Annotated in this window: 396 protein-coding genes and 12 pseudogenes (2 of these 408 running past the window's edge); 208 read left to right on the top strand and 200 right to left on the bottom strand. The window is 71.7% G+C overall.

What is annotated here, in order from left to right:
* A protein-coding gene (locus RKD23_RS35610; protein ID WP_424857472.1) for a carboxymuconolactone decarboxylase family protein crosses the window boundary here: on the top strand, nt 1–235 show its 3' end. The gene continues 239 nt to the left of window position 1, outside the view; the window shows 235 of its 474 coding nt (coding positions 240–474); its start codon lies off the left edge, out of view; the stop codon is at nt 233–235.
* Between the two features lie 406 nt (nt 236–641).
* On the opposite strand, the gene RKD23_RS35615 is transcribed toward RKD23_RS35610, so the two are convergent.
* From RKD23_RS35615 to RKD23_RS35625, 3 genes are all read right to left on the bottom strand, one after another.
* Nucleotides 642–1391, bottom strand: a complete 750-nt coding sequence (locus RKD23_RS35615; protein WP_424857473.1) for an alpha/beta fold hydrolase — start codon at nt 1389–1391, stop codon at nt 642–644.
* Nucleotides 1392–1498: 107 nt separating this feature from the next.
* Complete coding sequence (locus tag RKD23_RS35620) at nt 1499–2782, bottom strand: M20 metallopeptidase family protein (RefSeq protein ID WP_424857474.1); 1284 nt, start codon at nt 2780–2782, stop codon at nt 1499–1501.
* A gap of 65 nt (nt 2783–2847) precedes the next feature.
* Nucleotides 2848–3255, bottom strand: a complete 408-nt coding sequence (locus tag RKD23_RS35625; RefSeq protein WP_424857475.1) for a DUF6336 family protein — start codon at nt 3253–3255, stop codon at nt 2848–2850.
* Between the two features lie 155 nt (nt 3256–3410).
* On the opposite strand from RKD23_RS35625, the gene RKD23_RS35630 reads away from it, so the two are divergent.
* Entirely contained in the window at nt 3411–4607 is a 1197-nt protein-coding gene (locus RKD23_RS35630) for a CaiB/BaiF CoA transferase family protein (RefSeq protein ID WP_424858411.1), read from the top strand.
* Between the two features lie 264 nt (nt 4608–4871).
* On the top strand, nt 4872–5054 hold the full coding sequence (locus tag RKD23_RS35635) for a hypothetical protein (protein WP_424857476.1): 183 nt from the start codon (nt 4872–4874) through the stop codon (nt 5052–5054).
* Nucleotides 5055–5102: 48 nt separating this feature from the next.
* Here the strand turns inward: RKD23_RS35635 and RKD23_RS35640 are convergent, their stop codons facing one another.
* Nucleotides 5103–6347: a cation:proton antiporter gene (locus RKD23_RS35640; RefSeq protein ID WP_424857477.1), complete on the bottom strand. Its 1245-nt coding sequence runs from the start codon at nt 6345–6347 to the stop codon at nt 5103–5105.
* 7 nt (nt 6348–6354) lie between these two features.
* Nucleotides 6355–6825: a cation:proton antiporter regulatory subunit gene (locus tag RKD23_RS35645; RefSeq protein ID WP_424857478.1), complete on the bottom strand. Its 471-nt coding sequence runs from the start codon at nt 6823–6825 to the stop codon at nt 6355–6357.
* Between the two features lie 198 nt (nt 6826–7023).
* Between RKD23_RS35645 and RKD23_RS35650 the strand changes: the two genes are divergently transcribed.
* Both RKD23_RS35650 and RKD23_RS35655 read left to right on the top strand, forming a co-directional pair.
* A complete protein-coding gene (locus RKD23_RS35650; RefSeq protein ID WP_424857479.1) occupies nt 7024–7158 on the top strand; it encodes a hypothetical protein in 135 nt (44 codons plus the stop codon).
* A 5-nt stretch (nt 7159–7163) separates the two neighbouring features.
* Complete coding sequence (locus RKD23_RS35655; protein ID WP_424858412.1) at nt 7164–7955, top strand: aquaporin; 792 nt, start codon at nt 7164–7166, stop codon at nt 7953–7955.
* Nucleotides 7956–7977: 22 nt separating this feature from the next.
* On the opposite strand, the gene RKD23_RS35660 is transcribed toward RKD23_RS35655, so the two are convergent.
* The 3 genes from RKD23_RS35660 to RKD23_RS35670 form a co-directional block, all read right to left on the bottom strand.
* On the bottom strand, nt 7978–9714 hold the full coding sequence (locus RKD23_RS35660) for a protein kinase domain-containing protein (RefSeq protein WP_424857480.1): 1737 nt from the start codon (nt 9712–9714) through the stop codon (nt 7978–7980).
* A 105-nt stretch (nt 9715–9819) separates the two neighbouring features.
* The gene (locus RKD23_RS35665; RefSeq protein WP_424857481.1) at nt 9820–10647 is read right to left on the bottom strand and encodes an NmrA family NAD(P)-binding protein; all 828 of its coding nucleotides are present in this window, start codon (nt 10645–10647) and stop codon (nt 9820–9822) included.
* Between the two features lie 51 nt (nt 10648–10698).
* Complete coding sequence (locus RKD23_RS35670; RefSeq protein WP_404045860.1) at nt 10699–11286, bottom strand: helix-turn-helix domain-containing protein; 588 nt, start codon at nt 11284–11286, stop codon at nt 10699–10701.
* A gap of 93 nt (nt 11287–11379) precedes the next feature.
* Between RKD23_RS35670 and RKD23_RS35675 the strand changes: the two genes are divergently transcribed.
* The 4 genes and pseudogenes from RKD23_RS35675 to RKD23_RS35690 all read left to right on the top strand — a co-directional run bounded on the left by RKD23_RS35675 (nt 11380) and on the right by RKD23_RS35690 (nt 14557).
* A complete protein-coding gene (locus RKD23_RS35675; protein WP_424857482.1) occupies nt 11380–12321 on the top strand; it encodes an NAD(P)/FAD-dependent oxidoreductase in 942 nt (313 codons plus the stop codon).
* Nucleotides 12318–13589 (top strand): Cmx/CmrA family chloramphenicol efflux MFS transporter, encoded by a 1272-nt coding sequence (locus tag RKD23_RS35680; protein ID WP_424857483.1) that lies wholly within the window; start codon nt 12318–12320, stop codon nt 13587–13589. Before RKD23_RS35675 ends, RKD23_RS35680 begins: the two co-directional genes overlap by 4 nt.
* A gap of 337 nt (nt 13590–13926) precedes the next feature.
* Nucleotides 13927–14055, top strand: a pseudogene (locus RKD23_RS35685) (GNAT family N-acetyltransferase); the annotation flags it as partial.
* 82 nt (nt 14056–14137) lie between these two features.
* The gene (locus RKD23_RS35690) at nt 14138–14557 is read left to right on the top strand and encodes a hypothetical protein (RefSeq protein WP_424857484.1); all 420 of its coding nucleotides are present in this window, start codon (nt 14138–14140) and stop codon (nt 14555–14557) included.
* Nucleotides 14558–14632: 75 nt separating this feature from the next.
* Here RKD23_RS35690 and RKD23_RS35695 read toward each other — a convergent pair whose 3' ends face one another.
* Together RKD23_RS35695 and RKD23_RS35700 are read right to left on the bottom strand one after the other, a co-directional pair.
* The gene (locus tag RKD23_RS35695) at nt 14633–16300 is read right to left on the bottom strand and encodes a phosphodiester glycosidase family protein (RefSeq protein WP_424857485.1); all 1668 of its coding nucleotides are present in this window, start codon (nt 16298–16300) and stop codon (nt 14633–14635) included.
* 559 nt (nt 16301–16859) lie between these two features.
* Nucleotides 16860–17417, bottom strand: a complete 558-nt coding sequence (locus RKD23_RS35700; RefSeq protein ID WP_424857486.1) for a carboxymuconolactone decarboxylase family protein — start codon at nt 17415–17417, stop codon at nt 16860–16862.
* A 40-nt stretch (nt 17418–17457) separates the two neighbouring features.
* Between RKD23_RS35700 and RKD23_RS35705 the strand changes: the two genes are divergently transcribed.
* From RKD23_RS35705 to RKD23_RS35715, 3 genes are all read left to right on the top strand, one after another.
* Nucleotides 17458–17799 (top strand): winged helix-turn-helix transcriptional regulator, encoded by a 342-nt coding sequence (locus RKD23_RS35705; RefSeq protein WP_424857487.1) that lies wholly within the window; start codon nt 17458–17460, stop codon nt 17797–17799.
* Nucleotides 17800–17875: 76 nt separating this feature from the next.
* Entirely contained in the window at nt 17876–18373 is a 498-nt protein-coding gene (locus RKD23_RS35710) for a DUF2975 domain-containing protein (RefSeq protein WP_424857488.1), read from the top strand.
* Nucleotides 18373–18621 carry a helix-turn-helix domain-containing protein gene (locus tag RKD23_RS35715; protein ID WP_424857489.1) on the top strand — a complete coding sequence of 83 codons (249 nt, stop codon included), beginning with the start codon at nt 18373–18375 and terminating at the stop codon, nt 18619–18621. The genes RKD23_RS35710 and RKD23_RS35715 overlap by 1 nt, the downstream gene beginning before the upstream one ends.
* Nucleotides 18622–18651: 30 nt before the next feature.
* Here the strand turns inward: RKD23_RS35715 and RKD23_RS35720 are convergent, their stop codons facing one another.
* From RKD23_RS35720 to RKD23_RS35740, 5 genes are all read right to left on the bottom strand, one after another.
* The gene (locus RKD23_RS35720; RefSeq protein ID WP_424857490.1) at nt 18652–19452 is read right to left on the bottom strand and encodes a VOC family protein; all 801 of its coding nucleotides are present in this window, start codon (nt 19450–19452) and stop codon (nt 18652–18654) included.
* Nucleotides 19453–19482: 30 nt separating this feature from the next.
* A complete protein-coding gene (locus tag RKD23_RS35725) occupies nt 19483–21030 on the bottom strand; it encodes a hypothetical protein (protein ID WP_424857491.1) in 1548 nt (515 codons plus the stop codon).
* A 53-nt stretch (nt 21031–21083) separates the two neighbouring features.
* Nucleotides 21084–23885, bottom strand: coding sequence for a CHAT domain-containing protein (locus RKD23_RS35730; protein WP_424857492.1), 2802 nt, complete (start codon nt 23883–23885; stop codon nt 21084–21086).
* 82 nt (nt 23886–23967) lie between these two features.
* Nucleotides 23968–25266: an MFS transporter gene (locus RKD23_RS35735; RefSeq protein ID WP_424857493.1), complete on the bottom strand. Its 1299-nt coding sequence runs from the start codon at nt 25264–25266 to the stop codon at nt 23968–23970.
* Complete coding sequence (locus RKD23_RS35740) at nt 25263–25853, bottom strand: helix-turn-helix domain-containing protein (RefSeq protein ID WP_424857494.1); 591 nt, start codon at nt 25851–25853, stop codon at nt 25263–25265. Before RKD23_RS35740 ends, RKD23_RS35735 begins: the two co-directional genes overlap by 4 nt.
* A 28-nt stretch (nt 25854–25881) precedes the next feature.
* Here RKD23_RS35740 and RKD23_RS35745 point away from each other — a divergent pair, with 28 nt between their 5' ends.
* On the top strand, nt 25882–26370 hold the full coding sequence (locus tag RKD23_RS35745; RefSeq protein ID WP_424857495.1) for an N-acetyltransferase family protein: 489 nt from the start codon (nt 25882–25884) through the stop codon (nt 26368–26370).
* A gap of 11 nt (nt 26371–26381) precedes the next feature.
* Here RKD23_RS35745 and RKD23_RS35750 read toward each other — a convergent pair whose 3' ends face one another.
* From RKD23_RS35750 to RKD23_RS35760, 3 genes are all read right to left on the bottom strand, one after another.
* Nucleotides 26382–26576 carry a hypothetical protein gene (locus RKD23_RS35750; RefSeq protein ID WP_424857496.1) on the bottom strand — a complete coding sequence of 65 codons (195 nt, stop codon included), beginning with the start codon at nt 26574–26576 and terminating at the stop codon, nt 26382–26384.
* 65 nt (nt 26577–26641) lie between these two features.
* Nucleotides 26642–27538, bottom strand: a complete 897-nt coding sequence (locus RKD23_RS35755) for a LysR family transcriptional regulator (RefSeq protein ID WP_424857497.1) — start codon at nt 27536–27538, stop codon at nt 26642–26644.
* Nucleotides 27539–27614: 76 nt separating this feature from the next.
* Nucleotides 27615–28652, bottom strand: a complete 1038-nt coding sequence (locus RKD23_RS35760) for a helix-turn-helix domain-containing protein (protein WP_424857498.1) — start codon at nt 28650–28652, stop codon at nt 27615–27617.
* Nucleotides 28653–28759: 107 nt separating this feature from the next.
* Here RKD23_RS35760 and RKD23_RS35765 point away from each other — a divergent pair, with 107 nt between their 5' ends.
* From RKD23_RS35765 to RKD23_RS35785, 5 genes are all read left to right on the top strand, one after another.
* Nucleotides 28760–29656 (top strand): alpha/beta hydrolase, encoded by an 897-nt coding sequence (locus tag RKD23_RS35765; RefSeq protein ID WP_424857499.1) that lies wholly within the window; start codon nt 28760–28762, stop codon nt 29654–29656.
* 210 nt (nt 29657–29866) lie between these two features.
* Nucleotides 29867–30916: a serine hydrolase domain-containing protein gene (locus tag RKD23_RS35770; protein WP_424858413.1), complete on the top strand. Its 1050-nt coding sequence runs from the start codon at nt 29867–29869 to the stop codon at nt 30914–30916.
* A gap of 81 nt (nt 30917–30997) precedes the next feature.
* The gene (locus RKD23_RS35775; RefSeq protein ID WP_424857500.1) at nt 30998–31339 is read left to right on the top strand and encodes a hypothetical protein; all 342 of its coding nucleotides are present in this window, start codon (nt 30998–31000) and stop codon (nt 31337–31339) included.
* Nucleotides 31336–32604 carry a phosphotransferase family protein gene (locus RKD23_RS35780; RefSeq protein WP_424857501.1) on the top strand — a complete coding sequence of 423 codons (1269 nt, stop codon included), beginning with the start codon at nt 31336–31338 and terminating at the stop codon, nt 32602–32604. Before RKD23_RS35775 ends, RKD23_RS35780 begins: the two co-directional genes overlap by 4 nt.
* A gap of 151 nt (nt 32605–32755) precedes the next feature.
* On the top strand, nt 32756–33796 hold the full coding sequence (locus RKD23_RS35785; protein WP_424857502.1) for a methionyl-tRNA formyltransferase: 1041 nt from the start codon (nt 32756–32758) through the stop codon (nt 33794–33796).
* A gap of 51 nt (nt 33797–33847) precedes the next feature.
* On the opposite strand, the gene RKD23_RS35790 is transcribed toward RKD23_RS35785, so the two are convergent.
* A complete protein-coding gene (locus tag RKD23_RS35790; RefSeq protein ID WP_424857503.1) occupies nt 33848–36502 on the bottom strand; it encodes a DegT/DnrJ/EryC1/StrS family aminotransferase in 2655 nt (884 codons plus the stop codon).
* Nucleotides 36503–36616: 114 nt separating this feature from the next.
* On the opposite strand from RKD23_RS35790, the gene RKD23_RS35795 reads away from it, so the two are divergent.
* Nucleotides 36617–37345: a TetR/AcrR family transcriptional regulator gene (locus tag RKD23_RS35795; protein ID WP_424857504.1), complete on the top strand. Its 729-nt coding sequence runs from the start codon at nt 36617–36619 to the stop codon at nt 37343–37345.
* Here RKD23_RS35795 and RKD23_RS35800 read toward each other — a convergent pair.
* Nucleotides 37336–39525, bottom strand: coding sequence for an RICIN domain-containing protein (locus RKD23_RS35800; protein ID WP_424857505.1), 2190 nt, complete (start codon nt 39523–39525; stop codon nt 37336–37338). The genes RKD23_RS35795 and RKD23_RS35800 overlap by 10 nt on opposite strands.
* A 391-nt stretch (nt 39526–39916) precedes the next feature.
* On the opposite strand from RKD23_RS35800, the gene RKD23_RS35805 reads away from it, so the two are divergent.
* The 8 genes from RKD23_RS35805 (at nt 39917) to RKD23_RS35840 (ending at nt 51548) form a co-directional block, all read left to right on the top strand.
* Nucleotides 39917–41641, top strand: coding sequence for a GMC oxidoreductase (locus RKD23_RS35805; RefSeq protein ID WP_424857506.1), 1725 nt, complete (start codon nt 39917–39919; stop codon nt 41639–41641).
* Between the two features lie 2 nt (nt 41642–41643).
* On the top strand, nt 41644–42348 hold the full coding sequence (locus tag RKD23_RS35810) for a hypothetical protein (RefSeq protein WP_424857507.1): 705 nt from the start codon (nt 41644–41646) through the stop codon (nt 42346–42348).
* Between the two features lie 4 nt (nt 42349–42352).
* Complete coding sequence (locus RKD23_RS35815; RefSeq protein ID WP_424857508.1) at nt 42353–44320, top strand: GMC oxidoreductase; 1968 nt, start codon at nt 42353–42355, stop codon at nt 44318–44320.
* Entirely contained in the window at nt 44317–45459 is a 1143-nt protein-coding gene (locus RKD23_RS35820) for a ferritin-like domain-containing protein (RefSeq protein ID WP_424857509.1), read from the top strand. The genes RKD23_RS35815 and RKD23_RS35820 overlap by 4 nt, the downstream gene beginning before the upstream one ends.
* Nucleotides 45456–46346: a hypothetical protein gene (locus tag RKD23_RS35825; protein ID WP_424857510.1), complete on the top strand. Its 891-nt coding sequence runs from the start codon at nt 45456–45458 to the stop codon at nt 46344–46346. The genes RKD23_RS35820 and RKD23_RS35825 overlap by 4 nt, the downstream gene beginning before the upstream one ends.
* 72 nt (nt 46347–46418) lie before the next feature.
* On the top strand, nt 46419–47240 hold the full coding sequence (locus tag RKD23_RS35830; RefSeq protein ID WP_424857511.1) for a hypothetical protein: 822 nt from the start codon (nt 46419–46421) through the stop codon (nt 47238–47240).
* Nucleotides 47237–49381, top strand: coding sequence for a bifunctional serine/threonine-protein kinase/ABC transporter substrate-binding protein (locus RKD23_RS35835; RefSeq protein ID WP_424857512.1), 2145 nt, complete (start codon nt 47237–47239; stop codon nt 49379–49381). The genes RKD23_RS35830 and RKD23_RS35835 overlap by 4 nt, the downstream gene beginning before the upstream one ends.
* A gap of 7 nt (nt 49382–49388) precedes the next feature.
* Nucleotides 49389–51548 carry a bifunctional serine/threonine-protein kinase/ABC transporter substrate-binding protein gene (locus RKD23_RS35840; RefSeq protein ID WP_424857513.1) on the top strand — a complete coding sequence of 720 codons (2160 nt, stop codon included), beginning with the start codon at nt 49389–49391 and terminating at the stop codon, nt 51546–51548.
* A 21-nt stretch (nt 51549–51569) separates the two neighbouring features.
* On the opposite strand, the gene RKD23_RS35845 is transcribed toward RKD23_RS35840, so the two are convergent.
* The gene (locus RKD23_RS35845; RefSeq protein ID WP_424857514.1) at nt 51570–51959 is read right to left on the bottom strand and encodes a DUF6223 family protein; all 390 of its coding nucleotides are present in this window, start codon (nt 51957–51959) and stop codon (nt 51570–51572) included.
* Between the two features lie 203 nt (nt 51960–52162).
* On the opposite strand from RKD23_RS35845, the gene RKD23_RS35850 reads away from it, so the two are divergent.
* Both RKD23_RS35850 and RKD23_RS35855 read left to right on the top strand, forming a co-directional pair.
* On the top strand, nt 52163–53293 hold the full coding sequence (locus RKD23_RS35850) for a sensor histidine kinase (protein ID WP_424857515.1): 1131 nt from the start codon (nt 52163–52165) through the stop codon (nt 53291–53293).
* On the top strand, nt 53290–53952 hold the full coding sequence (locus tag RKD23_RS35855; protein ID WP_424857516.1) for a response regulator: 663 nt from the start codon (nt 53290–53292) through the stop codon (nt 53950–53952). The genes RKD23_RS35850 and RKD23_RS35855 overlap by 4 nt, the downstream gene beginning before the upstream one ends.
* Nucleotides 53953–53963: 11 nt before the next feature.
* Here RKD23_RS35855 and RKD23_RS35860 read toward each other — a convergent pair whose 3' ends face one another.
* The 3 genes from RKD23_RS35860 to RKD23_RS35870 form a co-directional block, all read right to left on the bottom strand.
* Entirely contained in the window at nt 53964–54377 is a 414-nt protein-coding gene (locus tag RKD23_RS35860; RefSeq protein WP_424857517.1) for a (R)-mandelonitrile lyase, read from the bottom strand.
* 40 nt (nt 54378–54417) lie between these two features.
* Entirely contained in the window at nt 54418–55440 is a 1023-nt protein-coding gene (locus RKD23_RS35865) for a zinc-dependent alcohol dehydrogenase family protein (RefSeq protein ID WP_424857518.1), read from the bottom strand.
* Nucleotides 55441–55664: 224 nt separating this feature from the next.
* A complete protein-coding gene (locus tag RKD23_RS35870) occupies nt 55665–57227 on the bottom strand; it encodes a pectate lyase family protein (RefSeq protein ID WP_424857519.1) in 1563 nt (520 codons plus the stop codon).
* A 387-nt stretch (nt 57228–57614) separates the two neighbouring features.
* On the opposite strand from RKD23_RS35870, the gene RKD23_RS35875 reads away from it, so the two are divergent.
* The 3 genes from RKD23_RS35875 to RKD23_RS35885 all read left to right on the top strand — a co-directional run bounded on the left by RKD23_RS35875 (nt 57615) and on the right by RKD23_RS35885 (nt 60621).
* Nucleotides 57615–57995 (top strand): YrdB family protein, encoded by a 381-nt coding sequence (locus tag RKD23_RS35875; protein WP_424857520.1) that lies wholly within the window; start codon nt 57615–57617, stop codon nt 57993–57995.
* Nucleotides 57996–58216: 221 nt separating this feature from the next.
* A complete protein-coding gene (locus tag RKD23_RS35880; RefSeq protein WP_424857521.1) occupies nt 58217–59635 on the top strand; it encodes a hypothetical protein in 1419 nt (472 codons plus the stop codon).
* A 371-nt stretch (nt 59636–60006) separates the two neighbouring features.
* Entirely contained in the window at nt 60007–60621 is a 615-nt protein-coding gene (locus tag RKD23_RS35885; RefSeq protein ID WP_424857522.1) for a toxin, read from the top strand.
* A gap of 7 nt (nt 60622–60628) precedes the next feature.
* Here RKD23_RS35885 and RKD23_RS35890 read toward each other — a convergent pair whose 3' ends face one another.
* The 3 genes from RKD23_RS35890 to RKD23_RS35900 all read right to left on the bottom strand — a co-directional run bounded on the left by RKD23_RS35890 (nt 60629) and on the right by RKD23_RS35900 (nt 64079).
* Nucleotides 60629–62041, bottom strand: a complete 1413-nt coding sequence (locus RKD23_RS35890) for an FAD-dependent oxidoreductase (protein WP_424857523.1) — start codon at nt 62039–62041, stop codon at nt 60629–60631.
* Nucleotides 62034–63329, bottom strand: a complete 1296-nt coding sequence (locus RKD23_RS35895) for an MAB_1171c family putative transporter (protein ID WP_424857524.1) — start codon at nt 63327–63329, stop codon at nt 62034–62036. Before RKD23_RS35895 ends, RKD23_RS35890 begins: the two co-directional genes overlap by 8 nt.
* A gap of 75 nt (nt 63330–63404) precedes the next feature.
* A complete protein-coding gene (locus RKD23_RS35900; RefSeq protein ID WP_424857525.1) occupies nt 63405–64079 on the bottom strand; it encodes a nitroreductase family protein in 675 nt (224 codons plus the stop codon).
* A gap of 161 nt (nt 64080–64240) precedes the next feature.
* Between RKD23_RS35900 and RKD23_RS35905 the strand changes: the two genes are divergently transcribed.
* Nucleotides 64241–64702, top strand: coding sequence for a MarR family winged helix-turn-helix transcriptional regulator (locus RKD23_RS35905; protein WP_424857526.1), 462 nt, complete (start codon nt 64241–64243; stop codon nt 64700–64702).
* A 109-nt stretch (nt 64703–64811) separates the two neighbouring features.
* Complete coding sequence (locus RKD23_RS35910) at nt 64812–65720, top strand: sigma-70 family RNA polymerase sigma factor (RefSeq protein WP_424857527.1); 909 nt, start codon at nt 64812–64814, stop codon at nt 65718–65720.
* Here RKD23_RS35910 and RKD23_RS35915 read toward each other — a convergent pair.
* Complete coding sequence (locus RKD23_RS35915) at nt 65707–66447, bottom strand: SDR family oxidoreductase (protein ID WP_424857528.1); 741 nt, start codon at nt 66445–66447, stop codon at nt 65707–65709. The genes RKD23_RS35910 and RKD23_RS35915 overlap by 14 nt on opposite strands.
* A 259-nt stretch (nt 66448–66706) precedes the next feature.
* Between RKD23_RS35915 and RKD23_RS35920 the strand changes: the two genes are divergently transcribed.
* Nucleotides 66707–67597, top strand: coding sequence for an SDR family oxidoreductase (locus RKD23_RS35920; RefSeq protein WP_424857529.1), 891 nt, complete (start codon nt 66707–66709; stop codon nt 67595–67597).
* 6 nt (nt 67598–67603) lie between these two features.
* Here RKD23_RS35920 and RKD23_RS35925 read toward each other — a convergent pair whose 3' ends face one another.
* Both RKD23_RS35925 and RKD23_RS35930 read right to left on the bottom strand, forming a co-directional pair.
* Complete coding sequence (locus RKD23_RS35925; protein ID WP_424857530.1) at nt 67604–69127, bottom strand: hypothetical protein; 1524 nt, start codon at nt 69125–69127, stop codon at nt 67604–67606.
* Nucleotides 69127–70314, bottom strand: a complete 1188-nt coding sequence (locus tag RKD23_RS35930; RefSeq protein WP_424857531.1) for an FAD-dependent monooxygenase — start codon at nt 70312–70314, stop codon at nt 69127–69129. Before RKD23_RS35930 ends, RKD23_RS35925 begins: the two co-directional genes overlap by 1 nt.
* A 475-nt stretch (nt 70315–70789) precedes the next feature.
* Between RKD23_RS35930 and RKD23_RS35935 the strand changes: the two genes are divergently transcribed.
* Nucleotides 70790–72034, top strand: a complete 1245-nt coding sequence (locus tag RKD23_RS35935; protein WP_424857532.1) for a PQQ-binding-like beta-propeller repeat protein — start codon at nt 70790–70792, stop codon at nt 72032–72034.
* Nucleotides 72031–73527, top strand: coding sequence for a PQQ-binding-like beta-propeller repeat protein (locus RKD23_RS35940; protein WP_424857533.1), 1497 nt, complete (start codon nt 72031–72033; stop codon nt 73525–73527). Before RKD23_RS35935 ends, RKD23_RS35940 begins: the two co-directional genes overlap by 4 nt.
* 21 nt (nt 73528–73548) lie before the next feature.
* On the opposite strand, the pseudogene RKD23_RS35945 reads toward RKD23_RS35940, so the two are convergent.
* Nucleotides 73549–73644, bottom strand: a pseudogene (locus RKD23_RS35945) (zinc-binding dehydrogenase); the annotation flags it as partial.
* Between RKD23_RS35945 and RKD23_RS35950 the strand changes: the two are divergent.
* Nucleotides 73639–73863 (top strand): annotated as a pseudogene (locus RKD23_RS35950) (hypothetical protein); the annotation flags it as partial. The pseudogenes RKD23_RS35945 and RKD23_RS35950 sit on opposite strands and share 6 nt — an antisense overlap.
* Here the strand turns inward: RKD23_RS35950 and RKD23_RS35955 are convergent.
* On the bottom strand, nt 73824–74216 hold the full coding sequence (locus RKD23_RS35955) for a nuclear transport factor 2 family protein (RefSeq protein ID WP_404045724.1): 393 nt from the start codon (nt 74214–74216) through the stop codon (nt 73824–73826). The pseudogene RKD23_RS35950 and the gene RKD23_RS35955 sit on opposite strands and share 40 nt — an antisense overlap.
* Before the next feature lie 162 nt (nt 74217–74378).
* Here RKD23_RS35955 and RKD23_RS35960 point away from each other — a divergent pair, with 162 nt between their 5' ends.
* From RKD23_RS35960 to RKD23_RS35970, 3 genes are all read left to right on the top strand, one after another.
* On the top strand, nt 74379–74879 hold the full coding sequence (locus tag RKD23_RS35960) for a peptidylprolyl isomerase (RefSeq protein ID WP_424857534.1): 501 nt from the start codon (nt 74379–74381) through the stop codon (nt 74877–74879).
* An 85-nt stretch (nt 74880–74964) separates the two neighbouring features.
* Nucleotides 74965–75900, top strand: coding sequence for a helix-turn-helix domain-containing protein (locus RKD23_RS35965; protein ID WP_424857535.1), 936 nt, complete (start codon nt 74965–74967; stop codon nt 75898–75900).
* Nucleotides 75901–75938: 38 nt separating this feature from the next.
* Complete coding sequence (locus tag RKD23_RS35970; RefSeq protein WP_424857536.1) at nt 75939–76775, top strand: carbohydrate-binding protein; 837 nt, start codon at nt 75939–75941, stop codon at nt 76773–76775.
* Nucleotides 76776–76822: 47 nt separating this feature from the next.
* Here RKD23_RS35970 and RKD23_RS35975 read toward each other — a convergent pair whose 3' ends face one another.
* From RKD23_RS35975 to RKD23_RS36025, 11 genes are all read right to left on the bottom strand, one after another.
* Nucleotides 76823–77212 carry a gas vesicle protein K gene (locus RKD23_RS35975; protein WP_424857537.1) on the bottom strand — a complete coding sequence of 130 codons (390 nt, stop codon included), beginning with the start codon at nt 77210–77212 and terminating at the stop codon, nt 76823–76825.
* Complete coding sequence (locus RKD23_RS35980) at nt 77196–77456, bottom strand: gas vesicle protein (RefSeq protein WP_424857538.1); 261 nt, start codon at nt 77454–77456, stop codon at nt 77196–77198. The genes RKD23_RS35975 and RKD23_RS35980 overlap by 17 nt, the downstream gene beginning before the upstream one ends.
* On the bottom strand, nt 77453–78247 hold the full coding sequence (locus RKD23_RS35985) for a GvpL/GvpF family gas vesicle protein (protein ID WP_424857539.1): 795 nt from the start codon (nt 78245–78247) through the stop codon (nt 77453–77455). Before RKD23_RS35985 ends, RKD23_RS35980 begins: the two co-directional genes overlap by 4 nt.
* Entirely contained in the window at nt 78244–78720 is a 477-nt protein-coding gene (gvpJ, locus tag RKD23_RS35990) for a gas vesicle protein GvpJ (RefSeq protein ID WP_424857540.1), read from the bottom strand. Before gvpJ (RKD23_RS35990) ends, RKD23_RS35985 begins: the two co-directional genes overlap by 4 nt.
* The gene (locus RKD23_RS35995; protein ID WP_424857541.1) at nt 78717–79691 is read right to left on the bottom strand and encodes an SRPBCC family protein; all 975 of its coding nucleotides are present in this window, start codon (nt 79689–79691) and stop codon (nt 78717–78719) included. Before RKD23_RS35995 ends, gvpJ (RKD23_RS35990) begins: the two co-directional genes overlap by 4 nt.
* Nucleotides 79684–80274 (bottom strand): ABC transporter substrate-binding protein, encoded by a 591-nt coding sequence (locus tag RKD23_RS36000; RefSeq protein WP_424857542.1) that lies wholly within the window; start codon nt 80272–80274, stop codon nt 79684–79686. Before RKD23_RS36000 ends, RKD23_RS35995 begins: the two co-directional genes overlap by 8 nt.
* Nucleotides 80275–80313: 39 nt before the next feature.
* The gene (locus RKD23_RS36005) at nt 80314–80568 is read right to left on the bottom strand and encodes a gas vesicle protein GvpG (RefSeq protein ID WP_424857543.1); all 255 of its coding nucleotides are present in this window, start codon (nt 80566–80568) and stop codon (nt 80314–80316) included.
* A gap of 31 nt (nt 80569–80599) precedes the next feature.
* Nucleotides 80600–81313: a GvpL/GvpF family gas vesicle protein gene (locus tag RKD23_RS36010; protein ID WP_424857544.1), complete on the bottom strand. Its 714-nt coding sequence runs from the start codon at nt 81311–81313 to the stop codon at nt 80600–80602.
* An 8-nt stretch (nt 81314–81321) separates the two neighbouring features.
* On the bottom strand, nt 81322–81777 hold the full coding sequence (gene gvpJ / locus RKD23_RS36015; protein ID WP_424857545.1) for a gas vesicle protein GvpJ: 456 nt from the start codon (nt 81775–81777) through the stop codon (nt 81322–81324).
* A 48-nt stretch (nt 81778–81825) separates the two neighbouring features.
* A complete protein-coding gene (locus RKD23_RS36020) occupies nt 81826–82161 on the bottom strand; it encodes a gas vesicle protein (protein ID WP_424857546.1) in 336 nt (111 codons plus the stop codon).
* 69 nt (nt 82162–82230) lie between these two features.
* Entirely contained in the window at nt 82231–82827 is a 597-nt protein-coding gene (locus RKD23_RS36025; protein ID WP_424857547.1) for a TetR/AcrR family transcriptional regulator, read from the bottom strand.
* Between the two features lie 54 nt (nt 82828–82881).
* Here RKD23_RS36025 and RKD23_RS36030 point away from each other — a divergent pair, with 54 nt between their 5' ends.
* On the top strand, nt 82882–83964 hold the full coding sequence (locus RKD23_RS36030) for a GNAT family N-acetyltransferase (RefSeq protein ID WP_424857548.1): 1083 nt from the start codon (nt 82882–82884) through the stop codon (nt 83962–83964).
* Between the two features lie 33 nt (nt 83965–83997).
* Here the strand turns inward: RKD23_RS36030 and RKD23_RS36035 are convergent, their stop codons facing one another.
* Together RKD23_RS36035 and RKD23_RS36040 are read right to left on the bottom strand one after the other, a co-directional pair.
* Nucleotides 83998–87858: an NB-ARC domain-containing protein gene (locus RKD23_RS36035; RefSeq protein WP_424857549.1), complete on the bottom strand. Its 3861-nt coding sequence runs from the start codon at nt 87856–87858 to the stop codon at nt 83998–84000.
* Nucleotides 87859–88028: 170 nt separating this feature from the next.
* Nucleotides 88029–88505, bottom strand: coding sequence for a hypothetical protein (locus RKD23_RS36040; protein ID WP_424857550.1), 477 nt, complete (start codon nt 88503–88505; stop codon nt 88029–88031).
* A gap of 137 nt (nt 88506–88642) precedes the next feature.
* Between RKD23_RS36040 and RKD23_RS36045 the strand changes: the two genes are divergently transcribed.
* From RKD23_RS36045 to RKD23_RS36055, 3 genes are all read left to right on the top strand, one after another.
* Nucleotides 88643–89386 (top strand): PP2C family protein-serine/threonine phosphatase, encoded by a 744-nt coding sequence (locus RKD23_RS36045; protein WP_424857551.1) that lies wholly within the window; start codon nt 88643–88645, stop codon nt 89384–89386.
* Between the two features lie 52 nt (nt 89387–89438).
* Nucleotides 89439–90263 carry an inositol monophosphatase family protein gene (locus tag RKD23_RS36050; protein WP_424857552.1) on the top strand — a complete coding sequence of 275 codons (825 nt, stop codon included), beginning with the start codon at nt 89439–89441 and terminating at the stop codon, nt 90261–90263.
* Nucleotides 90264–90442: 179 nt separating this feature from the next.
* Nucleotides 90443–91303 (top strand): thermonuclease family protein, encoded by an 861-nt coding sequence (locus RKD23_RS36055; protein ID WP_424857553.1) that lies wholly within the window; start codon nt 90443–90445, stop codon nt 91301–91303.
* A 39-nt stretch (nt 91304–91342) separates the two neighbouring features.
* Here the strand turns inward: RKD23_RS36055 and RKD23_RS36060 are convergent, their stop codons facing one another.
* Nucleotides 91343–92035, bottom strand: a complete 693-nt coding sequence (locus RKD23_RS36060; RefSeq protein WP_424857554.1) for a peptidoglycan DD-metalloendopeptidase family protein — start codon at nt 92033–92035, stop codon at nt 91343–91345.
* A 9-nt stretch (nt 92036–92044) separates the two neighbouring features.
* Nucleotides 92045–92773 (bottom strand): peptidoglycan-binding protein, encoded by a 729-nt coding sequence (locus RKD23_RS36065; RefSeq protein WP_424857555.1) that lies wholly within the window; start codon nt 92771–92773, stop codon nt 92045–92047.
* Between the two features lie 163 nt (nt 92774–92936).
* Between RKD23_RS36065 and RKD23_RS36070 the strand changes: the two genes are divergently transcribed.
* From RKD23_RS36070 to RKD23_RS36080, 3 genes are read left to right on the top strand one after another with little or no spacing between them, the layout of a single operon-like run.
* The gene (locus tag RKD23_RS36070; RefSeq protein WP_424857556.1) at nt 92937–93806 is read left to right on the top strand and encodes an AfsR/SARP family transcriptional regulator; all 870 of its coding nucleotides are present in this window, start codon (nt 92937–92939) and stop codon (nt 93804–93806) included.
* Nucleotides 93766–94644: a peptidoglycan-binding domain-containing protein gene (locus RKD23_RS36075; RefSeq protein ID WP_424857557.1), complete on the top strand. Its 879-nt coding sequence runs from the start codon at nt 93766–93768 to the stop codon at nt 94642–94644. The genes RKD23_RS36070 and RKD23_RS36075 overlap by 41 nt, the downstream gene beginning before the upstream one ends.
* A gap of 31 nt (nt 94645–94675) precedes the next feature.
* Nucleotides 94676–95437 carry a peptidoglycan-binding protein gene (locus tag RKD23_RS36080; RefSeq protein ID WP_424857558.1) on the top strand — a complete coding sequence of 254 codons (762 nt, stop codon included), beginning with the start codon at nt 94676–94678 and terminating at the stop codon, nt 95435–95437.
* Nucleotides 95438–95506: 69 nt separating this feature from the next.
* Here the strand turns inward: RKD23_RS36080 and RKD23_RS36085 are convergent, their stop codons facing one another.
* Complete coding sequence (locus tag RKD23_RS36085; protein WP_424857559.1) at nt 95507–96703, bottom strand: DUF2235 domain-containing protein; 1197 nt, start codon at nt 96701–96703, stop codon at nt 95507–95509.
* A gap of 275 nt (nt 96704–96978) precedes the next feature.
* On the opposite strand from RKD23_RS36085, the gene RKD23_RS36090 reads away from it, so the two are divergent.
* The 4 genes from RKD23_RS36090 to RKD23_RS36105 all read left to right on the top strand — a co-directional run bounded on the left by RKD23_RS36090 (nt 96979) and on the right by RKD23_RS36105 (nt 109666).
* The gene (locus RKD23_RS36090; RefSeq protein ID WP_424857560.1) at nt 96979–98070 is read left to right on the top strand and encodes a WD40 repeat domain-containing protein; all 1092 of its coding nucleotides are present in this window, start codon (nt 96979–96981) and stop codon (nt 98068–98070) included.
* 6 nt (nt 98071–98076) lie between these two features.
* Complete coding sequence (locus RKD23_RS36095; protein WP_424857561.1) at nt 98077–100977, top strand: DUF6603 domain-containing protein; 2901 nt, start codon at nt 98077–98079, stop codon at nt 100975–100977.
* Nucleotides 100978–101011: 34 nt separating this feature from the next.
* Nucleotides 101012–103543, top strand: coding sequence for a hypothetical protein (locus tag RKD23_RS36100; protein WP_424857562.1), 2532 nt, complete (start codon nt 101012–101014; stop codon nt 103541–103543).
* 69 nt (nt 103544–103612) lie between these two features.
* Complete coding sequence (locus tag RKD23_RS36105) at nt 103613–109666, top strand: hypothetical protein (protein WP_424857563.1); 6054 nt, start codon at nt 103613–103615, stop codon at nt 109664–109666.
* A gap of 40 nt (nt 109667–109706) precedes the next feature.
* Here RKD23_RS36105 and RKD23_RS36110 read toward each other — a convergent pair whose 3' ends face one another.
* The 7 genes from RKD23_RS36110 to RKD23_RS36140 form a co-directional block, all read right to left on the bottom strand.
* Nucleotides 109707–110159 (bottom strand): iron chaperone, encoded by a 453-nt coding sequence (locus RKD23_RS36110; protein ID WP_424857564.1) that lies wholly within the window; start codon nt 110157–110159, stop codon nt 109707–109709.
* Nucleotides 110160–110290: 131 nt separating this feature from the next.
* Nucleotides 110291–111475: a GDSL-type esterase/lipase family protein gene (locus RKD23_RS36115; RefSeq protein ID WP_424857565.1), complete on the bottom strand. Its 1185-nt coding sequence runs from the start codon at nt 111473–111475 to the stop codon at nt 110291–110293.
* Nucleotides 111476–111727: 252 nt separating this feature from the next.
* A complete protein-coding gene (locus RKD23_RS36120) occupies nt 111728–112234 on the bottom strand; it encodes a hypothetical protein (RefSeq protein ID WP_424857566.1) in 507 nt (168 codons plus the stop codon).
* 90 nt (nt 112235–112324) lie between these two features.
* Nucleotides 112325–112828 (bottom strand): nucleoside deaminase, encoded by a 504-nt coding sequence (locus tag RKD23_RS36125; RefSeq protein ID WP_424857567.1) that lies wholly within the window; start codon nt 112826–112828, stop codon nt 112325–112327.
* 218 nt (nt 112829–113046) lie between these two features.
* Nucleotides 113047–113337: a DUF6355 family natural product biosynthesis protein gene (locus RKD23_RS36130; RefSeq protein ID WP_424857568.1), complete on the bottom strand. Its 291-nt coding sequence runs from the start codon at nt 113335–113337 to the stop codon at nt 113047–113049.
* A gap of 192 nt (nt 113338–113529) precedes the next feature.
* Entirely contained in the window at nt 113530–114411 is an 882-nt protein-coding gene (locus tag RKD23_RS36135) for a diacylglycerol/lipid kinase family protein (RefSeq protein WP_424857569.1), read from the bottom strand.
* A 35-nt stretch (nt 114412–114446) separates the two neighbouring features.
* Entirely contained in the window at nt 114447–116042 is a 1596-nt protein-coding gene (locus RKD23_RS36140; protein ID WP_424858414.1) for an FAD-binding oxidoreductase, read from the bottom strand.
* Between the two features lie 77 nt (nt 116043–116119).
* Between RKD23_RS36140 and RKD23_RS36145 the strand changes: the two genes are divergently transcribed.
* Together RKD23_RS36145 and RKD23_RS36150 are read left to right on the top strand one after the other, a co-directional pair.
* Complete coding sequence (locus RKD23_RS36145; protein WP_424857570.1) at nt 116120–116731, top strand: TetR/AcrR family transcriptional regulator; 612 nt, start codon at nt 116120–116122, stop codon at nt 116729–116731.
* Nucleotides 116728–118266: a glycerol-3-phosphate dehydrogenase/oxidase gene (locus tag RKD23_RS36150; protein ID WP_424857571.1), complete on the top strand. Its 1539-nt coding sequence runs from the start codon at nt 116728–116730 to the stop codon at nt 118264–118266. The genes RKD23_RS36145 and RKD23_RS36150 overlap by 4 nt, the downstream gene beginning before the upstream one ends.
* A 7-nt stretch (nt 118267–118273) precedes the next feature.
* Here the strand turns inward: RKD23_RS36150 and RKD23_RS36155 are convergent, their stop codons facing one another.
* The 6 genes from RKD23_RS36155 to RKD23_RS36180 form a co-directional block, all read right to left on the bottom strand.
* On the bottom strand, nt 118274–118765 hold the full coding sequence (locus tag RKD23_RS36155) for a hypothetical protein (protein WP_424857572.1): 492 nt from the start codon (nt 118763–118765) through the stop codon (nt 118274–118276).
* The gene (locus RKD23_RS36160) at nt 118762–121251 is read right to left on the bottom strand and encodes a molybdopterin oxidoreductase family protein (protein WP_424858415.1); all 2490 of its coding nucleotides are present in this window, start codon (nt 121249–121251) and stop codon (nt 118762–118764) included. The genes RKD23_RS36155 and RKD23_RS36160 overlap by 4 nt, the downstream gene beginning before the upstream one ends.
* 81 nt (nt 121252–121332) lie before the next feature.
* Nucleotides 121333–121701: a hypothetical protein gene (locus tag RKD23_RS36165; protein WP_424857573.1), complete on the bottom strand. Its 369-nt coding sequence runs from the start codon at nt 121699–121701 to the stop codon at nt 121333–121335.
* 75 nt (nt 121702–121776) lie between these two features.
* Nucleotides 121777–122349 (bottom strand): hypothetical protein, encoded by a 573-nt coding sequence (locus RKD23_RS36170; protein ID WP_424858416.1) that lies wholly within the window; start codon nt 122347–122349, stop codon nt 121777–121779.
* A 37-nt stretch (nt 122350–122386) separates the two neighbouring features.
* Entirely contained in the window at nt 122387–123076 is a 690-nt protein-coding gene (locus tag RKD23_RS36175; protein WP_424857574.1) for a YqjF family protein, read from the bottom strand.
* 16 nt (nt 123077–123092) lie between these two features.
* Nucleotides 123093–123320: a DUF5133 domain-containing protein gene (locus RKD23_RS36180; RefSeq protein ID WP_424857575.1), complete on the bottom strand. Its 228-nt coding sequence runs from the start codon at nt 123318–123320 to the stop codon at nt 123093–123095.
* A 171-nt stretch (nt 123321–123491) separates the two neighbouring features.
* On the opposite strand from RKD23_RS36180, the gene RKD23_RS36185 reads away from it, so the two are divergent.
* The 5 genes from RKD23_RS36185 (at nt 123492) to RKD23_RS36205 (ending at nt 128265) form a co-directional block, all read left to right on the top strand.
* Nucleotides 123492–124094: a hemerythrin domain-containing protein gene (locus tag RKD23_RS36185; RefSeq protein WP_424857576.1), complete on the top strand. Its 603-nt coding sequence runs from the start codon at nt 123492–123494 to the stop codon at nt 124092–124094.
* Nucleotides 124095–125182: 1088 nt separating this feature from the next.
* On the top strand, nt 125183–125578 hold the full coding sequence (locus RKD23_RS36190) for a VOC family protein (protein WP_424857577.1): 396 nt from the start codon (nt 125183–125185) through the stop codon (nt 125576–125578).
* Nucleotides 125579–125852: 274 nt separating this feature from the next.
* A complete protein-coding gene (locus RKD23_RS36195; RefSeq protein WP_424857578.1) occupies nt 125853–126860 on the top strand; it encodes a glycoside hydrolase family 11 protein in 1008 nt (335 codons plus the stop codon).
* Between the two features lie 13 nt (nt 126861–126873).
* A complete protein-coding gene (locus RKD23_RS36200; protein WP_424857579.1) occupies nt 126874–127839 on the top strand; it encodes a polysaccharide deacetylase family protein in 966 nt (321 codons plus the stop codon).
* A 177-nt stretch (nt 127840–128016) separates the two neighbouring features.
* Complete coding sequence (locus RKD23_RS36205; RefSeq protein WP_424857580.1) at nt 128017–128265, top strand: hypothetical protein; 249 nt, start codon at nt 128017–128019, stop codon at nt 128263–128265.
* A 33-nt stretch (nt 128266–128298) separates the two neighbouring features.
* Here RKD23_RS36205 and RKD23_RS36210 read toward each other — a convergent pair whose 3' ends face one another.
* The 3 genes from RKD23_RS36210 to RKD23_RS36220 all read right to left on the bottom strand — a co-directional run bounded on the left by RKD23_RS36210 (nt 128299) and on the right by RKD23_RS36220 (nt 130588).
* Nucleotides 128299–128802: a hypothetical protein gene (locus tag RKD23_RS36210; protein ID WP_424857581.1), complete on the bottom strand. Its 504-nt coding sequence runs from the start codon at nt 128800–128802 to the stop codon at nt 128299–128301.
* A gap of 322 nt (nt 128803–129124) precedes the next feature.
* Nucleotides 129125–129589: a DUF6098 family protein gene (locus RKD23_RS36215; RefSeq protein WP_424857582.1), complete on the bottom strand. Its 465-nt coding sequence runs from the start codon at nt 129587–129589 to the stop codon at nt 129125–129127.
* A 72-nt stretch (nt 129590–129661) separates the two neighbouring features.
* Entirely contained in the window at nt 129662–130588 is a 927-nt protein-coding gene (locus RKD23_RS36220) for an NAD(P)-dependent oxidoreductase (RefSeq protein WP_424857583.1), read from the bottom strand.
* A 145-nt stretch (nt 130589–130733) separates the two neighbouring features.
* Between RKD23_RS36220 and RKD23_RS36225 the strand changes: the two genes are divergently transcribed.
* Entirely contained in the window at nt 130734–131336 is a 603-nt protein-coding gene (locus RKD23_RS36225) for a TetR/AcrR family transcriptional regulator (protein WP_424857584.1), read from the top strand.
* Between the two features lie 89 nt (nt 131337–131425).
* Here RKD23_RS36225 and RKD23_RS36230 read toward each other — a convergent pair whose 3' ends face one another.
* Nucleotides 131426–132370 carry a helix-turn-helix domain-containing protein gene (locus RKD23_RS36230; protein WP_424857585.1) on the bottom strand — a complete coding sequence of 315 codons (945 nt, stop codon included), beginning with the start codon at nt 132368–132370 and terminating at the stop codon, nt 131426–131428.
* Nucleotides 132371–132471: 101 nt separating this feature from the next.
* Between RKD23_RS36230 and RKD23_RS36235 the strand changes: the two genes are divergently transcribed.
* Nucleotides 132472–133500 carry a saccharopine dehydrogenase family protein gene (locus RKD23_RS36235; protein ID WP_424857586.1) on the top strand — a complete coding sequence of 343 codons (1029 nt, stop codon included), beginning with the start codon at nt 132472–132474 and terminating at the stop codon, nt 133498–133500.
* A gap of 58 nt (nt 133501–133558) precedes the next feature.
* Here the strand turns inward: RKD23_RS36235 and katG are convergent, their stop codons facing one another.
* Complete coding sequence (katG, locus tag RKD23_RS36240; RefSeq protein WP_424857587.1) at nt 133559–135748, bottom strand: catalase/peroxidase HPI; 2190 nt, start codon at nt 135746–135748, stop codon at nt 133559–133561.
* Between the two features lie 172 nt (nt 135749–135920).
* Here katG and RKD23_RS36245 point away from each other — a divergent pair, with 172 nt between their 5' ends.
* Nucleotides 135921–137135, top strand: coding sequence for an ROK family transcriptional regulator (locus RKD23_RS36245; protein ID WP_424857588.1), 1215 nt, complete (start codon nt 135921–135923; stop codon nt 137133–137135).
* Between the two features lie 36 nt (nt 137136–137171).
* Here RKD23_RS36245 and RKD23_RS36250 read toward each other — a convergent pair whose 3' ends face one another.
* The 5 genes from RKD23_RS36250 to RKD23_RS36270 form a co-directional block, all read right to left on the bottom strand.
* Nucleotides 137172–139013 carry a hypothetical protein gene (locus RKD23_RS36250; protein ID WP_424857589.1) on the bottom strand — a complete coding sequence of 614 codons (1842 nt, stop codon included), beginning with the start codon at nt 139011–139013 and terminating at the stop codon, nt 137172–137174.
* Between the two features lie 198 nt (nt 139014–139211).
* Entirely contained in the window at nt 139212–139736 is a 525-nt protein-coding gene (locus RKD23_RS36255; RefSeq protein ID WP_424857590.1) for an NUDIX domain-containing protein, read from the bottom strand.
* Nucleotides 139733–141148 (bottom strand): phosphotransferase, encoded by a 1416-nt coding sequence (locus RKD23_RS36260; protein WP_424857591.1) that lies wholly within the window; start codon nt 141146–141148, stop codon nt 139733–139735. The genes RKD23_RS36255 and RKD23_RS36260 overlap by 4 nt, the downstream gene beginning before the upstream one ends.
* Nucleotides 141149–141332: 184 nt before the next feature.
* Nucleotides 141333–141743, bottom strand: coding sequence for a cytidine deaminase family protein (locus RKD23_RS36265; RefSeq protein ID WP_424857592.1), 411 nt, complete (start codon nt 141741–141743; stop codon nt 141333–141335).
* A 111-nt stretch (nt 141744–141854) separates the two neighbouring features.
* Nucleotides 141855–143333 carry a glutamate--cysteine ligase gene (locus RKD23_RS36270; RefSeq protein ID WP_424857593.1) on the bottom strand — a complete coding sequence of 493 codons (1479 nt, stop codon included), beginning with the start codon at nt 143331–143333 and terminating at the stop codon, nt 141855–141857.
* A gap of 226 nt (nt 143334–143559) precedes the next feature.
* Here RKD23_RS36270 and RKD23_RS36275 point away from each other — a divergent pair, with 226 nt between their 5' ends.
* A complete protein-coding gene (locus RKD23_RS36275; protein WP_424857594.1) occupies nt 143560–144075 on the top strand; it encodes a hypothetical protein in 516 nt (171 codons plus the stop codon).
* Nucleotides 144076–144165: 90 nt separating this feature from the next.
* On the opposite strand, the gene RKD23_RS36280 is transcribed toward RKD23_RS36275, so the two are convergent.
* Entirely contained in the window at nt 144166–145545 is a 1380-nt protein-coding gene (locus RKD23_RS36280) for a phosphatase PAP2 family protein (protein ID WP_424857595.1), read from the bottom strand.
* Between the two features lie 204 nt (nt 145546–145749).
* Here RKD23_RS36280 and RKD23_RS36285 point away from each other — a divergent pair, with 204 nt between their 5' ends.
* The gene (locus tag RKD23_RS36285; RefSeq protein WP_424857596.1) at nt 145750–146679 is read left to right on the top strand and encodes a class I SAM-dependent methyltransferase; all 930 of its coding nucleotides are present in this window, start codon (nt 145750–145752) and stop codon (nt 146677–146679) included.
* A 213-nt stretch (nt 146680–146892) separates the two neighbouring features.
* Nucleotides 146893–148197 carry a M28 family metallopeptidase gene (locus RKD23_RS36290; RefSeq protein ID WP_424857597.1) on the top strand — a complete coding sequence of 435 codons (1305 nt, stop codon included), beginning with the start codon at nt 146893–146895 and terminating at the stop codon, nt 148195–148197.
* A gap of 78 nt (nt 148198–148275) precedes the next feature.
* Here RKD23_RS36290 and RKD23_RS36295 read toward each other — a convergent pair whose 3' ends face one another.
* The 3 genes from RKD23_RS36295 to RKD23_RS36305 all read right to left on the bottom strand — a co-directional run bounded on the left by RKD23_RS36295 (nt 148276) and on the right by RKD23_RS36305 (nt 150928).
* On the bottom strand, nt 148276–148857 hold the full coding sequence (locus RKD23_RS36295) for an SUKH-4 family immunity protein (RefSeq protein ID WP_424857598.1): 582 nt from the start codon (nt 148855–148857) through the stop codon (nt 148276–148278).
* Between the two features lie 63 nt (nt 148858–148920).
* Entirely contained in the window at nt 148921–150099 is a 1179-nt protein-coding gene (locus RKD23_RS36300; RefSeq protein ID WP_424857599.1) for an alpha-hydroxy-acid oxidizing protein, read from the bottom strand.
* Nucleotides 150100–150496: 397 nt separating this feature from the next.
* Nucleotides 150497–150928, bottom strand: a complete 432-nt coding sequence (locus tag RKD23_RS36305) for an Ohr family peroxiredoxin (RefSeq protein WP_424857600.1) — start codon at nt 150926–150928, stop codon at nt 150497–150499.
* Between the two features lie 250 nt (nt 150929–151178).
* Here RKD23_RS36305 and RKD23_RS36310 point away from each other — a divergent pair, with 250 nt between their 5' ends.
* From RKD23_RS36310 to RKD23_RS36320, 3 genes are read left to right on the top strand one after another with little or no spacing between them, the layout of a single operon-like run.
* Nucleotides 151179–152240 (top strand): alpha/beta fold hydrolase, encoded by a 1062-nt coding sequence (locus RKD23_RS36310; RefSeq protein ID WP_424857601.1) that lies wholly within the window; start codon nt 151179–151181, stop codon nt 152238–152240.
* A 31-nt stretch (nt 152241–152271) separates the two neighbouring features.
* Nucleotides 152272–153714 carry an aldehyde dehydrogenase gene (locus RKD23_RS36315; protein WP_424857602.1) on the top strand — a complete coding sequence of 481 codons (1443 nt, stop codon included), beginning with the start codon at nt 152272–152274 and terminating at the stop codon, nt 153712–153714.
* 17 nt (nt 153715–153731) lie between these two features.
* Nucleotides 153732–153962, top strand: coding sequence for a hypothetical protein (locus RKD23_RS36320; protein WP_424857603.1), 231 nt, complete (start codon nt 153732–153734; stop codon nt 153960–153962).
* A 21-nt stretch (nt 153963–153983) separates the two neighbouring features.
* Here RKD23_RS36320 and RKD23_RS36325 read toward each other — a convergent pair whose 3' ends face one another.
* The 4 genes from RKD23_RS36325 to RKD23_RS36340 all read right to left on the bottom strand — a co-directional run bounded on the left by RKD23_RS36325 (nt 153984) and on the right by RKD23_RS36340 (nt 158952).
* On the bottom strand, nt 153984–154544 hold the full coding sequence (locus RKD23_RS36325; RefSeq protein ID WP_424857604.1) for a CGNR zinc finger domain-containing protein: 561 nt from the start codon (nt 154542–154544) through the stop codon (nt 153984–153986).
* Nucleotides 154545–154624: 80 nt separating this feature from the next.
* Entirely contained in the window at nt 154625–156283 is a 1659-nt protein-coding gene (locus tag RKD23_RS36330; RefSeq protein WP_424857605.1) for an ABC-F family ATP-binding cassette domain-containing protein, read from the bottom strand.
* An 80-nt stretch (nt 156284–156363) separates the two neighbouring features.
* Complete coding sequence (locus RKD23_RS36335) at nt 156364–157998, bottom strand: ABC-F family ATP-binding cassette domain-containing protein (protein WP_424858417.1); 1635 nt, start codon at nt 157996–157998, stop codon at nt 156364–156366.
* 345 nt (nt 157999–158343) lie between these two features.
* Complete coding sequence (locus tag RKD23_RS36340) at nt 158344–158952, bottom strand: ABATE domain-containing protein (RefSeq protein ID WP_424857606.1); 609 nt, start codon at nt 158950–158952, stop codon at nt 158344–158346.
* 118 nt (nt 158953–159070) lie between these two features.
* Between RKD23_RS36340 and RKD23_RS36345 the strand changes: the two genes are divergently transcribed.
* Nucleotides 159071–159862 (top strand): MBL fold metallo-hydrolase, encoded by a 792-nt coding sequence (locus RKD23_RS36345; protein WP_424857607.1) that lies wholly within the window; start codon nt 159071–159073, stop codon nt 159860–159862.
* A gap of 26 nt (nt 159863–159888) precedes the next feature.
* Here the strand turns inward: RKD23_RS36345 and RKD23_RS36350 are convergent, their stop codons facing one another.
* A complete protein-coding gene (locus RKD23_RS36350) occupies nt 159889–160470 on the bottom strand; it encodes a DUF4232 domain-containing protein (RefSeq protein WP_424857608.1) in 582 nt (193 codons plus the stop codon).
* A 250-nt stretch (nt 160471–160720) separates the two neighbouring features.
* The gene (locus tag RKD23_RS36355) at nt 160721–161485 is read right to left on the bottom strand and encodes an SAM-dependent methyltransferase (protein ID WP_424857609.1); all 765 of its coding nucleotides are present in this window, start codon (nt 161483–161485) and stop codon (nt 160721–160723) included.
* A gap of 183 nt (nt 161486–161668) precedes the next feature.
* On the opposite strand from RKD23_RS36355, the gene polX reads away from it, so the two are divergent.
* From polX to RKD23_RS36390, 7 genes and pseudogenes are all read left to right on the top strand, one after another.
* Entirely contained in the window at nt 161669–163420 is a 1752-nt protein-coding gene (gene polX, locus RKD23_RS36360; RefSeq protein ID WP_424857610.1) for a DNA polymerase/3'-5' exonuclease PolX, read from the top strand.
* 37 nt (nt 163421–163457) lie between these two features.
* Nucleotides 163458–163901, top strand: a complete 444-nt coding sequence (locus RKD23_RS36365) for a helix-turn-helix transcriptional regulator (RefSeq protein ID WP_404045541.1) — start codon at nt 163458–163460, stop codon at nt 163899–163901.
* A gap of 33 nt (nt 163902–163934) precedes the next feature.
* Nucleotides 163935–164372, top strand: coding sequence for a VOC family protein (locus RKD23_RS36370; RefSeq protein ID WP_424857611.1), 438 nt, complete (start codon nt 163935–163937; stop codon nt 164370–164372).
* Nucleotides 164373–164497: 125 nt separating this feature from the next.
* The gene (locus RKD23_RS36375; protein WP_424857612.1) at nt 164498–165184 is read left to right on the top strand and encodes a GNAT family N-acetyltransferase; all 687 of its coding nucleotides are present in this window, start codon (nt 164498–164500) and stop codon (nt 165182–165184) included.
* Between the two features lie 36 nt (nt 165185–165220).
* Nucleotides 165221–165671: pseudogene (locus RKD23_RS36380) on the top strand (SLC13 family permease); the annotation flags it as partial.
* A gap of 252 nt (nt 165672–165923) precedes the next feature.
* Complete coding sequence (locus tag RKD23_RS36385) at nt 165924–166490, top strand: hypothetical protein (protein WP_424858418.1); 567 nt, start codon at nt 165924–165926, stop codon at nt 166488–166490.
* 75 nt (nt 166491–166565) lie between these two features.
* A complete protein-coding gene (locus tag RKD23_RS36390) occupies nt 166566–167405 on the top strand; it encodes a tat (twin-arginine translocation) pathway signal sequence (RefSeq protein WP_424857613.1) in 840 nt (279 codons plus the stop codon).
* A gap of 14 nt (nt 167406–167419) precedes the next feature.
* Here the strand turns inward: RKD23_RS36390 and RKD23_RS36395 are convergent, their stop codons facing one another.
* The 4 genes from RKD23_RS36395 to RKD23_RS36410 form a co-directional block, all read right to left on the bottom strand.
* Nucleotides 167420–169060, bottom strand: coding sequence for a glycosyltransferase family 2 protein (locus RKD23_RS36395; protein WP_424857614.1), 1641 nt, complete (start codon nt 169058–169060; stop codon nt 167420–167422).
* A gap of 212 nt (nt 169061–169272) precedes the next feature.
* On the bottom strand, nt 169273–169941 hold the full coding sequence (locus tag RKD23_RS36400) for a beta-glucanase (RefSeq protein ID WP_424857615.1): 669 nt from the start codon (nt 169939–169941) through the stop codon (nt 169273–169275).
* 131 nt (nt 169942–170072) lie between these two features.
* A complete protein-coding gene (locus RKD23_RS36405) occupies nt 170073–170417 on the bottom strand; it encodes an SCO0607 family lipoprotein (protein WP_424857616.1) in 345 nt (114 codons plus the stop codon).
* 125 nt (nt 170418–170542) lie between these two features.
* Entirely contained in the window at nt 170543–172030 is a 1488-nt protein-coding gene (locus tag RKD23_RS36410) for a long-chain-fatty-acid--CoA ligase (protein WP_424857617.1), read from the bottom strand.
* Nucleotides 172031–172217: 187 nt separating this feature from the next.
* Here RKD23_RS36410 and RKD23_RS36415 point away from each other — a divergent pair, with 187 nt between their 5' ends.
* Nucleotides 172218–173387, top strand: coding sequence for a PucR family transcriptional regulator (locus RKD23_RS36415; protein WP_424857618.1), 1170 nt, complete (start codon nt 172218–172220; stop codon nt 173385–173387).
* 11 nt (nt 173388–173398) lie between these two features.
* Here RKD23_RS36415 and RKD23_RS36420 read toward each other — a convergent pair whose 3' ends face one another.
* The 5 genes from RKD23_RS36420 to RKD23_RS36440 are packed head-to-tail and all read right to left on the bottom strand — an operon-like array spanning nt 173399 to nt 178962.
* Entirely contained in the window at nt 173399–173983 is a 585-nt protein-coding gene (locus RKD23_RS36420) for a hypothetical protein (protein ID WP_424857619.1), read from the bottom strand.
* Nucleotides 173980–175449: an ATP-binding protein gene (locus RKD23_RS36425; protein ID WP_424857620.1), complete on the bottom strand. Its 1470-nt coding sequence runs from the start codon at nt 175447–175449 to the stop codon at nt 173980–173982. Before RKD23_RS36425 ends, RKD23_RS36420 begins: the two co-directional genes overlap by 4 nt.
* Nucleotides 175446–176129: a response regulator gene (locus RKD23_RS36430; protein ID WP_424857621.1), complete on the bottom strand. Its 684-nt coding sequence runs from the start codon at nt 176127–176129 to the stop codon at nt 175446–175448. Before RKD23_RS36430 ends, RKD23_RS36425 begins: the two co-directional genes overlap by 4 nt.
* Nucleotides 176129–177784: a murein biosynthesis integral membrane protein MurJ gene (gene murJ, locus RKD23_RS36435; protein ID WP_424857622.1), complete on the bottom strand. Its 1656-nt coding sequence runs from the start codon at nt 177782–177784 to the stop codon at nt 176129–176131. Before murJ ends, RKD23_RS36430 begins: the two co-directional genes overlap by 1 nt.
* The gene (locus RKD23_RS36440) at nt 177781–178962 is read right to left on the bottom strand and encodes a lipid II:glycine glycyltransferase FemX (protein ID WP_424857623.1); all 1182 of its coding nucleotides are present in this window, start codon (nt 178960–178962) and stop codon (nt 177781–177783) included. Before RKD23_RS36440 ends, murJ begins: the two co-directional genes overlap by 4 nt.
* Nucleotides 178963–179241: 279 nt before the next feature.
* Between RKD23_RS36440 and RKD23_RS36445 the strand changes: the two genes are divergently transcribed.
* Complete coding sequence (locus RKD23_RS36445; RefSeq protein ID WP_424857624.1) at nt 179242–180423, top strand: Ig-like domain-containing protein; 1182 nt, start codon at nt 179242–179244, stop codon at nt 180421–180423.
* A 21-nt stretch (nt 180424–180444) separates the two neighbouring features.
* Here the strand turns inward: RKD23_RS36445 and RKD23_RS36450 are convergent, their stop codons facing one another.
* Nucleotides 180445–180966 (bottom strand): hypothetical protein, encoded by a 522-nt coding sequence (locus RKD23_RS36450; RefSeq protein ID WP_424857625.1) that lies wholly within the window; start codon nt 180964–180966, stop codon nt 180445–180447.
* Between the two features lie 249 nt (nt 180967–181215).
* On the opposite strand from RKD23_RS36450, the gene RKD23_RS36455 reads away from it, so the two are divergent.
* Both RKD23_RS36455 and RKD23_RS36460 read left to right on the top strand, forming a co-directional pair.
* A complete protein-coding gene (locus tag RKD23_RS36455; RefSeq protein ID WP_424857626.1) occupies nt 181216–181707 on the top strand; it encodes an allene oxide cyclase barrel-like domain-containing protein in 492 nt (163 codons plus the stop codon).
* Nucleotides 181708–181872: 165 nt separating this feature from the next.
* Nucleotides 181873–184656: a SpoIIE family protein phosphatase gene (locus tag RKD23_RS36460; RefSeq protein ID WP_424857627.1), complete on the top strand. Its 2784-nt coding sequence runs from the start codon at nt 181873–181875 to the stop codon at nt 184654–184656.
* Between the two features lie 17 nt (nt 184657–184673).
* On the opposite strand, the gene RKD23_RS36465 is transcribed toward RKD23_RS36460, so the two are convergent.
* Nucleotides 184674–185513, bottom strand: coding sequence for an endonuclease/exonuclease/phosphatase family protein (locus RKD23_RS36465; protein WP_424858419.1), 840 nt, complete (start codon nt 185511–185513; stop codon nt 184674–184676).
* A gap of 373 nt (nt 185514–185886) precedes the next feature.
* Between RKD23_RS36465 and RKD23_RS36470 the strand changes: the two genes are divergently transcribed.
* From RKD23_RS36470 to RKD23_RS36490, 5 genes are all read left to right on the top strand, one after another.
* Nucleotides 185887–186357: a DUF3471 domain-containing protein gene (locus tag RKD23_RS36470; RefSeq protein WP_424857628.1), complete on the top strand. Its 471-nt coding sequence runs from the start codon at nt 185887–185889 to the stop codon at nt 186355–186357.
* A 91-nt stretch (nt 186358–186448) separates the two neighbouring features.
* On the top strand, nt 186449–187126 hold the full coding sequence (locus tag RKD23_RS36475; RefSeq protein WP_424857629.1) for an adenosylcobinamide amidohydrolase: 678 nt from the start codon (nt 186449–186451) through the stop codon (nt 187124–187126).
* Between the two features lie 83 nt (nt 187127–187209).
* The gene (locus RKD23_RS36480) at nt 187210–187755 is read left to right on the top strand and encodes a SigE family RNA polymerase sigma factor (RefSeq protein WP_424857630.1); all 546 of its coding nucleotides are present in this window, start codon (nt 187210–187212) and stop codon (nt 187753–187755) included.
* Complete coding sequence (locus RKD23_RS36485) at nt 187752–189122, top strand: PQQ-binding-like beta-propeller repeat protein (protein WP_424857631.1); 1371 nt, start codon at nt 187752–187754, stop codon at nt 189120–189122. Before RKD23_RS36480 ends, RKD23_RS36485 begins: the two co-directional genes overlap by 4 nt.
* Before the next feature lie 149 nt (nt 189123–189271).
* A complete protein-coding gene (locus RKD23_RS36490) occupies nt 189272–189802 on the top strand; it encodes an SRPBCC family protein (RefSeq protein WP_424857632.1) in 531 nt (176 codons plus the stop codon).
* 68 nt (nt 189803–189870) lie between these two features.
* Here RKD23_RS36490 and RKD23_RS36495 read toward each other — a convergent pair whose 3' ends face one another.
* A complete protein-coding gene (locus RKD23_RS36495; RefSeq protein WP_424857633.1) occupies nt 189871–190377 on the bottom strand; it encodes an LGFP repeat-containing protein in 507 nt (168 codons plus the stop codon).
* Between the two features lie 179 nt (nt 190378–190556).
* The gene (locus RKD23_RS36500) at nt 190557–192317 is read right to left on the bottom strand and encodes a serine/threonine-protein kinase (protein ID WP_424857634.1); all 1761 of its coding nucleotides are present in this window, start codon (nt 192315–192317) and stop codon (nt 190557–190559) included.
* A 180-nt stretch (nt 192318–192497) separates the two neighbouring features.
* On the opposite strand from RKD23_RS36500, the gene RKD23_RS36505 reads away from it, so the two are divergent.
* Both RKD23_RS36505 and RKD23_RS36510 read left to right on the top strand, forming a co-directional pair.
* Nucleotides 192498–193337, top strand: coding sequence for a class I SAM-dependent methyltransferase (locus RKD23_RS36505; RefSeq protein ID WP_424857635.1), 840 nt, complete (start codon nt 192498–192500; stop codon nt 193335–193337).
* A 9-nt stretch (nt 193338–193346) separates the two neighbouring features.
* Complete coding sequence (locus RKD23_RS36510) at nt 193347–194150, top strand: hypothetical protein (protein WP_424857636.1); 804 nt, start codon at nt 193347–193349, stop codon at nt 194148–194150.
* A 3-nt stretch (nt 194151–194153) separates the two neighbouring features.
* On the opposite strand, the gene RKD23_RS36515 is transcribed toward RKD23_RS36510, so the two are convergent.
* Nucleotides 194154–194714 (bottom strand): hypothetical protein, encoded by a 561-nt coding sequence (locus tag RKD23_RS36515; RefSeq protein WP_424857637.1) that lies wholly within the window; start codon nt 194712–194714, stop codon nt 194154–194156.
* A 104-nt stretch (nt 194715–194818) separates the two neighbouring features.
* The gene (locus tag RKD23_RS36520; protein ID WP_424857638.1) at nt 194819–195436 is read right to left on the bottom strand and encodes a hypothetical protein; all 618 of its coding nucleotides are present in this window, start codon (nt 195434–195436) and stop codon (nt 194819–194821) included.
* A 223-nt stretch (nt 195437–195659) separates the two neighbouring features.
* On the opposite strand from RKD23_RS36520, the gene RKD23_RS36525 reads away from it, so the two are divergent.
* Nucleotides 195660–196697 carry a helix-turn-helix domain-containing protein gene (locus RKD23_RS36525; RefSeq protein WP_424857639.1) on the top strand — a complete coding sequence of 346 codons (1038 nt, stop codon included), beginning with the start codon at nt 195660–195662 and terminating at the stop codon, nt 196695–196697.
* Here the strand turns inward: RKD23_RS36525 and RKD23_RS36530 are convergent.
* Entirely contained in the window at nt 196628–197461 is an 834-nt protein-coding gene (locus tag RKD23_RS36530; RefSeq protein WP_424857640.1) for a hypothetical protein, read from the bottom strand. The two genes, RKD23_RS36525 and RKD23_RS36530, sit on opposite strands and share 70 nt — an antisense overlap.
* Nucleotides 197462–197711: 250 nt before the next feature.
* Between RKD23_RS36530 and RKD23_RS36535 the strand changes: the two genes are divergently transcribed.
* From RKD23_RS36535 to RKD23_RS36560, 6 genes are all read left to right on the top strand, one after another.
* On the top strand, nt 197712–199130 hold the full coding sequence (locus tag RKD23_RS36535) for an ABC transporter substrate-binding protein (protein ID WP_424857641.1): 1419 nt from the start codon (nt 197712–197714) through the stop codon (nt 199128–199130).
* Between the two features lie 64 nt (nt 199131–199194).
* Nucleotides 199195–200154: a carbohydrate ABC transporter permease gene (locus RKD23_RS36540; protein WP_424857642.1), complete on the top strand. Its 960-nt coding sequence runs from the start codon at nt 199195–199197 to the stop codon at nt 200152–200154.
* 16 nt (nt 200155–200170) lie between these two features.
* Nucleotides 200171–201046, top strand: coding sequence for a carbohydrate ABC transporter permease (locus tag RKD23_RS36545; RefSeq protein ID WP_424857643.1), 876 nt, complete (start codon nt 200171–200173; stop codon nt 201044–201046).
* 98 nt (nt 201047–201144) lie between these two features.
* Nucleotides 201145–202749 carry a glycoside hydrolase family 13 protein gene (locus tag RKD23_RS36550; RefSeq protein ID WP_424857644.1) on the top strand — a complete coding sequence of 535 codons (1605 nt, stop codon included), beginning with the start codon at nt 201145–201147 and terminating at the stop codon, nt 202747–202749.
* A gap of 113 nt (nt 202750–202862) precedes the next feature.
* The gene (locus RKD23_RS36555) at nt 202863–207155 is read left to right on the top strand and encodes a discoidin domain-containing protein (protein WP_424857645.1); all 4293 of its coding nucleotides are present in this window, start codon (nt 202863–202865) and stop codon (nt 207153–207155) included.
* 212 nt (nt 207156–207367) lie between these two features.
* Nucleotides 207368–207688: a hypothetical protein gene (locus RKD23_RS36560; protein WP_424857646.1), complete on the top strand. Its 321-nt coding sequence runs from the start codon at nt 207368–207370 to the stop codon at nt 207686–207688.
* 71 nt (nt 207689–207759) lie between these two features.
* On the opposite strand, the gene RKD23_RS36565 is transcribed toward RKD23_RS36560, so the two are convergent.
* Together RKD23_RS36565 and RKD23_RS36570 are read right to left on the bottom strand one after the other, a co-directional pair.
* Nucleotides 207760–208677, bottom strand: a complete 918-nt coding sequence (locus RKD23_RS36565) for a hypothetical protein (protein ID WP_424857647.1) — start codon at nt 208675–208677, stop codon at nt 207760–207762.
* Between the two features lies 1 nt (nt 208678).
* Nucleotides 208679–209524 carry a GntR family transcriptional regulator gene (locus RKD23_RS36570; protein WP_424857648.1) on the bottom strand — a complete coding sequence of 282 codons (846 nt, stop codon included), beginning with the start codon at nt 209522–209524 and terminating at the stop codon, nt 208679–208681.
* Nucleotides 209525–209772: 248 nt separating this feature from the next.
* Between RKD23_RS36570 and RKD23_RS36575 the strand changes: the two genes are divergently transcribed.
* The 7 genes from RKD23_RS36575 to RKD23_RS36605 all read left to right on the top strand — a co-directional run bounded on the left by RKD23_RS36575 (nt 209773) and on the right by RKD23_RS36605 (nt 219155).
* Nucleotides 209773–211041 (top strand): extracellular solute-binding protein, encoded by a 1269-nt coding sequence (locus RKD23_RS36575; RefSeq protein ID WP_424857649.1) that lies wholly within the window; start codon nt 209773–209775, stop codon nt 211039–211041.
* A 26-nt stretch (nt 211042–211067) separates the two neighbouring features.
* A complete protein-coding gene (locus tag RKD23_RS36580; protein WP_424857650.1) occupies nt 211068–212045 on the top strand; it encodes a carbohydrate ABC transporter permease in 978 nt (325 codons plus the stop codon).
* Entirely contained in the window at nt 212042–212881 is an 840-nt protein-coding gene (locus RKD23_RS36585) for a carbohydrate ABC transporter permease (RefSeq protein ID WP_424857651.1), read from the top strand. Before RKD23_RS36580 ends, RKD23_RS36585 begins: the two co-directional genes overlap by 4 nt.
* A gap of 40 nt (nt 212882–212921) precedes the next feature.
* Nucleotides 212922–214472, top strand: a complete 1551-nt coding sequence (locus tag RKD23_RS36590) for a beta-N-acetylhexosaminidase (RefSeq protein WP_424857652.1) — start codon at nt 212922–212924, stop codon at nt 214470–214472.
* Nucleotides 214473–214627: 155 nt separating this feature from the next.
* Nucleotides 214628–216046, top strand: a complete 1419-nt coding sequence (locus tag RKD23_RS36595; RefSeq protein WP_424857653.1) for a cellulose binding domain-containing protein — start codon at nt 214628–214630, stop codon at nt 216044–216046.
* Between the two features lie 182 nt (nt 216047–216228).
* Entirely contained in the window at nt 216229–217086 is an 858-nt protein-coding gene (locus tag RKD23_RS36600; protein ID WP_424857654.1) for a hypothetical protein, read from the top strand.
* Between the two features lie 176 nt (nt 217087–217262).
* Nucleotides 217263–219155, top strand: coding sequence for a DUF1996 domain-containing protein (locus RKD23_RS36605; protein WP_424858420.1), 1893 nt, complete (start codon nt 217263–217265; stop codon nt 219153–219155).
* A gap of 4 nt (nt 219156–219159) precedes the next feature.
* On the opposite strand, the gene RKD23_RS36610 is transcribed toward RKD23_RS36605, so the two are convergent.
* Nucleotides 219160–223071 (bottom strand): helix-turn-helix domain-containing protein, encoded by a 3912-nt coding sequence (locus RKD23_RS36610; RefSeq protein ID WP_424857655.1) that lies wholly within the window; start codon nt 223069–223071, stop codon nt 219160–219162.
* 246 nt (nt 223072–223317) lie between these two features.
* Between RKD23_RS36610 and RKD23_RS36615 the strand changes: the two genes are divergently transcribed.
* Both RKD23_RS36615 and RKD23_RS36620 read left to right on the top strand, forming a co-directional pair.
* Nucleotides 223318–224232: a hypothetical protein gene (locus tag RKD23_RS36615; RefSeq protein ID WP_424857656.1), complete on the top strand. Its 915-nt coding sequence runs from the start codon at nt 223318–223320 to the stop codon at nt 224230–224232.
* A 112-nt stretch (nt 224233–224344) separates the two neighbouring features.
* Nucleotides 224345–224845 carry a hypothetical protein gene (locus RKD23_RS36620; protein WP_424857657.1) on the top strand — a complete coding sequence of 167 codons (501 nt, stop codon included), beginning with the start codon at nt 224345–224347 and terminating at the stop codon, nt 224843–224845.
* 114 nt (nt 224846–224959) lie between these two features.
* Here the strand turns inward: RKD23_RS36620 and RKD23_RS36625 are convergent, their stop codons facing one another.
* Together RKD23_RS36625 and RKD23_RS36630 are read right to left on the bottom strand one after the other, a co-directional pair.
* Nucleotides 224960–225502 (bottom strand): GNAT family N-acetyltransferase, encoded by a 543-nt coding sequence (locus tag RKD23_RS36625; RefSeq protein WP_424857658.1) that lies wholly within the window; start codon nt 225500–225502, stop codon nt 224960–224962.
* A 66-nt stretch (nt 225503–225568) separates the two neighbouring features.
* Nucleotides 225569–226351 (bottom strand): maleylpyruvate isomerase family mycothiol-dependent enzyme, encoded by a 783-nt coding sequence (locus RKD23_RS36630; protein ID WP_424857659.1) that lies wholly within the window; start codon nt 226349–226351, stop codon nt 225569–225571.
* 217 nt (nt 226352–226568) lie between these two features.
* On the opposite strand from RKD23_RS36630, the gene RKD23_RS36635 reads away from it, so the two are divergent.
* The gene (locus tag RKD23_RS36635; RefSeq protein ID WP_424857660.1) at nt 226569–227435 is read left to right on the top strand and encodes an endonuclease/exonuclease/phosphatase family protein; all 867 of its coding nucleotides are present in this window, start codon (nt 226569–226571) and stop codon (nt 227433–227435) included.
* A 22-nt stretch (nt 227436–227457) separates the two neighbouring features.
* Here RKD23_RS36635 and RKD23_RS36640 read toward each other — a convergent pair whose 3' ends face one another.
* A complete protein-coding gene (locus tag RKD23_RS36640) occupies nt 227458–229470 on the bottom strand; it encodes an NACHT domain-containing protein (RefSeq protein WP_424857661.1) in 2013 nt (670 codons plus the stop codon).
* A gap of 180 nt (nt 229471–229650) precedes the next feature.
* Between RKD23_RS36640 and RKD23_RS36645 the strand changes: the two are divergent.
* Nucleotides 229651–230105, top strand: a pseudogene (locus RKD23_RS36645) (nuclear transport factor 2 family protein).
* Between the two features lie 27 nt (nt 230106–230132).
* Here RKD23_RS36645 and RKD23_RS36650 read toward each other — a convergent pair.
* The gene (locus tag RKD23_RS36650; protein WP_424857662.1) at nt 230133–232232 is read right to left on the bottom strand and encodes a HelD family protein; all 2100 of its coding nucleotides are present in this window, start codon (nt 232230–232232) and stop codon (nt 230133–230135) included.
* Nucleotides 232233–232389: 157 nt separating this feature from the next.
* Nucleotides 232390–233037 carry a TetR/AcrR family transcriptional regulator gene (locus RKD23_RS36655; protein ID WP_424857663.1) on the bottom strand — a complete coding sequence of 216 codons (648 nt, stop codon included), beginning with the start codon at nt 233035–233037 and terminating at the stop codon, nt 232390–232392.
* 139 nt (nt 233038–233176) lie between these two features.
* Between RKD23_RS36655 and RKD23_RS36660 the strand changes: the two genes are divergently transcribed.
* A complete protein-coding gene (locus RKD23_RS36660) occupies nt 233177–233566 on the top strand; it encodes a VOC family protein (RefSeq protein WP_424857664.1) in 390 nt (129 codons plus the stop codon).
* Between the two features lie 4 nt (nt 233567–233570).
* On the opposite strand, the gene RKD23_RS36665 is transcribed toward RKD23_RS36660, so the two are convergent.
* On the bottom strand, nt 233571–235577 hold the full coding sequence (locus tag RKD23_RS36665; RefSeq protein ID WP_424857665.1) for an ABC transporter ATP-binding protein: 2007 nt from the start codon (nt 235575–235577) through the stop codon (nt 233571–233573).
* Between the two features lie 296 nt (nt 235578–235873).
* On the opposite strand from RKD23_RS36665, the gene RKD23_RS36670 reads away from it, so the two are divergent.
* The 8 genes from RKD23_RS36670 (at nt 235874) to RKD23_RS36705 (ending at nt 243645) form a co-directional block, all read left to right on the top strand.
* The gene (locus RKD23_RS36670) at nt 235874–236407 is read left to right on the top strand and encodes a hypothetical protein (protein WP_424857666.1); all 534 of its coding nucleotides are present in this window, start codon (nt 235874–235876) and stop codon (nt 236405–236407) included.
* A gap of 169 nt (nt 236408–236576) precedes the next feature.
* The gene (locus tag RKD23_RS36675) at nt 236577–237968 is read left to right on the top strand and encodes a pyridoxal phosphate-dependent decarboxylase family protein (RefSeq protein WP_424857667.1); all 1392 of its coding nucleotides are present in this window, start codon (nt 236577–236579) and stop codon (nt 237966–237968) included.
* An 87-nt stretch (nt 237969–238055) separates the two neighbouring features.
* Nucleotides 238056–238661 (top strand): flavodoxin family protein, encoded by a 606-nt coding sequence (locus RKD23_RS36680; protein ID WP_424857668.1) that lies wholly within the window; start codon nt 238056–238058, stop codon nt 238659–238661.
* 93 nt (nt 238662–238754) lie between these two features.
* The gene (locus RKD23_RS36685; protein WP_424857669.1) at nt 238755–239906 is read left to right on the top strand and encodes a serine hydrolase domain-containing protein; all 1152 of its coding nucleotides are present in this window, start codon (nt 238755–238757) and stop codon (nt 239904–239906) included.
* 22 nt (nt 239907–239928) lie between these two features.
* Nucleotides 239929–240555, top strand: coding sequence for a hypothetical protein (locus RKD23_RS36690; protein WP_424857670.1), 627 nt, complete (start codon nt 239929–239931; stop codon nt 240553–240555).
* 369 nt (nt 240556–240924) lie between these two features.
* Nucleotides 240925–241722, top strand: coding sequence for a restriction endonuclease (locus RKD23_RS36695; protein ID WP_424857671.1), 798 nt, complete (start codon nt 240925–240927; stop codon nt 241720–241722).
* A 108-nt stretch (nt 241723–241830) separates the two neighbouring features.
* Complete coding sequence (locus RKD23_RS36700; protein WP_424857672.1) at nt 241831–242388, top strand: Dps family protein; 558 nt, start codon at nt 241831–241833, stop codon at nt 242386–242388.
* A gap of 111 nt (nt 242389–242499) precedes the next feature.
* Nucleotides 242500–243645, top strand: coding sequence for an FUSC family protein (locus RKD23_RS36705; RefSeq protein ID WP_424857673.1), 1146 nt, complete (start codon nt 242500–242502; stop codon nt 243643–243645).
* 7 nt (nt 243646–243652) lie between these two features.
* On the opposite strand, the gene RKD23_RS36710 is transcribed toward RKD23_RS36705, so the two are convergent.
* The 4 genes from RKD23_RS36710 to RKD23_RS36725 form a co-directional block, all read right to left on the bottom strand.
* Nucleotides 243653–245500, bottom strand: coding sequence for a GMC family oxidoreductase N-terminal domain-containing protein (locus RKD23_RS36710; RefSeq protein WP_424857674.1), 1848 nt, complete (start codon nt 245498–245500; stop codon nt 243653–243655).
* A gap of 38 nt (nt 245501–245538) precedes the next feature.
* On the bottom strand, nt 245539–246957 hold the full coding sequence (locus RKD23_RS36715; RefSeq protein WP_424857675.1) for a hypothetical protein: 1419 nt from the start codon (nt 246955–246957) through the stop codon (nt 245539–245541).
* Nucleotides 246954–247640: a FadR/GntR family transcriptional regulator gene (locus RKD23_RS36720; RefSeq protein ID WP_424857676.1), complete on the bottom strand. Its 687-nt coding sequence runs from the start codon at nt 247638–247640 to the stop codon at nt 246954–246956. The genes RKD23_RS36715 and RKD23_RS36720 overlap by 4 nt, the downstream gene beginning before the upstream one ends.
* Before the next feature lie 147 nt (nt 247641–247787).
* Nucleotides 247788–248114 carry a hypothetical protein gene (locus tag RKD23_RS36725; protein ID WP_424857677.1) on the bottom strand — a complete coding sequence of 109 codons (327 nt, stop codon included), beginning with the start codon at nt 248112–248114 and terminating at the stop codon, nt 247788–247790.
* A gap of 328 nt (nt 248115–248442) precedes the next feature.
* Here RKD23_RS36725 and RKD23_RS36730 point away from each other — a divergent pair, with 328 nt between their 5' ends.
* The 5 genes from RKD23_RS36730 to RKD23_RS36750 are packed head-to-tail and all read left to right on the top strand — an operon-like array spanning nt 248443 to nt 252960.
* Complete coding sequence (locus RKD23_RS36730; RefSeq protein ID WP_359653708.1) at nt 248443–248553, top strand: keywimysin-related RiPP; 111 nt, start codon at nt 248443–248445, stop codon at nt 248551–248553.
* Nucleotides 248554–248579: 26 nt separating this feature from the next.
* Nucleotides 248580–250439 (top strand): lasso peptide isopeptide bond-forming cyclase, encoded by a 1860-nt coding sequence (locus tag RKD23_RS36735; RefSeq protein ID WP_424857678.1) that lies wholly within the window; start codon nt 248580–248582, stop codon nt 250437–250439.
* Between the two features lie 12 nt (nt 250440–250451).
* Nucleotides 250452–250706 carry a lasso peptide biosynthesis PqqD family chaperone gene (locus tag RKD23_RS36740; protein WP_424857679.1) on the top strand — a complete coding sequence of 85 codons (255 nt, stop codon included), beginning with the start codon at nt 250452–250454 and terminating at the stop codon, nt 250704–250706.
* Nucleotides 250703–251146 carry a lasso peptide biosynthesis B2 protein gene (locus tag RKD23_RS36745; RefSeq protein WP_424857680.1) on the top strand — a complete coding sequence of 148 codons (444 nt, stop codon included), beginning with the start codon at nt 250703–250705 and terminating at the stop codon, nt 251144–251146. The genes RKD23_RS36740 and RKD23_RS36745 overlap by 4 nt, the downstream gene beginning before the upstream one ends.
* The gene (locus RKD23_RS36750) at nt 251143–252960 is read left to right on the top strand and encodes an ABC transporter ATP-binding protein (protein WP_424857681.1); all 1818 of its coding nucleotides are present in this window, start codon (nt 251143–251145) and stop codon (nt 252958–252960) included. The genes RKD23_RS36745 and RKD23_RS36750 overlap by 4 nt, the downstream gene beginning before the upstream one ends.
* Nucleotides 252961–252973: 13 nt before the next feature.
* Here the strand turns inward: RKD23_RS36750 and RKD23_RS36755 are convergent, their stop codons facing one another.
* The 3 genes from RKD23_RS36755 to RKD23_RS36765 form a co-directional block, all read right to left on the bottom strand.
* Nucleotides 252974–253417, bottom strand: coding sequence for a hypothetical protein (locus RKD23_RS36755; protein WP_424857682.1), 444 nt, complete (start codon nt 253415–253417; stop codon nt 252974–252976).
* Nucleotides 253418–253479: 62 nt separating this feature from the next.
* Complete coding sequence (locus tag RKD23_RS36760) at nt 253480–255039, bottom strand: mucoidy inhibitor MuiA family protein (RefSeq protein WP_424857683.1); 1560 nt, start codon at nt 255037–255039, stop codon at nt 253480–253482.
* Between the two features lie 8 nt (nt 255040–255047).
* On the bottom strand, nt 255048–257162 hold the full coding sequence (locus RKD23_RS36765; RefSeq protein ID WP_424857684.1) for a DUF4139 domain-containing protein: 2115 nt from the start codon (nt 257160–257162) through the stop codon (nt 255048–255050).
* A gap of 268 nt (nt 257163–257430) precedes the next feature.
* Here RKD23_RS36765 and glgX point away from each other — a divergent pair, with 268 nt between their 5' ends.
* The 5 genes from glgX to RKD23_RS36790 all read left to right on the top strand — a co-directional run bounded on the left by glgX (nt 257431) and on the right by RKD23_RS36790 (nt 263569).
* Nucleotides 257431–259572 (top strand): glycogen debranching protein GlgX, encoded by a 2142-nt coding sequence (glgX, locus tag RKD23_RS36770; RefSeq protein WP_424857685.1) that lies wholly within the window; start codon nt 257431–257433, stop codon nt 259570–259572.
* 835 nt (nt 259573–260407) lie between these two features.
* Entirely contained in the window at nt 260408–260680 is a 273-nt protein-coding gene (locus RKD23_RS36775) for a hypothetical protein (protein ID WP_424857686.1), read from the top strand.
* Between the two features lie 127 nt (nt 260681–260807).
* Complete coding sequence (locus tag RKD23_RS36780; protein ID WP_424857687.1) at nt 260808–261611, top strand: aminoglycoside phosphotransferase; 804 nt, start codon at nt 260808–260810, stop codon at nt 261609–261611.
* Nucleotides 261612–261688: 77 nt separating this feature from the next.
* Nucleotides 261689–262435, top strand: a complete 747-nt coding sequence (locus tag RKD23_RS36785) for a sigma factor-like helix-turn-helix DNA-binding protein (RefSeq protein WP_424857688.1) — start codon at nt 261689–261691, stop codon at nt 262433–262435.
* A gap of 93 nt (nt 262436–262528) precedes the next feature.
* Nucleotides 262529–263569 (top strand): hypothetical protein, encoded by a 1041-nt coding sequence (locus RKD23_RS36790; RefSeq protein ID WP_424857689.1) that lies wholly within the window; start codon nt 262529–262531, stop codon nt 263567–263569.
* A gap of 47 nt (nt 263570–263616) precedes the next feature.
* Here the strand turns inward: RKD23_RS36790 and RKD23_RS36795 are convergent, their stop codons facing one another.
* Both RKD23_RS36795 and RKD23_RS36800 read right to left on the bottom strand, forming a co-directional pair.
* Nucleotides 263617–264261 (bottom strand): hypothetical protein, encoded by a 645-nt coding sequence (locus RKD23_RS36795; RefSeq protein ID WP_424858421.1) that lies wholly within the window; start codon nt 264259–264261, stop codon nt 263617–263619.
* 391 nt (nt 264262–264652) lie between these two features.
* Nucleotides 264653–265516, bottom strand: a complete 864-nt coding sequence (locus RKD23_RS36800) for an NmrA family NAD(P)-binding protein (RefSeq protein WP_424857690.1) — start codon at nt 265514–265516, stop codon at nt 264653–264655.
* Between the two features lie 198 nt (nt 265517–265714).
* On the opposite strand from RKD23_RS36800, the gene RKD23_RS36805 reads away from it, so the two are divergent.
* The 11 genes from RKD23_RS36805 to RKD23_RS36855 all read left to right on the top strand — a co-directional run bounded on the left by RKD23_RS36805 (nt 265715) and on the right by RKD23_RS36855 (nt 275118).
* The gene (locus RKD23_RS36805; RefSeq protein WP_424857691.1) at nt 265715–266410 is read left to right on the top strand and encodes a TetR/AcrR family transcriptional regulator; all 696 of its coding nucleotides are present in this window, start codon (nt 265715–265717) and stop codon (nt 266408–266410) included.
* Nucleotides 266411–266598: 188 nt separating this feature from the next.
* Nucleotides 266599–268263: an FAD-dependent oxidoreductase gene (locus tag RKD23_RS36810; RefSeq protein WP_424857692.1), complete on the top strand. Its 1665-nt coding sequence runs from the start codon at nt 266599–266601 to the stop codon at nt 268261–268263.
* 154 nt (nt 268264–268417) lie between these two features.
* Nucleotides 268418–268906 (top strand): hypothetical protein, encoded by a 489-nt coding sequence (locus tag RKD23_RS36815; protein WP_424857693.1) that lies wholly within the window; start codon nt 268418–268420, stop codon nt 268904–268906.
* Between the two features lie 111 nt (nt 268907–269017).
* Nucleotides 269018–269686 (top strand): class F sortase, encoded by a 669-nt coding sequence (locus tag RKD23_RS36820; protein ID WP_424857694.1) that lies wholly within the window; start codon nt 269018–269020, stop codon nt 269684–269686.
* A 145-nt stretch (nt 269687–269831) separates the two neighbouring features.
* Complete coding sequence (locus RKD23_RS36825; RefSeq protein ID WP_424857695.1) at nt 269832–271004, top strand: SchA/CurD-like domain-containing protein; 1173 nt, start codon at nt 269832–269834, stop codon at nt 271002–271004.
* Between the two features lie 140 nt (nt 271005–271144).
* On the top strand, nt 271145–271507 hold the full coding sequence (locus RKD23_RS36830; protein ID WP_404045960.1) for a cupin domain-containing protein: 363 nt from the start codon (nt 271145–271147) through the stop codon (nt 271505–271507).
* A complete protein-coding gene (locus tag RKD23_RS36835) occupies nt 271504–272772 on the top strand; it encodes a beta-ketoacyl-[acyl-carrier-protein] synthase family protein (RefSeq protein WP_424857696.1) in 1269 nt (422 codons plus the stop codon). The genes RKD23_RS36830 and RKD23_RS36835 overlap by 4 nt, the downstream gene beginning before the upstream one ends.
* On the top strand, nt 272769–274004 hold the full coding sequence (locus tag RKD23_RS36840; RefSeq protein WP_424857697.1) for a ketosynthase chain-length factor: 1236 nt from the start codon (nt 272769–272771) through the stop codon (nt 274002–274004). Before RKD23_RS36835 ends, RKD23_RS36840 begins: the two co-directional genes overlap by 4 nt.
* A gap of 21 nt (nt 274005–274025) precedes the next feature.
* Entirely contained in the window at nt 274026–274283 is a 258-nt protein-coding gene (locus RKD23_RS36845) for an acyl carrier protein (protein WP_404045322.1), read from the top strand.
* 1 nt (nt 274284) lies between these two features.
* On the top strand, nt 274285–274764 hold the full coding sequence (locus RKD23_RS36850; RefSeq protein ID WP_424857698.1) for an SRPBCC family protein: 480 nt from the start codon (nt 274285–274287) through the stop codon (nt 274762–274764).
* A 21-nt stretch (nt 274765–274785) separates the two neighbouring features.
* Nucleotides 274786–275118 (top strand): TcmI family type II polyketide cyclase, encoded by a 333-nt coding sequence (locus RKD23_RS36855; RefSeq protein ID WP_404045318.1) that lies wholly within the window; start codon nt 274786–274788, stop codon nt 275116–275118.
* 73 nt (nt 275119–275191) lie between these two features.
* Here the strand turns inward: RKD23_RS36855 and RKD23_RS36860 are convergent, their stop codons facing one another.
* From RKD23_RS36860 to RKD23_RS36890, 7 genes are all read right to left on the bottom strand, one after another.
* Complete coding sequence (locus RKD23_RS36860) at nt 275192–276256, bottom strand: methyltransferase (RefSeq protein WP_424857699.1); 1065 nt, start codon at nt 276254–276256, stop codon at nt 275192–275194.
* A gap of 37 nt (nt 276257–276293) precedes the next feature.
* Complete coding sequence (locus RKD23_RS36865) at nt 276294–277331, bottom strand: right-handed parallel beta-helix repeat-containing protein (protein ID WP_424857700.1); 1038 nt, start codon at nt 277329–277331, stop codon at nt 276294–276296.
* Between the two features lie 85 nt (nt 277332–277416).
* The gene (locus RKD23_RS36870) at nt 277417–278559 is read right to left on the bottom strand and encodes a PP2C family protein-serine/threonine phosphatase (RefSeq protein WP_424857701.1); all 1143 of its coding nucleotides are present in this window, start codon (nt 278557–278559) and stop codon (nt 277417–277419) included.
* Nucleotides 278560–278633: 74 nt separating this feature from the next.
* Complete coding sequence (locus RKD23_RS36875) at nt 278634–279359, bottom strand: metallophosphoesterase family protein (RefSeq protein ID WP_424857702.1); 726 nt, start codon at nt 279357–279359, stop codon at nt 278634–278636.
* A complete protein-coding gene (locus RKD23_RS36880; RefSeq protein ID WP_424857703.1) occupies nt 279356–279601 on the bottom strand; it encodes a hypothetical protein in 246 nt (81 codons plus the stop codon). The genes RKD23_RS36875 and RKD23_RS36880 overlap by 4 nt, the downstream gene beginning before the upstream one ends.
* Nucleotides 279598–280293 carry a hypothetical protein gene (locus RKD23_RS36885; protein ID WP_424857704.1) on the bottom strand — a complete coding sequence of 232 codons (696 nt, stop codon included), beginning with the start codon at nt 280291–280293 and terminating at the stop codon, nt 279598–279600. The genes RKD23_RS36880 and RKD23_RS36885 overlap by 4 nt, the downstream gene beginning before the upstream one ends.
* Nucleotides 280294–280420: 127 nt before the next feature.
* Complete coding sequence (locus tag RKD23_RS36890) at nt 280421–280969, bottom strand: putative immunity protein (RefSeq protein WP_424857705.1); 549 nt, start codon at nt 280967–280969, stop codon at nt 280421–280423.
* A gap of 138 nt (nt 280970–281107) precedes the next feature.
* Here RKD23_RS36890 and RKD23_RS36895 point away from each other — a divergent pair, with 138 nt between their 5' ends.
* The 3 genes from RKD23_RS36895 to pntB all read left to right on the top strand — a co-directional run bounded on the left by RKD23_RS36895 (nt 281108) and on the right by pntB (nt 284636).
* Entirely contained in the window at nt 281108–281377 is a 270-nt protein-coding gene (locus RKD23_RS36895) for a DUF1905 domain-containing protein (RefSeq protein WP_424858422.1), read from the top strand.
* 229 nt (nt 281378–281606) lie between these two features.
* A complete protein-coding gene (locus tag RKD23_RS36900; protein WP_424857706.1) occupies nt 281607–283163 on the top strand; it encodes a Re/Si-specific NAD(P)(+) transhydrogenase subunit alpha in 1557 nt (518 codons plus the stop codon).
* 6 nt (nt 283164–283169) lie between these two features.
* Nucleotides 283170–284636 (top strand): Re/Si-specific NAD(P)(+) transhydrogenase subunit beta, encoded by a 1467-nt coding sequence (pntB, locus tag RKD23_RS36905; protein WP_424857707.1) that lies wholly within the window; start codon nt 283170–283172, stop codon nt 284634–284636.
* Between the two features lie 112 nt (nt 284637–284748).
* Here pntB and RKD23_RS36910 read toward each other — a convergent pair whose 3' ends face one another.
* Nucleotides 284749–286167, bottom strand: a complete 1419-nt coding sequence (locus RKD23_RS36910) for a VWA domain-containing protein (RefSeq protein WP_424857708.1) — start codon at nt 286165–286167, stop codon at nt 284749–284751.
* An 81-nt stretch (nt 286168–286248) separates the two neighbouring features.
* Here RKD23_RS36910 and RKD23_RS36915 point away from each other — a divergent pair, with 81 nt between their 5' ends.
* A complete protein-coding gene (locus RKD23_RS36915) occupies nt 286249–286503 on the top strand; it encodes a hypothetical protein (RefSeq protein WP_424857709.1) in 255 nt (84 codons plus the stop codon).
* Nucleotides 286504–286698: 195 nt separating this feature from the next.
* Entirely contained in the window at nt 286699–288861 is a 2163-nt protein-coding gene (locus RKD23_RS36920; RefSeq protein WP_424857710.1) for a cellulase family glycosylhydrolase, read from the top strand.
* Nucleotides 288862–288894: 33 nt separating this feature from the next.
* On the opposite strand, the gene RKD23_RS36925 is transcribed toward RKD23_RS36920, so the two are convergent.
* On the bottom strand, nt 288895–289827 hold the full coding sequence (locus tag RKD23_RS36925; protein ID WP_424857711.1) for a DUF72 domain-containing protein: 933 nt from the start codon (nt 289825–289827) through the stop codon (nt 288895–288897).
* Between the two features lie 416 nt (nt 289828–290243).
* Here RKD23_RS36925 and RKD23_RS36930 point away from each other — a divergent pair, with 416 nt between their 5' ends.
* Nucleotides 290244–291734, top strand: coding sequence for a SulP family inorganic anion transporter (locus RKD23_RS36930; RefSeq protein WP_424858423.1), 1491 nt, complete (start codon nt 290244–290246; stop codon nt 291732–291734).
* A 3-nt stretch (nt 291735–291737) separates the two neighbouring features.
* Here the strand turns inward: RKD23_RS36930 and RKD23_RS36935 are convergent, their stop codons facing one another.
* Nucleotides 291738–292430 (bottom strand): B3/B4 domain-containing protein, encoded by a 693-nt coding sequence (locus RKD23_RS36935; RefSeq protein WP_424857712.1) that lies wholly within the window; start codon nt 292428–292430, stop codon nt 291738–291740.
* Between the two features lie 278 nt (nt 292431–292708).
* The gene (locus RKD23_RS36940) at nt 292709–293545 is read right to left on the bottom strand and encodes an EamA family transporter (protein WP_424857713.1); all 837 of its coding nucleotides are present in this window, start codon (nt 293543–293545) and stop codon (nt 292709–292711) included.
* 117 nt (nt 293546–293662) lie between these two features.
* Here RKD23_RS36940 and RKD23_RS36945 point away from each other — a divergent pair, with 117 nt between their 5' ends.
* Together RKD23_RS36945 and RKD23_RS36950 are read left to right on the top strand one after the other, a co-directional pair.
* Nucleotides 293663–294247 carry a helix-turn-helix domain-containing protein gene (locus tag RKD23_RS36945; protein WP_424857714.1) on the top strand — a complete coding sequence of 195 codons (585 nt, stop codon included), beginning with the start codon at nt 293663–293665 and terminating at the stop codon, nt 294245–294247.
* A 257-nt stretch (nt 294248–294504) separates the two neighbouring features.
* A complete protein-coding gene (locus tag RKD23_RS36950; protein WP_424857715.1) occupies nt 294505–295794 on the top strand; it encodes a tachylectin-related carbohydrate-binding protein in 1290 nt (429 codons plus the stop codon).
* 110 nt (nt 295795–295904) lie between these two features.
* Here the strand turns inward: RKD23_RS36950 and RKD23_RS36955 are convergent, their stop codons facing one another.
* The gene (locus tag RKD23_RS36955; protein ID WP_424857716.1) at nt 295905–296744 is read right to left on the bottom strand and encodes a tachylectin-related carbohydrate-binding protein; all 840 of its coding nucleotides are present in this window, start codon (nt 296742–296744) and stop codon (nt 295905–295907) included.
* A gap of 44 nt (nt 296745–296788) precedes the next feature.
* A pseudogene (locus RKD23_RS36960) lies at nt 296789–297403 on the bottom strand (MerR family transcriptional regulator); the annotation flags it as partial.
* Nucleotides 297404–297608: 205 nt separating this feature from the next.
* Here RKD23_RS36960 and RKD23_RS36965 point away from each other — a divergent pair.
* Complete coding sequence (locus RKD23_RS36965) at nt 297609–299075, top strand: amino acid permease (protein WP_424857717.1); 1467 nt, start codon at nt 297609–297611, stop codon at nt 299073–299075.
* Nucleotides 299072–300133, top strand: coding sequence for a succinyl-diaminopimelate desuccinylase (dapE, locus tag RKD23_RS36970; protein WP_424857718.1), 1062 nt, complete (start codon nt 299072–299074; stop codon nt 300131–300133). Before RKD23_RS36965 ends, dapE begins: the two co-directional genes overlap by 4 nt.
* A gap of 36 nt (nt 300134–300169) precedes the next feature.
* On the opposite strand, the gene RKD23_RS36975 is transcribed toward dapE, so the two are convergent.
* Entirely contained in the window at nt 300170–301759 is a 1590-nt protein-coding gene (locus RKD23_RS36975) for a PucR family transcriptional regulator (protein ID WP_424857719.1), read from the bottom strand.
* 159 nt (nt 301760–301918) lie between these two features.
* Between RKD23_RS36975 and RKD23_RS36980 the strand changes: the two genes are divergently transcribed.
* The 5 genes from RKD23_RS36980 to RKD23_RS37000 all read left to right on the top strand — a co-directional run bounded on the left by RKD23_RS36980 (nt 301919) and on the right by RKD23_RS37000 (nt 307463).
* Complete coding sequence (locus RKD23_RS36980) at nt 301919–302902, top strand: chorismate synthase (RefSeq protein ID WP_424857720.1); 984 nt, start codon at nt 301919–301921, stop codon at nt 302900–302902.
* On the top strand, nt 302899–304014 hold the full coding sequence (gene menC / locus RKD23_RS36985) for an o-succinylbenzoate synthase (protein WP_424857721.1): 1116 nt from the start codon (nt 302899–302901) through the stop codon (nt 304012–304014). Before RKD23_RS36980 ends, menC begins: the two co-directional genes overlap by 4 nt.
* Nucleotides 304015–304142: 128 nt before the next feature.
* Nucleotides 304143–304811: a hypothetical protein gene (locus RKD23_RS36990; RefSeq protein ID WP_424857722.1), complete on the top strand. Its 669-nt coding sequence runs from the start codon at nt 304143–304145 to the stop codon at nt 304809–304811.
* A 342-nt stretch (nt 304812–305153) separates the two neighbouring features.
* Complete coding sequence (locus tag RKD23_RS36995; RefSeq protein ID WP_424857723.1) at nt 305154–306200, top strand: M4 family metallopeptidase; 1047 nt, start codon at nt 305154–305156, stop codon at nt 306198–306200.
* A gap of 192 nt (nt 306201–306392) precedes the next feature.
* Complete coding sequence (locus RKD23_RS37000) at nt 306393–307463, top strand: WD40 repeat domain-containing protein (protein ID WP_424857724.1); 1071 nt, start codon at nt 306393–306395, stop codon at nt 307461–307463.
* Nucleotides 307464–307562: 99 nt separating this feature from the next.
* On the opposite strand, the gene RKD23_RS37005 is transcribed toward RKD23_RS37000, so the two are convergent.
* Nucleotides 307563–310217, bottom strand: coding sequence for a hypothetical protein (locus RKD23_RS37005; protein WP_424857725.1), 2655 nt, complete (start codon nt 310215–310217; stop codon nt 307563–307565).
* A 315-nt stretch (nt 310218–310532) separates the two neighbouring features.
* A complete protein-coding gene (locus RKD23_RS37010; RefSeq protein ID WP_424857726.1) occupies nt 310533–312041 on the bottom strand; it encodes an FAD-binding oxidoreductase in 1509 nt (502 codons plus the stop codon).
* A 285-nt stretch (nt 312042–312326) separates the two neighbouring features.
* Between RKD23_RS37010 and RKD23_RS37015 the strand changes: the two genes are divergently transcribed.
* Nucleotides 312327–313319, top strand: coding sequence for a phosphotransferase family protein (locus tag RKD23_RS37015; protein ID WP_424857727.1), 993 nt, complete (start codon nt 312327–312329; stop codon nt 313317–313319).
* A gap of 263 nt (nt 313320–313582) precedes the next feature.
* A complete protein-coding gene (locus RKD23_RS37020; RefSeq protein WP_424857728.1) occupies nt 313583–315598 on the top strand; it encodes a glycosyl hydrolase in 2016 nt (671 codons plus the stop codon).
* On the opposite strand, the gene RKD23_RS37025 is transcribed toward RKD23_RS37020, so the two are convergent.
* The 4 genes from RKD23_RS37025 to RKD23_RS37040 all read right to left on the bottom strand — a co-directional run bounded on the left by RKD23_RS37025 (nt 315585) and on the right by RKD23_RS37040 (nt 318430).
* Nucleotides 315585–316082 carry a hypothetical protein gene (locus RKD23_RS37025; protein WP_424857729.1) on the bottom strand — a complete coding sequence of 166 codons (498 nt, stop codon included), beginning with the start codon at nt 316080–316082 and terminating at the stop codon, nt 315585–315587. The two genes, RKD23_RS37020 and RKD23_RS37025, sit on opposite strands and share 14 nt — an antisense overlap.
* 12 nt (nt 316083–316094) lie before the next feature.
* Nucleotides 316095–316463, bottom strand: coding sequence for an ArsR/SmtB family transcription factor (locus RKD23_RS37030; RefSeq protein WP_424857730.1), 369 nt, complete (start codon nt 316461–316463; stop codon nt 316095–316097).
* A complete protein-coding gene (locus RKD23_RS37035; protein ID WP_424857731.1) occupies nt 316460–316906 on the bottom strand; it encodes an SRPBCC domain-containing protein in 447 nt (148 codons plus the stop codon). Before RKD23_RS37035 ends, RKD23_RS37030 begins: the two co-directional genes overlap by 4 nt.
* A 93-nt stretch (nt 316907–316999) precedes the next feature.
* Nucleotides 317000–318430, bottom strand: a complete 1431-nt coding sequence (locus tag RKD23_RS37040; RefSeq protein WP_424857732.1) for a lipase family protein — start codon at nt 318428–318430, stop codon at nt 317000–317002.
* Between the two features lie 410 nt (nt 318431–318840).
* Here RKD23_RS37040 and RKD23_RS37045 point away from each other — a divergent pair, with 410 nt between their 5' ends.
* The 11 genes from RKD23_RS37045 (at nt 318841) to RKD23_RS37095 (ending at nt 331289) form a co-directional block, all read left to right on the top strand.
* A complete protein-coding gene (locus RKD23_RS37045; protein ID WP_424857733.1) occupies nt 318841–319485 on the top strand; it encodes a TetR family transcriptional regulator in 645 nt (214 codons plus the stop codon).
* Nucleotides 319486–319505: 20 nt separating this feature from the next.
* Nucleotides 319506–320717 carry an acyltransferase family protein gene (locus RKD23_RS37050; RefSeq protein WP_424857734.1) on the top strand — a complete coding sequence of 404 codons (1212 nt, stop codon included), beginning with the start codon at nt 319506–319508 and terminating at the stop codon, nt 320715–320717.
* A gap of 742 nt (nt 320718–321459) precedes the next feature.
* Nucleotides 321460–322923 (top strand): radical SAM protein, encoded by a 1464-nt coding sequence (locus tag RKD23_RS37055; RefSeq protein WP_424857735.1) that lies wholly within the window; start codon nt 321460–321462, stop codon nt 322921–322923.
* 108 nt (nt 322924–323031) lie between these two features.
* Nucleotides 323032–324891 (top strand): carbamoyltransferase C-terminal domain-containing protein, encoded by a 1860-nt coding sequence (locus RKD23_RS37060; RefSeq protein ID WP_424857736.1) that lies wholly within the window; start codon nt 323032–323034, stop codon nt 324889–324891.
* 41 nt (nt 324892–324932) lie between these two features.
* Nucleotides 324933–325850, top strand: coding sequence for a phytanoyl-CoA dioxygenase family protein (locus RKD23_RS37065; RefSeq protein WP_424857737.1), 918 nt, complete (start codon nt 324933–324935; stop codon nt 325848–325850).
* A complete protein-coding gene (locus RKD23_RS37070) occupies nt 325843–327126 on the top strand; it encodes an MFS transporter (protein WP_424857738.1) in 1284 nt (427 codons plus the stop codon). The genes RKD23_RS37065 and RKD23_RS37070 overlap by 8 nt, the downstream gene beginning before the upstream one ends.
* A gap of 3 nt (nt 327127–327129) precedes the next feature.
* Nucleotides 327130–328065 carry an NAD(P)/FAD-dependent oxidoreductase gene (locus RKD23_RS37075; protein ID WP_424857739.1) on the top strand — a complete coding sequence of 312 codons (936 nt, stop codon included), beginning with the start codon at nt 327130–327132 and terminating at the stop codon, nt 328063–328065.
* A gap of 44 nt (nt 328066–328109) precedes the next feature.
* Entirely contained in the window at nt 328110–329027 is a 918-nt protein-coding gene (locus RKD23_RS37080; protein ID WP_424857740.1) for an Inducer of phenazine A, read from the top strand.
* 10 nt (nt 329028–329037) lie between these two features.
* Nucleotides 329038–329259: a hypothetical protein gene (locus tag RKD23_RS37085; protein ID WP_424857741.1), complete on the top strand. Its 222-nt coding sequence runs from the start codon at nt 329038–329040 to the stop codon at nt 329257–329259.
* Nucleotide 329260: 1 nt separating this feature from the next.
* On the top strand, nt 329261–331129 hold the full coding sequence (locus RKD23_RS37090) for a carbamoyltransferase family protein (protein ID WP_424857742.1): 1869 nt from the start codon (nt 329261–329263) through the stop codon (nt 331127–331129).
* Nucleotides 331107–331289, top strand: a complete 183-nt coding sequence (locus RKD23_RS37095) for a hypothetical protein (RefSeq protein WP_424857743.1) — start codon at nt 331107–331109, stop codon at nt 331287–331289. Before RKD23_RS37090 ends, RKD23_RS37095 begins: the two co-directional genes overlap by 23 nt.
* 8 nt (nt 331290–331297) lie before the next feature.
* Here RKD23_RS37095 and RKD23_RS37100 read toward each other — a convergent pair whose 3' ends face one another.
* Nucleotides 331298–331924: a class I SAM-dependent methyltransferase gene (locus RKD23_RS37100; RefSeq protein WP_424857744.1), complete on the bottom strand. Its 627-nt coding sequence runs from the start codon at nt 331922–331924 to the stop codon at nt 331298–331300.
* A 355-nt stretch (nt 331925–332279) separates the two neighbouring features.
* Between RKD23_RS37100 and RKD23_RS37105 the strand changes: the two genes are divergently transcribed.
* Together RKD23_RS37105 and RKD23_RS37110 are read left to right on the top strand one after the other, a co-directional pair.
* Nucleotides 332280–338507 carry a DNRLRE domain-containing protein gene (locus RKD23_RS37105; RefSeq protein WP_424858424.1) on the top strand — a complete coding sequence of 2076 codons (6228 nt, stop codon included), beginning with the start codon at nt 332280–332282 and terminating at the stop codon, nt 338505–338507.
* A 164-nt stretch (nt 338508–338671) separates the two neighbouring features.
* Nucleotides 338672–339241, top strand: coding sequence for a hypothetical protein (locus tag RKD23_RS37110; protein WP_424857745.1), 570 nt, complete (start codon nt 338672–338674; stop codon nt 339239–339241).
* A 72-nt stretch (nt 339242–339313) separates the two neighbouring features.
* Here RKD23_RS37110 and RKD23_RS37115 read toward each other — a convergent pair whose 3' ends face one another.
* Nucleotides 339314–341209 (bottom strand): protein-arginine deiminase domain-containing protein, encoded by a 1896-nt coding sequence (locus RKD23_RS37115; protein WP_424857746.1) that lies wholly within the window; start codon nt 341207–341209, stop codon nt 339314–339316.
* Between the two features lie 143 nt (nt 341210–341352).
* Between RKD23_RS37115 and RKD23_RS37120 the strand changes: the two genes are divergently transcribed.
* Nucleotides 341353–341949, top strand: a complete 597-nt coding sequence (locus RKD23_RS37120; protein WP_424857747.1) for a Type-2Aa cytolytic delta-endotoxin — start codon at nt 341353–341355, stop codon at nt 341947–341949.
* A gap of 411 nt (nt 341950–342360) precedes the next feature.
* On the opposite strand, the gene RKD23_RS37125 is transcribed toward RKD23_RS37120, so the two are convergent.
* The 4 genes from RKD23_RS37125 to RKD23_RS37140 form a co-directional block, all read right to left on the bottom strand.
* Entirely contained in the window at nt 342361–343215 is an 855-nt protein-coding gene (locus RKD23_RS37125) for an alpha/beta fold hydrolase (RefSeq protein ID WP_424857748.1), read from the bottom strand.
* Between the two features lie 131 nt (nt 343216–343346).
* Entirely contained in the window at nt 343347–344303 is a 957-nt protein-coding gene (locus RKD23_RS37130; protein WP_424857749.1) for a UbiA family prenyltransferase, read from the bottom strand.
* Between the two features lie 583 nt (nt 344304–344886).
* Nucleotides 344887–345297, bottom strand: coding sequence for a hypothetical protein (locus RKD23_RS37135; RefSeq protein WP_424857750.1), 411 nt, complete (start codon nt 345295–345297; stop codon nt 344887–344889).
* A 328-nt stretch (nt 345298–345625) separates the two neighbouring features.
* A complete protein-coding gene (locus RKD23_RS37140; protein ID WP_424857751.1) occupies nt 345626–346333 on the bottom strand; it encodes an NAD(P)-dependent oxidoreductase in 708 nt (235 codons plus the stop codon).
* Nucleotides 346334–346448: 115 nt separating this feature from the next.
* Between RKD23_RS37140 and RKD23_RS37145 the strand changes: the two genes are divergently transcribed.
* The 4 genes from RKD23_RS37145 (at nt 346449) to RKD23_RS37160 (ending at nt 349983) form a co-directional block, all read left to right on the top strand.
* On the top strand, nt 346449–347165 hold the full coding sequence (locus tag RKD23_RS37145) for a TetR/AcrR family transcriptional regulator (RefSeq protein ID WP_424857752.1): 717 nt from the start codon (nt 346449–346451) through the stop codon (nt 347163–347165).
* A gap of 299 nt (nt 347166–347464) precedes the next feature.
* Nucleotides 347465–347911 carry a hypothetical protein gene (locus tag RKD23_RS37150; RefSeq protein WP_424857753.1) on the top strand — a complete coding sequence of 149 codons (447 nt, stop codon included), beginning with the start codon at nt 347465–347467 and terminating at the stop codon, nt 347909–347911.
* A 279-nt stretch (nt 347912–348190) separates the two neighbouring features.
* Nucleotides 348191–348715, top strand: coding sequence for a hypothetical protein (locus tag RKD23_RS37155; RefSeq protein WP_424857754.1), 525 nt, complete (start codon nt 348191–348193; stop codon nt 348713–348715).
* 65 nt (nt 348716–348780) lie between these two features.
* The gene (locus RKD23_RS37160) at nt 348781–349983 is read left to right on the top strand and encodes a hypothetical protein (RefSeq protein WP_424857755.1); all 1203 of its coding nucleotides are present in this window, start codon (nt 348781–348783) and stop codon (nt 349981–349983) included.
* Nucleotides 349984–350021: 38 nt separating this feature from the next.
* Here the strand turns inward: RKD23_RS37160 and RKD23_RS37165 are convergent, their stop codons facing one another.
* The 4 genes from RKD23_RS37165 to RKD23_RS37180 all read right to left on the bottom strand — a co-directional run bounded on the left by RKD23_RS37165 (nt 350022) and on the right by RKD23_RS37180 (nt 353387).
* Nucleotides 350022–350420 (bottom strand): ACT domain-containing protein, encoded by a 399-nt coding sequence (locus RKD23_RS37165; protein WP_424857756.1) that lies wholly within the window; start codon nt 350418–350420, stop codon nt 350022–350024.
* 163 nt (nt 350421–350583) lie between these two features.
* Nucleotides 350584–351477, bottom strand: coding sequence for an alpha/beta fold hydrolase (locus RKD23_RS37170; protein WP_424857757.1), 894 nt, complete (start codon nt 351475–351477; stop codon nt 350584–350586).
* Between the two features lie 93 nt (nt 351478–351570).
* Nucleotides 351571–352575 (bottom strand): NADP-dependent oxidoreductase, encoded by a 1005-nt coding sequence (locus RKD23_RS37175; RefSeq protein ID WP_424857758.1) that lies wholly within the window; start codon nt 352573–352575, stop codon nt 351571–351573.
* A 125-nt stretch (nt 352576–352700) separates the two neighbouring features.
* Nucleotides 352701–353387, bottom strand: a complete 687-nt coding sequence (locus RKD23_RS37180; protein WP_424857759.1) for an SDR family oxidoreductase — start codon at nt 353385–353387, stop codon at nt 352701–352703.
* A gap of 115 nt (nt 353388–353502) precedes the next feature.
* Here RKD23_RS37180 and RKD23_RS37185 point away from each other — a divergent pair, with 115 nt between their 5' ends.
* Nucleotides 353503–354063, top strand: a complete 561-nt coding sequence (locus RKD23_RS37185; protein ID WP_424857760.1) for a TetR/AcrR family transcriptional regulator — start codon at nt 353503–353505, stop codon at nt 354061–354063.
* Between the two features lie 364 nt (nt 354064–354427).
* Here the strand turns inward: RKD23_RS37185 and RKD23_RS37190 are convergent, their stop codons facing one another.
* Genes RKD23_RS37190 through RKD23_RS37205 form a run of 4 tightly spaced genes read right to left on the bottom strand, consistent with a single transcriptional unit; the run spans nt 354428 to nt 356576 of the window.
* On the bottom strand, nt 354428–354802 hold the full coding sequence (locus RKD23_RS37190; RefSeq protein ID WP_424857761.1) for a hypothetical protein: 375 nt from the start codon (nt 354800–354802) through the stop codon (nt 354428–354430).
* Nucleotides 354803–354815: 13 nt separating this feature from the next.
* A complete protein-coding gene (locus tag RKD23_RS37195) occupies nt 354816–355340 on the bottom strand; it encodes a roadblock/LC7 domain-containing protein (RefSeq protein ID WP_424857762.1) in 525 nt (174 codons plus the stop codon).
* 34 nt (nt 355341–355374) lie between these two features.
* Nucleotides 355375–356190 (bottom strand): transcriptional regulator, encoded by an 816-nt coding sequence (locus RKD23_RS37200; protein ID WP_424857763.1) that lies wholly within the window; start codon nt 356188–356190, stop codon nt 355375–355377.
* Nucleotides 356187–356576, bottom strand: a complete 390-nt coding sequence (locus tag RKD23_RS37205; protein ID WP_424857764.1) for a hypothetical protein — start codon at nt 356574–356576, stop codon at nt 356187–356189. Before RKD23_RS37205 ends, RKD23_RS37200 begins: the two co-directional genes overlap by 4 nt.
* Before the next feature lie 403 nt (nt 356577–356979).
* Here RKD23_RS37205 and RKD23_RS37210 point away from each other — a divergent pair, with 403 nt between their 5' ends.
* Entirely contained in the window at nt 356980–357702 is a 723-nt protein-coding gene (locus RKD23_RS37210) for a VOC family protein (protein ID WP_424857765.1), read from the top strand.
* Nucleotides 357703–357790: 88 nt separating this feature from the next.
* Here RKD23_RS37210 and RKD23_RS37215 read toward each other — a convergent pair whose 3' ends face one another.
* The 4 genes from RKD23_RS37215 to RKD23_RS37230 all read right to left on the bottom strand — a co-directional run bounded on the left by RKD23_RS37215 (nt 357791) and on the right by RKD23_RS37230 (nt 360303).
* Complete coding sequence (locus RKD23_RS37215) at nt 357791–358177, bottom strand: hypothetical protein (RefSeq protein WP_424857766.1); 387 nt, start codon at nt 358175–358177, stop codon at nt 357791–357793.
* Nucleotides 358178–358685: 508 nt separating this feature from the next.
* Nucleotides 358686–359342 carry a GTP cyclohydrolase I FolE gene (gene folE, locus RKD23_RS37220; protein ID WP_424857767.1) on the bottom strand — a complete coding sequence of 219 codons (657 nt, stop codon included), beginning with the start codon at nt 359340–359342 and terminating at the stop codon, nt 358686–358688.
* A 1-nt stretch (nt 359343) separates the two neighbouring features.
* Entirely contained in the window at nt 359344–359796 is a 453-nt protein-coding gene (locus RKD23_RS37225) for a hypothetical protein (RefSeq protein ID WP_424857768.1), read from the bottom strand.
* Nucleotides 359797–359877: 81 nt separating this feature from the next.
* Nucleotides 359878–360303 (bottom strand): DUF2231 domain-containing protein, encoded by a 426-nt coding sequence (locus RKD23_RS37230; RefSeq protein ID WP_424857769.1) that lies wholly within the window; start codon nt 360301–360303, stop codon nt 359878–359880.
* A 245-nt stretch (nt 360304–360548) separates the two neighbouring features.
* Here RKD23_RS37230 and RKD23_RS37235 point away from each other — a divergent pair, with 245 nt between their 5' ends.
* Complete coding sequence (locus tag RKD23_RS37235; RefSeq protein ID WP_424857770.1) at nt 360549–361301, top strand: helix-turn-helix transcriptional regulator; 753 nt, start codon at nt 360549–360551, stop codon at nt 361299–361301.
* Between the two features lie 96 nt (nt 361302–361397).
* Here the strand turns inward: RKD23_RS37235 and RKD23_RS37240 are convergent, their stop codons facing one another.
* Both RKD23_RS37240 and RKD23_RS37245 read right to left on the bottom strand, forming a co-directional pair.
* A complete protein-coding gene (locus RKD23_RS37240; protein WP_424857771.1) occupies nt 361398–361937 on the bottom strand; it encodes a GNAT family N-acetyltransferase in 540 nt (179 codons plus the stop codon).
* 282 nt (nt 361938–362219) lie between these two features.
* Nucleotides 362220–363509 carry a PucR family transcriptional regulator gene (locus RKD23_RS37245; protein WP_424857772.1) on the bottom strand — a complete coding sequence of 430 codons (1290 nt, stop codon included), beginning with the start codon at nt 363507–363509 and terminating at the stop codon, nt 362220–362222.
* A gap of 197 nt (nt 363510–363706) precedes the next feature.
* On the opposite strand from RKD23_RS37245, the gene RKD23_RS37250 reads away from it, so the two are divergent.
* The 4 genes and pseudogenes from RKD23_RS37250 (at nt 363707) to RKD23_RS37265 (ending at nt 367497) form a co-directional block, all read left to right on the top strand.
* Nucleotides 363707–365080 carry a lipase family protein gene (locus RKD23_RS37250; RefSeq protein WP_424857773.1) on the top strand — a complete coding sequence of 458 codons (1374 nt, stop codon included), beginning with the start codon at nt 363707–363709 and terminating at the stop codon, nt 365078–365080.
* 258 nt (nt 365081–365338) lie between these two features.
* A pseudogene (locus tag RKD23_RS37255) lies at nt 365339–365862 on the top strand (hypothetical protein).
* A 90-nt stretch (nt 365863–365952) separates the two neighbouring features.
* Nucleotides 365953–366396 (top strand): VOC family protein, encoded by a 444-nt coding sequence (locus RKD23_RS37260; protein WP_424857774.1) that lies wholly within the window; start codon nt 365953–365955, stop codon nt 366394–366396.
* A 168-nt stretch (nt 366397–366564) separates the two neighbouring features.
* Entirely contained in the window at nt 366565–367497 is a 933-nt protein-coding gene (locus RKD23_RS37265; RefSeq protein WP_424857775.1) for an NAD-dependent epimerase/dehydratase family protein, read from the top strand.
* A gap of 11 nt (nt 367498–367508) precedes the next feature.
* Here RKD23_RS37265 and RKD23_RS37270 read toward each other — a convergent pair whose 3' ends face one another.
* The gene (locus RKD23_RS37270) at nt 367509–369104 is read right to left on the bottom strand and encodes a carboxylesterase/lipase family protein (protein WP_424857776.1); all 1596 of its coding nucleotides are present in this window, start codon (nt 369102–369104) and stop codon (nt 367509–367511) included.
* A gap of 153 nt (nt 369105–369257) precedes the next feature.
* Between RKD23_RS37270 and RKD23_RS37275 the strand changes: the two genes are divergently transcribed.
* The gene (locus tag RKD23_RS37275; protein ID WP_424857777.1) at nt 369258–369818 is read left to right on the top strand and encodes a TetR/AcrR family transcriptional regulator; all 561 of its coding nucleotides are present in this window, start codon (nt 369258–369260) and stop codon (nt 369816–369818) included.
* A 49-nt stretch (nt 369819–369867) separates the two neighbouring features.
* Here the strand turns inward: RKD23_RS37275 and RKD23_RS37280 are convergent, their stop codons facing one another.
* Nucleotides 369868–370341 carry a hypothetical protein gene (locus RKD23_RS37280; protein WP_424857778.1) on the bottom strand — a complete coding sequence of 158 codons (474 nt, stop codon included), beginning with the start codon at nt 370339–370341 and terminating at the stop codon, nt 369868–369870.
* 260 nt (nt 370342–370601) lie between these two features.
* On the opposite strand from RKD23_RS37280, the gene RKD23_RS37285 reads away from it, so the two are divergent.
* From RKD23_RS37285 to RKD23_RS37295, 3 genes are all read left to right on the top strand, one after another.
* On the top strand, nt 370602–370880 hold the full coding sequence (locus tag RKD23_RS37285; RefSeq protein ID WP_424857779.1) for a polyprenyl synthetase: 279 nt from the start codon (nt 370602–370604) through the stop codon (nt 370878–370880).
* Nucleotides 370870–371925, top strand: coding sequence for a polyprenyl synthetase family protein (locus RKD23_RS37290; RefSeq protein WP_424857780.1), 1056 nt, complete (start codon nt 370870–370872; stop codon nt 371923–371925). The genes RKD23_RS37285 and RKD23_RS37290 overlap by 11 nt, the downstream gene beginning before the upstream one ends.
* A 94-nt stretch (nt 371926–372019) precedes the next feature.
* Nucleotides 372020–373177, top strand: a complete 1158-nt coding sequence (locus tag RKD23_RS37295; RefSeq protein ID WP_424857781.1) for an oxygenase MpaB family protein — start codon at nt 372020–372022, stop codon at nt 373175–373177.
* 49 nt (nt 373178–373226) lie between these two features.
* Here the strand turns inward: RKD23_RS37295 and RKD23_RS37300 are convergent, their stop codons facing one another.
* On the bottom strand, nt 373227–374426 hold the full coding sequence (locus RKD23_RS37300) for a PucR family transcriptional regulator (protein WP_424857782.1): 1200 nt from the start codon (nt 374424–374426) through the stop codon (nt 373227–373229).
* A gap of 167 nt (nt 374427–374593) precedes the next feature.
* Between RKD23_RS37300 and RKD23_RS37305 the strand changes: the two genes are divergently transcribed.
* Nucleotides 374594–375805, top strand: coding sequence for a lipase family protein (locus RKD23_RS37305; RefSeq protein ID WP_424857783.1), 1212 nt, complete (start codon nt 374594–374596; stop codon nt 375803–375805).
* Nucleotides 375806–375818: 13 nt separating this feature from the next.
* Here the strand turns inward: RKD23_RS37305 and RKD23_RS37310 are convergent, their stop codons facing one another.
* Nucleotides 375819–376271, bottom strand: coding sequence for an Lrp/AsnC family transcriptional regulator (locus RKD23_RS37310; RefSeq protein ID WP_424857784.1), 453 nt, complete (start codon nt 376269–376271; stop codon nt 375819–375821).
* Between the two features lie 123 nt (nt 376272–376394).
* Here RKD23_RS37310 and RKD23_RS37315 point away from each other — a divergent pair, with 123 nt between their 5' ends.
* Nucleotides 376395–376943, top strand: a complete 549-nt coding sequence (locus RKD23_RS37315; protein ID WP_424857785.1) for an RBBP9/YdeN family alpha/beta hydrolase — start codon at nt 376395–376397, stop codon at nt 376941–376943.
* Nucleotides 376944–377140: 197 nt separating this feature from the next.
* On the opposite strand, the gene RKD23_RS37320 is transcribed toward RKD23_RS37315, so the two are convergent.
* Entirely contained in the window at nt 377141–379330 is a 2190-nt protein-coding gene (locus RKD23_RS37320; protein ID WP_424857786.1) for a M4 family metallopeptidase, read from the bottom strand.
* 134 nt (nt 379331–379464) lie between these two features.
* Between RKD23_RS37320 and RKD23_RS37325 the strand changes: the two genes are divergently transcribed.
* Nucleotides 379465–380436, top strand: a complete 972-nt coding sequence (locus RKD23_RS37325; protein WP_424857787.1) for a LysR substrate-binding domain-containing protein — start codon at nt 379465–379467, stop codon at nt 380434–380436.
* A 106-nt stretch (nt 380437–380542) separates the two neighbouring features.
* On the top strand, nt 380543–381757 hold the full coding sequence (locus RKD23_RS37330) for a hypothetical protein (RefSeq protein ID WP_424857788.1): 1215 nt from the start codon (nt 380543–380545) through the stop codon (nt 381755–381757).
* Nucleotides 381758–382066: 309 nt separating this feature from the next.
* On the opposite strand, the gene RKD23_RS37335 is transcribed toward RKD23_RS37330, so the two are convergent.
* Nucleotides 382067–382990 carry an NADP-dependent oxidoreductase gene (locus RKD23_RS37335; RefSeq protein ID WP_424857789.1) on the bottom strand — a complete coding sequence of 308 codons (924 nt, stop codon included), beginning with the start codon at nt 382988–382990 and terminating at the stop codon, nt 382067–382069.
* Between the two features lie 130 nt (nt 382991–383120).
* On the opposite strand from RKD23_RS37335, the gene RKD23_RS37340 reads away from it, so the two are divergent.
* On the top strand, nt 383121–384161 hold the full coding sequence (locus tag RKD23_RS37340; RefSeq protein WP_424857790.1) for a GlxA family transcriptional regulator: 1041 nt from the start codon (nt 383121–383123) through the stop codon (nt 384159–384161).
* A 56-nt stretch (nt 384162–384217) separates the two neighbouring features.
* On the opposite strand, the pseudogene RKD23_RS37345 reads toward RKD23_RS37340, so the two are convergent.
* Nucleotides 384218–384979: pseudogene (locus RKD23_RS37345) on the bottom strand (collagenase); the annotation flags it as partial.
* A gap of 382 nt (nt 384980–385361) precedes the next feature.
* Here RKD23_RS37345 and RKD23_RS37350 point away from each other — a divergent pair.
* Both RKD23_RS37350 and RKD23_RS37355 read left to right on the top strand, forming a co-directional pair.
* Nucleotides 385362–385901, top strand: coding sequence for an ArsR/SmtB family transcription factor (locus RKD23_RS37350; RefSeq protein ID WP_424857791.1), 540 nt, complete (start codon nt 385362–385364; stop codon nt 385899–385901).
* Nucleotides 385898–387193 carry an MFS transporter gene (locus tag RKD23_RS37355; protein WP_424857792.1) on the top strand — a complete coding sequence of 432 codons (1296 nt, stop codon included), beginning with the start codon at nt 385898–385900 and terminating at the stop codon, nt 387191–387193. Before RKD23_RS37350 ends, RKD23_RS37355 begins: the two co-directional genes overlap by 4 nt.
* Nucleotides 387194–387273: 80 nt before the next feature.
* Here RKD23_RS37355 and RKD23_RS37360 read toward each other — a convergent pair whose 3' ends face one another.
* From RKD23_RS37360 to RKD23_RS37375, 4 genes are all read right to left on the bottom strand, one after another.
* A complete protein-coding gene (locus tag RKD23_RS37360; RefSeq protein ID WP_424857793.1) occupies nt 387274–388299 on the bottom strand; it encodes a LacI family DNA-binding transcriptional regulator in 1026 nt (341 codons plus the stop codon).
* A gap of 77 nt (nt 388300–388376) precedes the next feature.
* Nucleotides 388377–389213 carry an ATP-binding cassette domain-containing protein gene (locus RKD23_RS37365; protein ID WP_424857794.1) on the bottom strand — a complete coding sequence of 279 codons (837 nt, stop codon included), beginning with the start codon at nt 389211–389213 and terminating at the stop codon, nt 388377–388379.
* Nucleotides 389210–390223, bottom strand: a complete 1014-nt coding sequence (locus tag RKD23_RS37370) for an ABC transporter permease (protein WP_424857795.1) — start codon at nt 390221–390223, stop codon at nt 389210–389212. Before RKD23_RS37370 ends, RKD23_RS37365 begins: the two co-directional genes overlap by 4 nt.
* Before the next feature lie 102 nt (nt 390224–390325).
* On the bottom strand, nt 390326–391351 hold the full coding sequence (locus RKD23_RS37375) for a sugar ABC transporter substrate-binding protein (RefSeq protein WP_424857796.1): 1026 nt from the start codon (nt 391349–391351) through the stop codon (nt 390326–390328).
* 344 nt (nt 391352–391695) lie between these two features.
* Here RKD23_RS37375 and RKD23_RS37380 point away from each other — a divergent pair, with 344 nt between their 5' ends.
* Both RKD23_RS37380 and RKD23_RS37385 read left to right on the top strand, forming a co-directional pair.
* Nucleotides 391696–394257, top strand: a complete 2562-nt coding sequence (locus RKD23_RS37380) for a GH32 C-terminal domain-containing protein (RefSeq protein WP_424857797.1) — start codon at nt 391696–391698, stop codon at nt 394255–394257.
* Between the two features lie 26 nt (nt 394258–394283).
* Entirely contained in the window at nt 394284–394577 is a 294-nt protein-coding gene (locus tag RKD23_RS37385; protein ID WP_424857798.1) for a putative quinol monooxygenase, read from the top strand.
* A gap of 129 nt (nt 394578–394706) precedes the next feature.
* Here RKD23_RS37385 and RKD23_RS37390 read toward each other — a convergent pair whose 3' ends face one another.
* The 3 genes from RKD23_RS37390 to RKD23_RS37400 all read right to left on the bottom strand — a co-directional run bounded on the left by RKD23_RS37390 (nt 394707) and on the right by RKD23_RS37400 (nt 400748).
* Nucleotides 394707–395966 carry a PP2C family protein-serine/threonine phosphatase gene (locus tag RKD23_RS37390; RefSeq protein WP_424857799.1) on the bottom strand — a complete coding sequence of 420 codons (1260 nt, stop codon included), beginning with the start codon at nt 395964–395966 and terminating at the stop codon, nt 394707–394709.
* A 203-nt stretch (nt 395967–396169) separates the two neighbouring features.
* A complete protein-coding gene (locus RKD23_RS37395; RefSeq protein WP_424858425.1) occupies nt 396170–396742 on the bottom strand; it encodes a GNAT family N-acetyltransferase in 573 nt (190 codons plus the stop codon).
* Between the two features lie 79 nt (nt 396743–396821).
* Complete coding sequence (locus RKD23_RS37400) at nt 396822–400748, bottom strand: CHAT domain-containing protein (protein ID WP_424857800.1); 3927 nt, start codon at nt 400746–400748, stop codon at nt 396822–396824.
* 539 nt (nt 400749–401287) lie between these two features.
* Here RKD23_RS37400 and RKD23_RS37405 point away from each other — a divergent pair.
* Together RKD23_RS37405 and RKD23_RS37410 are read left to right on the top strand one after the other, a co-directional pair.
* On the top strand, nt 401288–404254 hold the full coding sequence (locus tag RKD23_RS37405) for a hypothetical protein (RefSeq protein WP_424857801.1): 2967 nt from the start codon (nt 401288–401290) through the stop codon (nt 404252–404254).
* A gap of 5 nt (nt 404255–404259) precedes the next feature.
* The gene (locus RKD23_RS37410) at nt 404260–408849 is read left to right on the top strand and encodes a peptidoglycan-binding domain-containing protein (RefSeq protein WP_424857802.1); all 4590 of its coding nucleotides are present in this window, start codon (nt 404260–404262) and stop codon (nt 408847–408849) included.
* 711 nt (nt 408850–409560) lie between these two features.
* Here RKD23_RS37410 and RKD23_RS37415 read toward each other — a convergent pair.
* The 5 genes from RKD23_RS37415 to RKD23_RS37435 all read right to left on the bottom strand — a co-directional run bounded on the left by RKD23_RS37415 (nt 409561) and on the right by RKD23_RS37435 (nt 413670).
* Nucleotides 409561–411411 (bottom strand): DUF6528 family protein, encoded by a 1851-nt coding sequence (locus RKD23_RS37415; protein WP_424857803.1) that lies wholly within the window; start codon nt 411409–411411, stop codon nt 409561–409563.
* A 187-nt stretch (nt 411412–411598) separates the two neighbouring features.
* Nucleotides 411599–412105 (bottom strand): NUDIX hydrolase, encoded by a 507-nt coding sequence (locus tag RKD23_RS37420; protein WP_424857804.1) that lies wholly within the window; start codon nt 412103–412105, stop codon nt 411599–411601.
* A gap of 174 nt (nt 412106–412279) precedes the next feature.
* Entirely contained in the window at nt 412280–412663 is a 384-nt protein-coding gene (locus RKD23_RS37425; protein ID WP_424857805.1) for a hypothetical protein, read from the bottom strand.
* Nucleotides 412660–413100, bottom strand: a complete 441-nt coding sequence (locus RKD23_RS37430) for a hypothetical protein (RefSeq protein ID WP_424857806.1) — start codon at nt 413098–413100, stop codon at nt 412660–412662. The genes RKD23_RS37425 and RKD23_RS37430 overlap by 4 nt, the downstream gene beginning before the upstream one ends.
* 174 nt (nt 413101–413274) lie before the next feature.
* Nucleotides 413275–413670, bottom strand: a complete 396-nt coding sequence (locus RKD23_RS37435) for a hypothetical protein (RefSeq protein WP_424857807.1) — start codon at nt 413668–413670, stop codon at nt 413275–413277.
* Between the two features lie 238 nt (nt 413671–413908).
* On the opposite strand from RKD23_RS37435, the pseudogene RKD23_RS37440 reads away from it, so the two are divergent.
* Nucleotides 413909–414244: pseudogene (locus RKD23_RS37440) on the top strand (transposase family protein); the annotation flags it as partial.
* Nucleotides 414245–414310: 66 nt separating this feature from the next.
* On the opposite strand, the gene RKD23_RS37445 reads toward RKD23_RS37440, so the two are convergent.
* From RKD23_RS37445 to RKD23_RS37465, 5 genes and pseudogenes are all read right to left on the bottom strand, one after another.
* Entirely contained in the window at nt 414311–414880 is a 570-nt protein-coding gene (locus RKD23_RS37445; RefSeq protein ID WP_424857808.1) for an SMI1/KNR4 family protein, read from the bottom strand.
* Between the two features lie 295 nt (nt 414881–415175).
* Entirely contained in the window at nt 415176–415397 is a 222-nt protein-coding gene (locus RKD23_RS37450; RefSeq protein WP_424857809.1) for a hypothetical protein, read from the bottom strand.
* 450 nt (nt 415398–415847) lie between these two features.
* Nucleotides 415848–417215, bottom strand: coding sequence for a DUF5685 family protein (locus tag RKD23_RS37455; RefSeq protein ID WP_424857810.1), 1368 nt, complete (start codon nt 417213–417215; stop codon nt 415848–415850).
* Nucleotides 417216–417864: 649 nt separating this feature from the next.
* Nucleotides 417865–418521: a DUF1326 domain-containing protein gene (locus tag RKD23_RS37460; RefSeq protein ID WP_424857811.1), complete on the bottom strand. Its 657-nt coding sequence runs from the start codon at nt 418519–418521 to the stop codon at nt 417865–417867.
* Nucleotides 418522–418634: 113 nt separating this feature from the next.
* Nucleotides 418635–419316, bottom strand: a pseudogene (locus tag RKD23_RS37465) (DUF2182 domain-containing protein); the annotation flags it as partial.
* Nucleotides 419317–419321: 5 nt separating this feature from the next.
* On the opposite strand from RKD23_RS37465, the gene RKD23_RS37470 reads away from it, so the two are divergent.
* Nucleotides 419322–419483 carry a DUF2243 domain-containing protein gene (locus RKD23_RS37470; RefSeq protein ID WP_424858426.1) on the top strand — a complete coding sequence of 54 codons (162 nt, stop codon included), beginning with the start codon at nt 419322–419324 and terminating at the stop codon, nt 419481–419483.
* Complete coding sequence (locus tag RKD23_RS37475; RefSeq protein WP_424857812.1) at nt 419480–420325, top strand: cytochrome c oxidase assembly protein; 846 nt, start codon at nt 419480–419482, stop codon at nt 420323–420325. The genes RKD23_RS37470 and RKD23_RS37475 overlap by 4 nt, the downstream gene beginning before the upstream one ends.
* Before the next feature lie 224 nt (nt 420326–420549).
* Here RKD23_RS37475 and RKD23_RS37480 read toward each other — a convergent pair whose 3' ends face one another.
* From RKD23_RS37480 to RKD23_RS37495, 4 genes are all read right to left on the bottom strand, one after another.
* A complete protein-coding gene (locus tag RKD23_RS37480) occupies nt 420550–420996 on the bottom strand; it encodes an SPW repeat protein (protein WP_424857813.1) in 447 nt (148 codons plus the stop codon).
* Between the two features lie 836 nt (nt 420997–421832).
* The gene (locus RKD23_RS37485; protein WP_424857814.1) at nt 421833–422366 is read right to left on the bottom strand and encodes an RNA polymerase sigma factor; all 534 of its coding nucleotides are present in this window, start codon (nt 422364–422366) and stop codon (nt 421833–421835) included.
* Nucleotides 422367–422679: 313 nt separating this feature from the next.
* Complete coding sequence (locus tag RKD23_RS37490) at nt 422680–423342, bottom strand: LysE family translocator (RefSeq protein WP_424857815.1); 663 nt, start codon at nt 423340–423342, stop codon at nt 422680–422682.
* Between the two features lie 291 nt (nt 423343–423633).
* Nucleotides 423634–424389 (bottom strand): SDR family oxidoreductase, encoded by a 756-nt coding sequence (locus RKD23_RS37495; RefSeq protein WP_424857816.1) that lies wholly within the window; start codon nt 424387–424389, stop codon nt 423634–423636.
* Nucleotides 424390–424493: 104 nt separating this feature from the next.
* On the opposite strand from RKD23_RS37495, the gene RKD23_RS37500 reads away from it, so the two are divergent.
* Entirely contained in the window at nt 424494–425342 is an 849-nt protein-coding gene (locus tag RKD23_RS37500) for a LysR family transcriptional regulator (RefSeq protein ID WP_424857817.1), read from the top strand.
* 42 nt (nt 425343–425384) lie between these two features.
* On the opposite strand, the gene RKD23_RS37505 is transcribed toward RKD23_RS37500, so the two are convergent.
* Nucleotides 425385–426236 (bottom strand): LysR family transcriptional regulator, encoded by an 852-nt coding sequence (locus RKD23_RS37505; protein WP_424857818.1) that lies wholly within the window; start codon nt 426234–426236, stop codon nt 425385–425387.
* A gap of 81 nt (nt 426237–426317) precedes the next feature.
* On the opposite strand from RKD23_RS37505, the gene RKD23_RS37510 reads away from it, so the two are divergent.
* The 3 genes and pseudogenes from RKD23_RS37510 (at nt 426318) to RKD23_RS37520 (ending at nt 428790) form a co-directional block, all read left to right on the top strand.
* Nucleotides 426318–426812, top strand: coding sequence for a cupin domain-containing protein (locus tag RKD23_RS37510; protein ID WP_424857819.1), 495 nt, complete (start codon nt 426318–426320; stop codon nt 426810–426812).
* Between the two features lie 35 nt (nt 426813–426847).
* A pseudogene (locus RKD23_RS37515) lies at nt 426848–427132 on the top strand (DoxX family protein); the annotation flags it as partial.
* 272 nt (nt 427133–427404) lie between these two features.
* Nucleotides 427405–428790 carry a trypsin-like serine protease gene (locus RKD23_RS37520; protein WP_424857820.1) on the top strand — a complete coding sequence of 462 codons (1386 nt, stop codon included), beginning with the start codon at nt 427405–427407 and terminating at the stop codon, nt 428788–428790.
* 88 nt (nt 428791–428878) lie between these two features.
* On the opposite strand, the gene RKD23_RS37525 is transcribed toward RKD23_RS37520, so the two are convergent.
* From RKD23_RS37525 to RKD23_RS37565, 9 genes are all read right to left on the bottom strand, one after another.
* Nucleotides 428879–430012 (bottom strand): serine hydrolase domain-containing protein, encoded by a 1134-nt coding sequence (locus tag RKD23_RS37525; protein ID WP_424857821.1) that lies wholly within the window; start codon nt 430010–430012, stop codon nt 428879–428881.
* Complete coding sequence (locus RKD23_RS37530; RefSeq protein WP_424857822.1) at nt 430009–430926, bottom strand: DUF6895 family protein; 918 nt, start codon at nt 430924–430926, stop codon at nt 430009–430011. Before RKD23_RS37530 ends, RKD23_RS37525 begins: the two co-directional genes overlap by 4 nt.
* Nucleotides 430923–431885, bottom strand: a complete 963-nt coding sequence (locus RKD23_RS37535) for a DUF6895 family protein (RefSeq protein ID WP_424857823.1) — start codon at nt 431883–431885, stop codon at nt 430923–430925. The genes RKD23_RS37530 and RKD23_RS37535 overlap by 4 nt, the downstream gene beginning before the upstream one ends.
* Complete coding sequence (locus tag RKD23_RS37540; protein ID WP_424857824.1) at nt 431882–432631, bottom strand: hypothetical protein; 750 nt, start codon at nt 432629–432631, stop codon at nt 431882–431884. Before RKD23_RS37540 ends, RKD23_RS37535 begins: the two co-directional genes overlap by 4 nt.
* A 21-nt stretch (nt 432632–432652) precedes the next feature.
* Nucleotides 432653–432832 (bottom strand): hypothetical protein, encoded by a 180-nt coding sequence (locus RKD23_RS37545; RefSeq protein ID WP_424857825.1) that lies wholly within the window; start codon nt 432830–432832, stop codon nt 432653–432655.
* 289 nt (nt 432833–433121) lie between these two features.
* On the bottom strand, nt 433122–435260 hold the full coding sequence (locus RKD23_RS37550; protein ID WP_424857826.1) for a cellulose binding domain-containing protein: 2139 nt from the start codon (nt 435258–435260) through the stop codon (nt 433122–433124).
* 253 nt (nt 435261–435513) lie between these two features.
* Nucleotides 435514–437346: a cholesterol oxidase substrate-binding domain-containing protein gene (locus tag RKD23_RS37555; protein ID WP_424857827.1), complete on the bottom strand. Its 1833-nt coding sequence runs from the start codon at nt 437344–437346 to the stop codon at nt 435514–435516.
* 204 nt (nt 437347–437550) lie between these two features.
* Complete coding sequence (locus tag RKD23_RS37560) at nt 437551–438312, bottom strand: maleylpyruvate isomerase family mycothiol-dependent enzyme (RefSeq protein ID WP_424857828.1); 762 nt, start codon at nt 438310–438312, stop codon at nt 437551–437553.
* A 213-nt stretch (nt 438313–438525) separates the two neighbouring features.
* Complete coding sequence (locus RKD23_RS37565) at nt 438526–439257, bottom strand: flavodoxin family protein (protein ID WP_424857829.1); 732 nt, start codon at nt 439255–439257, stop codon at nt 438526–438528.
* Nucleotides 439258–439586: 329 nt separating this feature from the next.
* Here RKD23_RS37565 and RKD23_RS37570 point away from each other — a divergent pair, with 329 nt between their 5' ends.
* Nucleotides 439587–440927 carry a jacalin-like lectin gene (locus RKD23_RS37570; protein WP_424857830.1) on the top strand — a complete coding sequence of 447 codons (1341 nt, stop codon included), beginning with the start codon at nt 439587–439589 and terminating at the stop codon, nt 440925–440927.
* Nucleotides 440928–441200: 273 nt separating this feature from the next.
* Here the strand turns inward: RKD23_RS37570 and RKD23_RS37575 are convergent.
* Together RKD23_RS37575 and RKD23_RS37580 are read right to left on the bottom strand one after the other, a co-directional pair.
* A pseudogene (locus tag RKD23_RS37575) lies at nt 441201–441551 on the bottom strand (SsgA family sporulation/cell division regulator); the annotation flags it as partial.
* 485 nt (nt 441552–442036) lie between these two features.
* Nucleotides 442037–442924: an RNA polymerase sigma factor gene (locus RKD23_RS37580; RefSeq protein ID WP_424857831.1), complete on the bottom strand. Its 888-nt coding sequence runs from the start codon at nt 442922–442924 to the stop codon at nt 442037–442039.
* 154 nt (nt 442925–443078) lie between these two features.
* Between RKD23_RS37580 and RKD23_RS37585 the strand changes: the two genes are divergently transcribed.
* Complete coding sequence (locus RKD23_RS37585) at nt 443079–443282, top strand: hypothetical protein (RefSeq protein WP_424857832.1); 204 nt, start codon at nt 443079–443081, stop codon at nt 443280–443282.
* 73 nt (nt 443283–443355) lie between these two features.
* Here the strand turns inward: RKD23_RS37585 and RKD23_RS37590 are convergent, their stop codons facing one another.
* The gene (locus tag RKD23_RS37590) at nt 443356–444354 is read right to left on the bottom strand and encodes an endonuclease/exonuclease/phosphatase family protein (RefSeq protein ID WP_424857833.1); all 999 of its coding nucleotides are present in this window, start codon (nt 444352–444354) and stop codon (nt 443356–443358) included.
* Nucleotides 444355–444628: 274 nt separating this feature from the next.
* On the opposite strand from RKD23_RS37590, the gene RKD23_RS37595 reads away from it, so the two are divergent.
* Nucleotides 444629–445654, top strand: coding sequence for a LacI family DNA-binding transcriptional regulator (locus RKD23_RS37595; protein WP_424857834.1), 1026 nt, complete (start codon nt 444629–444631; stop codon nt 445652–445654).
* A gap of 126 nt (nt 445655–445780) precedes the next feature.
* Here the strand turns inward: RKD23_RS37595 and RKD23_RS37600 are convergent, their stop codons facing one another.
* Nucleotides 445781–448555 carry a glycosyl hydrolase gene (locus RKD23_RS37600; RefSeq protein WP_424857835.1) on the bottom strand — a complete coding sequence of 925 codons (2775 nt, stop codon included), beginning with the start codon at nt 448553–448555 and terminating at the stop codon, nt 445781–445783.
* Between the two features lie 345 nt (nt 448556–448900).
* On the opposite strand from RKD23_RS37600, the gene RKD23_RS37605 reads away from it, so the two are divergent.
* The 5 genes from RKD23_RS37605 to RKD23_RS37625 all read left to right on the top strand — a co-directional run bounded on the left by RKD23_RS37605 (nt 448901) and on the right by RKD23_RS37625 (nt 455412).
* Nucleotides 448901–450199 carry an extracellular solute-binding protein gene (locus tag RKD23_RS37605; RefSeq protein ID WP_424857836.1) on the top strand — a complete coding sequence of 433 codons (1299 nt, stop codon included), beginning with the start codon at nt 448901–448903 and terminating at the stop codon, nt 450197–450199.
* Nucleotides 450200–450281: 82 nt separating this feature from the next.
* On the top strand, nt 450282–451244 hold the full coding sequence (locus RKD23_RS37610) for a carbohydrate ABC transporter permease (protein ID WP_424857837.1): 963 nt from the start codon (nt 450282–450284) through the stop codon (nt 451242–451244).
* Nucleotides 451241–452140 (top strand): carbohydrate ABC transporter permease, encoded by a 900-nt coding sequence (locus RKD23_RS37615; RefSeq protein ID WP_424857838.1) that lies wholly within the window; start codon nt 451241–451243, stop codon nt 452138–452140. The genes RKD23_RS37610 and RKD23_RS37615 overlap by 4 nt, the downstream gene beginning before the upstream one ends.
* 201 nt (nt 452141–452341) lie before the next feature.
* Nucleotides 452342–453745, top strand: a complete 1404-nt coding sequence (locus tag RKD23_RS37620) for a GH1 family beta-glucosidase (protein WP_424857839.1) — start codon at nt 452342–452344, stop codon at nt 453743–453745.
* A 257-nt stretch (nt 453746–454002) separates the two neighbouring features.
* Nucleotides 454003–455412 (top strand): polyprenyl synthetase family protein, encoded by a 1410-nt coding sequence (locus tag RKD23_RS37625; protein ID WP_424857840.1) that lies wholly within the window; start codon nt 454003–454005, stop codon nt 455410–455412.
* 68 nt (nt 455413–455480) lie between these two features.
* Here RKD23_RS37625 and RKD23_RS37630 read toward each other — a convergent pair whose 3' ends face one another.
* From RKD23_RS37630 to RKD23_RS37640, 3 genes are all read right to left on the bottom strand, one after another.
* Nucleotides 455481–456053 (bottom strand): antibiotic biosynthesis monooxygenase, encoded by a 573-nt coding sequence (locus RKD23_RS37630; protein ID WP_424857841.1) that lies wholly within the window; start codon nt 456051–456053, stop codon nt 455481–455483.
* Nucleotides 456054–456288: 235 nt separating this feature from the next.
* Nucleotides 456289–456819 carry a GNAT family N-acetyltransferase gene (locus RKD23_RS37635; protein ID WP_424857842.1) on the bottom strand — a complete coding sequence of 177 codons (531 nt, stop codon included), beginning with the start codon at nt 456817–456819 and terminating at the stop codon, nt 456289–456291.
* 97 nt (nt 456820–456916) lie between these two features.
* Nucleotides 456917–459619: an ATP-binding protein gene (locus tag RKD23_RS37640; RefSeq protein ID WP_424857843.1), complete on the bottom strand. Its 2703-nt coding sequence runs from the start codon at nt 459617–459619 to the stop codon at nt 456917–456919.
* Between the two features lie 486 nt (nt 459620–460105).
* On the opposite strand from RKD23_RS37640, the gene RKD23_RS37645 reads away from it, so the two are divergent.
* A protein-coding gene (locus RKD23_RS37645) for a cytochrome P450 (RefSeq protein ID WP_424857844.1) crosses the window boundary here: on the top strand, nt 460106–461373 show its 5' portion. The gene runs 67 nt beyond the window's last position; 1268 of the gene's 1335 nt are visible here — the first part of the coding sequence; the start codon lies at nt 460106–460108; its stop codon lies off the right edge, out of view.

Raw genomic sequence — 461373 nt, forward strand, 5'->3', positions numbered from 1 at the left:
GACCGTCTTCACCGAGGCCGAGCGGGCCGCGCTGGAGCTGACCGAGCAGGGCACCCGGATCGCCGACGCCGCGGGCGGGGTGAGCGACGAGGCCTGGGCGGACGCGGCCAAGCACTTCGACGAGGAGCAGCTGGCCGCCCTGGTGTCCCTGATCGCGATCATCAACGCCTACAACCGGATGAACGTCATCGTCCGGCAGCCGGCCGGCGACTACCAGCCCGGCCAGTGGGGGTGACCGACGCAGCGGGCCGGGAGGGGGAGCGCGCGGCGGATCCCCTCCCGGCGGCACGGCGCGCGCGGCGGCCTGGCACTATCTGAGGACGGGGGAGTCGGTGAGTGTCAGTGGTGGTCCGTACGCTGTCCTGCAGCGCCGTCCGACCCCGCTGGTTCCCGATGACCGAGAAGGCAGGCAGATTTCACCGTGTTCCTGGAAACCCCCATCTACAGCCGCCTCGTGGCCGAGCGCGGCGACGTCCCCGCCCAGGTGAGCGGTGAAGCCGACCGTCTGCGCCGCGAGTTGGCGCGGGTGATACCACCCGCGCCCCCCGCGGGCCCTCCTCACCAGCAGCACCAGCACCGCCCCATGGACTCCTGGATGGGAGGCGCGCCGACCGGACCCTGAGCCGGGCCCGACGACGCCCTCATGGCCGGTCACCGGGCCGGCCAGGGGCGCCCTCCAGGCCGTGCACGAACCGCGCGACCAACTCGGCCACCGTGTCCGGGCGTTGCAGATGCAGGTCGTGCTCCGTCCCGGGCAGGCTGAGGGAGGTCACCGAAGGCCGGGCCCGGACCATCGCGTCGAACTCCTCGGGCGGCACGAAGCTCCTTTCGGCCAGGACCAGCAGGGCCGGACAGCTGACGCGCCGCCAGTCGGCGAGGAACGACCGCTCGGCGACCTCGGCCGTCGAGCGGACCATCACCTCCGGCTCGAAGCGGGGCCACCAGCCGCCGTCCCGCTCCCGCAGCCCGTCCGCCCAGCCCTCACCGACGGGCCCGCCGCCGAAGAACGCGACGGCCTTCTCGCGCGACGGGAAGGGCACCGGCCACGAGTCCAGCCAGCCGCGGATCTCGTCCGGGACCCCTGGGCTCGGCCCACCCGCCCCCGCCTCGACGAGCACCACGCCCCGCACCAGCCGGGGATGGGCGGCGGCGGTGAGAAGCGCGGCGTTGCCGCCCATCGACTGCCCGACCAGGACGGGCGCGTCGAGCCGCAACGCGCGGGCGACGGCCACGACGTCCTCGACATACGCGGCACGGGACACGTCCTCGGGCAGCAGCTCGGAGGCACCGTGTCCGCGCTGGTCGAGCGCGACCACCCGGAAGCCGGGACTCAGCCGCTCCGCCACCGCGTCCCACTCGCCCGACTGACCGGCGAGCCCGTGCAGCAGCACGAGCGCCAGCCCTCGCCGCCCCGGTCCCGGCAGACCAGCCGCACCCCGTCCCGTACGACGGTGTGTTCCCGCCAGGCCATCGTCCGCCCCCTTTCACGCAGCGGGCCTCATGGCGCGAGGACCCCGCTGAGATGGTCGTACGCCGTGTGCGCGTGCAGCCGGACTCCGGTGACGAGGGTGGTGTCGTCGGCGTAGAAGCGGGGGTTGTGGTTCGGGACCAGACCGCGCCCGCCGGGGGCGGGTGTGGGCCGGCCGGTGCCGTCGAGCGTGGCGTCCTGGACGCCGAGCATGACGTACAGGCCGCCGTAGCGGTCGATGAACTCCGAGACGTCGTCGTAGCCGAGCGTGGCGGAGGTCTCCACGACCCGGTCCTCGCCCACCACGCGGCGGAAGGTGGGCAGCGCCGCGTCGACCCACTCACGGGTGTTGTGCACGGGCGGGACGTCCTGGAGGTGCTCGACGGTGGCGGTGCAGCCGTACGCGGCCGCGGAGTTCTCCGCCAGGACGGTCAGCCGCTTCTGTACGTCAGCCATGTCGGACTCGTCGGCGCAGCGGATGGTGCCCCACAGGGTGACGGTCTCGCCGATGATGTTGAACCGGCCGACGTCCTCGACATGGCCGATGCTGACGGTGACCGGGTGGAAGGCGTCGACCTGCCGGTAGAGCTGGCCGACGCCGACGAGGATCGCGCCGGCCGCGGGCATCGGGTCGATGCCCTGCCAGGGCGAGGAGCCGTGCACCTGCCGGCCGCCGATGACGATCCTGACCAGGCACGAGGCGCCGTACTGATTGCCGACGCGGTAGCCGACGTACCCCTTGGGATACGGCGTGACATGCAGGCCGAAGGCCATGGTCGGCGTCGGATCGCCGAAGGCGCCCTCCTCCACCATCACCCGGGCGCCGCCTTTCTCGTCCACCGGCGGCCCCTCCTCGGCGGGCTGGAAGACGAACAGCGCCGTGCCCGGCAGCCGGTCGCGGACCCCGGCCAGGACGGTGGCCGCGCCCATCAGCATGGCCGTGTGGCAGTCGTGGCCGCAGGCGTGCGAGACGGGGAACGGCCCGCCCGGGTAGTCCCGGTCGACCACCCGCGAGGCGAACTCGACGCCGCACGCGTCCGGCACGGGCAGCGCGTCGATGTCCGCCCGCAGCGCCACCACCCGCTCGCCGGGCACTCCGCCGCGCAGCACCCCGACCACCCCGTGCCCCGCGATGCCCGTGCGCACCTCGTCGAGCCCGAGCGAACGCAGATGCTCCGCGACGAACCGGGCCGTGCGCTCCTCCCGGTTGGACAGCTCGGGGTTCTGATGCAGATGCCGGCGCCAGGTCACGACCTGCTCGGCCACCTCCTCCGCCCGCCGGTCCAGCTCGTCGTGCAGCACCTCGTCGGCCATGGGGTACGCCCTTCCTGCGCGCGCCGGCTCCGTGCGCTCACGGTAGCCATGACCGGCCCGGCGGGTCAGTGGCTGTACAGCCAACTGCCGTACGACGCCCCGTCCACGAGGTCGTACATCCCGAACGCGGCGGGCGCGACGACCAGCGCCAGCACGCCGAGCCGCACGAAGACCGGGCCGGCCATGGTCGGGGCCTCGAACTGCCTCTTCACACTGCCGAAGTCCCTCAGTCGCCGGATGTCACGGCGGCACGCGGCCCAGAACAGCAGCCCGAAGAGCAGGAAACCACCGCCGAGGACAAGACACAGACCGCCGACGACGGCCAGGAACTCCATACGGTCGTGGTGGTTGCCGACGGCCAGCGCGGCCATGGCCGCCACCACCGCGCCGGCCGCCCCGAACATCACTCCGCGCAGCACTACGCTTCCCAGCCGCAGACGCGGCGACAGCACACCTTCGTCGTCCCGTTGCATGCGGGCACAGTAACCGCCGCCCCGACACCATGGACGAATGGGCCTGCCCCCGGGGGAGGGGCCTGTACACCGTGTCCAATGTCCCGCGCGGCGCCTCGTCCCCAGAATGACGACCCTGACGGGCGGGAACGGCTGGAAGGGGAAACGCGATGCGGATGGGCCCGGGGAGCGGCGCAACGGCGGACGGCGGGGCTTCGGCGGTCCGGCTGCCGCTGGAGGGGGTGCTCGTCGCCGACTTCGGACGGGTGCTGGCGGCGCCGTACGCGACGATGCTGCTGGCGGATCTCGGCGCCGAGGTGATCAAGGTGGAGCAGCCCGGCACCGGCGACGACACGCGCGCGTGGGGGCCGCCGTACGCCCAGGGCGAGGCCACCTACTACCTGTCCGTCAACCGCAACAAGCGCTCCCTCGCGCTCGATCTGCGGGACCCCGACGACCGGCGGCGGGCGGCGGAACTGGTGCGCCGCGCCGATGTGCTGTTCGAGAACTTCCGGCCCGGGACGATGGAGAAGTACGGCCTCGACTACGCCTCCGCGCGCGAGCTGAACCCCGGGCTCGTGTACTGCTCGGTGACCGGGTTCGGCGCCGGTGCGGGGGCCGCGCTGCCCGGCTACGACCTGCTGATCCAGGCGGTCGGCGGCCTGATGAGCGTGACCGGCCCGGCCCCCGGACAGCCGGTGAAGACCGGCGTCGCCGTGGTCGACGTCCTCACCGGACTGCACGCCGCCGTCGGCGCCCTGGCCGCGCTGCGGCATCGCGACGCGACCGGGCAGGGACAGCACGTCGAGGTCGACCTGCTGTCCTGTCTGCTGTCCAGCCTCGTCAACCAGGCCGCCGCGCACACCCTGACCGGACAGGTGCCCGGCATCCTGGGCAACCGGCACCCCTCGATCGCGCCGTACGAGGTGTTCCAGGCGCAGGACCGGCCGTTCGTGCTCGCCGTCGGCAACGACCGGCAGTTCGCCGCGCTGTGCCGCGGGCTGGACGCACCCGAGCTCGCCGCCGACCCGCGCTTCGCCACCAACGCCGACCGCGTGGCGCATGTGGCGGAACTGGCCCGGCTCGTCGGCACGCTGCTGGCGCGGCGCACCGCGTCCGAGTGGTTCGACCGGCTCACCCCGCTGGGCGTGCCCTGCGGGCCGGTGAACGACCTGGGCCAGGCCTTCGAACTGGCCGAGCGGCTGGGCCTCGCACCCCGGGCCACCGTCACCGGTGCCGACGGGCAGCCGATGGACCTCGTCGCCAACCCGCTGCATCTGTCCGCCACACCCCCGCGCCACACCCGCCGCCCGCCCGGGCTCGGCGAGCACACCGACGACCTCCGGGCCTGGCTGGATTCCCCTGATTCCTGAATATCCCCATCCCGTGGTCACGAAAAATGCACAGGCCATCGAGAATTGCCTTACATTTCCTCGCTTTCACGGCCGAGGTGTAACGCGCCGGCGTTCGGAATACGCAGAACCAGATGGAAGGAAAGACCCGAGCCGGAAAAAGATCGGAAAGCCGAATGAGCAACGTCGACCGAGCCGCACACCCCCAGGCCAGGATGTACGCCCTTATAGGGTGCGGCATCGCGGCCCGGCTGAATCGGGCCTGACGGGAACGGGGAGCTCACCATGACACGCACCATCACCCCTCATGACGCGCCGATCTACGACGATCTCGTGCGCGAGCGCGGAGACGTCGTCGCGGAGGCGCAGCGGGCGGCGGACCACATCGAGATCCAGGCCGCCCATCTGCTGGGCGCACCCCCGGCGCCGCGTGCTGCCGGGGACGGCCTGGGCGGTGCACACCCCTAGAGCGGGCCGCTGTGCTGCCCGTCGCCGTGTCGGTCGTCGCCGTGTCGGTCACGGCCGGGCGACCCTGTCCGGGTCCTCCGCCGAGTCCAGGAACCCGGCGTCCTCCGGCACCGGCGGCAGTGGCGCGGGTCTGCGCGGACGGCTCGTCAGGCGGGTGGCCAGCGGCTCCGTCCAGCGGGCCGTCAGGGGGCCCAGGACCACCAGGATCAGGACGTACGCGGTCGCCAGCGGGCCCAGGGAGGGCTCGATGCCGGCCGTCACCGCGAGCCCGGCGATGACGATGGAGAACTCGCCGCGTGCGACCAGGGTGCCGCCCGCGCGCCAGCGTCCCTTGGGCGAGATCCCGGCGCGGCGCGCGGCCCAGTACCCGGTGGCGATCTTCGTCAGCGCGGTCACCACGGCCAGCGCCAGCGCGGGCAGCAGCACCGGCGGGATGGTCGCGGGGTCGGTGTGCAGACCGAAGAAGACGAAGAAGACCGCCGCGAACAGGTCCCGCAGCGGGGCCAGCAGATTGTGGGCACCCTCGGCGACCTCGCCCGACAGGGCGATGCCGACCAGGAACGCCCCGACGGCCGCCGAGACCTGCAACTGCTGCGCCACACCGGCGACGACCAGTGTCAGCCCCAGCACGACCAGCAGCAGTTTCTCCGGGTCGTCGCTGGAGACGAAGCGCGAGATGTGACGGCCGTAGCGCACCGCGAGCAGCAGCACCAGCGCCGCCACGCCCAGCGCGATGGCCAGGGTGACACTGCCCGCCGCGAGACCCGCCCCGGCCAGCAGGGCGGTGACGATGGGCAGATAGACCGCCATGGAGAGGTCCTCGAGCACCAGGATGCTCAGGATCACCGGCGTCTCGCGGTTGCCCAGCCGGCCCAGATCGCCGAGCACCTTCGCGATGACGCCGGAGGAGGACACCCAGGTGACCCCGGCCAGCACCACCGCGGCGACCGGGCCCCAGCCGAGCAGCAGTGCCAGTAGGGCGCCGGGCAGCGCGTTGAGCAGGGCGTCGAGCAGTCCGGCCCGGTACTGCGTCCTGAGGTTGGAGACCAGGTCGCTCGCCGTGTACTCCAGGCCCAGCATGAGCAGCAGCAGAATCACGCCGATCTCGGCGCCGATCGCCACGAACTCCTCGCTGGAGCCGAGCGGCAGCAGCCCGCCCTCGCCGAACGCGAGCCCGGCCAGCAGATAGAGGGGGATCGGCGAGAACTGGAAGCGTGCGGCGAACCGGCCCAGCAGCCCCAGCCCGAGGATGATCGCGCCGAACTCGATCAGGAAAACGGCAGAGGAGTGCATCGCGCGATCACTCCCGGCCGAGTATCGCCGCGGCCGCGTCCACGCCCTCGCGGGTGCCGATGACGATCAGGGTGTCCCCGCCCGCCAGCCGGAAGTCCGGCCCGGGGGAGGGGAACGCCTCGGCCCGGCGCAGGACGGCCACGATCGACACGCCCGTCTCGGTGCGCATACGGGTCTCGCCCAGCAGCCGCCCGTTCCAGTGCGACACCGACGGCAGCTCGATCCGCTCCGCCACCAGACCCAGCTCGGTCGTCGACAGCAGATTGGGGCTGTGGTGCGTCGGCATCAGCGCGTCGATGACCGTCTCCGCCTCGCCGGACGTGAGCCGCACCGACATGGCGCAGGCGTCCGGGTCGTCCGTACGGTACGCGCTCAGTGTCCGCGTCCCGTCCCGGTGGGCCACCACGGACAGGCGGCGCTGCTCCCGGGTGGTGAGGTCGTAGCGGACTCCTATGCCGGGCAGCGGCGTACTGCTCATGCGTGGTGCACCCACGGTTGTCCTCCTGTCAGGCGGTCTGGCTTGGGCGTTTGACCGTTTCTTGGGAAGCCCATCGCCTTCACTTTAACCAGGGGGCCGTGCAGCGGTCGGTCCCGGCCACCAGGGGCGTATCAGTCTCGGGTGATGTGCCACTATCGGTGCGGACGACGTCGGTCCCACGCCCGTACCCCGCGCGAGGTGGACGTCTCCCTTCCAGCCGGTCAGTTCGCCGACCTCGCGGAGACCGTGCGCATCACCGCCGGGACCAACGTCCCGCGGTTCTGCCCCTGTTCACTCGCCCTCGCGGCGATCCGTATCGAGGAGAACTGTTGACGTCCATGGAGGCCACCCGGCACGAGAGAGCCGGGGAGTCCGTGACAGCCGCCGCCCCGACCGGCGCGGAGGCGCCGCTCGCGCCGCGGCCGGCCCTGCCCGTCCCGCCGCCGCTGCACGCCCGGGCGGCGGCCGAACTGCTCGGCACCGCCGCCCTGGTGGCGGTCTCGGTGGGCACCGGCATCCAGGCCGGCGCACTCACCGCCGACGCCGGGCTGCAACTGCTGGCCTGCTCACTCGCCACCGCCTTCGGGCTCGGCGTCCTCATCACCCTGTTCGGGCCGGTCTCCGGCGCCCACTTCAACCCCGCCGTCACCCTCGCCGAGTGGTGGACCGGCCGCCGCCTCGGCGTCGGGGTCACCCTGCGCGAGACGGCCGTCTACGTCCCGGCACAGGTCGCCGGCGCCTTCGCGGGCAGTGTGCTGGCCGACGCGATGTTCGGTGAGCCGCTGGTGAGACTGTCCACGCACGACCGCTCCGGCGGGCCCGTGCTCCTCGGCGAGGTCGTCGCGACCGCGGGCCTGATCCTGCTGGTCTTCGGCCTGGCCCGCACCGGGCGGCTGCGCTTCGCCCCGGTCGCCGTCGCCGCCTACATCGGCGCCGCGTACTGGTTCACCTCGTCCACGTCCTTCGCCAACCCGGCGGTGACCATCGGCCGCGCCTTCACCGACACCGCGGCGGGCATCGCGCCCGGCTCGGTCGCCGGGTTCGTCGGCATGCAGCTCCTGGGGACCGTCGTAGGACTGGCCCTGGTGGCACTGGTCTTCACCCCGGGCCGCGGGCGCGCATCGGGGTGACGACCGCTGGGCCGTGACGGCCTCAGTCGTCGTCCTCCCGGTCCTCCTTCTCGGACTTCCCGCGTTTCTTGCCCGCTTCCCCTTGTTCCTTCTGTCCGTCGCCGTCGCTCATGACGGTGGACGGCGACGGCGGTGGCGTCGGCGTCCCGGCCGCGGGCAGGTCCGGGGAGGACGACGTGGACGTGCCCCCCGGGGACGCGTCGTCGCTGTCGCCGGAGGACAGGCCGGCCCCGAGAGCCGCCGAGGCGCCGAACACGAGGACGCCGCCGACGGCGAACAGCACCTTGGGGGAGAGCCCGCCGCGCGGCCGGGCGGGACGCCGACGCCCCGTGGCCGGCCTGACCGGCCTGGCCGCCGTCGACGGCACCGGCGCGGTGGCGGGGAGAGCGCCTTCCGGCGTGGCGGCGGGGAGAGCGCCTTCCGGCGTGGCGGGGAGGGCGTGCCCTTGCGGCGGTGCGGCGAACCCACGTTCCTGTGGCGGAGCTTCGAACCCCCGCTCCTGCGGAGGGGCTGCGAACCCCCGCTCCTGCGGCGGGGCGGCGTACCCCTGTCCCTGTGGTGCGGTGACGTACCCCTGCCCCTCCCGCGCGGCAGGCAACCCCGGTCCCTGCGGCGCGGCGACATACCCCTGCCCCTGCGGCGGGGCGGCGTACCCCTCCCCCTGCCGTGCGGCGGCGTACCCCTGCCCCTGCCGTGCGGCGGCGTACCCCTGCCCCTGCCGTGCGGCGGCGTACCCCTGCCCCTCCCGCGCAGCAGGCAACCCCGGTCCCTCCGGCGCGGCAGCGAAGTCCTGCCCCTGAGGGCCGGAAGAGAGGTAGCCCTGCCCGTGCGGCCCGGCCGGAAGGCCACCGCCGCCCTGCCCCCGAGGCCCGCCCGCGAACCCCGAACCCCCGGCCGGGAACCCCTGCCCCCGCGGCGTCGCAGGATAGGCATGTTCCGCAGCGCCGCCCTCGGCCCCGCCGGGCAGCGTCGTCAGCCAGGTGGCCGCCTCGCCCGCGGTCGGGCGCCGGGCCGGGTCCTTGTCCAGCAGGCGCAGCACGAACGCGGACAGCGGCTCGGGTATGTCGGGCCGAAGCCGGGTGGGCGGCACCGGCGCGGCGTCGACCTGCTGCTGGACCACGGCCAGGCTGGTGGCACCGGTGAACGGCGGGCGCCCCGTGAGCAGTTCGTACAGCACGCAGCCCATCGCGTAGACGTCGCAGGGCGGTTCGGCCGGACGGCCCAGGGCACGCTCGGGGGCCAGATAGGCGGCCGAGCCGACGACCGTGCCGGTGGCGGTCAGGGCGCCGGCGGCCGCATCGGCGAAGCGGGCGATCCCGAAGTCGGTGATCTTCGCGACGCGGTCGGCGGTCAGCATCACGTTGGCCGGCTTGATGTCCCGGTGGATGACCCCCTGCCGGTGCGCGGCGGCGAGCCCGTTCGCCAACTGGCCGACGAGCAGGGCCGCTTCGGCGGGCGCCAACGTACCGCGCAGCGACCGCTCCTGGGCCAGGCTCCAGCCCTCCACCAGCTCCATGACCAGATACGGCTGCCCCGCGTGCGACCCGAAGTCGTAGACGCCCACCACATGGGGGTGGTTGAGGCGGGCCGCGGTCTGCGCCTCCAGGTGGAAGCGGGCCGTGTCCTTCTCCGCCGCCTCACCGGTCAGCAGCTTCAGGGCGACCGCCCGGTTCAAGGTCTGGTCGGTCGCCCGCCAGACCTCGCCCATCGCGCCGCGTCCCAGCGGAGTCTCGAGCAGATATCGCCCCGCCACCAGCACGTTCGTCGTCCCTTCCCCCTGCACCGGACAGCCACTGAGGGGGCCCCTGTGTACGAGGGCCGTTCCTCACGCCGCCATGATCGCAGACTGCGGGACGCCTCATGGTCAACGCGGTGTACGGGGCCCCTGGAAGCGGTCCGCGTGCTCGGTCAGCCACTCGGCGAACGTGCGCGCGGGGCGGCCGGTGAGCCGCTCGACGGTGTCGACGACGGTCGCGGCCTCCTCGGGAGGGCTGGCGTACCAGCCGATGACGTAGTCGGCGTCGGCCCGGGACACTCCGGTCGCCATCAGCCGCTCGACGGCCTGTTCATGGGTGAGCGGCACGAACGACAGCTCACGGCCGACGGCCCGCGACAGCATCGCCACCCGCTCGCGCGGCGTCAGCGCCTCGGGCCCGGTCAGGTTGTAGGCGCGGCCCGCGTGGCCGTCCTCCAGCAGGGCGACGGCCGCCACCGCCGCGATGTCCGCCTCGTGGACGAGTGCGCTGGGCAGATCGTACGGCTCGCGTACGACCCCCTCGTCCCGGACCGAGTCGGTCCACGTCAGCGTGTTGGACATGAACTCCTGGGGCTCCAGCCGCGTCCAGGTCACCCCCGACGCCGCCACGGCCTCCTCGACCGGGCCCACGAAGCCGCCCCACAGCACGGTGATGCGTTGTACGCCCGCCTCCACCGCCCTGCGCACCAGCTCGGGTCCGGCCTCGGCCAGTCCCGCCGTCACGGTGATGTGCAGCCGGTCGACGCCCTCCAGCGCGGCGTCCAGCTTCTCCGGCACGGTGTGCGTACCGGCCACCACCTCCACCCCGGCGGGCAGCTTCGCCGCCGCCGCGACCGTGTCCCGGCTCAGCGCCCGGACGCGCTCGCCTCGCCGGACCAGTTCCGCCACCACATGCCGGCCGGTGTTCCCGGTGGCACCCGTCACCAAAGTCGTCACAGCTCACGTCCTTTCGTCACGGACACGCTAGGAACTCAACCGAAGTTGAGGTCAAGCGCCGGTGCGCGGCCGGGCGCGGACATGCAGCCGCTCGCCCTGCCGGCCGAAGAGGCTGAGCACCTCGACAGGTCCCTCGCCGGTGGTGCCGAACCAGTGCGGCAGCCGTGTGTCGAACTCGGCGACCTCGCCCGCGCCCAGCACCAGATCGTGGTCGGCCAGCACCAGCCGCAGCCGCCCCGAGAGCACATACAGCCACTCGTAGCCCTCGTGCGTGCACGGGTCGGGCTCGGTGCGGCTCGCCGGCAGGACCATCTTGTACGTCTGGATCGGCCCGGGCTGACGGGTCAACGGTAGGACCGTGTTGCCGTTCACGCGCCGGGGCGTCAGCCGCACCCGGGGGTCGCCGACCTCGGGTGCGCCCACCAGCTCGTCCAGCGGGACCTGATGGGCGTGCGACAGCGGCAGCAGCAGCTCCAGGCTGGGGCGGCGCTGCCCCGACTCCAGGCGGGACAGCGTGCTCTTGGAGATACCGGTGGCCTCGGCGAGTTCGGCCAGCGTGAGGTGGCGCTCGGTCCGCAGCCGCTTCAGACGGGGGCCGACCTCGGACAGTGCTTCGGTGATCGCGGCGGGATGGTCCATGGCCCTCATCTCACCCCGCCCGTCCCGGAATTGGCAACAAAGGTTGTCGAACGAGCAGTCCCGCGGCGACTTTGTGCCGCGGAGGTGATCGCGATGAGCGACGAGACGCAGTACGACGCCCTGGTGATCGGCGCGGGAGCCGCGGGCCTGAACGCCGCCCTGGTGCTGGCCCGGGCACGCCGCCGGGTCGCGGTGGTGGACGCGGGAGAGCCCCGCAACGCCCCGGCCGCCCATATGCAGGGCTACCTGTCCCGGGACGGCATGCCGCCCGCCGCGCTGCTGGAGGCGGGCCGGGCCGAGGTCAGCCGCTACGGAGCCGAGCTGTTCGCCGGTCAGGTGGACCACGTCGACCCCGGCTTCACCGTGCACCTGGCCGGAGGCACGGCCCTGACCGCACGCCGGCTGGTGGTGGCCACGGGCCTGCGCGACGAGCTGCCGGATCTGCCCGGCGTACGCGAGCGATGGGGCCGGGATGTGCTGCACTGCCCGTACTGCCACGGGTACGAGGTCCGCGACCGGGCCCTGGGCGTGCTGGGGACCTCGCCGGGCGCGGTGCACCAGGCCCTGCTGCTGCGGCAGTGGTCCGAGGACGTGGTGTTCTTCCGGCACACCCTCGACCTCAGCGGCGAGGACCACGAACGCCTCACCGCCCGGGGCGTGCGTGTCGTCGACGGAGAGATCGCGCGGGTGTGCGCCGACGACGGCCGGATGAGCGGCGTCGAGCTCACCGACGGCCGGACGGTGGCCCGCGACGCGGTGTTCCTCTTCCCGCGCATGGTGCCCCGCGACGGCCTGCTCCTCGCACTCGGCTGCGCGACCGAGAACGGATTCGTCGTCACCGACCGGACCGGGCGCACCACCGTGCCGGGCGTGTGGGCGGTGGGCAACGTGGCCGATCCGCGCGCCCAGGTCATCACCGCCGCGGGCATGGGCTCGGCCGCCGCCTTCGCCCTCAACACCGACCTGTTGGAGGAGGACGTGGTCCGAGCCGTCGCCGAGCACCGCGCCCCGGCCGTGCGGGGTGAGGGCCGGTGAGTGCCGGGACCGCACAGCAGCCGGGGCCGGTCACGCGCGGGAGACTGCCGCTCGGCGTCCATCTGCTCGCGTTCAGCCTGTTCGCCATGGGCAGCGCCGAGTTCCTGCTGGCCGGCGTGCTGCCGGAGATCGCCGACGACCTCGGGATCAGTCTCTCCTCGGCCGGCGCGCTGATCTCGGCGTTCGCCGTCGGGGTCGTGATCGGCGGACCGCCCTTCGCGATCCTCACCCTGCGTTGGCCGCGCCGCGTCACCCTGGTGACGACCCAGGCCGTCTTCGCCGTCTCGGTGGCGGCCGGCCTGCTGACCGACAGTTACGCCCTGCTGATGGCCACCCGCTTCCTGTGCGGCCTGGCGTACGCCGGGTACTGGGCGGTCGCGGCGGTCACCGCGGTCGGCCTGGTCACCCCGGACCGCACGGCACGCGCCTCCGGTGTCGTGGTCAGCGGACTCGGCCTCGCGATGATCGCCGGCGGTCCGGCGGGCGCCCTGCTGAGCCACTTCACCGGCTGGCGGGGCGGGTTCTGGGGCGTGGTCGCCCTGACCGCCGCCGGAGCGGTGCTGAGCCTGGTCGCGGTGCCCGCGACGAGCGGGGGAGCGGAGCCGAGCGTCCGGCGGGAGCTGCGCACCATGCGGCAGCCGCAGCTGTGGGTCGTGTACGCCGTGACCATCCTGAGCACCGCCGCGTACATGATCACGTTCAACTACCTCGCGTCCTTCCTGACCGACGTCACCGGCGTCCCGTCGGTCTGGGTGCCCCCGGTCCTCGCGCTGTTCGGGGTCGGCGCCTTCGTCGGGCTGTCCGTCGGGGGCCGGATCGCCGACCGGCGGCCCACCCAGGCGCTCCTGGCCGGAGCGCTCGGCATCCTGGGCAGCTCGGTCCTGCTGGCGCTGCTGGCCCGGCATCCGCTCGCCGTCGTCCCGCTCGTGCTGCTGCTCGGCGTCGCCGGTTTCGTGCTCAACCCGGCCGTCTACGGGCGGGTGTTCACCATCGCCGCCCAGGCACCGACCCTGGCCGGCGCCACCACCGTCTCGGCCTTCCAGCTCGGCATCAGCCTCGTCCCGGCCCTCGCGGGCGCCGCCCTGAACAGCGGTGCGGACGTCACAGAGGTCACCTGGATCGGCGCGGCGCTGGCGGCGGCGGTCGTACCGACGGCACTCCTGGACCGGAAGCTGTCCGGTCGACGGCAGCGACTTCGGACCGGCGACGGTGACGGAGCGAGGGCTGGGACGACGGTGGCCGGCCGTCGGCAGTCTCACACCGGCTGAACGAAAACCGGTGCCGCGGCGGGCCGCTGCGCGGCTAGCATCCGGGGCGGCCCGGCCGACAGACCGAGGGGATCCATGGATCACGACTGGCAGACCCGCACCGACAACGCCATCGCCTGGGCGCGGGAACGGTTGGGTCCGACCGCGTACGCCTCACGCTGCCTGGCCTTCGTGGAGGACGCCTACGAACGCCCCAACCACGTCGAGCTCTTCGGCGGCGACTTGGTCAGGTTCTCCAGGTCCAGTCCTGACGCGGTCGCAGGCGTGGATCACCTGACCGTCGCCGACGCACAGCCCCACATCCTCGGCGGACTCGCGGGCGACGGCGGAGCGCATGGTGGACTGCTGGGCGGGAGGCGGAGGCTCCCTGGTGGCGTTCTTCGAGCGCAACGGGTTCACCTCCACCGACCGCTTCCTCGGTACGGGCGACCGGCCGGGTCAGGTGCTGTCCCGACGGGTGTCCTGAACTCGCGCGCGTTCCCTCAGTTTCTGCTCAGAACTGCGCCGATCAGGCCGTGACGTGCCGGGCCCGGACCTAGCGTGGGCCAGTGCCCATCGCGACCCGCCACAGGCGGAACCCTGTCTGGCTGCTGACCGTACTGGCCGCCGCGGCCTGCACGGCACCACCGCAGCACACGAACGACCCACGGCCCGACGCCCCGACCGCCTCGGCGGCCAGGGCCACCCGGGAACCGACGCCCGTCGTTCCGCCGCCGCTCGACGCGGGAAGCGGTGAAACCCTCGCCGGTCGCCACCGAACCGCCCGTGGCGACGCGGACTTCGCCTACGACGGCGGGCGCCGAGGCAAGGCCCTGATCGTCGCCGTCAGTTGCCGAGGCGCGGGCGAGGTCACCGTGGACCTGCCCGCGCTCGGGTCGTACTTCGCGCACACCTGCTCTTCGGGTGAACCGGCCGTGATCTACAACGAGTTCGCGCTGTCGGCCGCCCACACCGGCCCGGGACCGTGAAGGTCACCGCCCCCTCGACGGTCGAGTGGGCGGCGACCGTGGGCCGTGCGGAGCAGCCCGTTCAGGCCCGGGAGGCTACCGGGCCGACTTCGGAAGGATCATGAGGGCGTCGCCGTCGGAGCGTTCGCCGGTGCGGTCGCTGGGGGTGCCCTGCAGGGCGTTGTTCACGACCATCGCGGTCGAGCCGCCGCCGTCGAGGTTGAGGGCGTTCACCGCACCGAGGCTGCGCATGACCGCGGCGGTCTCGGGGGTGCTCAGACCGACGGTGTAGCCGGGCCGGCGGCCGTCGGCGGTGAGCAGGATGATCCGGCCGTCCTTGGTGACACCGGCCGCGGTACGCGGATTGCGGCGCAGGTACCAGGCGTTGAACAGCGCCTCACGGTCCGAGCCCTCGATCTCCACCGGGCCCCAGCCGTCGCGCACCGGGTCGAGAGCGGTCCGGCCGTTGCGCAGCAGCAGCGGGGCGCCGTTGATGATGGAGGTCTTCGAGGTGACCGGCACCCGGGCGCCACTGTCGGAGTCCACCACTGTGCTGCGCACGCTCAGCCGGGCACCGACCGGGGCGTGGACGCGCAGCCACTGGGCCCCGGTCCCGGTGCCCTGGAGCAGGGTGCCCTGCGCGGGTACCGCGCCGCCCCGGCTGGGCTGGACGGCGGTCACCCGGCCGTCGGCGTCGAGGGTGGCCTGGTAGCCGGCGCCCTCCGGGGCGGTGGCACCGAACTTCGGGGTGATGGCGAGGAGTTCGTTGTCGTTGCCGCAGGTGTATTCCTGGAAGGGGATGGAGAAGGGCGTGGCGGTGCCGACGCCGCCGCAGTTCACGATCAGGCCGGCCTGCCGGTTCAGGCCCGTCACCTGGCGGGTGATGCCGTCGTCGGTGCGGACGCTGAGCCTGGTGCGGAGCCGGCGCACCGACGAGCCCCGGCCGGAGTCGGACTGGATGACCAGGCCGGGCCGGTCGTTGACGGCCTCCGAGACGAGGTTGCCGCCGACGACCGAGATGCCGGCGAGGTCGCCGTCGGTGCCGGTCAGTCCGGGGCCGGGCGTGTGCCGGCCGCTGTCGATGACGAAGAAGCCGCCGTTGATGCCGGCGAGGGCGCCGGTGCGCCGCGCCATCTCGCTGGTGGTCTCACGGCCGGGCACGATCCCGCTGGCCAGCTCGGACCGCAGCCGGCCGGTGAACCGGGCCGGGTCGACGACGAGTACGTCCAGCGACCAGGGGCCGGTGGTGGGGTTCCCGTCCTCGCTGGTGTGGTGGACCACCCCGGTCAGACCGCGGGAGATCATCTGGCTGCGGGCCCGGTTGGCGGCGGTCTGGTCGGCGTACCGCCCCACCCGCACCATCATGCCGAGCGGCCGGTCCTCGGAGCCCCGGGGGTCGGGACCCGCGGTGGGGTCGAGGCGCGGTTCGTACCCGGCGGCGCGGATTCTGGCCTCCAGTTCGGCGACCTCCTCGTCGGTCGTGCCGACGCCGACCGTGACCGTCCAGAAGTCGTCCGCCGACGCCCGGCCGCGCTCGATCGCGATGTGGGTGACGCCCGGCGCGACCGTCCGCGGGGTGCGCGTCTCCTCCAACTCGGCGGAGCCGAGCGGCAGTCTCGCCGGGGTTCTCACCGCGGCCCGTTCCACCGGAGGCTGGTCGGCCGCCGCCGGCTCGTCGGCCACCGAGGTGGCGATCGTGCCGGCGACCAGGCAGGCGGCCAGCGCCCCACCGATCATTCCGCGTCGTGCCATTCGGTTGCTCATGCGGAGCCCTTTCAGCTACGTCGGCTACGGGAGTCGTTGCGACCGTGCCCGGCGCGTGTGTCGCGCAGGGGGCCGTCCACTCGATGTGCGGTTACGGAGGGTTGACGTATGGATGCCGCGGGCGCGCGTGCGGGCATGGTCGAGCCACGCCGCGTGCCAGGTGGCTGAAATGGGGGCGCGAGGCCGGATCGGCCCGCTGCGTCCGTCAGATGGGGGATATGACCTTGCGGGGTCGCGATGCCGCCGCGGTAGGGGGCCACAGGCGCGGTGAACTCTTCACGCTGGTGCCACCTTTCGTTCCGGATGCGTCCCGCCGGATGAGGATGCCCGCCCGTCGGTCAGCCAAAGCGACGGAAACCGGTCAGCCTGCCGCGTTCCGGTTGTCCCGTCTGTCGTCTTCTGCCTGACGCACCATAAGGCCGTGGACAGGCTCCACGGGGTCAACGACCCACGACCGATGAGGTGCTGACGTGACCGCACACCTGACCGGTTCGGCCGAACTTCAGAGGGAGGGCCGTGGCGGTCGGGTCCGTCGGCTCCACCCGGCGTCCCCGTCGGTTCAGCCGATCGGTGACGTGCCCGGCTCCGGCGGCAGCCGCAGCGCCCGGACGGCGAACGAGACGGCGTGGTACCAGCCGCAGACCATGACGAGGTCGAGGACCGCGTCCTCGCCGATCGCGTCGGTCACGGCGACCCAGGTCGGGTCGGAGAGGTCGTAGGTCGCGTGCAGTTCGTCGACCGCCCGCAGCAGCGCCCGATCGGCGGCGTCCCAGCAGGTGTCGTCCGGGCCGCCGTGGGCCAGTGAGGCGATCTGGTCCGCGGTGAGGGCCGCCTTCTCTGCGAAGACCGCGATGTGCACGCCCCATTCGTAGTCCGCGCCGCACAGCGCTGTCGTCCGGTCGATGACCAGCTCGCGTTGACGGACCGTCAGGGCGGCGTGCTTCGAGAAGTAGTAACGCCCCCAGGCCGCGACGCCGCGGGCCAGCTCCGGCCGCCGGGCCCACACCCGGAACAGTTGGATCGGGGCGTGCCCGAGCTGTTCGAGGGCGGCGCCGGCCTCCTCGTCGTAGGGCGGCACGAGCGGGGCGATACGCGGCTGCTTCGGATTCAGAGGCATGGCGGGGATGGTAGTTTCGTTGCTTCGGAAAGGGAAGCAGATGACGTCATCCACCCCACTGCCCGGCCGCCCGGTCCGCGGCTCGGACACCGGCCGCCCGGTCATGGCGCTGCTCGACCTGCTGGGCAGGCGCTGGGTGCTGCGCATCCTGTGGGAGCTGCGCACCGGCGCCACGCCCAACTTCCGCCGCCTCCAGCAGAGTTGCGGCAACGTCTCGTCGAGCGTCCTCGCCACCCGGCTGCGTGAGCTGGGCGAGGCGGCCCTCGTCGAGCACACCGGCGACGGCTACGCCCTCACGGCGCAAGGCGCCGCCCTCCTCGAACTCCTCGCGCCGCTCGACGTGTGGGCGAGCGAGTGGCGACCCCGGAGCGCGGAGGAGTGACCCCGGGAGGCGACCTGTTGCCGCTACCTATCGACTTTCGATAGATTCTTACCGTAGGTCGATCGCTGGAGGGGTGATGGGACAACTGACCGTGCGCGCACTGCGCGCCGTTCTCGTGGGGCTGCTCGCCGGATCGGTGTTCGTGGAGGCGGTGATGGTGCCGTTGTTGGCCCTCGATCTGGACGGGCTCGACCCGGACTACGCCTACCTGCGCACACCGCTTCTGCTGATCATCGTGCTGGGCGTCGTCGCGGCCCAGGTGGTCCTGGTGTGCGTATGGCGGCTGGTGACGATGGTGCGGCGCGGCACGGTGTTCTCGCCGGCCGCCTTCCGCTACGTCGATGTCGTGACCGGTGCCTTCGTCGCGGCGGCCCTGCTGGTGTTCGCGCTCGCCGTGGTCCTGGCCCCCGGCGAGGCCGTGGCGCCCGGGCTCGTGCTGCTGATCTGCGGGGCCGCGCTGGCCGTCATGGGCGTCGCGCTGGTCGTGCTGGTGCTGCGGGCGTTGCTCGCCCAGGCCGTGGCCCGCGACGTCGAGGCCACGCGCATGCAGGCCGAGCTGGCCGAGGTGATCTGATGCCGATCGCCGTCGACATCGACGTGATGCTGGCCCGGCGCAAGATGTCCGTGGGCGAACTCGCCGAGCGCGTGGGCATCACCCCCGCCAACCTGGCCGTCCTGAAGAACGGCCGCGCCAAGGCCGTCCGCTTCACGACCCTCGCCGCGCTGTGCGAGGTGCTGGACTGCCAGCCGGGGGAACTGCTGCGCTGGGAACCCGAGCCGGAGCCGGACGCAGCCCCGGCGGTCGTCGACAGCCGGGGCTGAGGATCGTACGAGAAGGGACGTACCGGCAGGTCAGCGCTGGGCCGGCTTGAGGACCACGAAGTCCGCTTTCGCCGGGTCGACGCAGACGGCGAGCCGGCCGACGCCCTCCGCGTCGTCCGGGCCCATCTGGACGGTGCCGCCGTTCTCCTTGACGCGGGCGACCGCCGTGTCGCAGTCCTCGACGTCGAAGACGGGGTGCCAGTACGGTCGCCCGCCGGTCAGGGCGAGGTGCTCCTTCGGCATCTCCATCAGCCCGCCCTGCATGCGATCCTCCGGCTGCCCGGCCGGGGTGATCAGGGTGTAGGTGCCGCCCCCGCCCGGCAGCTCCATGTCGCTGAACTGCCAGCCGAAGACCGCGCTGTAGAAGTCCTTCGCGCCGGCGGCGTCGCTCGTGTACAGCTCCGTCCAGGACAGCGAGCCGGGTGCGTCCACCAGTTCCACGCCCCGGTGCGAACCCGGCTGCCAGACGGCGAACTGCCCGCCGAGGGGGTCGCTGTACTGCGCCATGCGGCCCCACTCCTCGAGGTCCATGGGGGGCACCCGGACCGTGCCGCCCGCCTGTTCGACCGCGCGGGTCGTGGCGTCCGCGTCGGTGACGCAGTAGTAGATCATCCAGGCCGAGCGCGCGCCCTGCTCCGTGAGCCTGCCGATCCCGGCGACCAGCCGGCCGTCCCGGCGGAACATCCCGCCGCCCACGCTCTCGTCGCCTTCCGTCATGGGCTCCCACTCCCAGTCCAGGACGGAGCGGTAGAACTCGACGGCGGCCGGCACGTCCGGCGCGCCCAGGTCGAGCCAACAGGGGGAACCGGCGACGAAGTCGGTGCTGATCATGAAGATTCCCTTCGCAGGTCGTTGCCCCCCTCAGCCTGACACCGGCCCGTCCCCCTCGCACGGCGACAACCCGGCGCCTCGCAGGGCCTCCCGCAAGGGCAGCTCGGGGTTCGCGGCAGCCGCCTCGACCACCTGCCCGTCCTCGTCGCCCAGCAGCTCCACGAGCGTCCGCGGCGGCAGCGCCGGATGCGCGGCGGCGACCCGCCTGGCCCGCCCGTCGGCCAGACACGCGAGCAGGGCCGTGGCCGTCGCACGGGGATGCCCCGCGATCTCGCGCAGCGCCCTCTTCGCCGGCGGCCGCTGCCGCGCCAGCTCCTCCAGCAGCGCGGGGGACGCGTCCGGGTTGGCCGCCACCCTTGAGGCGACCTGGACGCCGTGCCGGTCGACCATCGCGCGCAACCGCGCCTCGGACAGGCCGGGGTGGGACGCGACGGACTTGGCGACCTTGGCGTCGCCGTCGTCGGCCAGCGCGTCGCGGACCGTGTCCGGCAGGTCCCGGCGCACCGCCACGAGCATCCGTACCGCCGACTGCGGCGAGGCGGCCAGCTCCACGACCTCCGCCGTGGAGGCGGCGGCCACACGCGGCAGTGCCGTCGGGCCGATCCTGGTGCCGCTCGCGACCCGGACCAGCACATCGAGCGGCACCCGCGGATGGTGCGCCACACAGCGCCGTACCTCCGGGTCCCGGTCATCGGCCAGGGCGCGCAGCACAGCGGCGCCGGCGGCCGGATTCCCGGCGAGCGTGGAGCGCACCCCGGGCACCGGGTCGTCGGCGAGGCGCCGGGCGACGGACGCGGGCAGATCCGGGCGGGCGGCCAGTTCCCAGCGCAGCAGCGCCGACGGGTGGTCGGCGAAGGGCACGACGGCGTCGGTCGGTGTGGCCGGATTCCGCAGGGCCAGCTGCTGGATGTCGAAGACCGTGGACTCGTGGGAGCCGTCGCAGGCGGCCCCCGAGCGAAGGTCGCAGTCGAGCCGGGGACAGTCGCGCGGGTGCGCATACGGCGGCTCCTCACGGTCGCAGACCAGACACCGCACCGCCGGGGCGAGTCCCTGACCCGAGAGCAGCATCCTCAGGACGGCCGCAGGCGTGCCCTCGTTCGCGGCCACCGCACGCCGCACCTCGGCATGCGGATGCCCCGCGAGCCGCGCGGCGACCCCCGGTGCGGCCCACAGCGCGAGCTCCGCGACGACGCTCACGTCCGGGTCGGCGGCGAGCGTCTCCACCACATCGGCGGGCAGCCCGGGGCAGGCGGCCAGCCGCTCCCGGCGCGCCACGACCGGGTCGCGGGCGAACGCGCGCGCCCACTCCGGCCGGCCCGCCCCCGCATCGAGCAGGGCGAGCGCGGCCCCCGGCCACGCCACCGGGTCGACATCGGCAGCCGTCAACCGGCCCTCGTACGCCAGCTGTTCGGCAGCACCCTCACTGCGCGCGGCGAGCGCGGCCACCTGCACGCGGCTCAGATCCGTACGGAGGGCGAGCGCGACCGCGAGGCCGGGGTCGGCGACGGCGATCAGCCGGTCGACCAGGGCGGAGGGCAGGGCCGGACGGGCGGCGAGCCCGGACAGGACATCGTTCACCGGCCCATCCTGACCGCCCACCGACGGAAGGGCTGCTGAATTACGGTCAGGCCTCAGGCGCCCGCATGGACATGGGTCGCCCACAGGGAAGGCACCGAGACCGCGTCCCTGCGCAGGGTGCGGACGGCGTGGTGGAGGGCGGCCGCCGCATGGGCCGGGCCCAGACGGGCGTAGGTCGGGTAGAAGACGTGGGCGGCGCGAGTGGCGACACGGTCGTCGACCGGCCAGAGCGTGCCCACCACATGGGGATAGCCCGCCAGTTGGAAGGCGGACGCGAGGTGGAGGGACTCGTCGGCGAGGCCCGTGTCGTCGGAGCGGGCGGTCGAACAGGCCGAGAGATAGGCCAGATGCGCCTGATCCAGCCGCACCGAGGTGAGGGACGCGACGGTCAGCGGGCGCGTGGCGTGGTCGTGCAGCAGCAGCCGGCTGTGGGACGGGTCGGCGGGATCGCTGACGCCGTGGCAGGCGAAGTGGGCTACGGCGTGCCGCGGCAGCAGTTCCAGGACCTTGCCGGTCGTCGGCTCCGGCGGGGCGAAGGAGCCGGGCAGCGCCTGCGCGACGAGCGCGGCCTCGACGCCCACGAAGGTGAGCCGTCCGGGAACACCGGGCGTGGTGGGCATGGCGACGACCAGGGCCGGTCCCGGCCGGTCCGGCAGGCGCCGCCGACGGGCGTGCCGCAGCGCCCCGATCGTGGGCGTGTAGGAGGACACGACCCGGTCCAGGACGGCGTCGCCCGAGCCGTCGTGACGGCCGGAGGCGTGCAGCGGGAACATGCCGAGCAGCCCGCCGGGCGCCCACCAGACACGAGGCCACTTCTTCGCAGGCGTGTCCGGCGGGAGCGGGCGGTCGTGCCCCAGCGCGGCCAGGACCGGACCGGTGACGGTGTCCCACAGCCAGGCCAGCGTCTCGGTGATCTCGGCCTGGGCGGCGCGCAGGGTGTCCCGGTCACGGGCCCGCGCCGTGCGGCGCAGCGCGGCGAGGAACACGTCGATGCGCCCGAGGACCTCCTCGTGGCGGAGCGCGGGTAGCGGCACGCGGGTGAGGCCGTCCGGGGTGAGCAGCAGCGCGTCCGAGCCGAACCGGCTGACGTTGAGCGTCGCGATCGGACCGGGACCGGTCTGCGCGAGCAGGTCGGCCAGGGCCGGGGGCCTGGCGAAGGACGACTGGCCGGGCAGGGACCGGATCTCGGCGAGCAACGCCTCCCACCGGTCGGCCAGTTCACGGCGTTCGGCCGGGGCGAGCGGCTGGTCGAGCAGATTCCGCAGCGCGCTGAACCGCTCGGCGGCGTCCGGGTGCGTCTCCTGCAGCGCGGTCACGTCGTCGCGGGTCTCCAGGGCCCGGGCGTACAGCACGGCCCGCCCCGCTTCCAGCAGTTGCAGGGCGTCCTCGCGGCGCCGGGCGTCCGACCGCCGCGGGTCGCGCAGCACCAGCGCGGCGGCGTCCGCGGCGAGCCCGGCGTGCAGGCCCAGTCCGTGCAGTTGGTCGGAGCGTCCCAGGCTGCGCGCGGCGACGGTCTGCGGCAGCAGACGTACCGCCAGCTCCAGGAATCCCGCGGCCTCGGTCGGGCGGCGGTCACCGAGCAGCACCCCGGCGACGTTGGCGACCGCCAGCCGCTGCGACGGGGACGCGGAGAGGTGGTCGACCGCGGCCCGGAACCGGTCGATCGCCTCCCGCTCGTCCTGGGCAGCGCCCGGCCCGCCCAGTTCCGCGCGCATCGCGAGGGCCATGCCCAGAGCGCCGAGGTGACGGCTGCGCTCCGGATGGCCGTCCGGGGCCGACGCGACCGCCTGCCGGTTGGCGGTGACGGCCTCGTCCAGCTCCTCGCGCCGCCCCGACGCCTGGAAGCGCTGGATGTGGACGCCGCCCAGGCTGGTGAACATCGAACCGCTGTCCGGGTGCTGCGGGGCGAGCGTGACGCCCTCCCGCAACGCGGCCTCCGCGGCGTCCAGATCGGCGTCGTCACCGAAGGTCACATAGCGCAGAGCGAACAGCAGACCGAGGTTGGACAGGCATCTGACCTGCTGGAGTTCGTCGCCCGCGGCGAGTTCCCGGGCGCGGCGCAGCCACCGGACGGCCTCGTCGGCCGTCGCGGGGTCGAGCGTGCGCTGGAAGGAGACCCCGAGGGCCGAACCGAGGTTCGCCATGTAGACGGCCCGGCGCCGGTGGCCCGGGGGTGTGAGATCGACGGCCTCCCTGGACAGCCGGACCGACTCGTCGAGGTCGGCGGAGTCGCCCGACCAGTCGAAGCGGTCGCCCAGGGCGGTGCCCAGGTTCGTCAGGAAGATCGCCCGGTCCGACGGGGACAGGTCGTACGACAGCACCGTACGGAAGTGCCCGATCGCCGTCTCCAGGTCGCGGGTGTCGCCCGTCGTGCCGAACCTGCTGTTCAGCGAGGCGGCGAGATTCGACAGCAGGCCCGGCCGTTCGGGGTCGTCCGGCGGGACGAAGTCGAGGAGCCGGTCCCAGAGCGCGACGAGTTCGTCGTGGTCGGCCGCGTCCAGCGATTCACCGAGCTCGCGGGTGCGCGCCGTGACGGTGTCCGTGGCCTCCTCGACCAGCCGCGGCAGGATCTCCTCCGGGAAGTCGCCGACCTCGATGTCGCTGAACATGCACGGCAGGAACATCTCCACCGCCTGCTCCAGTTGGGCCCGGTCGCCGGTGTCGCCGCCGTAGCGGTAGAGGTGCAGCCAGCCGAGGAGGAACCACGAGGTCGGGTCCTCGGTGTCCTCCCGCAGCAGCGCCGCCTCCGCGAGCGCCTCGTCCTCCAGCGCCGCGTCGAAGCGCCCCGACTCCTGCACCCGGTCGATGCGGGCCACGACCAGATCCTGGCGCCGCCGCCGCTCCTGCTCGTCCATCGTGACTCTCCGTACGTCCGCCCCGCCGCGACAGTAGCGGTGCCCGCCTCCGGCAACCAGCCCAATCACACGATCCTGACGGTCACTTCGTCGCGCCGCGCCCCGTGCGTACGACGGCGGCGGCGAGCAGCAGCACCCCGAGTGCGGCGGCGGCCGTGCCCCGCCAGCCGATCAGGTCCAGCAGCGGCGCGGCGAGGGCGGTCCCGAGGGCGCCGATCGTGAAGTAGAGGACGAGGTAGACGCTGCTGAGGCTGCCCGAGCGCCCGGGGTCGAGCGCGATGACGCGGCTCTGGTTGGCGGCCTGCGCGGCGAAGCATCCGGCGTCGAACAGGGCGAGCCCGCACGCGGTGACGAGCGGGGCGTCGAGGCCGGTGGCCAGCACCGCGGTGCCGGCCGCGGCCGTCAGCAGGGCCGCGGTGATCACCGTACGCGGACCGTACCGGTCGGTGAGCCGCCCGGTGTACGGCAGTACGACGAACCCGAGCATCCCCGCCAGGCTGTACAGGCCGATGGACGTGGGGCCGAGGACGTGCGGCGGCTCGGCCAGAGCGAGCGCGAGGGTGACCCACACCAGGTTGAACGCGACGTACCAGAGCCCTCCGGCCGCCACCGCCCGCCGCAGTGCGGGATGTTCGCGCAGCAGCGGCGGGAGCGAGGCGAGCGTGGCCCCGTACCCACGGCCGGGCCTCGGGCGTCCCCGCGGCAGGCGCACGGCGGCGGCGGCCGCGCATGCCAGGGCGAGTCCCGCGAAGACGAGCAGCATCGGCCGCCACCCGAGAAGGTCGGCGAGGGTGCCGCCCGCCAGGCGGCTCAGCAGGATGCCGGCCGACATGCCGGCGGCGACCGTGGCGACACTCCGTCCGCGGCGCGCGTCCGGCGCGTGGCGTCCCGCGATGCTCCCGGCCTGCGCCGCGACCCCGGCGGCCGCACCGATCAGCAGATACGCGGCCAGCAGCACGACCGGGCCGGACGCGGCCGCGGCCAGGCAGAGCGCGGCGGCCAGCGCCGTGAGCTGCGCGGCGACCAGGCGGTTGGGCGCGAGATGGTCGGTGAGCGGCAGCAGCAGCGCGAAACCGGTCGTGCACCCGACGAGCGCGGCCGTGGGGACGAGGCCGATCACCGCCAGGGGGACCCCCAGGTCGGCCGCGACCGCCGCCAGCGCGGGCTGGAGGGCGTAGTTGTTCGCGATGGCCGCCCCGGCGATGACGGCGAGCAGCGGGGCGCCGCCTCGGGCGAGGCCGTCGGTGAGGCGTGTTTGCTTCAGGGGTGGGGGAGTCGGGGCGCCGGTCGCGGCGGCGCGAGGTGTGCCGGCCCCGGCGAGGCCGGCCGGGTGTCGCGGCACGGGGTGGGACGCGTCGTCGCGGCGCAGGTCCTCCCTCACGGCTGGGGGCCGCGGGTGAGGACGACCACGTAACGGCAGTCGCTGTCCGTGGTGTTGGTGAAGACGCGTGGGGCGGGCTCGCCGAGCTCGATGGTGTCGCCGGCGTCGAGTTCATGGACCGTGTCGCCGTCGTGGAAGGTGAGCCGGCCGTCGAGGACCCACACCACCTGGCGTACGAACGCGAAGGCCGCGGCCGGATACGGCACGGTGGCGCCGGCGGGGAGCAGGATCTCGGCGATCTCGGCGGGGAAGTGCGGGCCGCTGATCTGCCGGCGCAGATAGCCGGTGTCGGGGTCGCGCCACTCGGCGGCCTCGCCCGACCGGCGCACCCCGGCCGAGTCCGGGACGTCCTGCCGCTGCCCCTCGGCCAGGGCCAGCAGCGAGGCGACGCTGAGCTGGAAGGCGGCCGACAGCTTGCCCAGGACGACGGCTGTGGGGGAGCTCTCGCCGCGCTCGATGCGGCTGATCATCGCCTGGGAGACCCCCGAGGCGTCGGCGAGCTGCGCCAGTGTCCACCGGCGTCGCTCCCGCTCGGTGCGGACGCGGGCCGCGATCTGCCCCACCAGGGGATCTACTATGTTGGACATGAATCCAATATACGAGAGGAGTCGTGTGGTGGAAGTGCGTCCGGCGCGGCCCGCCGACGCGGAGGCCGTCCGCGAGATCCGCAACCACGCGATCGCGCACTCCACGGCTCTGTGGACGGACACGCAGCAGTCCCCCGCCGAGGGTGCGGCCTGGTTGGCCGCCCATCTGGAGCGCGGCTCCGCCTTCGTCGCCGAGGCGGACGGCGAGGTCGTCGGCTTCGCGGTCTACGGGCAGTGGCGGGAGAAGGAGGGCTACCGTCACAGCGTGGAGGACTCGGTCTACGTCCGCGAGGGCCGGCACGGCCTCGGCATCGGCTCCGCCCTGCTGGGCGTCCTCGTCACCGCTGCCCGGGAGGCCGGCCACCATGTGATGATCGCCGGCATCGAGGCCGAGAACACGGCCTCCGTGAGGCTCCACGAACGCCACGGCTTCCTGCACGTCGGCACGATCCCCGAGGTCGGCGTCAAGTTCGGCCGCTGGCTCGACCTCACCCTGATGCGGCTGCCGCTGGCCTGACGGAAGACGCTCTAGTCACCGTCGGAGGAGGAGCGGCCGCGGCCTCCTTTGTGGCTCTTGAGCAGAGCCAGCAGCACCTCGCCCGTCGTGACGGTCACCCGCCCCACGACGTGGGCCCAGCGGGGGCCGCCGCGTTCGGCCCAGATCGCGCAGGCGCAGCCTGCGAGGGCGAGGGCCAGGGCGCCGATCAGCAGCAGAGTCGACAAGTTCGCCCGCCTTCGGGTGCGTTCGGTCGTGCTGATGATGTCAGCACGTGCTGACCTGGGTGACGTCAGGAGTGGCCCGACGGTTCACCGCGCGCCCAGTTCCAGTCGAGGAGCAGGGTGCGCATCAGGCGCGCGGCGTTCGACATCCGGCTGTCGGCGCCCCAGTGCAGGGTGAGGACGCGGCGGCAGTCCGGGCTGTCGACGGCGACCCAGGCGGCGGGGAGGTTCAGGGCGGCGCCCCGGGCCATGTCCGGGATGAGGCCGACGCCGAGGCCGGCCTGGATCAGGTCCGCGACGGCGCTGGGTTCGTCGCCCTCGCAGACGATCCTCGGGGTGAGGTCCTCGGCGGCGAAGAGCCGGTCCAGCAGGCGGCGTTGCCAGTGTCCCTTGCGGGTGGTGACGAAGGGCTGGTCGGCGAGCTCGGCGACCCTCACGCAGGTGCGGTCCGCCAGCGGATGGCCGAGCGGCGTGACCAGCCAGACCTGTTCGTCGAGCAGCCGGGCCGTCTCCAGGCCGTCGGCGGGCAGCGGCTGAGAGGCGACGCAGAGGTCGACGTCCTGCGCGCGCAGGCCCCGGGCCATCTCCGCGGCCGTCAGCTGATGCAGCTCGACCTCCACGGAAGGATGGGCGCGTTTGAACGCCGCGAGCGGCCCGGTGACCGTCAGGAACGTCTCCGACGCCAGCCGAACCGTCCCGAAGCCCTCGCCGCCGACTTCGGCCACGGCCCGCCGCCCCGCCTCCAGCTCACCGAGCGCCCGCTCGACATGGTCACGGAAGAGCGCACCCGCCTGGTTCAGCCGCAGCCGTCCGGCCCGGTCGAACAGCGCAGTGCCCAGCTCGCTCTCCAGGCGCGCGATGGAACGGCTCAACGACGGCTGGGCGACGCGCAGTTCATCGGCCGCGCGGCTGAGATGCTCCAGCCGCGCCACCGCCAGGAACTGCCTCAGCGTGTTCAGATCCATGGCCCTCGCGCCCTCGGGGAGTCATCACGGCACAGCGATCTTAGGCGGGACGGCGGCGCGGCCGAGCCGGCGGACCTCAGTCGCCGAGCAGCCGCCACGCCGCGAGGGCCAGCTTGGCGCGCGTCAGACCCGCGGGGTCGGTGAGGTCCAGCGCGAGGGCCTTGGCGAGCTGGTCGACCCGGCGGGCGACGCTGCTGTGGTGGAGGTGGAGGAGATCGGCGGCGCGGCGCAGCGAGCCGGTGGTGCAGTAGGCGTCCAGGGTCGACAGGTCGTCGGCGCCGGACGCGATGCGGGCGATCGCCGCCACGTCCGGGTTGGCCCGCAGGGCCTCCGGCGGCAGCTCGGCGAGCAGGGCCAGCGCGCCCAGGTCGGCGTGCCGGACGACGGGTTCGCGCGGGGTGGTGAAGCGTAGGGCGGTGCGGGCCTGGCGCCAGGACAGGGCGGGCGCCGCGGCGGCGCCGATGCCCGCCCGGACGTCCGCGGGGAAGCGGGCCGCGTCCACGGTGGTGGCCAGCAGGACACCGACGTCCGCGAGCGGCGCGGCCTTCACCGGCCGGCCCGCGCAGACCAGCGCGCCGATCCGGTCCAGTGCGGGCCCTGGGCGCACGGCGACGACCCGGACCGGCACATCGGCGGCGAACCCCAGCAGGCGCAGCGCCCGCGCCCGGGCCGCCTCGTCGGTGTCGGCGCTGATCACCAGCTCGACGAGCGCCGGGTCGGCCATCGTGGTGCGGGCCGGGCCGTACCGCTCCACGGCCGCCGTGACGGCGAGGGCCAGCCGGTCCAGGACCACGTCGTCGAGCGCGTTCGTCACGGCCCCGGACCGCTCCAGCCACACCGTGCCGATCTCCTCCTCGTCGAGGGTGATCGGCACCGTGCTGGTGGCGGGGGACTCCGGACCGGGGGCGGCCGTGCCGTCGGGGGCCATGCGGATCGTCCGGCCCGTGCCGTGCAGCCGTATCCCGGCCACGCACTCGGCGAGCCCCGCCGACGCCCGGGCGAGCGCGGGCAGGTCCACGCGCCGGCGCATCAGGGTGTCGTAGAACGCGACGATACGGATCGCGCCATCGACGTACGGATCAAGTCCCGACAGCCGTACGGCCAGTGCCTCCATGCCCGCAGCATAGAGCGGAGGGCGGGCGCCGTTCGGCGCGCGAACCGGGCGGGATGGGCGACGGACGGCGGATGATCTTTTCCGCCGCCGCCCCGAGGATGGCCGTCATGGATCCCGAACTCGAAGCATTCGTCCCGCTGTTCCCCCGCGCCGACTTCACCGACCCGGTCACCGCCCGCAAGGCTCTCGCCGAGCTGGCCGCCGCGGTGCCCGCCCCGGACACCGGCGATCTGGAGGTCGAGGACCGCACCGTGCCCGCCGACCCGGACGTGCAGGTGCGCGTCTACCGCCCCCGACAGGCCCAGGGAGCCGTCCTGTGGCTGCACGGTGGCGGATTCGTCATGGGCGATGCGCGCACCGAGCACCCGTGGGCCGCCCGGCTCGCGCACGGCTCGGGCGCGGTGGTGATCTCCGTGAGCTACCGCCTCGCCCCCGAGGACCCGTTCCCCGCCGCCCTGGACGACGCCTACGCCGTTCTCGCCTGGACCGCCGAGCACGCCGCCGAACTCGGCGTCGACCCCGAGCGGATCGCCGTGGGCGGGCACAGCGCAGGCGGCGGACTCGCGGCCGCGCTCGCGCTGCGCGCCCGTGACGAGCAGGGGCCCGCCATCTGCTTCCAGGTCCTCAACCAGGCCCAGCTCGACGACCGGCAGGAGGTCTGGTCTCAGCGCACCTTCACCGACACGCCCTGGGTGAACCGCGACAAGATCGCCCAGTCGTGGAGGCACTACCTCGGCTCCCGGCCCGCCACCCCCTACGCCGCCCCCGCGCGTGCGGACGACCTGTCCGGCCTTCCCCCGGCGTACGTCTCCACCGCCGAGTTCGACCCCAACCGCGACGACGACCTCGACTACGCCCTGCGCCTGCTGCGGTCCGGCGTGTCCGTCGAACTCCACCAGTGGGCGGGCACGTTCCACGGCTCGCAGGCCCTGCTGTCCGCGGAGGTCTCGCAGCGGCAGATCGCCGAACTCGGCGCCGTGCTGCGCCGCGCACTGGCCCCGTGAGCCCAAGTCACCGATCAGGAAAGGACGGACGCCTTGAACATACGACTGGCCCTCTGCGCGAGCGCGACGGCGCTCGGAGTCTGCGCGGGCACGGTGGCGGCGGCCCCCGCGCCGGACACGACCTCGACCTCGACCTCGACAACAGCCGCGGCCCCCGTCGCGGATGCCGCGGCCCTGCAGTCCGCACTGGACGACCTCCATCGCGCGGGCATGCCGGGCGTCTTCGCCGAGGTGCGCGACGCGGACGGTGTCTGGCGCGGCGCCTCGGGGGTCGCCGACCTCCGCACCGGCCGCCCCGTCACCCCCGGCATGCGGCACCGCGTCGGCAGCATCACCAAGACCTTCACCGCGGCCGCGGTCATGCAGCAGGTCGAACGGGGCCGCATCGACCTCGACGCGCCGATCGGCGGCTATCTGCCGCACCTGGTGCCGGGGGAGCGCGGACAGCGGATCACGGTCCGGATGCTGCTGAACCACACCAGCGGCATACCCGACCACATCGCCTACGCCTTCCCGTCCCTGAAGGTCATGTCGCCGCAGAGCCTGGACGACAACCGGTTCCGGCAGTTCAGCCGGACCGAGCTGATCGAGCTCGGCCTCTCGGCACCCCCCACCGGTGAGCCCGGGGGCCCGACCGGCGTGTACTCCAACACCAACTACCTGCTCCTCGGCGCACTGCTGGAGAAGGTCACCGGCCTGCCGGCCGAGGAGTACATCACCCGCCATGTCATCCGGCGCGCCGGGCTGCGCCACACCGCCTTCCCGGACGGACCGCGCATCGAGGGCCCGCACCCGCGGATGTACGAGTCCCTGCACGGCGCGATCGACCCGCCGCGCGACTACAGCGTCTACAACATGTCCTGGGTGACGACCGGCGCCGGCCTGGTGTCGACCATGGCGGACCTCGACCGCTTCTACGGCAGGCTCCTCGCCGGCGAGATCGTCAGCCGGTCCTCGCTGGCCGAGATGCAGCGCACGATCCCGGTCGTGGCCCTGGACGGCTCGACCGTCGAGTACGGCCTCGGCCTGCACCGGAGGGACATCCCGGGCTGCGGCACCTTCTGGGGCCACGACGGCAGCGCCTGGGGCGCCGGCACGCTGTCCTTCACGCGGGCCGACGGCCGGCGCCAGATGTCCGTCGCGGTGAACCTCGCCCGGTGGAACCGCCTGGACGCCTCGGGACAGCCGCAGCCGCACCCCATCGACAAGGCGCTTGCGGCGCTGGAGGAGCAGGCACTGTGCGGCGATCGCTCCTCTTGACGTACCGGGCAAATCGGTAAAGTGTGTACGTATACGCCGTAAATAGACGGCGCACGGGAGCTCTCCGTCGAGGAGTCCGTGATGACGGCACAGCTGACCACCGGTCTGCGCACGCTCGTCGTGAGCGCCGTCCCCGGGGCTCGCCCCCGTCGTCTCCGGCAGTCCGCGGAGGCCGGCGGGGCGAGCGCGGGGCATCAGCCGTCGCACGTCGTGGCGCTCCGCCGGGACATGCGCGGCGTGATCGACCCGCCGCGCCGGCGCGGCGACGGCGAACCCGCCTTCGTCCACCGGCACAACGCCGCCCGTGCCCGGACCCCCGAGGCGATGACCGGCCACCCCGCCTTCGCACACACCGGCCGGCCGCTGCTGGTGCCTGGCCCCCACCGCACGTCGTCCCTCGTGTGCGTGCCGGTGCTGTCATGACGGCGTCACCGACGCAGGTGCCGGGGCGCGAGGGGATGTGGCGCGACCTGCTGCCCCCGGGCCGGCGGTACCTCGCCCTGCCCTCCCGGCGGCACCCGGTCGTGGTGGCCGAGGACCGGGCGGCGGTGCTGCACTACGTCCGCCAGTCGCTGCTGGCGATCCCGCCGCCCATGCCGGGCTGGCTCTACCCGGCCGCCCGCGCCGCCCTCGCCGTACCGGCCCTGCCGCGCATCCTGCCCGGCCTCACCGTCACCGACCAGGACCTCGGCGCCGGACTCACGCACGACACCCTCGACGACATCGGCCGGCTCACCGCGTCCGGACCCGTGGTGCTGCTCGACCACAGCCACGACCCGGCCCGGCTGCTCCTGCTGATCTTCCCGCCCGACGCGCCGCACCCCGAACTCGCCGTGAAGATCCCGGCAGGCCCCCAGGCCGCCCAGTCGATCCTGCGCGAGGCCGAACGGCTCCGCGCCCTCGCACCGCTGCCGCTCGGCGCGACGCGGCCGACCGTCCCCACCGTCCTGGGCCTGCTGCGCCACGGGGACCTGCCCGCCCTGGCCACCAGCGCCCTGCCCGGAGCGCCGATGCTGGTCGCCTACCACCGCCCCGGCCACCACGCGCGTCCCGGCCCGGTGCGCGCCGACTTCGTCGCGGCCGCCGACTGGCTCAGCGGCTTCCAGTCGGCCACCGCCGGTGCCTTCGCGCCCCTCGACCTGCGCCCCGGAGTGGTCGAGGCGCTGGACGACCGGCTGGCCCGGCCCGCCCGCGTCGGGCTGCACGCCCTGCGCCGCCGGCTGCGCGCCCACCTCGCGCCCCGTACCGCCGTGCACGGCGACTTCTGGCCCGGCAACGTCCTGGTGAGTCACCACCGGGTCTCCGGCGTCGTCGACTGGGAGCGCGCCCGGACCGCCGGCAGCCCGCTCGCCGACCCGGCCCGGTTCGTCGTCTCCTACTGCGAGCACCTCGACCGGCGCACCCACCCCGGCCACCGCGTGCCCGGCCACCACGGGCTGATCGCCGGCCGGCCCGGAGCCGCCCTCGCCTACGCGCTCGACGGCGCCGGCTGGTACCCCCGGCTGATCCGCGAGTTCCTCGCCGCCGCGCTGCACCGCCTCGGCCTGCCCGCCGCCTGCGGGCGCGACGCCGTGCTCGCCGAGCTCGCCGCGGTCGCCGCCGAGGCCACCGACCCCCGCTTCGCCGAGGCCCAGGCCCGGGCGTTCATCCTGCTGCTCGCCGCAGAGGAGACGCCATGGCCGTTCTGAGCCGACCGCGCGCATCCCGCAGGCGTCCCACCGCCCGCCACGAGACCACCTCCGCGACGGCCCGCACCGCCCTCGTCCTCCCGCCCCGGCGGTGCTGGTGGTCCCGGCCCGTGCCGTGGCCGCACACGGCCCCGACCCCGAAGGAACCGTCATGCGCTCAGCATCCGCACGTCCCCTGTCCGCACGTCCTCCGGGCCGGGTCGTCCTCGTCGGCGCCGTGCACGAGGCGCAGGCGGCGCTGACGGCCCTGCTCCACTCGCCGCTGGTCCGCCTGGCGGCCGTGATCACGCCGCCCGACGAGGAGCGGCGACGGCTCTGCGGCGCCGCCGACCTCGCGGGCGCCGCCGGGGCCGCCGGCGTCCCGGTGCTGCGCGAGAGCGACGTCAACGCGCCCGCCGTGGTGGCACGCGTACGCGCGCTGGAACCGGACCTGGTGGTCGTCGTCGGCTGGACCCGGCTGCTCGGCCCCGAGCTGCTGTCCGTGCCCCGGCACGGCTGCGTCGGCTTCCACGCCTCCCTGCTGCCGCGCCACCGCGGCCGCGCCCCCGTCAACTGGACGATCCTGCGCGGCGAGTCGGTCACCGGCAACACGATGATGCTGCTCGACCCGGGCACGGACACCGGGGACATCGTCGACCAGCGCCGGCTCTACATCGGCCCCGAGGACACCTGCGCCACCGTCTACGACCGGGTCGCGCAGGCCGGCGCCGACATGCTCCTCACCCATCTGCCCGCCCTGCTCACCGGAACCGCCCCGCGCAAGCCGCAGAACCCGGCCGCCGGCGATGTGCTGCCGCGCCGCACCCACGCCATGGGCGTCATCGACTGGGACCGCCGGCCGCGCGCCGTGCACGACTGGGTGCGGGCGCTGACCACGCCGTACCCCGGCGCGTTCGGGATGCTCGACGGCGAGCGGGTGATGGTCTGGCGCACCCGCCCGCCGCGCCGCGACGAACCCGCGGGTCCGCCCGGCATGGTCCTCGCCGTCGAGCCCGACGGGGTCCGGATCGCCGCGCGCGGCGGCAGCGTGCTGGTCACCGAGATGGGCGGCCGGGCCGAACCGCCGCAGCCCGCGGCCCGCTGGTGCCGGAGGTTCGGCGTGCTGCCCGGCACGCGGTTCGCGCCCGTGCCGCCCGACGTGGCCCGCTGGGTGCGGGGCGAGGGCCCCCGCCCGGAGGGGGCGCTGCGATGAAGACCCTGCGTGGATGAAAACCCTGCATGAGGGTCAGAAGTCGTCCGAGCGTCAGAAGTCGTCCGGATAGGGGTCGGCCAGCGCGGCATGCGCCCGGCGGGTCGGCTCGGTGGCCGGGAAGCCCGGCAGCAGCGCGGCCAGGATGCGGCGCACGCCCGGCGCGTCGTTGTGCTCGGCCGCCGCGTACAGCGCGGGCAGATGCCGGGCGAACGGGATCGCTCGGGTGAGGGGTTCCGCGGCGAGGATGCCGGGGTGGGCCGTGCTGGTCGGCCGCTCGCGCCTGGACAGCAGCGTCTCGTGGAGCTTCTCGCCGGGCCGCAGACCGGTGTAGCGGATGTCGACGTCCGCGATGTCCAGGGCGCGGGCGTAGGCGCGGACCAGGTCCTCGATGCGCACCGGGCCTTCGAGGCCGGGGACGAACACCTCGCCGCCGCGTGCCGTCCGGGCCGCCTCCAGGACCAGCCCGACGGCCTCCTCATCGGTCGTGAAGCAGCGGGTGGCCTCGGGATGGGGGACCGTCACCGGGGTCCCGGCGCCCAGTTGCCCGGCCACGACCGACAGCAGCGAGCCGCGGCTGCCGAGCACATGGCCGAACCGGACGGCGGCGAACACCGTGCCGGGCGGCGCGTCCTGCCCGGCGTCGCCCACCAGCAACTCCGCCAGCCGCTTGGTCGCGCCCAGCACCGACACCGGGTCGGCCGCCTTGTCGCTGGAGACCAGCACGAACCGCGAGGTGCCGACAGCGATGGCGGCGCGGACCACGTTCTCGGTGCCGCGGACGTTCGTCTTCACTCCCTCGCACGGGTGCAGTTCGAGCAGCGGCAGACGTTTGTCGGCGGCCGCGTGGAAGACCACCTCCGGCCGCAGCTCGCGGAAGACCTGGTCGATACGGTGCCGGTCGCGGATGTCGGCGATCACCGTGTCGCCGCCGTGCGGTGCCTCGCCGTACAGCTCCTGCCGCAGTCGGCGCAGAGCGGACTCGTCGTGGTCGAGCAGGAACAGCCGGCTCGGCCCGAACGCCCGTATCCGACGGCACAGTTCACTGCCCACCGAACCGCCCGCGCCGGTCACCAGGACGCGCCGCCCGGCCACCGCCGACCGCGCCTCGGGGCTGATGACATGCGTCTCGGCGCGCCCGATCAGCTCGCGCAGGTCCGGCGAGCGCAGGTCGCTGACGTCGCGCTGGAGCGCGGCGACGAACGACGGCAGACGGCGCACGCTCGCCCCGGCGCCCTCGGCGGCCTGTGCGACTCGACGGAAGCGGTCCGGGGCGAAGGCGGGGATGGCCACGACGACCGCGCCGACCCGGAGCGCGCGTACGGTCGCCCCGGTGTCGTCGAGCCCGCCGAGGACGGGCAGACCGGCGACCGTCCCGGCCCTCTGCTTGGCCGTGTCGTCGTCCAGGAACCCCACGGGATCCAGCCCGAACTCGGGCGTTTGGGCCAGGTCCCGGGCGAGCGCCCGTCCCACCTCACCGGCCCCGACGATGACGGTGCGCAGCCCGGCCGACCGCGGCCGTACGGCGGCCGGGGCGGGGGCGGCGTACCGGGCGAGCCGCTCGCAGACCCGGTCCAGGTCGCGCTCGGCGAGGTCGGGGCGGAGGGGCAGCGACAGCAGTTGCGGGAAGAGCGCGTCCGCCCCGGGCAGCCCGTCCGGCGGGACGGTGGTCACGCGCCGGAAGTACGGCATGTGATGCAGCGGGACGAAGTGCACGAAGGTGCCGATGCCGTCCCTGGCCAGCCGCTCGACCAGCTCGTCGCGGTCCGTGCCGTACTGCTCCAGCACCCGTACGACGTACAGATGGCGGGCGTGCTCGCCGGGGGTCGGCCAGGCGAGCGGCTCCAGCCCGGGTATCTCGGCGAGCGCCGCGTCGTAGCGGGCGGCCAGGGCGCGCCGCCGCTCCTGCCAGTCGTCGAAGTGGCGCAGCTGCGCCCGGCCCACGGCGGCCTGGACGTCGGTCATGCAGGCGTTCAGGCCGGCCTCGTCGACGGTGTGGCGCCAGCCGTCGGCGGCGGACATGCCGTGCAGCCGTGCGCGCCGGACCCGCTCTGCGATCTCCGGGTCGTCGGTGGTGAGCATGCCGCCCTCGCCGATGGGCAGGGTCTCGGTGGCGTGGAAGCCGAAGCAGGCGGCGGCCGACGGGCCGCCGCCCACGGGCCGGTCGCCCACCCAGGTGCCGAGCGCGTGCGACGCGTCCTCGACGACCTGGCTCAGCGGCAGGCCCGCGGCCCTCGCCAGCTCCTCCAGCGGCGCGGGGGCGCCGCCGTAGTGCAGGACCGTCATCGCCCGGGGGCCCGCTCCGCAGGCCCGGGCGGCCCGCTCCACGGTGTCCGGCGTGGGCATCGCGGTGCCCGGGTCGACATCCACCAGCACCGGCCGCAGCCCGGCGTGCACCACGGCGTGCGCGGCGCCGCAGAAGGTCACGGCCGGTACCAGCGCGGGCGCGCCGTGCGGCAGCCGCAGGGCGCGCAGCGCCAGCTCCAGCGCGGCGGTGCCGGAGCTGACGGCGACGGCGTGGCGGGCGCGGACCCGCGCCGCGAACTCCGCCTCGAACAGTTCCGCCTCCCGCCCGGTGGTCGCCCACCCGGAGGCCAGCACCCGCCGCGCCGCACGCCGGGCCTCGGGACCGACACGGGCGACGGCGAAGGGAACGCCACTCGCAGCGCCGTCCTGCCGGTGCCGGGGCCGCAGCCGGTGAACTGTCATGACCAGCCTCATCCAGAAGGCGTATATTTACGGCGTATACATACACTTTGCGCTCATGGGTACATACAGTCAACAGGGGAATGCCGGAGCGCTGTCGAACGAACGGAGGCGGGCATGACGAGAGGGCGGGCCGGGTCCGGCGGCGAGGGCGCGTCGAATTCTCCGGCGCGTCGCGCCAGTGACCGTGGCCGCTACGGCCGCCTCAGCCGCGAGCGCGTGCTGGCCGCCGCCCTGGACCTGGTCGACCGGGAGGGCCTGTCCGCCCTGAGCATGCGCCGCCTCGGCGCGGAACTCGGCGTGGAGGCGATGGCGCTCTACCGCTACGCCGAGGGCAAGGACGCGCTCCTCGACGGTCTCGTCGAGGCGCTGTACCTGGAGCTGGAGGAGCGCCTGGGGGACTGGGACCCCGAGCAGGACGGGCGCTCGGGGCTGCACCGGATCGCGCGGGCCACCTACGACGTCTGCCTCGCCCACCCGCACGCCGTCCCGCTGCTGACCACCCGCATGCTGGCGGTCCCGCTGGCCCGGCGCCCCCTCGCGGTGCTCAGGGACCATGAGCGCGTGCTCGTTCTCCTGGAGCGGTCGGGCCTGGAGGGGACCCGCGCCGCGTTGGCCTTCGAGGCCGTGACGGCCTGGCTGCTCGGCTATGTCTCCGCCGAACTGCGCCCCATGGTCGACAACCCCGACGAACCGGACCCCGCCTTCCGGCTCGGTCTGCACCGCATGCCCTCGCACGAACTGCCGAACCTGCGCCGCACGGCCGCCGCTCTGGCCGACCGCGCGGGCCCGGAAGGGCTGGCGGCCGGCCTGGACGCGCTGCTCGACCGGTTCGCTCAGGGATAGCTGACGAGATCGGCCACGTTCGTCGAGGAGTTGGACGGACCGCCCCGGTCGTTGATGACGTGCCGGATCGTCCCGGTGCCGCCGAGCGAGACCGTCACCATGTTCTGGAACCGGACGTTCGGGCTGTTCGGCACCTCGAAGGCGTGCTCGGCCGTCACCCGCGGGTCGACGTTGAAGTAGCAGTAGCTGCCGAGCCCGTACGCCTGGTGACTGGTCACCGAGTCGGCCACCTTGTAGGCGGCGTAGCCCTGCGTGGAGCCGTTCATCCAGGCGGCCTGGTTCGGCGGGTCGTAGGGCATCTCGTTCTGGTAGAAGTACGTCCGCCCGCCGTTGCCGTTCCAGACGGTCTGGTGCTTCTGATAGTGCTCGACGAACAGGCCGTACATGGTGACGTCGTCGCCGTTGACGACGAGCCCGGTGTCGGCGGTATTGGTGTTCCAGCCGACGCCGCTGCCGTGGTCGGCACGCCAGACCCACATGTGGTCGCCGATGACGTCGTCGCTGTTGACGACGAGGCTGGTGCTCGCCCGGCCCACGGCGGCGCCGCCGACCCGGAAGTACACGTCGTGCAGGGAGGCGGGGTTCGCGGTGTGGTCGGCGGATGCACCGGACGGCCCCATCTCCACCAGTGTCCGCGAGTTGGTGGTGCCGGCGTCGAAGAGCAGGCCCGCGATCTTCACGCCGTCGACGTCGGCGACGGTCATGGCGGTGATGCCGTTGTCGGGGACGAACGTGGCGAGGCCGAGACCGAGGACGACGGTGTCCGGGCGGGTCACCCGCAGGGTCTGGTCCAGGTGGTAGACACCGGGCGTCACCAGCAGGTTCTTTCCGTCGGCGAGGGCGGCGTTGATCTGCGCCGCGGTCGCGCCCGCCTTGACGACGTAGAACTGGTCCATGCCGAGGGAGGTGCCCGCGGGGCTGCCGTTCGCCCAGGTGGTCGCCGAGGAGCCGGTGCGCAGCGCGGGCACGAACACCCGGTAGGCGCCCGCGGAGTCGACGTACAGGAACGGCTTCTCCCGCACGATCGGGGTCTGCGCCACCGTGGTGTACGGCGGGCTGGGGAAGCTGTTGCCGGGCACGCCCTGGCTGCCGACGAAGACCATGTTCCAGTTGGACCCCGTCCAGCTGCCGAGCTGGGAGTTGCGGGTCAGCCACTGCTGCTGGGTGCCGGACCTCACCTGGCCGTCGATCTTGCTGTCGGCCATGAAGCCGCCGCTGGACCAGCCGCCGTCGCTGAGCTCCAGATTGCCGCGCACATGCATGCGCCGGTATGCGGACGCCTGCGACACGGCCCACCGGTCGGTGCCGCCCGTGGGGTTCACCGACAGGTTCTCCGCACCGCGCCAGAAGTTCTGCGTGGCGTTCTGCGGCGGGAACCAGTCCGCCTCCACGTGCACGGCCCCGTTGACGGTGACCGAGTCGGGGGACAGGCCGAGGCCCAATATCTGTGTATAGAAGCCGACGTTGACGTCGTTGCTGTACGTGCCCGGCTTGAACAGCACCGCGTAGCGCTGCGTGCCGAACTGGTTGGTCTCCTGCTGCTGGAAGATCTGGTTCAGCCGGCTCTGGATCGTGGCCGACGGCATCGACGGGTCGAACACCGCCACGTTCGGCCCGAGGTCGACATCACCGGGGGCCGTGCTCACCGGGGCGACCTGGAAGCGCTGCGCGGCCGTGCCGTTGCAGGTGTACTGCACCAACTGCACGCTGTCGGCCGTCGACGCGGCCGGCACGTCGAGGCACTTGCCGCTGTGCCGGTTGACGAAGTGATAGGCGCCGCCGCCCTCGTCGACGGGCCGCCACTGCTGGTTGTTCCCGCCGAGATACGTCCACAGGTGCACGGCCGCGTTGTCGGCACTCGAAACGTCGCTGACGTCCACCACCTGCTGGGCGTCGTTGCGGTTGCCGATCCGCACATAGCCGTCACTGGTGGGCGTGAAGCTCCACTGCTGCGCGGTCGTGCCGTTGCAGCCGTACTGCTGCACCGCCGTGCCGTTCACCGTGGCCGCCGCCCGGGCGTCCAGGCACTTGCCGCTGCCGCCGTTCACGACGGTGGCCCAACCGCCGGGCAGCGCGGCGGCGTCGGCGGCCTGCACGTGCGGGCTCGCCCCGAACAGCGAGGCGGCCACGGCGACGGTCACGACGGCCGCGACGAGGGGTGGTCTTGAGGTGGGGGGCATGGGTTCTCCTGCACAGATGTGGCGTGCACATGACACATGACAGACGCGTCCAGCTCTTATTTCAATGCATGAGTTAAGGGGTGACCGAGCACCCCCGTCAAGACCTTGGTACGGACCAGTGAGCCGGTCGGTGCCTCGGCCGGGGTGGTGGATGCGGGGAAGGGTGGTGCGGATAGGGACACGCGTTCGGGAGTTAACCCACATCGGTGAATATGCCGGTGGGATGGGACGAAAAAGAGGTGAGCGGTGAAGCGTTTCCCCCTGTGCGACCCCGTCCGCAGAAACCTTTCCGGTAATCCTCCTCGCATAATTGCAGGCATTGCCGGGCGCTGAGCGAGTCCGCAGAATGGCTCGTCACATGCCAACGGAACTTCCGCAAGGAGGTATGCCCGTGCCAGGTTCCGATCCGCCGGCCGTATTCGCGCAGGGGACGACGCTGCTGGACGTCACCACGGCTCCGCCGCAGGTCGTCCCGCCCGTTCCGGCCGACCGTGATCCGGTCGCCACCTACTACTGCAAGACGTTGAAGCAGGTCAGCGGCGTCGAGTACGACGTCGTGATCGTCGGCGGGGGCGCGGTCGGCGCCGCCGTGCTCGACCGGCTCGTCCAGCAGAGGGGCGCGGCGAAACTCCGCGTCCTCGTCCTGGAGAAGGGAAGCTTCCTCCTTCCCGAACATGTCCAGAATCTTCACCCCCGTTATCAGCGCCTGATGAAGGACGCCGTGGCGCGGCCCTGGCGCCGCGCGCCCGGCACCACGTTCGATCTCGCGCCGCAGATCCCCTATCTCGGCGGACGTGCCCAGTTCTGGAGCACCTGGATTCCCCGCCCGAGCGATCAGCAGATGCCCGAGTGGCCCCAGGCCGTCAGGGAATCCCTGGAGAAATACTGGACGTCGGCGGAGGAATTCCTCGGCGCCGTCCTCCCCAGCCGCATGGGCGGCCAGTTCACCGCCTTCCAGCCCGAGCTGCGCAAACAGCTCCAGGCGAAACTCGCCGGCCTCGGCCACTTCCCGGACGGCATCCAGGCCCCGCAGCTGGAGGTCCCCCTCGCCTCCCGGGCCACCACCTCCTCCCTCGGCTACCGCAAGTTCAGCCCGGTCCCCGTGCTGATCGAGCTCACCGAGACGCACCCCGGCGTGGTGGACCTCGTCACCGGCTGCGAGGTACTGGAGATCCGGCACAGCGAGCCCCGGAGCAACTCCCACGGCCCCGAGTGCCGGGCCACCGAACTGTCCACCAGTCAGGGCGTGTTGAAGCTGGCCCCGCACACCGACCTCGTCCTGGCCAACGGCATCGTCGAGCCCACCGGCCTGCTCCTGGACTCGTTCCCCGACGTGCTGCCCCGCTTCACCGGCACCAACCTCGGCGGACACGTCGCCTCCTGGTTCTCGGCCCGGGTGCCGCGCGAGGCATGGCAGGGACTGGAGGACGAGGGACTCCAGGTCGCCTGCATGTATCTGCGCGGCCGCGTGGAAGCCGCAAAGCCCGAGGACACCCGCGACTTCCACATCCACCTCATGGGAGCCTCCAACCCCGCGCCCGACACCGCCGTACCCGACCTGTACCGGCTGATCCCCGACTCCTTCGACCAGGAATTCCTCCAACAGCTCAGCGACAAGGACCACATCGGCTTCCTCGTCCACTGCCTCGGCGAATGGCGCAGCCGGCCGAGCGCCACCGACGGCAGCCGGGTCTACGTCGACAACGGCGACACCGTCCTCGACCTCAAGCCCGGCACCACGGACCTCGCCCTGCGCACCACCATGGACGCCCAGGCCCAGCAGCTCGTCCAGCGGATCCTCGCGAACGGCCTCGACACCGCGAAGATCGAGTACTGGCATCCGGCCGACAACGGCCTGCCCGGCTCCTGGAAGGCCGAGATCCCCGCGGGCCGGCTCAAGGACGCCCTGGTCCACGAGTCCGGCACCCTCTGGATGGGCACCAGCCGCGACACCTCCGTCACCACCACCGACTGCCGGCTGCACCAGGTCACCAACCTCTACGTCGGCGGCGCCGCCACCTTCCCCACCTCGGGCTCCTGGAACCCCACCCTCGCCGCCGTGGCCCTGGCCCAGCGCCTGGCCGACCACCTCCTCACACGCCGTACGAAGGGGTGAGCGTGCTCACCGACGACACCATCACCGACCCACCCCCCACCACCGATCCGGACCTGCGCCGGTTCGTCGAGCAGTCGACGTCCATGACCGGCTTCGCCACCTACGACCTGTACGGCACCGGCATGGCCCAGCTGTACCTCGACACCGCACGCCACCAGGTCGGCGGCGCGGCCCGCTTCAAGGCGTTCCTCGACGCCTGGCAGCAGTCGAGCGACGGCGACGGCACCGCGGCCCTCACCCCGGTGGACCGGGAGATCGCCCGCGCGGTCACCTACCTCTGGTACACCGGCGCCTGGCCCCGGCTCGCCCCCGCCGCGCACGCGGCGCTGCGCCGCGAGATGCCCAACACCGAGTTCGTGGCCTCGGCGAGCAGCTATCCCGAAGGACTCGTCTGGCGTGCGTTCGCCGGGCATCCGGCCGGGGCCAAGCCGCCGGGCTTCGGCACCTGGGCGGAGGAGCCGCCGGAGCTGCCGACCGAGGAGGAGATCCGCGAGGAGCTGCTGGCCGTCGCCGTCGAGGACCCGTCGGTGGAGACCGCCGCCAAGGCCACGACGTACGCGGCCACCGCCTTCGCCGCCGACCTCCCGGGCGACGGCGTCCCCGCCCATCTCCTGCCCGGCGTCCGTCTGTCGCGCGGCATGACCCCGTCCGCCGTACCGGCCGCCGCTCCGCAGCCGGGCACGCGGACCGAGGAAGCGAGTGAGTGAAGCGATGACCGTGACCACCACCGGGTCCGCCGTCAACGGGCGCCGCTACGACGCCATCGTCGTCGGCAGCGGCTGGGCGGGGAGTCTGATCGCCCGCCACCTGGGCAGGCAGGGCTGGCAGGTGCTGGTCCTGGAGGCCGGCAACGGCGGCACCGACACCTGGGCCGGCTACCAGGACTCGATCGACACCTTCTCCTCCACCGTGATCAAGACGCCCAACTCCGCCTACCGGCGCAACACCGCGGCCCCCTTCCCGGACGTCCTCGACCTGCGCGCCACGGCCGAACCGCCCGGCTACACGGCCACCGGCCACTTCGTCCAGACCGGCCCCCTGCCCTACGGCACGGACTACATCCGCGCACTCGGCGGCGCCGCCATGCACTGGCTGGGCGCGGTCCCGCGCATGCACCCCGAGGACTACGCCACCCGCGACCACTACCGGTACGGCCGCAACTGGCCCGTCACAGCGGCGCAGTTGGAGCCGCACGTCCGCGAGGCCGAGCGGCTCATCGGCACCGCGGGCGACGCCGACGAACAGCGCCTCCTCGGCGTCGTACCGCCCGACGACTACGAGTACCCGATGGAGGAGATCCCCTGGAGCTGGCAGGACTGGGTCTTCCAGCGGAAACTCGACGACGAGACCGTCCGCGACGAGGTCGCCGCCACCGACTACACGCTGAAGGTGTACGGGCTGCCGCAGGGCCGCAACAGCACCCCCAACCCGCTCTACGACAACGGCCGCGGCTACCGTCCGCGCGGCGCGGTCGGCCTGCCCAACTACGGCGAGCGCTGCGTCGGGAACTCCAGCTGCACCCCCATCTGCCCCGTCCAGGCCAAGTCCTCACCGCTGCGGCTCCAGCAGGACTTCACCGACTCCGTGCACCTCGCCACGCGCTGCGTCGTCAGCCGGGTGCTGCCGGGCCGCGGCACCTCGGTACGCGGGGTGGAGTTCCGTGAGTACGGCGACCCGGCCACCCCCGTGAGCACGCCCTACACCGCCGAGGCCGACGTCGTCGTCCTCGCGGCGCACGCCATCGAGAACGCGGTGCTGCTGCTCGCGTCCGAGATGGCCAACAGCAGCGGCTATGTCGGCCGCCATCTCATGGACCACCCCACCATGCTGGCCTGGGCCCGCATGCCGCAGAACGAACCCATCGGGCCCTTCCGCGGCCCCGGGCACACCACCGGCCTGGAGTGCTTCCGCTTCGGCGCCGGACGCGCCCGGCGCGCCCCGTTCCGTATCGAGATCGGCAACTGGGGCTGGGGCTGGGCCACCGGCGCGCCGTTCAGCAACGTCAGCGCGATGCTGGCCCTCGGCGGCGACCACAACGGCGAGATCAAGGCGGACGGCCTCTTCGGCCCGGCCCTGCGCCACCGCCTCGGCGACGAGATCAACCGACAGATCCAGCTCCAGATCGCCGTCGAACAGCACGCCAACCCCGAGAACCGCGTCACCATCGACCCCCGCCGCCACCGCGACGGCGTGGGCAACCCCAAGCCGATCCTCCACTACGACCTCGACCAGCGGGTCCGCGACGGCGTGTTCGCCGCCCGCAAGGTGTCCCAGCGGATCTTCGCCGCCCTCGGCGCGCAGGACTTCACCGACTACCGCCCCCGCGACGGCGTCGCACCGCTCGGCCACTTCCGGCACCGGATCGGGGACGAGGAGCTGGACCTGGCCTACCACGGCGCCGGACACGGCGCGGGCACCCACATCATGGGCTCCCGGGCCGCCTCCTCCGTGGTCGACTCCTACCAGCGCACCCACGACCACCCCAACCTCTTCGCCGTGGGCTGCGGCAGCATGCCCTCCATCGGCACCAGCAACCCCACCCTCACCATGGCCGCGCTCGCCCTGCGCAGCGCCGAGGAGATCCACCGCGACCTCGCCCGGCTGCACCAGCCGGTCACCACAGCGGCCCGGACCCTCGAGCCCCTGCACAAGGACCTGGCCGTGGAGGGCAGCCGATGATCACCGCCTACGAGCTCAGCCGCAGGAACCCCGGCCCGCCCGAGACCGTCGAGGAACTGCGCACCTACCTCCAGGCCGCCCTGGAGGTCGAGCACCTCACCATCCCCGTCTACATGACCGGGATGTACACCATCCGACCCGGCACCAACCGGCCCGCCCAGAACACCATCCGCAGCGTCGTCCTGGAGGAGATGCTGCACCTCACGCTCGCCGCCAACCTCCTCAACGCCGTGGGCGGCACCCCCGACGTCGCCAACCCCGGCTTCGTGGCCGGCTACCCGGCCGTGCTGCCGTTCAGCGACCCGAGCCTGCCGCCCATCCCGCTCCAGCACTTCTCGCCCCAGGCGCTGGACACCTTCATGCTCATCGAGCGCCCGCGCTCCTTCGTGCCGCCCGACCCGGAGGCGACCGGCTGGACGTCCATCGGACAGTTCTACGGCTTCATCCGGCAGGGCCTGATCGACCTGGAAGGCAGCACCGAAGGGTCCACCATCTTCACCGGACCCCCCGAACGCCAGGTCGGCCCCGAGGACTTCTACAACTCCGGCGGCGAGGTGTTCGCCGTCACCGACCTCAAGAGCGCGCTCCTCGCCGTCGAGGTGATCAGCGACCAGGGCGAGGGCGTCGCCGACACCATCTGGGACAGCGACGACCTGCACTTCGGCGAGGAACGCCAGGTCGCCCACTACTTCCGCTTCAAGGAGATCCGCACCGGCCGCCGCTACGGCCGCCACGACCTGCCCCGCACCGAACCCAGCGGCCCCGTCGTCGACGTCACCTGGGACGACACCTACCCCATCCTCGGCGACACCAAGGTCTCCGACTACCCGCCCCGCTCCCAGGTCCGCCGGCAGGCGCAGCTCTTCAACGAGCGGTACGCCTACCTGCTCACCCTGCTGGACATGGCGTTCACCGGCATCCCCCGGGCCATGCACTACGCGGTCCCGGTGATGCTCGAACTGCGCGACCTCGCCCAGCGCATGTACCGCAACCCCCACCCGGACGACGACCAGGCACGCGACGGCTATCACGCCAGCCCCACCTTCGAACTCGTCGACGACCACTTCGAGTCGGCCCGCGTCCAGGCCACCGAGGTCCTCCGGACCGACCCGACCCCCACCGAGGAGAGCGCACGATGACCGGGCACGACCTTCCCCCCATCCCCCAGGGGTTCGGCCTCCCCTTCTTCTACGGCACCTTCACCAACATCGGCTTCGACTTCCTGCTCGACGACCCCGCCGAGAAGCAGGCCGTGACCAACCTGCTGCGCCAGGACGACGCCGGCCGCCATCTGACCCCGGCCCTCTTCGAGGGCAGCGTCTGCCTCTCCTTCAACTACCAGCTGTACTTCGCCCAGTTCGGCTCGGGCGCCGGCATCACCCAGGAGGTCGAGCTCAACGTCATCGCCCACCCCACCGCCGAGGCGGCCCGCGTGCCCAGGCTCAGCTACTCGCAGTACGCGCACGGCGAGGACCAGAGCCACCTCCTCGGCAACTGCCGCGTCCATGTGGCCTGCGACAGCGACATCGCCATCGAGGCGGGCGTGAAACTCTTCAACGAGCCCAAGCACAAGGCCGGTTTCCAGCACACGCTGCCCGTGCCCAACGCGACCACCGGCGACCCCAAGGCCGCCGACCGCTGGAAGGTGGTCTGCGGCAAGTACGGCACCGCGGCCGCCGACGGCTCCTTCACCCCGGCCGACACCTACTTCTCCTTCGAGGCCGACCTCGAGGACATCGGCGCACAGCCCGTCAGCGCCGCGCCGTTCACCGAGTACGGCAGCCGGAAGGAGGGCGAGCACACCCGCCCGCTGGCCGCGCCCCTCAACGTCTTCTCGCCGTACACCTGGTACGACCTGAGCGACGGGGCGGACGCGCTGGACTTCACCGTGGGCGACGCCGACCCCCTGGGGCGCAGCAAGGGCTTCCTGGACCTCGTCCTCGACAAGAGCCCGGCCGGCGCCTGGACCTACCAGTCCCCGCCGGTGGCGGCCCAGAACCGCCCGTACTGGGTCGGCACGACCTGAACCCGTCGCGGCCCTCCGCCCGAAGCGGGAAGCCCCTGACAGATCACCGACCGCCGTGGACAATGGTCCGTCGTGGGGCTGGGGAGACACTTACGGGGCTCGGGCGTCCTGCTCGTCTGCGGACTGCTGCTGGGCGGATGTTCCGGCGGGGACACGGACGACCGCACAACGCCGAGGCCTGCCCCGTCCGGCGCGTCCGCCGGTGACGACGCGCCGCCCGTGGCCGCGGAGAGCCCGACCGAGGCCGCCGATCCCGCGCGGTCGCCGCGGACCGCGGAGGACGCCCGGGCGCTGGTCCGCTCGGTGATCGCCGACGAGCAAACCGTCGGCAACGGAGCGCGGCGCGGGACGCCGTACGAGAGTGATCCGGCGACCTGGGCCGTGCTCGGCGAGGACTGCGGCTGGCGGCGTGAGACGCTGCCGGCCGACGTCCTCGCCGATCTGCGTCGCGACTTCGAGCTGCCGGGCGGCGGCGATGTCCCCGGGCTGCGGCTGACCGCCGAGGTCACCGTGCACCGCACCGCGCTCGACGCGGCCTGGGAGCAGGCGCGGATGATGGAGGAGGCCATGGCCTGCCCGCGGCAGATCCCGCGCGCGGGCGAGGAGTTGAGCGACCTCACCTCCGGCGCGTACGTCCGCGGCGAGGGCTACAACGCCTTCAGCGACGACTGGCTCATCGAGAACGGCCGCTGCGACAGCAACACCTCCGGCGGACCGTACCCGTACGCGTGGATGCAGGCCACCTTCGGGCCGGTCGTCGTCAGCGCCTCCTACTGCGGCGGGAGCGAGGAGACGAAGGAGGCGGCCGCCGACATCGTCAGGGAGTACTTCACACAGATGCTGCGCGGCGTGAAGGCCCGCATCGGACGCTCGGCGCCGGGGGAGGGCTCGTGACCGGGCCGTTGCTGCCCTCCGACCCGTCGCGGCTGGGCGGACACCGGCTGCTGGCCCGGCTCGGCGAAGGCGGCATGGGCGTCGTCTACCTGGCGCGCACGGACGCCGGAGACCTCGCCGCGGTGAAGGTGATCCGGCCCGAGTACGCCGAGGACGCCTCGTTCCGCGAGCGGTTCCGGCGCGAGGTGGCCGCCGCGAGGCAGGTCGACAGCCCCTGGGTGGTCCGGGTCACCGGCGCCGACCCGGAGGTGCGGGCGCCCTGGCTCGCGACCGCGTTCGTGCCCGGCCCCTCCCTCGCCGAGGCCGTCGCCCGCTGCGGCCCGCTCCCGGTGTCGGCGGTACGCGTGCTGGGGCAGGTGCTGGCGCGGGCGGTGCAGGCCGTGCACGCCGCCGGACTGGTGCACCGGGACCTCAAACCCGGCAACGTCCTGCTCGCCCTGGACGGACCCCGCCTCATCGACTTCGGCATCGCCCGCTCCACCGCCCCCGACGCCACCGCCCTCACCTCCGACAGCGTCGTCGTCGGCACCCCAGGCTTCCTCTCCCCGGAACAGGCCCGCGCCCAGCGGGTCGAGGCGCCGAGCGACGTGTTCTCGCTCGGCTGCGTCCTGGCGTACGCCGCCACCGGCCGGCCCCCGTTCGGCGCCGGGGCCGCCGACGCGCTGCTCTACCGCACCGTGCACGACGAGCCCGACCTCGACGGCCTCGCGGACCCCGCACTGCGCGCCCTGCTGGAGCGCTGCCTCACCAAGGAGCCGGGGGAGCGGCCCACCGCGGCGGAGGTGGCCGCGCAGTGCGGCGACGAGGTCCCGGCCGGTTCGATCGACTGGCTGCCCGAGGCGGTGGTGCGGGCCATCGCCGACCGGTCCGCCGAGATGCTCGCCCTGCCCGCCGTGGAGCCCACCCGGCCCGACCCCGCCGGCGCCCCGCCCCGGCGGCGCCTCCTCACCCTGGCCGCGGGCGCCACCGCGCTCGTCGCCGCAGGAGGCGGGGCCGCCCTGTGGACGGTCCTACGCGACACAGACAGCGACCGCGACGACGACCAGGCCGCCACGGCCGGACGCCGCTGGGTGATCGGCGTACAGGCCGACCTGAGCGGACCGCAGCGGGAGGCCGGCCGCGCCCAGGAGCGGGCCGTACGGCTGGCCGTCGAGGAGTTCAACGCCCGTTCCGGCAAGCCGTTCACGCTCGCCGTGGAGGCCGTCGACGACCGGGGACAGGCCTCCGCCGCGCTGGCCGCCGCCCGGCGGCTGACCGGCGACCGGGACGTCCTCGCCGTCGTCGGACCCACCGGCTTCACCGCCGCCGCGGCCGCCCTGCCGACGTACGAGAACGCCGGACTGCCCCTGCTCACGGTCTCCGAACTCTCCCTGTCCGCCCCCTCCTCGGGCCTCGTCGTCGCACCCGAGGTCTACTTCTACGGCGCCCCGCCCGGCCCCTCCGGCGGCTATATGACCCAGGCCCGTCTCGCCGAACGCGGCGTCACCCGGCCCGGCGTCGTCATGGACCGCGCGGGCCGCCTCACCGGCCGGGAGAGCGTGCAGATGGCGTACCGGGTCGCCGACCGGTTCGGGCTGGACCCCTATGTGCGGGTCGTGCCCGCCACAGCGCCGGACGCGGCCGTCGTGATCCCCGACATGATCGCCCACGGCATCGACGCCCTCTACTACACCGGCACCCCCGACCGCGCCGCGCGCCTCGCCAGGGCCCTTGCCGCGCGGAAGTTCACCGGTCCGAGGTTCCTCGACATGCCCGCCGCCACCGACGCCTTCGTCGCCGGGGCGGGTGAGGCCGCGGACGGCTGGGAGGCACTCGTCTCCTACACCAGCCCCGACGCACCCTCCGTGCGCGCCTTCTCCGCCGCCCACCGGAAGCGCTACGGCAGCGCGCCGGGTGTCTGGACCGTCGAGGCGTACGACGTCACGCGCCTGGTCATCGACCGCCTGACCGCCCTGCACCGAAGGCGGCACCGGCGCCCCACCCGCGCCGAACTGACCGCGGCGATCCGCGCGGCCCGCTACAAGGGCGTCGCCGCGACCTACGCCTTCGACAAGGGCGGCCTGTTCAAGGGCGGGCGGTTGAGTCACTTGAAGGTCTCCGGCGGCCGCTGGGCCTACGTCGGCCCGATCCCGCTGACCTGAGGCGGACATGCGCGCGCTGACGGCACAGGACCCCGTAGAGGTCGGCGGACACCGGCTGCTGGCCCGTCTCGGCGCGGGCGGCATGGGCGTGGTCTACCTCGCCCGCACTCGCGCGGGGCGGCTCGTCGCGCTGAAGGTGATCCGCGCCGAGCACGCCGCCGACCCGCGGTTTCGGGCCCGGTTCCGGCGCGAGGCACGGCTGGCCGCAAAGGTGAACAGCCGCTGGGTGGTGCCGGTCACCGACGCCGACCCGGAGGCCCAAGCGCCCTGGCTGGCCACCGATTTCGTCCCCGGCCCCACCCTCGGCGAGGCCGTCGCCGGAAGCGGCCCGCTGCCCGTCCCGGCCGTCCTCGGGCTCGGCGGGTGCATCGCGGACGCGCTGGCCGACGTGCACGCCGCCGGCCTCGTCCACCGGGACGTCAAGCCCGGCAACATCGTCCTCGGCCGCGACGGCCCCCACCTCATCGACTTCGGCATCGTCCGGGACGGCGGCGCCACGGCCCTGACCGCACCCGACGCGATCATCGGCACGCCCGGCTACCTCTCCCCGGAGCAGACCCGCGCCTACGGCGACGACGTGGGCCCGGCGAGCGACCTGTTCTCCCTGGGCTGCGTGCTGCTGTACGCCGCCTCGGGCCGGCCCCCGTTCGGCGGCGGCGACCCGGCGACCGTCCTGTACCGCACGGTGCACGAGGAGCCCGACCTCACCGGCCTCGACCGGCTCCCCACACCCGCCCGGACCGCCGTGACCCGCTGCTTGGCGAAGGAGGCCGCGGACCGGCCCACGGCCGCCGAACTGCGCGCCGCGCTGAGGAACGTACGAGATCCCCGGTCGGCGCTCATGGACGCGGCGGTGGAGGACGACTGGCTTCCGCCGGCCGTGCTGCGGTCGGTGGCGGCGCACTCCGCGCGGGCCCTGGACCCGCCGCCCCGCGAGGGCGTACCCGAGGCGGACACACCGGACGCCGCAGGCCCGAGAGCGTCACGGCGCCGCGTGCTGGCGATCGGCGCGAGCGCGGCCGGAGTCCTGGCGGCGGGCGGGATCGGCGCGGCGGCCCTGGCGCTGAGGGGCGGCGGCGGAGGAGGGACCGAACTGCCGGTGCACACCGTCGGTCTGCAGGCCGTGGGCCGGGAGCAGGAGCGCGGGGCCCGGCTGGCCGTCGCCGCGCACAACGCCCGCGCCGACGCCCCGTTCCGGCTCGCCCTGCGCGCCGTCGCCGACGCCTCGGCCACCGCGTCCCGGCGCCTGGCCGCCGACCCGGAGGTGCGCGTGGTGCTGGGGCCCGCCTCGACTACGGCCGTGACCGAGGCGGGGCGGGCGTACGCGGCGGCCCGGATGGCGATGGTGCTGGTGTCCGCGCCCACCCCGCCGCGGATCCTCGAACTGGAGGACCTGGTGCGGTACGTGTGCGGCACCCGCGTGGGCGACGACGACCTCGCGCCCGCGCTGTCGCTCTACCTCACCCAGGCGGCCGGAGCCCGCCGTACCGCGGTCGTCGAGGACCGGGCGGGCGGCAGCTCCGCCTCCGGGATCACGCGGATGCTGCGCCTGGTGCCGCCCGGCACGGGCACGCTCACCGTCCACGAAGTCCCCGCGGACCAGGCCGACTTCGGTACGGCGGTCCGGGCGGCGCTGGCGACACGGCCGGACGCCGTCGTCCTCGCGGGCACCTCACAGGCCCGCGCCGCCGCCTGCGCCCGCGCCCTGGCCCGCGAGGGCTACACCGGCCCCAGGGCGGGCATCGAGCCGCTGATGGGGCGGACCTTCCTCGACACGGCGGGCGACGCGGCCCACGGCTGGGTGTTCGCCGCCTCCCACTCCGAGCCGCAGTCGATGGACACCCAGGCCGCCCGCACCTTCACCGCCTCCTACCGCGACCGCTACGGCGACACACCCGGCCGCTGGTCCGCCGAGGCGTACGACGCCGTCGGCCTGGTCGCCCTGGCGCTCCGCCAACTCCGGGGCCCGGCAGCCGACATCACCCCGGGCCAGGTCGCCGACCGCCTCTTCCGCACCCCCTACGACGGCCTCGTCAAACCACTCCGCTTCGAGTCGGCCACCAACACCCTCGACCCCACCAAGGGGACCTTCCTCTACGGCGTCACCGGGGGCCGCTTCCGCTTCCTGGGCCGCAGCGACACGGTGACCCGCCTGTTCACGGCCTAGAGCCGGGGGCCGGGGCGGCCGTCAGCGGGCCGTCGGCGGTGTACGGCGGGAGCGGGCCAGTGCCAGCCGGCCCAGGACGACGCCGCCCAGGCCCAGCAGCACGGCGACGATGCCGCCGCCCAGCCCGTTGCCGGTGCCGAGCCCGCCATCGGCGGTGACCACGACCAGCCCGCCGAGCAGCATGCCGACCGGGCACGCCACCAGGGCCACGACCGCGTTGCGCCGTGCGTCGCCCCAGCCGATCCGGCCGACCGCACGGGCCAGCGCCGACGCTCCCGCGACCAGTCCGGCCAGGCCGATGAGCGCGGCGACGACTGCGGTCAGGCGGCCCGCGGTCATCGTGTATGCGTCGGCGGCGAGCGGCTGGGCCTGCACGACGGCCGGCACGCCGAGGGCGGAGGTGAGCGACATGAGGTGCTCCTTCTGCGACTGCTGTTCCCGGTAGGTCGGTGCCGAGCATGGCCGCCGTACCCACTCCTCGTCGTCCGGCGGGCGGAGACACTTCCGGATGCCGCCGACGCCGTAGCGAGCCGCAGGACTACCGCGTGCGCGGTAGCCGGCTGCTCGTCCAGGGGGGTGACTCGCCCTCGGCGCGGGCTCGTTAGGGTGCGCGCATGAGTAGAGGTGGTTCCGTGGTGCGGGCCCGTGTCGTGGACGGGGCGATCGCCGTCGGCGTGGCGGCGGCGCTGCTGGTGACCGGGCTGTCCGGGCAGCGTGCCGCGACGGGACCGGACGTCCTCGGGTACGCGCTGCTGGTGGGAGGCGGACTCGCGCTGGTCGCCCGGCGCCGGGCTCCGGTCGCCGTGCTGGCCGTCACCGGGCTGTGCGCGGTGGGCCACCAGGCGGCGGGCTTCGACGTTCCGGCCGTGGCGTATCTGTTCGCCGTGTACGCGGCCGTACGGGCGGGACACCGCACCACCACGCTGCTGGCCAGTGGGGCCATGCTCGCCCTGCTCCCGCTCGCGGCGCTGGTCTCGGGCCTGCACGACACGGGCGAGGCGTTCGCGCGGGCCCGGGGCGCGCTGGAGCTGGCGTGGCTGATCGCGGCGGGCGCCGCGGGGGAGGCGCTGCGGCAGGCGGAGCGGCGCGCGGACGACGCCGAGCGCACCCGCGAGGAGACCGCGCGACGCCGCGCTGACGAGGAACGGCTGCGCATAGCAAGGGAGTTGCACGACTCGCTCACCCATCAGATCTCCGTCGTCAAGGTGCAGGCCGAAGTCGCCGTGCACGTGGCCCGCCGACGGGGCGAGGAGGTGTCCCCGGCCCTGCTCGCGATCCAGGAGGCCGGACGGGAGGCGAGCCGCGAGCTGCGGGCGACCCTGGAGGCCCTGCGCGACGACGACACCTCCCCGCCGCGCGGCCTCGACGATGTGCCCGAACTGGTGGAGAAGTCCCGGACGTTGGGCCTCGATGCGACCCTGACCATCGAGGGGCCGCGCCAGGACGTGCCCGCGGCGGTGGACCGTACCGTCTACCGGATCGTGCAGGAGGCGCTCACCAACATCGCCCGGCACGCGGACGCCGCCACCGCGTCGGTGCGGATCGACTGCCGCCCGGACGCGCTGGCGGTCCGCGTGGACGACGACGGCAGGGCCACCACGCCGGACACCGTCCCGGTGCCCGGCCACGGGCTCCTCGGCATGCGGGAACGCGTCACCGCCCTCGGCGGCCGGCTGCGCGCCGAGCCGCGCCGCGAGGGCGGCTTCACCGTCCAGGCCGAACTCCCCGTGGACCGCACCCCGTGATCCGGGTCCTGCTGGTGGACGACCAGCCCCTCATCCGCAGCGGATTCCGCGCGCTCCTCGACCTGGAGGACGACATCGAGGTGGTGGCTGAGGCCGCCGACGGGCAGGAGGGGCTGGCCCTGGCCCGCGAGCACCTGCCCGACGTGGCGCTCGTCGACATCCGGATGCCCGTCGTCGACGGCATCGAGACGACCCGGCGCATCGCATCGGACCCGGCGCTGGGCGGGGTGCACGTCGTCATCCTCACCAACTACGGCCTCGACGAGTACGTCTTCGAAGCGCTGCGCGCCGGAGCAGCGGGATTCCTGGTCAAGGACATCGTCCCGGAGGACTTCCTGCACGCGGTGCGCGTGGCCGCCCGCGGCGACGCCCTGCTCGCCCCGTCGATCACCCGCAAGCTCATCCACCGCTACCTCGACCGGCCGGCCGCCACGGCGGGCGGCCGGGGGCTGGAGGAACTGACCAACCGCGAGCGCGAGGCCGTCGCGCTCGTCGCACAGGGCCTGTCCAACGACGAGATCGCCGACCGCATGGTCATCAGCCCGACGACCGCGAAGACCCACATCAACCGGGCCATGACCAAGCTCGACGCCCGCGACCGCGCCCAACTCGTTGTCCTCGCCTACGAGTCGGGCCTGGTCACCCCGCGCATTACGTGAACACGCGAAGTTCAGCCGGCGGTCGTACGGGGCCTGCCGTACTGCTCGTGGGTGACCGGCTCGGCCCAGGTGGTCTCCGGGGTGCCGTCCTCAAGGGTCTCCCACATCGCGAGGTGCTCCATGAAGCGGTCCGGGGCGGCGCCGTGCCAGTGCTCCTCGCCGGGCGGGCAGGAGACGGTCTCGCCCGGACGGGCCTGAAGGATCCGGCCGTCACGCGTGCCGACGAGGGCGACGCCGGAGACGACGTACAGGGCCTGACCGAGGGCGTGGGTGTGCCAGTTGGTGCGCGCGCCGGGCGAGAAGCGCACCAGGTTGACGCGCATGCGGGACGGCGCCTGGCCGGCGTGCACGACGTCCCACCAGACGTCGCCGGTGAACCACTCGGCCGGGGCCTTGCTGGTGGACTGCTGCGGGGCGAATTCCATGGTGTTGCTTCCGGTTGTGCCGATGACGGACGGGGAGAGACTACGGGCGCAGCAGCGCCTTGATCGCGCGGCGCTCGTCCATGGCCCTGTACGCCTCGGCCGCCTCGTCGAGGGGCAGTTCGAGGTCGAAGACCTTGCCCGGGTCGATCTCGCGGTTCCAGATCAGGTCGATCAGGTGGGGGAGGTGGGCGCGGACCGGGGCGGGACCGCCGTGCAGGTGGACGTGGGAGAAGAACAGCTCCTGGCCGTCGAGGGCGACGCCGTGCGAGACACCGACATAGCCGACGTGACCGCCCGGCCGGGTGGAGCGGATGGCCTGCATCATCGACTCCTGGGTGCCGACGGCCTCCACGACCGAGTGGGCGCCGAGACCGCCGGTGAGTTCCTTGACGCGGGCCACGCCATCGTCGCCGCGCTCGGAGACGATGTCGGTGGCGCCGAACTCCCGGGCCAGCTTCTGCCGCGACGCGTGGCGGCTCATCGCGATGACGCGTTCCGCGCCGAGCTGCCTGGCCGCGAGCACCGCGAGGAGACCGACGGCGCCGTCACCGACGACCGCGACGGTCCTGCCCGGCCCCGCCTGGGCGGCGACCGCGCCGAACCAGCCGGTGCCCAGCACGTCGGAGGCGGCGAGCAGGCCGGGAATCAGGTCGTCCGAGGGCATGCCCGGCGTGGCGACGAGCGTGCCGTCGGCGAGCGGCACCCGCAGCAGTTCCGCCTGCGAGCCGAGCGCGCCGATCGGCTCGCGGCGGACGCAGGACGACTGATATCCGGCCCGGCAGATCTCGCAGGTGTTGTCCGAGGCGAAGAACGAGCCGACCACGAACTGACCGGGCGCGATGTCCCGCACCTCGGCGCCGACCTCCTCGACGACACCGACGTACTCGTGGCCCATGGGCGCAGGCCCCTGGGACGTCTCGACACCGCGGTAGGGCCACAGGTCCGACCCGCAGACGCAGGCCGCCGACAGCCGGACGATCGCGTCGGTGGGGGCGACGATCGTCGGGTTCTCGCGCTCCTCGACCCGGATGTCGCCCGGGGCGTGCAGTACAGCACCACGCATGATGATCTCTCTTCCTCGCTGAGCCGGGGCCGCCGGTGACGTCCGAGGCCGTCCCGTGGACAGTCAAGGTCGGCGGCGCTGAGGCGAGTGCCCGCGGGCAGCGTGTCGGCCCCGATTGTCACTCGCGGGCACCCACCTCGTTCAAGGAAACGCCTGTCCGGGCCCGGCAGGGAGTTCCTCCCGAAGGGTGTACCGGCGGTACACCCTTCCGACTCAGCGTCCGCTCACCCGGCGTAGGTCTCGAACTCCGCGACCTGGGGTGTGCCGGCGGCGCCCGTGATCTCGAAGGTGATCTTGCTCAGGGTGGTCGTCGGTACGCGGATGAGGCCCGCGCCGGTTCCGGACGTGAGCACCGCGCCGGTGTCGGCGTTGAGAACCCTCCACGTGCCGATGCGGCCCGTCGCGCCGGACGCCTCCCGGATGTTGATCTGGGACACGGTGGTGGGGGAGCCCCACTTGATCGAGACGGAGCCCGTCGAGCCGGCCGGCGACCAGTAGGTGCTCATGTTGCCGTCCCGTACGTTGCCGTAGCTCGTGCCGTCGGCCTTGCTGGACCCGTCGGAACCGGCCCCGATGCTGAGGTTGGTCCCAGTGGGCTGGCTCGGGGTGGGCGTGGGGGTCGGGGTGGGTGTGGGCGTCGGGGTGGGGGTCGGGGTCGTCGGGGTCGGACTGGGCGTCTGCGGGGTGCAGTTGCCGTCCGAGACACGCAGGCCCTTGTTCGCGCCCGCCGTCTGGCTCACGATGCCCGGCACACAGGAGGCGGCGTCGAGGGTGTAGGCGTACGGGATGCTGACGGTCGTGTTGGACACGGGGTTCGGCCCGGCCGGGTTGTAGTCGCTGCTGCGGCTCGACCAGGTCACGTTGTCGAAGACGTTGCCGCCGACCTGCCAGTATCCGGCCGCGGTCGTGTAGAAGGTGCCCAGGACGTCCTTGGAGTCCTCGAAGTAGTTGTTGTCGACCTTGGCGCGTGCGCCCGCCCGGGAGTTGATGCCGGACTCGTTCAGGCTCACGTAGTGGTTGTTGTAGATGTGCGCGATGCCGCCGCGCAGCAGGGGCGTGCGGGAGTCGATGTTCTCGTACAGGTTGTGGTGGAACGTGACGTAGCCGTTGGACAGTTCGGTCTCGCTGGACCCGATGAGGCCGCCACGGCCGGAGTTGCGCAGGACGCTGTAGGACAGCGTCACGTACTGGGTGTTGTCCTTCATGTCGAACAGGCCGTCGAAGCCCTCCGACTCGCCGCCCGACGCCTCCAGGGTGACGTGGTCGACCCAGACGTTGCGGACGTCGCTCTCCATGCCGATGGCGTCACCGCCGTTGGAGGTAGGTGAGCCGGACTTCTTGACGTTCTTGACCGTCACGTTCTGGATGACGATGTTGCGCGACTCGCGGATGTGGATGCCCAGTTGATCGAACACGGCACCGCTGCCGACACCGACGATCGTGACGTTGCTGATCTGCTTGAGTTCGATGACGCCGTCGGCGGTGTTGCAACTGCTGCCGGACACCTTGCTGGTGTTGGCGTGGTTGATGGTCCCCTCCACCTGGATGGTGATCGGGGTGCTGCTGCTGGCGCGGCCGCACAGGGCCGCGTGGATCGCGGTTCCGGTGGTGGCACGGACCGTCTGGCCGCCCGCGCCGCCGGTGGTCCCGCCGTTCTGGGTCGCATAGCCGGTGGCGCCGCCGGTCGCCGCCGATGCCTCGGGCATCGACAGCACCGCGCCGGTCGCGGCCGCGACGGCCAGTGTGGCCAGCGCGGCGTGGAGTCGCACTGCGACGGGTCGCTTCATCTCGCCTCCTCGATTCATGGTTCACCGTGGAATGCCGGGTGCTGCTGTGCTGGTCGCCGCGCATGAGCGGGCCCCGCCGCGCCGGTGCGGACCGGTCGGGGCGGCCGGCTCAGATGGATCTGGCCGACTCTGGCGGCTCTGTTGCTCACGTGGTTCGGGTGGTGCGACGTGCACGTCGGGGGCTCAGCGGTGGGGAGCTCCCCGTATGTCCCGCGTACGTCCCGCGAAGGTCCTTCGAACGTCCCTCGAATGACCTTCGAAGCGACAGAAAGCGCTTTCGGTCTGGCGAGAATAGGGTGCCCTCTGTGGCGCTGGCAAGGCTCTGCGCACGATGTGCGGCCCCGCGGCTAGCATGGCCGGATCGGACCTGCTGGGGAGGGGGTGCACATGGCGGAGCCTGATCCCGCGGTGCCCGCGTGGGGCGCACGCGGCTGGTACGCCGTCAACGAAGTGACCGCTTTCCTGGTCGAGTTGGTGGCCCTGGCCCTCCTGGCGTGGTGGGGGTACCGCGTCGGCGGCGGTGGCGGCTTCGGCGTCCTGCTCGGCGCAGCGGTGACGGCCGCAGCCGTCCTCCTGTGGGGCGCGTTCGCCGCGCCGAGGGCCCGCTACCAGGTGCCGCTGTTGGGCGTGTTGGCGGTGAAGGCGCTCGTCCTGGGCGGCAGCGCGGCCGCGTTGTACGGGCTGGGGCATCCGGTCGTCGCGACGGGGTGGGCGGTGCTGGTGGTGGTCAACACGGGGGTGGCCGAGACGTTTCGGCGGCGGGGCTGAGCCTGTGGGAGTAGGGGCAGTGCGCCGCCGCCGGCCCGGTCTCATGCACGGCAAGGGTCCTTGGTGAAGCCCCGCCTGCCTGCGGCAACGGCTGAGGGTGCCGGGCCTGCCCGCGGAGTGCACACTGGGAACTGGACAGCCCGATCGACCGCCGCTCCTGGTGTCGGGGCCGATTCCGGACGCGGCCGACCTGGCATTCCCGAGTTCGTACGGGAGGCATCGTGGTCCTGCAGCAAGAAGAGGTTCCGATGCGTAACGGCTACGACATCGGAATCGGCGTCGCAATGGCCAGCGGCAGCCCGATGGCACTGGGAGCGGTCGGCGACGTCACGCCCCCGGAGGTCGGGAAGGGCGGTTCCGGCACGTTCGTCTTCCGGCGCGTCGAGACTACGCAGGATCTGGAGACCGAACTCGGCGTGGGAGTCGATGTCTCAGCCGGGATCGGGTTGTTCAGCGGATCTGCGTCGTTCGACTTCTCCAAGCGATGCCGGATCCAGGCGAGTTCACTCACGGTCATGGTGTCGGCCGCGGAGGAGTTCGCCTTCCAGCAGATGGACTCGCCCAGGCTCTCGGAAGACGCCGGAAAGAAGGTCGAGCAGAACAAGCCGCTCGGCGAGCAGTTCGGGGAGTATTTCGTACGCGGGATCACCACCGGGGGAAGGTTCGTCGGCATTGTGCGGATCGACACGAAGAGCGTGCAGTCCAAGATGACGCTCAACGCTGCCCTGGAGGGTTCCTACGGGGTGACGGTGTCGGGCGAGGTCAGGGCCAGTATCTCGGAGGCGATGAAAAACGCCGAGGCACGGGCCGAGGCGTTCATTCTCCATGACGGCGGTACCGTCTCCACTCATCCGCGGAGCGGGGATCCGGTCGAACTGATCAATCAGATGTACCAGGCGATGGACGAGTGGACAGGCAGTGTGCGCGCGGACCCGAAGCCGTTCACGGTGACGCTGGCCCCCTACGTCATCGCACTGGGGCCGACTCCGCCGAACGCGGCCGACATCGAGAAACAGCGCCGGGTGCTGATGCGCTGCGCCAAGCTGAGGTCGAGGGCCGTCGACATGCTCAACCTCGTGGAGTACATCCTCGACTTCCGGCACGCCGACGAGTTCGAGATCGTGCCGGGCGGGCCTGATCTGCCGACTCTCCAGGCCGCGTTGGCGGGCGATCTCGATGTCATAGAGGAGGCCGCGTCCTTTGCCATCGAGAATGTGAAGGAAGCGCGCGACCCCGAGGTGTTCATGCGGGACATCCGCGGCGTCCCGGACTTCCGGCTCACGTCGCTGCCGCCGGACATGCCGCAGCAGAAGGCCGTCGCCCTGCCGGCGATGCCGGCGGCAAACGCGATGCCCTCGCTCGTCGGTCAGCTCGCCGAGCCTGTCACCAGACTCCTCGCCTGCGTCAATCTGGAGAGTGTCGACCACTGTCTGGAATTCCTGAAGAGCAACGGCGTGTTGGACGCGATCGGTATCGATCCCCGGGCTCTCGGAGAGTTCTTCTTCGTGGTTCTTCGCAGCGGGGTCAAGCCTGAGATCCAAGGCGATCAAGGCCGCCCCGGCGCGAGAATCGTTTCGCAGTTCCCGGCCCCCGGCGTGCTCGTGGAGCCGCTGACCGTACTGAGGCTCGAGGTGGCCTGACCGGACGGAGTCCCTCTTCGGGATGGAGAGCGAGAGTCCACAGCAGCGCGGTTGCGTGGCGGCGTCATGAGCGGTCTGTGCCAGCCAACCGGAGGCAGCCCGCTTTTCGTGACAGGCGGGATCCTGGTGGCCGTCGTCGCACTCGTCCCGACCGGAACACCGGCTGCTCCGCCACCACTTCGGCGGCGACGATTTCCGTCGAGTGTCCTGGGCGGCCCATCGCGACATGCGAAGCCTTCGGCCAACGCCTGTATCCGGACGGGATCTGATCGTTGAGAGATGGGTTCGGTGCGCGTAGGGTGCGGGTCGCGCCATCTGCCCCAGCCGTGTTGCGGGTTCAGGTGGTGACGTACGAAGGAGGAGACCGACCGGTGGGCAGCAAAGCGATGAAGGCGCTTCTCGCCGGTCTGGGCAGGGACGCGGCGCAGGGGCTGGACAGACCTGCGGAGCCGCCCGCGGTGATGGAGGCGTTCTGCCGGGCCATGGGCAGCCGCCGGGGCCGGCCGATCCAGCTGGTGTTCCGGGCCTTCCCCGACGACGTGCCGGTGTCCGGTCTGCGCCTGGACTGCGGTGACAGGTCGATCATCGTGGTCGAGGAGCGTGCGGTGCCCGAGGCGCAACTCGTGATCCTCGGCCATGAACTGTGGCACGAGGAGCAGGGCGACTGCGGTCACCGGCACACCGGTCTGCCGACGGCCGCGCGGGCCCTGGCCTCCGACACGACCCCCGAGGCCGTGCACCTCGCCGCCGAGCGGATCCTCGCCGCCGAGGAGGTTCCGCGCGCGGCCCTGCTGGCGGTCGCCGCGCGGGCTGCCGCCGAGGACGACGACGAGGAGGCGGACGCCGAGACCTTCGGCCTCCTCTTCGGCCGTGAGGTCCGCACCTGGATCAAGGGCCCGTACGCGAGAGGCCCCGTGACCCCCTCCACCATCGAGGGCCGCATCAACCTGTCCCTCACCCACCGCGGCGGTCAGATCCTGGAGTGAGCCCCCGTCATGGCCGGGCGCCCTCCCACTCCTCGGCCCGCAGCGGCGCCGCCGCCAGCCGCGGCATCCGCGGGCCCAGGAGCATCGGACGGAGCATGTCGGCCGAGAACAGTCGGCTGGGCGGCTCGCTGAGGCTCATGACGTCCAGCAGGGCGCCGAGGGCACGCGGGTTCCCGGCGGCGGTCTCCACACAGCGGTCCACATAGCGGGCGAGAAGCCGTTCCGCGACGGTCGGCGGGGTGTCACTGGCGCCCGGGTAGAAGATGTCCTGCCCGACGGCCAGATCCCAGGCCGCCCCGACCGGCCGGGCGGCCGCGCGCTGCAGACGCCGGGCCGTGCCGGGCGCGGCGATGTCACGGTCGCGCAGGGTGTCACGTACGGCGAGAGCGCACTGCGCGGCGACGCTCAGCCCATGCCCGTAGACGGGGTTGTAGCCGGCGACGGCGTCCCCGAGGACCACGAAGCCGTCCGGCCAGGCGGGCATCTTCTCGTAGTAGCGGCGCTGGTTGGCGGTGCTGCGGCTGGTGACGACGTCGCCGAGCGGTTCCGCGTCGCGCAGCAGGGTGCCGATGACGGGGTCGTCGAGCCCGAGGGCGAATTCCACGAACTCCTGGGCGTCGTCGGACGGTTCACCGCCCCGGCTGCCGGACAGGGTGACGATCCACCGGCCGTGCTCGATCGGCACGATGATGCCGGCCCTGCCCGGCGCCTTGGCCGGGTTGGCCTGCACGTTGACCAGCGGGAAGGCGGTGGCCGCCGTACCGCCGGGTGCCTTGTACAGACGCGTGGCGTAGCGGACACCGGCGTTGACCTCCCGCTCGGCGACCTGCGGCAGGCCGAGCCGGCGCAGCCACAGGGGGGCGCGGGAGCCGCGGCCGGAGGCGTCCACGACCAGGTCGGCCCGCAGGGTCTCGTCCCGGTCGCCGGTCCGCACGCGCAGGCCCGTGACGACCGTGGCCGAACCCGCCAGGCCGACCGCGGCGGTGTCCTCCCGCAGGGAGATGCGCGGGTCGGCGAGGACGCGGGCGGTGAGGACGTGGTCCAACAGGGGCCGGGAGCACACCAGGTTGTGGTGGCGGGTCGTCGTGAAGCGCCTGAACCAGACCTCGTTGGGGGCGCGGCTGACCATGTCGCCCATGATGTGCGCCAGTCGCGCGCCCCGCGCCACGGCCTCGTCGACGACTCCGGGGAGCAGTTCGTCGAAGGCGGCGCCTCCGCCGCTCCACAGCAGATGCGCGTGCAGGGCCTGGGGTACGCCACGGCGGGGCTCCGGGCCCTGGGGGAGGCGGTCCCGTTCGACGAGGGTGACGTCGGCGAACTCGGCGAGAGCGGCGGCCGCGAACAGGCCGGCGGCGCCTGCGCCCACCACTACGGCCGTGGGCCGGCGGCGTATCGGGAGGGGCGCGGATCTGTCAGGCATGAGAAGTGAGACTTTCTGTGGTCGTCCGCCGGCGGACGCTCTCGACGAGGCGGGGCCGGTACAGGGCTCGGGCGATCGCGGTGAGATGGTCGGTGACCTCACGGCCGATGTGCGCGGGCCGGCCGTCCGAGGCCCGGGGTGTGCCGGCCGCGCACGCGCTCAGGGCGGCGCGCAGGGCGATGGCCCCGGCGACGCCGCGCGCGGTCGTCTCCCGGTGCTCGGCGGCGGCCACGTCGTACGCCCGCCGGTACAGGGCGTGGTCGAAGTACGGCGCGAGCCGGAGCAGCCCGTCGTGGATCTGCTGCTGACGTCTGACCAGCCGCAGGTCCAGGGGCGCGAAGCGGCTGACGCGGGCCTTCGGGGCCGAGGGCGCCACTCGCCGGATGAGCTGCTCCAGCGGCCGCAGCACCCAGTAGGTGGCCTGCTCCCGCGGCCACGTCCGCAGGAACGGTGCGAGCACGGGAAGGATGAAGCCGGTCGCGACCAGGGTGGCGCCCAGGATCGCGAAGGGCGGGGCGACCTCGGTGCTCAGCACGTCCCAGTCGCGGCCCGTCCAACGGGCGCCCACCGCCAGGAGCTTGCTGATGTCGTAACCCAGCCCGAAGGCGTACCCCGCCTGGAGGAACACCAGGCCCACCTTCAGCCGGCGCGCCCGGACCTTGCCGATCCATGTCCAGATCATCCAGGCGGACACCAGCGTGGAGACCAGGTAGCCCAGCAGGTACAGCACGATGTGCTCGCGCATCCAGGGCGTGTCGGCGTAGTACGTGTCCAGGTCGTACACCCGCTCCACGGGCACGTCGGCCATCAGGAACGTCGCCCACAGCGCGACGACCACGCCGAGGTAGCTCGCCCAGACCAGCCGGATGCGGCGGCGCCGCCGCGCGGTCGGCTCCTCCCGCCAGGTGATGATCATGGTGAGGCAGGCGGCGCAGAAGAGCGTGAGCAGCGAGTACGACCAGGGCGCCGCGAAGTTGGGCACACCGGTCAGCGTGTTGAGCCGGTGGATGCTGGACGGCGCCACGCTCACGAACACGGCCGACGCGAACAGCAGGACCAGCCAGGTCGCGCGGGCGTTGGGATCCTTCCAGGACCGCACGATCGTCGGCGACTTGAGACCGAGACCGGCCACCAGCAGCGCGGTCGGCAGGGCGTACGGCGGGCACAGATCACCGAGCCGCATCACCGGACACGCCCGCCTCGCGGCGATCGGCCGGATGTCACCGCTGCCTCGGCCCGTCGGGCTCCCCTGGCCGCCACGGCTCGCACCGGCATCGCTCCTGGACATGATCGGCTGACATTGCGCCTCGCACCCTACGCGCCCGCTCTGCCTGCCCTCAACGGGCGTTTTCCGCCGCGGCGTTCACCGCCCGCGCGCCGTCGCGCCGCGCTGCCACCGGTCCCAGTGCAGGACCTGTTCGCGCGGGATCCGCCGGGCCGGCTTGAAGTCGGTGCCGATGGTGTAGGCGAGCGGGAGGAACGCGGCCAGCATGATGTCGTCGTACGGCACGTCGAGCACCTCGGCCAGTTCCCGCTCCAGCGGCGCCTGGGCGCTGGTCCACACCGTCCCCAGGCCGCGTGCCCGGGCGGCCAGCATGAAACTCCACACGGCCGGCAGGATCGATCCCCAGGTCCCCGCCTGAACGGCCACCGAGGCGTGGTCGGTACGGCCCTCCACACCGGGGATGACGAACGCCGGCACCCGGTGGATGTTCGCGGCCAGGTACCGCAGGCCGTCGAAGACCCGCTCGGTGGAGCCCGGGTGGTAGTTCATGCGCCAGGCGTCCCGCTCGGTCAGGGGCTGGCCCGGGGCCTGGGCGAGGGCGCGCAGGTAGATGTCGGCCACGGCCCGCCGCTGGGCGGCCTCGGTCACGACGACGAAGTGCCAGCGCTGCCGGTTGCGCCCGGTCGGCGCCTGTACGGCGAGATCCACGCACTCCTCGATCAGGGACCGCGGCACCGGGCGGTCCAGATCGAGGCGCTTGCGCACCGCGCGCGTGGTGGACAGGAGCTGGTCGGGGGTCAGATCCAGGGTCATGGCCGTCCTCGGTAGGGGTGGGTGCTTCCGTCTGGATGCAGATCATCTGTCGACAGATGATTGGTGAGCATACAAATGCGATGGGTGGCTGGCAAACAATCTGTGCACAGATGGTTCTTGCTAGGGTGAAGACCGCAGCAAGCGCAGAGGAGGTGGGCCGCATGGCGCCCAGGACCGCGGACCGTGAGGCCGTCTACTTTCCGAGGCTCGCCGCGGAGCGGCTGGACATCGCCCTGTGCCGCGCCTCGGCCGCCGTCGCCCGCACCGCGGAGGCCCGGGCCGACGAGACCGGGATCGGGGTCGGACAGCATCTGGTGCTCAAGATGCTCGCCGAGGTCGGCCCCTGTTCGCAGCGCGTCCTGAGCGACGAACTGCGCATCGACCGCAGCGTCATGGTGGGCATCTGCGACAGCCTGGAGCGCGCGGGACATGTGCGACGCGAGCGTGACGCGGGCGACCGGCGCGCCTACGCCGTCACCCTCACCGACTCCGGCCGCGGGCTGCTCGACCGGGCCGAGCAGGGCGTCCCCGCCTTCCTCGACGACACCTTCCGGCAGCTCACCCCGGCCGAGCGCGAGCAGCTCTCGACGCTGCTCGGCAAGCTGCTGACGACCAGCCGCTGACGGCACCCCGAGCGCGTCGTCCCGCCCACCCCAAGTCCCGCCCACCCCCAAGTCCCGCCCACCCCAGCGCGTCGTCCCCGCGCGGCCGAGGCACGGAAGGCACCGGCACATGGACCAGCACCCGCTCTCCGACGGCTCCCTGGACGCGGCCGCGCAGGCCTTCCAGCGGCAGCGGCCCCGGCTGTTCGGGATCGCCTACCGCATCCTCGGCAGCGTGTCGGAGGCCGAGGACGTCGTCCAGGACGTCTGGGTGCGCTGGCAGGGCGCCGAGCGCAGCGCGGTGCTGGACCAGGGGGCGTTCCTGGCGCGGATCACCGCCCGGCTGGCCATCAACGTGGCCCGGTCGGCGCGGGTACGCCGTGAGGCCTATGTCGGCCCCTGGCTGCCGGAGCCGGTGGACACCAGCGTCGATCCGCAGATCGGCGCGGAGCGCGGCGAGGCCGTCGAACTGGCCGTACTGCTGGTTCTGCAGAAGCTGAACCCCGTCGAGCGGGCGGCCTATGTGCTGCGGGAGGCCTTCGACTACGCCTACGACGAGATCGCGGGCATGCTGGAGCTGACCCAGGCCAACACCCGGCAGATCGTCAGCAGGGCCCGCAGACGCCTGACCGCCGAGCGCCGCGAACCCGTCGACAGCGCCCAGCACCGCCGGCTGCTCGACGCGTTCGTCGCCGCCGCGCAGCACGGCGATGTCGCCGCCCTCGAACATGTCCTGTCGGCGGACGTCGTCGCCTACGCGGACGGCAACGGCATGCGCGGCGTGGCACGGCTGGAGGTCGTGGGTGCCGAACGCGTCGCGAGGATCAGCGCGTTCGCGAGGAAGTTCTTCCCCGGCGCCGAGTACCGCGTTGCCGAGGCCAACGGCCGGCCCAGTCTGCTGCTCGTCCAGGACGGCGTCACCGTCGCCCTGGTGAGCATCATCGCCGGGCCGGCCGGGATCGACGCGCTCCACTGGATCCTCGCGCCCGCCAAACTCAGGGCGTACGAGCGGTCGACGCGCAGGATCAGTGCTGCTTGAGCCACTCCTCGTAACGGGTGGGCATGACCTGGACCGAGCCGTCGCCGACGAGCACCCCGTCGGGCATCGCCGCGAACAGGCCGGCCGTCTCGTCGGTGACGACCGAGCGGCCGTCGGGGCGGGCCGCCAGGGTGATCTCCCCGAGCCGGTCGAGCCGGTGCACCTCGGGACCGGCGATGTCCCGCACGCCGTACGACGGCTCACCGGCCGCCGCCTCGGCGACCGCGGCGGCCACCTCGGCGGAGGCGATCGGCCGCAGCCGCGTCGAGGGCAGCCGCACCTCGCTGCCCTCGGTGGACATGTCCATCACCGGGCCGACGAACTCGAAGAACTGCGTGGCCCGCACGATGCTGTACGGGGTCCCGCCGCCGCGCACGGCCTCCTCCTGGGCGACCTTGGCCCGGTAGTAGCCGTAGTCGGGCACCTGGTCGACTCCGACGATCGAGAGCACGACGTGGTGGCGGACCCCTGCCTCCCGCTCGGCCTCGGCGAGGTTGCGCCCCGCGCGGGTGAAGAAGTCCAGCGCCGCGTCGGTCTCGAAGGACGGGGAGTTCGACACGTCCACGACCACGTCCGCGCCCTTGACCGCCTCGGGCAGGCCCTCACCGGTGAGGGTGTCGACACCCGTGGAGGGGGCGGCCGGCACGGCCTCGTGTCCGCGGGCGCGCAGCAGCGTGACCACCTGTGAGCCGATGAGCCCCGTACCGCCGACAACCACGATCTTCATCACTGTCTCCGTTCACCGATCCGGCTTCCGACGGGCCCGGCGACAGCCGCCGGACCCGGTGCGCGGGCCGCGCGTTCAGCGGGCCGCACATCAGAAGGACAGGGCGGCACCCGGATCTGTGACAGCCTCCTGCTCGGACGCCGCCGTCGGAGTGGCCCGGTCCGAGCACCACCGCCGGCCGAGGCGGCGCTTTTCGATCAGCCCCGGGCGGGAACCCGGTCGCTGTCCGGACCCGCCCCACACAGGTCAGGAGGCCGACGTGACCGATTCCCAGCACGCGCAGCAGAACCCGGCGACGCAGCATCCGCAGCCCGACTTCCCGGCGCAGGACCAGCCGCATCCCGGGTGGACGGGCCCCATGGACCCGCCGCCGGACCATGGCGAGGAGACCTATCGCGGGTCCGGCCGGCTGGAGGGCCGGGCGACCCTGATCACCGGCGGCGACTCCGGGATCGGGCGCGCTGTCGCGCTCGCCTTCGCCCGCGAGGGCGCCGACGTGCTGTTCACCCACCTGGAGGAAGAGCAGGACGAGGCGCGCGAGACGTCCAGGCTGGTCGAGGACGCCGGTCGCAAGGCGGTCGCCGTGGCGTGCGACATCCGCGAGGAGGACAACTGCCGGGCGCTGATCGACCGGGCGGTCGCGGAGTTCGGGCGCGTCGACGTCCTGGTGAACAACGCGGCGTACCAGATGTCCCAGCCGGACGGCATCGAGGCGATCACGACCGAGCAGTTCGACCGGGTGATGCGCACCAACCTCTACGGCATGTTCTGGCTGACGAAGTTCGCCCTGCCGCACATCCCCGAGGGCGGCAGCGTCATCAACACCACCTCCGTGCAGGCGTACCAGCCGAGCCCCCATCTGCTGGACTACGCGACGACCAAGGGCGCGATCGTCACCTTCACCCAGGGGCTGGCCCAGATGCTGGTCGACCGCGGCATCCGCGCCAACGCGGTCGCGCCGGGTCCGGTGTGGACGCCCCTGATCCCGGCGACGCTGCCCGACACGGCCGAGTTCGGCAAGCAGAGCCCGCTGGGCCGCCCGGCACAGCCCGCCGAGCTGGCTCCCGCGTACGTGTTCCTCGCCTCCCAGGAGGCCGGCTTCATCACCGGCGAGATCATGAACATCACCGGCGGCACCCCACTGCCGTAGCCGCGGTCAGTCCCGCCGGGCGCACAGATACGGGCGGGCGAGGAGCAGGCCCGTCGCCGTCAGGGCGATGCCGGCGTACACCGGTGCCAGGTGGACGAGGTCGGTGTAGTGGATCACTCCGTGCACCACGACCGCCGGCAGGAAGCCCGCGGCCGCCGCCACGGCCAGGGTCCAGAACACCCAGGCCTCACCCCGGCGCCAGCCCCACGCGCTGAGCAGGGTGATCGCGACGGCGGCGGACATCAGGGCGCCGCCGAAGCCCGCCCGGTCGTGCGCGACGAAGGGCACGAGCCGGGAGTTCACTGCCTCCAGCGTCCCCGGGTCGGTGCCGAGGAAGGTCAGGTCGGTCGGCACGAAGACGCCGGTCAGCCCGACCACCGAGATCACCGCCCCGCCGACGAACAGGCCCGCTCCCGTGACGATCAGCAGCAGCTGGCCGACCAGCGCCCGCCGCCGCTCCGGCTCGGGCCCCTCCGGTGCGAGGCGCCAGCGCGGTGTGTGCGGGGCGCGGCGGACCCCGGCCACGAACATCGGGAAGAGCACCAGCGCGGTGGCCGTGTGCAGCGGCTCCACGAAGCCGGTGACCAGGAAGTAGAAGAGGGTCGGGAAGCCGATCGCCCCCGACAGCAGATACACCTCGCGGGCCCAGCCCCAGCCGCGTCGGATGCCGCCCACGGCCAGGCCCGTGTAGAGGGCCCCGATCGCCACCATGGTGCCGGCCATGGTGATGCGGTCGTGCTGGAGGAAGTGCACGAGGTGGTGGTTGGCGGCGTGCAGCTCGTGCAGCGTCATACCGAGGTAGTCGCGGTCGTACCAGAGCAGCACCGGCCCCAGCGTGATCAGCGCGGCGCCGAGCCCCGCGCCGGTCATGCCGAGCCCGACCAGCAGCGCCCACCACCAGGCGGGCCAGCGCCGCGGATCACGGCCGACGTCCCGCAGCACCGGCGCGGCCGCGGTGGGCGTGGCAGCCTCGACGACCCGCGCGAACCAGCCGGGACCCGCCTCGACGAGCACCGCGGGCCGGGCGAGCACCACGGCGTCCGGCTCCTCCAGCACGGCCGCCGCGGCGCCGACGTCCGGGCCGTCGACCCGGACCAGCCGCGGATCGTCGTCCCCGGTGAACCCGTCGACATACGGCTTCAGCGCGACCTGCGCCGCCGCGTCGCACGCACCGACGACCAGCGGCAGCGACCTACCCGCCGCTGCTTCTCGTACGGTGTCCACGTCGGCCGCGGTGACCGGCGCCACCTCGACCACACCGGCCCCCAGCGGGGGCATCGCGCGCACCACGTCATGGGCGAGCGAGGGCGGGACGGATATGCCGAGGCGGACCCGCACGGGCACGCCCGCCACCTCGCCGGCGAGCCGCTCGGGCGGATGGCGGTGGCCGAACCCGCGGGCGATCAGCCGGGCACCGGCGGGCCGGGAGCCGATCGTGGCCAGCAGCCGCAGTGCGGTGAGCTGGGCACGGCGTTCGCCGAGCAGAGCGGAGGCGGCGCCGCGCAGGGGGTGGTACGTCCAGTCCGGCATCAGTGGATCTCGTTCTTCGTCTCGGTCACGGGTGCACCCGGCGGCGTCCAGCCCAGCACCGGCGTCATGGAGCGCAGCGTCGCCCCCACCGGCGTCAGCCGCGCGGCCGTGTTGCGCAGCACCACCGCAGGGGGCCACGCCAGCTGCCCGACGGCACCGAGCCGGGCGGAGCGGCGCGCCACCGCCTGCGCCCTGGGCCGGCGCAGCACGTCGTACGACCGGAGCGCGGCGGCCACGTCGTCGGTGCCGTCAACGCAGTGCGCGAGGGTGACCGCGTCCTCCAGCGCCTGACACGCGCCCTGGCCCAGATTCGGGGTCATGGCATGCGCCGCGTCGCCCAGCAGCGCGACCCGGCCCCGCGCGAAGGACGACAGCGGCGGCAGCTCGTACAGGTCGTGCCGGAGCACCGCCGCGGCGGGTACGGCGGCCAGCAGGGCGGGGATCGGGTCGGGCCAGTCGCCGAAGCGGCGCAGCAGCTCGGCGTACTCGGCCTCGGGCGAGCCCAGGGCGCCGCCGGCCGGCAGCGACGCGGTCGCGAAGCAGTACATCCGCCGGCCCGGCAGCACCGTGTACCCGAACCGCTCCCCGCGGCCCCAGGTCGCCGCGCCCTCGGCGGGCGGTGCGGCGAGGGGTTCGGTGACCATGCGCCAGGCCGGGTATCCGGCGTACCGGGGAGCGGCCGCCTCCGGCCACAGGGCGCCGCGGACCGCGCTGCGCAGCCCGTCGGCGCCGATCACCAGGTCCGGCCGGGACTCGCCGCCGCCGTGCTCGACGACCGGGCCGGGCTCCTCGTCACGGACCGCGCGCACCTCGCAGCCCGGCCGCAGACTGTCCGCGGGCAGCGCATCGGTGAGCACCCGCAGCAGCTCGGCGCGGTGCAGCACCAGCAGGGGATGCCCGAAGCGGCGCGTCAGCTCGGCGTTGTCCGTGCGCGACAGCCAGCGGCCCCGCCGGTCGCGCACCCCGCCCGCGGCCTCCACCGCGCCCACGTCCCGTACGGCGCCGGCCAGGCCGAGCGCGTCGAGCGCGGCCAGCGCGTTGGGCCACAGGGAGATACCGGCGCCGATCTCGGTGAACCGCGGGGCGCGCTCCAGCACCTCGACCCGCCAGCCGCTTCGGTGCAGGGCGATGGCCGCCGCGAGACCGCCGATCCCGCCGCCGACGATGGTCGCGAAGGGCTTCGGCATGGGTCCTCGCTGAGGTTCTCGGTGCAGCCGCCCGGACCGAGCGGCGCCTCATCGCAACATGTCGGCACGTCTGTGTCAACGCTGACCTGGGCAAAGAGCGGACGGCAGCCGGAAGTCGCCGCCGATTCCCTGGAGTTCACGGAACCTGCTAGAACCTCTTTCTAGAATGATGTTCAGCAAGTGACCGACACGGGGGTGTGTGCAGTGTTCCGCCGAAGAGGACGGGCCCGTCAGCCTTGGTACGACCCGCCGCGGCGGCAGTCGCCGGTGCCGGGCAATCCGTACGCCCAACAGGGCGGCGCCCAGCCGCCGTTGCCCGCGGTCCCCGCGACCGGCCGCTTTCCGCGCCGCCGGGCCCTGGCCGGGATCGCCGCCGGGCTCCTGCTCGTCTCCACGGCGGTCTACGCCGTCGTCCGCGACCGCGACGACCGAGGCGCCGGGCGACCTCAACGCGGGACGCGGGGCGGGGGAGGCCGTGGCGTGGCTGGCTCCGGTCGGCGCCGACCTGCCGGGCAAGGGGGCGAAGACCTTCGACCTGTGGACCATGGGCGACACTGTGGTGCAGGCCGCCCACGACGAGGTCACCGCCTACCGCATCTCCGACGGCGAGGAGGTGTGGAACGTCCGCCTGCCCGCCGACGTCTGCGACACCCCCGTCAACCCCGCCGCGGACGGCACGGTCGTGGTCGCGTACACCGACGGCAGCGTCCGGCGGCCGAAATGCGAACACCTCCAGGCGATCGACCTCAGAACCGGTGCCCGGGGCTGGCACCGGCGGCTCGTCGCGCACAGCATTCTCGACAGCACCGACACCGTGCACCTCGCCATCACCGGCGGCACCGTCCTTGTCGGCCGCTACATGACCGCCGACGCCTACCGCGTCACCGACGGCCGGCGGCTGTTCCACACCGGGGAGGAGAACCCGGGCGGCTGCCACCCGCACGACGTCGCCGGCGGCCACCGACTGCTCCAGGTGGACTGGTGCGCCCTCGGCTCCGACCGGCCCTACCACCAGGTCAAGGAACTCGACCCGCGCACCGGCAAGGTCCGCTGGCGGCACCGCGTCGCGGGCGGCTGGACCGTGGAGGGCGTCTACTCGGTCGACCCGGTCGTCCTCGCCGTGAGCCACCCCGACGACATCACCCGCTGGACCGCCCTCACTCTGCGCCCCGACGGCACCCTGCGCTCGCGCGCCGCCTTCGGCCGCCACACGTTCGACCAGTGCGCGGGCGGAGTGAGCGCCGAGACCTTCGGCGGGATCCAGAACTGCACCGGCGCCGCCGTCGGCGGCAACACCCTCTATCTCGCGAGCAGGTCCGAGAGCGTCACCACGCACAACGAGGTCGTCGCCTTCGATCTCGGCACCGGGAGGGTCCGATGGGCGGCCCACGCCGATGAGAGGCATCAGGTGCGTCCGGTGACGACCGACCGGACCGGCGTGATCGTCTACGTGTCTCCCACCGCCGAGTACCCGGACGACCCCGGCGAGCCCGGCCGGACCCTGCGGTTCGACCGGAAGAGCGGCAGGTCCACGGTGCTGCTGAAGCACACCACCTCGGCGCGCGGCGTCGAGCACACGCTCGACAGCTACTCCATGGGGCGCACCCTCTACCACCGGGGCCGCTTCCTCCTCGCTCCCCACCAGCTCCAGGGCGCGGACGACGCCGACCCCCAGGGCCGGATCCTCGCGTACGGCGCATCGGCGAAGGAGGCGCGATGACCACGCAGCCACCGCACCTCGGCGGAGCCCCGCAGGAGCCACCCGGCTTCGGGCCTCCCGCGCCCCCGGCCGCCACAGCCGGGCCCGGCTTCGGCCCGCCGACACCCATGGCCCCGCCCGGCTTCGGCCCGCCGCCCCGGATGCCGCGCCGGGGCCTGCGCGCCCTGGTCGTCGTCGCGGCCGTGGCGGTGACCGCGCTGCTGGCCGGCCTCGGCGTCCGGTACGGCACCGGGTCCGACCCCGACCCGCGCGCCGCGCCCTCGCCCACCAGGTCCGCCGCGGCCCGGCCCGCAGAGAAGGCGCCCGCCGACCCGACGGCCGACTTCACCACGGTGATCGAGGCCCCGAGGTTCCCCGCAGGCAAGCTGTGGAGCTTCCGCGGCTCCTGGCTCACGGACACGACGTTCGCCAAAGTCACCGGCCACCGGGTCCAGGCCTGGAAGGCGGGCACCGACGACAGCACCTGGACGCTCCCCCTGTCCGGCCTGTCCTGCGGCGGCTCGACCGAGGTCGGCCCCGGCCAGGTCGCCGTGGTCGTCCACGAGGACGGCCGGCGCGGGAGCGGGGACGAGCACCGGCCCTGCACCCAGGTCACCGCCTTCGACCTGGACACGGGCGACCGCCTGTGGACCCGGACGGTCACCGGCACCACGGGGGACCTCCCCATCGCGTTCGAACGGCCCGTCATCAGCGGCGACACCGTGGCCGTGGCCGGCATCTACGGCGGCGCGGCCTTCGACCTGCGGACCGGGGCGCTCACATGGCGGCCCGACGCCTCCCGCTGCGTGGACGAGAACTACGCGGGCGGCCCCCGCCTGGTCGCGGTCGTCGCCTGTTCCGGCACCGACGACGAGGTGACGTACCAGGTCCAGCAGATCGACCCCGGCACGGGCGCCGTCCGCTGGCGCTACCGCCTCCCGCGCGGCACCCAGCGCCCCCGCGTGCTGTCGACCCAGCCGGTCGTCCTCGCCGTGGTCTCGGGCGACATCGTCTCCTCCACCGGCCAGGACATCTTCTCCCTCGACGCACAGGGCCGGCTGCGCACCCGGTTCCGGCTCGAGGACGACGTCCACACACTGGACTGCTCCGACGACTCCGGCTGCACGGGAGCCGCCGTCGGCAACGACCGGCTCTACGTCGGGACCGAGCACGACTCCGCCGACCAGGTGATCGCCTACTCCCTGGCCACGGGCCGGACCACCGGACAACGCGTCGACGCCGAGGGGGCCGCCCTGAACCTGCTGCGCATGGACGGCCCCAACGTCCTCGCCTTCCAGATCGGCCTCCACGGGCCCCGCGTGGTCTCCCTCGACGGCCGTACCCTGCGCCCGACCACCCTGTTGCAGGCGTCCGACGCCGAAGGGATGCCCGGCGACAGGGGCGAGGTGCGCTACGCCCACGGCCGCCTCTACATCAGCGCCGTACTCCTGTACGGCCCGTCCGGGACCGCCGGCGACCAGTCGCTGACCTGGGGGTGCGCCACCGACGGGTGAACGGCGCCGGCGGCACGCCCCCTAGTCCACGCTGAGGACGATCTTGCCGGTGGTGCGGTCCGTCTCGCCCAGGGCGTGCGCCTTGGCGGCCTCGGCGAGCGGGAAGACGGCCTCGAGACCACCGACCTGGCGGTGGACGAGATCGCCGGCCGGGTCGGCTTCGCCGGTGGCACCTCGCTGCGCGAGCATCTGCACGCCGCGATCGGGGTCTCGCCGCTCGCGTACCGGCGCACTTTCCGCGGGGCCGTCGCGGCGGGCGACGCAGAGGAGGCGACGCGAGTTCCCCTGCCGGACCGTCAGGCCTCCATCGCCTCGCGGGAGATCCGCTCGAACTGAGCCCCCATGGCCTCGGACAGCGCGTTGGCCGCCGACAGCGGGCGGACCATCACGGTGAGGTCGTCGATCTTCCCCTCCTCGTCGAAGTGGAGGAAGTCGCAGCCGTGGATCTGCTTGCCGTTCACGGTGGCCGTGAACACCAGGGCGTGGTTGCGGCCGTCCGGGTCGGCGATCTCACGGACGTAGGCGAAGTCCTCGAAGACGCGCATGACGCCGCGCAGGATCGCCGCGGTGATCGCCTTGCCCGGGTACGGCTTGAAGGCCACCGGGCTGGTGAAGACGACGTTCTCGGCGAGCAGCGCCTCGATGGCGACGGCGTCGCGGGCCTCCACGGCCTTGCGGAACGAGTGCATGTGCCCTCCGAAAGATGTATTCAAAAAATTGAGTAGGTGACTCGGAGAATACGTCGAGGCGGCCCGCACCACCAGACCCCTGGAACCAGCGGGCCGTTGCGAAGGCCGACGTGGGCCGCGTGACAAGATGTTCCGGTTGTTCCCGCGAGAAAGGCGCGCACCATGTCCAGGGTCGAACTGACCACCAACTTCGGCCGTATCGTCCTCGAGCTCGCCGATGCCGAGGCGCCGAAGACCGTCGAGAACTTCCTGACGTACGTCCGTAACGGGCACTACGACGGAACGATCTTTCACCGGGTGATCGACGGCTTCATGGTCCAGGGAGGTGGCTTCACCGCGGAGATGGCGCAGAAGCCGACCCTGGCCCCGATCCAGAACGAGGCCGACAACGGCCTGAAGAACAACGCCTACACCGTGGCGATGGCCCGCACCGGAGACCCGCACTCCGCGACGGCCCAGTTCTTCATCAACGTCTCCGACAACGACTTCCTGAACCACTCGTCGAAGGACATGCGTGGCTGGGGCTACACCGTCTTCGGCAAGGTGACCGAGGGCCAGGAGGTCGTCGACCAGATCAAGGCCGTCCGCACGGCCACCTCCCGCGGCCACCAGGACGTGCCCACGCAGCCCGTGGTCATCGAGTCCGCCAAGGTGCTCGACTGACGCACCGGGCTGTTCCCGAAGCCGTACCGGCGTGACATCGTGACTCCCGCCCGACCGGTCTGTACCTGTCGTCGCGGGAGAGCCGATGCGCGCAACCACCGTCCCACCGGGAACCCCCTGCCGGACGCCCCCGCCCGGGGACGTGCCCCTGCACCGTCTGGAAGTGGCAGGGCCCGGGGCCGCGCCCTTCGCCGCGGGGTCGTTCGAGGCGGTGGGGCCGCTGTCCCGGGCGGAGCATCCGCACCGGCACACGTTCTACGAGATCGTCCACGTCACCGGCGGCTCGGGCACCCATGTCGTCGATCTGGCCCGTCTGCCGGTCCGGCCGCCGCACCTGGCGGTGATCCGGCCCGGCCAGGTGCACCACTGGGAGGGCGGCCGCCGACTCGACGGCACGCTCGTCCTGTTCACCGACGACTTCCTGATCGACCACCCGGACGACCGCGAGGTGCTGCGCAGGCTCGGCGAGCGCTGCTGGTTCGCGCCGGACGCCGAGGAGGACGAGCGCCTGCGGCGGCTCATGGCCGAGCTGGTGGGGGAGTTCCGGCAGCGGGCCGAAGGCCACGAGAGCGTCCTGCGCGCCCTGCTGCATGTGCTCGTTGTACGCCTGGCCCGGCTGCCGGGCCGCCCCGGCACCCTCCCACCGCCGCCCGGCGGACGTCCGGCGGCCCTGGCCGAGGCCTTCACCCGGCTGATCGCCGCACCTGACGCGGCCGGCTGGACCGTGGGCGAGTGCGCCGACCGGCTCGGCGTCACCCCCGGCTATCTCACCCAGGCCGTCCGCGCCGCCACCGGCCGCAGCCCCGGCCGGCTGCTCATCGAGGCCCGTGTGTACCTCGCCCAACAGCTCCTCGCCCACACACAGTTGACGGTACGGCAGGTCGCCGCCCGCACCGGCTTCGCCGACCCCGCCTACTTCGGCCGCTTCTTCCGCCGGGAGACCGGAATCAGCCCCGGCGCCTTCCGAAAACACCACAGCCGCCACGATCCGTCCCTCGAAGCCACGCGCCCGCCCGCCTAGGTTCGTTGCCGATCCGATGCCCCCCACGAGGAGCAGGTATGGACAACGAGACGAACGAGACGGTCCCCCCGAACCCGCCGCGGCTCATACCCCGCAAGACCGTGCTGCGCGCGGCCCTCGCCACCACCGCGGCGCTGCCCGTCGCGCTGCTCGGCGCCCCGGCCCTGGCCCGCGCGCTGGCCTCGACCGGCACCGCACCGGCGCTCACCCCGCCCTGCGACGACGGTGACGACCCGACTCCGCCGCAGACCGAGGGCCCCTACTTCAAGCCCCGCTCGCCCCAGCGCGCCAGCCTGCTGGAACCGGGCCTGCCCGGCACCCGCCTGACGGTGACCGGCTATGTCTTCGGCCTGGCCTGCCGCCCCATCTCCGGAGTCCTGCTGGACTTCTGGCAGGCCGACGACAACGGCGCCTACGACAACACCGGGTTCCGGCTGCGCGGCCACCAGTACACCGACGCGCGCGGCGCCTTCGCGCTCACCACGATCGTGCCCGGCCTCTATCCCGGCCGCACCCGACACCTCCACGTCAAGGTCCAGGCCCCGAACCGGCCCGTCCTCACCACGCAGCTGTACTTCCCGAACGAGCCCCGCAACGCCACCGACACGATCTTCGACCCACGCCTGCTGATGACCGTCCGCGACGCCGACGGCGGCCGTCAGGCGTCCTTCGACTTCGTCCTCGACGTCCCCCAGACCCCCGGCCCCACCCCCACCGACACCCCGCCCCCGGGCGGCACCTGGACCGCCGGAGCCGCCTACCGCGCGGGCGACCGGGTCACCTACGCGGCCCGCGCCTACCTGTGTCTCCAGGCACACACCGCCCAGCCCGGCTGGGAGCCCCCGAACGTCCCGGCGCTGTGGCAGGCCGCCTGAGGGGCAACGGGCCCTGCACGACGGCCCGTTCGCGGGCCGGTGCGGCCTCACGGCGGCAGCAGCGGCCCCAGTGGGCCCAGGTCGAGGTTGAGGTCCTCCAGGCGGAGGCCGTAGCGGTCGCAGAGTTCGGTCATGCGGTCGTGGAGGATCATCAGGGTGAGGCCGAGGCGCTCCTCCTGGTCCTCGGTGAGGCTGCCCTCGTCGACCCGGCGCAGGGCCTGTCGCTCCATCAGCTGGCGCAGGAGTTCCACCACGGTCAGGACGAGCCTGATCAGGTCCTGCTCCACGGTGTCCGGGTCGGTCCGCAGGCGATGGGCCGCGTCTCGGCCCGGGGGCGGGACGTCCTCCGGGCGGGCCGGGAGCAGGGCGAAGGCGCGGGCCGCGGCCTCGGTCACTTCCCTCAGCCGGTCCGGGGCGGAGTCATCCGGGGAGTTCACGCCGGTCACCGTGTCCTGGGCCCGATGCGGGCGGGAAGGGCGTCCACGGCTCCTCGGCCTGCTCCCGGACGGCCACCACGAGTGCCCGCAGCGACACCCGGACCAGGTCGATGTCGGCGACCGACAGGACGAGGTCGCCGGTGAGCACGACCCCTCCGCTCAGCAGCCGGTCGAGCAGGTCGATCAGCGCCACCTGCGCCCCGGCCAACGGCCGGTCGTCGTCGTAGTCGCGGTAGTCGCTCATCGCTCTCCCGCCCCCTCCTGCGGGCCCGTGAAGGAGTACGGCGCCCAGGGCCCCGTGACCTCCACGCGTACGCCCGGCAGACCGTCGGCGGCCCGGAGCATCCGCTCGCGGAACTCCTCGGCCAGCGCGCGCGGCACGAGATAGGCGTCGTTGGCGATGTTCTCCCCGGGCTCACTGGCCAGGACACCCTGCTGCGGACGGTGCCGTACGCGCTGCGCGGCCAGATCGCGGGCCAGCTCCGCCGTGCGTCGTACGGTCCGCTCGGCGGCCCGCCGGGTGTCGTCCCGCGCCTGGCGTTCCCGCCTGCGGCGGCGCAGATACGCGCGGCCGGTGTCCGGTGCGCCGGTGTCGCCGTCCGGGACCGCGGCCGGTGCCCCGGAGGGCACCTCGGCGTACACCTTCACCCCCCACTCCACGTGGTCCGCGAGTTCGTCCAGGAGCGCCAGGAGCGGCTCCTCGCGCTCGCGCAGCATCTCCGCGACGCGCGGTTCGTCCAGGTAGACGGTGGCCAGCCGCAGCGGAAGGACCGTCGTCCGAGCGGCCAGTGTCTCGATGACGAAGTGGTGCGCCCGGGCCGTCGTCTCCAGCCACGCGAGGTCCTCCAGACGCACCCTCAGCGCGGCCTCCGAGAACTCCTCCTCCGGCACCGGGCTCACCGCCGCCGCCAGCGGGCCCGCCCGGACCAGGCCGACCGGCGCCCCCGCCACCCCGCGCACCTCGGCCGGCGACGCCGGGTCCGGGGCGTCGGGCGCGCGCAGGACGGCGTAGGCGTAGGTCAGCGTCCGGTTCATGGCTCGTCGTCCCGGTCCTCGTCGCCCTCCGCCGCCTTCCGTCGGGGGCGCCGCGGCTTCGCACGGGGCTCGTGCTCCGGCTCCCGCGAGCGACTGCGGCCGGTCGACTCGCGCGGGGGCAGTTCAGCCGGGGAGCGCGCGGCACGCTCACGCAGTTCCCTCACCTCCGCGCGCAGCCGGTCGTTCTCCTCCTGGAGGCCGGGGTGGCTGTCGGCGCGGGAGGACAGCGCGGGGTCGTGCTCCCACCAGTCGATGCCCATCTCCTTGGCCTTGTCGACCGACGCCACCAGCAGCCGGATCTTGACGGTGAGCAGTTCGATGTCCAGCAGGTTGATCTTGATGTCGCCGACGATGACGATGCCCTTGTCGAGCACGCGCTCGAGGATGTCGGCGAGATTGGCGCCGGAGGACTGCTGGCCGTACGGCGACAGCGGCTGCATCGGCGTACGACCGGCGGGGCGGGGCTCAGTCACGGCGGACCCTGTCTGTCGTCGTAGCGGTCGTCGCGTTCCAGGTCGTCGTCCTCGTCCTCGTCCTCCTCCCAGTCGTCGTCCCGCGAGGATCCGACCTCGGGCTCCTCCCGGTCGTCCTCGTCGTGGTGTCCGTAGCGTCCGTAGTCCGCGTCGTCCTCGTACGCGTCCTCGGCGTCCTCGTTCTCGTCGTCGTCCACCTGCTGGCCGCGCTCGTCGCGGTCCTTCTCGTCGGCCTCGTCGGCCTCGTCGTTCTCGTCCTGCTGCTCGTGCTCCTCGTGGCCCTGCATCATCACGAAGGTGCGGTAGCGCTTGAGGTCGCGGCGGGCGCGGCGGCCCTGGACGCGCAGCAGGCTCTCGGCCCGCTCGACCGGTCCCTTGGGGAAGTACCGCAGGACGAGCAGCACCTTGGTGAGGTTCTCGCCGAGCGGATGGAAGGTGACGACGCCCTTGGCGGTGGCGTGGTCCATCTCGGACGTCCACGCGATCCGCTCGTCGCGGACCTCCTCCGTGATGCTGCCCTCCCCGCGCTGGATGCCCTTCGCGAACTGGTCGGACTCCTGGAACTGCCGCCACTCGTCGTACGCGTCGGGCACGGGGACGCCCACGTCGATGTCCTCGATGACGGTCATGCCCTTGCCCATGTCCTCGCCCGGCGCGGGACGCCTGGCGGTGACGCCCTTGGCCCTGTCCAGCACGGCGTCCTTGGCGTGGGCGGCGGTGTCCTTGGCCTGCGCCGCCTTCGACGTCACGGCTCCGCCGGACGGCAGGTGACCGCGCAGCGCCCGGCCGCGCTCGGCCACGTTGTCGGCCAGCGCGCGGGGCCCGAGGCGCGTCTCGCTCAGCCGGCGCGCGCCGCTGCCCAGCCGGTGGCCCACGCCCTCCAGCGCCATCTGGATCCGGGCCTCGACGTATCTCTCCAGCTCTTCCCGCAGCCGGTCGGTGGCCGCCTGCGGCACCTTGCGCTCAGCCATCGTCCGACCGCCTCGACCGTGCGGACGTGCCGCTGCGAGAGCGGCTCGGAGCGGCGGTCTTCTTCGTCGTCTTCGTGCCCTTGGGGCCGGAGCGCGCCGTCGTGCTCCGGCTGCCGGCGGACTTGCCGCTCTTCTTCTTCTCCGGCTTGTCCCGGGCCTCCGAGTCCTCCGTGTCCTCCTCGGCCTCGTCGGTCTCCTCACCCTCGTCGGTCTGGTCCACGTCGGCCTCGTCGACGTCGGTCTCGTCCACCTCCGCCTCCTCGGCGTCGCTCTCCGCGTCGGACGCCGCGCGCGACTTCTGGCGCAGCCCGCTGGTGCGGGCCTGCAGAGCGTCGGCCAGGCTGTCGGCCTTCGCCGTCAGAACCGAGGAAGCCGCGGCCTTGCCCGCGCCGGTCAGCTCGGAGCGCACTTGCTTGCTGATGTCCTTCAGGAACGGCGACTCCTGGAGCGTCTTGCCGATCTGGTCGGGCCTGATCCGCGATCCGGCCAGCATCGCGCCGAGGCCCACGGCGAGCTTGGCCTTCTTCGAGCGGCCCAGTAGATAGCCGCCCAGGAGGGCCGTACCGATCTTGGCCTTGTCCATGGCCTGTCCTCTTTCGGCTTCCGGCTTTCTCAGCTTTTCCTACGGGCCCCCGCGCTGCAGTTGGTACGCCCGGATCTCCTCCATCCGCTGAAGGAGCGCCTCCTCGCGCCGGGCGAACTCCTCGTCGTCGATGTCCCCCTCCGACCGGGCCTGCTCCAGCTGCACGAGCTGTTCCTGCACGGGGCCCGGGTCGTAGTACTCGTCCTCGGCGGTACGGACCACCTTGTCGAGGACCCAGGCGATGCCCCGTACCGGTGCGGCCGGCAGCGTCAGAATCCCGGTGATCAGTCCCATGTCCTCTCCTCCGCCAGGCGTCGGCCCCGGCTCACACGAAGCTGTACGGCGCCAGCGGGCCGCGCAGCCGCAGCTCCGCCCTGTCGCCGTAGCGCTCGGCGAGCTCCTCGCCGGCCCGCGCGAACTCGTCGTAGCGCTCCTCGTCCACCAGGAAGGAGGAGTTCACGAAGTACTGACCGGACGGAGGCGTCGCCTGCTCGGCCAGCGCGAGCGGCCGCACCGCGGCGAGGATCTCCTCGGCCAGCGCCTGCTCACGGCGCTGCACGGCCTCGGCCAGCAGCTGCCCGAGGGCCAGCCGGTCCTCGTAGCTGCCGCCGCCCTCCCGGGTGCGCTCGTTGAGCTGACGGGCCTGCTCGTTCTCCTCCAGCTCGGCCCGGACCAGCGCGTCCTCCTGCACCACGCCCTTGACGTTGAACTCGCCGCGCCCGGTGAGCTCGTCGAGCCGCTGTGCCATCTGCGGCCCCTGCTCCTCCATCACGGCGCGTACGGCGTCCTCGTCCTGGGCGACGAAGCCGAAGCTGAGCGGCAGCACCGGGCCGTCGGCCCACAGCCGCTGTCCGACCTCGTGGTGCGCCTCCAGGTCGTGCCGGGAGACGGACAGATCCTCGGGGGTCTCGCTGATGACGGCCCGCAGCGAATCGCCCGGCACGACGCGGATCTCGGCGGGTGGATCACCCACTCCGGTGACGTCGTCCAGGCGCAGCGGATGCGACGCCTTGGTGATCGCGTACACGTACACGGACATCGGCTCGCTCACTCCTCCCGGTCCCGGTCGCGTTCACGGCTGCGGCTCCGGCTTCCCGAGCCGCGTTCGCGCCGGCCCTCCGGCTCCGGCTCGCGGCCCTCCTCGCGCCCCTTCTGGAGCGAATCGGTGACCGCCTGGACGGCGCCCGACAGAGCCCCCTTGCTCTTGCCGCGCGCACCTCCCTCGGTGACGCCCTCCACGACGTCGGTGAGCTGGGCCGGTGCCTTGCGGCCCGCCTCCAGATCCAGGCGGTTGGCGGCCTCGGCGAAGCGCAGATACGTGTCCACGCTGGCGACCACCACACGGGCGTCGACCTTCACGATCTCGATGCCCACCAGGGAGACGCGGGCGAACACGTCGATGACCAGGCCCCGGTCGAGGACCAGTTCCAGTACGTCGTAGAGGTTGCCCGAGCCGCTTCCCGATGCGGGGGGCCCGGCATTGCCTTGCGGCACCACGCTCACGTCGTCTTCCCTTCCTGTGAAGGGTCGCGTCGACCGCCGCGGCCGTGTCTAGCTCCCGCTCGCCCTGTCGATCTGGGACCGCGTGTAACGGCGCCCACGCTCGTAGGCCAGCAGCTTTCCCGCGGGGTCGAGGACCACCTGGTAGCTGGCCATCACGCTGGTCGTCTCAGGGATGCGTTCGAGTTCCACGACCTCGACGTCGGCTTCCCAGCCTTCTTCGGTCGGCCTCAGCGAGGAAACCGACTCCGGAGCCCTGCCCAGCAGCTCGCTGAGCTGCTTGATGGCACCACGCATGGCCTCCGGGGCCGACACGCGCTCATCGCCGGAGTCGTTCCGTGCTTCGGTGGAGTGTGCCTTGCGGGGCTTGTCGTCCTTCGTGATCATTCACCTTCTTAGGCCTCTTTCCCGAAATCCCGCAAATCGGTTCGATAAACCACAGATCGGACCGAAGGGTCAGGTGGGTCTGGTCAGAGAGGTGAGGAAACCGTCGAGCAGAGTCGTCTGCACGTCCTCGGGGAAGCGGGCCGGATCGAAGAGCGCCTGGACGACGAGGCCGTGCGTGAAGGCGACGGCGGCGGTGGCGAGCCGCTCCGGTTCGGCGCCGTCCGCGAGCTCCCCTCGGTCGCGCGCGGCCTCCAGATGAGGTCTGATCGTCGAGCGCAGCCGGGCGTAGCGGGCGGCCTGTGCCGCGCTCAGGTCGTCGTCGGCCAGGGAGAGGTCCCAGGAGCTGACCCAGATGCGGTTGCGGGCGGTGTCGTCCGGGGTGAGCGGCAGGATGTCCAGGAGCATGGCGCGCACGGTGGCCAGGCCAGGGGCGGGATGTGCCCGGCGGGGCCGCTGCGCCGTGTTCTTCTCCAGCAGGTCCAGGGCGTGCGTGATCAGTGCCCGTTTCGTCGGGAAGTAGTGCATCAGCATCCCTGTCGAGACGCCCATCGCGGCGGCGACGGCGCGCAGGGTCAGGCCGCCGAACCCCTTGTCGGCGAGGACCCGCCACACCGCCTCGGACACGTCCTTGCGGCGGGCTTCACGGTCTCCAGGTGCGGGTGGCATGCTGCTAGCTTACGTACCGAACGCTTGTTACGTACCCGAGAGAGCGAGGCTCCCGTGTTCACTCTGCCGCTGGACGACCGTGCGGATCTCCGGCCCCTGGAGCCCTGGCAGGCGCCGGAGTTCCTCGCCCACATGGACCGCGCCCGGGACGGCGTCGACCCGTGGATACCCTGGGCGACCTTCAGCACCGACCTGGCGTCCGCCACGGCCACCCTCCAGCGCTACGCCGACCGGCTGGCCGAGGACAGTGGCCGCATCTACGGCATCTGGCTCGACGGCACCCTCGTCGGCGGCGTGATGTTCACCCGCTTCGACAGCGCCTCCGGGGTGTGCGAGGTCGGCTGCTGGGCGGAGCCCGCGGGGGAGGGGCGCGGCCTGGTGACACGGGCCTGCCGCGTGCTGATCGACTGGGCGTTCCGCGAGCGCGGGATGAGCCGGGCCGAATGGTGGGTCGCCTCGGGCAACGCCCGCAGCATCGCCGTCGCACGCCGGCTGGGCATGACCCGCGACGGCGTCCTGAGGCGGCGCTACCCGCACCGGGGTGAGCGGCACGACAGCGAGGTGTGGTCGGTGCTGGCGGAGGAGTGGCGGCCGGCCGGGGACGGGTCCACGGAGGGCACCCGGTCCACCGAGGGCACCAAGCCCACCGAAGGCATCCGGTCCACCGAAGGCATCCGGTCCACCGCCGAGGGACGGGAACCCTCCGCCTCCGCCGAACGGGAAGCCTCCACCGCCGACGTCCGGGCCGAACTCGACCGCCTGATGGGCGTGTTCGTCGGCGCCTTCACCAACACCGACGGCAGGCAGCCGGACCTCGGCGTCATCCGCGACGTGTTCGTCCCGCAGGGCAGGATCATCGCGAACGTCGGCCCCGAGCCGGTGATCTACGACCTCGACTCCTTCATCGAGCCCCGGCAGAAGATGCTCACCGACGGCACGCTGACCGAGTTCTCCGAATGGGAGGTCACCGCCCGCACCGAGATCTTCGGCTCGGTCGCCCACCGCTTCAGCGAGTACCGCAAGTCCGGCTACCACAACGGCACTTGGTTCGAGGGCTCCGGCAGCAAGACCACCCAGTTCCTGCGCACTCCGGCAGGCTGGCGGATGGCCTCCCTGGCCTGGGACGACGCGCCCTGAGCGAGGCCCGGCCGGCTCACCGGCAGAGCCCTGTCAAGCCGGTGGCGCCGGCGGGCCCTGGGAGTCCTCGGAGGCGCGGCGCTCCGTGACGTAGCGGTACAGCGCCACGGCGCCCACCCCCGCGCCTGCGCCCAGCACCATCCGAAGGACGTCGCCCGCGCCCGAGGCGCCCACCAGGGCCGCGACGATCACCGAGAGCGACGCCGCCCACATGCAGAGCCCGACGCCTTCGTCGCGGTCGAGCCGCACGCGTCCCACGCGGAGCGCGGTGTACGGCGCGACGATGCCGGTCCCGAACAAGGCCGCCGCGGCCGTCAGCAGCCCCGCGACCGCTCCCCGCGACCAGCCGTGCGCCACGACCTGGCGTGCGTTGACGTACACCAGGACCCCGGCGGTGACGGGCAGCGCGGCGACGCCGAGCCATCGAAGACCGTCGCGCACACCGACGTCGGGATGGACCGCCGCGGCAGCGCACAGGAACAGCACGATCCAGAACAGCACACCGTAGGTCGCGTCCTGCGGCGCGTGCGGATCGGATCGCGTGGCCGGGATCGACAGGGCGGCGAGGAGCGCGAGGGCGGTGAGGCCGCGCGCCCCGTACAGCCTGGCGCTCAACCGCCGTGCGGTACGCAGGCGTTCCGCGAGCCCGTCCGGCATGGGCAGCGCCGGACGGAGACCGGCGAGCCGGGGTACGTACTCGTCGATGTCGGCCGACACCATGCCCAGCAGGCCGACCACGAGCAGGGACAGCAGCGGCAGAATCCACACCCAGGCCGACGAACTGGTCAGCCAGTCCCAGTAACGGCCGGGATGCGCATAGAAGTTGGGTGCGTCCTCCTCCGAGTGCGCCATGCCGAGGAGGCAGGCCTGAATGCCCCAGAACCACGCCAGGCCGGCCAGGATGCCGGAGGACAGCCGGGGCGGGCCCACCAGCCCCGCGCACCCGCAGGCCGCGGCGAGCGACAGGCCGAGCAGCGCCAGCCGCCAGTCGCTGCCCGTGGCGCCCGGCCACAGCATGTAGGTCTGACGGCCCAGACCGGAGCCCAGCAGCAGCGCGAGCCCGCCACCGGCGAGCGGCGCCGTCACCAGCGCCGGGACGGTGGTCCAGCGGTGGGCGGCCGGATGGCGCAGCGCGACGACCGGCAGCCACATCAGGCCCAGCACGATCGTCGCCACGCCCACACCCCGCCACACGGACGCGGCGACGGGCCCGGTCCACAGCTCCGGCGCGCCCACGCTCGCGCCGCCCGCGACGACGGCCAGCGCCACGAGCCCGGCGAAGGAGATCCGGCGCGGCCACAGCGCCGTCACCGCCACCACCACGGCGAGCACGGCGTAGCCCACCAGCATCCCGGTCGTGCCACGGTCGCGCACCTGCGCGGAGGTGAGCAGGATGACGCCGAGGGCGGTGGGCACCGGCGACAGATAGCCCAGCAGGGTCCCCGCGCCGTTCGGCCGCAGCCGGACGGCGACCAGGGCACCCAGCGCGCAGGCGGTCAGGGCGGCACTGTTGGTCGCCGGCGTGACGTGGATGTCGGAGCCGTCGTGCGCCAGCAGATTGAGCGCGAGGAAGCAGGCCAGGGCGCCCGGCACCCGCCACCACCAGCGGGACCGCTTCTGCGGCAGGCGCCGCCGGAACCCGGCCCGCGCCCACAGCGACCCCGCCACCGCGGCCCGCGCCCGGGCGAGCCGGCCGCTCTCCTCACCGGTGAGCGACTCGGCGTACTCGTAGTGGTCCACGGCCGCCGCGTGATCGCCCAGCGCGCCGTCGACGTCCCCGAGCAGCACGGCCGCGCGGGCACGGAGGCGCTCCTCCTCGGCGCTGAGCGCGTCCCCCTCCCGCGCGAGGGCCAGTTCGAGCGCCTGCGCGGCCTCGGTGAGGCGTCCCTCGGCGATCGCCAGGGCGCCACGGACGACGAGCCGCCTGGTCCCGAGTCCGTCGACGTCGAGCCGGTCGGCCTGCTGCCACGCGTAGTCGGCCTCCGGGAGCTGGCCCAGTTCCAGGAAGCACTCCGCCATCGTCAGCAGCGCGTCGGCGGTCTGTCCGCCGGTCGGCTGACGCACGAACGCGGCACCGAAGCGCAGCCCGAAGGCCTGACGCAACGTGACCAGTGCCGCCCTGGGGTCGTCGGCCCGCCGCAGAAACAGTTCGGCCGTGGCGACGAGCACCACCAACAGATGCCCTTCGTCGCCGGTCTCCGTGTCGATCCCGGCCGCCTCGGACAGGGCCGCGACGGCCTCCTGGACGCGCCCCAGCTCCGCCAGCGTCACGGCGTGCGCGTGCAGCGCCCGGCTCCGCTCGACGGGCATCGCCCCGGCACTGTCGACGGCCTCCGCCGACCGGGCCGCGGCCTGTGCCGGCCTCCCGTCCGCGCGCAGCGCCTCACCCAGGGCCACCAGCGCCCGCACGCGTACGGCGCCGTCGTCCGGGGCGTACGACAGCGCGCGCCGCGCCTCCGCCACGGCCGGGCCGGGCTCGCCCACGGCGGCGTACGCCCGGCTGCGCAGCGTCGCAGCGGGGGCGTTCGACGCCATGTCCGCCGTGTCCGCCAAGAGGTCGAGCAGTTCCGCCCACTGCCCGCGGTGCGCGCGATGGGCCGCCTCCGCCAACAGCAGGGCCACGCGGCCCTGTTCGTCGCCGACCGCGTCCACCGCGGCCGTACCGTGCTCCAGCAGGTTCGGCCAGACGGCGGGGAATCCGATGACTTCGTAGACGCGAGCCAGCGCGGCGACGAGCCGCCAGCACGTCGCGTGGTCCTCGTGGCTCAGCGCGCGCGGCACCTGCGCGGCGGCGGCGCCGGCGGTCGCGAGGGCCGTGTCGTACCGCTGTCCGGCGGCGACTTCCTCGACCTGCCGCAGTCGGAGCGCCGCAAGCCGGTGCGCGACCTCGGCCGCCTCCGCCGGATCCTCCGCCGCGAGTTCCTGGGAGAACTCCCGCAGCAGATCGTGGAGCCGGTACCGCACCGGGGGGAGAGGCACCGGCTCGACCAGCCGGTGTGCGTGCAGGTTCCGCAGCAGCTCGGCGGCCTCCCGCTCCGGGACGTCGGCCAGCGCGGCCGCCGTCTCGACGTCGGTCTCCCGTACATCGCCGCCCAACACGCGGAACATACGGCGCAGTTCGGGGTCGAGCCGACGGTAGCTGCCGTCGAAGATCTCGCGTATGGTGCGCGCCGAGCCGTCCGCCGTGTCCGCGTCCCGCGCGGCGATGTCGGTCAGGCCCGTGGCGGCGAGGTCGGCGTCCAGCTCCTCCAGGCTCACCAGACTGCGTGACTCACCGGCGAGGCGGCCGCCCACGAGCTGGATCGCCAGTGGCAGATACCCGCAGCGCCGGACGATCCTGGCGGCGGCGTCCGGTTCCGCGGCGACCCGGCCGGGTCCGACCGCCGTGCCGGCGAGCAGGTCGAGCGCCTCACGTCGGCCGAACGAACCCACGCTGATCCGGGCCGACGCGGGCAGGTCCGGCAGTTCGACCCGGCTGGTGACCAGGACGACGCTGTCGCCCCCGAACTCGACCACCTGGCGGATCTGCCGGGCGTCGGCGGCGTCGTCGAGCAGGATCAGCAGGCGCCGGCCCGCCATCGCCTGCCGGTAGCGGCGGTACAGGGTCTCGCCGTCCAGCCCGGCGGGGGAGACGTGCAGCCGAACGGCCAGCTTCCCCAGCAGTTCGGCAGGTGAAGTCGGCCTGTCCGTCGAGCCGTTGAGGTCGATGGCGATGAAACCGTCGAACGACTTCTTGTGCTGGTGGGCGACTTGGCGCATCAGCGTCGTCTTGCCCGAACCGGCCAGGCCGTCCAGGACGACGACCCGTACGCCCTGTCGTCGGCGCCGCCGCAGCAGCGCGGCGAGCGCGTCCGTCTCGCGCTTGCGGCCGCAGAAGTTCTCCACCCGTGGCACGTCGTCGGAGTCGATCTCCGCCGAGGAGAAGTCGGCCCGGCGGCGGCCCCTGCCGGGGGCCTCGGACGGGGCGTGGTAGGCGAGGTAGCCGATCGCGACGCTGTGGTCGCTCGCGGAGACCGAACGGGGTAGGGGTGGAGGCGAGCCGTGGGCGGGTACGCCGGGGCCGGTCAGCTCAGGTCCGGGCCCGGCCGGGAAGGGTTGCCGAGGTGGATGTCTCCCTGGATGACGCCGCCCGCCACCGAGCCGTGATCGGCATGGATGCGCACGTCGCCGCCGACCGCGAGGCCGCCGTCACCGGCCGACACCGCACTCGTGGGGGTCCGCTCCGCCAGCAGCGCACGCAGCGCGGCCGCGGCCTGTTCCCGCTCGGCCTCGGGCAACGCCTCCAGCAGCTGCTCGAACCGCGTCTGCCACACGGCCTCCTGACGGAGCCTCAGTCGATCCGCCCCGCCCTCCGAGACGGCCGTCAGTTCCGCGGCGCTGCGGTCCAGCCGCTCCAGCTCCACGCGTTCGCGGTCGTCGTCGCCGCGGCCGAACCAGCGGGCCACCGCCTGCCGGAACCCCTCCCACGCGTTCGTCCCCGCGGCCTGCACCACCGCGGTGCCGCCCGCCGCGGCCAGGGCCGTCAACGCCTCCGGCAACATCCCGCCACCCCCATCGCCCCGCCGTACGCGACCGTTCGCGTCACACCAAGGAGATATCGGCTGCACCTCGCGCCGTCCAGCGGTTTCACCCGAGCGCCACCCGGGAGGAGAATGGTGAGGGAGAGGCAGGGAGCCAGGTGCCGTACACAGCAGTGACCGCTCTGAGTCACACGGGGCTGATCCGCGACCACAACGAGGACAGCCTCGTCGTCGGGCCGTGGACCCTGTGCGGCACCGTGACCGAGAGTCCCCAGACGCTCGCCTTCCCGCGGGGCCGCCCGCTGCTCGCGGCGGTCGCCGACGGGCTCGGCGGACACCCGGGCGGCGAGGTCGCCAGCGGCCTCGTCGTCAACCGGCTGGCCGCGCTCGGCCCCGGCCTCACCGACGAGGACCGCCTCGGCCGAGCCCTGGACGGCTGCAACCGTGAGCTGTTCGAGGCGTCCGAGAGCCATCCGGAGCTGGCCACCATGGGCACCACCGTCGCCGGCCTCCTGCTCCTCGAGGACAGTCTGATCGTGTTCAACGTCGGCGACAGCAAGGTCTACCGCCAGGACGAGGACGGCCTGCGCCAGATCAGCGTCGACGACAGTCCGCCCCCGGCCCCCGGCCGGCGCACCACCTCCGTGGTCACCCAGACCCTCGGCGGCACGCTCGGCTTCACGTCCGTCACCCCGCACCTCGACCGCCGCGCCCTCGCCTCCGGCGGCCGCTATCTGATCTGCAGCGACGGTCTGACCGACCCCGTCCCCGACGACGAACTCGCCGACATCCTGGAGGAACCCGAGGACGGCGTCGCCGCCTTCGCCCTGTGGCGGGCCGCGATCGAGGCAGGCGGCCCGGACAACATCACCCTCGCCCTGGTCCGGGTCCACGACGCCTGACCGGCACGGAGGAGCCCGCCTCGACGACCGGAGGCCTCGCTATCCTCCGCCCATGATCGATTCCACTGCGAGAACCGGCGACGCCGAGGTCGCCATAGCCGCTGTCCGGGCCGGCGCGGACGTCGTGCGGGGCATGTACGGCCGGCGGCTCGACCGTATCGACAAGGGGGCCGGCGACTTCGCCACCGCCGCCGACGTCGAGGCGGAACGGGCCATTCTCGACGTCATCCGTGCCGCCCGGCCCGACGACGCGGTCCTCGGTGAGGAGGGCGGCCGGCAGGGCGCGGCAGGCGCGGCGCGCCAGTGGCTGGTCGACCCGTTGTGCGGCACGCTCAACTACGCCGTCGGCAGCATGCTGGTCGCCGTCAACGTGGCCCTGCGGGACGGGGCGGCCGCCGTGGCCGACCCGTTCACCGGCGAGGTCTTCGGCACCGACGGCACCCACGCATGGCTCCGCGCCGGTGACACGGACGTCCCGCTGACGCCCACCTCCGCCACCCGGCTCGTCGACGTCAACCTCGACCCGCCGTTCCCCGGCGCCCCCGCCTTCCGGGCCGTGGACCTGCTGGCCCACCCGGTCTTCGTCGAACGCTTCCGCCCCCGGGTCGTCTCCACGACGCTCGCCCTCGCCTGGGTCGCCGCCGGAAAGCGTGCCGCCTACGTCACCGACGGCGACGACACCCTGTCCTCCAGCGTCCACTTCGCCGCGGGCATCGCCCTGTGCCGGGCGGCGGGCTGCGTGGTGAGCGGCCTCGACGGCACCCCGCTCGACGAGGGCGGCCGCGGCCTGGTGGCCGCTGCCGACACCGGCACCCACGAGCTGCTGCTGTCCCTGATCCGCGACGGAAAGGCGGACACGCGCGCTGCGGCTCCGTGATCCCGACCGCCCCGACCGGCCGCTGTGAGACCGCCGTTCGGCCGGGCCGAAGGTGCAGCGCGGCCTGTTCAGGTGCACCATCGAAGGTGGGGGCACATGAACAGGTCAGGGACCGCGGCCCGTCGAATCCGCGGACATCCACCGGGCATCGAGCACCGTTCCACGGATGAGGAGTTGCCATGCCCATGCTTCTGATCAAGGGCGTCTACGACGTCAAGGGCGCCCAGCCGGACGGCGACACCGTGCCGTTCACGGCCGACGACCCGGCCGAGTGGGACCTCGTCGGCGGCGGCCTCGGACGTGCCGTCGAGCACAGTGCGACGGGCCGCGCGAAGCTGCGCCTGGACGCGATCGACGCACTCGAGACGCACTACGGCCCCAACCGCGTGCACCAGCCACTGCACTTCGCCCACGCGGCACGCGACGAGCTGCTGAACTGGCTGGGGTTCACGGACGTCCAGCACGACACGGGCGAGACCGTGACCGCGAGCACCCCGGAGTCGGTGCCCGGGTTCGTCCTCACCCGCGGTGCCGACGTCCACGGCCGCTGCATCGCCCTGGCGGGGCGCGGCACACCTCCGGGGCAGAGCGGACTGGAGATCGACGTCGACCCGGCGGTCCTCAGGACGACACTCAATCACCACCTGGTGTCGGCGGGGCTGGTGTATCCCACCTTCTACCGCAGCCTGTTCACCAGCCTGCGCGTCGAGATGGCCACCGCGGTCGCGGAGGCCCGAGAGGCGGGACGCGGCCTGTGGCCGAGCGATGTCACCACGGCCGGGGCGAAGATCACCGGCCTGTCCTCGCTGACGGACGACGCCGTACTGCTGCCGAAGCTGTTCCGCCGGCTGGTGGACTACCTCCAGCTCGGCATGGCGCTGCCCTGCTTCCCGGCCTTCCTCGCCGGTGTCGGGGACCGTTTCTCGATCCTCTCCACCGGCGAACGCTGCCTGGGCCTGCATCGGGTCGTGGAGACCAGCAACGGCCAGACCGTGCGGATGACGCACCCTCCGGAGGACCTGCTCTTCCAGGACAGCTGACACAAGGCACAAGGGCCCCGGTCGAAAGGGTCCACCGGTTCACCAACGAGGCTTCGCCACGTTGCCGTAGGACCAGGTGGACCCTTTCGACATCTCGAAGTGCAGATGCGGACCGGTGGAGTTGCCCGTGCTGCCGACCTTGCCGAGCTGCTGCCCGGCGGAGACCCGCTGACCCGGCGCCACCTGCCGCTCGGAGAGATGGCAGTACGTGTAGATGTGCCCGTTGTCCGCCGCGAGCCCGATCCACTGACCGTACGCACCGCCCTTGTTGTCCGACCAGGCGATCTTGCCGCTGCGTACGGCGACCACCGGCGCGCCGCTGCGGGCGGCGAAGTCCTGCCCGGTGTGCCGGCCGACCCCGTCGGGCTTCCAGGCGTAGTTGCCGCGGCTGAAGAACTCGAAGGTGACCTTGTGTCCCGGCACGGGCGACGCCACATGCCCCTTGGCCGGCCGCCGGGGCGCCGCCGGGCGCGTCGCCACCCGCCCGCAGTCGACCTTGAACCCGGCGAGACGGCCGAGGGTGGTCAGGGAGCTGCAGCCCGGCACGCCGTCGGCGTCGGCTCCCTTGAACCCCTGCGCGATCTGCTCGGCCCGGTAGGCGGCCTTGGTCTGCTCACCGAACAGGCCGGTGGGCCCGTCGGGAATCTTGCGGCCCCGCTTGATCAGGGCCTTCTGCACCGTGCGCACATCCTCGTTGCGCTTGCCGAACCGGACATTGGCCAGAGCGACCATGAGGAACTCCTAGTACCAATGGGGAGCGCGGCTCGGATCGGCCTGCTGGACGCGGGCGGCGAAGTTCGAGCCGGACTTGTTCACGTGATAGCGGTCGCGTACGTAGTTGACCGTCGCGCACATGCAGGCGACGACGTCGTACGGCGTGGTGGCGGTGCCCGCCTGGTGGTAGTGGGCGAACGTGGTCGGGATGCACTGCGTGGCGCCCCGGGAGCAGTTCTGCGGATGGCCGTCGGGCGCGATACGGCCGCGCGCGTTGCCGTCCGTCGTGTTCACCCGGAACCGCGGGTTGTTGGAGGCGGACTCGCGCTTGGCGATCGTGGTCAGTGCCGGTACCCCGAACTTCGGGTCCATCCCGGTCAGTTCGGAGGCCTTGCGCGCGTAGCGCCGCATCGCCGCCTCCCCGAAGTCGTCGTCGGGGTCGCGGTAGGTGACCTGGGACAGGGGCAGCCCTCCGTCGTGCCCCGCCGACACCCGCCCGCAGTCGACGTCGAAGAGTTTGGTCGTACGGCCGAGGGCGGTCAGGGAGGTGCAGCCGGGCACGCCGTCGGCGTCGGCTCCCTCGAACCCCTGGGCGAGCTGTTCGGCGCGGTAGGCGGCCTTGGTCTGCTCGCCGAACAGGCCGGTGGGCCCGTCGGGTATCTTGCGGCCCCGCTTGATCAGGGCCTGCTGCACGATGCGCACATCGTCGTTGCGCTCACCGAACCGAACACGGGCCAGAGCGACCAGAGCGACCATGACGACACCTTCGTAGGGCGGATCCACGGCGCCGGCCGAGACGGACGGCGTCACGTACGAACCTACGGAAGCGGCGTCAGCGCGGCGTCACCGTGACGTCACCGCGGGGGCGCCCCCGCGCTTGACGAAGTTGCACGCGATGCACACCGGTCCGAGACTGGTGATGGCACGCCCCGTCGGAGCACGCGGCATCCCCACGGCCGGTACGGGCGCGCCCACGCGGCACGCTGTGCGTGAGGCGGTCAAGGTGGTCCCTGCTCCTCCCCGATTGCGACTCCTCGGCCAGTTCCGGCTGGAACTGGGCACCGAGACGATCGAGCTGTGCCGCAACAGCCAGCGGCTCCTCGCCTTCATGGGCCTGCGGCAGCGGGTGTCGCGCACCGTCCTCGCCGGCACCCTGTGGCCCGAGGTCACCGAGGGACACGCCCGCGGCAGCCTGCGCACCACGCTGTGGAAGCTGCCGCGCAGTGAGCCGCCCCTGGTCCGCTGCTGCGGGGACGCGCTGCTGGTCACCCCCGCCCTGCACGTCGACGTCCACGCCCTCACCCGGACGGCACTCGACGTCGTCCAGGGCGCGGGCCCGGCCCTCCACGCCCTGCCTCCGCCGGACCTGCTCACCGGAGAGGACCTGCTGCCGGGCTGGGACGAGGACTGGGTGCTGCTGGAGCGCGAACGCCTGCGGCAACTGCGGCTGCACGCCCTCGACGCGCTGGCCGAGGCCCTGATACGGCAGGACAGACCCGCCCTGGCGATGGAGGCGGCCTGGGCGAGCGTACGGGCGGAGCCGCTGCGCGAGAGCGCGCACCGGGCCGTGGTGTCGGCACACCTCGCGGAGGGCAACCTCGGCGAGGCCCTGCGTCACTACGAGGCGTTCCGCCGGCTGCTGGACGAGGAACTCGGCGTCGAACCCTCACCCCGGTTCGCCCGGATGCTCCCCGAGCACACCAGGCTCCGGCACTCGCCCGAGAACCGGGGGACAGGAAGGCAAAACCATGCACCAGAGCGTTCGCGACTACTGGATCACCTTCAATGACCCGCTCGAAGGACGTGTCAACTTCATGTACCTGGACGTCAAGGGGTACGTGAGCACCGGCATCGGCAACAAGATCGACGAGACGGCCCGGGACAACTCCGCACCGACCGACCAGGAGCGCGCGGCCTCTCTCGCCGCCGCGGGCAGACTGCGCTGGCTCGTCAACGACGCGGAGACGGAGGCGACGTCCGACGACATCGCCGCCGAATGGGACACGGTCAAGTCCCGCATGGAGCTGGCCCCCTCGGGCCACCTCGGGTTCGCACCACCCCTGACCCGCCTGCACGTGAACGACGAGGACATCGACCGCCATGTCTTCGTCAAGCTCGACGAGATGGAGAGCGTCCTCACCTCACGCGAGGCGTTCGTGGACTTCGCCTCCTGGCCCGCGAGCGCCCAGCTGGCCACGTTGAGCATGTGCTGGGCGATGGGCCCCAAGTTCCGCTTCCCCAAGTTCCAGGGCCATGTGGCCGCACGGGAGTGGACAGGCGCCGCCGACGAATGCCACTTCACCCCGGACGTGGGCACCATCCGCATCCGCAACAAGCTCGACCGGGCCCACTTCCTGCTGGCCCACGAGGTCGAGTCCCAGGGGCTGCCCATGGAGCAGATCGCGATGGACCTCTCGGACGTCTTCGGTGTCCAGGGAGCACTCCTGGCCCTCGGCTTCAAGCCCTTGGCGCAGGACGGCGCGGACGGCCCGCGCACCCAGGGCAAGGTCAAGGAGTTCCAGTCCGCCAACTTCCTCGCCGAGAACGGGGCGTTCGACGACCCCGACACCGTCTCGGCCCTCGCCTCCCAGCTCTCCGGCCTCGGCTTCCTCGTGTTCGGCGCCTGACCGGACCCGCGGCGACAAGGAGCACAGCGCCATGTCCGCGTTCACCATCGACTTCTCCAGCCCGTACCCGCCCGGAACCGGCGCCTCCGACCTCGGCGGCCCCAACACCGGCGGCCACCAGCCACCGCACTGGTACGAGCAGTACGGCATGGACTTCGGCACGCCCGAGGGAACCCCCGTCCACGCGGCCTTCGACGCGCACATCACGAAGCACAACCCGCACGTACCGGCCGAGGACACCCCCAAGGTGTACGGCGCCCAGCTCTTCATGCGGTCTCCCAACGACATGATGGGCGGCTACTACACCCACATCGCCGGTGTGCCCGCCGGACTCACCGTCGGCGCCTCCGTCAGCAGGGGCGACCTGCTCGGCACCGTCTGCAGCAGCGGCGGTACCGGCACCCACCTGCACTGGGCCCTGGTCGAGATCATCGGCGGCGCACCGAACGGCCAGTACAAGGGGGTCGATCTGCATCAGTTCCTGCTGGGCATCACCGGCACGGACGCCGTCACCCCCGTGACCTTCTTCCAGGACGGCTCACCGCCGGCGCCGGGCGCGGACGCGGGCCCTCGGGTGTTCCATCTGGGCACCCTCCGCGGGGTGCAGGAGGCACTGGCCACGCTCGGCTACGACCCCGGCGCCGTCGACGGTCTCGACGGGCCGCGCACACAGGCCGCGGTGAGTGCCTTCCAGGGCGACCAGGGGCTGCCGCAGGACGGCCGGTGCGAGGGAGAGACGCTGTTCGCGCTGGCAGCGGCCATGCAGGCGAAGGGTTTTCAGGTCGACATGTAGGCCACTTCCAGGCCACTTCGCCGAATGTCGGCCCCCGCGCCTCAGTGTCAGGCCCCCCGCGCCTCAGTGTCATGGGGCGCGGTCGACACCCTTCGGCGCCTCGGGCCGGGGGCCCGCGGTCGGCAGCGGTGGCAGGCCCGCGGCGAGGTCCGGCAGGAGCACAGGCTCCAGGCGGACGCGTTCCTGAGCGCTCAGGTACCGCTCCAGTTCCGGCGGCCGGTAGTCCGGGACGCGGTCGTAGCGCTCCTTGGCCGGCACCGCCAGGAACTCGTTGCCGTCGGGTTCGCCCTTGTCGTTCACCACGGCCCCGATCGGCCGGTGCAGCGGCTTGGCCAGGCGGTACATGCCCGACCGGGAGACGTGCAGGACGCCCGAACCGTCCGGCTGCACCCGGAAGTCGGTGCTCACATCGGGCTTCATCACCCGGGGCCCGGCCTCGCTGAGCACCTCGTCGTCGAAGGCGAGCCCGTACCGGCGGGCCTGGTCGACCATCCACAGCAGCGCGATGTCGGACAGCCCCGCCTCCTTGTAGCTGCCGCCGACATCGCAGTGCACGCCGGCGAACCACACCTGCTTCAGCTCCTGGCCCTGTTCGGCGGCACCCGGCATCTGATGCCACAGTGCGGGCCGGAAAGCGGAGCGCTGCTCGTCGACGGCCAGCGCGTGGAACGCCGCCTGCACCCAGCTGCTCAGGTCCGTGTTGTGGAACGCCCAGCGGTGGTTGAACCGGTTCGCGGCCGGCTGGAGCCATGCCTGGCCCGGCACCGGGATGCCGAGCGAACCGACCGTGTCCCACACGCCGATGAAGCGGATGTCCGTCTCGCGCGCGTAGGAGCGGCGGAACAACGTCGCGGCCGCGCCCCTGGGTTGCTCGATGCGGTCCCGGTAGAGGGACCAGGCCTCCGACATCCGGTCCATGTGGTCCCGGCGCAGAATGCCGCTGTTGCGCACGAGCCCCGTCAGGCTGCGCGCGGTGAACGCGCCCCGGCTGAAGCCGAAGAAGAACAGCTCGTCGCCGGGCTCGTACGTCTCCACCAGGAAGCGGTAGGCGTCGAGTATGTTCCGCGACAGGCCCACGCCGAACGCGCCGCCGCGCAGCCGCTCGCGCCGGGCCGTGCCGACCCCGCTGTGGTAGTAGACCCGTTGTTCCTTCCCGCCGACGGTCCCCGAGCGCACGGACAGCGCGACCTTGGCGACGTTCGTCTTGCTGGGTTGGTCGGCGAAGTTCCATGTGCCGTCACAACAGACGACCAGACGCTTGGCCATGACGATCCCTCCTCGCGGCGAGGGAGCACCCGAGGGCACTGCCACCCGAGGCGCATAGCACCACTCCCATGCTGGCACCAGCCCAGGACACCCGCCAGGCGGGAACGGCCCGCCGGCTGTACGAAGATGTGGCGAATGTCGATATGCCGACTAAGCTGGTGAGTTGCGGCGAGCGCGCCCTCCCCGACGTACGTGGCAGCCCGCGCCCCGCATCACTCGACCTGTTCCGGGTCGCGTTCCCTGTCCCACCGCCGATCGGCGAGGAGGAACCGGCCATGAGCGAGCCCGGTACCGTGGCGCGCCTCATCGAACACACGGGATCGGTCCAGGCGATCGCCTTCAGCCCGGACAGCACCCGCATCGCCGTCGGCGGCAGCGACTCCGTGCTGCGGGTGCGCCCGGTCGGCATCGGTGTCGACGTGGACATGCCCACCGGTGGGTCCGTGACCGGCATCGCCTTCAGCCCCGACGGCACCAGGCTCGCCGTGGCCGACTTCGAAGAGGTCCAGCTGCGCGACGCCTCGACCGGCGCGATCCTGTGGCACGGGCCGCTCGCCCCGGCGAACTCGGTGAACACCGTGCGGTTCGGCGCCGACGGGCAGATCGTCGCGGCGACCGACACCCTCGTCGCCGTGCTCGACGCGGCGAACGGGGCGGTCACCCGGCGGATCCCCGTCGAACGGCCGCTGATCCGCGACCTCGACGTGAGCCGGGACGGCACCCGGGTCGTCCTCGCCATCGACGAACGCCACGGCGGCGACCACCACAACGCCGGCTCCGCACGGGTCGTCGACCTGGCCACCGGCAAGAAGATCTCAGAGCTGACCCCGGACAACGCGGTGCTCGCGGTCGCCTTCAGCCCCGACGGGAAGCAGGTGCTGTGCTGCTCCGCCGACGACTCCACCCGGATGTTCACGGCAGAGGACGGCAAGGAGGTGTGGCGGGTCCCGGAGCAGGTCCCGCAGCCGAACGACGAGCTGGACCTCTCCCAGCGGGGACCGAACTGCGTCGCCTTCGACCCGAAGAAGGGCCGCTGGACCGTGGTCGGCGGCGCCGACGGCTTCGCCCGGGTGCTGGACGCCGACACCGGAGACGAGAAGGGCCGAGCCCCGAAACTGGACCCCGGTGTCCCCGACCCGGGTCTCGGCGCCGTCACCCACGTGGCGTTCAGCCCGACCGGCACACTGGCCGCCAGCGCCTGCATCGACAACGTCGTGCGCCTGTTCAACCTCGAGGGCAAGCCTCTCTACGCCAACACCACCGACGAGGTGCTGACCATGAGGTTCAGCCCGAACGGCCGCTGGCTGGCGGTCGGCTGTTTCGACCGCGCGCTGGTGATCGACAACGGTGAGACCCACCAGGTGTGATGCGCCATGGATCCGCGGGAACTCCTCCAGCAGGTCGCCCGACAACTGCGCACTCTGACCCGGCAGGCCGTCGACGACCTGGTGGGCGCACTGCCCCAGCTCGGCGAGGACCCCTCCGCCGCCGGGACCGTCCTCGCCGGACGCCTGCTCGCCGTGCACGACCGGCTGCCCGCGGGCGACAACTCGCTGGTGGAGCTCGTACGGGAGATGATCGGCGACCTGGCGGCCGGTTCGCCGGTACGGCTGCACGGCTGGCGGCGAGCCCCCGACGCGCCCCTCGGTGTCGCCCTGGTGCTGACCGACTCGTCCGGGCCGGCGGCCGGGCGGGCCGTGCTGGGGGTGACCCCGCAGGACCCGGAGCCGGTGTTCGACGTGGTCGTCACGCCCGGCGCGCCCGTGACCCTGCCGCAGACGGCGTCCGGCCCCTGGAGCGCGGAGGCGACGATCGTCGCGCCGCCGGAGGGCTGGAACGCCGCCTTCGGCCCCGGCCTGCCGCCCGCCCCGCCCGGCGGCAACGCCACCGTCCGCCTCAGGCGCACCGGCCGGATCGCCGCCGGGATGACCGACGGGCCGGGCATCGGCGTGGACGGCATCACGCTGACCGTGACCGCGTCCGCCGGTACGCCCGCGGCGGTCGAGGTCGAGCTGCAAGGGCTCACCGCCGCCGTGCTGCCCGCCCCTCTCGCCAAGCTCGTCGGCGTTGGCGGGGCGAGCCCGACGGCGGGTGGGAACGCACCGGTCGTCCTTCGGGCCGACGCGGTCGACGGCCTGCGCTTCGCCGGACCCGGCGCCCTGCGTCTTCCCCTGCCGACGCGGTCGCTCGGACCGCTCGCGCCGCGGGGCGCCTCGCTGGAGCTGACCCCCGACGGGCCCGGCCTGGCCGTGACCCTGTCCGCCACCGCCCAGCTGCCCGGGCTGCCGCTGAAGGTGTTCCTGGAGGGCGCCGGCATCACCCTGCCCGTGGCGCTGTCCCCGGACGTCCGCCCCGGCCTCGACCCGCGCGGGCTGCGCGAACTCTTCCCCGAGGGCATCGGCACCGAGCTGAACCTGCCCCCCGTGTCCGGCGGCGGCCTGGTCCGGAGCACCCGCGACAAGGGCTACGCGGGCCTGATCTCCGTCGACCTCGGAGTGCTGCGCGTGCAGGCCGTCGCGCTGTTCCGGCCGCCGGACGGGAACACCCCCACCAGCTTCCTGGTGCTGCTCGCCGCCCAGTTCCCGCCACCGGGCATCCAACTGGGGCTCGGCTTCGCGCTCGACGCGGTCGGCGGACTGGTCGGCGTCAACCGGCGCGCGGAGATCACCGCCCTCCAGCAGCTCGTCTGCGAGGGCAACGCCGACCATGTGCTGTTCCCGGACCGCGCGGTCGAGCGCGCCCAGGAGATCATCGGCTCCCTCGGCGGGGCGTTCCCGGTCGCCCGCGGCCGCGTCCTGGTCGGGCCGATGGTCCGCATCACCTGGGGCGGCCGGATGGTGTCGCTGTCCGGCGCGCTGATCCTGGAGCTGCCCGCACCGGCACGTGCCGTGCTCGTCGGCCGCCTGCTGGTCGGGCTGCCCGACCCGGCGGTGCCGCTCGTCCGGCTCCAGGCCAGCGTCCTCGGCCGGCTCGAACCGGCCGTGCCCCTCGTCGAACTGCTGGTGTCGCTGTCCGGCTCGTGGATCGTCGGACTGGCCGTACGCGGCGAGATGTACCTGCTCGTGCGCGGCGGCCCACAGCCGCAGTTCGTGCTGTCCGCGGGCGGCTTCCACCCCCGCTACCCGCGCCCCGCCCGGGTGCCCGCCCTGAACAGGCTCCAGGTCGACCTGGCCCCGGGCAACGGGTTCGGACTGCGCATGGAGGCCTACTTCGCCGTCACCTCCAACGCCGTGATGTTCGGCGGCCAGGTCCAGCTGGACGCCACCATCGCCGGCTGCGGGGTGCAGGGCTGGCTGGGACTGGACGCGCTGTTCGTCTTCGACCCGGTGTTCGCCTTCGCCGTGCACGTACGGGCCGGGGTCGCGGTGCGTGCCTTCGGCCGCCGACTGGCCGGCATCGCCCTCGACTTCACGCTGGAGGGGCCCGCCCCCTGGCACGCCTTCGGCACCGGCAGCATCTCGGTGCTGTTCTGGGACGTCGAGCTGGACTTCGACGTCCGCTGGGGCTCTCCGCCGGCCGTCCGGGCCAAGCCCGGCCGTGACCCGCTGGAGGCGCTGCGTCCCGCCCTCGCCGAGGCGAAGGCCTGGGCGGCGGAGCGGCCCACCGCCGAACGCACCGCGCTGGTGTTCTCGCCCGAGGCGACCGAGAAACTGAACAAGGGCGCGCTGGTGCACCCGGACGCCACCCTGCGCATCACCCAGCGGGTGGTCCCGCTCGGCGTGCCGATCTCCCGGTTCGAGCGACGGCCGGTTCCCGTGCAGACCTGGACGGTCAAGGAGATCACCTTCGGCGACGCGCAGCCCGCGGACAAACTGCCTTCCCTGCCCGAGCAGTTCGTGCCCGGCGAGTTCTTCGAGCTCACCGAGGAGGAGCAGCTCACCAGCCCCGCCTTCGTCAGCCACGCCGGCGGACTGCGAGCCCGTACCGACGGCAACCGGCTCGGCGCCGGGCACCGGGTCGACGACGGCTACGAGACCGGCTACGAACCACCGCTGCCCACCCGCCAGTTCTCTGCGTGGCAAGGGTTCTTCCGCCGCGAGTCGGTCCTCGCGGTCAGCGCCGCCGAACGGCTGGAGCGCTGGCGCGCGCCCGCGGCGGCCGTCACGGTACGCCCGCCCACGCTGAGCGTGGTCGCCGCCGACACCCTGCAACCGCTGATGGACGACGTCACCCTGGTCAACGCCACGTCGGACGCCTGGCAGGCGGTCCGCGGACAGCTCGGGGAGCCGCAGGCCGCGGTGCGGCTCGTCGAGAGCTGGGAGCACATCCGATGAGCGGACCGCACCGTACGCCCCGCGGGAGCGACGCATGAGCACGCGCTGGTTCTTCTCCTCGGCACGGATCGGCGCCGGCGCCTCGGTCACCGGTCAGACGCTGCCGACCCTCGTGCGGTTCGTCCGGCACATCGACGGCCGCGACGTGGAGGAGTCGGTGACAGGTCCCACCCTGTCGCTGGTGGGACCAGGAGACGTCCTCGGCTTCGACCGCGCGATGGTGCTGCGGGAGGAACCGCCGCCCGGCACCCCCGACGCCGCCGAGAACATCCTCGCGAGCGTGGAGCTGGCACACGCCGACCTGCCCTGGCTGCTCTCCCCGGGCACGGCCCCCACCCCGGGCGGGCCCACCCCGCAGCCCTGGCTCGCGCTGATCGTCCTGGCCGAGGACGAGGCCGCCCCACCGCGCGACGCACGCCCGCTGCCGGTGCTCACCGCCCCGGTCGCCGCGCTGCCGCCCTTGGCCGAGCGGTGGGCCTGGGCCCACATCGAGGCCCGCCTGCCCGACGACGTCACCGACCTGGCCGGTGCGCAGCGGGCCGTCGAACAGGGCGTACGCAGCCACTCCGCCGCCGTCGTCGCCCGTCTGCTGTGCCCGCGGAAACTCGCCCCGGACCGCGGCTGGATCGCCGCCCTGGTGCCCGCCACCGCCGCGGGCCGGGACGCGGGCCTCAAGGCGGCGTCCGTGGGCGCGGCCACCGCCGACGCCTGGCCGGTCCCCGGCCGGGACACCGTCGACCTTCCCGTCTACCACTGGTGGACCTTCCGCACCGGACAGGCCGGCACCTTCGAGGAACTGGCCCGCCGGCTGCGCTTCCGGCCGGCCGCCGAGGCCGGACTCGGCACCCGCACCATCGACGTCAGCGACCCCTGGCCCGCCGAGGAGGGCACCGGCCCGGCCACCGTCGCCCTGGACGGCGCCCTGCGCCCGCCGAGCACCGCCGCGCCCGAGACCTGGTCCGACCCCGCCGCCCAGGACCGCTTCCGCACCCTGCTCCACGACCGCCTGGACGCACCCGCCCGGCGCCGCGAGGACATCGTGGAGGGGGAAGAAGCCCAGCCCGCGGAGGGAGCAGGGGAGCCGGAGGACCGGGACGTCCTCGCCGTCGCCCCGCCCCTCTACGGCAGCCACCACACCGGCCGGCAGACAGTGCCCGACGAACCGGACAGCTGGCTGAGCACCCTCAACCTGGAGGTCCGCCGCCGTGTGGCCGCCGCACTGGGCGCCCGCTATGTGCAGCTGGAGCAGGAGTTCCTGATGGCCCGCGCCTGGGAGCAGGTCGGCGAGATCCGGCAGGCCAACCGGATGCTGGCAGCAGGCGAACTGGCCGCCACCGCGGCCGACCGCGCCCAGCGCAAGCACCTCGACCCGCTCGGCGCCGCCGACCTGATCACCCTCATGGCGCCGGTGAGCGAACGCGTCACCCTGTCCGCCACCTCGACCACCCTGGCGGCCACGCTGGCCGCCGCCGACGAGGTGCCGACCGGAACGGCCGACACCGCCTTCGTCCGGCTGACCCGCCGCACCGGCGCCCTGGCCCGCCGCGCCCAGCGGCTCGCAGGCCCCGACGCTCCCGTCGAAGGGACACCGGTCCTCGTCGAAGGGCTGATGGCGATGGGCATGATGGGCGACGGCGGGCCCGAGGGCGCACTGCCCGCCGAGCTGCGCGCCGAGGTCGACCCCACACGGCTTCAGGTGCTGCGGATGACCGACCGCATCCCCGCCGGCTTCTGGGCGGAGCGCCCCGCGCAGGACCCCCGCCCACTGCGGCCGATCATGGCCCACCCGAAGTTCACCGTGCCGATCGCCGAGGAACTGCTGGCCCGCTGGCCCGAGTGGGCACTGCCCGGCATCGGCGCGCTGGAACCCGACTCGGTGACCCTGCTGGAGACCAACCCCGAGTTCGTCGCCGCCCTGCTCGTCGGGCTCAACCACGAGTTCAACCGCGAGCTGCTGTGGCGGGAGTTCCCCACCGACCAGCGCGGCACGCCCTTCGCCCGGTTCTGGCCCGGCGACAGCGCCGACGTCGAGGAGATCGCGCTCTGGCCGACCGAGGCCCAGCTCGGCAGCAGCCTGCGCACCGGCGGCGCGGGCAACCTCGCCCTGCTCGTCCGCGGCGACCTGCTGCGCAGGTTCCCCGGCACCGCCCTGCTCGCCGTACGAGGTGTGGAGGGCAAGCTGCCGGACGCGTTCGACGGCGTGCAGGCCACCCCGCTCGCGCTGGACGAGTCCACCGTGCTCTACCTGTTCGCCGGGCTCGACGCGGAGCGGGCCCGCGCCGAGGACTGGTTCTTCGTGTTCCGCGAACCCATGCGCGGCACCCAGTTCGGCTTCGACTCCGGCGCGACGCTGCCCGAGACGAAAACCTGGGCGGACCTCACCTGGGACGGCGTCGCCCTGGACGCCGCCCGGTGCGTGCGCGTCGGCCAACCGCCGGGCACGCCGACCGCGTTGACCCAGCCCGACCCGCCGGTGTGGGGCCGGGACGCGGCCGACATGGCCCGTATCGCCTTCCAGCAGCCCTTCCAACTGGCCTTCCGCGCCACCACGTTGCTGGGCGGCTGAGCAGCGGCCGGCCGGCCGAGGACGGGAGCACCCCGCGAGAGGATCCACGAGGACAGGAGCACCGGGGACATGACCGACGCCTTCGCCGCCCGCACCCAGCTGGACCGGGCCCGCACCCAGGCCGACGCCGCCCAGGCCGCGGCCGACGAACAGCAGGCCGTGGTCCGGCGCCTGCGGGACCACATCCAGGCAGGGCTGCCGGACCCCCTCCACATCGAGGGCCAGCGCCCCAGCCCCGACCTGCTCACCGAGGCGGAGGCGGCCCTGGCCGACCTGCAGAGCACCGCCGACCAGCTGAACGCGATCGCCGCACAGGCCCAGGACGACCTGACCGGCGCCCTGGGAGAGGGCACCCCGCTGTTCCCCGACGACAACACCGCCCCGATCGCGCTGCTGCCGGTCAGGGTGGAGACCATCTGGTGGGAGCCCAGCACCCTGCGGGTGCGGATCTACCCCGACGACATCCTGCTCTCCGGGTTCGAACCCGCCCTCACCCCCGCCGAGCAGGCCGCCGGCACCGCCTACTGGCAGGACCCGGGCCCGGAGGCCTGGCAGAAGGTGCTCACCGCACTGCGCCCGGCCCGCGCCTCCTGGGCCGTCCGGGCCTGCCGCCCCGGCAGCCCACCGCCCGCCGTACGCCCCGACGACCCGGGCGAACACCGGCCGCGGACCGTGCCGATGCCGACACGCTGGCGCTTCCTCGGCCTGTTCGACGGCCAGGTGGTGGTGGACAAGCAGGGCCGCCCGGTGCCCGACCCCTTGCCGATCGGACTGCTGCGCGCCGAGGAGGAGGGCTGGGAGACCGACTGGTTCGAAGCGGTCAAGGCCGGCATGGGCATCGAGCTCCTCCTCCCGCCCGGCAGCACCGAGCAACTCGACCAACTGCTCGTCGTCGGCGTACGCGAGGAGACGCCGGCCGACGGCGCGACGCTGCTGCGCGACCTGCTGCACGGCCACCGGTTCGGCGGCGGACTCGGTCTGCTGCCGCCCGGCACCGCCACCAACAACACCCCGCGCAGCCGCTCCGGCTGGTCCTCCGCCCCCGCCTACCCGGGGCCGGAACCCGACCCGGAGGCGGGGGAGCGGCCGAGCGCCGACGCGCTGGCCGACGCGCTCGGCCTGCCGGACGCCGGATTCCTGCGCGGCTGCCCCGGCGCGACCGACACCGGCCCGTCGGCCGTCGCCGCGCTCACCCTGCTCACCTGGCCCACGCTCGGCAAGGGGTTCGCCGAATCCGCCCTGACCACCCTCGACCTCGGCACCCGGCAGCCGCGCGCCGTCGCCCCTGGGCGGCCCTGGCGCGCCGTCCGCGACCACCTCGCCGACCATGTCCGCGGCCGCGGACCGCTGCCGATGCTGCGCGTCGGCCGCCAGCCCTACGGCGTGCTGCCCGTCACCGCGCTCGACGACTGGCGCGCCGAACGGACCCGCGACGTGGACGGCCTGCTCGCGCCCTGGCTGTTGCGGCTGCGCGAGTGCTGGCGCGCGGTCCTGGCCGACGACAGCGAGCTGGCCGCCATCCCGCGCGTCGAGTTCGGCAAGCCGGTGGACCAGGTCGCGGTGGACGCGCTGCAACGGCTGCCCGCGGCGACCGGTCTGAGCATGCGCCGCATGAACGGCCCGGACTTCACCGTGGGGCACACCTCGCGCGACGAGCCGCCCGGCCGGCCCGGCCTGCCCGGTCTGGCGCCCGACGGGGCACTGCGCTGGACCACGAGCGGCGACGGTACGACCTCACTGGGCTGGGGCCTGGACGACAAGACCGGCGTCCCGGAGTTCGTGCCCCTGCTCACCCCCGACAAGGACGCCTTCCCGGCCCGTGCGTCGGCCACCGCGGACTACCTGACCGCGGTACGCGCCTTCCTGGCGGGCGAGCTGGACGCCGAGAGCTACGACCAGGCGTGGCCGGTGGAGCTGTCCTCGGGCCGGGAGACCCCGCCCCGGCGCAGCACCTTCTTCGACCTGCCGGGCGCGGAAGCACCTCCTGAAGAAGAGTCGCCTCCGCCCGAAGAGGGAGCAGGGGAGGAGACACCGGACGAGGGAGAGGGCGAGGGTGAGGGCGAAGGCGCGGAGGAGGGCGGAGGCGCGGAGGAGGGCGAGGGAGCCGAGGAGCCGCCCTCCGAGCCCCCGGACATGAGCGGCGTCCTCGACGCCCTGCTGTTCCTGCCCAACTGGTCCTCCTTCGAAGGCGACGACGACGCCGAGACCACCGACGACCCGCTGCGCCGCGCGCTCGCGGTCACCAGCGACGTCGACCAGCTGGTGGCCGACGTCCTGGAGGGCCTGAGCGACAGCGAGCGCGCGGAACGCGTCGAGGCGGCCACCCGCGCGGCGTCCGCGCTGCCCCGGCTGGAACAGGCGCTGCGGACCCTGGCCGCCGTCCCGGTGGACAAGCTGCCCGAGCTGCTGCTGGAGGTCATCGACGTCCACGCGCACCGGCTGGACGCCTGGATCACCTCACTGGCCGCACGGCGACTGGCCGAACTGCGGGCCTCCGGCACCGAGGGCGTCCGGTTCGGCGCCTACGGCTGGGTGGAGCACCTGCGCCCGCCGGTGGCGAGGGAACACGTCGAGATGGAGCTCGACGACGTGGAGACCACCATCGAGGTGTCCGAGCAGGACGGCTACATCCACGCGCCGTCCCTCCAGCACGCGGCCACGGCCGCCGTCCTGCGCTCGGGCTTCCTCGGCCACCCCGGCGAGCAGTCGTACGCGGTCGGCCTCACCTCCCGCCGCGCCCGCATCGCCCGCTGGCTCCTCGGCGGCGTACGCCAGGGCCAGAACCTGGGCTCCCTGCTGGGCTACCGCTTCGAACGGGCCCTGCACGACGCCGAACTGGACGCACTCGTCGTGCGCTTCCGCCGCCAGTTCCCGCTCCCGGTCGTGCCCGAGACACCGCAGGACGCGCCCGAGGCCGACCTGTGGTCCCGCAGCACCGAGGCGATCTCCGCGCGCAACGTCGTCGACGGCATGGCGCTCGTCAAGGCCGGGGCCGCGGCGCCCACGCAGCAGAGTGTCATCGACGGGGCGCCGGTCGTCCCGGTCGACCTCCAGGGAGCGGTGGCACCGCTGCTCGACGACCTCGCCGACGCGCTGGACGCGGTGGGCGACCTGGTGCTGGCCGAGAGCGTGCACCAACTCGTCGGCGGCAACCCCATCCGCGCGGGCCTGACCGCCGACACCCTGGGCCGCGGCGAGGACGTGCCCGACACCTTCCGCGTGCTGCGCACACCGCATCGCGCCCGCGCCCTCACCCACCGCGTGGCCGCCCTGCTGCCGAGCGAACCGGCCGGACCGAATGCACCGGCCGCACCGGCAGGGCCGACCGGCTGGCCCCGCGACCCCGTCGCCGCGCTGCACCCCGCCCTGGAGGCCTGGGCCGCCCACCTGCTGGGCCCCGCGGCGGGCTGGACCCTGGCCGGCCGGCTGGGCGGACCGGGGGACACCCGGCCGTTCGAACGCACCGCCGACCGCCTGGGCCTGGGCGCGCTGAGCACCGTACTGGACGCGGCCGCCGGTGAACCCGTCAGGCTGCGCCGAGCGGTCCAGGACGCCGAGGCCGTCCCACCGGAGACACCGTTCGCCTTCGACGGACCCGGCTGGAGCGCCCTGCACGGCAGGGCCGTCCGGATCAGGTCGCTGCTGTCCACCGCCCAGCCGCTGCTGCCGTCGCACCTTCCCGGGGACCCGGGCGGCCGTTCGCTGGACGTCACCCGGCCGCAGGCCCGCCTAGCGGCATTCGTACAGACCCCGCTGGTCACCGGGCACCCCGCCGAGGCCGAGCTGCGCAAGCTGGCCACCGAGGCGGTCGCGCCGGGCGACGCCGAAGCCTGGCTCGCGCGAGCCCGGACGGGGCTGACCACGGTGCTCGGAGCGGACATCCCCGTCCTTCCCGCACTGCTCGGCCCACCCCCGGCCGGCCGCGCCGACCTGCCTGGCGCCGACGTCGAGGACTGGCTGCGGCGCAACGCGGCCGTACGGCCGACGGTGCGCACCTTGCACGAGACCCTGCTCCTGGCCGGAACCCGGGCCGAGCGGGTCGAACGCCTTCGGGCGGCACAGCAGCCGAGCGCCGACGCCGACCCCTGGATCGGCGGCACCTTCCCGCCCGGCAGGCGCCCGGCCGCCACCAGCCATCTCGTCTGGCACGCACCGGCCGACCTCGCACCCGGCGCGGCGGTCGCCGGCCTCGTCCTCGACGAGTGGATCGAGCTGCTGCCCGGCTCCGACCAGCCGCCCCCCACGGCCGACGACGCCCCGCAGACCGAACTGACCGGCGTCGCCTTCCACTACGACCGCCCCGACGCCAAGGCCCCGCACAGCCTGCTCATCGCGGTGCCCCCGGACCTCGAACGCGGCTGGACCTCCGACGGCTTGGCACAGGTGCTGCGCGAGACCCTCGAACTCGCCAAGCTGCGCGCCGCCGACGTCGCCGACCTGCGCCGGCTGAGCGGCCTCCTGCCGGCCGTCCACATCTCGCAGCACGGCGCGACCGGCCGGGCTCTGGCCCGTATCGAGACCGTCCGGCCGGGCACCGACCCGGAGGGCCCCTTCCGGCTCGAACCCGGACACCGCACCGACGACGTCGAGACCGGCCTGGCCGCGCGGGTGCACGACCCGCTGTGGCTGCTCACCCGGCAGTGGCAGTTCGGCGAGTTCACCGCCCAGGACGCCGGTTCCCCGGCCGTGGTCCGGATGACCGGCAGCAGCGCACCCATCGACGCCTGGCGGCCGGACGGCAGCGCCGACTGGGTGCCCTACGACCCCCGGCTCGGCCCCCTGGACGGCCCCATCGAGGACGAACCCGTCCAGGTCGACGAGCGGCTGCGCGCCGAGGGCGGTGCCGCGCTGCTGCGCATGTGCGACGACGCCGGAGTGCTCACCGCCGCCCGGCCGGCCCTGGAACCGCACCGGCTCGGGCCCGGCGAGCCGGACACGAGCCTGGTCGGCCTGCTGGGCGGCCGTCTCCCGGACGCGGTGTCGGTCGCGGGCGCCCTGGACGCGGGCACCTTCGACACCGGCGCCGCCCCCGGGCTCGCCGACGTCACCGCCCGCTGGCGCCGCTGGTGGGCCGCCCAGCTGGCGGAACGCGGCCCGGACTGCTTCGACCCGCACCGCGGCGAGTACGCCGCCGAACTGTCCACCGGCGGTACGGTGCTGCGCGCCGAGGAGTACCAGGGCGACGGTCTCGACTGGTACAGCCTGGACGTGCACCCCGACCCCGACACGGAGGCCGCGCCGGCCGGACAGAGCCACACCTTCACCGAGGAGGGCCTGCCCGCGACCGTGCGGTACGGCGGGCTGCCCGCCGACCGGTTCTGGGAGATGGAGGACGCCCGGGTCGACCTGGGCGCGGCGGACGTGTCCACCCTCGACACCGGCCGGCTGCTGCTGATCTCCTTCGCCACGGTCTACGGCAACGACTGGTTCCTGGTGCCGCTGGAGGTGCCGACCGCCTCACTGACCGTCCTGGACCAACTGCTGGTGCGCGATGTGTTCGGCCGCCAGCACCTGGTGGACCGTGCGGGCCGGGACGACCCCTCCTGGTCGATGTTCACCCTCAGCAGCCCCGACCCCGACCACCCGGCGGCCTCCGGACTGCTGGTCCTGCCCACCGAACGCGGCCAGCAGGGACAGCCCCTCGAACGTGTGGTCCTGGCCCGAGACGAACTGGCCAACCTGGCCTGGGCCGTCCAGCACCACTACACCGACGGCCGGGGGGAGACCGTCGACCGCCGCGACCGCTGGGCGCGCACCGCCCCGCCGGACGCGGAGCCGCCCGGCGACCTGCCCGCGTACGCCGTGCAGACCGTCGTACCCGACTACTGGTTCCCGCTGGTCCCCGAACCGGTGCGGCCCGAGCGCATCCGCTTCCGACTGGTCTCCCTCACCGGGCCCGGCCTCGACGCCCGTCCCGAGGGCCGGCTGATCTCCCCCGGGCTGTGGCTGCACGAGGAGGAGGTGCCGCGCGAGGGCGCCCACCTCGTCCGCCGCCCGGTGCTGGCCCGCTGGTCCGACGGCTCCTGGCACAGCTGGGTGCGCCGGGAGAAGGCCCCCGGGACGGGGGAGAGCTCCAGCGGGCTCGCCTTCGACACGGTCCGGCCCACCGACCCGTGGCCGTGACGGCCCCGGACCCGTCGCCGTGACGGCCCCGTCGCAGGCCTCAGCCGGCCGCCCGCTTCACCAGCGCGGCGATCCGCTCCTCCACCTCGGGCGTCACCTCGGTGAGAGCGAACGCGGTGGCCCACATGGGACCGTCGTCCAGCTGGGCCGGGTCGTTGAACCCGAGGGTGGCGTAGCGCGCCTTGAACTTCTCCGCGCTCTGGAAGAAGCAGACGACCTTGCCCTCCAGGGCGTACGCGGGCATGCCGTACCAGAGCTTCGGCGCGAGGGCCGGGGCGGTGGACGTGACCACGGCGTGGACGCGCTCGGCCATGACCCGGTCCGACACCGGCATCTCGGCGATCTTCGCGAGGACGTCCCGGGCCGCCTCGGCCGCCTTGTCCGCCTTGGAGGTGCGGCGCGCGGCCTTCTTCATCTCCTGGGCGTGCTCCTTCATCGCGGCCCGCTCCTCGGCCGAGAACCCCTCGTACGCGCTGTTGTCGCTGCTGGCCATGGTGGCTCCTGTCGTCCCTGTCCACGATCGGTCCGGTACGCCCCCGGCGCGGGCGACCGCTGTGAGCACAGCCTCTCCCGGCCGGGGTACGGACCGCATCCGTGGTCACCACGGAATCCACCACGGGCTGTTCACGACAACGACGTGAGGTACATCCCGGACGCCCCGGACCCCGGTGTGTTGCGGCAGCCGCGATGGCCGCCCGGCGTCGCGGCGTAGGCGAGGGCGAGGCAGCGGCCCTGGCCCTGCTGGCCGTAGTAGTTGGGGTGCATGGACTCCTGGACCGGGCCCTGGGTGCCGTCGCTGTCGATCCAGCGCGCCCACTCACTGGCGGTGGCGGACGGCGGCTGGGTCGCGGTCACCAGCCGGCTCGCCGTGGCGCACACCTCGCGGCCCTGGAGCATGTCGCGCAGATCGAGGAACTCGACGCCCTTGGCGCCGGCGACCTGCCGCAGCCGGCTCGCGATCTGCGGGACGAGGGAGTCGCGGGCCCAGTCGGAGTCCTTGTTCCAGAACGGGCAGCCGCCGGTGCTCACCCGGGACCAGCCGCTCTCGCTGTAGCGGTTCTCGGCGGCACGCGGGATGGGGGAGGGGTAGGACTGCAGGATGATCCGGTACGAGGACGAGCCGTAGCCGGCCGCGCTCATCACCGCGCGGACCTCGTCGATGCTCTTGCCGACGTTCGCCATCACGGCGTCGATCTTCGAGTCGACCACCTGCTGCTGGTCGTCGTAGCAGTACGAGTACCAGACCATGTAGTCCGTCGCGCAGGTCTCGATGATCGAGGCGAAGCCGAGGTCGTTGCCGCCGACGGACAGCGCGACGGCCTTGACGTCGTACTGGGCCGCGACGGCGGCGAGCTGGTCGGCCTGCGGGGCCTCGCCCTTGTAGGACTGGCCGCCGGAGGCCGAGCGGAAGACGTTGGCCGTGGTGGCGCCGGAACAGGCGAGGTTGACCAGTGTCTGGACGCCGGTGCCGGTGGCGCTCTTCACCTCGGCGGAGTCGGAGCGGTGACAGCCGTTGGCGGCGGTGGCGCCGTACACGAGCGTCGGGTCGTACGTGCTGCCGGTCCAGGCACGGTCGGTGCCGTCGCGGCTGCCGGAGTTGTTCAGGCTGTTGCCGCGCCACCGCCCCGCCTCGCCCGAGATGTAGCTGTCGCCGAGCGAGACGATGGCGGTGGGCCCGGTCCCGGGGCTCGCGGAGGCGGCGGGGGCGGCGCCCAGCCCGGCACCGAGCAGGGCCGCGGCGGTGAGGGCGGTGAGGATCCGTCTGCGGAAGCGGGGTCTGCGCAGGCGGGGGGAACACGATCCGGACACGGCGAACTCCATTGTTCGGCCACGCCTGGAGAGCGACATCCGGACACACGGAGATATCGCTCCGGGCGGGGTGGCAGAGAGTGAGGGTTACGCCGCCGGCCGGTGGCAGGCAGGAATGTGGCACGCCGCGCCTTGTTACCGCTAGGTAGGGGAGAGCTGTTTCTCGCCATGTGACCGTTCTGTTTTCCGCGTCACGGCAGAGCGAAAATCAGCTGACCTGCACATATTCGATGGTCGCGCCCCCGGGGTGCCCTACGGCTTCTTCTCGGGGTTCACCGCGTCGAAGACGAGCACCTTGTGGCCGAGGTCGACGTGGAAGGCGGCCGTGTAGTGGTCCGCGGTGACGGCTCGGGTGAAGGCGGCGCTCGTCCGCCAGCGAGCGTCGGCGGGCACCTCCGTGAGGAGGCCCGTCGGGAGGTCCGGCGGGGTGGGGGCGTCCTGCCAGGCGTACGTGTCCCGCAGGCGTGCCGCGTCCGCGTCGGTGAGGCGGACCACCCCGGACATCCGGACGTCCGTGGGGCCCGGCACGGTCGACCGGTCGGAGTGCGGGCCCAGGACCTCTCCCTGCCAGACGGTGGCGGTGAAGTCCCCGAACTCCGGGAAGCGCGCCCGCACCGGCGCCTCGTCCCGGCGCAGGCCGCCGTCGGCCGGGGAGGCCGTGGCACCCACCGGCCGCGGCTGCCCGCCGCAGCCGGTCAGCACGAGCGCGGCCACGGCCGAGGCGACGCCGGCGAGGAGTCCGCGGCGGTGCCTGGTCATGGTGCCGCGCATCGTTCTCCCCCGTTCCCCGGAAACCTCCCCGTTCCCCGGAAAAGCCGGCCCGGTCGTCTCCCCCGTACCGTACCGGCGTCAGTAGTCGATGCGGTCGGCCTTGGCCAGCCAGCTGTCGAAGGGCGCCGTGCGGTTCGGCAGGGACAGCCGCTCCACCGGCATCGGCCACATCGACGCCGGCTTCGTCTCGAACAGGTCGTAGAACTTGCGGTCGTCGAAGCCCGCGTCCGCGGCGTCGTGGCGGTCGGCCGCGTACACGATCCGGTCGACGCGCGCCCACAGCGCGGAGGACAGACACATCGGGCACGGCTCGCACGAGGTCACCAGGACACAGCCCTCCAGCGAGAAGGTGCCCAGTTCCCTGCACGCGGCCCGCATCGCGCTGACCTCGGCGTGTGCCGTCGGGTCCAGGGTCGCGGTGACCTGGTTGTTGCCCAGCGCGACGACCTCGCCGGCCCTGGCGACCAGCGCACCGAAGGGACCGCCGCCGTTGGCCACGCTGTCCGTGGCCAGCCCGATCGCCCTCTCCAGCCAGGCGCGCTCGGATTCCTCGACGTTCACTTCGGGGGTGTACGCGGTCATGGTGACTCCTTCTCGGGCAACGGTCATGGTGTCGTGCGGGCTGTGTCGCAACGCGCCGTGGGTTGTTGTGACTTGTACGAGGAGTACACCGCCCGACGAGTGGTGCCAGCTAGGAGTGGAAGCCATGAAAGAAGCCGCAGGTGGACACCGGCTCTTCGTAGATTCCTACGGCTGTCGGTGCCGCCTGCGGCGGTGGTGAGCGACGACGGGGGCGGTTGTCAGCAGGTGCGGCCCACGTAGTAGGCGCCCTGGATGTCACCGGCGGACCCCAGCCAGGTCCTGCCGGGGGCCACACACCGCTCGTAGTCCCGGGCCAGGGCCACCTCGACCTTGACGACCACACGCGAGCCGTCGGAGGTGCAGTGGTTGTAGTAGGCGTCGGCCGAGGTCTCGTAGAAGCCGCACGGATCGGCGGCGGCCGGGACCGCGGTGACGGTGGCGGCGCCCACGAAGGACAGCGCGAGGGCGACGGAACCGAGGGCACCGGTCAGCAGACGAGAGACACGCATGACGAACTCCTCAAGGAGAAAGGGATTCGTGCCGACGGCGTGCCGGGGGCCGACGGGCCGCCCGGCACGGGCACGCGCCCATGATCACGGGGCGCAGGACCCCGTGGACGCCCTCCGTCCGCGATGTCACCCGCCGAATCGTTCCCGCGTTCACTCGTCCGGCCCAGTCGCCCCCGCGGCCGCCCAGCGCCCTCAGGCCAGGACCTTCAGCGCCCCCGGCCGGACCCGGACCGTCACCGGGAGGGTCGCGTCGACCTCGCCGTCGGCGCCGTAGGGGAGGGGGCGGTCGGCCTCGATGCGGATCTCCTCGCCGCGCAGCACCTCGACCTCGGGGCGGCGCACATGGGCGCCGGTCTTCAGCTCGTTCATCGTCGCGAAGAAGTGGCGCTTGGGCGCGTGCCCGATGACCACGACGTCCAGCAGACCGTCGTCGACACGGGCGCCGGGCGCGATGTTCCGGTCGAACCCGTAGAAGCCGGAGTTCGCCGCGACCACGGTGTAGCCGCTGCGCTCGTACGGCACCCCGTCGACGGTGATCCGGTACGCGGCCGGCCGCCAGCCGAGGACGGCCCGCAGTCCGCCCGCGTAGTACGACGCCGAGCCCCGCAGCAGCCGGGAGGCGTTGGCGTACCGGTTGGCGACGGCGTCGACGCCCGCGTACACGCTGCCGAGGACATGCACCCGCTGGTGCACGGCGGACTCCACCTCGATGGTGTCCACGGCGCGCGGGGTGCCCTCCAGCAGCACCCGGGCCAGTTCGGCGGGGTCGGTGGGCAGGCCGAGCGCGCGGGCGAAGTCGTTGCCGCGGCCGGCGGGCACGAGGCCGAACACCGTGTCCGTGCCGCTGAGCGCGCCGCCGACACGGCCGGCCATGCCGTCGCCGCCGACGGCGAGCACCACCTGCCCCTCGGCGCCGGCCCGCAGGGCGATCTCCTGGGCGTGCTCCAGGCTCCTGCTGTACTCGGTGTCGAGCCGGGCGCCCGCCTCCCGCAGCAGCCGGGCCAGCGGGAGCAGGCCGGCCGCTCCGCTGGAACCCCCTGCGGTGGGATTGACCACGGCGGTGAACTGTCGCATGGGTCGGGCCTTTCGTACGGCGCGAGAAAGGGCGGTCAGCGGACGGGGACGAGGACGCCGGGGCTGAGCACGCCGGACGGGTCGACCTCGGCCTTCACGGCCTGGAGCATACGGACGCCCAGCGGGCCGATCTCCCGGGTGTACCAGTCGCGATGGTCGGTGCCCACGCCGTGGTGGTGGCTGATGGTGCCGCCCGCCGCCAGGATCGCGTCGTTCGCGGCCCGCTTCACCGGCTCCCAGTGCGCGACGGGGTCCTCGCCCTGGGCCGAGACGACGGTGAAGTAGAGCGAGGCGCCGTTCTCGTACGTGTGCGAGATGTGGCACATGACCAGCGGGGGAGTGCCCGCGGCGGTCAGGGCGCCGGTCAGCGCCTCGCGCACCGCCCGGTACAGCTCGGGCAGCGTGGACCAGAACCCGGCCGTCTCCAGCGTCTCGGCGAACGCGCCCGCGTCGAGCAGCGCGTCGCGCAGATAGGGGGCGTTGTAGCGGCCGTGCTCCCAGCGGTCGCCGGGTTCCTCGCCGATGTACTCGCCGCCGCAGGCGAGCAGCACCTCACGGGCGGCCGCGCGGCGGGCGGCGGTCTCCTGCTCGGTGCCCTCGTAGCCGGTGATCGCCATGCAGCCGGCGGGCTGCGGGGCGTCGGAGGAGCCGATGGCGTCGGGCTGGGCCAGGCCGACGAAGGTCTCGGTCTCGTCGGACAGCCGCAGCACGGTCGGCCGGGGCCCGTCCTGCGCGAGCCGGCGCAGTGCGGCCGTGCCGGCCTCGAAGGAGGCGAAGCGCCAGCCCTCGTAGACCCGCTTGACGGGCAGGGGGCGGATGCGCACGGTCACGGCGGTGATCACGCCGAGGGCGCCCTCGGAGCCGAGGATCAGCTGGCGCAGGTCGGGCCCCGCGGCGGAGCGGGGGGCGCGGCCGGTCTCCAGGGTGCCCTCGGGGGTCGCGACAGTGAGGGCGAGGACCATCTCGTCGAACCGGCCGTAGCCGGAGGAGGCCTGTCCGCTGGAGCGGGCCGCGGCGAAGCCGCCGACGGAGGCCCACTCGAAGGACTGCGGGAAGTGTCCGAGCGTGAAGCCGCGGGCGTTGAGCAGCGCCTCGCACCGCGGCCCGCGCAGCCCCGGCTGGAGGGTCGCCGTGCGGGACACCTCGTCGACGGCGAGCAACTGGTCCAGGCGGCGCAGGTCCAGCGCGACGAACGGCCGCTCGCCCTCGGGCCGCAGCCCGCCGACCACGGACGTGCCGCCGCCGAAGGGCACGGCGGCCAGGCCGTGCGCGGCGCAGGCGCGCAGCACGGCCAGCACCTCGTCGTGGCTGCCCGGGAGCACGACCGCCGCGGGTATGTCGTCGACCTCGCCCGCGCGGATGCGCAGCAGGTCGGGCGTGGACTTGCCGCGGGTGTGCCGGATCCGGCTCTCGGCGTCCTCGCGCAGCCCGTCCTCGGCGGCGACGGCCTCCCGCAGGGCCTCCCGCGCCTTCTCGGTGAGCGCCGAGCCGGGGACCTCGATGGCCTCCAGGCTCGCCGGGCCCTCCTCGCGCGGTGTGACGCCGAGCAGGTCCCGCAGCAGGCCGGTCACCGCGTCGGGCAGCGGGGCCGCCTTGGCCGGGTCGCCCCAGCCGCTCCACAACATGTCCACTTCGAAGGTCCTCACGCTCTGGGCTGCTTGACGGACGGCGCTGCCGCTCGGCCCGTACTGGCATTACACTGTGACAGATGACGCCCATTCGTCACAACGCCTCGGACAACAATGCGGACACCGATCCCGTCCTCGACGCCGCACGCGACTGCGTGCTCGCCGTCGGAGTACGGCGCACGACCCTGACCGACGTCGCCCGGCGCGCGGGCGTCTCCCGGATGACCATCTACCGGCGCTGGCCCGACGTGCGCAGCCTCGTCGGCGACCTGATGACCCGTGAGTGGATCGCGGTCGCCGCCGGCGCCATGCCGCCCGCCGACGACTCCCGCCCCGTGCGCGCCCGGATCGTCGACGGACTCGTCGCGGGGGCCACCGCCTTCCGCGCCCACCCGCTCTTCCACAAGATCCTCGACGTCGACCCCGAACTGCTGCTGCCGTACATCCTCGACCGGCGCGGCGCCAGCCAGGAGGCCCTCCTCGACCTCCTCGCAGCCGCCCTCGACGAGGGCCACGCCGACGGCTCCGTACGCCGCGTGCGCACGGACCTCCAGGCCCGCTCCCTGCTCCTCGTCGTCCAGTCCTTCACGCTCTCGCTGCGCACCATGACCGACGCCCACGACCCCGAGCTGAGCGAAGCCGCCTTCCTCGACGAACTGCGCACGCTGCTGGAGAGGACCCTCACCCCATGACCCCCACCGCCGCCTCCTCCCTCAACGCGGCGCGCCGCCGCCGCGAACTCGGCGAACTCGCCGACGGCACCGAGGTTGACGTCCTGGTCGTCGGACTCGGCGCGACCGGAGCCGGAGCCGCCCTCGACGCGGCCACCCGCGGGCTCACCGTCGCCGCGATCGACGCCCACGACCTCGCCTTCGGCACCTCCCGCTGGAGCTCCAAGCTGATCCACGGCGGACTGCGCTACCTCGCCTCCGGGCAGCTCGACGTCGCCCACGAGAGCGCCGTCGAACGCGGCATCCTCATGGAACGCACCGCCCCCCACCTGGTCCGCGCCCAGCCCTTCGTGCTGCCGCTCACGCCGCTGGTCGGCCGCGGCCAGGCCGCCCTCGCCCGCACCGGCTTCCTGGCCGGCGACATGCTGCGCGCCGCCGCCCGCACCGCCCGCGCCACCCTGCCCGCGCCGCGCACCCTGTCCGCCGTCGAGACCCGCCACCTCGCCCCGGTCCTGCGCGCCACCGGCCTGCGCGGCGGACTGCTCTCCTGGGACGGCCAGCTCACCGACGACGCCCGCCTGGTGACGGCCGTCGCCCGCACCGCCGCCGCCCACGGCGCCCGCGTGCTGACCCGCGTCCGCGCCCTGGAGCTCACCGGCGACGGCGCACTCGTCCGCGACGAGACCACCGGCCAGGAACTGCGCATCCGCGCCCGGGCCGTGGTCAACGCGGCCGGGGTGTGGGCGGGCGGCCTCGTCCCCGACGTGACGCTGCGCCCCTCCCGCGGCACCCACCTCGTGCTGCGCTCGGAGGCCCTCGGCCGGCTCTCCGCCGGGCTGCACATCCCGATCCCCGGCGAGAGCAACCGCTTCGTGCTCGTCCTGCCGCAGGGCGACGGCCGCGTCTACGTCGGCCTCACCGACGAACCCGTCGACGGCGACATCCCCGACGTGCCGGAGGTGCCCGAGACCGACATCGGCTTCCTGCTCGACGTCCTAGGCTCCGCCCTCGACGTCACCGTCCACCGCGACGACCTGGTCGGGGCCTTCGCCGGGCTGCGCCCGCTGCTCGACACCCGGGGCACGGGCGGCCGTACCGCCGACATCTCCCGCAAGCACGCCGTGCTCACCTCGCCGGACGGGGTCGTCACCGTCGTGGGCGGCAAGCTCACCACGTACCGCCGCATGGCCCAGGACGCCGTCGACGCCGCCGTCGCCGTACGCCGCCTCACCGCCGGTCCCTGCCGCACCGCGTCCGTGCCCCTGGTCGGCGCCGCCCGCCCGAGCGCGCTTGTCCGGCTCGACGCCCCGGCCCGTCTCGTACGCCGCTACGGCTCGGAAGCGGAGGCCGTGCACGCCCTCGGGGTCCAGGACCCGGCGCTCGCCCGCCCCGTCGTGCCCGGGCACCCGGTCACCGGAGCCGAGCTCGTGTGGGCCGTCCGTCACGAGGGCGCCCTCGACGAGTCCGACATCCTCGACCGCAGGACCCGTATCGGCCTCGTCGCGCAGGACCGGGGCCTGGCGGAGGAGGCGGCCCGGGACGCACTGGCCGCCTGAGCCGAAGTCAGAGGCTGGACAGCACCTGCGGCGAGAGGATCTTGATCATGGTGTTGGTCCAGCGCATCTGCCGCAGCGTCCGGGGGTGACACGCGGAGGCCAGGGCGAGCAGCTTGTCGTCCTTGGTGGCCTGGGCGGCCTGCGCGAGCATCTCCCAGTACAGGGAGTTCTGTGCGGCGTCCAGGTGCAGCTCCCGCAGGTCCCGCAGCAGGAGCAGGCCCGGTTCGGGGCGGTGGCCCATCGCCTCGGCCGCCTTCTCCCGCAGCGCTGACAGGACGCCGGGGGAGGGCGCCTCGGACGCGTCGCCGAGGGTCAGGCCGTAGGCGTGCCCCGTGTCGGCCACCTGCCGGACGTGTTCGCGTGACCAGGCGGCGAGGTCGAGGGCGACGTGATGGACCTCGTGGTCGGTGGCATGGCGTTCCGCGACCGTCACCAGCTCCTTCGCCAGGTGCTTCTCACCGTGGTGCAGGGCGCGCAGGACGAGGGTGATGCCGTTCATCGGGCGTCCTCCTCACGGCCGGGGCGGAGCGCCGTGCCCGACTCGGTGACCAGGGCGGACGGGCCGCCTGACGTGGCGGGCACTTCCCCCGGCCGGGCGGGAGCGGACGCGGTGGTCGTCGGCGCGGGCGCGTGATGGCCGTCGGCCCGTTCGACGCGACGCAGCGCCGCCGCGGCGGTCTTGAACAGCGGCTGCTTGGACACCGGGTCCCAGTCGGTGACGGTGAGCTCGTTCGCGGCCCGCCCCGGCGTGTCCCCGCCGGGCTCGTGGCCCGCCTTGGTGTCCCAGTAGCCGTAGTGGAACGGCACGAACAGCAGCCCCGGCCGCAGGTCCGTCACCCGCAGGCGCCCGCGCATCGCGCCGCGCGGTGTGGTGACCTCCACCAGATCGCCCTCCTCCAGCCCGAGCGAGGACGCGTCGGACGCCGAGGCCTCCACCCACACGTCCGGGGCCGCGTCGTTGAGCTGGGGCGCGCGCCCGGTCTTCGTACGGGTGTGGAAGTGGTAGATCGTCCGGCCCGTGGTCAGCTGGAACGGATACTCCTCGCCCGGCTCCTCGTGCGGCGGAAGGTACTCGGCCGCCTTGATCATGGCCTTGCCGTCGGGGTTCAGCGAGCGGTACTCCACGACCTCCGACGCGGCGCCGGTGACCAGGTCCTTGCCGTACGACTCGCAGACGTCCGGGTGCGCCCAGGTGATGCCGTCGGTGTACAGGCGGGCCGTGCCGTCGGGAGCCTGCTCGTTGCACGGCCACTGGATGCCGCTGCCGCCACGCAGCTTGTCGTACGTCAGGCCCGTGTAGTCGCAGGGGCGGCCCGCGCTGCACCGCTTCCACGCCTCGAACGCCGACTCCGGGTCCTGCCAGCCGATCAGCGGGCCGCCGTCCTTGTCGCGGAAGTCCATGCGGGCGGCGTAGTCGAGGAAGATCTCCAGGTCCGGCCGCGCCTCACCGGGCGGCTCCACCGCCTTGTCGGACAGATGCACGGTGCGGTCGGCGTTGGTGAACGTGCCGGTCTTCTCGCCCCAGGTCGCCGCCGGCAGCACCACGTCCGCCAGCTGGGCCGTCTCGGTGAGGAACAGGTCCTGCACCACCACGAACAGCCGGTCCTGCTCCAGCACCGACCGGATGCGGGACAGCTCGGGCAGCGACACCGCCGGGTTGGTGCCGGAGATCCACAGCATGCGGATCGAGCCCTGCTCGGCGTAGCGGAACATCTGCATGGCATGGGTGGGCGGGGCGTAGTGCGGGATGCTCTCCGGCTCGACGTTCCACACACGCGCCAGGTCGGCCACATGGCTGTCGTTCTGCCAGTTGCGGAACCCCGGCAGATCGCCGTCGGCCCCGCACTCGCGGGTGTTCTGCGCCGTGGGCTGGCCGTTCATCTGCAGCACACCCGCGCCGGGCCGGCCCAGCATGCCGCGGATCAGGTGCAGGTTGTCGACCTGTACGGCGGCAGCGGTGGCCTGGTGGGACTGGTAGACGCCCTGCAGCACCGTCGACAGCAGCCGCTCCGCCGTGCCGAGGACCTCGGCGGCCTCACGGATCCGGCCGGCCGGCACGTCGCAGATTGTCGCCGCCCACTCCGGGGTGCACTTCTCCACGCCGGACGCCAGCTCCTCGAAGCCGACCGTGTGCGCCTCGACGTAGGCGTGATCGACGCGGTCGGTGCGGATGATCTCGTGCAGCAGGGCGTTGAGCAGCGCCACGTTGGTCCCCGCGCGCGGAGCCAGATGCACGGCCGCCGCCCGGGCCACCGGCGTGGGCCGCGGGTCGACGCACACCAGGCGCGGCGGGTCGCCGCCCTCCAGCCGGTCCAGGAGGCGCATCCACTGCACGGGCTGCGTCTCGGCGATGTTGTGGCCGAACAGCGCGATCACATCGGCGTGGTCGAAGTCGTCGAAGCTGCCCGGCTGCCCGTCGCAGCCGAAGGACTCCTTCAGCGCCTCCGCGGCCGTGGACGTGCACAGGCGGGTGTTGCCGTCCAGATGGTTGGTGCCGATCCCGGCCCGCGCCAGGACCGCGAGGGTGTAGTACTCCTCCAGGAACAGCTGCCCGGTGGTGTAGAAGCCGATCGACCCGGGCCCGCGCTTGTCCAGCAGCTCCTTGGAACGCGCCACGACCCGGTCCATCGCGGTCGCCCAGTCGCACTCCACCAGGCGTCCGTCCTCACGCACCAGCGGCCTGGTCAGACGGTCCGGGGAGGCGTTGGCCCGCCATGCGAAGAGGTCCTTCGGTCCCAGCCGGCCACGGTTGACGCGGTCCTGCGCCCGGCCGCGTACCCCCACCATCCGCCCGTCCGCGACCGCGATGTCCATCGCGTCGCCGTCCGAGTGCAGCACCGACGCGGTCTGCACCCACCGCTGCACCTGACCGGCGTCGACGCCCGCCTCCAGACAGGTGTCCACCCGCTCGGGCCAGGCCTCGTGCCGTCCGTACGGCGTGCGACTGCCCCACGGCAGCGCGATCCGGTCCACCGAAGCGTCCACGTGCACCTCCAGAAGAGCCGCGCCGACGCCGTACGCGCCGAGCGTCACCCGATACCCCTCACCGCCGGTCCGACACCCTCCTCAGAGCCCCGGCCGGGTGCGCAGCCAGGCGGCGATCCAGCCGGTCTGCATCGCGGCGTCGAGGAGGTAGGTCGGGCGGATCCGCCCCTTCGGCACGTAGACCAGGTCGACGGCCAGCAAGGTGACCGCGGTACCCAGACCGATGCGCCGGGCATGCACCGGACCCCACGGCGCCGGAGCCGCCGCCAGCTGGGCGACACCGGCGGAGACCAGCAGCCCGCCCGTCGTCATCTGCAACCAGACATCGCGCTTCGGTCCGAAGACCCACTCGAAGCTGCGCAGATGCAGCAGCGGCCACAGCCCGCCCACGACGTTGAACGCGCCGTGCGCCACCGCGACCGCCGTCGCCGGCACCTGCGCTGTGCCCATGGCCCGTCCCTTCGGCTCGCAGCCGCGTCTCGGAGGAATCGCCGGGTACCCGGTCGGGACCGGGGGAAACGACGGTCACGAGGCGTTCAGCTCCACGGTCGTGGTGACCCGTACGACGGCGGGTGCGCGGGGCACCGAACCGAACCCGAAGCGCACGGGAGGCTCGACCGGTGCCCGGCCGCCGAGGTCGCGGCCGTCCAGGACCGCCGACACGGCGGTGACGGGCCGCAGGTCCCGTACGGCGTACACCTCCCGGCGCCCGGCACCGGCACTGCCGCGCGTCCGCACGCCGCCCGGGAGCAGCCGGGCGGGCCAGTACGTCAGCGCACCCCACGCCGGACGCGAGGCGACCGCACCGGGCACAGCGCGCAGCAGCAGCCCCAGCGCCCCTCGCCGGCCGACGGTGAAGCGCAGAGCGAGCGGACCGGCGGCGACCGTCCAGGTGTCGCCCTCGATGCGCACCCGGACCGGCACCACATGCACCGCGTCGAAGGTGTACGTGCCGCTCACGAAGTCCGCCGTACGGCGTGTCGGGGCGAGCAGCAGCCGCTCCCCGTCGGCCCGCTCGATCATCACGTCGCTGAACGGCCCGAACGGCGAGCACTGCCAGTGCCCGAGGACGATACGAGTCCCGCAGGAGCAGCCCATGCCCGCGATACGGCCGTCGAACCGCAGCCGCGGGCGCCTAGCGTGCCGGTCCACCGGGAGCGGACACCGCGAGCCGTACATGGCGTACGCCCTCCGAATAGTGCACCAGCGGCTCGGCGGCGGGTGGGCCGAGGCCCGCCGCGGAGGTCAGCGTCTCCTGAAGTCCTTCGACGACGGCGTTCGCCAGCGGCCAGGGTTCGTGCTCGACCGGGATCTCCCACAGCATGCCCAGCCGACGGGTGTACGCCCGCCACCGGGAGGTGAGCCAGAGGTCCCGCTCCGTCGGAGCGAGGGGTTCGCCGGGGCGGACGACCAGCCGGTAGAAGGGGTCGCCACCCCGTCTCGCACCCTCATAGGTGAGGGCGCCCCCGCCCTCACTGACGCGCAGAGTGCCCACGTGGTACGGCGCTCCCACGAGACGAGCCGCCAGCATCGGCGGGAAGGCCACCTCGATCGACAGGAACCACAGCCCGTTCTGCCCGTCCGGCCCCCGGACGTAGGTCCGGAGATTGGTCTCCGCGAACGTCGGCAGGCCAGGCAGGAGGGCGGGCACCCCGGGTGGGCGCACATCGGCCATGACGAAGGGGGTCAGACTCACCCACGCCGCACCCTCGTGCCGGTCCACGGTCAGTCCCTGGGGCAGCAGTGCCTGCACGCTGTCCGGTGGGAAGGGCCAGTGGACGAAGGTCTGCCGCAGCCAGTCGGCCCGCAGGACGGGGGCTCTCACGGCTCTGCCCGTTCGATCAGGTGGTCAGCACGGAGTCGTCCTCGGGGCGGGCACCGGGCAGCTGGTGGCGGGCGGCTATCAGCGCGGCGTCGATGTCACGGGTGCCGGTCGCCACGCACAGCGTGTAGGCGACGTCGTCCATCCTCTGGCGCACTCCGGTGCTCCCGTCCTCGGCATGCAGGATGCGCAGCGTCTCGTACTGCTCGATCAGGTTCTTCAGAACAGCAGGATGTGCCATCAGCATCGGAAGCCTCCCTCGTCGCGGTGTCCACATGGGCCGTTCACCGTGTGCCCAGGCCCGACGCCGCCAATCCCGGACGGCCCGCATGCTTCGGCGCCGCGAGTGCGGTAACTCGGCGGATGCGTGAACGGGGGAGAACCGATGCTCAGGGAACGACGAGGAGAGGGTCCTGCCATGGCCGACGACCTCATCACCATGGTCACCACCGACCACCGCGAGCTGCAGCGACTGTTCGGCATGATGAAATCGGACAGGAGTTCCCGGCCGCTGGCGCTTCCCCTGGCCGTGGCCATGCTGGAGGCGCACAGCGAGGCCGAGGAGGACCGGGTGTACCCGGCCGTCGCCCGGGAGGCCGGCGAGAAGGAGGAGGCCGAGCACGCCGCCGAGGAGCACCACGAGGCGGAGAGCCTCGGCAAGCATCTGCTGGAGATGGACTGGGAGAGCGAGGAGTTCGAGCGGGCCCTGGAGCAGTGGATCGGGGCGGTGGAGCACCACATGCAGGAGGAGGAGAACGACATCCTCCCGGCCCTGCGCGAAGCCGTCGACTCCGACCGGCTGCGCGAACTCGGCCTCCAGTTCGCCACCCGGCGCTCCCGCAAGCTGACGGGAGAGCCCCTCAAGGCCGCCGGCGGCGACGGTCGGACGGGCAGCACCGAGGGACGGACCCGCGCGGAGCTGTACGACAAGGCGAAGGAACTCGGCGTGGAGGGCCGCTCCTCCATGTCCAAGGACGAACTGGCCGAGGAAGTGAGCAAGGCGGAGGGCAGCAATGGTTGAGGGCTTCGGCTGAGGGATTCGGCTGCGGGCTTCGACTGAGGAGGCCCGTCTCATCATGCGACCGCCAAGGTGCAGCGCATGAGACGGACCTCCCTCGAGGGCCGGCCCTGTCCGTCGCTCGCACCGTGGACATCCTGGGCGACGCCTGGACCCTCCTGGTGCTGCGCGAGGTCTTCTCTGGGGAGTCCCGCTTCGGGGAGAGCCGGCACAGGTGACTCGCGGGGGCGGGTTGGTCTGCTGGGCAGTGGCTCACGCCGCGGTGCCGGCCTCGGGGCGGGGCCGGCTGCTGGCACGGCCGGCTCATGCCTCGGCACCGGCCCGGGTGCGTGCGCTCGCCCGGCTCATGCGTCGGCCCCGCGGGCGGGGCGGGGCCGGTTGCCGGGCTGTTCGGCTCATACGTCCGCCCCGGTCTCCTGGACGAGCCGACCGCACGGCTGGGCTGACGCCCGCCACGGCGCCGGCCCCGGGGGGTTTCGCTCGCCCGGCCCGGCCGGCTGACGCTTTGGCCCGCCTCCGGGGAGGGTTCGGTTGCCGGGCTGGGCTCGTTCGTGTTCTCCCGCGCCCGATGTCCTGGACCAGTTGATCGCCGGGCGCGGCCGGCTCCCTCGCCGTAGGCCCCCGGGCCGGTTCGCTGGTCCAGCTCGGCTGACTCAGGCGTCGGCCTTCCCGCTTCCGGGACGGTTCGGCTGGCTGATGCCCCTCCCTCACCAGGACCACTTTGATCGCCTGGGCGCGCTGCCGCCCCGGCGCCCGCCTCCCGGTCAGGTTCGCCCTGGCCCGCTGACTCACCCCTCAGCCTCGCTTCCCGGCCCACCCCACTCACACCTCCGCCCCCACCCCCCGACAACTCGATCGCCCGCCAGCGTGCCGAGTCGACTTCGTGGCCTCGCCTCCAGTCAAGTCGCCCCCCACCGGCAGAGTTTCGCAATAAGGACGGTGTCGGCCGTGCCGACGATGACCGGCCGCGTCGCAAGGGTGAAGGCCGCACCACCATCCGGACGCCGCCCGCGTGGCGTGCGCTCGGGCCGCGGCGGGCGTGGTGTGCCCTGAAGGCTCCGTACGGTCCACCCGCGAAGGAGACACCCGGCATGTTCGGACAATCGCAGGCGTTCAGTGGCTTCTCGGTCGACGACCTCGACCAGGCCCGCCGGTTCTACGGCGAGACGCTCGGCCTCCAGGCGGAGGAGGTCGGGCAGGGCGACATGCGGATGCTGACCCTCACGCTCGGGAGTGGCGCGAAGGTCTTCGTCTACCCGAAGGAGAACCACACCCCGGCGACCTTCACGATCCTCAACTTCCCCGTCGACGACATCGACGACGCCGTGACCAAGCTGCAGGACCGCGGCGTCACGCTCGAGCGCTACTCCGGCTTCGACCAGGACGACAAGGGCGTCCTCCGCAGCGGCGGCGGCGACGGACCCAAGGCGATCGCATGGTTCACGGACCCGGCCGGCAACGTCCTCTCGGTGATTCAGGAGAACTGAGCATCGCGTCGGGAGGAGCGGTCCTTGGGGTCGAAAGTTTCGATGAAAGGGGTTGGCGCCCTCTCGATCTATGACCCGACCGCTCCTTCCGTACATTCATAGGTACGAAGGCAGTACCCTCTACCTGCGCAAATACTCCCCTCACGATCCCTCAGAGCCTTCGAATGTTTCGAGCTGCAAGTCGAAACTATTGACAGTTGACGTGCCCAGACCAACACTGACGCCGTTGACAGGGCTCCACCGCACCATCACGAGGACGTGGAGGAACGCGCACATGAACCAAGCACCCGCACCCCACCGGCCACGCCGGTCCGGCCGCTTCAGGTCGGTGGTCAGCACCGCCTGCACCCTGCTGCTGATGGCCATGGCCGCGCTGCTTCTCCCGGGGACCGCGCACGCGGACACGGTCGTCACGACGAACCAGACCGGGACGAACAACGGCTACTACTACTCGTTCTGGACCGACTCCCAGGGCACCGTCTCCATGAACCTGGGCTCCGGCGGGAACTACAGCACGCAGTGGAGCAACACGGGCAACTTCGTCGCCGGCAAGGGCTGGAGCAACGGCAGCCGCCGCAGCGTGACGTACTCCGGGACGTTCAACCCCTCCGGAAACGCCTATCTCGCGCTGTACGGCTGGATGTCCAACCCGCTCGTCGAGTACTACATCGTCGACAACTGGGGCACCTACCGGCCCACGGGCACCTTCATGGGCACGGTGACCAGCGACGGCGGCACGTACGACATCTACAAGACGACGCGCTACAACGCCCCCTCCGTGGAAGGCACCCGCACCTTCGACCAGTACTGGAGCGTCCGGCAGTCCAAGCGGACCGGCGGCACCATCACCACCGGCAACCACTTCGACGCCTGGGCCCGCGCCGGAATGCCGATCGGCACCTTCAGCTACTACATGATCATGGCGACCGAGGGCTACCAGAGCAGCGGCAGCTCCAACATCACCGTCGGCGGCACCGATTCGGGCGGCGGCGGTGGTGGTGGCGGCGGTGGCGGCACCGGCTGTACGGCCACCCTGTCCGCCGGCCAGCAGTGGAGCGACCGCTACAACCTCAACGTGTCGGTGAGCGGCGCCACCAACTGGACCGTCACCATGAACGTCCCCTCACCCGCCAAGGTCCTCTCCACCTGGAACGTCTCCGCGAGCTACCCGAGCGCACAGGTGCTGACGGCGAAACCCAACGGCAGCGGCAACAACTGGGGCGTCACCATCCAGCACAACGGCAACCGGACCTGGCCCACCGTCACCTGCTCGACGGCCTGAGGGGGAACGGTCCATGAGATTCCGTCCCCTGCTCGCGAAACTGGCGGTCGCCGCCATGGCCCTGACCGGCACGCTCACCGTGCACTCCACCCCCGCGCAGGCCGCCGCCTGCTCCGGATACGTCGGCCTCACCTTCGACGACGGCCCGTCCAGCAGCACCCCGGCCCTGCTCAACGCCCTCACCCAGAACGGGCTGCGGGCCACAATGTTCAACCAGGGCCAGTACGCCGCCGCCAACGCGTCCCAGGTGCGGGCGCAGGTCGCCGCCGGAATGTGGGTCGCGAACCACAGCTACACCCACCCGCATCTGACCACGCTGTCCCAGGCGCAGATCGACTCCGAGATCTCCCGCACCCAGCAGGCGATCTCGGCCGCGGGCGGTGGCACGCCCCGGCTGTTCCGGCCGCCGTACGGCGAGACCAACGCGACCGTGCGGACGGTCGAGGCCAAGTACGGTCTGACCGAGATCCTCTGGGACGTCGACTCGCAGGACTGGAACGGCGCGAGCACCGACGCCATCGTGCAGGCCGCGGGCCGCCTCACCAACGGCCAGGTCATCCTCATGCACGACTGGCCAGCCAACACCCTCGCGGCGATCCCGCGCATCGCGCAGAACCTGGCCGCCCGCGGCCTGTGCGCGGGGATGATCTCCCCGCAGACCGGCCGCGCCGTGGCCCCCGACGGCGGCAGCGGTGGCGGTGGGGGTGGCGGTGGCGGCTGTACGGCCACCCTGTCCGCGGGCCAGCAGTGGAGCGACCGCTACAACCTCAACGTCTCGGTCACGGGCTCCAGCAACTGGACAGTGACGATGAACGTGCCCTCCCCGGCCAAGGTCATCGCCACCTGGAACGTCTCCGCGAGCTATCCGAGCGCACAGGTGCTGACGGCGAAGCCCAACGGCAGTGGCAACAACTGGGGCGTCACCATCCAGCACAACGGCAACCGGACCTGGCCGACCGTCACCTGCACGGCCGGCTGACCCGGGGCATCCCCGTGGCGCGGCAGCCTCCTCCCCGGCCGCCGCGCCACACCGCGCCCGAAGGACGTACTTGTCGGACAAGCCCATGGCCCCGAAAGAGGGACGCGGATTCCCCTGATACGGGTCATCCACCCCGGTCGGCGTACCGCCTGCGCGCATGTTCGCGTTGGCAGCAGCATGGACCGCACAGTCACCACCGGGTGCCTCGTCCTGGCGGGCGAGGGCCGACGGCAACGGTACGGCGAACCCGACGGGTCAGCTCCGGCTCATCCACCCATCTACGCCGCCCTGATCAGGGAATGGCAGTCCGGCGGCCGGACCGTCCCGGGCGTACGGGACGCCCAGTGGACCGCCCTGGTCTCGCCGGCCCCGTGGATCGGGGAGTCGCCTCCGCGTCGTACGGCCGGACCGCCCGACGGCGGATGAGGACGGGCCGACGGGCCGACGGCCGACGGCCGTTCAGCTGCCGGGCGCGTCCGCCGCGGATGCCCCGCAGGTGGGGCACCGCCGCCGGGCCCTGACCTGCACGGCGAGCGAGGCGACCGCCTGCTGCAGCGCCAGCTCCATCGCCGCGGGCACGAACAGCGTGCCGAGACCGTCGGGCGGGACCAGCCAGCGCAGGGGCCCCGCGACCCGGTTCGGCGCGGGCGCGACGATCCGCGCGCCCCGGCCCAGATACCGGACGTCGGGCCCGACCCAGCCGCCGGACGGCTCCGGCGGCAGGAAGAAGCCGACCCGGCGGGAGTCGGCGTCCGCGAGCGCGGGCCCGGGCGGCTGAGGAATGCACAGCAGGGCGTCCAGCGCCCGCACGCCCAGCTCCTCGGACACACTCAGCACGTCCCAGAACCGCCCGCAGGTCAGCAGCGCGACCCCGGCCGCGGAGCGCCACTGCCGTTTGCACTCCCGCGGGTCGCCGGCAGCGGCGGCCAGCCATTCCCTGGCCCGCCGGTCGGGATCTCGCATCGCGTACCTCCGATAGCCCTCAGCCCTGTCCGCAGGGCGCACGTCCCCCTTGCTGCCAGGACCGCCGGACACGGGAGGTTCATGTTGGTAGATATTTCTATGCATCGGAAGGGGTGGCGGACCGTGGCGAATGCTGCCGAAATGTTCCTTCTGAAGAGAGCCTGGCGCGCGGTCAGCCGCTGTGCCCGGGCCGCCGCGCGCCGGCGCCCCCTCCGCCCGGACCCGCTCACGTCCCTCGTGGAGACCGCACGCCGTCTCGACTACGGCTGCGGGTGCCTGCCGGAGACCCCGGAAGAAGAGACGTAGGCGGGCGGGGTCCCGGTCAGTCCTCGCTGTTGCGGTCGAGCGGGCCCCACCGTCCGGGCTGCTCCGTGATGACGCGGGTCGCCTCCGAGATCACCTGGTCGGCGATCCAGCCCAGCGGTTCCACGTCCGTGACCAGGGGTTCGTTGTCCGGTCCGCGCGACGACTCGGCGCCGTGCAGGATCCACGGCCGGGTCGGACCGTCCTTCACCCGGGGCAGATGGCAGTAGTCGTACAGCCGCCGGGCCACCCAGACGTGCACGGGCCGCTCGCCCCACCAGTCCTCGACGTCCAGGGGGCTGGCCGACAGGCCCGGCAGCTTCACGCCGGTCAGATCGTCCCTGCTGCTCACGTCCGACAGGTCCACATGCGGACCGCGCGACCAGCGCACGTACAGCCCGTTGCGGCCGGTGACGAGACGGGCCAGCTCGTCGAGGCTGGTGAACGTCGGCAGGTCGGTGCGCGCCTTCTCGTCGTGCTCCATCTCTGACTCCCGCGTGGCGGGGTGGGCCGGAGGCGTCGGCTGTACCGCCTGCCTCCCGTGTCACCCCACGTCTCATGGGCCGTACACCAGCCCGTGTGCCCCGGACCCGGCAGGTGATGTGCCCGCCCCGCCGGACGTCCGGGACTCCAGCGCGCGCAGGACGGCCACCATGTCCTCGCCGCCGTGCCCCTGCGCGACCGTCTCGGCGTACAGGGCATGGCAGACGTCGAGCAGCGGAGACGCCACCTCGGCACTGCGGGCGGCCTCGGCGATGAGCCGGTTGTTCTTCAGGACGTCCGCGGCCGCCGCCTGGACCGCGAAGTCCCGCTCCAGCAGCTTCGGCGCCTTCATCCGGGACACGGCACTGGCCATCGGCCCCGCGTCCAGGACGTCCCGCAGCAGCCGCTGGTCCAGCCCGTGCCGGCCGGCGAAGTGGAACGCCTCGGCCAGCCCGGTGACCAGCGTGATCAGGAACAGGTTCACCGAGAACTTCATCAGCAGCGCGCCCGGCACCCGGCCGCAGTCGAACAGCTCGTGGCACACAGGCGCGAGCAGCGGGCGGACGGCCGCCACGGCGTCCTCGTCCCCCGCCAGCATTCCCACCAGCCGGCCCTGCTCGGCCGGGACACGGGAACCGGACACCGGCGCCTCGACGTACCGCCCGCCCGCCGCCAGGATGTCGGCCCGCAGCCCCTCCGAGTACTCGGCCGAGGTCGTGCCCATGTGGACGACGGTGCGCCCGGCGACACGCGCGGCGAAGCCCGGCGTGCCCCGCCCCAGCACCGCGTCCACCGCGGCCTCGTCGGCCAGCATGAGGAACACCGTCCCGGCCCGCCGGAACACCTCGGCGGGCGTGGCCGCGACCTCGGCTCCGGCGGCGCGCAGGGGTGCGCACCGGGCGGGCGTACGGTTCCACACGATCAGCGGCGTCCCGGCGCGGGCGAGGTTGAGGGCCATGGGCTGCCCCATGACACCGAGGCCGACGAAACCGACGTACATGACGCACCGCCTTCCCGGCCCGCGTCCGAGCGGAGCCGTGGCCGTCCCGGCCAGGTCTATGACAGCGGTCATAGTAGCCGTCGCTATGACAGCGGTCATAGAGTGGAGCGCGCGGTACGTGCAGGACGGCTGGTGGAGGTCGAGGATGTCGGGGTCCGAACGCGGCCCGCGTGAGCGGATGGTCTTCAGCGCGGCCCAGCTGATCCGGCGCGACGGAGTCGCCGCGACCGGCATGCGCGAGGTCGCCGCGCACGCCGGCGCGCCCCGCGGCTCCCTCCAGCACTACTTCCCGGGTGGGAAGGAACAGCTGGTCAACGAGGCCGTGGCGTGGGCCGGCCGCTACGCCGGGAAACGCGTCGCGCGCTTCCTCGCCGCCCTGGACGAGCCGACGCCCAGCGGGCTGTTCGCCGAGATGGTGCGGCAGTGGACGGACGAGTACGAGGCGGAGGGCTTCGCCGGGGGCTGCCCGGTCGCCGCCGCCACCGTCGACTGGGTGGACTCCACCGAGTCCACCCGCGAGGCCGCCGCCGCTGCCTTCGCCACCTGGACCGCACCGGTCGCCCGGGCCCTGGCCGACCTGGGCGTCCCCGCCCCGCGCACCGAACCGCTCGCCACCCTCATGATCAGCGCCCTGGAAGGCGCCCTCCTCATCGCCCGCGCCGAGCGGGACGTCCGCGCCCTGACGACCGTCGCCGCGGAACTCGGCCCGCTGCTCGACGCCGCGGTGACACGGGAAGGCGCGGTGTGAGGCGTGCGCCTGCCGGACGCCCCTGGGAGGATCACGGCATGGCGGACACACTTCTGCGCGACGATGGCCGCGCCCCCTACCTGAACTGATCAGCGGGCCCGTGAGCGGAACGTACGGCGGTAGGTGTCCGGTGGGACGCCGACCGTGCGGTTGAAGTGCCGGCGCAACGTCGTGGCGGTGCCCATGCCGGTGGCCGTCGCGATCGTGTCGACGCTGTCGTCGGTCCGCTCCAGCAACTCCTGGGCGTGCCGTATCCGTTGGGTCAGCAGCCACTGCAGGGGAGTCGTGCCGGTCGCCGCCCGGAAGTGGCGGCCCAGATGCCGTGAGCTCATCCCCGCCCGCCGGGCCAGGTCCTCCACGGTCAGCGGCTGGTCGAGCCGCTCGATGATCCACGGGAACAGCGCGGCGAGCGGATGGTCGTCCCGGGCGGGCACCGGCGTGGCGACGAACTGCGCCTGCCCGCCGGCCCGGTGCGGCGGTACGACGAGCCGGCGGGCGGCCGCGTTGGCGACCGACGAGCCGTGGTCGAGCCGGACCAGGTGCAGACAGAGATCCATCGCGGCGGCCTTCCCCGCGGAGGTCAGCACGCTGCCGTTGTCCACGTAGAGCACATCCGGGTCGACCTCCACCCGCGGATGGCGCTCGGCCAGCACCTCGGTGTGCGCCCAGTGCGTCGTCGCGCGCCTTCCGTCCAGCAGCCCGGCCGCGGCCAGCACGAACGCGCCCGTGCACAGGGACACCACCCGCGCACCCGCCTCATGAGCGGCCCGCACCGCGTCGACCAGCTCGACGGGCGGGTCCACGTCGACGTCGGCCCAGCCGGGCACGATCACGGTGTCGGCGTCCCGCAGCCGGTCGAGCCCGTGGTCGGGCTCCAGCAGGAACCGGCCGACACGCACGGGGAGCGGCCCGCAGACGGTGACCTCGTACCAGGGGACCGTCACCCCTGCCGGTGCCGAGCCGAACACCTCGTACGCCATGGACAGTTCGAAGTGGAGCATTCCGTCGGTGACGGCGAGCGCGACAGAGGCCATGTCCGGAAGTGTACGGGTCATGTCGTTCCGGACACTCACGATCGGCCGGTCCGCCCGGACACGATGTCCTCAGTCGATCAACTGGATGCAGGGGAGAGGTCATGGCGGCGGGGCAGACGGTGACGGTGTTCGGCGCGTACGGGCACACCGGGCGGTTCGTGGTGGCGGAGCTGCGGGAACGCGGGTTCGTCCCGGTCCTGGCCGGCCGTGACGCGGACAGGCTGCGGGCGCTGGCGGAGGAGTCCGGCCACGAGGCCCATGAGGCGTCGGCCGACGATCCGGCCTCGCTCGACCGGGCACTCGCCGGGGCGGCCGCGGTGATCAACTGCGCCGGGCCCTTCGCGTCGACGGCCGCCCCCGTCATCGAGGCGGCCCTGCGCGCCGGCATCCCGTACGTGGACGTGGCCGCCGAGATCGAGGCCAACGCCGACACCTTCGCGCACTTCACCGACCGCGCCCGCGCCGAAGGAGCGGTGATCGTCCCCGCCATGGCCTTCTTCGGCGGCCTCGGCGACCTCCTCGCCACCGCCGCGATGGGCGACTGGACGACGGCCGACGAGGCGCATGTCGCCTACGCGCTCAGCAGTTGGCACCCCACCGCCGGGACGCGCCTCGCGGGCCGGGTGTCCGGCGAGCGGCGCGGCGGCGCCCGCGTCGTCCACCGCGACGGACGACTGCAGTACCGGCACGACGAACCGCCGGTCCTGAAGTGGACGTTCCCCGACCCGCTGGGCCCGCAGACGGTCATCGGCGAGTTCACGATGGCCGACGTCGTCACCCTCCCCAGCCACCTCGCCGTCCCCGAGGTGCGCACCTACATGAACGCCGACGCGGCCCAGGACGTGCGCGACCCCGACACGCCGGCCCCGGCCGCGGTCGACGAGGCCGGACGATCGGACCAGACCTTCGTCGTCGACGTCGTCGTACGCTCCGGCGGCAGCGAACGCCGGGCCGTGGCGACCGGCCGGGACATCTACGCCGTCACCGCGCCGCTCGCCGTGGAAGCGGTCCACCGCATCCTCACCGGGCGCACCCGCACGGTCGGCGTCGCCTCCGCGGGCGAGATCTTCGACGCGCCCGACTTCCTGCGCGCCCTGTCCCCGCATCTGTCGGTGGACCTGAGCGGCTGACGGGCGTACGTGTCCACGCCCCGGCCGGCCGCGGTGGGCGGCCGGCCGGGAATTGTTGTCAGCGCAGGTCGAACCGGTCCAGGTTCATCACCTTGTCCCACGCCGCGACGAAGTCACGGACGAACTTCTCGTCCGCGTCCCTCGCGGCGTACACCTCCGACAGCGCGCGGAGCTGGGAGTTCGCACCGAAGACGAGGTCGACCGCGGTCGCGGTCCACTTGACCTCGCCGGTGGCACGGTCACGGCCCTCGAAGACGTTCTCGGTGTCGGCCGAGGCCTTCCACTCCGTGTTCATGTCGAGCAGGTTCACGAAGAAGTCGGTGGTGAGCGTCTCCGGCCGCTGGGTGAGGACGCCGTGCGGGGAGCCTTTGAAGCCGGCGTTCAGGGCCCGCATGCCGCCGATCAGCACCGCCATCTCGGGGGCCGTCAGGTTCAGCATGTTGGCGCGGTCCAGCAGAAGGGTCTCCGGCGACAGCTTCTCACCGGGCCGCAGATAGTTGCGGAACCCGTCCGCCTTGGGTTCGAGCACGGCGAACGAGTCCACGTCGGTCTGCTCCTGCGACGCGTCCGTGCGTCCGGGCGCGAACGGGACCGTGACGGTGTGCCCGGCCCGCTGCGCCGCCTGCTCGACGGCCGCGCACCCGCCCAGGACGATCAGGTCGGCGAGGGAGACCTTCTTCCCGCCGGTCTGGGCGTTGTCGAACTCCTGCCGGATCCGTTCGAGGGTCTGCAGTGTCTCGGTGATCTCGGGCAGGTCGTTGAGCTCCCAGTCCTTCTGCGGCGCGAGCCGGATGCGGGCCCCGTTGGCGCCGCCCCGCTTGTCCGTGCCGCGGAAGCTCGCCGCCGACGCCCAGGCGGTGGTGACCAACTGGGGCAGCGACAGGCCCGAGGCGAGGATCGTGCGCTTGAGAGCCGCGATGTCCTCTGCGCCGACCAGTTCGTGATCGACCTCGGGGACGGGGTCCTGCCACAGCTGCGGCTCGGCGACCCATGGGCCGAGGTAGCGCGACAGGGGGCCCATGTCGCGGTGCAGCAGCTTGTACCAGGCCTTGGCGAACGCCAGCGCCAGTTCCTCCGGGTTCTCGTGGAACCTCTTGGAGATCGGCCCGTACACCGGGTCCAGCTTCAGCGCCAGGTCCGTCGTCAGCATCATCGGGGCGTGCCGCTTGGACGGATCGTGCGCGTCGGGCACCGTGTCCCGGGCCGCCGGGTCCGTCGGGGTCCACTGCTTCGCGCCGGCCGGGCTGGTCGTCAGCTCCCAGTCGTAGCGGAACAGATTGTCCAGGTACCCGTTGTCCCAGCGCGTCGGCTCGGTGGTCCAGGCGCCCTCCAGACCACTGGTGAGCGCGTGCGGACCCTTACCGCTGCCGTAGGTGTTCCGCCAGCCCATGCCCTGCTGTTCGAGGGGCGCGGCCTCGGGCTCGGGTCCGATGTAGGAGGGGTCGACCGCGCCGTGGCACTTGCCGAAGGTGTGGCCGCCGACGATGAGCGCGACCGTCTCCTCGTCGTTCATCGCCATCCGCCCGAACGTCTCGCGGATGTCCCGCGCCGCCGCCAGCGGGTCGGGCTCGCCGTTCGGCCCCTCCGGATTGACGTAGATCAGGCCCATCTGCACCGCGCCGAAGGGGCCCGTGAGTTCGCGGTCGCCGGTGTAGCGCTCGTCGCCGAGCCAGGTGTCCTCGGGGCCCCAGAAGATCTCCTCGGGTTCCCAGATGTCCTCCCGGCCGAAGCCGAACCCGAACGTCTTGAAGCCCATCGACTCCATCGCGCAGTTCCCGGCGAAGACCAGCAGATCGCCCCACGAGATCTTCCGGCCGTACTTCTGCTTGACCGGCCACAGCAGGCGGCGCGCCTTGTCCAGGCTCGCGTTGTCCGGCCAGCTGTTGAGCGGGGCGAAACGCTGCGCGCCCGAGCCGCCGCCGCCCCGGCCGTCCGCGATGCGGTACGTCCCCGCCGCGTGCCAGCTCATCCGGATGAAGAGTGGCCCGTAGTGGCCGTAGTCGGCGGGCCACCAGTCCTGGGACGTCGTCATCACCTCGAAGACGTCCCGCTTGAGCGCCTCGAGATCGAGGGTCGCGAACTCCTTGGCGTAGTCGAAGTCCTCGTCCATCGGATTGGACCGGGGCGAGTGCTGATGGAGAACCTGAAGGTCCAGCTGATTCGGCCACCAGTCCCGATTCGTCCTGGGCCGGGTCGACGTCGGGGTCGGGGAGGGAATTGCTGGGTTCTCGCTTTCACTGCCGGACACGTCCGACCTTCTTCCTGTCTCTGCCGAATGTCCTATACCGCCGTATTCATGGTTGCGCACCGAGGACGGTGCGGCCACGAGAACACGCAGGGGTCTCGGAGTCCGCATATCGGGGCATTTTCTTGCCCATGTAAACTAAAAATCCCTACCGACCAGCGGAGGCAGACCCACTGTGACCATCCAGATGCCCGCCGACCGCATCGCGCCCCGGCTGTGGGCCGGTACGGCCGCCCCGGACCCGATCGGCCGGCGCACCAGGGCGGATGTGTTCGCCACGATCCTGACCGGCGGGCCGGTGTCACGCACCGAGGTGGCGCAGCGGCTGGGACTGTCGCAGTCGACCGTCACCAAGATCGTGAACCCGCTGATGGAGACCGGCGCCCTCGTGGAGGAGCCCACCTCCGCGGCCGGGGCGGTCGGGCGCCCGCGCCGGATGCTCCAGGTCCGCAAGGAACTCCATCTCGTGGTGGGCGTGAAGATCGGCCCCACCAAAGTCACGGCTGTACTGACGGACCTGGGCGCACAGGTCCTCGCCCGCTGGGAGCGGCCGCTGACCGACCGGCGTATCGAGGCGGCGGTCGCCGTCACCGCCGAGGGCGTACGCGGGCTGACGGCCTCCGTCCCCGGCAGCGCCGAGCGGATGCTGGGGCTGGGCGTCGGAGTGAGCGGTCACGTCGACGTGACAGCCGGTGTGTGCCGCTACTCGGCCCTGATGGACTGGCACGACGCGGACGTCGCCGGGCCGCTGGCCGCCGCCACGGGGCTGCCGGTGGCCGTCAGCAACGACGTGAACACCCTTGTCGTCGCCGAGCAGTGGTTCGGCCACGGCCGGGACACCGAGTCGTTCGCCGTGGTGACGGTCGGCGCGGGCGTGGGCTGCGGCCTGTTCCTGGGAGGCCGCCTCCACCTCGGACGCAGTGGTCTGGCCGGCGAGTTCGGCCATCTCCCGCTCGATCCCGCGGGCCCGGTGTGCAGTTGCGGCAACGTCGGCTGCCTGGAGGCGCTGGCCTCCTACGAGGCCGTGCTGCGCCGGCTGCGCTCGGCCGGCCTCAAGGACTGCGAGGACATCGAGCAGGCGGTCCGGCTGGCCCGGTCGGGGCGCGGCCCGGCCTCCAAGGCCGCCCTCGCGGCGTTCGCGGAGTCCGGCGAGGCCCTCGGCCGCGGCCTCGCCGGACTGTGCAACCTGCTGAACCTGGAGAAGATCGTGCTGGCGGGAGAGGGCGTGACGGCGCAGGACCTCTTCGGTCCCGCCCTGGCGACCGCGCTGCGCGAACACGCTTTCTCCAGCGCGGCGGAGGACTGCGAACTCATCGTCGACGCGGTGACCGACGACCTGTGGGCCCGCGGCGCGGCCTGCCTGGTGATCAGGGACGCCGTCCAGTCCTGAGGGCGCCGCGGTCACCGGTCCTGAGTTCCCCGCTGTCTACTTCAGGGTGCCCGCGGTGACGTCGATGTGGTTCAACGCCACCGCGCCGGTGTCGCCGTCGGCGCGGATGAGCGTGATCAGGTTCTCGCCCTCGGCCAGCCTGATCTCGCCGTGGAGGGTGGCCCAGGTGCCGCCGGTGGCCCGGAAGTTGACCGAGCGGGGCGTGCTGACCACCGTGTGGTCGGGCCGCTCGGCGTCGAGGGTGAGCCGTGCCGCCCGGTCGCCCTGGTAGCGCATGCCGAGGCGGTAGGTGCCGGTGCGGGGCGCGTCGACGGTGAAGGTGACCGACTGGTGCTCCCCGGCGATACGGACATAGCCCATCGCCTCATGGCCGGGCAGCGAGTTGGCGAAGCCGGCCCCGCCGCCCCAGGCCGCGAACGCCGCCTGGTAGCGGGACCGGTCGCTGGGCGTGACGGTGGCGAACAGGCAGCCGTGTGCGGGCAGTTCGGCACTGACCGTGCTCAGTTCGCCGAGGTCCTCGTGCTGCCACACGTCCCGCACCTTCGCCGTGCCCTCGATGCCCAGCGCGGCCAGGTCCAGGGAGCGGGTGGCGGGGGCATCCGAGCGGTTGAACAGGGCGATCGCCCAACTGCCGTCCGGCAGCTGCCCGGCCCAGCGCTCGGTGTCCCGGCTGGAGGGATCGTCGGCGTACGACGTCCCGTTGCGGAAGTACGGCTTGCCGACCAGGCCCTGCCGGTGCAGGGCGAGCACCTCGGGGTTGGTGTAGGCCCAGCCGTGGCCCGCGATGTCGGCGTGGGTGTCGGCGATGGTCAGCGGGGAGCCGGCGATGGTCATCAGGGTGATGCAGGTGCGGCGCTCGTCGTCGTCGGCGAACGTGTGCAGCCGCAGGAAGTCACCGTCGAGGATGAGCTGGCCCCGCCCCGAGCGGTCGGCGTACCCGGTGAAACCGCTGAAGGGGTTGAACCAGTTCGGCCACAGGTTCTGCCAGTCCTGGCGCCCGCCGCTGAGCCGGTCCCAGCCGCCGCGGTCGGCGTCGGCGTTGATGCGCGCCATGTCGCCGTGGTGGATCTCCGCCTCGCCGTGCTGGTAGAGGTGCGGCATCACCAGGGACAGTTCCATGTCCTCGCCCGCGGCCTCGCTCATCCAGCCGAGCGCGGTGAGGTAGTTGTCGCGGCCGTGGGGCCGGTTGACCCGGCCGAGCCCCAAGTCGCGTCCGTCCTCGTACCAGGACAGGAAGTCGACCCGCAGATAGGGCACCCCGAGGTCCTTGAAGTACCGCACATAACCCTGGACGTACTCCTTGGCGCCGTCCTTGGTGACGTCGATCCAGTAGAGGCTGTCGCCGCCGATGTCGGAGGCGAAGAAGTCGCCCTCGACGACGAGGTCGGCGATGCGGACGTCCGGCCGCCCGACGACGGTCTTGCCGCGATCGGCGACGGCCGCCTTGTGCACCCACAGCGGGTTGTAGTACACGCCGAGCCGCATGCCGCGGTCCTCGAGATAGCGCGCCCAGTAGGCCCAGTCGTGGGTCCAGGAATCGTTGTAGCTGACGACATAGCCGTGCTCGGTCGTCCTGCTGGAGCCCTCGATCCAGCCGTCGGTGCAGGCCATGCGGTAGCCGTGCGGGGCGAAGTCACGGGCCAGCCAGTCGATGTTGGCCTGCCACTCGGCCTCCGGTATGGGCGCGTTGTGCGGGAACGCCCAGCCGTAGATGTTCCAGTACAGCGGGCCGGCCCCGGAACGGGTGAAGACGCTGTTCCGGCTCGCCACCGAGACGACCGGCGGCCCTCCGGCGGCAGCCGGCGGGGCGGGGGCGAGGGCCGCCAGGCCCGCACCGGCCGCGGTGCCGGAGATCAGGGCCCTCCTGGAAAGTGCCATGACGAGGCTCCGTCCGTGGTGTGCGGCAGGGCCGGTGCGGGGTGACCGGTTGCCTGCGGATGACGGGAGTGTGTCCGGCAACGTTTCTTGCGTCAAGAAAGAAAATATCGATTTACGGAATCGTGACATGGGGCCGCTTGGTGGCGGCGGCGCTGTTCAGTGATCCGGGCAAGTAATGCCGGGCCGGCTCGGCCCCGCTCACTCCGTCTCCCAGTCCCAGGTGTCGAAGTAGGCGGCGACGCCGGTACGCCGGGCCGCCATCACGGCGCTGAGCCGTGCGAAGTCCGTCGGCGGCATCAGCGGCCGCCAGTCGTCGAGCGCGAGAACGCGCACCTCGTCGTGCTCCTCGGGATCCAGCGCGATGGACTCGATCTGCGCCTCGGTGAGCCGGCCGCCGTCGAAGACGACGCCCATCGTGCTGTACGGCCACGCGTCGCCCGGGAGCCCGTAGACGACCGCCAGCAACGGGGTCGGTCCGTCGACTTCGATGCCGGTTTCCTCGCGGCACTCCCGCGCGGCCGTCTGCCAGGGCCGTTCCCCGGGCTCCATCGTGCCGCCGGGCAGCTGCCAGGGATGCTCCGCGCTGTAGACGGAGTGCAGCTGGAGGGGCCGCTCGGCCTCGTCGGTGAAGAAGACACAGGCGAAGCCGGTGGCCTTCATGAGCGTCTCGGCGTACTGCTCGGGCGGCAGCCAGGCACGGGCGGCCGGTGCCTCATGGGTCATGGTGTGCCTCCTCGCACAGGAGCGGCGCAGGCGGGAATCAGGCTCTGGGCCCGCAGGCGGGCGAGGGTGCGCCGGCCGCGTTCGACGAGCTCGGGGTCGCCGTGGGCGGTGCCGTACTGGATGCCGGACACGGAGTCCAGGGCGGCTTCCAGGGCGAGTCGCTCCTGCTCGGGGCGGGTGAGCGTACGCCCGTACCCGGCGAGGAACGCCTCGTAGAGCTCCGGTCGGCCGGCCCACGCGTCGGACAGGCGGACGAGGTCCCGGACCGCGGGGCCGGGCTCGCTGCGCTCGAAGTCGATCACCGCCAGGGTGCCGTCGTCGGCGCGCAGGACGTTGCGCAGCTGGAGGTCCCCGTGGGTCTGCACGCACTCCAGCGGGGCCGGTCGCCTTGTCCGCTCCACCAGTGAGCGCACGAACTCGGCGTCGCCCGGGGCGAGATGGGCCTCGGCGGCGGCGAGGTGCCGCTCGGCTCTGCCGACGGACGGGCCTCGGACTGGGGGCGCGGTGTTCCGGTGTATCAGCCGGGCGAGCGCTCCGATCCCGTGGAAGACCCGGCGTTCCTCCTCGGCGGACAGCACGGCACCGTACAGCGGCCGGCCCGGCAGCGCGGTGACCACGATCGTGCGGAGGGCGGTGTCGGCGGCCACCAGCCGGGGTGCGGCCGCCCCGAGCGCCGGTGTCCACGTCCGGTAGGCCCGCACCTCCCGCTGGTGGAACCGCTCGCTGTGATGAGTCTTCACGAACCAGGTGCCCCCGGCCCCGCCGCGCACCCGCCACACCCGGCTGCCCTCCCGCGCCCAGGAGGCATCCGTCCACTCGACGACACGCCCCACCGCCCGCTCGGCGAACTCCCGGACATCAGGCGCAGGTTGGCCGACCGACGGGTCGGTAACCGCGGGGAGGCGGTCGAGCCGGTCGGCGTCCGGCGTGTAGGCGATCGGATCGTCCGGCTCCTGGAAGTGCACGGCCATCGGACGCCCCGTCCGGTAGGCGTCCAGCCCGGCCCGGCAGTAGGCCACCATGGGGGAGGGCAGCTCGTCGAGCCGGTGCCAGCCCATCGCGTCGCACACCTCCGGCTCTCTGATGGCCGGTGTGCCACGCCAGGCCCGGACCTCGAAGAACAGACCGATCCGGGCGCGCCCGCCGGGTCCGCGGTGGTGCACCGTCACCGCGAAGCGCACATCGGCACGATCGACCACGATGCCCGTCTCCTCGGCGGCCTCCCGGATCAGCGCGTCGACGACGTCCTCGTGCGGGCCGTCGAGGTGGCCGGACGGCAGATGCCACAGCCCGGAGGCGTAGACGTCCCCGGCGCGGCGGGAGAGCAGGACCTCCGGGCCCGTGACGGTGTCCCGCCGCGCGATCAAGTGCACGTCGACCGGCTCGCGGTGCCGCTGCTGCCCGCCGCTCATGCCGTACTCCGGGTCGCGGGGTGAGCCGCAGGGTGGTGTCGTCCTCCCGATGCCAACGTCGCTCCCTTCCTGACGCTCGCCGCTGTGTCGCCCTGTTCAACGACGCGTTCAGGATTTCGAACACATGTCTTTCGGACGGCCCGTGGCCGAAACGCCGATGTCCCGTCCCGAGCGTCGTGCCGGTCTACTCGTCGAGCTGGTGGTCGGCCCAGACGTAGGTCTCCGGCAGCAGGTCGGTGATGCTCACGGTCCGGACGCGGTCGTCCGTGCCGACGACGACCTTGAGGCCGGGGAAGTAGTCGAGCAGCGCCTGACGGCACCGGCCGCACGGCGGGACGACCCCGCGGTCGCGGTCTCCCACGGCGACGATCGTGTCCAGCTCGTAGATCCCCTGCGCGGCCGCCGCACCGATGAGGACCAGCTCCGCGCAGGGGCCTCCCGTGAAGTGGTACGCGTTCACCGCGGTGACGATCCGGCCGTCCGGGGCACGCCCCGCGGCCGCCATGGTGTGGTTGTCGCCCCGGCACCGCGTCCGGGCCACCTCGGCGGCGGCCCGGACGAGTTCGTGGTCCACCTGGAGGGTGTGCGTGGTCATCGTCTCTGCCTTCCTCGATCTGCCATTCCTCGATCTTCAGCGATTCAAGGCGACATTGGACGGCGTGACGATCTTGCGCAAGTGAGTATCGAGGGCTTCGCCGGTGGCGTGTCAGTCCACGGGCCAGGTGTGGACGGGTGCGTTGAGGTGCATGTAGTCGATGTACGTCTTCGTCATGCGCCGCAGCGCCTCGTGGCGGCCGCAGTGGTCGTGGTCCTCGATGTGGTGGACCTCCTCCTTCTGCCAGACGGCGCCGTTGCGTGCGGTCACGCACCGTTGCTCGATGATGCCGAGCAGCGGTTCCCGCCAGGCGGCGTCCATGCCGGACAGCTCGAGGCCCCGGTGGGCCAGGGGCAGCAGGCGGCGCAGGACGAGTTCGGGTACGGGGACCTCGCCCGTGCCGGGCCAGTACAGGCTCGCCTCCATGCCGTGGCGGGCCGCCGCATGCAGGTTGTCCTCGGCGACGGCGAAGGACATGCGCGACCACACCGGCCGGTCCTCCTCGACGAGGGCCCGGGTGAGACCGTAGTAGAACGCGCCGTTGGCGAGGGTGTCGGCGACCGTGGGGCCGGCGGGCAGCACCCGGTTCTCCACCCGCAGATGCGGCCGGCCGTGCGCGACGGCGTAGACCGGTCGGTTCCAGCGGTAGATCGTGCCGTTGTGCAGGGTGAGTTCGGACAGCTCCGGGATGTCACCGCGGTTCAGCGTCTCCACGGGGTCCTCGTCGTCGCTCAGCGGCAGCAGCGCGGGGAAGTACCGCAGGTTCTCCTCGAAGAGGTCGAACACGCTGTTGATCCACCGCTCACCGAACCACACCCGGGGGCGTACCCCCTGCACCTTGATCTCCTGCGGGCGGGTGTCGGTGGCCTGCTCGAACAGCGGGATACGGGTCTCGTGCCACAGCTCCCTGCCGAACAGGAACGGACCGTTGGCGGCCAGCGCCACCTGGACCCCGGCGATGGCCTGCGCCGCGTTCCAGTAGCCGGCGAACTCCCGCGGGGAGACCTGGAGATGGAACTGCGTGCTGGTGCACGCGGCTTCCGGAGTGATCGTGTCGGCGTACGTGCGCAGCCGGTCGACACCGCTCACCTCGATCAGCAGATCCTCGCCCCGGGCCGCGAAGATCTGGTCGTTCAGCAGCCGGTAGCGCGGATTGTCCGACAGTGCGGCCCCGCTGACGTCGTCCTGCCGCAGCGTGGGCAGCAGACCGACCATGACCAGGTGCGTCCCGACCGACCGGGCGCGCGCCTCCGCGTGGTTGAGCGCGTCGCGGATCTCGGACTCCCAGGAGTCGGGGCCGCCTGCCGTCAACCGGCGGGGCGGGACGTTGATCTCCAGGTTGAAGCGGCCCAGTTCCGTGGACCACGCCGGATCCGCGATGGACTCCAGTACGTCGCTGTTGCGCATGGCAGGTTCGGCCGCGTCGTCGACCAGGTTCAGTTCGATCTCCAGCCCCACCTGGGGCCGCTCGCTCTCGAACCGCTCCTCCCGCAGCATCTGCGCGAGGGCGTCCAGGCACGCCTGCATCTTGATCCGGTACCGGCGGCGGTCCTCGCGGGTGAAGACCATCGCCGGAACGTCCCGTCCCATCGGCCCTCCCAGGTCGCCCGTCAGGGACCCCCGCACCTCCCAGCGTCGCACCCCCGGCCCACTCCGACCATGCAGCGCCGTGTCCCACGGTGATGCCGTGCGCCAGGTTCCCGTTTTGTCCTCTGGCCAACGCGCGTAGACCCCGGCACCATCGTCGTGCACCGCACAGCACCGCCTGCACAGCTGCCGTACAGGAAACATGGCCCCTCGCAGGAAGGTCCTCCCCATGAAGGCCATCAAGGCCCCCAAGCTCCGCTCGGTTCTGACCGCCCTCGCGCTCGTCGTCGCTCCCGGTGCCGCCGTCGTCGGCACCGCCGGCGAGGCCTTCGCCGTCACGAAGATCAGCCACTCCACCGCGACCGCGATGTTCCGCGAGGTCGGCATCACCTGGTCGTCGTCAGGGAACTGCTCCGACCGCTACAACTCCAGCTGTACGTCCTTCGAGCAGCTCAACCTCGCCACCGCCCAGGGCGCGCAGACCCTCAAGCGCGCCAGCGGCTGCGCCCTGAACATCACCGGCGGCACGGAGGTCGGCCACGCCTCCGGCACCTACTCGCACTGGAACGGCTACAAGCTCGACTACAGCAAGTACACCTGCATCGGGAACTACATCAAGAACAACTTCACCTACATCGGCCTGCGCGGCGACGGCGCCCCGCAGTGGCGCTCCGGCTCCGGCAACGTCTACGCCGACGAGGGCAACCACTGGGACGTCACGTACTACAACTGCGGCGGCTGCTGACACCCACGCCCCGGCGGAGGGCGGCCTCGCGGAGCCGCCCTCCGACGCGCCGCACGGCACCGTCCGGAGTCACCTCGGGATCGCGACCTGTCAGCGCAGCGCGGCGAGCTCCGCAGGGGTGTCCTCGGGGCTCCGGCGGCCGGCCGGCACGAAGGCGCCGGGGTGCGTTGCCCACTGCTTGGTGACCCGTACGTAGCCGAGGACCACCGAGAGCATGGCGAGGATGAGCAGGGGGCCGAACAGCCAGGGGAGTGCGGCCATCTGCACCGGCAGATAGCGGTAGGACGCGAGGAGCGCGGTGAAGACGGCCGCGCCGTAGGCGGCGAGCCGGATGCCCGAGCGGTCCCAGCCGTACGCCTGCGCGCGCAGGGCGGCCTCGATCGTGACCGTGAACACCACGCCGGCGACGATGTCCGATCCGTAGTGGTAGCCGAAGCCCAGGGTCGCGCCGAGGGTGGCGATCAGCCAGAAGGTCCCGGCGTAGCGGAGGAGCCTCGGGCCCGTGCGGGAGTGGATGAAGATCGCGGTGGCCCAGGCGGTGTGCAGGCTGGGCATGCAGTTGCGCGGGGTGATCTCGTCGAAGGGCATGTGGTGCGGCGGCCCGGTGGGGGGCAGGGTGTGGGGCCACAGTTCGGCGAGGGCCCAGTGCCCGCCGTCGGCGCCGTAGACGAAGATCGGTCCGACCACGGGATAGAGCATGTAGATGCCGGGGCCGAGGAGCCCGATCACCAGGAACGTACGCACCAGGTGATGGCGCGGGAAGCGCCGCTCGGCCGCCACGTTGCGCAGCTGGTACAGCGCGACGGCCACCGCGGCCACCGCGAGCTGGATGTAGACCCAGTCGAGGACATGGGCCCCGACCGATCCCGTGGCCTCGACGAGGCGGCCGGCCAGCCAGGAGGGGTAGCCCAGCGCGCGGTCGGCGAGGGCCACGTACTGGTCGAGCACGACCGGACGCGTCTTGGAGGTGATGAGCAGCCAGGCGTCACCGGTCTTCCGCCCGGCCACCAGCAGCAGACCCAGCCCCACGCCCTTCAGCAGCAGCACCCGGTCCTGGCCGGTGCGGCGGGTGACGGCGACGACGGCACACGCCAGCATCACCCACAACGCGCCGTTGCCGAAGGGGTAGCTCCTGCTGCTCTCGATGTCGGCCGTCCACCGCACCAGAAGGAAGACGATGTCGATACCGACGGCCGCACCCAGTGCGATGAAGCGCTCCCGCCAGGGCAGCACGACCATCATCAACGCCATGCTGGCGTACAGCAGTGGTCCCGATTTAGGGGTGAATATCACCTCTTTGACCTGATTGGTCATCGGTCCCGGTATGCCGTAGTGCCGCGCGGCGATCTCCAGCGCGACCAGGAACACGAGGGCCACCGCACCCACCGTGGCCCACAGCGCCGCCCGCGGCGGACGCCACGCGGTGGAACTGTTTCCGTTGTTTATTCGCGGAAAGAACCGCGATGTCATAGATCTCAATTGTTTTGGCCGATTTGTTAGTTATGGGGCGAACAGGTCGGACGGGCGATACCGGGGATCACCGCGAGATCGAACATGCTATCCAGGTGGCCGCGGGTTATCGCCGGTCAGGTACGAGCGAAGGCCGAGGGCTGTTCGGCTCAGGTGCGGCGCGTCCTGGCCGGGCGGGCGGCCGGCGGTGGAGATGATGCGGCGATGAAGACGTCCGACGATGACCCCGGCTCCGGCTCCGGCTCCGGCACCGGCTCCGGCACCGGTGGCGGCCGCTACGGCGAGGCCGTCTTCCGGCCCGAACAGGCGGGGGAGGGCGAGCGGATCGACTTCGGTGCCCTCGCCTACGACGACATCACCATGGCGCGACTGCGGGCACTCGGGGTCGGCGCGGGGTGGCGCTGCCTGGACGTGGGCGCCGGCACCGGCACCGTCTCGCGCCGGCTGCTGGCGGAGGCCGGCGTGACGAGTGTGCTCGCCGTGGACCGGGACGTACGGTTCGTCGCCGAGCGGCCCGTGCCCGGCCTGGAGGTCCTGGAGACCGACATCACCGCCCCGCACTCCGTCCCCGGCCGGTTCCGGCTCGTCCACGCACGCTTCGTGCTGATGCACCTGCCGGAGCGTGAGCGCCTGATCGCGGCCCTGGCCGAGCTCCTCGCGCCGGGCGGTGTGCTGGTGCTCAGCGACGCGGTCGACCTGACCGGGGACCGGACCCCCAGCACGCCGTACACGACGGTGATGCGGGCCATGTGGCAGGGGCTGCGGACCACCATCGGCACCGACGTCTCCTGGGTGCCGACCTACCCGCAACTGCTGCGCGGAGCGGGGCTCGCCCGGGTCGCCGCCGAGGTCCATGTGCCGCCGCTGCTGCCGGGCAGCCCCATCAGCCGCTTCTGGGCGGACACCTGGCAGCGCAGCAGAGCGGCGATGCTCGCCACCGGCCTGGTGGACGACGCGACCGTCGACGCGGCGGCGCGGTACCTGGACTCCGACGACTGCGCCGCGCTGTCCGCAGGCATGCTCACCGTCTGGGGCTGGAAGCCCAAGGAGACCGAGGAAACCGAGGGGACCGGGGAGATCGAGGGGACCGGGGAGATCGAGGGGACCGGGGAGACCGGGGAGACCGCGCCCTGACCCGCTCCGGTCGGCCGGAAGGCTGAGCCGCCTGTGAAAGCTCTGGCCGACCACTGCTCTTGACGTTGAGTCAGGTGTTAGTCGAACATTCACCCGCACGGCCGCATCAGGCACAGGCACCACACAGCTCCAGCGCCCCGCGTCAACCGACACCGCGGGGCGTCTCGTACGTTCCGCAACCCATCCTCAGTTCGGAAGTCACGGAGCCCCCACATGAGTCTCTCCGTCCACAGACCTGCCCTGGCACTCGCCGGCGTCGTCGCCGTCGCCGCCGCACTCGCCGGGCCCGTCCCCGCCGCCACCGCCGAGGTCGCCGCCGCCGCGCCCGACATATCGGTGGCCAACGTCAAGCAGCACCTCGCCGACCTCCAGTCCATCGCCACCGCCAACGGCGGCAACCGCGCCCACGGCCGGACCGGCTACAAGGCGTCCATCGACTTCGTGAAGGCGAAGCTGGACGCGGCCGGCTACACCACGACCCTCCAGCAGTTCACGTACAACGGCGCCACGGGCTACAACCTCATCGCCGACTGGCCCGGCGGCGACCCGAACCAGGTCGTCATGGCCGGCTCGCACCTGGACTCGGTCACCTCAGGCCCGGGCATCAACGACAACGGCTCCGGCTCGGCCGCCATCCTGGAGACCGCACTCGCCGTCTCCCGGGCGGGCTACCAGCCCACCAAGCACCTGCGGTTCGGCTGGTGGGGCGCCGAGGAACTCGGCCTCGTCGGCTCGAAGTACTACGTCAACAACCTGCCGTCCACCGAGCGCGCGAAGCTCAGCGGCTACCTCAACTTCGACATGATCGGCTCGCCCAACCCGGGCTACTTCGTCTACGACGACGACCCGACGATCGAGAAGACGTTCAAGGACTACTTCGCCGGCCTCGGCATACCCACCGAGATCGAGACCGAGGGCGACGGCCGCTCGGACCACGCGCCGTTCAAGAACGCGGGCATACCCGTCGGCGGCCTGTTCACCGGCGCCGACTACACCAAGACCTCGGCGCAGGCCCAGAAGTGGGGCGGCACGGCCGGGCAGGCCTTCGACCGCTGCTACCACTCCTCCTGCGACACCACCGCGAACATCAACGACACGGCCCTGGACCGCAACAGCGACGCCATCGCCCACGCGATCTGGACCCTGTCCTCAGGGACGACGATCCCGGGCAAGGTCTTCGAGAACACGGCCGACGTGTCCATCCCCGACAACGGCGCCGCGGTGACCTCCTCCGTCACCGTCAGCGGCATCACGGGCAACGCGCCCAGCAGCCTCGCCGTCGGCGTGGACATCGTCCACACCTACCGAGGTGACCTGGTCGTCGACCTCGTCGCGCCCGACGGCAGCGTCTACAACCTCAAGCCGTACTCGTCCTCCGACTCGGCCGACAACGTCCGGACCACCTACACGGTCAACGCCTCGTCCGAGGTTGCGAACGGCACCTGGAGGCTGCGCGTCCAGGACCGGGCCTCGTACGACACCGGCTACATCAACAGCTTCAAGCTGACCTTCCCGTAAGGGAGTCGGCCGCCGCGGGACCGGGCGCAGGTGCCGGTCCCGCGGCGGTCGCCGGTCAGCCCGTGACAGCGGCGGCCGTCACTCGAGCGACTCGAAGATCTCGTCCCAGAACTCGGAGTCGTCCACATTCGGGTCCTGGCCGATCAGGCGCTCCCGCAGACGGGCGGCGGCGGCCGCGCGTACGGCGTCGTCGTCCGACTCCAGGGCGTCGCTCGACTCGGCGATCAGGCCGAGGAGAACGGCCAGCCGGGGGAGGGAGTCGGCGGCAGGTCCCTTCCAACCGGCCGCGTGGTCCCAGCCGTTGGGGTCGTAGTGGGTGATGCCGCCGTCCGCGTCGAGCATCAGATGCTGGTCGCCCCACAGCGCCACGGCGAAGCAGAAGTTCTCGGGCGGGGAGTCGTCGTCGGGGTAGCGGTTGCCGTAGAGCTCGTCGGCGTCGAAGGGCTCCAGCGAGCGCCTGCCCCGCAGGATCCTCGTGTCGATCCCGACGCCGCCGAGGCGGACGGCGGGAAAGCCGACCGTGAGCAGGAACTCCCTCGACTGCGCATCGGTCAGCTCGTCCGGCAGATCGGCCTCGTCCGGCCGCCACAGCGACCCTTCACCGAGCCGTTCCTCCAGCCATGCCGCGTCCGGTGTCAGCGGAGTGTCGGTGCTGCTCACTGCCTGGCCCCCATGAGTGGTGTGTCGTTCGATCATCGCGGGGCCCAGTCAACCGCAGGGCGATCAGTTCCTGCGCAGCGCAGCCTCGGTACGCAGGTCGGCCAGGGTCGGGTAGCCGTCGACGGCCATGATCAGATCGGCCTCGGCCAGCAGGGACCGCAGCACGTGGACGATGCCGTCCTCGCCGCCGACCGCGAGCCCGTACGCGTAGGGCCGGCCGATGCCGACGGCGGTGGCGCCCAGGGCGAGTGCCTTGACGACGTCGGCGCCGGAGCGGACGCCGGAGTCGAAGAGGACCGGCAGACCGTCCGCCGCCTCGACGACGCCGGGCAGCGCGTCGATGGCCGCGAGCCCGCCGTTGGCCTGCCGGCCGCCGTGGTTGGAGCAGTAGACGGCGTCGACGCCGCCGTCCCTGGCCCGGCGCACGTCCTCGGGGTGGCACAGGCCCTTCAGCACGATCGGCAGGTCGGTGAGCGAGCGCAGCCAGGGCAGGTCGTCCCAGGTCAGCGGATGCCCGAAGACCCCGGCCCACTCCAGGACGGCGGCCTGCGGATCCTCCTCCGGCGCTTTCGCCAGCCGGGCGCGGAAGACGGGGTCGGAGGTGTAGTTCGCCAGGCAATGGCCGCGCAACTGCGGGAAGTTGCCGGTCGCGAGGTCACGCGGACGCCAGCCGGTGACCCAGGTGTCGAGGGTGACGACGATCCCCCCGAAGCCCGCCTTCTCCGCCCGGTGCACCAGACTCTCCGCGAGGGCACGGTCCTTGGGCGTGTACAGCTGGAAGAGGCCGGGCGTGTCCCCGAACTCGCCCGCCACCTGCTCCAGCGGATCGACCGACAGCGTCGAGGCCACCATCGGCACCCCCGTCCTGCGGGCGGCCCGCGCCGTCGCCAGGTCGCCGTGTCCGTCCTGCGCGCAGAGCCCGATCACCCCGATCGGAGCCATGAACAACGGCGACGGCAGCCGCAGTCCGAACAGGTCCACCCTCATGTCCCGCTCGGCCGCACCCACCATCATCCGCGGCACGAGCCCCCACCGCTCGAACGCCGAGACGTTCGCCCGCTGCGTGAACTCGTCCCCCGCACCGCCCGCCACGTACGACAGCACCGACGCCGGCAGCGCCGCCGCGGCCCGCGCCTCCAGTTCGCCGTACGTCATCGGCATGTCCGGCAGCACGCCGAACAGCGCGTTGAGGTAGATCTCGTTCTGGTAGTCGCCGAACTGCCCGCCGAATTCCGCCTGCATCCTGATCGCAGCCCTTTCGTCGGCCGCGCGCCCGGGACCTTCCCGGCGGCGGCCGCTCCCACTCTGCCGACCGGAGAGCTTGGGCACCATGGTTCCGGCGCCTGCACGGTCAGATGAGGTCCGAGGCCGCCGGACCGAATCCGAGGAGCACCGCGGTGCCCGTCCAGCTCCAGAGCTGCGTGTCGGTCGGCGATGCGTGGTCGGGGGAGGGCGGCAGTGGACCGTCTGCCGCTGGAAAGGGCGCCCTGATAAGGGAGTTGGCGTACGACGGTGCTTCGGTGGGGCGTTGGGCGGTCTGCGGCGTCGCCGACATGTTGTCGTCCGTTCCCGTCGAGGGTGAGTGGGGCGGGTCCCGCACCTCAGGGGGAGGGCACGGGACCCGCGGTCGGGGGGCGGGTCAGGCCGCGATGCCGGTGGCGTCGAGGGTGACGGGGATGTTGTTCCGGGTGGCCTTGGAGTACGGGCAGATCTGGTGGGCGGCGTCGGCGAGTTCCTCGGCGGTCGCCTGATCCACGCCGCCGAGGACGGGGCTGAGGACCGCCGAGAGGGAGAACTCGCCGTCGTCGCCGTGCGTGAGGGTGATCTCCGCGGTGATGGCGGTGCTGCTGAGCCGGATCTTCCGGGCCGCGGCGGCGCGGCGCAGGGCGCCCAGGAAACAGGCGGCCCAGCCGGCGGCCAGCAGTTGCTCCGGGTTGGTCGCGTCGCCCGCGCCGCCGAACTCCTTGGGTATGGCGAGCCGGGTCTCCAGCAGGCCGTCCGAGGAACGGACGTGACCGCCGTTGCGGCCCTCTCCGTCGACATCGACATGGGCGGTGTAGGTGACTGCCATGGCTCGCGCTCCCCATCTGGGTCGAAGGCTTCGAGTGACCGCAGGGCCGATGACCCCCGAGGGGCGTCACCGGTCAAGGCGGTGACCTCATCATGCAAGTCGATCCGTCACCGGTCAAGGTGGTCGCCCGATCGGACAGTTTCGCCTATTCGGCTGCTTGAGATTCTCACGTCACCGGTTTGACAGGTGACGTGCTCCGTGTGAGTCTGATGGTGACACAGGGCACGGCTCGCGACCTGAGGGGTTACTCATGATCGACAGGCGTACGTTCGGCAAGGCGGTCGGTCTCGGCACCGGCGCGGCAGCGGCCTCGCTGGCCGGCCTGCAGTCCACCGCGACCGCCACGACGGCCTCGTACGCACGGGGGAACGCACCCACCGTGCCCGCCGTCGAGCCCGGTGCTCACACCGCCTTCGGGACGCTCAAGCACGTCCGGGCGGGAGTCCTCGACATCGCCTACGCCGAGGCGGGCCCCGCCCACGGCCCGGTCGTCCTGTGCCTGCACGGCTGGCCCTACGACATCCACAGCTATGTCGACGTCGCCCCGCTCCTCGCCGAGCTGGGGTACCGCGTGATCGTGCCGTATCTGCGCGGCCACGGCGGCACACGCTTCCTGTCCCGCCGTACGCCCCGCACGGCCGAACAGTCCGCCGTCGCGCGGGACATCATCGCCCTGATGGACGCCCTCAAGATCGACAAGGCGGTGCTCGCCGGGTTCGACTGGGGCTCGCGCACCGCCGACATCATCGCGGCCCTGTGGCCGGAGCGGGTCAAGGCCCTTGTCTCGACGGGCGGTTATCTGATCACCGACCTCAAGGCCCAGCAGGAACCCGCGCCGGCGGCCGTCGAGCGCAACTGGTGGTACCAGTGGTACTTCGCCACCGAGCGAGGGAAGAAGGCGATGGAGAACGTCGACGAACGCATCGCCCTGTGCCGCTATGTGTGGACCCTCGTCTCGCCCAACTGGGCCTTCGACGACGCCACTTTCCAGCGCACGGCCGAGGCGTTCAAGAACCCCGACTACGCGGCCGTCGTGCTGTTCAACTACCGCTGGCGCATCGGTCTGGTCGAGGGGGACCGCCGCTACAGCCGCTACGAGGCGCAGCTCGCCGCGCGGCCGCCCATCCACGTCCCCACGATCACCCTCGACCCGGCCCTCGATCCCTTCACCCAGCCCGGCGACGGCTCCGCGTACCGCGACCACTTCACGGGCCCCTACGAGCACCGCACCCTCGCGGACATCGGCCACAACCTGCCGCAGGAGGCGCCGACCGCCTTCGCGCAGGCCGTCGTCGACGCCGACCACCTCTGAGGGTGCGCCGACGGACCAAGGAGACACACGCATGATCGTCTACGACCGGCTCTTCATCGGCGGCTCCTGGACGGAGCCGAGCGACCCGGCACTCCAGCAACTCACCTCACCGCACGACCAGTCCGTGATCGGCCGCGCCGCCCAGGCGCAGCCCGCGGACGTGGATCGTGCGGTGGCCGCGGCGCGGGCCTCCTTCGACGCGGGTGCCTGGCGCAGGACCCCGCCGGTGCAACGGATCGCGTTCCTGCGGCGGTTCAACGTGCTGCGCGAGGAGAACGCGGACGAGGTCGCGCGGCTGATCTCACTGGAGAACGGCTCGGCGCTCTGGTTCACGCGTGCCGGGCAGCCGGGGCTGACCCGGCAGGCGAACGCCTACCTGAGGGCGGCGAAGGAGTTCCCCTGGGAGGAGACGCTGACGCCCTCCGACCCGACGTCGCCGGTGCACAGCATCGTGCGCCGAGAGGCGGTCGGCGTCGTCGCGGCCGTCATCCCCTGGAACTCGCCCTTCTCCTCGGCCACTTCGAAAATCATCCCGGCCCTGGCCGCCGGCAACTCCGTGGTCCTCAAGGTGTCCCCCGAGAACTCGCTGAGCATGGGCTTCCTGGCCGAACTGCTGGAGCGCACCGGTCTGCCCGAGGGCATCGTGAGTGTCCTGCCCGCGGACCGGGAGACCAGCGAGTACCTGGTGTCGCACCCGGAGGTCGACAAGATCGCCTTCACCGGCTCGACGCGGGCCGGCCGCCGTATCGCCTCGATCGCGGGGGAGCAGCTCAAGCGGGTCAGCCTGGAGCTGGGCGGCAAGTCCGCCGCGATCGTCCTGCCGGACGCCGACGTCCAACAGGCCGTCGCGGGACTGAAGTTCGGCTCCCTGCTCAACAACGGCGAGTCCTGCATCGCCCAGACCAGGATCCTCGCGCCGCGCGGCCGGTACGAGGAAGTCGTCACGGCACTGAAGGACATGGTCGAGTCGTTGCGGGTGGGCGACCCCAGCGACCCCGACACCTTCATCGGCCCGATGATCCGCCCCGACCAGCAGCAGCGCGTACGCAGCTACATCGAGCTCGGCATCGAGGAGGGCGCCCGCCTGGTCACGGGCGGCCCGCAGATCCCCGAGGGCCTGGAGAAGGGCAACTACGTCACCCCCACCGTCTTCGCCGACGTCGACAACGCGATGCGCATCGCGCAGGAGGAGATCTTCGGCCCGGTCCTGCTCGTCATCCCCTACGACGACGAGGACGACGCCGTTCGCATCGCCAACGACTCCCCGTACGGGCTGTCCGGCGGCGTCTGGTCCTGCGACGAGGGCCATGCCCTGGAGGTCGCCCGGCGCCTGCGCACCGGCACCGTCACGGTCAACGGGGCGCCTGTCGCCTTCGACGGCCCGTTCGGCGGCTTCAAGGCCAGCGGCATCGGCCGCGAGTTCGGCGCGGTGGGGCTCGGCACGTACACCGAGTACAAGACCATCACCGTCTGATCGAGGAGGGGTTCGGCATGAAGAAGCAAGGGGCGACGGACACGTCGGCGGCAACCGGAACGGCTCCGTCTACGGCTACGGCAGCGGCGGCTGCTGCTCGACAGGCACGCTTCGGCAAGCTCCCCGAGCGCATTCGCTTCGAGGACATGACCGAGGAGGTGGAGACGGCGCCGGGCGGGGCCGCCTCCTACGACCCCGAGGGCTCGTGGAAGTACTACTCGTGCCTGGCCCTGGACCTGGGGCTGTGACCGGAGGTCGTCGAACGGCGGTCAGTGGGCGGCAGCAGCCGAGGACTTCTTGCGGGCGCGGTACGCCGCAGCCTTGAGCTTGTTGCCGCAGGACTCCATGCCGCACCACTGCCGCCGCATGCCCCGGGAGCGGTCGATGTAGACACGCGTGCACTCCGGGTTGCCGCACTCCTTGAGCAGCGGGACGTCCGGGCCGCTGAGCAGCTCCACGGCCTGCCGGGCGACCGTGGCCAGGGCCTGTGCGGGCGTCGCGTCGGTGTGCCGGCCCGCCCGGGTGAGCTGCGGTGTCGCCGGGACCTGGCGCGCTGCGGCGTTCAGCACCGCGAGGGCCTCCCGGTCGAAGTCCTCACCGAGGCGCCGATCGGTGACGAGCCGGTAGACCGCCTCGCGCACCGCCACCGCCTCCCGGACGTCGTCCTCCCCGGCGGGCGTGATCGCGTCCACGAGCCCCGACTCCAGATACCAGGCGTTCAGCCGGTCCGGCGCCACGAACATCTCGAACCTGGTCGTCCGCCGGGCCCGCAGCGTGGCCGCGAAGTCGAGCGCCGGGTTCCCGCACACGAAGACATGGTCAAGATTCACGTCACCATCTTGACAGGTGACTGGGGTGAGGTGCAAGGGCCGGCGGCCGGGGTCTGCGCACCCCCGCCACCCCAGCCACGTCACCCCACCCCACGCAGCCGCACCCCAGCCCCCTCCTCCCGCCCAGCCAGCCGCAGCTCGCGCCCCTGCCAGCCGCCGCGCAGCCAGCGGTCGTGGCTGGCGACCACGATGGCGCCGGGGCCGCTGCCCAGGGCGGCCTCGAGTTCGTCGCACAGTCGGGGCGAGAGGTGGTTGGTCGGCTCGTCGAGAAGCAGCAGTTCCGGTGGACGGGCCACCAGCAGGGCGAGGGCCAGTCGGCGGCGCTGGCCCACGGACACCTGGCCGACCGGCTTGTCCAGGTCGGCCTCGGCCAGCAGGCCGAGGTGGGACAGCGGCACCTGCTCCGCCCGCTCGGCTCCCAGGGTCAGCGCGTAGGTGTCCCGGACCGTGCGGTCGGGCCGGTCGAAGACGGTGTCCTGGGTGAGCAGGCCCACCGTCAGCCCGTGTCGCCTGTGCACCTCGCCCTCGGCGGTGAGGCGCCCGGCGAGGACGGCGAGCAGGGTCGACTTGCCCGCACCGTTGCCGCCCGTGACCAGGAGCCGCTCGGTCGCCGACACCTCCAGGCCGGACAACGCGAGCCGCCCCGGCACCCGTACGTCCCGCAGGGACACCAAGGGTTCCGGGCCGTCCGGCGGGCATGCGGCCAACTGGGGCGCCGCGAACCTCAGCGGGGGCGGCGGCTCGGTGGCCCCGGTGCGCTCCAGCTCCTCGACGCGTCGGCTCGCGTTGCGCACCCGACGGGAGATCTGGCTCTGGACGCGGCCGGCCCGATGGCCGTAGCCCATCTTCTCGTTGTCGCGCGGGCCCCGGTCCGGTGCGACCCGGCGCGCGGTCACCCCCGCCGTGTGCCGTAGCGCCTCCAACTCCTCCTGTTCCTCGGCGTACTGCCGCTCCCAGCGCTCCCGTTCGGCGCGCTTCTCGCTGACGTAGGCGCTGTAATTGCCGCCATAGCGGACCGGTCCGTCGACCGCCGGATCGAGGTCGATCAGGTCGGTGCACACGGCGTCGAGGAACGCCCGGTCGTGGCTGGCGGCGACCACGACACCGGGCAGACCGCGGAGCTGCTCCTCCAGGAAGGCGGCGGCACCGTCGTCGAGGTGGTTGGTCGGCTCGTCGAGCAGCAGCGCCGGCGGCCGTCGTACGAGCAGTGCGGCCAGGGCCAGCCGGCCGCGCTGGCCGCCGGACAGCGAGCCGAGCGTCCTGTCGTGGGGGAGACCGCCGAGCCCCAGCCCGTCCAGGACGAGGGCCGCGCGGCGGTCGGCGTCCCAGGACTCCCGGTGCTGGGCCTGCTCCAGCCGCCTGCCGTAGGCGTCGAGCAGGTCCGCGTGGCCCGGGTCGTCCTCCGGGACACGGGCCAGCTCCTCGCTGAGCCGTTCCAGCTCCGCGAGGTCCTCGCGGGCCTCACGCAGCGCGTCGTCCAGCACCGCGGCGAGGGTGGACTCGGCGTCGTACGGCATCTCCTGGTGCAGGAAGCCGAGGCCGGCCGGGCGTGAGACGCTCCCGGCGTCGGGTTCGTCCACGCCGGCCAGCACCCGCAGCAGGGTGGACTTGCCGGCGCCGTTCTCCCCGATCAGGCCGATGCGCCGGCCGGGGGAGGCGGTCAGGGACACGCCGTCGAGGATGCGGCGGCCGCCCAGGGTGCGGACGAGGTCATGGGCGAGCAGGGCGGATTGAGACACAGGGAACCGTCCAAGGTGATCGGGGGGTGGGCCCGCCGGGCACGGGGCCTCGGGCGCGGGCCGTTGCACACGTCGGCGGTTCACACCGAGGGCGCTCCCGTCGCCTCCAGCCTTCCGTCGGCCAGCCGCAGCCACCGGTTCACCCCGATCTCGGCGAGGAACCGCTCGTCATGGCTGACCACCACGAACGCGCCCTGGTACGAGTTCAGCGCGCTCTCCAACTGGCCCGCACCGACCAGGTCGAGGTTGTTGGTCGGCTCGTCGAGCAGCAGCAGATGCGGTGCCGGCTCGGCGCACAGCACGCAGGCCAGGGTGGCCCGCAGCCGTTCCCCGCCGGACAGCACCCCGACGGGGAGATGCGCCCGGGGCCCGCGGAACAGGAAGCGCGCGAGCAGGTTCATCCGCTCGGCCTCGGGCCGCTCGGGCGCGAACGCGGCGAAGTTCTCCGCCACGCTGCGGTCCAGGTCCAGCAGGTCCAGTCGCTGCGACAGATAGGCGATACGGCCCTCGCCTCGCCTGATCCGGCCGCCTTCCGGGGCGAGTTCGCCGGTGATCAGCCGCAACAGGGTGCTCTTGCCCGAGCCGTTGGGCCCGGTCAGAGCGATGCGCTCGGGCCCGCGTACCGAGAGGTCGACGCCTCCCTCGGCGAACACGTCCTGTCCGTCGTGCCGCACCTGCATTCCCTCGCCGAGGAAGAGGGTGCGTCCGGTGGGCACCTGTGTGTCGGGCAGGTCCAGGCTGATGCGCTGCTCCTCGCGCAGTGCGCGCCCGGCCTCGTCGAGGCGGGCCTTGGCCTCCCCGACCCGGGCCGCGTGCGTCTGTCGGGCCTTGCCCGCGGACTCCTGCGCGCCGCGCTTCATGTTTCCGGCGAAGATGCGTGGCAGGCCGGCGTTCTTGAGGTTGCGTGCGGCGTTGCTCGCGCGGCGCTCGGCGCGTTCACGGGCCTGCTGCAACTCGCGCTTCTCCCGCTTGAGTTCCTGCTCGGCGTTGCGGACGTTCTTCTCGGCGACCTCCTGCTCGGCGCGCACCGCCTCCTCGTAGGCCGTGAAGTTGCCGCCGTGGAAGCGCAGTTGAGAACCGCCGAGCTCGGCGATGCCGTCCATGCGGTCGAGCAGGGCCCGGTCGTGGGCGACGACCAGCAGCAGGCCGCTGAAGTCCGCCAGTACGTCGTACAGCTTGTGCCGGGCGTCCCGGTCGAGGTTGTTGGTCGGCTCGTCGAGCAGCAGCACGTCGGGGCGCTTGAGCAGTTGTGCGGCGAGCCCGAGCGAGACGACCTGGCCGCCGCTGAGCGTGCCGAGGCTGCGGTCCAGGGCGAGACCTACCAGACCGAGACGGTCGAGCTGGGCGCGGGTGCGCTCCTCGATGTCCCAGTCGTCGCCGATGGTCGTGAAGTGCTCCTCGCTCACGTCCCCGGACTCGACGGCGTCCAGGGCGCGGATCACCTCGGCGACACCGAGCACCTCGGCGACGGTGAGGTTCCCGGTCAGGGGGAGGGTCTGCGGCAGATGGCCGAGGGTGCCACTCACGCTCACCGAGCCTGCGGTGGGCCGCAGTTGGCCGGCGATCAGCTTGAGCAGGGTGCTCTTGCCGGAGCCGTTGGGGGCGACCAGGCCGGTCCGGCCGGTGGTCAGGGTGAAGGACAGGTCGTGGAAGACCGGGGTGTCGTCGGGCCAGGCGAAGGACAGGTTCGAGCAGACGACGGCGGCGTCGGGCATGAAGGAGACCACGAAAGAGACCTCGAGAGAGCTGGGGGCGCGCGCGAAGACAGCTCCGCCCCGGGCAGACAAGGGGAAAAGGGGTACGACGAACGGGCCACTTCGGCGGCGCTTCCTCAGCGCGTTCGGCGGCCGTTAGATCCGGATCTCACCCGGAGATGTCGTCGTCACCCACCACGTCTGCGACTCCTCGTTACACGGACCAGGTCGCCGCCACCCTAACAGGCCGCCCCCGTCGCGGGGCCGGCCTTTTCGCGAGCGCACGCGTCGACAGCCGGAGCATGACCGTGCCCGCATTGTCACTGGGTCAACCGGTGACGTACTTGAGAAGTCGCGGTCGGCCGGTCACTCGGACGCGCCGGTGCGCCGGGCGTAGGCCCGGGCGGCGCGGGCGCGGTCGCCGCAGCGGGTGGAGCACCAGTGGCGCCGGCCGTGGGTGCGCAGCAGGAAACGGTCGCAGGGCGCGGAGCCGCAGGCGGCGAGGAGGTCGGCGTCCGCGCCGGTGAGCAGGTCGGCGGCGTCGGCGGCGAGGATCGCCAGCGCGTGGTTCACGGCCTGGTCGGTGGGGTGCGACTCGACGCGGCGCAACCCCTGCGCCCCGTCCCAGGCGAGCAGCGGTGCCGAGGGCACGGCCGTGAGCGCGTCGTTCACCGCGCGCAGGGCCGCCTCGGGCGGGGCCGTGCCGTCGACACGGGCGGCGAACAGGGACCGCACATGACCGCGCAGCGTACGCATCCGCCCCGCGCACAGCTCGTACAACCGCACCTCCTCGGAGGTCAGGTTGTGCGCGAGGAGCCAGCTCCTGGCGGAGTCGGGCGCCGCGAGCAGGTCGTAGGCCTGGCCCGCGGGCAGGGTCGCGGCGGTGTCGGCGAAATCGAGGGAGCGGTACCGGTCGGCCCCCGGAGCCGGGGGCAGGGCGGCCCGCGTGATGTCGGTGACCACGGCTTCTTCCACGCCCTCATGGTAGCCCTTGCGTTTTTCCGTGACACGGCCCTAGCGTGTGCCTCACGGAAAACACGGAGTGCATCCGTGAGAAGTCGTGTGCATTCATGAGTACGAGGAGTCATCGCGCATGTCCCAGTACGACACCGAGCAGTTCCCTGTCCGCGTTCTCGGCGGCCCCACCGCCCTCTTCGAGTACGGCGGCCTGCGCTTCCTGACCGACCCGACCTTCGACAGCCCCGGCGACTACCCGAGACCGGTCGGCCCCATGCTGACCAAGACGGCCTCCGCCGCGGCCACCCCCGCCGACCTCGGCCCCGTCGACGTGGTCCTGCTCTCGCACGACGAGCACGCCGACAACCTCGACACCTCCGGCCGGGCCCTGCTCGCCGACGTCCCGCTCACCCTCACCACGCCCGGCGGCGGAGAGCGCCTCGGGGCGCAGGCGACCGGCCTGGCCGACTGGGAGAGCGTCGAACTGAAGCGCCCCGACGGCGGCAGCGTCACCGTGACCGGGGTCCCCGCCATCCACGGGCCCGGCCCGCGCGAGGCGGTCGAGCCGATCACCGGCCAGGTCGTCGGCTTCGTCCTCACCGGAGAAGGGCTGCCCACCGTCTACGTCAGCGGCGACAACGCCTCGCTCGACGCGGTAAAGGAGATCGCCGAGCGCTTCGCCCCGGTGGACACGGCCGTCCTCTTCGCCGGAGCTCCCCGCTTCCCCGTCCTCTTCGACGGCGAACCCCTCGTCCTGGACAGCGCCCAGGCCGCCGAGGCCACCCGCATCCTCGCCGCCCGCCGCGTCGTCCCGGTCCACCACGACAGCTGGGCCCACTTCACCGAGGGCCGCGAGGCCCTCGAAGCCGCCTTCGCCGCCGCGGACCTGACCGACCGTCTGGACCCGGACTGGCTCCGGCACGCCTGACCTGAGGCCACACCCACGGCTCCAGGTCAGGACGACATGATGAAGTCCAGGGCATAGCCGGAGGCGGTCGTCCAGTAGGTGACCCGGGCACCGTCGTCGAAGGCCGCCATGCCGGGCAGATCGACCTCGACCGGCTCGCCGGCGGTGCCGTCCAGCTGTGCTCCCTGCAACCGCAGGGTGACGGTCCCGGTCTCGTACGTATCCATGCCGCCGCCGTCGACGAGCAGCGCGGCATGCGCCTCCTCGCCCGGAGCGAGGGTGACGAGCTCCTTCGGGTCGCTGTCCTCGATCACCTTCACAGGCTGCTTGGCGTGGGCGCCGAGCCAGATCTGTGGGTAGTGGTGGACGGTGCACTTCCTGTCACCGGCGTTGGTGAGCGTGAGCAGGAGGTGCCGGGTCTCCTCGCCCGCCGCGTCCTCGCTCGACGCGGCCAACGACACATCGGCCCCCGCACAGGCGGCGACGGCACCGCTGTCGCCGCCCTGCGGGGGCGATGCCGTCTCGCTCGGCGGGGCCGCGGCCGTCGTGCGCGGCCGGTCCGACGACGGCTGCCGTGAGCCGTCCGCCTTGCCGGAAGTCTGCGGTTCGCACGCGGTGGCCGCGAGCACCGCGGCGACGACGGTGGCCGCCAGGGCAAATGCCTTACGCCTCTTCGGACTTGTCGTGGTCTCGTGACGAGTGCGGACAGGAGCATGCATGGCGTTCCCCCGTGGTCTGCCGTGGGCGGTGCTCGCGATGTGCGACGACAGGCCGAGTGTGCGGCACCCCTTCACCGTCGGCGGCAACCGCCCTCGATGTGTTACCGACCCAGTACAGGGAAGCGGCGGCTCCGCGAGAAAGCCCCGGCCGGCCGCCCGCTCACTTCTTGCGTGCGGTCACCAGGGCGAAGGACAGGTACGCGCCGCCGTCCTCCGTGAGCATGTCGATCACCGGCTGGTCGGCACCCGGGCCCTCCGGCCGCTGCTCGGCGCAGGCCCGTGTCCACAGCAGCCAGTCGCGCCAGGCGTCCTGCTGGAGACGGGCGGACGTGACCTCCACGAGCTCGGTGATCTCCCACTGGAAGCGCCACCACTCGGGTGTGTGCCAGGCGAGGGCCTCCCAGCCGACGACCCGCTTGATGTGGGCCGGTATCGCGCCGAGTTCACGGACCTCGCGCGTCATGGCGGGCGTGGCGATGCCCAACTGACCTCCGGGGCGCAGAAATCGCACCAGGTAGGGCAGGTAGCCGTCGGCCGTGCCGAAGTACTCGAAGGCGTCGATGCTCACGATCGCGTCGAAGCTCTCCGGCTCGAAGGGCAGCACGTGCGCCTCCGTCCGCACGGCCGTCACCCGGTCGGCGACCCCCGCCTCCGCGAAGACCGCGGCCGCGTCCTCCGCGGGGATCCACCAGTCGGCGGCGACGACCTCCACACCGTACTCACGGGCCAGGAACACCGACGTGGCGCCCTTGCCGGAGCCGAGGTCGAGGACCCGCATCCCGGGCCGCAGGTCGAGGTCCCGGGCCAGGTCCTCCAGGAGCCACAGCGGATGGGGCCCCATGTCGAGGCCGACGAGCCATGCCGGGTCGTAGCGCGACGAGCGCGGGTAGCGGTCCGGCCGTACGAGATCGTTCAAGGCGGTCACGGACACGCACTCAAGCCGACCTCGCGCAGCGGCACAAGTGCTTTACGACCGGCCCCCGTTGCCGGCCATGCCGTCCGCTCCACTTCGACGCCGCCGTGCACGACCGTACGGGCGGGGCGGCCTGGTGCCGATGAGCGCGCGCCGGCATGAATGAACCGGACGCCTCCTGCCTACTCGGAGGGCATGGCTCGGTCCAACGACGAGGTCGCGGAGCTTTTCCAGGAGTACGCGGACCTCATCTCGATCACCGGCGGAGAGGCGTACAAGGCGCGCGTCTACGAGAAGGCCGCCCGCGCGATCGGCGGCTACCACACCGACGTGTCCACGCTCGATCCCAAGGGGCTGCGGGAGATCCCCGGCGTCGGCAAGTCGATCGCGGAGAAGGTCACCGAGTACTTCACCACCGGCAGCGTGGCCGCGGTCGAGGCGCTACGCGCGAAGATCCCCGCGGGCGTACGACGGCTGACGGCCATCCCCACCCTCGGCCCGAAGAAGGCACTCGCCCTCTACGAGACCCTGGGCGTCTCCTCGGTCGAGGAGCTGGTGGACGCGATCCGCGCCGAGAAACTGCGCGACCTCAAGGGCTTCGGGCCCAGGACGGAGGAGAACATCCTCCACGGCGTCGAACTCCTGCGGTCCTCCGGCGACCGCGTGCTGCTCGACGTGGCCATGGACCTCGCCGACGACATCGTCGGGGAACTGTCCGGCGTGACCGGCTGCCGCCGCTGCACCTACGCCGGGTCACTGCGTCGTATGAGGGAGACGATCGGCGACATCGACGTCCTCGTCGCGGCGGAGAAGCCGGGGCCGCTGATGGAGGCCTTCACGCGGCTGCCGTACGTCAGCGAGGTCGTCGCACACGGGCAGGCGAAGACGTCGGTACGCACGGTGAAGGGGCTCTCCGTCGATCTGCGGGTCGTACCGCCGGACTCCTGGGGCGCGGCGCTGCAGTACTTCACCGGCGCGAAGGCGCACAACATCCGCACCCGGGAGCTGGCCGTGCACCAGGGGCTGAAGCTGTCCGAGTACGGCCTGTTCGACGCCGAGAGCGGGGAGAAGATCGCCTCGGAGACCGAGGAGGAGGTCTACGCCCGGCTCGGCCTGCCCTGGATCCCGCCCGCCCTGCGCGAGGACCGCGGGGAGATCGAGGCCGGGCTACGCGACGAGCTGCCCGACCTGGTGACGGAGTCGGACCTGCGGGGCGACCTGCACACGCACACCGACCTGACCGACGGGCTCGCGCCGCTGGAGGAGATGGCGCGGGCGGCCGTGGAGCGGGGCTACGCCTACTACGCGGTCACCGACCACGGGCCCGATCTGTACATGCAGCAGATGACCCGCGAGCGGATGCTCGCCCAGCGCGAGCAGGTACGCGAGCTCGACGGCACATACCGCAAGCAGGGCAGGCGGCGCGGTCTGCGGCTGCTGCACGGCGTCGAGCTGAACATCGGCCCGCAGGGCGGCGTGGACTGGCCCGAGGAGTTCCTGTCCGGCTTCGACCTGTGCGTGGCCTCGGTGCACTCGCACTTCAACCAGAGCCGCGACGAGCAGACCCGGCGGATCGTAAGGGCCTGCGAGAACCCGTACGTGAACATCATCGGCCACCCCACCACCCGCATCCTCGGCAAGCGACCGGGCATCGACGCCGACCTCGACGCGGTCTTCGCCGCCTGCGCGCGCACCGGCACGGCCCTGGAGATCAACGCCCACCCCGACCGGCTCGACCTGCGCGACGAGGACATCCTGCGGGCCCGGCGGCACGGGGTGAAGTTCGCCGTCGACAGCGACGCCCACTCCGTCCTCCACCTGGCCAACATGCGCTACGGCGTGGGCACGGCACAGCGCGGCTGGCTCACCGCGGAGGACGTGATCAACACCTGGCCGGAGACCCGCCTGCGGCGCTTCCTGCACAAGGCAGGACGTCGTACGGCATGACGAGCACGGAGTGGACCCCGCCTCAAGCGTCCGCACAATGGGATGCGTGGCCCGTGTTCCGATCGCCCGTCATCTGCTCCGCGCCAAGGATCTCGCCGACGCCCGCTACTGCGAGGACCTCACCGTCGCCGACATGGCCGCGGCCGCCGCGCTGTCGCCCGCCCACTTCAGCCGCTGCTTCAAGGCCGCGTTCGGCGAGTCGCCGCACCAGTACCTGCTGACCCGCCGCCTGGAACGGGCCGCCGCCCTGCTGGTGTCGACCGACTGGACGGTGGCCGCGGTCGGCGTGGCCGTCGGCGCGCGGAGCATCGGATCGTTCACGACGAGCTTCCGCAGGATGTACGGCACCACCCCGCAGGCCTACCGGGCGGCACACCCGCCCGCCGCACGGCATGTGCGCATCCCGCGCTGTGTGGCGATGGCGTACGGCCGGCCGCGGAACCGCACGTTTCGAGAAGACACCGGGTCACCGGCTGCCTAGCGTCGACTCCAGGCAGTCGACCGAGGAGCAGCCATGACAACGATCAAGATCGCCAACGCGCAGTTCTGGGTGCACGACCAGGACGAGGCGCTCGACTTCTACACCCGGAAACTCGGCTGGGAGGTGAGGGCGGACGTGACCATGGAGGCATGGAGTTTCCGGTGGCTGTGCGTCGCCCCGCCCGGCGGGGACGGCCCGGCGCTCGTGCTGATGCCGGTGCCCAAGGAGCCGATGCTGGACGAGACGAGCAGCGCCCAGCTGTCGGACCTGGTCGCCAAGGGCGCGGGCGGCACGCTGTTCCTGGAGACCGACGACTGCAAGGCCGCGTACGACGAGCTGTCCGCGCGGGGCGTCGAGTTCAACGACCCGCCGACGGTGCAGCCGTACGGGATCGACACATCGTTCCGCGACCCGTCGGGCAACAACATCCGCCTCACCCAGGTGCTGGAGTTCGACCCGGAACGGCACTGACCTCCTCGGGGCGCAGTGGCGTCGCCGTCTCGGGGGAGGCCCAGGAAACGGATGAGCCGCATCGACGGCTACCTTGTTCGACGTAGCGACGACGTGGAACGACACGAGAGGCAAGGCACAGCACGATGAGGGGCAGCGACGCCGAGGCGCTCGACGACCCGGTGGGCCGGTCACTCAGCGGGCACCACGCACATCTCGCCGCTCGGCTCGGCGGCGCCGCCCGCTATGTGCCGGACGTGGCGACCTTCTGTGCGGTGTCGGCCGACCCGGAGGCGGGGGAGTGGGCGGACCTCGCCCGGCTGCTGGGGCCGGGCGAGCTCGCGGACCTGTTCAGCTCTCCGGCGGTGCCGCCGTCGGACTGGGAGCCGGTGTTCCTTCTCGACGGCCTGCAGATGATCTGGTCCGGCAGCGGTGGGGAGCCCGGCACCGACCTGGTCGAACTGGGGGCGGACGACGTTCCGGAGATGCTCGACCTTGTCGCGCGCACCCGGCCGGGCCCCTTCCGGCCTCGCACCCACGAACTCGGCACCTACCTCGGCGTGCGCGAGCACGGCACATTGGTCGCGATGGCCGGTGAACGGCTGCGGCCTCCCGGCTGGACGGAGATCAGCGCCGTCTGCACCGCTCCGGAAGCTCGCGGGCGGGGCCACGCCGCCCGCCTGGTCGGCGCGCTCGCCGCACGCATCCTGGCCCGCGACGAGCGCCCCTTCCTGCACGTGGCCGAGGCGAACACCGCCGCGATCGCCCTCTACGAGCGGCTCGGCTTCACCACACGCAGGCGGGTGACTTTCCGGGGATTCCGCACTCCCTGACGGGGGGCGGTGATCCGGCCGGAACGGGCGGGCCGGATGACCGTGGGCGTGTTGCTCAAATTCTGCGCCGTCGTCCGCCCCTTCCCCCGGCCGGAGGCGGCCTTCGCGGTACCCGCAGCGGCCGTCGTGGTCGCCGTGGGCGCGACCCCCTGGGAGGACGTCCGCGAGGAAGCCGCCCGGCTCGGGCCGGTGATCGGCTTCCTGGCCGCGGTCCTGGTCCTCGGCAAGCTCTGTGACGACGAGTGCCTCTTCCACGCCTGCGGAACGTGGACGGCCCGCTGGGCCCACCGGCGTCCGCGCCGCCTCCTCGGGGCGGTGTTCGCACTGGCCTCCGCGATCACGGCCGTGCTGAGCCGTGGACGCCACGGTGGTCCTGCCGATCCCGGTCGTCTTCGTCACGGCAGCCCGGATGGGCGCCCGGCCCAAGCCGCACGTGCACGCGAGCGCCCACCTGTCCTCACCTACGCCGGCTCCCTGGCCACCCTCCTGTGGCGCCGCATCGCCCACCGCCACGACATCGCCCTACGCGACTTCACCCTCCTCGGCCTCCTCACGGTCCCCACCGCCCTCCTCGCCTCGACCCTCGAGCTGTGGGCTTCACCGGGGGTGCTCAGGCCGTGAACTGCCGGGCGTCCTGGTCAGGAGGAGCGGGGCCCAGCGAAAGGGTTGGCTCGCGACCTACGCGTCGGCCTACGGTCGGACCCATGACGTACGCCACGACACCCCGGCCGGTGCCCCAGTGAGCGGCTGGTGGCGTTACCTGGAGGAGCGCACCCGCGAAGAGGTCGACGCCGATGTGCTGCGTGATCGTCGGATCTCGGCGGTCAGGTCGGTGTGGGAGGAGCTGCGGCTGCTGGGGGTGGGGCTGCATGAGGCGGAGGGGGTGGTTCAGGGGCGGTACGAGGCTCTCGGTGAGCAGGTGCGGCGCACGCCGCCCGATTCGCTCGACGTGCCCTCGCTGGTGGCCCGCGCCGCGGCTCTGCCGGGCCGGGTGGCCGCGGTGGAGGCGGTGTGGGACGGCGACACTGTGCACGACTGGTTCGTCGTGTTGATCGCGGTCCTGGACGCCCCGGAGGGCGAAGGTCACTTGGCCACCGTGTACCGCGGCTCCCACGGCCGTCCTGCCGGCCCTGCTGCCGCCGAGGCGGGCCGGGCGCTGGCCGACCACCTCGGGGTGCCGTTCCACTTCGCCTCCCCGGACGTCCCTGACGACGACGCCCCGCGCTGGCGGGCCCTCGGGACTGGGGCCAGCCCCACCCCGAGTCGGGGGCCGGCCCCACAGACCGGCCGCTCGCCGGGACGTTAGCTTCCTGTTCCGGGGGCTCCAGCCCTCCGCGTCGCCCGTGCGGAACGGCGCCGTCACCTACACCAGGGCCCCTTCATGAAGAGCCTCGCGTCCCTGCCCCGCCTCACCGTCGTGACGCCAAGGCGTCGGATCGGCCTGCTGACCGCGACGAGCGCAGCGCTCACGGCGGCCTTCTTCGTCGTGCCGAACGCGCTGACCGGCAACGGCGTCGACATCGACAACGTCGACACGTCCTTCCGCCGCGGCATGGTCGCGTACTGGGACTCCGGCAGCCAGGACTTTCCAGGCCAGTTGGAGGCCACGGTCACGTTCTGGTTCCGCTTCCACCTCGTCAAGGCCGGTGTGTCCGCACTGCTTCTCGTCGCGGTCGTGGCTCTCGGTGCCGTGCTGTGGCGGCAGTCGCGCCGGTCGGCCGACGACGACCGCCGCGGCCGTCTCCGTCTCGTACCGCCCGGGGCCCTCGTCGTACTGCTCGGTCCCTTCGCCCTGGTCGCGCTGGTGGCGAACCTGCAGGGCGCCGCAGCGCCCTTCGCGTCCCTGCTGCCCATGCTCACCGGCGGCGGTACGGACGACGACCTGGCCACCACCCTCACCGAGATCCGGCACCAGCTCGCCGACCACCCCGCCGGCCGGCACTCGCCCGCCCTCACCGCCATGATCAGCGACTTCGCCGTGTACCACGCCGTCCTGGCAGCGATGGCCGCCGTACTCGCACTCGCCCTGGCCGGCACCGGTGCCGCGCTGTGGCGGCGGCACAAGGCCACGCCCGACGCCCGGCCGAGGCGCGCGCTGAAGGCCGGCATCACCGCATCGGTGGTCCTGGCAGGCCTCGTCCTCGTCGTCGCCGTGGCGAACGCGACCAGCGCCGCGCATTCGCCCGAGGCGCTCGCCGCCTTCTTCGACGGAGGCTGGTGAGGCTTGACGGTTCGTCACCGTCGTGGTCGGGCCGGCTCACGCAGCCGCCTCGCACCAAGGCGCCGGGCAATGCCGCGAAGCGCTCTGCGGACGACTCGCGTCGGCTGCTGCTTCCGCTGCGCGGCGGTGACGTCCAGGCTGAGATTGCCGTACGCGGTGCAGTACGGCTTGATCGTGCGGTTCCCGGTGGTGGCGACCTGGGGCGGGGCCACGCCCTCGGCCTTGCGGGCGCCGAACCGGCGTCGGGTGCCGAGGCCCTGGGTGCGGACGTCGAGGTACACGTCCCAGACGCCCGGGGTCAGTGAGCCGCCGTTCTCCGCGCGGATGAAGTCGATCTCGGCGATGAAGGCGCCTTCGCGATCGGCCGACGGCACAGGGCGGGTGGGGACGCGCACCTCGCGGCCGTCGTCGCGCAGCCGCAGCACCAGCTCGGTGGCCGGTTCCCGGGTCGGCACCCCCTCGATGTGTCCGTGGCCGCCCAGCCGGAGCACCGTGCGGCGCCGGGCCCGCCTCCACTCCAGGGTGTCCAGCCGGTCGTCCTGGTGCAGCTCGTCGGTGATGTCGTAGCAGGAGTCGGGGATCGCGGTGGTCGGGTCGCGGAGGTACGGGTAGGCCGCGTACGCGCGCCCTCCGTCCACGACCACCGCGTGGCGGCGTCCGCCCTTGGTCCGCTCCTGCTTCAGGAACTCGATGACGTCGAGGAGTTCGCGGCGCAGCCCGTGCCGTGCGCAGTGGGCGAAGATGCGGTGCGGTGCGGTCATCAGGGCGTCGAGCTGCGGGGTGTAGAACCGCTCGATCTCCTGGCGGGCGATCGCCATGGCGGTGAGCTGCTCGTCCTGCGTGAGCTGAGGGAAGCGCCAGGAGAAGGAGTCCAGCAGGCCGCCCCGGAAGGTGCGCAGCAGCGCGGCGTCGCGTACGGGACCGGGTTCGCTGTGGGCGCCGATCGCGGCCATGATCCGCCGTGCGGTCTCGAAGCGCCTGGTGACGTCGGCGGAGCCGCAACTGCTGCTGATGTTGCCGTTGTCGTCCCGCCTGACCTTGAAATAGCAGTCGACGCCGGCCACCACGGAGACGGCCGAGGCCTGGAGGTAGGCCTGGGTGACGAAGAGCCGGTCCTCGCCGATGCGGATGTCCTCCTCGAAGCGCAGCCCGCGCTCCAGGAGTAAGGAGCGGCGGAACAGCTTGTGCGGGGTCAGGAGGTTCCAGACACGGGAGGTGGCGAGGTCGACGACCTCCTGGTCGGATTCGAACATGGAGTGGGGCACGTCGCAGCCGACGCCCACGTACTTGCCCAGCACCACGTCGGAGCCGTTGCGCTCGGCCATGTCGACCATACGGCGCATGGCGTGAGGACCGAGGTGGTCGTCGGCGTCGAGGAAGAAGACATAGCGCCCCCGGGCCCGGCCGATCCCGACATTGCGCGGAGCGCTGGGCCCGCCCGAGTTGGGCTGGTGGACGACCCGCACGAAGTCGGGGTGCTCGGCGGCGAAGCGGTCCAGCTCCTTGCCGGTGCCGTCGGTCGAGCCGTCGTCCACGGCCACGCACTCGAGGGTGTACGGCCCCATCGACTGCTCGGCGACCGACTCCAGACAGCGGGTCAGATAGGGCATGGCGTTGTAGGCGCCGATGACGACGGTGACGGTTGGCTCCGACACGAGATCCCCTAGGCGTGCGGCACGGTCGCGGCGGCCAGCAGAGGGTGCGTCCGGACCGGGCACGCCTCACCGGTGACCGAGACGTCAGGCCTCCGCTTCTGACCGAGATGCCACAGTTCTACTATCTTTTGTGCACATATGCCCGCTTCCGGCACTGCATGTCGGGAGGGAGCACGGTGGCCCGCGCCGGTGCCTGTCGGGAGTGCCGCCCCCTACGACCACCACGGCTTGCGGGGCCTGCGGACGACCAGGCTCTCCACCGCGTACGACAACTCGCTCACCTCGTCATCGGGCGAGGGGTGGTAACGCCCTGCGGACACCGAGAGGTTGACGATCAGAAAGGCCCGCCAGTCCCGCCCGACACCACGGCCGTCGGCGAACACCTCCCTGCCGTTGAGCCGCCAGACCACGTCACGGCGGCCGAACGTCACGTCAAGGTCGATGACACCGCCCGGCCGGACGGCGTCGTCGTGGACGTAACTGCCGCCTCCGCGGACGTGGTTGGTGAGCTCCAGCAGATCGGGGTTGTCCGGGTGGTACTCGAAGACATCGACCTCGTTGCCTCCGTCCCGCCAGGTCCAGATCGCCGGCCAGGCACCCACCTCGACGGGCAGCCGCACCCGGGCCTCCAACTCGTCCCCGGTGCGCACCATGAAACCGTCGGCGCTCTCCTCGGTGGTCAGCAGGCCCGTGTCCCACAGGCCGTCGGACCGGAGTGTGGCGCGGAAGGTGCCGTTGCGGGAGTAGGCGGGATCCGCGGTGAGATGGTCGAGCTTGTTGTCACCCGGGTTGGTGGGCCCGCCGTCCGGATACGCCCAGGAACGCCCCGCGACCCACTGACGCTCGGAGGTGAAATCGGCGGTGAAGACGACCTCGCTCATGCCCGGGCTCCCTCCGCGACCTGCACGGCTTCCTTGCCCAAGTCATCTCCCGCACGGCGCGGCCCATGCGGGAGAGCGGAGCGGGAGCCCCCGGTTTCACCCGGACGAGTGAGGGGAGGGCGGCCTGGCGCCTACGACGCGTCCGGACTGGCGATCACGGCGCCGTTCTCGTCGAGGGTGTGGGTGGACCAGAAGACGTCCCACTTGTCGCCGACGTGCCGGGGCATCTTGTCCTGCGGGTAGCGCGCGTAGCCTGTGGGCGGCTGCTCGTCGTCGGGGACGCAGTCCGAACCGCTGTCGTTGACGGCGAGGACGGGGTAGTGGCCGGCCATGCAGAGGTCTTCCTGGTACTCCAGTGCGGAGCACCCGGTGAGGGCCGCGACCGCGGCCGCGCCGGCCAGGGCGGCGCCGGCCGTGCGCAGGCCGCGGGACGGGAGGGCGGTGAGGGCGCGGCGGATGCCGAGAGGCGTGGACACGGTCGTTCTCCTGTCGCTCGATGTGTCCACGACTCTCGCAGCCGAAGATTCACCGCGGCCTGAGTGCGCGTACTCAGTACGTCTGTGCGCAGGTGCTCGACATCTCCGCGTGCGCCGCCCGGGTGTCAGCCCGCGGGGGCGCTGATCTCCCGCTTGAGGATCTTGCCGCTCGGGCCGGTCGGCAGCTTGTCCACGAGCCACACCTCGCGCGGGTACTTGTACGCCGCCACCCGCTCCTTGACGAACGCGCGCAGCTCGTCGGGTGTGGCCTGCGCGCCGGGCCGCAGGACGACCGCGGCGGCGATCTCCTCGCCCAGGTGCGGATGCGCCACGCCCACGACGGCGGCCAGGCCCACGGCCGGGTGCTCGTGCAGGACCTCCTCGATCTCGCGCGGGTACACGTTGTAGCCACCGCGGATGATCATGTCCTTCTTGCGGTCGACGATGTACAGGTAGCCGTCCTCGTCGCGCCGCGCGAGGTCGCCGGAGCGCAGCCAGCCGTCCTGGATCGTGGCCGCGGTCTCCTCCGGCCGGTTCCAGTAGCCCTTCATCACGTTCGGCCCGCGCACCGCCAGCTCGCCGATCTCCCCGGGCGCCACATCCTTGCCCTGCTCGTCCAGCAGCCGCACCTCGACGTCCTTGATCGGCGTGCCGATGGAGCCCGCCTTGCGCGGCCGGTCGGGGTGGTTGAAGGTGACCACCGGGCTGGTCTCGGACATCCCGAAGCCCTCGAGCACCGCACAGCCGAAGCGCTGCTCGAAGCCGTGCAGGATCTCCACCGGCAGCGACGCACCGCCGGAGATGCACATCCGCAGCGTCGACACGTCCGCCTCGGACGGGTGCTGGAGCAGCGCCGCGTACATGGTGGGGACACCCTCGAAGACGGTGGCCCGGTCCCGCTCGATCGCGTCCAGCACGGCCTGCGGGTCGAAGCGGGGGATCAGGGTCAGCGAGGCGCCGCTGCTGAGGGCCACGCTCATCGTGCAGATCTGGCCGAAGATGTGGAACAGCGGCAGACAGCCCACCACCACGTCCTCCGGCGTCATCTCCTGCACATCGGTCATGTTGACCTCGGTGTTGTGCCGCAGCCCCGCATGCGTGAGGGCGGCTCCCTTGGGCCGACCCGTGGTGCCGGAGGTGTACAGCAGCACGGCGACGTCGTCGCCCGCCGTCGCCGCCACCTCGGTCAGCGGCTCGTGCCCGGCCAGCATTCCGGCGAAGGCCTCGGGCTCGACCGCGACATGCCGCACCCCGGCGTCCGCCGCGCCCTGGGCGCCCTCACCCGGAGCCTGATGCCACTCCCACAGCAGCGCCGCCCCCGAATCGGTCAGGTGGTACGCCGTCTCGCGCGCCTTCAGCAGCGGGTTCAGCGGTACGACGATCCCGCCGGCGCGCAGCACGCCGTAGTAGAGGACGACGAACTGGGGGACGTTCGGCAGCATCAGCGCCACCCGGTCGCCGGGCCGCACGCCCTCGGCCCGCAGCAGCGCCGCCGCCCGGGCACTGGCCTCGTCCAGCTCGGCGTACGAGATGACCTGACCGCCGAAGCGCAGTGCGGGCCGCTCGGGCTGCCGCCCCGCCGTCGCCACGAGAAACTCCGCCAGATTGCCCATCGTCCGCCTCCACCAAGGGGTCGTAGAAAACCAAGGGTGTCGTCGACAACCAAGCGTGTCGTCGAAATGCGCAGTTAACGTCGACGACATGGTGCTGTCGTCCCCGCCGCCCGCCTATGGGTGGCCGGACAGCGTCTTCCGGCCGGGATTGTTCCCGGGCACAAAGAGGGGGCATTACGCTGGGACGATGGACCTTTCCGGAGTGGCCTCGGCGCTGCACGCGCGCCTGCCCCAACTGGGGGATCGGATCGCACAGCGCATCCGCGCGGACGTCGAGGCGTACCAGGACGAGTCGCTGATCCCCTACGAGTCCCTGCGCCGCTCCTGCACGGCCAACGCCGACCTGGTGCTGAGCCACTTCAGCCGCACGGACGCCGCGGACCCCAGCCCGGCCCGCGAGACCGGCCGCATCCGCGCCGAACAGGGCATGCCGCTCGCCGACACCCTGCACGCGTACCGGGTCGGCTTCGAGCTGCTGTGGACGGAGATCGTCGAGGAGTCACGCACCCATCCCGAGGTCACCGACGCCCAGTTGGTGTCCCGGTCGGCGGACGTCTGGGCGCTGTTCGGGCGCTACGCCGAGGCGGTCGCGGCGGCCCACCGGGAGACCTCGGCGGAGCTGGCCCTGCAGCGCGAGGCGCGGCGCTCGGCCCTGGTGGAGGCCCTGTTCACCGGTGTCATCGCCGACCGCACCACCCTGTGGGAGGCCGCCCGCGAACTCGGCCTGCCCGAGCAGGGCCCCTACGCCGTCGCCGTCGCGGCGGCCACCGCGCCCGGCGCGGAACCCCTGACCGGCATCGAGAGCGCCCTGCGCGAGGCCCAACTGCCCTCCGCCTGGCGGCTGCTGCCCGACCAGCAGATCGGCATGGTCGCCCTGACGGCACCGAACGCGGAGGAGACCTGTGTCCGCATTCTGCGCCGCGCCCGCGCCCGCGTCGGCCTCAGCCCCGGCTTCGCCTCGCTGCGCGACACCCCGCAGGCCCTGCGTTTCGCCCGTCTGGCACTGGCCGGACTGCCGGGCTCCGGGCCCGGCGTCGCACGCTTCGACGACAACCCCCTGGCCATGCTGGTCGCCGCCGCACCGGCCGAGGCGGCCCATCTGGTGGAGACCGTACTGAAACCCGTGCTGGACCTGCCGGTCGTGGAGCGGGCCCGGCTCCTGGAGACCCTGGAGCACTGGTTCGCCGCCGCGGGCTCCGCCGCCGAGGCCGCCGGGACCCTCTTCGTCCACCCCAACACCGTCCGCTACCGCCTGCGCCGCGTCGAGGAACTGACCGGCCGCTCCCTGACCGACCCGCGCGCGGTGGCGGAGCTCGGCGCCGCGCTGGCGGCGGTCCGCAGTTCAGGCGTGGGGTGAACAGCCCGCGGTCATGCCGGGTCCAGAGCGCACGTGTCCTGCTGCGTGACGCCGTCGACCCCGATCAGCCGTACGGTGCTCCGGCCGGTGGAGTCCTGGCTGTAGGCGATCGTGCAGACCAGCTGGCGCAGCGCCGTCCGGTCCAGGCCACCCAGGCCGATGGGCACGCGAGCGGTGACGTCCCCGCCCTTCGCGACCTCGACCTGTGCCATGCCTCCGCGGCGGGGCGGGGGCAGCGAGGTGCTGAGCCCGGCGGCCCGGTCATTTTCCCTCGGGCCGGCCAGCAACGCCATGATCAGCTTGTCCGTCGGCACAGGGCGGTCCTCCCCGCTGCTGTAGACGTCGCCTTCCGTACCCGCCTCCGCATCGTCGGGACCGATCATGAACGCGGACTCGTCCACCAGCATCACGGGATTGAGCCCCCCGTCGGGGGACCGGAAGAACAGCAGCCTGTCGCGGCCGCCGAAGGCTTCGACGGTGGCGGGGCTGCCCGCCCCGATCACCTCGGTCTCCTGGATGCCGCAGCCGCCGAGCAGCAGCACCCCCGCCACGACGGCGACCGCACCCGCCCCCCGGAACGTGCGCGCATGCCTCATCCGCCGGCCCCCTCCGCGTGCAGCGGTATCTCGACGGTGAAGACGGCCCCACCGCCGGGCAGGTTCCCCGCGCGGATCGTTCCCCCGTGCAGCCGCACGTTCTCCAGGGTGATCGCCAGCCCCAGGCCGCTGCCCGCCGAGCGGGTACGGGCCGCGTCGGCCTTGTAGAAGCGCTCGAAGATATGCGGCAGCACCTCGGCCCGGATGCCGGGCCCGCTGTCCATGACCTCGGTGACCAGCACGGGCGGACCGGACGAGCGCGCCTCGCCGCGCAGCCGCACGGTGACGGGCGCACCCCCGTGCCGCAGGGCGTTGCCGACGAGGTTGGCGACCACGACGTCGAAGCGGCGCGGGTCCAGCCGGGCACGGATGCCGTCCGGCAGCTCGGTTCGGACCCGGCCGTCGGTCCAGTGCCGGTTCTGCAGCGTCTTGCGGATGGCCTCCGCCACGTCGACCTCGTCGGCGTTCAGCTCGGCGGCACGCGCGTCGAAGCGGGAGATCTCCATCAGGTCCTCGACGAGCACGGCGAGCTTTCCGGTCTCGCTGCTCACCAGCCGGACCGCCCTGGCGGTGTCGGCGTCCAGCCGGCCCGCCTCCTCGTCGAGGACCTCGGTGACGGCGAGCATCCCGGCGAGCGGAGTGCGCAGTTCGTGCGAGACGTCGGACGCGAACCGGCGGGCCCGCGCCTCCGCCTCGCGCAGCTCCTTCACAGAGCGCTCCAGTTGGCCGGCGGACTCGTTGAAGGTGTGTGCCAGGTCGGCGAGTTCGTCGCCGCCCCGCACCGGGATACGGGTGTCGAGCCGGCCGCTGCCCATGCTCTGCGCGGCCCGGTGCAGTTCGCGCACCGGACGCAGCACGCTGCGCGCGGCGAGCAGGCCGGGGATCAGCGCGATGGCGAGCCCCGGCAGGGCACCGTCCCGGGCGGCCGTGAGCAGCGCGTCGACGTTGATCTGCTCGTCGGTCATCCGCATCACGGCGTAGATGATGAGACCACTGGGCAGCACGCCCTCGGCGCCCGTCTTGAAGACGGTGGGCATGGCGATGGTCAGATACGGCACACCGTCCTTGACGACCCGCTCGAAGCTGCCGCCGGGGTCCGCCCTTGCGGCGCGGCGCAGTTCGGGCGTGATGACGGTGGAGACGCGGTTCTCGCCGGAGGAGGCGCGCACCGAGCCGTACTCCGCGAACACCACCCACGGATGCGGCTTGCCCTTGCGGGCGATGTCCTGGAGGACCAGCTCCAGGCCCTCCTCCTGCACGGGCAGCATCCAGCCGGTCTGCTGGACCTGGTCCCGGAACGAGGAGACCGCGGTGTCCTGGGCGGTCTTCAGCAGCGCGTTGCGGGCCTCTCGGTAGGTCAGCGCGGCCGTGGTGCCCGCGCTGACGGCGGCGACCAGCAGGAAGGCGAGCACCAGCCGGGTGCGCAGCCCGAACGCCCGCGCCCGGCGCTTGGGACCGGCGCTCACAGTGGCCCGAAGCGGTAGCCGAAGCCCCGCAGCGTCTGGACGTACCGGGGGCTGCCCGCCTCGTCCTCGATCTTGCCGCGCAGTCGTGCGACGCACGCGTCGACCAGCCGTGCGTCGGCGTGGTAGCTGTGCTCCCACACATGCTCCAGCAACTGCTGCCTGCTGAACACCTGTTCCGGAGCGGCGGACAGATGCAGCAGCAGCTTCAGCTCGGACGGCGCGAGCGCCAACCGGTGACCGCCCTTCGTGACACTCAACCCGGCCCGGTCGATGGCGAGTTCGCCGTACACCTCGACGGCCGGCCGATCCGTGCCTCCCGGGTCGATACGCCGCAGCACCGCGCAGATCCGCGCCTCGATCACCTCGGTGCGCGCGGGCTTGACGATGTAGTCGTCCGCCCCGGCCTCCAGACCGATGACCACGTCGAAGTCGTCCCCGCGCGCGGTGAGCATGATGATCGGCAACTGGCTGTGCTCACGGACCCGCCGGCAGACCTGTACGCCGTTCATCCCGGGCAGCATCAGGTCCAGCAGCAGAAGATCGGGCCGGAATTCGGCCAGCGCGGCGAGACCGGCCTCCCCGGTCGCGGCCACCCGGACCTCGTGGCCGCGGCGGCGCAGTCCGAGCTCGACCCCTTCCCGTACGGAAGGGTCGTCCTCGATGAGGAGCACGCGAGGCATCAGCGGTTCTCCCTGGGGGGTGACGGGGTGCGGGTGACTCGCCGATGTAGACCGGAGATCAGCGCGTTCAGTTCCCTGAGCCGCAGCGGACGGGCGAGCAGGGCGAAGACGGACACGACGACGACCGCTCCGGCGGCCGCGGCGGCCAGGGCGCCCGCACCCGCGGCTCCCAGCGCCGCCAGATACCCGAGCACGGTGGCGGGTACGGCGGCGGCCAGCAGCCGTACGTGAGCGCCGGCGGCGGCCGACCGCAGCGGACGGGCGACGGCGAGACGACGGCTCAGCACCCGGGCGGTCACCGCCCAGCCCGCGCACAGCGCCAGCGAGTACGCCCCCGCCATGCCCGTCACGGCCCAACGGGCGGGCAGCAGCTGGGCCGCGGCCACGGACAGGCCCGCGTTGAGCGCGACGATCACGAGGTTCAGCAGGAACGGCGTACGCGTGTCGGAGAGCGCGTAGAAGGTGCGCGACAGCACGTACTGGCCGGACATCGCGATCAGTCCCGGCGCGAACGCCATCAGGATGCCGGCCATGGCCGCCGTGTCGCCCGCGCTGGTCCTGCCGTGTCCGAAGACGAGGGCCATCAGCGGCTGGGCGAGCGCGAACAGCAGACAGGCGGCGGGTACGACGGCGGAGGCCGAGGCACGCAGGGCATGGGAGACGTCACGCCGCAGGGCGGCGGTGTCCCCGTCGGCGGCGGCCGCGCTCATCCGCGGCAGCAGCGCGGTCACCAGGGACACGGTGATGATGCCGTGCGGCACGGCCCACAGCACATAGGCGTTGTTGTACGCCCCGTACCCGGGCCCCCCGTCGAGGCCCGCGGTCGTGGCCAGCCGGGTGGTGACCCAGTAGGCGGACTGGTTCGCCAGCACGAGCAGCACCAGCCAGCCGGCCGACCGCAGCGGGCGGGTCAGTCCGCTGCCGCGCCAGTCGAAGCGGGGCCGCCAGCGGAACCGGGCCGCGCGCAGCGCCGGGACGAGGGCCAGGGCCTGGACGGCTATCCCGGCGGTCGTACCCCACCCCAGCACGGCGGTCTCGGTCGAGGTGAGCGTGTCCCCGCCGCCCATGGCGAAGCCCAGATAGACGCCGAACACACTCACGACGACGAGGTTGTTGAGGACCGGCGCCCACATCATCGCCCCGAACCGGCCGCGCGCGTTGAGCACCTGCCCCAGCAGCGTGAACAGCCCGAGGAAGAAGATCTGCGGCAGGCAGTAGCGGGCGAACGCGGTGGTCATGGCCCCCTGTTCACCGGTGTAGTCGGTGTACACGTCGACGATCGCCGGGGCCGCCCACACCGCGGTCGCGGTGAGCGCCAGCAGCGCGACGACACAGACGGTGACGAGCCGGTCGGTGTACGCTGCGCCGCCGTCGGCGTGCTCCTTGGCCGCCTTGACCAGCTCGGGCACGAACACGGCGTTCAACGCGCCGCCGAGCAGCAGCATGTAGACGATCGTGGGCAGCGCGTTGCCCACCGCGTACCCGTCGGCGACCGTCCCGATGGTGCCCAGCGCCGCCGCCACCACGGCGGACCGTACGAAACCGGTGCCCCGGGAGACGATCGAGCCGGCGGCCATGACAGCGCTGCTGCGCGCCGCGGAGGCGGGTTTCTCAGGGACCTGCTCGCCGGTCGGGGCGGCTGTCGTCGCCCTCATCGGCGGTTCAGGTACGCCTGGAAGGCGCGGTACAGCGTCTGGTTGGCGGTGCCGCCCAAGGGTCTCTCCCATTCCCCCAACGTCTCGACGACCTGTCCGCCGGTGCCGAGCTTCCACCGCAGCAGTCCGTACGCACGTTCGTCCGGGTCGAGAGTGGAGGGTACCCCGCGCATGTCGTAGACGTCGGCGCCGAGGGCGTGGGCGTCCAGCAGCATCCGCCACTGCAGGGCGTTGGAGGGCCGCACCTCGCGGCGGTGGTCGGCCGAGGCGCCCGTCTGGTACCAGACCCGCCTGCCCACCGTGATCATCGTGTGGGCCGCGAGGATCTCCCCGCCGTGCCGGGCCAGGTACAGCCTCATCCGGCCGGGCTCCTCGGCGTTGAGCGCCGCGAACTGCCGCTCGTAGTACGCGAGCGAGCGCCCGAGCCGGAAGCCGTCACGCCGCTCGGTGATGCCCAGCAGCCGGTAGAACTCGGGGAGTTCGGCGGCGCTGCCCACCACCACCTCCACGCCCTCCTTCTGAGCACGGCGGACATTGCGCCGCCACTCCTGGTTGAGCCCCGACCACAACTCCTCGGTGGTACGACCGGCGAGCGGCACCCGGAAGACATGGCGGGGCTGGGCGTCCCCGTCGTCCCCGCTCCCGTCACCTCCGCAGCGCCGCCAGCCCCGGGCGCGCAGCCGCTCGGCGACGGCCGTGCCCAGAGGGTCGACCTCACTGGCGAGCACGTCGCCCAGCCGACGGCCCGGCCCGGTCAGCGGCTTGAGCAGCGTCGCGTCCCAGCGCCGGTAGGCGGGCGAGGGGCCGATACGGACGGCGAACGCGCCCGAGCGGCGCAGATGGTCCAGCAGTGGCGTGAGCCAGCCGTCCATGTCCGGGTCCGTCCAGTCGGCGACGGGACCCTCGGGAAGGTAGGCGAAGTACCTACGGGTGCCGGGGAACTGCCGCAGCAGCACCAGCGCCACGCCCGTCAGGTCACCGGACTCCGGATCGGGGCCCCAGCCGAGGAGTTGGGCACGCCAGCCCTCCTTGACCTCGGCCCACGACGGGCACTGCAGAAAGCCGGCGCCGAGCGCCGCGCCGACGGGGGAGGCGAGGAAGGCGCGGTAGGTCTCGGCGCTGATGGTCCCCAGGGCGAGGGACCCGTTGCGTGCGGGCGGTACGAGCAGTGCTGACACGGGCTGAGCCTCTCCTTCTCCCCGGGGCTGTCGCGGGGACGCAGAGGATGCTCACAGCGGCCCATGACCGCTCCGTCCGGCGAATGTGACGGGACCATGACCGTTCCTCACCAGTCGCCGTCACATCGGCCCGCAGCGGCTGACCTGGCGTTTTCCGGCTCTACAGTCACGATCGTCCGCCAAGTGCGTTGGCGCGTCCGTTTATTGATCCATTCATCGATCCACTTCATCGATCTGTTCATCGATGCGTTCATCGATTCGTTCGTCACGGAGGTCCCGTTGCACCGCACACATGTCCGCGCCGCCCTCGCCGCGGCCCTGCTGGCGCCGCTCGCCGCGTGCTCGTCGACCGCGTCGCCCACCGCGTCGGACGCGAAGGCGACCAGGAGCGCCGACGACCGTCCCGTCACGGTCACCGTCACCCCGACCGGACGGCAGGCCACGCCCGGCAAGCCCGTCACGGTCACCGCCGACGGCGGCAGCCTCACCGCGGTGACCGTCACCGACGCCGAGGGCGCCAGGCTCTCCGGAAAGGTCGCGGCCGGCGGCAGATCGTGGGTCTCCCACCGCAAGGCCGCGCCCGGCACGGCGTACACGGTCACCGCGACCACCCGCACGCAGGCCGGGACGACCCGGACCACCAGGTCCTCCTTCACGACGGCCGCCGCCGACAAGGTCAACAAGGTCGACTGGCGGCCCGGCACCGCCTCCACCGTCGGCATCGCCCAGCCGATCTCCCTCGTCTTCGACAACCCCGTCCGCAACCGGGCCGAGGTCGAGAAGCAGCTGAAGATCACCACGTCGGACGGCACCGAGGGGTCCTGGGGCTGGATACGCGACTGGTCGGGCCGCGACCGGGTCGACTGGCGCCCCCACGCGTACTGGAAGCCGGGCACGAAGGTCACGCTCGACGCCGAGCTGAACGGCACCGACTCGGGCGCCGACGGCGGCTGGTTCGTCCGCGACTACACGACGACCTTCACGATAGGCACCCGGCAGATCGTCAAGGTCGACCTCGACAGCCACCAGCTCTCGCTCGTACGCGACGGCCGGACCGTCCGCCGTATCCCGGTCTCCGGCGGCACACCCGGCGGCGACAAGCGTTCCTGGCGCGGAACAGCCGTCCTCATGGCCAAGGAGGGCACCATCAACATGAACTCCGAGACAGTCGGCCTCGGCGACGCCTACGACAAGATGGTCGACTACTCGATGCGCCTGACCTGGTCCGGCATGTACGCCCACGCCGCCCCCTGGAACGCCGCCTACTTCGGCAACACCAACCACAGCTCCGGCTGCATCGGCATGAGCGACGCCGACGCGGCCTGGTTCTACGCGCAGGTACGGCCCGGCGATCCCTTCGAGATCACCGGCAGGGAGACCAAGGGCGTGGTCGACCCGGGCAACGGCTTCGGGGCGTGGAACGTGCCGTGGGAGGAGTGGCGGAACAAGAGCGCGCTGTGAGGCACGTAGCGGCGGGGCAGGTCATGCTCCCGGCTCTGCCGGGTCGTGGTGGGCGGAGGCTTCCGCGACCTGCTTGAGAGCCGATGCCGTGGCCGGGTCGCCGACCTTGGCGGCCGTCTCGTGCACGTGCTCGTGGTGGGAGTGGGAGTGGGTGTGGGTGTGGGTGTGGGTGGGTGCCGGCTCGTCGCCCGCCGCCTCCGGAGGCTCCGCCGTGTCGTCGCCGGGGCCCGAGGGGTCGGCGGCCTTGTCCTGTTGCTGTTGCTCTTGCTGCTGCTCGCCCTGTTGGGGCCGTGGCTGGGTGAGCCACGCGACGGCCGCGCCGGTGAGGGCCACCGGCCACTCCACCGCGCCGGCCACGCCGAGCACCCCGGCTCCGGCGTAGACCGCCATACGGCGCCCGCGGGGAGAGACCGCCCCGATCCGGTCCAGCGCACCGTCGGCCACCTTGCCGGCCTGTCCCACACCGGGCAGGCGGCGTAGCCCGGAGGCGACGGCTCGTAGCGGCTGGGGGAGGTGCTGAGGACCGGTGCTGCCCTGGCTCATGTCGAACCCCTTCCGCGCGTCTCACCGGCCGGTTTCCCCCGCGCACACCGAATATGCGGGCGTGGCGGTTTTCGGGGAACGCCGCCGAGCAGGCCGTTCCGCCGCCCCGCAGGCGGACTGCCCTGCCGTGAGCCATGCCTCCGAGGACATGACGTCATAGCGATATTGATCTTAGACGGGATGACTTACGCGTCATAACGTCGAGGGTGTTCGCAAGGACGTCACAGGCTTCACCGGGAGGGATTCACCATGGTCACCACACGCCCCACGCTCGCGAGGTTCGCCGCCGCGTCACTGGTCGCCGCGGTCGTCGGCATCTGCGCCGCGGGCAGCGCCGACGCCGATGCCGACGCCCAGGCGGGGCGTTACGTCGAAGTCCTCGACCTCACCATTCAGAACGACCAGTACGCGGCCACGGACCTCGGCCCGGCCGGGCCGAGCCTGGGCGACATGGACGTCTACTCGGGCAACGCTCTCCAGGACGGCCGTCGCGTCGGACGCGGTGGCGGATCGTGTCAGGTCGTCCATCTCGAGGGCGAGAAGCGCACGACGCAGTGCCTGATCACGATCGAACTCGAGCGCGGCTCACTGACCATGCAGTCGCTCTGGACGAGCGGAGTCGGTGAACTCGACATGGCCGTCACCGGCGGCACCGGCGCCTACAGCGACGCGCGGGGCACCGCCCACTACTGGGACATCGCGACGCCGAACGAGCGGATGCGGGCGGAAATCCTGCACTGACACGACCTGCGGCAGCAGGCGTCTGACGGGTGATGTTCCCGCGGTTCGGCTGTCCCCGGGTCGGCGCAAGGGATGCCCGCGCCGACGTTCCGGCCATGAAAGCAACTCCGGACCGGCTCACCACAGCATTCGCCCGCACAGTCGGCATAGTGCTAGAAATGGGACATGATCGGTCCTTCCCGCCGGTCCTGGACGAGAGCGGCGCCGTTCGGTGAACGCCGCTCCTCCGAGTCGTCCCGCCGTCCGGGGGCGCAGCATCCCCCTGGACGTCACCTGCCCCCGTCCCTGAGCGTCCGTACGCTCGCCGCGCAGGTCTTCCTGCTCCAGGTCCTCATCGTGCTGGTGCTGATCGCGGCGGCGGTCGCGGCCCTGGTGGTCCAGGGACGCTACGAGGCCGAGCGGGGCGCCAAGAACCGGTGCCTGGCCGTGGCGGAGGGCTTCGCGCATCCGCCCGGTACGGCCGCCGCGCTCATGTCGCCCAACCCCACGGCACGGCTCCAGGCGGCGGCGGAGGCGGCCCGGCGGACCTCCGGCGTCGACTTCATCACCGTGCTGAGCAAGGACGGGGTGCGGCTCACCGATCCCCGGCCCGAGCTGATCGGCACCAAGGCGGAGGGCGTGGCCCGGGCCGCCGCGGGGGAGACCTTCACCGAGACGTTCCACGGCGAGCCCACCGACGCCGTACGCGCGGTGGTGCCCGTGCGCGACGGCGACGGGCGCGTGGTCGGCATGGTCAGCGCCGGCATCCAGTTCGACACGCTGGGGCAGGTGCTGTACGACCAGGTCCCGATGATGCTGATCGTGGCGGCGGGCGCGCTCTCGCTCGCCACTGTCGGCACCGCCCTGGTCAGCAGCCGGCTGCGCCGGCAGACGCACGGTCTCGGCCCGGCCGAGATGACCCGGATGTTCGAGCACCACGACGCCGTACTGCACGCCGTCCGCGAAGGCGTCCTGATCGTCGGCGGCGACGGACGCCTGATGCTCGCCAACGACGAGGCGCGCCGCCTGCTGAACCTCCCCGAGGGCGCCGACCAGCGGCACGTCACCGAGCTGGGGCTCAGCCCCCGCCTGACCACGCTGCTGAGGTCGGGCGAGCCCGTGTCCGACGAGTTGCTCCCCGCGGGGGAGCGGCTGCTCGCCGTCAACACCCGGCTCACCGAGCCCTTCGGCGGCGCCCAGGGCGTGGTGGCCACCTTCCGCGACACCACGGAACTGCGGGCCCTGTCCGGCCAGGCCGAGGAGGCGCGGGGACGGTTGACCCTCCTCTACGAGGCAGGCGTACGCATCGGCACCACGCTGGACATCCGGCGGACGGCGGAGGAACTCGCCGAGGTGGCGGTCCCGCGCATGGCGGACTTCGTCACCGTCGAACTCCTCGACTCCGTCCTGCGCGGCGAGGAGCCCACCGGCGCCGTCCGGCGGATGCGGCGCACAGCGCTCAGCGGGCGGGAGAGCGGGCATCCGCTGCAGCCGGTGGGAGACCTGATCCAGTTCGTCGTGGCGGACACACCGATGGTGGCCGCGCTGCACCGCGGCAAGGCCGTACGGGTCGCCGACCTGAACAGCGCCCACGACTGGCGGGCCCACGACCCCGAAGGGGCGCAACAGGCGCTCGAGTACGGCATCCACTCGCTGATCACCGTCTCCCTGCGAGCCCGGGGCGTGGTCCTCGGCATGGTCAACTTCTGGCGGGGCGAGGGCTCCCCTCCCTTCGAGGAGGAGGACGTCGCGGTCGCCGAGGAACTGGTCGCCCGGGCCGCCGTCGCCATCGACAACGCCCGCCGCTACGCCCGCGAGCACGCCATGGCCGTCACCCTGCAGCGCAGCCTGCTGCCGCGGGACGTCCCGGAGCAGGATGCGCTGGAGATCGCCTGGCGCTATCTGCCCGCGCAGGCCGGCGTGGGCGGCGACTGGTTCGACGTCATCCCGCTGCCCGGCTTCCGGGTGGCGCTCGTGGTCGGCGACATCGTCGGGCACGGGCTGCACGCGGCCGTGACCATGGGCCGGCTGCGCACCGCCGTACTGAACTTCGCCTCTCTGGACATCGCCCCCGACGAACTCCTCGGCCACCTCGACGAGATGGTGACCATGCTGGACACCCGTACCGCGAACGGCGACAGCGACGACGCCCCGGTCACCGGAGCCACCTGCCTGTACGCCATCTACGACCCGGTCGGCGGGCGCTGCACCCTCTCCCGCGCCGGACACCTCGCCCCGGCCGTCGTGGACCCCGACGGCCGGGTGACGTTCCCCGACCTCCCGCTGTCGCCGCCCCTGGGTGTGGGCGGGCACCCCTTCGAGGTCGGCGAGCTGGACCTGCCCGAGGGCAGCCGGCTGGTGCTGTTCACCGACGGACTCATCGAGGACCGCGGCAGTGACATCGACGAGGGCCTGCACAGGCTCCGCTCGGCCGTCGCAGGCGCCGACCGCACACCGGAGGAGACCTGCCGCGCCGTCATGGAGTCGATGATGCACGGCCGCCCCAGCGACGACGTGGCCCTGCTGGTCGCCCGCACCCGGCTGCTCGACCCGTCCCGCGTCGCGGCCTGGGACGTGCCGTCCGACGTCATGGCCGTCTCCCGCATCCGTACCGAGGTCAGCCGCCGCCTCGACGACTGGGGCCTGGAGGCGTCGTCCTTCACCACGGAACTCATCCTCAGCGAACTCCTCACCAACGCCATCCGCTACGGCGCCCCGCCCGTACGCGTCAGGCTGCTGCTGGGCCGCACCCTCGTCCTGGAGGTCTCGGACGGCAGCAACACCTCACCCCGTCTGCGCCGCGCCGCCACCACCGACGAAGGGGGCCGCGGTCTGTTCCTCGTCTCCCAGTTCGCCGACCGCTGGGGCACCCGTTACGCCGCCACGGGGAAGGTCATCTGGGCCGAACAGATCCTGGGCCGTACGCACGAACCGGACCCGACCGCGCTGATCGACGAACTGGCCTGGTGAGCGGGAGGACCGACCGGTCACAGGGTGATCCGCGCGGCGACCGGGAGGTGGTCACTGCCGGTCTCCGGCAGGGTGCGCAGGTCGGCGACGGTCGCCGAGCGGGCCATGACCTGGTCGATCCGGGCCATCGGAAAGGCCGCGGGAAAGCTGAGGGCGAACCCGCGCTCCGCCACGTTCATCCGTGAGGTGAGCTCCTCCGCGGCGACGGCCTCGCCGAGCAGGCCGGCACTCTCGTCCCGCAGGGAGGAGGCGAAGCCGCTCGCCCGCATGCGGACGGAGGGCAGATGCGCGACGTACGCCGCGATCTCGCCGTGCGGTGTGCGCACCACGGCGCGTAGTCCGCGACTCCAGGGGCCCGCGATTCCCCGCGGTCTGATGTCCAGGGCCCGGGCGTCGCCGATCGGGTGCCTCGACCAGAGCCCGACGGTGCCCCGGACCGCGTGATACGGGTAGTCCGGGGCGAGCGTCCTCTCGTACACCGACCGTGCCGGGGGCACCAGCTCCTCCAGCGCGACGAGATCGGCCCCGGCGCCGGCCAGGGCGCGGGCCGTGCCCGCCGGGTCGGTGTTGGTGTCGCCGACGTTGTGCTGCACCACGAGCAGGTCGTGCGGGCCGGGCCGCCCCGCGGGCAGGAGCAGCCCGCCGAAGAGGTGGGTCCAGGCCGCCACCGGCAGAAGCAGGGCTACCAGGGCGGTGGCCGAGCGGCGCACCAGCGCCAGGACGAGCAGGACCGGGATCACCAGGCCGAGCCACGGCAGGAACGCCTCCAGCAGACTGCCGAGACGGCCCACGGAGTCGGGCACCGCCCGGTGGAACAGCAGCAACCCGGCCGTCAGCACCGCGAACGCGGCCTGCACCCGGCCCCGCGCCTCCCAGGGCACGGCCGCCCCCGCCGCGAACGCGGCACGCACCCGCCCCCACGCCCCCGCGGGCACGACCGTCCTCCCCGCCTGCGTCCCACCCCTGTCCGCCCGCTCCACCTGGCTCCCCCTCCTCCCGGTTCCGCAACCGCTCCCACCGCACGGCGACGCTGTCCAGCACCCGCCGCCGGCGCGGTCGCAGGCCGCGCGAGGTGTACCTCTACCACGTCGTCGACCACCAGCGGTCGTTGGCCGAGTACGCCGGGCTCTCCCGGGAGCGGTGACCCCGGGAGTCCGGATGGCCTCGCCCGATCGGGTGGGCTTGTCCCCGCCGGGTCGAGCACGACGGGCCGGACGCAGGTCGTTCCTCGTGCACCTCGTCCTGAGCAACGCCTCACCGGTCGGGGTCGCCGACGCCGTAGCCCTGGACTTCTTCGACACCGCGCAGACGGGCAAGGTCAGCCGCGACTGGATCCCCCTCGTGGACGCCGTCTACCAGCAGCAGGAGGAAGAGGGCCGGTCCAAGACCGACTACGCCCACCCGCCGTCCGACGCCGCGCCCGGGAAGGACGCCGAGGCCTACACCGGCACGTACGAAAGCGACTACTACGGGCGGGCCCAGGTCGTCGCGGGCGAGGACGGCACCCTGACGCTCCGTCTAGGCCCCAAGCCCCAGTCGTACCGCCTCACGCACTACGACGACGACACGTTCAGCTTCCGCACCGACGGGGAGAACGCCGTCGGCCTCACCGGTGTCACCTTCACCCCGGACGGCAAGTCCTTCACCGTCGAGTACCTGGACGCCGAGGGGCTGGGCACCTTCACCCGTACCGGCGGCTGACCCGCTCGCTCAACCGCCTCCCGCCGGACGGGCCCCGGACGGCGCCGCATAGGATCGGTCGGTCCCTGCCACGCCGAGGAGAACCCGACCGGTGAGCACCGTCGTCCCGCCCCGTACCGCCACCGGTCCCCTCGAAGTCCAGGAGTTGGTGCGTGTCGAGGACGGCGAGAGTCTGCGTGCGCTGCTCTGGCGGGCGGGCGGCGGCTGGCGGATGATCAGCAGCGCGGTCCTGGGCGGTGGCCTGGGGGAGCGGTCGTGGGTGCTCAACGCCCAGGTCTCCCACGGCTACCGGCGTACCGACCCGGACCGGCACCTGGCGGAACTGGCGGCGCATGCCGGCGCCCGCGGTCCGGGGGTCGGACTGATGACCGCCGCCGACGTCGGCGCGTACGGCCGCGCCCACGACGGCGGCGTGGACGCGGTGGCCACCGCCGGGCTCGGTGTGCGCGGGTGGGCCGCCTCCCCGGCCGACGGCACCGCCGGTCAGGCACCCCCGGGCACGATCAACATCGTCGTCGCCGTCCCAGCGCCCCTCACCGACGCGGCGCTGGTCAACGCCGTCGCCACCGCCACGGAGGCCAAGGTCCAGGCGCTGCTCGACGCCGGATACGACTGCTCGGGGACGCCTACCGACGCCGTGTGCGTCGCGGCCCGCACCCCGCGCGGTGGCGAGGAGGCCGTGGCGTTCGCCGGGCCCCGCTCCCTGTGGGGTGCCCGGCTGGCCCGGGCCGTGCACGGCGCCGTACGCGCCGCAGTCCCCTCGCAGTGACCCGCCGAAGAAAGTTCCGAGCGGCAGACATAGATCGTCAACGGCCCGCGCGTCCTTGAGTACGTCAGCGAACGGGAGGGCCCATGGACCCGCAGGAACACGAGAGATTCCGGGATTTTGTCGACGCACGGTGGAGCGCTCTGCTGCGCCTGGCGAACCTGCTCACCGGTGGTGACCGGCACGAGGCCGAGGACCTCGTGCAGATCGCCCTGATGAAGGCGCTGGGCCGCTGGGGGCACGTCGACGACCCGGAGGGCTATGTGCGCAAGGTGATGTACCGGCACCAGATCAGCCGCTGGAGACTGCGCCGCCCGCACCGCGAGGCGACCTTCGCCGCGCCGCCGCAGGACCTCGGCGTCGCCGACGGCACGGCCGCCGCCGATCTGCGGATCAGCGTGGCCCAGGCGCTCGCCCGGCTCACCCCGCGGCAGCGCACGATGCTCGTGCTGCGCTACTTCGAGGACCTGTCCGAGACGGAGGTGGCGAGCGTCCTGGGCTGCTCGGTGGGCACCGTACGCAGCACCACCCACCGGTCCCTTTCCCGACTGCGCAGTCTCGCGCCGGAGTTGGGCGCGCCCGTGCAGACCGCCGCCTTGAGCAACAGCGTCCCGAAGGGAGCCCACACATGAACGCCGACCAGCTCGACCGCGCGATCCGGGACGTCCTGCACCACTGGACCCCCGACGACCAGGGCGCGCCCGCGGGCATCGCCGACCGCATCGTGCGCCGCCGCCGGCGCCGCAACGTCGTACGGGTCACCGGCGCGGCCCTCGGCCTGGCCGGTGTCGCCTTCGGCGCGGTCCTGGCCACCGGCCCCGGCGGCGACAACGGGGCGCGGCCACCGGCCTCGGGGACGACGGACCAGGGCGACCTGCTGTGGCAGACCACGCTGCCCGGCACGTCCTGGGACGCCTGCACCACCGGTCCCAGTGCCGTGTACTGCCGGGGCCCGGAGTACGACGGCATCCACGTGGACGCCCGTACCGGGAAGATCGTGTGGGAGCGGAAGGCCGAGGGCGGCGACACCGACCGGACACCGGCGGGGGCGCTGGCCGGTGTCCGTGACGGGGTGCTGTACACGTACGCCGATCACGCCCCGGGCAAGCCCAGGGCGCGGACCGACCTCGTCGCCGTCGATGCCGGCAACAACGAGGTGCTGTGGAAGCACCAGTTGGCCGACGACAGCCGCGGCCGGTCCTCCGCCGTGCTGTTCGACGGCGGGATCCTCGCCAACGCCCCCACCTTCAAGAGCGTGGTGGCTCTGGACGACAAGACGGGCCGCACCCTGTGGACGCACTCGTGGAAGCAGGCCGACTGCGACCGGGACGCCGTCGACGGCGTGCCCTACCTGATGTGTTCGCCGGACAGCGAGAAGGCCCCGCAGCGCAGCACCGTCGTCCGGCTGGACCCGGAAACCGGCACACCGCGGACGGTCGCCACGGTCGACGGCCCGAGGCTGTACCTCGGCACGGACGGGGACGCCGTACTGCTGGGCGGGCTGACCGAGGGGCAGCAGTACTTCGGCGAGCCCGGACCCGCCACGCTGACCCGCGTCGAGCTCAGCTCCGGCAAGGTGACGGAGCATCGCGTCGAGGGGATGCCGATGGGCGTGGTCGCGGACGGCATCGTGCTGTCCTTCGCCAGGGACGACAGCGCTGTCGCGTACGCGGCCGACAGCGGCGAGCGGCTGTGGTCGCGCGACCTCGGACTGACCCTGCGCAAGGACCCGCGCGACCCCATGCTGCGGGAACTGTCCTCCGCGGCCGCGGTCGACCTCGACAGCCGGGTGGCGTACTACCTCGACCCCTCCGGCAACCTGGTGGGCCTCGACCTCGACAGCGGCGCGGTGCGCTGGCGCGGCCGGGTGCAGGTGCCGAAGAGCCCGGTGGAGGGAGGCGTCGCCCCGGAGCTGATGGTCTACGACCACGGCCTCGTCGGCCAGGTCGGCCGTGAACTCTTCCGGATCGAGCCCGTGTTGGCCGACACGGGTACCTGATGAGGAGCCGGAGCCGGCGGGTGCCGAGGATCACGTGCAGAGCGTCATGTAGCCGAAGGCCCGTGTACGCCCCTTTCGACTAGCCTGCTGGCGGCGGCCTGGGCGTCGGTCGTCGGGGCCGGCGTCCCCAACCACACCGAGAGGGCGACATGACTTGGGTCGAACTTCCGCAAGTGCACTGCGACTTATATGTAGAGGCGGCTGCGCCGCAGGTCTGGGAGCTGGTGACCGACATCCACCTTCCCGCCCGGCTCAGCCCTGAGCTGCAGCGCGTGGCCTGGCTCGACGGCGCCGACCGGCCCTCGGTGGGCGCGCGCTTCGAGGGTCACAACCGCCATCACACCGGGGCGGAGTGGCGGACCGTGTCCCATGTGGTGGAGCTCGACGAGCACCGGGCCTTCGCCTGGGCGGTCCTGGACGAGGACGGCCTGTTCGGGGACGCGGCACGGGAACCGGCCCACGCACTGGCCTTCTGGCGCTTCGACCTGGCTCCCGACGGCGACGGCACGCGGCTGCGCCAGACGGCCGCCTTCGGCCCCGGGCGCAGCGGCCTCACACTGATCGTGGAGAGCAGCCCCGAACTGAAGGAACAGATCATCACCGGTCGCCAGAAGGAATGGCGCACCGGGATGGAGAACACACTGCGCGGCATCAAGGAGCGGGCGGAACAGGCCCGCTGAGACCGCCGCCGCGCCGAGGAGCCCGGACCCCAGGGACCGGGCTCCTTCGTGTCGTGTGACCTTCGCGGTCAGTCGATGCGCTGCATGTGCCGGTCGACCGCCCCGTCCTGCGGCGACCAGATGATGTCTCCGTGCTGGAACTGGCTGACGCGCTGGTTGGGGTTCGGGCCCATCTCGTCGGAGACGGGGTAGCCGAGGTAGCAGGTCTCCCAGCCCATGCTCGCCCACTTGTCACGGATCGCGCCGTGCACCTCGTGCGCGCCGGTCTGGGGAGTCCAGTAGATCGAGCCGCCCTCGAAGTGGTTGAAACGCCCGACGCCGTCGGGGCAGGGCAGCTCGTCGGTCGCCGGATAGCCGAGGAATCCGCTCGATCCGCGGAGTTGGGCGTACTTGACGCGGATGTCCCCGTGGACCTCGTGGGCGCCCGTGCCGGCCGACCAGTAGATGGAACCGTTCGCGAAGTCGCGCGACGAGCCGCGACCGTCTGGGTTCGGCCCCTCACCGGTTCCCGCTCCCGCGTCGAACGGGGGGCCGATCCACTGGATCTGAGTCCATTTTTCGTCGATTGCGGTCATGCTGGCCTCCGGGTGTCGGGCGCCCGCCCTGTCGGGAGCCTGACCTGCGCAAGAGGCGGCTTCACCGGGCCGGCAGGCAGAATCCCCTTCAGTTTAGAAGCGCGTCGCGGTGACGGCCACCGGGGAATTCGTTTCGCATTCCACTATGAACGGCTGTCACCATCACGTGAATACGCCGCTCAGTCCTCGGCCGGCATCACGCGGGTCACCTTGCCTTTCAGATCGGCTTCCAAGTAGCCGGCGTCGTATTCGTCGGTGCGATAGACGGCGAGTCCCAACGGGGTGTCGAAGGTGTCGTCGGGCGGGCGGACCAGGACGTAACGCATCGTCGGCTGCGGCACGTTCAGGTCCTTCTCGGCCCGTTCCAGCAGCTCGGGCAGGACGTCCCAGTCGAAGTCGTCGAGGTGGAACGGGCGTTTGCCGCCGATGATCGAGCTGCTGATGATGCCCTTCTGGACACCCTCGCCAGGGCGGTACGTGTAGCTGTCGTATTTGGTGTCGCTGCCCTTGACCATGATGGACGCGGACACGAATTCCGGATAGACGCTGAAGTCGTACGCGCGATCCGTTCCGGTCGCCGCCTTGATCTCCTTCACCGCCGTCCGGATGCCGTCCGGGGTGAGCAGACCGTTCTTCGCGTCGATCTGGGGCGTCGATGCCGTACCGGACGCCGTGGGCGGTGGGGGAGTCGACTCCTTGGCGGTGGCGGAGGACGAGCCGGGGGAGTCGGTCGCTGTCCGACCGCTCTTGTCGCCCGCTGTCGGACCGCCCTTGTCGCCTCCGTCCGGCAACAGGGTCCACACCAGCACGCCCACCAGCACCGTCCCCACGACGGACGAGGCGATCGCGACCCGGCTCCGCGCGCGGGAGGCCGGTCGCGGCGGGGTCGGCCGTGTGGGCCCTGCCGGGGAGAAGGTGGGGGGCGCGAAGGGGCCCGGAGCGGCGTTCTGCGGAGCCGACGGTCCGTAGCCGGGCGGCGGCGGCCCGAAGCCGGCCGGGGCGGACCCGGCGGGCGTCGGCGCCGACGGGGGCGTCAGCCGGTACGAGGTGGTCCCGTGCGGAGTGTCCGAAGCGTGGGGAGCGCTCGGGGCCGCGTCGGGGCCTGCCGCCGCTTCCGCGAGCATGCGGTCGGCGGCCGTCGCGTCCGGCCGGAGGGCCGGGTCCTTGACCAGCATGGCGGTCAGGAAGCCGGTCAGTGGCCCGGACCGCTGCGGCGGCGGAAGCTCCTCGCTCAGCAGGGCCGCCAGCGTCGCCAGAGTCGTTCCCCTGCGCAGCGGGTGATGCCCCTCGACGGCGACGTACAGCATCATCGCCAGCGACCACAGGTCGGAGCCGGGGCCGCCCTCGGCGCCCGAGATGCGTTCGGGTGCCATGTAGTCGGGCGTGCCGATGACGGACCCGGTCGCGGTCAGGGCGGTCGACTCCCTGATGGCCGCGATGCCGAAGTCGGTGAGGACGGGGCGTCCGTCGGGCCTCAGCAGGACGTTGGCGGGCTTCACGTCCCGGTGCTGGATGCCGACATCGTGCGCGGCGCGCAGCGCGGCCAGTACCTCGCGGCCGAGCCGGGCGGCCTCGACGGGCGTCAGCGGCCCCTTCGCGAGCCGGTCCTGGAGCGAGCCGCCGGTCACCAGCTCCATGACGAGCCACGGGTAGGTGTGCTCCCCGCCGTCCACCACATGGTGGATGGTCACGACGTTGGGGTGGTCGACCCGGGCGAGCGCCCGCGCCTCGCGCAGGACCCGGGCCCGCAGCATCGCCGCGCCCTGCGGGTCGTACTCGGCGAGACCCGGATCGGGCGGCCGTACCTCCTTGAGCGCCACGGCCCGGTCCAGGACCAGATCGCGCGCCCGCCACACCATGCCCATACCGCCGCCACCGAGCCGTGCCTCGAGCTCGAAGCGTCCGTCGATGACCCGTCTGCCGGATTCCCCGTCGTTCATGGCCCGGAGCCTACGAGATCCCGGTGACAGGGCCCCGCCCAGGTCGGGCTACGGGTGCACCGGCACCCCCGTGCGAGTGCCCACCCCGCCCGCACGGACCGACCCGGGCTGCCGGTCGGCGTCCCCGGGTGCACGGTGGAGTGTGGATGTGTCACACCGGTGTCGGAGCAGGGAGGTGTCATGCCGGGAACCCCCGAGGCGCGTGGGTCGCGGAACAGGGCGCGGCTGGGCTACCGGCTGCGGTACGCGCTGCGGAACCCGGGCCGGGTGGTGCCGTATGCGCGGCGCGCCGCCCGGGACGGGTGGCTGCGGCTGAAGCACCGGGGCAGTCATGTGGCGTACTACCGGGCGGTGATGGCGAGCGACACGGCCCGCAGCCCACAGGCGGCGACCGGCGGCAACCCCTCGCAAGAGCGGTGGCTGGAGATCGGCCGCATGCAGTTCGACTACCTGCTCGGCCACGGGCTGCGGCCCGAGGACCGGATGCTGGAGATCGGCTGCGGCAACCTGCGTGCGGGATGGCGGTTCATCCGGCATCTGGAGCCGGGCCATTACTACGGCATCGACATCTCGCCCGACATCCTGATCGAGGCGAAGAAGACGCTGGTGCGCTACGGGCTCCAGGACAAGGTGCCGTATCTGACCCCGGTGGACGACCTGCGACTGGACTTCCTCCCCGACGGCTGGTTCACGGTGGTCCACGCGCACAGCGTGTTCTCCCACTCGCCGATCGAGGTCATCGACGAGTGCCTGGCCCATGTGGGCCGCGTCCTGGCGCCGGGCGGCTTCTTCGACTTCACCTTCGACCGGACCGAGGGCACCGAGCACCAGGTGCTGCGCGAGGACTTCTACTACCGCACACAGACCCTCGTACGGCTGGCGCGCAGGCACGGCCTGGAGGCGCGGTTCATGGACGACTGGGAGCGCCTGCCCCACGGCCAGTCCAAACTCCGCGTCACCCACGGGACACCTGTGCCACACCACCCGGCACCGGACCCTGACCCGGAGGAGACCGCTTAAAGTGGCCCGATGCCCACCGACCGGACCGCCTTGGACCTCCTCGACGCCCATCTGGAGGCACTGTGGGACGGGGCTGACGTGGCGCTTCCGCAGGAGGTCGCCGCTCGTGCCGGGGAGGGGCCGGGCGAGCTCCTGCCCTGGGCGCTCGGCCGGCTGCTGAGCTTCCCGCGCGCCCCTGAGGACGCCTTCAGACGCGAAGTCGGCGGCCTGCTGGCGGAGTTCCGCGGCCGCCGCTGCCCCTGGAACGCGTCGGCACTGCGCCTCCTCGACGACGTGTACGTCTTCGCGGCCACCGGATCCCGGCGGCACGAGGACTGGGCGCACGACGTGCTCGCCGTCATGCACCGGACGGTGCCCGACCCGCGCGGCTGGATCCGGCTCGACCCGGACCGCAGGAACACCGCGCGCCACTCGGTGCCGGCGTATCCCTTCGCGCCCCCGGCCGCAGCGCAGTTCCCCGACCACCTCCATCCCCTGGAACCCCGGGCGGCGGTGGCCGCGCTCGCCGTCATGACCGAGGAGTGGCAGACGGAACCGGCCCCCGTCCGCTCCCGCCCGGACCGGGACGCCGTACTGGCGGACGTCCGCACCCTGCTCGACCGCTACGGCCCCACGGCGCGCTACTGGACCAACGCGTCGGCCGCCGCCGCCGATCCGGCTCAGGATTTCGTCGCGGCGGGCCTCCAGGGCACCCGCTCCCACGGCTTCCTCACCTCCGAGTACCTGAACGGCCTGGACTTCTTCGGCGACTTGGGGCTCATCGCGGTCAACGACGAAGAGGTCGGCGTCTTCTGGTCGTTCGCGGCGTGCTGACGGTCAGCGCGCGGACAGGCGTTCCAGTTCGTCCGCGCGCCGGTGGTCCTTGGGACGGCCGAGAGAGCGCCGCATACGGATCAGGTCGTCCAGGGCGACGTAGCGGACGGTGAAGCCGGCCGGGTCATGGGCGCGCACCGCCCGGTCCAGGCAGGGGGTGACGTCCATGTCGCCCCAGGGCAGGGCCGGTGTGCACAGGTCGCCGGAGGCGCCGGTCACCCGGTAGGCCACCTCCGGCCGGTCGAGGTCGGGCAGCTCGGAGCAGCCTGTCGCGGCCAGGGCCGCTCGCAGGGCGTGGGCCTCCTCGGGTGTGCCGTCCCACAACAGGTCGAGGTCGCCGGTCAGTTCCGTCGAGCCGTGCATGATGCCGGCGACCTGTCCGACGACCACCGCGTGCGAACCGGCCTCGTCCAGAGCCCGGAGGAAAGGGAACGGGTCGAAGCCGAGCGCGCCGTCCGTGGCGAACGTACCGGCGACCTCGTCCGCCTCCTCCGCGCCGCGCCCCGTGGTGCCACGGTCACGAGCGGCGTCCTGAATACGTCGGACGGCCTGACGAAGTCGCACAACAGCAGCCTCATTCATGCGGGCCATTCAACAGCAGAGGGCCGGACGGAGGTCGGCTTACGCCGCCGCCCCCGCCCGGCCCTGGTCTCAGGTCAGGTGCCCTCTCAGCAGGGGCTCAGCCACCACACCCAGCCCCAGGGGGCGTGGCGGTCCTCGCTGTATCCGCCGGGTGAGGTCCAGCCCAGGTTGCCGTACTGGTCGTAGAACCTGGCGTACAGCGTCGAGCGCTGGTTGTTGATCCAGGAGCCGGTCCCGGTCCAGTAGATGCGGTTGAGCTTGCCGCAGGTGTAGAGGATCATCTCGTCACCCGTGAAGTCCGGGCCGCTGTAGGCACACACATAGGTGTACGCGCAGTAGGCGGTCGCGCCGAAGCCGGCGTTCGGCGCGTCCAGGTCGCGGGCCCGTCGCTCCCCGGGCAGCGCGAGCAGCAGGACGCCGCCGTCCAGCGCGATCTTGTTGGCGCCGATCTGCGTACCGCGCGTCTTCGCCAGGTAGCCGTCGACACGGTCCTGCAGTCTGTCGGCCTGCGTGCCGCTCAGCCCCGCGCTCCTGGCCTGCGCGGAGAAGTCCGCGCGGGCGCCGCTTCCGCCCGCCACCGCCGTCCTGCCCGTGTCCGCGGCCCCGGCCGCGCCGGGCGCCGCCACGAGCGCGAGGACGGCCATGACCGCGCAGACGACGGCCTTCGCCCAGCCGCTCGTGCGTAAGGTTGCTTGCTCTCTCACTGCGTCACCTCTGCTTGGGTGTCCGTGCGCCACGCCCGGCACGCCGCCGGGCCGGCCACCACTGTGCGGCCGGGCCGCCTGCGAGGTCTTTGGCAGCGAGCGCAGTGTGCTTTCACACCGAGCGCAAACGCTCCTGCCAGTACGGCGAGTTGACCGACTTTGCGCTGTGCAGCCGGTCCGCCGACACCCACGATGGCCCTGTGCATGTCGAACGGGGGTTCAGGTGAAGGCTGCCGTCTCCACCACGAGCGTCAGCGCACGCGACGGCTTCGAGTGGTGGTCCCACATGGTCGGCGACATGATCATGCCGGTGTCGCTCAAGAGCCCGTACAGCGAGCGGTTCCGGGGCACCGCCACGGCGATCCGGCTGGGCGACACCGACATCTGCGGCTTCTCGTTCTCCCCGATGTCGGCCCGCCGCTCCGCCGCGCAGATCCGGCGCGCCGACCCGGAGGACTGCTTCCTCTTCCTGGTCCACGGCAGCCCCATCGGCATCGCACAGCGCCGGAACACCGCCCTCATCACCACAGGAGCGATGGCGCTGTTCGACACCTCCCACCCGCTGGACAGCGAGTTCCACGACGAAGGCCGGCTCTCGCGTGTCAGCCTGCTGCGCCTGCCCCGGTCGGCCCTGCCCCTGCCGCAGGACCGGGCGGACCGGCTGCTCGGCGTCCCCCTGCCGACCCGTACCGTCTCCGGGGCGTTGCTCGCCTCGTACCTGACGGGGCTGCGCGCCCGGGCCGACGCGGGCGAGCCCGCCGAGCTCAGGCGCCTGGGGAACGTCGCCGTCGACCTCGCGGCCGCCTACCTCGCGTCCGCGGCCGACAGCCCGGCCCCGCTGTCCCCAGAGACCCGCCGACAGGTGCTGCGCGCCCGGATCCTGGCCTTCGTCGACCGCAACGTCGCCGACCCGGCACTCGGCCCGGCCACCGTCGCGGCCCACCACCACATCTCCGTACGACTGCTCCACTCGCTCTTCCACGACCAGCCGGAGACGATCGGCGCCACCATCCGCCGGCTCCGCCTGGAACGAAGCCGGGCCGATCTCCTCGACCCCGCCCTCGGCCACCACGGGATCGGTGAGATCGCCGGCCGCTGGGGCTTCCGGCACCATGCGGACTTCACCCGCGCCTTCCGGCGTGCGTACGGAATTCCGCCGAGCGACTTCCGGCGCCTCGGCGGGGGACACGGTCAGAGCATGTCGGCAACCCCTTCCAAGTACGTGACCAGCGTGTCGAGTTCCTCGGCAGGGGGTTCGTAGGAGCGGGACCACCGGCCCAGACAGCCGGTCGCGGTGTCCAGGTACAGCCCGGACGTGCGGTCGGCCGCGCCGTGGGTGATGACCGGGATCCAGGTGGGCTTCCAGACGGTGACGCGGTCTTCCGCGCAACGGCCTGTGTCGAGGGCGTCCTTGTGCGCCTGGGCCTCCGTCATCTGCTGGTGGAAGGCGGCTACGGCGTCCAGCGGCATCAGGGCCGCGCCGCCGGGAAGGCATCCTCGGCCGTCGACCCCGTCGTCGCCGGCCGTGAGCAGCCACAGGACGTGCAGCTCGACAGGTATGCGGACACCGAGAGTGTCCTCCAGGGCGGCGAGGTCGGCGGGGGTGGCGCCGGCGCGGAGCGCGGCGTAGGAGTCCGGGGCGTCCTGCTGGAGTCGGTGGATGATGCGGCGCCAGGCGTCGGCGATCTCCCGCACGACGAGCGCGTCGGTGGCCGGGTCGGCCGACCGGACCTGTTCCAGCCCCTCGTTGTTGTCGGCGGCGTCGGCGGGCTCGGGTGTCGGAACCGTGCTCACGTACCGGATCTCGACCCGGTCCGGCTCGCGGATGTAGCCGATGGCCAGGGCCGGGCAGTCCTCGACCATGTCGCCGTCGAGCGTCACGGTGAGGATGCCGGGAAGGCCCGAGGGCCGGCCCAGGTCCGGGTCGTCGGCCAGCAGGCCGGCGACCGCCTTCAAGGCGTAGGGGACGCCGGCTCCCAACCGGGCGGCGGTCTCGCGTACGAGCGGATTGATCTCGACGTTCACGGCCTCAGGGCTCCTCGCTGGTCGGATGCAGGGCAGCGCCCGGCCCACAGTAGGGCGGCGCGCGGGTCCGTGGCGGAGTCTCGGGCGCCGCTTTCGACGGCCAACTGACTGCTTGTTGTCGATGATTTGCAAAACGTGCGAGAGATATTGCGTTCATCTGTTGGCGGTGGTTGAGTGTGCCCCGCCCCACAGCGCATCCGCCGTCCGGTGGTGGGGTGACGTCCACGTACATGCCCGAAGGGGAGCACCCATGAGAAGTGCCCGGCTCCGCCGTACCCGCCGCGCCAGCGCGGTCGCCCTCGTCTCCGCACTGACGCTGAGCGCGCTCGCCGCCTGCGGCACCAGCAGCAGCAGCGACGACGACGGCGGTGCCGCGAACGGGAGCGGCTCGTCGGATCCCTCCGCCCCGCTGGACCCCAGGACGAAGGTGACGATCACCATCGACTGCATGCCCCCGGCGGCGAAGGCGGCGGAGCTGAAGGAGTGGAAGGAGGACGTCGCCGAGTTCAACAAGACGTACCCGAACGTCACCATCGAGGGCCGCTCCACCCCCGGCCAGTGCCTGGAACCCCCGCGCTTCACCGCGATGCTGAAGGCCAAGTCCCAGCCGGACGTGTTCTACACCTACTTCACCGACCTGCCGCAGGTCCTCGACCACGACGGCGCCGAGGACATCACCGCCTACGTCAACGACAGGACCGTCCCGGCCCTGAAGGACATCGACCCGAACGTCCTCGCCTCGCTGAAGCACGACGGCAAGCTCTACGGCCTGCCCACCAGCAACTACACGATGGGCCTGCTCATCAACCGCACCCTCTTCCAGCAGGCCGGCCTCGACCCCGACAACCCGCCGCGCACCTGGGCGGAGGTCCGTACCGCCGCCAAGAAGATCGCCGGCCTCGGGGACGGCATCGCGGGCTTCGGCGAGTACAGCGCGGGCAACACCGGCGGCTGGCACTTCACCGCGCACATGTACAGCCTCGGCGGCGACATCGTGGACGCCACCGGCAAGAAGGCCGCGTTCAACGACGACCTCGGCAAGCAGGTGGCCGCCAACCTCCACGCCATGCGCTGGGACGACGACAGCATGGGCAAGACCCAGCTGCTGAAGTGGGGCGACCTGCAGAAGCAGATCGCCACCGACAAGCTCGGCATGTTCCTCGCCGCGCCGGACGACATCGCGTACATGGTCCAGCAACTCGGCGCCAAGTACGAGAACTTCGGCATGGGACCGATCCCCGGCGAGAAGAACACCCTGGCCGGCGGCAACAACTACATGATCAAGAAGGGCATCTCCGCCGACAAGGTCAAGGCCGCGGTCGCCTGGCTGAACTTCAAGAACCTCACCGTCGGCAAGGGCCAGTTCGACTGGGCCCGCACCAAGGCCGACAAGCTCCCGGTCGGTGTGCCGCAGCCCAACTTCTGGCTGGGGGAGTCCAAGCAGAAGGACGACGCCGCGCGCGTCGCCAACGCCACCATGCCGGTCGCCAACTTCAAGGCGTTCATGGACAACCCGGTGCCCGGCAAGGCCGAGCCGCCGAAGGCGCAGGAGATCTACAAGGTCCTCGACAACGTCATGTCCGGCATCCTCACCAACGAGGACGCCGACATCGACGAGCTCCTCGACACGGCCGAGTCACAGGTCGACCAGGTTCTCGCCAACCAGTGACCCGACCCGGGCGGGCAGGCCGCGCAGGCCGCCCGCCCGGCAGACCACGTACCGAGGAGCATCGATGTCGGCCCCCAGCCTGACCCCCAGCAAAGTGGGACCTCCCCGCCCTCCGCAGCCACGCCAGGTCTCCCGCGCCCCCTTTGGCGGCGCCTTCGCCAGGAGCCTGCGGCGCAATCTGACGGCGCACGGATTCCTCATCGGCGCGGTCGTCTGCTTCGCCGTGTTCTCCTGGTATCCGATGATCAGGGAGTTCTTCCTGGCCTTCCAGAAGACCGAGGGCGGCGAGACCACCTGGGTCGGCCTGGACAACCTCACCACCGTCTTCAACGACCCCGCCTTCTGGCAGGCCTGGCGCAACACCCTGCTGTTCACCGTGCTGGCCCTCGTCTTCGGCTTCGCCGTGCCGTTCGTCGTCGCGATCGTCATCAACGAGTTCCACCACGGCAAGGGTTACCTCCGCCTGCTCGTCTATCTGCCCGTCATGCTCCCGCCGGTCGCCTCGGTGCTGCTCTTCAAGTACCTCTACGACCCCGGCTACGGCCTGCTCAACGAGCTGCTGGGCTTCCTCCACCTGCCCGAACAGCAGTGGCTCCAGGACGCGGACCTGTCCATGCTCTCCGTCGTCCTCGCCTCCACCTGGATGAACATGGGAGGCGCCGCCCTCATCTACCTCGCCGCCCTTCAGGGCATCCCCGGCGAACTGTACGAGGCGGCCGAACTCGACGGGGCCGGGCTCTTGCGCAAGATCTGGCACGTCACCATCCCGCAGACGCGGCTGATCCTGTCGCTGATGCTGCTCATGCAGATCATCTCCACGATGCAGGTCTTCGTCGAGCCGTTCCTGCTCACCGGCGGCGCCGGCCCCGAGGGCTCCACCACGACCGTCGTCTACCTGATCTACCAGTACGCCTTCAACTTCAACAACTACGGTGCCGCGGCGGCCCTCGGCCTGCTCCTGCTCGTACTGCTCGCCGGGTTCTCGGCGGCGTACGTGAAGCTCAGCCGCGCCGAGGACGAGTAGGCCAGGGGAGACCACCATGTCCACGCGTACGCTCATCTCGCCGGCCCAGCTCGCCAAACCCCGTGGCAAGGCCCTCTACTGGGCCGTGTTCACCCTGGTCATCGGCGGTTTCACGCTGGTCTTCCTCGGCCCGCTGTACTGGCTGATCTCCAGCGGCTTCAAAGACGCGCAGGAAGTCGTCCGGACACCCCCGACGCTGGTGCCCGGGTCCTTCACGCCCGGGAACTACAGCCGCGCCTGGGAGGTCATGGACCTCGCCAAGCTGCTCGGCAACACCCTCTTCTACGCCTTCGGCGCGCTCGCCTTCCAGCTGGTCCTCGACGTGGCGGCCGCGTACTCGCTGTCCAAGCTGCGCCCCGTGTTCGGCAAGGCGATCCTCGGCATGATGCTGGCCACGCTGATGATCCCGGCGACCGTCCTCGTCGTACCGCAGTACCTGACCGTCCTGGACGTGCCGATCGTCGAACGGAACCTGCTGAACACGCCCTGGGCGATCTGGCTGCCGTCGGTCACCAACGCCTTCAACATCTTCCTGCTCAAGCGGTTCTTCGACTCCATCCCCAAGGAACTCCTCGACGCCGCCGCCATGGACGGCGCGTCCCCGACGCGCGTCCTGCGGTCCATCGTGCTGCCGATCTCGCGGCCCATCCTCGGCGTCGTGTCGATCTTCGCGATCGTCGGGGTCTGGAAGGACTTCCTCTGGCCGATGCTCACCCTGCCCGATCCCGCCAAGCAGACCCTCAACGTCGGCATCTACTCGCTGTCCAACGGCGTACCGGTGAACGTCCTGATCGCCGCGCTCACCATCGCCTCGCTGCCCACGCTGCTCATCTTCCTGATCTTCCAGCGCAACATCATGAGCGGGCTGACCGCGGGCGGCCTCAAGGGCTGACCCCGCCGCTCACTTCCGAAACCTTCGTCGCCGGTCCGTCCGACGCCCCGCTGTCCGGACCGGCGGCGAAGATCCACCCTGCCCGAAAGGACCGTCACGTGGGAGCGCCCACCCCGCACCGCACCGACGACTGGTGGCGCCACGCCGTCATCTACCAGGTGTATCCGCGCAGCTTCGCCGACGGCGACGGCGACGGCACCGGGGACCTCGCGGGTGTCCGCGCCCGACTGCCCCACCTCGCCGAACTCGGCGTCGACGCCGTCTGGTTCACCCCTTGGTACCTCTCACCGCTGGTGGACGGCGGCTACGACGTGGCCGACTACCGCACCATCGACCCCGCCTTCGGCACCCTTGCCGAGGCCGAGAAGCTCATCGCCGAGGCCCGTGAACTCGGCATCCGCACCATCGTGGACATCGTCCCCAACCACGTCTCCGACCAGCACCCCTGGTTCCGGGCCGCCCTCGCCGCGGGCCCCGGCAGCCCGGAACGCGACCTCTTCCACTTCCGTCCCGGACGCGGCGAGCACGGCGAACTGCCGCCCAACGACTGGCCGTCCCAGTTCGCCGGCACCACCTGGACCCGCGTCCCCGACGGCGAGTGGTACCTGCACCTGTTCACCCCCGAGCAGCCCGACCTCAACTGGGCCCATCCCGCCGTACGGCAGGAGCACGAGGACATCCTGCGCTTCTGGTTCGAGCGCGGGGTGGCCGGCGTGCGCATCGACTCCGCGGCCCTGCTGGTGAAGGACCCCGAGCTCGCCGACTACGAGGAGGGCGTCGACCCGGCCCCCTTCATCGACCAGGACGAACTCCACGACATCTACCGCTCCTGGCGTGCCGTCGCGGACGAGTACGGCGGCGTGTTCGTCGGCGAGGTCTGGCTGCCCGACGCCGAACGCTTCGCCCGCTACCTGCGCCCCGACGAACTGCACACCGCCTTCAACTTCAACTTCCTCACCTGCCCCTGGGACCCCGAGCGGCTGCGGCGCTCCATCGACGACACCCTCGCCGAACACGCCCCCGTCGGCGCCCCCGCCACCTGGGTGCTGTGCAACCACGACGTCACCCGCACGGTCACCCGCTACGGCCGCGAGGACACCGCCTTCGCCTTCGCCACCAAGGCCTTCGGCACCCCCACCGACCTGGACCTGGGCACCCGCCGCGCCCGCGCCGCCGCCCTGCTCACCCTCGCCCTGCCCGGCTCCGTCTACCTCTACCAGGGCGAGGAACTCGGCCTGCCCGAGGCCGACATCCCCCTCGACCGCATCCAGGACCCCATGCACTTCCGCTCCGGCGGCACCGACCCCGGCCGCGACGGCTGCCGCGTGCCGCTGCCGTGGAACGCCGACGCGCCGCACGCCGGTTTCGGCTCACAGGGCGAACCCTGGCTGCCGCAGCCCTCGGGCTGGTCCGCCTACGCCCGCGATCGGCAGAGCGCCGACCCGCGGTCCATGCTGTCCCTCTACCGGCAGGCCCTGGCCCTGCGCCGCACCGCGCCGGGCTTCGGCGACGGGCCCCTGACCTGGCTTGCCGCACCCGACGGCGTCCTCGCCTTCGCCCGCCCGCACGGCCTGGTGTGCGTGGTCAACCTCTCCGACGGTCCCGTACCGCTACCGCCGTACGACGGTCTGCTGCTGGCCAGCGGGTCGCTGGACGCCGACGGAACGCTGCCCGCGGACACCGCCGTCTGGCTGCGCACCTGACCTGTGACGGCCTCCTTCCCCCACGATGCTCGCCTCTCCTGCAATTTCCGAGCGATCGCACGCAAGTTCTGCACCATCACTGCCAGATGGAACCCCACCCCCTGCGAGGTCCGATGAACACCCGCATATGGAGATCCCGGTGGCTCAGCGCCGCGATCACGACAAGCCTGCTGGCACTGGGCGGTCCGCTGCTGACCGCGCATGCGGCGGGCGGACCGAACATCGCGCTCGGCGACACCGCGTCGGCGAGCAGCTCCCACTCCGAGTACGGCGCCGCGAACATCACCGACGGCAACCAGGGCACGTACTGGCAGAGTTCCGGGTCCGCCCTGCCGCAGTGGGTGCAGGCCGACCTCGGGACGGCCGCCCGCGTGGACGAGGTCGTCCTGAAGCTGCCGGCCGGCTGGGAGAGCCGGAACCAGACGCTCTCCGTGCAGGGCAGCGCCGACGGCACCAGCTTCACCACGCTGAAGACCTCCGCCACGTACGCCTTCACCCCGGGCACGGGGAACACCGTCACCGTGTCGTTCCCGGCCACGCAGACGCGGTACGTCCGTGTCGACATCACCGCCAACACCGGCTGGCAGGCGGCCCAGCTCTCCGAGCTGGAGGTGCACTCGGCGGACGAGTCCTCCCCCAACCTCGCCGCCAACCGCCCGCTGACGGCGAGCAGTTACACGCAGGTGTACACCGCGGGCAACGCGAACGACGGCAACCGCGCCACCTACTGGGAGAGCGCCAACAACACCCTTCCACAGTGGATCCAGGCCGACCTCGGCGTCACCCGGGCGGTCAACCGCGTCGTGCTGAAGCTGCCGGCCGGCTGGGAGAGCCGCAGCCAGACCCTGAAGCTCCAGGGCAGCACCAACGGCACCGACTTCACCGACCTGAAGGCGTCGCAGGCCTACGCCTTCAACGCGGCCAACGACAACACCGCGACCATCACCCTCGACACGGCCACCACCCGCTATGTCCGCGTCCTGGTGACCGCCAACACCGTCCAGCCCGCCGCCCAGCTGTCCGAGCTGGAGATCTACGGCCCGGCGACCGGCGACACGCAGGCACCGACCGCGCCCGCGAACCTGGCCTACACCCAGCCCGCCACCGGCCAGATCCGCCTCACCTGGACCGCGGCCACCGACAACGTGGCCGTCACCGCGTACGACGTCTACGCCAATGGCGAGCTGCTGACCAGTGTCGCCGGTGATGTCACCGTGTTCACCGACAACCGGCCCATGAACCAGACGGTGTCCTACCGCGTGAGAGCGCGGGACGCGGCCGGCAACCAGTCCGCCGACAGCAACACCGTCACCCGCATCGGCGACTCCGGCGACACCCAGGCCCCGACGGCCCCCGCGAACCTGGCCTTCACCGAGCCCGCCGGCGGACAGATCAGGCTCACCTGGACCGCCTCCACCGACAACGTCGGCGTGACCGGCTACGAGGTCTACGCCAACGGCGTCCTGCGCGAGACCGTGGCCGGGAACGTCACCACATACACCGACAGCCAGCCCGTCACGAGCACGGTCACCTACCGCGTCCGGGCTAAGGACGCGGCCGGCAACCGGTCGGGCGACAGCAACAGCGTGACCCGCAACGGCAGCGGCGGCACCGGCTCCGATCTGGCCGTCGGCAAGCCCATCGACGCCTCCTCCACGGTGCACACCTACGTCGCCGCGAACGCCAACGACAACAACACCGCCACCTACTGGGAGGGCGCGGGCGGCAGCTACCCGCAGACCCTCACCGTCAAGCTCGGCGCCAACGCCGACCTCGACCGGCTGGTGCTCAAGCTGAACCCGGACGACGCGTGGTCCGCCCGCTCCCAGACGATCGAGGTCCTCGGCCGGGAACAGAACGCCTCCGGGTTCACCAGCCTTGTCGCCGCGAGGAGTTACGACTTCAGCCCGGCGAGCGGCAACACGGTCACCGTCCCGGTCACCGGCCGTGTGGCCGACGTCCGGCTGAGGTTCACGGCCAACACCGGCGCCCCGGCGGGCCAGCTCGCCGAGTTCCAGGTCGTCGGCGTCCCGGCGCCCAACCCGGACCTGGTCGTCACCGGCCTGGCCACGTCCCCCGCCGCGCCGGTCGAGTCGGACGACATCACCGTATCGGCGACCGTACGCAACGACGGTCCGGCCGCCGCTCCGGCGAGCACGCTCGCGGTGCGCCTGGGCGTCACCGAGGTCGCCACCGCGCAGGTCGGCGCCCTGGCGGCGGGAGCCCAGACGACGGTCACGGCCTCGCTGGGCACCCGTGCCGCGGGCTCGTACGAGCTGAGTGCGGTGGCGGACAAGGCGAACGCGGTCGTCGAGCAGAACGAGACCAACAACACCTACACCCGGCCCACCGCCCTGGTGGTCAAGCCGGTGGCGAGCTCGGACCTGGTGGTCGGCTCGGTCACCACGACGCCTTCCAGCCCGAGCGCCGGTGACGCCGTCACCTTCCGGGTGCCGGTGCGGAACCAGGGCACCGAGGCCAGTGCCGCCGGCAGCCACGGCGTGACCCTCACCCTGGTCGACGGCAGCGGCGCCACGGTCAGGACCCTGACCGGCGCCCACTCCGGGACCATCGCGGCCGGTGCCACGGCGGAGGTGACGCTCGGTCCCTGGACCGCGGCCAACGGCTCGTACACCGTGCGCACCACCGTCGCCGCCGACACCAACGAACTGCCGGTCAAGCGCGAGAACAACACCTCCACGCAGCCCCTGTTCGTCGGCCGCGGCGCGAACATGCCGTACACGACGTACGAGGCGGAGGACGGCACCGTAGGAGGCGGCGCGAGAGTCGTCGGACCCAACCGGACCGTGGGTGACATCGCCGGTGAGGCCTCCGGCCGCAGGGCGGTGACCCTGGACGCGACCGGTGAGTACGTCGAGTTCACCACCCGCGCCGAGACGAACACCCTGGTCACCCGCTTCTCCGTCCCGGACGCCCCGGGCGGCGGCGGTATCGACACGACCCTCAACCTGTACGTCGACGGCGTGTTCAAGAAGGCGGTCCCGCTGACCTCCAAGTACGCCTGGCTGTACGGGGCGGAGACCGGGCCGGGCAACGACCCGGGCACGGGCGCGCCGCGGCACATCTACGACGAGGCGCACATCCTGCTCGACGAGAACGTGCCCGCGGGCAGCAGGATCCGGCTGCAGAAGGACGCCGCCAACAGCGCCGCCCACTACGCCATCGACTTCGTCGACCTGGAGAAGACGGCCCCGGTCGCGAACCCGGACCCGGCCGCGTACGCCGTCCCGGCCGGCTTCACCCACCAGGACGTGCAGAACGCGCTCGACCGGGTGCGCATGGACACCACCGGCAAGCTCGTCGGCGTCTACCTGCCGCCGGGGGACTACCAGACCTCCGGCAAGTTCCAGGTGTACGGCAAGGCCGTGCAGGTGGTGGGCGCCGGCCCCTGGTACACGAAGTTCCACGCGCCCAGCACCCAGAGCAACACCGACATCGGCTTCCGCGCCGACGGGACCGCCAAGGGGTCGCTCTTCAAGGGCTTCGCCTACTTCGGCAACTACACCTCGCGCATCGACGGCCCCGGCAAGGTCTTCGACTTCTCGAACGTCTCGGACATCACGATCGACGACATCTGGAACGAGCACATGGTGTGCCTGTACTGGGGCGCCAACACCGACCGGATGACGATCCGCAACTCCCGCATCCGCAACCTGTTCGCCGACGGCATCAACATGACCAACGGCTCGACCGACAACCACGTCGTGAACAACGACGCCCGGGCCACCGGTGACGACAGCTTCGCGCTGTTCTCGGCGATCGACGCGGGCGGTGCGGACATGAAGAACAACGTCTACGAGAACCTGAGCACGACCCTGACCTGGCGTGCCGCGGGTGTCGCCGTGTACGGCGGCTACAACAACACCTTCCGGAACATCCACATCGCCGACACGCTGGTCTACTCCGGGATCACCATCTCCTCCCTGGACTTCGGCTACCCGATGAACGGCTTCGGCACCGATCCGACGACCTTCGAGAACATCTCCATCGTCCGCGCGGGAGGCCACTTCTGGGGCAACCAGACCTTCCCCGGCATCTGGATCTTCTCCGCCTCGAAGGTCTTCCAGGGCATCCGCGTGGGGGACGTCGACATCGTCGACCCCACCTACAGCGGCATCATGTTCCAGACCAACTACAGCGGTGGACAACCCCAGTTCCCGATCAAGGACACCGTCTTCACCGACATCTCCATCACCGGCGCCCACAAGAGCGGCGACACCTGGGACGCCAAGTCCGGCTTCGGCCTCTGGGCCAACGAGAAGCCTGAGGAGGGCCAGGGTCCCGCCGTCGGGGAGGCCACCTTCAACTGTCTGCGGCTGAGCGACAACGCGCAGGACATCCGCAACACGACCAGCACGTTCAAGCTGAACATCAACCCCTGCTGACCTGGGGGCCGAGTCCCGGCTGAAGGAGACCAGCGCCTGCCGTCGTCCGTGCGGCGGGCGCTGGTCTCTTTTCCAGGTCGAGAGATCTCCAGGTGTTGGAGGTGATCGTGTGATGGGGCGGCGGTGCGGGGTAGTCGGCTGGTGAGCAGAGGTGTCGAAGGCGTGAACCGGAGGCCGGGATGCTGTCGCATACGTTGGACCAGCATGTGCTCGTGATCAGGGTGGACAGTGACCCTGGGCCGGACGGGCGGGCCGAGCTGGTGACGGAGATCGACGGGCTCGTCCGTGCCTATCACCCGGCGCCCGTCGTGATCATGCTCGAGGACCAGGCCGCGACCGGCGCCGCACTCAGCGCCGTCCTCCTCGTCCACCGGACCTGCACCGCGCTGGGTGTCCTGTTGTCGGTCGTCACCTCCAGCGCCCCCGCCCGACGCGTCCTGGAGGCCAACGCCGACTCCGTCGGCACCCACCTGATCATCCACGCCCGCGCGGCCACGGCCGTCACCACGGCGGCGCTGGCCGCGGTCGTCTGACCGCGGCGTGTGTGGCGGGCCCTTTTGGGGCACTCGGGAACAGCGGACTTTTAGCGCGTGCGGCCGGTCCCTCAGGCTTCGATACGAAGCCAGGTGTCGCCGGCACGGAGCCACAGCAAGCCGTCACGACCTTGACCGCAGCGCATGACGACCCGCCCGGGCACGCTTGCCTTGCGGCGTCCGGTGACACTCCAGGTGTCCCCGACCAACTCGGCCCGGACCACCTCGGTCGCCGACAGGTTGTGAGCGCGTTTCATCAGGACTGCTCGACGGCCGCGTACGGCGAACCCGTCGGGATTCGGGAGGGGGCTGGGCCAACTGGTCACCTCGCCCGTGGAGGGCGTGATCCGAGTCAGGAATGTGCCGCCGCGCCGACTGCCGGAGTACCAGACCAGCCATACCCGGTCGTCCTCAGTAGCGGCGGTGCAGCCTTGCAGGGGTGTGTCGGGCAGGCGGCCTTGCGGGGCCCAGACAGCTTCACCTTCGGAACTCCAGCCGGTGAGGCCGGCTGCCGACTGCGGGTGCTCTCCGTAGATGCCTTCGTCCCCGTGAGCCGTCCAGATCCGTCCTCTGTGATCGGTCACCAGCGCGGGGATGTCGTCACCGATGCAGAAGGTGTCCTCCTGCTCGCCGCTCTCCAGGGACACCACGACAGCGTTCGGCTCCCATGAGCCTGCGGAGCCTTTGAGCGCACGACCGCCGGCGACGAGCAGTCGAGGGCCCGGGAGCAGGGCGATGTGACCGGGACGGACCCGGATGCCCTCGAGCAGGTGGCGCTGAACCGATCCGTCGGCCCGGCGTATCACCAGCACTCCATCGAACGGGACCTTCGGGCTCCATCCCGGCCAGCCCTTGACGTAGCGGTTTCGGCGCAGCTGCTTCCGTTGGACGAGCAGCACGGCGAGTTCTCCTGCGGGGCCGACGGTCCACCACAGGGGGCGTCGGCCTGCCAAGAGGTCTGTGGCAGGCAGCTTCCAGACCTTCTGCATCTCAAAGACCCTGCTGTACGACCCCGTGCGTCGAGAAGCTCACCGCGCCGCCGCAGGCGAAGTCGCCCGGGGGGATTCCCGGATGGTGGCCCTCGCCGGTGGGCGGCGTCTGGGTGCGGGGGCCGAGGGACAGGCGGGAGACGATGCGGTAGCGGTCGCCGCGGTAGAGGGAATGGACGTACTCCACGGGCCGGTTGCGGGCGTCGGAGGTGAGGCGTTCGAAGAGGAGGGCGGGGGAGAGCTCGGGCACGTCGAGGAGGTCCGCCTCCGTGCGGGTGACGACGGTGGGCTCGATCGACTGGACGGCCTCGCTGACCTGGACGCCGTGCCGGTCCCGAAGGTGCTCGTACAGGTCGCCCCGCTCCAGCTCGTCCCGGCTCAGGCCGGGCACCAGGTCGGCCCGTACATGCAGGTGCTCGATGGCCATGGGGGAGCCGTCCACCAGCCGCAGCCGGGCCACGTAATGGATCTCCGCGGCCGGTGACATGCGCAGCTTGCGTCCCACCCGGGCCCCGGCGGCCACCGTGCGGAACTCCAGCAGCTCGCTGGTCCACATGCCGCCGGCCTGCGGCAGCGTGAAGGCGTTGCGGTCCGAGACCAGTTCCTGGGTGATCTTGGCCTCGGCGACGAACATGCCCCTGCCGTGCTCGCGCACCAGCAGTCCGGCCACGACGAGCTCGTCGACCGCGGCACGCAGCGTGGGCCGGGACACCCCGAGCTCCGCGCTCAGCACGCGCTCGGAGGGGATGGCGTCTCCGGGACGGCGCGCCTCGATGAGCTCGAGGATCGCCTCGCGGACCCGCTCGCGCTTCAGCATCGCACCGGAGGCTGCGGCGTCGATCTCCATGGGCGCCTTTCCTTCTCGATCGGGACGGACGGACAGGCCCTGACACGCACTGGTCATCTTAACTGGTCCGCTGGTCAATGGTGTTGTGGCCCGGGTGGTCGTGTGATCAGACGTTGAATTGAGCCACTCGTCGGTGAAAGGCCTTCCGTGACAAGAGGGTTGACGCCCTCATTGGTCCATGCCATTTTCCTTCTCGTCGCGACTGGTCAACACCAAGTGGTCAACTGGTCAACTCCCCGAGGTGAATCGTGCGTCACCGTTCCCCCGCCCTGCTCGGCGCCCTGCTGCTGAGCACCCTGCTCGTCTCCTGCTCCTCCTCCGACGGCACCTCGGACAGCGCCGGCGGCGGCAGGACCGCCCTCGACGTCTGGCTGATGCGTGACAGCGTCTCGGACGCCTTCCAGAAGGAGTTCGAGGCGGGCTTCGAGAAGGCCCACCCCGGCATCGACGTCCGGATCCAGATCCAGGAGTGGGAGGGGATCGGGGAGAAGGTGACCGCCGCCCTCGCCGGCAACGACGCGCCGGACGTCATCGAGGTCGGCAACACCCAGGTCGCCCAGTACGCCCAGAGCGGCGGCCTGACCGACTTCACCGACAAGGTGCCGGAGCTCGGCGGCGAGAGCTGGCTCAAGGGCCTCGCCGAGCCGGGCGCGTACGACGGCAGGCAGTACGGCATTCCCTACTACGCCGCCAACCGCGTCGTCATCTACCGCACCGACCTGTTCGAGAAGGCCGGCGTGGACGCGGCGAGCATCAGGACCCGCGACCAGTGGATCGCCGCGACCGAGAAGCTCAACCGCGCCGGGACGCAGGGCATCTACCTGCCCGGGCAGAACTGGTACGCCCTGGCCGGGTTCATCTGGGACGAGGGCGGTGACCTCGCCGTCGAGTCCGGCGGCACCTGGAAGGGCGGGCTCGACAGCCCCGAGGCGCTGCGGGCCATGGCCTTCTACCAGCGCCTCCAGTCCCTGGGCAAGGGCCCCAAGGACTCCGACGAAGCCCAGCCGCCCCAGGCCGAGGTGATGGCCAAGGGCCGGATCGCCCAGATCATCGCCGCCCCCGGCGGCGCCGCCGTCGTCACGCAGAACAACCCCGCACTCGAAGGAAAACTGGGCTTCTTCCCCATCCCCGGCAAGACCCCCGACACCCCGGGCGCCGTCTTCACCGGCGGCTCCGACCTCGTCGTGCCCGCCGCCGCCCGGCACCAGGCCGAGGCGTACACCTTCATCGAGGAACTCACCGGCGACGCCTGGCAGAAGAAGCTCGCCGCGGCCATGAGCTACGTACCCAACAAGACCACGCTGGCCGGCGCCGTCTCCGCCGACCCCGGCGCCGCCGCCATGGCCGTCGGGGCCGCCAACGGCCACGCCACTCCCAACACGCCCCAGTGGGCCGCCGTGGAGGCGCGCAACCCCATCAAGGACTACATGACGGCCGTCCTCACCGGCCGCGACGCGAGGTCCGAGGCCGCCAAGGCGTCCCGGACCATCACCTCCACCCTGAACAGCGCCTCCTGAACTCCCCTTCAGCACAAGGAGAAGCCGTGTCCACCGTCCGCGAGCGGTACACGCCCCGCTCTCCCGTACGGCGCACCCCTCGGGCCGGCGCCCCGCGCCGCCGGGCCGCCGCCGACCGTGCCTCCCCGTGGCCGTACCTGCTCGTCGCGCCCGCGGTCCTGGGCATGCTGTACCTGCTCCTCTACCCGCTCGCCCGCGCCGTGGTGATCTCCTTCCAGGACTTCCGTCTCCGTCAACTCATCCTGGGCGACGCCGAGTTCGTGGGACTGCGCAACTACCGCACCCTGCTGTCGGATCCGCGCTTCTGGGACGTCGTACGCCGCACCTTCCTGTTCATGACCGTCAACGTCGTCGCCATCATGGTTCTCTCCACGCTGGTCGCGCTGATGGCCGAGCGCCTCGGCCGGGTCGCCCGTACGGCCGTCCTCAGCAGTCTGGTCCTGGTCTGGGCGGTGCCCGTCGTCGCCGCCACGACCGTCTTCCAGTGGCTGTTCCACTCCGAGTTCGGCATCGTCAACGAGCTGCTGACAGGCCTGGGATTCACGTCGTACGAGAGCTACCCCTGGTTCGCGCACGGCGGCGCCGCGTTCGCCATCGTCGTCCTGCTCATCGTCTGGCAGTCCGTGCCGTTCGCCGCGATCACCCTGTACTCGGCCCTCACGACCGTGCCGGGCGAGCTGTACGAGGCCGCGCGCATCGACGGCGCCGGAGCCGTCCGCGTGTTCCGCTCGGTCACCTTCCCGCTGGTCAGGCCCCTGTTCATGCTCGTGCTGTCGCTGGAGGTCATCTGGACCTTCAAGGCCTTCGTCCAGATCTGGGTGATGACCCGCGGCGGGCCCGGCGACGCCACCACCATCCTGCCGGTGTACGCCGTCCAGACCGCGCTCGCCGGCCAGCGCTACGACCTCGGCTCCGCGGCCTCGATGCTCACCGTCCTGCTGATGAGCGGCGTACTCGCCTTCTACTTCCGCCAGTTGTTCCGCCAGGAGGGAGAGCACCTGTGACCACGACCCGGCGCCACCTCCGCAGACTGCCCCTGAACGCGGCCGCCGCCCTCACCGTCGTGCTCTGCCTGTTCCCCGTGTACTGGATGGTGGCGACCGCGTTCCGGCCGTCACGCGACATCCAGTCCTACGACCCGACCCTGATCCCGCGGGAATGGACCCTCGCCCACTTCCGCCGGGCCGTCGAGGCGGACGGGTTCGCCCTGTTCTGGCGCAACAGCGTCCTCGTCACCCTCAGCGCCGTGCTCCTGGCGCTGGTCGTCGCCCTCGGTGCCGCCTACGCGGTGGCGCGACTGCGCTGGCGCGGCCGACGGCAGTTCATGCTGGCGGTGTTCATCGCCCAGATGGCGCCCTGGGAGTCGCTCGTCATCCCCGTCTACATCATCTCCCGCGACACCGGGATGCTCGACCGGCTGCCCACCCTCACCCTCGTCTACTTCATGATCACCCTGCCGTTCACGGTGGTCGTGCTGCGCGGGTTCATCGCCGCGATCCCGCCCGAACTGGAGGAGGCCGCGCAGGTCGACGGCTGCACCCGGCCGGGCGCGTTCCGCAGGGTCGCCCTGCCGCTGCTGGCCCCGGGCCTCATGGCGACGTCGCTGTTCGGATACATCACCGCCTGGAACGAGTTCACGTACGCCAACTTCCTGATCATCAAGCAGCAGGACAGCCGCACCCTGCCCGTCTGGCTCTCCTCCTTCCAGTCCACGTTCGGCACCGACTGGGGTGCCACCATGGCCGCCTCCACCCTCTTCGCGCTGCCCGCGCTCGTCGTCTTTCTCGCGCTGCAACGCCATGTGACCAGCGGCCTCGCCGCCGGCTCCGTCAAGGGCTGAACCCTGCCCGACCGTCCCCTGCCGAGCGGAGACCTCTCTCGTGGAACGCCCAAGCCACCGGCCCGAGTTCACCCTGGTACCCCGCCCCCGCAAGCTCTCCCCGCGCCCGGGCCGCTTCCGCCTCGACGCCCGCACCCGGCTGCGCGTCACGCCCGGCGCCGAACCGGCCGCCGCCCTGCTGCGCGGCTATCTGGAGCCGCCCACGGGGCTGCGCCTGGAACACTCCGACGACGGCGCCTTCGTCCTCGCCGTGGACCCCACCCTCGCCGGGCTCGGCGAAGAGGGCTACGGCCTGACGGTCGGACCGCACGGCGTGCTGCTGCGCGCCGCCCGCCCCCTGGGCCTGCTGCGCGGCGTGCAGACGGTCCGCCAACTCCTCCCGTACGAGACGCTGTCCGCCGCACCGCGGCGCCTCACGTCCCTCGAACTGCCCGGGGTGGAGATCACGGACGTACCGCTGTACCCGTGGCGCGGCGCGATGCTCGACGTGGCCCGGCACTTCCAGCCGGTGTCCTACCTGCGGCGGTACGTCGATCTCCTGGCGCTGCACAAGCTGAACGTGCTGCACCTGCACCTCACCGACGACCAGGGATGGCGGATGCCGGTCGCCGCCTACCCCCGGCTCACCGAGGTCGGCGGCCGCCGGGCCGAGTCGATGGTCGGACCGGCGGGCAGCACCCGCTTCGACGGGAGGCCGCACGGCGGCGCGTACACCCGCGCCGAACTCACCGGCCTGGTCGCTCACGCGGCCCGGCGCGGCGTGACCGTCCTGCCGGAGGTCGGCGTGCCCGGCCATGTCCGCGCCGCGCTCGCCGCCCACCCCGAACTCGGCAACGACCCCGAGCGGCGGCTCGACGTCTGGACGCACTGGGGGGTGTGCCCCAACGTCCTCGGAGTCGGCGACCACGTCCTGGACTTCTTCCGTACGGTCCTGGACGAGGTCATGGACGTCTTCCCCGCCCCGTACGTCCACGTCGGCGGCGACGAGTGCCCCACCGACGAGTGGGAGCGCAGCCCGGCCGCGCTCGCCCGCGCCGCCCGCGAGGGACTGCCCGGGCCGCGCGCCCTGCACGGCTGGTTCCTCGGGCGCATCGCCGACCATGTGGTGCGCGCGGGCCGGCGCCCCGTCGCCTGGGCCGAGAACGGCACCGAACTGCCCCTGGACTGCACCGTGATGACCTGGCGCGAGCCGGGAGACGCTTGGGCCGCGGCGCGCCGCGGACACCAGGTCGTGCACGCCGACCATCGCACCACGTACTTCGACTACGCTCGCAGCACCGGCCCGCAGGAACCTCCCGCCCAGCCCGGAGTCGTCGTCGACCTGCGTACCGTGCACCAGCTCGACCTCCCGCCCCTCACCGACCGGGTCCTCGGCGCGCAGGGGCAGCTGTGGACCGAGTTCGTCACCACCCCCGAGCACATCGAGTACCTGACCTACCCGCGCCTGTGCGCCCTGGCCGAACGCGTCTGGCATCCCGCCCGGGACTGGCCGGACTTCCACCGCCGTCTGACCGGACACCAGGCGCGGCTGAGGGCTCTGGGCGTGCCGTACGACAGTCCGCCGGGGCGGTCGCTCGGCGCGGCGGGCTGAGGCGGGCCGACCGGCGACGGGGGTGAGGGGGCCTCGCATCGCGCCGCCCACGACCTACCACAAGGGCTCACCCGGCCCGCACCACGCCTCGCGCACATAACTCGCCACCCCCAAAGGCTCCCGCACCCCGCGGGGGCCTCCCGAGAGGAGAACTCATGCGCAACCGTCGCACCCAGGCCGCTCTGGCCGTGGCCGCCCTGCTGGGCAGCGCCGCGCTGGCCGCGCTGCCGCTCACGACCGCCTCCGCCGCGACCGACGGACTCGCCGTGCAGTACCGCACCAGCGCGGCCGGTGCCACCGCCGACCAGAGCGAGCCGTGGCTGAAGCTGCGCAACACCGGCTCGTCCGCGGTCGACCTCGCCCAGGTGAAGATCCGGTACTACTTCAAGGCCGACTCCGCGGGCGCCTCGTACCGCTTCGCCTGCTCCTGGGCGGTGAAGGGCTGCTCCGTGATCACCGGTACCTTCGGCACGCTCGCCAACCCGACCCCCACGGCCGACCGTTACCTGGAGATCGGGTTCACCCCAGCGGCCGGGTCCCTCGCCCCGGGTGCCGACACCGGGGACATGCAGCTGCGCTTCCACCAGTCCACCTGGCAGCCACTGACCCAGAGCGACGACTACTCCTTCGGCGCCGGCCAGACCTCGTACGGCGACTGGACCAAGGTCACCGCCCAGCTCGCCGGCCAGACCGTGTGGGGCACCGCGCCCGGCGGCAACAACCCCGACCCGACCCCCACTCCGACGCCGACCGACCCGGGGCCGTCCGGGGCCACGCTCTTCGACGACTTCGGCTACACCTCCCACACCGACCCGGCCCTCGCGGCCCACGGCTGGCGGGTGCGCTCCAACTCCGGCGGGCCGGGCGTGCCGGGCGCCGCCTGGGACCCCTCGAAGGTCACCTTCACCACCGAGGGCGGCAACTCCGTCATGAACCTGGAGACCTCCAGCGCGGGCTCCGGCTCCAGTACCACGCACACCGAAGTCCTCACCCAGGACATGAAGTTCAAGAACGGCACCTACGCCGCACGCGTGAAGTTCTCCGACGCGCCCAAGTACGGCCCCGACGGCGACCACATCGTCCAGACCTTCTTCACCATCAACGACCTCAAGGCACCCATGGCCGACGACTACGCCGAGTACGACTTCGAGTACCTGCCCAACGGCGGCTGGGGCGAGCCGTCGAACATCCTCTACACGACCTCCTGGGAGACCTACAACCCCGACCCCTGGCAGGCCGTCAACCAGCACAGCGAGAGCCGCCAGTCCTTCGCCGGCTGGCACGACCTCGTCGTGACCGTCGACGGCACCGCCATCACCTACTACATCGACGGACAGCTCTTCGGCACCCACGGCTCGCAGTACCTGCCCGAACGCCCGATGTCGATCAACTTCAACCAGTGGCTGATCGACCTCAACGGCCAGACGTCCACGACACCGCGCGCCTACGACCAGCGCGTCGACTACGTCCTGCACGTCAAGAACCAGGTCCTCACCCCGGCGCAGGTCGCCGCGAAGGTCGCCGCGTACCGCAGCGCGGGCACGACCTTCGTCGACGAGGTCCCGGCCTCCTGAGGCGGTTGCGGGCCGTGCGCCCGGGCGGCGGTGAGCACCCTGGGGTTCTCACCGCCGCCGCGTGGCGTCGTCCGCCGAACGGCCCCTTTCTGTAGGTGTGTTCACTTATGCGCGGGGAATCCGAAGCCACAGACCGGTCGGTCGGCAGGCGGCCGAACGGTGTGAGAGAGCGAAGAAACCCCATGCGCAGCAAGGGAACGAGGACCCGCCTGATCGCGTTAGCCACCGTCATGGCGGGCGCCACGCTGGCCGGTTGCGGTGGCGACGACGACTCGGACGCCCGGAACGGCAAGGCCTCGGGCAGCAGCCCCGGCGCCCGTGAGCAGGGCACGGCGGACGTGCGTACCGCCTACGACAGGACCGCCGAGGCCGAGACGGCGCGGATGACGATGCAGGTGAAAGCCGCCGGCGCCGGCCGGACCGCGACCTTGGAAGGCCGGGGCGCACTCGACTTCGACGAGGGTGACAGCGTCATGACCGTCACCGCCGAGGGCCGGCGCATCGAACAGCGCGTGATCGACCAGAGCCTCTACCTGAAGGCGCCGGGCCAGAAGACCCCGGGCGGCAAACCCTGGATCAAGATCGACCTGCGGAAGGCCGGCGCCCAGCAGGACGTGAGCGACGGCGCGATCGGCGACCCCGCCCAGGCCGCCGCCTACGCCAAGGCGATCACCGACAAGGACGTCACCGCCCTCGGCACGGAGAAGATCGACGGCGTCGACACCACCCACTACCGGGTCGCCGTCGACCTCGGCAGGCTGCCGAACGGCGCGGCGCTGCGCAAGCAGCTCGGTCCCACACTGCCCATGCACCTCTGGCTCGACGACCAGGGCCGCATCCGCCGCCAGCAGATCGACATGACCGTCCCCGCCCAGGGCGCCGGGCAGCCCGGCGGAAGTCCGGCGGCCCGGCAGGCCAAGGTCAGCACGGTGATGGAGTACTCCGACTTCGGCGCCGACGTCGACACCGAGGCGCCTCCCGCCCGGCAGACGACCGACATGACCGACAGGCTGCTTCAGGACGCCGACCGGCGCAGCTGACCATCCTGTACGTCACAAGAAGGCTCCCCGTTGAACACACGGGCCTCTCGCTGCGTAAGGGACCCCAGGGGAACACAGGACCCGGGGCCGACCGACGTAGGAGTACGACCGTGAGACGCAACAGGCGCAGACGTCCGACCGGAGCAAGACGCGCGACCTTCGCAGCCGTCGCTCTCATGCTGGGCGGGGGAGGCCTGGTGGCCGTGAACGTGTACGCCTCGGCCACCGACGACGGGACCGGCGCCAACACCGGGGAGAACACGGGCGCCTGGGCCGACGCCCTCACGATCGACTGCCCGGACGTGGGCGAACACCTCGTCTCGGTGCCGGACACGGCACGCGCCGACGTCGACCGCGAACTCGCGCTGCTCGACCAGCAGATCGCCGACGCGTATCTCCAACTCCAGGCCCCGGAGGATCAGTCCGGGTCGCCCGAGGACGCGCTTCTGAAGCCCCTGACGGAACAGCGGGCCGCGACGATCGAGCGCATCGCCGTCGCCGTGGGCAACGCGGGGAAACGTCCCGAGGGCCTGGAGTCCTTGGCCGCGTGCGCCTTGCGACAGGCGGAGGGGCAGGCGGAGGAAGACGGCCAGGCTCAGGACGACGACCAGACACAGGACGACGGCCAGACACAGGACAACGGCCAGGACGGGACAGGCGGTCAGGCGGACAACGGCCCCGTCGCCGAGGACTACGCCGACATCACCGCCGTACAGCCGGCCGCCGCCGGACCACCCCCGACGGGCAACGCCTCGCGCGGTACGTTCACGACCAGCTGCGGCGTCAACGAGGGCGGCCTCTTCAACTCGGACAACGTCATCGTCGCCCCGGGCGTCACCAATGGCGCCCACCACTTCCACGACTACGTCGGCAACCAGTCCAACAACGCCTTCGCGAGCGACGAGAACCTCGCAGCCGCCGAGACCAGCTGCGTCGACCAGGGCGACAGGTCCTCGTACTACTGGCCGGTGCTGCGCCTCCGGAACGGAGCGCAGGAGCGGGACGCCCAGGCGCCCGGCGGCGGCATCGAGGGCAACGCCGGTGAGATCGTCACGCCGAAGGAGGTCACGCTGACCTTCGTCGGCAGTCCGGTGGGCGAAGTCACCGCGATGCCCCGGCTGCTGCGCATCATCACGGGCGACGCCAAGGCCTTCGTCAACGGCCCAGGCAACGCCAACGCCTCCTGGAGCTGCACCGGCTTCGAGGACCGGCAGCTCAAGGACAAATACCCGATCTGCCCGTCCGGCAGCGACGTGGTGCGCACCTTCCGGTTCCAGAGCTGCTGGGACGGCCGCAACATCGACAGCGCCAACCACCGCACCCATGTGGCCTTCGCCGACGCCTCCGGCACCTGCCCCTCCGGGTTCCGCGCCATCCCGCAACTGGTGCAGCGCATCGTCTACGACGTCGACGCCCCGAGCCTGGACGACGGCGGCCGTACGACGCCGTTGTTCGCGGTCGACTCCTTCCCCGAGCAGCTCCACAAGCCCGTGACCGACCACGGCGACTTCATCAACGTCTTCGACGAGGACCTGATGGGGGAGATGGTCGAGTGCATCAACTCCGGGCGCCAGTGCGGCGCTGGAGCGGACGCCGGGGGCGGCGGCGAGGATGCGGGGGAGGAATCGCAGGAGCCGGAGGAGGAGCCGACCGCCGCGCCCACAGAACCCCAGGGCGGCGACAACAGCAACGGCAACGACAACAGCAACGACAACGGCGCCACCGAGCAGCCGACGACAGACCCCTCGACTCCACCGGTGAGCGTGTCACCATCCACCGCGTCACCATCCACCGCTCCTGCCATCGAGCCGAAGTCGGCCGACACTCCTACCGCGACCACATCGGCCGCCGCAACCCAGGCACCCGCCGCCGCTGAAACCACCGCCGAAGGCGACGACGACACCGGCTTCGGCAACCCGTCCGGTCAGCAGGTGGCCGCCCCCCAGGGCGACCGCGGCGGGCTGGCCGAGACCGGCACCACCCTGTGGCCGGCAGCGGCCGGCTCGGTCCTCCTGATCGCGGGAGGCCTGCTGATGACCCGCACCAGAAGGCGCTCGGCGCGAAGCTGACACTTCACCCGCAGGTGGGACGGTAGGGGAGGCCCGGAGCGTGGGCCTCCCATTGCCGCCGGGACAGGCCCTCGCCGACGCGCTCGCACACCGCGCGGGCCACGCGTTCCGGGGCGACGGCGTACCGCCGGAGCGAGGCATGAACGCCCGCCGCGTACAAGGTGCTGCCGTCACGGTCGAACGCGAGGGCCCGCACGGTGTCGCCCGGTGCGGGCAAGGGTGATCCGATCCGCTGCTGGGAGGCGGTGTCCCACAGTTGCAGCGTGCCCTCGTCGCCCGCCACGGCGAGTGTGCCGCTGTCCTGGGAGAAGGCCAGCGCCGACACATGCTCGTACGTCGGGGTGTCCGCGCCGACGAGGACGCCGAGCCGGCGGGTGAGGCGGCCGTCCCACAGCACGACCCGCCCGGAACCGTCGCCCACGGCCAGCAGCCTCCCGTCGGGGCTGAACGCCAGCGCGACGGCCCTGCCGGGGCTCCTGGAGTCGGGCAGCGGAGTCCCGGAGGGCATCCCGTACGCCTGCCCGCCCAGCGTCACCAGCAACTTGCCGCCGGGGTGCAGGACGGGCCGGCCCGCGCCCAGGGGGAGCGTGCGGACGACTTTGCGCCGGGTCAGGTCCCACCAGCGTGTGGCGACCGGTCGATCCGGTGTGTCCGGCAGGGCGGGGACCAGCAGCCCAAGGTCTCCTCCGAGGAGCAGGGAACGGCCGCCCGGCCCGAAGGAGAGTCCGTCGAACGGCTGTCCACGCAGGTCGCGCGGCCCGACCCCGGAGACCACCTGTCGACGCGGGATGTCGTACACGCTCAGCCGGCCCGAACCACCGTGCTCCTCGTACGACCAGGAGACTCCGTGGGCGAGGCGCCGGCCGGCGGCGTCGAAGGCCATGTGCGGATCGCAGCTGACGACGAAGCGCGAGCCCTCCATCACGGGGCAGGCCATGGGAGGCGGCTCGGCCAGGCGTGCGCCGGTGCGGCCGTCGAGGACCGTGAAACGCACGCGGGACTGTTCGACATCGACGTGGGCCGTGGCCAGCACCGAGCCGTCGGGCGTGGACGCGACGGCGTCCGCCCTTCGTCGCTCCGGAGGCGCGTCGACGGCCCTGCCGAGGTCGAGCGTGTGGACCGACGGCCCCCACGACCCTTCCGGTCCTCCCAGGTACCTCAGCGTGCGCGTGGAGGTGTCGATACGGATGTCCCTGACCGTCTCACCGGACAACCGGTGCCGGAAGACGGGGAACTCGGGCTGCGCCAACCGCCACACCAGGATCTCCGATCCGTCGGACGCGGCGAGGAGCGTGCCGTCGGCGCTCAACTCGACCGTCTTCAGGGTGCGTTCATGCGCGACCGGGCCAAGTTGCCGACCCGTGGCGATGTGCCAGGCGCGGAAGCCCTCGGGACCGATGAGCCCCAGGTAGGCGCCGTCGGCGGAGAACACGAGCCGTTCTTGCATGCAACTCTGCAGGGTGGCCCGCGGCAGCCAGGGGGCAGGGAGCCTGCGCCGCGCCGGAACGCTCCACAGTTCGATCCGTTCGGACGGCACGCACAGGGCGAGGTGCCTGTCTCCGGGCGCGACGATCACGTCCGGAAAGCCCGTGGTCGTCGGACGGCGCTCCACCGACAGCTGTTGGGACAACGCGGTGAGCCGCGCCCAGTTCATCTGGTCCCAGTCGGCCGTCGGGAGCCGGTAGCCCCGCCGGAATTCCAGCAGGGGCCGTCGGGAGGCGACGTCCCACATCCGTATGCGGTAGTCCGTGTCACGCAGACCTCCCTCGGTCACGATCTCGTACGTGACGAGACTGCGCCCGCTCGGCCCCATCTCGGCACCGGCGTCCGCCTTGGTCAGCGGTGCCGTCGACTGCCGCCCCGTGGCCAGGTCCCGTACCCCCACGCCGTTGTCTTGGTCGAACACCGGAAGCCAGCCCGCGTCGCCGCGCACGAACCCGGCGTCGGGCATCCTCGAGCCCAGACCGGGCAGGGTGGCCGTCGGCCGGTGGGTGGTGACGTCCCAGCGGGTCACATGCCGCGCGCCGACGCTGATGAGCGTGCGCCCGTCGGCGCTGAGGTGCCGGAGGGTGGCGGGGTCTCCGTCCGGGTCGGTGAACACGTCCCGCTCCTTCTGGGCCATCGCGCCGACGAGTGCCGAACGGGTCTCGGGCAGATCGGCCACGCGCCAGGCGGCGACGCTCAGCCGCATCGCCGTGACGGGGTCGGACGTGCGCAGGCTCTCCGCGACGGCCGCGAGCCTGCGGGCCTCGGTCTCGGCGCGGCGGCGCTCGCCTGCCCGGTTCTGCTGCCAGGCGACCACGGCGGCGACGAGGCTGAGCACCACCAGCACCGACAGGGCCGTCGTACGGAGCTTGCGGTGCCGTCGCTCACTGTGCCGCGCGGCGAGCCCGGCGCCCAGGAAGTCCCTTTCCAGCGGGGTGAGTTCGAGGGCAGGTTCCGGAAGGTCGGGCGCGAAGTGCTCCTCGGCGGTGGCCAGTCGCAGCCCCCGGTACAGAGCGCCGGGGTCACGGCCCAGGCCGTGCCAGGCGTGGGCCGCCTCGGTGAGATGCCGCTGGGCGCGCAGCCGTTCCCGGTCCTCGTCGATCCACGTGCGCAGCCGGGGCCAGGCGGTGAGCACCGCTTCGTGGGCGAGGTCCACGGTGTCCCCGTCGAGCGTGATCAGCCGTGCGCGGGAGAGCCGTTCCAGGACGAGGGCCGCATCGGCGTGGTCGTCGTGCGGGGGAGTCCGGGCGGCGAGCGCCATCAGCTCGGCCCGGTCGGTGGGGCGGCGGGTGTCCGGCGTGCCCTGGCCGGGGGTGACCAGCCGGAGCAGCAACAGCCGTGCTACTTGCGCCTGTTGGGGAGTGAGGGCGCCGTACAGCTCCTCGGCGGTGCGCGCGATCGCGCCGCGGATGCCCCCGGCGGCCTCGTACGCGGATTCCGACAGGGCCCGGCCGTGGCGGCGGTGCCAGGTCTCCAGCAGGGCGTGCGAGAGCAGCGGCAGGCCGCCCGGCTCGTCCTTGACCTCGTCGACGACTCGGGCGGTGAGCGAGCGCTCCACGGTGAGACCGGCCAGCGCGGCGGGTCGGACGACCGCCTCGCGCAGTTCCTCCGGTGTCATCGGCGGCACCAGCAGGGTCGCGGCCTGGGCGGCTGCCGCGAGCGCGGGATACAGGGTGCAGTGGCCGTAGAAGTCGGCCCGGACCGCGAGGACGAGCGAGGTGCTCCGACCGGCTTCCACCAGCGCGAACAGCAGGCTCAGGAACTCGGCACGCTCGCGGTCGTCCGAGCAGAGCGTGAACACCTCCTCGAACTGGTCCACGATCACCAGCGTGCCGTCCGCGGTGCGGTCGGGGTCCAGTACGGCGGTGTGGGTGCGGGCCGGATGCGCCCCGGGCACGAGGATGCGGATCGCGGACGGCCGGGCCGGCCCCGGCTCGGAGGGTTCCACCAGCCGGGGGATCAGCCCGGCCCGCAGCAGCGAGGACTTGCCGCTGCCGGAGGGCCCCGCCAGGACCACGACGTCGTGCTCCCGCACCAGCGAGGCCAGGCGCTCCGCCAGCAGGTCACGGCCGAAGAAGCGGTCACGGTCGGCGGTGTCGAACCGCGCGAGGCCCAGGTACGGGGCCTTGGCGTCATCGTTCTCACGCACCTGGCGGGCGGCCTCCCGCTCGGCCTGGTGCCAGCGCCGCTCCCAGTCGGCGAGCGCGGCGTCGTCCGCGCCGCACGCCCGCGCGTACGCGAGCGCGACGGCCAGCGACGGGAGCCGGTCACCGGCCGCCGCCTCGGCGAGGGTCGTGCTGGAGTAGTGCGCCGCGCGGGCCATCGCCCGGTAGGTGAGGCCCCCGGCCTCCCGCCGTAACTTCCGTAACTCGTACGCGAATTGCGCGATCGGGCCCTCGGCCGGATCCAGCGGTCGCTCACGACGCCCCATGCCCGCATCCCCCGTCGGTCCTGGCGGACCTCGCCTCCGACGCTACGAACGGCGCCGACGGCGGAGCAAGGCGGCGCGACGGGCATGGCGCAAGGGCTCCGCTGATTGTCCGGAGTGATGACAGGGGCCTGCCGGACAAACCCCGGGCGGCCAAAGCTGAAGGTCACGGCAGGTCCGGCGGCGTCCGGGCTCGCCGGACAGCGGTGCCCGCAGGGTGCGGGCCCCATGGACGCAAAGGAGTGCGGTGTGCGACGTTCCATCGCCGCATGGCTGGCGGCCGCAGCCCTCGTCGTCGGCGCCGCGGCCGGATGCGAGAGGCACGACGGGCAGCCGGCGGACCGGGGCCGGGCGGCACCGGACCACACCCTCACCGACGCGGAGCGCTTCCGCCTCGCACGGGCCGAACAACTCCTGGTCCAGCGGTGCATGACACAGCACGGCTTCCCCTACTGGCTCCGCCTGCCGCTCACGGCGCGGGAGAGCCGCCCGCTCGGCTACGTCCTCGACGACATCGGCTGGGCCCAGCGATACGGCTACGGCGGACCGATCCGGCAGAAGCTCGCCGCCGCCGAACGCCACGACCGCAACAACGCCTACCGCGCGCGGCTGACCGGCCGGCGCCTCACCGCGTACGACACCGCTCTGTCCGGCGGCTCAGAAGCCCCGTCCGTCTCCGCCGACGTGCCCGGCGGAGGCACCGTGACCAGCAGGCTGGGCGGCTGCGAACTACAGGCCAGGGAACGGCTCTACGGCGACCACGCCACCTGGTTCCGCGTGGACAAGACCGCCACCCATCTCAGCCGGCTGTACGCCGGCGACCTGGTGGCCGACCCCCGGTTCGTCAAGGCGCTGCGCCGATGGTCGTCCTGCATGCGCGCGGAGGGCCGTACGTACGCGAACCCGGCCGAGGCCCGGGACGCCCTGCACCGACGGACCCAACAACTGCCTCCGCAGCGGGCGTTCGCCCTGGAACGGGAGCTTGCCGTCGCCGACGCCACCTGTGCGCGGGATGTCGGGCTGAAGGCCGTGGGCCGGAAGGTGGAGGCGTCGTACGTCGACCGGCTGCGCGGCCGGTACGGCGACGACCTCGACACCCGCCGGCGACTGCAGCGGGCCGCCCTGGATCGCGCGTCCGGCGTCACGGGCGAAGCGGACGACTGACACAGCCGGGGCACTCCAGCAGACCCCGCTGCCTCACCCCAGAGCTTCCGCGGCGCGACAGCCGCGGATCACCTCGCCTCCGCACTCGGAGGCACCGACCGAAGGAGACACCATGCGTCTGCGCAAGCCCGCCACGATGGCCCTCGCCGTGGGCCTCGCCTTCCTGGGCCTGAGCCTGCCGACGACGTCCGCCCAGGCGGCGACCGTCTGCGACACCAAGTTCGACGACTACCAGAACCGCGGCTTCAACCACGTCCACGCCTGGTCCGAGCCCAACTGCGGCGGCACCTGGCTCGGCGACGCCGCGCAGGGCACCGCCGACTGGAACTGGGGCGACTCCGCAGGCGACTTCACCGGGAGCGACGACAACAACGCCGAGTCCGTGATGAACACGGCCTCCTCCAGCTCCGTCGTCGCCTTCTACCGACTGGCCGGAGACCCCGCCGGCACCTGGGACGACGGCTACGTCTGCCTGAAGGGCAGCGAGCTCTACGTCGACGGTCTCGCCCGCAACAACTTCGAGAACCGGCGCGACCTCAGCGTCGACAACCGCATCTCGGCCCACCAGTGGGTCACACCGAGCGCCTGCACCGACTACTCGTACATCAGCTGATCACGGCCGGCGTCCCAAGGCCCGGCGGCCCCACCCAGTTGAGGGAGGGGGCCGTCGGGTCCGCCCGTGGGACCGACCCCGTTCAGCTCGTCCTGTCCGGGCCCGGACGGAGGCCTAGCCGTTCGCGCCCGGCTTCCAGTCCTGGACGAGCAGCCCGAGCAGCACCTCGTCGAGGAACTCGCCCATCACCCAGGCCGAGGAGCGCAGCACCCCTTCGCGGACGAAGCCGTTGCGCTCGGCGGAGCGGAGCATCGCGGCGTTGTCCGCGAGGGTCTCGACCTGCAGCCGCTGGAGGCCGCGCACGATGAAACCGTAGTGGCACAGCACCGCGACCACGTCGGTTCCGTAGCCCTTGCCGCGGGCGGAGGGCAGCAGCCCGAGCCCGATGTGGGCGGCCCGGTTGTGGTTGTCGATGTCCCACACCGTCGCGGTGCCGACCAGGGTGCCGCCGTCCAGCTCGACCACGGAGAAGGCGACACGGCCCTGCTCGATGTCGTCCTCGACGAACGGCGATTCCTTGGAGCCGGGCGTGAGCGGCCGCCACGGCCGGCCGGTGGCCCGCGAGGCGTTGACCACGTCGTCGTGAAGTTCGGCCTGCAGGACCGGGATGTCGTCCTCGTGCCGAGCCCTCAGCCCGACCTTGCTGCCCTTTAGCATGCGAGCTTCCTATCCGAACGGGCCGACCAGCGGCAAACCAATAAGCCGGTTCCGCGTCGTCCCGTCCTACTCCTCCGGCTCCCAGGCGAGGAGCAGGTCGAAGAGGTGCGGGTCGCCGTCGAACTTCAGGGAGTCCGCCGGGATCCGGTCGTACAGGAAGAGGACCAGCTCAGCGGCCGTGCCATGAACGGAGGAACCGGCCTCGTCCCCGTCGGCGGAGGGTGTCGTGAGACGGGTGGACCGTGCACCGTCGGCGTCGAGGGTGAGGCGCCAGGAGGAGCCCTCGCCGGCGTGGAACTCGACGGCGGCGGGCTGATGCGGCCAGGCACTCGGGGTCGCGCAGCACATGGTGAGGAACTCGTCGACACCGTCGAGCGCCGCCTCGCCCGGCAGCGGCTGCGGGGCGCCCACGGTGACCTGGGCGTCGTAGGTGTGCACGGTGGCCTCCTGGACCTGATGCCGGGCGACGGCACCCGAGGTCTGCGGGGACTGCGACGCACCCCACCACGTCCAGCAACCGCGGTCCGGGCCGGCCTCGCGCAGTGCGCTCAGCAGCAGGCCCGTCGACTCGGCCGACCAGGCGAGCAGGGCCTCGCGCTCCCGGGGCGTGGCAAGGGCGTCCTGCGAAGAGGGCGCGGCCGCGGGGGCGTCGGCAGGGCCCGCGGCCACGTTGGCGGCCCAGTGGCGGTGCACCTGGCCCAGGTGCTGCACCAGATCGAACAGCGTCCAGTCGGGGCAGGTCGGCACCTGCACGTCGAGGCCGGGCGCGGAGGCGACTGCGGCCCGGAACGCGGTGGACCGCTCGTCGATCAGCCGCAGCAGGTCGGGGAACTCAAGTGTCTTTGCCACGCTGGATGTCTACCAGTCCGCCGACACGACCGCCGCCGGTTTTCACAGCGGTCACAAGCAGCACATTGGTCACAGAGGCCGCAACGGTCACCTTTGCGGGCCGGAGTTCAAGTAGTGAGCCCGGCAAACGGCCGGAGGCACGTGGTGCCGATGTCCGTCCCATAACCTCGTGCACAGAGACGTCGGATGCCCTGTGCGTCCCCTGACCGAGGAGGCGATGGTGCTCGGAAGGAGCACGCGGTTGCTCGCGAGCGCCGCGATCGTGGCTTGCGTGGTACTCGTCGGCCCCAGTGCACCAGGCAGTCCCCTCTTCGCCAGGCACCAGCCTGCCGACGCCGCCAGGGACGTCGTCGCGAACCGGGTCATGACGTGGAACATCTGCAACCCCTGCGACGAGAGCAACGTCGACCGGGCAGCGGAGATCGCCACCTTCGCGCCGCAGGTCATCGGCCTGCAGGAAGCGTGCGTGCGTGACGTCGACTGGATCCGGGAGTATCTGGAGAACCTCTACGGGCTCGTCTACCACGTGGAGTACGGGTCCGTTCTCCGCAAGTGGGGCCGGTGCGGGGGAGCGCCCTGGAAGCCCGGTGCCTATGGTCAGGCGATCCTCTCGGCCGCCCCGATGACGGACCACGTCAATGTGGAATACCCCGACGGCGGCTCCGAAGACCGGGGGTACATGGCAGTCACCACCAGGGTGGACGGCCGGTCCGTCCGGGTCTTCAACACCCATCTCGCCCAACGAGACCAAGGGACAGTCCGAGCGGAACAGGTCGCCGTCCTCGCCACCGAGGTCGCCCAGCACGACCGCGCCATCGTCCTCGGCGACTTCAACGCCGTGCCGACCGCCCCCGAACTCAGCCCCATGTGGTCACTGGCCACCGACACGGACGCCCAGTGTCGTCCCTCGGGCGTCGGCGACTGCGACGTGACCACCGACTGGTACAGCAAGTTCGACTACGTCTTCTTGCGGGACATCACCGCACTCAGACATCGCGTACAGCCCAGCAAGTACTCGGACCACCACATGCTCTACACGGACCTGGACCTCACTCGGTCGCCCGCGTCGTCCGGCCCTCGGTAAGGGCTCGGTCGGCTGTGGTCCCTCACTGCACCGGATGCGCCGCGAGCCAGTGCTGCAGTTCGGCGTGCCGGAACTGGTACGCCGGGCCGGAGTAGCGCATGAGACCGGCGGAGCAGGACCAGTCCAGGAAGTGGCCGAGCCGGAAGGGCAGTCGGCGGCGGGAGCAGAGGAGGAAGACCAGGTAGCGGCGGGCGGCGCTGAGGCCCGAGGCCTGGCCGGAGGCGATCGCGGTGGCCGTGCCGATGACGAGGCCGGTGGCGGGGTCCAGCAGCAGGGCCACCGTGCTGCCGACCGCGAGGCCGCCGAACAGGCCGGTGGAGACGGCGTAGACGAGCCCGTACACGGTGTCGTCGCGCAGGGCGACGGGAGGGCTGACGGCGGTCGTGGGCGCCCCGCGCAGCCCGGCCGCCATGCTGAAGCGGAAGCCGGCGCCGAGTCCGGACACCCAGCTGACCACCGTACCGGCGACGAGTCCGGCCGAGGTGTGGCCCGCCGCCGCGAGGGCCGCGCCGAGCGCCAGCCCGGTGGCGATGCCGACGACGGTGGCGAGGACGGGATTGACGACGAGGCCCACCACGAAGCGGCCCCGCAGGCCGGGCACGTGCCGCTTCTGCCAGTCCAGCCTGCTCGGGCTGATCGCGAGTGCGGCCGCCAGGCTGCACGCCCCGGCCAGCGCCACCACACCGGAGGCCACCGCGCCGGGCCGAGGGGTCAGCCAGGCGCCCGGCAGGACGGCGCTGATCAGGCAGAACGTCAGCAGCGCGTCCGCCACCCGCACCCGGCGGGGCCCCGCCAGCGGCCACAGCCCGTGCACGGAGATGTCGGTCGTCGGATACCCGGAGCCGCCGGTCCCCGCCAGGTGCCGGGCGAGGCGGTGCAGCCACCGGTGGACCTGATCCGGGCTGTAGCGGGGCGGGTCCGGGTCGCCGGCGGCCGGTGCCACGACGGCCGGGATGTAGCGGGCCAGCAGGTGCCGGTCGAGGGCGGCGGTGTCCTGCAGCGCGAGCAGGTCCGCCGGGTCGCCGCGGTAGCGGTAGACGGTGGCGGTCAGCCCGAGCCGCCAGGGGGTCGACAGGGCCTGGGCGAGCACGCCCGAGGGGTGGGCGGCGAGGTGGTCGAGCAGGGGCCGCCAGCGGGCGGGGTCGTGGCAGCGCTCGCGCAGATACGTCAGCGCGGGCGCGGACGCCACGGGGGAGATCACCACCAGCGCGGAGTCGAGCAGCGGCTCGTGCGCGAGCAGCGCCTCGTAGTGCGCGATCCGGCTGGTGAGGACGAGCGGACCCGCGTGCAGGCCCCGCTGGTGGGCGTTGAGATGCCGTACGGCGGCCCGTGCCCGGCGGGCTTCCGGGTCCGGTGAGCCGTCGGCCCGCAGCGGGTCCATCTCGTCCAGGCCGTCGAGGACCGGCAGCACCATGCCGTGGGCCACCAGCGCCTGCGCCATCTCCCGGGGCCAGTCGAGACGCTCGGTGAGGTGATCCACCAGCAGTTCGGGCAGCGTGTGGGAGGTGTCCCACTGAGCCATGGGAATGCGCACGGGCACCGGGTCGCCGTCGGCCCGTTCGGCGACCAGAGCGAGGACCAGCTCCGAGGCCAGCACCGTCTTCCCGGACCCGGGTGCTCCGGCGATGACCAGCCGCCCGGGCCGGGTGGTCCGGAAGAACCCGGCGATGTCGGGGGCCGGGTCGGGGTCCGCACCAGGGGCGCCGGCGTCCCGGAAGGTGCGCCCCGCGACCGGGGCCTCGGCCGCGCGCCCCGGCACCGTGCGCAGCGTGTACCGCAGGTCGATGCGCCGGGTGTCCCGGCCGAGCAGCTGAAGCCGCAGCTCCTGCTCGTTCTGCTGCACCAGGACGGCCAGCGTCGCCGCCCACTGCCGTACGAGGTCGGCGTCCGTGCCCTGCCAGGGGCGGCGCAGCGCCGCCACCGCGGCCACCAGTCCGGCCGACCCCAGCGGCAGCCCCAACAGCCCGGCGGTGTCGGCCGGATCGAGCCCTCCGCGCGCCAACTGGGCCACCGCGTACGCTGCGCTGGCCAGCATCAGGAGCGCGGCGAGCGCGATCCCCGCTCGACGCCTCTCCCGTTCCCGTCGTCCCCGAATCCCGCCATGCCTTGCTGCATACCCGCCGTACACGCCGAACTCGCCCTCCAGCAGCACGGATCGAACGACGATGTCCGATGTCCGCCAGCGCGATCGGCCGGTGACGATCAGGCTGGCGGCATGACGATGGCATCTTCCACGGACTCGGTGACGGTCCTCACCGGCATGTATGCCGCTGAGGCGGAGTATCTGGCGGCAGGAGGCCCCGACGAGGCCTCGTTCGATCTGCTCGCTCCCTTCTTTCGCCGCATGTCGTGCTGCACCAGGCGGACGGCCTGCCCTACGGCGGCACGTGGCGCGGACACGACGGCATGAGGCGGTTCTTCGTCGTGATGGGGGAGGTGTGGGAGTCGTTCGACATGGTGGAGCGGGAATTCCTTGCCACCGGTGAGACCGCGGTCGTGCTCACACAGGTCCGTGCTCGCGCTCGCGCGACCGGCCGTGAACTCAGTTTCCCGGTCCTGCAGGCGATCACGGTCAGGGACGGGCGGATCGCCGAGGTCCGGCCGTTCTACTGGGACACGCGGGCCATCGCCGACGCCTGCACGGCACCGGCGCCGGTGCCGGCGGACTGACGCCGAGGCCGCTCGATGCGGCCGTCCTCAGCCCGTGGGCCTCCCGGCGGGCGGAACGGTGAGGGTGCACAGGCGCTTGGTGGCACGGGTGAGGGCCACGTACAGGTCGCGCTCCCCTCCGGGGCGGGCGGCGGTGATCCCGTCCGGGTCGACCACGACGGCCGCGTCGAACTCCAGGCCGCGCGCCTGCGAGGCCGGGACCAGTCGGGCATGCTGCTCGACTCCGGCGTCCGCGAGCTGCCGCATCCTGTCGTCGGAGCAGATCACCCCGATCAACTCGCCCTCGTACGAGGCGCTTTGCTCGCGCAGCTCCCGCAGGAGGGCGGTGACGAGCGTGTCAGGGGTGGCGGCGAGGGTTCGGGGCTCTTCGCCGCGCCGGATCGAGCGGATCGGCGGCCGGTCCGGGGCGATCCGGGCGAGCAACTCCTCGGTGGTGGCGAGGATTTCCTGCGTGGTGCGGTAGCTGACGGTGAGGGTGCGCAGGTCGAAGCGCCGGCCGACGTGCGGGCCGAGGGCGTCGGCCCAGTCCCGGGCCGTCGTCGCCGGGCCCGCCTGGGCGAAGTCGCCGACCAGCGTCATCGACCTGCCCGGACAACGACGTACGATCATCCGCCACTGCATGGCGGTGAGTTCCTGTGCCTCGTCGACGACGACGTGCCCGAAGGCCTGCTCCGGTGGGCCGTCGACCAGGCTCGCCGCCTCGTCGAGCAGTGGCACGTCCGCGTCCGTCCAGGGCGCACCGGGTGCTCGCCGCAGCAGGGCCCGCTCGGCGTCGGTGAACTGCCGTGGATACGCGGCCGATGCGTCGCCGTCCGCCAGCAGGGCGTGAACCACCTCGCCCGGCGTCAGCCGCGGCCACAGTTCCTCGACGGCCTGGTCCAGCGAGGCGTCGTCGAGGAGTTCGGCCCGCATGGCGTCGGCGTCGAACTCGTCGGCCCCTGTGGCGGGCGCGTCGTCCACCCCGAGGCGGCGCAGGTCCGCTGCCGCGACCCGGTCCAGGTCGAGGCCGGTCAGCTGCGCCACCTCGGCGTCGATACGCTCCAGCGCCTCGGCGCCACTGCGGGCGAGCTCACGGACGAGGGCGTCGACCAGCAACTCCTTGAACAGCCGGCGTGCCCGGTTGTGCGCGAGACCACTGGTCTGCGCCGACTCCCTCGCCTGTACGACCTCCCGGTCCGGCAGACGGATCCACTCCTGCCCGACCCGGACCTCGAAGTCGCCGTGCGGTGCCTGCCGTGAGCGGACCAACGCGGCCAGCGCGTCGGCCAGTTGGACACTTCCCTTCAGGCGCGCCCCCTCGAAGGAATCCGCTGCGCCCGGTACGACGCCGGCCAGTTCCTCGCAGGTCGCCAGGACGACGTCGTTCTCCCCGAGGGAGGGCAGGACCTGGCAGATGTAGTCGAGGAATCGCGCGTTCGGCCCCAGCACCAGCACGCCGCGTTCGGCTGCCTTCGGAAAGGCGTACAGAACATAGGCGGCGCGGTGCAGCGCCACGACCGTCTTTCCGGTGCCCGGACCGCCCTGCACCACCGTCACCCCACGGTGCGGCGACCGCACGATCGCGTCCTGCTCGGCCTGGAGCGTGGCGACCGCCGTCCCCATCCGCCCGGTGCGCCTGGCCTGGAGCGCCGCGGTCAACGGGCCGTCGCCGACGACGTCTTGATCGGTGGGCGCCGAGCCGTCGAGCAGCTCATCGCTCACTCCCACCACCGTGCGGCCCGTCAGCCGCAGATGGCGGCGCCGCCGAAGCCTCATGGGATGCACCGGCGTCGCCTCGTAGAAGGGCCGCGCGGCCTCGGCCCGCCAGTCCACCAGCAAGGGCAGTTCGTCCGAGTCCCTCTGCAGCCCCAGCCGCCCGATCCGCAGGACGGTCCCGTCCGTCAGGTCGATCCGGCCGAAGACCAGCCCGTCCTCGGCTCCCTCCAGCCGACGGATCTCCCGCGTCAGCCGCCCGGCCTCCACCTCCCTCTCGTACGTTTCACCCGCGCCGTCGGACGGCCTCGCGAGCACACGCGCCAGCTGCTCCCGCGCTTCGGCCAGCCGCTCGTCGAACAGCTCGCCCATGACGGAGACCTGAGCTCGCTCGAGCTCCACCTCGCGCGCGGCAACATCCTTGATCTGGGACAAGAAAAGGCCCTCTCGGTCGACCCGCCAATATTTCGAGGCGTCACTATGCAGACGTATTCCGGAAAAGTAAATGTTGACCAAACTGCGTCGAATGTGTCCTCCGGTGCGTCAAAGCCCTTCGTCACCAGGGCCGTAGGCCGCCGTGGAAAGGCGGCCGTCAGGCGGTGGCGTAGTCGGACAGGGCGGGTTCCAGGATGTCGAAAGCCTGACCGGCTTCGGTGGTGACGGTCCGGGCGATCCGGTCGTTGGGCTGTCCGGCGAGGGTGAGCTCCTGGATGCGCTGGAACAGCACGCGGTGGACGGCGCCCAGCAGTCCGGCAGCGGTCCGGGTGCCGATGTCGTCGATCGAGGTGCCGGTGGCCTCGGCGAGCGCCTGGGCGAGCCGGTGCTCGCGCTGGTCGTGCAGGCCCCGCAGGCACGTGCTCAGGGTCGGGCTCTCGGCGACCATCGCGGCGAACTCCCGGCCGGAGAACCCGGCGACGGGGTCCTGCGTGCTGACGGCGTGGGCGAACGCGCGGCGCAGTGCGGCCAGTGCGGACTCCCCGGGGCGGCGGTCGGCGACCGTCCGGGCCAGAGAAGCGGCGAACTCCTCCTGATGGTCCAGGGCCAGGTCCTCCTTGCGTGCGAAGTAGTTGGTGACGGTCTTCTTGGCGACACGGGCCGCCGCGGCGATCTCGGCGATGGTCGTCCGCTCGAAGCCCTGGGCGATGAACAGCCGGGTCGCATGGTCGGAGATGAGCTGCCGGGTCTCCTGCTTCTTCGCCTCGCGCAGCCCGGCCGGAGGGGTGGGTGTGTCGGTGGCCATGAGTGCAATCTTACCTCCGTCCTACTTTTATGTTGACACTCGCAGGCTGCCAGGTCTAAGTTTACGTCGGTAGCAAGATTACGCCGGTCGTACCAGGCTGGCGTATCCACACCGGACCAGACCCACCCCAGGGAGCCTCGTGCAGTTCACCGCCTCCACCGTCTCGCTGACCGTCGACGACGTCACCGCCTCGCAGGAGTTCTTCACCGCCCACCTCGGCTACACCGTCCGCCAGGCCGCCGACGGCTTCGCCGCCCTCACCCACGACGACGCGGTCGATGTCGTCCTCCTCGCCCGCGGCATCGAGGTGCTGCCGCCCGAACAGCGTGACCAGCGCGTCAGCGGCCTGATCCTGGCCTTCACCGTCGCCTCCGGCCTCCAGGAGCACCAGCAGCGCCTGCGCGACGCCGGCGTCCCGATCACCATGCCGCTCCGCGAGGAGCCCTGGGGCGAGCGCCTGTTCCAGGTCACCGACCCCAACGGCGTGATCGTCCAGTTCGTGGAGTGGGCCGCACCTCAGGAGGCGTGAAGCCCTACGGGCTCGGCCGTGGGGTCGGCACAACGTCTGCCGTCGGGGTGGTGAGCCCGTACTGGGCGGCCTGGGCGGTGAACATGCTCTGGTAGAGGCCGCCGCGGGCGATCAGCTCTGCGTGGGTGCCGTCCTCGACGAGGCACCCGTCGTCGAGGACGTAGATGTGGTCGGCGTTCATGGTCGCGGCCAGCCGGTGCGTGACGAGCACGACCGCATGCCCCTCCCGGGCCAGGGACCACAGCTTCTCGAAGGCGGCGATCTCGGCGTGCGGATCGAGCGCCGAAGTGGGCTCGTCGACGAGCAGGACGGGCGCGCCGCGGTACCGCGTGCGCGCGGTGCCCAGCCGCTGCCACTGTCCGCCCGAGAGCTGGACGCCGCGCTCGTACCCCTTGAACACGATCGAGTCCCAGCCGTGCGGCAGGCCCTCGATCAGGTCGAGCACGTCGGCGTCCCGGGCCGCCTTGCGGACCTGGTCCATGTCGCGGGGGCGGTCGCCGGCGCCGATGGCGACGTTGGCGGCGGCGGTCATCTCCCAGCGGGGGAAGTCCTGCGCCAGCACCCCGACCGAGGCGAACACCTGGGCCCGGTCCGCCGCGCGGAGTTCCACCGGTTCGCCGCACTCACCCACCCACCACACGTTGCCCTCCGCGGGCAGCAGCAGACCGGCCAGCACCTTGGTCAGCGTGGTCTTCCCCGAGCCGTTCGCCCCCACGAGGGCTGTCACCTCACCGCGGGGAACTCGCACACTGACCCCCTTCAGAGACGGGGAGTCGGCGCCCGGGTAGGTGAACGACACGTCCTCCACCCGGACTTCCCGTACCGGCGTGGGCAGCGGCGCGCCGGTGCGCGGGATCGCGTGCTCGGTCGCCATGTCGATGGCGTCTTCCGTGTCGGTGAGGAACAGGAGCTCCTCGTACAGCCGGTTGACCTGCTGCACGAGAGAGGTGAGCCGTGCGGTGGACGTACGGATGGCGATCACCGCGGTCCCGCCGACAGCCAGCGGCAGACCACCGTCGGCCAGCAGCCACCACAGCATCCCGTAGCAGCCCAGCGACGCCAGACCGGCGAAGGCGCCCGCGACCAGGTCCGTCCCGGCCTGCGCCCGGGCCAGCCGCCGCTGTTCCGCCTCCGTCTGCCGGGACATCTCCTCGTAGCTGGACAGCAGTTTGGTCCCGGCCGCGTGCACACGGATCTCTCCGGCGGCGTGCGGGCGGATCAGGTAGGCCAGCAGGGAGGCGATCGCCCGCCGGTGGTCGACCCAGTTCAGGCGTGAGACGTACTCGCGGCGCGCGGAGCGGACCGCTCCCCACCCCTTCGGCACGGCGACGGCCAGCAGCATCGGCAGCAGCGCCCAGTGCAGCGACGCCAGGACGACGGCGGCCGCCGCCATACCGATCACCACGTTGCCCACGCCCACCGACAGCCGGAGCATGCTGCGGGCGGAGTCGGTGCCGAACCGGCCCGCCTCCAGGACCCTTTGCACCTCCGGCCGCTCGGTCGCCTCCACCTCGACGTGGGTGACCGCCGCGTAGTACCGCGCGGAGACCGCCCGCTCCACCTGAGGCTCCAGCCGCCCCGACATGGCCGTCGACCACGCCGACAGCAGCGCCGTCGCCACCGCCGCAACCGCCAGGACCGCCAGAGACGGCAGGGCGTCACGGAGCTTGTCCGCGGTCGGGCCGTCGGAGAACAGCTGTGTGAGGACGCTGTTGACCGCCACCAGCCCCCAGCCCGCCGTCACACCCTGACCCAGCTCGGCCGCCACGACGCCCGCCAGTGCCCGCCGGTCCGTCCGCCAGCCGGTGCGCAGCACCATCCCCACCATGCGCGGCAGCTCGGCGGCCATGTGCCCGAACCCCAGCCGGGTCAGCGGGCCCTCGTGGCGTACGTACGACTGGTCGTAGCGCAGCCGCCCGCCGTACAGCTCACGCTCCGCGTTCGAGATCCCGTCCGCCGCCGTCTTCCGCGCGTCCGGCGGCGCGTCCTGATGTGCTTCGGCTGATGTCAACGTCGGCCCTCCGTCTGACGGTCACGGCTCGTTCGTCGGGTTCAACGACCCGCACCGCGTTTCGAACACATGTCTTTCGGTCGGGCTGGAGGCCCGGAGCTGAGCGGTTCGCCGAAGCTGCGCAGTACACCGACCCTTGCCACGCATGAGCGCACCGCCGGGACCGGGTTGGCCGAAACGCCGAGACTGGGGCAGCCCTCGGCCGACGGCCGTGCCGGACAGCGTCAGGAACCGGCGGGTACGACGCCGGACGCCCGGTTCGATGCCGATGGCGACGAGTCGGCATGATGCGTGGCATGGATCAGGGGGACGCAGCTGTGTGGGCTGCCGCATTGGGGATCGCCGGCACGCTGGCGGGGGCGCTCGGCGGCGCGCTCGTCCAAGGCCGGGTCGTCCGGCGCCAGGTGCGTGACCAAGAGGCCGTCGATGTGAGGCACCGGTTGCGCCAGGAGCGGCAAGCGGCGTTCGCGGCTGTCCTCGACCGGTGCGGCGAGGCAGAGGCCGGCTTCAGCTCGGTCATCACTGCTCGCGCCCAGCCCGGCTGGGAGGAGGGGGCCGATCACAGGGAGCTGTGGGCTCCCACCAACGCCGCTCTGGAGGCGCTGCAGCGATCGGTGACAGCGGTGACCATCACAGGCCCCGACAGCATGGCCGACCTTGCCGCCGTGCTCCACGAAGAAATCCGGGCCATGGCGAACGCCCTGCGTCTTCCCGCAGCGGATTTCGCGCAGCGGGTCCGCATGTTCGGAGAGCACAAGGTGGCGCTGGAGCAGGCGCGGCGCGACTTCGTCCAAGAAGCCAGGACTGTGCTCGCGGCTCCCGAGCGATAGCGGCACACCGAGGCGTCGCAGCAGGGAGGGTCGAGTGGCGAGCCGACCAAATGAGGCCCCGCCACACAATGAGGGCTCCCAAGGCCTGAAAGTCCTCCGAAGCCCCCAGCAGCACCAGCGCACACCCCTCGGTTTGCACGCCCACGACCTCCGTCACATAGTGCGAGGTATGGACGCGCGCGAGAGGGCGCTCTTCCAGGCGTACAACCAGGCCCTGCGCTGGCTGGCCGGCCTGTCGGACCGGCCCGTTCCCGCGCGTGCTGCGGCCGAGGACATCGTGCGCGCACTCGGCACGGACCTGCCCGCTGGTCCGACGCCGCCCGACGAGGTCGTCGACCTGCTCGCCACCGCCTGTGAGCCGGGGCTCACCGGCTTCCCCAGCGGCCGCTTCTACGGTTTCGTCGTCGGCGGCACCCACCCCGCCGCGCTCGCCGCCGACTGGCTGGTCAGCGCCTGGGACCAGAACTGCGTGATGCGTGCGGCGTCCCCCGCCTACGCGGCCGCGGAAGACATCGCCGCAGCGTGGCTGCTCGATCTGCTGCGGCTGCCCGCGGACTGCGGGGTCGGCTTCACGACCGGTGCCACCATGGCCAACTTCACCTGCCTCGCCGCCGCGCGGGACGCCGTACTGAGCCGTACCGGCTGGAACACCGTCCGTGACGGCCTCGCCGGCGGGCCGAGAGTGCGGGTCCTCGTCGGCGCGGAGCGCCACATCAGCGTCGATCTGGCCCTGCGCTACGTCGGCCTCGGCGAGCCGGAGTCCGTGCCGGCCGACGACCAAGGGCGCATCCGGCCCGACGCCCTGCGGCAGGCCCTGGCCGCCGGTCCGCCGGGGCCCACGATCGTGGTCCTCCAGGCCGGCAACATCCACAGCGGCGCCTTCGACCCCTTCCAGCCGGCGATCGGCGCCGCCCGCGAGGCGGATGCCTGGGTCCACATCGACGGGGCCTTCGGCCTCTGGGCCGCCGCGAGCCCACGGTACGCACCCCTGACCGCGGGATGCCCCGACGCCGACTCCTGGGCGACCGACGCCCACAAGACCCTCAACGTCCCCTACGACTGCGGTCTGGCCATGGTCCGCGACGCGGCAGCACTGCGCTCCGCGATGGGCCACCAGGGCGCCTATCTGATCCACGACACCCGCGGCGACCCCATCGACACGGTCCCCGAACTCTCCCGCCGCGGACGGGCCTTCCCCGTCTGGGCGGCCCTGCGCTCCCTGGGCCGCACAGGGGTTGCCGACCTGGTCGAACGACTCTGCCGGCACGCCACCGCCTTCGCCGAGGGCATCGCCGCCATCGAGGGCGCGACCGTGCTCAACGACGTCGTCTTCACCCAGGTCTGCGCCGCCTTCGACGACGACGCACCCAACGACGTACACACCGACGCACGCACCGACCGGATCATCCACCGCCTCCTCGACGACGGCACCACCTGGATCAGCGGCTCCACTTGGCAGGGCCGCCGCGTCATGCGCATCTCCGTCAGCAACTGGTCCACCAGCGACGACGACGTGGCTCGCACGCTCGACGCCATCCAGCGCGCGGCGGCGCTTCCATGAGGCATGGACCGGCTGGTTGATGCGGGGGAGTGAACCGGGCGCGTGGCCCACCCGCATCGTTCCGGACCGCGAGGGAAAGTGGCCCCCATGCGCGCACTGGTGATCAACTGCACTCTCAAGCCCTCGCCCCAGCCGTCCAACACCGAGGCGCTGGCCGGCACGGTCGTGGCCGCGCTGCAAGGCCACGGCGTGGAGGTGGACGTCGTACGGGCGGTCGATCTCGACCTCAAGCCGGGCGTACAGACCGACATGGGCGACGGCGACGACTGGCCGGCCGTCCACCAGAAGCTGCTGTCCGCCCAGATCCTGGTCATCGCCTCTCCGACCTGGCTGGGCCGGCCCTCCTCGGTCGCCCAGCGCGTGCTGGAGCGGATGGACGCGATGCTCGCCGAGACCGACGACGAACAACGCCCCGTCGCCTACAACCGCGTGGCAGGCGTGGTCGTCACCGGCAACGAGGACGGCGCCCACCACGTCATCAGCGAGATCAGCGGCGCCCTCGCCGACATCGGCTTCACCATCCCCGGCCAGGCATGGACCTACTGGCACCTCGGTCCCGGCCCGGGCCCCGACTACCTCGACGACGACCGAGGCCACGACTGGTCGAACTCCACCGGCCGGGCCATGGCCTCCAACCTCGTCCACACCGCCCGCGCACTCGCCGCCAACCCGCTGCCCGCCCCGCCGTCCTGAACCGACGGCCTGCGCGGCCGTCGGCTGTCCGCGATGACTTCCCGCGGCACCAGGAGTCGTACAAGCGACGACCGTCCGACCGGAAGGCGACCGATGAACACCTTGCACGACATCCTGCACCGGTACGTCGACGACGGCAGGGTGCCCGGAGCCGTCGCCCTCGTCGCGCACGGCGACGACGTGCAGGTGGTGACCGCCGGCTCGGTGGACACCGAGGGCACGGCACCGATGGGGCGGGACTCGATCTTCCGTATCGCGTCGATCACCAAGCCCATCACGGCGGCGGCTGTCCTGATGCTGGTGGAGGAAGGCCGGCTGACCCTGGACGCACCGGTCGAGCGCTGGCTGCCTGAGCTGGCGAAACCGAACGTGGTGCGCCCCCCCGGGGCCCCGGTCGACGACGTCGTTCCAGCGGCACGCCCCATCACGGTCGAGGACCTGCTCAGCTCCCGCACCGGCTGGGGATTCCCGGACGACTTCTCCCTTCCGGCGGTGCAGTCCCTGTTCACGGTGCAGAAGGACGGCCGTGCCCTGCAGGACTGGCCGGACCCCGACACCTGGCTCGGCCTCCTCGCGCAGGTGCCGATGCTGCGCCAGCCAGGCGAGGCCTGGCTGTACGGCACCTCCTCCGACCTCCAGGGCATCCTGATCGCCCGGGCGTCGGGCCGTACGCTCCCCGACTTCCTCGCGGAACGGATCTTAGGGCCGCTGGGCATGAAGGACACGGCCTTCGAGGTCCCGAGGGCACAGCGGCACCGCTTCACCTCGTCCTACACCCCGTCTCCGGACGGATCCCTGAACCTCTCGGACGCCCCCGACGGGCAGTGGAGCCGCAGCCCCCGCTTCCACTCGGGCGGCGGTGGCCTCGTCTCCACCGCCGACGACTGGCTGTCCTTCGCCCGCATGCTGCTCGCCGGAGGCGAAGCCGACGGCCACCGACTCCTCACCCCCACCTCCGTCCGCCGCATGACCACCGATCACCTCACGGCCGAACAGCGAGCCGGCGCCACCCTTTTCCTCGAGGGCCAGGGCTGGGGCTACGGCGGTCAGGTCGACGTCGCCCCGACCGACCCGTGGAACGTCCCCGGCCGCTACGGCTGGGTGGGCGGCACCGGCACGACCGCGCACATCGTCCCGGCCACGGGAACGGTCGCGATCCTCCTGAGCCAGGTGGCGATGGAGAGCCCGACACCGACACCGCTGATGCGCGACTTCTGGCGCAGCGCGGCGGGCGCCAGCAGGTAGTAGGTTCGCGGCCAGTGGCCGCATGACCTACGGGGGATTCATGAAGTGGGCGATGACCGACGACTACGCCTCTCTTGTCACCACGCTCATCGTCACCGTCCTCGCGGTCGGTACGATCCAGACGTACACGCTGATGCGCCGGTTGGGCGAGTCGCAGACGGAGGACGTACGCAAGACCGTCGAGGCGCGTCTGAAAGTCCTGGACGCCATGCGGCGGGGCCGGACCCCCGATCCCGAGGACCTGCGTGAGGCGCATGTGTCGACGGTCAGCTTCCTGGCCCTCACCCCGCGGAACCTGTCGGCCTACATAGCCGGTGTGGTCTGGACCCTCGTGGTCATCGTCCTGGGCGTGCAGCAGATCAGAATCCTGATGTGGGCGGGCTCCGCCGACCACACCGAGAACCCGGACCTGGCCAGGGACTCCTTCTACCTGGTCTCCGGGGCTGTCGTGCTCCTGCTCGTCGAAGGACTGGTCAGAGCATTCGTGCGGACGTTCGTGGAGCAGCGTGAATCGCTGAAGCCTCTGCGGGAGTATCCGCGCGACGAACGAGCCCACATGCTCGCGGCGGTACGGGAGTTCCACAGAACCGGCGAGACCCCCGAACCCACCGCTCCGACACCACCCGTGCCACCTCGGTGTGACCGCTGACGCACACTTGACGCAGCCTCGTGGGGCTGAGGGTGCGCTGCCGACGATGATCAGTCTGGTCGCACCACGCGAAGTCGCCGGAGCGGTCGGACGCTTCGCGGAACTGCGTTTCGTCAACGACGCCCGCGCCTCCCTGGACGGCGGCCAACTGCCCTCGACCGGCAGCTCGGAGGGCCCTCGCCGCGGCATGAGATCGAGCCGTACACACCGGCACCTTCGGCGGACGGCTCCGCTCCACAGGCCGGCTGACCTCGCACGCGGAGTACGGGCCCCAGCGGTCCGGCCTGCCACACGCCCTGAGTGGGCCAACGCTTCCGGGGCACATGAGGCAAGTGATCTTCGTGTCCGTCGGAAGGAGTCTGTTCCACCGTGACGACACCCGCACCCCGAATACGGCGCAGCGGTGGCCGGCGATTCGATCTGCGCGCCACCGCTGTGTATTTCGGCATTCTCGCTCTGGTCCTTTGTGCGGCGGGACTCGCCGTCCGCATGGTGCTCAACGCCGCCCAGGGGCGGCCCGTCTGGGCTGCGGCCCTGGGCCTCGTCGCCGTCTCCTGCGCCCTGGCACTACGACGTCGTCGGCGGCGTCGGCGGGACCTGGCCGCCCGCGCCGTACAGCAGGCCGCCGCCGCACTGGAGGCGGGCAGAGACACCGCGCTGGAGGCGCTGGAGGCGCCCGGCCCGGCTGTGCCACGCCAGTGTGCGCCTGGGGACAGGGACAACCACCTCGGCTCCGCCCGGACCGAGGAGCAGGCACCGGGCGTCATCGACTACGACGCCCTGGACGCCGAGGAGTTCGAGCAGGCGGTGGCCGCGCTGTGCGCGCGGGACGGGTGCACCGGAGTCGAAGTCGTCGGCGGTGCAGGCGATCTGGGGGCGGACGTCCTGGCCGTGACGCCCGACGGGCGGCGGCTGGTCGTTCAGTGCAAGCGGTACGGCGACGAGCACCGGGTCGGCTCCCAGGACCTGCAACGCTTCGGCGGCACCTGCTACACGGTGCACGAGGCCGATGTGGCCGCCCTGGTGACCACCAGCGACTTCACGGCGCCGGCCCTCGAGTACGCCGAACAGTGCGGAATCCTGTGCCTGGACCGGGAGGCACTGCAGGCGTGGAGCGACGGCACCGGACCGGTCCCCTGGCCGGCGGTGAGCGCCGGGACGTCCTGAGCCTGTCGCCGTCGCTCCCTCCCTTCCCTCCAAAGATGTCTGACGTGGTCGAAACGGGGCAGCAGGGGTGGTGAGCCCGACGCAATCCATGAGAAACCGAGGTGAACCATGACGAAGGATCTGACCCCGAAGTACACCGTGCCCGGCATCGAGCGTGAGGCGGCCGGCCGGCTGATCGGCCTGCTGCAACTGCGGCTGCACGCACTCAACGATCTCCATCTCACGCTCAAGCACGTGCACTGGAACGTGGTCGGACCCCACTTCATCGCTGTGCACGAGATGATCGACCCGCAGGTGGACCGCGTCCGGGAGATGGCCGACGACGTGGCGGAGCGGATCGCGGCCCTCGGCGGCGTGGCGCAGGGCACACCGGGTGCCCTGGTCGGTGAACGCACCTGGGACGACTACTCCATCGGCCGCGCCGACGCCATCGCGCACCTCGGCGCGCTCGACCTCGTGTACACGGGTGTGATCGAGTCGGTCCGGGCCGCGATCAAGGAGGCCGGCGAGGTCGATCCCGCCACGGAGGACCTGCTCATCGAGCAGCTGCGCGACCTGGAGCAGTTCCAGTGGTTCGTCCGCGCCCACCTCGAGAGCTCGGGCGGCACCCTCTCCACGGGCAAGGCCCGCACGGAGGAAGAGGCCGCGCGGGCCGGCGGGTCCTGAGCAGCAGCGGCCCGCGGCGGCGCGTGGCCCGCATGGCCCCTGGACCGGCCCGTCGCCGCAAGGACCGGCCGAGGTGCATGCTTCCCGCCGATCGGTGACACCCGCACCCGTATGCATGCGACACGCACGGCCGCGCGGACCCTACGACGCCACGCGCACGCCGCCGCACAGACAGTGAGGCGGGCGTGCACGGGGCCGGGCCGCGAGCGGGACCTGGCCGTCCAGGCGGGCAAGGCGGCGCTGGCGGCCTGGCTCGCCTGGGCGGTGGCCGGCTGGTGGCTCCAGGCGCCGATGGCCTTCGTTGCGCCCTGGGTGGCGATCGTGCTGGTGGAGGAGACCGTCTACCGGTCCGTCGCACACGGCCTGCAACAGCTGGCGGCCATCGCGACGGGCACGATCACGGCCACCGCGGTCGTGCTCGTCCTGCACGAGACGATGCTGGCGATGGCGCTCGTCCTGCCCACCGTGGTGCTGCTGGGCCACTGGCGTCGCCTGGGCAGCCAGGGCGTCTACGCGGCCACCGGCGCCCTGTTCGTCCTCACCGGCGGTCCCGTCGGCGTCGACACGGCCGCCGCACGCATCTCCGAGGCCGTCTTCGGTGCCGTCGTCGGCATCGCCGTCAACGCGCTGATCCGTCCCCCGCTCTACCTACGGGACAGCAGAGCCGCCCTGCGGGACGCCACCGAGGAGGCCCACGACATCCTGCGGGCGGTGGCCGACGGGCTGGCCGAGGACCGGTGGGACCCCGCCGAGGCCGGCACCTGGCACGAGCGCGCCCTGCGCCTCCAACGCCTGGTCGACGACTCACGCACCGCGCTCGGCCGCAGCCGGGAGAGCCTGCGCGTCAACCTCCGCCGCCGCACCCGGTCACCGTCCGCGCCCGACAAGGAGTACGACGACGCGGTCGTCGTCCTGGACTACGCGGCCGTGCACACCGCCGGGGTCACCCGCACCGTGCTGGAAGCCACGGCCGAGGACCGCTCCGGCGCGCGGCCCCACCCCCATCTCTCCCGCCGCTACGCCGAGTTCCTCCGCCAGACCGCCCACGCCCTCCACCTCTACGGCCACAGCCGCTTCGGCGACCGGAGCGACCGCGAGCTGCGCCAGGCCGTACACGAACTGCACCGCACGCTCGACACGCTGCGCCGGCACCTCGTCCGTGCCCGGCCCGACGACCCCGACGAAGTCGCCGTCTACGGCACGCTGCTGGCCCAGGCCCACCGACTGGCCGGACAACTCGTGACCTCATCCCCGTGATCCGCCCTCACCCTGTGGCGGCGTCGGTGACGGCCAGGGCCGCCGCCATGACGCTCACCTGCGGGTTCACCTCCGGACAGCAGGGCAGCACGGAGGCGTCGGCGATCAGAACGCCGTGTACGCCGCGCAGTCGGCCGGCGGCGTCCGCGGGAGAGCGCTGCGGATCGGCGCCGGCGGCGACCGTGCCGGTGGGATGGTAGGCGGACAGATGGAGTTCGTGGGCATCGGTGCGCGCGAGCAGCTCGTCGAGTTCCTCAAGGCTGTGCACGCGGGGCGTGCCGGGGACACCGGTGAGCACTTCGTCGGCACCGGCGGCGAAGAGCAGTTCGCCCATCGCCCGTACGGCGCGTATGAGCCGCCCGGCGTCACGGCGATGGAGGTCGTAGCGGACCAGGGTGCGACTACGGCCGAGGACGCGGCCGGAGGGAAGGTCGGCGATCATCGCGCCGAGGGTGGCGAGGCGGCGGGCGTCGTCCAGTTCGCGCCGCAGTCCGGCACCGAGGCCGGGCAGGACGAAGGTGCCCATGCCGGGCGGGGTGGCGGTCGCCTCGATGAGGATGCCGTGCCAGCGGTGGTGCTCCTCCACCCCGACGCTCTGCAGCACGCCTTTCCACGCGGTGACCGGCTCGGAGAACCGTCCGGCGAGGGTGGTGGCGGGATGGACGCTGAGATTGCGGCCGAGCCGGGGATGACGGCCCAGGCCGGAGCGGCGCAGCAGGGGTGGCGACTGCAGTGCCCCGGCGGCCACGACGACGAGCGGGGCGAGGATCTCGAAGTGGCTGCTCCCGCCGTCGCGGTGGACGCGTACGCCCGTGGCGCGGGGCCCGCCGGGACGGTCCGGGTCGACGAGGATGCGCTCCACGCGCGCCCCGGTGACGATCCGGGCGCCTGCCGCGCACGCGTCGGGCAGCACGGACAACTGCACACTCTGCTTGGCGCCGGTGGGACAGCCCACCACGCACTGGCAGGACCCCCGGCAGCCGGGTGCGTTGCGGCGCAGCGGCGCGGCGGTCCAGCCGAGGGCGCGGGCGCCGTCGAGGGCGATCCGGCCGTTGTTCCCGAGCACGTCCTGCGGCTGGCGGGCCACGCTCAGCGTGCGTTCGACCTCGTCGAGGAAGGGGTCCAGTCCGTCGGCGAGGGTGAACCCGAACGCGCTGCTCCAGCGGGCCAGGACATGCTCGGGAGTGCGGTAGCAGGTACCGGAGTTGACCAGCGTGGTGCCGCCGACGGCCCGGCCGGTCGGCAGCAGCACCGGCGCTCTGCCGACGGCGACGGTCGCGCCGCCGTCCCGGTAGAGGTCGGTGAACCGCTCCAGCGGGGTGCGGTCGCGGAAGCTGTCGGTGCCGTGGTGCCGCCCTTCTTCGAGGACGACCACGTCGAGCCCCGCCCGGGCCAGCGTCCTGGCGGCCATCGCGCCGCCCGCGCCGGAGCCGACGACGACGGCGTCGGCCGTGCTGCGCGCGGGCCACTCGGAGGCCGGAGTGCAGTCGAGCGGCGGGTCGGACCGTAGGGGGACCGCCCGCGCCGGGGGATCGGTGCGGGCCGTCCGCTCGGTCCCGGCCGCCAGCAGGACCGGTACTTTGAGCACCTCCAGCAGCCGCAGCAGCGCGGGCCGGCCGGCGAGCGAGTCGAGCACCGTCTGCCGTTCGCCGGGTGTGAGGTCCGTGAGTCGGCGTCCAGTGCGGGCCCGCGCAAAGGCGTCGACCCCGTGAGCGCCCGCCCGGAAGGCCGTCCGCACGGCCGACGGCATCCCGGCGAGCACCGTCTCCAGCCGCGCGGGCACCCGCTCGGCCCACTCCAAGGTGCCGTCATCGGCGACGAGGGCGGCCACCAGCCCGGCCAGAGCCGCGCTCACCGGCTGCCCACCAGCCCGACCAGTGCCCAGTGCCCCGTTCACCGGCCGCCCACCTCCGCGTGCGCCGTGCCGTCCAGCGTCCACCGCGCCTCCGTGCGCCAGCCGCCGAACCACCAACGCTCCAACAGCACGCGCGCGTCGGCACGTTCACTGTTGCGGCACACGGCAGCGGAGCCGTCCGGGTCGCGGTAGTCCAGGGCCAGGGTCCGCTCCGGCGGCTGAGCGACCTCCACCCGGATGCGGCGCAGCCCGCTGCGGCCGGTGACCGTCCAGGTGGGCAGGCCGATACGTGCGCGAAAGCGGCCCCATCCCGCCCAGCCGACCGCGCTGCGCTCGGGCCGCCGCGGCCAGGTGCGGCCGCCCCGGCGCAGGCGCAGGAACACCAGCGGGGGAAGTCTGCGCAGGCCCGGGCGCATGGAGACGGCGGCGACGACCTCCAGCACGGCCCCGCCCCCGAGGTCGGCGTGCAGCCACGCCCAGCGGCGCGCGTTGCCGTGGCCGTGGATACGTGCGGATGCGCCGGGCGCGCCGGTCAGCGCCAGGGTCGTGCCGTCGTACGTGAACGTGCCCTCGTAACGGGCGCGCGCGGCGGGCAGGACATGCGAGGCGGGCAGCAAGGGGCGGCGCCAGGACCAGCGGGGAAAGGTGAACAGCGGTGCGTCCACGGGCTGTTCGGCCAACTCCCAGGCCCAGGCGCCGTCTTGCGCGGAGCCGGTCAGCCGGCCGGGCCGCGCGTCGGTGCCGGCGGCACGGAAACCGGACCCCTCGCCCGTCCAGGGGGCGGGGCCGAAGCGTACGTGCCGCACGGGGCCGTCCTCGGGGAACACGGCCGCCCACCCGTGCGCGTACGGCTCGGATCCGTCGGTGGGGGCGACGAGTTCGTGGTGCAGCCACACCCCCGTGCCGGTCCGCGGGTCGGTGAGCGTCGTGTACCAGACCTCGGTCCGCCCCGCCTCACCGCGCCAGCGCGGCGCCATCAGGGTCTCGGCGTTCTCGGAGCGGGGGAATCGCCAGCTCGCCAGGAACGCCGGCCCTTGCGTGGCGAGCGGAAAACGCAGTACGCCGGTGCCGACCGGGCTGCCGTCCTCGTACAGCGTGTACGGCAGGACCGTCATCGACGCGACAGGCCGCCGTAGTGTCACCGACTTCCAGCCGTCCAGGGTGAGGCGGCGGCCTCGGGCGGTGAAGTGCAGGCGGTAGCGGATACGGCGCCGTGCCAGCGGCGAGATCTCCAACTCGCCCTCCACGGCCGTGCCGTCGGCGAGGCCGTCGATCCGGATGCGGCCGACCGCCCGGGCCTCGGTCGTCCGGCCGGGCCGCAGCACGCGCGCCGCCGTGACGTCCAGCTCCAGCCGCACCTTGCGGGCGGGACCCTTCGCCTCGCCGTCCAGCCGCAGTGTTCCGAGCATCGTCTCGGAGAAGGCGGTGCCGCGTGGGCGGGTGGACAGGGTGCTCATCGAAGGCCTTCCAGCATGATCCGCTCGGTCGCCCTGAGGTAGGCCTCGGCCGCCTTGCGTGCCCCGGCCTCGTCCCCGGCGCAGACGGCCTCGACGACCGGAACGAGGCGCTCGTGGGCGGCCTCGGCGTCGGTGAACGGTCCGACGAGCGAGGCGCGCACCGGCAGGTAGGCGTTGAACAGGGTGTTGGTCAGCAGCACATAGACCCGGTTGCCGGTGGCGCGGGCCAGCGCCCTGTGCACCTCCACGTCGGCGAGCTGCACGGCGTCGCCGTCCGGCGCCTCGCGCACCGCCGCCAGGAGGGTGCGCAGTTCCTCGCGCTGCCGGGCCGTCACCCGCTCCGCGGCGCGCTCGGCGATCAACGCGCCGACACCGCGCCGCACTTCGAAGATCTCGCCGATCCAGTCGGGGCTGTGCCGCACCAGCATCGGCAGCAGGTCGGCCCCGCCCAGACGCAGATAGTCCCGCACCCGGGTGCCCACGCCGTGCCGGGTCTCCAGCAGCCCGGCCTGCAGCAGACGGCCGAAGGCGTGCTTGAGGGTGGTGCGCGTGACCCCGTACCCGTCGGCGAGCGCACGCTCCGGCGGAAGGTAACTTCCCGCCGGATGGTGCCCGTTGAGGATGTCCTCGCGCAGGCGGCTCTCCAGCACGTCGACGAGGCTTTCGCGCGGCAGTGTCTCCACACCGTCCTCCAGTGGCTCAGTGGATGAGCCACTGAACCAGTGGCGGTGTCCGGCGTCAATGGTTCCGGCGAAGGGGACCTGCCGACCGGCCGGCCGCGTGGCGGGAGACCGGCCGGAAGGCGAAACGGGTGTGCGGCGGGCGAAGCATCAGCCACCCGCGCCGGTCACCCAGCGCAGGACGGACGCGGTGACCGAGGTGCCGAGGCGGCTGATCGCGTCGATGGCGTCCTGGTCGCCGGGCAGCGGCGCGATCCCGCGCACGGTCAGCGCGGCGTGCAGGTCGAGCCGGCGCTGGTCCGCGGGGCTGACATCGATGCTGAGGCGCTGGCGCGGGTCGGGGGGAGGCAGCAGGAAGTCGCTGCCGCCGAGGCGGTCGGCAAAGCGGTCCTGGGCGCCTGCGGGCGAGCAGAAGTACGGGTCGCAGTCGGGCCAGACGTCCTCGGTCGGGACGAGCGTGTCGCTGGGTGCGTTCATCGCGGTTCTCCCTTGCTTGGGGTGTCTGTCTGCCCGTAGGAGTCGCACGGCTGCCGGGACTTGGTTGCGCCGTTCCCGCACGATCCCTCGAATGCCGCAATATGTGCCGCTGGGGAAATCCCCAACCGTGTTGTTCGGGTGAACCCGCAAGGATAGTCACACTAATTCAGGCGGCCTTGTCGGTGCCTTTTGCCTTGGCGGATAGTGAAGGTCGTGCCGCCTCCGGGGCGAGGCCCGACGGGGTCTTTTTCCGGAGTTCCAAGTGTGCGGCACAGTCCGTCTCTGGCCGGAGGCGGGCGTGAATTCACCCCCTGAGGAGGAATACACGTTGAAGAAGGCATACGAGGCTCCGACGCTGGTGCGGCTGGGGTCGTTCCGCAAGCAGACAGGGCTCCTGGGACGCGCCGGCAACGACCGACTGATCCTCAGCAAGAACTGACACCCGACGGCCTCTGATCCGACGTCATGACTGAACTGCACGAGAGTGCGGCGGTGGGCCCCGGCGGCGCGTACTGCTCGGTCTTCCCGGACCGTGCGGACGCGGCGGCCGTGGCCCGCTCGTTCTCCCACCCGGGCACCCGCATCCTGGAGCACGCCTCGGGCCGCCCCTGGCTCGTCGGCCGCTGGAGCGACGACGAGATCGTCCACGCACGCGCCGGCACGTCGGTCGCGCTCGCCCTGATCGGGTGCGGCGACGTCGACGCCGCGACCCTGCGGCGCACGGCGAACCGACTGCGCGACCCGGCCGCCCTCGACACCTGGGCGCGCTCCCTGCCCGGCAGCTTCCATCTCCTGGCCTGCGTGGACGGCCGGCTGCACGTCCGGGGAACCGCCTCCGGTCTGCGCCTGGTCTTCCACACCGAGATCGACGGCATCCAGATCGCCGCCACCCGGGCCGACGTCCTGGCCACGGCCCTCGGCTCCGCACCCGACCCCGCCCAGATCGCCGTACGACTGCTGTGGCCGGTGCCGCATCCGCTGTACCAGGAACCGATGTGGCGGGGCATCACCGCCGTCGCACCGGAGGACGCCCTGGAGGTGTCGGCGGACGGCCGCCGGGCGCGCCACACCCGCTGGTGGACACCCCCGGAAGCGGACGTGTCCCTGGCCGCGGGAGCACCCAAGGTGCGTGCGGCGCTCGTCGAGGCCGTCGCGGCCCGCACCCGGCGCGGTGGCGTGGTCAGCTGCGACCTCTCCGGCGGCCTGGACTCGACCTCGATCTGCTTCCTCGCCGACCGCTCACCGGCCCGCGTCGTCGCCTCCACCTGGCCCGGCCGCGATCCCGCCGACACCGACCTGCACTGGGCCCGGCAGGCCGCGCGGTCGCTGCCCGACGTCGAGCACGTGGTCTGGGACGCCGACGCGTCCCCGCTGGTCTACACCGAACTGCTCGCCGTCGACGACCTCCTGGACGAGCCCACCATCGGCGTCATGGACCGCTCACGGGTCCTGCACCATCTGCCCGCCCTCGCCGAACGCGGCAGCCGCCTGCACCTGACGGGCATCGGCGGCGACCACGTGGCCTGGTGCTCCGAGGCGTACTACCACCGACTGGCCCGCACCCGGCCGCTGTTCGCCCTGCGGCAACTGCGCGGCTTCAGGGCCCTGTGGCAGTGGCCGCTCGGCGGCACGCTGCGCGCCCTCGCCGACAACAGGCCGTACGGCACATGGCTCGCGGACGCCGGGAACCGGCTGCGCGACCCGCTGCCCGACACCGTCGCCGCCGGGCTCGGCTGGGGAATGCCCCCACGCCTGTTCGCCTGGATGACCCCCGAGGCCGAGGAACTCGCCCGGACCGCGCTGCGGGAGAGCGCCGAGCGGGCCGCGCCGTTGCACCCCGACCGCGGCCTGCACAGCGACCTGGAGCAGATCCGCTCCTGCTCGCGCATCATCCGCCAGTGGGACCACATGGCCGCCCGCACCGGCGTGCCCATGGCCTCGCCGTTCCTGGACGACCGCGTCATCGAGACCTGCCTGGCCGTGCGCCCCGCCGAGCGCGTCACGCCCTGGCAGTACAAACCGCTGCTGACCGCCGCCATGCACGGCATCGTGCCCGAGCCCTGTCTGCGGCGCAGCAACAAGGCCGCCGCCTCCATGGACGCCGCCGACGGGCTGCGCCGGCACCGCGGCGACCTCATGACGCTGTGGGAGGACTCCCACCTGGCGCGCATGGGCCTGGTCGACGCACGCACACTGCGCCGCCTCGCGGAGAGACCCGCCACCCGTCAACTCCGTGACGCCGTCCTGTACTCGACCATCGCCGCCGAGGTCTGGCTGCGCTCTCTCACGGGAGTGACCCACGGCCCGGCGTCCGGCCCGAAGTGAAAGGGAACCCCCATGGCTCTGCGGTTCGGCACCGACGTGTGCACGGCGACCACCGACTACGGCACGGTCCTGCTCGACCAACGCACCGGCCAATACTGGGAACTGAACCCCACCGCCACCCTGGTCGTCAGCACGCTCATGGCGGGCGGGGACGAGGACGACGCGACGAACGCGCTGGTGCGCGAGTTCGACGTGACCCCGGCGCAGGCCCGCGACGACGTCACCGCCCTCATCGGTGAACTGCGCGCCGGCGGGCTGGCCGCATGACCACCCCCAGCGCCATCGCCCGCGTGGACGGCGTCCCCTTCCGCCGCCGCGTCGCGGCCAGGGCCGTGTTCGTACCCGCCCTGCTGCTGTCCCTGCTGCCGCCCCGGCGCCTGCGCGCCGTCCTGCACCTGCTGCGCCGCGGCGCCGTGCCCGCCGACGAGGCGCACGCCAAGCGGGCCCGCGACGCCATGTGCGCGGTCAGCCTGCGCTGCGCTGGCCCCAAAGGCTGTCTGCCCCGCTCCCTGGGCGCCGCACTCCTGTGCCGGCTCGGCGGCACCTGGCCGACCTGGAGCACCGGCGTGCGTGTCGTACCCCCCTTCACGGCCCACGCCTGGATCGAGGTGGCCGGCCACCTCATCGACGAGGACGTCCCCGACGACTACTTCGCCCGCCTGATCACCGTAGAGCCGTTGCCCTTGCAGCGGACCGGCCGCCGGTGACGGCACGCCACGCGACCGGCGCCCGAGGGGGCCGCACCACCCGGGCCTCGATCGCCGCCGTCTACCGCCTCACCGCGGGACACCGCACCACCATCACCGCGGCCACCGTGCTCACCCTCGCCGCGTCCGCCCTCGGGCTCGCCCAGCCGCTGGTCGCCAAACAGGTCGTGGACGCGAGCACCGGTGCCGACCCCGTGGGGGCGTCCTTGCTGCTGCTGGGCGCGCTGTTCGCCGCCGAGGCCGCCACCGGAGCCCTGGGCCGCTTCCTGCTGGAGTACACGGGCGAAGGCGTCGTACGACATCTGCGGCACAGCCTGGTGAACCGGCTGCTGCGGCTGGAGATGCGGGAGTACGGCCGCCACCGCGGGGGCGACCTGATCGCCCGGGTGACGGCCGACACCACGCTCCTCAGGGAAGTCGTCTCGCAGGCGCTGGTGGACCTGGTCACCGGTGCGCTCGCCGCAGCGGGCGCGCTGGCACTGATGGCGTGGATCGACCCGTTGCTGCTGCTGGTCGTCACCTTGACGGTCCTGGCCGCGGCGGCCGTGGTCGCCTCGCTGCTGAGCCGGATCCGCACCGCCTCCGAGTCCATGCAGGGCGCCGTCGGGGCCATCGCCGCCGACCTGGAACGCGCGCTCGGAGCTCTGCCCATGGTCAGGGTGCACCGCGCGGAGGACCGCGAGGCGGCCCGCATCGGCGCGCGCGTCGAGGAGGCCCGCGACGCCGGGGTGCGCACCGCCCGGTACGCCGCCGTCATGAGCTCCGCCGTCGAACTGGCCGTCCAGGGCTCCTTCCTGCTGGTCCTGGTCATCGGCGGACTGCGCGTGAGCAGCGGACACGACCGGTCCCTCGGCGACCTCGTGGCCTTCCTGCTCTACGCCTCCTACCTGGTGCTGCCCCTGTCCTCCGTCTTCCGCGCCGCCGGCCTCATCCAGCGCGGCATGGGCGCACACCGGCGCGTGGACGAGGTGATGGCCCTGCCGGTGGAGCCCGTCGACGTCCGTGCCGTCCCCGACACTCCGCGCGGCGAGGCCGGCGACGCACCGGCCCTGCGGCTGGACGGCGTCCGCTTCGCCTACCGGCCCGGGCAGCCCGTCCTGGACGGGGTGACCTTCAGCGTGCCCCGCCGCGGCCAGGTCGCGCTCGTCGGACCGTCCGGCGCGGGAAAGACCACGATCTTCGCGCTGATCGCCCGCTTCTACGAACCCGACGCCGGCACCCTGTACTTCGACGGGCGCCCCGCCGCCCGGCTCGACCGCCGCACCTGCCGGGCCCGGATCGCGGTCGTCGACCAGGACAACCACGTCGTCCACGGCACGCTGCACGACAACATCACCTACGGCGTCCCGGACGCCACCGCCGCGGACGTCGAGCGCGTCCTGCTGCTGACCCGGCTGCACGCCGTGGTCGAGCGGCTGCCCGGCGGCCTGCACGGCGCGGTCGGCGAGCACGGGGCGGCCCTGTCGGGCGGCGAACGCCAGCGCGTCGCCCTCGCCCGCGCCCTGCTCACCGGGCCGCGGATCCTCCTGCTCGACGAACCCACCTCCCACCTGGACGCCGCCAACGAGGCCGCCCTCACCGCGGCCCTCAGGGAGATCAGCCGGACCTGCGCCGTGCTGGTCATCGCCCACCGGCTCTCCACCGTCCAGCACGCCGACCGCATCGTCGTCCTGGACGCCGGCCGCGTCATCGCCCAAGGGCGCCACGAGGAACTCCTCGTCACCAGCGACGTCTACCGCACGCTCGCCGAGAGCCAGACTCTGCGCTCGGCCTCCGGCACCCGGCCGGTCGCACAGACCCGACCGGGACCGTGAGCGAGGCGCCCCTTCATCCGTCCACGGTGGTCCCGTCGGGCCTCCGCCCGAAGGCCGCCTCGAGTACGGCGGGAAGGTCCGCCTCGGGGACCTCGGCACGCACCTCCGCCAGGACGTGACGGAACTCGTCGTCGCCGATGAGGCCCAGGTGCTCCTCGCGCAGCCGGCGAATGACGTCGACCAGCTCGGGTCGCAGCCGCATCCAGGCGCGGGACGTAAGGATCTCCTTGTCGACCTGGTCCATGAACCAGCGCATCACCTCGTACGGGACGTCCACGTGCCGCGCATGAAGGTTGAAACACACGGTCGGCTCCCGCGTCGGGTCCTCGTCGGGCACGATCGCCGTCACGAGATTCCGCTGTTCGTCCACGAGGTCCAGCTCCAAGTACCAGGCGTCGTCGGGTACCGAGTACATCGTGGTGATCGCGTAGTCGCCGTCGGGGTGCGGGTAGGGCATGGCGGCATGCTGTCATGACCGGCCGACGGCCGGGCCCGTGGCCCGAGTTCAGGCCGTCGCCGTCACAGACCGGTGACCTTGCCGCTCGCGGAGAGCTCGTAGACGAGGGTGACCGTACGGCGGCCGCCGGGCGGCAGTACGACGTCCCAGCGGGCGATGCCTTCGTCGTCGACGGCGTCGGGCACGGGGGAGCAGGCGTCCTCGCGCAGCCGCACCTGAACCGCCGAGACCTCGGAGACCGGGATGCGTTCCCGCAGGGCGACCGCCTGATCGCCCTGTGCCCCGGGAGCGGAGAAGCGGGACACGTGCAGGCGCACCGTGCGGGTGACGGTGGTCCGCTGGGTCAGGGCGGCGGTGTCACGGGACTCCTCGGTGTGCCGCAGGACCCGGTAGTCGTCGTGGCTGCCGAAGGCGAGCTCGACGGGGGCTCCGGGAGCGGTGAAGTCCAGCGTGCCGCGGCCGCCGAACCCGCTGCCGCGGACCAGGTCCACGGGCCCGGCCAGCAGTGCGTGGCCGGAGGTGTTGTCGAACCGTACGACCTGGGTCACCAGCGGTGACAGTTCGGGGGAGCAGGCGTACTCGCTGCTCGCGGTCGTGGTGAGCGAGGACAGCGGCACGCGGTGGGCGCGCCCGTCGGCGGGGACGGACACGGGCGCGGGGGAGTGCAGCACCCGGGTCTCGCCGCCGTCGTCCACACCGGGGAGGCCGAGCACCGGGGCCGGCCCGAGCTCGGCGAACTCCTGCTCGCGCACCTCGACTTCGACCGAGCGGCGCTCGGCGGGGGAGCGGTCGGTCAGCGTCAGCCGGTCCTCCGCGAGGCGCGGTGGCTCGGTCGCCGCGGCCGAGCGGGCCGTCGACAGGGCCAGGCGTACGTCCGGCCAGTCCTCCCCGGTGCGCTGCCAGACCACGGCGTCCGTCTCCAGCGTGAGGGTGTCCCCGTCGAGCACGGCCCGATAGGCGGGCCGCCACAGCGCGCAGGCCACGAGGTGGCGCAGCCGCAGCAGGGCCGGACCGTCGGCCGCGGAGCGCACGGTCAGCTCGACATGGCCGAGCAGTTCGGCGGGCTGCTGCTCGGACAGGAGCAGAGCCTCCTCGGTCCGGCGCAGTTCGGTGGCGAGCTCCGTCAGCCGGGCCTGTGTGGCGCGCAACCGCTCGCCGTGCTCCTCGCGTTCCTCGTCCACGCGGTCGAGTTCCGCGGCCCAGCGAGCCGTGTCCGTCTCACCGGAGCCGGCCCCCTCGCCGATCTCGCGCAGCAGGTCGCCGGCGAGCCGGCCCAGCAGGTCCAGGCGGGTACGCAGCCGGTCACCGCGCTGCTCCAAGGTGTGCCGCTCCTCCTGGAGGGCGTGCGCGCGCCGGCGCAGTGCCGGGTCGTCGGCGGTGGGCTCCGGGCCGCGCGGCGTCCAGGTGCGGACGATGCGGGCGTCGAGCACACTCGCCTGCTGGTCGGCGGTCAACTCGGCGTGCAAGGTCCGGTCGACGGCGAGGGCGCTGATCGGCCCGAGGCGCAACCGCTGGACGCCGGCCCGCAGGTCGAGGGCGACGGTGCGTTCGACCTGGGCGCGGTCCTCCAGGCAGGTGACGGCGGTGACGGGCGCGGGGATCGGTCCGGCGTCGGTGGGCATGCTGTGCGTCAACTCCTGCGGTCTCCGCCGACCAGTGCTTTGGCGGCCGGGATACGGATCTCGTAGCCGCCGTCCAGGGCGGCGGTGCCCCCGGCGGGCAGGTCGACCTGCCACACACGGGTGCCCGGGGCGTGCTGATCGGGGCCTGCGGAGTCGTCGGGAGTGGTCCAGTCGGACCGTTCCTCGATCCGGACGTCCGGCTCGGAGGTGACCGGCACCTGCTCGCGGACCTCGACGGACACGGGCCGGGCGAGCCGGTTGGCCAGCTCCACCCGCACGCGATGGTCCAGCACGGTCACGTTGTTGCGCAGACCCGCCGTCGACTCGCTGAGATGGGTGCGCCGGGTCACCTGGACACCCTCCGCGGGACCGAGCCCCATACGGCGGACGCCGCCGGGCGCGAGCGTGGGCAGCGCGGCGGTCAGCAGGAAGTCGTCGTCGACGGTGACCTCCACCGGCCCCGCCAGCAGCGCCTGGTCGGTGGCGTTGGACAGGACCAGCGTTCCGTACACCCGCTCCTCGACGGACGGCACGCACAGGTACTCGGTGCGCAGGCCGACCGGGATCTCGCTGACGGTGACGGTGTGCCAGGTGCCGTCGGAGGGGACGTCCGCGGGGGCGACGGCGTCGTAACGGTGGTCGAAGGAACCCGCCGACTCCCGGGGCCGTACGGCATGCCCGGGCAGCGGCAGCGCCGCCACCGTCGCGGCACGCCTGCGGTACTCGACCGCCACCGGGTCGAAGGGGGCTCCCGGGAACAGCCGGCCCCTGCGGCTCTCGGCCTCCTCGGGACCGCTGAGGACGAGAGCGGCGTAGTCGAGCTCGTCGCCACTGGGCCGCGGCGGCCCGGCCACCGGCGCCGGTGCGATCGGGCCGGAGGAAGCCGGTGGCACGGCAGCGGGCGCGCCTGCACCTCGGGGCCGGGAGGACGGCCGGCTCCGCGCCTGCCCGAAGCCGGACGTCGCGCGGTCGGCCGCCTGCGCCCGCGCCACGGGGGCGCCGCCCGGCTCGGCGGGGCCCGCGGGCGGTCCGCCGTACAGCGGCGCGGCAGGGGGCGGAGGCGCGGGCGCGGGGCCACCCGCGACGGCCCCGGGCGCGGGCGGTGCGCCGACGACGTCGGGCGGGGGCATCGGCGCTGCGCCGATGGCCTGAGGCCAGGGCACGTGCGCTGCGCCGACGGCCTCGGGTGCGGCGGCCGACCGCGGGCGCGGGCCTGCCGAGTCGTACCCCGTGAACAGGTCGGCCAGGCCCGCCGGGGGCTCGCGCCAGCCGGACGGCCCGGGGGCGGGCTGACGACGGCCGATCCGCAGCGAGCGGAGCTTCGGCAGGTCGGTGCGCCGCCGCAGGTCGGCGGTGGCCAGAGCGATGCGCACCCCCGACCAGTCCTCTCCGGTGCGCTGGGCGACCGAGGCACGGAACAGGAGGCTGCCGGAGTCGGCCCCTTGACGGTACGTCAGCCGGTAGGCGGGTGCCCAGACGGCGCCGGGGACCCCGTACTCCAGCTCGACCTCCACCTCGCCCGTGCCGTCGAGGGTCAGGACGGCACACACCGTGGTCTCGACATGGGCGGACGGCGCGTCGGTGGAGGCCCGGGACCAGCGGTCCGTCGCGAGGGTCAACTCGTGCTCGACGCGGCGCAGTTCCTCCTCCAGCCCGGCGAGACGGTCGTGCAAGGTGGTCAGCCGGTCGTCGACGAAGTCGGCGAGCGTCAGCCAGGCGTCGACGGGAGTGCGCCGGTGCGGGTCGTCACGCTTGCGCGACGGCGGGACCGGGCGCAGCTCCGTGACCTCCTTGATCCGGGCCAGCAGCCGGGCGCGGCGGCCCTGCACCGCGGCCTGTTCGTCCTGGAGGCGCTCGACCTCCTGCCGCAGCGCGTCGAAGGAGCCGGGAGCGGACGGCTCGGCGTCCACCTCGACCCGGACCTCGGTGACGCGCACCGGGGCGTCGCCGACCACGCGGGCGCGCAGCGAACCGGGGTCCATCGAGCGGGGCAGCCCCGTGACCCGCACCCGTCCCTGAGGCGGCACCGTCCCGCGTGCCAGACGGCTGCACATCGCGCCCTGCGCGTACACCACGACCGCGTCGAGGGCCGACGCCCACCGCGGTGTCTCCTCGGACTTCATGCAGTCACGCCCCCCGTCATGTCCGTGCACGCCCCCGTCATGTCCGTGCCGGGCGAAGCCTAACGCCCCCGGCGGTGGCCGGAACCCGCCCCCTGCTCAACGGGCCTGATGGTCATCCACCTGCCTGAGGTGCGGCCGCCCACCCGTCGGAAAGCGGCCTTCGCCGCCCGAACCCCGCATGCTCTGGGCCGACCAGGGCAAAAGGGAGCGGACGGAGCGGACAGGTGCGGACCGGTCGGACCGTCCGCGCCGGAAAGAGGTGGGAGTCGTGCACATCTGGCAGGAGAGCACGGAAGTAGGGGCGCGGCCCGGCCGGACGTCACCGCTGGGCGCCACCTTCGACGGTGCCGGGACGAACTTCGCGGTGTTCTCCGAGGTGGCGGAGCGGGTGGAGCTGTGCCTCTTCGACGAGGACGGCACGGAGGAACGCGTCCCGCTGAAGGAGGTGGACGGCTTCGTCCACCACATCTACCTCCCGGACGTCGGCCCTGGCCGGCGCTACGGGTTCCGGGTGCACGACCCGTACCGCCCCGAGCGCGGCGAGCGCTGCAACCCGGCCAAGCTGCTGCTCGATCCGTACGCCAAGGCGATCGAGGGCGACATCGCCTGGGACGAGGCCCTGTTCCCGTACCACTTCGACGACCCGGGCCGGCGCAACGACCTGGACTCGGCGCCCTACACACCGAAGTCCGTGGTGGTCAATCCCTACTTCGACTGGGGCAACGACCGCCCCCTGCGGACGCCGTATCACGAGACGGTCGTCTACGAGGCCCATGTGAAGGGCATGACGCAGACGCACCCGGCGATACCGGAGGCGATGCGGGGCACGTACGCCGCCATGGCGCACCCGGCGATGATCGACTACTTCGTCACGCTGGGGGTCACCGCGGTGGAGCTGATGCCGGTCCACCAGTTCGTGCACGACCACGCGCTGACGCAGAAGGGGCTGGCGAACTACTGGGGTTACAACACCCTCGGCTTCTTCGCCCCGCACAACGCCTACTGCGCGTCCGGGCAACGCGGCGAGCAGGTCCAGGAGTTCCGCTCGATGGTCAAGGCACTCCACGAGGCGGGCATCGAGGTCATCCTCGACGTGGTCTACAACCACACCGCGGAGGGCAACCACCTCGGACCGGTGCTGTCGCTGCGGGGGCTGGACAACGCGGCGTACTACCGGCTGTCCCAGGAGGATCCGCGCTTCTACTGGGACACCACGGGCACCGGGAACAGCCTGCGGATGAACCACCCGCACACCCTGCAGCTGATCATGGACTCGCTTCGGTACTGGGTGACCGAGATGCACGTCGACGGCTTCCGCTTCGACCTGGCGGCCACGCTGGCCCGGCAGTTCCACGAGGTGGACCGCTTGTCGTCGTTCTTCGACCTGGTCCAGCAGGACCCGGTCATCTCCCAGGTCAAACTGATCGCCGAGCCGTGGGACATAGGCGAGGGCGGCTACCAGGTGGGCAACTTCCCGCCGCTGTGGACCGAGTGGAACGGCAAGTACCGCGACACGGTACGGGACTTCTGGCGGGGGGAGGGCGGCACGCTGGGCGAGTTCGCGTCCCGGCTCACCGGCTCCTCCGACCTCTACCAGAACGACGGCCGCCGGCCCTACGCCTCGGTCAACTTCGTCACCGCGCACGACGGCTTCACCCTGCGCGACCTCGTCTCCTACGACCACAAGCACAACGAGGCCAACGGGGAGGACAACCGGGACGGAGAGGACCACAACCGGTCGTGGAACTGCGGGACGGAGGGCCCCACCGGCGACCGAGGCGTCCTCGCGCTCCGAGCCCGCCAGCAGCGCAACCTCCTGACCACACTCCTGCTCTCCCAGGGCGTGCCGATGCTGCTGCACGGCGACGAACTCGGCCGCACCCAGCACGGCAACAACAACGCCTACTGCCAGGACAACGAACTGACCTGGATCGACTGGTCCAGCGTCACCGAGGGAAGCGAACTGCTCGACTTCACCCGCAAGCTGATCGCCCTGCGCCGCGCCCACCCCGTCTTCCGCCGACGGCGCTTCTTCAAGGGCCGCGCCCAGCACGCCTCGGCGGACGTGCCGCACGACATCGCCTGGTTCACCCCTGCCGGGCGGGAGATGACCGACACCGACTGGGACACCGGTTTCGCCCGCTCCCTCATGGTCCACCTCAACGGCGACGCCATCACGGAACCCGACCTGCGGGGCCTGCCCGTGCGCGACGACTCCTTCCTCCTCCTGTTCAACGCCCACAACCAGCCGATCACCTTCACCGTCCCCGACGGGCTCGGTCCCTGGTGGGCGGTCGAGGTGGACACCGCCATCCCGTACACCGAGTACCGATCACTGATCAAGGGCGGCACCGACGTGGAGGTCGAGTCCCACTCCCTGCTCGTCCTGCGGGGCCACGACGACTCGTAGCCCGCGCCCGGAACGGCCGACGGCCCTCACCCGCCACTTCCTCGAAGCGTTTTGTCGGTCAAGCGTTTGATGCGGCGCTCCCTGTGACACGTTCGCGTGAATCGATCACCCAATCGTCGGACACTCCTTTCTCCGGTCTCGTTCGTTATGCGCACATGAAAGGGGCAGGTGGCGCGGAGAAAGGATTCTCCCGACTCTCGGCAATCAGGAAGGGTTGACGGGTGGCGGTGGTTTCCCCGGGCCGTCGGATGATTTTCCGAACGAGATCAGGACGATGACAACCGAACATCGGCGGGTCGGCATGCGAGGGGCATGTCGTCGACGACCCGCACCGGTACCGGCGTCCGGGTTCCGCGCTCCGGGCAGATCAATTCACGATATTACTAAGGAACCCCGATGGACTGGTACGGCAGCAGGGAAAGTTCTTATGTCCCCCGATACCCCCAGAGGTTGGACCACGACACGCTGGACCCGTACGACAGCGTCCCCATTCCCGCACAGCAGGCCTGGGACGAAGCCGGGCTCGACGCCACGCTGAACCGGCGGGGGATCGAAGAAGAACTGGCCGAGATGCTGTCCGCCGCGTCGGCTCCCAGGCCGCCCGCCGAGAGTGCGACCCAGCCGCTGTCCCGCAGCGAGCGCAGGCGGATGCGGCCCAAACGGCAGCTCCTCGTGGCCGGTCAGCGCATCAACCAGGTCACGGTCCTGTTCGCCGCCATCGCGGTCTGCGCGGCGGTGCCTGCTGGGCTGGTCCATCACCTACACCTACGGCCAGCTCAGCACGATCGCCGAGTTCGTCCTCCCGGCGGAACTGGCGCAATGGTGGCCGCTGACCGTGTACGGGCCGTGGTTCGTCGCAGCCCTGTCGATTCTGCGGGCGACCGTCCAACATCAGCCCGCACCTCGCTCCTGGGGCGTCCTGCTCGTCACGTCCGCCATGGCGGTGGCCCTGTGCGTCAGTCACTCGACGCGCTCGGTGCTGGCCTACGTGACCCTCGGCATCCCGCCTGTCACCGCGCTGGTGTGCTTCTGGGAACTCGTCGGGCAGGTCTCCTCCAAGCACCGCACCCGCAAAGGGGCGCATGCACCGCAGCGTTCCAAGGCGTGAAGAACTTCGCGCGGGCGCTGACCGCGCAGTGCGGTGCGGGTTCCTCGACGACCTGCACCGCACCCGTGGAGGGCCCGATCTGCGTGCCGCAGGTCAGTACAAGATCAGGAACACGGAGAAGTTCGACATGCCTCTCGCCCGCCGTCCCTTTCTCTCGCTCCCCCTGCCCGTGCAGCAGGCGGTGCGCGACCGTACGGGTCTGATCCACTCCGCCCGTACGGTCAGGGGAGGCAGCAACTGCAACGTCGCTGCCCGCCTGGACACCGAACACGGCATGGTCTTCGTCAAGGGCCTCCACGAAGGCCACGCCCAAGCCGGAAGTCTCCGGCGCGAGGCGGACATCAATCAGTACCTGCCAAAGGCGTGCCCGCGCCTCATCTGGCAGGTCCAGGAACGAGGTTGGGTGTTACTGGGCTATCAGTATCTCGCCGGCCGTCATGCCGACTACCGTCCCGGCTCCCCCGACCTTCACCTGGTGCGGGCCGCCGTGGACGAGATCCAGTGCCTCACCGTGGCCGACACCGCCCGCGCCCTGCCGGCCCAGCAGCGCTGGGGCCCGTACACACGGCCCGGCACGGCCCACCTCTTCGCCGGCGACACGCTGCTGCACACGGACCTCGCGCCGGACAACGTCCTCGTCGGCGACCGGGCCCACCTGGTGGACTGGGCCTGGCCCACGCGCGGCGCGGCCTGGATCGATCCCGCGATCCTGAGCCTGCGCCTGCTGTCCGCGGGCCACACCCCTCGCGAGGCCGACGCGATCGCCGACACCTTCCCCTCGTGGAAGCACGCCGAGGCCGGCTCGAAGGCGGCTTTCGCAGCGGCCAACGCCCGGCTGTGGGGCGAGACCGCCGACAACGACCCGGCCGTCTGGAAGTACCGCATGGCCCGCAGCGCCGCCCTGTTCGCCGCCTTCCTCGCCGACCTCTGACCCGGGAGAGCCGGGGCCGCGACGGCTCGAAGCAAGAGGCGCCGCTCTGCGGTGGCACCCACCGCCCGAACTCACCCTTGGAGCACCGCATCCTGCACCGCCACGCCTTCGGCCGACCGGCCGAAACCTCGGCACAGACGGCCTTCGACGCGCTGTACACCTCCGCGGCACCCGCCCTCGTCCAGCAGGCCTACGTACTGACCGGATGCCGCCGCCTCGCCTTCGAGTCCGCCGAGCAGGCCTTCCACCGGGCCTGGGAACGCTGGCCCGACGTCGTACGCGATCCCGACCCCGAAGGATGGGTACGGGCACAGACCCACGACTACGCGCTCTCACCCTGGCACCGACTACGGCGCCTGCGCCCCGCACCACAGCCCGCCGACCCCGTACTGCGGGCGTTCCTGGAACTTCCGCCCTGGCAGCGCCGAGCGGCGTTGCTGCGCGACGGTCTGGAACTGAGCGTGGAGGAGGTCGCCGCCGAGACGGAGGCCACTGTCGCTGCCACGGACAGCAGACTGCGCAACGCCCGTGCGGGCATCGTCCGGTACCTGCCCGAGGCTTCCGCCGACACCGACACCGACACCGACACCGACACCGACACCGACACCGCTCGTCATGCGCTCAGAACGCGCGTCAAAGACGTGTCCGTCGCCACGCTCGCCCACCCCCGGTCGGTCCGCGCCGCCAGCGAGTTTCGCGTACGCACCCTCACCCGCGTGGTGTTCGCGGTGACGGCCGTCCTCATCGGGGCCGTCACCGCCACCATGGCCACCACGCCGGCGCATGAGGAACCCGGCCTTCCACGCGCCCGCTCCGAGCGATGACGTGGTCCGCCGCAGGCCACGTACCCCGCCCGAAGCGGCCCGGACGCCGTGCGGCACCATGATCGCGTGAGCGAACAACGGGGAAGCAACGAAATGGAACCTGTCGAACCTGTCGCGGATCTCGCCCGACGACTTGTCGCCGCGGACAGCGGAGGCTGGACGCCGGACGGCGTGAAGTCCCTGGCGGAACAGCTCGGCTGGGCCTGGGCGGACACACCCGCCCACCCCGAACTGGTCACCGGCCGCTCCACGGGCAACGCCCGCCTGCGCCCGGTCGGCCGGTTCGAGGAGCGCTACGTGAGCGGCGAATCGTACGTGGAACTCGCGGTGCCCGTAGGGACGGCCGCACCGGACGCCGCGGCGCAAGCAGCCGCCTTCGCGGAGGCCCGACGCGAACTCACCGCCGCGCTGGGCAAACCGTCCGTCATGGGTTCGCACGGCGACCTGGGCCCCTTCTACGACAGCGGCCCGCTGTGGGGAGCACCGTTCCTGCGCTGGCGCGGCAGGCCGGACACCCTGGAACTCCGCGCGGGAAAGGCGGGGCCGGAGCTGGTCCTGCAGCCCACGGACCCGGCGGAGAACTGGTTCTGGCGGCAGGGCATCGGTGAAGAGAACTCGATCAGCGGCTTCTTCGGCAGCAATCGCGACCCGGCCAATGCCGGCCTCGGCTTCCCCGGCCGCTGGACCGCCCGCAGCTGGGAGACCGTCACCCGGTCGCTGGCGGACTTCCTGGGCGCACTGCCCGCCGAGACCACGGCCCTCGGCATCTCGATCGGCATGCCGTTCTACGGCCGCACCGACCGTGGCGCTCCGCTCCTCTTCGACGTGACCTGCAGCGACCGGCTGTCGATCGGCTGCTTCGCCCCGGACGACCTCGACCCCGCCGCCCTCGGCTGGGGCACGGTCGCCCAGCACCCGCAGACGGCGTCGATCTGGAGCGACGACGACCCGGTGTGGCGCGTGGACGCCGGCGGCCCCGGCGACCCCAAGGGCAGCCAACTCGCAGAGCTGCTCGTCGCCACGGCCAGGGCGACGGGGGTGAACGACCCGACCGACCTGATCGTCGGCGGCGAGGCGTCGTACGTCGACGGTTACGACATCACCTACTACGGACTGGGCCTGCCCACCGGCTGACCCCGACCGGCGTCAGCACAGGGGCACTTACGGCGCTCCCCCTCCGGTCACAAGTCGAACCGGGTCGTGCCCGGGACGGGCATACCCACCGCGCGGGCGAGCGCCGCGGTGACGGAGGCGGAGCGGTCGGCGACATTCCTGACCGCCCAGTCGGCGGCCGGCCTCAGGAAGCCGGCCAGATCGCGCTCGACGCGGTCCAGCAGCGGGCGCAGCTCGGCGGCGGTGATCTCGATGACTGGGCTGTCGTCCCGCGCCGTGTCGACAGTCAGCCGGACGGTGTTCCCGGACAACTCGGCAGTCGGGTCAGGGTCATGGCCGAAGGAGACCGGTCCGCTGCCGTGCAGGAGGGTGTGCCAGTCGCGCCAGTCCTCCAGGCCGTTGCAGCAGCCGGGCAGGAAGACGACTCCGGTCGTGGAGTCCATGACGCGCAGGCCTCCGGCGGCGAAGGGGCGTTCGAACGTCAGCAGTCCGTGCAGGAACGATCCGACCGGGTCCGGGGGCCGGGCCGGGCGGTCGTCGTCGGCGCGGGGATCGGGGTCGATGTCGTTGCACTCGGCGATACGCCTCACTGCCGTCCCGATCTCCGGAGTGGTCATCTCGCCATGGAGGGCCAAGTACCCGAACGCCTCACTCCTGGCCACGGGCCAGAGGGCGAAGTCGTCGGAAGCGTAGACCTCCAGAACCGGCTGCATGACGATCACCCGAGACAGTGTTCCGCAAGCCCGTCCAGAACGGCTCCCGATATTCGGTGCCATGGTCCTCCTTGCCGTCGCCACCGCTCTCACCGCCGTGGCCGGTACCACCCTGTATCAGGCGCGCCAGGCCGACCTGGTGGCGGCCTCCGTGCAGCTCGCCCCAAGGGTCGAGGACGACGGGGCCGATTGCCCCGTACCCGGCACGGGCACGGCGCCCTCCAGGTCGCTTCTGCCCGACCCCTTCACCAAGCTGGACGGCACCCGGGTCACGAGCGTGGCCGACTGGCGGTGCCGACGGGCCGAGATCAGGCAAGGAGGGCACCGCCCGCGACAGCAAGCAGGGTGCCTTCTGCAGCATCTCGCTCGGCGGCTCCTTCAGCCGGCCGGCTCACCGGGAGCGTACGACGGCTTCCAGCACCTCGTGGACGGTCTTCGCGGGGCGCCCGATGATGGCTTCCAGTGCCGGGTCGGTGACGTTGAACTCGCCGCGGCGCGAGGCGGCGAACATCGTCAACGTGAACTCCGCGGCCGGGCGCGGCATGCCGGCGGCGACTGCTGCGGCCGTCCACTCGTCGTCGTCCATGACGACTCGGGTGACGGTCCGGCCGGTGATGCGGCTGATGATGTCCGCGACGTCGGCGAAGTCCAGCGTGCGGGGGGCTGTCAGCGGCGGCGTGATTCCCTCGAGTGCCCCGTCCTCGGTCAGAGCGACGGCCGCCGCTTCCGCCAGGTCCTCGTGGGCCGTCCAGGACACCAGGCCGTCCTGCGGCACGGCGAGCGTGCCCGACTCCAGCGCCGGGCCGAGGTAGTGGCTCAAGGCGGAGGCGTAGAAACCGTTGCGCAGAGCGGTGTAGGGGACGCCCTGCTGCTCGAGGTGCTCCTCGGTGGCCGCGTGGACCCGCTGCGGCGGGAAGAGCGACGTCGGAGAGGCGGCCTGGTGGCTGGTGTACACGATGCGTCGGGCACCCGCTTCCCGCGCTGCGTCGATGGCAGCGCTGTTGGCGGCCGACGCGCCGCCGCCCCGAATGGCGGCGGAGACCACCAGAACGCGCTCGGCACCCTCGAAGGCGTGCTTCAGGCTGCCGGGCTCGGTGAAGTCTCCCGCCCGGACGCGGACACCCCGCTCGGCGAGGTCGGCGGCGTTGCTCACGTCGCGCACGCTGACGCCGATCCTCTCGGCGGGTATCCGCTCCAGCAGGCGGTTGACGATCAGCCCACCCAGGCGGCCGGTGGCTCCCGTGACGATCAGCATGGTGACTCCCCATCGGCGGTGTGTTTCCAGTGGAACGGCAATCACGTTATCACTGATACTTCCAACGGGTGCGCTTCGATGCATGCGATCAAGAGACGGACGCGACTGGCCAGCACATTCCGGCAGGCCACGCAGCCGAAGGAGCAACGGAAACAGCGATAACATCAGCTGTCACGCCAGGGCGATACCATCGTCTCCATGGCACGGAACACGCAGCGGCGAGACAGCACCCGGGACCGCATCGTGAAGGTCGCGGCCGACCTGCTGCGCGACCAAGGGCCGGCCGCGGTGACGACACGCCGCGTGGCCCACGAGGCCGGGCTGCAGCCCCCTGCCCTCTACCGCCTCTTCCAGGACAAGGACGACCTGCTGGACGCCGCCGCGGAGTACGTCTTCGCCGAGCATGTCGCGAGCAAGCAGACCACCGCCCCCTCGGCCGACCCGGTGGAGGACCTTCGCGCCGGATGGAACACGCAGATCAGCTTCGGTCTGGCCAACCCGTACGTCTATGGCCTGTTGCTCGACCCGGCCCGCGCACGGGACACCCCGGCACAGGTCAAGGGCGTGAGCATCCTCGCCGAGCGGGTGCACAGGATCGCCGCCGCCGGGCGGCTGCGGGTGAGCGAGGAACGTGCCGTCAACCTCATCCGCTCCGCGGGGGTCGGAACCGTCCACACCCTGCTGACCCTGCCACCGGAGCAGAGCGACCCGCACCTGGCCGACGCCGCCTTCGACGCGGTCGCTCGCGCCATCCTCGTGGACGAGCCCGCTGTCCCCACCCGGGACCCGGCCGCCGTCGTCGCGGCCTTCCGCACCCTCCTGCCCGAACTGCCCGCCCTCAGCAAGGCCGAAGCCGCCCTCCTCGACGAGTGGCTGCGACGGGGCGAAGGCTGAGAGTACAGCGGGCCGGGGCGCAGGAGTTCATGGCAAGAACGGCGGCAAGCCGCGAGGCCGTGCCGCCGACACGGCGAATCAGACGGGTTAAGCGGGTGAAGCCGCCGCCCGAGCGGACGGTGCGGGGCATGGATGAGGTTCGGCCGTAAACGGCCGGAATCCGCAACTCGACGCGCTGGAGGCGAGCGATGACCCGACGAGCCCATCCAACCGACCATACGACCCATCAGGTCCCGGTACTCATCGTGGGCGGCTCTTTGGTCGGCCTGTCGACCTCACTGTTCCTGGGCCGCCTGGGAGTACGCCACATCTTGGTGGAGCGCCACGCCGCGACGTCCATCCACCCGCGTGGCCGCGGCAACAACGTCCGTACGATGGAGCTGTTCCGGGTGGCCGGCGTCGAGCAGGCGATCCGCGACGCCGCCGCCACCCTCGCCGACAACCACGGCATCCTGCAGACCCCCACCCTCGTCGGTGACGCGGGGGAGTGGCTGTTCAGGGAGATCGACCCCGGCGGCGGACTGGCCCGCTTCAGCCCCAGCTCCTGGTGCCTGTGCAGCCAGAACGACCTGGAACCGGTCCTCCTCGACCACGCCAATCGGCTGGGCGGCGACCTGCGCTACAACACCGAACTGCTGTCCTTCGACAGCGACCCCGACGGTGTCACGGCGTTGGTCAAGAGCCGGGAGACCGGCGAGCACACCACCATCCGCGCCGACTACCTGGTCGCGGCCGACGGCCCCCGCAGCCCCGTGCGCGAACAGCTCGGCATCGGGCAGAGCGGCCCCGGCGACCTGTTCCACAACATCAGCATCACCTTCCGCTCGCGCCGGCTCGCCGACGTCGTAGGGGATCGCCGCTTCATCGTCTGCTACCTCACCGGCGAGGACGCCGACGGCGCGCTGCTGCCGGTGGACAACCACGAGAACTGGGTCTTCCACGCCCCCTGGCATCCCGAACTGGGCGAAACGCTGGAGGAGTTCACCGACGAGCGGTGCATCGCGCACATCCGCCGCGCCGTCGGGGACCCGGACCTGGACGTCCAGATCACCGGCCGGGCGTCCTGGCACGCCGCTCAGCGTGTCGCCGAGAGCTACCGGTCGGGCCGCGTCCTGCTGGCAGGCGACTCGGCCCACGAGATGTCACCGACCGGCGCCTTCGGCTCCAACACCGGTATCCAGGACGCCCACAACCTCGCGTGGAAGCTGGCGGCGGTGCTGGGCGGCTGGGCCGGTGAGGAGCTGCTGGACAGCTACGACGCCGAGCGCCGCCCGGTCGCGGAGGCGACCAGCGCCCGGGCCGCCGCCCGTTCGGTCGAGCACAGCCACCCCGGCTTCGCCCCACCGCCCGGCGCAGGTGGCGGTGGCGGTGGACCGCAGCGCGGCATCCTCAACGTGGCCCTCGGCTACCGCTACCCGCAGGGCGCCGTCGTGGACGCCGATCCCGCGACCCCCGTCGTCCCGGAGAGCCTCGACCTGACCGGCCAACCCGGCAGCCGTGCCCCGCACTTGTGGCTGCGGCGCCGCGGGGAACGGGTCTCCACGCTCGACCTCTACGAGACCTCGCTCGTCCTGCTCAGCGACGCCGGCGACGGAAGCGGCTGGCACACGAGCGCCGTCCGCCTCGCCGACGAGATGTCCCTGCCGCTGATCTCCTACCGGGTCGGCACCGGGGACGACGCCGACCTGACGCCCGAGGGCGACGCCGACTGGGCGGCCTGCCACGGCATCGGGCCAGGTGGCGCGGTGCTCGTCCGCCCTGACGGGTTCGTCGCCTGGCGCTGCGCGGAGCCGGCCCCGGATGCGGCCTCCGCGCTGCGCGACGCCCTGACCAAGGTCTTGGCCAGGACCTGACGCCCGTACCCGGGTAGCCGACGGGGCGTCACCCAGGTGATCGCCTCGACTGGCGGGGACGGCGATACGGGCTGACGGTGGATCACGTCGAGGCGGGGTCCACCTCAGCTGATGCAGTGTCAGCCGCCCCCGCCTCTGGCGGAAAGGAAGTCAGATGCGTTCTGCACGCACCCTGCTGGTCACCGCGGCGGCCTCGGCCGTCCTCGCACTCGGCGCGCCCGCCTACGCGGCCGGGAGTGACCACGACGACACCTCGTACAGCAAGGAGCAGGGCAAGGAGTACGGCGAGGAGCAGGGCAAGGAGCACGGCAAGGACTGGCAGGACTCGCCGCACGGCGGCATGCACACCGGTGGCGGCGCGCTGGCCGCGGTGAAGCCCGCCCAGGACGGCCGAGAGAAGGACAGCTCCTGGAGCGGCAAGCAGGAGGAGAGCGGGAGCGCCAACCAGGAGGAGGGCTGGAGCGGCAAGCAGGACGAGAACTCCTGGAGCGGTGACCACGAGAAGCCCCGCGGCGGCATGCACACCGGAGGCGGCGCGCTGGCCGACCCGACAGTGACCGCGGGCGGCCTGGCCGTGGTCGCCCTCGCCGGCGCCGGTCTGTACGCGGCGCGGCGGAGGAAGCCGGCCGGAAGCGTGGCCTGACCATGCCGGATGCGATAGGTCGCGGCCGCCGCGCGTGTGCCGCGCGCGTGGCGGCCCGGCGCCCCCGCTGGTCCTCTGCTCCGCTGCCTGCCCAGGTGAGGTGGTATCCCGATGGCAGTTCCTCCCTCTCCCCCCACCGACGGCGACACGCCTCCGGCCGAGCCGGGAGGGCGTACCCAGGCCTGGGTGATGTCGGCCGTGGCCTGCACGGTGCTGGCCATGAGCCTGATGGGCGGCAACGACGAGCCGTCCGACAACGCCGGCCCGCCGCCCTCCACCCGGTCGGCCGTGTCGGCTCCCCCCGCGGGGCAGCCCGCCTCGAAGCATCTGCCCCGGTCCAGGCCGCTGCGCCTGCTCATCCCGAAGATCTCGGTCGACGCACCCTTCACCGACCTGTCCATCGGCCCCTCGGGGCAGCTGGAGCCGCCGCCCGCCGGTGACACCAACCTGGTCGGCTGGCACGCCGAGGGTGCCTCACCCGGGGAAACGGGCACCGCGATCATCGCCGGGCATGTCGACACCACGACCTCCGCGGCCGTGTTCGTGCGCCTCGGAGAGCTCGAGAAGGGCGACATCTTCCACGTGGACCGGGCCGACGGGCGCAGGGCGACCTTCGAGGTCGACGACGTGGAGACCTTCGACAAGGACGACTTCCCCGACGAGCGGGTCTACGGCGACAGCGCCCAGGCGGAGGTGCGGCTCATCACCTGTGCGGGTGATTACGACCGCAGCGTCAGGGACTACACCGACAACCTGGTGGTCTTCGCCCACCTGAGGTGACTGTTCCGCCGTCAGGTACCTGCGCCTCACCCGCCCAGTGCCCCCAAGTCGCGCTCTCCTGGGGCCGGGCACAGGATCGAGAAACGCTGTCGTCGCATTTCCGCGGCGGCGTTCGCCTGTGCCCCCGCGAAGGAGATGTACCCGGATGACCACTACGTCCGAACGTGCTGTCGCATCACGGATGCGACAGATGTCGCAGCGGATCTCCCAGTCCGTGTTCGACGGCTCGCGACTCCGTGTCGTGCTGCTGGTCGACGTCCACGAAGGAGCTCAGCAGCAGTTCCTGGAGGCGTACGAGCAGCTGTGCAACCAGGTCGCCTCCGTTCCCGGACATGTCAGCGACCAGCTGTGCCAGTCCATCGAGAACCCCTCCCAATGGCTCATCACCAGCGAATGGGAGAGTGCCCCGCCGTTCCTCACCTGGGTCAACAGCGAGGAGCACGTACGGATGGTGCAGCCTCTGCACAGCTGCGTCCGTGACACCAGGTCGCTTCGCTTCCACGTCGTCCGCGAGACCGGCGGACCGGCGGCGGAGGCGGCCTCCGGCGCCCGCCGGCTCCAGACGGCTCCCCGGATCGGTGACGGCGTGATCCGCCACGCGCTCACCTTCACCGTCAAGCCGGGCAGCGAGGAGACCGTCGCGAAGATCCTCGCCGACTACGCCTCGCCCGAGCCGCGGGTCGACGACACCACCCGGCTGTGCCGCACCTCCCTGTTCATGCACGGCAACCGGGTCGTGCGGGCCATCGAGGTACGGGGCGACCTGCTCGCCGCGCTGCGCCATGTGGCCCGGCAGCCCGAGGTACGGGCCGTCGAGGAGGCCATCAACCCGTATCTGGAGCAGGACCGGGACCTCGACGACCAGGAGTCCGCGCGGGTCTTCTTCACCCGGGCGGCCCTGCCCGCCGTACATCATGTGACGGCCGGCCAGGAGGGCGCGGACACCGAACGGGTGGCGCTGTACTACCCGGCCCTGGAGGGCCGCGGAATGCGGCTCGCCGAGCTGCTCGCCCAGCAGGACGCGGCGGCGGACGGCCCGGACAACCCCGTGCTGCGCAGCACGATCTTCCAGCGCGACGACGTCGTGGTCCGGCTGATCGACCTGCGCGCCGGACTCGGCGCCGACCCCGCCCGGATGCTCGGTCTCGGGGACCACACCCGGACGGCCGAACTGCTCGAACTTCTCGACACCGACGCGCTCGGCGCGGACGCCTCCTCCCTCAAGAAGCGCTCCGCACTCCAGGAAGGCGACTTCGCCCGCCTGCTCACCCTCACCCGCATGGACCTCATCACCGACCGCCGCGCGCCCGCGGCCTGATGCACCGATGCCAGGGCCGCGGCGACCGGCCCGAGTCGCCCGCACATGATCGGAGGAACGTCGTGATCAAACCCACTGTCAGGCTCGTGGACATCAGCGACATCGAGCCCAACACCCGGCGCGGCGGTGATCTGCGCGCCATGCTCACCCCGGCCACCGTCGGCTCCACCAGCGGCTTCATGGGTGTGGCCACCGTGGCGCCCGGCGACCGCATCGGAGAGCACTACCACCCGTACTCCGAGGAGTTCATCTACGTCGTGTGCGGGCAGCTGGAGGTGGACCTGGACGGCGAACCCCACCCGCTGCGGCCCGAGCAGGCGCTGATGATCCCCGCCTATGTGCGGCACCGTTTCCGCAACGTCGGCAACGTCGAGGCCCGCATCGTCTTCCATCTGGGCCCGCTGGCTCCCGAGCCGCCGCTCGGCCACGTCGACACCGAGGACAACGACGCCGTCGTGGTCGCCGCGGACCTGGCTGCCGGCCGACGAGAAGTGCATCCATGACCAGGCGCGTCGCGGTCACCGGCATAGGCGTCGTCGCCCCGGGCGGCATCGGTGCACCGGCGTTCTGGCAGCTCCTCGCGGACGGGCGTACGGCGACGCGGGGCATCACCTTCTTCGACCCGGCCGGCCTGCGGTCGCGGATCGCCGCCGAGTGCGACTTCGACCCGGAGGCCCACGGGCTCGAACCGGAACAGATCGCACGCTGCGACCGGTACATCCAGTTCGCGCTGGTGGCCGGCGAGGAAGCGGTCCGTGACTCCGGCCTCGACCTCGCACGGGAGAACCCCTGGCGGATCGGGGTCAGCCTGGGCACCGCCGTCGGCGGCACCACCCGGCTGGAGCACGACTACGTCCTGGTCAGCCACCGCGGTGAGCGCTGGGACGTGGACCCCGCGAAGTCGGAGCCGCATCTGCACCGGGCGTTCACCCCGAGCACGCTCGCCGCCACGGTGGCCGAACGTTTCGAGGCACGCGGGCCGGTGCAGACCGTCTCCACCGGCTGCACCTCCGGGCTCGACGCCGTCGGATACGCCTTCCACACGATCGAGGAGGGCCGGGCCGATGTCTGCATAGCGGGAGCGTCGGACTCGCCGATCTCACCGATCACCATGGCCTGCTTCGACGCGATCAAGGCCACGTCCCCGAACAACGACGACCCCGCTCACGCCTCGCGTCCCTTCGACGCCGACCGCGACGGGTTCGTCATGGGCGAGGGCGGCGCGGTGCTCGTCCTGGAGGAACTCGAACACGCACGGGCCCGCGGGGCGCATGTGTACTGCGAGCTCACCGGGTACGCCACGTTCGGCAACGCCTACCACATGACGGGGCTGACCCGGGAGGGCCTGGAGATGGCCCGGGCGATCGAGTACGCCCTGGACCACGCCCGGCTCGACCCCACCGCGATCGGCTACGTCAACGCCCACGGCTCGGGCACCCAGCAGAACGACCGGCACGAAACCGCCGCCGTGAAACGGGCGTTGGGCGAGCACGCCTACGCCACGCCGATGAGTTCCATCAAATCCATGGTGGGCCACTCCCTCGGCGCGATCGGGTCGATCGAGCTGGTGGCCTGTGTGCTGGCCCTGGCCCACCAAGTCGTACCGCCCACCGCGAACTACGAGACCCCGGACCCCGAGTGCGACCTGGACTACGTCCCGCGGGAAGCCCGCGAGCGGAAGCTGAGCAGCGTGCTCTCCGTGGGCAGCGGGTTCGGCGGGTTCCAGTCCGCGGTGGTTCTGACCCGGGGGAGGGAGGGAGCACCATGAGCGCACCGCAACCCCGGCGCGCGGTCGTCACCGGCATCGGTGCGGTCGCGCCCAACGGAACGGACACCGAGACGTTCTGGAAGGCCACCAAGGAAGGCATCAGCGCCTTGGGCCCGGTCACCCGCGAGGGATGCGAGCACCTGCCGCTGCGGGTGGCCGGACAGGTCCCGGATTTCGACGCGGCGGCGGCGATCGAGGAGCGGTTCCTCGTCCAGACCGACCGGTTCACGCACTTCGCGATGGCCGCGGCGGACCTCGCCCTCGAGGACGCCCGTCTCGGCCGCAGCGACAGCGAGGCCGCGCCGTACTCGGTGGGCGTGGTCACCGCGGCCGCGTCCGGCGGCGGCGAGTTCGGCCAGCGAGAGCTCCAGCAGCTGTGGAGCAAGGGCAGCCGCTTCGTCGGGCCGTACCAGTCCATCGCCTGGTTCTACGCCGCCAGCACCGGCCAGATCTCCATCCGCCGCGGCTTCAAGGGGCCGTGCGGGGTGGTGGCCTCCGACGAGGCCGGTGGCCTGGACGCCCTCGCCCACGCGGCGCGGGAGGTGCGGCGCGGCACGGACGTGGTGGTGGCCGGTTCGACCGAGGCGCCGCTCGCCCCGTACTCGATGGTCTGCCAGCTCGGTTACCAGGAGCTGAGCACCGTCGAGGACCCCCAGCGGGCCTACCGTCCCTTCACCTCTGCCGCCTGCGGGTTCGTGCCCGCGGAGGGCGGCGCCATGCTGGTCGTCGAGGACGAGAGCACCGCGCGCGAGCGAGGTGTCCCGGTCCGGGCCGTCGTCGCCGGACACGCGGCCACCTTCACCGGCGCCTCCCACTGGGAGGCCTCGCGCGAGGGGCTGGCCCAGGCCATCCGGGTGGCACTGGAGGAGGCGGACTGCGCGCCCGAGGAGGTCGACGTGGTCTTCGCGGACGCCCTGGGCGTGCCCGAGGCGGACCGGGCCGAGGCACTGGCGATCGCCGACGCCCTCGGCGCGCACGGCACCCGCGTGCCCGTCACCGCACCCAAGACCGGCATCGGCCGCGGCTACGGTGCCGCGCCCGTGCTGGACACCGCGGCCGCGGTCCTCGCCATGGAGGAGGGCCTGATCCCGCCCACACCCCATGTCTTCGACATCTGCCACGACCTCGACCTCGTGACCGGCCGGGCGCGCCCCGCCGAGCTGGGCACCGCGCTGGTCCTCAGCCGCGGACTCATGGGGTCGAACTCGGCGCTGCTGCTGCGGCGCCGCTGACACAGCAAAGGAGAGAAACCTATGAGTGACCGCATCACCGTCGAAGAGCTGGCCGAGCTGATGAAGAAGGCCGCCGGCGTCACCGTGCCCTCGGAGGAACTCCAGCAGAGCCTCGACACCGGCTTCGACACCTTCGGCGTCGACTCGCTCGGCCTGCTGGGCATCGTAGGGGAGCTGGAGAACCGCTACGGGGCGCCCATGCCGCCGGACGCGGAGCGCTCCAAGACGCCCCGGCAGTTCCTGGACCAGGTCAACAGCGCACTTCCGGCAGGAGCCTGACATGGCTGGACACACCCAGAACGAGATCACCATCGCCGCACCCGTCGACCTGGTGTGGGACATGACCAACGACCTGGAGAGCTGGCCGCAGCTGTTCAGCGAGTACGCCTCCCTGGAGATCCTCTCCCGGGAGGGGAACCGGACCCGGTTCCGGCTGACCATGCACCCCGACGACAACGGCACCGTGTGGAGCTGGGTCTCCGAACGGGAGACCGACCGCGCCAACCTCACGGTCGACGCCCACCGGGTCGAGACCGGTCCCTTCGCGTACATGAACATCCGGTGGACGTACGAGAAGACGCCGCAAGGCACCCGGATGGTGTGGACGCAGGACTTCGAGATGAAGCCGGACGCACCGGTCGACGACGACTGGATGACGGACAACATCAACCGCAACTCCAAGGTGCAGATGGCCCTCATCCGGGACCGCGTGGAGAAGGCGGCCGCCGAGCAGGGCGCCGCCCCGGGCCTGACCGACTGAGCCGTACGGAGGACAGCCCCCATGCACCAAGCCCTGATCGTGGCCCGGATGACCCCGGGCTCGGCCCCCGACATCGCGAAGATCTTCGCGGAGTCCGACCGCGGGGAGCTGCCGCACCTCGTGGGCGTCTCCCGGCGCAGCCTCTTCCAGTTCGGTGACGTGTACCTGCACCTCATCGAATCGGAGCAGGACCCCGGCCCCGCCATCGCCAAGGTGACCGGGCATCCGGAGTTCCGGCTCGTCAGCGAGCAGCTCTCGGCGTACGTCAGCGCGTACGACCCCGAGACCTGGCGCTCCCCGAAGGACGCCATGGCACAGCGCTTCTATCTCTGGGAGCGCGACCCGGCACGCTGAGCGTGCCGAAACCCCACCGGCCGCCGGGCCCGCGCACTGCGGGCCCGGCGGCCGGGGTCATGGCGGGGACTGCTCAGCCGGGGACGTGGCAGTCGAAGGCGTGCAGGTAGGGGTTGACCGGCCGGACGTCGTCGACGACCAGCCCGGCGGCGGACAGCCGGCTGAGCATGCTCGCCGTGGTGTGCTTCGCCCCGCCGACGTTGAGGAGCAGCAGCAGGTCCATCGCCGTGCTGAACCGCATCGAGGGGCTGTCGTCGACGAGGTTCTCGATCACCACGACCCGCGTTCCCGGGCCGCCCGCGGCGATGACGTTGGCCAGCGTCCTGGCCGTGCTGTCGTCGTCCCACTCCAGGATGTTCTTGATGACGTAGACGTCGGCCTCGACGGGGACGGCCGTACGCACGTCGCCCGGGACGATGCGGACCCGGTGGGCGAGGTCGCCTCCCTCGACCAGCCGGGGGAGGGCGTTGTCGACCACGCGGGGCAGGTCGAGCAGGGCGCCGCGCATCGTCGGGTACTTGTCCAGCAGGCTCGCCACCACATGCCCCTGGCCACCGCCGATGTCGGCGACCGAGGTGCTGCCCGACAGGTCGAGCAGCGCCGCGACCTCGCGCGCCGACTGCTCGCTGGAGGTCGTCATCGCCCGGTTGAAGACCGCGGCCGACTCCGGGGCGTCCTCGTTGAGGTAGGTGAAGAACTCCTTGCCGTACAGGCCCTCCACGACGTTGTGGCCGGTGCGCACCGCCTCGTCGAGCTGGGGCCAGGCGTCCCAGGTCCACGGTTCGGTGCACCACAGGGCGATGTCGCGCAGGCTGTGCGGATCGTCCTCGCGCAGCAGCCGGGACATCTCGGTGTGGGTGAACGTCCCGTCCGGCGTTTCCGCGAACACGCCGTAGCAGGACAGCGCCCGCAACAGCCTGAGCAGCGGCCGGGGTTCGGTCTTCACCGCGGCGGCGAGCTCGTCCACCGCCATGGGTTCGTCACCGAGTGCGTCGGCGACTCCCAGCCTCGCGGAGGCGCGCAGGGCGGCGGCACACGCCGCGCCGAACACCAACTCCCTCAGCCGCATGGGCGGCGGCGGGGCGGCCTCAGCGATCCGAGCGGGCTGAGCGGGCTGAGCGGTCTGGGCGTTCGTCATGTGCCGCCCTCCTTCCTCTTCCGGGTCCGGGCGGTGGTCAGCACAGGCCCGCGGGCTTCGACGCCGCACACCGGTTGCCTTCGAAGGTGTTGCTCTTCGCGGTGTCCGTGTTGACGAGGTCCGCCGGGGAGTTGCCGCTCAGCACGTTGTCGCTGACCTGGGTCCGTTCGTTGGCGGAGCCCACGAAGCTCTTGAACAGGACGATGCCGCCCGACATGGACGACTTCCCGGCGTTGTCCCGGACCAGGTTCCGCGTCACCAGGGTGTCCTCGGCGCCGGTCACGACGATGCCCGAGCCCTGCAGGGCCTCCAGCCGGGCGGTCTTCGGGCACGACTTGTTGTTGGCCACGACACGGTTGCCGCGCACGGTCAGGGCCCCGGTCCTCGGCTTGTTCTCGTCCCCGACGACGAACACGCCCGCGCAGTTGCCGGTGATGTCGTTGCCCGCGACGGTGAGGTTGCGCAGCCGCCGGACGGTGACACCGATCCGGTTGCCCTCCATGCGGTTGTGGGCGACCAGCGTGCCCTGCGTGTCCGCGGCGCCCTCCTCGGTCTTGACGGTGTTGGCGAGGAACAGCCCCGCGTCGCCGTTGTTCCGTACGGTGTTGTCGCGGAACTCGCCGCGGACCGAGCGCTCCTGGGCGATGCCCCACACGCCGTTGTCGGCCGCGGTCACCTTCCGCACGGTCAGCCGGTCGGTCGCCAGGGCGAACACGCCCGAGCCGGTGAAGCCGGTGACGGTGAGGGAGGCGACGGTGACGTCCTCGACGTCCTGGTCCTTGGCGCCCATCACACAGATGCCGTTGCCGGCCGCGGCGCAGCTGTTGGCGGTTGCCTTCTCGGTGGCGGGCCTGATCACGGTGGACCGTCCCAGGCCGCGCAGCGTCAGCCCGGGGGTGCTCACCTTGACGCTCTCGTGGTAGGTCCCGGCCGTCAGCTGGACGGTGTCCCCGGGTGCGGCGGCGTCCACCGCCTGCTGGATCGACTGGCCCGGCAGGACGATGTGCACCCTGTGCTGCGCGGCCGGTGCGGCGGCACCGAGTCCCGACCCGATGAGTGCTGCTGTACACGCCATATAGGCGATAGGGAGTTTCCTCATATTTGCGACAGTATGGGGATGAAGAGGACGCGGCGGGTCGTATAGGCCATCCGGCGGCGCGTCACGGATGTCCGGGGGACCCCAGGGGCGGCCGGGGCAGGCGCTCGATCGCCACCATGGCGGCGTCGTCGCCCAGATGACCGCCGGCGTGGCGGATCAGATCCTGGCGCAGGCGGGCCAGGAGGGTGCCGGGCCCCTTGTCGGCCATGCCGGCCACCCGCTGGGCGAGAGGGTAGAAGGTGCCGTCCCGGTCGCGGGCCTCGATCACCCCGTCCGTGTAGAGAAGGGCGATGTCCCCCTGCTCGAAGGCGAACGCCGCCACGGAGAACTCCGTCCCCGCGAATCCGCCGAGCCCCAGAGGCGGTGCCGGGTGGCGCGTCTCCAGTGGGACGACCCGGCCGTGACGCAGCAGCAGGGGCGGGGGGTGGCCGCAGTTGATCAGCCGAAGGATCGGCTCGTCGTCCGGTACGTCCAGCACGGCGGCGGTGATGAACCCCTCGCCGCGGTCATCGGCCGCGACGGTGGAGGCCGCGGGGTCGTCCAGGTCCGAGGAGACCGTCCCTTCCAGGAAGGCGACCAGCGAGGGCAGGTCGGCCTGCCGGTGCGCCGCACCCCGGAACGCGCCGAGCAGGAGCGCGGCGTCCCCGACCGCCTCCAGGCCCTTGCCCCTGACGTCCCCGATGACGAGCCGGGTGCCCTGCTCCGTCCGGGCGGCGGCGTACAGGTCCCCGCCGATCTGCGCCTCGGACTCGGCGGCCAGATAGGCCGAGGCGATGCGCAACGGGCCGATCCGCGCAGGGATCGGCCTGAGCACCACCTCCTGCGCCGCCGTCGCCACCGTGCGCAGCCGGGTCACCTCCCGCTCATGCCGTTCACGGCGGGCGGCGAACGAGGTCACGAACGCCGACATCAGGATGAGAGTGATCAGCTGGAAGGTGTGGTTCAGATCGGCCAGATTGGTGCGTACGGCCGCCACCACGGACTGGGCCAGGACGGCGAGCGCACCGACGCACCCGGTCGCGCGAGGGCCGGCGAACGAGGCCGTGACAGCGGGCGCGGCGACCAGGAACGGTCCGAGATGGACATCGGGCGGAGCCAGGACGTCGATCACGGTCACCAGCACGATCAGGACGATCGGTACCGCGAGCAGCGCATGACGTGGCTCCCGCGACACAAGCAGATCGTGGAGGCGTCCCGGAACCATATGTCCTGGATACACCCCCCGGTGTCCCGCTGCCTCACGCGACGGCCACCCGCCCCGCCGGACCGCTCGCACCCTCAGCGGGCATGCACGTGGTACACGTGGAAGGCCCGCCCGATCACCGGCTGGGCCACGTTGCGCACCCGCACTCCGCTGCTGGTCATGCCGTGCTCCGTGCCGGCGTGGGCGTGGCCGTGCACCGCCAGATCGGCGCCCGCCGTGTCGATGGCCTCGGCCAGGAGATAGCTGCCGAGGAACGGATAGATCTCCAGCGGCTCACCCGCCAGCGTGTCGGGTACGGGGGAGAAGTGGGTCAGCGCGACCCGCGCGTCGCACTCCCGCTCACCGAGCTCCTCCAGGGCCGTACGCAGACCGTCGGCGCTGCGACGCGTGTAGCGGACGAACTCCTTCATCAAAGGCTCGCCGAATTCCCCCGCGTTGCGGCCGGCGAAACCACCGCAGAAGCCCTTGGTGCCGGCCACGCCGATGCGGCCGCGCTCGCACTCGACCACGGTCGCGGTCCCCTCCAGGACCCGCGCGCCGCCCTCCTCGAGGATCGCCGTGACCTCCTCCGGCTGTTCGTCGTGGTGATCGTGGTTGCCCAGGACAGCCACCACCGGCACCCCCAGGTCCTTGATCTCCCGCGCCACCACCCGGGCCTCCTCGGGCGTGCCGTGCCGGGTCAGGTCACCCGCCAGCAGCAGTACGTCGGCGCAGTCGGGCAAGGTCTCGAAGGCGGGCCGCAGCACGCCCTGGCTGTCGGCGCCCATGTGGATGTCTCCGACGGCTGCGACACGGATCACGGCAGCTCCTCGGCCTCGTCGGGAGTCGATGTTCCGGCGACCACCAGGTCGCAGCGCACGGTCAGACCCGTCAGCGCCTCGCCCACGATCCGCTCGACCTCGTCGCAGGCATGCGCCGACGGCACGGTCCCGGTCACCACCACCGAGTCCCCGTGCACCGTGACACGCACCCCGAGCTCGGCCAGCGGCCCGCCCGCGAGGCGCTCGCGCAGATGAGCGACGCGGTAGTCGAGGTTGTTCATGGACGTTCCCTCCACGGTGGGATCACGCTCAGACGTTCGAGAAGGAAGAGGAACGCGGCCGGCATCGGCTCCTCGCCGCACTCGCGTCGCACCTGCTCCCAGTCGACCTTCTCCCGCAGCGCCCGGGCGACGGGCAGGACCGCCCCGAAGTCGCAGTAGTGCTCCGAGAACGCGGACAGCAGGCTCGCCACCAGGTCCGTCGCGGACAGCACCGGCATCCGCACGGAATCCACCGGCAGCTCCACGGCCCGGTCGAGCATCTCCGTGGTGACCGGCCGGTGCGCCAGCCGGAGAATGATGTCCACGGGCTGCCCGAAGCACTCGGTCTTCAGCAGCCAGTCCTCCGGGGGCGTCCGTACCTTCAGCCCGCTTCCCCGCAGCGTGTCCGCCACCGCCTCCGCGTCCTCGGCGCGCACACAGAAGTCCGTGTCGTGCTGGAACCCGGCCCCAGCCCCATGGGCGTACGCCGCGACACTGCCGGCCAGCGCGAACCGGTGCCCCTGCTGTTTCAGCAGGGTCCCCACCTGCTTCGTCGCCTCGAGGATCGCCTGCGTACGGTCACGCGGCAGCTCCCCGCCCACCGGCGCCTCCGCCACCTCGACCTCCTCGGGCTCGTCCGTCGCCGTCGCCAGCCGAAGCTCGGCGGCACCCGCCCGCCGGGCGGATGCCGGATCGTCAGCCCGCTGCGTCATGATCACTCTCCTCGGCAGGGCGGGACCTGCCGCGCAGATGCCGGATACGGATGGATGACGTGATCCAAGTACCCGGGCCGCACTCTTCGACACAGGCGGCGTCACGGGACATCTGTCTTGTCATGCCTCACTCGGTGACGGCGAGTGAACGGAGATCGGCGTCCAGCATGCGGATCAATTCACCGACCCGTCCGCCGCCGCTTGGCGCCGCCGGGAAGCGTCTGAGCACATCGACGACGACCGGTGTCGCATGGTGCACCATGTGCTCAAGTCTCTCGGCCCCCACGCTTGGATCGTCGCCGGCCACGAGTTCGGCCGCTCTGGCCGCGTAAGCAGCGGCTCCGAGGATGTGCTTGACCTGGGTGGCCTTGGCCAGCGGATGCAGATAGGCGGCGCCTGCCGCGGACATCGCCGCCCACGCCGCCTCTCGGGCAGCCGCAGTGTCGGCAGCTTTGGCCGCCTTCAGGGCCGCCGACGCCGTGTCGCGCAGAGACTTCCCGCGTTCGCCGCCCCGGGCGAACTCCCACGCGGCACCGATGGCGTCCCGAGGCCGCGCGTCGTCCGGCTGATCGGCCTCGAATATCCCGAGCACCGCCTCCGCACAGGCCGCGGCGAACGCGGCGACCTCACGAAGATCCTGCTTGCTCAGAACGATCTCGTCGGCGTCCGCAGTCATGGTTTCCATCATCCAACGACTGCGCCCGAGTCAGCGATGAGTTTTCCGGTCGTTCTCCGTCTTACCGGGGGGAACGGAAGTAGGCGCAGGCCTGGGATTCCGGCCTGGTCGAGAACTCCTGAAGAGGCGGTATCCATGATGGACAAGCAGTTCACGGCGACCTTGCAGAAGAGCCCGAACAAAGGTGGCTGGACCTACCTCGTATGGCCCGAGTCGGTCGAATTCTTCGGCACCCGCGGGCTGGTGAAGGTGCGGGGCACGATCGACGGTCATCCGTTCCAGAGTTCGTTCATGGCCCTGGGGGACGGTACGCACAAGCTGCCCGTCAAGGCGGAAGTGCGCAAGGCGATCGGCAAGGAGGAAGGGGACACCGTCACTGTCCGTCTGGAGGAGCGGCTGGAGGCCTGATGCCCCACCGGGCGACACCCGCCCGGAATTGACGGCATGTTTCTGTGGGGCGCTCCCGCACTCTCCGCCGACTTCGTCCCGTAGCGCAAGGTGAAGCACGTCACCGTGCGTTCACGTTGGCCCGTACCCCTTTGGCGGGTAGGTTCCAGCGATCACGGGACAGGACGTCGTACCTTCCTCAGGCGCAGATTCCCCTTCCGCACCCTCTTCTGACGAGAGATAACAGGACATGTCTGCTGAAGAACCCTCACACCACCCTCCCCGGCGCATCGGCGTAGTGGCCGAGTCCGTCTCCGGGGAGACGCGCGTCGCGGCGACCCCCGCGACGGTACGACTGCTGCTGGGCCTCGGCTACGAGGTCGTGGTCGAGTCCGAGGCCGGAGAGGCCTCCGGTTTCGGCGACCAGGCGTACGCCGCTGTCGGCGCGGGGATCGGCGAAGCCTGGGACGCGGATGTCGTCCTCAAGGTGAACGCCCCCTCCGACGCGGAGATCCGCCGGCTGCGCAAGGGCGCGACCCTGGTCGCCCTGCTGGCCCCGGCGCAGAAGCCCGAACTGCTCCAGGCGCTCGCCGACGCCGAGGTGACCGCCCTGGCGCTGGACGCCGTACCGCGCATCTCGCGGGCCCAGTCGATGGACGTACTGTCCTCGATGGCGAACATCGCCGGCTACCGCGCGGTGATCGAGGCCGCGCACGTCTTCGGACGGTTCTTCACCGGCCAGGTCACCGCGGCGGGCAAGGTGCCGCCCGCGAAGGTGCTCGTGGCCGGCGCGGGCGTGGCCGGGCTCGCGGCGATCGGCGCCGCTTCCAGCCTGGGGGCGATCGTCCGCGCCACCGACCCGCGGCCGGAGGTCGCGGACCAGGTGAAGTCGCTGGGCGGCGAGTACCTGCCGGTGAACGTCGTCCAGGAAGCGAGCACCGACGGCTACGCCAAGGCGACCTCCGCCGACTACGACCGGGCCGCCGCCGAGCTCTACCACGAGCAGGCCGAGGACGTGGACATCGTGATCACCACGGCGCTGATCCCGGGCCGGCCGGCGCCGCGCCTGCTGACGGCCGAGGACGTGGCCGTCATGAAGCCGGGCAGCGTCATCGTCGACATGGCCGCCGCGATGGGCGGCAACGTCGAGGGCACCGTGGCGGGACGGACGGTCGTGACCGACAACGGCGTCACGATCATCGGCTACACCGACCTGGCCTCCCGGCTCCCGGCCCAGGCCTCGCAACTGTTCGGCACCAACCTGGTGAACCTGCTGAAGCTGCTCACTCCCGACAAGGACGGGCAGCTGACGATCGACTTCGACGACGTCGTTCAGCGTGCGGTGACCGTCGTGCGCGACGGTGACGTCACCTGGCCGCCCCCGCCCGTCGCCGTCTCGGCCGCGCCCGCCGCGCAGCCCGCGGCCGCGCCGGAAGCCCCCGAGCCGCAGCAGCCGAAGCTGACGCCGGCGCGGCGCTTCGGCCTGATCGGGCTCGGGATGCTCGCCATGTTCCTGCTGGTGGCCTTCGCCCCCGCCCAACTCGCGGGCAACTTCACCGTGTTCGCGCTGGCGGTGGTGATCGGCTACTACGTCATCGGCAAGGTGCACCACGCGCTGCACACCCCGCTGATGTCGGTGACCAACGCGATCTCCGGAATCGTCGTGATCGGCGCCCTGCTGCAGATCGGGCACGTGAACTGGATCGTCACCACGCTGTCCTTCGTGGCGATCCTGCTGACGAGCGTGAACATCTTCGGAGGCTTCGCCGTCACCCGCCGCATGCTGTCCATGTTCTCGAAAGGCTGAGCCGAGATGACGTCCCTGACGGCTTCCCACGCCGCCGACCTGGTCGCCGCCCTGTTGTTCATCCTCAGCCTGGCGGGCCTGTCCCAGCACCGCACCTCCCGCGCCGGCGTCGTCTACGGCATCGCCGGCATGGCCCTCGCCCTGGTCGCCACCGTGGTCGTGGCGGCGCAGAGCATCACCGCCGGAGCGGTCGCGCTGATCGTGCTGGCGACGGCGCTCGGCGCGGCGATGGGGCTGTGGCGGGCGCGCCGCGTCGAGATGACGCAGATGCCCGAGCTGATCGCGGTGCTGCACAGCTTCGTCGGCCTCGCCGCGGTGCTGGTGGGCTGGAACAGCTACCTGGAGGTCGAGGCCCACGGCACGGCGCAGACCGAGGTCGGCGCCGACCTGCTGGGCATCCACCACGCCGAGGTGTTCATCGGGATCTTCATCGGCGCGGTGACGTTCACCGGCTCGATCGTCGCGTTCCTGAAGCTCTCGGCGCGCATCAAGTCCCGCCCGTTGACGCTGCCGGGCAAGAACGCGCTGAACGTCGGCGCGCTCGCGGCGTTCGTGGGGCTGACCGTATGGTTCACGATCAGCCCCAACCTGCCCCTGATGATTGCGGTGACCGTACTGGCGCTGGCGCTCGGCTGGCACCTGGTCGCCTCGATCGGCGGCGGCGACATGCCGGTCGTCGTCTCCATGCTGAACAGCTACTCGGGCTGGGCGGCCGCCGCGGCGGGCTTCCTGCTCGACAACAACCTGCTCATCGTCACCGGCGCGCTCGTGGGCTCCTCCGGCGCCTATCTGTCGTACATCATGTGCAAGGCGATGAACCGGTCCTTCCTCTCCGTCATCGCGGGCGGCTTCGGCATCGAGGCGCCGTCCGGCGCCGCGGAGGAGCAGGGCGAGCACCGCGAGGTGCGGGCCTCGGAAGCGGCCGAGCTGCTGGCTCAGGCCCGCTCGGTGGTCATCACCCCCGGCTACGGCATGGCCGTCGCCCAGGCCCAGCACCCCGTCGCGGAGCTCACGCGGCGGCTGCGCGAGCAGGGCGTCGAGGTCCGCTTCGGCGTCCATCCCGTCGCAGGGCGCCTGCCCGGGCACATGAACGTGCTGCTGGCCGAGGCGAAAGTGCCCTACGACATCGTCCTGGAGATGGACGAGATCAACGACGACCTCGCCGACACCTCGGTCGTGCTGGTCATCGGCGCGAACGACACCGTCAACCCGGCCGCGACCGACGACCCGGCCAGCCCCATCGCCGGCATGCCGGTGCTGCGGGTCTGGGAGGCCGAGCAGGTCATCGTCTTCAAGCGCTCCATGGCCTCCGGCTACGCGGGCGTGCAGAACCCGCTCTTCTTCCGCGAGAACACCAGCATGCTCTTCGGAGACGCCAAGCAGAGCGTGGAGGACATCCTTCAGGCACTCGGCACCGACGGCCGACGCGACGCGGCCCCGGCCGCACGCCAGGCGACGCAAGTCAGCCACTGAGAGGGCTCGACAGGGCTCTGACGGCAGCCGTCGTCCACCCGGCATTCCGCATGGCCGGGTGGACGGCGGCCACATGCTCCAGCCTGTCTCGGCGTATCGATCGCAGATCGGTTCAGAGGATTCCGGCCCGGCCTGCGGCGGTGATCCAGGACGGGAACTCCGACAGCAGACGGTCGTAGAGCTCCTGGTCCGGGACGGTGCTGATGTCGTCGACGGCGAAGAAGCCCACGTTGTCGACGCGTCGGCCGGGCAGGGTGTCGAACCGTTCCAGGACGCCGTAGTCGGAGCGGCCCAGGCCGACGAACTGCCAGAAGACCGGCTCCTCGACCGCCTCGCGCAGTTCCTTCTCGATCGCCGCGTTGCGGTAGACGCCGCCGTCGGAGAAGAACAGCACGAGGGTGGGCACGGGCGCGGGGTTCTGCCGCACATACGCTCTGACCTCGGCGATCACCTTCTGCTCCTCGTTCTGGATGCCGACCGACCGCATGTCGACCTGCCCCGCCTCCAGTCCCTTGCGGGGCTTCTTCCCGCGCCGGAACAGGCTGATCTCTCCCACCCGCACATGCAGCCGCAGCCACTCGGGGAGTTCGCCCAGCCGGAGGTCCGGCAGGCGGGCCGGGTTGCTGGCGAAGGTCCAGGCCTGCATCTCGCCGTCGTCGTCGAGCTGCGCCGCGACCGCCGCCATGCGCTCCACGACGTCCGCCACCACCCCGCCGGAGTACAGGAACGACATCGAGCCGGAGGCGTCCAGCACCAGGATCACCCGTGCGGTGACCCCGGTCGCGCCGTGCTTGCTGAGACTGACCGCGACCTGCTCCTTGCGCAGCGACAGCCGCTTGCGCATGTCCACGGGCAGCCGCTCCTCGCCCTTGGTGAGGCGGGGGCCGGACGCCGGAGCCGGGGGCGTCGACGGGGGAGACGGAGGCCGAACCGCCGCCGGTGACGGGGGAGACGGTGGCTGAACCGCCGCCGGTGCGGGGGTGACCGCGTCGGCCGGTTCCTCGTCGACGGTGATGCCGTAGTCGGTGGCCAGTCCCGCGAGCCCGGAGGCGTAGCCCTGGCCGACGGCGCGGAACTTCCAGCGTCCCTCCCGCCGGTAGAGCTCGCCGCCGATGAAGGCGGTCTCCGTGCCGGCCGTCATCTCGAACCGGGCCACCTCGTCCTGGCCCGACGCGTCGAGAAGCCTCAGAGTCAGGCCGGTCACCTGGCCGAACGTGCCGCCGTCGGCCGACGCGCACAGCACCACGCGCGCGATGCCGCTCTCCAGCGAGCCCAGGTTCACCTCGATCGCGTCGGTCATGACACCCCCGGCAGCCCGCTTGCCGGTGTGGGTCACGGCACCGGAGGCATGCCGGGGCTGGTTGTAGAACACGAAGTCACCGTCGTCCCGGACCCGTCCGGCCTCCGTCAGCAACAGGGCCGACGCGTCGACGTCCGGCCCGCCACCGCCCTCGGCCCAGCTGAGTTCCACGCGGACGACGGACGGGGTGACCGGCAGATTGGCACCCTTGCTCATGGATCGCGCTGTCATGGGGCCAGTCTGCCGAGTCGGCGGTGGGCGGACATCCCCTAATGCTGTGTCTGAAAGGGCTACGTAGGCAGTCATGTGCGGGTGTCGCCCGAAGCGGCCGTGCGGGCGCTCGCGCGCCGCGTGCTGGCCGGCAGGCTGACGCCGCGAGAGCTTGCCTTGCGTATCCACCGGCGGTCCGGCCACCAACTGCCCCTGGCCGAGCGTCTTGCCGAACTTGACGACGAGTACGACATCGTCGAGTACGGCAACCGGACGTTGGCTCATCTCGATGCCGAGGTCACGGCCGAAGCCCGGCGTCTGGCGTACGACTTGATCGGCCACAACCGGCCTTCGTAGCTGGCGAGCAGGCGCGTATCGGCCCAACGTCACTGAGTCGCGTCCCAGTTGGCCCAGCGCCCCTCTCCCGGCTTGGTGTTTTTGTCGAGACGGTTGACAGCTCAAGAGGCGCCTGGCTTCATGACAACGCGCGATGGGAGCGCTCCCATTTCTGTACGTCTTCTCGTTCCGGCCACATCAGCAGAAGGGCACACAGTGGGACAGCCATCAGCACGGAGCGGGCCGCGCGGTCCGCTCCGGCGACTCAGCACGCTGCTCGCCGCGGTACTGGCCGCGGGGGCGTTGACGACGACCGGTTCCGCGGCCGGGGCCGCCGAGCGGCCGTCGGACGGACGCGCCGGGGAAGTCGCTACCGCGGCGGCCACCGCCGCTGCCGCCCCCGGCGACGACTGGTTGCACACCGAAGGCAACAAGATCGTCGACGCGAACGGCCACGAGGTCTGGCTGACGGGAGCCAACTGGTTCGGCTTCAACGCCACCGAGCGCGTCTTCCACGGCCTGTGGTCGGCGAACATCACCGAGGTCACCAAGTCGATGGCCGACCGGGGCATCAACCTCGTCCGCGTGCCCATCTCCACCCAACTTCTCCTGGAGTGGAAGAACGGCCAGGCCACGGTCCCGAGCGGCGTCAACGCGTACGCCAACCCCGAGCTCGCGGGCAAGACATCACTGGAGGTCTTCGACACCTGGCTCGCCCTCTGCAAGCAGTACGGCATCAAGGTCATGCTCGACGTGCACAGCGCCGAGGCCGACAACGCAGGCCATGTGCACCCCGTGTGGTGGAAGGGCACCGTCACGGTCGAGAACTTCTACACGGCCTGGGAGTGGGTGACCGCGCGGTACCGCAACGACGACACGGTCATCGCGATGGACATCAAGAACGAGCCGCACGGCACCGCCAACAGCAGTCCGCGGGCCAAGTGGGACGGCTCCACGGACCAGGACAACTTCAAGTACGCCTGTGAGACGGCCGGCAAACGCATCCTCGCGGTCAACCCGAACCTGCTGGTGCTGTGCGAGGGCATCGAGGTCTACCCCAAGGCGGGCGTGAGCTGGTCGTCCACCACGCCGACCGACTACCACTCGACCTGGTGGGGCGGAAACCTGCGCGGCGTCCGCGACCACCCCGTCGACCTCGGGTCGCAGAACGACCAGTTGGTGTACTCACCGCACGACTACGGACCGCTGGTGTTCCAGCAGCCCTGGTTCACCGGCGACTGGAACCGCACCACCCTCGAACGCGATGTCTGGGACCCCAACTGGCTCTACCTGCACAAGGAGAACAAGGCGCCGCTGCTCATCGGTGAATGGGGCGGCTTCCTCGACGACGGCCCGAACCAGAAGTGGATGACCGCCCTGCGCGACCTCATCGTCGAGCGCCGGATCCACCAGACCTTCTGGTGCCTCAACCCGAACTCCGGTGACACCGGCGGGCTGTTGCTGAACGACTGGAAGAGCTGGGACGAGGCGAAGTACGCCCTGCTCAAGCCGGCCCTGTGGCAGTACCGGGGCAAGTTCGTCAGCCTCGACCACCAGGTCCCGCTGGGCGGCGCCTCGAGCACGACGGGCATCAGCGTGAGCGACGTCCAGGGCGGCGGCCCCACGGACCCGACGGACACCCAGGCACCGACGGCCCCCACCGGCCTGACCAGCACCGCCACGACGTCGAACAGCGTGTCCCTGTCGTGGACGCCGTCGACCGACAACGTCCGCGTCACCGGCTACGACGTCTACCGGGGCACGGTCAAGGTGAACGCCGCGCCGGTGACCGGCACGACGTACCAGGACACCGGACTCTCGCCGTCCACGTCGTACGGCTACACCGTGCGGGCGCGAGACGCGGCGGGCAACGTCTCCGCGCCCTCCGCCGCGCTGACCGTGACCACCACCTCGGCCGACACCCCGACCGGGGCGGTGAAGGTGCGGTACAAGAACAACGACGCCTCGGCGACGGACAACTCGATCCGGCCCTCGCTCCAACTGCTCAACACCGGCAGCTCCGCCGTCGACCTCGGCACCGTCTCGCTGCGCTACTACTTCACGCGCGACGGCGCCTCCTCCGTGAGTGCCTGGTGCGACTACGCCGCCGTGACGTGCGCACAGGTGAAGCTGCGTGTCGTCCCGCTGACCACGCCCGTCCAGGGCGCGGACGCCTACCTGGAGGTCACCTTCGCGGGCGGCTCACTCGCCGCGGGCAGGGACAGCGGTGACATCCAGCTGAGAATGAGCAAGGCGGACTGGTCCAGCTTCGACGAGACGAACGACTACAGCCGTACGACGGCCACCGCGTACGCCGACGCCCCCGCTGTCACCGCCTACACCGGCACCGCCCTGGCCTGGGGCGCTCCACCGGCCTGAGCCCCGCACCGCACCCCGGCCGAAGGAGGGCTGTCACCTTCTATGAGTGTCGGCTCCGGGCCGGGGTGCGGGCGCGAACCGCGTCCAGGTCATCGCAGGGGGGCCGGCTTCTCGGGCAGGCGAGGTCCCGAGCAGCCGCGTCATCTTCTCGGCGGCCCGCACCGCGGCGTCGCCGCAGCAGTTGTTGAACAGCACGTGCACCTGCTCGACCCGCTCGGCGAGTTCATGCAGCCGCGGGACCCACTCGGCGAGTTCATGGCCGTCGTACGCATGCCGGTAGCGCTCCTCCTTGTTCCCGCCCTGCCAGGCGGGACTGCGACCGTGGAACCGTACGACGGACAACCGGGGCGTGGTGACGGGGGCGACCGGCGGTACGGAGGCGGCGAGCCCCTGGGGCATGTCGACGCCGACGGCGGCCATCCCGTACCGCGCGAGCAGCGTGCACGTGGCCTCGGTCCGCCCCCTTTGCCACCACGAGGGGTGTCTGAACTCCACGGCCAGGGGCCAGCCTTGGCAGCGCCGGGCGGTTTCCGCCAGAACCGCCTCGGCGCGCGGCCCCGGCCGGAACCACGGCGGGTACTGGAGCAGCACACTGCCCAGCCGCCCGGCCTGACGCAGGGGCGCGAGCGCTGCGGTGAACCGCGCCCAGACCTCGTCCAGCACCCCCGGATCGCGGGCGTCGGCGGGCAGTCCGTCCGGCATCACCGCACTCCGCGTCGGATGCCCGGTGAGCAGCGAGAACGCCTTCACGTCGAAGACGAACCCGTTCGGCGTCCGCTCGGCCCAGAGCCGGCTGTTCCGCTCGCTGGGCAGGGCGTAGTAGGAGGAGTCGACCTCGACGACCGGGAACCGCTCGCCGTAATGCCGTAAGCGCCCTTCGGCGTCCCGTCGCCCGGTGGGGTACCACCCGCTGCGGACCAGCGTCGGGTCGGTCCATGAACACGTTCCCACGAGGATGTCGCCCATCGGCTTCGGTTACCCGGCCGCGTGCACGGGATGCGGACGCCGGCCGCGCAGCTTCTCGGGACGACGAGGCCAGGTAGAGTTGCCGTGGCGGGTGGCCACGGCCGCCCGCTGTTGCCGTGTCGGGGCCGACGGCGCCCCCGGCGAACTTTTCGTTCTTGCAGGGAGAAGCGTGCGCGAGCCCATGACGCCCGGCGCCGTCGCCTGTCCGCCGTGATGCTTCACCCCCGGACGTGAGCCCGGCGCACGCGCGCCGACCTGTTCCTCGTCCGATTCCCGATCTTCCGGTTCCGCGCTCACGGAGCCGTCCCGCGGGGTGCCGGCCCGGCCCTTCGCGTCGTTTCCGCACGTCCCGGCCTGCCGCAGGGGTGTGCCCGAGCACGACAGGTTCGTCTCCCTTGTCTTCCGCTGCCACCGCTGTGTCCCCGGCCGCGCGCCTTCGCGGTCTGAAGCCCGACTGGCTGTCCGATCCGAAGGTCTGGCGCACCGAGGTCCTGGCGGGCCTGGTCGTCGCTCTCGCGCTGATCCCCGAGGCGATCTCGTTCTCGATCATCGCCGGTGTCGATCCGGCGCTCGGGCTGTTCGCGTCCTTCACGATGGCGGTCACGATCGCGATCGTCGGCGGCCGGCGCGCGATGATCTCCGCCGCCACCGGCGCCGTCGCGCTGGTGATCGCACCGCTCAACCGTGAGCACGGCCTCGGCCATCTGATCGCCGCCGTCATCCTGGCCGGCGTCTTCCAGGTCGTTCTGGGCGCGCTCGGGGTGGCGAAGCTGATGCGGTTCATCCCCCGCTCGGTGATGGTGGGCTTCGTCAACTCACTGGCGATCCTGATCTTCATGGCCCAGGTCCCCGAGATGACCGACGTGCCCTGGGCCGTCTACCCGCTGATCGCCGCGGGCCTGGCGCTGATGGTGTTCTTCCCGAAGATCACCACCGTGATCCCCGCCCCGCTCGTCTCGATCGCCGTCCTCACCGTCGTCACGGTCGCCGCCGGGATCGCGGTGCCGACCGTGGGGGACAAGGGCGCCCTGCCGTCCTCCCTGCCCGTTCCCGGCCTGCCGGACGTGCCGTTCACCGTGGACACGCTGACGACGATCGCCCCCTACGCCTTCGCCATGGCGCTGGTCGGGCTGATGGAGTCGCTGATGACCGCCAAGCTGGTCGACGACATCACCGACACCCACTCCGACAAGACCCGCGAGTCCATCGGCCAGGGCATCGCGAACATCGTCACGGGCTTCTTCGGCGGCATGGGCGGCTGCGCCATGATCGGCCAGACGATGATCAACGTGAAGGTCTCCGGCGCCCGCACCCGCCTGTCCACGTTCCTGGCCGGTGCGTTCCTGATGGTGCTGTGCATCGTCTTCGGCCCGGTCGTCACCGACATCCCGATGGCCGCCCTCGTCGCCGTCATGGTCATGGTGTCGTTCGCGACCTTCGACTGGCACTCCGTCGCCCCGAAGACGCTGCGGCGGATGCCTGCCGGAGAGATCGTCGTGATGCTCGTGACCGTCGCCTGCGTGGTCGCCACCCACAACCTCGCCATCGGTGTCGTCGCCGGCTCCGTCACCGCCATGGTCATCTTCGCCAAACGCGTCGCCCACCTCGCCGAGGTCACCGCCGTCCTCGACCCGGAGGGCGGCTCGGTCGTCTACCGGGTCTCCGGCGAACTGTTCTTCGCCTCCTCCAACGACCTCGTCGGCCGGTTCGACTACGCGGGCGACCCCGCCAAGGTCGTCATCGACCTGTCGGCCGCCCACATCTGGGACGCCTCCTCCGTCGCCGCCCTCGACGCCATCGAGACCAAGTACGCCCAGCGCGGCAAGACCGTCGAGATCACCGGCCTCAACACCCCCAGCGCCGACCTCCACGAAAAGCTCAGCGGCGAACTCGCGGCCGGGCACTGACCGCTAAGCGTCAGAGCTGAGGTAGTGCACCGTGACCTGCCCGGCGTGCGGGCGCAGCAGGTTCTGCAGTTCGTCCGCCGCGGATTTGAGGAGGTGTCCGTCGCGGGTGGCGTGGACGGTTTCGAGGACGAAGGCCGCGTGGGTCGAGTCGTCGGTGACGCGCGTGCGGTGGGCGTCACGGTGGTTCCAGTGCCGGGTCAGTACGTCGGTGGCGTCGCTGTAGACGACCTCGCCCGGCTTGGGGTTCTCGACGGTGCCGGGTTCGCCGAGCGGGGTGAAGGTCTCGCTGCCGTCCGCGTAGTGGATCTCCACGTCGCCGGTGACGTGGTCGAGGTCGAAGGCACCGGCGGGCAGACCGTGACGGACAGAGACGCAGTTGTACGAGTCGACGGCCGGGTTGATACGGGGCAGGGCGCCCTTCTTCGCCAGGCGGCGGCCGAGGGCGTCGACGCTGGGGCGGATGCGGCGGGGGTTGGTCCCGAAGGAGCGGTAGGCGGTGTGCCACGCCTCGATGCGCGGGTCGGTCTCGTCGGCGGGCTGCCACGTGCCGTCGGCGAGCTGCCGCTCCAGTTCCTCCAGAGCGGCGGTGGTCGCGGGCCAGGGCTCGTGGCCGCGCAGGCCCGTCACGGTGACGACGGCGATGAGGACGTCGGGGAAGGCGTCGGCGACGGCGGGGCTGATGCGGAAGGTGGTCATCACAGGGGGCTCCGTTGCGGGCGGCGGACGGGTACGACGGACTGATACGGCGGACGGCTACGACGGATTGGTACGGCGGCTCGGTACGGCGGGTCAGGTTTTCCAGGGGCCGGTGCGGTCCAGGCGGCGCAGCTGCTGCGCCGCGGTGGCCGCGTCGAGACCCTGCCCGCGTTGGGTGAGCCGGCGGGCGGTGTCGGTGCGCTGTTCGACGGGTTTGTGGTCGTCGTACTTGACCTTCGCCCGTACGTCGGTGACGTCCAGATCCTTCGAGGGGGAGGTCAGGTGAGCGCGAGGAGGCTGACGGCGACGGCGGCGGTGCCCAGGCCGATCAGCTGGCCGCGGTGGATGCGCTCGGCGAGCACGCTGCGGGCCAGCAGGACGGTGCCGGCCGGGTAGAGCGCGGTGATCACGGCGACGACGGCCAGGTCGCCGCTGCGGGCGGCGAGCAGGAACAGCAGGTTGGCCACCGAGTCCAGTACGCCGGCCGTCGCCGACACGGCGTACGCGGGCTTCTCGGTTCCCAGCCTGCGGTACATCAGGCCGGCCGCGGCCAGGGTCACCGCGGAGGAGACGGCGCGGCCGATGATCAGCGGACCGACGCCGCTGTCGGCGGGGGCCTGGTGCAGGAAGACCAGTTGCAGGGCGATGGCGGCTCCGGCACCGAAGGCCAGCAGCAGCGCGGTGCGCGAGGGCCGGGCCGACTCCGCTCCGTGCCCGGCGCTGACCAGCACGACCGCCGCCAGGGCCAGGGGCAGACCGATCAGCCCGGCCGGGCCCAGGCGCTCGCCCTGCACCAGCCCGACTCCCACCGGCAGCATCGCCGAGACCAGCGCGGTGACGGGGGAGAGGACGTTCATCGGGCCGATCGCCAGGGTGCGGTAGAGCAGGGCGAACGCGGCGGCCGACGCGACGCCGGAGGCCGCGCCCCAGCAGAGGGTGGCGGAGTCGAAGGAGGCGCCGAGGAAGGGCCACAGCAGCAACTCGACGGCGAGTGAGGCCGGGGCGGCGACCATCACGGTGCGCAGGACATGGGCCTTGCGGGCGCCGAGGCCGCCGAGGAAGTCGGCGCAGCCATAGGCCAGGGAACTGCCCAGGGCCAGCAGCAGAGCGATCACACGTACATCCCTTACTATCAATGGAACGACTACACCGTACAACGCGCCGACCGGAAGCAGTCAACTGAACGACCGCACGGTGCAGTGCAGTGACCATCTGTTTGGAGGGGTGAAGCGATGGCCGAGACCGAGGCGGCGCTGCGGACGCTCGCGCACAACGTCAGGGCGGCCCGTACCCGCGCCGGGCTCTCCCTGGACGAACTCGGCCGACGTGCCAAGGTCAGCAAGGGTGCTCTGGTGGGGTTGGAGAAGGCCCAGGGCAACCCGAACTTCGCCACTCTGGTCCGCCTCGCCGACACCCTCGGCATCTCGGTGTCCGCGCTGATGGAAGGGCCGGCCGAAGACCGTGTCCGGGTGGTGTCCGCCGATGCCGTCATGCCGTTGTGGGCCGGGGAGAAGGGCAGCGAGGCGCGGCTGATGCTGACCACGTCGGGACCGGCCCCGGTCGAGGTCTGGCGCTGGAAACTGGAACCGGGCGAGGAGTACCCCAGTCACCCGCACCAGGCCGGCGTCGTGGAGACCGTCAGCGTCACCGCCGGAGAGATGGTGCTCGTCGTCGACGGCACCGAGCACCTTGTTCGGGCCGGACAGACCGCCGCCTTCGACGGCGACGCCCCCCACACCTACCGCGGCTCGGGCACCGAGACCTGCCATCTGATCATGACCGTTCACATCCCGCCGGGTCCGGGCGCCACGGCCTGATCACTCGGCGGGACCGGATCGTCGTAGCAGCAGGGACCGTCGAACCGCTCCTCGCCGACGTCCCGTCAGGACGCAAGAGGCCAGGGACACTTGCGTCCATCCGATGTGCCTTCCGGCAGCCGTGACCTGCGGCGAAAGTGGTCTTCGCCACCGGGCGCCGCTCCCGCGGACGGTCTTCACAGCTGCACCTGCAGGGCAGCTGTCTGGGCCGGGGATCTGCGTGCGCCCGCTCGAATTCCATGCCGCAGGAGACCCGCATGAAGCTGAGCAACGCCGTCCGCCGCGCCTCCGCCGCCCTCGCCGTCGGGGCCATGTCCCTCGGGCTCGTCACCGTCACCGGCGGGGCCGCGCAGGCTGCCGCCTCGTGCACCGGCGACGTGTCGATCTACGGCACGCTGTCGGACGGCCGGCTGACGTACACGCAGATCGAGCCGAACACCGGCAACCGCGTGAAGACGCTCATCGGCCCGAACCTCGGCTTCACACCGAAGGCGATGGCGACCCTCAACTTCAACACCGTGCTGGTGACTTCGACCACCGGTGACCTCTACCGCGTCGACATCCAGACCAACAACACCTCCCTCGGCCTGGCCGCGATCGTCAAGATCTGGGACGGCGGCTGGACCTTCGACAAGATGGTCTACGACGGCGCCGGGCACCTCTACGGCACGGTCGAGGGGCAGCTCCACCAGTACCTGGTGTCGCAGGACAAGCCCTCGGGGTCGGCCCACATAGGCCAGCACGTCGTGATCGACACCGGCTTCGTCCTCAAGACGCTGGCCGCCGCGGGCGACGACCGCATCATCGCCTCCACCTCGGACGGACGGCTGCTCAGCTACAAGATCAACGGAGTGGGCGACTGGGACCGCTCCGTCCTGAAGTCGAGCGGCTGGTCCGCGGTGGACTCGCTCTCCTCGCCGGGCGGCGGCCTCTACTACGGCCGTACCAACGGCGGCATGTACTGGTACCACGACGCGGACCCGACCGACGGCGACGGCAGCGACATCGCGTACCACCCCAACGACCCGGTGGACGCCTCCGGCTGGACCCAGACCCTGCTGTCGGCCTACGGCAACAACTGCGCCTACGTACCGTCGGCACCGCCGCACTCCGTGCAGGGCGGCACCATCTACCGCAGCGAGGTCATGACCCGGGCCAGGGACTGGTACAACCGCAACATCCAGTACAGCCAGAGCGCCTACGCCACCGACATCGAGGGCGACGACACCTACCGCACCGACTGCTCCGGCTTCGTCTCCATGGCCTGGCACCTCACCTCCTCGCTGACGACGCAGACCCTGCCCAGCGCGGGCACGCAGATCTCCAAGGCCGACCTCAGGCCGGGTGACGCGCTGAACTCCAGCAGCGAGGGGCACGTGGTCCTCTTCGCCGGCTGGAAGGACCAGGACGCGGGCACGTTCTACTACTACTCCGAGGGCAGCCCGTCCTCGGACATGAACTACAACTCCGCGAACGTCTACAGCGGCACCATCGACAGCCACGCGGCCACGTCGTACATCGCCCTGCGCTACGACAAGATCGCCTGACGGCCCTCACAGGGCAGGAGAGCCAAGGGCGGAACGGCACAAGGGCGAGGCCCCCTCGGATGAGGGGGCCTCGCCCTTTTCGGTCACGTGCTTTTCGCTGACGTGGGCGATCAGTACCAGTTGTTGGCCCGCCAGAAGTTCCACGCGCCGCAGGGGGAGCCGTAGCGGCCGTCGATGTAGCTCAGGCCCCATTTGATCTGGGTGAGGGGGTTGTCCTTCCAGTCGTCGCCCGCCACGTCCATCTTGCTCGCCGGCAGCGCCTGCGGGATGCCGTAGGCGCCGGAGGAGGGATTCGTCGCGTTCCAGCGCCAGCCGCTCTCGTGGTCCCAGAGCGTCTCCAGGCAGCCCCACTGGGTGGAGTTGGCCCAGGCCGAATCCTTGTCGTTCATCATCTGCCGCCCGGCGGCCTTCACTTCGGCGATGTCGTCGCGGTCGACCGTGGTCGTGCTGGTCGTACAGGTGTAGGTGCCCGGCTGGGCGGACAGCAGCTTCTGCGTCCAGCCACGGGTGTTGACCGGGTCGTCGAGGTGGTACGAGATGTCGGCGCCGGAGCCGTCGGTCGGATTGGCGTCCTTGTACCAGTACATCGCACCGGTGGACAGGCGACCGTAGTAGAGGCCGCTGCCGGGCGAGACGAGCTGGTTGAAGCCGGACCAGCCGGACGACTTGAGGGCGTTGCTCTTCCACGAGCCGGCGCCGGCGATCGTGTAGTCGAGCAGCCGTCCGTCCTCGGTGGTGGCGCCGAGCCGGTCGTCGCCGGTGGCGGTGAGGGTCTTCAGCACGAACCCGGTGTCGATCTCGGTGCGCACACCGATGTGCTGCGAGCCGGCCGGCTTGTCCTCGGTGACGTTGTAGCGCAGCAGCAGCCCGGCGGAGGTGGTGCCGTAGAGGTGGCCGTGACCGTCGTAGGTGAGCTTGTCGTGGGTCCAGCCGCTGTCCGCGATCCGCACCGGCGGGTTCAGCAGGGCGAGGCTGGTGTTGTTGGTCTTGATGTCGCCGCGCCCGCCGGACGCTGTGCCCGCATGACCGCCGACGGTTCCACCGCCGTGACGTCGCGGTCGGTGGGCTCGTAGGAGCCGGTGCCGGCCCCGACGTTGAGCACCGTTCGCGCGTCCCCGAGCGCTTCCCAGATCCTCGCGGCGATACGCGGCTCGGTGCGCCGGGTGGCGGGGTAGGCCGAGCCGATGGTGTCGTACAACTGGACGCCGAACACTCTGAGTTGCTCCTCCGGTGTCGTTCTGATTCCCATGGCCCGTGCCTGCAGTTCCCTGTCGATGGCCGTCACCATGGCGGCGGCGTGGTCGCGCTGTTCCAGGAGCAGGCCGCGCAGCCGGTGCAGGTGCGCGACCGTGTCGGTGGCCGGGTCGTGCACCAGGTCCGCGATCTCGCGCAGCCCGAAGCCCAGGCGCCGGTAGGCGAGTACCTCCCGCAGCCGTTCCACGTCGTCCGCCGAGTAGGCCCGGTACCCGGCCGGGGTCCGTGCGGACGCCCGCACGAGGCCGATCCCGTCGTAGTGATGCAGCGTGCGGACGCTCACCCCGGCCAGCTCGGCCACACGTCCCACGGTCAAGTGCTCTTCCAGCTCTTCCACGCCTCGACCATGCGGCATGACGTTAGGTGAGGGTCAAGCGCTTCGGTGGTCGCCGCCGGGTCGGCTCGGCGACCTTGTGCTGCGAGATGCCGACCACATCCCCTCCGGCATTGGCCGGAAAGCCAAAGCGTCCCTCACCGTCTTGGCCGCCACGCCCAGCCCTCTGCGTCCCCCCGTTCCGCATCATCAAGGGCCGGAGTGGAGCTGTGAGAGGAGTGGACGCGTGGACACAGTACGAACCCGCCCGCGGAGAACCGCGGGAGAGGCCGGAGCCGGAAGCAGGTTGACGCGGCGGCGGGACGTCGCCGATCTGGTGGCCGAGGCCGGTGGTGGTGAGCTGCGTCGGACGATGGGGCTCATGCAGCTCACGCTGCTCAGCGTGGGCGCCACCCTCGGCACCGGCATCTTCGTCGTCCTCGGCCAGGCGGTGCCCGAGGCGGGCCCCGCCGTCGTGGTCTCCTTCGTGCTCGCCGGGATCACCGCCTTGTTCTCGGCCCTGTCCTACGCCGAGCTGGCCGGCATGATCCCGGGCGCCGGATCCTCGTACAGCTATGCCTACGCGACGTTCGGCGAACTTGTCGCATGGGTCTGCGGCTGGTGCCTGGTGCTGGAGTACGGCGTCTCGGTCGCCGCTGTCGCGGTCGGCTGGGGCCAGTACGTGAACGAGCTGCTGGAGCTCACCGTGGGCTGGACGCTGCCCGAGTCGCTGGCCGCGCCGCCGGGCGCGGGCGGCGTGCTGAACGTTCCGGCCGCCGCGATCGTCGTCCTGGCCATGGTGGTGCTGCTGCGCGGGGCCCGCGAGAGCGCCGTCGTCAACACGGTCATGGTGGCGGTGAAGGTGGCCGCCCTGGTGATGTTCTGCGCCGTCGCCTTCACCGCGTTCCGCTCCGGGAACTTCCAGCCGCTGTTCCCGCTCGGCATGGCGGGGGTGAGCGCGGGCGCCGCCTCGCTGTTCTTCTCGTACATCGGCTTCGACGCCGCGTCGACGGCCGGTGAGGAGGCGAAGAACCCGCAGCGTGACCTGCCGCGCGCCATCCTCCTCTCCCTCGGGCTGATCACCGCGCTGTACTGCGCGGTGGCGATCGCGGCGGTCGGCGCGATGCCGTGGCGGAAGTTCGCGGGTACCGAGGCCACCCTCAGCGAGGTACTGGTCCGCTCGGTCGGCGGCGGCAGCCTGTGGCCGGTCCTGCTGTCCGTCGGCGCGGTCGTCGCCACCACGAGCGTCGTCCTCGCGGTGCAGTACGGGCAGACCCGCATCCTGTTCTCGATGGCGCGCGACGGGCTCGTGCCGCCCCTGTTCGCCAAGGTCCACCCGAAGTCCGGGGTGCCGCGCGCCAACACGGTCATCGTGTCCGCGTTCATCATGGTGCTCGCCGCACTCGTGCCCTTGGGCGCGCTCGCCGACGCCACCAGCATCGGCACACTGTTCGCGTTCGCGCTGGTCAACTGTGCCGTCCTGATCCTGCGCCGGCGCAGCCCCGAGGCACCGCGCAGCTTCCGGGTGCCGCTCGCGCCGCTCACCTGCGTGCTGGGCGTGCTGTGCTGCGGCTATGTGATGTGGGGGCTGGGCACCGACACCTGGATCGCGTTCGGCCTGTGGATGGCGGTCGGGTTCGTGATCTACGGGCTGTACGGCATCAACAAGTCCCGGCTGGGCCGGCCCGCCCCGCAGGAGGAGAGCGCCGCATGACCTCGCTGAACCCGACCGCCGACCTGGTGGACCTCACCCGGGCCCTGGTGGACACCCCCTCCGAGAGCGGCGACGAGGCCCGCCTCGCCGACGCCGTGGAGTCCGCCCTGCGCGCGTGCGCGCATCTCACGGTCGAACGCATCGGCAACTCCGTCGTGGCCCGCACCGACTCGGGCCACGCCGAGCGAGTGGTCATCGGCGGCCACCTCGACACCGTCCCGGCCGCCGGCAACCTGCCCTCCCGGCTGGACGGAGAGCGGCTGTACGGGCTCGGGGCGTGCGACATGAAGGGCGGCGTCGCCGTCGCGCTGCGCCTCGCGGCCACCTTGACCGCACCGGTACGCGACATCACGTACGTCTTCTACGAGTGCGAGGAGGTCTCCGGCGACCGCAACGGCCTGAACCGTATCGCCGCCGAACGCCCCGACCTGCTCAAGGCGGACCTCGCGATCCTCATGGAGCCGTCCGACGCGGGCGTCGAGGCAGGCTGCCAGGGTGTCCTGAACGCGGACATCACGGTCCGGGGCGAGCGCGCCCACACCGCCCGCTCCTGGATGGGCGTCAACGCCGCGCACCGGGCGGCCGCCGTGCTCCAGCGCCTGGACGACCACACCGCCGAGCGGATCGTCATCGACGGCCTCGAGTACCGCGAAGGCCTCAACGCGGTCGCGGTCCGCGCGGGCATCGCCGAGAACGTCGTCCCCGACAGCTGCGTGATCACGGTCAACCTGCGCTTCGCGCCGAGCCGTTCGCCCCGGCAGGCCGAGGCGTATCTGCGCGGCCTCTTCCCCGAACACGGGGTCGAGGTCACGGAGGTCGTGCCCGGCGCGCTGCCGGGACTCGGACACGGCCCGGTCGCCTCTCTCGTCGAAGTCCTCGGTACGACGCCCCGCCCCAAGCTGGGCTGGACCGACGTCGCCCGCTTCGCCGCGCTCGGCACGCCCGCGCTCAACTACGGCCCGGGGGACCCGACCCTCGCGCACACCGCGGGGGAGTACGTGCCCGTCGAGCAGCTACGGGAGTGCGAGGCGCGGCTCGCGGCCTGGCTGAGCGGCTGAGCCTCGCGGGGCGCGCTGCCGTATGCCTGCTGCGGGTCAGCCCCGGTCGGCGGCGCCGCCCCGCAGCCCCCCGAGCGTCCGCAGCTGCAGCCACAGCACCAACCGCTCGTCCGGGTCGTCCAGGTCGATGCCGAGGTGCTGCTGCGCCTGCCTGAGCCGGTACCGGCAGGTGTTGGGGTGCACGGCGAGCAGCTTCGCCGCCCGCGCCATGTCGCAGCCGGCGTCCAGCCAGCACACCAGGGTCCTGGCGTACTCGGTGCCGTGCTCGGCGTCGTACGTCAGGACCTCCCGCCAGGCACCCGCCGTCAAGGCCCGCTCCGCGCCGAGGAGTTCGCGCAGCCGGAGCAGCGTGACGCGGGCCCGTACCTCGGTCACAGCGGCGACGTCCTCGTCCGGGCCGAGCACCTGCAGGACGAGGTCGGCGTCGTCCCGCGAGCCGCGAACGTCCGCCAGGCCCGGGACCACGTCGCCCAGTCCGGCCCGCACCGTCACCCGCAGCGCCTGACCCGCGCGCTGCACGATGTCCTCGGCGAGCCGCTTGTGCCGTTCCCCGCCGCGCTCACCGGTGACCGGCAGCAGCGCGTACACGCGCCCGTCCACCAGCACGCACGCGTGCTGCCCGTACCGCGCCGCGCAGTGGAGCCGTACGAGATCGAGGAGCCGCAGGGCGGTCTGTTCCCCGTCGGGCGCGGACACCGCGCCGTCGAGGGCGAACGCCGCGACCCGCACAGGGGTGCCGGCAGCGAGGCCGAGGCGGTGCGCGGCGCTCGCGGGATCGGCGGTGCCGTCCAGGAGACGGCGCAGCAGGTCGCTCGTCAGATGCCGGGACAGTTCCTCGCTCGCCCGTGCCCGCAGCAGGAGCAGGGCGGCCGTCGACGCGCCCCGGGTGAGCGCGTCCTCGGCATCGGCGCCGATGTGCCCGTCGTCGACGACCCACAGCGACCCCAGCGTCTCGCCGCCCGCGCGGATCGCGACGGCGAGCCGCGGCAGCTCGTCGCCGTCGAGCGCCGCGAGGCGTACGGGACCAGGGGCGGCGAACAGCACGCGGTACTGCTCGCTGTTCTCGGGGCTGCCCGGCACCTGGCGGCCCAGGATGCCTTGCCGCCGGGCCTCGTCGACGACCTGCCCGGGGACGGTGGAGTAGGCCAGGATGCGCTGGCGGGCGTCCTCGATGACGGTCGCGCCGCCCACGGCCGCGGCCACCGCGTTGGCGAGCGCGAACAGGTCGCCGAAGGCCGCTCCGCCGCCGCCCGGGCCGGGCCGGGAGCCGATCGCGGAAGCCAGCAGCAGATGGACGTGATGCCAGGCGGCATCCTCGTCGACGGCGAGCAGCGCGAGCCCGTGGGCCTTCGCCGCCGCCACCGCGTCGGGCCGCCCGTCCCTTTCCCGTACGACGAGTCCGGCCATCCCGGCTGCCGCGGCATCGCGCGCCAGCAGCTCGACCTCACCCGCACGCGCACCCACCGTCAGCAGCAGGGCGCCCGGCGCACTGCGCGGAAACGGCGCCCCGGCGTCGTGCAGCAGCACCTCCGAGACGGGCGCGGCGAGCCCGGACGGAGCGGTGAGCACACGGAGCACGGGCTCGCCGAGGGTGTCGAGGAGTTCCTCGAGGGTGCAGGCGTCCATGGGCGGTCGGACTCTCCGGCGGGGGACGGTGACAGGGGGACGACGGCCTGTTTATCGAAGGGCGACCACTCAGGTCCTTGGCCGATCGCAACATCACTACAGGGTTCCATTGTGCCTGACGCCAATGGCCTCCAGGCTGCGGCCCAGGACACTCGAGCCATGACACCAGTGACGATCTCCGCTTCCGGACCCGGGGCGGCGGCCGCTACGGCACCCCGCACGGCCGAGGAAACAGACCGCATCGCCCGGGAGGCCGTCGCCGAAGCCGCGGCCCGTACCGCCGGAGTCACGGTCCGTACCGTGCACGACGTGGCCGGCATCCGTTCCGTAGCCGACTTCTTCGCCGATGTGTGGCAGACGCCGCGCGCCACCCCGCCCTACCCCGCGGAGGTACTGCACAGCCTGGTGCACGCCGGTGGCGCGGTGCACGCGGCGTACTCCGCCGGGCCGTCGGGCGAACGGCTCGCCGGGGCGGCGGTGGCGGTGTTCGGGCCGCCCGCCGAGCGGGACGTGTACTCGTTCGTGGCGGCGGCGACCGCTTCCGGCCGGGGCGTCGGGCTCGCGGTCAAGCAGGCGCAGCGGCTGTGGGCGCTGGAACAGGGCGCCACCACCATGCGCTGGACCTTCGACCCGCTGGTCGCCCGCAACGCACGCTTCAACCTGGTCAAGCTCGGCGCCGTCGGCAGCGAGTACCTGGTCGACTTCTACGGCCCGATGAACGACGGCGTGAACAACGGCGACGAGAGCGACCGGCTGACCGTCGTGTGGAACCTGGTGACAGGGACCACGCGGACGGACGACCCCGCCGAGGGTCGCGCCGCCGCCGAGATCGTTCGCCGGGCACCGGACGGCGGCCCGCTCGCCCTGAGCGACGCGGACAGGCTGTGGTGCCGTGTGCCCGAGGACATCGTCGCGCTGCGCGCGGCCGACCCGGCGCTCGCACGGGACTGGCGGCACGCCGTACGCGAGGTCTTCACCGAGGCGTACGCCGAGGGTCTGCGGGCGACGGGCATGTCCCGCGACGGCTGGTATCTGCTGACCCGCCCGTCCTCCGACCCTCTGGAGGCGCGAGCCGCCGCCGAGACCTGTCCTGAAGCACCGGCCGACGTCCCCTCCGAATCCGCCTGCGAGGAGCAGAAGTGAAGCTCGAACGCGTCGAACTGCTCCACGTCGCCCTCCCGCTCGTCACCCCCTTCCGTACCTCCTTCGGGACGATGACCAGCAAGGACACCTTCCTGCTGCACGTGGTCACCGACGAGGCCGAGGGCTGGTCCGAGTTCGCCGCCGACCCGGAGCCGCTGTACTGCTCGGAGTTCGTCGCCGGCGCCGAGATGGTCATCCGCGACTTCCTGCTGCCGCGGATCGCCGCCCTGCCCGAACCGACGACCGCGGCCGTCGCCCCCGCCATGGCCGCCGTCAAGGGCCACGAACTCGCCAAGGCCGCCCTCGAAACCGCCCTCCTGGACGCCGAACTGCGCGCCTACGGGATGTCGTTCGCGACCTTTCTCGGCTCGGTCCACCAACGGGTGCCCGCCGGGGTCTCGGTCGGCATCAAGAACTCCGTGCCCGAACTGCTCGACGACGTCGAGCGGTACCTCGCCGAGGGCTACATCCGCATCAAGCTCAAGATCGAACCGGGCTGGGACGTCGAGCCGGTGCGTGCCGTACGCGAACGCTTCGGCGACGCACTCCCGCTCCAGGTCGACGCCAACACCGCCTACACGCTCGCCGACGCCGAGCACCTGCGCAGGCTCGACGACTTCGGGCTGCTGCTGATCGAGGAGCCGTTGGAGGAGAACAACCTCCACGCCCACGCCCAGCTCCAGAAGCGTCTGGCCACCCCGGTCTGCCTCGACGAGTCCATCCACTCCGCGCGCGACGCGGCGTCCGCGATCGCGATGGACGCCTGCCGGGTCGTCAACGTCAAACCGGCCCGAGTCGGCGGCTATCCAGAGGCCCGACGCATCCACGACGTGGCCGCCGCCCACGGCGTGCCGGTGTGGTGCGGCGGCATGCTCGAGACGGGCATCGGCCGCGCCCCCAACCTGGCCCTCGCCGCCCTCCCGGGCTTCACCCTCCCCGGCGACACCTCCGCCTCCAGCCGGTACTTCGCCGAAGACCTCACCGAGCCGTTCGTCCTCCAGGACGGCCACCTGCCCGTACCCACCGCCCCGGGCATCGGCATCGACCCACTGCCGGACGCGCTTGCACGGTTCACGACGGCGACTCGGGAGTTGTATGCGGGGCGGAAGTGATCAGGTCAGGGTGACGGGTGTGGTTCGCCTCGTCAGGAGCACTCCGATCTGCGGGCTTCCAGAAACGCCACCGCGACGACTACCCGAGGGGCGGTCGCGGACCTCGCGATCGGCCAGGGAAGTGGAGCATGAAGAAGCCGACCCGCAACACAGTCGCGTTGACCACTGTGCTCGCCGCCGTGCTGGTGACAGCGTCCTGTGCCGCAAAGACTGAGCCGCGGACAGCCCACCCGTCAGCCGGCAGGACATCCGCCGGCAGCCGCCCGCTTCCGCAGAACCGGCCCTGTCGAGCCGGAGAATTCCGCTGGGGCAAAGTGACCGAGCACGACACGCTTGCAGCGGTGTCCGACCCCCAGGAAGTGCACATCCCGGCGGGAAAGACGGTCACGTCGACGTTCAACCTCGTGCCGCTGCGCACGCTGAAGGCGTCTGTCTACCCGTCACTCCCACACGGTGCAGTGGACGAGCAGGCGGCCGTCGACTCCCTTGCGCAGCTGACCGGGCTGGATCTGATGAAGGTCGGCACCACGTTCACCCTCACAGAAGGGGACAAGACCCTCACCACCTCATCGGGCAAGTTCGACGGCGTGCTCGTGGCCGTGGTGGGCGTCGACACGGTCGAAGCGCCTTTCGTCTACGCCTGCGACGCCTCCGGCCGGGAAGCAGTACGGGGCACCCTCACCACATGGTCGCCGGCCATGTACTCCGCGCTGTTCAAGTGTGGGATCCGCGAGAACCTGTCAGAAGTCGAGCTCGAGGCCGAGGCTCTGCTGTGCGGCGGGAAGAGCGGCGCCTGAACGGACGGTGATGTCTGCTCGGTGGGTGAGTCGCCATACCGTGCCGCCGCCACCGTGGGCGTGAGTCAGGCGTAGGTGAGCCGACGCTCCGGCGAGTCCGGGATCCGCGGCCACCCCGCTCCGACACGGGGCGTTCGGGGACCCCGGCCGGAACTCGCTCAGCGCAGCGTCAAGTGGCGCAGCACAGCCCACGCTGCCCGGGCGTGTACGCCGAAGCGGACACCGCCATCCCTCGCTGCGCCGTGCTGTTTGCCATGGACCTGGTCAAAAGCGGGGTTGGTGCGCGAAGATCGCGCCGCATCACACCACCGCATCCACGCCACCTACAACCGGAGGATGTACATGGCTCACCGCACACCCCGCGGTCTGCTCGCCGGGGCGACCGCCACCGTGGCCCTGCTCATGACGGCCGGGGCGGCTTCCGCCACTGCGACCGCCCCCGCAGCGGCCGGCCCGCAGGCCCGCGTCTTCATGGTCAACCCCGTCCAGTCCTCGGGCGACCAGACCCTCACCGACGGCAAGGACGCCGCCGACGCGGTTCCCGCGACCGCCTACGCGACCGTCGCGCTGCGCAACCTGGACGGCAGCGGCGGGCTCTCCGGCCGCTGGGCCTCGGTCCGCTCCGACACCGGCGCCTCCGCGCGGCTCGCCGACGCCACCTCGTACGACCGGCACGACGACCAGTTCGAGCAGGTCATGGCGTACTTCTGGGTCAACGAGGCGCAGGAGTACCTGCAGGGCCTCGGGTTCGGCAGCGAGCTGCCCGGCGCCAACGACCGGGTGCAGCCGGTTCGTATCAACCAGTGGGGCGCCGACAACTCCTTCTTCACCGACAAGAAGGCGGAGATCCGCTTCGGCAAGGGCGGTGTGGACGACGCCGAGGACGCCGAGGTCGTCGTGCACGAGTACGGCCATGCCGTGCACCACGCCCAGGTGCCCGGCTTCGGCACCTCCCTGGAGGCCGGCTCCATCGGCGAGGCGTTCGGCGACTATCTCGCCGTCGCTGTAGGCGAGCATGCCGCCGCGCGCTACGGCTGGCCGCTGAAGGCCGACGTCGCCTGCGTCGCCGACTGGGACTCCGTCACCTACAGCGACGCCCCGCACTGTCTGCGCCGGATCGACTCCGACAAGACGTACGCGGACCGGGTCGGCGAGGTCCACGCCGACGGCGAGATCTGGTCCCGAGCGCTGCTCGACATCCGCACCGCCCTCGGCGCGCGCGTCGCCGACCGGATCATCGTCAACGCCCAGTTCGGCTTCGCCCCCGACACCAGCTTCTCGGCGGCCGCGAACACGACGGTGGCGACGGCGCAGAAGATGTACGGCAAGAGCGCGGCGGACACCGTCCGTGCCGCGTTCCAGGCCCGGGGCATCCCCGGCGTCGCCTGACACACGACGTCCCGGAGGCGGCGGGGCTGTCGCCTCCGGAGGCGCCCTACCGCGCCCTTGATACGCCAAATGAGGCATTGACCCCACAGCGCCCTCGCGGTGCATGCTTGTGGACCTCCGGTGGGGAGCCGGAGGACAGACGTGCGAGGGGGGAAAATGAGGGGAAACGCGAACCGGAGAACCACCAGTGGTGTGCGCATCGCCTTGACCGCGGCGGTCGCGCTGTGCGCGGTCACGGCGGTGCTGCCCGGGGGCGCCTCGGCCGATGACACGGCTGCGGCGGACGACGGCGGAGCCGGTGTCGAGAGGGTCAGTGTCGCGCCCGACGGTACCCAGGCCGACGACAACTCCACCGGCGCCTCGATCACGCCCGACGGCAGCCATGTCGTGTTCTCGTCGTCGGCGACGAACCTCACGCCCGACGACACCACGAGAGGCGTCAGGGTGTTCGTCCGCGACCAACTGGCGGGGCAGACCGCGCGGATGGGCTCCCTGGCCCCTGTCCAGCCCCCGGTGATCAGCGGTGACGGGGCATACGTGGCCTATCCGGTGCAGTGGTTCAACGACGTGCGGATCCGCCAGTACCAGGTGAGCACGGGCAGGACGGTCTCCGTCGACTGCTGGCCCAGCTGCAACCAGCCGTCGCTGAGCGCGGACGGCCGCTACACCGCCTATGCCGTCCTCGTCAGGCAACCCTCGCCGGGCCAGCGCATCGAGGTCGTGGACTGGCAGACCGGCGCAAAGCAGACCGGCGCCACCTTGGGCCACACCCTCGCGTCCAAGCCGTCCATCAGCGGTGACGGCCGCTACGTCGCCTACCAGGACGGCGCGGCGCAGGACGTCTTCGTGTGGGACCGGACCGCCGGCACCACCTCCGGCCCCATCGAGGGCCCGTCCCAGGCGGCGACACTCGTCCAGCTCAGCGACGACGGCAGCAAGGTCGTCCACCTCTCGGGCGCCGACACCTACGTCAGCGACACGAGCTCGGGCACCACCCAACTCGTGCCGAACGTACGGGGCGTGGCCATCGATCCCACCGGCCGTTACCTTCTCTACGCTCCGAACGACACGAACGGACCGTCGCTCGTCCTGCGCGACCTGCAGACGGGTACCGACGAGACCGTGTCGAACCAGCCCGCTTCGGCCGGGACCGACGCGGTCAGCGCCGATGGGCGTGAGGTGGTCTTCCAGTCCGCGGCCGACGACATCGTGCCGGGCGACACCAACGGCAAGTCGGACGTCTTCGTCCGCCGCTTCTCCTGATCGCCGTTTGGCTGCCGTACCGCGCCCGCGCCGGAGAGGGTGCGGGAAGGGCCCGTCGTGCCGGACGACGGGCCCCTTTCCCCGGATTTTGGCCGATGGTCAGAGGGCCGGGCCGAAGGTGCGGTTCACTTCCGCGATGCGCTGGGCGTGGTAGCGGATGCTCGGCTGGATGTCCCGGGCGTCCGGGGGCAGTTGGCGGGCCTGTGCGGCGATCTGGTTCTTGGCGTCACCCGGGGCGGGGGTCACGAGGCCGACCACGGGGCCGGTGACACCGGCCGCGCCGAGTACACGCAGCCCGCCCTTCTCGTCGCGCAGGCCGTTCAACTCGCCGCCGGGCCCCGGCAGCCTGACCAGCTTGACCTTGCCGAGCAGCGCGGCGGGCCCGCCGGGGTAGCCGGCTTCCTGGCCGATGGTGTAGACGATGCGATCGCAGAGCACGGGCTGCGCCGGGATGGTGGTCCCGCTGGGGGCGACGGTCCAGAAGCGGTGGTCGGTCGTGTACTGAAGGGTGGTGGGCAGGGCGGTCGTGCGGATGGCCTTGTGCCACACGTCCAGGGAGTAGGCGCCGATGTGCGGCAGGGTGTTGCGCCGGTTGTAGCCGCCGCCGGTCATGAAGCTCAGGTCGGTCAGCAGGGCCTGCTTCTTCTCCTCGTCCTGCTCCCGGTCGTACCGCTCCTTGAGATCCTTCGGGTCGACGGCGCCGGCGGGCCCGCGCGGGAAGTCGCCGAGCGGCAGTCTCGCCCGCCTGGCACCCCAGATCACCGTCCGCCGGTGGCCGGTGGCCTGCTCGACCTCGGAAGCGCCGCCGGCGCCGCCACCCACCACGAAGACGGTGTCGGTGGGCCCGTAGGCGTCGGCGGTGTTCTGTCCGCCGTACTGCACCCGGTGCGCGCGGACCAGGGCGTCGAGGCGACGGCGTACCTCAGGGGCGACGGGCGGGCGTGGCGGCCGGCCGTCAGCGGTCCGGACGACGGCACCGGTGACCGGGTTCACGGACAGGCCCGAGGCCTGGTCGTCGAGATACCGCGGGTCACGGAAGTCGAGCTCGGGGCCCGGCCTGAAGCCCAGGCGACGGCGGAGCCCCGCGTCCAGCCCCTGCGGATCGACCGGCGTCCCCTCCGGGTCGAACACCTTGGCACTGTCCGGATCGACCGAGTAGCGGGTCGTGGGATCGATCACGCGGTACTCGGTCGGGCGGCCCTGCGGGTCGAGGAGAAACGGCGGCCGGACGTTCTCGAGTGTGTCGCCGGCTCCCCTCATGCCCAGCAGCCAGGCCGTCTGCTCCGGGAGCGGACCTGACCACGGCCGGTCCGCGGGGTCGAACGCGTGGGGCCTGCCGTCCTGCCCGAACTCGACCCGGTAGCCGGTCCTCGGGTCCTTGAAGGTGCGGCCGGCGAGGACGCTCTTGTCGGTGTCGGGGATCCGGGGCGGGCCGAGCCCGGTCACCAGGTCGACCGTCCCCGCGTAGATGTGACGCCGGTCGACGGTGGTGAGCCGGTACCCGGCGCCGGTCGGCCAGTCGGCCGTGTCGGTGGCGTCGGCCCGGGCCTCGACGCGCGCGAGGTCGGCCTGGTAGGTGGGCATTCCGGCCAGCGCTCGGGCCACCCCTACGGCGCGGCCGAACGCCTGGGAGGTGACGAAGTCCGTCCGGTCCAGGGCGAAGTCGTTGGGCTGGAAGGGGGCTTCGGGGAGCTCCATGTCCATGGCCGGCTGGGTGAGCCGGAAGTCCCCCAGATTGTCGACCACACCGGGACCGGCAGCCATCGCGAGCACGGGCGGCATGGCCCCGTCCTGCCGGGCGGCGGACGGCTCGAGGGTCAGGTAGTCGACGACGCCCGCCCAGCCCCCGCCCGCGACCACGTGGGGCACCACCCGGTTCTGCGTGAACTCAGCGTCCAGGGCGGGCTTCAGCTGCTGGTCGGCGCGGGTCCGGCGGGTGATCAGCTGATCGCTGCGCGCGCGCAGGTCGGCCCGCTCACAGTCGCGTTCCCGGCGGATCGCCGCCAGGGTGTCCTGCCCCGGCTGCTGCCCGGCCAGTTCCAACACCCGTTCCACGGCTGCTTTCGCCGCCGGGTCGAGGTCCTGGAGCGTGGCGATCCGGGCCGCGGCGGCCTGGCGGCCGGCCAGTGGGCGGTTGCCCTCCATGGAATGGGGCTGGGTGGTCCCCTCGTCGAACAGGCCCATCGCGGCAGCCGCGCCCAGCGCCACGGTGTTCTCGGCGCCACCTGCCTCGGTGAGCGCCTTCAGTGCTTCGACCCTGCCGGTGTCCCGCGGGCTGAGCGGGAAACGCCCGGTCACGTCCACGGTGGTGAGCAGACCGTCGATCAGGCCGCTGGTGACATCCTTTCGTTCCTCGCGCGCCCGGTCGGCCGCCACGACTGCCAGCTCGGTCAGCCGGGCGATCACGGCCGTACGGACCAGGTCGGGGGCGGCCTGGTCGGAGACCCGCACCACCGCGGCCCAGGGGCTCCTGAAGTGCGCCATCGCCACCGGCGCGTACGGCAGTCCGCCGGACGGCATCCGGACGGGCTCGACGCGGACCAGCACGGACCGCGGACCGGCGGGCAGCGTGACCGTGCGGTTCTGCGGGTCGGCGGTCGCCCCTTCGGGCAGTGGGCCATTGGCCAGAAGGGAGGTGATGGCGCGTCGGGCGCCCGTCGGGTCGGGCCGGTCGAGCTCCTTGCCGCCGAAGTCGACACCGGCCGCCGCATGCCGGATCGGGCCGGCCCGCTCACAGGTCAGGGCCCGTGCCATGACCGGCCTGTTCCGACCGGCCGCGACGAACGGCGTCGCGGCCGTGGGCGACGCCAGCGCGGGCACCGCGAGAACCGCGCTCAGCAGGCAGCAAAGGGAAGCGGTCCGGACCCTCGGCCGGACCATGTGCCGCATGGACACCCGTGTCTCCTCACACATCCGAGCGGCCGGACAGGCAGCCCGACCATGACTCGGCGTCATGATTCCGTCACGGAGCGTGTACAGGCAAGCGTGACGGAACGGCCACGTCGTCCCGGCACTTCCATTGCGGCCGAACGAGTCAGGCCCCGCGGGCGTCGCGCGGGGCCGGCGTCATCAGGCGTCAGGACGGCCGACGGCCTGCTGGTAGCGGAACAGCCCGGCCGGGTCGTAGCGTCGTTTGACCGCAACCAGGCGGCGGTAGTTGGAGCCGTAGTAGGCGTGCTGCCAGTCCTGCAGGTCCGGGTCGGGGAAGTTGACGTAGGCCGCGCGGGTGTCGAGGCGGCGGCCGAGCATGTGATGGGCGGCGCGAGTCTGTTGCAGGAGCGCGCGGACCTCGGCGGGCGGGGCACCGGGCTTCCAGTGGGTGCCGATGTCGATCACGAAGGTCGCGCCGCGATGCGGATAGGCCGTCTCGTCCGGACGCGGAGCGGCGCTGTCGCCGCCCATGGCGAACAGGGTCACATAGCCGCTGGCCCGGCCGGGTCCCGGCTGCCAGCCGCGTGTCCAGTCGGCGACGGCGGCCACCGTGTCGGGGGTCGGCCACCGGTCGGGGACGAGGGACTTGGAGGCGTAGGCCTCCGCCGCTCCGACGGGTTCCATGAGGTAGTCCTGTGCGGACCAGAATCCGCGCTCCTCGATGAAGGTCCGGTTCGGCCGCAGGCGCCGCAGGGGCGTGAACAGGCGGCGCAGGGCGTCCTCGCCGCCGAGCCGCTGCCCGAGCAGCCACAGCGAGGTGGTGCCGTCACCGGCGTGCTTGAAGCCGATCCGTACGTCGAAGTCGTTGCCGCGGTCCGCGTCGAGGATGTGCCGCAGCTCCTCCATGACCTCGACGCCCGCGTCCAGATCGAAGGTCAGGTCGAACACGGTGGCGCGCAGCCGGGCGACGGACACGGCCTCGAAGACGAAGCCGGTGTTGATGCCGAAGTTGCCGCCGGCCCCGCCCCGGCAGGCCCAGAACAGGTCGGCGTTCTCGTTGTGGGCCGCGCGTACCAGCGTCCCGTCGGCGAGCACGACCCGGGTCTCGGAGAGCCGGTCGCAGGTCAGACCCCACTTGCGGTCGTTGAACCCGAGCCCGCCGCCGAGGGTGAGCCCCGCGACACCCACTCCCGGGCAGCGCCCACCAGGGAAGTAGAGGTTGGCCGCACGGGCCGCGTACACGTCCGAGTTGGTGGCACCGCCCCCCAGGCGCAGCCGCTGCCCGTGCGGGACCACCGACTTCAGCGCGCGCAGACTGATCACCAGACCGGGAGTGGTGGAGTAGCCCGCGTAGTTGTGCCCGCCGGAGCGAGGCGCGAAGGGAACGCCGTGTTTGGCGCACCACCGGATCGCCGCTGCCACGTCACTCTCGGTCGCGCAGGCGAGGATGCCGGCCGGACGGACGGATGCGTAACGCCGGTTGTCGGGCGTCGCCCGTGCCGCGTACTCCGCGGCCCCCGGGCGGTAGAGGCCGGCGCCCGCACTGAGGTTCCGCCTCAGTTCACGCCACGCGGCCGGCTCGACGCCCTCACCTGCCAGGAGCGGCCGGGCGGCGGCGCCCGCACCCCCGCCGCTCAGTCCGATCAGGCCCCCGGCGGCCACGACAGCCGCTCCCGTGCGCAGTACTTCTCGTCGGCCGGTCTCCACAGGCGAACCCCTTCGCGATGAGCTCGGGCACCGGGCAGCGGGCCCGGGCACAAGCAGTTGAGGCCCTGGTCGACGGGCCGCACCCACGATGAGGGCACACCGGGACCGTCACACACCGTGACACCGAAGAATGACGGCGATTCACGCGAACGGAGCGAGACGTCCAAATGCTCGGCGCGTGCTGACCAGCGGTAGCAGGTGAGCTTTCCGTGTCTGGACGAGCCGACAGGAGCCTCGGCATCATGGGAGCGCTCCCCAGGCAGCCCCTTCCAGAAGAGAGCCTTCATGCAGAGCCTCACCAAGCGTCGGATGTCGCCGGACGAACTCGACATGCTGCTGCGTACCTCGACAGGCAGCGGCTGCCGGGTGGAGAGCGAGCTGACCGACGGCTGGTTCAACACCGCATACCGGGTGCTGCTCGACGACGGCCGGCCGGCCGTCGTGAAGCTCGCTCCACCGGCCGACGCGGCGGTTCTGCGGTACGAGCGGGGCATCATGGCGACGGAGGCGATGGTCTACCGCCGGATAGCGGCCCTGCCGGAGCCAGGCGTTCCGACTCCCGCCCTTTTCTACGCGGGAGAGGAGTTCCTCGCCCTCTCGGTGCTCTCCGGCACCCCCTGGGACCAGGCGACCGCACACCTGTCGCCCGACACCGAGGCGGCGCTGCGCCGGGACCTTGGCGCGATCACCGCACGCCTGCACACCCTGACTCCGGACGACGGCCGTTTCGGTTACCCGGCCGCCGAGTCGGGGCTCAGCGCCTCCAGTTGGCGAACGGCCTTCACCGACATGGTGGAAGCGCTGCTGGACGAGGCGGTGCGTTGGCGGTCCCCGCTCGACGTGTCACCCGACAGCATCCGGGCACTGGTCGCCGAAGGCGCGTACGCGCTGGACGAAGTCACTCAGCCCCGGCTGGTCCACTTCGACCTGTGGCCGGGCAACATCTTCGTCGACGCCCCCGGCTCCGGCGGGTCCGCCCGGATCAGCGGACTCATCGACCACGAGAGGGCGTTCTGGGGTGACCCGGCGGCCGAGCTGGTCTCCTTGGCCTTCGGCGGCGACACCGGACCGGAGAGCGACCTCGTCCTCGGCTACCTCGAGGCCGGCGGCTCCCTGGCCTTCACCCCGGCCCTCCACCACCGCCTGGCCCTGTACCGCCTCTATCTCGGCCTGCTGCTCGTCGTCGAATGCGGGCCTCGCGGCTACGGCGCCGACCATCTGGCCCACTGCCGCCGCACCCTCGGTGAGAGCGTCACCGGCCTTCAGGCCTTGGGGTAGGCGTCGGGGCGGGACGAGACCGACATGAAAAGGCGCTCTCCGCAGGCAATTCACTAAACCGGTTACTTAACTCCCGCAACAGCGTAGACAACGTTGTCGCCATTCCGGCACAGTCGGCAGCACGACCGCACCACAGGCCATAGGAGCGGGCGCGCCGGGAGGCCCACGAGCTGAACGTCAGTGCGGGGTGCGCGGTTGTGCGTTCCGGGCCTGCGGTGAACCGCCTTCCGTCGCGAGAGCCGGCCACGTCCAAGGAGACAGCCATGCACAGACCTGCCGTGAACCGCCGTTCGTTCGTCCTCCTCGGCGCCACGACCGCCATGGCGGCGGGCGCCGGGGTACCCATGGCCTCGGCGGCGACCCCGACTGCGGTGCCGGCCGGCGCGCCGATGCCGGTCCGGATCGTCGACGACAAGGCGACGGCCGCGACGCGCGCGCTGTTCGCGTACCTGATGCGGCAGCAGGGCAGCGGCATCCTCTTCGGCCACCAGCACGCGCTGTCCTACGGCGTCACCTTCACCACGCAGGACGGCAAGTCGTCCGACACCAAGGCGGCGGTGGGCGACCACCCCGCGCTGTTCGGCTGGGACACCCTGATCCTCGACGGCGACGAACGCCCGGGCAGGAAGGACGCGACCGAGGCCGAGAACATCGCGGCGCTCAGCCTGTGCATCCGTCAGGCGGACGCCCTCGGCGGGATCAACACGCTCAGCGCCCATATGCCGAACTTCGTCACCGGCGAGAACTTCTACGACACGTCCGGCCGCGTCGTCAGCCAGATCCTCCCCGGAGGCGCCAAGCACACGCAGTTCAACGCCTTCCTCGACCGCATCGCTAAAGCGGTCAAGGGCGCACGGCGGCCGGACGGCACCCTGATCCCCGTCGTCTTCCGGCCCTTCCACGAGAACAACGGCGGCTGGTTCTGGTGGGGCGCCGGCCACACCACCTCGGCGGAGTACGTCGAGATCTTCCGCTACACGGTCGAATACCTGCGGGACACCAAGCACGTACGCAACCTGCTCTACGCGTACTCGCCCAACTCCAGCTTCGGCGGCGACCCGGCCGGCTACCTGAAGACCTACCCGGGCGACGGTTACGTCGACGTCCTCGGCTACGACGCCTACGACAACTCCGCCGGGTCGGAGGCCTGGTTGGAGAGCCTGGTGCAGGACCTGGCGATGGTGGTCCGCCTGGCCGAGGAGAAAGGCAAGGTCCCGGCTTACACCGAGTTCGGCGAGAGCGGGGAAGAAGGCCGTGACCCGCAGTGGTTCACGAAGCTGCTGGGCGCCATCGAGGCGGACCCGCTGGCCCGCCGGGTGACCTACATGGAGACCTGGGCCAACTTCGGGGGCAGCACCCGCTCCTACGTGCCGACCCCGGGCCACGCCCTGCACGCGGACTTCGTCCGCTACGCCCAGGACCCCTACACCGTGTTCGCGAGTGACCTGCGAGGCGTGTACGCCGCGCGCACCACCGCCGTCCGCAACGCCCCGTTCATGCACCTCGTGACCCCCACGGACCGGCAGCGGCTGACGAGCGCCGAGGCCACCGTCCGGGTGCGGGTCACGCATGCGTCGGCGAGCAGGGTCACCTACTCGGTCGACGGCGGACGTGCCCGGCAGCTCCGCCTCGACGCAGACGGCTTCCACTGCGGTGACTGGCCGATCGACCCGTTCTGGCTGGACAACCGGTCGGTGACCCTCTCGGTGGACGCCCGGGTGAACGGCAGGACCCTCACTGACTCGGCCCTCGTCCTCCTCGGCGAGGTCGCCCCCCTCCCTGCCGGATGGGTCGACGACTTCGAGGGGTACGCCGGGGACGACGCCACCCTCAGCGAGGCCTACAGCCACGTCAACGCCAACACCACGACCCTGTCGGCCGACCACAAGGCCTCGGGCTCGTACGGCCTGGCCTACTCGTACGACTTCAGCAGCGCCGGATACACCGGCATCGGCAAGACCGTCGACGCGGACTGGACCGCCTTCTCCGCGCTGGTGCTGTGGCTGCAAGGCGACGGTTCGGCGAACGGCGCCACGCTGCAGATCGTGTCCGACGGCGCCTACTTCGAGTACAACGTCCCCCTGTCCGACACGACCGGACGCGAAATCCGGGCGCCCTTCAGCGAGTTCAGGCCCGCCCCCTGGGACACCGCGCACGCGGGCGAGGTGCTCGACGCGGCCCACCTCGCCAAGGTGGCGACGTTCAACCTGTACCTCGGCCACGGCAGCGGCGGCCCGGCCGAGGGTGTGGTGTACGTGGACAGCATCAGGGCCGAATGACCGCCGCTGTTCGTGACGGCCCGCGGTCGAGCGCGAGGAGTTGTCGCGTGTGCTCGGGTACGTGGTTGTCGGCCAGGCCCTGGACCAGGGCTGCCAGCGGGACCGGCTGGTCCAGGAGGACCGTGTCATTGGACAGCAGCAGCGACGGTACGAGGACCGAGGCGGCTTCCTCGCTGAGCCGGTCCGCGATGGTGCACAGCAGGTCGGCCTGACCGCGGACGTGTGCGATCAGGTCCGCCCGTCCCGAGTGCTCGGCGACGATCCGGCGCAGGTTCCGGTGGTCGAGGCAGATCCGGTTGTCGAAGGCGGGGCGGGCACCGGCGACCACGCTCAGGGCGACCGTCGCGATCGAGGCGTCGACGCTCAGGAGATGAGCCAGGATCAGGTCGGCGTTCCAGCCGCCGTCGGGCGGCTCGCCGAGGTCGGGGAGGGCCGCCGCGTCGAGGAGTGTGTCGTAGGCGTCCCGCAGTGGTGCCGTGTCCATGAACTGCTTCTCTCAGCCGGGGTGTGCGGGATCGTCCGGGTCCTGTTCCGCCGCCTCGGCGATCCGTTTGATGCGCGCGAGCCGGCGGTCCCACTCGGACGCGAGCGAGGCCATCCAGCGCGCGGTCGTGTCCAGCGCCGCGGGACGCACCGCGTAGCGCACCTCGCGTCCGACCCGGCTCGCCGAGACCAGTCCTGCGGTGTCCAGGACGGCGAGGTGCTTGACCACGGCCTGCCGTGAGACGGGAAGCTGCCCGGCGAGGGTCGTGGCGGTGGCCTCGCCGTGCTCGGCGAGCAGGTCGAGCAGCCGGCGCCGTGTCGGGTCGGCCAGGGCGCCGAGGACGCTGTCGACGGACTCGGCGCCGGGTCGTTCTTCCGTCATGCCGCGGGCTGTTCGGCGCGCGACTTGAGCGCGTCGAGCTCCAGGGGCCAGCCGGCGCTGTGGTCCTTGTGGTTCTGGCTGCGCAGTTCCTGCGAACCTGCCAGCGCGGCGAACCCGCTCTCCACGACGCGCAGCCGCGTCCCGTCGCCCTCCGGGGTCAACGTGAACTCCACCAGGGTGGAGTTGTCCTCGCGCAGTTCCTCGCCGGGGAAGGCGCTGGTCCAGCGGTACGCCAGGTAGGTCGGCGGCTCGACCTTCTCCACGCGCACCGGGAAGTCCCCGTGCTCGGGGTTCTTCGCCACCATCGTCTCGCCCTCCCTGGCCACCGTGCCCGGCAGGCTCGCCTTGTCGGCCACCCAGAACCCTGGCTGGGCGACCAGCGTCCAGACCCGCTCCAGGGGCGCCGAGATCAGGGTTTCGCGCTCGATGCGGTCCTCGCTCATGACGGGCTCCTCGAATGTCGTCGTCAGGTGCAACTTCAGAGTTGCACATCGAGAAGTGATGTGCAACCTGAAGGTTGCGCGACATGGGGAGCGTCAGGGCTGCAGCGGCATCGTCCAGCAGTTGGAGGTGACGGCCTTGCCGGAGAGCCGGTCGCTCAGCCAGGCGATGGCGTCGCCCTGGTCGGTGAGGAGCGGCACCAGGTGGTTGGTGAGCAGCCCGTCGCCGAGGTCGGGCAGGTTGATCGCGTCGTAGGTGACGTCGGCGCCCTTGCGGCACCAGTCCACGGCCAGTTGCCTCGCCTGGGCGTGCGGGACGATGTCGTCCTGGACGCCGGTCGCCACGCGGACCGGGCTGGTCGGCTTCAACCGGCCGATGCGCTGGCTGTCGAGCACGGCCCGGAGCTTCGGCTCCCCTGCGACGATGTCGGTGACGGACCTGCCGCTCGTGGTCCAGGCGGTGCTCTTCTCGAAGGCGTAGCCGAAGATCGCGTCACCGACGCACATCGTGGACAGGTCGCGCAGGGCGGCCTTGCCGGCGGCGTTGAGGTGGGCGTCGGCGATGGTCCGCAGTTCGGGGTCGGACTGGAGGAAGCCGTTGAGCGACCAGCCCAGGGCGCCTGCCAGGGCGCTGCCGTCGATCCCGTCGACGACCTCGGACAGATTCGCCGGGGGAGCACCCACGTAGGCGCCGGCGAGCTTGAGTTCCGGGGCGTACGTCGGCTGGAGTTCGGCGGCCGCCGCGCTGGCGCCGCCGCCCTGGCTGTAGCCGAAGAGGCCGACGGGGGAGTCGGCGGTGACGGACGCCCCGGCGACCGAACGGGCCGCGCGTGCGGCGTCCAGCAGGGCGTGTCCGCCGTCGAGGCGGTTGACGTAGGTGTGGAGCCGGTCGGTCGCGCCGAGCCCGGCGTAGTCGGTGACGACCACCGCCGCGCCGGAGGCGAGCAGCCGGTAGATCGCCAGGTCCTCGTAACCGACAGATACGGTCTCGCCGTTCAGCACGACGGGGTGCTCCAGACCCATGGAGGCGGCGCACTGGTCGCCCTGCCCCATGGTGCCGGGCGCCACGGCCACGAGCGGGCGCGGACCGGTGCCTTTCCATGCGGTCGAGGGCTCGATGTAGGCGCCGGTCACCGCGACGGGGCCGCCGCCCGAGTCCGTGGACTTGTACATCAGGCGGGTCGCGGTGCCCGGCAGCGGACGGCCGTCGAGGCCGGGCAGGCTCAGGGCGAGCCGAAGCGGTTCGGTGCGGACGAGGGCGCCGTCCGCCGAGGGCAGGGTGGCGGGCGGCTGGTAGAAGGCGGGGATGGGGACGCCCCGCGAGACCACCTCGTCCGCGGCGGTGGCGCCGGTCGTGGCGATGCCCTGCGCGGTCAGGCAGGCCAGGGCCGCCAGCGCGGTGGTCAGGGCGCGGCCACGGCGGGGGAGGGCCGGTCTGCGGCCTGCCGGGATCAAGGGTCCCTGCGGGCAGGAGCGTTCCACGGCAGGCGGGTCCGGCTGGTCGGTGGTGGCGCGGGGTGGGGTCATGCGGCTCACTCCCTGCTTCGTCGGAAGGCGCGGCGATATCGCCGGGCGGCGTCGGCTGCGCGGCGCCGTGGGCTGTCGAGTGCTCAGGCAGTCCTGAACGGGGGCGGGCTGACTGTCGATCGGTACGGACGGCCTGGTCGCACGCCGTCGGCCTTGCCCGGTGGGGCGGCCGGCGCGGCTTCAGGCGGCTGTCGTCGCCGTGCGCTCGCTGGGCACCCGGCGGCGGCTCCACCGCCCGGTCGGCGGCCGTGGGCATCGCTGAAGTCGCTGACCGAAAGCGGTAGTTACTTGTCGGTCACATCGAGAGAGTAGGGTCGCGTGTCACTCAGTGACAAGATGTCGGAGAGTGCCATTTCCCGCGCTCTCGGTATGCTCCTGGCGACGGTCGGACAGGGGTGGTGGGGCGAGCGGTGCGCGATGCGGCACCTTCGGGCGAGGCGGCGACGGACCCGGCCTCCAGGCCGTCACTCGGCGAACGGCGCAGGAGCGCGCTGCGCCTGGACATCGCCAGGGAGGCCGTCCGCCTCTTCACCTCACAGGGCGTCACCGGTACGACGGGCGACCAGATCGCCCAGGCCGTCGGTATCTCCACGCGCACGCTGTGGCGCCACTTCCCCAGCAAGGAAGGGTGTGTACGACCCCTGCTGACGGCGGGCCTCGACCTCGCCGTCGACGCGCTGCGCCACTGGCCGCGCGAGACTCCGCTGCTGGGGTTCCTCACCGACGCCTGTCGGCACGGCACCCTGCCCACCGCCGACCCCGCCGTCCTCGACCTCATCCGCATGACCCGCACCGAGCCCTCGCTGCGCGCCGTATGGCTCCAGGCGCACGACGACGCCCTGCCCGTCCTCGCCGGCCTCCTCGCCGAGCGATCCGGCGCCGACGCCGGCGATCTGCGGGTGAGGGTGCACGCGGCCACCCTCAACGGTGCCCTGCGCGCGGCGGCCGAGGACTTCGCCCTGCGCTGCGAGGAGGACCCCGGCGCTTCGGACGGCGAACTCGCCTCGTGCCTGCACGCCGCCCTGCGCGCGGCCGCGGAAGGCCTGCCCTACTGATCCCCTTACGCTAAGCGTTCATGCGACCACTGTCCGCGTCCCCCGTGACTGGTCCCGCGCGGCTGGGCTGGCTGGACGCCCTGCGGGGCATCGCGGCACTCGTCGTCGCCTTCGACCACTCCTCGTACGTCTTCATGGCGGAGTTCAGGCGGGAGCTGCTGCCGGAGTTCAGCCTCAGCCGGTACGGCATCATGGTGTTCTTCCTGGTGAGCGGCTACATCATCCCCGCGTCGCTGCAACGTCACGGCTGCGTCCGGACGTTCTGGATCGTGCGGGTCTTCCGCATCTACCCGCTGTGGGCGGCGGTCGTTGCCGTCAGTCTCGTGCTGGGGCTGTGCGGGGTCGCGCAGATACGGGACCTCGGGGCGCAGAGCGGCGGGGCGGTGGCCGTCGCCCACCTCACCATGCTCCAGGAGCTGCTCGGGACGCCCAGTGTCCTGCTGGTCCTGTGGACGCTTTCCTACGAGATGGCCTTCTACCTGCTGGTCGTCGCCCTGTTCACCGTCCGGGTGCAGCAGCCCGCGGCGGTCGCCGTCACCCTGGCCGTGCTCGGCGCCGTCGGCACGACGGCCGGGGTGGTGCTCCAGGATTCCGCCCTGTCGGGCGTCACCGGGACCGGCCCGCTGATCGCATGCGGTGCGACCGCCATGGTGGTCGCCGTCTGCTGTGCGAGCGCCGCATCACGCAGACTTCGCGTGTTCGGGGGAGTGCTGGGCGGGGTTCTGGCGCTCGTCCTGGTGTTCAACGGCACGGTCCCTTTGTGGGAGGGCCTGATGATCCTCGCCGTGATGTTCCTCGGTACCGCCGTCCACCGGGCCGAGCACGGCCAGAGCACCTGGTGGTGCGCAGCGGGCACGGCGATGGTGGTGGTCGGCTGCGCCGTATGGAGTGCCTACCGGTACGGCGACGGGGACCTGTTCACGCGGCGCGGCTGGATCCTGGCGTTCCTGCTGGCCGTGCTCACCTTCGGCATCGGCCTGTCCTTGCGCCGCCGGCGTCTGCCGCGGCTGCTGACCGGGCTGGGAGTGATCAGCTACTCCGTCTACCTGGTCCACCCGGTCCTGCTGGCGGTGATCAGCGGCACGATCGCCCGGCGGTGGCAGGAGAACCTCGCACTGGAGGCGGCGTTCTTCGCCGTGCTGCTGCCCTTGTGCCTCCTGACGTACCGTCACATCGAAGCTCCGAGCCACGCATGGGGCCGCAAGCTGGGCCGCCGTGTTCAGCCTCCGTGAGGGGCCGGAAACAACCCCTTTGGCATAAGCGCGCTTTCGCACGCTTGATCAAAGCCTGAGTGGACAGATGTATGCGGCATGTAGGAAGTCGCGCGGCGGATATCGAATGATCGAAAAGGCCGGTCGGCCGCGTGAGAAACAGTCATTCCACCCTGGCCGGTTCGCGTCTTCATAGGCCTCTCCGTCTTCTGCTTCAGTAAGGCGCATTGTGTGCCGTACCCACCGAGGAGGGCCATATGGCCGAAGTCAGGAAGGTCGTCCGTCCCGTCAGCGCGTCGTCCCCCCGTCCGTGCGCGTTCGTGTCGCCGGACAAGGGCAACGCCCCGACGATCACGCCCGCGCGTCAGCAGGTGGAGACCGTCTCGACCTCCGCTGAGCAGCGGAAAGAGTGTGAGCCGGCCTAAGGGCTGAGCCACCCCGGGGCCCGCCCGTCGGCTGGGCCCCGGTGCCGTCGCGCGCCGGGCCGCGAGCTGTGAGCGAACCGCCCCCGCGGCCGTGCCGCCGGTGCGCGCCTTTCCCGACTTCCCCGACGCCGTGGTCGCGCTGCACCGCGTCGTGCCGTGCGCCCGTGGCCGCGTCGTCGGTCGCGCCGGAATTCGTGCCCCGCAGGGAGAAGGCTTCAGCCATGCAGAATTCGATGTACCAGTCCTCGCGCTACGTCCGCACTCTGCGTGCCGCGAACGATCAGGATTTCAGCTCATTCGGGGGTCGGCTCGACGCATATGCGGGCGACGAACGAACCATGGCCTTTCATTCACTCTTCGGAAATGCGCGGCTGATCGACCGGGACATCGTGGAACTGCTCCGGGAGGCCGCGGAGGGCATCAGCTGGGAGCGGCTGCGCGCACGCGTGGACGAGGACTCGCTGCGCGACCTCGTGGAGTCCCGCTTCCTGGTCGAGGCCGGGCACGACGAGGCCAGGGAGATCGACACCCTGCTGGAGAGCCGGCGTGACGTGCTCGGCAGCGGCGTGTTCCACTCCTCCATCCAGCTCGTCCTCACCAACGCCTGCAACTTCTCCTGTCGGGGCTGCTTCGCCTACAACTTCGACGGCGGCGTGGAGGAGCGCAACACCTCCGGCGAGTCGGTGAAACCCGGACCGGTCCTGGTCGAACTGCGCCGCTCGCGCGACGACGTCCCCGGCCGCGCGGACTCCGGCCCCACCCTCGCCCGCGGCGACTGGAACCACGGCTCGGACGAGAGCCGCAACCCCTCGATGCACATGTCGCGGGAGGTGGCCGAGAAGACCGTCAAGGAGGCCATCGCGTTACGCAAGGCCAACGGCGGCGGCCATCTGACCGTGTCGTTCTTCGGCGGCGAGCCCACCCTGGCGCGGGGCACCATCCTGCACGTCCTGCGCACCTTCGGCGACCGCCACGACGGGGTCACCCTCTCCTACGACCTGACCAGCAACGGCTCCCGCATCGACGACGAACTGCTGGCGGCGCTCGCCGAGCACCACGTCGACACCACCGTCTCCATCGACTACCTGGTCCCGGAGACCGGCGAGTTCCGCGGCGGCCAGCAGCAGCGCACCCCCTGGGCGGTGGTCCGCAAGGCGATCCTCGACATGAAGGCCGCGGGGGTCCCGGTCAGCATCACCTCCGTGCTCTCCCAGTACACCTGGGACAAGTGGGGCACCCCGCTCATCGACTTCGTCGCCGAGGCCGGCCTGGACGCCCTGGACGTCATCGTGTCCTTCCAGGCCAAGGAGTTCTTCCAGCAGCACAGCCCGCACGACGTGGCACAGCGGCTGCTGGCCGCCGTGGACTACGGACGCGAGCGCGGCGTCCAGCTGAGCGGCTACTGGTACCAGACCTTCCTGATGATCATCGACGAGGCCAAGTGGGCCGAGCAGGCCGACTACAAGACCTGCCCGGCCGTCGGCCGTCAGCTGTCCATCGAGCCCAACGGCAGCGTCTTCGCCTGCAAGGCCACCGCCCGCAAGCTGGGCTCCATCGACGACTGGCGCGGCATCTTCACCTCCCCCGCCTACCAGGACTACGGCATGCGTGCCTACACCAACGGCCCCGGCTGCCAGGGCTGTGAGCTGCAGGGCACCTGCTCGGGCGGGTCCGCCGGCGCGCTGGAGGAGGAGAACGGCTCGATCCAGGTGATGTCGCCCGGCTACTGCGCCTACATGCGCGAAGTGGTTCAGGGCCTGCTGGAGCGCCACCACACCCGCAGCCTCGCCACCCTGACCTGACCCCGGCCCCGACGAACTCCGTGACGGGCCGTCGCGCGCGCGGCGGCCCGCCGATCCACGACCCGGCTCCCGCGACCCAGGTCCGGGCCAGGAAGGGTGACTGGTTCCATGGCAACGATCGGAATGCACTTCGGCCACGACGCCGGGGCGGCGCTCACCGACGCGAGCGGCTACCGGGTGATCGAGGCGGAGCGCCGACTGGGCCTGCGCCATGTGTGCGGCGGCAACGGCGCCTTCCCGGCGGCCGCCGCCCAGTGGCTGGGCGAGCTGCGGGAGCGGGCGGCGAGCCCGGTGACGCGGATCGCCGTGGCCGACTGGTACACGCCGAGATGCCAGGTGCTGCCGCCCGCGCTGGTCGAACTGGTCAACGGCGACGCCCGCTGGGCGGCCCCGGGCGCCACCGGCCTGGCCGAGGCCGTGACCCGGGTCATCAAGCCGCTGGACTGGCCACTGGCCCAGGGCCTCGGCGACATCACCCTGACCGCGGTGCGCCACCACTACGCGCACGCCGCCCTGGCGTACTACACCTCCGGCGCGCGCAAGGCCCTGGTGCTGGCCCTGGACGGAACCGGCAACTACGCCGAGTGCGGCATGGTCTGCCTCGGCGACGGCGACCAGCTCACCCCGGTGATGTCCTTCGACAACCGCAGCGGCCCGCGCTTCGGCCTGGTCTTCGAGGCGCTGGCCCGCCGCGTCCACGGCAGCCAGTTCGACACCGGCAAACTGCTCGGGCTGACGGCCACCGGGGACACCGACGGCGCCCTGCTGCCGGTGCTGCGCGTCATGCTCGTACCCCAGGCCACCCGGCGTGCCGCACCGGACCTGTACGAGGTGCTGGCCGAGGACCTGCTCGCCGGGACCGCGCTGCGCTACGGCGACACGTGGTGGGAGTACGACCCGGTGAGCGGCGGGTATCTGGACGCCGGTCTCGCGGACTCCTCGGACGACGACGTCGTGCACTCCTTCAGCTCGGTGTTCCCCGACGAGATCCGCGCGGCGGACGGCCGTACCGTCCTGGTCGGCACCTCGCCCGACGACCGGGTCTGCCGGAATCTGGCGGCCACCCTGCAGAGCGCCGTGGAAGGCGACCTGGTCCGGCTGGTCACCGGGATCAGCCGCCGGTTCCCCAGCTACGCCACGCTCTGCTACGCGGGCGGCTGCGCGCTGAACATCACCGCCAACGCCCGCCTGGCCGAGTCCGGCCAGTTCACCCGGGTGTCCGTCCCGACCTGCTGCGACGACTCGGGGATCGCGCTGGGCGCGGCGCTGGCCGTCGCCGACCCGGCCGACCGCCCGGCGCTGCTGGGCCGTACGCGCTGGGCGCCACTGGCCTACGCCGGACCACCGTTGACGGGCCTGGAGGCGCTGGACGCCGACAGCACCACCCCGGCCGGACCCGGCTGGTCCACACAACGCGCCGCCGACGACGAGGAGTTCGTCGAGCGCGTCGCCGACCTGCTCGCCGACCGGCGGTGCGTGGCCTGGCTCGAGGGCGGCCTGGAGACCGGGCCGCGGGCCCTCGGCCACCGGTCGCTGCTGGTCTCCGCCCACTGGAGCGGCGCGCGCCGGTACGTCTCCGAGACGATCAAGCAGCGCGAGTGGTTCCGGCCGGTCGCGCCGATCTGCCCGGAGGAACTGGCCGACCAGTACTTCACCGGACCCGTGGACCACGCCGAGACGATGCTGTTCGCGGTGCGGGTCCGGCCCGACCGTGCCCGGCAGCTCGCCGAGGCGCGGCACATCGACGGCACCGCCCGGCTGCAGACCGTACGGCCCGATGTCCAGCCCCTGCTGCACCGGCTGTGCCACGCGGTCGCCGCGCGCACCGGCCTGCCGGTACTGATCAACACGAGCGCCAACGGCGGCGGACGCCCCATCCTCAACCGCCTCGACGAGGCACTGGAGTTGCTCACCGGCACCGAGCTGGACGCCGTGGCGCTGCCCGAACACCGCCTGATCGTCGAGTGACAAACCGCCCCGCCCCCAGCATCAGGACCTGGAGAGAGCTTGTGGCCGTCGTTCAACTGCGTGACATCGACAAGACCCAGCCGCTGCGCGTGCTGTCCCCCGCGGACTGGGAACAGTGGACCACCCAGGGGTATGTGATCGTCCGTCAGGCGGTGTCGCGGGAGACCGTGGCCGCCCTCGTCGAGGGTCTGTGCGCGTTCCTGGACATGCGCCTGGAGGACCCCACCACGTGGACCTCACCGCACACGGGCAACGACCGGCTGCCGGGCCACAGCGGTCTGGTCGAGATGTACAACCATCAGGCGCAGTGGGACGTCCGGCAGACCCCGCGGATCCACGGCGCCTTCGCGGACATCTGGGACCGCCCCGACCTGTGGGTCACCATCGACTTCGCCAACGTCAACCCGCCCAACACAGGGCCGCGCGCCTTCCACGGGTTCATCCACTGGGACGTGGACACCTCCACCGACCCGCTGCCGGTGAGCTGTCAGGCGGTGCTCTCGCTCACCGACGGCGACGAGGAGATCGGCGGCTTCCAGTGCGTGCCGGAGATCTTCACCGAGTGGGAGAAGTGGCTGAGCGAACAGCCCGCCGACCGGGACCCGTACGCACCCGACATCACCGGCTACTCCATCACCATGCCCCGGGTCGCACCTGGTGACCTGATCATCTTCAACAGCCTGCTGCCGCACGGGGTGCACCCGAACGTCTCGGACAGCCGGGTGCGCATGGCGCAGTACCTGACGATGGCGCCCGCCTGGGAGGAACACGCCGAACTGCGCGAGAGCCGGGTGCGGTTCTGGCGGGACCGGATTCCGCCGCATCCCCCGGAGGGCGGCGTACGCAAGGACGAGGCGCTGCTGTGGGGGCCGGCGCGGCTGAGCCCCCTGGGCGAGCGGCTGCTGGGCCTGCGCCGGTGGTCGGACGGCAGCGGGTCGGAAGGGAACGGTGTTGACTGACACCGCCCGGCCCGCGGCCGGACCCGACCGGCGCACGGACCTGGGCCGTCCGTTCCGCCTGCTGTGGGCCTCCACCGCCGCCTCCAACGCGGGCGACGGCATCGCCCGCACCCTGCTGCCGCTGCTGGTCGTGGCGCACCACCCCGACCCGGCGGCCGTCGCCGGGCTGACCACCGTCAACATGCTGCCCTGGCTGCTGTTCGCACTGCCCGCGGGCGTCCTGGTGGACCGCGTGGACCGGCGCCTGATCGTGCTCGGCAGCAACGTGGTGCGCGCCGCCGCCCTGCTCGCCGCGGCCCTGGTGCTGGCCGACGACCGCCCCCTGGCGCTGCTGTACGCGCTCGCGTTCGTGCTGGGGGTCGCGGAGACCCTCGCCGACACGGCGGCGCCCGCGATGCTGCCGCGGCTGGTGGACGAGCGGCAACTGGAGCGCGCCAACGGGCGGCTGTCGGCGACGCAGACGGTGCTCAACGAGATGGCCGGACCGCCCCTGGCGGGCCTGCTCGTCGGGCTGGCCTCCGCGGCGGCAATGGCGGCCGGCGGCACGATGTACGCGCTGGCCGCACTGCCGCTCCTCGGCCTCGCCCCACTCGTCCGCGCCGGCCGCCCGGAAGGCCCGAGCGGGGAGCGCGGCGGGATGCTGCGCGACATCCGGGCGGGCCTCGGCTTCGTCCTCGGCCACCGCACCCTGCGGCTCACCCTCGCGGCGAGCGCGCTGTACGGGCTGGTGTTCTCGGCGACGTTCTCCATGCTGGTGCTGCTGAGCGACCGCGCCCTGGGGCTGGACGGCACCGGGTACGGTCTGCTGCTCGCCGCGGGTTCGGTGGGCGCCGTCGCGGGCAGCTGGCTGGCACCCAGGGCCGCCGACCGGCTGACCACCGTACGACTGGCCCGATGGTCCCTGGTGGCGTCCGGGGCCTCGTACGCCGTGCTGGGTCTGGTGCGGCAGCCGGTGCTCGCCGCACTCGTGCTGGCCGTCAACGGCGTCTTCATGATGGGCTGGAACATCCCCGTGATGTCGCTGCGCCAGCGGCTCACCCCGGAAGAGCTCCAGGGCCGCGTGATGAGCGTGTCCCGGCTCTGCTCCTGGGGCTCCATGCCGGTCGGCGCCACCCTCGGCGGTCTGCTCGCCGCCACCCTGTCCGTGCCCGCCGTCTTCGTGGTGTGCGGAACCGTCCTCGCCCTCGGCGCGCTGCTGCTGCTCGCGACGCTGCACGAGGACCCCGTCCCGCCCGCCGGCACCTGTCCGCACGACGACCTTCTCGACAAGGGGTGACCTTTGGACGCACAGCTCTACGACACCGTGATCGTCGGCGGCGGCCCGGCCGGCCTCAACGGCGCCCTGTACCTGGGCCGTTCACGCCGCCGGGTGCTGCTGATCGACTCGGGGGACGCCCGCAACATGGCGGCCGGGGTCATGCACAACGTGCTCACCAACGACGGGGCCTCCATCGCGGACTTCCGTGCCCGCGCCCGCGCCCAACTCGCCGACTACGACGTGACGTTCCGCGACGACGAGGTGGTGTCGGCCGAGCCCGACGGCGACCGGGTGGCCGTCACCACCAAGGAGTCCGGCACCTTCCACGCCCGTACCCTGCTGTACGCGGCCGGGGTGCGCTCGGTGCTGCCCCCGGTCCGGGGCCTCGCGGAACTGTGGGGCAGGTCGGTGTTCGAGTGCCCGTACTGCCACGCCTGGGAGGTGCGCGAGCGCGGCTTCGCCGTGTACGGCGGCAACGAGCCCAGCGAGTGCCTGGCGGCGACCCTGACGGTGTGGTCGGACGAGATCACGTACCTCTCCGACGGGCGCAGGCTCCCGCAGGACGAGAAGGATCGGCTCGTCGCGGCGGGCGTGCCCGTCATAACCGACGGGGTCAGCGAGCTGAAGCCGCATCCCGAGGGGGTCGAGGTCGTCTTCGAGGACGGTCGGACCGGGCGGTACGGCGCCCTGTTCCTGCACCTGGAGACCGAGCCCCGGGTGGCCCCGCTGCGCCCCTGGCTGCACGCCCCGGACCTGGTGTCGGTGCAGACCGACGACCGCGGCCGCACCAGCCTGCCCCGGCTGTACGTGGCGGGCGACCTCGGCCGGAACATGCAGCAGGCCGCGATGGCCGCCGCCAGCGGCGGGCTGGCGGGCATGGCCATCAACGCCGACCTCATCCGGGAGGACCGCCCCGGCTCCCTGCCCGAGCCGCCGCCCCCGGCACCGGCCCGCTGAGCGCACGCCGTCCGACCCACCCACGCCACGGGAGACCCTTCGCGATGACCTCGCCCCGCGCCGAGTTCGCCCCGCACATGGAGCACTACACCTTCCTCCTGGAGGACCAGCCCTACCTGGGGTACTTCCAGTACGGCAACGAGAAGACCCCTGTCTCCACGACCGACCGGCACGGCTTCCGGGTGACGCCCGGCCCCGCAGGCCAGCGGGCCACGGTCGGCGACGACCGCCCCGACGGCACCGCGCGGGTGCTCGCGGGCAGCTCCGCGGTCTTCGGCGTGGGCGCCACCGGCGACGCCGCCACCATCTCCGCGCGGCTGTGGAACGCCCACGCACCCCGGCTGCCCTGGCTGAACATGTCCGGGCAGAGCCACAACTCGGCCCAGGAACTGCTTCTGTTCACCCTCTTCCTGCACGAGCTTCCGCCCGTCGAGGACATCGTGCTGCTGTCCGGCGTCAACAACCTGGTGCTCAGCCGGCTGCCGCAGGAGAAGCAGGGCCGGCACGGTGCGTTCTTCGACTGCGGACCCGCCCCCGACGTCGTACCACCGCCGGACCAGCGGGTCGCGCACGCAACAGAACTGACGCTGCGTCACCTCGGAGTGTGGAAGACCCTGGCGGACGGTCTCGGCGCCCGGCTGACCTTCGTACTGCAGCCGCTCGCGCCCTGGGTGCGCGAAGTGCCGCTGCCGCGCGAGCAGTTGCTCTTCGACGAGCTGGACGAGGTGTCCAACTTTCGCCGGTTCCACAACGACATCTCCACCATGGCGGTGGGCCGCGCCTACGCCGACCGGCTGGCGGCCGGGTGCGCCGGTCTGGAAGTGCCGTTCCTGGACATGAACGTGGCGCTGGGCGAGGCGGCCGGGCCCGAGGACTGGCTGTTCATCGACCGGGTGCACTGCACCGACCTGGGCTACGACCTCGTCGCCCGGCAACTGGCCGACCGTCTCGACCTGGTGTGAGGAGCCGTTGATGCCCGAGTCCCCGCACGACGAGGCCCACGACGACCGCGATCGGGCGCCCGTGTCGGCGGTGCGCCGCCTGGCCTCCAGGCTGCGCCGGGCGCACCGGCGAGGCCCCGCCACCGCCGCCCCGCCCGCCGACCTGCCGTCCGCCGACCTGCCGTCCGCCGACCCGCCGTCCGGTCTGCGCCCGCAGCCCGAGGACGACGCCTCCGTCTACCCGCTGTTCTGAGATGGCGCGTTCACCCGATGCCGCTGGTCCGAACGGCCCCGTCCTGGGCATCTCCGCCTACTACCACGACAGCGCCGCCGCCGTGGTGGCCGACGGCGTCCCCGTCGCGGCGGCGCAGGAGGAGCGGTTCACCCGCCGCCGGCACGACGCGGGCTTTCCCGCCCATGCCGTGGCCGCCTGTCTGCGCGAGGCCGGGCTGCGCCTGGACGAGCTGGCGGCGGTGGCCTTCTACGAGGACCCGGCGCTGAAGTTCCGCCGGGTGCTCGCGACTTGGCTGGCCACCGCCCCGCGTGGTTTCCCGGTGTTCCGCCGGGCCTGGCCCGAATGGGCCGGCTGGAAGCGGCGCGCCCTGGACGACGTCCGTGCACGGCTGCGGGAACTGGCGCCCGGACGGCCGCTTCCTCCGGTGGTCGCGCACCGGCACCACGCCTCGCACGCGGCGTCGGCGTACTTCCCGAGCCCTTACCCGTCGGCGGCGGTGCTGTGCGTGGACGGCGTGGGGGAGTGGGAGACCACCACGCTCTGGCACGGCCGGGGCACCGAGCTGGTCCCGCTCGCGCACCTGCGGTTCCCGCACTCGCTGGGCATGCTGTACTCGGCGTTCACGTACTACTGCGGCTTCAGGGTCGACTCGGGCGAGTACAAGCTGATGGGCCTCGCGCCCTACGGCGTGCCGCGGTACGCGCCGCTCATCCGGGAGCGGCTGATCGACGTCAAGCAGGACGGCTCGTTCCGGCTCGATCTGCGGTACTTCACCTTCCAGTACGGGCGGACCATGGTCGGCCGGGCCTTCGAGGAGCTGTTCGGCGGACCGCGCCGCGTCCCCGAAGGCCCGCTCACCCAGCGGGAGTTCGACCTGGCGGCGTCGGTGCAGCAGGTCACGGAAGAGGTGCTGCGACGGCTGGCCCGTACGGTGCTGGAGCGCACCGGGGAGCGCCGGCTGTGCCTGGCGGGCGGGGTGGCGCTGAACTGCGTCGCCAACGGGCGTCTCCTGGCGGACGGGGTGTGCGACGAGCTGTGGGTGCAGCCCGCGGCCGGGGACGCGGGCGGCGCGCTCGGCGCGGCCCTCGCCGAGTCGCACCGCAGGGGAGCGCCCCGCGCCCATGTGGACAGCGGCTCGGACGCGATGGCCGGCGCCCTGCTCGGACCCGCCTGCTCCGACCGGGAGATCGAGGACTTCCTGGCCGAGGCCGGCTGTCCGGCCGTACGGCTGCCGGAGCGGGAGCTGGTGGAACGCGTCGCGGCGGAGCTGGCGGCGGGCCGGGTGGTGGCCTGGTGCCACGGGCGGATGGAGTTCGGGCCGCGGGCGCTCGGCAACCGGTCGATCCTCGCCGACCCGCGCGATCCGGCGATGCAGTCCACGCTCAACCTCAAGACCAAGTTCCGGGAGTCCTTCCGGCCGTTCGCGCCCGCGGTGCTCGCCGGGGACGCCAAGGACTGGTTCGACCTGCCGCAGGAGAGCCCGTACATGCTGCTGACCGCGCAGGTCGCCGCGGCGCGACGGCGGGAGCCCGGGCCCGGGGACGAAGATGCTGCGGGCCTGGACCTGCTGCGCGTTCCGCGCTCCACGATCCCGGCGGTCGCCCATGTCGACGGCTCCGCGCGCGTGCAGACCGTGACGGCCGAGCACCATCCGCGCTTCCACGCGCTGCTCACCGCGTTCCGGGAGCGGACGGGCTGTCCGGTGCTCGTGAACACGTCGTTCAATGTGCGCGGGGAGCCGATCGTGCGGGACGCCCGGGAGGCGTACGCGTGTTTCATGCGCACCCGGATCGATCTGCTGGTCCTCGGCGACTACCTCCTGGACAAACGGGACCAGCCCGAGTGGCGGGAGGAGGGCGACTGGCGTGCCGCGATCCCGATGGACTGAGGGGCCTCGTCGACTGGCGCTCGCCGCACTGTACTTCGCGGTGGTCACCCCGGTCGGACTGGTTGTCCGCACGGTCCGCGATCCGCTGCGCCGTGCGTGGGACGCGCGCCGGCCGACCTATCTGGAGGCGTCCGAGCGCACCGACGGCCGTACGCGCTGACCGGCGGGTCAGCGTCCGGAGGGACTGCTCGCCACGGTGACGGCGACCCGGCGGGTGCCGAGGTCGAGGACGCGGGAGGCGGCCCCGGTGAAGCCGCATGCCGTCGCCCAGGCACTCGCGTCCTCGGCGGTGCGGGGGAGCGGCACATCGGGGGCGACGTGTCTGGCGAAGAGTTCCGAGGGGCGGAAATGGGTCGCCAGCGGCAGGGTGTAGCCCACCTTGCCGCCCGGGCGCAGGGCGCGCATCCAGTCCTGCGGGGCCCGACGGCCGAGAAAGTGCAGCGAGGAGGCGCAGAGCACGACGTCGAGGGAGTGATCGGGGACGGGCAGCGGCACGGCGTCGGCGACCCGCCAGTCGATCGCGGTGTCCGCGACCAGTCCGGCGGCGCGGTGACGGCCCGTGACGATCATGCCGGGCGACAGGTCGACGGCCAGGACGGCCGGCGCGGTGACCGGCCGGTGCCGGGCGAGCTCCAGGGCGACGGCACCCGCGCCGCACGCCACATCGGCGACCGTCTGCGCGGGGCCCGGGTCCACCCAGGCGATCAAGGCCCGCGCGATCTCCTCGTGATGTCCGTGGTCGTAGCCGGCGGCCAGCTCGTCGAAAGCTCCGGCCAGCGATGCGCTGTTGCTCACCGGGCCGATCGTAGCCCGGGGGAGACGAGGCGTCCGCCGCACGGGGCGCATCCGCGCTGGCCGACACCATAAATGCAGGCGCCTACCCACAACGGACGATCTGATGTTCAAACGTGAGGTAAATCACTTCAGAGTTCGAGGAGTCGAGCTCTGACTTGATCAACTAACGCTGTCTTTCGGCCTTTTTGACGCTCTGTAAGTTGCGCGTGAGCCGCCATGTTGATCAGGCGGCGTGTTGATTCACGTCTTCAGAATCGGAAACTTCATGAGAAACCACACGTTCGCGCCAAGATGGCGTGAACAGGCCTGGTTCGGAGGGCCCAGTCGGTACGTCGCCGGCGGCATAGCCCTGGCCATGGCCGTCACCCTCCTGGACGGGACCGGCGCCGCGCTGGCGGCCGAGCGCCAGGGGAACGACTCCGCGCCGAAGCAGTACGCGGTGCAGGCGGCGGACATTCCGTCGGCCCGGATCGCCGCACGGCTCTCGGGCAAGCGGGTCGAGGCGCTGTCCGAGCGCACCGAGACCTCGACCACCTGGGTCAACGCGAACGGTTCGCTCACCACCGAGATCGCCGCAGGCCCGATCCGCTTCAAGGACGAGGACAGCGGCGACTGGCGCTCCGTCGACCTGGACCTGGTCACCGACAGCTCGGGCGCGGTCGTACCCAAGGCCCACCCCCGCGGCCTGCGGATCGCCGGCAGGACCGGCACCCCCGCCCGCTCGCTCGAGGCGGCCCAGGGCGCCAAGGCCGTCGACCTGGTCACCCTCGGCGACGGCGACAACGGCATCACCCTCCAGTGGAAGGGCGGCCTGCCCAAGCCCAAGCTGGACGGCACCCGGGCCGAGTACACCGAGGCCGTGCCGGGCGCCGACGTCGTCGTCGAGGCGACGCGTACCGGCTTCGAGCAGTTCGTGGAGATCAAGAAGAAGCCGGCCGAGAACGCCTTCTCCTACACCCTCCCGCTCAAGGCCAAGGGCCTGAACGCGAAGGTGCAGGCCGACGGCAGCGTGCTGTTCACCGGCCGGAACAACAAGAAGACCGCCGTGATGCCCGCCCCGGTGATGTGGGACTCCACCGTCGACCCCGTCTCCGGCGAGCACACCCGCCGGGTCAGGGTCGGCATGAAGGTGGTCCGCAAGGGCGGCACGATCGACCTGGTCATCACCCCGGACGCGAAGTTCCTCGCCGATCCGAGGACCAAGTACCCGGTCACGGTCGACCCTTCGACGTCCGCGCTGTCCAACGTGTTCGACACGTACGTGCAGCAGGGTGAGACGGTCGACTGGTCCAACGACGTCGAGCTGGACCTGGGCAACCCCGGCACCAAGAACGCCGACGGCACCTTCCGTACGGCGCGTTCCTTCATCTCCTGGAACACCTCGCCGGTCTCCGACGCCCTGATCAACAGCGCGACCCTGTCGCTGTGGAACTTCCACTCCGGCAACTACACCGGCTCCTCCTGCCCGAACCAGCCGTGGGAGGTGTGGTCCACCGGGGCCGCCTCGACCTCCTCGCGCTGGACGGCCCAGCCGACCTGGACCGCGAAGAAGGCCACCTCCTCGGAGACCCGGGGCAACGCCTCCTGCAGCACCCAGCCGGACGGCTGGATCAACGCCGACGTCACCACGCTGGTGCAGGAGTGGGCGTCGGCGAAGGCCGCGAAGTCCCACATGGGCCTGCGCGCCTCCGACGAGGCCGTCACCGGGCAGTGGAAGCGCGTCAACTCCGCCAACGCCGCGTCGAACCCGCCCAAGCTGACGGTGAACTACAACTACCGTCCGCGCACCGGCACCGACCAGCAGGCCGGCCCGCCGTTCTTCAAGGACTCCGCCGGCACGTGGTTCGTCAACACCACGACGCCGACCCTGCAGGACACCTTCGTCGACCCCAACAACGACAAGGTCGACGGCACCTTCCAGATCTTCGACAACGCCACCGGCACGCAGGTCGGGGACGTCCTCGTCTCGCCCTTCGTGGCCTCCGGGCAGCCGGCCGCGGTGAAGGTTCCCGCGGGACTGCTGACCAACGGCAAGACGTACAAGTTCCGCACGTCGCCGTACGACGGCCAGCACTACAACACCGGCTGGTCCGCCTACGCGTACTTCACCGTCGACACCAGCGCCCCCTCCGCGCCCACCGCGGTGACCTCCACCGACTACCCCACCGACGCCTGGGTCAAGGGCGTCGGCCAGAGCGGCGACTTCACCGTCACCCCGCCCTCCGGTGACCAGAACGGCATCGAGTGGTCGCTGGACGGCGCGATCTGGGAGAAGGTCCCGACCAGCGGCACCACCCCGGTGAAGATCACCCTGGCGCCCGAGAAGGCCGGTACCAACGTCCTCCAGGTCCGGGCCACGGACAAGGCGGAGAACAAGTCCGACCCGGTCTCGTACACCTTCCATGTCGGCCCGGGCGGCGTGACGCTGCCCGACGACGGAACCCGCACCGCGGCCCGTGTGCCGCTGGCGGCGGAGGCCGAGTCGCCGAAGTTCGACGCCGTGACCTTCCAGTGGCGGCGCGGCGACGCCGACGCCTGGGTGAACCTCCCGGCCGGCGACGTGACCTCCGGCGGCACCCCGGTGGCCTCCTGGCCGCTCGCGCTGTCCTCCGGCAAGACCCCGCAGCTCACCTGGAACGCCACCTCGACCGTCGACCCCGACGGCGTCGTGCAGCTCCGCGCGCAGTTCACCGGCCCCGCGGGCGCGACCGGCGCCTCCGACCCGGTCGGCGTCGTGGTGGACCGCAACGCCGACGGCGCGGCGAGCGAGAGCATCGGCCCCGGCTCGGTCAACCTGCTGACCGGTGACTACACGCTTTCCGGCGGCGACGCCTCGTTCTTCGGCATGAGCGTCACCCGCAGCGCCTCCTCCCGTTCCCCGCAGGCCGGAGCCGCCAACGAGCAGGCCCCGATCTTCGGCAAGGAGTGGCTGTACAGCGCCGCGGCCGACCAGATCACCACCCCGTTCTCGTACCTGCACAAGACGTCGGCGACCTCGCTGAGCATCGGCCTCGCCGGTGACGACAGCCAGATGCACTTCACCGCCAACGCGGCGCAGACCGGGTGGATCGCGGAGCCCGGCTCCGAGGACTACACCCTCACCGGCGGCTTCGGCGGCGACTTCGTCCTGAAGAGCACCGAGGGCGGCACCACCACCTTCGTCCCCGTCCAGGCCGGCGGCGACACCTGGCGGGCCAGCACCACCTGGGTCGAGGGCGTGGACAACTCCACGACCACCACGGTCTCGGAGACGGTCACGGTCGGCGAGACCGTCGTCGCCCGGCCCAAGAAGATCGTCGCCGGCAACTCGGCGGTGTCCAACTCCTCCTGCGCGGCCGACTCCACTGTCAAGGGCTGCCGTGTCCTGGAGTTCGTCTACGCGGCCTCCACCACCGCCACGTCCTCGGCGTTCGGCGACGTGAAGGACCAGGTGTCCTCGATCAGGCTGTGGGCGACCGCCCCCGGCGGCTCGGCGTCCACCGCGACCACGATCGCGCGCTACGCCTACGACACCGACGGCCGGCTCCGCGAGACCTGGGACCCGCGGATCTCCCCGGCGCTGAAGACCGCGTACGGCTACGACACGGCCGGGCGGATCACCTCGCTCAAGCCCGCGGGCCAGCTGCCGTGGTCCTTCACCTACGGCCAGGCCGGCTCCAGCCCGGCGTCCGGCCCCGGCATGCTGCTGAAGGTCTCCCGCGCGACGCTCACTCCGGGCAGCGCCGACCAGACCAACGGCACCGCCACCACCAACGTCGTCTACGGAGTGCCGCTGACCGGCTCCGCGGCGCCGGAGAACCTGGGCGCCACCGCCACGGCCTCGTGGGGCCAGTCGGACACGCCCACCGACGCCACGGCGGTCTTCCCGCCCGACCAGGTGCCCGCCTCCAACGACGGTTCCTCGCTCACCGCGGGTGACTACGGCCGGGCCGGCATCCACTACCTGGACGCCAGCGGCCGCGCGGTGAACAAGGCCGAACCGGGCCACCGCCTGTCGGTCACCGAGTACGACCGCTTCGGCAACGTGGTCCGCACCCTGTCCGCGGCCAACCGCGAGCTCGCGCTCGGTGCCACGACCGCGCTCAAGGACAGGCTGACGGACCTGGGCATCGGGTCCCTGGCCTCCGCCGAGCGCGCCCAACTGCTGTCGAACGTCTCGGTGTTCGACGCCAGCGGCGAGCGGGAGACCGACACCTACGGGCCGCTGCACCGCGTCACCCTGGCCGCGAACCTCACCAGCGGTACCACCACGCTGGCCGCCGCCGGCAGCCAGCTGATGGCGCGTCAGCACACGGTCCGGGAGTTCGACGCGGGACGTCCCACCGACGGCACCGCCGTCGTCAGTGACCAGGTCACCAAGGTCACGGTGGGCGCGCAGCCCCGCTCCTGGCCCACTCTGACGGCGGACCCGCGGATCACCACGACCGCCTACGACTGGGCCAAGGGCCAGCCGACCAGCTCCACCGTCGACCCGGGCGGCCTGGCGATCACCACGACCACCGCGTATGACGCCCAGGGCCGGGTGATCCGCGAGTCGCAGCCCGCGTCCACCGGCTCGGACGCCGGCACCACGGTCGTCACCTACTACTCCGCGGACGGCACCGGCACCTGCGGCGGCAAGCCGGAGTGGGCGGATCAGATCTGCCGCCTCGCCCCGGCCGCCGACATCACCGGCGGTGGCTCCAACCCGGCCCAACTGCCCACGAAGGTCCTGGAGTACGGGCAGTTCGGCCAGGCCACCAAGATCATCGAAACGGCCAACGGAGTCACCCGCACCACCACGACGGGCTACGACGCGGCGGGCCGGGTCACCACCCTGACCGTCTCGGGCGGAGTCGGCGCCGCCGTCCCCGTGAGCACCACGGCCTTCGACGACGCAACCGGCCTCCCGATCAGCGCCACCTCCCCGACCGGCGGCACCATCAGCAGGACCTACGACCAGCTCGGGCGTCAGATGACGTACACCGACGCGGACGGGGGCACCACCACCACCAAGTACGACGCGCTCGACCGGCCGACGACCGTCACCGACACCGTGCCGTCGACCACCACCTACACCTACGACACCGCCGTCGACCCGCGCGGTCTGCTCACCTCGATGACGGACTCCGTGGCCGGCACGTTCACCGCCCGCTACGACGAGGACGGCGCACTGGTCACCCAGGGCCTGCCCGGCGGCTACACCACGCAGGACGTCATCGACCCCGCGGGCACGACCACCGCCCGCACGGTCACCCGCAACAGCGACAACTCCGTGGTGATCGCCGACAGCGTCACCGAGACGGTGCACGGCCAGACGGCCACCCACGCCGGAACGCCCGGCGTCACCGCCTCCCAGGCGTACACCTACGACAAGGCCGGCCGGCTGACCCAGGCGCAGGACACCGCCACCAACGCTGTCTGCACCACCCGCGCCTACACCTTCGACAAGAACTCCAACCGTAAGACGCTGGCCACGGCCACCGCCGCGGTGAACGCCGACTGCACCCTCACCGGCGCCACCACCACGTCGTACACCTACGACACCGGCGACCGGCTGATCGGCACCGGCTACGTCTACGACGCGTTCGGTCGCACCACCGCCAAGCCGGGCACCACGCTGGCGTACCACGTCAACGACCTGGTGCAGCAGCAGACGGCGGGCACCGAGCGGCAGACCTGGACGCTGGACGCCGCCCTGCGCCACCGCGCCTGGACCACGGAGACCAACACCTCCGGCACCTGGGCCCAGACGGCTTCCCGGCTGAACCACTACGACTCCGACGGGGACAGCCCCCGCTGGATCGTGGAGAGCACGAGCGGCGGCGCGGTCACCCGCAACGTCGAAGGACCGGACGGCACCCTCGCGGCGACCACCGCCAAGACCGGCGGCACGGTCCTGCAGCTGGCCAACCTGCACGGCGACATCACCCTGCAGCTCCCGGCCGACACCGCCGTCGCCCCGACGGTCCTGGACGCCGACGAGTTCGGCAACCCCCGGGCGGGACAGGCCAAGACCCGCTACGACTGGCTCGGCGCGCACCAGCGCTCGTCGGAGACCGTCACCGGGCTGAAGCTCATGGGCGCCCGCCTGTACGACCCGGCCGTCGGACGCTTCCTGTCCCTCGACCCGGTCCGGGGCGGCAGCGCCAACGCCTACGACTACGCCAACGCCGACCCGGTCAACCAGTTCGACCTGGACGGCCGTGTCTCGGCCTGGCGCAAGAAGTACGAGGAGGCCAAGGCCTGCAGAGCCCTGGGGGCCGGTGGCTGCGCCTTCGCGACCATGCTGTCCGGAGTCCTGCTGTGGAAGCTCCCCGGAAGCAAGTCCCGCAACAACGCGCTGCGGCACTTCATCTGGATGGCCGCGCTGACCTATTTCTTCGGCTGGCGTGCCGCCAAGCGTCTCGGCGACGCCCATGAGTACGGGCAGACGAGCGCCGACTCCCAGAAGGACCAGTTCAACAACCGGGTGGCGCGCAACTTCGTCGCCAGCAGTTACAACCGGTCCTGGATGCGCTACTACGCCAACCGCGGCTACCTGTTCCAGTACCTGTACTACGCCGGCAGCTGGCTCTACAACAACTATTACCTGAAGAGGTGATCCCACAGCGGTCATGGGACTCTTGCGTCCGCTGACCCGCTGACCCGCTGATCCGGCCGACGGGTGCCGGGGCAGGCCCTTTCGAGGGCGTGCCCCGGCACCCTCGTGTCACCACCGCCCGTCCCCCAGGCTCCGACCCCTCCACGACCTCCGGGAGACCCCCCATGCCGCTGCCGACGCGCCCCGTCCGGCCGCTCGCCCTGCCTGTCGCACTGCTCCTGGCCACCGCCCTGATGACCGCCGGCCTGACCGGCTGCTCCGCGCTTTCCCCGTTCAACACCTGCGACGACACGCAGGCGCGGCTGAAGGACCTGCGCTCCCAGCCGATCCTGAACTCCACCCCCGAAGGGGCGACCGCCCCGGAGGGGCTCGACTCGGTCGACTCGCGCTGCGTCGACGACTCCGGCGACGCCTGGCTGTACGCCGCGCGCGTCTACGCCTTCCCCGGCTCCCGGCAGAAGGTCGTGGACTTCTACCGCACCACCGCCAAGGCGGACGGCTGGCACCTGCAGCACGACCCCGTAGATCCGAACACCCCCGAAACGACGGCGGGCCTGTGCTTCACCAAGGGCGGGGACGGCGAAGCCCTCCTGCTGACCGTGCAGTTCACCACGGCCGACGACCTGAAGTTCGAGTACGACTACGACGCCGGGCCGGAGTTCGACTCCGGCTCCGGCTTCGAGATAGAGGTCGGCTCCGAGACGGACGGGGCGAAGACGGGCTGCTTCGACTGACGCCTCGGGGCTTTGCGGAGCCGACGACGGGGCGGGCCGCAGCCCGCCCCGTCGCCGTTCTCCCGCCGGTGGTCAGACCCCCCACCAGGGCGCCGAGGTGTCCCGCAGGGTGTTGGTGCCGCAGTGCACCTCACCCATGCCGAGGTGGTACGTGTACCAGTCGTCGATGTAGGAGACCTTCATCCCGGCCTTGTTGTACGCCTTGCTCACGGCCGCGGTGAAGATGTCCTTGCCGCCGACGACCGGGCCCCACTGGCGCGGGGCGAGGTAGCGGTCACGGGCCAGCAGGATGCCGTTGACCGCGCCGGGGACGTAGGCGCTGGTCATCATCGTCGGCGCGGCAGCCGCGCCGTCGCGGGCGAGCAGCCGCTGCTGACCGTGCTCGGCGGCGGCGTCGACGGTGCCGCCGATGCGCTGGAGCAGCGGCATCCGGCTGCCGGTGAGCGTGGTGTCGATGCCACGGGTGTACAGGGCCGGCACGCGCACGATCTCGGCGTCGGTGACGCCGGTCTCCCGCTTGAGGATGTCGAGGTTCGCCTCGATGCGGGTCGCGGCCAGGTCGTTGTCGGCGATCAGCTTGCGGGAGGCGAGGGCCTGCGCGATGGTCTCCTGCGGTGCCAGCATGCCGTCGAAGGGCTTCACCGAGAACATCTTCGCCCCGCCGTGCCCGTCCCGCTTCGCCGCCCGCAGCAGGTCCAGTCCGGCCTTCGGGTCGGCGACGCCGATGCGCCAGCCGCGCGGGGTGTCGGCGGGCAGGAACTGCACGAACTCGTCGACGTGTCCGACGTGCAGCCAGGACGTGTCCAGCAGCAGCGGGTTCTGCATCCCCTGGGACCTGAGCAGCGTACGGATCTCGCTCGACGGCCGGACGCCGCTGCCGTCCCTGCGCTCGCCCATGATGATCCGCCCGGCCGGGTAGGAACGGCCGTTGTGCTCGTACGGCGGGATGGTCTCCAGGTTGCCGTAGGAGTTCAGCGTCTCCCAGCCCTGCATGTCCCGTCCGTGCGCCTGCACCACGCCGGTGCCGGGGCCACGCAGCCTGGCGTACAGCTCCCGCCCGGCGGGACGGTCCTGCGCGGAGCGCAGCATGACCCGTATCGCCTGCTGCCGGCCGCCCGGCCGGGGCATGCTCACATACGCGGGCTCCACGAAGTCCTGCGCCCAGATGTCGCCGTAGGACGTGAACTTGACCGCCGACGCGGTGATCCCGGCGTCCTTGGCCCGCTGCTCCAGGCTCCTGACGAAGCTCTGCTGGCGGCGCGCCCAGGGTTCGCCGCCCTTCACCTCGGTGACCAGGAGCCGCTGGGTGTTCTGCAGGTTGTGGTGGGTGAGCAGCGGGGCGGCGCGCAGCGTCACGTCGTCGCTCGCGGTGCCGGCCGCGGAGGTCACGGTCAGCCGGATCACCGCGCGCCCGTCCCAGACGCGGCTGTCGCGGATCACGTCCCGGCCCTCGACGCCGAACTCCACGCCCGCGCGCAGCTCCTCGGCGGTCAGCCGGGTCTGCGAGGTGACGAGCGTCCAGGCACCGGCCCGCTTGACGTACACCCGCACCTGAGCGGCGCCGGTCGTCACCTGGACCCGTCCGGTCGCGTCGTCGGGCAGGCCGGCGGCCGGCACCGAGCGCACCCGTGCCAGATCCGCGGCGTCCGCCGTGCCGTTGACCTTGGTGTCGGCGGCGTCGTTGCAGCGGGCGAGCACGGTGTCGGAGACACCGGGGCCGAGGACGGCGCGGCAGCGCCGGGCGTCGTCGTCGATGTTGGGCAGGAACAGCGCCCCGCGCCCGACGGACCAGGTGTCCTCTCCGTCCTCGTCCGCTGTGCCGGCCACATCGACGGTTCCGTTCCGGTCGACATCGGCCCGCAGGTCGATCCGGAGGGGTTCGGCGGCCTGCGCCAGCGCGGGCGGCGCCAGCACCGCTCCCGCCGCGGTGAGGGCGAGGATCACTCGCCCGGCTTGTCTTTTACGCACCTGTCGCGTCCTTTCGTTCCGCGGTTGCCACCGGGGAAGAGGGGGAAGACGCGCTGGGCGTTGAGTCGGGATCGCGCCAAATGACCTGACGGTGTGTCAGAACAGAGGCGGCAGGCATACTGGCGCCTCACCCGTGCAACAAAATGTTGAAGGAGAGTGAGTTGGCAGCCTGCTTCAGGACAGTCACCGTGGTGGAAGAGGGACATCAGGCCCAGGCGGAGGCGCTCAAGAGCGCCTTCCAGGAGGCGATCGCACCCGCCACCGTCAACTACGACTTCACGCACATCCGCGATGCCGCCGCCGTGCTCCCCGACAGCGACATCATCAAGGTCGTCCGCGGCTGGAGGCTCCAGGAGGAGGCGCCGATCCTGGTCATGGTGCTCTCGCTCAAGGAGGCGGTCCGTCAGGCGCTTCCGCCCGAGGCGGCTCAGGCGTCGTTCTGGGACACCATCGAGCACGACCTCGTGGACGCCTTCACCGGCCTCGCCGCGCAGGAGGGCGAACCGGGGCTGGCCTACTACGAGGAGGAGCCGGACCGCACCAGCTACTACCGCGATCTGTTCTTCGCCCTCCAGGACGACGAAGCCGGCGCGTACCTGTACGCCGTCGCCTTCTGCGCCGACGTCACCGTGGGCCTGGGCAAGAGCCGCGTGGGGGCCCTGGGCCTCACCGACACCGCACCCTTCGCGGTGCAGCTCAACGCGATCGTCATGCGCCAGAAGCTCGCGAACACGGACTGAGTCTCCGGCCGACGCCCGTCGGCCCAGGCTCCAGGTCCAGAAGATCGAGGCCAGGATTCCCGACGGGCCCGCGGGCGCGAAGCCGAGTGACACGAGCACGGGTTCAGCGGATGCCTTGGTCCCGAGGAAGCCCAAGTACGTCCGGATGTACTTGGGCAGGAGCGGGCTCGGTCCGTCCTCGGGCAGCACCTTGACCCGGGTCGGCACGACGGTGCCCGCCACGAGTGCGACGGCGTTCGCCGGCCTCGGCCGGCCGCCTCGATCCCCTCACGGCGGCGGGCCCCGAGTGGAACGTCACCGCGCTCGTCCCGCATCTGCTGCAGCGCCTGAGCGATGTCGACGCCGGACAGCCCGCTCCACGTGGGCCTGCAGCGGGCCGGCACTCGCCGTCGAAGAATCCACGCGCGCCCTCTACCCGAGCGTGAGCATCGCCTCGGTGACCTCGCCGACCGCCGCATCGGGGATCGCGGTGGCGGCCTCCTTGAGGACGAGCAGCCGTGCCCCGGGGATCTCGCGCGCGATCGCCTCGCCGTTGCCGACGGGGAAGAACGGGTCGCGGTGGCCGTGGACGACGAGGGTGGGGACGTCGATCTCGGGCAGACGCTCGCGCCAGCGGGGTGTGCAGTCGAGCCTGGAGAACACCATGCCCATCTGGTTGGCCATCTGGACCAGAGGTGCGGTGCCGGGCGTACGGTCCCAGATACGCGCGGCGATCGCGCGCGCAGCGACGGGGTCGTTGCCGAGGACCTCCGCGCCCGCGGCGGCGAACTCCACCACCGCCTCGCGGTCGGTCCAGTCGGGCATGGGACGCGCGAACAGCCGGCTCATCGTCGCCTGGTCATGGCCGGGAAGGTCGTCGTCGGGCGGGCCAGGCGCGACCGCGCGGGTGCCCACCAGGGTGAGCGCCGAGAACGCGCCCGGATGGTCGAGCACGGCCACTTGGGCGACCATCCCGCCGACGCCGATCCCCGCGAGATGCGCGGGCCCGCCGCCGAGCGCGTCGGCAAGGGCGGCCGCGTCGGCGGCGAGGTCGCGCAGCGTGTACGCGGGCGCCTGCGGGTCCGCCGTCGTCGACTCCCCGCTGTCGCGCAGGTCGTAGCGCACCACACGGCGCCCGCCGGCAGCGAGGCGCTCGCACAGCGCGTCGGGCCACGACAACATCGTCGTCCCGCCCGCGAGCAGGACGAGTGGCGCCTGGTCGTCACCGAACGACTCGACGCCCAAGGCGACCTCATTGACGTGGACAGTGGTGCTGATGCGAGTCATGCCAGGGCAGACCCGATCCGCCGCCCGAACTCATCGCCGGCGAGGGAGGGAAGGCCGCGCCGACCCGACCCGCAGCGGATTCCCACGCCTGAGGGCGAGGGCGGGTGGCCGCCGTGCCGGCTTCCGCGGTGTCATCCCCACCAGAGGATCGGGCCGGCGAGGAGGGCTGCGGCGTAGGAAAGGATGAACAGCTGGTAGGTGGTGCGGTCGCCTGCGGGATGACGTACGAGGAGAGCCCGGACGGCCGGGATCCAGCAGGCTACGGCCATTCCCATGCTGCACAGACCGAGGCGCCATGGGGCTGCGCCGCTGGGCGCGAACAGTGCGACGTGCAGGAGTACGGGCATGACGGCTTGAATGCCGCTGAACCAGATCCGGACGGCCCAGGCTCCGCAGACCAGAGCCGGAGTGCGGCGTCCGGCCGCCTGGTCTCCGGCCATGTCCCGCACGTCTTTGTAGATGAGGGCTAAGGGGTAGGCGAGGGCGATCACAGCGATCCATGTGATGGCGGTGCCGTCCAGCGGAGCCACGCACTGCCACGCGGCGGCGAGTTGGGCCGCCGTCCCGACCACCATGCAGGGCGTCTTGCACCACAAGTAGGCACGCGGAGTGCACAGGAAGTTCAGTACGAGGACGTCCGCCTGCCACAGCAGCACCCACTCCAGGACGCCGCACTGCCATCCGAGCAGTGTGTAGAGGGGCATGACGAGCCAGAAGCGGTGAGCGGCGCCGGCCGGGGTGATCAGTCCGGCCGGGACGGGCCGGTAGGGCTTGTTCAGCCGGTCCTCCTCGGCGCCGCGGGCCTGATTGGACGCGTCGAAGACGTAGCCGTACAGGAAGGCGAGGACACCCACGGCACCCAGGTTCCCGAGTGTGTGCCGAGCCGACACTTCGTTCCGCAGACAGGCACCGAAGGCGAACACCAGCGGCGGCACCACATTGACCAGCACGTTGTCCGCGAGCATGCGCCACGACACGCTCGCCTCTGTCCGGCTGAAGCGGACCGCCCGTGCGAGGCAGGCGACGGTCTGCGGCGTGCCGGTCTGTGCTGCCGGCGAGGGAACGGGCTTGTCCAAGGGGAGCGTCACGGTGCCGAACCTTTCCGGTGGCGCAGGCGAACGAGGGCTGCCACCGTGCACTGGCGCCCGCATGATCAGTCGACGTTCCGGCCGGGCTTCTTGATCGCTGACGGCAGCGAACCATCCGAAGGTGGGAAACCCTCGGCGGAGCGACACCGCCCCTGCGTGGGCCGGCCGCCGGCCCTCAAGCCCTCGTACCTGAGCTTCGCCCCGCACCCAAGGCCCCGTTGTTGAGGTGTGAGTACCGAGCAGTGGTGGCGCGTCGTCGGCCTGAAGGCCCTCTGGACACCGCTGATACGCCGCTTGGAGAGTAGAACGTGCTCGATACGTCCGTGTCTGCCTCGATGACGGCAATCCTCCGGAATGGATCACGTACTTCGAGTGCAAGCGGTACGGGCGCCCCTGACCGCCCCGGAGCAACTGCACGCGTAGGCGCTGCCGTTCGTGATCCGTCGGGCGCTGCGGCCCTCATGGGGCCAGGGTGCGTCCGGGCGAATACGGCCGCACCCCGGCTGTACGAGGAGACGGCACACCGTGTTCTGCGGTCACCTCGGCAGGCAATCCCGAGGTGACCGATTCTGTGACCGGCCGCTCAGGCGGGGGTGATCAGGATGGGGTACGCGCTCGACGCGCCCAGCAGGGTCAGGGGCTGGGGGCCGGTCTCGTTGGGCTTGTAGACGGAGACGCCCTTGTCCTGGCCGTAGAGGATCTCGTACGCCCCCTCCTCGCCGGCGAACGGCGCGATGCGGAAGCTCGACGCATCGGGGTCGAGGGATGGGAGCAGGCCGACCCGCAGCGGCTTCGTGCCCTCCAGGGCGGTCCAGGCGAGCGAGAGGTTCTCGGAGCTGAGAATCCTGAAGGCGTCGCGCCCGCTCGCCGGCTCCAGCTGCCAGGGGCTCGGCTTGCCGCCCACCATGACCTGGCCGTCGTCCGCGCCGATCGCCAACGAGTCGGCCCTGGTGTGCAGGTGGAAGGGGCGCCCGATCAGATCGAACAGGTTCATGTGTCCTCCGTCATGTCGTCCTCGCCCGAGGTCGGGGCGAGGTCCGCAGAGATCACTGCGTCAGGAAGCACCCTCGCAATCGCCCACCGTCGGACATCCTCCGGACCGGCCCTCACTGCCCGCTCACCCCTGTTCGCGATCGCACATGGACCGGAAACGATCACCGAAGATCACCGTGCGACCGAGGCGGCGGTGAACCGGAGACAAGGCGTCACCCCCGGCGCGCCACCCCTCCCCGTGCGGGGGCTTTCGGGTGGCGCGTTCCGTACGCAGGCTCCGCGGAGGCGAAACAGGCGCGGCTCCCGTACGAGGATCTGCACGGTGTCTTTCAGTAGCCGATGGTGAAGCGGCGCTGGACGAAGCGAGGTAGTTCCGCCTCGTCGATCAAGGCGACGGCGGCGTCCTCCGCCGAGATGCGGCTGCGGCCATCAGGGTCCAAGACCGGCTGATCGCCACCGATCCGGAAGCGACCGGTGCGCTCACCGGGTGCGATCTCCTCCGCAGGGCTGAAGTAGGTCCACAGCCGGTTCGAGGTCCGCAGGACGTTCAGGGCGTCGCGGTGTCCGCGTACCGCTGCGGCGTATTCGCGGGGCAGTCCCAGCTGATCGAGGGTGGTGTGCAGGAGTTCGTCGGAGTCGGCGCGCACCACTCCGGGGGCGATTTCGAGGCTGCCGGCGCCGCCGATCACGATGAGCCGGGTCCGCGGGTGGCTCTCCAGAGCCCTCAGCAGGGCCCGTGCCGCCGTGGCATAGACGGTGGGGTCGGCGATCGAGCGCCGTACGGTGTCCGCGAAGTCGTCGGCGGCGTTGCCCGGCTGGAATCCGCTGATCAGGATGTCGAGGCCGGGCAGGACACCGGCGATGCTCTTGGAGTCCAGGACGTCGACGCTTCGCCAGGTGATGTTGTCCCGGCTCTCCGCACGCTGTGCCTGAGCGGCGTCCCGGCTGAATGCCGTTACGTGGTGGCCCCGTTCGAGGGCTTCGGTGACGACCCGGCTGCCGATGGTGCCCGTGGCTCCGATGACTCCGATGTGCATGGCTCTCCCCAGTACATGCAGACGTAGGACGCCACGGAGGTGACGCCGTAGAGAAACTATACGGTGTGAAGTTTCAGTACGGGGCTAAGTAAATTGACGCTGTAGAGTGTTCGCTGTGACAGTCACGGGCAGCAGGGGCAGGCGAGAGCGGCTACGGGCCGAGACGACCGCCGAGATCAAGAAGGTCGCGCTGGCCTTGATGGCCTCGGGCGGGCCGGACGCCATCACACTGCGGGCCATCGCCCGCGAGATGGGCATGACCGCCAACGCCATCTACGGCTACTTCGCGACGCGGGACGACCTCGTCACCACGCTCATCAACGACGTGTACACCGCCTTGGCCGATGTCGTGGACGCCGCCTGGGAAACCACTCCCGCAACGGATCCCGCCGTCCGGATCGCGGCATGGGCCAACGCCTTCCGGACCTGGGCCGTGGTGAACCCCCAGGGCTTCCGGCTCATCTACGGCGACCCTGTCCCCGGTTACCAGGCTCCCGAAGGCGGCCCCGCCCCGGATGCCGCGCGCAGGGTCTGCACCGGCCTCACCGCACTCGCCGCCGCCGCATGGCCCCACGCCCAGCACCTCTACGAGGACAGCTCCTTCGTCTGGTCCGACTTCGACCCCGGGCTCCTGAGCAAGGTGCGCCCAGCCTTCCCCGACTTGCCCCCCGCAGCCGTCGCCCTCGCCCTGCGCATCTGGGGGCACCTGCACGGCCTCGTGTCCCTGGAGGTCTACGGCCACATGCACACCCAGACCATCAGCCCGCAAAAGCTCTTTGAGGAGGAACTCACCGAGCTCATAAGGATGTTGGGCATCCCGCGCCACAACTGAACGCCTGACGTGCCGTCAGGCTCCCGAAAGCGTGACGGTAGGCGGTCATCAACTGTGATGATCACCCACGGGGCCGTGATCAGGACGGCTCGTGTACGACGAGCCACGACTGTCGGCCCGCAAATGCGCGTCGCAGTGCTCGGGCCCGTTTCGTGCGGCGAAGACGCCCCGCTTGTCGGCAGAGCAGCCAACGTTCACTCACCAGGCGGTGTTCAAACAGGCGGGCTCCATGGTCGGCGGCGGCCGTCTTTCGCGAGCAAGTGCTGCGGGAGTGGGCGACCTACGGCCCGGGGGCGGAAATGAATCTCGAATGGTCCACCGACCCGGTGGCGGTCGCCCTGCGCGACGCACTCGCTCGGCGGATCCGCGAGTTCCCCGCCGTCCGCTCGGTCTGGGTGGCGCAGGTCCGGTGGCGGGCCAGCGGCGAGGAACACCTGATGCTGCACGTCGCCGTGGACGAAGCCCTGCCCTCCGCCTCCGCCGACCGCCTGATGCAGACCCTCCTCGGCGAGGAGGTGAAGCTCGGCCGTAGCGGCCCGAAGATCGGCATGCTCGCCCTGAACACCACCACTCATGCCGAGACCATCACCCAACTGGACCGTCGGGGCCTCGACACGGTGCGCCACGACGTCGAGTCCGGCCGGGTCCAGGTGATCTCCCGCGAATACGACGCCCCGTCAGTGGCCCAGGCGAACGACGCCGCGCCCCGGCCCCGCTTCAAGCCCCGCTGGTTCGGACGCTCCTGACCAGCTCGCGGGCGGCAGACGGCCCTGCGGCTTCCACAGGGCCGTCTGCCGGCGCCGCAACGTCGTCGAACGCCGCTTCCACCGTCTCGGGCAGCGGCGAGGCATCGCCACCCGCTACGAGAAAACGGCCCCACGTTACCTAGCGCGCGGGCTGACCGCTGCTGACGACCCGTCGGGCGGGCTGATCGCAGGTCAGCATCGCTGCTCCGGGTCCCTCCTTGTGATGACCGGCTTCCGTGGTGCCGCCCGCCGGGGCCCGCGGTGCAGCACAGTGGGCCGGTGCCACCTCGCCCCATGACCTTCCTGGCCCTGGTCCTCCTGAGCGTCACGGCCTGCGCCACGGTGACCCCCGGCACTCCGGCGCGGGAGGACCGCCCGCAGGGAGTGCACGGTCCGGCCCTGCCCGACCGGCCGACACCGCCGGGGCCCGCACCGTCGGTGACACAGCGCTCGCAGCGGTCCGCTCTGGTGCGGACCGGGCCCGGCCGGGAGCGCGACAAGCCCCAGCACACCCACCGCCCGGACCGCATTCCCCTCGTCGAGGCGCCCGTACAGCAGCCGGCCACGGCAGCGCCACCACAGCAGGCCGCACCCCAAGTCCGACCGGCCGCTCCCCAGCGACCCGCACAGCCTCGTGTGCGGCCCCGGCCGGCCACACAGGTGCCCCCGGCCCCGAAGCTGCCGCCCACCCGACCGCACCCGCAGCCGCAGGTCCAGCCCGAGCAGATGCGTGACCTGTGCCGCCGCGCGGACGGGGTCGCCCCCTCCGGGATCGCGGACCTGTGCCATCAGATGTGGGGATAGCAGCCCGGCTCAGGGTCGGATATCGCCTGGCAGGTCGGTGGCCGAGTCGGGCAGGGTGCCGGGTGATGAGCGATGAGGACGAGATGTCATACGCCCACCCCGACTCTCTCCAGGGCCTGCTGCAACGGGGGCGTGGCCTGGGTGCGGTACGAGCGCTGGAGGATCCCGAGGCAGCCGCCGTGTTCGTGTACGACGGGATCCGTCGTGACTGGCGATGGGACGGGACCGATGACCGGGCTCTGTACCTGGCGCGGCTGATCCGGGACCTGGAGCTGTCCCCAGCGCCGGTCGTGGACCAGCTGTCGGGGGAAGAGGAATCCTGCTTGCGGGCCTGCGACGTCCTTGAACTGCTGGCTCTGGCCGGATCGGACGAGGCCCGGGAGGGGCTTCGGGCGTATGTCCGCAGCGGCGAGCACTGGGTCCCTGTACTGGAGTCGGTATCAGCCGGCTGGCCGACAGAGTGGTGGGAAGACCTCGGGGACGTCGCACGCGCACGGATCGGTGCAGAAGCGGAACTCCCGTGGTTCTTCGAGCCGTGGACGCGGTTCGGGATCGAGGTACAGAGCCGCCCGCCCGTCACGCGGCCGTCACTGACTGGGCTCAGCACCGCAGACCTCCTCGCCCTGCTCGCCGACGCTCGTACGGGAGACGGCACGAAGGCCGACGCACTGCGTGCGCTGAACAGCCGAGAGCCCACTGAGGAACTGATCCCGCTCGTCCCAGCGCTGGGGCCCCCGGATGGCCGCCTGCCCCTGCCTCTGCTGAGCCGGGCCGTTGAGTGCCTCGGTACGGCTGCGGTACCGGCAGCGCACGGCTGGGTGCGGGACGAACGCTCGTGGCTGGCGCAGCTGGGAGCCGACGTCCTGGCCGAACACCCCGCGCCGGAGGCTGTGCCGGGACTCGTGGAGGAACTCGCGGAGCAGTGGTCGGCGCGGACCTGGTGCGGCCCCGATCGGACCGCCCGACGCCTGGCCCGATTCGGGCCCGCCGCTGCTGCCGCCGCGCCCTACCTGCGGCGCTTCTGGCTGCGCACCCCGCACTCGTATGAGCGGGCGGCGTACCTGAAGGCACTCGCCTGCATCGACAGGGACGGTCTGAACTACGCGTACACCGAGTCTCTCTGGGACTGCGAGGAGACGGCGCGGCTGCCGGCGATCGCCTCTGCACCCGCGACTCCGGAGGCGCTGGGACGGATTGCCGTACTGCGCGATGATCCGATGGAGACACCCGAGGTGCGAGCCGCGGCCCGAGCACGGCTTTGTTCGTAGCCGCGATCGTGCCTGGACCGGCCCACTCCTGGATCTGGTCAGGCCGAGCGGTGTGCCAGGCCGTCCAGGACGGCCACCGCCCGCTCGGCGTGCTCGTAGGGGACGAACAGGTGGTCGTGGTGGAACCCGGCGACGACGTTGCAGCTCAGACCGACGTCGGCAAGCTCCCGCGAGACTGCGGCGGTCAGCCCGACCGCGTCGAGCGCGGAATGGACGCGCAACGTGATCCAGCCGGCCACGTAGTCGTATGCCAGCCCTGCCGCATCCGCCTCTTCAAGCGGCACCACCAGGGTCAAGCCCTCGTCCTCGGCGACCGTGACCAGAGGGGTGACACCGGAGGGCACGCCGCCCTCGACCGTGGTGAACACATAGCGGCCCGGCTTCAGCTCCGGGCGCATGCCACTCAGCAGCTTCTGCAGATCACTCTCACCAGCCATGATCATCAGCCTACTCGCCCCGATCCGGCCGGCGGGGGCGGCAGCCAGGCACTGGACTGCCGGCGGGCAGGAGGGCGTCTGATCGAGGGCGGGCCGGCTCGCCCGGGCCCGCCTCGTCCCGGCCGCGCCCGGGATGGGACGGCGGGGGATGCGGCATCAGCGGTCAGGCGTGGGGCCGTGCTTCGAGGAATGCGAGGGTCCTGGCCACGAACGCGTCGTGGTACTGGAAGATTCCGCCGTGCCCGGCGTCCGGGTAGAGGGGGACGAGTTCGCCCCGGGGCAGCCGTGCGGCGAGGTCGAGGGTGTTCTCGCTCGGCACCATCCGGTCGCTCTCGCCGTTGGCCACCAGGGCTGGCTGGTGGATGCGGGACAGGTCGGCCGGCGGCTGGAGGCCCCACCGGTGGATGGCCTTCAGCTGGGCTCGGAACGACGTCAACGAGATGGCTTTGTCGCGGTGCTCCGTGCGCTCCTTCAGCCGTTCCAGGAAGGCGCGTGCTTCGCGTCGGCCGTGTTCGGTGTCGGTGAAGAAGAGGAACTGCTTGGGGTCCTTTCGGGTCAGGAACCCCTTCAGGACGTCCCGGAGGGTGAGTGCGGTGATCCTGTCGATGCCCGGGCCTCCGGCGGGGCCGGTGCCCGCGAGGACGACCCTGCGCACCAGCTGCGGTTCCTCGGCGGCGATGACCTGGGCGATGAAGCCGCCCATCGACAGGCCGAGCAGGTCGACCTGCTCGAAGCCCAAGGCTCGGATGAACAGCACCGCGTCGCGGGCCATCGCTTCGACGGTGTCGGGGGTGGAGCCGCCCGACGCGCCGACTCCGCGGTTGTCGAAGGTGATCACCCGGCGCCGGGCGGCGAGTCCGTCGATGACGCGGGGGTCCCAGTTGTCCAGGACCGCGGTCAGGTGATGGAGCAGGATCAGCGGTACGCCGCCTCCTTCCGGGCCGAGCTGCCGGTAGACGAAGTCGACGCCGTTCACGGACACCGAACGGGTCGGTGCGTCCTTGTACGACGACGACGGGGCGGGCGTGGCGGTGGGGGAACTGCGCGGTGCGCTCATGGTCGTTTCCTGGGGGTGTGGAAGGCAGGGGTGGTGGGAGGCGGGGTTCTCTCGCTGCCCGGGGCCTGTCGGTGGTGTGGCGAGTGCCGGCCCTCACGCCATCGCGATGACGACCTTGCCGGCCTTGGCGCGGCCCTTCTCGGCGTACTCCATGGCTTCGCTGGTCTGCTCGAAGGGGAAGACACGGTCGACGACGGGGCGGATCTCTCCGGCGTCGACGAGCCGGGTGACTTCACGCAGCTGGTCGCCGTCGGCCTTCATGAACAGGAAGGAGTAGCTCACGCCCTGGCGCTTGGCGTGGCGTCGGGTCCTGAAGCTCAGCGCGTTCATCGCCTGCCGCAGGACCGGGTTCGCGCCGAGCTCGCGGCCGAAGTCCGCGTCGGGCGGCCCGGCGATGCTGATGACCTTCCCGCCTGGCTTGAGTACGCGCAGCGACTTCTCCAGGGTCTTGCCGCCGAGGGTGTCCAGGACGACGTCGTAGCCGTCCAGGACCTCCTCGAAGTCCTGGGCGCCGTAGTCGATGACGACATCTGCGCCGAGTTCCTTGACCAGGGCGGCGTTGGCCGCGCTCGCGGTGGTGGCCACGTGCGCGCCCAAGTGCCTGGCCAGCTGGAGGGCGATGGTGCCCACTCCGCCGGCGCCCGCGTGGATCAGGACTTTCTGGCCCGGCTGGACCTGTGCCCTCTCGACCAGCGCCTGCCATGAGGTGAGGGCTACCAGGGGAAGGGAGGCGGCCTCCGCCATGGTGAGGGTGGCCGGCTTGTGGGCCAGGTCGTCCTGGTGGACGGCGATGAGTTCGGCGAAGGTGCCGATGCGGTCCTTGTCCGGCCGGGCGTAGACCTCGTCACCCACCGCGAACCGGGTGACGGCCGAGCCGACCCGGACCACCACTCCGGCGAGGTCGTTGCCCAGCACCAGAGGCAGTCGGTACGGCAGGATCAGCTTGAAGTCGCCGTCGCGGATCTTGAAGTCCAGCGGGTTGACGCTCGCCGCATGGATCCTGACCAGCACGTCGTCGGCGCCCGGCTCCGGCTCGGGCATCTCGGCGGCACGCACCGCGGACTGGTCACCGTACTTCTGGATCATGTAGGCCTTCATCGCCGTCTCCCTGTTCTCGTCCGCGCAGGGACGGGATCTTCGCTCGGTTCCGGCTGCCCCGGTACGAGATACTTTCTGGTGATCACTGCTGGTCATGACGCCCACGCCGATGCGGCGGGCGCGCCTCACGCCGCGTTCGGTGATGCGGCCAGGCTCCGCTTCACATGCCGGGTGGTCTCGTCGGCGAGGATCTCGGGCAGTCCCCGCTCGATGCCGGACAGCGCCTGGGCGGCGACCTCGGCGGGGTCGGTTTTCTGGTCGGCGGGAACACGGGCGGCCATGTCGGTGTCCATGTATCCGACGTGCAGTGCCGTGACGGTGATGCCGCGGGGCGCCAGTTCCTCCCGGGCCGCGCCGGTCAGCGCCCATGCCGCGGCCTTCGCGGCGGCGTAGGCGCCGAGGCCGGCCGGGTGCAGCCAGGACAGGACCGACAGCACGTTGAGCACGGCGCCGCCGCCGTTGGACTCGATGACCGGGGCGAAAGCCCGCGTCACGGCGAGCGGGCCGAAGAAGTTCACCTCCATCTCCCGGCGCACCGCGTCCGGGCTGCCCGTCATCAGGGGCGTTCCGGTGGAGATGCCCGCGTTGTTGACCAGCAGCGTCGCGTCGGAGGCGGTGCGAGCCGCCGCCCGGATCGACTCCGCGTCCGTCACGTCGAGCCGCAGCGGGATTGCACCCGGAAGGTCTACCTCTTCGGGGCGACGGGCCGCCGCGTACACCTTGGCCCCGCGTTCCACGAGCTGGGCCGCCAGATGCCGCCCGAGCCCCCGGTTGGCGCCGGTGACCACGGCTACCGCGTCCTTGAGTTCCATGTCCCACTCCCACTGCCTCGGCCGCCGTCAAGCGACCCACAAATTAGATTACGACTACAATCTAAACACGGGGCTAAGATAGATGCCAGTCGACATCCAATCGGGGAGGTGGCCGATGGGCCGCGTATCGCAGGCGCAGGCGGAGGAGAACCGCCGGCGGGTCGTGGAAACCGCGTCCCGTCTGTTCCGGGAACAGGGGACCCACGTCAGCGTCGCCGACCTCATGAAGGCTGCCGGTCTGACCCACGGCGGCTTCTACAAGCAGTTCGCCTCCAAGGAGGCACTCATCGACGAAGCCACCGCCCACGCGTTCGGCGAACTCGCCCAGCACCACAGGGAGGGGCTCGATCAGTACGCCGGGCAGCGCGACGCCGCCCAGCGGGCGCTGATCGACACCTACCTCTCCGCCGAGCACCGCGACAGCGCGGCTGACGGGTGCCCTGCCGCCGCACTCGCCACCGACATGGCCCGCGACGGCGGAGAAGGCGAGGCCCGCCGCGTCTACACCCAGGGAGTGAGCGACTTCGCGGACTTCCTCGCCACCGAGGACCAGGACGGCATCACCCGGCTGTGCACCATGCTCGGCGCACTCGTCCTGTCCCGGGCCACCAAAGGCTCGCCGCTCTCCGAGGAGATCCTCACCACCGCACGTGAGGCACTGACGGCCACCAACTGACCGGAATCACCGTGCATGGCGGCACGCCGCAGGAAGGGCTCATCCACTTCTCGTGAACGGCTCTCCCGGGCGTTGGCCTGTCAGCTGCCCGCGGAGAGCGTTACGCCGCTGTCGCGCCGGTCGGCCGCAGAACCGGCCTGCGAGGTCGTCGCCCGCGCCATTGCCGGCACGATGTCCGCCTCCGCCGTGCGGCGCCGGCTCGACCAGGACGCGATCAAGCCCTGGCAACACCCGCTTCCTGGATCTTTATCAGCGCCCTGGCTTCCGGCTCAAGGCGGCCTGTGTCCGCGGCACCCGTGTCGCGGCAGGCGACGTGGCCCAGGGTGGGCCCGCCGCCGTGCCGTCGTGACGGTCTGAGCCCCGTTCAGACCTCCAGTGTCTGCTCGATCTTCCGCAGCTGGTGGCGGGCCATCGCCAGGTTGGCCCGCTTGGAGTCCAGCACCAGGTAGAGGAACAGGCCGTTGCCGCTGCGGCCGCTGAGCAGCCGGATCAGGTGGTACTGGTCGGTCAGGGTGATGAGGATGTCCTCGATCTCGCCCTTGAGCCCCAGGTGCTCCATCGTGCGCATCTTGGCGCGGATCACATCGGTGTTGCCCGCGGCGGCGACGTTCAGGTCGAAGCTTTTGCTGCCGCCGATCGTGCCGAGCGCCATTCCGGTGGTGTAGTCGACGAGCGCGGCTCCGGTGGCGCCCTCGATGGAGGCGAGGGCTTCCTTCAGCGCGGTCTCGGTGTTGGCCATGGCTGGGTTCCTTTCAGGGTTCGGTGGTGCGGGTCGGTTCGGTCAGGGTCGAGTCGGCGGCGGGTGTGCCGGTGGGGGTCGTGGTGCGTGCGGCGGTGGGCCGGGTCGTAAGCCGGCCGGTGTTCTTCGCGGAGGCCCTGGTGGGGGCATTCGCGGCGGAGGCGGGCTCGGCGGCTGCCACGAGGCCGGCGATGTGCGCGCCGGACCGGCGGCCCTCCAGATGCAGCCGGCCGACGTTCACCCGGTCCTGGGCGAGCAGCGTCAGGACGGCGGAGGGGCCGGCGGCGTACGTGGCGACATAGCCGTTGTGGCCGCGCAGCAGCAGCTCGCGCAGCTCGCCCCGGCCGGTCGCGTCGGAGGTGCGCAGGGCGACGCCCAGTGCGGCGGCGGTGAGCGCCGCCAGGCCCTCCGGCTCCACACCGGGTGTGTCGTGGGCGAGTACGAGCCCGTCGACACTCGCTGCGAGAGCACCGGTCAGCTGGGGCAAGCGGGCCCGCAGCCGCAGCAGTTCGTCGAGGATCTCGGCCTGGGCCGCCATCAGGTCGCTCCTCCCGGTTCGCGGTCGTTGCCGTTCAAAGGGCCTCCAGCGCATCCCTGAGCCTCTTCAGCAGGGTGATGTCGGGGTCGGTCGCAGGGGGCGGGGCCGGGCCCGCCGGGGGGTCGGGCCGCGGGGGCGGGGCGCCTGCCACCACCAGACCGGCCGCGACGAGCCGGCGTACGGCGACCAGCGTGTGGAAGGTGTGCCGCCCCAGCGCGTGGGCGATCTCGGGCGCGGTACGCGCTCCGTCCACCAGCTCCAGCACGGCCCGCCGACGGGCGGGCTGCGCGGCGCGGGTGTCCGCCCCGGTGCCGCGCAGCAGCCGCATGCTGTCGGGCCGGTCGTCCGGCCACAGCCGGTGCAGCAGCGCGCGGCGGCGCAGGGTCTCCCGCTCCAGCGCCGCCACGGCCACAGGCCGCAGCACCCCGAGCGGATGCCGGTCGCCGTAGCGGAAGCGGCCCGGCGTACGGCTCGGGGCGAGCGCGAAGTACCCGGCGTCGAACAGCACTCCGGTGTGGCACAGTTCCAGCGCGCCCCGGGCGATCAGGCCGGTGTCGAGCAGCAGCCGGGCGGCGCCGCGCCGGTCGTCGGCCTGGGCCGAGGCGTCCCGCCAGGCCTCGGCGGACAGGGTGCCGTGCGCCGGGAGCAGGACGTCGAGGCCGGGGGCCAGGGGGCTGTCGGCGTGCACCACCTGCCCGTCGGCGAGGTACAGGGTGCCGTGCTCACGTTCCAGCGCGCCGGTGGCCCGCTCGTGGGACAGGCGGCTCAGCATCGGCGAGAGGCCGCCCGTCCGCCGGGCCGCCGTCTCGCGCATCGGCAGCCGGGGCGGTGTCGTGTCCACCACGGTCATCCCAGCACCAGCCGACCCGCCATCTCCTCCAGCCGGATGCGGGCGAGAGCGAGGTTGCCGTCCGCGCGGCCGAGCCACACGTGCAGGAACACGCTGCTGTCGAACGACGTCCGCAGGAACCGCAGCAGATGGAAGCTGTCGTGGTTGCTGATGATGAGATCCTCGACCGGCGGGTCGGCCTCCGTGCCGTCCGCGGGTGCGAACGTCCGCTGCTCGGCGGCCAGTCGGGCCACCTCGGCGGCTTCGGTGGCGGCCGCCTCCTGGTCACCGCCGGGGAACTCCCCGACCTGGCCCAGCGCCAGCCCGCTCGTCCAGTCGACCAGCGCGGCCCCCTTGGCTCCGGGCAGCCGCATGGCCTCCAGCAGACATTCGTCGATTCCGGGCATGCCGGCGCCCCTCCCACCCTCGGTCCGGCTGAGTGAGGGAGACGTTACGCACCGTGTGTGCGAGGGGTGGAGGTTCTGGCATTTTCCAGTGGAACATGCGCCGGAGGGCTATGGTGGCTCAACTGAGGTCTGCCGTACGGCTGTTGGGCGCCTTTGTGTCCAGGTCATGCGGCTCGGGCGCCTCCGGACCCGGTCCGGTCGGTGAGCGCGTCCGCATGCCGTCGGCCGGACTCCGGGACGATCTGCCGCGGCGTCTGCGGCGCCGCCCTCGTACCGTCGCGACACCGGGCCACCCCACGACGGAAACTCGGATGCGGGTGCCTGCGCGGCGACCCTAGGCTGCGCTCGCGGGAGGGCGACGTGCGCTCTGTCGACCGTCAGCGGATCGGAGATGTACCGGGGTATGACCAGTCAACTGTTCGCGATCTGCTTCAATGCGACCCAACCCGCGGGCCTGGCACGGTTCTGGTCCGGGCTCCTGGACTGGGAGTTGGCCGAAGGAGCGGACGACGACATCGCGCTCCTGCCTCCTGACGCCGACGGGTTCCGCATCCGTTTCCTGCCGAGCCAGGAGCCGAAGACCGGTCAGAACCGGGCACACTTCGACCTGACGAGCGCCTTTCCGGAGCAGCAGCAGGAGACGGTGGACAGGGCGCTGAAGCTCGGCGGGAAACACATCGACGTGGGCCAGCTCCCTGAGGAGGGGCATGTGGTGCTCGCCGATCCGGACGGCAACGAGTTCTGCGTCATCCAGGCGGGCAACAAGTTCCTCGCCGACACCGGTTTCATCGGAGCACTGGCCTGCGACGGCACCCAGGCGGTCGGCTACTTCTGGAGCGAGGCGCTGCGGTGGCCGCTGGTCTGGGACCAGGACCAGGAGACCGCGATCCAGTCGCCGAACGGCGGTACGAAGATCACGTGGGGCGGCCCCCCGGTGGCGCCGAAGACAGGCACGAACAGGCTGTACTTCGAGCTGGTGGTCCCCACCGGCGCCGACTGGGAGGCGGAGGTGGACCGCCTGATCGCGCTCGGCGCGACGCGCACCGACACCGGCGAGGGCGACGGCAGCCGGGTGATGATGCTCGACCCTGACGGCAACGAGTTCGCCGTACAGAGGGGCCGGTAGCGGGGGCGAAGTCCTGCGGGCTTCGTTGCTGCTCCTGGGCCCAGGCCGAGGCCGGACACGGCAAGACCATGCCGGCGGCGCCCGAGCCTCACGCGGCCCAGCGCCCTGCATGCCCCGCGCCCTCTGTCCGCTTCACGTCGCGTGCGGGGCTGACCCGGTAGGTGGTCTTGCCGGGGTCGGACACGGGGGCGCCCAAGGTGATGTGGCCGGTCGAGAGCAGTTCCTCGCACACGGCCGTCGGCAGGGCGACGTAGTAGCCCCCTGTTCCGGCTGCGGGGCCGTTCGGGCGCCAGTAGCCGTACCGCAGGCGCCCGCCCGCCAGAGCCGTGCCGAAGACGGGGGTCCGGGAATCGGAGACTATGCGCAGCACCTCGGCCGCGGGGACGGTGAGCGGGGTGACGGCACGTCTCGGACAGACGGAGCGAGGGATGCGTGCCGCAACGGGCGACGGGGGCTGGTGCTGAGCGAGCGCCATCGGCCTGGCCTTTCCTGACGGAGGAATGGACACCGCTTACCCCGTACGGGCCCGGTGTTGATCGTGCTGCGCTGCATTCTGGTTCACACCACTGACAACGGGGTCGCCGAGCACGGCCCGCCCCCCCGGCAGAGCCGTCGCTGGGGCGGGCGCGGGCCGGAATCGGCCCGTGGGAACGCCGGGGTGGCAAGGCGTCAGCGCCGGCCGCGCAACTTGCCGAGCAAGCGCCGCGCCTGCGCCCTGCGGCGCGGGTCGGAGGAAGCTTGACGCACCTGTTCGATGGCACGCCGCCCCTGCGGACTCCTGCTGAACTGCTTGATCCGATCCAACACGCCTGGCACTGCTGCCTCCTGAGGGCGATCGACGCACAGCCGGTACGGCTTGGGCAGGATGCCGCTTACCCCGGTCGGGGCGTGTCATCCCTGTCCTCGGCGGGTGCGGCGCTCAGGCCCGTACAACAGGATGGAAGTGAAAGCCATGCCGAGGCAGCGGCCGCAACGCCAATGTGTCAGGCCGTTACGCCGGTCAGGGCGAGGAACTCGCTGCGGGAGCGGGCGTCGGAGCGCAGCAGTCCGAGCAGGGTGGAGGTCATGGTGCTGGAGCCGGTGGCCTGGACGCCGCGCAGGGTCATGCAGGAGTGTTCGGCCTCGATGACCACCCCGACGCCCTTGGGTTCCAGGTGAGTCTGCAGCCAGTCGGCGACCTGCTTGGTCAGGCGTTCTTGGACCTGTGGCCGGCAGGCGAAGTGCTCGACGACACGGGCGAGCTTGGACAGGCCGAGAATGCGGGCGCCGGGCAGGTAGCCGACGTGGGCGGTGCCGACGAACGGCAGCAGATGGTGCTCGCACACGGACCGGACGGGGATGCGGCGGGCCAGGACGAGTTCGTCGTAGCCCTCGTCGTTGGGGAAAGTGGTCAGGTCGAAGGCGCGCGGGCTGAACAGCTCGGCATAGGCGCGGGCCATCCGGCCAGGCGTGCCGCGCAGGCTTTCGGAGGCGGTGGAGATGCCGAGGGCGGTCAGGAACTGCCCGGCCGCGGTTTCCGCCGCGGCCAGGTCGATCGCCTCGGGCTCATGGACGACCCGCAGGGCCGGCCGTGCGGACACGTTCTCCTCTTCGTCGTGCGCCTCTATTCGGGCCGTCGCACGGTGGGGACGCTCGTTCATGTCAGCTGCCTCCGACGCCCAGAGCGGTCAGAAGGACCAGGACCAGGGTGACCACCGCGAGCAGACCGTGTGCCACCACCACCGCTACGGGGAAGTGCCGTTCGGCCGGGACGGCGGCTTCGGGTCCCGGGCCCGCGGCAGTGGCCGCCTCGGCCGTGCCGCGGTCGCGGTGGACGGGGATCCAGCGGGCCAGCATCAGGAATCCCAGCAGAGCGACCGGCAGCAGCAGAGCGAACGCTGTCCAGGCCAGGGCGCTCTTGTCGGCCACGACGTAGATGATCCACACCACCAGTCCGACGGCGGCCAGGGCGAAGTGGCCGAAGACAGCGGGGGCGGGCAGGCGACTGGTGCCCGACTGCTGCTGGCGGATTCCGCCGCGTTGGATCCAGGTGCCGAGCATGTAGAAGCCGCCGAGAGCGGTGACCACCCAGGTGATCAGTGCGGCGATGTCCATGGGTAACTCCATAAGGGGACGGTGGTGAGGGCAGCCGGAAGAGCCCGGCTGCCGTCGTGGAAAGGGCTGCCGAAGGCCTGGTCACACAGCGGAGCGGGTACTCCCCGGGCTGCCGTCGTTCGTGTATCCCTCGGCCTGGGTGTTCTCGTCGGCGACGCGGACGCCGTAGCGGTAGGCGAGTTTGCCGCCCAGGAACCCCGAGACGCCCAGCACCGCCACGCTGATCGCGGACAGCACGAGCTTGCCGATGCCCACGCTTGCGCCGTTGGTGTAGTCGGCGTGCCGCCACAGGAAGTTGACGGCGTAGGCGGCGGTCACCAGCAGGTTCAGCGTCATGTGGACCAGAGCGGTGCGGAAGGCCGGGGTGGCCGTGGGGATCGCGAACATGTCGAGGAATCCGAACATGGCCGCAAGCAGGGCACCGATCACACCGACCGCGATCAGCCACTCCGAGGACTGGGTCAGGAAGCCCGGCCGGTCGACCACGTGCGAGGCGATGTCGAACACCAGCGCTGGTCACCCAGGCGCCGATCGGAACGGTTACCAGGATCGGGTGGAACGGGTGGCCGTACGGGCCGGCGAGCAAGGCGCTGACCGGACGCTTCGCCTGCATCTGTCGCTGATCAGCCATCGCAACCTCCCAGTAGTTTCACCAACAATTGTTGGTTCTATTGCGGGGTGGCGTCAAGATGCCCAGCTGATCGGACCAAAAGAACGTTTGTGCCCACGCTGATGGGGGTTACTGTGGGGGTGTGGCTTCTGATCCTTCCTCGCGCGCCGAAGCGGCCGACCGCGCCATCGACTCCGTCAGCGTCCTGAGCGAGGACTCGCGACGGCGCATGTTCCTCTTCATCCGCCGTGCCGGCCGCGCCGTCACCCGCGACGAGGCTGCCGCGAGTGTCGGGATATCCAGCAAGCTCGCCGCGTTCCATCTCGACAAGCTCGTCGACGCCGGCCTCCTGCGCGCCCGCTATGAAGCCCCGGGCGGCATCCGCAAGGTCGGCAGGCGGCCCAAGGTGTACGAGCCCACCGACGCCCAGATCACCGTGAACATCCCCGACCGGCGCCACGAACTCCTGGCGGACCTTCTCCTGGACGCCGTCCTGACCGAGGGCGCCGACGAAAGCGCTGCCGAGGCCGCCATGCGCGCGGCAGAACAGCGCGGCCGGCAGATGGGCCGTAGCGCCCGGGACAAGACCCGCCCGGGCCGCCTGGGCCCCGAACGCGGGCTGACCGCCTGCGAGCGCCTGCTGGACGAGTACGGCTACGAACCCGTCCGGGAAACCCCCACCCAGCTCCGGCTGCGCAACTGCCCCTTCCACCCGCTGGCGGCCAAGGCCCCCGACCTCGTGTGCGGCATGAACCAGGCCTTCCTCTCCGGCTGCCTGGGGGGTCTTGAGGTCAGCGGGGTGCAGGCCGTCCTGGCCCCCGAGCCCGGGGAATGCTGTGTGCGGCTCGCCCGGAGCGACTCCGATCGTGGTGACCAGACGGCTGAAGACCGCTGACTGACCGGCTTACGACCGCGACGCACCGGGCGCCGCCGAAGAGCGAGAGCGGGACGTGGCCACGGTGATCGAGCCGCGCAACTGCAGTCCTGCCGCTCAACCGGACGGCGTGCCCAGGGACCGCATGCCGAGCCACTGCTCGGCGCCCCAGGCCTCGAACCGCTCCACCTCGGTGAACCCCAGCTTCGCCGCGAGACGCATCGAGCCGACGTTGGCGGTCTGGGTGGTGAGTACGACCGGCTCACCCGGAAGCGCGCCGGCGAGCCAGTCGAGTGCCGCCGCGCATGCCTCGGTGGCGTACCCGTGTCCCCACGCCTGCGGCAGGAACAGGTAGCCGAGATCGGCCTTCCCCGCGGCAGCCGGGCGACGGTGCCCCGTTGCTCTCCTGAGCAGGATCTGGCCGATCATCGCCCCGTGGAGATCGACGACGAAGCTCCCGGGCCACCGCGCGGGCGCCGCGGGCAGCTCGTGCTCAAGCTCGTCACGTGACCGGGGGCCGCCGAGGTAGGCGTGCACCTCCGGCGAGGCGAGCAGCTCGATGAACGCCGCCCGGTCCCGGGTCTCCGGCTCACGGAGCACGAGCCTGTCGGTCCTGATCGGCTCAGGCGGCCAAGCCACGTGTCCAAGATCTTCCATGAGCGCACGCTAACAGGCGGTCAGAACCGACCGAACAGAAACCGCTGAGGTCCCCTTCCGCGCCCGGTAGGCCGCGGCCTCTGCCTCGTCGCCCAGGTCACGAGCCGCTGGGGCAGCCGCTATGACGCCTCGGGCAAGACCATCTGGACAGAACAGGCCATTGGCGCGGACTGACAGAGGTGGGGCCACGTCCGTGTCGAGGCTGGTGGAGCGACCGAGGGGGCGCGCTGCCTCCAGACCCGGGGCCATGCGCCGATGCTGCCGGCCGTCTGCTCCGTGCGGTCAGCCTCGACGCGACGGGCGGGTGCCGGATGCGCCCCGCCGTAGGGAGTTCTGGGCCATCAGCGCGGCGTGCAGGGTGAGCAGGTCGGTTCCCCGTGTGGCGTCGAGTCCGGTGAGCTCGGCCGCCTTGCGCAGGCGGTAGTCGACCGTGTTGGGGTGGACCTGGAGTCGGGCCGCCGTGCGGCGCCGGTCGAGGCCGCAGGCGAAGAGGCCGTGCAAAGTGGTGAGGAGTTCCGGGCGGGTGTCGAGTGGGCCGAGCAGCGCGGCGAGTCCCTCCCGGGCGGGGCCGGGGCGGTTCAGCTGGTACGCGAGCAGCACGTCGTCGAGCAGGTACAGACCCGGCTCCCGGCCGCACGCCTCGGCCACCTCCCGAATCTCGGCGGCCACCCGGGCGGCATCGGTGACGTCCTCGGGCGCCGCGACCACGGCCGCCACGAGCAGATCGGCGCCGCACATGTGACGGAGCTGCCCGACGAGCCGGGAGAGCCGGTCCCGGTCCGCGGGTCCGAAGTCGGCGGCCGGCGACCCGTACGGGAGAAGAACAAGCCCGCAGTCGCCGTCCAGCGCGAACAGCGGGACGCCGGTGGTGTGGCGCTCCAGTTCGCCGCGCAGGCGGCGCAGCTTGCGGCGCACCACGATCGGACGGTTCACCCCGGGCCGCAACTCGTCCGGGTGGGGCCCGATGGCGATGCTCAGCACCACATAGCCGGGTGGCAGCCGGATCCCGGCGCGGTCGGCCGCGGTCTGTGGGCTGTCCCCGTCCAGCAGCCGGGACAGCAGGGACTGCAGGGCGATCTGATCGTCGCTCAGGGCGGCCTGGCGTTCCTGCACGTATCCGGCAGCCACCTCGCAGCTCACCAGCCGGAGGAAGCCGAGGAGGTGGCGCTGGACCAGGACCGCGTCCTCGATGTCGCCCTCCCCGGCCGTCGCGAGGATGTGGGCGGCGCAGGCCTCGGCGCCGAGGTGGTAGGCGCCGACGACGGCCTCGAGCGGGACGCCCTCGTCCGCGCGCCGGGCCGCCGACTCCCGGATCGCGGCCCGCTGGTCCGGGCCGGGCAGCTCGCCGGTGCGCAGCACGTCGGCGTAGGCGCGGATGCCGTCCGTCACCTGTCGGGCGATCTCTCCACGCAGCTGCTCCGTGGGCAGCGTGCCGTAGGCGGGCACCTGCTCGACGAGCCGGGCCAGCACCACGGGCTCGAGAGCCGGCATGGCGGCCAGCAGACGCTTGTGGACGGCGACACCGCCGAAGTGCGGCACCGCCACGCTCTCCGGCGCGTTGGGTGCGGTCACAATCCACCTTCCTAATGTCTGTGTTCGGGCCTGAAGACTCCGCCGCGCACCGCCTCCATGATGTTTCCAGAACATCACCTACCGGTTGGTAACACGTGAGCCCGCCGTTCCACAAGACGTGGCCGACCGCGGACGCGCCTCTCGTCTGATCCGCCCGTACGCACGGCATGCCGTGTCGCCCCCCGAATCGAGGAACCATGCCCAAGGCTGTCTTTCGTCTGATCGCCGTCGCCGTCGCGACCGCTGCGGCCCTGACCGCCGTGCCGGCGGCCACCGCCACGGCCGCCGAGGCCGGATCGACCACCACGACCGCCACGTCCACGGTCTCCTCGACGTCCTCGTCGAGCGACCCGTTCTACAGCTACGACGGCACCGAGCCCCTGTCGTCCTTCGCCCCCGGCGCCGTGCTGAAGACGCGGACGCTGAGCTACCACCTGGTGGGATTCTCCACACCCCTCAAGGCGATCCAGCTGCTGTACCGCGGCACCGACGCCCAGGGCCGGCCGGCCGCCAACGTGACCACGGTGGTGCGCAGCCTCAGCGGCGACGGAAGCAAGGCCGTGTCCTACCAGTCGTTCTACGATTCTCTGGACCCGGAGGACGGGCCGTCGCGGGCGATCGCCGGCGACGTCAGCCTCGGCGGGGTGATCCCGAACGCCGAGGCCGTGTTCATGGCGCCGCTTCTGCTCAAGGGCTACACCCTCGTCATCCCGGACACCCAGGGCCAGCGGGCGGACTTCGCCGCAGGCCCCGAGTACGGAACCAACACCCTGGACTCGATCCGCGCCGCGACCAGATCGGCCGAGACGGGACTGGATGACCACACCCGCTTCGGTCTCATCGGCTACTCGGGCGGTGCCATCGCCACCAACTGGGCGGCCGCCCTCGCACCGTCCTACGCGCCGGACGTGAACCGGAAGCTGGTCGGCTTCACCGAAGGCGGCCTGCTCGTGACCCCGGCGCACAACCTGCGGTACGTGGGCGGCTCGCTCCTGTGGTCGGGCGTCCTCCCCATGGCGGTCATCGGCCTCGCCCGCGCCTACGACCTCGACGTCAAGCCCTACCTGAACAGCTACGGCCTGCAGGTGTACACGGAGCTGCAGCACGGCTCCATCCTCGACGCCCTCGGCCACTACCCGGGCCTGACCTGGCAGAAGATGGCGAAGCCCGAATACGCCGACTACACCACGCTGCCCGAACTCGTCACCGTCCTGAACCGGGTCAACCTCGGCTCGGCCGCCACCCCGACGATCCCCGGGTACATCGCCCAGGGCAACGCCGGCTATCTGGAGGGGACCTTCAGCAACCTGCCGGGGATCGGCACGGGCGACGGCGTCATGATCGCCGGGGACGTCCGCGCCCTCGCCAACCAGTACTGCGCCACCGGCAGCCCCGCCATCAAGTACCAGCAGTACAACCTGCTCAGCCACAACGGCGCGCCCGTCTTCTGGGCCCCCACCGCGATCGACTGGCTCGACGACCGCTTCGACGGACGGACCTCCCCGTCCGACTGCGGCGACATCCCCGCCGGCAACTCCCTCGCACCGGAGAAGTACACGCCGGCGTCCTGATAGCCCCTGGAGCAGCCCGGCCCGGTTCCGGTTGATCCGCCCCATGGACCCGCCGCTCACCTCTGCGGTGTTGGACAAGCCGGACCTGGCCGCCAGAGGTCGGACTCGTCCCGCCGGGCGGCCTGGCGGCGCCAGTTCCGAATCCAGTCTCGTTCGATCCCCCAGCAATCCGTTGAGTGACGCCCAGAGGACGAAGGCGGTTTCGTCGGGGTCGGGGTCGGGGTCGGGCGGCACCCGTGGCGATCGCGGCCGTGGCTCGTGTCGGACGAACTGTGGTCGCTCATCGAGCCGTTGCTGCCCGAGTCGCCGCCGAAGCAGATGGAGGGACAGCCGCGGGTGCCCGACCGGCACTGCATCAGCTACTGCTGAACAAGCTGCGCTCGAAGAACCAGCTGGACCGGTCGCGGGCGGTGATGGACTCCTCCCACGTCCGGGCCGCACGACGGGGCCCAAAAGCGGACCCAGCCCGGTCGACCGCGCACGACCGGGCCGCTGGTCAGCGACACCGCGAGCGGTATCCCTTCGGCTACGACCACGACAAGTATCGGCGGCTCCTGCGGCAGCGCGGGATCCGGCCTGCGATCGCCGCACGGGGACAGCCGCACGGCACCGGCCTGGGCACCTTCCGCTGGGTCGTCGAGCGCACGATCTCCTGGCTGCACGGCCTCCGCCGCCTACGGATCTGGTGGGAGAGACGCGACGACATCCACGAAGCCTTCCTCGGCCTCGCCGTCTGCCTGATCACCCATTGCCACGTCCGGAGGCTTTGTCAGGGCCAGTAAGTCCGTTACTGGTGTCGAGAACGAGTTGTCGGCTCCGTCCTCGGTATACCGGTGGTCTCGAAGGGCCGCGCAACGCAAGGGAGTACTGGCATGACGCTTCAGCGGATCGACAACGTCGGCATCGTCGTCGAGGACCTGGAGGCCGCTGTCGCCTTCTTCATCGAACTGGGCATGGAGGTCGAAGGCAGGGCGCCGATCGAGGGCCTCTTCGCGGACCAGGCCGTCGGTCTCGAAGGTGTCCGCAGCGACATCGCGATGCTGCGGACCCCGGACGGCCACGGAAAGCTGGAGCTCGCGCAGTACCACGCGCCCGAGGCCGTCGGCGGCGGATCGCTCAACCCGCCCGTGCCCAACACGCTGGGCCTGCACCGTGTCATGTTCGCCGTCGACGACATCGACGACACCATCGCGCGCCTGCGCGCCCACGGCGCCCAACTGCTCGGCGAGGTGGCACAGTACGAGGACATCTACCGCCTCTGCTACCTCCGCGGACCCTCCGGCATCATCGTCGCCCTGGCTGAGCGGATCGGCTGACACATCAGCCGACAGATCGGCCAACGGCGTTTCGCTTCCTGCCGTCGAACACAAGGAGTGGCCATCATCGGCCTGAGCGCCGTAGCCCTGATGCTACGGCTGGATGCCCCAGCACTGTGATGTGCACAACATTCGATGTTGTCACGTTCCAGGGTCCACGCTTGTCCCATGGGCATGACCGACACCAAGAACGTGCTGCTGGCAGGAGCGAGCGGGATCTTCGGGCGCCACATCGCGCGGACCCTCGCCGCATCCGGATACACCGTCGTCGGGCTCGGCCGCAGCGGCTCATCGGACGTGACCGCCGACCTCATGGACCGCGATCAACTGCTGCGCGCGGTCGACGGTCTGCGGTTCGACACCGTCGTCCACGCCGCCACCGCCCTGCGCAAGCCCCCCATGAAGCACAAGGACATGTACGCCACCAACGACCTGCGGATCACCGGCACCCGCAACCTCATGGAGGCGGCCCGCGTGGTCGGTGCCCGCCGCGTCATCTGCGAATCCATCGCCATCGGCTACGGCTATCAGGACTTCGGCGACCGCATCTTCACCGAGGACGACAAGTTCGCCGCACCCGGCGACAAGGCCGTGGAACCCCACCTGGCCGGCATGCGCGTCAAGGAAGACCTCATGCTGCACACCGAGGGCATCGAGGGCATCACTCTGCGCTTCGGCCTCTTCTACGGGCCGGGCTTCGACGGGCAGGGCGGCACCGACGCCTTCGTCGACATGCTGCGGCGCCGCAAGATCCCGGCCGTCGACGACCACGGCCGCGTCCTGCCCTGGATCCACCTCGCCGACGCGGCCTCGGCCGTCGCCCTCGCGGTCGAGGGCGGCACACCGGGGGCGGCGTACAACATCGTCGACGACGAACCCCTGGGCTTCGGCGCCTACGTCCGGGCCGTCGCTCAGACCTTCGGCACCCCCAGGCCGATGACCATGCCGACGTGGATGCTGCGCCCCATGTCCTACGCGCACCGCATGACCCAGGTCAGCATGCGCGTCTCCAACGCCAAGGCCGAGGCCGAACTGGGCTGGACCCCGCGCTACCGCACGGTGGGAGAAGGCCTCGCCGCCATGGCCGGCAGCGCTGCTTGACGCCGATCACCTCACTGTGAGGGGGTGAGTGCCTTCCAGAAGGCGTAGTGGTGGTCGGCCGCGAAGTCGGTGGGCCCGGTGCGGGTGGACGCGAGCTGCTGCACGTACGGGTCACGGGTCGTGAACCGCTTCCACGAGGGCAGACCGTGCCCGTCGACCTGCCCGGTGCTCGCGAACCGGCTCCAGTAGGCGGTCACGGTGTCCGACAGGCCGGCTTGCGTGGCGTCGAGCGGCTCGAACAGGTTGTTCTCGAAGAGGTAGGCCAGGTCGATCATGTGGCCGGTACCGAGCGGGAAACTCGCCGGCCGCGGCACGCTCCGGAAGTAGGGGGCCGTGGCCTCGGCGAAGTCGTAGGCGTGGACGGGGGTGTAGCGGGCCAGCGCGCGCTGGGTGTCGAGTGCCGCGGTTGACCACTCGGAGTCGGTCAGCACGGCCGACAGCGCGGCCCCGGGCGCCGGGTAGTTCACGGCCGGGTACTCGGCCAGGACCGCGGGAGCGTCCTTCCCGAACTGCTCGGTGACCTTCCTGGCGTACTGCTCGGCGGTCAGCGGACGCCCTGTCATGATCTCCTCCAGTCCGGCCAGGCCGCTCATCTCGTCATGAGTGGAGCCGTGCAGCACTGGCACCCGGGCGAACCGCCCGGCGGCGATCGCCTGGGACGGGGCCTCGGGCAACACCTTGCCGTCCACCACGGGCCGGTAGCCGTCGTGCCCCGCAGGGGACGCCTTGATGAGCTCCGCGGTGGACCTGCGCCGCAGGCAGGAGTCGACGACGCGTGGAGCGTCGCAGCCCGCGGCTTCGGCGATGGCGCGGCCGTTCGTCTCCGCCTGCGTGCGGGTGAACGAGCCGTCCGGTCCGACGCAGCCCGCACTCTGCACGATCGCCTTGCTGAACAGCCCGCGGGCTGCGGGCGAGACCAGCTGGGCGCAGACGCTGTAGCCGCCGCCCGACTGCCCCATGATCGTCACATTGCGGGGGTCGCCGCCGAAGGCACCGGCGTTGCGGCTGACCCACTTCAGCGCGGCCTGCTGGTCAAGAAGACCGAGGTTGGCCGGTGCGCGCAGGCCGGGCGTGGTGAGGAAGCCGAAGACTCCGAGCCGGTAGTTGACCGTCACGACCATCGCTCCCTGCTGCGCTGCGGCCAGCTTGGCCGCGCGGTAGGTGGCGCCGTCGCCGTAGGTGAAGCTGCCGCCGTGAATGAAGACGATGACCGGCAGCCCTCCTGTCGTCCGCCGGGCCGGCGTCGTGACGTTCAGGTAAAGACAGTCCTCGCTGCCGCCGCCCTCGATCGAGATCGGCTGGTCGGACGGCTGTGCGCAGGCATTCCGCGGGGCCCGGGCATCCAGCGGCGAGGACCAACGGCGCACCGGCTGAGGCTCCTTCCACCTGCGTTTCTCGGTCGGCGGGGCCGCGTAGGGGATGCCCTGGAAGGTGCGCACTGCGCCGACGAGCGTGCCCTGAACCGGTCCCTCGGCGGTCATCACCCGGGCGGGGAGGGTGTGAGCGCCGGGGCGCGGGGCGGCGGGGTCGGCCGTGATCACCGTGGTCGCGAGTGCTGCGGAAGCGGCGGCGGCAAATGCGGCGATGCGGGATCTCGTGGTCTTCATCCGGGCCCCCTGGATCGGTGTGATCTTCGATGGCCGGAACGGTAGCCAGGATTTGGGCAAACGTGCAAGACGTTTGTTTGAGACGACTGCCTGAGGCGTTTGCCTGAGGCGTCCGTCTGGCGCAGATGTGCAGGCGGTTGCTAGGATCCGCGGATGGGAAACCGGGAGAAGCTGCTGGAGGCCGCCAGGCAGTGCCTCTTCGAAAAGGGCTATGAGCGCACGACGGTCCGTGACCTCGCCTCTGCGGCGGGCGTGAGCATGGCGGCGATCGGCTATCACTTCGGGTCGAAGGAGGCGCTGCTCAACCAGGCCCTCTTCGAGGCGCTCGACTCGGGGGAGCAGGCCTTCGGGCCGCCGGCGGACGGCACCGACCTCGGCGCTCTATGGCGCCGCCTGATCGAGGCGTTCTCGGCCAACAGGACTTTCTGGATCGCCAATCTGGAGACCGTCCTGCGCGCGCAGCGCGATCCGGACCTGCGTGAGCAGATGGCCGCCGGGCTGCGGCAGGGACGCAGTGGGATGGCGCGAGAGGTCACCGCAACCGCGGAGACCGAGCTCTCCGAAGACACGATCCGCACCCTCGGTTCGGTGCAGCTCGCCCTCGTCAGCGGCCTGATGATGCAGCACCTCACCGACCCCGAGTCCGCGCCCACCGCCGACGAGGTGCTGGCGGGCCTGCGGGCACTGGCCGCCTATCTGCCCGACGAGACCTGAGGCCCGGGCCCTCTGGCCGAGGGAGGCGCAGGCACGTTCGTGGCTGTCGCTACCTGCCGGCCGCCGGGTCGCCGTCGCCGAGGCCGATCCACCAGTGTCCGTCATCCCTGACCAGCAGCAGTTGCTGTCGTTGACCGGTCTCCTCGTACGTGACCGTGATGGGATTGAAGTAGTCGACGGGGCTTTCCAGCACGGTGACGTCGACGTGCCCGTCCGCGGCTTCGCCGTACTCGCGCACGTACGTGGCCGCGGTCGGTCCGGGCTTGTCGTAGTCGGGCCCGGCGAGTTCGGCGACTCCCTCCGCGTCGTCGTCCTTGAGCCGCTGCACATAGACCCGTACGAGGGTGTCGACGTCCTCGGCCGTCTCCCGCACGTCGGGATACGGGGACTTCTGCGCGCGCACCGTCACATCGACCGTGGGCGAGTCGGCCAGGGTGTAGGGCGCCCGGAACCAGTTCCACCACACGGCCGCGGCGATCCCGACGACGACAGCGCCGCCCAGGAATATGACCCACTTCTTCATTCGCACCGTTCCCTGAGACTTGTCCCGTGACACGTGACGCGGATGCGGATCATCTCAGGGCTCGAACACACCTCCCACCGCCAGGGCCTGGTGGACGTTCAGCGAGGCGAGTTCTGGTGAACCCAGCCCGCAGGTCCCGATGACCCCGGCCCAATCCGTACGGCCAGGCGAGGTGATCACCCGATCGTGAATACCGGCCCTTCGGTGTCCGGTGTGTCGGGATGCTGGTGCAGACAGCGTGCGACCGGTAGGGGAGTGTCATGACGCGAGGGGCGGGCCGACGTGGAGGCCCGGAGGAGCGGGCGGTCCTGCTGGTGGCAGGGCTGGCCGATCTGGCGGTGAGTTCGGTGGGCACGGCCTTGGGGACGGTACGGGGACTGCTGCGCCGCTCGGACACGGCGGACCTGGCGGCGGCGGCCGAGGACGACCTGATGGCGCGCGGGCGTCTGGTGCTGGACAGGTACGCGGCCGTGCCTCCGGCGCACCTGGAGATTCTCGCCCGGCATGCGATGGCTCGGCGGGCCGCCGATGACGCATGACCGGTGGGAGCCGGCCGCGTTCAAACACCGCGTCGACGAGGTGCTGCACCACTTCGTCGCAGAAGAGGCCGAACAGTTCGCGGCGATCGACCCGGCGCTGGGCCCGGTGGCCGAGCAGCTTCTGGCAGCGGCCAAGGACGGCAAACGGCTGCGGGCGGCCTTTTGTTACTGGGGCTGGCGCGCGGCGGACCAGCCGGACAGCGATGCGCTGGTACGCGCGGCGGCCTCCATGGAGCTGGTGCATGCCGCCGCGATCGTGCACGACGACCTCATCGACGACAGCCCCCTGCGGCACGGCCGGCCCACCGCACACATCGCCCTGCGCGGTGCCGTACGCCGTGGCCCGCATGCGGTCGCCGCAGCCAGGTCCCTGGCGATGCTGGTGGGCGACCTGCTGATGTCGCTGGCCGGCCGGCTGTTCACCACCAGTGGCCTGCCCGCCGCGTACCTGGCCCGCGGCCGCCCCTTGTGGGCAGTGCTGGCGCGCGAGCTGATCGCGGGCGAGTGCCTGGAGATCCTGCACACCGGGTCCGAGCCGGACACCGCGGCGTCGCTGAAGGTGATCCGGTACAAGACCGCCAAGTACACCGTCGAGCAGCCCCTGTTGATCGGCGGCGCCCTGGCCGGCGCCGGTGAGCGGCTGCGCGAGGGCTACTCCGCCTACGGGCTGCCGCTCGGCGAAGCCTTCCAGCTGCGGGACGACCTGCTCGGCCTGTTCGGGGACCCGCACCGCACCGGAAAGGCGAACGCCGACGACGTCCGCGGACACCGGCCCACGGCCCTGCTGGCGGAGACCTGGCGCATCGCCGGTGAGGATGACCGCAGGCAGCTCCGCGCCCTGCTGGGACGACGCGACTCGGAGGAAACCGCTGCGCACGCGGTGCGCGAGGTCATGCGCCGACTCAAGACCCCTGACCGCGTCGAGGACATGATCACCGCGCGGGTCGAGGAAGCCCTCGACGCACTGCACGAGCTGGATGTACCCGCGCATGCCGCCGCTGCTCTGACCTCGCTGGCCCACTCGGCGACCGTCCGCCCGTCCTGACCGCCGTATCAAAGTCCCTACAGCCCGTGCCGTCCCCGGTCGTGGTCCTCCCGGCTGTCGTGGACCCCCTCCATGAAAGGAAAGGAGCCCTTCCATGACCTGCACCGAGGCATCGATGGACGCCCTGCGCCAATCCGGTGACGAACTCGCCGACGCCACCGTTGCCGCACTGTTCGAACGCGGCGAGGTCGGCAAGTTCAACACCCTGATGCGCTACGTCTCCACCGTCGGTGCGCCCTTGCCGGAGGGGCTGCCCGACGTCGCGCGGGAGTACCTCCAGGCCACGAGTGTCCCGCCGGCCTGGGTCGACTGGGGGGAGATGGAGAGGGCGAGGTTGTTCTTCATCGACAACAACGTGCACATCTCCACCGCGCTGTCCTTCGCCTCCATGCCCGCCTGCTACGTCGTCCCCCATGTGGCGAAGCTGCTGTCAGCCACCCATGGGCTGAAGTACCCCTCCAAACGGATGGCGGAGACCGGCCAGTTCACCGTCTACCTGATGCAGCCAGATGCCTTCGAGGCCGGCAGCCGCTTCATCCCCGCGGCCCAGAAGGTCCGCCTCCTGCACGCCTCCATCCGCCACCACCTCCGGCGTGAGAACCGGTGGAACACCGACGCGTACGGGACACCGATCTGCCAGGAGGACATGATCGGCGGGCAGATGTTCTTCTCGCTGCTCGTCCTGGACAGCCTGCACCGCCTCGGCATCCACATGTCACAGGAAGGCGCAGAGGCCTACTACTACGCCTGGCGCGTCGTCGGCGCCATGCTCGGCGTCGACCAGGACGCCGTCCCCAAGTCCCTGGACACAGCACGCCAGTTCCTCGACCTGTACATGATCCGGCACATGGGGCCCTCCGCGGAGGGAGCGCACCTGACCCGGCAACTGATCGATCTCTACGAGGAGGTCGTGCCCGGCACCTTCTTCGACCCGATCGTGTCCGCCCTCATCCGCCACCTCGTCGGCGACACGTGCGGCGACTGGCTCCAGGTGCCCCGGACCCCGTGGGACACCGTCGTCAAGGCCGTCCCCCACCTCCTCGGCGTCCTGGAAACCATCGAGGACCGTTCCCCTCTCGGCGCCTGGGCCCTGGACCGCCTCGGCCACCTCACCACCGTCCTCGAACTGTCCTCCCTCACCCGCGGACGGGTCATGCACTACGCCATCCCCGAACAACTGAGGAAGGACTACGGCGTCTCCAACGCGGTGCCCCGCACGCGACGGTGGACTCCGCCTGCGGCAACAGTGTGACGGGCCGCCCTCGTCCTACTGCGGCCACGTATCGGCGAGGTCGCGCCGGTCAGCGTAGAGCCGAGGGCGGCAGGGTCCGAAGGGACTGGAGAGCGGCGTACAACTCGGCGGTGCCGACCGGGTCGGTGACGGTGCGTCCGGTGAGTGTGTGGATCCGGCGTAACCGCTGGCGGACGGTGTTGGGATGGCAGTACAGGGCCTGTGCGGCCTCCTCAGTGGAGCCGGAGGCCGCGTACCACGCGGTGAGTGTGCCGATCAGCATGGTGCGTTGCTCGGCGGGGAGATCGAGCAGCGCACCGAGAACGGAGCGGGCCATCCGGGCGGCGACGTCCGGGGAATGCGCCACCAGCCCGGCCAGCGGGCCGTCGTCGAAACGGACGACGCGTGGGCCCGCCGGATCGGCCGCGGCCAGGGCGAGCCGGGCCAGCCGCAGCCCCGTGGCGCTGTCGGCGAGGCTCGCGAAGGCGGGGCTCACCCCGTACTGGAGGGTGGCCTGCCGCGCGAGCACGGTCATCAGTCGCTCCAGTGTGCGCTGGTCGCGGACGGAGACCAGGCCGGCCAGCAGACCGGCGGTGTGGCTCCAGGCGGAGGCGATGCCGTGGGCGGCGAGCCGGTTGCCGAGTTCGGGCACCGGCCCGGGTGGCGGGTCGGCGACCAGCACCACGAACAGTCCGTCGTAGGGCAGGCGAAGGGCGTCCGCCGCACGCCACAGAGCCTCCGTGGTGCGGGCGGTGCCGTCGAAGAGTTCGGCGAGAGCGGGGGAGCCCGCCTGGTCCGCGCCAGCCCGTGTCGCGTGCCGGTAGGCGGTGGTGATCTCGTGGGCACCGCTCTCGATCAGCCCGAGCAGGCGGGCCGCACCGTCGGGCAACGCCTCCAGACCGCGGTGGCCCGCGTTGCGCGCCTCGGCGGTCAGCTCCTCCAGCAGCATCCGTCCGCCCGCGTGGTAGGCGGCGATCACGGCAGGCAGCGGAACGCCCTGACCGGCCCTGCGGAGCGCCGTGGCCGTGGCCGGTGTGGTGCTGCGAATGTGACGATCCGTCAGCGAGCCCAAGGTGAAGGTCAGGTGGGCGTGACAGGAGCCGCGCAGCTCCTCGATGGGGACCAGCCGACGGTAGGCGACGGTGCCGGACGGGGCGAGGATCCGCTCGGCGGCGTGCTCGCTGAGTTCGGTGAGCCGTCTCTTCAAGGCGGTGGCGAGCAGGCCGATCTGTCGATCCGTCGGGTGGGTGGTGACGGGAATGTCGGGCATGGCCGCATCCTAACGAGGGCGTACGGCATTGCCGAACGGTATATGTCATTGTCGTTGATCACATGATCACGCGTCACATCGTGTGGACAGCACCCTCACCAGCCGCACACCGTCCCCTTGATCATCGGTGCACGACCTCGTCAGCCCTCACTCACCCGAGGACCCTCATGAGACTTCTGCGCACCGCCGTGCCCGCACTCGCCGCGCTGCTGGCCGCCACCCTGATCGCGACGACCGCTCCGGCCGCCGCCCTGGACAGCGGTGATCTCCCGGACGCCTTCTACACGCCACCGCCCGGTCAACTCACCACGGACCCCGGCGAGGTGATCCGGTACCGAACCGCCGACTTCCGCATCGAGCCGACCGGCCTCATCGACCAGGACGTCCGGTCCTGGCAGGTGCTGTACGGCTCCGCCGACACCGCAGGCCGCCGGATCGCCGTCTCCGGCACCGTGCTCGTCCCCGACGCCCCCTACGGTGGTCCGGGCCCGCGCCCCGTGGTCGCGCACGCCATCGGCACGCACGGCCTGGGCGACCGCTGCGCCCCCTCGCGGGCACTGGCCGGCGGTACCCAGTACGAGAGCACCGTGATCAGGTCCATGCTCGACCGGGGCTGGGCCGTGGTCGTCTCCGACTACCAGGGTCTCGGCACCCCCGGCGGGCACACCTACGTCAACGGTCGGGCCGAGGGCCAGGCCGTGCTGGACTCGGTGCGGGCCGCCCAGCGGCTGCCCGAGGCGGGGATCGCCTCCGACGCACCGGTTCTCATTGCCGGCTACTCGCAGGGTGGCCAGGCGGCGAGCTGGGCGGCGGAGCTCCAGCCCTCGTACGCACCGGAGCTGGACGTGCGCGGCGCCTCGGTCGGAGCGCCCGCCGCCGACCTTCTGGTGGTCGCGGAGGGCGTGGACGGCAGTCCGGCCTTCGGCTTCGGCCTGACCGCGGCCGTCGGCCTGAAGCACGCCTACCCGGAACTCCCCCTGGAGGAGCTGTTCACCGACCACGGCCGCGAGCTGCTGGCCGACATCTCCGACGACTGCACGCTGCCGATCGCCGCCAAGTACGGGCTGCACAGCTGGGACCGGTTGACCACCGAAGACCCGTTCGCGCGGGCCGACTGGCGCGGCCGGCTCACCGAACAGCGGGCCGGGCAGCACCGTCCGGCGGTGCCGGTGCGGCTGTACCACTCGCGCCTGGACGACGTGATCCCGTACCGGGCCGGCACCGAGCTGAAGGACCGGCTCTGCGAACTCGGCGCGTCCGTCGACTGGGACTCGTACCTGGTGCCCACCCACATCGCCACCTTCTACGCAGCCGCCCCGTCCACGGTCGACTGGCTGGCGGACCGCCTCGAGGGCAGACCGGTGGCGAACGACTGCTGACCGGTGTTGCGGGTCATGACGTCGGTGACGCGTCGGTCAACGGCTTCGGCGGGTAGGCGCGGAGCACGAGTGACGTGGTGACCGGGCCGTAGCGGGCAAGTGCGTCGACGACTTCCTCGAGTCGTCCTGCCTGTGGGCAGTGGACGTCGAAGATGAGGCAGTCTTCCCCGGTGACTCTCAGGGTGGAGGTGACCTCGGGGGTCCGGGAGGCGAAGTCCAGGGCGCGAGCGAGCTGGGCATGCGTGGTGCGCAGGCGAATGACGGCGTGGATGTTCAAACCGAGTGCCGCCGGGTCGACAACGGCCCGGTAGCCGGTGATGACGCCGTTCTTCTCCAGCCGCTGGATGCGCGCACTGGCCGCGGGCTGCGAGAGCCCGACGCGGCGGCCCACCTCCGCTCCGGTCAACCGGCCCTCGGTCTGGAGCAGGGTGAGGATGCGCCGGTCGGTCTGGTCGAGTGATTCCATCGTTGTCCGCACCGTCTTCTTTGAGATCACTTGTGTCGCTGCCGTCGTTCTGTTGCTTCCAACAGAATCTGAGCCAGACGCCCCCAGGATCACCGGGGGCGACGAGTGAAACGGTGGCAGACAGTGGTCGCGTACGTCATCATTCCCGGGATCGACGGCTCTGACGGGCAGCACTGGCAGAGCTTGTGGGAGCAGCAGTGGGGAACCTCAGCGGTGAGGATCTCCCCTGCCTCGTGGTCCGCCCCCGATCTGGATGACTGGGTCGATGCCGTCCAGGTGGCGTACGACGATGCCTGCCGGCAGGACAGCCGCGTGGTGCTGGTAGCCCACAGTCTGGGCTGCTGGGCGGCGTCCGCCTGGCTGCACAAGAACCCTACGAGCCCGACGGGCGGCGCGTTCCTGGTCGCGCCGCCCGACCCGCGGGGACCGGCGTTCCCTCGCCAGGCGGCCGCGTCGTTCCTCGAGGTGTCCGCACAACCGCTGCCGTGCCCGGCGCTGGTGGTGGCCGGCAGCAACGACCCGTACTGCGCCCCCGAGGCAGCCGCGGACTTCGCGGCGCGATGGAAGGCGCGATGGCATCCGGCGGGCGCGTGGGGACACATCAACTCCGCGAGCGGCCTGGGCTCGTGGCCGCACGGCCGGGAACTCCTGGACTCGCTGACCCCACAGTGATCCAGCACCGCACGGGACGTCGACCACCCCAACACGCACGTGCACTGCGACGATCGCCAGGGCACGCGAGGGGACCGGACCGCCGACGGGTGGTCGGCGGTCCGGCCCCGGTGCCGCGCGCGGCTCCCCTCCTCCCGCGCGGCTCTCGCCCTCAGGGCGGGGAGTCAGGTACCCGTCCTGAGGCGTTCAACCTCCCGTCAGGGGGCGCTCAGGCCCAGCGTGTAGGCGCCGGAGCCGCTGTAGGCGTGGACGAGGTAGCGGTAGTAGCCCGCGGTGCCGATGTAGCTGAGGTCCTCCTCGGAGGTGGCGTCGCCGTCCACGGCCACGTCCACCCAGCTCGCCCCGTTCCACTTCTGGAGGTAGAGGTCGAAGTCGGTGCCGGCCGGGCCGCGCAGGCAACCTGTGTGGGTGCCGGAGGTCGCCGAGTAGTAGTACGAGCCGTTCGGCTGGACGGCCCGCTGGCCGGAGGCCAGGGTGCCCTCGTAGGTGTACTCGGCGTTCTGACAGCCGGTCGGCGGGGTGTCGGTGCCGACGGTCAGCTGGTAGGTGACCGTGTGGGTGGTGGAGCCGGTGCCGGTGACGGTGATCGGGTAGGTGCCGTCGGCGGTGCCCGGGGCGACCTGCACGGTCATCGTGGAGGAGTTGCCGGAGGTGACCGAGGATGGGCTGAAGGACACCGTGACGCCGCTCGGGGCGCCGCTCGCGGAGAGCTGGACGGTCTGCGCGCTGCCGCCGGTGGTGCTGGTGTTCACGGTGGAGGTGACGGAGGCGCCCTGCTGGGCCGAACCCGATGACGGGTTGAGAGCGAGCGAGAAGTCCGGGGTGGTGGTGCCGCCGCAGTCGGTCTCACCGGACTGGGCGGGCACGCCGATCGCGTTCCAGGCCGCCTTCACCGCGTTGCACTCGGCGCTGCCGTAGGTGTTCTTGGCGCTGGTCAGGGTCGCCCTGCGGGCGGCGAGGTGGTTCCAGGAGGAGGTCTTCATCAGCAGGGCGCCCATGAAGATCTTGCCGGCCTTCTGGATGCCGATGCCGGTGACGGACGCGGGGCCGCCGGAACATATGGGGCTGCTGGGCTTGCCGCCGCCCGGGTTGGAACCCTCGGCCAGCAGGTAGAACCAGTGGTTCTGCGGGCCGGCCGCGGCGTGCACCTCGGTGTTGGAGGTCAGCTGTGTGTAGCAGTTGGGATCGTTGTTGTGCAGCGACGGGTTGTACATGTACCGGATGGGCCTGTTGTCACCGAGGAAGTTCAGCTTCTCGCCGACGGTGTAGTCCGGGGTGTCGTTGGGGTTGTTGGCGTAGTGCTCGGTGAGCGCCCCGAAGACGTCACCGGTGGACTCGTTCAGGCCGCCGTTCTCGTTGGACGAGCCGGTGCCGCCCGGGGTCCGGTCGAATATCTCGTGTCCGTACTCATGGGCCACCACGTCGATGCCGGTGAGCTGGTTGGTGCCGTTCTGGTTGCGGCCGTACGTGGTCTTCGTGCCGTCGTAGTACGCGTTCACCTCGGCGAGTCCGGCGCGGGCCGGGACCATGCCGCCCTGGCCGTTGATGCCGTTGTAGCCGAACCACGACTTGAGCATGTCGGACTCGCGCTGGGCGGCGTACATGATGTCGACGCAGGCGGTGACCAGGTCGTTGGCGCCACCGTTGCCCCAGGGGGAGGAGCCCGTGTAGGCGCTGCCGTTCTGGCCGCCGCAGCGGAAGCCGGAGCGGTTCGGGTCGGTCATCGAGGTGGCGGCGGTGTCGATGGTGACGTTGCCGTTGTGGTAGCCGCGGCCGTCGGCGTGCCGGACCTTCTCGGTGGCCTGCGCGACACGGCCCGTGCGGGCGTCGACATAAGTGTCCAGTGAGCTGGGCGCGTTCCTCGCGGTGCGGCCGACGACGAGGGTGTGCCAGGCGAGGACCGGCTTGCCGGCCTTGAGGAGCACGGTCAGTTCGGGTGCGCGCGCGCTCTCCACCGAGGCGAGCTGTCCCCGCGCCGTGGCGAGGGCGGCCCGTGCCGTGACCGCGGCCCGGGTGGAGAGCCGCAGGACCGGGGCGGGGGCGCCGGTGACCTCACGGACCTTTCCGGTGGAGTCGCTGAGCACGACGGCGTCGCCGCCGACGACCGGAACGCCCTTGTAGGTGCGCTCGTACGCCGAGAAGTACAGCCCGTTCGACCAGGGAGTGACGGACGTCCGTACGAGGTTCTCGTCGGCGCCGTGGCGCAGCTCGTCGAGGCCGCTGTCCGCGGCGTTGTCGGCGGCGGCGAGCGCGAGGGACCTGCCGTTGCCGGGTGGCGGTACGGGCCGGTCCTGCGGGACCGCGGTGGCGGGCCCGGCGAGGGCGGCCGCGAGGCTCGCCGAGAGCGCCAGGGCAGCCATGGCGGCGGTGACTCTGGTGGGGTGCAACGTCTGCTCCGTTCAGGGTGGGGAGGCGGATCGTTGCGGCGAGTATGGGCGTGGACATGGCCGGTTCGGGACATGCGATGTTGCATAACACCCGAGTTATGGTGCGGCCGCGCGAAGACGCGTACTCTGCGCCGATGAAGCTGGAGTTGAGGCATCTCGAGGCCGTGTGCCGGATCGCCGAGGCGGGCAGTCTGAGCCGGGCCGCCAAGCGCCTCGGGGTCTCCCAGCCCGCGCTGTCGGCCCAGTTGCGCCGCATCGAACGGGTCGCGGGCGGTGAGCTGTTCCTGCGCGGCCGGCACGGTGTGGAGCCCACCCCGCTGGGGGAGTTCGTCCTGCGCAAGGCCCGTCTGGTGCTCGGCGAGATGGACGCCCTGGCCGCGGGCGCCCGGGCCATCGCCCCGCACCCGAGTCTGCGGCTGGGCTGCATCCTGCTGGTCCTCGTCGACCGGCTGCTGGGCGAACTGGAACGGGTACTGGCCGATCAGGACATCCATGTGACGGTGGAACACTCGGCGACCACGCTGACCAGACAGCTCGGCGCGGGAAGGTACGACGCCGTGCTGTACGGCGAGGTCAACGACTACGAGGTGCCGTTGCCCCAGGGCATCACGGCCCGCACCCTGATCCCCAAGGAACCCTTCTGCGTACGGCTGTCGGCCACACACCCGCTGGCCGGCCGCGAGCGGATCGCGCTGGCGGAACTGGCCGGCGAGCCCTGGATGATGCTCGTGGAGGACGACGACGGCGGCCCCGAGGCCCTGGTCGCCGCCTGCGCGAAGGCAGGTTTCACCCCGCTGCTGCGCCACCGGGTGACGGACCGGAAGATGCACTACGACCTGATCGCCGCCGGCCGGGCGATATCACTGAGCCAGCCGACCGCTCCGACCACCGAAGGCACGGTTCTGCGCCCTCTGGTGGGCGACCCGGTCACCGGCCGCATCCGTATCGCGTGGAACCGGGCGGCGGTCTCCGCCCGGCAGGCGGAGCTGCTGTACCGTGCGGCCGCCCACGCCTATCTCACGAACGTGGACAACAACTCGTTCCACCGTGCCTGGTGGGACGCCCGGCCCGAACTGCACCCGACCCTCGACGACCCGGAGCCCTGAGCGGCCCGCCTCCGGCGCTTTTCGGCCAGGCGTATGATCACCGAGAGCTCCGCAGGTCACAGGCGCGGAGGAGGGTGGGGGACAGGTACGGAGGAGGGGCAGGACGGTGGGAATCCACATACGTCGTCCTGGCGAATACGTCAGACCCGCCGGGCGGATCCTGCTCGACGACTGCTTCCGGGCGTCCGGGGAGTTCTACGCCTCAGGGGCCTACTACTTCCAGGAATCGCTGAGCCGGTTCCCCGCGGGGCAGAAGGTCGAGGCCGAGCTGGTCCCCGAGCCCCACAACCCCTGGGACGCGCGGGCGGTCGCCTGCGACGTCGACGGTCAGCGCGTCGGGTACCTCCCCGCGGTGTCGGCGAAGATGTGGCACGACGTCGTACGGGCCTGGAACCGTGCAGGCTTCGCCGTGTATGTCGAAGCCACGACGAACCGGTGGACGACGAACGACGACAAGGGCCGCTACGGTCTCACGCTGCCCAAGTACGACTGGGAGTCCCTGACGGACCTGGCGGAGGCCGCCGGACTGCGCACCGCATGGGCCGCGGCCATCTCCGACCTCACCGAGCAACAGCGCCTCCTGCTGCGCGAGGACGGCGGCTACACCCCCGACGCATCGGCCGTACGCGCACTGCTGAGGAAGCGGTCGCAGCACCCTGTGTTCCAGTGGGGGACGAGCAAGGACAGCGAGAGCCTGAGCGATCGCATGCCCTTCTGGTACGGCTACTTCGTCCGCGAGCAGATGAGGGCGGAACAGGAGCGCCTGCGCCATGCCCGCCACATCAGGTCCCGCCTGCTGCACACCTTCAAGGACGAGATCGCACGGCGGCGGCAGGGCGAGCGGGAGCACGCGCGCGACCTGCGCCGGGAACAGGACCGGCGGGCGCTGGAGCTTCAGCGGGAGGGCCGCCGGGTCGCGGACATCGCCGCCGAACTCGGCCTGACCCACAAACAGGCGGAAAGCGCCCTGTCCCGCGCCCGCGACGCGGCAGGCGTCCCCGCCACGCGGACGCAGGACCTGCAGTCGGAGCGCCGCCGCCAGGCCGCGCAGGCTGTCGCGCTCAAGAGATCGGGACTGGCCAGAGCGCAGATCGCCCGGACCATGGGCCGGTCCGCCGACACGGTGGACGAACTGCTCAAGGACGGGTTGTTCTACGAAGCACCCGAGGACCACCCGGAGCGGCTCCAACTGGCACGCCGGTGCGGCGAGTTGCGCGCGGCGGGCCTGGTGAAGGAAGAGGTCCTCGCACGTCTCGGAGTCAGCCGCAAGCAGGCGCTCAGAGCGTTCCGGGACGCCTCGTCGATCCCTCGCGTGGGCTGACAGGACCGCTGGCCCGAAGGGGAACCGTCACGTGCGGGACCGGTCCCACCCCGAGCAGGCGAGCCGCGAGGTCCGCCGACGCGTCCGGGACGGCTCCTTCCGGCACGGCCCGACGGGTCACCAAGGTGAGGCGATCACCCGGATCGCACCGGGACCATGTGCGCAGCCGTTGGTGCTGTCCGCGACAGCGCTGGTGTCCGCGGAGGAAGTGCTCCGGCACCGCCTTTATGGCGGCGGTGCGGGCGGCGGCAGCGAGCCACCGCCGACTCCGCCGCCATGGCGACATATGCCGTGCCGGCCCGCTGCGGCTCAGGCGACCGTCAGGACGATCTTGCCGGTGGTGCGGCCCTGCTCACCGAGTTCATGCGCCTCGGCGGCCTGAGCCAGCGGCAGGACCGTCTCGACGACCGGCTTCACGGCGCCCTGCTCCACGAGCGCGGCGATCTCGCGCAGGCCGAGGTGGTCCGGCTCGACCAGGACCCACATCGCCCGCACCCCGTCCTGGGCGGCGGGGACGTCGTCCGGGCCGGGCAGGGTGATCAACCGGCCGCCGGACCGGAGCACCGTCAGGGAACGCTCGGCCGTTTCGCCGCCGAGCCCGTCGAGGACGACGTCGATGTCGCTCAGGACGTCCTCGAACCGGACCGAGCGGTAGTCGATCACCTCGTCCGCACCCAGCTGCCGCACCAGGTCGTGCTTGCCGGCGCTGGCCGTGCCGATGACGTACGCGCCGCGGGCCTTGGCGATCTGCACCGCGAGGTGGCCGACCCCTCCGGCCGCGGCGTGGATCAGCACCCGCTCACCGGGGCGCACGTCGGCCGCGTCCACCAGGGCCTGCCAGGCGGTCAGCGCGGCGAGCGGCAGCGCGGCCGCCTCCACGTGCGTCAGCCCCGCCGGCTTCGGAGCGAGGTGCCGGGCCGGAGCCACGACGTACTCGGCGTAACCGCCGGCCTGGCGCGGGAACAGCGGCATCCCGAAGACATCGTCGCCGGGACGGAACAGGCTCACGCCGGGCCCGACGGCCTCGACCGTGCCGGACACGTCCCAGCCGACCACCGGTACGGCGCCCCACTCGATCAGGGCTCCGCTGGCGCGGGTCTTCCAGTCCACCGGGTTCACCCCGGCCGCGTGCACCCGCACCAGGACCTCGTTCAGTCCCGGCTCGGGCCGCTCGACCTCGCGCTCGATGAGGTTCTCGGGTCCGCCCCACTGCTCCACGACCACCGCACGCATGCTCTCTGCCTCTGCCTTCGTCTCGATCGGTTCCGCCGCCGGGAGGACCCCGGCGCGACGTAATTCAGACTGGCCTGTTCCGGCTCCGCACAGTGTTGGCCGTCTGGCCACTATGTGACAGGATCTGGCCATGAGTACTGCGCGGCCGACCACGAAGAGCACACCCGGCCCGGCGTCCGAGTCGCCCCCACCGCACCGGATCGCCGTGCTGGCCCTGCCCGGGGTGCCGCCGTTCGAGCTCGGCATTCCCTCGCGCGTCTTCGGCAGCGTCCTGGACGCCGAAGGCCGCCCGCTGTACGACGTCACCGTCTGCACGGCGGACGGCGCCCCCGTCCTCACCGACGCCGGTTTCACCGTGCAGCCGGCGGCCGGACCCGAGGCCCTGGCCGCCTCCGACACCGTGATCATCCCGCCCACGCACGCCATGCCGGAGCTGGGCCGCGGCGGCCCCCTGCCTGCCGAGGTCACCGCCGCCATCGCCGGCATCCGGCCCGGCACCCGGCTGGTGTCCATCTGTTCCGGTTCCTACGTGCTCGCCGCGGCAGGGCTGCTCGACGGCCGGCCGGCCACCACGCACTGGCAGCTGGCGCCCGAGTTCCGCCGCGCCTACCCCTACGTCAAGGTCGACGAGGAGGTCCTGTTCGTCGACGACGGCGATGTGCTGACGTCCGCGGGCGTCGCCGCCGGCGTCGATCTGTGCCTGCACATCATCCGCCGCGACCATGGAGCCGCCGCCGCCAACCAGGCGGCCCGGGTGTGCGTCGTACCGCCCTGGCGGGACGGCGGGCAGGCGCAGTACATCGACCGCCCGGTCCCTGACCCGGCCGTGGCCGGAACCACCGCCACCCGTGCGTGGGCCCTGGAGCACCTCGGTGAGCCGCTCTCCCTCGCCCAGCTCGCCGAGCACGCCCGGATGAGTCTGCGCTCCTTCACCCGTCGGTTCCGCGACGAGGTCGGGATGACTCCCGTGCAGTGGCTCACCGCGCAACGCCTGGAGCTGGCCAAGCAGTTGCTGGAGACCACCGACCTGCCGATCGACCTGGTCGCGCACCGAGCCGGCTTCGGCTCCGCGAACTCTCTGCGCGCGCACATGCGAACCGCCTTCGGCATCTCACCCGCCGCCTACCGCCGCACCTTCAAGCCCGACGACCTCGTCGACGCCGGCAGCTGATCGATTCTCGAACCCAGTGCGGGGGAGTCCGGCCGTAGGAGGCGTACGGCTCAGGCGCCCGCCGCCACGGCCGTCAGCCAGGCGTTCCAGTCGCTCTCGTAGTCCAGCGAGGTGAGGAAGGAACGGGCGGCGGTCCAGTTCCCGGTGCGGTAGTGGCCGAGCAGGGTGGCGACGTCGGCCGGGTGCCGCTCGACCATGTAACGGGCGGCGAGGTAGCCCCAGTTGTACGTGCGGTTGACGTCACTGTTGGCGTAGGTGGTGTCGAACAGGGTGCGCAGGGAGTACGTGTGCTTGCCGGCCTCGGCCAGCGCGCTGCTGTAGGTGACGCCGCGGTAGGAGTAGGAGATGTACTCCGCGATGCCCTCGCCCCACCACACGGTGGGGGTGGTCTGGCTAGCGTCGAAGTCGCCGTACAGGTCGAAGCGGCCGTCGAGGTAGTGCGTGTACTCGTGGTTGAGGTTCCAGATCTGCCAGCCGGGGCTCACATCGGTGCGCTCGTAGCAGATGAACCGCGGCTGGTTGCCCGTCTTGGCGGGGTCTCCCTCCAGGTACATGCCGCCGTTGTTGGTGTCGATGCCGTAGATCTTCCCCGCGTAGGTCTTGTAGTCGGCGCTCGAGTTGAAGACATCGACCTCCAGGGTGGTGTTGTAGTCGTTCGCCACCGGCCCCGAGTCCTCGACCACGCTGTGGAAGTAGGCGTCCTGGTTGGCCAGGCTCGCGCAGGTCGCCGTCAGTTGGTCGGTGGTCATCTCCTGGGCACGGATCCGCAGTGACGGGCTGCAGTTGTGGACGACTGGCAGGACGCGTGATTCCAGTCTGCCGCCGTTGGCGCCGGGCGCGCCGAGAGCGCCCTTGACGTTGCCGTGGGCCGGGCGCCGGCCCGGGTCCGCGAAGACGTGGTCGGGCTTGGGATCGGCCTGGGAGGCCTGGGCGGGAGAGGCGGCGACGGCGGCTATGAGCAGGGCGGTGGTGACGGCCATAGTGCGCAAGGCGTGCTCCTGGAAGGGGAGTTGGGTCCCGTCTCGCGACGGGCTGCGCTGTAAAATGGCACATGTCACATTGCCTTTCAATGTTTCTGACAGGGATTCATGGAGGGGGGCGGGAGCGGCAAGCAGTCGGAGGGCCCCGGCAACCCGAGTCGGCGCGCGAAGTGCGCGAAACCTATTGCTCAATGGTCAAGAATCGTTGACCATTGCTCGCATGCCTACCGACGATCTCCCCGAGACGTTTCACGTCACCACGGACGAACAGCTGCGCGCCGTCTCCAATCTCACGCGCCACCGGATCATGGCCGTGCTCCGCTTCGAGCCGGCGACGATCACGCAGATCGCCGAGCGGGTGGGCCTTGCGAAGGGGAGTTCCAGCTATCACGTGCGGCTGCTGGAGCGGGCGGGCCTGGTGAAGGTGGTACGGACGCGGAAGGTGCGGGGTGTCACCGAGCGCTACTACGCGATGGCCGCACGGTCGATCGTGCTGCCGGATCCGGGCGAGGGAGGGCCGGATGTGCTGATGCGGCATGCGGTGGCGGACCTGGAGGCGTCGCCGGTGGATGGCGAGCGGCACGTGCGGATGGCTCATCTGCGGCTCACCGAAGAGCAGTTCGCGGAGCTGGGGGCGCGGCTGCAGGCACTGGCGGACGAGTACCGGGAGCTGTCCGATCCGTCGCTGCCGGACGTGTCACTCGTCTTCGCGCTGTTTCACCCGGCGCAGGGCGAGCGGGCCGAGAGGGGTGCCAAGTGACCTCGGACGTCCGGAAGTTGCCGACGGGGTTCGGACGGCTGTGGACCGCGCAGACGGTGTCCTCGCTCGGTGACGGAGTGTCGCATGCCGCGCTGCCGCTGCTCGCGTTGACGTTGACGCGGGATGCGATGGCGCTCGCCGTCGTCACGGCCGCCGGGACGCTGCCGTGGCTGCTCTTCGGGGTGCTCGGCGGTGCGCTCGTGGACCGCTGGGACCGCCGGCGCACGATGTGGGTCATGGACGTGGCGCGTGCGGTGCTGCTCGCGATACCCGCCGCGGCGGCCGTGCTCGACGTGTTGAGCATTCCGCTGCTCGCGGCCGTCGCCTTCCTGCTCGGCCTCGGCGGACTCTTCTTCGACACGGCCGCCACGGCCTATCTGCCGGATCTGCTCGGCCGCGACCCCGCACTCCTGGAGCGAGCCAACTCCCGCTTGCGCGGAGCCCAGACAGCCATGTCCGGCTTCGCGGGGCCGCCTGCGGGCAGCGCGCTGCTCGCGCTCGGGCGGGCGGTTCCGCTGCTCGCCGACGCGGTGTCGTTCATGCTCTCCGCACTGCTCGTACGTACGCTGCCCGCCATGCCCCGGCCCGTGCCGGAGCACCACGAGTCGCTGCTTCGGCAGGCGCGGGCCGGGGCGTCGTACGTCTTCCGGGACCGGTTGCTGCTCGGGCTCGCGCTCCGCCCGGCGGTCGGGAACGTCGCCTTCCTCGCTGTGGAGACCGTCCTCGCCCTCTTCGCGCACGACCGCCTCGGCATCGACACCTACGGCTTCGGCCTGCTCCTCACGGCGGAGGCCACCGGCGGCCTGCTCGGTGCGGGCATCGCCTCCTACCTCGGCCGACGACTCGGCACCGGCACCGCACTGACCTGCACAGCCGCCGTCGAAGGGCTTGCCATCCTGGGCCTGGCCGCCGCCCCGAACCCGTACGTGGCCGGGCTGGCGCTCGCCGTCTGCGGGGCCGGCATGGGCGCCACGATGGTGCTCGGGCCCTCCCTCCGGCAGACGATCGTCCCGGCCCACCTCATGGGCCGGGTCGCCTCCACCTCCCGCATGCTGGCCATGTGCGCCGCCCCCGTCGGGGCCTTCCTCGGCGGCTGGCTGGCCACCACCTATGACATCCGCACCCCGCTCTACGCCGCCGCCGTCCTCCTCCTGGCGATGACGGCCGTCACGGCATCCATGACCAACAACCGCCGGGTCGAAGCGGCGCTGCGTGCCGCCGCCCCGGCCGGCGGTCCGGACCACCCGGCATCCAAGGAACCCGCACAGCAGAGCGCACCCGACTTGTTGTGACGCTTGCCGGGTCCCTGCGGGCGCAGGCCTCAGATCGCTGTTCGACGTCGTCCTCGTCCTCGTCCTCGTCCCGCTTCTGGTCAGACGGTCGGGGCCGGGCGGCGTTCTCCCGATCCCCGCACGATCAGCCGGGTCGGGACGGTGAGGGTGCGGGCGCGGGAGCGGTCGCCGTCGAGGCGGGCGAGCGCGGCGGTCGCGGCGGCTCTGCCGATCTCGGCGGGGTCCTGGGCGACGACGGTCAGGGCGGGCTCGAGCGCCTCGGCGAGGGCCACGTCGTCGAAGGCGACGACGGCGACGTCCTTGCGCTTGCTGCGGGCGAGTTCGGTGACGATGCCGAGCGCGACGATGTTGTTGCCCGCGAACAGCGCGGTCGGCGGGTCTGCCAGAGCGAGCAGTTGGGCGGTGGCGTCGGAAGCGGCGTGCTGGTCATGGGCGTTGGTGACCAGGGAACGGTCGTAGGGGACACCGGCGTCCTGGAGGGCCGCCCGGTATCCGGCGAGGCGCTCGCGCCGGGTGTAGAGGTTGCTGGGCAGGTCGCCGATGAAGCCGATGCGCCGGTGTCCCTGGGCGAGCAGATGGGCCACGCCGTCGTGCGCGCCCGCGCGGTTGGAGCTGACGACGCTGTCCGCGGACAGCCCCGCGCCCGGACGGTCGATGAAGACCACGGGGAGCCCGGCCGCGCGGTGGGTCTTGAGGTGGGAGTGGTCGGCGCCGACGGACGGCACGACCATCAGCACGCTCACCCGGCGGGCGAGGAACTTGTCGGTCAGGGCGCGCTCACGCTCGGGATCGTCGGCGGAGGAGCCCATGAGCAGGATGAGTCCGCGTTCGCGGACGGTGTCCTCGATGCTGCCGGCCACGGCCCCGAAGAAGGGGTTGCCCAGGTCCGGGACGACCAGTCCGATGGTGGTGTCCGGTCCGCCGACGCGGATGTTGCGGGCCATGAGGTTGGGCTGGAACCCGAGTTTGGCCACGGCGGCGAGAACCTGTTCCCTGGTCCGGGCCGAGGCGGGTCCGTCCTCGTTGAGGACGCGGGAGACCGTCTTGGCGCTGACGCCCACTTCGCGTGCGACATCGGCCAGCGTGGGGCGGCGGTTCGCTGCCATGGAGGAAGCCGTCTCCTGTGCTCGTCGGTTCCGGCCGCGGCCTCGGCCGGAAACCTGTGAGTTGATTCGGTCGTACGTCAGATGGCCTGAACCCCGGCTGCCTTCGCGGCCTCGGAGTCCGCTACGACAGTACCTCCGGCCTCGTCCACGGTCAGCGCGCCGGTCATGATCGCGACGACCTCCGCCATCGAGTGGTCGGACGGCTTGAGCAGGGCGGCCCGCCGGCCGAGCCGGTGGACGTGGATGCGGTCGGCGATCTCGAAGACATGGGGCATGTTGTGGCTGATGAGGACGACCGGCATGCCCTTGTCGCGGACGCGGCGGATGAGGTCGAGGACCTGGCCCGACTCCCTGACGCCGAGGGCGGCGGTGGGCTCGTCCATGACGACGACGCTGCGGGCCCAGGCGACGGAGCGGGCGACCGCGACGGCTTGGCGCTGACCGCCGGAGAGCGTCTCGACGGCCTGGGTGAGTGAGCGCAGCCCGATCTTCAGGTCGGCCATGTGCTCGGCGGCCTCCTGCCGCATGCGCTTCTTGTCGAGCATGCGGAACACGCTGCCGAGGACGCCGGGCCGGCGCAGTTCACGGCCGAGGAACATGTTCGAGGCGATGTCCATGGAGGCGGCCACCGCCAGGTCCTGGTAGACCGTCTCGATGCCATGGGAGCGGGCGCTCTGCGGGCCGGAGAACCGGATGGGCTCGCCGTTCAGCCGTATCTCGCCCGCGTCGGGCACCAGGGCGCCGGTGAGGGCCTTGATCAGGCTGGTCTTGCCGGCGCCGTTGTCGCCGATGACCGCGAGGACCTCGCCGGGCAGCAGGTCGAAGTCGGCACCGTCGATGGCGGTGACATGTCCGTAGCGCTTGACCAGACCGCGGGCCTGAAGGACGGGGGTGGTGGACGTGGTGGCGGTCATCGGGCCTTCTTCCGGGAGATCTGGTCGACGGTCACCGCGAGGATCACCAGGACGCCGGTGATCAGGGTCTGGTAGATGGAGGCGACGCCCATCAGCTGAAGTCCGTTGCGGAACACACCGACGATGAGGACGCCGATGAAGGTGCCCAGCACCGAGCCGCGTCCGCCGAAGAGGCTGGTGCCGCCGAGGACCACGGCGGTGATGCTGTCGAGGTTGTCGGTCTGCCCCGCCTGCGGGTCGCCGACCCCGGTGCGGGAGATGAGCAGCACGGCGGCGACGCCGTACAGCAGGCCGGCCACGGTGTAGACGCCGATGGTCAGCCGGGAGGTGCGGATGCCGTTGAGGCGTGCCGCCTCCGGGCTGTTGCCGAGGGCGTAGACGTGCTTGCCCCAGGCGGTGCCGCTCAGGGCGTACGCGAGGAGGAGGAACAGGGCGATGGTGACCAGGGAGCCGTAGGTGATGTCGGTGTTGCCGAGCGGGAACGTCTGCCCGAGGGCCGTCAGCGGGCCGGGCAGATCGGTGACCGTCTGCTCCTCGGAGTAGATGTGGGTCAGCGCGAACGCCACGTTGAGCATGCCGAGGGTGACGATGAACGGAGGCAGCGGGATCTTCTGCACCAGCAGCCCGTTGACCAGGCCGAAGCCGCCGCAGACGGCGAGGCCCAGCGCGATGGCGAGGAGCGGCGGCAGGGAGCCCTCGGCGGCCATCTTGGCGATCATGATGCTGCCGAACGCCATGACCGCCCCGCACGACAGGTCGATGCCCGCCGTGAGGATGATCAGGGTCTGCCCGATGGCGAGGGTGCCGACCACCATGACCTGCTGCACGATCAGCGAGAAGTTCCCGCCGGTGAGGAACTGGTCGGTGGACAGGGCGAAGAAGACGCAGGCCAGCAGAAGGGCGACCAGCGGGCCGGTGGTCGGTGCGGTGAGCAGTCTGCGGGCCGCGGTCGGTGCGCTGAGCCCGGCGTACGGCCTGGTCGTGGACGGTGGCGTGGACGTGGCGGTCATGCGAGGTCCTTGACGAAAGGTGGGAGGGCGGCCCGCTCGGGTCGGGAAGGCGGGAGCGGGCCGCCGGCTTGGGGTGGACGGGGCCGGCGGAGCCCGGGGCGGTCAGCCCCAGCAGTTGTCCAGGCCGTACGCGGTGTCCTCGGACGTGATTCCGTTCTGCGCCTTGTCGGTGACGAGGGTGACGCCGGTGTCGGTGTAACCGGACGCCTTCTTGCCGTCCTTGGCGTACGTCACGACGGCCTCGACACCCTGGGCGGCCATCTTCAGCGGGTACTGCTGGGAGGTGGCGGCGATCTTGCCGTCCTTGACCGCCCGGGTCCCCGTGCAGCCGCCGTCGACGGACACGATCAGGACGTCCTTCTCCCGGCCCTTGGCCTTGAGGGCGGTGTAGGCGCCGAGGGCGGCGGGTTCGTTGATGGTGTAGACGACGTTGATGCCGGGCTCCTTCTGGAGGCAGTTCTCCATCGCCGTCTGGCCCTTGGCCTGGTCGCCGCCCGTGTCCTGGGAGCAGACCACCGCCGGGTCCTTGTCGTCGATGCCGAAGCCCTTCAGGAAGCCGTCGTGCCGCTGGACGCCGACGGAGACGCCCGGCGCGAGGTCGAGGGTGGCGATCTTGGGCGTCTTGCCCTTCATGGCGGCCTTGGCGTACTGGCCGATCAGCTCGCCGGCCCTGAGGTTGTCGGTGGCGAAGAGAGCGTCGACCGCGCTGTCCGGCTCGGTCGGGGTGTCCAGGGCGATGACCAGCACGCCCTTGGCTCGGGCCTTCTCGATGGCGGGCACGATCGCCTTGGAGTCGCTGGGGGTGATCAGGATGCCCTTCACGCCCGAGGCGACCATGTTCTCGATCGCGGTGACCTGACCGGCGTTGTCGCCGTCGAACTTGCCCGCGGCGGTGACGAGTTCGGCGCCGTTCTCCTTGGCGGCCTGCTCGGCGCCCTCCTTCATCTTCACGAAGAACGGGTTGGTGTCGGTCTTGGTGATCAGGCCGACCTTGACGCCGCCCGAGCCGCCGGCGGAGTCCGATCCGGAGCCGGAGCCGGATCCGCAGGCCGTCAGGGTGAGGGCCGCGAGGCCCGTGCAGGCGGCGGCCTTCAGCAGGGAAAGGTGCGGGCGAGGGGTGCGAGACATGAACGACTCCTGCGGGATTGCGAAGGGCGCGGTCGGCAGCGGTGCGTGCCGTCCCGAGGTGTCATCGTTGACTTATGTCATCGTTGACACTGCTTGCCGAGGATGATGTACGGGTCCTTGCGGCAACGTCAATGCCTTCCCCCTGTCACAAATCGGCAACGTTCCGAACGAGGTGCGGCTTGTGGACGGGCCGGGTCGGGGCAATCGCGCCACGAGCGTTGACGCCCTGGCCGGATTGACCCCATGATCGGGGCCACTCGATGTCATCGATGACACAAGTCAACGATGACACCCCGTGTCGACGCCGTGGGACGACGGCACCGACAGACAGGAGACGAGGCACCATGAGCCCTGTTCACGCAACACGGCAGGCCCGCACCCGGCTGATCGCGGCGGTGGCGACCGTCTGCGCCCTGTCCGCCACCCCGCTCGCGCCCCGGGCCGTCGCCGCCGACACCCCGCCGTACACCGAGACCTACCGGCCCCAGTTCCACTTCACGCCGCAGAAGAACTGGATGAACGACCCCAACGGCCTCGTGTACCACGACGGCGAGTACCACCTCTTCTACCAGTACAACCCGGGCGGCAACTCCTGGGGGAACATGTCCTGGGGCCACGCGGTGAGCAAGGACCTCGTGCACTGGCAGGAACTGCCGCTCGCCCTGCCGCACGACGACGAGGAGATGGTGTTCTCCGGCAGCGCGGTGATCGACCGCGACAACACCACCGGCTTCGGCACCCGCAAGAACCCGCCGATGGTGGCGATCTACACCAGTCACCACAAGTCCACCGGCCGGCAGGCCCAGTCGCTCGCCTACAGCACCGACCGCGGCCGCACCTGGACCAAGTACCCCGGCAACCCCGTCCTCGACATCGGCTCGACGGAGTTCCGCGACCCCAAGGTCCAGTGGTACGCGCCCACGCGAAGCTGGCTGATGACGGTCTCCCTGTCCACCGAGCACAAGGTGCGGTTCTACTCGTCCAGGAACCTCAAGGACTGGAACCTGCTGAGCGAGTTCGGACCCGAGGGCGCGACGGGCGGCGTGTGGGAGTGCCCCGACCTGTTCCCCCTTCCCGTCGACGGCGACGAGAACAACGTCAAATGGGTCCTGGTCGTCAACATCAACCCCGGCGGCATCGCGGGCGGTTCGGCCGCCCAGTACTTCGTCGGCGACTTCGACGGCAAGAAATTCACCGCCGAGGACAAGGGCACCTACACCCCTCCCGCCGGCACGGTCGTCCAGGACTTCGAGAGCACCGACTTCGGCACCTGGACGACCACCGGCACCGCCTTCGGCCAGGGCCCGGCCGCCGGAGCGCTGGACGGACAGGGCGCCGTCGGCGGCTTCGACGGCAACGGCCTGGCCAACAGCTTCCACACCGGAGACCCGGCCACCGGCACCCTCACCTCGCCGGCCTTCACCGTCGACCGCCCCTACCTCAACTTCAAGGTCGGCGGCGGACGCCACGGACACACCGACGGAACCGCCCTGGAACGCGGACCCGTGCCCGAGGGAACCGTCCTCGCCGACTTCGAGGGCGGCAGCTACGGCGACTGGACGGCGACCGGCGACGCCTTCGGCACCGCACCGGCCACCGGCACCCTCCCCGGCCAGCAGCAGGTCTCCGGCTATCTGGGCGACGGCCTCGTCAACACCTTCCTCCAGGGCGACTCGACCACCGGCACGCTCACGTCGCCCGAGTTCACCCTCGACAAGCCCTACATCGACTTCCTCATCGGCGGCGGTACGCACCCAGCCTCCTACGCCGACCGCACCGCCGTCGAACTCCTCGTCGACGGCAAGGTCGTGCGCAGCGCCACCGGCACGGACACCGAGGCCCTGAACTGGGCCGCCTGGGACGTCCGCGACCTCGCCGGGCACAAGGCACGGATCAGGATCGTCGACGACAACACCGGCGGCTGGGGCCACATCAACGTCGACCACATCGTGCTGTCCGACACCAGGGCGCAGCCCGTCTCCGACGCCACGTCCGTCGACCTGATCGTCGACGGCCACGTCGTCCGCACCGCCACCGGGACCAACAGCGAGACGCTGGACTGGGCCTCCTTCGACCTGCGCCCCTACGCCGGCAAGGAGGCCCGGATCCGGATCGTCGACATGAACACCGGCGGCTGGGGCCACATCCTCGCCGACCGCTTCACCACCGCCGACGCCCCCGCCCAGTCCGCCGTGCAGCGCGCCGACTGGGCCGATCACGGCAAGGACTACTACGCGGCCGTCTCCTGGGAGAACGCACCCGGCGGCAAGCGCTACATGATCGGCTGGATGAACAACTGGGACTACGCCGGCGCCACCCCCACCACCCCCTGGCGCGGCGCGCAGACCGTGCCCCGGGAGATGGCCCTGCGCACCGTCGACGGCAGGATCCGGCTGACCAGCAGCCCCGTGAAGAGCCTGACCTCCCTGCGCGAGAGCGCCCCGGCGAGCGCCGCCGGCGTCACCGTCACGAACACCTCCCAGCCGCTGACCGCCCCCGCCGTCACCGGCCAGGCACTCGACATCGAGGCAACCTTCTCCCTCAAGGACGCCGAACGGTTCGGTCTGAAGGTGCGCACCGGCGCCGGGGGAGAGCAGACCGTCATCGGCTACGACGCCACGACACGGGAGCTGTACGTCGACCGCACCCGCTCCGGCGCCGTGGACTTCCACAGCACCTTCCCCGGCGTGCAGCGGGCGCCGCTGCAGCCCAAGGACGGCAAGGTGAAGCTGCGCATCCTCGTCGACCGCTCCTCCGTGGAGGTCTTCGGCGGCAACGGCGAGGCCGTCATCACCGACCAGATCTTCCCCGACCCCGACAGCCAGGGGGTGCAGATCTTCGCCGAGAACGGCTCGGCCCGGCTCGACCAGGCCCGCGTCTGGCACCTCGGCTCCTACCGGGACTGACCCCCGACCACGAAGGGCACCCCACAGTGCACAAGACCCTGCTCGCCGAATTCACCGCCCGCGAGGGCGCCGAGGCCGAAGTCGCCCGCCTGCTGCGGGACTACGCCCACCAGGTGCGCAAGGAGGACGGCAACCTCGCCTTCGACGCGTACACCAAGGAAGCGCGACCACGCGCCTTCTGGATCTTCGAGGTGTACCGCGACGAGGACGCCTTCCAGGCCCATCTGAACGCCCCCTACGGCGGACCGTTCAACGCCGCGCTCGCCCCGCTCATCGAGGAGGACGCCTCCGTGCTGACGTTCCTCCACCCGCTGCCCTGACCCACGGCAAACCGGGTGCGCAGGCCCCCGGCCCGGTCAGGCCGGGGGCCAGAGAGCAGACACGGCACCTCATCGGCCTGGTCGACGACGTGCTGGGCACCATGGCCGTCGGAACCTGTCTGGGCCCGATCACGACGGCTGAGGCGTGAAGCCCAGGCGGACGACGACCATGGCGATGTCGTCGTGTGCCCCGCTGGCGAGGCCGAGGCGGGCGAGCAGGGCGTCGGCGAGGTGTTCCGCGCTGAACTCGGTGCAGGTGGCGAGCGTGGAGGTGAGGCGGCTCAGGCCGGCGTCGATGTCCTCACCGCGGCGTTCGATCAGGCCGTCGGTGTAGAGGATGAGGGTGTCGCCGGGGGCGTAGGTCGATGTGGCCTGCGGGCGGGGAACATGTTCGGGGCGGGCGCCCAGTGGCGGGTCGGTGGCCTGGTCGAGCAGATCGCAGGCGCCGTCCGGGTGCAGCAGGACGGGCGGGGGGTGGCCGGCGCTGCTGTAGATGAGCAGTCTGCTGTGACAGTCGACCAGGACCTGGACGCTGGTGGCGGCCAGTGCTCCCTCGATCGAGCGGGCGTACAGCCCCAGGACTTCCAGGGCCTGGGCGGGGCCGGGGACGGTGCGGGTGGCGGCGCTCAGGGCGCTGCGGAGCATGCCCATGACGGTGGCGGCCGTCAATCCGTGGCCGACCACGTCGCCGACCGCGACGGTGAAGCGGCCCGCGGGCAGGTCGACCACGTCGTACCAGTCGCCGCACACGTTCAGGGCTCCGACCGCGGGCAGGTAGCGCACGGCGACGTCCGGGTGCTGCGCCAGGTCCGGAGTGTGCAGCATGGCTTCTTGCAGGGCGACGGCGATGCGCCGTTCACGGGCGTGGGCTTGCCGCAGTTCCTCGTTCAGCTTCTGCAGTTGCCGCGCCCGGGCGTACAGCTCGGCTTCCATGGCCGCTTCCCGGCCGGGGCTGACCGGCGGCAGGTGCGCGGTGCGGCGGGCGAGGACGAGGTCGGTCATGTCCTCGGACCGGTGGATGATCCAGGCGACCTGTCCGTCCGGGCCGAGGACGGGCACGTTGATCGCGGTCCACCACCGCTCCTTGAAGACCTCGGGGTCGTCGGCGATGGGGATGTCGTACTTCTGCAGCCCCATGTGATCCGCCTGGCCGGAGGACAGGACGCGGTGCAGCGAGGCCTTCAGCGTCGCCACCCCGTCGGCCTCCGGGTCGGCGGGGTTGTCCGTGAAGGCGTCGAACAGGTACTGCCCGATCAGCTCGCCCCGGCTCCGTCCGGTCACCTCGCAGAAGGCCGGGTTGGCATCGGCGATCACCAGGTCCGTGCCGAGCACCAGGCACGGGCTTGGAAGGGCGGCGAACACCGCCGCGTAGTCGATCTCCGGTGTCACACGCGTTCCCAGCCACGAGCTCGTCTCTTCAATCTACGTAGGGTCCGCCTCCTGCGCTCCCCCAGAGTGGTCGGGTAGCCGGATCACGTTGCCGTGACCCCGTCCCTCAGACCCGAACGACACCCTCACATCACCCGATCCCGACTCGGCCCCCTTGCCGCCTCGGCGTCCTCATCCAGCCGGACGCGGCCTGTAACGGCCTCCTAGCGGGCTGGGGCCGGCACGGTCGACGGCTGCCACTCCCGCCTGAGCAACCCGAACACCCACGAGTCGGACACCTCGCCGTTCACGATGCAGTCTTCCCGCAACGTCCCTTCCCGCACGAATCCGATCTTCTCCAGGACCCGGGCGGATGCCACGTTGCGCGTATCGGTCTCGGCCTGCACTCGATTCAGGTCCAGTGTGTCGAATGCCCACTGCAGCAAGGCGTGCGCAGCCTCCGTCGCGTAGCCGCGACCCCACATCGCGTCGCCGAGGACGTAGCCCAACGACGCGCTGCGGTAGTCCGGGTTCCACCCGGTCAGGCCGCACCAGCCGACGAATGCCCCGTCAGAAGCACGGTCTATGGCCACCCGCGCCCCGGTGCCTTCGTCCGCCATCTTCCGGCACATCGCGATGAAACGCTCCGCACGGGCCCGGTCGTTCCACGGCGCGGAGTCCCAGTAGCGCAGCACGTGGGCGCTGCTGTGCAGCGCGAACAGGGAGTCCGCGTCGGCGTCGGTGAAGGGGCGCAGTCGCAGGCGAGCGGTGCGCAGTGTGGGAGTGGCCAAAGTCATGCGCACCATGCTGCGTCCTCACAGGGCGGGCAGAACACTGAATATCCGTCCCGGTCCAGTTGTGGTGGAGCGTGGGGTTTCAGGCTCCGGCGTGAAGATGCGCCGCCCACACGGAGGGCGCCTGCCTCCGGTCATGGCCGGGTGCCAGGTCGTGGCCGTCTCGTATGCGCCGTACGGCCTCATGGAGAGCGCGGGCCGCCCGGTCGGGGTCCAGCGCGGTGGAGTCGGACTTCAGGCCCTCGTAGAACGCTTCGGCGATGCGGACGGCGATCCTGTCGTCGATGCCCCACAGGGTGCCGATCACGTGCGGAAAGCCGGCGAGTTGGAAGGCGGAGGTGAGGTGAATGGCCTCGTCCAGCAGGTTGGTGGTGTCGATGGCCGCGGTGCGGCAGGCAGAGAGGTACGCCAACTTGGCCTGGTCGAGAGCCACTGGGGCGAGGCTCTGCACGGTGAGGGGGTCGCTGTCGTGGTCGTGGAGCAGCAGCAGGCTCTTCGAGGGGTCGGTGGGGTGGCTGGCGCCGTGGCAGGCGAAGTGGGCGATCGCGCAGTGAGGCAGGTGCGCGAGGACGTTGGCCTTCGTCGGCGTGGACGGCGTGGGATCCGCAGGCGCGTCGGTGGGGTCCGGCTCACGCAGTAGCACGGAGTCGGGCAGGCGCGCCTTCAGCATGGCAGCTTCGGCATCGACGAAGTGCAGTCGGCCGGGCACCTGCGGAGTGGTCGGCATGGCGACGATCAGGGCCTCGGCGGCGGTGGTGCCGGCTGCCTGCCGAGAAGCGCGCTCGCGGGCGTACCGTAATGCGCGCACGGTGGGGGTGTATGAGGAGACCACCCGGTCCATGACCGTACGCCTGTGCGGATCGTCGGCCGGGTCGCTGTGATGTCCCGCGGCGTGCAGGGGAAGCAGACCCAGCAGCCCGCCCGGCGCCCACCACACCCGAGGCCAGGGTTCCTGCTGCTCCCCGCTCGTTGCGGCCGCGGGCCGGCGGTCATGTCCGAGGGCTTCCAGCACCGGGCCCGTGGCAGCGTCCCATAGCCACCGAAGGACCGCGAGGAGTGTCTTCTGCGCCTGTTCCCGCTCGTCCAGGTCTGCTCCCGACCTGGCGAGATGCAGTGCTTGCCGGAAGGTGTTGACGGTGTCGACCACAGTGCGCGGGACAAGGCGGGGGAGGGCCAGGCTGGTGATGCCCTGGGTGGTGAGGAGCAGGGCGTCGCTGCGGTCGGTATGGACGTTGAACACGACCACGGGGCCCTGGGAGGCCTCGGCTTTGAGTTCGTCGATGCTGGGGCCGAGGCCGAAAGAGGCAAAGCCGTCCTGGCTCTGGATTTCGGCCAGGGTGGCGTTGAACTCCTCTGCCAGCCGGTGCCGGTCTCGCGCTGTGCGCTCCTGGCGCGACTTCAGCGAATCGCCGGTGTCACTGTGCCCGGTGGAGACAGGGATGCTTGCGGGCTGGTCGAGCCGCTTGCGTTGCTCGGCGAACCGACGGGCCAGCTCGGGATGGTGCTCGCTGAGATCGGTCAGGTCGCTGCGGGTGTCAAGCGCCTGACTGAGCAACACCGCACGGCCCGCCTCCAGCAGTCGCAGTGCTCGTTCCGCCCGCTCGGTCGTGCTCCCGCCCGGTGCGGCGAGCGCTCGCGCGGCGGCAGCACCGGCCAACCCGGCGAAGCTGCCGATGGCGTGTTGCTGGTCACCGCGCTCCAAACGGCGTGGCACCACCTGAGGCAGCAGCCGGACTGCTGCCTCCGTCACGTCAGCCGCCCGCTGGGCATCACCGGACCGGGTCAGGAGGCCGGCCGCTGAGATACCTGCCTGGATGCGGACCGAGGGAGCGGCCGAATCCGCATCCAACGCCTTCAGCCAGGCGTTCACCGCAGCGGTCAAGTCTTCGGCCCTGCGCGTCCGTCCGTACCGGGCCTGCAACGCGATCGCGAGGTTGGACTGGCGAGGTGCGAGGTCGGGATGGTCGGCGGGGGTGGCGTTCACGGCCTCGTGGAAGCGGCCGATGGCCATGTCCAGGTCCTGCGCCGCACTGGTCCGCTCGAACCGGGCCTGCAAGGCGGTCCCGAGGTTGGACAGGTACATGGCACGGCTCGGGTGGTCGACGGAGGTGGTGTCCACGGCCTCTTGGAGGTGGTCGACAGCCTTCTGAAGATCCGTGAGCGCACCAAGCCGCTCGGACCTGGCCTGCAGCGAGATCCCGAGGTTGGACAGGCGAGGCGCGCGTTCGGGATGGCCGACGGGGGTGGTGTCCACGGCCTGTTGCTGGAGCTGGACGGCGGTCTCCAGATCCGCCACCTCACCCGTGCGCTCGTATCGAATCCGCCGGGCGTCCGCGAGGTTGGACAGGTACCTTGCATGGCTCGGGTGGTCGGTGGAGGTGGTGTCGACGGCCTGCTGGTGCCAGTGGACGGCGTTCTCCAGGTCCGCGACCGCACCGGTCCATTCGAACCGGGCCTGCAACGCGATCCCGAGGTTCGACAGCATGGCCGCGCGGTCGGGGTTGTCGACGGGAGTGGTCTGCACCGCATCCCGGTGGCGATCGACCGCAGAGTCCAGATCCGCTACCGCACCATTCCACTCGAAACGGGTCTGCAGCGCGGTCCCGAGGTTGGTCAGGCGCGCTCCGCGTTCGGGGTGGTCGGTGGGAGTGGTGGCCACGGCCTGTTGGTGGTGCTGGACGGCGGCCTCCAGCGCCGCCCTGGCGCCGGTCGTTTCGTAGAGGATCTCCAGTGCGGCGCCCAGGTGGGACAGGTAGCCCGCGCGGCTCGGGTGGTTGGGGGGAGTGGAGTTCACCGCCTTGCGGAAGCAGTCGACGGAGGTCTTCAAATCGGCCTCGTCACCCTTGCGTGAGAACCGGCCCTGGAGCGCGGTGCCCAGGTTGGACAGATAGGCCGCACGGCCGGGGTGGTCGTCGGGGGCGGACTCGACCGCCTTTTCGAAGCAGTCGATGGAAGTGTCCGAGTCGGCTTCCACAGCGCTGCGTGAGAACCGGGCCTGTAGTGCCGTGCCGAGGCTGGACAGGATGGCCGCGCGTTCGTGATGAGCGGGCGCGGTGGCCTCCTCTGCCCTGCTGAAGCAGTCGATTGCGGCGTCCAAGTCCGCCGCCGCGGCATTTTCCTCGGCATTTCCCTCAGCTCGACGCTCCAGCGCGAGCCCGAGATTGTAGAGGGCAACCGCACGGTCGGGGTGGCCGGCGGGGGCGGTGTCCACGGCCTCTTGGAGGCGGCCGACGGCGGCCTCCAGATCCGCCGCCACACGGTTCCGCTCGAACCGGGCCCGCAAGGCGGCCCCGAGGTTGGACAGATACATGGGACGGTCGGGATCGTCGAGGGGGCTTGCCTCCACGCCCTCTTGCAGGCGGGTGACGGCGACATCGAGGTCATGCCTCACGCCTCTGTGCTCAAATCGACGCATGAGGGCGATCCCGAGGTTGGTCAGGATTCCCGCGCGGTCCGCGTGACCGACGGGGGTGGCCTTCATCGCCAGCCGGAAACAGTCGATGGCGGTCTCCAGGTCCGCATCGGCCTCACCCCGGTCGAACCGCATACGCAGGGCTGATCCCAGGTTGGACTGGTATCCGACACGACCGGGGTGGTTGGCGGGAAGGGTCAGGAGGATGCGCCGCCACAGGTCCACCGTGGCGGAGAGCAGATCCGGCTCCGGCGACAGCTGCGCGTGCTCGAGCATCTGGTGGGCGTGCAAAGCTGAAGCTTCGGCGAGGTAGGGCAGCAACGGCTCCGGCAGATCAGCGAGACCGGCAACGAAGCACAGGGTGAATGCCTGAACAGCGGACTGCAGTTCTTGCTCTCTGGTGGGCCGTGCATGAGAGCGGTACCAGTGGAACCATCCGAGGACGAGACGGATTTCCAAGTCGTCCTGTGCGGGGAGTAGATCTGCCAGTTCCCGGGCTTGGCGGACAGCTTCCACTTCGAATACCGAGGCGAGATCGCCCGTCTCCTCGACCTGCCGGAGCCGTGCCCGCATTGCCGCCAGTGCTTCCGAGCGCATGACCCCCCCAGGTGCCTTACCTTCCGTGATGCTAGTGGAACAATCCGTGACGCGGCAGAGCGCGCATCGGATAAGCCACCGGTCGAGCGGGCCGGTGTCAGGGGGCTGTTCGGGGCGGGCCTTGAGCGACTCGGTTGAATCGTCGACGAGTTGATGCCGGGTCTTCGGTTCCCCCCGTACGGGGTCCAGTGGCGGGAATCCGACGCGAGAGTGAAGATGAGGGTGAGGTCAGCGGCGTCGTCGCGACTGTCCCACGATTCTCACGACCTCGATCGAGGCGTTTCCCCATGGCATTCCACACCGCTCGTCCTGCCGTCCTGCGACGCTTTGACGAGATGCGCGACCATTCCGGCGGGGGCCATCACGGTGGTGGGCACGGCGACGGCCGGGGTGATCGCTTCGACGGAGACTTCCGCGGGCACAGGCCCGACCGGGACGGGTCCTTCGACGGAGACGACGGCGGCCGCGGTCCCCGTCCGAGGCCCTCGGAGCCGGGCCGTCCAGAGGACCCCGGGGACGCTTTCGAGGGACCCTTCCGCGTGGTGCGGCCGGCGGACATGCTCGTCGTCGACATCAGCCTGGTCAATCTGCGCTTCGACGGCCGCCGCCTGGTGCCGCGGGATCCGGGTGGACCGGCGTTCGTCCTGGCCGGACTGCCGCCGCAGCACGTCGTGGAGCAGGCCGTCCTGGCAGGGAGCACACCTCCGCCCGGCCCCGTAAAGGCCATCATCTGCGGGCCGACGACACTGGCCTTCTCGCTGCCGGCAGACGTGGACGGCCTGGAGCTGTCACTGGAGGCGTTGCTCGACTGGGAGCGGCTCGTGCCGTTGACGGTTCCGGTCGGTCTGCAGAACCCGGACGCCCCTGGCTCGACGTTCTTCCAGGGTGTTCCCAGAAGCGTCATCGAGTTTCCCGCACGGTTGCTGATCACCTACGACGAGCCGGTGGACTGGCTGAGCCGGCCGGAGCCCCACGAGTCCGACGGACGTACCGCGTTGTGGCACGCGCGACTGCACGGCACTCAGGACGGAGACGTACTGCTGCGGGCCTTCGCGGCGGTCGGCGACCGGGGCCCGCTCCTGGTGGACGGCCCGCTCACCGCCGGGAACCTGGACGACCTCGTCACCCTCACCAGCCGGGCCGAACTCGTCGTCCCGGGCGACGGCCCCATCGATGTCCCGAGCGCACCCTTGCACGTCGAGCAGTTCATGGTCACCCCGCTCGGGGCGTCGGTCCACTTGCACGGCGTCTGGGAGGCTCCGCACGAGGACGACAAGACCCGGTACCTGATGGCCGGGCGGCCCTTCCCCGAGCTGGAAGCGTACGACCACATCGCGGGCCTGGGGCGCGACCAGTACGTACGCGTGGTGACCCGGGGCCGTTTGACCACCGGTCACCGGGCGTCGCACGTGCGGGAGTTCCGGCGGGTGTTCGTCGCCCGGCCGAACGACGGAATCGTCGCCTACTTGCAGCAGGAGGACCGCATCATCGTCAAGCAGCCGGAGGTCCAGTACGGGCAGGGCACCGGTTTCACGTTCGCGGGGCGGGAGATGCCGTTCGGCAGTCTGCGCATCACGGACCGCACGACTCCGCTGATCCAGCCGCCTTCGACGACGCAGCGGGACGAGACCGATCCGAGGAAGCCACTCAGGGACCGCGACGCCTTCTGGGTGAGACTCCTCGGCACCGGGGCCGACCACCAGTTCACTCTGATCGGCACGGACTGCGAGGGCAGGACGGTCAGCTTCCAGATGCCGCTCGTGTTCGTACCCGACGGACTCGTCGATCCCGAGCCCCAGTTGGCGGCACTGTTCGCAGAAGTCCCCGGTCGCATGACCTGCCAGTTGGGCGGCCAGGTGATGGCCATGGCGCAGCCTCCGGCCGATGCCCCCGGCAGTACCAGCCACGCGGTCAGCACCCTGACCTTCGGGCTGGGAAGCATCGCACGCAACGCCGGCGAGCAGGACCGTCACGTGGTCGGCCGGCCCTACGTACGGGCGGCGACCGTACACGTCCCCGCCGTGGAGGAGTTCCTCCCGAACGCCGGTGACGTGCAGGTCAAGTTCAACGGCACCTACCTCCAGCAGACCATGGAGAAGCACCCGGCAGGCGCTTACCTCCAGCTTGAGAACCCGATCCCGCTCGCACTCGGGACCGAGCAGGCCGGCGGTGTCGCCAGCCCGAAGACCGTCCTGAAGCTGATCACCGCGCAGGCGGGCGTCGTTCCGGACCTGTACAAGACGGATGCGGCCGGGGCGGTGGTGGGTGCCCTGGACGTCAAGGACATCAGGGAGGCGTTCGGCGGAGCGAAACTGCTCGGTACGATCCCCCTGGACAAGTTCCTGCCCGCCATCCCGGACGACCAGCTCGGGGCGCTCCGGCAACTGGGCGACGAGCAGATCGAGGCCATCCTGCGGGCCCCCGACGGTCTGCTGCCCGCTCCTGTTCTGCGGGTCCGCGACCTGGTGGACGGGCAGGGCAAGGAACTGCGCTACGTGTGGAAGACCAAGCTGGGCGAGCGGCCCGATCCAGGGGCCGGCGAGTCGCTGCTTCCCGTCATCATGGACAACGCCATGCTGACGCTGGACGCCCGGACCGTTCGTTCGCAGGACGCCGTGGACAAGTCCATGGTGCAGGGCAAACTGACCGACTTCGCACTGGACTTCGCCGACATCGCCCGCGTGCACATTTCGGAGCTGACCTTCACGGCGGGCGCGGGGAAGAAGCCCGACATCACGGCCAGCGGCCTGGAGCTGACGTTCGTCAACGACCTGGAGTTCATCAACACCCTCCGCAGCGCGCTGCCCGCCGACGTCTTCGGAGCCGGAGCCTACGTGGACGTCACCGCCCATGACATCCGGGCCGGCTACAAGTTCGCGCTTCCGGCCCTGGAAATCGGTGTGTTCAGACTGGCGAACGTCTCGCTCACCGCCGAGCTGGTCATCCCCTTCGAGGGCGACGACGGTGTCTCGTTCCGCTTCTCCGTCTCCGAGCGAGAGCACCCCTTCAACGTCACCGTGTCCCTGCTCGGTGGCGGCGGCTATTTCTCCATGCTCGTCGGCACGAGGGGTGTGCTACAGATCGAGGGGGCCATAGAGTTCGGCGGCGCCGCGGCGCTGAACATCGGGGTCGCGCGCGGCGGGGTCTCGATCATGGCGGGCATCCGCTTCACGCTGCGCAAAGGAGAGAACGGGGAGCCCGACACGGTCTCCCTCAGCGGCTACCTGCACTGCAGCGGCTTCCTGTGCGTGCTGGGCATCGTCACGGTGTCCGTCGAGTTCTACCTTGAACTGACCTACGAGAAACACGGACACCAGTCGGTGGTCCGTGGAAAAGGCACGCTCACCGTCAGCGTACGGATCGCCTTCTTCAGCAAGTCCGTGACCCTCGAACTGGAGCGCAGCTTCTCCGGGGCCCCGGGCGACCCGACCTTCGCCGAGTGTGTCCCGCTGGAACCGTACTGGCGCGAGTACTGCGAGGCGTACGCCCCCCAGCCCCATGGGTGATGTCCATGTCCCTCGAACAGCACATCAACTGGACGGTCCTGCCGGCCGGGCTCTCCGACGACGGCACCCAGGTGCGCGTCTCCGTCTTCGTGGCACCGCGGCTGCAGCCAGAGGGGACGAACGCGACGCTGGCCGAGTTCCCCGACTTCCTCCGATGGCCAGAGAAGATCATGGCGGCCACCTTCGAGTTCGCCACCGCCGACGGCAGCGTGACCCCACCCGTGCCCGCATCCTTCACCGGTGCGCTCGCGCCGCAGGGCCCGGCGCCCGACATGGATCTGTGGACGAGTCTTTTCCACGAGGGCACCCCGTTGGAGCCCTACTCGGGCGATGCGCCCCAGAGGGACATGCGCAGCTACTCGGCTCAAGAAGTCCGCGGTTTCACCAAGCGCGTCTACGGCACTGCGGCGAAGGACCATCCCGAGGCACCGCCCAGGACGAACGATCTGCTGCGCGCTCAGTCGGCTGCCCTCGTGGGCGAGGGACCGACGCTGGCCACCGCCGCTGAGGGCGGGCCCGACGTTTCTCGTGACGGTGCCGTTCCTCAGGAGCTGGCGAACCTGGAAGCGTTCCACAGACCCTCGAACGCCGACGGGTCCGCAACCGGCGTGCCGCCCGGAGCCGAGTCGCTGGCTCCCGTCCAGCCGCCCGCCGACGGACAGCCGGGGGCCGGTCCTGAGGAGCCCTCACGGCAGCCGTCCCTCGACTTCCATACGATGCTCACCTCGCTCGGCGACCATCCTGTGCTGCTCCGGCGCCTCGGACTGGTCCTCGACTTCGTCCTGCCGGCCGACCTCCCCGAATCGGTGGGCGGCGAGCGGTTGCTGACCGTCATCCCCCGATGGGACCCGCAGTTGGGTCCCCGCTCGCACGACGTGCCCTGCTTCACCCGCTACTTCTTCGGCGTCGACCCCCTGCCCTCGAATCCGCCCGCGCCGGGCCGCCGGCTCTTCCTGCCCGCTCAACCGCAAACCGGCGGCGACCCACTGGCGTCACCGTCGCGCGGCCTCGTCGCGCTCACAGCGACCGACTTCTCCGTCGAGCAGGGGGACGTCGACGGCGCCGCGCTGAAGATGCTGCGGGCTCCCGAGGACGCCAGAGGCCTGTCCCCGATGCGGGCCCAGGGCATCTCCCTGATCAGAAACAGCCGTATGGGCGTCCTGCAGGAAGAACTCGGCCGGGCGGACGAGCACAATCAAGCCTTCAACGAGGTGGTCGGACAGCAGCGGACGCAGCGGGAACAGCCCCCGGGCGGCGAGGCGGGAGGTCCGGGGGCCGCGGAACCGGCCCCGGCCGACGGTCAGCACCAGCCCACCGCCCCCATACTCGCCGCCAAGGACCTGGTCCGCGGCCACCGGATCGACATCTGGGACGAGCAGCGCAGAAGCTGGTTCTCGCTGCACGCCCGCGAGGTGGAATACCGGCGGCCCGAGGACGGGCCACTGCTGCTGACGGCCGCCGACGAGGGCTTCTTCCAGGCCCACCTGGTCTCACCGCCGAACGACGCGGCGCTCTACGTACCCGAGCCGCTGGCCGTCTGGCGCGGATGGTCCCTGTCCGCGCCGCGCCCGGGTCTCCTCCTGGACACCGCGGAGGGAGACCCCGACAACCACGAAGCTCCCAACGCTCCGGTGGCACCCCGCAACGAGGCGCCGCCGGGACTGCCGTTGGAAATCGTGATCAAGGCGGCACGCGGTTCGCTTCCCCCACTGCGGTACGGCCACGCGTACCGGGTGCGGCTGCGCACGGTCGACCTGGCGGGCAACGGACTCAGCCTCAGGCAGGCCGACGCCTTGATGCACCTGCCCGACCTGGCGGCCCCTGAACGGCCGCTCGTCTTCCAGCGGTTCGAGGCCGTGCCGGCGCCGGCAGTGGCACCGCGACGGCCGCTCGCCGAAGGCGCCTCCACCTTCCGGATGGTGATCCGCAGCAGCCCGGGGGACCGGCCGCCACCGGCTGCTCCTCCCGACACCGTAGGAGGCGGAACGAGGGTGGTCGTCCTGGCCAATGTCCGGCACCATCTGACCAACGAGGACATCCGCGTCGTCCAGTCGGCACTCATGGCCATGGGCCACCCCCTCCTGGGTGGTGCCGACGGCGACTTCGGCGACCAGACGAAGGCCGCCTATGCCGCAGAGCAACGCAGCCAGGGCTTCTCCGGAAGCGACGCCGACGGCACACCCGGCTGCCAGTCCCTGACCGAGCTGGGCCGCAAGGCCGGCTTCACCGTCGACTGCGGCCCCGGCTCACAGCCGGCCCCGACAACCGGCATTACGGCGGAGAGTTACGCCGCGGAGTTCAACCGGTCCTCGCTGGTCACCGACCAAGGACACGTCCCCTACCAGGGCGTCGACGAACGCCATGTCGTCGCACCGAAGACATCGCTGCAGTGCGTGGAATGGCACGGCCTGCTGGACGAGGCCATCGGCTCCACCGACCACGCCGTGCAGGACGCCATCTACGAACTGGCCGTACGCGAGAGCGGCTCCCTGGACGATCCGGGCCCGGACGTGCGGCTGGAGCCCGTCGACTCACCGGCGGCGGACCCCGACCACCCCGCGGTGACCGCCCTGCACACGGGCGAACAGGTCGACATGCGTGGCCTCCCCGATCCATTGGCCCGCGGAGCCGCCCTGTTCGACCTGCCGGGAATGCCCGCAGGACAGCCGTTCCTGGTCCCCTGGGACGGCGACGTCTGGCACCGTCCCAAGTCCTTCCGGCTGAGGCTGGCCGAAGGCACCGGGCCACCCCACTTCGACGAGGCGTCCCGGGTCCTCACCGTGTCGCTGCCCAAGGGTGCCGTGGCCACTGTCCGGGTGTGCTCCGGCATCGACTTCGACGCGGACCTCATGGGCATGGCCTCATGGTCCCGGGCGGCGGCGGGGGAGAGCGAGGCGGAGCGCACGAAGACCGACCGCGCGCTGGAACTGGCCGCGGAGAATCGCCACTGGATGTTCACTCCCTGGCATGAGCTGACTCTCGTCCACGCGGTCCAGAAGCCGCTGAAGACGCCGGTACTGCACCTGCCTCCGCCGACGGAAGAGCGCGCTCAGAACGCGACCGCCGAACATCTCGCCGGCACCATCGCGCTGGACGAGAACAGCACGGGCCGGATCGATCTGGTCGCGGAGTGGAGCGAGGTGACGGACGAGGGCCCCGACGGGACCGTCACCCGGACGATGACCGCACCGGTGTTCGGACTGCTCACGGCGAGGGCCGTCCCCACCGGCACACCCGGCCCGGACCCCGTCCTCCTCCGCGACGGCGTACTGACCTTCAGCACCAAGGCGGCCGAGGACAAGGTCACGGCCGACGGGGTCCCGCCCCTCCTCACGAAGCACGAGTTCGGTGACACCAAACACCGCGTGGTCCGCTATCGCCCGCTGGCGGGCAGCCGGTTCGGCGACTACTTCCCTCTGCCGTTCGCCGAGCCCGGCCGGGGCGAGCTGACCGTACAGGGCGCCGCGCAGGAGTACTCGGTGCCCAGCAGCGCGGCGCCCACCGCACCGCGGGTCCTGTACTGCGTACCCACGCTGTCCCTGGACCAGGCCGACGGGCCGTCCGGTGCCATCGTCCGACGCAGGCGCGGCGGAGGCATCCGGGTGTACCTCGGCCGCCCCTGGTTCTCCTCCGGCGAGGGCGAACTGCTGGGTGTGGTCCTCGGCGAGCCGCCCGGCGGCGACCCGACGTCCGCACGCGACGCCTGGGTCACCCTGATGGGCCGCGACCCCATTCACCGTTCCGCGCCCGTCGTGGCCCCGACCCCGGACGTGTTCACCAACGCGGTGGGACCGCCCAAGCCACTCGTTCTGTCCGCGCCCTCCGGCCCGCTCCCCGTCACGGTCGTCGGCTTCGCCCCGCAGTTCGACCCGGACGAGAAGGGTGGACGTTGGTTCTGCGACCTGGAGCTGGACACCGGGGACACCTGTCTGCCCTTCGTCCGGCTCGCCCTGGTCCGCTACCAGCCCCACTCCATCCCCGGAGCCGAGATCTCACCGGTCGTCCTCGCCGACGTCGTCCGCACCCTGCCCGACCGGGAACTCACGGTCAGCCCCGGCCGGCCGCTCTCGGTGAGTCTCACCGGCCCCTCCTGGGACCCCACCGGCTCCCTGCCGCCACAGATCACCGCGACTCTCCAACGCCGGCACGGCGTCATCGGCGACGAAGACCTCGGCTGGGTCACCCTCGAGGACACCGTCACCCCACTCACCTCGGTCGACGCGGAGTCGTCCCACACACCGTCCTACCGGGGCGAGATCGACGTGGCTCAGGTGCGGCGCGGGGCACCCCTGCGTCTGCTGGTCATGGAGACAGAGGGCATCCCCACCGACGGCCCCACCCCCTTCGCGCCCCAGGGACCGGTGATCTACTGCGACACCGTCGACCTCCCGTCCGGACACGACGGCCATCACGACGACCGTCGGCACGGCGGGCGCGACGATGACGGCGAGCACGGCAGACGCGACGGCGATGGCGAGCACGGCAGGCGTGACGGCGATGGCGGGTTCGGCGGGCTTGACGGCGACGGCGGGTTCGGCAGGCGTGATGGCGACGGCGGGTTCGGTGGACACGGCGGCCCCGACGGGGGACGGTGAGGACCACGACCGGGCACACCACCGGCGCGACTCGGTCCGCCATCGCGGACTCAGCGCCGATGGAGCACTCCATGTTCCGCGTCTACGGGACCTCCACTGGGTGAGAGGGGGCATCGGTACCCGATGCCCCCACGGCGAGCCGAGGGTCGCGGCCCGCAGGAGGTCGCACACTATCGACTCGTCCACCAAGCGGCCCCACCCCGTCGTACGGTCAAATGCACTCCACGGGAGCGGAGTTCGAAGTGCGGATGCTGCTCGCGTGTGTCAACTCGTCTGCTCATGTCATCTGTTGTAGATGAACTTTTCAAATTGCCACAATACGGACACTCGTGGCGCCTTGTGCTGGCGGTAGCCCTCTTCCCTCGTACCCGGTTGCGCCATTCCGGCTCGCGGTCATGCGGGCGCGGACGAACCCGATTCCTCTCCGGCGGGCCGAGCGGGGCGCCTGCCTCGTCGCCGCTGCCCGCTATGAACACGTTGCGACCGTTGATCGACCCCGCAGTGCGAGCAGCGGCGTTCAGGTGCTCGTCCTCGACAACAGCGCCTCCACCCCGTCGGGTGCAGCGCGGCGAATCGCCGACGCCGTTCCGGCTGTGCCGCTGGCCGAACGGACCCAACCGGTCACTGGGCCGGCCGTAGTTCTCGTCCGCCCAGCACCGCGCTCCGGCGGCGTGCCGCCCGTCCCCCGTGGAGACGGGCGGCGGCGCGGCGTCAGTTGTAGCTGGGCACCATCCAGCGCGCCCGGTAGTACTGGGCGTAGGTCTCGCGCCAGAACTCCTCATGGCGACCGGTGGAATCCACGAAGGTGATCGCCGGCGTCGTCCAGGTGGCGGCACCTGCGACGGGCGCGTGGCAGGCGGTGGGATCTCCCGCGCAAGTCGTGATCACGGTGCCGGAGACCGGGTCGTTGCCGACACTCTTGGCCATGCCGCCCTTGTTGACCAGCGGTTCACGGGTGTAGTCCGTGCACCAGCGATTGGTCTGACCGTCGGGTGCCGTCGCGGAGGTCGGCCACCGGGACGAGGTGTAGCAGGGCGTGGCCCCGGACTTGGAGAACTGGACGATCCCCGAGTTGGACGACACCCACATCCGGTCGGGGTTGCCGTAGACGGGCTCGAGGTCGTGGCCGTAGGCCAGGGAGGACCCGTTGGGGTTCAGCGGCAGGGCGAAGGTCTCGGATTTCTCGAGCTTCCCGGTGCCGCTCGTGTACGAGTATCGGACGAGTTCGCTCGCCCCGACGGCCCACAGCGAGCTGGTGTCCGGGTCGTACAGCACGCTGTGGGCATCGGCCAGCGCTTCGGTGTCCGAGGCGGTGGCGTAAGCACCAGGCGCGTTGCCGATCGCGCCCTGGGCCTTGGTGTAGACCTTCACCTGGCCGGTTCTGGACAGGGCCACGGCCACACTGCCGTCCGGCAGGAGTTCCACGCCGTGCAGGTTGGTGATGGAGCTGACGCCGACGTTGATGGCGAAGCGCGCCCCCGACAGAGCCGGGTACGGGACGACGGTGACGAGGCCGCTCTGCCCGTCTCCGACGACCAGGACCTGCTGGCCGCTGCGTCCGGACGCGGCGTATGCGCCCGCGGGGCGCAGCCGGTGCTCCGTCCCGCCCGCGAACGGGGCCCGGAGCAGGTCGCCGTAGGGGTCCTGGAAGGAGTGGTACGCGTCGGGGACCCATCGCTGGTAGGGGCCGGTCGCCGGCCACAGGGCGGGGTTGTAGGAGTCGTAGAACTCCAGCGCCGAGCTCGTGGCGGGGTAGCCGCCGTAGTTCACGGCGTACTGGTCGGCCGCGCCGATGACCGACGCGCCGGGGTTGAACTCCACTTCCAGTGTCGGCGTGTTGTAGGCCAGGTGGCAGGCGAAGTCGGTGGCGTTGGGGTTCATGGAGCAGAAGTCCTTGTACGCCACACTGCCGGACTCGCCGGCCGACAGGCGCAGGCCGTGGTTGGCCAGTGCCCCGGACGCCCATGCCTTGACCATGGCGGTCACGTCGAGCCGCTTGATCCCGTTCGAGGTGTCCGGGTCGGAGTCCACCGGCTGGTCCGGGCAGGTCGGATGTCCTATGCCGAAGTTCGCGGAGCTCTGGTAACCGGCGCTGAGGGCAGGCTGGTTGGCCCAGGTGATGGTGGACTGGCTCCAGGCCGCTGCGACCGGGTCGGCGTACATCCACCAGCCGTCGCAGGAGCCGGTGAAGGAGTTGTACAGCCGCAGGCTCGCACTCTTGATGTTCGCACCGCGCAGCTTGGAGACGTCGAACTGCAGGAAGCTGCGGTACTTGGTCGTGCCGTTGTCCGGCGTGCCAACGTGTAGAAGCTGCCCCCCGGAGTGGTCAGCGTCGTTCACGTTGGTGATGTAGGTGTCCTGCATCCGCGTGACGATGTTGCGCGGGCCGCTCTGGACGAACGGGGAGACAGCGGGGGTGACGGCGTAGGCGGCGGGCGCGGGGGCCGTGGGGGCATGCGCGGCGGTCTCGTCGCCTGCGGGAGCGGTCACCAGCGAGGCGGCCAGTCCGGCACCGATCAGGAGCGAGGCCAGGCGAGGAAGTCTGCCTTTGTGGCGAATCATGCAGGGATCTCTCCGGTGGTGAGGGAAGCATGACAGAAGACGAACGGATAAAGTTCGTGTCACGAACGAGATGATCCTAGCCTCGATCTCTCGTGACGGTCCGTCGGTTTGTTCGGCGGAACCGTTTCGCTCACCGATGCGGGACGCCGAGCCGCGGCACACGAACTCCAGCAATGCGCACGACAGCTCACGTCGCTCCCGGCCGCCCCGGAAGAGCGCGATATCGGTCGAACGCCTCGCGAGCATCCGGAACGAACTCCCGATGCCGGACCAGGTACGTCAGTTCGGACTCAGTCAACCAATCATGCCAAGCGACCTCCGAGGGGTCGGGCTGAATCGGTTGCGTGACGACGACCTCATGCAGACCGAGCCAATACGGGCTGATCACGCCGTCGCACAAGAACTTGAACAGGAAACGAGGCCGGGCATGAACACCAAGCTCTTCCACCAACTCCCGCGCAGCAGCATCCTCATACGACTCGGCCACGTCCACCGCGCCTCCGAGCATCCAGTTGATCTGTCCCGGGAATCGAGTGTCATCGTCTGGACGGCGGTGGACAAAGAACCTCCCTGCACGGTCGCGGCACACGATCGTCGATATGCGATGCAGCCACCGGTGACGAATCGCCTCCCCCCTCTCCACGACAGCGAGTACCTCGTCACGCTCGTCAACCCGCTCAACCAGTTCACCCATGAGGCACACGATGGCAGAGGGAACCAAGTGACTTGTCATCAACGTCCCTCGACTCGCCCGGCTGAGCCTCCACTCGGTACGGCGCCGGCGTCACGCTCGCGGTCCGCGGTCCAGTGAGAGTGCCTTGGGGCGGCGGCCAGCAGGTTCGAGACCTGGCATCCGTTCAGCTTCGACTCAGCCGCCGAGCAACGTCGCCAGCGTGTGCCCTACGGACGCCGCGGAGGCCAGGAGTCCCGCAACCGCCCCTGCGTCCTGTAGTGCCTGGCGCAGCCTGGCCAGCCGCCCTGGCGAGGCGTGGCCGGTCGTCGTGATCTCGTCCTCGACGCTCGCGAGTACCTCGTCCAGGGCATCGGTTTCGGGGCTTGGGACGAGCCGCTGCAGATCGTCACGCAATTGCCTGACCCCGGCCAGCAGTTCGGCGACATGCGGGTCCGCCGGCTCAGCACGGCCACTCTCGTTGTGGACGGCATAGGAACTGTTGGTGTTGCTGATGGCCCCGATCAGGCCACCGACGACCTTCTGGCCGAAGTTCAGATCGCCACCGCCGCTCCTGCTCATGCGACCCCACCCTCTTCCACGGCCTCCGGGGCCGGCGTTTGCATCGTATTGGCCGCAGTGTCGGCGGGCGTCTGCTGCGTGCTCGGCTGCTGAGTCGCTGACTGAGTTACTGCCTCACGGATCTGACGGATCTGACCCAGCTGTTGGAGTAGGGCGGGTGCTGCGGCCCCAACCGTCAAGGCACCAAGTGCCCCAGTCGCCTGACCGCTCGTCCCGAACGCCGTGGCAGCAGCCCCGCCGAGAACCAGTCGCGTAACCGCGATGGCCGCCACGGGCGGCAGGTCGATGAAGTTGAGGAAACTCGGAGGATTCTTGCGCTTGTTGCCCGTCGGCGTCAGCCGCGCCGCACGCCATTCGCCCAGCCGGTTGAAGAAGGCGACTGCCTCGATCAGCGCCCCGCCCGCCCCGCCGATCAGCATGTACTCGATCACCGTCACGGTTGTCGCCCTCCCCGCCCATGCCGAACGACCGCGTCCCATGCTGCCACTGCAACTGCGCGTCCCTCAACGGTCCAGCCGGGCCTGCGTGCTCGTGCCGGATGCTGATGCTTGGCCAACTCCCGGCTCCTCATGGCTGGTTGAGAACCGGGACTTGCGGGTTGTTGCCGTTCTTTAACCTCCGTCCACGATGTACGGCGGTGACGGTCGGTTCCAGATGGCGTCGGAACGGCTGATGATCTGTCTGAGCTGGCGGGCGCTTCGGGGCGACAGGGCCTGGACCACGGTGTCGAGGAGAGCGCGGGCTTCGAGGGGGTCACCACAGCAGTACCAGTGCACGTTGCCCCACTGGTAGTCGTGCCACAGCTCCTTCTCGGGGCGGTGGACGTAGTCCTTCCACATGAACACGGCCGCGGTGACGTCCCCCGGCTGCAGATAGTTGCGGCTGCGCTCGAGCCGGCCGATCTCAGCCAGCGTGCGCGGAGACAGCCCGTCGATGACCCGCGTTGTCCGTTGTGTCCGGCGGCGGGGAACACCACCCCGGACGTGTCGCGGCCGTCTACGCGGCATGGCCCTTTCGGTGTGTTGTCATGCCGCACATGGTGCCACGACCTCGAACGAGTCTCGAACGGGTTCCCTGGCCTGAGGGTTCACCGGACAGAGGGGCGGCCTTCGTCTGATCATGTGCTCCGAGCAAGATGCAGTGACCATGACGAAGGCGGTATTGACTCGCCGGACTGCCGGGCCCATCAGCATGCCATCGGAGCTCGCAGGAGTCCGCCGCGGATTCCGAGGAAACGTACCCGGCCTCTCGCCCGCGCTGCCCGGCCGCACTCACGACCTGACCGAGGCCCGCACACGCCGCATCATCCGGATCTGCGAACGCCAGGGTGTTCCCGTGCCCGCCGACCGCGCCTACATCGGGGCCAGCCCCTGGGTGACCACACCGATCAGACGGCTCCCGAACCGGGACCTCACCACGACCCAGCGAACGATCAACCGGGCCCTGTCGGCGGCACGGGCACCGGTCGAACGAAGCATCGCAGGGCTGAAGTCCTGGCAGATCTTCCGCCGGGCCCGCTGCAGCCCCAACCGCATGACCGTCATCGCCGCAGCCATCCTCACCCTGGAACGTCAACGCTGATGAATCTCAGTGCCGTACCAGGGTGAGGACGATATGACAATGGCCGTCATCCAGTCGGGAACCGTCTCACGACCAGACAAGTCGACCTTCGGTGAACCGACAGACCGGGGAGCTTCCACCGGCGATCCTCGTCAGCGTCTCCGCTACGGAGTCGAAATACTGGGCCATCGATTCGTACTCGCCCGTGACCGTGGGGTCACCCACGAACCAGCGGCCGACGCGCCCGTCCCGCACATCGATGAACTTTCCCATCCAGCCGTCCTGGTCCGACAGAAACGGGATCCACTCGTTACGCCAGAACGGATTGTCCGGCTGGTCCGGAGGGTCGAATCCACCAGACCTGGATCGGTTCGCGTAGAGCCTCTCCATCGCCCTGATACCCAGGAAGAAGCTTCCCTCGTCTGGAAACCCGTCGAAGCCGCAGCACATCACGTCGTCGTCGAAATCTTCCTCCGGCAGATCCAGATTGTTCTGCAACAGCCACGTCCGCAGGTCCCCATGAAGGGAGATCCCCATCCGTTCCTCGGCTGCCGCGAGCATCTGCTCCGTAGCGGGCCCCGGCAGATCCGCGTGATCGGCCGGCGCGTGCTCCCGAAGAAGATTCATCACACGCGACCAACTCTCAGCCACACTCATTGCGCTCTGCCCTCTGCCCTCTGTCCTGTCTACAGGGATGTCTCCGTCCGACTACGCCACTGCGGACGTCGGGAAGTACTGGCCGGAGAAGCTTGCAGGGATGGTACTTCGAGCATACGTTCCATCCCTCCCCGTGATCATCTTCCGCCCCGAAGCGCAGGGCCGGCCCCTCAGCGAAGTGACCGCCAGCAACTTTTCACAGACAACCCACCGTGCCCGGCCGGCCCAGCCGAGGGGCTTCCAGGGCTCAAGCGAGGGCTACGGCGTCACCCTGGAGTGGCAAAGCTGAGAACGCTCACTCACCGGGATGACATTGATGCCCGATCAGACCGAGCGCCGTCAACACAGCGACACACAGTGTCATCCAGCCGATGAACGCGCCGCCGCCGTACAGCACCGCACCGGCTACCGGCGCCCCGGCCTCGTGCGAAAGTGCCCCCGCCACCACCGCTACCAGCAGCGACGACACGAATGACAAGAGCGTGAGAAGTACCTGAACGGAAAAATTCAGCCTCACCAGTCGATCCCTTCTCAAAGGTGGTCGACCAGTCGGCGGGCAGCCTCAGCTCGACCACCGGTTGCGATGGCCTGCTGAGGCTCTGCGACGATTAGAGACTCATCGTGCTCATTGCATGTCGAGCGGAGCACTGTCCCCCATCGGACACGTCGCCAGTGCTCTGCGGCTCTCGAATGAGCAACAGGGAGCCTAGCGGGGGGCGTTGAAGATCGCCACCGTCCGAGACGGAGCTGACGGACCATCCTGGCGAACTACTGGACTGTGCCGCAGACATGCGCTCTTGCGCGAGTTGGCCTAACGTGCTCTGCCGCTATTAGAAATTCACTTACTCCTGTCGAAGATGGAAAGCAGCTCCGTCCCGCCTCCGCATGCAAAGTGCCCCAAGACGAACCCTGCGGCTCACTTAGGGGCTGCTTCGTGGCAGGACCCCCTCCCGGTCGCGGCAGTCGTTCAGTCGCAGCAGTCGCAGCAGCACTTGCACGGGTTGCAGCAGCCCCCGCCGCCGCAGCAGCCGTCACCCGAGTCCCCACCGGAGCCACCGGAGCGGCCCGACCCCTGACCACCTCCGCTCCAACCACCGGAGGAGCCACCCGAGTTACCGCCGCTCGATCCGCCGAACCAGCCGTCGCCCCCGGAACCGTCCTGGCGAGAGTTGCCGTTGCCGTCGCCGAACTGCCAGGGCTCTACGTCATCCGGTCCGTCGTCGTCATTGCAGGTACAGCAGTTGAAGCACAACCGGCAGTTGCGGCACAGCTCGCGCCACTGGCCACACCGCCGACACTGCTCCTCCGAGGGCCGACCGGATGCCATCGAGGCAGCCTGCGGGGCCGCGCCCGTAAGCGCCCCGGCTCCGCAATTCGTGTCCGTGCCAGTCCCCGAGAGGGTTTCCGTCGCCGTACGACGTCCCAGCCAGGGCAGCATGCGCGGGCCCCGTGCCTGGTGGCGGTGCTGGTGGTGACGATGCCGGGTAGCGAAGACGCGGTCGACGGCACGCTCCAACTCGCCGCCCAGCAGCGCCCGTGCCAGCCGCGCGTCGACGAACTCGGCGTCGGACAGGGCGAGTCGGATTCCGTGGACTGCGTCGTCGCAGAGCCGGCGGACTTCGGTGCGGTCCGCGCCGGTCACGGTGATCGGGTTCCACGCGCCGGTCGCCTCGTCCGTGTCCAGATCCTCCACCGCGTCGAGCAGATGCGCCAGCCGGCCGAACAGACGGCCGGCCTCCGCCAGCGGCTCGGCGTTTCCCGGGCGGCCGGCGAGCACCGCGGTGTGCGCGAACGCGGCGGCGGTTGCCGTCTCCGTGGGTTCCGTGACCGTCAGAAGCGAGTCGCCCGGGCCGGTCAGCCGTTCGATCTCCGATTGCCGGTCAACCGCGTCGAGCAGCACCGCGGTGTCGAAGCCGAGCCGTTCGCCACCCGCGGCGCCCGCCCGGTCCCAGCCGTGGGCGATCCGGCGCGCCGCCAGCGTCACAGGGCGCCGCCCCAACAGGCCGTCGCCATCGGCCACATGGTCACGTATCTTCGCCGCGGCCAGCACCAGCGACACGGTCGCCGCCAGCCGGGCACCCTCACCCTGCGCCACGTCCGCCGATCGCATCCCGCGCAGCGGACACGGACCAGCGCCTCGCCGCCAGTCGCCGGTACGCTCCGACTGCGCTTCGGTCAGTACCGAGACGATCAGCCCGTCGTAATTGGTGGCCACCCGTGCGAACTGCCCGTACTCGCCTCGCAGCGCCAGGCACAATCCGCACAGATGCGCCATCCACTCGGTACGCATGCCCTCGCCCAGGCGGTGACGGCACGGCCTGATGATTCCGAACATCGACGTTCTCCCCCCGTGGACACAGCTGCCACGACACAGCCGGACTGCCCGTCCTTCAACGGGCCACATGCTAAGGCCTGTCGCACAAGCGCGTGAGCAGCGGTTTCGCGAACGGCACTTGCACTGGGTGAGGTCCAAGCTGCCAGCTACGTCGACACCGGTGGAAGGTCCGGCTTCTCCACTGCACCGCCCGCCGCGACGTCGGCCTCGTTCTCGGCCCTGTCCGCAGTGCGAGGGTGCCGGAGTGGTCGCGCCGGCCGGCTCCGAGCGTCCGAACCGTCGTGGCGCGTACGAACTTGGCGGTGTCGTCGACTGCGGGTCTGCGAAGCAGCGACCAGGTCGTCGCGTGGCCAGCGACACCGCGCGCGGCGTGCCCTGGCCGTCGGTGATGAGGGGGTGTTCGCTGCCCGGCGCGGTCGACCGGGAGCGTCCGAGTCCGCGCTCCTCGAGCCTCCTTGTCAGCGGTGTGCTGATGAGCCCGGACGATCGTGGAGTCCGGCGCGACCAGCCAGTCCACTTCCGCCCGTCCTTGAGCCCCGGCCACCATCTCGGCGTGCTTGCGGCTGTCGGGTACTTGACCGTCGTCTCGGGTGTAGTGCTGGGACCGCTACCCCAGGCTCTTGCTACCGGCGCTCTCTCGTCCCCGAGGTCATTCGGGTCCCGTCCAGTCGAAGGGGAAGTACTTGCTCGACTTTCCTGAGCGTTCCCAGGAGAAGCCGAACGCGTCGGCGCGGTCGGTGGTGGCACGGCCCCAGGTGGCGATCTGGCCCGGTCCGACTTCGGCGCCGGGGGCGTTGTGGACCTGGACGCGTGCGCCCGAAGGTGTCGTCGGGCCGGTGAGTGCCTCGGCGGTCGCCGTGACCCGGCCGGGGATCTCGGCGCGCCAGCCGGCGAGGTCCTCGTCGATCTCCACCCGGATCGGAGCGATGTCCATGCCGCGCATCTCGGGCCGGAACATCTCCCCGAACTGGGCCGGCCAGCCGCCCGCCTCACCGCCGAAGATGGCCCCGAGCGCGGCGCGCTGTTGGTCGTCGGCGCGTTCGTCGAGGAAGACCGCGGCGTAGGGGTCGGTGTGCGTACCGGCCCACGGGTTGCCCTCGAAGGAGCCGAGCATCAGGACGTTGAGATCGTCGAGCCGTACGTCGCCGTAGTTGCCCTCACGGATGTGCCAGACCAGCACGCCCTCGCAGTCGCCGTAGGTCGGGGGCTGCGCGAACGTGCAGGGGCACGGTATGGCGCACTTGCACACGTCGAACCAGTCGCCGGCCAGATGCCAGCGGGTACCGGGGGTGGCCTGTTCCGTCATCTCGCTTCCCTCCCGTCGAGCCCGAGGGAGCTCTATCGGAGTGGCGAGACCGCGTGTCCCGAGCCGCACGCGGATCCCGAGGCGGCCTCATGCCTCCAGCTTGCCGCAGGTGCTCACATGCCGCCCATCGAGGGCGCCGATTCCCGCAGCCCGGCAGCAGCCAGTCCTGGAACGGAGCCAGCACGGCGAGGACGAGGAAGACGACACCCACGACCCGGGCGAGCAGCGGCCCCCTGACCACAGCTTCTCCACGAAGATCATCACCGCCAGCCCGGCCATCGCGGCCACGTTCATCACCCCGAGCGGCACGAGGACCACCATCAGCCCCGCGCAGCAGCCGACGCAGTAGCCGCCGTGGTGGATGCCCACCCGCAGATCGCGGGCCGGCTGCCGGAAACCGGCGTAGCGCACCAACTGGCTCATGGGGTCGCGGCAGTGCCGCAGACAGACGTTCTTGAGGGGGCCGAGCTGGTAGAGGCCCGCCAGCAGGAAGGCCACTGCGCCGATCCAGCGTCCCGCGGCCGGATGATCCTCCACGAGGTCCCCGGTGAGGGCCAGAGCCGCGTAGGCGAGCAGCCCGAAAGCCGTCCACACCAGCAGATATCCACCCACGAACTTCAGCGTGCGCACCGCCCGGCTCCACCCGGACGGCCGCCGCCCGATGCCTCGCACCCAGGTGAGGGCCACCGGCGCCATGGACGGCAGCATCATGGCCGCCATCATCGTCACCCAGAGCAGCAAGAACCCACGCACGGGCCGGGCTGTTCCTCGGCCTGGGGATCTTCCAGCTCTTCGACGGGATCGTGGACCACAAGCTGCTGCGCCTGCACCAGATCCGCTACGGGGTGGACGTCACGCCGTACGACTGGGCGTGGAACCTCTCCGGTGCGGCGCTGCTGGTCGTCGGTGTGGTCCTGGGCGCGCGGGCGGCCCGCTGGGACGGGGCGGGTACGGGGTCGTGAGGCTCGCACACGTCCACCCGGCCGTTCCGACCGGCCCGGCCACGCCCGAAACGGTGCTGGCCGTGGCCGGGCTGCTGGCGGCCGCCGCCTATCTGTCGGGTGCCGCACGGCTGCGGCGGCGAGGCGATGCCTGGCCCCGGCGGCGGGACGCGTCCTTCGCCGCGGGCGCCATCGCCCTCGCCTGGGCCGGGGCGGGAGCTGTGCCGGGAGGGCCGTTCACCGGGCACATGACCCGCCACCTGCTCCTCGGCATGGTCGGACCCCTGCTGGTCGTCCTGGCCCGCCCTCTCACCCTGGTGCTGCGGGCGCTCCCCGCGGGCACGGCACGCCGGGGCGTGCTCGCACTCGCGCATTCCCGGCTGCTGGGTGTGCTCGTCTTCCCGCCGCTGGCGGCGCTGCTGGACGTCGGCGGCCTGTGGCTGCTGTACCGGACACACCTGTTCGCGGCCCTGGGGGACAACGCCCTCCTCCACGCCATGACGTACGCGCAGGTGCCGGCCGCCGGGCTGCTGTTCTCCTTCGCCGCGTGCCAGCTCGATCCGCTGCGCCGCCGGTGGAGTCCCGCCGTCCGCGGCGGCGCCCTGCTGGCCGCCGGTGCCGCGCACGCCGTGCTGGCCCGGGTCCTCTACACGTCGCCGCCGCCCGGCACCGCCTTCACCGGTGATGACCTGCACACCGGGGTCCGGCTGATGTACTACGGCGGTGACGTGGTCGAAGCCGCCCTGGCCCTGGTCCTCGGGGTCGGCTGGTACACCGCCCGGGCGCGTCGGGACTCCCGCGCACAGCGTGTCGCCCCTCTGTCCCCGTCGCGACAGCCGCGAGCGGCCTCTCCGAGGTCCTGAACCCGGGCCGCACGGCGGCGCGGCAGCCGCCTTGCTTCTGGGAGGCGCCTCCGGGCTCGCGCACTACCAGGACCCGAACATCGTCCATCGTGCGGCGCGTCGGACGGCCGGCCCCCCGGCGTCCCGCGCACGGCCCGGGGCGCGGGTGCAGCACCGCTGCCGCGGCCGGCGCCCCCGGTGAGTCAGGGGCACCGGCCGCGAGGCCGTACCGATCCGAGGGAGACCTACCGGTCTGTCATACGGCCACGGCCGCGTGACGTGCCCCGATCACCGGAGGCGGCACTGGCCGCCATCGCCAGCAGCAGGCAGATCGCGCCGACGATGACGTTGTTGACGACGCTCCTGGTCGTGCTCACATCACCGGCCACGACCCAGGGCGAGACGATCGTCCACACGCCCAGCCCGCAGGCGGCCCACGCCATGCTGTGGGTGCGCTCGTAGGCGCGGCCGAACCCGCCGCTCATCAGCAGCGCGTAGGCGATGCCCACGATCAGGTTGGTGACGGCCAGTGTCGTCAGCGCGTTGAACCCCGCGATCCAGGGGGACGCCGCCAGATACAGACCTGCCAGGAGGGCCATCGTCTCCACGGTCTGAGCCCGGGAGGTGGTGGCCGCGCGCTCGGCCATCTCGTGGCGCGTGCGCATGTCGATGAGGTCAGGATGGGTTTCCATCGATGACCCGTGAGAGGTAGTCATGCCTTTCACCTCGCGGTTGTGCGGCCCCCGTGTGCCAGGCCACGAGTACCCCCGACGCCGCACCCATCCGGGGAATCGAGCAAATTCTCTGTCCACGGCGGATGTGAGGGGACACGGGGGACACGCGACACAGTGGTCATGGAGTACGAGGGTGAAGCGGTGGTCGCGGCGTGCTGCGGGCCGGTCGCGCAGCGTGCCCGGACCTGACCGGGAAGGGCCTCGATGCGTAGCGCCCCTGTGACCCTCCGTCGTCGGGAGTAGGAGCGTGCGATGGCGCTGCGCCTGAGACCGGCACGGGGGACGTCCCCGGCGCCAGACCGTATTTCCGAACGAGAATGCGTGCGCTCCGCAGGGGCCCTTCCAGTGTTGTCCTTACGATGCGGGTTCTAGCGCCGGTTGAGGAGGCTGTTGTCGGGGACGTGGCGGTGCCTGCCCGGGCCTGTGGCACTGCTGTGCTCGCGAGGGCGTGGAGTCGTCGAGGCGGTGCGGATGGGGGGAGGCGCAGTTCGACCTCACCGGTGTTGGGGTTGAGCCGCCACTCGTCGGCGGGGCCGATGCTGTCGTTCCACCCGTACTCTTGTGCGCTGCCGGCCTCGGGGCTGGGGCTGGGGCCGGCGGGGCTCTGGTGGCCGGCGTACGTCGTTGCAGTGCCTTGATCAGCCGCCGCAACAGTGACGTGTGATCCGGGCCAGCGACTGCCAGCCCGAGGATGACGGTGGCCAGGCCGATCAAGGTGAGCAGGCTCCGTGTCATCGCGGGGCCCGCGGGTGACGGGAGACTTGCGGCACGGATGATCTCGCGTACTCCGGGCGTCAAGGAGCACGTGATCCACGCGAGGACGGATGTGCCCAGGCCGATGAGCGCGACACGCAGCGCGCGCAGCGCGGCGCCACGTTCAGCACCCGCGCCGCTTCCGCATGAGTCATGCCCATCTGCATGAGCAGCATGACCCGGCGTTGCTGCAGTGGCAGGCCGTTCAACGCCTGGGTGACGACGTGGCGCAGTTCGGCCTCGGCGACGGGCTCGGCCGCCGGTTCGTCTTCCAGGCGCACGTCCGCGTCCAGGGAGGCGTACCCCCGGCCTGAGTGGTGGAGCCGTGCCGCCCGGTCGATCTCGTTCTGGATGATCTTGTACGTGTAGGCCCGCATTTTGCCGATGGGTTCGGTGCGGGCGAGTGCGGCGCTCAGGGCGGTGTGCACGACGTCCTCGGGATCGGCCGACGACCGCGGCACGTCACGGGTGCGCAGCTGCCGGGCGGCGTAGCCCACCATCTTGGTGTACCGCTCCTCGACCAGCGCCCGCAGCGCCTCTGCATGCCCCGCCCCGGGCCTGCCCTCATCAGCCACGACGCCCCCGTCCTCCCGTTCGGCGTCCCTGGGCGCGGAGCACCTGTGACTCGCTCTTGGCGCGGATCACCTCGGCCTTGCCCGCAGCGCGGTTGCGGAACACGATGCTCTTCAGCACGCTGCTCAGCGCCGCCGGATCCTTTACAGGCGGCAGGAAAATCTTGTGGCCACCGTGCGGACCCGGGTTTGAGGGACGGGCCGTGAGCGGTTCGATCCGTCGGCTCAGGCGTGGAGATGAGCCTGTCCGGCACCTGCCCCGGCGAGCCAGTTGCTGACGAATGCAACTCGGTCCTCAGCCGATGCGGCAGGTGCCTCAGTGGAGCACTGGTCTCGAGGCCGAGGCAGGCGTACGGGACAGGGCTGTGCGCAGCGCGAAGACACCGAGCAGGCCGCCTGCCGCGAACCGCTGAGCGGTCATCACGCGGGGCCGGGCAGCCAGAAACCCCGACACCCGTGCCGCACCGAGCATGATCAGAGCGTTCACGGAGATCCCCACGATGATCTGCACACCACCGAGCTGCATCAGCTGGGCCCAGGCCGGACCCGCCTGCGGATCCATGAACTGGGGCAGGAGAGCGGCGTACATGAGAGCGATCTTGGGGTTGAGCAGGTTGGTGAGGAGCCCCATCGAGAACAGCCGGGTGTCGGAGACCGGAGGCAGGTCCTGGGCGGGAGTGAAGGGTGAGCGGCCACCGGGCTTGAGCATGTCCCAGGCCAGGTAGGCCAGATAGGCGGCCCCGGCGAGCTTGACCACCAAGAACGCCAGCGGCACGGCGGCGAACAACGCGGACAGGCCGGCGGCCGCGGCCAGCAGATAGCACAGGAATCCCACGGCGGTCCCGCTCAGGCTGACCAGGCCGGCCCTGCGGCCTTGGGTGATCGCGCGGGAGGCGAGGTGGATCATGTTCGGTCCAGGAGTCAGGGCCATGCCCAGTTCGACCAGGGCCACCCCTCCCACTGCGGCCAGGCTGATCACTGTCGACTCCCGATCGTCTGCCCGGGTACCTGGTACCCGGGCATGGGCGGCGCCCGGCGGCGAAGGACGGCTGCGACGCAGAGGCGGTGCCTGCGTCGCCGGCCTCAGGATACGGCCCGGCCGTTCGGCGTCCGCGTGCACCCTCACTCCAGCCGGCCAATGGCATCAACGCCTGCCCGTGAACGCGTCGGCGAAGCCTTCGCCCGCTGTCGTTCCCCTCGGAGCCGCCCCTTCGATGACGGCGTAACTGGGTCATGCCCCGTACGGGGTGGCTCAGTTGGCCGGACGCCCTCACCAGGGGACCTCGCCCTCGTCGTCGAAGAAGCGGCCCGTCGGCCCGTCGTCCGGTACGGTCGCCAGCCGGATCGCGGAGGCGGCCCCCTGCTGCGGGGTGCGTACTCCCCGGAAGTCGTTGAGGTCGGTCGCGGTGTAGCCGGGGCAGACTGCGTTGATCAGGACGTTCGTGTCGGCCAGTTCCTTGGCGTACTGCACGGTGACGGCGTTGAGGAACGTCTTCGACGGTGCGTACGCGACGGCGATCGGGCCCATTTCGGCGCCGGGAGTGGTCTGGAGCGTGAGGGAGCCGACGCTGCTGGAGACGTTCACGATCCGCGGCGACGGCGAGCGGCGCAGCAGAGGCAGCAGGGCGTTGGTGACGCGGATGACCCCGATCACGTTGGTCTCCACGGCCGCCCGCACCCGGTTCACGTCGACGGTGGTGGGCTCCTGCGGGCCACCGCCGGTGATGCCCGCGTTGTTGACGAGTGCGTCGAGCCGCCCGGCCCGCTCCTCCACCAACCGGGCCGCTGCTGTCACGCTCGCGTCGTCGGTCACGTCCAGCGGTACGCCGAACGCGTCGATTCCGTCTGCGCGCAGCTTCTCCACAGCGGCCTCGCGCCGCTCCTCCTGCCGCGCGCCGACCCCGACGGACCAGCCGAGGGCGCCGAGCCCGGCGGCTATCTCGTAACCGATGCCCTTGTTGGCCCCGGTCACCAGCGCGACTTTCCTTCGGTTCACGATGTTCTTCTCACTGTTCTTCTCACTCATGGCATCGATGCTGCTCCCGCGCCCTGCGGGGCGTCCAAGACCGGTCGGGTGGGCAGTGATACCGCCCGGGTATCGCCGCTGGCCGGCCCGGTTACGCTGGCGGGGTGGAGACACGTGAGCTGCGGTACTTCGTCGCGGTCGCCGAAGAGTTGCACTTCGGCCGGGCCGCGCGGCGGCTCGGGATCGCCCAGCCCCCGCTGTCGCGGGCGATCGGAGGACTCGAACGGCGCCTGGGCGCCGCCCTGTTGGAGCGCGGCAGCCGGGGCGTCGCTCTGACCGAGGCCGGGGCGGTGCTGCTGCGCGAGGCGCGGGCGGCGCTGGACGCCGTCGAGGCCGCCGAGCGGCGCACCCGCCGGGCCGCCCTCACCGCGGCCGGCCGACCGGCAGTGGTCCTCGCCGCGAAGGCGGGCGCCTCCGGCGAACTCCTGGCGAAACTCCTCGACGCCTACGCCGCCGAACCCGGCGCCGTCGCCGTGGACGTCATGCTGTGCGGGCCGGGCGAGCAGGCAGGGATGCTGCGCGACGGCCGGGCTGATGTGGCGCTGCTGCACCGTCCGTTCGACGACCTGGCCGGCTTCGACACCGAGGACCTGCACACCGAGGGGCAGGTCGCGATTCTCCCGGCGGGCCATCCCCTCGGCGTCCGCCCCCACCTGCGGCTCGCCGAGGTCACCGGCCTTCCCGATCTGCCTCTGCCGCGCTGGCCGCGTCCCGACGGGTCCTTCCCGGACGGGCCGGGCCCACAGGTGCGCGACCATACGCAGCTCACCCAGCTCATCGCCCTCGGCCGTGCCTGCGCGGTCGTTCCGGAATCGGGCCGCACCGGCCTCCGCGAGGGCCTCGTCGCTGTGCCCGTCCTCGACGCTCCCCATGTCACCACGGTCATCGCCTGGCCCGCACACAGCCGTTCGACGGCGGTAGCGGGGCTGGTCCGCGCCGCCACCGCCTTGTAACGAGTGTTTCCGATCGGCGTCATCACTCACCGGTTACGGTGCTCAGTGACGGTACGCGGTCGTCGCGATCTCGATGAAGGATCGGATCAACGGGTTGGTGTCACCCTCGTTCCACACCGCCACCACGCGGCTCGGCGGCATGTCGGTCAGCGGCACCACGGCCAGTTCGGTGGGCAGGTCGTGTCCGAGCGGGGCCAGGCCGACCGTTCCGTTCCACAGTACGGCCTGCAGGCATTCCTGGACGGTGCGCACCACCGGGCCCTCGCGAGGCCTGTCGCCGTTCCAGTACGACTGCCAGATGGGGTCGGTGTCCGGCGGGAACTGGAACCAGTGACGGTCGCTCAGCTCGGCCAGCCGCAGCCCGTCGCGGCGGGCCAGTGGATCGTCGGCGCGCACGACCACGCCGACCGGGTCGGTCCGCAGTGCACGCACGGTCAGGGCGGTCTCGTCGAACGGCGCCCGAGTCAGCGCGACGTCGACCAGTCCGGCACGCAGCCCGCAGGTCGGGTCGGTCAGATCGGTGTCGCGGATGCGGATGTCGATGCCGGGGCGGCTTCGGCGATAGGCCGCGGCCAGCCTGGCCACTCCGGGGTCGGTGCCGTCGCCCAGGATGCCGATGGTGATGGCCGCGACGCCGGCGGCCGCGCTCACACGTACCCGGACGCGGTCGGCATGGTCGAGCAGGGCCCGCGCCTCGTGGAGCAGGACCGAGCCCGCCGCAGTGAGCGTGACCCCTGAAGGCGAGCGGGCGAACAGCACGGCCCCGAGATCGGCCTCCAACTGCTTGATCGCCCGGCTCAGCGGCGGCTGACTCATGTGCAGTCGGGTGGCGGCCCGGCCGAAGTGGAGTTCCTCGGCGACCGCCACGAAGTAGCGCAAGGTCCGTAGCTCCACGCTGCAACGATACCTACGAGGTATCGACGCCGCGGGATGGGTCTTGGACACGGGCAGGTCCCCGGCGGTGCACTCGTGAGCATGACCGAAGAAGTGAAGGCCGGCGAGCCGCCGGCCCGCCCCGCGGTGTCGGTGGTGGGTCCCGGCGACGGCGAGACGATCGTTCTGGGCACCACACACATGCGCGTTCTGGAGGACGGCAGCCACACCGGGCACCGCCTCGCGATCGCCGAGTCCGTCCTCGCCCCGCGCACCCAGGGACCGCCGCAGCACCGCCACGCCGAACACGACGAGGGCTTCTACATCCTCTCCGGCACCGTGCGGTTCACCGTCGGGGAGGAGGACTACGACGCCGCCGCGGGCACCCTCGTGATGGTTCCGCCCGGCACCCCGCACACCTTCGCCAACCTGACCGACCAACCCGCCGTCATGCTCAGCACCTTCACCCCCGACCTGTACGTGCAGTACTTCCGAGACCTCCAAGAGGTCCTGGCAGGCGGCCGTCCGCTGACGGCACAGGCCAACATCGACGCGATGAGCCGCTACGCGACCGAGCCCGCCACCGACCTCGCCTGAAGCCGACGGCACCGCTTCCACCGGCAGGGCGGTGGCGCCGCCGCGCTCAACTCCGCCCGATGATGGCCTGGGTCGACCACATACCCTTGCCTGCCGTTCGGGCGCTGGGGGTGGTCGAAACACTCGGCGCGACCGGCCTGATCCTGCCGCCGCTGACCGGCATCGCTCCCTCGCCGGCACCGGCCGCGGCCATCGGCTTCGTACTCGTGCAGGTCGGCGCGATCGCCGTCCACCTGATGGGCGAAGACCGCCGGATCGAACTCAACGCTGGGCTCACGGTTGCCGCGGCCGTGACCGTCCGGATGGCCATCCGGCTCTGACCGAGCAGGCCGAACGGCGGGGCGGGGTGTCATGGCGGTGGCCGCTGCGAGTTGCTCGCCTCTCCGTCCGGCTGACGCTGAGCGGAAAGGCACGCAGTCAGCCTCCCCGCCCCTTGCCGCCCCCGGCGGCCTACTGCACTTGCCACCCCCCACGTCCCCCATCGCGGGAAACACCTCCGCCGCCGCGATGAGCCGTGGACATCGCGTCAAGGGCTATGGCTCACGACGTCCGACGTCCCGACCCCTCTCATCCGGACCCCAGGAGGCCCCGTATGGCCGGCAGACACACCGCGCGCACAGCCCGAGCAGCCCTGCTGGCGGTCGGCGCCCTCGCCCTGACCGCCGCGCACACCACGGCGGGCGCCGCGTCACCGCCAGCCGCCGCTCCCCTTCCGTCCCCGGCGCAGGCCCTCGGCGCGGGTCGTCCCGCCGCCGCGGTGCTGCGGGCACTGCAGCGGGATCTGCATCTGACGCCCGCACAGGCCACGACCCGCCTGGCCAACGAAGCCGAGGCGGGCGCCCGGGCGGGACTGCTGCGCAACTCCCTCGGCGATCACTTCGCCGGGGCCTGGCTGAGCGGCACCACCTCCGCCCTGCTCACGGTCGCCACCACCCGCCCCGCCGACGCGGCCGCCATCAGGGCGCAGGGCGCCGAGGCCGCGGTCGTCCCCGCATCGCTCGCCGACCTGCGGGCCGTGAAGGAGAAGCTCGACGCGGCCGTCACCCGCGCCGACGGTGTGAACACGCCGGTGCGCTCCATCGACGTACGCACCAACCGGGTCGTCGTCCAGGCCACCACCCGCGCCGCGGCGCAGTCGCTGATCGCACGGGCGGGCGTGGCGGGCAAGCGGATCAGCGTGCGCCTGTCCGAGCACCGGCCCCGCGCCCTGGCGGACATCGTCGGGGGCGACCCGTACAACATCGACGACACCTACCGCTGCTCCGTAGGCTTCTCCGTGACCAAGGGCGACCAGAAGGGGTTCGCCACGGCCGGCCACTGCGGGAAGCCCGGTTCGACGACCACCGGGGCGGGCGACGCCGCGCAGGGCACCTTCCAGGCCTCCACCTTCCCCCGCAAGGACATGGCGTGGGTGGGGGTCACCGGCGACTGGACCGTCACCCCCAAGGTGCGGGGCCAGGACGGCGCGACGGTCGACGTCGCCGGTTCGGTGCAGGCGCTGGTGGGGGCCTCGGTGTGCCGCTCGGGCTCCACCAGCGGCTGGCACTGCGGCACCATCGAGCGGGAGAACGCCACGGTCACCTACGAGGAGGGCACTGTCAACGGGCTGACCGCGACGACGGTGTGCGGCGAACCCGGCGACTCCGGCGGGCCGTACGTCGCGGGCGCGCAGGCGCAGGGCGTCCTCTCGGGCGGCTCCGGGGACTGCACGAGCGGCGGCACCACGTTCTTCCAGCCGATCAACCCGCTGCTGAGCGACTTCGGTCTCACCCTGGTGAGCGCGGCCACCGAGGAGACCCCGTCCGCCCCGTCCGCCCCCGAGGAGACCCCGGCGGCCGATGCCTGGACCGCCGGCCGCGTCTACGAGGCAGGAGCGACCGTCACCTACGGCACGGTCCGCTACCAGTGTCTGCAGCCCCACCAGGCGCAGGCGGGCTGGCGGCCGGAGAGCACGCCCTCGCTGTGGCAGCGAGTGTGAACCCGGCCTGACCGGACGCGGCGCGCGGGGACCGCCCGCGCGCCGGACCGGATCCGTGGTCGGTGAGGAGCGTGTAGGCCGGTCCGGATCAGTCGCCGGCGAGGAGCGCGTACGCCGTGGCGATGAAGGGGTCGCCGGCCCGGAACCTGCGGGTGCACAGGGCCGCCAGCGCGGTCCCGGTGTCGGGCCGGAAGCCCAGGAAGGACTGCTGGCCGAGCGTGGCTCCGCTGTGGAAGTACATCGGCCCGCCGTCCGTCGGGTGCCGGAACCAGGTGAGCGTGTGCGTGTGCCGGTGGCCCAGCCCCCGGCGCAGCACCGGGACGCGCACCGCCCGCAGGGCGCCCTCGAGGGGCGTTCCGGCCGGATCGAGGTGCGCCTCAAGGAACGTGAGCAGATCGTGTGGGGTGGCCCGGACGGCGCCTGCGGCCTGGAACCCGCCCGCGTCGAAGCCGAGGGTGGGTGTACGGCCGTCCTTGCCGTGCCCCGTCGCGTCCGTGGCCGGGGAGCCCACCCGCAGCGTGGTGCCGTGCAGGCCGAGTGGATGCAGGACGTGCTCGGTGACCAGGTCCTCCCACGGCGTCCCGGTCACCGCGCCCAGGGCGTGGCCCAGCACGGCGACCCCGAAGTTGGAGTAGTGCCAGTGGCTGCCGGGCCGGTGCCGGGGCCTGGCCCGCAGGAAGGCGGCGACGACCCGGTCGTCCGGGTAGCGGCCGTAGGGCTGGGTGCGCCAGGCGGGCAGGGCGCGGACGACGAAGTCGGCCGGCAGCGCGGGCAGTCCGGAGGTGTGGGTGACCAGGTGCGCGAGGGAGATCGCGCCGGTGCGCGCGGCCTGGCCGGGTGCCAGGCAGGCGGCCGCCGACTCGCCGCCGGTGAGCTGCCCGAGCCGGATCAGCTGGGCGAGCAGCAGGCCGGTGAACGTCTTCGAAGCGGACCCGATCTCGTAGCGCAGGTCCTCCCGAGCGGTGGCGGCGGAGCGGTGACCACCGCAACGCACGACACGCCTGCCGTGGCGGGACAGGGCGAACACGGCGTCGGGGGCGTCGGCGGCGTCCACGGCGGCCGCGAGCCGCTCCTCGACGTCATCGGCCCCGACGGCCCCGACGGACTCGAGGTCCCCGACGGCCCCGGCGAGGGGCGGTGCCGCGGTCTCGGGCGGTGCTGCGTCGGTGTCCTCGTCGAGCGGTGCCGCTTCGGGCCAGGGGGTGCGGGGCTCGCCGGTCATGACGCCTGCGCCAGGTCGCTCAGGGACCGGGAGGTGGCGAGGGTGGAGGCGAACGCGGCGACCAGCGTGGGGTGGTAGACCACGTCGAACACCTCGTCCCTGTCCCCGGTCGGCATCGTCCGCAGCGCGGGCATGGCCCCGTCGGGCTGCTGGGCCGCGGCGAACGCCTCCCACGCCCGCTCGTCGAAGGTGGGCCGCGGCAGACAGGCGTCGACCACGAGCAGCTCCCCGAGCAGGTCCCAGCGCTGCAGGTCCAGCCAGTCGTCCAGCCACGCCGGCAGCCACAGGGACAGATAGTCGGCGGTGTCCGGGGGCAGCGCCTCGGGGTGTTCACCCCAGTCGGTGAGGTGGAAGACCGCGTGGGTGATGTCGTAGGCGGTGTGGCCCTCCACCGTCCACGGCTCGGGCCGGCGGGCGAGCCAGGTCCGGCGGAACGCGTCGGCCTCGGTGGGCCGCGGGGTCAGACCGGCGCGGCGCTGGAAGGCGGACAGGCCGAGCCGCCGGGTGGGTGTGGTCTCGAACGCGGACCAGCTGTCGAGCCGGTGGTTCAGCTCGGTGGCACGCTCCACCTCCGGGCAGCGGTGGCCCAGTTCCCTGAAGGCGAGGTGCACTTCGAAGGGGATCGGCGAGAACGGCTCGGTGCGCTGCCCGCGGACGAGCATGCGGCCGCCGTCGAGGGTGTCGCGCCACACGTGGTCCAGGAGTCGGCGGGCCAGCTCCGCCTGACGCGATCCGGCCACGCCCTCACGGAAGAGCACCTTGCAGACGAGCGCGAGTTCCCCGATCGGCTTGAACCGCTCCAGAAGGCCGACTTCGGGGTCCGCGTCGGGCTCCAGGCGGAAACCGTCGCGGTGGGCCCACAGCCATTCGAGCGCGCGGACACCCACGGTGTGCATCAGGGCTGTGCCGGTCATGCGTGTGCTCCTTCCCTGTCGTGGGCGGGGCGGCGGCCGAGGGCCAGGACACCGGCGAAGGCGGCCATGAGGGTGGAGTGGTAGCAGTCGAGGAAGGCCGGCTCCCCGTCGCCGCCCGCCTCCTCCGGGACGGCTCCGCCCGGGCGCTGGGCGGCGGCCAGCGCGCCCCAGGCGTCGTCGAGGGCGGCGTCCAGACCGGGGCCTGGGGCGCCGGGTGCCACGGAGGCGGCGTGCTCGGGCGGGACCGGGAGGCTCGCCGCCACGGCCACGAGTTCGCAGGCCAGGTCCCACAGGCCCGCGTCCAGGCAGGTGTCGAGCCACGGCGGCAGCCACAGCTGCAGGTAGTCGGCCAGGTCGGCGGGGACACCGGGGCCGCCGCGCCCCCAGTCGGTGAGGTGGAAGACGACGTGGGTGAGCGCGTAGCCGGAGAGCCGTTCAAAGGCCCACGGTTCTGGCAGCCCGCCCAGCCAGGTGCGGCCCAGTACGTCGGGGACCTCCCCGTCGGGACGGCGGCCGCAGTGGCGCTCGGCGAGGAGGACGCCCAGCCGTCGCACCGGCACCTGCTCGACGAGCCGGCGGCCGCGTGTCTCGGTCAGCCGGGCGGACAGCGTGACGAAGGGTTCGTACCGCAGTCCGGCCGACGCGAACGCCGCGTACACCTCCAGCGGATACGTCGAGAAGGGTTCGCGGCGCTGCTGCCGTACGAGCAGCTCGCCCTGCCCGGTCTGCTTCCACGCGAAGGCCAGCAGGTCCGCCGCACGGGCGTGCAGCGGATCCGGCGCGGTGGTGTGGCGCAGGGCGGTCGAGCAGACCTGGGCGAGCTCACCCAGCGGTTTCCAGGTCGTGTTCACGGCGCCCGCGCTGTCCAGGACCTCGTCCGGCAGCACGAACCGTTCGCGCTCCTCGGAGACCCAGGCGAGCGCCGCGTCCACCAGCCCGCGGACGTCCGAGGCCGTCATGCGGGCACTCGGGTGCGCATCAGGCGGGCCGCTCGTACCTGCAGGGCGACGCACGCGTCGTCGCCTCCCATCAGTTCCACGAAGTCCAGGCCGGCGTCCAGCCCCAGCGTCTCCGGTACGTCCCGGAGCAGCGCCAGCCAGCGCCCCGCTCCGGCGGCCTGCCGCCAGTCCCGGCGGCGTACGGCCCGTACGAAGCCGCGGCTGAGGTCGACGACCCGCTGCTGGGCGCCGCGCGCGACGGCGCCGTCCTCGCCCGGTACGGCGAGGGCCGACAGCAGGGCGAGGCGGTGGGTGAGGGTCTGCCAGGAGTCGTCCCGCAGCCAGCCGGTGTCCGGTTCGACGGGCGGGCCGGGCGGGCCGGGTGAGGCGGGAGAGTCGAGGTCATCGAGGGAGGGGAGTGGTGTGTGGGTGAAGCCGGCGTCGGCTCGGCGCAGGGCGCGGACCATGCCCCAATGGCTCCAGGCCACGGTGGGGGCCGCGTCCGGACGCGGCGGGAAGGCGCGGACAGCCTCTTGGACAGCGTCCCGTTCGGGCTCACTCGGTGCGGTGCGAAAGAGCACGCAGGGCAGGAGCAGATCGGCTCCCAGCACCCGTACGGCCGCGAGGACCACGCCGTTCGCCGTCCCGTCCCGAAGTACATCACCGGACGGGGAGGCGTGGCCACCGCCGCGGAGGGCGGAGGCCACGCCCGAAGCGAGGTCCTGCACCGCGCCCTGGAGAAGGGCGGAGGTACGTGACTGCTCCATGTGATGCTCCCGTCGAGCCGCTCAGCCCTTCTTCGGGCGGGGGGTCGGCGGAGACAGCAGCAGCGTAGTGGTCCCCGCCTGCAGAGCCAGGGCGGCGCACTCCCTGCTGTCGCGGTAGACCCCGTCGGGCTCGGCGGGGGCGAGAACTTCCTCGATTTCGATGCCGGTGACTTCATCGATCAGGCGTTCGGTGGCAGCCATGTCAGCATCTCCTTTCGGTTCCGGCTGGATTTCCCACCACCCCGGTTCACCGATTTTCCCGGGATGATGCAAATTTCCCACCCATCACTTATGTCCCCTTTTCAACATCTGCCCCATGTGTCGCAAGGTGGAGAGCGTGGCGGGCGCACGGCGACACCTCGGGACGGGCGGAGCCGTTGGATGCCCCGGCAGACCGTCGCTGAGGAGATCCCGAAGAGCGCCGAGCTCAAGGACCAATGACTGCGTCCGGCATCCGAACGTGCTCCTCCTCCCCGGCGGCACTGACCACTCAACCCCCGGAGCAGACAGCCCCGTTGAGGCGGAAGGTGGTCGGCTCGGGGTTGGGTCCGTCGTTGGCGCCGACGAAGCCGAACGAGGCCGTGGACGCGCCGTCCGGGGCCAGCGGTCCGGCGCCCTCGGGTGCGGTCACCCGTACGTGCCGGCCGGTCTGGTGGAACGTGGCGTTCCAGCCGGAGGACACCGACTGGCCGTCGGTCGGCCAGTCCCAGTCCATGGTCCAGCCGGTGACCGGGGTGTCCGACAGGTTCCGTACGGTGACCGTGGCCACGAAGCCGTTGCCCCAGCCCGTGTCGGGGTGGTACGTCACCGCGCAGGGGGCGTCGGACGGAGTGCCGGTGGTGAAGGTCAGCGGATCGGACGGGGCGGAGAGCCGTCCCGAGGCGTCGGAGGCCAACACGTTGACCGTGTGGGTGCTGCCCGGAGGCAGGTTCCGCAGGGTCACGGACGTGCCGGTGGTCTCGCCGACCAGCCAGGTGTGCGCGCCGTCGCGCTCCTGGACGAGGTAGCGGGTGGCGCCGGGCGCGCCCGCCCAGGACAGCCGGCCGGTGGTGTCGGTCACGGCTTCCAGCCTCGGCGTGCCCGGGGTGCCGGCGGCCGAGACTTCGGGCCCGGTGCCGGGCCGCGGGGTGACGGTGACGGCGAGCATCCCGTACGGCGGCACGGTGACCCGCGAAGCGGACGCCTCGCTGCCCGTGACGTCGGTGACGTCGTTGTCGCCGCGCGCGTAACGGCTTGCCTCGGGCGTGGCGGCGGACGGAGTGAACCCGGTGTAGGCGAGGTCGACGGTCCGTGCGGCGTCGGGGTTCTTGTTGATGAGCAGGACGCTCAGGCGCCCGTCGCGGCGGTGCACAGCGTGTGCGGAGACGTCCCGCGCGGACGACACCGCGGGGACCAAGGTGTCGCCCGCGGTGCCCAGTTCACTGGTCATCTTCATGCCGTAGTACGGGTGGAACGGCGTGTTGGGCGCCGGTTCGCAGACCTCGCCGGTGCAGCCGCCGCTGGAGAGCATCCCCATGTCGCCGTAGTCGGTCTCACCGTCGACGGTGGTGATCCGGTCCGCGCCGTTGTGGGTGTTCCACCAGTCGACGTTGAAGACGCCGTTCTCCAGCGCCGTCAGGAACGCGTCGGCGGCGAACAGGCCGTTGGGGCGTGCGGTGAGCATGGCTCCGCCGGTGTTGGTGTTGACTTCCGTAAGGGCGATGCCGATGCGCGGGGAGTCGGCGCCCGCGTACCGGTCGATCTGGTTGCGCACCTCACGCAGTTCGCCGGGCAGCCGGGTCAGGCGGGTCAAGGCGGCGTCGGCGGTGGTGTCGGAGCCGCCCGCGTACCAGTGGACGCTCACGAAGTCGATGACGTCGGTGACTTGGGAGAGCACGGTGTGGTTCCAGTCGCCCGGATCGCCCGCGCCGACGACGCCGTCCGGCCAGTTGCCCGGGGCGGTGAGCACCGCGCCGATCTTGATGGTCGGGTCGACGGCCTTCATCGCGAGGGCGTAGGCGCGGACCTGACGGGCGTACTCCTGGGGGCTCTTGTCCGGGTGATCGTCGTGCTCCCAGCCGCTGCCGTAGTGGCCGTTGCCGTAGATCTCGTTGCCGATCTCCCAGTACTTCGCGTCGTAGTCCTTGGTGACGTTCGCGTACCGGACCCAGCCGGCCGCCTCCTGGGGCGTGCCCGAGCCGTAGTTGGCGATCAGGATCGGCTCCGCCCCGGTGGCGCGGACGGTGCCCATGAAGGCGTCGAAGCCGGTGCCGGGGGCGACGTATCCGCCGGGAGCGGTGTGCGTCTGCCAGTGGTAGATGTCGGCGTACGATCCGCCCGGGTAGCGCATCGCTCCTACGTCGGCCGCCTTCATGAGGGCGGCGACCTCGGGGTCGTTCATGTGCGAGTCCCATACGGCCGCGTTGACGCCGCGTGCGGTGTCGGTCAAGCGGCCCAGAGACGCCTGTGTGTTGACCTGGACCTCGACGTCCGCGGCGGGTGTCTCCTGCGCGGCGGCGGCCGCGATGCCGGCGGCGCCGAGCGGGGACAGCAGGGAGAGCGCGGCGGCCAGGGCGGCGGCGGTGCGTGCGAGGTGGCGCGGGCGGCCGGCGGCGCCGGCCGGCCGAGGTGATCTCTGCGGTGGGGCCATGGGGTCCTCCCTCGGGGGCCGGCGGCACTACGGCTCGCCGGGCGTCGAGTCGTACGACGGGACGGCTGGGGCACAGAGTGGGAGCGCTCCCATGACGGTCCATGATGGGAGGGTGCTGATGCCGTGTCAACGCACGGGACAGATGAACCGACGGCCCCGCTCGCCAGGCGGCCGGTCGCCGAGCCGGAGGCCGAGCGTGGCGGCGGGACGTCGGACACCAGGCGTCGCGGCAGGAAGCCGGCTGCCTGCCGGCTCAGTGCAGCAGCGTGTCGAGGAAGGGGCTGGACAGCACACGGTGGGGGTCGAGCCGGTCGAGAATCGCGACGGCCTCGTCCCAGCCCGGGCCGCCTCCGGCGCGCTGGCTGTCGGGGATGCGGCGGGTGAGGACGTCCGGGTCGGCCCATGCGGCGGTGTCGGTGTAGGCCCAGCCCTTGGACCACTCCGCCCGAACCGTGGCACGGTCCCCGTCCAGGGTCAGGAGGAACTGCTCGATGTCGCGGTAGAAGCGGTTGAGGGCGGGTGTGGCCGGCAGGGAGAGGACATCGATCCACACGGCCGTGTCGACGCCCGGCCGGTCGGGACGCGGCCGCACGGCGGACAGCAGAGGGGGCCGCGCACCGGGGACGCCGCACACGGACGGGTCCTCCAGGCCGGTCACCCGGATCTCCACCTGGCCGTTGACCGGGTACTCGCCGCGTGCTGCGTACTGGACGAGCAGGGTGCGGTAGAAGTCCGCGAACTGGCTGACCACCCACTGCAGATCGGCGCGGCGAGTGAGAACGGCGTAGCCGTTGGCGGTCTCACGCAGCGTGGTGGGCCTGATGTACTGCAACAGGTTGCGGGAGGCGCCCCACAGGTCCGAGCGCAGGCCGCCTGCCAGCAGGTGGGTGAGGACGTCGCCGGTCAGCACGTCCCGCACCAGCGGCCCCGAGAGCAGCACGTCGCTGATGTCGCCGGTCAACGCCACCTTGGCCAGCAGGGCCTGGACCTGCCCGAACAGCGGCGCGCTCGCCCAGGCCCCGGAGACCAGGTCGCCGGCCAGCCGGGCCACCGGCTCGGGGAGGGAGTCGGAGAACGGGTAGTTGTACGGCCCGTCGACCGCGCGGGAGGCGGTCGGCCGGGTCGGGGCGACGCTCCAGACCTTCAGCCACGGGTGGTCGGTGAAGGCGAACCAGATCGCCTCCACCCGGCCGGTGCGGTCCACGAAGCCGGCCAGGGTCCGTGCGCCGGCGGAAGCCCCGGGAGCGGCGAACAGTTCGGTGGCGGGGATGCCCACGAACGACTGGCAGCGCAGATTGTGGTCGGCGCCGACCCGCAGGACGGCCTCGGTGACCAGCGAGCGGCCGAGGTGCGTCAGGAGCGCGTCGCAGTCGGGCTCGGCCCGGCCGACGGTCCGCAGGACGTAACGGCCGGCGCCCGCGTCCCAGACGACCGCGGTCAGTTCGGTGACCAGGTTGCTCAGTGAGCCGTAGCCATGGCCGGGTGACGGGCTCTCACCGACGGCGGGGACGGCCGTGCCGTGCGCGCCGACGGCCAGCGCGCCGCCGACCGAGAGATCACCGGGTGCCGGTGCGGCGGTGACGCCGTATCCGCCGGCCCCGGCGAACGCCAGCAGCGTCTCCAGCGAGGCCCCGGCCTGGACCCGCACCGCGGCCGACCCGTCGGCGGCCTGCTGCTCCAGCGACATCGCGGTCAGGTGCGCGGTGGTGTCCAGCAGGACGACCCGGGCCCCGGCGGGCGTGCCGTCGGCCACGGTCAGGGGTGACCAGCCGTGGCGCCGCCCTTGCGCGCGCACCGTCCAGCCTGCGCCGTAGGCCCAGTTGACGACGTCGAGCACCTCCTGAGGACTGCGCGGCGCGCAGGTCCACAGCTGATCGGTGCGGATCTCGCCGACCCAGTTCTCATAGACGCGCTGGTGGACGTCGATCCCGGCAGGGAAACCCGGCGGCGGTGCCGAGGCCGCGTGGGCGCTGTCCGGCCCGACCAGCCCCCGCAGCAGCCAGCCTGCGCCGCCCGCGACGGCCGACGAGGCCAGCAGCCTGCGCCGCGACAACCCTCCGCCTCGGTTCGAAGGACCGTCCGTCATCCCCGCAACCCCTCCGCTTGCTCGCTCCGCACCAGCCCCGCCCGTCCGGGCAGGCCGAGCACGCACGTTACGCACCAGCGAGGGCCCAGCCGTCGTACGTTCGCTCGATTCACGTAAACGGGTGAATGTACCCGTCAACCGGCTTCTCCCGGGAACTCCTGCCGTACGGGCAGGCGGGCGGTCGGCCGCTCATGCCTGCGAGGGTTACTCCTCGGGCTCCCAGGCGATCAGCTGCTCGAACACCTGCTGGTCGCCCTCGATCTTCAGGTCGCTCAGCGTGAGGCGGCCCCAGACGAAGAGGAGCAGCTGCTCGGCCGTGCCCGTGGCCGAAGCGGAGGCGGGCGCGGCGTCGTCCGTGAGGGGTGCGGGCCAGGCGCCGGTGCTGTCCAGTGCGAGGAGCCAGGAGCGGCCCTCGGTGGCGTGGTAGTGGATGGTGGCGGCCTTGTGCGGCCAGGCCGCCGGGGTGGAGTTGCAGGTGTCGAGAAACTCGGCCACTCCGTCGATCGCGACGTCCGCCGGCATCGGCTGCACGGAGCCTGCGGCAAGCTGGGCATCGTAGGTGTGCACCAGCAGCTCGTGCACCCGGCGCCGGGCAACGCCCCAGGCATTCGCCGGCGACACGCCGGCGCCCCACCACGCCCAGCACTCACGCTCCGGGCCGGCCTCGCGCAGCGCACTCAGCAGCAGTTCGTTCGACTCGGCGTACCAGGCCAGCAGCGCCTCGAGCTCGCGCGGCACCTCCCCGGCATCCTTGGCCGGCGGAGCCTCGGCCGGGCCCGCGGCCACGATCGCGGCCCACCAGCGCTGGCCCGTACCCAGGTGCTGCACCAGATCGAGCAACGTCCACTCGGGGCAGGACGGCACCGGCGCGTCAAGGCTGGGCGCGGCGGCAACCGCACTGCGGAACGCGGCCGACCGCTCGTCGATCAGTCGCAGCAGGGCGGAATACTCAAGACTCTCTGTCACATCGCTTAGCTATCACCCCAGCTCAGCCGACCGCACCCTATTTTCCAGGCTGTCAGCTGCGGGGGTTGGAGCACCTAATGGAAAGCCTGGTCGTAGCCATGCTCCCTTCCTGGCCGGCTCGTTGAACGAGTCATGGGGAAGGGGAACGGTCCTCCGTGCGGCATGGTGTCAGCTCCTCGAAGGGCCGTTCATCCTTGCGTGCGCCGGGTCGGGTCAGCGGTGTTCGGGGTTGTCCGCGCCCGGGCGGCAGCCGGCCTCCCACTGCGTCCGCTGGTTGCCGTAGGCAGGCACGCCGCCGGAGCGCTTGAGCAGCGCGGCGAGGTGCATCAGGTTCCAGGCCATGAAGGAGGTGTTGCGGTTGGTGAAGTCGTTCTCCGGCCCGCCCGAGTCCGGGTCGAGATACGAGGGTCCAGGGCCGGCCGCGCCGATCCAGCCCGCGTCCGCCTGGGGCGGGATCGTGTAGCCGAGGTGCTGGAGGCTGTACAGGACGTTCATCGCGCAGTGCTTCACGCCGTCCTCGTTGCCGGTGATGAGGCAGCCGCCGACGCGGCCGTAGTAGGCGTACTGACCCTGCGAGTTGAGGAGGCTGGAGCAGGCGTAGAGACGCTCGATCACCTTCTTCGTCACGGAGCTGTTGTCGCCGAGCCAGATGGGCCCGGCGATGACCAGGATGTCCGCGGCCATCACCCGCTCGTACAGCGCGGGCCACTCGTCGGTGGCGAAGCCGTGCTCGGTCATGTCCGGGTAGACGCCGGGCGCGATGTCATGGTCGACGGCCCTGATCTCGGACGTGGTGACCCCGCGCGACATCATGATCTCCGCGCTTTTGTCGATCAGACCTTGGGTATGGCTGAGCTGCGGGGAGGGCTTGAGGGTGCAGTTGATGTAGAGGGCCGTCAGGTCGTCGAAGCAGTACGGGGCTTCGGTGGAGGGCGAGGTTGTCATGGTGGCAGCGTCTCGCGCAAGGTCCGGTTTGCCCGGCTTCGACGCGCCCCGTGGAAGAGCCGCGGCTCAGCTCGTCGTGGCGTCCGCTAGGTGCGCGATGCCGAAGTCGGTGCGCGCAACAACTTCCCACGAGCTGCGGGGGCCTGAGCAGGCGGCGCTGCTCGCCGTGCACACGTAGAAAGGCGCAGGCGAACTGCCGCCTTGATCGCGGCATGCGCGGCGTGAAGAGCATCCGAACTCGTTCCCAGACCGGTGTAACCCGCAGTAACGTCCGGCCTGTTCACGTCCGTGTCCGTGCCTCTCCGCCTCATCCCCAGGAGACATCCCCCATGCGCAGACTCCTCGCCTGTCTCACGGCGGCCGCAGCCGTCGTCGGCGGGCTCACGATGTCCGCCCCGTCCGCGGCGGCCGCGGACTCGGGCGCGTTCAGCGTCCTCACCTACAACGTGGCCGGCCTCCCCGAAAGCCTGTCCAGCGCGCCGACCCCACGGGAGTCGAGCACCACGGCCATCGGACAGCGCATAGCGCCGTACGACATCGTGCACGTCCAGGAGGACTTCAACTACCACGCCCACCTCTACGCCGCCGACACCGCGCACCCCTACCGCACCCCCACCAGCGGCGGCGCCGGCATCGGCAGCGGGCTGAACACCCTGTCGAAAATCTCCTACGACGTGGACGACTTCGAGCGTGTCCGCTGGAACTCGTGTCAGTTCGACTCGGGCGACTGCCTGACACCCAAGGGCTTCACGTTCCAGCGCGAGCGCCTCGCCGAGGGTGTCTACGTCGACTTCTACAACGTCCACACCAACGCCGGCACCACCGACGGCGACCTCGGCTCCCGCGCCGACAACCTCGACCAGCTCACCGCCTTCATCAAGACCCGTTCGGCGGGCAACGCGGTCGTCGTCATGGGCGACACCAACACCCGCTACACCCGCACCGGCGACACCATCGCCGAGTTCGCCGCCGCCAATGGCCTCACCGACGCCTGGGTAGAGCTCGTTCGCGGCGGCACCCCGCCCGCCAAGGGCAGCCCCGCCCTGGTGTGCGACCAGAGCGGGCCGACGGTGCCGCCCACGTGCGAGGTCGTCGACAAGGTCCTGTACCGGAGCAGCAAGCTCGTCTCGCTCAGCGCCACGTCGTACGGCAACGAGCACGCCAAGTTCCTGACGAGCGACGGGCTCATGCTCTCCGACCACGACCCGATCGCCGTCGGCTTCTCCTGGTCGCGCGACGCCGCCTTCCAGCTGAGCGACCAGTTCGGCGGGCCACACGGTGACTACTTCACGGACATCGACAGAGTGTCGGCGGGCGCCCGTGCGACCACGATCGCCCTGCGGGCCGGCTCCCGCGTCGACCAGCTGAGCGTCACCCTGACCAACGGCACGACGCTCACGCACGGCGGCACCGGCGGAACGGCCGCTTCACTGGCCCTCGGCAGCGGCGAGTACGTGACGAGCGCGTACCTGTGCCAGGGCGTGAAGGACGGCCGCACGCGCATCTTCTACGCCAAGTTCACGACCAGCCTGGGCCGCACGCTGGCCGGCGGGACGACGACGCCCGACTGCGTGACGCGCACCGCGCCCGCCGGCTGGCAGATCGCCGGATTCCACGGCCGGGCCGGCGCCGAGATCGACAAAATCGGCTTCATCTATACCCGGCGCTGACGCGCGAGGCGTGCCGTACGGTCGTGGGACCGGTCTATGGCCGTCCTCCCACGCGTCCTCCCACGGCCGTACCGAGCCTTCGGCGAGGCGGATCAAATGGGATCGGAGGTCCTATCAGTGGTCGGGGCCTTTCTGGTTGTCGAGGAGTTGGTCGGGCTCGGCTCGGTGGTCGGGGCTGTCCTCGTGTTCGTCCTGCTCACTCACCGGCTCGACGGCGGTGGCGGGTCTGCTCGATGTGTCCCGCCTGTTCAGCGCGGTGAGTTCGAACAGCTCGTCCACATTGACGTGTCGCCTCTCGTCTCCGGGTGCCACCAGGTCGTTGGTGCGTCGGAGGAACTTCTGCAGCGCTGCCCGGGGGGCTTCCAGCAGTGCTGTTCCCTCTGGGGACTGCAGAGTGATGAAGACGACCTCCGTTCCGACGGAGACAGCGGGCCGGATTTTCACGTCCATGACGCCTGCGGAGGTGCGGAGACCGGCCGTGAGAAGCTCACGAGAGAAGACCCAGTGCACCAGTTCGTCCGGTCCCGTCCGGAACCACGCCTCGATGGCGTAGGGGTCCGACCGCCGGTAGCGCAGCTTCGTCGGCACGGGCGCCGAGGAACTGCTGGAGACGACCACCCGCATGCTGATCTCGCAGGTCACCTCCGAAGGGTCGGGACATTCCTTGTGCTCCGGCTGCTTTTCGGCGTGCTGACGGCGCTGCTCCAAGTAACTGCGAAGCAGCGTGCCCACTTGCCCCGCGACCTTTCGTACGGGTGCGGCTTCGCCGACGCTGTGGGGCGGCGCATCGGTGGGGACGCCCTCCTCGAGTTCGGACAACCGCCTCTGGATGCGCTCCCGCACCTCGGCGCCGGTGCGAGCGCGCAGTGCCGTCGCGCCTGGTGTGCCGAGTGAGGACTGCTTGAGCAAGGTCGCGAAGTCGGGGCCGGTCACGCCGCCCGCTCGTGCGCCCCTTCCTTCGGCCTCTCGGTCCATGCGCTCTTGCAGTTCCGTGAGGTGTTCCAGGCACGCACGCACGCTCGGGCGCAGCTCCTCGGGGGCGAGCAGTTCCGCCTCCTGAATCCTCGCGATGGCCTCTGCGACTCCGTCTGCGAGGCGTTCTTCCCGCTTCACGCGTCCTCCCTGTCGTCCCGCGCCGTCGAGGGGGTGAGTTGCTCTTCCTGGCCGCCGTGTTGCGGCCGGTTCTTTCTCAGGCGGGACATGCGCATCGCGACGGCCGCCGCCGACAGGTTGAGGAATTCGCCGATCTCTTTCCTCGTGTAACCCCTCAGCATGAGGAACAGAGCGGTGCGCGTGGTCTCGTCCTTCACCTCCGCGAGCAACCGCTGCACAGCGTCATGACCGATCGCCTGGCTCTCGGGTTCCTCACTTCGATGAGCTGCGACATCTTGCAACGCGTTCATGCCGTCCGGCTCACACGGTGGGCGCCGGGCGCGCTCTGAAGCCCAGCGGCCAAAGACCTCGGCGAACTCGCCCAGGACGGCACCGACGAAATAGCTCTTCAGGGACGCGCCGCCGTCCGGGCGCCAGCCGGTGCCGGCAAGTGCGCACCGGCGGTAGAGGTGCAGCGCCCGTGCGACGACCTCACAGACGAGCTCCTCCCGCTCGTCCGGATCGGTGCGCAGCGTTTCCATGTCCTGCTGCGTCCGGGGTGCCCGAACAGGCCGTCCCCGGTCAGCGCACAAGGTGAAGATCTCCCCCGTATAGAGCCAGTTGGTCACAATGGGACAGGCGTACTCGGTCAACGCCCGCGCGAAGAGATTCCAGGCCGGGCCGTCGAACTGTGCGGCTGCCAGGACTTCATATACGGCTGCATCGTCGGCTGCTCTCCGGCTGGTTTCGGCGGCGGTCTTCTCCGCGAGTCGGGCGAGGGCGGCGGAATCCGCTTCGATCTCCATCCTGAAGAGGGGGGACTCAGGAACGTCGGTGCCGGTGCGTGCAGCCGGCAGTTGTTGGGCCCCCAACTGTGGAGCCCCGTCGAACTGGTCGTCGGGCATACCTCTCCCTGCGAACCGATGCGGTCACGTTCTGAGAGCGTTGTAGGGAGGGGAGGGGCCCGTGGATAACGCAATGCTGAGAAGGAATCCCCGAACGTGTGAAATCACCGCCCGGACGTGATGCGTCGGCCGCGGCACCCCCTACGACAACGGCATGACAGAAACCCTCGTCACCGCCACGACGGGCGTGCTGGCCTGCCTCGTCGCCATGGAACATGTGCCGCGTTCTCTCACCCGCTTGCTCCAGGCCTGCATCCCGCTGGTCAAGGCATGGAGGGAACTGACTGGAGCTACCGAGCAAATAGAGCCGGCCCAGGACCCTTCCGAGCCGGAACCCGAATCGCGCCGGCCTTCCTGATCCAGTGCTGCGTCAAGGGAACGGTGGACCACGGTGGCGCCTCGACGGCGTCGGTCACCACGGCGCTGCGAGTTCAGTCGAAGTCGAAGGTGGCGACGAAGGGGGCGTGGTCGGACTCGGGGTATTTGATGTCGGTGGCGAAGGCGATGGAGTCGTCGTGGAGGATCTCGTTGTGGATCTCTGAACCGCGGTAGTGGGCGAGGAGGTTGCGGGTGACGAGCATGTGGTCGATCATCTGCCCGCGGCCTTGGTGGAAGAGGGTGTAACGGGCCTCGCTGGGGATGGTGTGCTCGATGGGGACCAGGACCCGGGTGGCGAGCGCGCTGTTGTTGGTGTCCTCGACGTTGCCGCAGATGGCCAGGACCGGGACTTCTTCGGGCTCGGCATTGAAGTCACCGGCGACGATGATGCTCGCGTCCGGGTCGTCGTCGAGGATCTGGTCGATCAGGCGCCTGACTTCCAGCGCCTGGCTCATGCGCTTCATCGACGAGATGAAACTGCCTTCTGCCCAGCTGTCGGCGCTGCTCCAGACGTCCTCGTGGGGACCGGTCAGCCGACCGGGGATGTCGCTGGGGATCTTGGATTTGAGGTGCACGTTGATGACGTGCAGCAGGCGTCCGGGAGCTGCGTGGTCGATGTCGATCTGTGCGTGCAGGATGGGCCGCTCGACACCGATCGCGATCGGTGCCGCATCGGGTGGGCTGGCGGTGAGCCGCTGGTAGTGGGGCTTGTTGACCAGGTCGTTCTTCAGCTGCTGGTGCTTGATGACCGGCAGGTGTGTGGCGATGACGAGGTTGCGGACGTCGAAGACCGCGTCGTTCGCGGGCTTGGTACTGGTCAGGGACGCGCCGGCGAGGTTCGTGCCGGCGAGCAGTTCCTTGAGCGCGAGCAGATCGCGCGGCCGGCCGGGGCGCTCTTGGCCGTGGACTTCCTGGAAGCAGGCGATGTCCGCGCGCAGCCGAGTGATCTGCGGCTTCATCAGCGCGATGCGGTCAGCCAGCAGCGGGCCCTTGCCCGCGGCAGGCTCGTCGAAGTTCTCCAGGTTGAACGTGGCAATGCGGATCTGCGTCACAGGTACCCCAAAGCTCGCCGCGATGTGAATACACAGAGTAGCGAGACAGAACCCAAAGTAGCGAGCATCTTTGCCTGGCCGGCGTCAAAAGGAACAGCGACGACGTCATGCATCAACGCCATGCTGAGCCGCTCGACCGTGAAGCCCATGCTTGGGAGCGCTCTCAAGCGCCGCTGCATGCGTCTATTCTGGTGCGCACAGATCCATGGCAGCCCCGCGGCGGTCCACCGCGGAGGGATCGCAGACGCAGACGCACACAGGAGGAGCGCCCGCCTTGCCCGAGCAGACCGTGAGGCCTCGTCCCACGCTGGAAGCCGTCGCGGCACGCGCCGGTGTGTCCCGTGCGACGGCCTCCCGGGTCGTCAACGGGGGCGCGGGTGTGCGCCCCGCACTGGTCGAGAAGGTGCGCCGGGCGGTCGAGGAACTGGACTACGTGCCCAATCACGCGGCCCGCACCCTGGTCACCCGGCGCAACGGTGCGGTGGCGGTGATCATCGCGGAGCCCGAGTTCCGGGTGTTCGCCGACCCGTTCTTCGAGCAGCAGGTTCGGGGGATCAGCCGGGAGCTGACCGCACGCGACGTCCAGCTGGTGCTGCTGTGGGCGGAGGGCCCCGGCGATCACGAGCGGATCGCCCGCTACCTGGGGGGTGGGCACGTCGACGGCGCGCTCGCCTTCTCCGTCCACGACGACGACCCGCTGCCGGCCCTGATCGCCCGGACCGGGGTGCCGGCGGTGCTCGGGGGCCGACCCGTGGGGAGCGAGAACCTGGGCATTCCGTTCGTGGACTGCGACAACCGCGGAGGCGCCCGGGACGCTGTGCGGCATCTGATCTCCCTGGGCCGCACGCACATCGCGCACATCACGGGTCCGCGTGACCAGACCTCGGCGACGGACCGTATCAACGGCTACCGCGATGTCCTGGTCGACGCCGATCCGCTGCTGCTGTGCGAGGGCGACTTCACCGAGGAGAGCGGCGCCCGCGCGATGGGGGAGCTGCTGGACCGGCGCCCCGAGATCGACGCGGTCTTCGTCTCCAACGACACGATGGCGATGGGCGCGCTGCGTACGCTGCGCGAGCGCGGAGTGCGGGTGCCGCAGGATGTCGCGGTGGTCGGTTTCGACGACATGGCCGCGGTGGTCCAGGCCGCGGAGCCGCCGCTCACGACGGTCCGCCAGGACATCGAGGGCATGGGCCGGATCATGGTCAAGCTGCTGATGCGTCTGCTGGACGCGCCGAAAGAGGAGGTGCCCGCCTCCGTGATCACCCCGACGACGCTGATCCGCCGGGCCTCGGCCTGACCGGCCCGGGCCACCCCCGCCGGTCCCGGGCTGCTCCACCGGCCCAGGCGTGCGTCTACGGCGACGGCGGGCGCCGGGCCCGAGGGCCCCGCGCCCGCCGTCATCTGCCGGGTGCTGCCGTACGCGTCACTCGTAGGGGATGACCACCACGGACGTGTCCGTGCCGGTGCGCACCTGCGAGGCGGCGCTGCCGATCGCGTTCCACAGCTCCAGCCGTACGGTTCCGTTCGCGAGGTTGCCGAGGGTTCCGGTGGCCGACTTCAGGCCGGCGCCCTGGTTGTACTCCTCCCACCCGGTGACCGGGTCGGTGGCGAAGTACCGGTAGGTCTCGACACGGTCGAAGGTGCCGTCGCCGGTGAGGTCGTAGCTGATCCGGGCCTGGGGGGCGACCCCGACAGCCGTGCTGGAGTCGACCGGGAGCCGGAAGGCGGTCGTGGCGCCCGACTTCAGCTGTCCGTTGACGCCCGTGACCTGGTACACGAGCGGGTTGGTGGGCGTTCCGTCGTAGTTGCGGCCGCCGGCGGAGGCGATCGTGTCGGCGCCCGCCGTGGCGCCGGTGGCGGTGGTCAGGGTGCCGCCGGTACGGAGCTGGAAGACGCTGCCGGTGGGCGTCCCGGGGTTGCCGGTGCCCGTGTCGGCGCCCGTGCCGGTCGCGGTGGACCGTGCGGGGACGGAGAGCGTCTTGCCGTCGGAGAAGGTGACCGTGCGGGCCGTTGAACCGTAGTTGTGGGCGGCGTAGGTGCGGACGCCGTTCTTGGTGAACACCGCGGACGTGGGCAGGTCGCCGGTCACCGAGGGGTCGGGAGCGCCGAGCGCGTCCAGGCTGGTGATCCAGTGGTAGGTGTGCGCCTTGGACTCGCCCTGCTCCGGGGTGTATCCGGTGTTGCCGGCGTCCCACTTCGACTTCGCGCCGGACGGGTCGGCCAGCGACTGGAACTCCCAGAGGATGTCGCGCCATTCGACGGCGGGCCCGCCGTTCTCACGCTCCAGCTCCGCGAGGTTGCGGCGGATCGCGTCCTTGTCCCCGGCAAGGTGCAGGGAGCCGCCCGCGGTCACGGGCAGGACGTTGATGCCGTGGATCTCCTCAGGGTTGGCGGTCCACCACGTGGAGTAGGCCGCGCCGCTGCCCCAGACCATGCCGGCCGTGTCGTGGGTGAAGGTGCTGGGGAAGACCTGCTGGTCGGCGTCGAACCAGTACTGCGCGATGGCCTCGCCCTCGGTGGCGAGCAGGTAGCCGCCGAGGTCGCGCAGGGCGGTGTTGCCGGTGGCCGAGCCCCACAGCACCAGCGCGGCGCTGAGGTTGGTGGACTCCGAGGAGGACTCCTGGTTGTTGCCGGCGGCGAAGCCCTGGTGGCCGGAGGCCCAGCTGTGCCCGGCGTAGACGTCGAAGCCGCGCAGGAACGGGAAGGCGCTGTCGGTGCGGCTCGGGTTGGCGGCGTCGCGGATCAGGGCCTTGACCATGCCGCCCCAGGCGGAGTCCGCGGCCCAGGAGGCGTCGTACTGGGCGACGATCGCGGCGGCGTAGACGTAGTAGCCGTAGTGGAAGTGGTGGTCGTTGAGCTCGGCGTCGCTGCCGTAGGAGGCCGGGTAGCCGATGAGGGTCTTCCAGTTGGTGTCGTAGGAGAACTCGCTCGCCCCGCCCGCGGTGAACCACTCCTGCAGGCGGCCCTTGAGCAGGCCGATGAGCTTGTCGCGGACCGCGGTCTCACCGATCTGGTCGGCGAGCGGCACCAGCTGGGCGAGCTTGCCCAGCGCCTTGCCGGTCCAGTAGGTGTCCGTCGCCCCGGAGAACGGGTCGGAGGAGTTCGCGACCTCCGACAGATAGGTGCGCAGCCGGGAGGTGTCGACGGCGCTGGTCCTCGGCAGCGCGGGCAGGACCGGGGCGGCCTTCTGGCGGGTGGTGAAGGAGGCGCTCTCGCGGACCTTCATGGTGCCGCGGGGGGAGACGTAGGTGTACGCGGTGAGGGCGTCGGCCGTGTGGAGCCACTGGTGGCGGTACAGGGCCTGGAGGGTGCCGCGCTCGGTGCCCTCCTTGGCCTCGGTGGTGAGCCTGTACGTGGCGCTGACCGTGTCGCCGGAGGTGCTCCAGTCGACCTGGGAGCTGGTGACGAAGCTGAAGGCGTACTTGCGGAACGTCGCGAGCGCGTCGGTGGAGGGCAGCACGGCGAGGGAGAAGTAGTCCTTGCCGCCGAGGCCGGCGCTGATCGTGGTGCCGGAGATGTTCCAGTCGGTGCCGGTCGGCGCGAAGAGGGCGTAGTGGTGGCCGCCGACCGTGATGCCGACGACGTTGCCCTGGTCGGAGAAGACGGTCGGCGTCGACGCCGTGGTGACCTGGGCGTTGCCGCCGGACCCTTGCGCGTACACGAAGGGCAGGCCGTGACCGATGGTGGTCCGCAGGGTGCGGGTGCCGTCGGACCAGTAGGGGGTGACGGTCCAGTCGGACCAGGAGTCTGCCTTGGTGTCGGGTGAGTTCAGGCCGCTCAGGCCGAGGGTGAGGTCCCGCTTGTGGGCGTACTCGTACTGGCGGCCTTCGCCCACGACGGCCGGGCTGGTGGGGTAGCCGATCTCCAGCCCGCCGGAGACGGCCTGGTACGTGAGCGGGTGGCCGTACATGGGCGTGGAGTAGGGGTTGTCGCCGTAGCGCTGGAAGGCGAGGGAGGACCACCAGTCGTTGGTGGGTACGGGCTTGCCCTGGGCGGCCTGGGTCACCTTGGGGGTGACCGGCGCGCCGGTGTTGTTCGTGGGGCCGGTGGTGCCGGACGGGCGGGTGTCGGAGTAACTCCCGGCTCCTACGGGGACGGTGGCGGCCGTCGCCGGAGTCGCGGCCGGGCCGAGGCCCACGGCCGCCAGGGCGGCGGCCAGGACCACTGCGGCCGTCGGCCGTGGTCGGGGAGCTGGCATGGGGAACACCTCATGTCGTCGAGAGGGACGGGCTCTTCAGCGGAGGGCCGCAGCGCACCGGGGTGCCCTTGACGGCGGCGGAACCGCTCTGGGGAGACTTTGAGAACCCGGCCTGAGAGCGCTCTCAGGTGGCCGAAAACGTAAGACTCCTGAAATCGGTTGTCAATACATCGCGCAAGGCGAGGCGTCTATGGGTGCAAAACGGAAAATCCGTTGTGTCGCCGCTTCGTTATCTCTTCAAGTCTTGACGGGGCCGGTCTGATGCGGGCACGCTCCACCCACGTTTTGAGAGCGCTCTCAAGAACCGTTCGGCGCTCGTTCCACCAGGAGCCAAGGAGGCTTCCCATGCCCATAGCCCGAGCCGCCAAGAAGGGCACCGTCCGACTGGGAGCGGTGGTCCTCGCCGGGGCCCTCCTCGCCGCCTGCGGAGGTTCGTCGGACGGCGCCTCCAGCGCCGACGGAAAGGTCACCGTCACCGTCGACCTCTTCGGCTCCTTCGGCTACAAGGAGGCCGGGCTCTACGCCGAGTACGAGAAGCTCAACCCCGGCGTCACCATCAAGCAGACCGACACCGAGGACGAGGCCGACTACTGGAAGTCCCTCCAGACCCGCCTCGCGGGCGGCGGCGGCCTGGCGGACGTCCAGGCCGTCGAGGTGGGCCGCATCGCCTCCGTCACCCAGCAGCAGGCCGACAAGTTCGAGGACCTGCGCAAGTACGGCGCGGACCAGCTCAAGAGCGAGTTCGCCGAGGCCAAGTGGGCGGCCGCCACCGGCGCGAACGGCGAGGTCCTGGGCCTCGGCACCGACGTCGGCCCCGAGGCCATGTGCTACCGCGCCGACCTCTTCGCCAAGGCGGGCCTGCCCACCGACCGGGCGGAACTGGCCCAGAAGTGGTCCACCTGGGACGGCTACCTCCAGCTCGGCAAGCAGTACAAGAAGAAGGCCCCCGGAAAGAGCGCCTGGCTGGACAGCGTCGGCAGCCTCTTCTCCGTCATGATCGGCCAGGAGGAGGAGCGCTACTACGACGCCTCCGGGAAGCTGATCTGGGAGACCAACCCGGCCCTGAAGGAGTCCTGGAACACCTCGGTGGAGGCCGCGCAGAGCGGTCTGAGCGCCGAGCTCGACCAGTGGTCGCCGCAGTGGAACCAGGCCTTCGCCGCGGGGTCGTTCGCGACCCTGCCCTGCCCGGCCTGGATGCTCGGCTACATCAAGGGCCAGGCGGGCGAGACCGGCAAGGGCAAGTGGGACGTCGCCGCGCTGCCCGGTGGCGCGGGCAACTGGGGCGGCTCCTACCTCGCCGTGCCCAAGGCCGCCAAGAACAAGGAAGCGGCCTACAAGCTGATCGCCTGGCTGACCGCGCCCGAGCAGCAGGCCAAGCTCTTCCAGAAGCAGGGCAGCTTCCCCTCCGCCACGGGCGCCATCGAGAAGATCGCCGACGCGAAGGACCCCTACTTCTCCGGCGCGCCGATCGGCCAGATCTTCGGTGACGCCGCCAAGGCCGCTCCCGTCCAGGTCCTCGGCATCCACGATCAGAACGTGAATCAGCAGATCACCAACGCCCTGAGCGAGGTCGAGCGCAAGGGCCTGGCCCCGGACAAGGCCTGGGAGAACGCCAAGAAGGGCGTCGCGAACATCACCGGCTGACCGGGAATCGCCGGCGGGCCGGCACGCCGCCCGGCCCGCCGCACCCCACGCACCCCGCTCCGACCATTCGAAGGGCCGCACCGTGACCCTCACCGCCTCCGCCCCACCGGCCTCACCCAAGCAGGCGGCGCCGCCCCGGCCCCACGCCGCCCGGCGGGCCTGGCAGAAGTTCTCGCCGTACGCCTACATCGCCCCGTTCTTCACCTTGTTCGCCGCCTTCGGACTCTTCCCGCTCATCTACACGGCCTTCGTGTCGCTGTACCGGGTGGAACTGCAGACACCCGGCGACATGCAGTGGCGCGGTCTCGGCAACTACACCGCGCTGCTGTCGGACGACTACTTCTGGCTCTCGCTGCGCAACACGTTCACCATCGGGGTGCTCTCCACCGTCCCCCAGCTCGTGATGGCGCTCGGCCTGGCCCATCTGCTCAACTACAAGCTGCGGGGCCGGACTTTCCTGCGTACGGCGATGCTGCTGCCGTACGCGACGTCCGTCGCCGCGGCCACGCTGGTCTTCGCCCAGCTGTTCGGCCACGACTACGGCTTGGTCAACTACGTCCTCGGACTCGTAGGCATCGGCCCGATCGACTGGCAGACCGGCACCGTCGCCTCTCAGGTCGCCGTCTCCACGATCGTCATCTGGCGCTGGACCGGCTACAACGCGCTGATCTACCTGGCCGGAATGCAGTCCATCCCCGCCGAGCTCTACGAGGCGGCCGAGATGGACGGGGCCTCCCGCTGGCGGCAGTTCTTCCACGTCACCCTGCCCGGACTGCGCCCCACCATCGTCTTCACCGTCGTCGTCTCCACCATCGGCGCCACCCAGCTGTTCGGTGAACCGCTGCTCTTCGAGGGCTCGATCTCCGGCGGCATCTCGCACCAGTACCAGACGCTCGGCCTCTACATGTACGAACAGGGCTGGGGCTTCTTCCACCTCGGCCGCGCCGCCGCCGTGGCCTGGGTGATGTTCCTGCTCATCTTGGTGCTCGTCGGGCTCAACGCCCTCCTCGCGCGCCGCCGCTCCCGCAAGGAGGCCGTCCGATGACCGCACTGGCCAGCCCGCCGGCCGCACCCCCCGAACATCGGACACGGCCGCAACGCCCGCGCCGCTCCCGGGCGGGCCGCACCATGCAGGGCGGAAAGCTCGCCTACGCGATCCTGATCGTCGCCGTGCTGATCTCCGCGTTCCCGTTCTACTGGACGATCGTGGCAGCCAGCCGCTCCAACGCCGACATGGCGCGGGTGCCGCCCTCGCTGCTGCCCGGCCCGAACCTGATGCGCAACTTCGAGGCGGTGCTGGACGAGGCCGACATCGGCAAGGCGCTGCTCAACTCCCTGATCGTCTCGGGCTCGATCACGCTGGGCACCGTACTGTGCTGCACCCTCGCCGGGTTCGCCTTCGCCAAACTCCGTTTCCGGGGACGGGGCGCCCTGCTGGCCGTCACCGTGGGCACCATGATGATCCCGCCGCAGCTGGGTGTGATCCCGCTGTTCATGCTGATCGCCGAGCTGCAGTGGGTCAACCAGCTCCAGGCGGTGATCCTGCCCGGTCTGGTCTCGGCCTTCGGCGTCTTCTTCATGCGCCAGTACCTGGTCCAGTCCCTCCCGGACGAGCTGATCGAGGCGGCCCGCGTGGACGGTGCGTCCACCGCCCGGATCTTCTGGTCGATCGTCGTTCCTGTCGCCCGGCCCGGGATGGCCGTCCTCGGCCTGCTCACCTTCATGGCCGCCTGGAACGACTTCTTCTGGCCCATCGTCGCCCTGTCCTCCTCCGAGCCGACCGTCCAGGTCGCACTGCGCCAGCTCGGCGGCGGTTACGTCCACGACCAGTCCGTGATCATGGCAGGCACGCTGCTCGGCACGCTGCCCGTGCTCCTGGTCTTCGGTCTGCTGGGCCGGCAGATCGTGGGCGGCATCATGCAGGGGGCCGTCAAGGGCTGACCCGCGCGGCGGTGACCGCCCGGCAACGTGGGCCCCCAGGCAGCAGGCGCCGTCTCATCAGCCCGGCATCGCGGGCCCCCGGGCGGGCAGCAGTCGCCGCCCCATCAGCCCGGCATCCAGCGCCAGCCCGTCCGCCGCACCCTCCCACCCCAGATCTCACACCCTTCTTCAGACCTCACACCCCTCTGGAGCCCCCTCCTCATGACCGCGCTCGATGCACGCCCCGACACCGCCGCGATGCTCCGCTTCCCCAGCGACTTCCGCTGGGGCACCGCCACCGCGGCCTACCAGATCGAGGGCGCCGCCGCCGAGGACGGCCGCACTCCCTCGATCTGGGACACCTTCAGCCGTACGCCCGGCAAGGTGCGCAACGGCGACACCGGCGACATCGCCGCCGACCACTATCACCGCCTCAGCGAGGACGTCGCCCTGCTGCGCCGCCTCGGCGTCACCGACTACCGCTTCTCCATCGCCTGGCCGCGTGTGCAGCCCACCGGCCGCGGACCCGCCGTCCAAAGGGGCCTGGACTTCTACCGGCGGCTCACCGACGAACTGCGCGAGGCAGGGATCCGCCCGGTGGCCACGCTCTACCACTGGGACCTGCCCCAGGAACTGGAGGACGCCGGCGGCTGGCCGCACCGGGAGACGGCGTACCGCTTCGCCGACTACGCCGGCCTCATGGCCGAGGCGCTCGGCGACCGCGTCGCGACCTGGACCACCCTCAACGAGCCCTGGTGCGCGGCCTTCCTCGGCTACGGCAACGGCGTCCACGCCCCCGGCCGCACCAGCGCGCTCGCCTCACTGCGCGCCGCCCACCACTTCAACCTCGCGCACGGACTCGCCACCCGCGCCCTGCGGGCGGCCCTCCCCGCTCCCGCGGAGGTGTCCTTGACCCTCAACCTCCATGCCCTGCGCCCCCACACCGAGGCGCCCGAGGACGTGGACGCCGCCCGCCGGATCGACGCGGTCGGCAACCGGATCTTCCTCGACCCGGTCTTCCACGGACGCCTCCCCGAGGACCTGGTCCAGGACACCGCCGCGATCACCGACTGGTCCTTCGTGGACGACGGCGACCTGGAGACGGCCTCCGCCCCCATCGACTCCCTGGGCATCAACTACTACTCGCCCGCCGTGGTCGCCGCCGGTACGTCCGAGTCGCCCTCCCCGTGGGCGGGCGCCGAACAGCACGTCCGCTTCCTGCCTGCCCCCGGCCCGCGCACCGCGATGGACTGGCCGGTGGACGCGGACGGCCTGCACGAACTCCTCCTGCGCCTGCGCGACGACCTGCCGGACACTCCGCTGCTCGTCACCGAGAACGGCGCGGCCTACGACGACTACGCCGACCCCTCCGGCGAGGTCAAGGACCCCGAACGAGTGGCCTACCTGCACGCCCACCTGGCGGCCGTGCACCGCGCCATCGAGGACGGCGCCGACGTACGCGGCTACTTCCTGTGGTCTCTCCTCGACAACTTCGAATGGGCCTACGGCTACAGCAAGCGCTTCGGCATCGTCCACGTCGACTTCGCCTCCCAGCGCCGCACCCTGAAGTCCAGCGCCCGCTGGTACGCGGCCGCCGTCGCGCACAACGCCGTTCCCGCGCCGTAACCCGGGCGGCCGGCGCGGGGAGCGGATGAGGAGGCTCTCCGTCACTCGGCCGGAAGGCGCAGGCTCTGCCCTGGGCGTCCCTGGTGAAAGATCGTTCATGCGGTGAAGTCCCTCCGCTGAGCGGGTGACACGACACAGGGGCGCCATGTCACCTGCGGAGTCTGTTGATAGGCAACTGGGCGGGCTGCCTTCGCTCCGGAACGCGGTGGGACAAGCGGCCATCGTCTGCTGTGCCGTCGTCAGGAAAGGGAAAGCCTGTGTCCTCCCAAGAGGATCTGCGTGCACTGTTCCGTCTGGATGAGCCCCGTTTCGTGGGCTGCTACGACCCTGCGAATCGTCGGACCGCTGATTTCGCGCATGGCTGTCTGGCGTTGCCGGACGGCTCGGACGCCCGCCGGGTGACCCTGCCGGCGGAAAACCTGACGGCGGAGCGGTTCCACCTGTATGGGGAGCTGGACCTGGGGGCGCTGCGGCAGGAGGTGGACGGGCCCTACCGCGAAGTGCATGATCACCTGGCCGCGATTCCGCTCTTCGGCCACAACGGCTCGGCGTTCAACGGGAAGCACAACGAGGCGTGGGCCGAACATCTCATGCGCAGCCTGTGGTCCCTGTCGTGGCAGCACCACTACGCGGCAGCGCTGGTGATCCACTTCTACCGGCGGATCACGCCGCCGGAGTATCAGAGCGCGACGCACATGCGCCTGGTGTACGCGGTGGCGGCCGCGGCGGACTGGCTGACCACAGTCACGATCGTCATGGACGACTGGAGGGACGGCGCACGCTTGCGCAACGGCCATGCACCGTGGCATCTCCAGCATCCTCGGTCCTTTGCGAACGATGGCTTCATCGCGGTGGCCAAAACGCTGAACGTACTCTCGGCGGTGGTGCCCGACCGTCACCCGTTCAAGCGGGAGATGCGCGACCGCGCGGTACGGCAAGTCGCCCATTTCTCGAACTATTTCGCGTATCACTCGATGATGGATCTACGCCGTGCCGAAGCTTCGAACGGCGGAGCGGGTCACTCTCCTCTGACAGTGGACGAGATCACAGCGGACGACTACCAGTCGGTGGTGTTCAACCGTGCCACGGACTGGATCCACTTCCTCGTCGACATGAGCCGTCTGCTGGCCGGCTACGGCGCTCAACTGACCGACGGCGAGGCCTTCATGGACTATGTCGCCGGCGCGTCGACAGTCGGCTGTGTGGTGGACGACATCGTCGACGCCTCCACGGGCGAGGACCTGCGCTGCGGTGAAACGACGATCCAGCTCATTCTGGCAGTGGAAAGGGCGAAGGGACGGCTCGGGCCGATCGCGGCCGACGACGCGGCGGACATCCTGCGCACGCTCAGGGACCACATCGGGGTGGACACCGACACGGATGCCGAGGCGGTGCGGCGCATGTACGTCCGGCACCGGATTCCCGAACTGACGCTGGACTATCTGGAGGCGGTGCTGGACCGGGTGCCGCACCTGCGGCGAGCGGCCGCGGAGGAGTGCGGCGCCCCGGGAGACCTTCCGGCCTTCATGCTCCACTGGCTGGCCATCGATCGCGGGGGTGCCACGGAGCGTGCACAGGAGAGCGGTGAGCTTCTGGGGCAGGAGCGCTTCCGGGACCTGCTCGCGCAGCTGACACACGCCGAGGAGGAGCAGGCCGCCCTGGTGTGAAGCATGCCCCTACGAGAAGGCACTTGGCGCGAGTCGCCGACAGCTCCTGCGCGGGGGTGCTGTCAGCGCTATGAGGCCAGCCAGCGACGCAGCAGCCTGCTCACGGCAGGCATCGCCGCGTACGTCATGAGCACGTTGAAGACGCAGGCCACGACCGCGCTGCTGAGCAGCACGGGGAGCGCGGTCAGGTGGGGCATGAGGAAGAGGCTGCCCAGCACGGAGATCGGGTAGATGGCCAAGGTCGCACTGATCGCCATCTTCCACCGCGGGGGCGCCGGCCGGGTCGAGCCGGGCTTGGCGAACCAGGTCTCCATACCGGTCAGTTCCCGTCGGGCTACCTCGGTGTGGTGGTGCCCGTCGCAGTCGGCGAACCAGGCCGCCCGCTCGGGCGACTCCTGCCACGTCCGGCATGCCTCCGCGTCCCGGAAACGGTGCACGAGGAACCATGGCGCGTCCCCGCCGGAGGACCGGAAGAACCCGTACCCGAGGTGCCCGGGAAACGTGGCGGCACACTCGAGGATTCCCTTCGCCCACCGCTCGAAAGCGGCTTCGTGGCCCGGCTCCACTCGGCGGGCTATCAGCAGGGTCACCTCTCCCGCGTCGGCGGGGACGGTGGTGTGCTCAAGGCTGACGGCGGTCAACATCCACTCCTCGTGATCTCACCGCGCCCGCCATCACTGTACCCGTGCCGCGCGCCGGGACGCCGGGGGCAGATCGCTCCTTTGCTACGAGCCTGGCCCACGCCACCGTATGCCTGCTGCACCGCCTCCCGGGCGCCGCCAGGCCGCCGACCAGGTCGTGGAACCGTTGCGCCACTGTGCCACGTCACGGCTGCCTGCTGATGATCACGGCGTAGGCCAAGCACCGGACCGGGCATCAGGGCCTCAGCAGTCCGCCCACCCACCAGTCGTGCGGCTTGCCATCGTTGGCGATGCCGCGATTGCGCAGTGTCCCTTCGAGGGTGAAGCCGAGTTTCTCGGCGACGGCACGCGAGCCGGTGTTCCCGGCCATGGCCCACCACTCGATGCGGTGGACGTCGAGGGTGTCCCAGCCCCAGTCACACAGGGCCCGGGCGGCCTCCACCGAGTACCCACGTCCGCGCTGTTCCTTGACCGCCCAGTAACCCAGCTCCCAGACCCCGCGGCTGACGAGGGTCAGGCAGTACGAGCCGACCAGGGCCCCGGTGTCCTTGCGGAACGCGCCGAGGGTGTAGTCCCTGTCTTCGGCCCACTGAGCGGGCAGCTTCTCGTGGACGAGCTTCTCCGCGTCCGCACGCCGGTACGGCACCGGCACCGGCGTGTAGAACTGGATGTCCTCGTCCTGGCAGGCTTCGTACACCGCATCCACGTCGCCATGGGTGAAGGCCCGCAGCACCAGACGGTCGGTCTCAAGCGTCACTGGATCCATCGCGGCAGTATGACCACCATCAACAAGCGGCGACCATCGAATATCCCGAGCGAATACCGCATCACGACACCCCTGGGTGGTCAACGGCCGACGGAGCCTATTCAAGGCCAGATATCCACCGCGGATGGTCTCGTTCGGAGCCGAGAGGTACCGGTGTTGCGAGAATCGCCCGATTCAGTGCGACCCCGCGCAGGAATTGGTCCCGGTCCGCCGGGCTGGTCATCAGCTCCGCCTTGCGGAACACCTCGGTGCGGGCCCGTAGGGCGAGGGCACCGGCCTCCTCCGGACTGTCAGTCGCTCGGAGGGCGAGCGACGCGTGATACAGCACCTCTTCCGTGCGCAGCGCCGGCATGTCACCGACCCGGTCGAGGATGGCCACCGCCTCGCGCGCGAACCCGGCCGCCGCGGTGACGTCCGCCAGCCCCAGGTGGATACGGCTGCGCAGGATCAATGCCGCCACTCCGCTTCGTACCATTCCCGTCTGAGAGGTCTCCCGTACGGTGTCCTCGGCCAGCCGGTCCGCCACGGCCAGCTCAGCGGGATCGCTGCCCGCCAGATTCAGCACGACTTCGGCATACAGATTTCTGACGATGGGCACCAGATCCAGCAGCCAGGTCCTTCGGGTCTCCTGCCAGGCCGCCTCCACCATGGCCCTGCAGCGGTCACGCTCGCCCGGCTCGCTGCTGAGCAACAGAGCGAGCAGAGCCACATTGTTGGCGTGCCAGCCGCTCGCTCCACCGCGCGCCTCCTCGAACGCCAACGCCTCTTCGAGGGCGTCGCGGGCTTCCCTCTCGGATCCCATGGCCCGCTGTACCTGCGCCAGATAGTTGAGGCCGACGGGCAGCTCGGCGTGCGCGGGATCGGTTCTCAGCCGCTGCAGGCAGCCGGCCAGCCGGTCCCTGGCCGTGACGAGGTGGCCCGCGTCGAAGAGAGTGACGCCCAACTGCATCTCGGCGAGGTTGCGGACGTGGCCGACCACAGGGTCACCGCTGTTGTGGAGCCCCGCACGCTCGTACAACTCTTCCGCCTGGCGCAGTACTGTCAGCCCTGCTGCAAGGTCGCGCTTGGGCAGCTGGCTCCCGTACTCGGCCAGGGCCACGAACAACGCGGAGGGGTCGTTACAGTCCCGGGCCAGCCCCACGGCCTCCTCCAGCTTGTCGAGGGCGGGCTGCAGACCTTGCGTACGCAGCAGACACTTGCCGTGCAGTAACGCCGTGCGGGCGATCAAGGGCAGGTCGCCGCTGCGTCGGCCGGCCTCTTCGGCCTCGCGCGCCCAGGCTTCGAGATCCTCGCCATCGGCCGTACCTGAGCGGCTCCGCCAGCTGACCTCGGTCAGGGAGAGCAAGAGCTCGATCGCCCGTGCCAACCGGCCATCGCGTTCATCGGCCGTAGAAGGAAGCCTGCGGGCACTTTCCACCGCCTGCCGGCACATGGCCTCAGCCTCGGAGAACGAGAGCCCGCCGACGGCCAGCGCCCGCGCAAGTGCGAACTGTTCCCGCTCGGCGTCGTCCCACTGTCGTGCCAAGGAGTAGTGACGTGCGATGTCCAGTCGTACCGGCAGCGGAAGGGTGCCGGTTCCGCTTCCGTTCGTCGACTCCGCCAAGGCGTTGGCGATCAGGTGGTGCCGCTTTCTGGCCTGGGCGGGGCTCTGTTCAGCGCGCACGGCCATCTGCAGCAGAGTGTTCTCGAAACGGTAGTGGTCGGACAAGGCGTCCAAGGCCCAGTCGGGCGCCGGCACCGCGACGATCAGCCCGTGCCGTCGGCTCAGCTCGTGCAGCCGCCGTACGACCTCGTCCGTCGGCTGTCCGGCCACCCGTGCCACCACGCCGGTCTCGAACGTCTCGCCCTGGGTCGCGCCGATCACCAGCAGTTCCATCATGGCCGGGTCAAGGGCGGCCAGCCGACCGCGCACCAGTGGCCCTACCGTCTCGGGCAACGGACCCCTCAACACCCCGTCCGGACCGATCAGCCGCAGACACTGCGTGACGAAGACGGGGTGCCCCTTCGTCAATTCGATCAACTTGGCGGGGACGGCCGCGGCGACCCGGCCGGCGAAATGCAGCCTGACCAGGTCGGTGACGGCGTGCTCGGGCAAGCCATCGAGCCGGCGTCGGGTCAGCAACCCCTGGATCTCCCAGCGCGCGAGCGCGTCGGTGACGATGCCAGGCTCCGTCTCAGGATCGCTTCGGTGCCCGAGGACCAACCCGATGGCCGGCCCTCCGCGCTCCAGCAGCTCCACCAGATGCTCCAGGACCAGCAGGCTGCTGGGGTCGAGCCACTGGGCGTCATCGATGAAGACCGCCGTCGGCCCGCCGCGCGCCGCAGCGTCGGCCAGAGCCGTCGCCACGGTCCGGGCCACGCTCTGCCGATAGGGCATCAGACTGTCGCCCTGCGCCGACCCGGAGTCCAGAGCGGTTTGAGTGATCTGCGCGGCGGCCTTGAGCAGGGGGCCCAATGCAGGCACCAAAGACACCAGTTCCGGGACGGCTTGAACCGTGGAGCGCCCGAAGAGACGGAACACCGACCGGCGCGGCGGCTGCAACATCATCAGGACATCGATGATGGGACCGTACGCGTTGTCCGCGCCGATCCAGCTCAGGCATCTCACCTGGACGGTCCGGCAACCGGCCACATCCGCGCGCCCCTGAGTCCGCCGGACGGCCTCCTTCAGGAGAGCGGACTTGCCGATGCCCTGCTCACCTTGGATGACGAACACGCCGCCCTTGCCCTGAGCGACCTCGTACAGGAACCCCTCCAGCGCCTCGATGTGCTCGACTCGGTCGACGAATACAGACCCCACCGCAAGCCCCCCGCGTCCTGCCGTTCACTGCCAGTGCAACTACACCCCCGTACGGGTGACCACCCTAGCCACGGGGGCTTCGTCGGTGGGCCACTTCATCCGTAGACAGGCTGGTCCGTAGGCGTCGTCCGGCAGCAACTCGGGCGGGACGTAGACGCGGTCGATTCATGCATACCTGTTCGTATCGCCGCCGCCGATGCACGGCAGCACCGCAGTGCCGCAGTGCCGCCGCGAGGGGTGGTCCACGGCTTGTCTTCGATCGGTTCGGTACACCGGCAGGATCGACGTACAACTGTGAACTGCTGGGAAATCTGCGACAGTTGTGGCGCCACCCAGAGGCAGCGCAGGTGCACCGTAACTCGCCACTCCCGTCTCGCCTGCGGCGTGTGGGCGTTGAAGGGGCAGCCGGATGACCGGCAGACGTCTCCCTCTGGCTTCCGCACTGTGATGGACCCGTGCTACAAGGAGCAAGGAGCAAGACACGACATGGATGCCCACTCCGTACCTGTACCACCACCGGGGTGCCCCGCTCATGACTCAGGCGGCAGAGTGCCGCTGTACCGGCCCGAGTTCGCGGACGAACCGCAGGCGTACTACGACTTCCTACGCCACTACGGGCCGACGGCACCCGTGGAACTCGCGCCGGGCGTGGAGGCCACCCTCGTCACGGACTACACGGCCGCGCTGAATCTGCTGCGAGACCCCTCATTCCGCAAGGACGCCCGCCAGTGGCGGGACCTGAACAGCGGCAAGGTCCCCGAGGACAGCCCGGTCGTGCCACTGCTCGCGTACCGGCCGAACTGCATGTTCGCCGACGGCGCCGAGCACCAGCGGCTGCGGCAGGCGGTGACCGAGAGCATGGCCCGCATCGACTCCAGCCGACTGGCCCGGATCACGGAGCGGGTCTCCGCGTACCTCATAGGCCAGTTCAGCACACGCGGCTCAGCCGACCTGATGGCCGACTACGCCAGGCAGCTTCCGCTGTTCGTCTTCAACGAGCTGTTCGGCTGTCCTGCGGAGATCGGCGACCGCGTGCTGTTCGGTATCTCCGGCATGTTCGACGGAGTCAATGCCGCGGAGTCGGCCGAGGTGCTCTACGGGGCGGTCGGTGAGCTGGTGGCCCTCAAGCGCACCCGCCCCGGTGACGACGTCACCTCGTGGCTGATGCAGCACCAGGCCGAACTCACCGACGAGGAGATGGTCCATCAGCTCTCACTGCTCCTCGGGGCGGGCGCGGAGCCCCTGCGCAACCTGATCGGCAATACCCTGCACCGCATCCTTACGCACGATCGGGGTGCCTACCCGGACGTTCGCAATGCCATTGACGACACGCTGTGGCAGAACCCACCCATCGCGAACCTCGCTCCGCACTACCCGGTGGCCGACCGGATGTACGCCGGTCAGCACGTGGCAGCGGGCGAGCTGATGATGGTCAGTTTCGCGGCCGCCAACACGGCCACGGCGCGGACGAAGGGCCAGGCCGGCAACCGGGCCTCGCTGGCGTGGAGCGCCGGCCCCCACGCCTGCCCGTCGCAGAGACCCGCGACGCTCATCACCGTCACCGCCGTCGACAATCTGCTCGGCCAGCTCCCGGACATCGAACTCGCCGTGCCGGCAGCTCTGCTGACCTGGCGCCCCGGTCCGTTCCACCGCGCTCTGACCGCGCTCCCCGTCCGCTTCAGCGCGGTCCAGGCCGTGGGGCAGCCCACTGCACCGCCCCACCCCCAGCACACGACGACGCAGGCGGAGCCCGC

This window comes from Streptomyces sp. SAI-170 (genome assembly GCF_049739565.1).
Taxonomy (GTDB): Bacteria; Actinomycetota; Actinomycetes; order Streptomycetales; family Streptomycetaceae; genus Streptomyces.

What these genes read in the sequence shown, in the direction of transcription:
- RKD23_RS37635 (WP_424857842.1), bottom strand. Translation starts at nt 456,819, where the DNA reads ATGGATCCAGTGACGCTTGAGACCGACCGTCTGGTGCTGCGGGCCTTC.
- RKD23_RS36430 (WP_424857621.1), bottom strand. Translation starts at nt 176,129, where the DNA reads ATGCCTCGCGTGCTCCTCATCGAGGACGACCCTTCCGTACGGGAAGGG.
- RKD23_RS37620 (WP_424857839.1), top strand. Translation starts at nt 452,342, where the DNA reads ATGACCGCGCTCGATGCACGCCCCGACACCGCCGCGATGCTCCGCTTC.
- RKD23_RS37025 (WP_424857729.1), bottom strand. Translation starts at nt 316,082, where the DNA reads ATGGACACGGCACCACTGCGGGACGCCTACGACACACTCCTCGACGCG.
- RKD23_RS35675 (WP_424857482.1), top strand. Translation starts at nt 11,380, where the DNA reads ATGAGCGACGAGACGCAGTACGACGCCCTGGTGATCGGCGCGGGAGCC.
- RKD23_RS36485 (WP_424857631.1), top strand. Translation starts at nt 187,752, where the DNA reads ATGAACGCCGACCAGCTCGACCGCGCGATCCGGGACGTCCTGCACCAC.
- RKD23_RS36070 (WP_424857556.1), top strand. Translation starts at nt 92,937, where the DNA reads ATGGCACGCCCCGTCGGAGCACGCGGCATCCCCACGGCCGGTACGGGC.
- RKD23_RS36345 (WP_424857607.1), top strand. Translation starts at nt 159,071, where the DNA reads ATGTCCCAGTACGACACCGAGCAGTTCCCTGTCCGCGTTCTCGGCGGC.
- RKD23_RS36975 (WP_424857719.1), bottom strand. Translation starts at nt 301,759, where the DNA reads ATGGACGCCTGCACCCTCGAGGAACTCCTCGACACCCTCGGCGAGCCC.
- RKD23_RS36090 (WP_424857560.1), top strand. Translation starts at nt 96,979, where the DNA reads ATGAGCGAGCCCGGTACCGTGGCGCGCCTCATCGAACACACGGGATCG.
- RKD23_RS37570 (WP_424857830.1), top strand. Translation starts at nt 439,587, where the DNA reads ATGCGCAGACTCCTCGCCTGTCTCACGGCGGCCGCAGCCGTCGTCGGC.
- folE (WP_424857767.1), bottom strand. Translation starts at nt 359,342, where the DNA reads ATGAACGAGCGTCCCCACCGTGCGACGGCCCGAATAGAGGCGCACGAC.
- RKD23_RS37265 (WP_424857775.1), top strand. Translation starts at nt 366,565, where the DNA reads ATGGGCATGACCGACACCAAGAACGTGCTGCTGGCAGGAGCGAGCGGG.
- RKD23_RS36270 (WP_424857593.1), bottom strand. Translation starts at nt 143,333, where the DNA reads ATGGGACGGGACGTTCCGGCGATGGTCTTCACCCGCGAGGACCGCCGC.
- RKD23_RS35995 (WP_424857541.1), bottom strand. Translation starts at nt 79,691, where the DNA reads ATGGCTGAGCGCAAGGTGCCGCAGGCGGCCACCGACCGGCTGCGGGAA.
- RKD23_RS36895 (WP_424858422.1), top strand. Translation starts at nt 281,108, where the DNA reads ATGGACAAGCAGTTCACGGCGACCTTGCAGAAGAGCCCGAACAAAGGT.
- RKD23_RS37350 (WP_424857791.1), top strand. Translation starts at nt 385,362, where the DNA reads ATGCCTACCGACGATCTCCCCGAGACGTTTCACGTCACCACGGACGAA.
- RKD23_RS36480 (WP_424857630.1), top strand. Translation starts at nt 187,210, where the DNA reads ATGGACCCGCAGGAACACGAGAGATTCCGGGATTTTGTCGACGCACGG.
- RKD23_RS36755 (WP_424857682.1), bottom strand. Translation starts at nt 253,417, where the DNA reads ATGCCCTACCCGCACCCCGACGGCGACTACGCGATCACCACGATGTAC.
- RKD23_RS37365 (WP_424857794.1), bottom strand. Translation starts at nt 389,213, where the DNA reads ATGACCGCCACCACGTCCACCACCCCCGTCCTTCAGGCCCGCGGTCTG.
- RKD23_RS37085 (WP_424857741.1), top strand. Translation starts at nt 329,038, where the DNA reads ATGCCCGAGTCCCCGCACGACGAGGCCCACGACGACCGCGATCGGGCG.
- RKD23_RS35640 (WP_424857477.1), bottom strand. Translation starts at nt 6,347, where the DNA reads ATGCACTCCTCTGCCGTTTTCCTGATCGAGTTCGGCGCGATCATCCTC.
- RKD23_RS36010 (WP_424857544.1), bottom strand. Translation starts at nt 81,313, where the DNA reads ATGTCCGTGTACGTGTACGCGATCACCAAGGCGTCGCATCCGCTGCGC.
- RKD23_RS36935 (WP_424857712.1), bottom strand. Translation starts at nt 292,430, where the DNA reads ATGACCACCTTCCGCATCAGCCCCGCCGTCGCCGACGCCTTCCCCGAC.
- RKD23_RS35940 (WP_424857533.1), top strand. Translation starts at nt 72,031, where the DNA reads ATGACCACGCAGCCACCGCACCTCGGCGGAGCCCCGCAGGAGCCACCC.
- RKD23_RS36860 (WP_424857699.1), bottom strand. Translation starts at nt 276,256, where the DNA reads ATGACGAACGCCCAGACCGCTCAGCCCGCTCAGCCCGCTCGGATCGCT.
- RKD23_RS36145 (WP_424857570.1), top strand. Translation starts at nt 116,120, where the DNA reads ATGACGCCCATTCGTCACAACGCCTCGGACAACAATGCGGACACCGAT.
- RKD23_RS36540 (WP_424857642.1), top strand. Translation starts at nt 199,195, where the DNA reads ATGTCGGCCCCCAGCCTGACCCCCAGCAAAGTGGGACCTCCCCGCCCT.
- RKD23_RS35655 (WP_424858412.1), top strand. Translation starts at nt 7,164, where the DNA reads ATGGAGGCCACCCGGCACGAGAGAGCCGGGGAGTCCGTGACAGCCGCC.
- RKD23_RS36215 (WP_424857582.1), bottom strand. Translation starts at nt 129,589, where the DNA reads ATGGAGCACGACGAGAAGGCGCGCACCGACCTGCCGACGTTCACCAGC.
- RKD23_RS36205 (WP_424857580.1), top strand. Translation starts at nt 128,017, where the DNA reads ATGGACCGCACAGTCACCACCGGGTGCCTCGTCCTGGCGGGCGAGGGC.
- RKD23_RS37565 (WP_424857829.1), bottom strand. Translation starts at nt 439,257, where the DNA reads ATGACAACCTCGCCCTCCACCGAAGCCCCGTACTGCTTCGACGACCTG.
- RKD23_RS36950 (WP_424857715.1), top strand. Translation starts at nt 294,505, where the DNA reads ATGAAGCTGAGCAACGCCGTCCGCCGCGCCTCCGCCGCCCTCGCCGTC.
- RKD23_RS36760 (WP_424857683.1), bottom strand. Translation starts at nt 255,039, where the DNA reads ATGCCCACCGACGCCGGACCGATCCCCGCGCCCGTCACCGCCGTCACC.
- RKD23_RS37580 (WP_424857831.1), bottom strand. Translation starts at nt 442,924, where the DNA reads ATGCCCGACGACCAGTTCGACGGGGCTCCACAGTTGGGGGCCCAACAA.
- RKD23_RS36235 (WP_424857586.1), top strand. Translation starts at nt 132,472, where the DNA reads ATGGCGGCGGGGCAGACGGTGACGGTGTTCGGCGCGTACGGGCACACC.
- RKD23_RS35720 (WP_424857490.1), bottom strand. Translation starts at nt 19,452, where the DNA reads ATGATCAGCACCGACTTCGTCGCCGGTTCCCCCTGTTGGCTCGACCTG.
- RKD23_RS36510 (WP_424857636.1), top strand. Translation starts at nt 193,347, where the DNA reads ATGCCCACCGACCGGACCGCCTTGGACCTCCTCGACGCCCATCTGGAG.
- RKD23_RS36605 (WP_424858420.1), top strand. Translation starts at nt 217,263, where the DNA reads ATGCTGGGCGGGGGAGGCCTGGTGGCCGTGAACGTGTACGCCTCGGCC.
- RKD23_RS36740 (WP_424857679.1), top strand. Translation starts at nt 250,452, where the DNA reads ATGGCTCTGCGGTTCGGCACCGACGTGTGCACGGCGACCACCGACTAC.
- RKD23_RS36300 (WP_424857599.1), bottom strand. Translation starts at nt 150,099, where the DNA reads ATGCAGGCGGAATTCGGCGGGCAGTTCGGCGACTACCAGAACGAGATC.
- RKD23_RS36620 (WP_424857657.1), top strand. Translation starts at nt 224,345, where the DNA reads ATGCGTCTGCGCAAGCCCGCCACGATGGCCCTCGCCGTGGGCCTCGCC.
- RKD23_RS36055 (WP_424857553.1), top strand. Translation starts at nt 90,443, where the DNA reads ATGCCCATGCTTCTGATCAAGGGCGTCTACGACGTCAAGGGCGCCCAG.
- RKD23_RS35840 (WP_424857513.1), top strand. Translation starts at nt 49,389, where the DNA reads ATGCGCGCGCTGACGGCACAGGACCCCGTAGAGGTCGGCGGACACCGG.
- RKD23_RS37110 (WP_424857745.1), top strand. Translation starts at nt 338,672, where the DNA reads ATGCCGCTGCCGACGCGCCCCGTCCGGCCGCTCGCCCTGCCTGTCGCA.
- RKD23_RS35915 (WP_424857528.1), bottom strand. Translation starts at nt 66,447, where the DNA reads ATGAAGATCGTGGTTGTCGGCGGTACGGGGCTCATCGGCTCACAGGTG.
- RKD23_RS35925 (WP_424857530.1), bottom strand. Translation starts at nt 69,127, where the DNA reads ATGCCGGACTGGACGTACCACCCCCTGCGCGGCGCCGCCTCCGCTCTG.
- RKD23_RS36945 (WP_424857714.1), top strand. Translation starts at nt 293,663, where the DNA reads ATGGCCGAGACCGAGGCGGCGCTGCGGACGCTCGCGCACAACGTCAGG.
- RKD23_RS36390 (WP_424857613.1), top strand. Translation starts at nt 166,566, where the DNA reads ATGAAGAGCCTCGCGTCCCTGCCCCGCCTCACCGTCGTGACGCCAAGG.
- RKD23_RS35965 (WP_424857535.1), top strand. Translation starts at nt 74,965, where the DNA reads ATGCGCGCAACCACCGTCCCACCGGGAACCCCCTGCCGGACGCCCCCG.
- RKD23_RS36990 (WP_424857722.1), top strand. Translation starts at nt 304,143, where the DNA reads ATGAAGAAGCCGACCCGCAACACAGTCGCGTTGACCACTGTGCTCGCC.
- RKD23_RS37360 (WP_424857793.1), bottom strand. Translation starts at nt 388,299, where the DNA reads ATGGCAGCGAACCGCCGCCCCACGCTGGCCGATGTCGCACGCGAAGTG.
- RKD23_RS36880 (WP_424857703.1), bottom strand. Translation starts at nt 279,601, where the DNA reads ATGAACAACCTCGACTACCGCGTCGCTCATCTGCGCGAGCGCCTCGCG.
- RKD23_RS36065 (WP_424857555.1), bottom strand. Translation starts at nt 92,773, where the DNA reads ATGGTCGCTCTGGTCGCTCTGGCCCGTGTTCGGTTCGGTGAGCGCAAC.
- RKD23_RS36020 (WP_424857546.1), bottom strand. Translation starts at nt 82,161, where the DNA reads ATGATCACGAAGGACGACAAGCCCCGCAAGGCACACTCCACCGAAGCA.
- RKD23_RS36135 (WP_424857569.1), bottom strand. Translation starts at nt 114,411, where the DNA reads ATGCGACAGTTCACCGCCGTGGTCAATCCCACCGCAGGGGGTTCCAGC.
- RKD23_RS36335 (WP_424858417.1), bottom strand. Translation starts at nt 157,998, where the DNA reads ATGCCCGACGCCGCCGTCGTCTGCTCGAACCTGTCCTTCGCCTGGCCC.
- RKD23_RS36625 (WP_424857658.1), bottom strand. Translation starts at nt 225,502, where the DNA reads ATGCTAAAGGGCAGCAAGGTCGGGCTGAGGGCTCGGCACGAGGACGAC.
- RKD23_RS36715 (WP_424857675.1), bottom strand. Translation starts at nt 246,957, where the DNA reads ATGAGCACCCTGTCCACCCGCCCACGCGGCACCGCCTTCTCCGAGACG.
- RKD23_RS36845 (WP_404045322.1), top strand. Translation starts at nt 274,026, where the DNA reads ATGAGTGACCGCATCACCGTCGAAGAGCTGGCCGAGCTGATGAAGAAG.
- RKD23_RS37305 (WP_424857783.1), top strand. Translation starts at nt 374,594, where the DNA reads ATGAGACTTCTGCGCACCGCCGTGCCCGCACTCGCCGCGCTGCTGGCC.
- RKD23_RS36410 (WP_424857617.1), bottom strand. Translation starts at nt 172,030, where the DNA reads ATGGGCAATCTGGCGGAGTTTCTCGTGGCGACGGCGGGGCGGCAGCCC.
- RKD23_RS35845 (WP_424857514.1), bottom strand. Translation starts at nt 51,959, where the DNA reads ATGTCGCTCACCTCCGCCCTCGGCGTGCCGGCCGTCGTGCAGGCCCAG.
- RKD23_RS37105 (WP_424858424.1), top strand. Translation starts at nt 332,280, where the DNA reads ATGGCCGTCACCCTCCTGGACGGGACCGGCGCCGCGCTGGCGGCCGAG.
- RKD23_RS37250 (WP_424857773.1), top strand. Translation starts at nt 363,707, where the DNA reads ATGCCCAAGGCTGTCTTTCGTCTGATCGCCGTCGCCGTCGCGACCGCT.
- RKD23_RS37035 (WP_424857731.1), bottom strand. Translation starts at nt 316,906, where the DNA reads ATGAGCGAGGACCGCATCGAGCGCGAAACCCTGATCTCGGCGCCCCTG.
- RKD23_RS37460 (WP_424857811.1), bottom strand. Translation starts at nt 418,521, where the DNA reads ATGACGGAACAGGCCACCCCCGGTACCCGCTGGCATCTGGCCGGCGAC.
- RKD23_RS37455 (WP_424857810.1), bottom strand. Translation starts at nt 417,215, where the DNA reads ATGTTCGGAATCATCAGGCCGTGCCGTCACCGCCTGGGCGAGGGCATG.
- RKD23_RS37120 (WP_424857747.1), top strand. Translation starts at nt 341,353, where the DNA reads ATGTTGAAGGAGAGTGAGTTGGCAGCCTGCTTCAGGACAGTCACCGTG.
- RKD23_RS35645 (WP_424857478.1), bottom strand. Translation starts at nt 6,825, where the DNA reads ATGAGCAGTACGCCGCTGCCCGGCATAGGAGTCCGCTACGACCTCACC.
- RKD23_RS36000 (WP_424857542.1), bottom strand. Translation starts at nt 80,274, where the DNA reads ATGGACAAGGCCAAGATCGGTACGGCCCTCCTGGGCGGCTATCTACTG.
- RKD23_RS35765 (WP_424857499.1), top strand. Translation starts at nt 28,760, where the DNA reads ATGGATCCCGAACTCGAAGCATTCGTCCCGCTGTTCCCCCGCGCCGAC.
- RKD23_RS35980 (WP_424857538.1), bottom strand. Translation starts at nt 77,456, where the DNA reads ATGAGCGACTACCGCGACTACGACGACGACCGGCCGTTGGCCGGGGCG.
- RKD23_RS37290 (WP_424857780.1), top strand. Translation starts at nt 370,870, where the DNA reads ATGACGCATGACCGGTGGGAGCCGGCCGCGTTCAAACACCGCGTCGAC.
- RKD23_RS37175 (WP_424857758.1), bottom strand. Translation starts at nt 352,575, where the DNA reads ATGAAGGCCTACATGATCCAGAAGTACGGTGACCAGTCCGCGGTGCGT.
- RKD23_RS35780 (WP_424857501.1), top strand. Translation starts at nt 31,336, where the DNA reads ATGACGGCGTCACCGACGCAGGTGCCGGGGCGCGAGGGGATGTGGCGC.
- RKD23_RS36690 (WP_424857670.1), top strand. Translation starts at nt 239,929, where the DNA reads ATGACCTACGGGGGATTCATGAAGTGGGCGATGACCGACGACTACGCC.
- RKD23_RS37050 (WP_424857734.1), top strand. Translation starts at nt 319,506, where the DNA reads ATGCGACCACTGTCCGCGTCCCCCGTGACTGGTCCCGCGCGGCTGGGC.
- RKD23_RS35625 (WP_424857475.1), bottom strand. Translation starts at nt 3,255, where the DNA reads ATGCAACGGGACGACGAAGGTGTGCTGTCGCCGCGTCTGCGGCTGGGA.
- RKD23_RS36980 (WP_424857720.1), top strand. Translation starts at nt 301,919, where the DNA reads ATGACACCAGTGACGATCTCCGCTTCCGGACCCGGGGCGGCGGCCGCT.
- RKD23_RS37435 (WP_424857807.1), bottom strand. Translation starts at nt 413,670, where the DNA reads ATGCCGCGTAGACGGCCGCGACACGTCCGGGGTGGTGTTCCCCGCCGC.
- RKD23_RS36165 (WP_424857573.1), bottom strand. Translation starts at nt 121,701, where the DNA reads ATGGGCACAGCGCAGGTGCCGGCGACGGCGGTCGCGGTGGCGCACGGC.
- RKD23_RS36320 (WP_424857603.1), top strand. Translation starts at nt 153,732, where the DNA reads ATGAAGAAGCAAGGGGCGACGGACACGTCGGCGGCAACCGGAACGGCT.
- RKD23_RS36265 (WP_424857592.1), bottom strand. Translation starts at nt 141,743, where the DNA reads ATGACCACGCACACCCTCCAGGTGGACCACGAACTCGTCCGGGCCGCC.
- RKD23_RS36200 (WP_424857579.1), top strand. Translation starts at nt 126,874, where the DNA reads ATGAGATTCCGTCCCCTGCTCGCGAAACTGGCGGTCGCCGCCATGGCC.
- RKD23_RS36640 (WP_424857661.1), bottom strand. Translation starts at nt 229,470, where the DNA reads ATGCTGGCCAGCGCAGCGTACGCGGTGGCCCAGTTGGCGCGCGGAGGG.
- RKD23_RS36725 (WP_424857677.1), bottom strand. Translation starts at nt 248,114, where the DNA reads ATGAACGCACCCAGCGACACGCTCGTCCCGACCGAGGACGTCTGGCCC.
- RKD23_RS37535 (WP_424857823.1), bottom strand. Translation starts at nt 431,885, where the DNA reads ATGACGGCCTCGGACGTCCGCGGGCTGGTGGACGCGGCGCTCGCCTGG.
- RKD23_RS37300 (WP_424857782.1), bottom strand. Translation starts at nt 374,426, where the DNA reads ATGCCCGACATTCCCGTCACCACCCACCCGACGGATCGACAGATCGGC.
- RKD23_RS36900 (WP_424857706.1), top strand. Translation starts at nt 281,607, where the DNA reads ATGTCTGCTGAAGAACCCTCACACCACCCTCCCCGGCGCATCGGCGTA.
- RKD23_RS36705 (WP_424857673.1), top strand. Translation starts at nt 242,500, where the DNA reads ATGCATGCGACACGCACGGCCGCGCGGACCCTACGACGCCACGCGCAC.
- RKD23_RS36800 (WP_424857690.1), bottom strand. Translation starts at nt 265,516, where the DNA reads ATGCTGATCGTCACGGGAGCCACCGGCCGCCTGGGTGGGCTGATCGTC.
- RKD23_RS36495 (WP_424857633.1), bottom strand. Translation starts at nt 190,377, where the DNA reads ATGACCGCAATCGACGAAAAATGGACTCAGATCCAGTGGATCGGCCCC.
- RKD23_RS37325 (WP_424857787.1), top strand. Translation starts at nt 379,465, where the DNA reads ATGAAGCTGGAGTTGAGGCATCTCGAGGCCGTGTGCCGGATCGCCGAG.
- RKD23_RS37510 (WP_424857819.1), top strand. Translation starts at nt 426,318, where the DNA reads ATGACCGAAGAAGTGAAGGCCGGCGAGCCGCCGGCCCGCCCCGCGGTG.
- RKD23_RS36180 (WP_424857575.1), bottom strand. Translation starts at nt 123,320, where the DNA reads ATGCTGATGGCACATCCTGCTGTTCTGAAGAACCTGATCGAGCAGTAC.
- RKD23_RS35755 (WP_424857497.1), bottom strand. Translation starts at nt 27,538, where the DNA reads ATGGATCTGAACACGCTGAGGCAGTTCCTGGCGGTGGCGCGGCTGGAG.
- RKD23_RS37180 (WP_424857759.1), bottom strand. Translation starts at nt 353,387, where the DNA reads ATGGAACTCAAGGACGCGGTAGCCGTGGTCACCGGCGCCAACCGGGGG.
- RKD23_RS37060 (WP_424857736.1), top strand. Translation starts at nt 323,032, where the DNA reads ATGGCAACGATCGGAATGCACTTCGGCCACGACGCCGGGGCGGCGCTC.
- RKD23_RS35960 (WP_424857534.1), top strand. Translation starts at nt 74,379, where the DNA reads ATGTCCAGGGTCGAACTGACCACCAACTTCGGCCGTATCGTCCTCGAG.
- RKD23_RS36120 (WP_424857566.1), bottom strand. Translation starts at nt 112,234, where the DNA reads ATGACCAGGCACCGCCGCGGACTCCTCGCCGGCGTCGCCTCGGCCGTG.
- RKD23_RS36685 (WP_424857669.1), top strand. Translation starts at nt 238,755, where the DNA reads ATGAACACCTTGCACGACATCCTGCACCGGTACGTCGACGACGGCAGG.
- RKD23_RS35905 (WP_424857526.1), top strand. Translation starts at nt 64,241, where the DNA reads ATGGCGCCCAGGACCGCGGACCGTGAGGCCGTCTACTTTCCGAGGCTC.
- RKD23_RS36130 (WP_424857568.1), bottom strand. Translation starts at nt 113,337, where the DNA reads ATGCGTGTCTCTCGTCTGCTGACCGGTGCCCTCGGTTCCGTCGCCCTC.
- RKD23_RS36305 (WP_424857600.1), bottom strand. Translation starts at nt 150,928, where the DNA reads ATGGCAGTCACCTACACCGCCCATGTCGATGTCGACGGAGAGGGCCGC.
- RKD23_RS36250 (WP_424857589.1), bottom strand. Translation starts at nt 139,013, where the DNA reads ATGGCACTTTCCAGGAGGGCCCTGATCTCCGGCACCGCGGCCGGTGCG.
- RKD23_RS36190 (WP_424857577.1), top strand. Translation starts at nt 125,183, where the DNA reads ATGTTCGGACAATCGCAGGCGTTCAGTGGCTTCTCGGTCGACGACCTC.
- RKD23_RS37295 (WP_424857781.1), top strand. Translation starts at nt 372,020, where the DNA reads ATGACCTGCACCGAGGCATCGATGGACGCCCTGCGCCAATCCGGTGAC.
- RKD23_RS37540 (WP_424857824.1), bottom strand. Translation starts at nt 432,631, where the DNA reads ATGGAGCAGTCACGTACCTCCGCCCTTCTCCAGGGCGCGGTGCAGGAC.
- RKD23_RS35770 (WP_424858413.1), top strand. Translation starts at nt 29,867, where the DNA reads ATGCCGGGCGTCTTCGCCGAGGTGCGCGACGCGGACGGTGTCTGGCGC.
- RKD23_RS36450 (WP_424857625.1), bottom strand. Translation starts at nt 180,966, where the DNA reads ATGAGCCAGGGCAGCACCGGTCCTCAGCACCTCCCCCAGCCGCTACGA.
- RKD23_RS36890 (WP_424857705.1), bottom strand. Translation starts at nt 280,969, where the DNA reads ATGACTGCGGACGCCGACGAGATCGTTCTGAGCAAGCAGGATCTTCGT.
- RKD23_RS36025 (WP_424857547.1), bottom strand. Translation starts at nt 82,827, where the DNA reads ATGCCACCCGCACCTGGAGACCGTGAAGCCCGCCGCAAGGACGTGTCC.
- RKD23_RS35740 (WP_424857494.1), bottom strand. Translation starts at nt 25,853, where the DNA reads ATGTCCAACATAGTAGATCCCCTGGTGGGGCAGATCGCGGCCCGCGTC.
- RKD23_RS36110 (WP_424857564.1), bottom strand. Translation starts at nt 110,159, where the DNA reads ATGGCCAGCAGCGACAACAGCGCGTACGAGGGGTTCTCGGCCGAGGAG.
- RKD23_RS36290 (WP_424857597.1), top strand. Translation starts at nt 146,893, where the DNA reads ATGAGTCTCTCCGTCCACAGACCTGCCCTGGCACTCGCCGGCGTCGTC.
- RKD23_RS35760 (WP_424857498.1), bottom strand. Translation starts at nt 28,652, where the DNA reads ATGGAGGCACTGGCCGTACGGCTGTCGGGACTTGATCCGTACGTCGAT.
- RKD23_RS37585 (WP_424857832.1), top strand. Translation starts at nt 443,079, where the DNA reads ATGACAGAAACCCTCGTCACCGCCACGACGGGCGTGCTGGCCTGCCTC.
- RKD23_RS36150 (WP_424857571.1), top strand. Translation starts at nt 116,728, where the DNA reads ATGACCCCCACCGCCGCCTCCTCCCTCAACGCGGCGCGCCGCCGCCGC.
- RKD23_RS35800 (WP_424857505.1), bottom strand. Translation starts at nt 39,525, where the DNA reads ATGCCCCCCACCTCAAGACCACCCCTCGTCGCGGCCGTCGTGACCGTC.
- RKD23_RS35620 (WP_424857474.1), bottom strand. Translation starts at nt 2,782, where the DNA reads ATGGCCGACGAGGTGCTGCACGACGAGCTGGACCGGCGGGCGGAGGAG.
- RKD23_RS36535 (WP_424857641.1), top strand. Translation starts at nt 197,712, where the DNA reads ATGAGAAGTGCCCGGCTCCGCCGTACCCGCCGCGCCAGCGCGGTCGCC.
- RKD23_RS37215 (WP_424857766.1), bottom strand. Translation starts at nt 358,177, where the DNA reads ATGGCGCTCGCTCAGCACCAGCCCCCGTCGCCCGTTGCGGCACGCATC.
- RKD23_RS36780 (WP_424857687.1), top strand. Translation starts at nt 260,808, where the DNA reads ATGCCTCTCGCCCGCCGTCCCTTTCTCTCGCTCCCCCTGCCCGTGCAG.
- RKD23_RS37090 (WP_424857742.1), top strand. Translation starts at nt 329,261, where the DNA reads ATGGCGCGTTCACCCGATGCCGCTGGTCCGAACGGCCCCGTCCTGGGC.
- RKD23_RS36365 (WP_404045541.1), top strand. Translation starts at nt 163,458, where the DNA reads ATGGGATGCGTGGCCCGTGTTCCGATCGCCCGTCATCTGCTCCGCGCC.
- RKD23_RS37260 (WP_424857774.1), top strand. Translation starts at nt 365,953, where the DNA reads ATGACGCTTCAGCGGATCGACAACGTCGGCATCGTCGTCGAGGACCTG.
- RKD23_RS36865 (WP_424857700.1), bottom strand. Translation starts at nt 277,331, where the DNA reads ATGGCGTGTACAGCAGCACTCATCGGGTCGGGACTCGGTGCCGCCGCA.
- RKD23_RS37400 (WP_424857800.1), bottom strand. Translation starts at nt 400,748, where the DNA reads ATGCGCTCGGAAGCACTGGCGGCAATGCGGGCACGGCTCCGGCAGGTC.
- RKD23_RS37550 (WP_424857826.1), bottom strand. Translation starts at nt 435,260, where the DNA reads ATGGCCCCACCGCAGAGATCACCTCGGCCGGCCGGCGCCGCCGGCCGC.
- RKD23_RS37185 (WP_424857760.1), top strand. Translation starts at nt 353,503, where the DNA reads ATGGGCCGCGTATCGCAGGCGCAGGCGGAGGAGAACCGCCGGCGGGTC.
- RKD23_RS37480 (WP_424857813.1), bottom strand. Translation starts at nt 420,996, where the DNA reads ATGGAAACCCATCCTGACCTCATCGACATGCGCACGCGCCACGAGATG.
- RKD23_RS37270 (WP_424857776.1), bottom strand. Translation starts at nt 369,104, where the DNA reads ATGAAGACCACGAGATCCCGCATCGCCGCATTTGCCGCCGCCGCTTCC.
- RKD23_RS36040 (WP_424857550.1), bottom strand. Translation starts at nt 88,505, where the DNA reads ATGTTGCCGGAGGCGTTGACGGCCCTGGCCGCGGCGGGCGGCACCGCG.
- RKD23_RS37030 (WP_424857730.1), bottom strand. Translation starts at nt 316,463, where the DNA reads ATGACGGAAGAACGACCCGGCGCCGAGTCCGTCGACAGCGTCCTCGGC.
- RKD23_RS36225 (WP_424857584.1), top strand. Translation starts at nt 130,734, where the DNA reads ATGTCGGGGTCCGAACGCGGCCCGCGTGAGCGGATGGTCTTCAGCGCG.
- RKD23_RS35890 (WP_424857523.1), bottom strand. Translation starts at nt 62,041, where the DNA reads ATGCCTGACAGATCCGCGCCCCTCCCGATACGCCGCCGGCCCACGGCC.
- RKD23_RS37335 (WP_424857789.1), bottom strand. Translation starts at nt 382,990, where the DNA reads ATGCGTGCGGTGGTCGTGGAGCAGTGGGGCGGACCCGAGAACCTCATC.
- RKD23_RS36815 (WP_424857693.1), top strand. Translation starts at nt 268,418, where the DNA reads ATGCGTTCTGCACGCACCCTGCTGGTCACCGCGGCGGCCTCGGCCGTC.
- RKD23_RS35630 (WP_424858411.1), top strand. Translation starts at nt 3,411, where the DNA reads ATGGGCCCGGGGAGCGGCGCAACGGCGGACGGCGGGGCTTCGGCGGTC.
- RKD23_RS36870 (WP_424857701.1), bottom strand. Translation starts at nt 278,559, where the DNA reads ATGGTTCCGGGACGCCTCCACGATCTGCTTGTGTCGCGGGAGCCACGT.
- RKD23_RS37615 (WP_424857838.1), top strand. Translation starts at nt 451,241, where the DNA reads ATGACCGCACTGGCCAGCCCGCCGGCCGCACCCCCCGAACATCGGACA.
- RKD23_RS36285 (WP_424857596.1), top strand. Translation starts at nt 145,750, where the DNA reads ATGAAGACGTCCGACGATGACCCCGGCTCCGGCTCCGGCTCCGGCACC.
- RKD23_RS36105 (WP_424857563.1), top strand. Translation starts at nt 103,613, where the DNA reads ATGACCGACGCCTTCGCCGCCCGCACCCAGCTGGACCGGGCCCGCACC.
- RKD23_RS36570 (WP_424857648.1), bottom strand. Translation starts at nt 209,524, where the DNA reads ATGGAGATCGACGCCGCAGCCTCCGGTGCGATGCTGAAGCGCGAGCGG.
- RKD23_RS35715 (WP_424857489.1), top strand. Translation starts at nt 18,373, where the DNA reads ATGCCGATCGCCGTCGACATCGACGTGATGCTGGCCCGGCGCAAGATG.
- RKD23_RS36370 (WP_424857611.1), top strand. Translation starts at nt 163,935, where the DNA reads ATGACAACGATCAAGATCGCCAACGCGCAGTTCTGGGTGCACGACCAG.
- RKD23_RS35985 (WP_424857539.1), bottom strand. Translation starts at nt 78,247, where the DNA reads ATGAACCGGACGCTGACCTACGCCTACGCCGTCCTGCGCGCGCCCGAC.
- RKD23_RS36995 (WP_424857723.1), top strand. Translation starts at nt 305,154, where the DNA reads ATGGCTCACCGCACACCCCGCGGTCTGCTCGCCGGGGCGACCGCCACC.
- RKD23_RS35825 (WP_424857510.1), top strand. Translation starts at nt 45,456, where the DNA reads ATGACCGGGCACGACCTTCCCCCCATCCCCCAGGGGTTCGGCCTCCCC.
- RKD23_RS37415 (WP_424857803.1), bottom strand. Translation starts at nt 411,411, where the DNA reads ATGATTCGCCACAAAGGCAGACTTCCTCGCCTGGCCTCGCTCCTGATC.
- RKD23_RS37135 (WP_424857750.1), bottom strand. Translation starts at nt 345,297, where the DNA reads ATGAACCTGTTCGATCTGATCGGGCGCCCCTTCCACCTGCACACCAGG.
- RKD23_RS36100 (WP_424857562.1), top strand. Translation starts at nt 101,012, where the DNA reads ATGAGCACGCGCTGGTTCTTCTCCTCGGCACGGATCGGCGCCGGCGCC.
- RKD23_RS35850 (WP_424857515.1), top strand. Translation starts at nt 52,163, where the DNA reads ATGAGTAGAGGTGGTTCCGTGGTGCGGGCCCGTGTCGTGGACGGGGCG.
- RKD23_RS35910 (WP_424857527.1), top strand. Translation starts at nt 64,812, where the DNA reads ATGGACCAGCACCCGCTCTCCGACGGCTCCCTGGACGCGGCCGCGCAG.
- RKD23_RS37040 (WP_424857732.1), bottom strand. Translation starts at nt 318,430, where the DNA reads ATGACCCCACCCCGCGCCACCACCGACCAGCCGGACCCGCCTGCCGTG.
- RKD23_RS36275 (WP_424857594.1), top strand. Translation starts at nt 143,560, where the DNA reads ATGAAGGCCATCAAGGCCCCCAAGCTCCGCTCGGTTCTGACCGCCCTC.
- RKD23_RS37170 (WP_424857757.1), bottom strand. Translation starts at nt 351,477, where the DNA reads ATGAGCGCACCGCGCAGTTCCCCCACCGCCACGCCCGCCCCGTCGTCG.
- RKD23_RS37190 (WP_424857761.1), bottom strand. Translation starts at nt 354,802, where the DNA reads ATGGCCAACACCGAGACCGCGCTGAAGGAAGCCCTCGCCTCCATCGAG.
- RKD23_RS37005 (WP_424857725.1), bottom strand. Translation starts at nt 310,217, where the DNA reads ATGGCACGGGCCCTGACCTGTGAGCGGGCCGGCCCGATCCGGCATGCG.
- RKD23_RS36555 (WP_424857645.1), top strand. Translation starts at nt 202,863, where the DNA reads ATGAACACCCGCATATGGAGATCCCGGTGGCTCAGCGCCGCGATCACG.
- RKD23_RS35695 (WP_424857485.1), bottom strand. Translation starts at nt 16,300, where the DNA reads ATGAGCAACCGAATGGCACGACGCGGAATGATCGGTGGGGCGCTGGCC.
- RKD23_RS36490 (WP_424857632.1), top strand. Translation starts at nt 189,272, where the DNA reads ATGACTTGGGTCGAACTTCCGCAAGTGCACTGCGACTTATATGTAGAG.
- RKD23_RS36420 (WP_424857619.1), bottom strand. Translation starts at nt 173,983, where the DNA reads ATGAGGCATGCGCGCACGTTCCGGGGGGCGGGTGCGGTCGCCGTCGTG.
- RKD23_RS35955 (WP_404045724.1), bottom strand. Translation starts at nt 74,216, where the DNA reads ATGCACTCGTTCCGCAAGGCCGTGGAGGCCCGCGACGCCGTCGCCATC.
- RKD23_RS37495 (WP_424857816.1), bottom strand. Translation starts at nt 424,389, where the DNA reads ATGAGTGAGAAGAACAGTGAGAAGAACATCGTGAACCGAAGGAAAGTC.
- RKD23_RS35900 (WP_424857525.1), bottom strand. Translation starts at nt 64,079, where the DNA reads ATGACCCTGGATCTGACCCCCGACCAGCTCCTGTCCACCACGCGCGCG.
- RKD23_RS37410 (WP_424857802.1), top strand. Translation starts at nt 404,260, where the DNA reads ATGTCCCTCGAACAGCACATCAACTGGACGGTCCTGCCGGCCGGGCTC.
- RKD23_RS36505 (WP_424857635.1), top strand. Translation starts at nt 192,498, where the DNA reads ATGCCGGGAACCCCCGAGGCGCGTGGGTCGCGGAACAGGGCGCGGCTG.
- pntB (WP_424857707.1), top strand. Translation starts at nt 283,170, where the DNA reads ATGACGTCCCTGACGGCTTCCCACGCCGCCGACCTGGTCGCCGCCCTG.
- RKD23_RS36095 (WP_424857561.1), top strand. Translation starts at nt 98,077, where the DNA reads ATGGATCCGCGGGAACTCCTCCAGCAGGTCGCCCGACAACTGCGCACT.
- RKD23_RS35795 (WP_424857504.1), top strand. Translation starts at nt 36,617, where the DNA reads ATGACGAGAGGGCGGGCCGGGTCCGGCGGCGAGGGCGCGTCGAATTCT.
- RKD23_RS35775 (WP_424857500.1), top strand. Translation starts at nt 30,998, where the DNA reads ATGACGGCACAGCTGACCACCGGTCTGCGCACGCTCGTCGTGAGCGCC.
- RKD23_RS36850 (WP_424857698.1), top strand. Translation starts at nt 274,285, where the DNA reads ATGGCTGGACACACCCAGAACGAGATCACCATCGCCGCACCCGTCGAC.
- RKD23_RS35635 (WP_424857476.1), top strand. Translation starts at nt 4,872, where the DNA reads ATGACACGCACCATCACCCCTCATGACGCGCCGATCTACGACGATCTC.
- RKD23_RS36075 (WP_424857557.1), top strand. Translation starts at nt 93,766, where the DNA reads ATGCACCAGAGCGTTCGCGACTACTGGATCACCTTCAATGACCCGCTC.
- RKD23_RS37285 (WP_424857779.1), top strand. Translation starts at nt 370,602, where the DNA reads ATGACGCGAGGGGCGGGCCGACGTGGAGGCCCGGAGGAGCGGGCGGTC.
- RKD23_RS36635 (WP_424857660.1), top strand. Translation starts at nt 226,569, where the DNA reads ATGGTGCTCGGAAGGAGCACGCGGTTGCTCGCGAGCGCCGCGATCGTG.
- RKD23_RS37200 (WP_424857763.1), bottom strand. Translation starts at nt 356,190, where the DNA reads ATGACCGTGGTGGACACGACACCGCCCCGGCTGCCGATGCGCGAGACG.
- RKD23_RS37605 (WP_424857836.1), top strand. Translation starts at nt 448,901, where the DNA reads ATGCCCATAGCCCGAGCCGCCAAGAAGGGCACCGTCCGACTGGGAGCG.
- RKD23_RS35730 (WP_424857492.1), bottom strand. Translation starts at nt 23,885, where the DNA reads ATGGACGAGCAGGAGCGGCGGCGGCGCCAGGATCTGGTCGTGGCCCGC.
- RKD23_RS36595 (WP_424857653.1), top strand. Translation starts at nt 214,628, where the DNA reads ATGCGCAACCGTCGCACCCAGGCCGCTCTGGCCGTGGCCGCCCTGCTG.
- RKD23_RS36545 (WP_424857643.1), top strand. Translation starts at nt 200,171, where the DNA reads ATGTCCACGCGTACGCTCATCTCGCCGGCCCAGCTCGCCAAACCCCGT.
- RKD23_RS37310 (WP_424857784.1), bottom strand. Translation starts at nt 376,271, where the DNA reads ATGGAATCACTCGACCAGACCGACCGGCGCATCCTCACCCTGCTCCAG.
- RKD23_RS37015 (WP_424857727.1), top strand. Translation starts at nt 312,327, where the DNA reads ATGCAGAGCCTCACCAAGCGTCGGATGTCGCCGGACGAACTCGACATG.
- RKD23_RS36185 (WP_424857576.1), top strand. Translation starts at nt 123,492, where the DNA reads ATGGCCGACGACCTCATCACCATGGTCACCACCGACCACCGCGAGCTG.
- RKD23_RS37275 (WP_424857777.1), top strand. Translation starts at nt 369,258, where the DNA reads ATGGGAAACCGGGAGAAGCTGCTGGAGGCCGCCAGGCAGTGCCTCTTC.
- RKD23_RS35970 (WP_424857536.1), top strand. Translation starts at nt 75,939, where the DNA reads ATGGACAACGAGACGAACGAGACGGTCCCCCCGAACCCGCCGCGGCTC.
- RKD23_RS36315 (WP_424857602.1), top strand. Translation starts at nt 152,272, where the DNA reads ATGATCGTCTACGACCGGCTCTTCATCGGCGGCTCCTGGACGGAGCCG.
- RKD23_RS37525 (WP_424857821.1), bottom strand. Translation starts at nt 430,012, where the DNA reads ATGACCGGCGAGCCCCGCACCCCCTGGCCCGAAGCGGCACCGCTCGAC.
- RKD23_RS36810 (WP_424857692.1), top strand. Translation starts at nt 266,599, where the DNA reads ATGACCCGACGAGCCCATCCAACCGACCATACGACCCATCAGGTCCCG.
- RKD23_RS37020 (WP_424857728.1), top strand. Translation starts at nt 313,583, where the DNA reads ATGCACAGACCTGCCGTGAACCGCCGTTCGTTCGTCCTCCTCGGCGCC.
- RKD23_RS36060 (WP_424857554.1), bottom strand. Translation starts at nt 92,035, where the DNA reads ATGGTCGCTCTGGCCAATGTCCGGTTCGGCAAGCGCAACGAGGATGTG.
- RKD23_RS36500 (WP_424857634.1), bottom strand. Translation starts at nt 192,317, where the DNA reads ATGAACGACGGGGAATCCGGCAGACGGGTCATCGACGGACGCTTCGAG.
- RKD23_RS35895 (WP_424857524.1), bottom strand. Translation starts at nt 63,329, where the DNA reads ATGTCCAGGAGCGATGCCGGTGCGAGCCGTGGCGGCCAGGGGAGCCCG.
- RKD23_RS37370 (WP_424857795.1), bottom strand. Translation starts at nt 390,223, where the DNA reads ATGACCGCCACGTCCACGCCACCGTCCACGACCAGGCCGTACGCCGGG.
- RKD23_RS36375 (WP_424857612.1), top strand. Translation starts at nt 164,498, where the DNA reads ATGAGGGGCAGCGACGCCGAGGCGCTCGACGACCCGGTGGGCCGGTCA.
- RKD23_RS36825 (WP_424857695.1), top strand. Translation starts at nt 269,832, where the DNA reads ATGACCACTACGTCCGAACGTGCTGTCGCATCACGGATGCGACAGATG.
- RKD23_RS36670 (WP_424857666.1), top strand. Translation starts at nt 235,874, where the DNA reads ATGGATCAGGGGGACGCAGCTGTGTGGGCTGCCGCATTGGGGATCGCC.
- RKD23_RS35860 (WP_424857517.1), bottom strand. Translation starts at nt 54,377, where the DNA reads ATGGAATTCGCCCCGCAGCAGTCCACCAGCAAGGCCCCGGCCGAGTGG.
- RKD23_RS36675 (WP_424857667.1), top strand. Translation starts at nt 236,577, where the DNA reads ATGGACGCGCGCGAGAGGGCGCTCTTCCAGGCGTACAACCAGGCCCTG.
- RKD23_RS37395 (WP_424858425.1), bottom strand. Translation starts at nt 396,742, where the DNA reads ATGACTTTGGCCACTCCCACACTGCGCACCGCTCGCCTGCGACTGCGC.
- RKD23_RS36925 (WP_424857711.1), bottom strand. Translation starts at nt 289,827, where the DNA reads ATGGGCGACATCCTCGTGGGAACGTGTTCATGGACCGACCCGACGCTG.
- RKD23_RS37225 (WP_424857768.1), bottom strand. Translation starts at nt 359,796, where the DNA reads ATGGACATCGCCGCACTGATCACCTGGGTGGTCACCGCTCTCGGCGGC.
- RKD23_RS35785 (WP_424857502.1), top strand. Translation starts at nt 32,756, where the DNA reads ATGCGCTCAGCATCCGCACGTCCCCTGTCCGCACGTCCTCCGGGCCGG.
- RKD23_RS36805 (WP_424857691.1), top strand. Translation starts at nt 265,715, where the DNA reads ATGGCACGGAACACGCAGCGGCGAGACAGCACCCGGGACCGCATCGTG.
- RKD23_RS37375 (WP_424857796.1), bottom strand. Translation starts at nt 391,351, where the DNA reads ATGTCTCGCACCCCTCGCCCGCACCTTTCCCTGCTGAAGGCCGCCGCC.
- RKD23_RS37165 (WP_424857756.1), bottom strand. Translation starts at nt 350,420, where the DNA reads ATGGCTGGTGAGAGTGATCTGCAGAAGCTGCTGAGTGGCATGCGCCCG.
- RKD23_RS36310 (WP_424857601.1), top strand. Translation starts at nt 151,179, where the DNA reads ATGATCGACAGGCGTACGTTCGGCAAGGCGGTCGGTCTCGGCACCGGC.
- RKD23_RS35790 (WP_424857503.1), bottom strand. Translation starts at nt 36,502, where the DNA reads ATGACAGTTCACCGGCTGCGGCCCCGGCACCGGCAGGACGGCGCTGCG.
- RKD23_RS35820 (WP_424857509.1), top strand. Translation starts at nt 44,317, where the DNA reads ATGATCACCGCCTACGAGCTCAGCCGCAGGAACCCCGGCCCGCCCGAG.
- RKD23_RS36195 (WP_424857578.1), top strand. Translation starts at nt 125,853, where the DNA reads ATGAACCAAGCACCCGCACCCCACCGGCCACGCCGGTCCGGCCGCTTC.
- RKD23_RS37160 (WP_424857755.1), top strand. Translation starts at nt 348,781, where the DNA reads ATGAGCGATGAGGACGAGATGTCATACGCCCACCCCGACTCTCTCCAG.
- RKD23_RS37205 (WP_424857764.1), bottom strand. Translation starts at nt 356,576, where the DNA reads ATGCCCGGAATCGACGAATGTCTGCTGGAGGCCATGCGGCTGCCCGGA.
- RKD23_RS35670 (WP_404045860.1), bottom strand. Translation starts at nt 11,286, where the DNA reads ATGGACCATCCCGCCGCGATCACCGAAGCACTGTCCGAGGTCGGCCCC.
- RKD23_RS37555 (WP_424857827.1), bottom strand. Translation starts at nt 437,346, where the DNA reads ATGACGGACGGTCCTTCGAACCGAGGCGGAGGGTTGTCGCGGCGCAGG.
- RKD23_RS36820 (WP_424857694.1), top strand. Translation starts at nt 269,018, where the DNA reads ATGGCAGTTCCTCCCTCTCCCCCCACCGACGGCGACACGCCTCCGGCC.
- RKD23_RS36170 (WP_424858416.1), bottom strand. Translation starts at nt 122,349, where the DNA reads ATGGGCTGCTCCTGCGGGACTCGTATCGTCCTCGGGCACTGGCAGTGC.
- RKD23_RS36910 (WP_424857708.1), bottom strand. Translation starts at nt 286,167, where the DNA reads ATGACAGCGCGATCCATGAGCAAGGGTGCCAATCTGCCGGTCACCCCG.
- RKD23_RS36655 (WP_424857663.1), bottom strand. Translation starts at nt 233,037, where the DNA reads ATGGCCACCGACACACCCACCCCTCCGGCCGGGCTGCGCGAGGCGAAG.
- RKD23_RS36050 (WP_424857552.1), top strand. Translation starts at nt 89,439, where the DNA reads ATGATCGATTCCACTGCGAGAACCGGCGACGCCGAGGTCGCCATAGCC.
- RKD23_RS35870 (WP_424857519.1), bottom strand. Translation starts at nt 57,227, where the DNA reads ATGAAGCGACCCGTCGCAGTGCGACTCCACGCCGCGCTGGCCACACTG.
- RKD23_RS36455 (WP_424857626.1), top strand. Translation starts at nt 181,216, where the DNA reads ATGGTCACCACACGCCCCACGCTCGCGAGGTTCGCCGCCGCGTCACTG.
- RKD23_RS37280 (WP_424857778.1), bottom strand. Translation starts at nt 370,341, where the DNA reads ATGAAGAAGTGGGTCATATTCCTGGGCGGCGCTGTCGTCGTCGGGATC.
- RKD23_RS37445 (WP_424857808.1), bottom strand. Translation starts at nt 414,880, where the DNA reads ATGAGTGTGGCTGAGAGTTGGTCGCGTGTGATGAATCTTCTTCGGGAG.
- RKD23_RS37340 (WP_424857790.1), top strand. Translation starts at nt 383,121, where the DNA reads ATGAGTACTGCGCGGCCGACCACGAAGAGCACACCCGGCCCGGCGTCC.
- RKD23_RS36840 (WP_424857697.1), top strand. Translation starts at nt 272,769, where the DNA reads ATGAGCGCACCGCAACCCCGGCGCGCGGTCGTCACCGGCATCGGTGCG.
- RKD23_RS36830 (WP_404045960.1), top strand. Translation starts at nt 271,145, where the DNA reads ATGCTCACCCCGGCCACCGTCGGCTCCACCAGCGGCTTCATGGGTGTG.
- RKD23_RS37195 (WP_424857762.1), bottom strand. Translation starts at nt 355,340, where the DNA reads ATGGCGGCCCAGGCCGAGATCCTCGACGAACTGCTGCGGCTGCGGGCC.
- RKD23_RS36835 (WP_424857696.1), top strand. Translation starts at nt 271,504, where the DNA reads ATGACCAGGCGCGTCGCGGTCACCGGCATAGGCGTCGTCGCCCCGGGC.
- RKD23_RS37520 (WP_424857820.1), top strand. Translation starts at nt 427,405, where the DNA reads ATGGCCGGCAGACACACCGCGCGCACAGCCCGAGCAGCCCTGCTGGCG.
- RKD23_RS36415 (WP_424857618.1), top strand. Translation starts at nt 172,218, where the DNA reads ATGGACCTTTCCGGAGTGGCCTCGGCGCTGCACGCGCGCCTGCCCCAA.
- RKD23_RS37055 (WP_424857735.1), top strand. Translation starts at nt 321,460, where the DNA reads ATGGCCTTTCATTCACTCTTCGGAAATGCGCGGCTGATCGACCGGGAC.
- RKD23_RS36600 (WP_424857654.1), top strand. Translation starts at nt 216,229, where the DNA reads ATGCGCAGCAAGGGAACGAGGACCCGCCTGATCGCGTTAGCCACCGTC.
- RKD23_RS36795 (WP_424858421.1), bottom strand. Translation starts at nt 264,261, where the DNA reads ATGCAGCCGGTTCTGGAGGTCTACGCTTCCGACGACTTCGCCCTCTGG.
- RKD23_RS37545 (WP_424857825.1), bottom strand. Translation starts at nt 432,832, where the DNA reads ATGGCTGCCACCGAACGCCTGATCGATGAAGTCACCGGCATCGAAATC.
- RKD23_RS35710 (WP_424857488.1), top strand. Translation starts at nt 17,876, where the DNA reads ATGGGACAACTGACCGTGCGCGCACTGCGCGCCGTTCTCGTGGGGCTG.
- RKD23_RS36745 (WP_424857680.1), top strand. Translation starts at nt 250,703, where the DNA reads ATGACCACCCCCAGCGCCATCGCCCGCGTGGACGGCGTCCCCTTCCGC.
- RKD23_RS36700 (WP_424857672.1), top strand. Translation starts at nt 241,831, where the DNA reads ATGACGAAGGATCTGACCCCGAAGTACACCGTGCCCGGCATCGAGCGT.
- RKD23_RS37530 (WP_424857822.1), bottom strand. Translation starts at nt 430,926, where the DNA reads ATGACCGGCACAGCCCTGATGCACACCGTGGGTGTCCGCGCGCTCGAA.
- RKD23_RS35930 (WP_424857531.1), bottom strand. Translation starts at nt 70,314, where the DNA reads ATGCCGAAGCCCTTCGCGACCATCGTCGGCGGCGGGATCGGCGGTCTC.
- RKD23_RS36610 (WP_424857655.1), bottom strand. Translation starts at nt 223,071, where the DNA reads ATGGGGCGTCGTGAGCGACCGCTGGATCCGGCCGAGGGCCCGATCGCG.
- RKD23_RS37380 (WP_424857797.1), top strand. Translation starts at nt 391,696, where the DNA reads ATGAGCCCTGTTCACGCAACACGGCAGGCCCGCACCCGGCTGATCGCG.
- RKD23_RS36790 (WP_424857689.1), top strand. Translation starts at nt 262,529, where the DNA reads ATGGAACCTGTCGAACCTGTCGCGGATCTCGCCCGACGACTTGTCGCC.
- RKD23_RS37420 (WP_424857804.1), bottom strand. Translation starts at nt 412,105, where the DNA reads ATGGGTGAACTGGTTGAGCGGGTTGACGAGCGTGACGAGGTACTCGCT.
- RKD23_RS37080 (WP_424857740.1), top strand. Translation starts at nt 328,110, where the DNA reads ATGACCTCGCCCCGCGCCGAGTTCGCCCCGCACATGGAGCACTACACC.
- RKD23_RS36085 (WP_424857559.1), bottom strand. Translation starts at nt 96,703, where the DNA reads ATGGCCAAGCGTCTGGTCGTCTGTTGTGACGGCACATGGAACTTCGCC.
- RKD23_RS36565 (WP_424857647.1), bottom strand. Translation starts at nt 208,677, where the DNA reads ATGCAGAAGGTCTGGAAGCTGCCTGCCACAGACCTCTTGGCAGGCCGA.
- RKD23_RS36230 (WP_424857585.1), bottom strand. Translation starts at nt 132,370, where the DNA reads ATGGCCTCTGTCGCGCTCGCCGTCACCGACGGAATGCTCCACTTCGAA.
- RKD23_RS37240 (WP_424857771.1), bottom strand. Translation starts at nt 361,937, where the DNA reads ATGGAAGATCTTGGACACGTGGCTTGGCCGCCTGAGCCGATCAGGACC.
- RKD23_RS36680 (WP_424857668.1), top strand. Translation starts at nt 238,056, where the DNA reads ATGCGCGCACTGGTGATCAACTGCACTCTCAAGCCCTCGCCCCAGCCG.
- RKD23_RS36855 (WP_404045318.1), top strand. Translation starts at nt 274,786, where the DNA reads ATGCACCAAGCCCTGATCGTGGCCCGGATGACCCCGGGCTCGGCCCCC.
- RKD23_RS36155 (WP_424857572.1), bottom strand. Translation starts at nt 118,765, where the DNA reads ATGAACGGCATCACCCTCGTCCTGCGCGCCCTGCACCACGGTGAGAAG.
- RKD23_RS36400 (WP_424857615.1), bottom strand. Translation starts at nt 169,941, where the DNA reads ATGAGCGAGGTCGTCTTCACCGCCGATTTCACCTCCGAGCGTCAGTGG.
- RKD23_RS37425 (WP_424857805.1), bottom strand. Translation starts at nt 412,663, where the DNA reads ATGAGCAGGAGCGGCGGTGGCGATCTGAACTTCGGCCAGAAGGTCGTC.
- RKD23_RS37150 (WP_424857753.1), top strand. Translation starts at nt 347,465, where the DNA reads ATGAATCTCGAATGGTCCACCGACCCGGTGGCGGTCGCCCTGCGCGAC.
- RKD23_RS36460 (WP_424857627.1), top strand. Translation starts at nt 181,873, where the DNA reads ATGATCGGTCCTTCCCGCCGGTCCTGGACGAGAGCGGCGCCGTTCGGT.
- RKD23_RS35815 (WP_424857508.1), top strand. Translation starts at nt 42,353, where the DNA reads ATGACCGTGACCACCACCGGGTCCGCCGTCAACGGGCGCCGCTACGAC.
- RKD23_RS36255 (WP_424857590.1), bottom strand. Translation starts at nt 139,736, where the DNA reads ATGACCCATGAGGCACCGGCCGCCCGTGCCTGGCTGCCGCCCGAGCAG.
- murJ (WP_424857622.1), bottom strand. Translation starts at nt 177,784, where the DNA reads ATGAGGGCGACGACAGCCGCCCCGACCGGCGAGCAGGTCCCTGAGAAA.
- RKD23_RS36735 (WP_424857678.1), top strand. Translation starts at nt 248,580, where the DNA reads ATGACTGAACTGCACGAGAGTGCGGCGGTGGGCCCCGGCGGCGCGTAC.
- RKD23_RS35875 (WP_424857520.1), top strand. Translation starts at nt 57,615, where the DNA reads ATGGCGGAGCCTGATCCCGCGGTGCCCGCGTGGGGCGCACGCGGCTGG.
- RKD23_RS36220 (WP_424857583.1), bottom strand. Translation starts at nt 130,588, where the DNA reads ATGTACGTCGGTTTCGTCGGCCTCGGTGTCATGGGGCAGCCCATGGCC.
- RKD23_RS35865 (WP_424857518.1), bottom strand. Translation starts at nt 55,440, where the DNA reads ATGCGTGGTGCTGTACTGCACGCCCCGGGCGACATCCGGGTCGAGGAG.
- RKD23_RS36765 (WP_424857684.1), bottom strand. Translation starts at nt 257,162, where the DNA reads ATGAAGTCCGAGGAGACACCGCGGTGGGCGTCGGCCCTCGACGCGGTC.
- RKD23_RS36260 (WP_424857591.1), bottom strand. Translation starts at nt 141,148, where the DNA reads ATGAGCGGCGGGCAGCAGCGGCACCGCGAGCCGGTCGACGTGCACTTG.
- RKD23_RS37140 (WP_424857751.1), bottom strand. Translation starts at nt 346,333, where the DNA reads ATGCACATCGGAGTCATCGGAGCCACGGGCACCATCGGCAGCCGGGTC.
- RKD23_RS36280 (WP_424857595.1), bottom strand. Translation starts at nt 145,545, where the DNA reads ATGACATCGCGGTTCTTTCCGCGAATAAACAACGGAAACAGTTCCACC.
- dapE (WP_424857718.1), top strand. Translation starts at nt 299,072, where the DNA reads ATGACCTCGCTGAACCCGACCGCCGACCTGGTGGACCTCACCCGGGCC.
- RKD23_RS37125 (WP_424857748.1), bottom strand. Translation starts at nt 343,215, where the DNA reads ATGACTCGCATCAGCACCACTGTCCACGTCAATGAGGTCGCCTTGGGC.
- RKD23_RS36210 (WP_424857581.1), bottom strand. Translation starts at nt 128,802, where the DNA reads ATGCGAGATCCCGACCGGCGGGCCAGGGAATGGCTGGCCGCCGCTGCC.
- RKD23_RS37210 (WP_424857765.1), top strand. Translation starts at nt 356,980, where the DNA reads ATGACCAGTCAACTGTTCGCGATCTGCTTCAATGCGACCCAACCCGCG.
- RKD23_RS37600 (WP_424857835.1), bottom strand. Translation starts at nt 448,555, where the DNA reads ATGCCAGCTCCCCGACCACGGCCGACGGCCGCAGTGGTCCTGGCCGCC.
- RKD23_RS36080 (WP_424857558.1), top strand. Translation starts at nt 94,676, where the DNA reads ATGTCCGCGTTCACCATCGACTTCTCCAGCCCGTACCCGCCCGGAACC.
- RKD23_RS35700 (WP_424857486.1), bottom strand. Translation starts at nt 17,417, where the DNA reads ATGCCTCTGAATCCGAAGCAGCCGCGTATCGCCCCGCTCGTGCCGCCC.
- polX (WP_424857610.1), top strand. Translation starts at nt 161,669, where the DNA reads ATGGCTCGGTCCAACGACGAGGTCGCGGAGCTTTTCCAGGAGTACGCG.
- RKD23_RS36885 (WP_424857704.1), bottom strand. Translation starts at nt 280,293, where the DNA reads ATGACGCAGCGGGCTGACGATCCGGCATCCGCCCGGCGGGCGGGTGCC.
- RKD23_RS36005 (WP_424857543.1), bottom strand. Translation starts at nt 80,568, where the DNA reads ATGGGACTGATCACCGGGATTCTGACGCTGCCGGCCGCACCGGTACGG.
- RKD23_RS36125 (WP_424857567.1), bottom strand. Translation starts at nt 112,828, where the DNA reads ATGACCGCGTACACCCCCGAAGTGAACGTCGAGGAATCCGAGCGCGCC.
- RKD23_RS35705 (WP_424857487.1), top strand. Translation starts at nt 17,458, where the DNA reads ATGACGTCATCCACCCCACTGCCCGGCCGCCCGGTCCGCGGCTCGGAC.